General features: G+C 71.6%; 388 protein-coding genes, 3 rRNA genes, 5 pseudogenes and 3 riboswitches. Of the genes and pseudogenes, 226 read left to right on the top strand and 170 right to left on the bottom strand.

Annotated features, from left to right (window positions below; translation table 11 throughout):
* Positions 1-22 precede the first annotated feature (22 nt).
* The 10 genes from ruvX to nusB all read left to right on the top strand — a co-directional run bounded on the left by ruvX (position 23) and on the right by nusB (position 9,837).
* Entirely contained in the window at positions 23-487 is a 465-nt protein-coding gene (gene ruvX / locus STRBO_RS0116210) for a Holliday junction resolvase RuvX (RefSeq protein WP_202500049.1), read from the top strand.
* Between the two features lie 124 nt (positions 488-611).
* Complete coding sequence (gene mltG, locus STRBO_RS0116215; protein WP_005485458.1) at positions 612-2,414, top strand: endolytic transglycosylase MltG; 1,803 nt, start codon at positions 612-614, stop codon at positions 2,412-2,414.
* Positions 2,411-3,250: a shikimate dehydrogenase gene (locus STRBO_RS0116220; RefSeq protein ID WP_005485466.1), complete on the top strand. Its 840-nt coding sequence runs from the start codon at positions 2,411-2,413 to the stop codon at positions 3,248-3,250. Before mltG ends, STRBO_RS0116220 begins: the two co-directional genes overlap by 4 nt.
* Before the next feature lie 214 nt (positions 3,251-3,464).
* Positions 3,465-4,649 carry a chorismate synthase gene (gene aroC, locus STRBO_RS0116225; RefSeq protein WP_028796685.1) on the top strand — a complete coding sequence of 395 codons (1,185 nt, stop codon included), beginning with the start codon at positions 3,465-3,467 and terminating at the stop codon, positions 4,647-4,649.
* Positions 4,646-5,164 carry a shikimate kinase gene (locus tag STRBO_RS0116230; RefSeq protein WP_005485469.1) on the top strand — a complete coding sequence of 173 codons (519 nt, stop codon included), beginning with the start codon at positions 4,646-4,648 and terminating at the stop codon, positions 5,162-5,164. The genes aroC and STRBO_RS0116230 overlap by 4 nt, the downstream gene beginning before the upstream one ends.
* Entirely contained in the window at positions 5,161-6,252 is a 1,092-nt protein-coding gene (aroB, locus tag STRBO_RS0116235; protein ID WP_005485470.1) for a 3-dehydroquinate synthase, read from the top strand. The genes STRBO_RS0116230 and aroB overlap by 4 nt, the downstream gene beginning before the upstream one ends.
* Before the next feature lie 177 nt (positions 6,253-6,429).
* Positions 6,430-7,356 (top strand): Pro-rich N-terminal domain-containing protein, encoded by a 927-nt coding sequence (locus STRBO_RS40160; RefSeq protein ID WP_005485472.1) that lies wholly within the window; start codon positions 6,430-6,432, stop codon positions 7,354-7,356.
* 311 nt (positions 7,357-7,667) lie between these two features.
* Positions 7,668-8,774, top strand: coding sequence for an aminopeptidase P family protein (locus STRBO_RS0116245; protein WP_020665558.1), 1,107 nt, complete (start codon positions 7,668-7,670; stop codon positions 8,772-8,774).
* A 59-nt stretch (positions 8,775-8,833) separates the two neighbouring features.
* Positions 8,834-9,400 (top strand): elongation factor P, encoded by a 567-nt coding sequence (gene efp, locus STRBO_RS0116250; protein WP_005485474.1) that lies wholly within the window; start codon positions 8,834-8,836, stop codon positions 9,398-9,400.
* A gap of 2 nt (positions 9,401-9,402) precedes the next feature.
* A complete protein-coding gene (nusB, locus tag STRBO_RS0116255; RefSeq protein ID WP_005485475.1) occupies positions 9,403-9,837 on the top strand; it encodes a transcription antitermination factor NusB in 435 nt (144 codons plus the stop codon).
* 216 nt (positions 9,838-10,053) lie between these two features.
* Here the strand turns inward: nusB and bldD are convergent, their stop codons facing one another.
* Complete coding sequence (bldD, locus tag STRBO_RS0116260; protein WP_005485476.1) at positions 10,054-10,554, bottom strand: transcriptional regulator BldD; 501 nt, start codon at positions 10,552-10,554, stop codon at positions 10,054-10,056.
* A 218-nt stretch (positions 10,555-10,772) separates the two neighbouring features.
* Here bldD and pyrR point away from each other — a divergent pair, with 218 nt between their 5' ends.
* The 14 genes from pyrR (at position 10,773) to STRBO_RS0116330 (ending at position 27,441) form a co-directional block, all read left to right on the top strand.
* Positions 10,773-11,372, top strand: coding sequence for a bifunctional pyr operon transcriptional regulator/uracil phosphoribosyltransferase PyrR (gene pyrR / locus STRBO_RS0116265; RefSeq protein ID WP_005485477.1), 600 nt, complete (start codon positions 10,773-10,775; stop codon positions 11,370-11,372).
* An 89-nt stretch (positions 11,373-11,461) separates the two neighbouring features.
* Positions 11,462-12,442, top strand: a complete 981-nt coding sequence (locus STRBO_RS0116270; protein ID WP_005485479.1) for an aspartate carbamoyltransferase catalytic subunit — start codon at positions 11,462-11,464, stop codon at positions 12,440-12,442.
* Between the two features lie 3 nt (positions 12,443-12,445).
* Positions 12,446-13,732, top strand: a complete 1,287-nt coding sequence (locus tag STRBO_RS0116275) for a dihydroorotase (protein ID WP_005485481.1) — start codon at positions 12,446-12,448, stop codon at positions 13,730-13,732.
* Positions 13,729-14,295, top strand: coding sequence for a PH-like domain-containing protein (locus tag STRBO_RS0116280; RefSeq protein ID WP_005485482.1), 567 nt, complete (start codon positions 13,729-13,731; stop codon positions 14,293-14,295). Before STRBO_RS0116275 ends, STRBO_RS0116280 begins: the two co-directional genes overlap by 4 nt.
* Positions 14,292-15,449: a glutamine-hydrolyzing carbamoyl-phosphate synthase small subunit gene (gene carA, locus STRBO_RS0116285; protein WP_005485484.1), complete on the top strand. Its 1,158-nt coding sequence runs from the start codon at positions 14,292-14,294 to the stop codon at positions 15,447-15,449. The genes STRBO_RS0116280 and carA overlap by 4 nt, the downstream gene beginning before the upstream one ends.
* A complete protein-coding gene (carB, locus tag STRBO_RS0116290; protein WP_005485485.1) occupies positions 15,442-18,750 on the top strand; it encodes a carbamoyl-phosphate synthase large subunit in 3,309 nt (1,102 codons plus the stop codon). Before carA ends, carB begins: the two co-directional genes overlap by 8 nt.
* An 80-nt stretch (positions 18,751-18,830) precedes the next feature.
* Positions 18,831-19,937, top strand: a complete 1,107-nt coding sequence (locus STRBO_RS0116295; RefSeq protein ID WP_020665559.1) for a quinone-dependent dihydroorotate dehydrogenase — start codon at positions 18,831-18,833, stop codon at positions 19,935-19,937.
* A complete protein-coding gene (gene pyrF, locus STRBO_RS0116300) occupies positions 19,934-20,773 on the top strand; it encodes an orotidine-5'-phosphate decarboxylase (protein WP_005485488.1) in 840 nt (279 codons plus the stop codon). The genes STRBO_RS0116295 and pyrF overlap by 4 nt, the downstream gene beginning before the upstream one ends.
* A gap of 265 nt (positions 20,774-21,038) precedes the next feature.
* Entirely contained in the window at positions 21,039-21,362 is a 324-nt protein-coding gene (locus STRBO_RS0116305; protein WP_003977346.1) for an integration host factor, read from the top strand.
* Positions 21,363-21,422: 60 nt separating this feature from the next.
* Positions 21,423-22,016 (top strand): guanylate kinase, encoded by a 594-nt coding sequence (gmk, locus tag STRBO_RS0116310; protein ID WP_028796686.1) that lies wholly within the window; start codon positions 21,423-21,425, stop codon positions 22,014-22,016.
* Positions 22,017-22,080: 64 nt separating this feature from the next.
* Positions 22,081-22,350, top strand: coding sequence for a DNA-directed RNA polymerase subunit omega (rpoZ, locus tag STRBO_RS0116315; RefSeq protein ID WP_005485492.1), 270 nt, complete (start codon positions 22,081-22,083; stop codon positions 22,348-22,350).
* Between the two features lie 118 nt (positions 22,351-22,468).
* Positions 22,469-23,671, top strand: coding sequence for a bifunctional phosphopantothenoylcysteine decarboxylase/phosphopantothenate--cysteine ligase CoaBC (coaBC, locus tag STRBO_RS0116320; protein ID WP_020114459.1), 1,203 nt, complete (start codon positions 22,469-22,471; stop codon positions 23,669-23,671).
* A 240-nt stretch (positions 23,672-23,911) separates the two neighbouring features.
* The gene (metK, locus tag STRBO_RS0116325; RefSeq protein ID WP_020114460.1) at positions 23,912-25,120 is read left to right on the top strand and encodes a methionine adenosyltransferase; all 1,209 of its coding nucleotides are present in this window, start codon (positions 23,912-23,914) and stop codon (positions 25,118-25,120) included.
* A 131-nt stretch (positions 25,121-25,251) separates the two neighbouring features.
* Entirely contained in the window at positions 25,252-27,441 is a 2,190-nt protein-coding gene (locus STRBO_RS0116330; protein WP_005485497.1) for a primosomal protein N', read from the top strand.
* Between the two features lie 120 nt (positions 27,442-27,561).
* On the opposite strand, the gene STRBO_RS0116335 is transcribed toward STRBO_RS0116330, so the two are convergent.
* A complete protein-coding gene (locus STRBO_RS0116335; protein WP_020114461.1) occupies positions 27,562-28,131 on the bottom strand; it encodes a hypothetical protein in 570 nt (189 codons plus the stop codon).
* A 266-nt stretch (positions 28,132-28,397) separates the two neighbouring features.
* On the opposite strand from STRBO_RS0116335, the gene fmt reads away from it, so the two are divergent.
* Together fmt and STRBO_RS0116345 are read left to right on the top strand one after the other, a co-directional pair.
* Positions 28,398-29,330: a methionyl-tRNA formyltransferase gene (gene fmt, locus STRBO_RS0116340; protein ID WP_005485499.1), complete on the top strand. Its 933-nt coding sequence runs from the start codon at positions 28,398-28,400 to the stop codon at positions 29,328-29,330.
* Positions 29,331-29,460: 130 nt separating this feature from the next.
* Entirely contained in the window at positions 29,461-30,891 is a 1,431-nt protein-coding gene (locus STRBO_RS0116345; protein WP_005485500.1) for an RsmB/NOP family class I SAM-dependent RNA methyltransferase, read from the top strand.
* Between the two features lie 212 nt (positions 30,892-31,103).
* On the opposite strand, the gene STRBO_RS0116350 is transcribed toward STRBO_RS0116345, so the two are convergent.
* Both STRBO_RS0116350 and STRBO_RS0116355 read right to left on the bottom strand, forming a co-directional pair.
* Complete coding sequence (locus STRBO_RS0116350; RefSeq protein ID WP_005485501.1) at positions 31,104-31,673, bottom strand: GDSL-type esterase/lipase family protein; 570 nt, start codon at positions 31,671-31,673, stop codon at positions 31,104-31,106.
* Between the two features lie 519 nt (positions 31,674-32,192).
* Complete coding sequence (locus tag STRBO_RS0116355) at positions 32,193-33,074, bottom strand: helix-turn-helix transcriptional regulator (RefSeq protein ID WP_005485502.1); 882 nt, start codon at positions 33,072-33,074, stop codon at positions 32,193-32,195.
* A 170-nt stretch (positions 33,075-33,244) separates the two neighbouring features.
* On the opposite strand from STRBO_RS0116355, the gene STRBO_RS0116360 reads away from it, so the two are divergent.
* The 4 genes from STRBO_RS0116360 (at position 33,245) to STRBO_RS0116375 (ending at position 36,878) form a co-directional block, all read left to right on the top strand.
* Positions 33,245-34,261, top strand: coding sequence for a zinc-dependent alcohol dehydrogenase family protein (locus STRBO_RS0116360; protein ID WP_020114464.1), 1,017 nt, complete (start codon positions 33,245-33,247; stop codon positions 34,259-34,261).
* An 85-nt stretch (positions 34,262-34,346) separates the two neighbouring features.
* Entirely contained in the window at positions 34,347-35,012 is a 666-nt protein-coding gene (locus tag STRBO_RS0116365) for an SDR family NAD(P)-dependent oxidoreductase (RefSeq protein WP_005485504.1), read from the top strand.
* Between the two features lie 15 nt (positions 35,013-35,027).
* Positions 35,028-35,558, top strand: a complete 531-nt coding sequence (locus STRBO_RS0116370; protein ID WP_005485506.1) for a cyclophilin-like fold protein — start codon at positions 35,028-35,030, stop codon at positions 35,556-35,558.
* Between the two features lie 63 nt (positions 35,559-35,621).
* Positions 35,622-36,878, top strand: coding sequence for an MFS transporter (locus STRBO_RS0116375; RefSeq protein WP_005485507.1), 1,257 nt, complete (start codon positions 35,622-35,624; stop codon positions 36,876-36,878).
* Between the two features lie 63 nt (positions 36,879-36,941).
* Here STRBO_RS0116375 and STRBO_RS45920 read toward each other — a convergent pair.
* The 7 genes and pseudogenes from STRBO_RS45920 to STRBO_RS0116405 all read right to left on the bottom strand — a co-directional run.
* Positions 36,942-37,067: pseudogene (locus STRBO_RS45920) on the bottom strand (DUF2255 family protein); the annotation flags it as partial.
* An 11-nt stretch (positions 37,068-37,078) separates the two neighbouring features.
* Positions 37,079-38,068: a GTP 3',8-cyclase MoaA gene (gene moaA / locus STRBO_RS0116380; protein WP_005485509.1), complete on the bottom strand. Its 990-nt coding sequence runs from the start codon at positions 38,066-38,068 to the stop codon at positions 37,079-37,081.
* Entirely contained in the window at positions 38,062-39,222 is a 1,161-nt protein-coding gene (locus STRBO_RS0116385) for an XdhC family protein (RefSeq protein WP_005485511.1), read from the bottom strand. The genes moaA and STRBO_RS0116385 overlap by 7 nt, the downstream gene beginning before the upstream one ends.
* Positions 39,223-39,375: 153 nt before the next feature.
* Positions 39,376-41,568, bottom strand: a complete 2,193-nt coding sequence (locus tag STRBO_RS0116390) for a xanthine dehydrogenase family protein molybdopterin-binding subunit (RefSeq protein ID WP_020114467.1) — start codon at positions 41,566-41,568, stop codon at positions 39,376-39,378.
* Entirely contained in the window at positions 41,565-42,545 is a 981-nt protein-coding gene (locus STRBO_RS0116395; protein WP_005485514.1) for an FAD binding domain-containing protein, read from the bottom strand. The genes STRBO_RS0116390 and STRBO_RS0116395 overlap by 4 nt, the downstream gene beginning before the upstream one ends.
* Before the next feature lie 10 nt (positions 42,546-42,555).
* A complete protein-coding gene (locus STRBO_RS0116400; protein WP_005485515.1) occupies positions 42,556-43,194 on the bottom strand; it encodes a (2Fe-2S)-binding protein in 639 nt (212 codons plus the stop codon).
* Positions 43,195-43,842: 648 nt separating this feature from the next.
* Complete coding sequence (locus STRBO_RS0116405) at positions 43,843-45,996, bottom strand: MMPL family transporter (RefSeq protein ID WP_005485517.1); 2,154 nt, start codon at positions 45,994-45,996, stop codon at positions 43,843-43,845.
* Positions 45,997-46,133: 137 nt separating this feature from the next.
* On the opposite strand from STRBO_RS0116405, the gene rpe reads away from it, so the two are divergent.
* The 5 genes from rpe to STRBO_RS0116430 all read left to right on the top strand — a co-directional run bounded on the left by rpe (position 46,134) and on the right by STRBO_RS0116430 (position 52,027).
* Positions 46,134-46,820, top strand: coding sequence for a ribulose-phosphate 3-epimerase (gene rpe, locus STRBO_RS0116410; RefSeq protein ID WP_005485520.1), 687 nt, complete (start codon positions 46,134-46,136; stop codon positions 46,818-46,820).
* Between the two features lie 136 nt (positions 46,821-46,956).
* Positions 46,957-48,000, top strand: coding sequence for a sugar-binding transcriptional regulator (locus STRBO_RS0116415; protein WP_005485521.1), 1,044 nt, complete (start codon positions 46,957-46,959; stop codon positions 47,998-48,000).
* Positions 48,001-48,351: 351 nt separating this feature from the next.
* Positions 48,352-49,794, top strand: coding sequence for a GuaB1 family IMP dehydrogenase-related protein (locus tag STRBO_RS0116420; RefSeq protein ID WP_005485522.1), 1,443 nt, complete (start codon positions 48,352-48,354; stop codon positions 49,792-49,794).
* A gap of 249 nt (positions 49,795-50,043) precedes the next feature.
* The gene (locus tag STRBO_RS0116425; RefSeq protein ID WP_005485523.1) at positions 50,044-51,564 is read left to right on the top strand and encodes an amino acid permease; all 1,521 of its coding nucleotides are present in this window, start codon (positions 50,044-50,046) and stop codon (positions 51,562-51,564) included.
* A 10-nt stretch (positions 51,565-51,574) separates the two neighbouring features.
* Positions 51,575-52,027 carry an Lrp/AsnC family transcriptional regulator gene (locus tag STRBO_RS0116430; RefSeq protein ID WP_005485524.1) on the top strand — a complete coding sequence of 151 codons (453 nt, stop codon included), beginning with the start codon at positions 51,575-51,577 and terminating at the stop codon, positions 52,025-52,027.
* Between the two features lie 13 nt (positions 52,028-52,040).
* Here STRBO_RS0116430 and STRBO_RS0116435 read toward each other — a convergent pair whose 3' ends face one another.
* Complete coding sequence (locus STRBO_RS0116435; RefSeq protein ID WP_005485525.1) at positions 52,041-52,784, bottom strand: GntR family transcriptional regulator; 744 nt, start codon at positions 52,782-52,784, stop codon at positions 52,041-52,043.
* A 229-nt stretch (positions 52,785-53,013) separates the two neighbouring features.
* Here STRBO_RS0116435 and STRBO_RS0116440 point away from each other — a divergent pair, with 229 nt between their 5' ends.
* From STRBO_RS0116440 to STRBO_RS0116475, 8 genes are all read left to right on the top strand, one after another.
* Entirely contained in the window at positions 53,014-54,168 is a 1,155-nt protein-coding gene (locus tag STRBO_RS0116440) for an ABC transporter substrate-binding protein (RefSeq protein WP_005485526.1), read from the top strand.
* Entirely contained in the window at positions 54,165-55,067 is a 903-nt protein-coding gene (locus tag STRBO_RS0116445) for an ABC transporter permease (protein WP_005485527.1), read from the top strand. Before STRBO_RS0116440 ends, STRBO_RS0116445 begins: the two co-directional genes overlap by 4 nt.
* Positions 55,055-55,903 (top strand): ABC transporter permease, encoded by an 849-nt coding sequence (locus STRBO_RS0116450; protein WP_005485529.1) that lies wholly within the window; start codon positions 55,055-55,057, stop codon positions 55,901-55,903. The genes STRBO_RS0116445 and STRBO_RS0116450 overlap by 13 nt, the downstream gene beginning before the upstream one ends.
* Positions 55,904-55,906: 3 nt before the next feature.
* On the top strand, positions 55,907-56,980 hold the full coding sequence (locus STRBO_RS0116455) for an ABC transporter ATP-binding protein (protein ID WP_005485531.1): 1,074 nt from the start codon (positions 55,907-55,909) through the stop codon (positions 56,978-56,980).
* 61 nt (positions 56,981-57,041) lie between these two features.
* Positions 57,042-58,511 (top strand): HAD-IA family hydrolase, encoded by a 1,470-nt coding sequence (locus STRBO_RS0116460; protein ID WP_005485532.1) that lies wholly within the window; start codon positions 57,042-57,044, stop codon positions 58,509-58,511.
* 149 nt (positions 58,512-58,660) lie between these two features.
* Positions 58,661-59,866 carry an MFS transporter gene (locus tag STRBO_RS0116465; protein ID WP_020114470.1) on the top strand — a complete coding sequence of 402 codons (1,206 nt, stop codon included), beginning with the start codon at positions 58,661-58,663 and terminating at the stop codon, positions 59,864-59,866.
* 256 nt (positions 59,867-60,122) lie between these two features.
* Positions 60,123-60,911, top strand: coding sequence for a carbon-nitrogen hydrolase family protein (locus STRBO_RS0116470; RefSeq protein WP_005485535.1), 789 nt, complete (start codon positions 60,123-60,125; stop codon positions 60,909-60,911).
* Positions 60,912-60,968: 57 nt separating this feature from the next.
* Entirely contained in the window at positions 60,969-62,666 is a 1,698-nt protein-coding gene (locus STRBO_RS0116475) for a flavin monoamine oxidase family protein (RefSeq protein WP_005485537.1), read from the top strand.
* Here STRBO_RS0116475 and STRBO_RS0116480 read toward each other — a convergent pair.
* Positions 62,663-63,385 (bottom strand): DUF5995 family protein, encoded by a 723-nt coding sequence (locus STRBO_RS0116480; protein ID WP_005485538.1) that lies wholly within the window; start codon positions 63,383-63,385, stop codon positions 62,663-62,665. The two genes, STRBO_RS0116475 and STRBO_RS0116480, sit on opposite strands and share 4 nt — an antisense overlap.
* Before the next feature lie 222 nt (positions 63,386-63,607).
* Between STRBO_RS0116480 and STRBO_RS0116485 the strand changes: the two genes are divergently transcribed.
* The gene (locus STRBO_RS0116485) at positions 63,608-64,768 is read left to right on the top strand and encodes a glycoside hydrolase family 6 protein (protein WP_005485540.1); all 1,161 of its coding nucleotides are present in this window, start codon (positions 63,608-63,610) and stop codon (positions 64,766-64,768) included.
* A 41-nt stretch (positions 64,769-64,809) separates the two neighbouring features.
* Here STRBO_RS0116485 and STRBO_RS0116490 read toward each other — a convergent pair whose 3' ends face one another.
* Positions 64,810-66,021: an MFS transporter gene (locus tag STRBO_RS0116490; protein WP_020114472.1), complete on the bottom strand. Its 1,212-nt coding sequence runs from the start codon at positions 66,019-66,021 to the stop codon at positions 64,810-64,812.
* Positions 66,022-66,297: 276 nt separating this feature from the next.
* On the opposite strand from STRBO_RS0116490, the gene STRBO_RS0116495 reads away from it, so the two are divergent.
* The 10 genes from STRBO_RS0116495 (at position 66,298) to STRBO_RS0116540 (ending at position 75,826) form a co-directional block, all read left to right on the top strand.
* A complete protein-coding gene (locus STRBO_RS0116495) occupies positions 66,298-67,551 on the top strand; it encodes an ROK family transcriptional regulator (protein ID WP_005485542.1) in 1,254 nt (417 codons plus the stop codon).
* 502 nt (positions 67,552-68,053) lie between these two features.
* Positions 68,054-68,184: riboswitch (FMN riboswitch) on the top strand.
* A gap of 157 nt (positions 68,185-68,341) precedes the next feature.
* Entirely contained in the window at positions 68,342-68,962 is a 621-nt protein-coding gene (locus STRBO_RS0116500) for a riboflavin synthase (protein WP_005485543.1), read from the top strand.
* Positions 68,959-69,591, top strand: a complete 633-nt coding sequence (locus STRBO_RS0116505; RefSeq protein ID WP_005485545.1) for a nicotinamide mononucleotide transporter family protein — start codon at positions 68,959-68,961, stop codon at positions 69,589-69,591. Before STRBO_RS0116500 ends, STRBO_RS0116505 begins: the two co-directional genes overlap by 4 nt.
* Positions 69,588-70,877, top strand: a complete 1,290-nt coding sequence (locus STRBO_RS0116510; protein ID WP_005485546.1) for a bifunctional 3,4-dihydroxy-2-butanone-4-phosphate synthase/GTP cyclohydrolase II — start codon at positions 69,588-69,590, stop codon at positions 70,875-70,877. The genes STRBO_RS0116505 and STRBO_RS0116510 overlap by 4 nt, the downstream gene beginning before the upstream one ends.
* Positions 70,878-70,927: 50 nt before the next feature.
* Positions 70,928-71,413, top strand: a complete 486-nt coding sequence (gene ribH / locus STRBO_RS0116515; RefSeq protein WP_005485548.1) for a 6,7-dimethyl-8-ribityllumazine synthase — start codon at positions 70,928-70,930, stop codon at positions 71,411-71,413.
* Between the two features lie 34 nt (positions 71,414-71,447).
* On the top strand, positions 71,448-71,720 hold the full coding sequence (locus STRBO_RS0116520; RefSeq protein WP_020114474.1) for a phosphoribosyl-ATP diphosphatase: 273 nt from the start codon (positions 71,448-71,450) through the stop codon (positions 71,718-71,720).
* A 48-nt stretch (positions 71,721-71,768) separates the two neighbouring features.
* Positions 71,769-72,632, top strand: coding sequence for an ATP phosphoribosyltransferase (gene hisG / locus STRBO_RS0116525; protein ID WP_005485552.1), 864 nt, complete (start codon positions 71,769-71,771; stop codon positions 72,630-72,632).
* Positions 72,633-72,651: 19 nt separating this feature from the next.
* Entirely contained in the window at positions 72,652-73,116 is a 465-nt protein-coding gene (locus STRBO_RS0116530) for a PH domain-containing protein (RefSeq protein WP_005485554.1), read from the top strand.
* Between the two features lie 281 nt (positions 73,117-73,397).
* Positions 73,398-74,741 carry a hemolysin family protein gene (locus STRBO_RS0116535; RefSeq protein ID WP_005485555.1) on the top strand — a complete coding sequence of 448 codons (1,344 nt, stop codon included), beginning with the start codon at positions 73,398-73,400 and terminating at the stop codon, positions 74,739-74,741.
* Positions 74,738-75,826 carry a hemolysin family protein gene (locus STRBO_RS0116540; protein WP_005485557.1) on the top strand — a complete coding sequence of 363 codons (1,089 nt, stop codon included), beginning with the start codon at positions 74,738-74,740 and terminating at the stop codon, positions 75,824-75,826. Before STRBO_RS0116535 ends, STRBO_RS0116540 begins: the two co-directional genes overlap by 4 nt.
* A gap of 95 nt (positions 75,827-75,921) precedes the next feature.
* Here the strand turns inward: STRBO_RS0116540 and STRBO_RS0116545 are convergent, their stop codons facing one another.
* Together STRBO_RS0116545 and STRBO_RS0116550 are read right to left on the bottom strand one after the other, a co-directional pair.
* Complete coding sequence (locus tag STRBO_RS0116545; protein WP_020114475.1) at positions 75,922-77,796, bottom strand: AAA family ATPase; 1,875 nt, start codon at positions 77,794-77,796, stop codon at positions 75,922-75,924.
* A 434-nt stretch (positions 77,797-78,230) separates the two neighbouring features.
* Positions 78,231-78,884 carry a uridine kinase family protein gene (locus STRBO_RS0116550; RefSeq protein ID WP_028796689.1) on the bottom strand — a complete coding sequence of 218 codons (654 nt, stop codon included), beginning with the start codon at positions 78,882-78,884 and terminating at the stop codon, positions 78,231-78,233.
* 172 nt (positions 78,885-79,056) lie between these two features.
* On the opposite strand from STRBO_RS0116550, the gene STRBO_RS0116555 reads away from it, so the two are divergent.
* From STRBO_RS0116555 to STRBO_RS0116565, 3 genes are all read left to right on the top strand, one after another.
* Positions 79,057-80,442 carry a peptidase C39 family protein gene (locus STRBO_RS0116555; RefSeq protein ID WP_020114476.1) on the top strand — a complete coding sequence of 462 codons (1,386 nt, stop codon included), beginning with the start codon at positions 79,057-79,059 and terminating at the stop codon, positions 80,440-80,442.
* Positions 80,443-80,662: 220 nt separating this feature from the next.
* The gene (locus STRBO_RS42840; RefSeq protein WP_005485564.1) at positions 80,663-80,809 is read left to right on the top strand and encodes an SCO1431 family membrane protein; all 147 of its coding nucleotides are present in this window, start codon (positions 80,663-80,665) and stop codon (positions 80,807-80,809) included.
* A gap of 104 nt (positions 80,810-80,913) precedes the next feature.
* The gene (locus STRBO_RS0116565; protein ID WP_028796690.1) at positions 80,914-81,573 is read left to right on the top strand and encodes a TetR/AcrR family transcriptional regulator; all 660 of its coding nucleotides are present in this window, start codon (positions 80,914-80,916) and stop codon (positions 81,571-81,573) included.
* Between the two features lie 78 nt (positions 81,574-81,651).
* Here the strand turns inward: STRBO_RS0116565 and STRBO_RS0116570 are convergent, their stop codons facing one another.
* The gene (locus STRBO_RS0116570) at positions 81,652-82,899 is read right to left on the bottom strand and encodes a glycoside hydrolase family 18 protein (RefSeq protein WP_005485566.1); all 1,248 of its coding nucleotides are present in this window, start codon (positions 82,897-82,899) and stop codon (positions 81,652-81,654) included.
* A gap of 358 nt (positions 82,900-83,257) precedes the next feature.
* Between STRBO_RS0116570 and STRBO_RS0116575 the strand changes: the two genes are divergently transcribed.
* A complete protein-coding gene (locus STRBO_RS0116575) occupies positions 83,258-84,430 on the top strand; it encodes an acyl-CoA dehydrogenase family protein (protein WP_020114477.1) in 1,173 nt (390 codons plus the stop codon).
* Positions 84,431-84,828: 398 nt separating this feature from the next.
* Here the strand turns inward: STRBO_RS0116575 and STRBO_RS0116580 are convergent, their stop codons facing one another.
* Entirely contained in the window at positions 84,829-85,272 is a 444-nt protein-coding gene (locus tag STRBO_RS0116580) for a hypothetical protein (protein WP_028796691.1), read from the bottom strand.
* 269 nt (positions 85,273-85,541) lie between these two features.
* On the opposite strand from STRBO_RS0116580, the gene STRBO_RS0116585 reads away from it, so the two are divergent.
* The 4 genes from STRBO_RS0116585 to fxsA all read left to right on the top strand — a co-directional run bounded on the left by STRBO_RS0116585 (position 85,542) and on the right by fxsA (position 89,690).
* Entirely contained in the window at positions 85,542-85,982 is a 441-nt protein-coding gene (locus STRBO_RS0116585; RefSeq protein WP_005485572.1) for an Lrp/AsnC family transcriptional regulator, read from the top strand.
* Positions 85,983-86,057: 75 nt separating this feature from the next.
* A complete protein-coding gene (locus tag STRBO_RS0116590) occupies positions 86,058-87,662 on the top strand; it encodes an amidohydrolase (RefSeq protein ID WP_005485576.1) in 1,605 nt (534 codons plus the stop codon).
* Positions 87,663-88,251: 589 nt separating this feature from the next.
* Positions 88,252-89,049, top strand: coding sequence for a polyprenol monophosphomannose synthase (locus STRBO_RS0116595; RefSeq protein WP_005485578.1), 798 nt, complete (start codon positions 88,252-88,254; stop codon positions 89,047-89,049).
* A 65-nt stretch (positions 89,050-89,114) separates the two neighbouring features.
* Positions 89,115-89,690 (top strand): FxsA family membrane protein, encoded by a 576-nt coding sequence (gene fxsA / locus STRBO_RS0116600; RefSeq protein ID WP_020114478.1) that lies wholly within the window; start codon positions 89,115-89,117, stop codon positions 89,688-89,690.
* Positions 89,691-89,924: 234 nt separating this feature from the next.
* Here the strand turns inward: fxsA and STRBO_RS0116605 are convergent, their stop codons facing one another.
* The 4 genes from STRBO_RS0116605 to yczE all read right to left on the bottom strand — a co-directional run bounded on the left by STRBO_RS0116605 (position 89,925) and on the right by yczE (position 93,465).
* Positions 89,925-90,299, bottom strand: coding sequence for an RNA polymerase-binding protein RbpA (locus tag STRBO_RS0116605; RefSeq protein ID WP_003977404.1), 375 nt, complete (start codon positions 90,297-90,299; stop codon positions 89,925-89,927).
* Positions 90,300-90,565: 266 nt separating this feature from the next.
* Positions 90,566-91,930 carry an MFS transporter gene (locus tag STRBO_RS0116610; RefSeq protein ID WP_005485581.1) on the bottom strand — a complete coding sequence of 455 codons (1,365 nt, stop codon included), beginning with the start codon at positions 91,928-91,930 and terminating at the stop codon, positions 90,566-90,568.
* A gap of 39 nt (positions 91,931-91,969) precedes the next feature.
* A complete protein-coding gene (locus STRBO_RS0116615) occupies positions 91,970-92,737 on the bottom strand; it encodes a glycerophosphodiester phosphodiesterase family protein (RefSeq protein ID WP_005485582.1) in 768 nt (255 codons plus the stop codon).
* The gene (gene yczE / locus STRBO_RS0116620) at positions 92,734-93,465 is read right to left on the bottom strand and encodes a membrane protein YczE (RefSeq protein WP_005485583.1); all 732 of its coding nucleotides are present in this window, start codon (positions 93,463-93,465) and stop codon (positions 92,734-92,736) included. The genes STRBO_RS0116615 and yczE overlap by 4 nt, the downstream gene beginning before the upstream one ends.
* Before the next feature lie 101 nt (positions 93,466-93,566).
* Here yczE and STRBO_RS0116625 point away from each other — a divergent pair, with 101 nt between their 5' ends.
* Positions 93,567-95,066 (top strand): SCO1417 family PLP biosynthesis transcription factor, encoded by a 1,500-nt coding sequence (locus STRBO_RS0116625; RefSeq protein WP_028796693.1) that lies wholly within the window; start codon positions 93,567-93,569, stop codon positions 95,064-95,066.
* Positions 95,067-95,073: 7 nt separating this feature from the next.
* Here the strand turns inward: STRBO_RS0116625 and STRBO_RS0116630 are convergent, their stop codons facing one another.
* The gene (locus tag STRBO_RS0116630; protein ID WP_005485585.1) at positions 95,074-96,624 is read right to left on the bottom strand and encodes an ABC transporter ATP-binding protein; all 1,551 of its coding nucleotides are present in this window, start codon (positions 96,622-96,624) and stop codon (positions 95,074-95,076) included.
* 37 nt (positions 96,625-96,661) lie between these two features.
* Positions 96,662-96,856, bottom strand: coding sequence for a hypothetical protein (locus STRBO_RS0116635; RefSeq protein WP_005485586.1), 195 nt, complete (start codon positions 96,854-96,856; stop codon positions 96,662-96,664).
* 271 nt (positions 96,857-97,127) lie between these two features.
* Here STRBO_RS0116635 and STRBO_RS0116640 point away from each other — a divergent pair, with 271 nt between their 5' ends.
* The 5 genes from STRBO_RS0116640 to STRBO_RS0116660 all read left to right on the top strand — a co-directional run bounded on the left by STRBO_RS0116640 (position 97,128) and on the right by STRBO_RS0116660 (position 102,514).
* Positions 97,128-97,520, top strand: a complete 393-nt coding sequence (locus STRBO_RS0116640; RefSeq protein WP_020114480.1) for an ankyrin repeat domain-containing protein — start codon at positions 97,128-97,130, stop codon at positions 97,518-97,520.
* A 303-nt stretch (positions 97,521-97,823) separates the two neighbouring features.
* A complete protein-coding gene (locus tag STRBO_RS0116645; protein WP_005485588.1) occupies positions 97,824-99,242 on the top strand; it encodes a HEAT repeat domain-containing protein in 1,419 nt (472 codons plus the stop codon).
* Between the two features lie 139 nt (positions 99,243-99,381).
* A complete protein-coding gene (locus STRBO_RS0116650) occupies positions 99,382-100,512 on the top strand; it encodes a glycosyltransferase family 4 protein (protein WP_005485589.1) in 1,131 nt (376 codons plus the stop codon).
* Positions 100,509-101,669, top strand: a complete 1,161-nt coding sequence (locus STRBO_RS0116655) for a glycosyltransferase (protein ID WP_005485590.1) — start codon at positions 100,509-100,511, stop codon at positions 101,667-101,669. Before STRBO_RS0116650 ends, STRBO_RS0116655 begins: the two co-directional genes overlap by 4 nt.
* Positions 101,666-102,514, top strand: a complete 849-nt coding sequence (locus tag STRBO_RS0116660) for an SGNH/GDSL hydrolase family protein (RefSeq protein ID WP_005485591.1) — start codon at positions 101,666-101,668, stop codon at positions 102,512-102,514. Before STRBO_RS0116655 ends, STRBO_RS0116660 begins: the two co-directional genes overlap by 4 nt.
* A gap of 19 nt (positions 102,515-102,533) precedes the next feature.
* Here the strand turns inward: STRBO_RS0116660 and STRBO_RS0116665 are convergent, their stop codons facing one another.
* The 5 genes from STRBO_RS0116665 to STRBO_RS0116685 are packed head-to-tail and all read right to left on the bottom strand — an operon-like array spanning position 102,534 to position 106,991.
* Positions 102,534-103,406, bottom strand: a complete 873-nt coding sequence (locus tag STRBO_RS0116665) for a 5-oxoprolinase subunit C family protein (RefSeq protein ID WP_005485593.1) — start codon at positions 103,404-103,406, stop codon at positions 102,534-102,536.
* Positions 103,403-104,014 (bottom strand): 5-oxoprolinase subunit B family protein, encoded by a 612-nt coding sequence (locus STRBO_RS0116670; RefSeq protein WP_005485594.1) that lies wholly within the window; start codon positions 104,012-104,014, stop codon positions 103,403-103,405. The genes STRBO_RS0116665 and STRBO_RS0116670 overlap by 4 nt, the downstream gene beginning before the upstream one ends.
* Positions 104,011-104,769, bottom strand: coding sequence for a LamB/YcsF family protein (locus tag STRBO_RS0116675; protein ID WP_020114481.1), 759 nt, complete (start codon positions 104,767-104,769; stop codon positions 104,011-104,013). The genes STRBO_RS0116670 and STRBO_RS0116675 overlap by 4 nt, the downstream gene beginning before the upstream one ends.
* 24 nt (positions 104,770-104,793) lie before the next feature.
* Positions 104,794-105,675 carry a putative hydro-lyase gene (locus STRBO_RS0116680; protein WP_005485597.1) on the bottom strand — a complete coding sequence of 294 codons (882 nt, stop codon included), beginning with the start codon at positions 105,673-105,675 and terminating at the stop codon, positions 104,794-104,796.
* The gene (locus tag STRBO_RS0116685) at positions 105,672-106,991 is read right to left on the bottom strand and encodes an MFS transporter (RefSeq protein WP_005485598.1); all 1,320 of its coding nucleotides are present in this window, start codon (positions 106,989-106,991) and stop codon (positions 105,672-105,674) included. Before STRBO_RS0116685 ends, STRBO_RS0116680 begins: the two co-directional genes overlap by 4 nt.
* 171 nt (positions 106,992-107,162) lie before the next feature.
* Between STRBO_RS0116685 and STRBO_RS0116690 the strand changes: the two genes are divergently transcribed.
* The 4 genes from STRBO_RS0116690 (at position 107,163) to STRBO_RS0116705 (ending at position 115,412) form a co-directional block, all read left to right on the top strand.
* Positions 107,163-107,858, top strand: coding sequence for a GntR family transcriptional regulator (locus STRBO_RS0116690; RefSeq protein ID WP_005485599.1), 696 nt, complete (start codon positions 107,163-107,165; stop codon positions 107,856-107,858).
* A gap of 89 nt (positions 107,859-107,947) precedes the next feature.
* Entirely contained in the window at positions 107,948-109,471 is a 1,524-nt protein-coding gene (locus STRBO_RS0116695) for a membrane protein (protein WP_020114482.1), read from the top strand.
* 136 nt (positions 109,472-109,607) lie between these two features.
* Complete coding sequence (locus tag STRBO_RS0116700) at positions 109,608-110,486, top strand: hypothetical protein (RefSeq protein WP_005485604.1); 879 nt, start codon at positions 109,608-109,610, stop codon at positions 110,484-110,486.
* Between the two features lie 183 nt (positions 110,487-110,669).
* Positions 110,670-115,412, top strand: coding sequence for a hypothetical protein (locus STRBO_RS0116705; protein ID WP_020114483.1), 4,743 nt, complete (start codon positions 110,670-110,672; stop codon positions 115,410-115,412).
* 71 nt (positions 115,413-115,483) lie between these two features.
* Here STRBO_RS0116705 and STRBO_RS0116710 read toward each other — a convergent pair whose 3' ends face one another.
* The 4 genes from STRBO_RS0116710 to STRBO_RS41675 all read right to left on the bottom strand — a co-directional run bounded on the left by STRBO_RS0116710 (position 115,484) and on the right by STRBO_RS41675 (position 121,192).
* Positions 115,484-117,034 (bottom strand): GMC family oxidoreductase, encoded by a 1,551-nt coding sequence (locus STRBO_RS0116710; RefSeq protein ID WP_005485607.1) that lies wholly within the window; start codon positions 117,032-117,034, stop codon positions 115,484-115,486.
* 72 nt (positions 117,035-117,106) lie between these two features.
* Complete coding sequence (locus tag STRBO_RS0116715) at positions 117,107-118,699, bottom strand: APC family permease (RefSeq protein ID WP_005485608.1); 1,593 nt, start codon at positions 118,697-118,699, stop codon at positions 117,107-117,109.
* A 173-nt stretch (positions 118,700-118,872) separates the two neighbouring features.
* Positions 118,873-120,339, bottom strand: a complete 1,467-nt coding sequence (locus STRBO_RS0116725; protein ID WP_005485611.1) for an aldehyde dehydrogenase family protein — start codon at positions 120,337-120,339, stop codon at positions 118,873-118,875.
* A gap of 301 nt (positions 120,340-120,640) precedes the next feature.
* The gene (locus STRBO_RS41675) at positions 120,641-121,192 is read right to left on the bottom strand and encodes a hypothetical protein (RefSeq protein WP_078531635.1); all 552 of its coding nucleotides are present in this window, start codon (positions 121,190-121,192) and stop codon (positions 120,641-120,643) included.
* A gap of 418 nt (positions 121,193-121,610) precedes the next feature.
* On the opposite strand from STRBO_RS41675, the gene STRBO_RS0116735 reads away from it, so the two are divergent.
* From STRBO_RS0116735 to STRBO_RS0116750, 4 genes are read left to right on the top strand one after another with little or no spacing between them, the layout of a single operon-like run.
* A complete protein-coding gene (locus tag STRBO_RS0116735) occupies positions 121,611-124,487 on the top strand; it encodes a sensor histidine kinase (protein WP_005485615.1) in 2,877 nt (958 codons plus the stop codon).
* Positions 124,484-124,921: a roadblock/LC7 domain-containing protein gene (locus STRBO_RS0116740; RefSeq protein ID WP_005485616.1), complete on the top strand. Its 438-nt coding sequence runs from the start codon at positions 124,484-124,486 to the stop codon at positions 124,919-124,921. Before STRBO_RS0116735 ends, STRBO_RS0116740 begins: the two co-directional genes overlap by 4 nt.
* A 9-nt stretch (positions 124,922-124,930) precedes the next feature.
* Positions 124,931-125,326 carry a DUF742 domain-containing protein gene (locus STRBO_RS0116745; RefSeq protein ID WP_005485618.1) on the top strand — a complete coding sequence of 132 codons (396 nt, stop codon included), beginning with the start codon at positions 124,931-124,933 and terminating at the stop codon, positions 125,324-125,326.
* Positions 125,327-125,384: 58 nt separating this feature from the next.
* Positions 125,385-125,990 carry a GTP-binding protein gene (locus STRBO_RS0116750; RefSeq protein WP_020114487.1) on the top strand — a complete coding sequence of 202 codons (606 nt, stop codon included), beginning with the start codon at positions 125,385-125,387 and terminating at the stop codon, positions 125,988-125,990.
* 127 nt (positions 125,991-126,117) lie between these two features.
* Here STRBO_RS0116750 and glpK read toward each other — a convergent pair whose 3' ends face one another.
* The 4 genes from glpK to STRBO_RS0116770 all read right to left on the bottom strand — a co-directional run bounded on the left by glpK (position 126,118) and on the right by STRBO_RS0116770 (position 130,625).
* Positions 126,118-127,638: a glycerol kinase GlpK gene (gene glpK / locus STRBO_RS0116755; RefSeq protein WP_005485623.1), complete on the bottom strand. Its 1,521-nt coding sequence runs from the start codon at positions 127,636-127,638 to the stop codon at positions 126,118-126,120.
* 182 nt (positions 127,639-127,820) lie between these two features.
* Positions 127,821-128,606 (bottom strand): MIP/aquaporin family protein, encoded by a 786-nt coding sequence (locus STRBO_RS0116760; RefSeq protein WP_005485624.1) that lies wholly within the window; start codon positions 128,604-128,606, stop codon positions 127,821-127,823.
* 406 nt (positions 128,607-129,012) lie between these two features.
* On the bottom strand, positions 129,013-130,203 hold the full coding sequence (locus tag STRBO_RS0116765) for a lipid-transfer protein (protein ID WP_005485625.1): 1,191 nt from the start codon (positions 130,201-130,203) through the stop codon (positions 129,013-129,015).
* A complete protein-coding gene (locus STRBO_RS0116770) occupies positions 130,200-130,625 on the bottom strand; it encodes a Zn-ribbon domain-containing OB-fold protein (protein WP_005485626.1) in 426 nt (141 codons plus the stop codon). The genes STRBO_RS0116765 and STRBO_RS0116770 overlap by 4 nt, the downstream gene beginning before the upstream one ends.
* Positions 130,626-130,894: 269 nt before the next feature.
* On the opposite strand from STRBO_RS0116770, the gene STRBO_RS0116775 reads away from it, so the two are divergent.
* Positions 130,895-131,431 (top strand): NUDIX domain-containing protein, encoded by a 537-nt coding sequence (locus STRBO_RS0116775; protein WP_028796694.1) that lies wholly within the window; start codon positions 130,895-130,897, stop codon positions 131,429-131,431.
* A gap of 28 nt (positions 131,432-131,459) precedes the next feature.
* Here the strand turns inward: STRBO_RS0116775 and STRBO_RS0116780 are convergent, their stop codons facing one another.
* A complete protein-coding gene (locus STRBO_RS0116780; protein WP_005485628.1) occupies positions 131,460-133,826 on the bottom strand; it encodes a glycoside hydrolase family 31 protein in 2,367 nt (788 codons plus the stop codon).
* Positions 133,827-134,040: 214 nt separating this feature from the next.
* Here STRBO_RS0116780 and STRBO_RS0116785 point away from each other — a divergent pair, with 214 nt between their 5' ends.
* Together STRBO_RS0116785 and STRBO_RS0116790 are read left to right on the top strand one after the other, a co-directional pair.
* On the top strand, positions 134,041-136,008 hold the full coding sequence (locus STRBO_RS0116785; RefSeq protein ID WP_005485629.1) for an acetoacetate--CoA ligase: 1,968 nt from the start codon (positions 134,041-134,043) through the stop codon (positions 136,006-136,008).
* A gap of 81 nt (positions 136,009-136,089) precedes the next feature.
* On the top strand, positions 136,090-136,998 hold the full coding sequence (locus tag STRBO_RS0116790) for a hypothetical protein (protein WP_020114489.1): 909 nt from the start codon (positions 136,090-136,092) through the stop codon (positions 136,996-136,998).
* A gap of 61 nt (positions 136,999-137,059) precedes the next feature.
* Here STRBO_RS0116790 and ptsP read toward each other — a convergent pair whose 3' ends face one another.
* Complete coding sequence (ptsP, locus tag STRBO_RS0116795; protein WP_020114490.1) at positions 137,060-138,730, bottom strand: phosphoenolpyruvate--protein phosphotransferase; 1,671 nt, start codon at positions 138,728-138,730, stop codon at positions 137,060-137,062.
* A gap of 77 nt (positions 138,731-138,807) precedes the next feature.
* A complete protein-coding gene (locus STRBO_RS0116800; RefSeq protein WP_028796696.1) occupies positions 138,808-139,257 on the bottom strand; it encodes a PTS sugar transporter subunit IIA in 450 nt (149 codons plus the stop codon).
* 528 nt (positions 139,258-139,785) lie between these two features.
* Between STRBO_RS0116800 and STRBO_RS40165 the strand changes: the two genes are divergently transcribed.
* The 13 genes from STRBO_RS40165 (at position 139,786) to STRBO_RS0116865 (ending at position 155,314) form a co-directional block, all read left to right on the top strand.
* Positions 139,786-141,312 (top strand): 16S ribosomal RNA (locus STRBO_RS40165).
* Between the two features lie 320 nt (positions 141,313-141,632).
* Positions 141,633-144,756 (top strand): 23S ribosomal RNA (locus tag STRBO_RS0116810).
* 89 nt (positions 144,757-144,845) lie between these two features.
* A 5S ribosomal RNA gene (gene rrf / locus STRBO_RS0116815) occupies positions 144,846-144,962 on the top strand.
* The 16S, 23S and 5S rRNA genes sit together here, the layout of an rRNA operon.
* A gap of 109 nt (positions 144,963-145,071) precedes the next feature.
* Complete coding sequence (gene clsA / locus STRBO_RS0116820) at positions 145,072-145,680, top strand: cardiolipin synthase ClsA (protein WP_005475676.1); 609 nt, start codon at positions 145,072-145,074, stop codon at positions 145,678-145,680.
* Positions 145,681-145,797: 117 nt separating this feature from the next.
* The gene (locus STRBO_RS0116825) at positions 145,798-148,293 is read left to right on the top strand and encodes a mannose-1-phosphate guanyltransferase (RefSeq protein WP_005475675.1); all 2,496 of its coding nucleotides are present in this window, start codon (positions 145,798-145,800) and stop codon (positions 148,291-148,293) included.
* A gap of 98 nt (positions 148,294-148,391) precedes the next feature.
* Positions 148,392-149,297 (top strand): DUF881 domain-containing protein, encoded by a 906-nt coding sequence (locus STRBO_RS0116830; RefSeq protein WP_086016292.1) that lies wholly within the window; start codon positions 148,392-148,394, stop codon positions 149,295-149,297.
* Positions 149,294-149,626: a small basic family protein gene (locus STRBO_RS0116835; protein WP_005475671.1), complete on the top strand. Its 333-nt coding sequence runs from the start codon at positions 149,294-149,296 to the stop codon at positions 149,624-149,626. The genes STRBO_RS0116830 and STRBO_RS0116835 overlap by 4 nt, the downstream gene beginning before the upstream one ends.
* Positions 149,627-149,631: 5 nt before the next feature.
* A complete protein-coding gene (locus tag STRBO_RS0116840) occupies positions 149,632-150,507 on the top strand; it encodes a DUF881 domain-containing protein (protein WP_005475669.1) in 876 nt (291 codons plus the stop codon).
* A 61-nt stretch (positions 150,508-150,568) separates the two neighbouring features.
* On the top strand, positions 150,569-151,540 hold the full coding sequence (locus tag STRBO_RS41680) for a zinc-ribbon and FHA domain-containing protein (protein WP_005475667.1): 972 nt from the start codon (positions 150,569-150,571) through the stop codon (positions 151,538-151,540).
* A gap of 42 nt (positions 151,541-151,582) precedes the next feature.
* On the top strand, positions 151,583-152,338 hold the full coding sequence (gene ftsR, locus STRBO_RS0116850; protein ID WP_005475665.1) for a transcriptional regulator FtsR: 756 nt from the start codon (positions 151,583-151,585) through the stop codon (positions 152,336-152,338).
* A gap of 84 nt (positions 152,339-152,422) precedes the next feature.
* A complete protein-coding gene (locus tag STRBO_RS0116855; protein WP_005475662.1) occupies positions 152,423-152,896 on the top strand; it encodes a bifunctional nuclease family protein in 474 nt (157 codons plus the stop codon).
* A 324-nt stretch (positions 152,897-153,220) separates the two neighbouring features.
* The gene (locus STRBO_RS0116860) at positions 153,221-153,904 is read left to right on the top strand and encodes a MerR family transcriptional regulator (protein ID WP_209442946.1); all 684 of its coding nucleotides are present in this window, start codon (positions 153,221-153,223) and stop codon (positions 153,902-153,904) included.
* Positions 153,905-153,961: 57 nt separating this feature from the next.
* The gene (locus STRBO_RS0116865) at positions 153,962-155,314 is read left to right on the top strand and encodes a DNA polymerase IV (RefSeq protein ID WP_005475653.1); all 1,353 of its coding nucleotides are present in this window, start codon (positions 153,962-153,964) and stop codon (positions 155,312-155,314) included.
* Between the two features lie 103 nt (positions 155,315-155,417).
* Here STRBO_RS0116865 and STRBO_RS0116870 read toward each other — a convergent pair whose 3' ends face one another.
* A complete protein-coding gene (locus tag STRBO_RS0116870; protein ID WP_005475652.1) occupies positions 155,418-155,786 on the bottom strand; it encodes a PRC-barrel domain-containing protein in 369 nt (122 codons plus the stop codon).
* Positions 155,787-155,909: 123 nt separating this feature from the next.
* Positions 155,910-156,007, top strand: a riboswitch (glycine riboswitch).
* A 172-nt stretch (positions 156,008-156,179) separates the two neighbouring features.
* Here STRBO_RS0116870 and gcvP point away from each other — a divergent pair.
* Complete coding sequence (gene gcvP, locus STRBO_RS0116875) at positions 156,180-159,065, top strand: aminomethyl-transferring glycine dehydrogenase (protein ID WP_005475651.1); 2,886 nt, start codon at positions 156,180-156,182, stop codon at positions 159,063-159,065.
* A gap of 116 nt (positions 159,066-159,181) precedes the next feature.
* Here gcvP and STRBO_RS0116880 read toward each other — a convergent pair whose 3' ends face one another.
* The gene (locus STRBO_RS0116880; RefSeq protein WP_028796697.1) at positions 159,182-159,382 is read right to left on the bottom strand and encodes a DUF5999 family protein; all 201 of its coding nucleotides are present in this window, start codon (positions 159,380-159,382) and stop codon (positions 159,182-159,184) included.
* Positions 159,383-159,782: 400 nt separating this feature from the next.
* A complete protein-coding gene (locus tag STRBO_RS0116885) occupies positions 159,783-160,367 on the bottom strand; it encodes a hypothetical protein (RefSeq protein WP_005475649.1) in 585 nt (194 codons plus the stop codon).
* Between the two features lie 568 nt (positions 160,368-160,935).
* Here STRBO_RS0116885 and STRBO_RS0116890 point away from each other — a divergent pair.
* A complete protein-coding gene (locus STRBO_RS0116890; protein WP_005475648.1) occupies positions 160,936-162,450 on the top strand; it encodes a glutamate-cysteine ligase family protein in 1,515 nt (504 codons plus the stop codon).
* A gap of 53 nt (positions 162,451-162,503) precedes the next feature.
* Positions 162,504-163,340: a CPBP family intramembrane glutamic endopeptidase gene (locus STRBO_RS0116895; RefSeq protein ID WP_202499623.1), complete on the top strand. Its 837-nt coding sequence runs from the start codon at positions 162,504-162,506 to the stop codon at positions 163,338-163,340.
* A gap of 60 nt (positions 163,341-163,400) precedes the next feature.
* On the opposite strand, the gene STRBO_RS0116900 is transcribed toward STRBO_RS0116895, so the two are convergent.
* From STRBO_RS0116900 to STRBO_RS0116910, 3 genes are all read right to left on the bottom strand, one after another.
* A complete protein-coding gene (locus tag STRBO_RS0116900; RefSeq protein WP_020665563.1) occupies positions 163,401-164,210 on the bottom strand; it encodes a PhzF family phenazine biosynthesis protein in 810 nt (269 codons plus the stop codon).
* A 119-nt stretch (positions 164,211-164,329) separates the two neighbouring features.
* Complete coding sequence (locus STRBO_RS0116905) at positions 164,330-165,109, bottom strand: SDR family NAD(P)-dependent oxidoreductase (protein WP_005475643.1); 780 nt, start codon at positions 165,107-165,109, stop codon at positions 164,330-164,332.
* 29 nt (positions 165,110-165,138) lie between these two features.
* The gene (locus STRBO_RS0116910) at positions 165,139-165,789 is read right to left on the bottom strand and encodes an HAD family hydrolase (RefSeq protein WP_028796699.1); all 651 of its coding nucleotides are present in this window, start codon (positions 165,787-165,789) and stop codon (positions 165,139-165,141) included.
* A gap of 111 nt (positions 165,790-165,900) precedes the next feature.
* Here STRBO_RS0116910 and STRBO_RS41685 point away from each other — a divergent pair, with 111 nt between their 5' ends.
* Positions 165,901-166,539: a PadR family transcriptional regulator gene (locus STRBO_RS41685; protein WP_078531362.1), complete on the top strand. Its 639-nt coding sequence runs from the start codon at positions 165,901-165,903 to the stop codon at positions 166,537-166,539.
* A gap of 176 nt (positions 166,540-166,715) precedes the next feature.
* Here the strand turns inward: STRBO_RS41685 and STRBO_RS0116920 are convergent, their stop codons facing one another.
* A complete protein-coding gene (locus STRBO_RS0116920; RefSeq protein WP_005475634.1) occupies positions 166,716-167,144 on the bottom strand; it encodes a type II toxin-antitoxin system Rv0910 family toxin in 429 nt (142 codons plus the stop codon).
* 304 nt (positions 167,145-167,448) lie between these two features.
* Between STRBO_RS0116920 and STRBO_RS40180 the strand changes: the two genes are divergently transcribed.
* Positions 167,449-168,018 carry a Clp protease N-terminal domain-containing protein gene (locus STRBO_RS40180; protein ID WP_020114496.1) on the top strand — a complete coding sequence of 190 codons (570 nt, stop codon included), beginning with the start codon at positions 167,449-167,451 and terminating at the stop codon, positions 168,016-168,018.
* Positions 168,019-168,127: 109 nt separating this feature from the next.
* The gene (locus STRBO_RS0116930) at positions 168,128-169,138 is read left to right on the top strand and encodes an EamA family transporter (RefSeq protein ID WP_028796701.1); all 1,011 of its coding nucleotides are present in this window, start codon (positions 168,128-168,130) and stop codon (positions 169,136-169,138) included.
* 362 nt (positions 169,139-169,500) lie between these two features.
* On the opposite strand, the gene STRBO_RS0116940 is transcribed toward STRBO_RS0116930, so the two are convergent.
* Positions 169,501-170,187 (bottom strand): pyridoxamine 5'-phosphate oxidase family protein, encoded by a 687-nt coding sequence (locus STRBO_RS0116940; RefSeq protein ID WP_005475627.1) that lies wholly within the window; start codon positions 170,185-170,187, stop codon positions 169,501-169,503.
* A 35-nt stretch (positions 170,188-170,222) separates the two neighbouring features.
* Here STRBO_RS0116940 and STRBO_RS0116945 point away from each other — a divergent pair, with 35 nt between their 5' ends.
* Positions 170,223-171,554: an aminotransferase class I/II-fold pyridoxal phosphate-dependent enzyme gene (locus STRBO_RS0116945; RefSeq protein ID WP_028796702.1), complete on the top strand. Its 1,332-nt coding sequence runs from the start codon at positions 170,223-170,225 to the stop codon at positions 171,552-171,554.
* Positions 171,555-171,572: 18 nt separating this feature from the next.
* On the opposite strand, the gene STRBO_RS0116950 is transcribed toward STRBO_RS0116945, so the two are convergent.
* On the bottom strand, positions 171,573-172,502 hold the full coding sequence (locus STRBO_RS0116950; protein ID WP_005475623.1) for a DMT family transporter: 930 nt from the start codon (positions 172,500-172,502) through the stop codon (positions 171,573-171,575).
* A 74-nt stretch (positions 172,503-172,576) separates the two neighbouring features.
* Between STRBO_RS0116950 and STRBO_RS0116955 the strand changes: the two genes are divergently transcribed.
* Entirely contained in the window at positions 172,577-173,485 is a 909-nt protein-coding gene (locus STRBO_RS0116955; RefSeq protein ID WP_005475621.1) for a LysR family transcriptional regulator, read from the top strand.
* A gap of 58 nt (positions 173,486-173,543) precedes the next feature.
* Here STRBO_RS0116955 and STRBO_RS0116960 read toward each other — a convergent pair whose 3' ends face one another.
* A complete protein-coding gene (locus tag STRBO_RS0116960) occupies positions 173,544-174,005 on the bottom strand; it encodes a pyridoxamine 5'-phosphate oxidase family protein (protein WP_020114499.1) in 462 nt (153 codons plus the stop codon).
* A 108-nt stretch (positions 174,006-174,113) separates the two neighbouring features.
* On the opposite strand from STRBO_RS0116960, the gene STRBO_RS0116965 reads away from it, so the two are divergent.
* Entirely contained in the window at positions 174,114-174,809 is a 696-nt protein-coding gene (locus STRBO_RS0116965) for a cysteine hydrolase family protein (RefSeq protein WP_005475617.1), read from the top strand.
* Here the strand turns inward: STRBO_RS0116965 and STRBO_RS0116970 are convergent.
* On the bottom strand, positions 174,796-175,299 hold the full coding sequence (locus tag STRBO_RS0116970; protein WP_005475615.1) for a Rieske (2Fe-2S) protein: 504 nt from the start codon (positions 175,297-175,299) through the stop codon (positions 174,796-174,798). The genes STRBO_RS0116965 and STRBO_RS0116970 overlap by 14 nt on opposite strands.
* Positions 175,300-175,499: 200 nt before the next feature.
* On the opposite strand from STRBO_RS0116970, the gene STRBO_RS0116975 reads away from it, so the two are divergent.
* From STRBO_RS0116975 to STRBO_RS0117005, 7 genes are all read left to right on the top strand, one after another.
* Positions 175,500-176,255, top strand: a complete 756-nt coding sequence (locus tag STRBO_RS0116975; protein WP_005475607.1) for a HipA family kinase — start codon at positions 175,500-175,502, stop codon at positions 176,253-176,255.
* Entirely contained in the window at positions 176,252-176,662 is a 411-nt protein-coding gene (locus tag STRBO_RS0116980; protein WP_005475605.1) for a DUF3037 domain-containing protein, read from the top strand. The genes STRBO_RS0116975 and STRBO_RS0116980 overlap by 4 nt, the downstream gene beginning before the upstream one ends.
* 171 nt (positions 176,663-176,833) lie before the next feature.
* Positions 176,834-177,595 (top strand): 3-oxoacyl-ACP reductase FabG, encoded by a 762-nt coding sequence (fabG, locus tag STRBO_RS0116985; protein WP_005475604.1) that lies wholly within the window; start codon positions 176,834-176,836, stop codon positions 177,593-177,595.
* Between the two features lie 12 nt (positions 177,596-177,607).
* A complete protein-coding gene (locus STRBO_RS0116990; protein WP_020114500.1) occupies positions 177,608-178,375 on the top strand; it encodes an SDR family oxidoreductase in 768 nt (255 codons plus the stop codon).
* Between the two features lie 187 nt (positions 178,376-178,562).
* On the top strand, positions 178,563-180,143 hold the full coding sequence (locus STRBO_RS0116995; RefSeq protein ID WP_020114501.1) for an ABC transporter substrate-binding protein: 1,581 nt from the start codon (positions 178,563-178,565) through the stop codon (positions 180,141-180,143).
* A 132-nt stretch (positions 180,144-180,275) separates the two neighbouring features.
* Positions 180,276-180,959 (top strand): uracil-DNA glycosylase, encoded by a 684-nt coding sequence (locus STRBO_RS0117000; protein WP_005475598.1) that lies wholly within the window; start codon positions 180,276-180,278, stop codon positions 180,957-180,959.
* Positions 180,960-181,127: 168 nt separating this feature from the next.
* Positions 181,128-181,721, top strand: a complete 594-nt coding sequence (locus STRBO_RS0117005) for a hypothetical protein (protein WP_005475596.1) — start codon at positions 181,128-181,130, stop codon at positions 181,719-181,721.
* Positions 181,722-181,751: 30 nt separating this feature from the next.
* Here STRBO_RS0117005 and STRBO_RS0117010 read toward each other — a convergent pair whose 3' ends face one another.
* Together STRBO_RS0117010 and STRBO_RS0117015 are read right to left on the bottom strand one after the other, a co-directional pair.
* On the bottom strand, positions 181,752-182,264 hold the full coding sequence (locus STRBO_RS0117010) for a hypothetical protein (RefSeq protein WP_005475594.1): 513 nt from the start codon (positions 182,262-182,264) through the stop codon (positions 181,752-181,754).
* Positions 182,265-182,428: 164 nt separating this feature from the next.
* The gene (locus STRBO_RS0117015; RefSeq protein ID WP_020114502.1) at positions 182,429-182,941 is read right to left on the bottom strand and encodes a DinB family protein; all 513 of its coding nucleotides are present in this window, start codon (positions 182,939-182,941) and stop codon (positions 182,429-182,431) included.
* Between the two features lie 72 nt (positions 182,942-183,013).
* Here STRBO_RS0117015 and STRBO_RS0117020 point away from each other — a divergent pair, with 72 nt between their 5' ends.
* A complete protein-coding gene (locus STRBO_RS0117020) occupies positions 183,014-183,922 on the top strand; it encodes a Gfo/Idh/MocA family protein (protein WP_020114503.1) in 909 nt (302 codons plus the stop codon).
* On the opposite strand, the gene lnt is transcribed toward STRBO_RS0117020, so the two are convergent.
* Complete coding sequence (lnt, locus tag STRBO_RS0117025; RefSeq protein ID WP_005475587.1) at positions 183,868-185,442, bottom strand: apolipoprotein N-acyltransferase; 1,575 nt, start codon at positions 185,440-185,442, stop codon at positions 183,868-183,870. The genes STRBO_RS0117020 and lnt overlap by 55 nt on opposite strands.
* Positions 185,443-185,635: 193 nt before the next feature.
* Entirely contained in the window at positions 185,636-186,130 is a 495-nt protein-coding gene (locus STRBO_RS0117030; RefSeq protein WP_005475585.1) for a nuclear transport factor 2 family protein, read from the bottom strand.
* A gap of 270 nt (positions 186,131-186,400) precedes the next feature.
* Between STRBO_RS0117030 and STRBO_RS41690 the strand changes: the two are divergent.
* Together STRBO_RS41690 and STRBO_RS0117035 are read left to right on the top strand one after the other, a co-directional pair.
* Positions 186,401-186,598 (top strand): annotated as a pseudogene (locus STRBO_RS41690) (DUF4291 family protein); the annotation flags it as partial.
* Between the two features lie 317 nt (positions 186,599-186,915).
* Positions 186,916-188,199, top strand: coding sequence for an ATP-binding protein (locus STRBO_RS0117035; protein ID WP_020114504.1), 1,284 nt, complete (start codon positions 186,916-186,918; stop codon positions 188,197-188,199).
* Positions 188,200-188,374: 175 nt separating this feature from the next.
* Here the strand turns inward: STRBO_RS0117035 and STRBO_RS0117040 are convergent, their stop codons facing one another.
* Both STRBO_RS0117040 and STRBO_RS0117045 read right to left on the bottom strand, forming a co-directional pair.
* Positions 188,375-188,968 (bottom strand): DUF4291 domain-containing protein, encoded by a 594-nt coding sequence (locus STRBO_RS0117040; protein WP_005475573.1) that lies wholly within the window; start codon positions 188,966-188,968, stop codon positions 188,375-188,377.
* A gap of 220 nt (positions 188,969-189,188) precedes the next feature.
* Entirely contained in the window at positions 189,189-189,677 is a 489-nt protein-coding gene (locus tag STRBO_RS0117045; protein ID WP_005475572.1) for a DUF3885 domain-containing protein, read from the bottom strand.
* A 247-nt stretch (positions 189,678-189,924) separates the two neighbouring features.
* On the opposite strand from STRBO_RS0117045, the gene STRBO_RS40185 reads away from it, so the two are divergent.
* Positions 189,925-190,410, top strand: a complete 486-nt coding sequence (locus tag STRBO_RS40185) for a DUF4291 domain-containing protein (RefSeq protein ID WP_245170661.1) — start codon at positions 189,925-189,927, stop codon at positions 190,408-190,410.
* A gap of 56 nt (positions 190,411-190,466) precedes the next feature.
* Here STRBO_RS40185 and STRBO_RS0117055 read toward each other — a convergent pair whose 3' ends face one another.
* From STRBO_RS0117055 to STRBO_RS0117065, 3 genes are all read right to left on the bottom strand, one after another.
* The gene (locus STRBO_RS0117055) at positions 190,467-191,300 is read right to left on the bottom strand and encodes a DUF6585 family protein (protein ID WP_005475570.1); all 834 of its coding nucleotides are present in this window, start codon (positions 191,298-191,300) and stop codon (positions 190,467-190,469) included.
* 129 nt (positions 191,301-191,429) lie between these two features.
* Positions 191,430-192,677 (bottom strand): serine hydrolase domain-containing protein, encoded by a 1,248-nt coding sequence (locus STRBO_RS0117060; RefSeq protein WP_005475569.1) that lies wholly within the window; start codon positions 192,675-192,677, stop codon positions 191,430-191,432.
* Positions 192,678-192,809: 132 nt separating this feature from the next.
* The gene (locus STRBO_RS0117065; protein ID WP_005475568.1) at positions 192,810-193,778 is read right to left on the bottom strand and encodes an expansin EXLX1 family cellulose-binding protein; all 969 of its coding nucleotides are present in this window, start codon (positions 193,776-193,778) and stop codon (positions 192,810-192,812) included.
* A 247-nt stretch (positions 193,779-194,025) separates the two neighbouring features.
* On the opposite strand from STRBO_RS0117065, the gene STRBO_RS0117070 reads away from it, so the two are divergent.
* Complete coding sequence (locus STRBO_RS0117070) at positions 194,026-194,766, top strand: SDR family NAD(P)-dependent oxidoreductase (RefSeq protein WP_005475563.1); 741 nt, start codon at positions 194,026-194,028, stop codon at positions 194,764-194,766.
* 124 nt (positions 194,767-194,890) lie between these two features.
* Here STRBO_RS0117070 and STRBO_RS0117075 read toward each other — a convergent pair whose 3' ends face one another.
* The 3 genes from STRBO_RS0117075 to STRBO_RS0117085 form a co-directional block, all read right to left on the bottom strand.
* Positions 194,891-195,538: a chloramphenicol phosphotransferase CPT family protein gene (locus STRBO_RS0117075; protein WP_005475561.1), complete on the bottom strand. Its 648-nt coding sequence runs from the start codon at positions 195,536-195,538 to the stop codon at positions 194,891-194,893.
* Positions 195,535-195,714 carry a hypothetical protein gene (locus tag STRBO_RS41695; RefSeq protein ID WP_005475560.1) on the bottom strand — a complete coding sequence of 60 codons (180 nt, stop codon included), beginning with the start codon at positions 195,712-195,714 and terminating at the stop codon, positions 195,535-195,537. Before STRBO_RS41695 ends, STRBO_RS0117075 begins: the two co-directional genes overlap by 4 nt.
* 135 nt (positions 195,715-195,849) lie before the next feature.
* Positions 195,850-196,725, bottom strand: a complete 876-nt coding sequence (locus tag STRBO_RS0117085; RefSeq protein WP_005475559.1) for an undecaprenyl-diphosphate phosphatase — start codon at positions 196,723-196,725, stop codon at positions 195,850-195,852.
* 358 nt (positions 196,726-197,083) lie between these two features.
* On the opposite strand from STRBO_RS0117085, the gene STRBO_RS0117090 reads away from it, so the two are divergent.
* From STRBO_RS0117090 to STRBO_RS0117100, 3 genes are read left to right on the top strand one after another with little or no spacing between them, the layout of a single operon-like run.
* The gene (locus STRBO_RS0117090; RefSeq protein ID WP_167336825.1) at positions 197,084-198,301 is read left to right on the top strand and encodes a Gfo/Idh/MocA family protein; all 1,218 of its coding nucleotides are present in this window, start codon (positions 197,084-197,086) and stop codon (positions 198,299-198,301) included.
* Positions 198,298-199,233: a DUF6807 domain-containing protein gene (locus STRBO_RS0117095; RefSeq protein WP_005475553.1), complete on the top strand. Its 936-nt coding sequence runs from the start codon at positions 198,298-198,300 to the stop codon at positions 199,231-199,233. The genes STRBO_RS0117090 and STRBO_RS0117095 overlap by 4 nt, the downstream gene beginning before the upstream one ends.
* Positions 199,227-199,940 carry a cupin domain-containing protein gene (locus STRBO_RS0117100; RefSeq protein WP_020114508.1) on the top strand — a complete coding sequence of 238 codons (714 nt, stop codon included), beginning with the start codon at positions 199,227-199,229 and terminating at the stop codon, positions 199,938-199,940. The genes STRBO_RS0117095 and STRBO_RS0117100 overlap by 7 nt, the downstream gene beginning before the upstream one ends.
* A 91-nt stretch (positions 199,941-200,031) precedes the next feature.
* Here STRBO_RS0117100 and STRBO_RS0117105 read toward each other — a convergent pair whose 3' ends face one another.
* Entirely contained in the window at positions 200,032-200,508 is a 477-nt protein-coding gene (locus STRBO_RS0117105) for a winged helix-turn-helix transcriptional regulator (RefSeq protein ID WP_005475549.1), read from the bottom strand.
* A gap of 103 nt (positions 200,509-200,611) precedes the next feature.
* Here STRBO_RS0117105 and STRBO_RS0117110 point away from each other — a divergent pair, with 103 nt between their 5' ends.
* Entirely contained in the window at positions 200,612-201,781 is a 1,170-nt protein-coding gene (locus STRBO_RS0117110) for a thiolase family protein (protein ID WP_005475548.1), read from the top strand.
* An 85-nt stretch (positions 201,782-201,866) separates the two neighbouring features.
* Here STRBO_RS0117110 and STRBO_RS0117115 read toward each other — a convergent pair whose 3' ends face one another.
* Positions 201,867-202,661, bottom strand: a complete 795-nt coding sequence (locus STRBO_RS0117115; RefSeq protein ID WP_020114509.1) for a TVP38/TMEM64 family protein — start codon at positions 202,659-202,661, stop codon at positions 201,867-201,869.
* Between the two features lie 511 nt (positions 202,662-203,172).
* On the opposite strand from STRBO_RS0117115, the gene tuf reads away from it, so the two are divergent.
* Entirely contained in the window at positions 203,173-204,342 is a 1,170-nt protein-coding gene (gene tuf / locus STRBO_RS0117125; protein WP_005475540.1) for an elongation factor Tu, read from the top strand.
* A 133-nt stretch (positions 204,343-204,475) separates the two neighbouring features.
* Positions 204,476-205,321, top strand: coding sequence for a spermidine synthase (locus tag STRBO_RS0117130; protein WP_005475539.1), 846 nt, complete (start codon positions 204,476-204,478; stop codon positions 205,319-205,321).
* On the opposite strand, the gene STRBO_RS0117135 is transcribed toward STRBO_RS0117130, so the two are convergent.
* Both STRBO_RS0117135 and STRBO_RS0117140 read right to left on the bottom strand, forming a co-directional pair.
* The gene (locus tag STRBO_RS0117135; protein ID WP_005475537.1) at positions 205,283-206,629 is read right to left on the bottom strand and encodes an MFS transporter; all 1,347 of its coding nucleotides are present in this window, start codon (positions 206,627-206,629) and stop codon (positions 205,283-205,285) included. The genes STRBO_RS0117130 and STRBO_RS0117135 overlap by 39 nt on opposite strands.
* A gap of 138 nt (positions 206,630-206,767) precedes the next feature.
* On the bottom strand, positions 206,768-207,838 hold the full coding sequence (locus STRBO_RS0117140; RefSeq protein ID WP_028796704.1) for a DUF8017 domain-containing protein: 1,071 nt from the start codon (positions 207,836-207,838) through the stop codon (positions 206,768-206,770).
* A gap of 353 nt (positions 207,839-208,191) precedes the next feature.
* On the opposite strand from STRBO_RS0117140, the gene STRBO_RS0117145 reads away from it, so the two are divergent.
* Both STRBO_RS0117145 and STRBO_RS0117150 read left to right on the top strand, forming a co-directional pair.
* Positions 208,192-208,629, top strand: a complete 438-nt coding sequence (locus tag STRBO_RS0117145; RefSeq protein WP_005475531.1) for a DUF4442 domain-containing protein — start codon at positions 208,192-208,194, stop codon at positions 208,627-208,629.
* A gap of 262 nt (positions 208,630-208,891) precedes the next feature.
* Complete coding sequence (locus tag STRBO_RS0117150; protein WP_005475529.1) at positions 208,892-209,545, top strand: DedA family protein; 654 nt, start codon at positions 208,892-208,894, stop codon at positions 209,543-209,545.
* Between the two features lie 37 nt (positions 209,546-209,582).
* Here STRBO_RS0117150 and STRBO_RS0117155 read toward each other — a convergent pair whose 3' ends face one another.
* The gene (locus tag STRBO_RS0117155; protein ID WP_005475527.1) at positions 209,583-210,125 is read right to left on the bottom strand and encodes a gamma carbonic anhydrase family protein; all 543 of its coding nucleotides are present in this window, start codon (positions 210,123-210,125) and stop codon (positions 209,583-209,585) included.
* A gap of 130 nt (positions 210,126-210,255) precedes the next feature.
* Here STRBO_RS0117155 and STRBO_RS0117160 point away from each other — a divergent pair, with 130 nt between their 5' ends.
* From STRBO_RS0117160 to STRBO_RS0117170, 3 genes are all read left to right on the top strand, one after another.
* Positions 210,256-211,002: an acyltransferase gene (locus tag STRBO_RS0117160; RefSeq protein WP_005475525.1), complete on the top strand. Its 747-nt coding sequence runs from the start codon at positions 210,256-210,258 to the stop codon at positions 211,000-211,002.
* 103 nt (positions 211,003-211,105) lie between these two features.
* Complete coding sequence (locus STRBO_RS0117165) at positions 211,106-211,678, top strand: helix-turn-helix domain-containing protein (protein WP_020114514.1); 573 nt, start codon at positions 211,106-211,108, stop codon at positions 211,676-211,678.
* A 43-nt stretch (positions 211,679-211,721) separates the two neighbouring features.
* Positions 211,722-212,279, top strand: coding sequence for a YbaK/EbsC family protein (locus tag STRBO_RS0117170; protein ID WP_005475522.1), 558 nt, complete (start codon positions 211,722-211,724; stop codon positions 212,277-212,279).
* A gap of 101 nt (positions 212,280-212,380) precedes the next feature.
* Here STRBO_RS0117170 and STRBO_RS0117175 read toward each other — a convergent pair whose 3' ends face one another.
* Positions 212,381-212,941 carry an NAD(P)H-dependent oxidoreductase gene (locus STRBO_RS0117175; RefSeq protein ID WP_005475520.1) on the bottom strand — a complete coding sequence of 187 codons (561 nt, stop codon included), beginning with the start codon at positions 212,939-212,941 and terminating at the stop codon, positions 212,381-212,383.
* 121 nt (positions 212,942-213,062) lie between these two features.
* Between STRBO_RS0117175 and STRBO_RS0117180 the strand changes: the two genes are divergently transcribed.
* The 3 genes from STRBO_RS0117180 to STRBO_RS0117190 all read left to right on the top strand — a co-directional run bounded on the left by STRBO_RS0117180 (position 213,063) and on the right by STRBO_RS0117190 (position 216,397).
* Positions 213,063-213,719: a TetR/AcrR family transcriptional regulator gene (locus STRBO_RS0117180; protein ID WP_005475518.1), complete on the top strand. Its 657-nt coding sequence runs from the start codon at positions 213,063-213,065 to the stop codon at positions 213,717-213,719.
* A gap of 120 nt (positions 213,720-213,839) precedes the next feature.
* Complete coding sequence (locus tag STRBO_RS0117185) at positions 213,840-214,829, top strand: AAA family ATPase (protein ID WP_005475516.1); 990 nt, start codon at positions 213,840-213,842, stop codon at positions 214,827-214,829.
* The gene (locus tag STRBO_RS0117190; protein WP_005475514.1) at positions 214,826-216,397 is read left to right on the top strand and encodes a VWA domain-containing protein; all 1,572 of its coding nucleotides are present in this window, start codon (positions 214,826-214,828) and stop codon (positions 216,395-216,397) included. Before STRBO_RS0117185 ends, STRBO_RS0117190 begins: the two co-directional genes overlap by 4 nt.
* A gap of 34 nt (positions 216,398-216,431) precedes the next feature.
* Here STRBO_RS0117190 and STRBO_RS0117195 read toward each other — a convergent pair whose 3' ends face one another.
* Positions 216,432-216,800, bottom strand: a complete 369-nt coding sequence (locus tag STRBO_RS0117195) for a VOC family protein (protein ID WP_005475512.1) — start codon at positions 216,798-216,800, stop codon at positions 216,432-216,434.
* A gap of 77 nt (positions 216,801-216,877) precedes the next feature.
* On the opposite strand from STRBO_RS0117195, the gene STRBO_RS0117200 reads away from it, so the two are divergent.
* Complete coding sequence (locus STRBO_RS0117200; protein WP_020114515.1) at positions 216,878-217,903, top strand: universal stress protein; 1,026 nt, start codon at positions 216,878-216,880, stop codon at positions 217,901-217,903.
* A gap of 362 nt (positions 217,904-218,265) precedes the next feature.
* Here STRBO_RS0117200 and STRBO_RS0117205 read toward each other — a convergent pair whose 3' ends face one another.
* Positions 218,266-218,682, bottom strand: a complete 417-nt coding sequence (locus STRBO_RS0117205) for a CoA-binding protein (protein WP_005475508.1) — start codon at positions 218,680-218,682, stop codon at positions 218,266-218,268.
* 174 nt (positions 218,683-218,856) lie between these two features.
* On the opposite strand from STRBO_RS0117205, the gene STRBO_RS0117210 reads away from it, so the two are divergent.
* The 3 genes from STRBO_RS0117210 to STRBO_RS40190 all read left to right on the top strand — a co-directional run bounded on the left by STRBO_RS0117210 (position 218,857) and on the right by STRBO_RS40190 (position 220,873).
* Entirely contained in the window at positions 218,857-219,549 is a 693-nt protein-coding gene (locus STRBO_RS0117210) for a cysteine--tRNA ligase (RefSeq protein WP_005475505.1), read from the top strand.
* Complete coding sequence (locus STRBO_RS0117215) at positions 219,546-220,091, top strand: SixA phosphatase family protein (RefSeq protein WP_005475504.1); 546 nt, start codon at positions 219,546-219,548, stop codon at positions 220,089-220,091. Before STRBO_RS0117210 ends, STRBO_RS0117215 begins: the two co-directional genes overlap by 4 nt.
* Before the next feature lie 188 nt (positions 220,092-220,279).
* Positions 220,280-220,873, top strand: coding sequence for a putative immunity protein (locus tag STRBO_RS40190; RefSeq protein WP_037627864.1), 594 nt, complete (start codon positions 220,280-220,282; stop codon positions 220,871-220,873).
* A 24-nt stretch (positions 220,874-220,897) separates the two neighbouring features.
* On the opposite strand, the gene STRBO_RS0117225 is transcribed toward STRBO_RS40190, so the two are convergent.
* Complete coding sequence (locus STRBO_RS0117225; RefSeq protein ID WP_020114518.1) at positions 220,898-222,127, bottom strand: IS110 family RNA-guided transposase; 1,230 nt, start codon at positions 222,125-222,127, stop codon at positions 220,898-220,900.
* A gap of 602 nt (positions 222,128-222,729) precedes the next feature.
* Here STRBO_RS0117225 and STRBO_RS0117230 point away from each other — a divergent pair.
* The 3 genes from STRBO_RS0117230 to STRBO_RS0117240 all read left to right on the top strand — a co-directional run bounded on the left by STRBO_RS0117230 (position 222,730) and on the right by STRBO_RS0117240 (position 227,764).
* Entirely contained in the window at positions 222,730-223,356 is a 627-nt protein-coding gene (locus STRBO_RS0117230) for a YigZ family protein (RefSeq protein WP_005475501.1), read from the top strand.
* Positions 223,357-223,476: 120 nt separating this feature from the next.
* Positions 223,477-224,640: an exonuclease SbcCD subunit D gene (locus STRBO_RS0117235; protein ID WP_005475500.1), complete on the top strand. Its 1,164-nt coding sequence runs from the start codon at positions 223,477-223,479 to the stop codon at positions 224,638-224,640.
* A 133-nt stretch (positions 224,641-224,773) separates the two neighbouring features.
* Positions 224,774-227,764 carry an AAA family ATPase gene (locus STRBO_RS0117240; protein ID WP_005475498.1) on the top strand — a complete coding sequence of 997 codons (2,991 nt, stop codon included), beginning with the start codon at positions 224,774-224,776 and terminating at the stop codon, positions 227,762-227,764.
* Here the strand turns inward: STRBO_RS0117240 and STRBO_RS0117245 are convergent.
* Complete coding sequence (locus tag STRBO_RS0117245; protein ID WP_005475496.1) at positions 227,758-228,213, bottom strand: Lrp/AsnC family transcriptional regulator; 456 nt, start codon at positions 228,211-228,213, stop codon at positions 227,758-227,760. The two genes, STRBO_RS0117240 and STRBO_RS0117245, sit on opposite strands and share 7 nt — an antisense overlap.
* Positions 228,214-228,352: 139 nt before the next feature.
* Here STRBO_RS0117245 and STRBO_RS0117250 point away from each other — a divergent pair, with 139 nt between their 5' ends.
* Positions 228,353-228,835: a rhodanese-like domain-containing protein gene (locus STRBO_RS0117250; RefSeq protein WP_005475494.1), complete on the top strand. Its 483-nt coding sequence runs from the start codon at positions 228,353-228,355 to the stop codon at positions 228,833-228,835.
* 65 nt (positions 228,836-228,900) lie between these two features.
* Positions 228,901-229,428 (top strand): Imm21 family immunity protein, encoded by a 528-nt coding sequence (locus STRBO_RS0117255; protein WP_028796706.1) that lies wholly within the window; start codon positions 228,901-228,903, stop codon positions 229,426-229,428.
* A 93-nt stretch (positions 229,429-229,521) separates the two neighbouring features.
* On the opposite strand, the gene STRBO_RS0117260 is transcribed toward STRBO_RS0117255, so the two are convergent.
* Positions 229,522-231,213 (bottom strand): DUF885 domain-containing protein, encoded by a 1,692-nt coding sequence (locus tag STRBO_RS0117260; protein WP_005475490.1) that lies wholly within the window; start codon positions 231,211-231,213, stop codon positions 229,522-229,524.
* Positions 231,214-231,272: 59 nt separating this feature from the next.
* Positions 231,273-231,767, bottom strand: a complete 495-nt coding sequence (locus tag STRBO_RS0117265) for an Lrp/AsnC family transcriptional regulator (RefSeq protein ID WP_005475488.1) — start codon at positions 231,765-231,767, stop codon at positions 231,273-231,275.
* 59 nt (positions 231,768-231,826) lie between these two features.
* On the opposite strand from STRBO_RS0117265, the gene STRBO_RS0117270 reads away from it, so the two are divergent.
* The gene (locus tag STRBO_RS0117270; protein ID WP_005475487.1) at positions 231,827-233,053 is read left to right on the top strand and encodes a trans-sulfuration enzyme family protein; all 1,227 of its coding nucleotides are present in this window, start codon (positions 231,827-231,829) and stop codon (positions 233,051-233,053) included.
* A gap of 278 nt (positions 233,054-233,331) precedes the next feature.
* On the opposite strand, the gene STRBO_RS0117275 is transcribed toward STRBO_RS0117270, so the two are convergent.
* From STRBO_RS0117275 to STRBO_RS0117295, 5 genes are all read right to left on the bottom strand, one after another.
* Positions 233,332-234,636 carry a GNAT family N-acetyltransferase gene (locus STRBO_RS0117275; RefSeq protein WP_005475482.1) on the bottom strand — a complete coding sequence of 435 codons (1,305 nt, stop codon included), beginning with the start codon at positions 234,634-234,636 and terminating at the stop codon, positions 233,332-233,334.
* A 150-nt stretch (positions 234,637-234,786) separates the two neighbouring features.
* On the bottom strand, positions 234,787-237,426 hold the full coding sequence (locus tag STRBO_RS0117280) for a DUF7824 domain-containing protein (protein WP_005475480.1): 2,640 nt from the start codon (positions 237,424-237,426) through the stop codon (positions 234,787-234,789).
* Positions 237,423-238,856: an SWIM zinc finger family protein gene (locus STRBO_RS0117285; RefSeq protein WP_086016291.1), complete on the bottom strand. Its 1,434-nt coding sequence runs from the start codon at positions 238,854-238,856 to the stop codon at positions 237,423-237,425. Before STRBO_RS0117285 ends, STRBO_RS0117280 begins: the two co-directional genes overlap by 4 nt.
* Before the next feature lie 83 nt (positions 238,857-238,939).
* On the bottom strand, positions 238,940-240,535 hold the full coding sequence (locus tag STRBO_RS0117290; protein ID WP_028796707.1) for an alkaline phosphatase D family protein: 1,596 nt from the start codon (positions 240,533-240,535) through the stop codon (positions 238,940-238,942).
* Positions 240,536-240,982: 447 nt separating this feature from the next.
* Positions 240,983-241,816 (bottom strand): alpha/beta fold hydrolase, encoded by an 834-nt coding sequence (locus STRBO_RS0117295; RefSeq protein WP_005475475.1) that lies wholly within the window; start codon positions 241,814-241,816, stop codon positions 240,983-240,985.
* Positions 241,817-241,975: 159 nt separating this feature from the next.
* Here STRBO_RS0117295 and STRBO_RS0117300 point away from each other — a divergent pair, with 159 nt between their 5' ends.
* On the top strand, positions 241,976-242,872 hold the full coding sequence (locus tag STRBO_RS0117300) for an RNA polymerase sigma-70 factor (protein WP_005475473.1): 897 nt from the start codon (positions 241,976-241,978) through the stop codon (positions 242,870-242,872).
* A 246-nt stretch (positions 242,873-243,118) separates the two neighbouring features.
* Positions 243,119-243,880: a GntR family transcriptional regulator gene (locus tag STRBO_RS0117305; protein ID WP_005475472.1), complete on the top strand. Its 762-nt coding sequence runs from the start codon at positions 243,119-243,121 to the stop codon at positions 243,878-243,880.
* A gap of 168 nt (positions 243,881-244,048) precedes the next feature.
* On the opposite strand, the gene STRBO_RS0117310 is transcribed toward STRBO_RS0117305, so the two are convergent.
* Complete coding sequence (locus STRBO_RS0117310; RefSeq protein WP_020114521.1) at positions 244,049-245,206, bottom strand: ROK family transcriptional regulator; 1,158 nt, start codon at positions 245,204-245,206, stop codon at positions 244,049-244,051.
* 286 nt (positions 245,207-245,492) lie between these two features.
* Here STRBO_RS0117310 and STRBO_RS0117315 point away from each other — a divergent pair, with 286 nt between their 5' ends.
* Positions 245,493-245,936 (top strand): hypothetical protein, encoded by a 444-nt coding sequence (locus tag STRBO_RS0117315; protein ID WP_005475470.1) that lies wholly within the window; start codon positions 245,493-245,495, stop codon positions 245,934-245,936.
* Between the two features lie 27 nt (positions 245,937-245,963).
* On the opposite strand, the gene mug is transcribed toward STRBO_RS0117315, so the two are convergent.
* From mug to STRBO_RS0117365, 10 genes are all read right to left on the bottom strand, one after another.
* Entirely contained in the window at positions 245,964-246,461 is a 498-nt protein-coding gene (gene mug / locus STRBO_RS0117320; protein WP_005475469.1) for a G/U mismatch-specific DNA glycosylase, read from the bottom strand.
* Positions 246,462-246,505: 44 nt separating this feature from the next.
* Positions 246,506-247,948: an adenylosuccinate lyase gene (gene purB, locus STRBO_RS0117325; protein WP_005475468.1), complete on the bottom strand. Its 1,443-nt coding sequence runs from the start codon at positions 247,946-247,948 to the stop codon at positions 246,506-246,508.
* A 127-nt stretch (positions 247,949-248,075) separates the two neighbouring features.
* Entirely contained in the window at positions 248,076-248,414 is a 339-nt protein-coding gene (locus STRBO_RS0117330) for a DUF4326 domain-containing protein (protein ID WP_005475467.1), read from the bottom strand.
* A 25-nt stretch (positions 248,415-248,439) separates the two neighbouring features.
* The gene (locus STRBO_RS0117335) at positions 248,440-249,222 is read right to left on the bottom strand and encodes an SGNH/GDSL hydrolase family protein (RefSeq protein ID WP_005475465.1); all 783 of its coding nucleotides are present in this window, start codon (positions 249,220-249,222) and stop codon (positions 248,440-248,442) included.
* Between the two features lie 64 nt (positions 249,223-249,286).
* Positions 249,287-250,303, bottom strand: coding sequence for a hemolysin family protein (locus STRBO_RS0117340; protein WP_005475464.1), 1,017 nt, complete (start codon positions 250,301-250,303; stop codon positions 249,287-249,289).
* On the bottom strand, positions 250,300-251,637 hold the full coding sequence (locus STRBO_RS0117345; protein WP_005475463.1) for a hemolysin family protein: 1,338 nt from the start codon (positions 251,635-251,637) through the stop codon (positions 250,300-250,302). Before STRBO_RS0117345 ends, STRBO_RS0117340 begins: the two co-directional genes overlap by 4 nt.
* Positions 251,638-251,840: 203 nt before the next feature.
* A complete protein-coding gene (locus STRBO_RS0117350; RefSeq protein WP_005475462.1) occupies positions 251,841-252,266 on the bottom strand; it encodes a GNAT family N-acetyltransferase in 426 nt (141 codons plus the stop codon).
* Positions 252,267-252,390: 124 nt separating this feature from the next.
* The gene (locus STRBO_RS0117355) at positions 252,391-253,272 is read right to left on the bottom strand and encodes an LLM class F420-dependent oxidoreductase (RefSeq protein ID WP_020114522.1); all 882 of its coding nucleotides are present in this window, start codon (positions 253,270-253,272) and stop codon (positions 252,391-252,393) included.
* A gap of 91 nt (positions 253,273-253,363) precedes the next feature.
* Positions 253,364-255,934, bottom strand: a complete 2,571-nt coding sequence (locus STRBO_RS0117360) for an FtsX-like permease family protein (protein WP_005475460.1) — start codon at positions 255,932-255,934, stop codon at positions 253,364-253,366.
* A 4-nt stretch (positions 255,935-255,938) separates the two neighbouring features.
* Positions 255,939-256,826, bottom strand: coding sequence for an ABC transporter ATP-binding protein (locus tag STRBO_RS0117365; RefSeq protein WP_005475454.1), 888 nt, complete (start codon positions 256,824-256,826; stop codon positions 255,939-255,941).
* 219 nt (positions 256,827-257,045) lie between these two features.
* On the opposite strand from STRBO_RS0117365, the gene STRBO_RS0117370 reads away from it, so the two are divergent.
* Complete coding sequence (locus STRBO_RS0117370) at positions 257,046-257,285, top strand: toxin-antitoxin system HicB family antitoxin (protein WP_005475446.1); 240 nt, start codon at positions 257,046-257,048, stop codon at positions 257,283-257,285.
* Between the two features lie 4 nt (positions 257,286-257,289).
* Positions 257,290-257,664 (top strand): hypothetical protein, encoded by a 375-nt coding sequence (locus STRBO_RS0117375; protein ID WP_020114523.1) that lies wholly within the window; start codon positions 257,290-257,292, stop codon positions 257,662-257,664.
* On the opposite strand, the gene STRBO_RS0117380 is transcribed toward STRBO_RS0117375, so the two are convergent.
* Both STRBO_RS0117380 and STRBO_RS0117385 read right to left on the bottom strand, forming a co-directional pair.
* Positions 257,633-258,319 (bottom strand): class I SAM-dependent methyltransferase, encoded by a 687-nt coding sequence (locus tag STRBO_RS0117380; protein ID WP_005475442.1) that lies wholly within the window; start codon positions 258,317-258,319, stop codon positions 257,633-257,635. The two genes, STRBO_RS0117375 and STRBO_RS0117380, sit on opposite strands and share 32 nt — an antisense overlap.
* Positions 258,320-258,508: 189 nt before the next feature.
* Positions 258,509-259,195, bottom strand: a complete 687-nt coding sequence (locus STRBO_RS0117385; RefSeq protein WP_005475441.1) for an esterase/lipase family protein — start codon at positions 259,193-259,195, stop codon at positions 258,509-258,511.
* A gap of 109 nt (positions 259,196-259,304) precedes the next feature.
* Here STRBO_RS0117385 and STRBO_RS0117390 point away from each other — a divergent pair, with 109 nt between their 5' ends.
* On the top strand, positions 259,305-261,518 hold the full coding sequence (locus STRBO_RS0117390) for a helix-turn-helix transcriptional regulator (protein ID WP_237547509.1): 2,214 nt from the start codon (positions 259,305-259,307) through the stop codon (positions 261,516-261,518).
* A gap of 79 nt (positions 261,519-261,597) precedes the next feature.
* Here the strand turns inward: STRBO_RS0117390 and bioD are convergent, their stop codons facing one another.
* From bioD to bioB, 3 genes are read right to left on the bottom strand one after another with little or no spacing between them, the layout of a single operon-like run.
* Positions 261,598-262,317, bottom strand: a complete 720-nt coding sequence (gene bioD, locus STRBO_RS0117395; RefSeq protein ID WP_005475438.1) for a dethiobiotin synthase — start codon at positions 262,315-262,317, stop codon at positions 261,598-261,600.
* A 59-nt stretch (positions 262,318-262,376) separates the two neighbouring features.
* The gene (locus STRBO_RS0117400) at positions 262,377-263,666 is read right to left on the bottom strand and encodes an adenosylmethionine--8-amino-7-oxononanoate transaminase (protein WP_020114524.1); all 1,290 of its coding nucleotides are present in this window, start codon (positions 263,664-263,666) and stop codon (positions 262,377-262,379) included.
* The gene (gene bioB / locus STRBO_RS0117405; RefSeq protein ID WP_005475427.1) at positions 263,659-264,891 is read right to left on the bottom strand and encodes a biotin synthase BioB; all 1,233 of its coding nucleotides are present in this window, start codon (positions 264,889-264,891) and stop codon (positions 263,659-263,661) included. The genes STRBO_RS0117400 and bioB overlap by 8 nt, the downstream gene beginning before the upstream one ends.
* Before the next feature lie 200 nt (positions 264,892-265,091).
* Between bioB and STRBO_RS0117410 the strand changes: the two genes are divergently transcribed.
* A complete protein-coding gene (locus STRBO_RS0117410; protein WP_005475425.1) occupies positions 265,092-266,222 on the top strand; it encodes an 8-amino-7-oxononanoate synthase in 1,131 nt (376 codons plus the stop codon).
* A 57-nt stretch (positions 266,223-266,279) separates the two neighbouring features.
* On the opposite strand, the gene STRBO_RS0117415 is transcribed toward STRBO_RS0117410, so the two are convergent.
* Both STRBO_RS0117415 and STRBO_RS0117420 read right to left on the bottom strand, forming a co-directional pair.
* Positions 266,280-266,504 (bottom strand): DUF397 domain-containing protein, encoded by a 225-nt coding sequence (locus tag STRBO_RS0117415; protein WP_005475424.1) that lies wholly within the window; start codon positions 266,502-266,504, stop codon positions 266,280-266,282.
* Positions 266,505-266,513: 9 nt separating this feature from the next.
* Positions 266,514-267,374 carry a helix-turn-helix domain-containing protein gene (locus STRBO_RS0117420; RefSeq protein WP_005475423.1) on the bottom strand — a complete coding sequence of 287 codons (861 nt, stop codon included), beginning with the start codon at positions 267,372-267,374 and terminating at the stop codon, positions 266,514-266,516.
* Positions 267,375-267,642: 268 nt separating this feature from the next.
* Between STRBO_RS0117420 and STRBO_RS0117425 the strand changes: the two genes are divergently transcribed.
* Complete coding sequence (locus STRBO_RS0117425; protein ID WP_020114525.1) at positions 267,643-268,101, top strand: ATP-binding protein; 459 nt, start codon at positions 267,643-267,645, stop codon at positions 268,099-268,101.
* Here STRBO_RS0117425 and STRBO_RS0117430 read toward each other — a convergent pair.
* The 4 genes from STRBO_RS0117430 to STRBO_RS0117445 form a co-directional block, all read right to left on the bottom strand.
* A complete protein-coding gene (locus STRBO_RS0117430; RefSeq protein WP_005475420.1) occupies positions 268,073-268,639 on the bottom strand; it encodes a DUF6328 family protein in 567 nt (188 codons plus the stop codon). The genes STRBO_RS0117425 and STRBO_RS0117430 overlap by 29 nt on opposite strands.
* A 77-nt stretch (positions 268,640-268,716) precedes the next feature.
* Positions 268,717-269,190: a C40 family peptidase gene (locus tag STRBO_RS0117435; RefSeq protein WP_020114526.1), complete on the bottom strand. Its 474-nt coding sequence runs from the start codon at positions 269,188-269,190 to the stop codon at positions 268,717-268,719.
* A 3-nt stretch (positions 269,191-269,193) separates the two neighbouring features.
* A riboswitch (cyclic di-AMP (ydaO/yuaA leader) is annotated at positions 269,194-269,364 on the bottom strand.
* A 418-nt stretch (positions 269,365-269,782) separates the two neighbouring features.
* Positions 269,783-270,100 (bottom strand): hypothetical protein, encoded by a 318-nt coding sequence (locus STRBO_RS0117440; RefSeq protein WP_005475415.1) that lies wholly within the window; start codon positions 270,098-270,100, stop codon positions 269,783-269,785.
* A 7-nt stretch (positions 270,101-270,107) separates the two neighbouring features.
* Complete coding sequence (locus STRBO_RS0117445) at positions 270,108-270,794, bottom strand: ATP-dependent Clp protease proteolytic subunit (RefSeq protein WP_020114527.1); 687 nt, start codon at positions 270,792-270,794, stop codon at positions 270,108-270,110.
* Between the two features lie 601 nt (positions 270,795-271,395).
* Here STRBO_RS0117445 and STRBO_RS0117455 point away from each other — a divergent pair.
* Positions 271,396-271,674: a type II toxin-antitoxin system Phd/YefM family antitoxin gene (locus STRBO_RS0117455; protein ID WP_005475412.1), complete on the top strand. Its 279-nt coding sequence runs from the start codon at positions 271,396-271,398 to the stop codon at positions 271,672-271,674.
* Between the two features lie 239 nt (positions 271,675-271,913).
* Here STRBO_RS0117455 and STRBO_RS0117460 read toward each other — a convergent pair whose 3' ends face one another.
* Positions 271,914-273,011, bottom strand: coding sequence for an ABC transporter permease (locus STRBO_RS0117460; RefSeq protein ID WP_005475411.1), 1,098 nt, complete (start codon positions 273,009-273,011; stop codon positions 271,914-271,916).
* Between the two features lie 112 nt (positions 273,012-273,123).
* Here STRBO_RS0117460 and STRBO_RS0117465 point away from each other — a divergent pair, with 112 nt between their 5' ends.
* The 8 genes from STRBO_RS0117465 to STRBO_RS0117500 all read left to right on the top strand — a co-directional run bounded on the left by STRBO_RS0117465 (position 273,124) and on the right by STRBO_RS0117500 (position 280,586).
* Positions 273,124-273,762, top strand: a complete 639-nt coding sequence (locus STRBO_RS0117465) for a TetR/AcrR family transcriptional regulator (protein ID WP_005475410.1) — start codon at positions 273,124-273,126, stop codon at positions 273,760-273,762.
* 206 nt (positions 273,763-273,968) lie between these two features.
* Complete coding sequence (locus STRBO_RS0117470; protein ID WP_028796708.1) at positions 273,969-274,271, top strand: urease subunit gamma; 303 nt, start codon at positions 273,969-273,971, stop codon at positions 274,269-274,271.
* A gap of 10 nt (positions 274,272-274,281) precedes the next feature.
* Positions 274,282-274,593, top strand: coding sequence for an urease subunit beta (locus STRBO_RS0117475; protein WP_005475407.1), 312 nt, complete (start codon positions 274,282-274,284; stop codon positions 274,591-274,593).
* Complete coding sequence (locus STRBO_RS0117480) at positions 274,586-276,307, top strand: urease subunit alpha (RefSeq protein WP_005475405.1); 1,722 nt, start codon at positions 274,586-274,588, stop codon at positions 276,305-276,307. The genes STRBO_RS0117475 and STRBO_RS0117480 overlap by 8 nt, the downstream gene beginning before the upstream one ends.
* A gap of 78 nt (positions 276,308-276,385) precedes the next feature.
* Positions 276,386-277,060: an urease accessory protein UreF gene (locus tag STRBO_RS0117485; protein WP_005475404.1), complete on the top strand. Its 675-nt coding sequence runs from the start codon at positions 276,386-276,388 to the stop codon at positions 277,058-277,060.
* A gap of 294 nt (positions 277,061-277,354) precedes the next feature.
* On the top strand, positions 277,355-278,038 hold the full coding sequence (ureG, locus tag STRBO_RS0117490) for an urease accessory protein UreG (RefSeq protein ID WP_005475403.1): 684 nt from the start codon (positions 277,355-277,357) through the stop codon (positions 278,036-278,038).
* Positions 278,035-278,832, top strand: coding sequence for an urease accessory protein UreD (locus STRBO_RS0117495; RefSeq protein WP_202499600.1), 798 nt, complete (start codon positions 278,035-278,037; stop codon positions 278,830-278,832). Before ureG ends, STRBO_RS0117495 begins: the two co-directional genes overlap by 4 nt.
* A gap of 164 nt (positions 278,833-278,996) precedes the next feature.
* Positions 278,997-280,586: an alpha/beta hydrolase gene (locus STRBO_RS0117500; RefSeq protein ID WP_005475401.1), complete on the top strand. Its 1,590-nt coding sequence runs from the start codon at positions 278,997-278,999 to the stop codon at positions 280,584-280,586.
* Between the two features lie 78 nt (positions 280,587-280,664).
* Here the strand turns inward: STRBO_RS0117500 and STRBO_RS0117505 are convergent, their stop codons facing one another.
* Both STRBO_RS0117505 and STRBO_RS0117510 read right to left on the bottom strand, forming a co-directional pair.
* Entirely contained in the window at positions 280,665-281,690 is a 1,026-nt protein-coding gene (locus STRBO_RS0117505) for an NAD-dependent epimerase/dehydratase family protein (protein ID WP_005475394.1), read from the bottom strand.
* Between the two features lie 98 nt (positions 281,691-281,788).
* Positions 281,789-282,511 carry a lysophospholipid acyltransferase family protein gene (locus tag STRBO_RS0117510; RefSeq protein WP_005475393.1) on the bottom strand — a complete coding sequence of 241 codons (723 nt, stop codon included), beginning with the start codon at positions 282,509-282,511 and terminating at the stop codon, positions 281,789-281,791.
* 475 nt (positions 282,512-282,986) lie between these two features.
* Here STRBO_RS0117510 and STRBO_RS0117515 point away from each other — a divergent pair, with 475 nt between their 5' ends.
* Positions 282,987-285,143: a SpoIIE family protein phosphatase gene (locus tag STRBO_RS0117515; protein WP_005475389.1), complete on the top strand. Its 2,157-nt coding sequence runs from the start codon at positions 282,987-282,989 to the stop codon at positions 285,141-285,143.
* 87 nt (positions 285,144-285,230) lie between these two features.
* Here the strand turns inward: STRBO_RS0117515 and rocD are convergent, their stop codons facing one another.
* From rocD to STRBO_RS0117530, 3 genes are all read right to left on the bottom strand, one after another.
* Complete coding sequence (rocD, locus tag STRBO_RS0117520) at positions 285,231-286,457, bottom strand: ornithine--oxo-acid transaminase (protein WP_028796710.1); 1,227 nt, start codon at positions 286,455-286,457, stop codon at positions 285,231-285,233.
* Positions 286,458-286,516: 59 nt separating this feature from the next.
* Positions 286,517-287,347, bottom strand: a complete 831-nt coding sequence (gene ddaH / locus STRBO_RS0117525; protein WP_020114529.1) for a dimethylargininase — start codon at positions 287,345-287,347, stop codon at positions 286,517-286,519.
* 121 nt (positions 287,348-287,468) lie between these two features.
* Positions 287,469-287,960 carry an Lrp/AsnC family transcriptional regulator gene (locus tag STRBO_RS0117530; protein ID WP_005475376.1) on the bottom strand — a complete coding sequence of 164 codons (492 nt, stop codon included), beginning with the start codon at positions 287,958-287,960 and terminating at the stop codon, positions 287,469-287,471.
* 101 nt (positions 287,961-288,061) lie between these two features.
* On the opposite strand from STRBO_RS0117530, the gene STRBO_RS0117535 reads away from it, so the two are divergent.
* The 4 genes from STRBO_RS0117535 to STRBO_RS0117550 all read left to right on the top strand — a co-directional run bounded on the left by STRBO_RS0117535 (position 288,062) and on the right by STRBO_RS0117550 (position 292,362).
* Positions 288,062-288,832 carry a LytR/AlgR family response regulator transcription factor gene (locus STRBO_RS0117535; RefSeq protein WP_020114530.1) on the top strand — a complete coding sequence of 257 codons (771 nt, stop codon included), beginning with the start codon at positions 288,062-288,064 and terminating at the stop codon, positions 288,830-288,832.
* Between the two features lie 8 nt (positions 288,833-288,840).
* Positions 288,841-289,203, top strand: a complete 363-nt coding sequence (locus STRBO_RS0117540; RefSeq protein ID WP_005475372.1) for a hypothetical protein — start codon at positions 288,841-288,843, stop codon at positions 289,201-289,203.
* A 77-nt stretch (positions 289,204-289,280) separates the two neighbouring features.
* Positions 289,281-291,026 (top strand): sodium/solute symporter, encoded by a 1,746-nt coding sequence (locus STRBO_RS0117545; protein WP_005475371.1) that lies wholly within the window; start codon positions 289,281-289,283, stop codon positions 291,024-291,026.
* 115 nt (positions 291,027-291,141) lie between these two features.
* Complete coding sequence (locus STRBO_RS0117550; RefSeq protein ID WP_005475369.1) at positions 291,142-292,362, top strand: sensor histidine kinase; 1,221 nt, start codon at positions 291,142-291,144, stop codon at positions 292,360-292,362.
* 19 nt (positions 292,363-292,381) lie between these two features.
* Here the strand turns inward: STRBO_RS0117550 and STRBO_RS42850 are convergent, their stop codons facing one another.
* The 7 genes from STRBO_RS42850 to STRBO_RS0117585 form a co-directional block, all read right to left on the bottom strand.
* Positions 292,382-292,537, bottom strand: coding sequence for a hypothetical protein (locus STRBO_RS42850; protein WP_037627356.1), 156 nt, complete (start codon positions 292,535-292,537; stop codon positions 292,382-292,384).
* A 14-nt stretch (positions 292,538-292,551) separates the two neighbouring features.
* On the bottom strand, positions 292,552-294,507 hold the full coding sequence (locus tag STRBO_RS0117560) for a serine/threonine-protein kinase (protein ID WP_005475367.1): 1,956 nt from the start codon (positions 294,505-294,507) through the stop codon (positions 292,552-292,554).
* Between the two features lie 16 nt (positions 294,508-294,523).
* Positions 294,524-296,131, bottom strand: coding sequence for a PASTA domain-containing protein (locus tag STRBO_RS0117565; RefSeq protein ID WP_005475366.1), 1,608 nt, complete (start codon positions 296,129-296,131; stop codon positions 294,524-294,526).
* A 270-nt stretch (positions 296,132-296,401) separates the two neighbouring features.
* Positions 296,402-297,346, bottom strand: coding sequence for a cytochrome c oxidase assembly protein (locus STRBO_RS0117570; RefSeq protein ID WP_005475365.1), 945 nt, complete (start codon positions 297,344-297,346; stop codon positions 296,402-296,404).
* Between the two features lie 115 nt (positions 297,347-297,461).
* Complete coding sequence (locus tag STRBO_RS0117575; RefSeq protein WP_005475364.1) at positions 297,462-298,487, bottom strand: 6-phosphofructokinase; 1,026 nt, start codon at positions 298,485-298,487, stop codon at positions 297,462-297,464.
* Positions 298,488-298,732: 245 nt separating this feature from the next.
* Positions 298,733-299,461 carry a type 1 glutamine amidotransferase gene (locus STRBO_RS0117580; protein ID WP_005475363.1) on the bottom strand — a complete coding sequence of 243 codons (729 nt, stop codon included), beginning with the start codon at positions 299,459-299,461 and terminating at the stop codon, positions 298,733-298,735.
* Positions 299,462-299,509: 48 nt separating this feature from the next.
* Complete coding sequence (locus STRBO_RS0117585; protein ID WP_005475362.1) at positions 299,510-300,748, bottom strand: Mur ligase family protein; 1,239 nt, start codon at positions 300,746-300,748, stop codon at positions 299,510-299,512.
* Between the two features lie 151 nt (positions 300,749-300,899).
* On the opposite strand from STRBO_RS0117585, the gene def reads away from it, so the two are divergent.
* A complete protein-coding gene (gene def, locus STRBO_RS0117590) occupies positions 300,900-301,439 on the top strand; it encodes a peptide deformylase (protein ID WP_028796711.1) in 540 nt (179 codons plus the stop codon).
* Between the two features lie 120 nt (positions 301,440-301,559).
* On the opposite strand, the gene STRBO_RS0117595 is transcribed toward def, so the two are convergent.
* Positions 301,560-302,204, bottom strand: a complete 645-nt coding sequence (locus tag STRBO_RS0117595; RefSeq protein WP_005475359.1) for a TetR/AcrR family transcriptional regulator — start codon at positions 302,202-302,204, stop codon at positions 301,560-301,562.
* A gap of 173 nt (positions 302,205-302,377) precedes the next feature.
* Here STRBO_RS0117595 and STRBO_RS0117600 point away from each other — a divergent pair, with 173 nt between their 5' ends.
* Positions 302,378-303,604 (top strand): acyl-CoA dehydrogenase family protein, encoded by a 1,227-nt coding sequence (locus STRBO_RS0117600; protein ID WP_005475358.1) that lies wholly within the window; start codon positions 302,378-302,380, stop codon positions 303,602-303,604.
* A gap of 269 nt (positions 303,605-303,873) precedes the next feature.
* A complete protein-coding gene (locus STRBO_RS40200; RefSeq protein WP_020114531.1) occupies positions 303,874-304,371 on the top strand; it encodes a thiaminase II/PqqC family protein in 498 nt (165 codons plus the stop codon).
* A 9-nt stretch (positions 304,372-304,380) separates the two neighbouring features.
* Here the strand turns inward: STRBO_RS40200 and STRBO_RS0117610 are convergent, their stop codons facing one another.
* The 5 genes from STRBO_RS0117610 to STRBO_RS0117630 form a co-directional block, all read right to left on the bottom strand.
* Positions 304,381-304,617, bottom strand: a complete 237-nt coding sequence (locus tag STRBO_RS0117610) for a DUF6213 family protein (RefSeq protein WP_005475356.1) — start codon at positions 304,615-304,617, stop codon at positions 304,381-304,383.
* A gap of 25 nt (positions 304,618-304,642) precedes the next feature.
* Positions 304,643-306,028 (bottom strand): NADP-dependent succinic semialdehyde dehydrogenase, encoded by a 1,386-nt coding sequence (locus tag STRBO_RS0117615; protein ID WP_005475355.1) that lies wholly within the window; start codon positions 306,026-306,028, stop codon positions 304,643-304,645.
* Between the two features lie 65 nt (positions 306,029-306,093).
* On the bottom strand, positions 306,094-306,561 hold the full coding sequence (locus STRBO_RS0117620) for an NUDIX hydrolase (RefSeq protein WP_005475354.1): 468 nt from the start codon (positions 306,559-306,561) through the stop codon (positions 306,094-306,096).
* On the bottom strand, positions 306,558-308,096 hold the full coding sequence (locus tag STRBO_RS0117625; protein WP_005475353.1) for an ATP-dependent DNA ligase: 1,539 nt from the start codon (positions 308,094-308,096) through the stop codon (positions 306,558-306,560). The genes STRBO_RS0117620 and STRBO_RS0117625 overlap by 4 nt, the downstream gene beginning before the upstream one ends.
* A gap of 146 nt (positions 308,097-308,242) precedes the next feature.
* Positions 308,243-309,181, bottom strand: coding sequence for an NAD(P)/FAD-dependent oxidoreductase (locus STRBO_RS0117630; protein ID WP_020665567.1), 939 nt, complete (start codon positions 309,179-309,181; stop codon positions 308,243-308,245).
* A 77-nt stretch (positions 309,182-309,258) separates the two neighbouring features.
* On the opposite strand from STRBO_RS0117630, the gene STRBO_RS0117635 reads away from it, so the two are divergent.
* The 6 genes from STRBO_RS0117635 to STRBO_RS0117660 all read left to right on the top strand — a co-directional run bounded on the left by STRBO_RS0117635 (position 309,259) and on the right by STRBO_RS0117660 (position 314,549).
* Positions 309,259-309,855 (top strand): helix-turn-helix domain-containing protein, encoded by a 597-nt coding sequence (locus STRBO_RS0117635; protein WP_005475351.1) that lies wholly within the window; start codon positions 309,259-309,261, stop codon positions 309,853-309,855.
* Between the two features lie 113 nt (positions 309,856-309,968).
* The gene (locus STRBO_RS0117640; protein ID WP_028796712.1) at positions 309,969-310,946 is read left to right on the top strand and encodes an NADPH:quinone oxidoreductase family protein; all 978 of its coding nucleotides are present in this window, start codon (positions 309,969-309,971) and stop codon (positions 310,944-310,946) included.
* On the top strand, positions 310,943-312,127 hold the full coding sequence (locus tag STRBO_RS0117645) for an acyl-CoA dehydrogenase family protein (protein ID WP_005475347.1): 1,185 nt from the start codon (positions 310,943-310,945) through the stop codon (positions 312,125-312,127). Before STRBO_RS0117640 ends, STRBO_RS0117645 begins: the two co-directional genes overlap by 4 nt.
* On the top strand, positions 312,124-313,200 hold the full coding sequence (locus STRBO_RS0117650; protein WP_005475345.1) for an acyl-CoA dehydrogenase family protein: 1,077 nt from the start codon (positions 312,124-312,126) through the stop codon (positions 313,198-313,200). The genes STRBO_RS0117645 and STRBO_RS0117650 overlap by 4 nt, the downstream gene beginning before the upstream one ends.
* A gap of 183 nt (positions 313,201-313,383) precedes the next feature.
* Positions 313,384-314,253: a phosphatidylinositol-specific phospholipase C/glycerophosphodiester phosphodiesterase family protein gene (locus tag STRBO_RS0117655; protein WP_005475342.1), complete on the top strand. Its 870-nt coding sequence runs from the start codon at positions 313,384-313,386 to the stop codon at positions 314,251-314,253.
* Positions 314,254-314,354: 101 nt separating this feature from the next.
* Positions 314,355-314,549, top strand: a complete 195-nt coding sequence (locus STRBO_RS0117660) for a hypothetical protein (RefSeq protein ID WP_020114532.1) — start codon at positions 314,355-314,357, stop codon at positions 314,547-314,549.
* Between the two features lie 122 nt (positions 314,550-314,671).
* Here STRBO_RS0117660 and STRBO_RS0117665 read toward each other — a convergent pair whose 3' ends face one another.
* From STRBO_RS0117665 to STRBO_RS0117680, 4 genes are all read right to left on the bottom strand, one after another.
* Complete coding sequence (locus tag STRBO_RS0117665; protein WP_381235238.1) at positions 314,672-315,898, bottom strand: phosphodiester glycosidase family protein; 1,227 nt, start codon at positions 315,896-315,898, stop codon at positions 314,672-314,674.
* A gap of 57 nt (positions 315,899-315,955) precedes the next feature.
* Complete coding sequence (locus STRBO_RS0117670) at positions 315,956-316,330, bottom strand: DUF779 domain-containing protein (protein ID WP_005475333.1); 375 nt, start codon at positions 316,328-316,330, stop codon at positions 315,956-315,958.
* 46 nt (positions 316,331-316,376) lie between these two features.
* Positions 316,377-317,819 (bottom strand): alginate lyase family protein, encoded by a 1,443-nt coding sequence (locus STRBO_RS0117675; RefSeq protein ID WP_005475332.1) that lies wholly within the window; start codon positions 317,817-317,819, stop codon positions 316,377-316,379.
* Between the two features lie 208 nt (positions 317,820-318,027).
* Positions 318,028-320,082, bottom strand: coding sequence for a pectinesterase family protein (locus STRBO_RS0117680; RefSeq protein ID WP_005475330.1), 2,055 nt, complete (start codon positions 320,080-320,082; stop codon positions 318,028-318,030).
* Positions 320,083-320,473: 391 nt separating this feature from the next.
* Between STRBO_RS0117680 and STRBO_RS0117685 the strand changes: the two genes are divergently transcribed.
* The 5 genes from STRBO_RS0117685 to STRBO_RS0117705 all read left to right on the top strand — a co-directional run bounded on the left by STRBO_RS0117685 (position 320,474) and on the right by STRBO_RS0117705 (position 325,646).
* The gene (locus tag STRBO_RS0117685) at positions 320,474-321,481 is read left to right on the top strand and encodes a substrate-binding domain-containing protein (RefSeq protein ID WP_005475326.1); all 1,008 of its coding nucleotides are present in this window, start codon (positions 320,474-320,476) and stop codon (positions 321,479-321,481) included.
* A gap of 301 nt (positions 321,482-321,782) precedes the next feature.
* Positions 321,783-324,251: a sensor histidine kinase gene (locus STRBO_RS0117690; protein ID WP_005475324.1), complete on the top strand. Its 2,469-nt coding sequence runs from the start codon at positions 321,783-321,785 to the stop codon at positions 324,249-324,251.
* A 46-nt stretch (positions 324,252-324,297) separates the two neighbouring features.
* Complete coding sequence (locus tag STRBO_RS0117695) at positions 324,298-324,726, top strand: roadblock/LC7 domain-containing protein (protein ID WP_020114533.1); 429 nt, start codon at positions 324,298-324,300, stop codon at positions 324,724-324,726.
* A 1-nt stretch (position 324,727) separates the two neighbouring features.
* Positions 324,728-325,084 (top strand): DUF742 domain-containing protein, encoded by a 357-nt coding sequence (locus STRBO_RS0117700; RefSeq protein WP_005475320.1) that lies wholly within the window; start codon positions 324,728-324,730, stop codon positions 325,082-325,084.
* Positions 325,071-325,646, top strand: coding sequence for a GTP-binding protein (locus tag STRBO_RS0117705; protein WP_028796713.1), 576 nt, complete (start codon positions 325,071-325,073; stop codon positions 325,644-325,646). The genes STRBO_RS0117700 and STRBO_RS0117705 overlap by 14 nt, the downstream gene beginning before the upstream one ends.
* 3 nt (positions 325,647-325,649) lie before the next feature.
* Here STRBO_RS0117705 and STRBO_RS0117710 read toward each other — a convergent pair whose 3' ends face one another.
* From STRBO_RS0117710 to STRBO_RS0117725, 4 genes and pseudogenes are all read right to left on the bottom strand, one after another.
* Positions 325,650-326,255 (bottom strand): TetR/AcrR family transcriptional regulator, encoded by a 606-nt coding sequence (locus STRBO_RS0117710; protein ID WP_005475317.1) that lies wholly within the window; start codon positions 326,253-326,255, stop codon positions 325,650-325,652.
* A 28-nt stretch (positions 326,256-326,283) separates the two neighbouring features.
* Positions 326,284-328,302, bottom strand: a complete 2,019-nt coding sequence (locus STRBO_RS0117715) for a galactose-binding domain-containing protein (RefSeq protein ID WP_005475316.1) — start codon at positions 328,300-328,302, stop codon at positions 326,284-326,286.
* A 281-nt stretch (positions 328,303-328,583) separates the two neighbouring features.
* Positions 328,584-329,164: pseudogene (locus tag STRBO_RS0117720) on the bottom strand (LacI family DNA-binding transcriptional regulator); the annotation flags it as partial.
* Positions 329,165-329,187: 23 nt separating this feature from the next.
* Positions 329,188-329,580 carry an HGxxPAAW family protein gene (locus STRBO_RS0117725; RefSeq protein WP_005475313.1) on the bottom strand — a complete coding sequence of 131 codons (393 nt, stop codon included), beginning with the start codon at positions 329,578-329,580 and terminating at the stop codon, positions 329,188-329,190.
* A gap of 117 nt (positions 329,581-329,697) precedes the next feature.
* Between STRBO_RS0117725 and STRBO_RS0117730 the strand changes: the two genes are divergently transcribed.
* Positions 329,698-330,159: a MarR family transcriptional regulator gene (locus tag STRBO_RS0117730; RefSeq protein WP_005475312.1), complete on the top strand. Its 462-nt coding sequence runs from the start codon at positions 329,698-329,700 to the stop codon at positions 330,157-330,159.
* A gap of 170 nt (positions 330,160-330,329) precedes the next feature.
* On the opposite strand, the gene STRBO_RS0117735 is transcribed toward STRBO_RS0117730, so the two are convergent.
* Entirely contained in the window at positions 330,330-331,358 is a 1,029-nt protein-coding gene (locus STRBO_RS0117735; protein WP_005475311.1) for a LacI family DNA-binding transcriptional regulator, read from the bottom strand.
* Positions 331,359-331,705: 347 nt separating this feature from the next.
* On the opposite strand from STRBO_RS0117735, the gene STRBO_RS0117740 reads away from it, so the two are divergent.
* The 6 genes from STRBO_RS0117740 to STRBO_RS0117765 all read left to right on the top strand — a co-directional run bounded on the left by STRBO_RS0117740 (position 331,706) and on the right by STRBO_RS0117765 (position 341,402).
* Positions 331,706-333,034: an ABC transporter substrate-binding protein gene (locus STRBO_RS0117740; protein ID WP_005475310.1), complete on the top strand. Its 1,329-nt coding sequence runs from the start codon at positions 331,706-331,708 to the stop codon at positions 333,032-333,034.
* A gap of 222 nt (positions 333,035-333,256) precedes the next feature.
* A complete protein-coding gene (locus tag STRBO_RS0117745; protein WP_005475308.1) occupies positions 333,257-334,219 on the top strand; it encodes a carbohydrate ABC transporter permease in 963 nt (320 codons plus the stop codon).
* A 14-nt stretch (positions 334,220-334,233) separates the two neighbouring features.
* Complete coding sequence (locus STRBO_RS0117750; RefSeq protein WP_005475306.1) at positions 334,234-335,055, top strand: carbohydrate ABC transporter permease; 822 nt, start codon at positions 334,234-334,236, stop codon at positions 335,053-335,055.
* Between the two features lie 174 nt (positions 335,056-335,229).
* Entirely contained in the window at positions 335,230-337,275 is a 2,046-nt protein-coding gene (locus STRBO_RS0117755; RefSeq protein WP_020665568.1) for a glycoside hydrolase family 127 protein, read from the top strand.
* A 106-nt stretch (positions 337,276-337,381) separates the two neighbouring features.
* Positions 337,382-339,556, top strand: a complete 2,175-nt coding sequence (locus STRBO_RS0117760; protein ID WP_028796715.1) for a glycoside hydrolase family 127 protein — start codon at positions 337,382-337,384, stop codon at positions 339,554-339,556.
* A gap of 175 nt (positions 339,557-339,731) precedes the next feature.
* Positions 339,732-341,402: a cellulase family glycosylhydrolase gene (locus STRBO_RS0117765; RefSeq protein WP_005475300.1), complete on the top strand. Its 1,671-nt coding sequence runs from the start codon at positions 339,732-339,734 to the stop codon at positions 341,400-341,402.
* Positions 341,403-341,459: 57 nt separating this feature from the next.
* Here the strand turns inward: STRBO_RS0117765 and STRBO_RS0117770 are convergent, their stop codons facing one another.
* Complete coding sequence (locus tag STRBO_RS0117770; RefSeq protein WP_005475298.1) at positions 341,460-344,609, bottom strand: glycoside hydrolase; 3,150 nt, start codon at positions 344,607-344,609, stop codon at positions 341,460-341,462.
* A 207-nt stretch (positions 344,610-344,816) separates the two neighbouring features.
* Here STRBO_RS0117770 and STRBO_RS0117775 point away from each other — a divergent pair, with 207 nt between their 5' ends.
* The 3 genes from STRBO_RS0117775 (at position 344,817) to STRBO_RS0117785 (ending at position 348,318) form a co-directional block, all read left to right on the top strand.
* Positions 344,817-345,839 (top strand): pectate lyase family protein, encoded by a 1,023-nt coding sequence (locus STRBO_RS0117775; RefSeq protein ID WP_005475296.1) that lies wholly within the window; start codon positions 344,817-344,819, stop codon positions 345,837-345,839.
* Positions 345,840-345,874: 35 nt separating this feature from the next.
* The gene (locus tag STRBO_RS0117780; protein WP_005475294.1) at positions 345,875-346,477 is read left to right on the top strand and encodes a hypothetical protein; all 603 of its coding nucleotides are present in this window, start codon (positions 345,875-345,877) and stop codon (positions 346,475-346,477) included.
* 110 nt (positions 346,478-346,587) lie between these two features.
* Positions 346,588-348,318: a hypothetical protein gene (locus STRBO_RS0117785; protein WP_005475293.1), complete on the top strand. Its 1,731-nt coding sequence runs from the start codon at positions 346,588-346,590 to the stop codon at positions 348,316-348,318.
* Positions 348,319-348,393: 75 nt separating this feature from the next.
* On the opposite strand, the gene STRBO_RS0117790 is transcribed toward STRBO_RS0117785, so the two are convergent.
* The 6 genes from STRBO_RS0117790 to STRBO_RS0117815 form a co-directional block, all read right to left on the bottom strand.
* The gene (locus STRBO_RS0117790; protein WP_005475285.1) at positions 348,394-349,035 is read right to left on the bottom strand and encodes a cutinase family protein; all 642 of its coding nucleotides are present in this window, start codon (positions 349,033-349,035) and stop codon (positions 348,394-348,396) included.
* Positions 349,036-349,176: 141 nt separating this feature from the next.
* Positions 349,177-350,409: a PucR family transcriptional regulator gene (locus tag STRBO_RS0117795; RefSeq protein ID WP_028796716.1), complete on the bottom strand. Its 1,233-nt coding sequence runs from the start codon at positions 350,407-350,409 to the stop codon at positions 349,177-349,179.
* Between the two features lie 122 nt (positions 350,410-350,531).
* Entirely contained in the window at positions 350,532-351,563 is a 1,032-nt protein-coding gene (locus tag STRBO_RS0117800) for an alpha/beta hydrolase (protein WP_005475281.1), read from the bottom strand.
* Between the two features lie 22 nt (positions 351,564-351,585).
* A complete protein-coding gene (locus STRBO_RS0117805; protein ID WP_005475279.1) occupies positions 351,586-355,989 on the bottom strand; it encodes a type I polyketide synthase in 4,404 nt (1,467 codons plus the stop codon).
* Positions 355,986-357,734: a fatty acyl-AMP ligase gene (locus STRBO_RS0117810; RefSeq protein ID WP_020114537.1), complete on the bottom strand. Its 1,749-nt coding sequence runs from the start codon at positions 357,732-357,734 to the stop codon at positions 355,986-355,988. The genes STRBO_RS0117805 and STRBO_RS0117810 overlap by 4 nt, the downstream gene beginning before the upstream one ends.
* Before the next feature lie 134 nt (positions 357,735-357,868).
* Positions 357,869-359,419, bottom strand: coding sequence for an acyl-CoA carboxylase subunit beta (locus tag STRBO_RS0117815; protein ID WP_020114538.1), 1,551 nt, complete (start codon positions 359,417-359,419; stop codon positions 357,869-357,871).
* 447 nt (positions 359,420-359,866) lie between these two features.
* Here STRBO_RS0117815 and STRBO_RS45645 point away from each other — a divergent pair, with 447 nt between their 5' ends.
* Together STRBO_RS45645 and STRBO_RS0117825 are read left to right on the top strand one after the other, a co-directional pair.
* Positions 359,867-360,061: a hypothetical protein gene (locus STRBO_RS45645; RefSeq protein WP_020114539.1), complete on the top strand. Its 195-nt coding sequence runs from the start codon at positions 359,867-359,869 to the stop codon at positions 360,059-360,061.
* Positions 360,062-360,182: 121 nt separating this feature from the next.
* Positions 360,183-360,704: a hypothetical protein gene (locus STRBO_RS0117825; protein ID WP_005475269.1), complete on the top strand. Its 522-nt coding sequence runs from the start codon at positions 360,183-360,185 to the stop codon at positions 360,702-360,704.
* Between the two features lie 29 nt (positions 360,705-360,733).
* Here STRBO_RS0117825 and STRBO_RS0117830 read toward each other — a convergent pair whose 3' ends face one another.
* Positions 360,734-361,855, bottom strand: a complete 1,122-nt coding sequence (locus STRBO_RS0117830) for an SGNH/GDSL hydrolase family protein (RefSeq protein WP_202499417.1) — start codon at positions 361,853-361,855, stop codon at positions 360,734-360,736.
* A gap of 182 nt (positions 361,856-362,037) precedes the next feature.
* Positions 362,038-363,216, bottom strand: coding sequence for a phytanoyl-CoA dioxygenase family protein (locus STRBO_RS0117835; RefSeq protein WP_020114540.1), 1,179 nt, complete (start codon positions 363,214-363,216; stop codon positions 362,038-362,040).
* Between the two features lie 288 nt (positions 363,217-363,504).
* On the opposite strand from STRBO_RS0117835, the gene STRBO_RS0117840 reads away from it, so the two are divergent.
* Entirely contained in the window at positions 363,505-364,179 is a 675-nt protein-coding gene (locus tag STRBO_RS0117840; protein ID WP_020114541.1) for a DUF6629 family protein, read from the top strand.
* Positions 364,180-364,483: 304 nt separating this feature from the next.
* Positions 364,484-365,977, top strand: coding sequence for a glycoside hydrolase family 3 N-terminal domain-containing protein (locus STRBO_RS0117845; protein ID WP_005475263.1), 1,494 nt, complete (start codon positions 364,484-364,486; stop codon positions 365,975-365,977).
* Positions 365,978-365,993: 16 nt separating this feature from the next.
* On the opposite strand, the gene STRBO_RS0117850 is transcribed toward STRBO_RS0117845, so the two are convergent.
* The 4 genes from STRBO_RS0117850 to STRBO_RS0117870 all read right to left on the bottom strand — a co-directional run bounded on the left by STRBO_RS0117850 (position 365,994) and on the right by STRBO_RS0117870 (position 371,634).
* Positions 365,994-367,028, bottom strand: coding sequence for a Clp protease N-terminal domain-containing protein (locus STRBO_RS0117850; protein ID WP_005475262.1), 1,035 nt, complete (start codon positions 367,026-367,028; stop codon positions 365,994-365,996).
* Positions 367,029-367,207: 179 nt separating this feature from the next.
* A complete protein-coding gene (locus STRBO_RS0117855; RefSeq protein WP_005475261.1) occupies positions 367,208-367,900 on the bottom strand; it encodes a response regulator in 693 nt (230 codons plus the stop codon).
* A gap of 409 nt (positions 367,901-368,309) precedes the next feature.
* Positions 368,310-370,268 (bottom strand): sensor histidine kinase, encoded by a 1,959-nt coding sequence (locus STRBO_RS0117865; protein ID WP_005475260.1) that lies wholly within the window; start codon positions 370,266-370,268, stop codon positions 368,310-368,312.
* Positions 370,269-370,293: 25 nt separating this feature from the next.
* Positions 370,294-371,634, bottom strand: a complete 1,341-nt coding sequence (locus tag STRBO_RS0117870) for a glycoside hydrolase 5 family protein (protein ID WP_020114542.1) — start codon at positions 371,632-371,634, stop codon at positions 370,294-370,296.
* Between the two features lie 47 nt (positions 371,635-371,681).
* Between STRBO_RS0117870 and STRBO_RS0117875 the strand changes: the two genes are divergently transcribed.
* Complete coding sequence (locus STRBO_RS0117875; protein ID WP_005475258.1) at positions 371,682-372,686, top strand: N-acetylglucosamine kinase; 1,005 nt, start codon at positions 371,682-371,684, stop codon at positions 372,684-372,686.
* A 56-nt stretch (positions 372,687-372,742) separates the two neighbouring features.
* Positions 372,743-375,043 carry a glycoside hydrolase family 3 N-terminal domain-containing protein gene (locus tag STRBO_RS0117880; RefSeq protein ID WP_005475257.1) on the top strand — a complete coding sequence of 767 codons (2,301 nt, stop codon included), beginning with the start codon at positions 372,743-372,745 and terminating at the stop codon, positions 375,041-375,043.
* On the opposite strand, the gene STRBO_RS0117885 is transcribed toward STRBO_RS0117880, so the two are convergent.
* The 6 genes from STRBO_RS0117885 to STRBO_RS0117910 form a co-directional block, all read right to left on the bottom strand.
* Complete coding sequence (locus tag STRBO_RS0117885; protein WP_005475256.1) at positions 375,007-375,906, bottom strand: carbohydrate ABC transporter permease; 900 nt, start codon at positions 375,904-375,906, stop codon at positions 375,007-375,009. The genes STRBO_RS0117880 and STRBO_RS0117885 overlap by 37 nt on opposite strands.
* Positions 375,903-376,919, bottom strand: a complete 1,017-nt coding sequence (locus STRBO_RS0117890; protein WP_005475255.1) for a carbohydrate ABC transporter permease — start codon at positions 376,917-376,919, stop codon at positions 375,903-375,905. The genes STRBO_RS0117885 and STRBO_RS0117890 overlap by 4 nt, the downstream gene beginning before the upstream one ends.
* 2 nt (positions 376,920-376,921) lie before the next feature.
* Entirely contained in the window at positions 376,922-378,295 is a 1,374-nt protein-coding gene (locus STRBO_RS0117895) for an extracellular solute-binding protein (RefSeq protein ID WP_028796719.1), read from the bottom strand.
* A gap of 147 nt (positions 378,296-378,442) precedes the next feature.
* A complete protein-coding gene (locus STRBO_RS0117900) occupies positions 378,443-379,129 on the bottom strand; it encodes a hypothetical protein (protein WP_020114543.1) in 687 nt (228 codons plus the stop codon).
* Between the two features lie 59 nt (positions 379,130-379,188).
* Positions 379,189-383,541 carry a glycoside hydrolase family 38 N-terminal domain-containing protein gene (locus tag STRBO_RS0117905; RefSeq protein WP_020114544.1) on the bottom strand — a complete coding sequence of 1,451 codons (4,353 nt, stop codon included), beginning with the start codon at positions 383,539-383,541 and terminating at the stop codon, positions 379,189-379,191.
* 129 nt (positions 383,542-383,670) lie between these two features.
* A complete protein-coding gene (locus STRBO_RS0117910) occupies positions 383,671-384,555 on the bottom strand; it encodes a MurR/RpiR family transcriptional regulator (RefSeq protein ID WP_005475251.1) in 885 nt (294 codons plus the stop codon).
* A 210-nt stretch (positions 384,556-384,765) separates the two neighbouring features.
* Between STRBO_RS0117910 and STRBO_RS0117915 the strand changes: the two genes are divergently transcribed.
* The 5 genes from STRBO_RS0117915 to STRBO_RS0117940 all read left to right on the top strand — a co-directional run bounded on the left by STRBO_RS0117915 (position 384,766) and on the right by STRBO_RS0117940 (position 392,936).
* Complete coding sequence (locus STRBO_RS0117915; protein WP_051085248.1) at positions 384,766-385,551, top strand: sugar isomerase domain-containing protein; 786 nt, start codon at positions 384,766-384,768, stop codon at positions 385,549-385,551.
* 423 nt (positions 385,552-385,974) lie between these two features.
* The gene (locus STRBO_RS0117925; RefSeq protein ID WP_005475248.1) at positions 385,975-388,911 is read left to right on the top strand and encodes a SpoIIE family protein phosphatase; all 2,937 of its coding nucleotides are present in this window, start codon (positions 385,975-385,977) and stop codon (positions 388,909-388,911) included.
* Positions 388,912-389,026: 115 nt separating this feature from the next.
* Positions 389,027-390,598, top strand: coding sequence for a sugar ABC transporter ATP-binding protein (locus tag STRBO_RS0117930; protein ID WP_005475247.1), 1,572 nt, complete (start codon positions 389,027-389,029; stop codon positions 390,596-390,598).
* Positions 390,595-391,692 carry an ABC transporter permease gene (locus tag STRBO_RS0117935; protein ID WP_005475246.1) on the top strand — a complete coding sequence of 366 codons (1,098 nt, stop codon included), beginning with the start codon at positions 390,595-390,597 and terminating at the stop codon, positions 391,690-391,692. Before STRBO_RS0117930 ends, STRBO_RS0117935 begins: the two co-directional genes overlap by 4 nt.
* A 77-nt stretch (positions 391,693-391,769) precedes the next feature.
* A complete protein-coding gene (locus STRBO_RS0117940) occupies positions 391,770-392,936 on the top strand; it encodes a substrate-binding domain-containing protein (RefSeq protein WP_005475245.1) in 1,167 nt (388 codons plus the stop codon).
* A 79-nt stretch (positions 392,937-393,015) separates the two neighbouring features.
* Here STRBO_RS0117940 and STRBO_RS0117945 read toward each other — a convergent pair whose 3' ends face one another.
* A complete protein-coding gene (locus STRBO_RS0117945; RefSeq protein ID WP_005475243.1) occupies positions 393,016-394,245 on the bottom strand; it encodes a PP2C family protein-serine/threonine phosphatase in 1,230 nt (409 codons plus the stop codon).
* A gap of 379 nt (positions 394,246-394,624) precedes the next feature.
* The gene (locus STRBO_RS0117950) at positions 394,625-396,121 is read right to left on the bottom strand and encodes an FAD-binding protein (RefSeq protein ID WP_028796721.1); all 1,497 of its coding nucleotides are present in this window, start codon (positions 396,119-396,121) and stop codon (positions 394,625-394,627) included.
* Between the two features lie 571 nt (positions 396,122-396,692).
* Between STRBO_RS0117950 and STRBO_RS0117955 the strand changes: the two genes are divergently transcribed.
* The 8 genes from STRBO_RS0117955 to STRBO_RS0117985 all read left to right on the top strand — a co-directional run bounded on the left by STRBO_RS0117955 (position 396,693) and on the right by STRBO_RS0117985 (position 404,080).
* Positions 396,693-397,898 carry an ATP-binding protein gene (locus tag STRBO_RS0117955; protein ID WP_005475238.1) on the top strand — a complete coding sequence of 402 codons (1,206 nt, stop codon included), beginning with the start codon at positions 396,693-396,695 and terminating at the stop codon, positions 397,896-397,898.
* On the top strand, positions 397,895-398,296 hold the full coding sequence (locus tag STRBO_RS0117960) for a roadblock/LC7 domain-containing protein (RefSeq protein WP_005475236.1): 402 nt from the start codon (positions 397,895-397,897) through the stop codon (positions 398,294-398,296). The genes STRBO_RS0117955 and STRBO_RS0117960 overlap by 4 nt, the downstream gene beginning before the upstream one ends.
* Entirely contained in the window at positions 398,293-398,670 is a 378-nt protein-coding gene (locus STRBO_RS0117965; RefSeq protein ID WP_005475232.1) for a DUF742 domain-containing protein, read from the top strand. The genes STRBO_RS0117960 and STRBO_RS0117965 overlap by 4 nt, the downstream gene beginning before the upstream one ends.
* Positions 398,645-399,238: a GTP-binding protein gene (locus STRBO_RS0117970; protein WP_013005331.1), complete on the top strand. Its 594-nt coding sequence runs from the start codon at positions 398,645-398,647 to the stop codon at positions 399,236-399,238. The genes STRBO_RS0117965 and STRBO_RS0117970 overlap by 26 nt, the downstream gene beginning before the upstream one ends.
* Positions 399,239-399,251: 13 nt before the next feature.
* The gene (locus tag STRBO_RS0117975; RefSeq protein WP_005475230.1) at positions 399,252-400,589 is read left to right on the top strand and encodes a cytochrome P450; all 1,338 of its coding nucleotides are present in this window, start codon (positions 399,252-399,254) and stop codon (positions 400,587-400,589) included.
* Positions 400,590-400,775: 186 nt separating this feature from the next.
* The gene (locus tag STRBO_RS43445; protein ID WP_005475229.1) at positions 400,776-400,943 is read left to right on the top strand and encodes a hypothetical protein; all 168 of its coding nucleotides are present in this window, start codon (positions 400,776-400,778) and stop codon (positions 400,941-400,943) included.
* Positions 400,940-403,525: a tryptophanase gene (locus STRBO_RS45650; RefSeq protein ID WP_020114547.1), complete on the top strand. Its 2,586-nt coding sequence runs from the start codon at positions 400,940-400,942 to the stop codon at positions 403,523-403,525. The genes STRBO_RS43445 and STRBO_RS45650 overlap by 4 nt, the downstream gene beginning before the upstream one ends.
* 114 nt (positions 403,526-403,639) lie before the next feature.
* Positions 403,640-404,080, top strand: a complete 441-nt coding sequence (locus STRBO_RS0117985; RefSeq protein ID WP_005475227.1) for a cytidine deaminase family protein — start codon at positions 403,640-403,642, stop codon at positions 404,078-404,080.
* Positions 404,081-404,113: 33 nt separating this feature from the next.
* Here the strand turns inward: STRBO_RS0117985 and STRBO_RS0117990 are convergent, their stop codons facing one another.
* The 9 genes from STRBO_RS0117990 to STRBO_RS0118030 all read right to left on the bottom strand — a co-directional run bounded on the left by STRBO_RS0117990 (position 404,114) and on the right by STRBO_RS0118030 (position 410,436).
* Entirely contained in the window at positions 404,114-404,959 is an 846-nt protein-coding gene (locus tag STRBO_RS0117990) for a class III extradiol dioxygenase subunit beta (protein WP_005475226.1), read from the bottom strand.
* A gap of 1 nt (position 404,960) precedes the next feature.
* Positions 404,961-405,317, bottom strand: coding sequence for a protocatechuate 4,5-dioxygenase subunit alpha (locus STRBO_RS0117995; protein WP_005475218.1), 357 nt, complete (start codon positions 405,315-405,317; stop codon positions 404,961-404,963).
* A 45-nt stretch (positions 405,318-405,362) separates the two neighbouring features.
* Positions 405,363-406,115, bottom strand: coding sequence for an SDR family NAD(P)-dependent oxidoreductase (locus tag STRBO_RS0118000; RefSeq protein WP_020114549.1), 753 nt, complete (start codon positions 406,113-406,115; stop codon positions 405,363-405,365).
* Positions 406,112-406,393, bottom strand: coding sequence for a muconolactone Delta-isomerase family protein (locus STRBO_RS0118005; RefSeq protein WP_020114550.1), 282 nt, complete (start codon positions 406,391-406,393; stop codon positions 406,112-406,114). The genes STRBO_RS0118000 and STRBO_RS0118005 overlap by 4 nt, the downstream gene beginning before the upstream one ends.
* 21 nt (positions 406,394-406,414) lie before the next feature.
* Positions 406,415-407,128 carry an alpha/beta fold hydrolase gene (locus STRBO_RS0118010; RefSeq protein WP_020114551.1) on the bottom strand — a complete coding sequence of 238 codons (714 nt, stop codon included), beginning with the start codon at positions 407,126-407,128 and terminating at the stop codon, positions 406,415-406,417.
* The gene (locus tag STRBO_RS0118015) at positions 407,125-408,153 is read right to left on the bottom strand and encodes an aromatic ring-hydroxylating oxygenase subunit alpha (RefSeq protein WP_005475211.1); all 1,029 of its coding nucleotides are present in this window, start codon (positions 408,151-408,153) and stop codon (positions 407,125-407,127) included. The genes STRBO_RS0118010 and STRBO_RS0118015 overlap by 4 nt, the downstream gene beginning before the upstream one ends.
* A 73-nt stretch (positions 408,154-408,226) precedes the next feature.
* Positions 408,227-409,273, bottom strand: coding sequence for a PDR/VanB family oxidoreductase (locus tag STRBO_RS0118020; RefSeq protein WP_005475210.1), 1,047 nt, complete (start codon positions 409,271-409,273; stop codon positions 408,227-408,229).
* Between the two features lie 123 nt (positions 409,274-409,396).
* The gene (locus STRBO_RS0118025) at positions 409,397-409,690 is read right to left on the bottom strand and encodes a hypothetical protein (RefSeq protein WP_005475209.1); all 294 of its coding nucleotides are present in this window, start codon (positions 409,688-409,690) and stop codon (positions 409,397-409,399) included.
* Complete coding sequence (locus STRBO_RS0118030) at positions 409,687-410,436, bottom strand: PIG-L deacetylase family protein (protein ID WP_005475208.1); 750 nt, start codon at positions 410,434-410,436, stop codon at positions 409,687-409,689. The genes STRBO_RS0118025 and STRBO_RS0118030 overlap by 4 nt, the downstream gene beginning before the upstream one ends.
* Before the next feature lie 415 nt (positions 410,437-410,851).
* On the opposite strand from STRBO_RS0118030, the gene STRBO_RS0118035 reads away from it, so the two are divergent.
* Positions 410,852-411,535, top strand: coding sequence for a 4-carboxy-4-hydroxy-2-oxoadipate aldolase/oxaloacetate decarboxylase (locus tag STRBO_RS0118035; RefSeq protein ID WP_005475207.1), 684 nt, complete (start codon positions 410,852-410,854; stop codon positions 411,533-411,535).
* A gap of 157 nt (positions 411,536-411,692) precedes the next feature.
* The gene (locus tag STRBO_RS0118040; RefSeq protein ID WP_005475206.1) at positions 411,693-412,367 is read left to right on the top strand and encodes a GntR family transcriptional regulator; all 675 of its coding nucleotides are present in this window, start codon (positions 411,693-411,695) and stop codon (positions 412,365-412,367) included.
* 252 nt (positions 412,368-412,619) lie between these two features.
* Here the strand turns inward: STRBO_RS0118040 and STRBO_RS0118045 are convergent, their stop codons facing one another.
* The gene (locus tag STRBO_RS0118045; RefSeq protein ID WP_005475205.1) at positions 412,620-414,251 is read right to left on the bottom strand and encodes an AMP-binding protein; all 1,632 of its coding nucleotides are present in this window, start codon (positions 414,249-414,251) and stop codon (positions 412,620-412,622) included.
* A gap of 383 nt (positions 414,252-414,634) precedes the next feature.
* Between STRBO_RS0118045 and STRBO_RS0118050 the strand changes: the two genes are divergently transcribed.
* The 3 genes from STRBO_RS0118050 to STRBO_RS0118060 all read left to right on the top strand — a co-directional run bounded on the left by STRBO_RS0118050 (position 414,635) and on the right by STRBO_RS0118060 (position 418,297).
* Entirely contained in the window at positions 414,635-416,251 is a 1,617-nt protein-coding gene (locus STRBO_RS0118050) for a sensor histidine kinase (RefSeq protein ID WP_020114553.1), read from the top strand.
* 26 nt (positions 416,252-416,277) lie between these two features.
* Entirely contained in the window at positions 416,278-416,919 is a 642-nt protein-coding gene (locus STRBO_RS0118055; RefSeq protein ID WP_005475202.1) for a response regulator, read from the top strand.
* 982 nt (positions 416,920-417,901) lie between these two features.
* Entirely contained in the window at positions 417,902-418,297 is a 396-nt protein-coding gene (locus STRBO_RS0118060; protein WP_020114554.1) for a nuclear transport factor 2 family protein, read from the top strand.
* A 267-nt stretch (positions 418,298-418,564) separates the two neighbouring features.
* Here the strand turns inward: STRBO_RS0118060 and STRBO_RS0118065 are convergent, their stop codons facing one another.
* Entirely contained in the window at positions 418,565-418,957 is a 393-nt protein-coding gene (locus tag STRBO_RS0118065) for a winged helix-turn-helix transcriptional regulator (RefSeq protein WP_005475198.1), read from the bottom strand.
* Between the two features lie 286 nt (positions 418,958-419,243).
* On the opposite strand from STRBO_RS0118065, the gene STRBO_RS41700 reads away from it, so the two are divergent.
* The 3 genes from STRBO_RS41700 (at position 419,244) to STRBO_RS0118080 (ending at position 425,148) form a co-directional block, all read left to right on the top strand.
* A complete protein-coding gene (locus STRBO_RS41700) occupies positions 419,244-419,939 on the top strand; it encodes an amidohydrolase family protein (protein ID WP_051085234.1) in 696 nt (231 codons plus the stop codon).
* Between the two features lie 629 nt (positions 419,940-420,568).
* Positions 420,569-423,412 carry an RICIN domain-containing protein gene (locus STRBO_RS0118075; protein ID WP_005475196.1) on the top strand — a complete coding sequence of 948 codons (2,844 nt, stop codon included), beginning with the start codon at positions 420,569-420,571 and terminating at the stop codon, positions 423,410-423,412.
* A gap of 29 nt (positions 423,413-423,441) precedes the next feature.
* Positions 423,442-425,148 carry a ThuA domain-containing protein gene (locus tag STRBO_RS0118080; RefSeq protein WP_028796723.1) on the top strand — a complete coding sequence of 569 codons (1,707 nt, stop codon included), beginning with the start codon at positions 423,442-423,444 and terminating at the stop codon, positions 425,146-425,148.
* 475 nt (positions 425,149-425,623) lie between these two features.
* On the opposite strand, the gene STRBO_RS0118085 is transcribed toward STRBO_RS0118080, so the two are convergent.
* Positions 425,624-427,105 carry an arabinofuranosidase catalytic domain-containing protein gene (locus STRBO_RS0118085; protein ID WP_005475194.1) on the bottom strand — a complete coding sequence of 494 codons (1,482 nt, stop codon included), beginning with the start codon at positions 427,103-427,105 and terminating at the stop codon, positions 425,624-425,626.
* 71 nt (positions 427,106-427,176) lie between these two features.
* Positions 427,177-430,731 carry a ThuA domain-containing protein gene (locus STRBO_RS0118090; RefSeq protein ID WP_005475193.1) on the bottom strand — a complete coding sequence of 1,185 codons (3,555 nt, stop codon included), beginning with the start codon at positions 430,729-430,731 and terminating at the stop codon, positions 427,177-427,179.
* Positions 430,732-431,391: 660 nt separating this feature from the next.
* On the opposite strand from STRBO_RS0118090, the gene STRBO_RS0118095 reads away from it, so the two are divergent.
* The 6 genes from STRBO_RS0118095 (at position 431,392) to STRBO_RS0118120 (ending at position 439,563) form a co-directional block, all read left to right on the top strand.
* Positions 431,392-432,903 carry a sugar ABC transporter ATP-binding protein gene (locus tag STRBO_RS0118095; RefSeq protein WP_005475192.1) on the top strand — a complete coding sequence of 504 codons (1,512 nt, stop codon included), beginning with the start codon at positions 431,392-431,394 and terminating at the stop codon, positions 432,901-432,903.
* Positions 432,900-433,871 (top strand): ABC transporter permease, encoded by a 972-nt coding sequence (locus STRBO_RS0118100; protein ID WP_005475191.1) that lies wholly within the window; start codon positions 432,900-432,902, stop codon positions 433,869-433,871. Before STRBO_RS0118095 ends, STRBO_RS0118100 begins: the two co-directional genes overlap by 4 nt.
* A 1-nt stretch (position 433,872) precedes the next feature.
* The gene (locus tag STRBO_RS0118105) at positions 433,873-434,844 is read left to right on the top strand and encodes an ABC transporter permease (protein ID WP_005475190.1); all 972 of its coding nucleotides are present in this window, start codon (positions 433,873-433,875) and stop codon (positions 434,842-434,844) included.
* 39 nt (positions 434,845-434,883) lie between these two features.
* A complete protein-coding gene (locus STRBO_RS0118110; RefSeq protein ID WP_020665569.1) occupies positions 434,884-436,050 on the top strand; it encodes an ABC transporter substrate-binding protein in 1,167 nt (388 codons plus the stop codon).
* A 4-nt stretch (positions 436,051-436,054) separates the two neighbouring features.
* Positions 436,055-436,933 carry a sugar phosphate isomerase/epimerase family protein gene (locus STRBO_RS0118115; protein ID WP_005475188.1) on the top strand — a complete coding sequence of 293 codons (879 nt, stop codon included), beginning with the start codon at positions 436,055-436,057 and terminating at the stop codon, positions 436,931-436,933.
* A 329-nt stretch (positions 436,934-437,262) separates the two neighbouring features.
* Positions 437,263-439,563 carry a ricin-type beta-trefoil lectin domain protein gene (locus tag STRBO_RS0118120; RefSeq protein ID WP_020114558.1) on the top strand — a complete coding sequence of 767 codons (2,301 nt, stop codon included), beginning with the start codon at positions 437,263-437,265 and terminating at the stop codon, positions 439,561-439,563.
* A 231-nt stretch (positions 439,564-439,794) separates the two neighbouring features.
* Here STRBO_RS0118120 and STRBO_RS44645 read toward each other — a convergent pair.
* Together STRBO_RS44645 and STRBO_RS0118125 are read right to left on the bottom strand one after the other, a co-directional pair.
* Positions 439,795-440,151: pseudogene (locus STRBO_RS44645) on the bottom strand (IS5/IS1182 family transposase); the annotation flags it as partial.
* A gap of 260 nt (positions 440,152-440,411) precedes the next feature.
* Positions 440,412-441,086, bottom strand: coding sequence for a lytic polysaccharide monooxygenase auxiliary activity family 9 protein (locus STRBO_RS0118125; RefSeq protein WP_466264121.1), 675 nt, complete (start codon positions 441,084-441,086; stop codon positions 440,412-440,414).
* Positions 441,087-441,205: 119 nt separating this feature from the next.
* Between STRBO_RS0118125 and STRBO_RS0118130 the strand changes: the two are divergent.
* Positions 441,206-441,442: pseudogene (locus STRBO_RS0118130) on the top strand (IS5/IS1182 family transposase); the annotation flags it as partial.
* A 19-nt stretch (positions 441,443-441,461) separates the two neighbouring features.
* Here STRBO_RS0118130 and STRBO_RS0118135 read toward each other — a convergent pair.
* Positions 441,462-442,232: a FadR/GntR family transcriptional regulator gene (locus STRBO_RS0118135; protein WP_005475180.1), complete on the bottom strand. Its 771-nt coding sequence runs from the start codon at positions 442,230-442,232 to the stop codon at positions 441,462-441,464.
* 159 nt (positions 442,233-442,391) lie between these two features.
* Here STRBO_RS0118135 and STRBO_RS0118140 point away from each other — a divergent pair, with 159 nt between their 5' ends.
* From STRBO_RS0118140 to STRBO_RS0118180, 9 genes are all read left to right on the top strand, one after another.
* Positions 442,392-443,663 carry an ABC transporter substrate-binding protein gene (locus STRBO_RS0118140; protein ID WP_005475179.1) on the top strand — a complete coding sequence of 424 codons (1,272 nt, stop codon included), beginning with the start codon at positions 442,392-442,394 and terminating at the stop codon, positions 443,661-443,663.
* 4 nt (positions 443,664-443,667) lie between these two features.
* Positions 443,668-444,696: a carbohydrate ABC transporter permease gene (locus STRBO_RS40215; RefSeq protein ID WP_005475178.1), complete on the top strand. Its 1,029-nt coding sequence runs from the start codon at positions 443,668-443,670 to the stop codon at positions 444,694-444,696.
* The gene (locus tag STRBO_RS0118150; RefSeq protein ID WP_020114562.1) at positions 444,696-445,523 is read left to right on the top strand and encodes a carbohydrate ABC transporter permease; all 828 of its coding nucleotides are present in this window, start codon (positions 444,696-444,698) and stop codon (positions 445,521-445,523) included. Before STRBO_RS40215 ends, STRBO_RS0118150 begins: the two co-directional genes overlap by 1 nt.
* A 3-nt stretch (positions 445,524-445,526) precedes the next feature.
* A complete protein-coding gene (locus STRBO_RS0118155) occupies positions 445,527-446,741 on the top strand; it encodes a mandelate racemase/muconate lactonizing enzyme family protein (RefSeq protein ID WP_005475174.1) in 1,215 nt (404 codons plus the stop codon).
* The gene (locus STRBO_RS0118160) at positions 446,738-447,055 is read left to right on the top strand and encodes an SDR family oxidoreductase (RefSeq protein ID WP_005475172.1); all 318 of its coding nucleotides are present in this window, start codon (positions 446,738-446,740) and stop codon (positions 447,053-447,055) included. The genes STRBO_RS0118155 and STRBO_RS0118160 overlap by 4 nt, the downstream gene beginning before the upstream one ends.
* A gap of 119 nt (positions 447,056-447,174) precedes the next feature.
* Entirely contained in the window at positions 447,175-448,122 is a 948-nt protein-coding gene (locus STRBO_RS0118165) for an RNA polymerase sigma factor (RefSeq protein ID WP_202499414.1), read from the top strand.
* Between the two features lie 345 nt (positions 448,123-448,467).
* A complete protein-coding gene (locus tag STRBO_RS0118170) occupies positions 448,468-448,647 on the top strand; it encodes a hypothetical protein (RefSeq protein ID WP_020114563.1) in 180 nt (59 codons plus the stop codon).
* A 1,129-nt stretch (positions 448,648-449,776) separates the two neighbouring features.
* Entirely contained in the window at positions 449,777-452,701 is a 2,925-nt protein-coding gene (locus STRBO_RS0118175) for a glycosyl hydrolase family 95 catalytic domain-containing protein (protein WP_005475164.1), read from the top strand.
* Positions 452,698-454,008, top strand: coding sequence for an RICIN domain-containing protein (locus STRBO_RS0118180; protein WP_005475162.1), 1,311 nt, complete (start codon positions 452,698-452,700; stop codon positions 454,006-454,008). The genes STRBO_RS0118175 and STRBO_RS0118180 overlap by 4 nt, the downstream gene beginning before the upstream one ends.
* Before the next feature lie 889 nt (positions 454,009-454,897).
* Here the strand turns inward: STRBO_RS0118180 and STRBO_RS0118190 are convergent.
* From STRBO_RS0118190 to exaC, 3 genes are all read right to left on the bottom strand, one after another.
* Positions 454,898-455,431: a TerD family protein gene (locus tag STRBO_RS0118190; protein ID WP_005475158.1), complete on the bottom strand. Its 534-nt coding sequence runs from the start codon at positions 455,429-455,431 to the stop codon at positions 454,898-454,900.
* A gap of 631 nt (positions 455,432-456,062) precedes the next feature.
* Entirely contained in the window at positions 456,063-456,203 is a 141-nt protein-coding gene (locus STRBO_RS43450; RefSeq protein WP_020114566.1) for a hypothetical protein, read from the bottom strand.
* A 317-nt stretch (positions 456,204-456,520) separates the two neighbouring features.
* Positions 456,521-458,044: an acetaldehyde dehydrogenase ExaC gene (gene exaC / locus STRBO_RS0118210; protein ID WP_005475153.1), complete on the bottom strand. Its 1,524-nt coding sequence runs from the start codon at positions 458,042-458,044 to the stop codon at positions 456,521-456,523.
* Between the last annotated feature and the right edge of the window lie 89 nt (positions 458,045-458,133).

A 458,133-nucleotide genomic window follows, 5' to 3' on the forward strand; every position in this document is an offset into this window, starting at 1 on the left:
GAGCGAAGACGACGGCCCGGCCATGCGCCGCGGCCGTCGGCTCGCGCTCGACGTCGGGGACGCCCGCATCGGGGTCGCCTCCTGCGACCCCGACGGGATCCTCGCCACACCCGTCGAGACCGTTCCCGGACGGGATGTCCCCGCAGCTCAGCGGCGATTGAGACAACTGGTCGACGAGTACGTACCCATAGAGGTAATCGTCGGACTCCCTCGCTCCCTCAAGGGGGGCGAGGGACCGGCGGCAGTCAAGGTACGGGGATTCGCGCAGGAACTGGCCCGCATGATCGCGCCGGTTCCGGTCAGACTCCTCGACGAGAGGATGACCACGGTGACGGCCGGTCAAGGACTGCGTGCCTCGGGTGTGAAATCCAAAAAGGGCAGGTCGGTCATCGACCAGGCGGCAGCCGTGATCATCCTGCAACAGGCGCTGGAATCCGAACGGATGTCAGGTAAAGCTCCGGGCGAGGGCGTCGAAGTGGTCATCTGATCGCGATACGGTAACGTTCCGCGCGATGCGGTGGCCTTCGAACAGCCACCGCACAGAAAGAGGCGGGGACGAACGCCGAGCCACAGGCCCCGCGTGACCGCCGCCTCGCGGCTCTAGGGGATCGATGACTGAGTATGGCCGGGGCCCGGGCTCCGAACCGTGGCATCCGGACGACCCGTTGTACGGGGACGCCGGATGGGACGGACAGCAGGCCCAGGGCCAGCAGTCCCCTTACGGCGGCCAGCCGCAGCAGCCCTACCCGGAGCAGCAGCAGTACCAGCAGCAGTACGACAACGGCAACGGTGCCTGGAACAACGGTCATCAGGACGCCTACGCCCAGCAGCAGTACCAGCAGGAGTACGGCGACCCCGCGCAGCATTACGCCGGCCAGAACCAGCATCAGCAGCAGTACACCGGTCATGGCCAGCAGCAGTACGGCCACACCGACAACGGCTGGAACGACGGAACTCACCAGCACACGCAGGCCCCTTACGTCGCGGATCCGAACGACCCCTACGGGGGACAGCAGCAGGCGATGGCATACGGCGGCCAACAGGACTTCTACGGCACGCCGGACGCGTATCCGCCGCCGGAGCCGCCCTCACGCCGTCGCGAGGAAGCGGCACCCGCCCCCGCGCCCACTCCGGAGCCCGAACCCGAGGAGCAGCCGGCAGCGGAGCGGACCGACTGGGACCCCGGACCGGACCAGGGCGAGCACGCGTTCTTCGCCGGTGGCGGTGACGACGACGATGACGACGAGGCCGAGGAACGCTCGGGCCGGGGGGACCGGAAAGGCCGTGGCGGTAAGTCTGGCAAAGGCGGGAAGTCGAGCAAAGCCGGCAAGAAGCGCCGCAGCGGCTGCGCATGCCTGGTGGTCGTCATGGTCTTCGGCGGCGGCTTCGCCGGCGTCAGTTACTTCGGTTACCAGTTCTACCAGAGCCGCTTCGGCGAGATCCCCGACTACGAGGGGAACGGTACGAACGAGACCGTGACGATCACGGTCGCCAAAGGTGAGTTCGGGTCGGTCATCGGGCAGAGGTTGAAGACGGCCGGGGTCGTCAAGAGTGTGGATGCTTTCACGATCGCACTGGCGAAACTTCCCGAGAAGGATCAGATTCAGGCAGGCGTTTATCTTCTCAAGAAGGAGATGTCAGCCGAAAAGGCTATCGCTCTGATGCTCGATCCGAAGAGTCAGAGCAACTTCACGGTCGCCGAGGGTGTACGTAACAACGACATCTACGTCAAGATCGACAAGGAACTGGGTCTTGACAAGGGCACGACCAAGGATGTCGCCGAGAAGAAGTGGGAGACCCTCGGCCTTCCCGACTGGGCGAACGACAACAAGGACATCAAGGATCCGCTGGAAGGATTCCTCTACCCGTCCACGTACCCGGTCGCCAAGGGCATGAAGCCCGAAGCCGTCCTGAAGGAAATGGTCGACCTCGCCAAGGCGAAGTACAAGGAAATGGACCTGGAGGGCAAAGCCAAGAGTCTGAAGCTGGAGAACCCCCTCCAGGTGCTGACCGTGGCGAGCCTCGTGCAGGCCGAGGGGAAGTACAAGAAGGACTTCCTGAAGGTCGCCCGGGTCGTCTACAACCGGCTCGACAAGAAAAACACCGAGACCTACGGGCTGCTCGACTTCGACTCCACCGTCAATTACCTGCGCGGTGAATCAAAGCTGGCCACAGGCTCGGTCAACTCGCTCCGACAGATCAACGACCCGTACAACACCTACAAGTTCAAGGGTCTGCCGCCCGGTCCGATCGACAATCCGGGTGAGGTGGCCATCAAGGCGGCGCTCAAGCCGGCCAAGGGCGACTGGTACTACTTCGTGTCGATCAACGAGGACGAGACGCTGTTCGCCGTGACCAACGAAGAGCACAACAGGAACCGCGTCAGGTACGAGAAAGCCCAGAACGGACAATGAGCCGCACCGCCACCAAGCACCGGGCCGCCGTGCTCGGTTCGCCGATCGCCCACTCGCTGTCCCCGGTGCTGCACCGGGCCGCGTACGCCGAACTCGGGCTCACCGACTGGACGTACGACCGTTTCGAGGTCGACGAGGAGGCGCTGCCCGGGTTCGTCGAAGGGCTCGGGCCGGAGTGGGCCGGGCTGTCGCTGACGATGCCGCTGAAGCGGGCGGTCATCCCCCTGCTGGACGAGATCAGCGAGACGGCGACCTCGGTCGAGACGGTGAACACACTGCTGTTCACGGAGGACGGGCGGCGGGTCGGCGACAACACCGACATCCCCGGGATGGTCGCCGCCCTGCGCGAGCGCGGCATCGAGCAGGTGGAGTCGGCGGCCGTTCTCGGCGCCGGAGCAACCGCGTCCTCCGCGCTGGCCGCGCTCGCCCGGATCTGCACCGGCGAGGTCGTGGCGTACGTCCGCAGCGAGGCCCGGGCCGCCGAGATGCGGCAGTGGGGCGAGCGGCTGGGCGTCGAGGTACGTACGGCGGACTGGTCGCAGGCCGAGCGCGGGCTGAGCGCTCCCCTCGTCATCGCCACGACACCGGCCGGGGCGACGGACGCGCTGTCCGGTGCGGTGCCGGAGATGCCGGCGACGCTGTTCGACGTGCTGTACCACCCGTGGCCCACCGAGCTGGCCGCGCGCTGGTCCGCGTACGGCGGTGCGGTGGTCAGCGGGCTCGATCTGCTGGTGCACCAGGCCGTGCTGCAGGTCGAGCAGATGACCGGGTGCAAGACGGCTCCCGTGGGCGCGATGAGGCAGGCGGGGGAACGGGCGCTGGCCGAGCGCGGCTGAGCGTTCCGGGCGGGCCGGTCCGAGGGGGCGGCCGGTGGCGAGGAACCGCCGTGCGCGCGGTCCGCCTGATGGACCTGCGACCAGGGCCCCGCCCCGGACGTGGGAGGATCGGAGGTGGCGGGCCGGGGCCGCGCACCCGGTGTTCGTCGCCGTACGCGAGGACCCGCGTACACGCAGGCAGGATCCAGTACCGGACGCGAGCATAGGAGCACCGTTGAGCAGGTTGCGCTGGCTGACCGCGGGGGAGTCCCACGGTCCCGCACTCGTCGCGACGCTGGAGGGCCTTCCCGCCGGCGTGCCGATCACCACGGAGATGGTGGCGGACCACCTGGCCCGGCGGCGCCTGGGCTACGGACGTGGTGCGCGGATGAAGTTCGAGCGCGACGAGGTCACCTTCCTCGGTGGTGTCCGGCACGGTCTGTCCATGGGCTCGCCGGTGGCGATCATGGTGGGCAACACCGAGTGGCCGAAGTGGGAGCAGGTCATGTCGGCCGACCCGGTCGACCCGGAGATCCTCGCCGGTCTCGCCCGCAACGCCCCGCTGACCCGCCCTCGGCCCGGTCACGCGGACCTGGCCGGCATGCAGAAGTACGGCTTCGACGAGGCCCGGCCGATCCTGGAGCGGGCCTCCGCCCGGGAGACCGCCGCCAGGGTCGCCCTCGGCGCGGTCGCCCGGTCGTACCTGAAGGAGACGACCGGCATCGAGATCGTCAGCCACGTGGTGGAGCTGGCGGCCGCGAAGGCCCCGCAGGGCGTGTACCCGACGCCCGCCGACGTGGAGAAGCTGGACGCCGACCCCGTGCGCTGCCTCGACGCCGACGCGTCGAAGGCGATGGTCGCGGAGATCGACCAGGCCCACAAGGACGGCGACACCCTCGGCGGAGTCGTCGAGATCCTGGCGTACGGCGTGCCCGTCGGCCTCGGCTCGCACGTCCACTGGGACCGCAAGCTGGACGCCCGCCTCGCCGGCGCGCTGATGGGCATCCAGGCGATCAAGGGCGTCGAGATCGGTGACGGTTTCGAGCTGGCGCGGGTGCCGGGCTCCAAGGCGCACGACGAGATCGTGAACACCCCCGAGGGCATCCGGCGCGTCTCCGGCCGCTCCGGTGGCACCGAGGGCGGTCTCACCACCGGTGAGCTGCTGCGGGTCCGGGCGGCGATGAAGCCGATCGCGACCGTTCCGCGCGCCCTGCAGACCGTGGACGTGACCACCGGCGAGGCCACGCAGGCCCACCACCAGCGCTCCGACGTCTCCGCCGTGCCGGCCGCCGGCATCGTCGCCGAGGCGATGGTGGCCCTGGTGCTGGCGGACGCGGTGGCCGAGAAGTTCGGCGGCGACAGCGTCACCGAGACGGCCCGCAACGTCCGTTCCTACCTCGACCACCTCGCGATCCGATGAGCCCGGTGCCTCTGGTCGTCCTCGTCGGCCCCATGGGTGTCGGCAAGTCCACCGTCGGACAGCTGCTCGCCGAGCGGCTCGGCGTCGGCTACCGCGATACCGACGACGACATCGTCGCCGAGCAGGGCCGCACCATCGCGGAGATCTTCGTCGACGAGGGCGAGGCCGCCTTCCGCGCGATCGAGAAGGAGGCCGTGCGTGCCGCGCTGGCCGGGCACGACGGCGTCCTCGCCCTCGGCGGTGGCGCGATCCTCGACGCCGACACGCGCGCGCTGCTGGCTGGACAGCGGGTCGTCTACCTCTCGATGGACGTCGAGGAGGCGGTCAAGCGCACCGGCCTCAACGCCGCCCGCCCGCTGCTGGCCGTCAACCCCCGCAAGCAGTGGCGGGAGTTGATGGACGCCCGGCGGTATCTGTACGAGGAGGTCGCCGCGGCCGTCGTCGCCACCGACGGCCGGACGCCCGAGGAAGTCACCCGAGCGGCGCTGGACGCACTGGAGTTGAAGGAAGCATGAGCGAGACAGTGACCCGCATCCAGGTCGGCGGTACGGCGGGCACCGAGCCGTACGAAGTGCTGGTGGGGCGTCAACTCCTCGGTGAATTGGGCGGGTTGATCGGTAACCGGGTCAAGCGGGTGGCCGTGATCCACCCCGAGGCGCTGGAGGACACCGGAGAGGCCCTGCGGGCCGATCTGGCCGGGCAGGGCTTCGAGGCCGTGGCCATCCAGGTGCCCAACGCGGAGGAGGCCAAGACCGCCGAGGTCGCCGCGTACTGCTGGAAGGCGCTGGGCCAGTCCGGGTTCACCCGCACCGACGTCATCGTCGGCGTCGGCGGCGGGGCCACCACGGACCTCGCCGGGTTCGTCGCGGCGACCTGGCTGCGCGGGGTCCGCTGGATCGCCATCCCCACCACCGTCCTGGCCATGGTCGACGCGGCGGTCGGCGGCAAGACCGGGATCAACACGGCCGAGGGCAAGAACCTCGTGGGTTCCTTCCACCCGCCGGCCGGAGTGTTGTGCGACCTGGCGGCGCTCGACTCGCTGCCGGTCAACGACTACGTCTCCGGGCTCGCCGAGATCATCAAGGCCGGGTTCATCGCGGACCCGGTGATCCTGGACCTGATCGAGTCCGACCCGCAGGCGGCCCGCACGCCCGCCGGGCCGCACACCTCGGAGCTGATCGAGCGGTCGATCCGGGTCAAGGCCGAGGTCGTCTCGGGCGACCTGAAGGAGTCCGGGCGCCGCGAGATCCTCAACTACGGGCACACGCTGGCCCATGCGATCGAGAAGAACGAGCGCTACCAGTGGCGGCACGGCGCGGCCGTGTCCGTGGGCATGCACTTCGCGGCCGAACTGGGCCGACTGGCGGGCCGGTTGGACGACGCGACCGCCGACCGGCACCGCACGGTCCTCGAAGCGGTCGGTCTGCCGCTGCACTACCGCTACGACCAGTGGCCGAAGCTTCTGGAGACGATGAAGGTCGACAAGAAGTCCCGGGGCGACCTGCTGCGCTTCATCGTCCTGGACGGCCTGGCCAAGCCCACCGTTCTGGAGGGTCCCGACCCGGCGATCCTCCTCGCCGCGTACGGCGAAGTGGGCCAGTAACGCCCGCTCGGGCAGCTCTTGCCCGATTCGCCTTGTGTCCCTGGCCACTTGGGCACTTCGGGCTGCCCCCGGCCGTGCACCAAACGGTGGCCGGGGACGGTACCGTTCGGTAAGGGCGGGGTCGGAAGGCCCCGCCCGCCAGTGTCGATGTGACTGTACGAGACGGAGTGGCACCGGATGCAGGACGCAGTGGGAGCTCCGCTGCCGCCGCCCCATCGGCCGGGGCAGGACCCGGCGGCCCCCTGGTCGCCGACCGCGAACCAGCAGGGACACCCGGCCCCCCATCACCCGGGAGCGCCCGGCACGCACCCGCCGGGACACCCGGTGCCCCCGGGCAGCCACCCGGGTCCGGTGCCGCCGCCTCCGCCCGCGCCGATGGCCCCGCCCGCACCGGCCGTGCCGGGCTTCTCCGGCGCTGCCGGGCATCCGCCGGCCCCGGTCCCGCCGCAGAGCGGGGTCTCGCCGGACACCACCGGACACGTGCAACTGCCGCCGGGCGGCCCCGTCACCATGCCGCCGGCCGCCACCGGCGCTCCCGACGTCACCAACACCACGCTCGCGGTCCTGCTCATCGGCCCCGCCGGAGCCGGCAAGACCAGCGTCGCCAAGTACTGGGCGGACCACCGCCGGGTGCCCACCGCGCACATCAGCCTGGACGACGTGCGCGAGTGGGTGCGCTCGGGCTTCGCGGACCCCCAGTCCGGCTGGAACGACAACTCCGAGGCGCAGTACCGCCTCGCCCGCCGCACCTGTGGCTTCTCCGCCCGGAACTTCCTGGCCAACGGCATCTCCTGCATCCTCGACGACGCCGTCTTCCCCGACCGCCCGGTCGTCGGCCTCGGCGGCTGGAAGCGGCACGTCGGCCCCGGCCTGCTGCCGGTCGTCCTCCTGCCGGGCCTGGAGATTGTCCTGGAGCGCAACGCCGAGCGCTCGGGCAACCGCCGGCTCACCGACGAGGAGGTCGCCCGCATCCACGGCCGAATGGCGGGCTGGTACGGCTCGGGCCTCCCGATCATCGACAACTCCCAGCTCGACGTCCCGGCCACGGCCCGCGTCCTGGACGAGGTCCTGGCCCGCTCGATCGCCAGCCCCCCGAAGTGGTAACCGAGTAGCCGCCGCCCCACACCCCGACAGCCCCCGACGGCCCCGCCAGGGGCCTGGAGACCGCTCGCGGAACCGCGCCCACCCCCGGCCCCGTCAGGGGCGCGGGGAACTGCGCGACAAGCCCCCACCGGCCCGCACCCGGCACACACGGGCACCCACCGGCACCCGGCACCCACCGGCACCCGGCACCCATCGGCACCCACCCGCCCCGGCACCCACCGGCACCCGGCACCCACCCACCCCCGACACCCCCACCCCCACTCGGCCGCACTCGACCAGCGCCCGCCCAGCGAAGCTCATACGCTCGGCACATGTCTGAGGTCTACGCGGCCCGCAGAGCCCGGCTGAGAGAACGCTGCCAAGCCGGCGGCAGCCCCACCGCACTCGTGACCCGCCCGGCCAACGTCCGCTACCTCGCGGGAGCGGCGCCGCGGGGCGCGGTGCTGCTGCTCGGCAGGAGCGAGGACGTCCTGCTGTGCGGCGCACCGCCGAGCGGCGAGATCGGCGAGGGCCGGCCCGACGACGCCGTACGCGTCCAGGTGCTGCCACGGCCCGGCGGCGACCCGGCGGTCGCGGCCGCCGGTCTGGTGACGGCCCTCGGTGCCGAGTCCCTGGCCGTGGAGGAGCACCACCTCACCATGGCCCGCTGCAGAGCCATCCGCTCGGTCGCGCCCCGGCTGCGGCTCGCCGACCTCGGCGGCGCCGTGGAGCAGCTGAGGGTGATCAAGGACGAGGAGGAGGTCTCCTGTCTGCGGATCGGCGCGGAGATCGCCGACCAGGCCCTGGGCGAGCTGCTCGAATCCATCCTCGTCGGCCGCACCGAGCGCCACCTCGCCCTGGAGCTGGAGCGCCGCCTCGTCGACCACGGCGCCGACGGCCCGGCCTTCCCCACCTCCGTCGCCGCCGGCCCGAACTCCGGCCGCCCCGGCCACCGACCGACCGATCGCCGGGTGGAGGAGGGCGACTTCCTCTCCGTCTGTCTCGGCGCGACCTATCGCGGCTACCGGTGCGAGATCGGCCGTACGTTCGTGATCGGCACCTCGCCGGCCGACTGGCAGATCGAGCTGTACGACCTGGTCTTCGCAGCCCAGCGCGCCGGACGGGAGGCCCTGGCACCCGGTGCGGCCTACCGGGCCGTGGACCGCGCGGCCCGCCAGGTCCTGGACTCCGCGGGGTACGGAGAGAGCCTGCCGGTGATGATGGGGCACGGGGTCGGACTCGAAATCGACGAGGACCCGCAGTTGGCCCCCGCGGCCATGGGTAAACTGGACGCTTGCGTGCCGGTCACCGTCGAACCGGGGGTCCACCTCCCGGGCCGGGGCGGAGTCCGGATCGATGACACGCTCGTCGTACGCCCCGAGGCGGACGGCGGACCCGAGCTACTCACCATCACGACCAAGGAGCTGCTCGCGCTCTAGCTCATCGGCTGTGCGCGTGGCCCGGGGTCGTCCACGTCAGTCCAGGAGATTCCGCAACCGTGGCTTCCACGAACGACCTCAAGAACGGCCTGGTGCTCAAGCTCGACGGGGGCCAGCTCTGGTCCGTCGTCGAGTTCCAGCACGTCAAGCCCGGCAAGGGCCCGGCCTTCGTGCGCACCAAGCTCAAGAACGTGCTCTCCGGCAAGGTCGTCGACAAGACGTTCAACGCCGGCGTCAAGGTCGAGACGGCCACTGTCGACAAGCGCGACATGCAGTTCTCCTACATGGACGGCGAGTACTTCGTCTTCATGGACATGGAGACCTACGACCAGCTCATGGTCGACCGCAAGGCCGTCGGCGACGCCGCCAACTTCCTGATCGAGGGCTTCACCGCCACCGTCGCGCAGCACGAGGGCGAGGTGCTCTTCGTCGAGCTGCCGGCCGCCGTCGAGCTTGTGATCCAGGAGACCGAGCCGGGTGTCCAGGGCGACCGCTCCACCGGTGGCACCAAGCCCGCCACCCTGGAGACCGGTCACCAGATCCAGGTGCCCCTGTTCATCACCACGGGCGAGAAGATCAAGGTCGACACCCGCACGAGCGACTACCTCGGCCGGGTGAACAGCTAACCGTGGCTGCCCGTAACACGGCCCGCAAGCGTGCCTTCCAGATCCTCTTCGAGGGCGACCAGCGCGGGGCCGACGTCCTGACCGTCCTCGCGGACTGGATCCGGCACGCCCACAGCGACACCCGACAGCCTCCGGTCAGCGAGTACACCATGCAGCTGGTCGAGGGGTACTCGGAGTACGCCAGGCGGATCGACGAATTGATCGCGCAGTACTCGGTGGGGTGGACCCTCGACCGCATGCCGGTCGTGGACCGCAACATCCTGCGGCTCGGAGCGTACGAGCTGATCTGGGTCGACGCGACTCCGGACGCGGTGGTCCTGGACGAGATGGTGCAGTTGGCGAAGGAGTTCTCCACGGACGACTCGCCGTCCTTCGTGAACGGTCTGCTGGGCCGGCTGAAGGAGCTCAAGCCCTCGCTCCGCCGGGAAGCCCAGTAGCGGACGGCCGGGCGGGGAGCGACTCGGGGGTGCTGTGCGAAGCCGGCCGCGGGTGGTCCGTGGCTGGTCGCGCGGTTCCCCGCGCCCCTTGCGGGGCGCTGTCCGCTCCTCTGTGACCACGCGCCGTACGAGACGTACAAAAACCGCCGGGGTGGCCCGAACCAACTGGTTCGAGCCACCCCGGCGGCACGTTTCTGCTGGGCTCCGCCCGGTGTGTCAGGCGTCCTCGTGGGTGACCGCGCGGCGCGCGTCCGCGTCCAGGACGCCCCAGCTGATCAGCTGCTCGGTGAGGACCGAGGGGGACTGATCGTAGATGACGGCGAGTGTGCGCAGGTCGTCCTGACGGATCGAGAGCACCTTGCCGTTGTAGTCACCGCGCTGGGACTGGATCGTCGCCGCGTAACGCTGCAGCGGGCCCGCCTTCTCGGCCGGCACGTGGGCCAGACGCTCCAGGTCCAGGACGAGCTTCGGCGGCGGCTCGGCGGCGCCGCCCGGGGTCGTACCGGGAAGCAGTTCCTGCACGGGGACCCCGTAGAAGTCCGCCAGCTCCGCGAGGCGCTGCACGGTGACGGCGCGGTCGCCGCGCTCGTACGAACCGACCACGACCGCCTTCCAGCGTCCCTGGGACTTCTCCTCGACACCGTGGAGGGAAAGGCCCTGCTGGGTGCGGATGGCCCGGAGCTTGGCCCCGAGCTGTTTGGCGTATTCGCTGGACATATAGCTCCCCGGACGAAGGCTGGTGACTCACTGTGAGGTTACGCAGCGTGACTCTGCTCCGTCAAGCCGAATGGTCCGCACCGACTCTTCCGTGGTAACCGAGATCCATTGGGCCAGGTGGGTGATCAGGGGCGTTGTCGGGCCTGCTAACGTGGATGGCGCAATTCCGACGTCCTTTAAGGTCCGTCCCGTGAGGCGGAGAAGGGGGTCCGTTTCATATGGACACGCAAGAAACTCCGCATGGAGACCCGCACGGGGATGCGCAGGCGTCCGATGACAGGCCCGTTCTCGAAGGCCCCGACATCGCGCGCGTACTGACCCGCATCGCCCACGAGATCGTCGAACGCGCCAAGGGCGCCGACGACGTGGTGCTCCTCGGCATTCCGACCCGGGGTGTCTTCCTCGCCCAGCGGCTCGCCGCCAAGCTGGAGGAGATCACCGACCGCAAGATCCCGGTCGGTTCGCTCGACATCACCATGTACCGCGACGACCTGCGCATGCACCCGCCGCGCGCGCTGGCCCGCACCGAGATCCCCGGTGACGGCATCGACGGCCGCCTGGTCGTCCTCGTCGACGACGTGCTCTTCTCCGGCCGGACGATCCGCGCGGCGCTCGACGCGCTGAACGACATCGGCCGTCCGCGCGCCGTCCAGCTCGCGGTCCTCGTCGACCGCGGTCACCGCGAACTGCCCATCCGTGCCGACTACGTCGGCAAGAACCTCCCCACGTCGCTGCGGGAGACGGTCAAGGTCCAGCTCGCCGAGGAAGACGGTCGGGACACCGTCCTGCTCGGTGCGAAGCGGACCGCCCAGCAGTAGCACGCGCGCGTGCGGCCCCGTGCCGTACGTCACTTCGTGATGCCCCTGCCTGCCCGGAATCTCCCGAACCGCCTTACGGAGCCTGAAAGATGCAGCGTCATCTCATCTCGGCCGCCGACCTCACCCGCGACGACGCCGTCCTGATCCTCGACACCGCCGAGGAGATGGCCCGGGTCGCGGACCGGCCGATCAAGAAACTGCCGACCCTGCGCGGCCGCACGATCGTCAACCTCTTCTTCGAGGACTCGACGCGGACGCGGATCTCCTTCGAGGCCGCCGAGAAGCGCCTCTCCGCCGACGTCATCAACTTCACGGCCAAGGGGTCGAGCGTCTCCAAGGGCGAGTCCCTGAAGGACACCGCGCAGACCCTCGAAGCCATGGGCGTCGACGCCGTCGTCATCCGGCACGGCGCCTCGGGGGCCCCGTACCGCCTGGCGACCTCCGGCTGGATCGACGCCGCCGTCATCAACGCGGGCGACGGCACCCATCAGCACCCCACCCAGGCCCTGCTGGACGCCTTCACCATGCGCCGCCGCCTCGTCGGCCGGGACGCCGGACTGGGGCAGGACCTCTCCGGCAAGCGCATCACGCTCGTCGGCGACGTCCTGCACAGCCGCGTCGCCCGCTCCAACGTCGATCTGCTGCACACCCTCGGCGCCCAGGTCACCCTCGTCGCCCCGCCCACCCTGGTGCCGGTCGGCGTCCACGCCTGGCCCTGCGAGGTGTCGTACGACCTCGACAGCACCCTCGCCAAGTCCGACGCGGTGATGATGCTGCGCGTGCAGCGGGAGCGGATGAACGCGGCGTTCTTCCCCACCGAGCGCGAGTACTCCCGGCGCTACGGCCTCGACGGCGACCGCATGGCGCGGATGCCCGAGCACGCCATCGTGATGCACCCGGGCCCGATGGTCCGCGGCATGGAGATCACCGCCGAGGTCGCGGACTCCGACCGCTGCACCGTCGTCGAGCAGGTCGCCAACGGCGTCTCCATCCGGATGGCCGTGCTGTACCTGCTGCTCGGCGGCAACGAGCCCGCCGTCACCCACACCCGCACCACCGAGGAGAAGTAAGACATGAGCCAGATCCTGATCCGTGGTGCGAAGGTGCTGGGCGGCGAGCCGCAGGACGTGCTGATCGACGGCGAGACCATCGCCGAGGTGGGAACCGGTCTGTCCGCCGAGGGCGCCGAGGTCGTCGAGGCCGAGGGCAAGGTGCTCCTGCCGGGCCTGGTCGACCTGCACACCCATCTGCGCGAGCCCGGCCGCGAGGACTCCGAGACCGTGCTCACCGGCACGCGCGCGGCGGCCTCCGGCGGCTACACGGCCGTCTTCGCCATGGCCAACACCTTCCCCGTCGCCGACACCGCCGGCGTGGTCGAGCAGGTCTACCGGCTCGGCCAGGAGCACGGCTACTGCGACGTGCAGCCCATCGGCGCCGTCACGGTCGGCCTGGAGGGCAGGAAGCTCGCCGAGCTGGGCGCGATGCACGAGTCGGCCGCCGGGGTCACGGTCTTCTCGGACGACGGCAAGTGCGTCGACGACGCGGTGATCATGCGGCGGGCCCTGGAGTACGTGAAGGCCTTCGGCGGGGTCGTCGCCCAGCACGCGCAGGAGCCGCGCCTCACCGAGGGCGCCCAGATGAACGAGGGCGTCGTCTCCGCCGAGCTGGGCCTCGGCGGCTGGCCGGCGGTGGCCGAAGAATCGATCATCGCCCGGGACGTCCTGCTCGCCGAGCACGTCGGCTCCCGCGTCCACATCTGCCACCTGTCGACCGCCGGGTCCGTCGAGATCGTCCGCTGGGCCAAGTCCCGCGGGATCGACGTCACCGCCGAGGTCACCCCGCACCACCTGCTCCTCACCGACGAGCTGGTGCGCTCCTACAACCCGGTCTACAAGGTCAACCCGCCGCTGCGCACCGAGCGCGACGTGCTGGCGCTGCGCGAGGCCCTCGCCGACGGCACGATCGACATCGTCGCCACCGACCACGCCCCGCACCCCCACGAGGACAAGGACTGCGAGTGGGCCGCGGCGGCCATGGGCATGGTCGGCCTGGAGACCGCGCTGTCCGTGGTCCAGGAGACGATGGTCGCCACCGGTCTGCTCGACTGGGCGGGCGTCGCGGACCGTATGTCGGTCAAGCCCGCGAAGATCGGGCGGGCGGCCGGTCACGGACGTCCCGTCTCGGCAGGTGAGCCCGCCAACCTCACGCTCGTCGACACGGCATACCGTGGGTCGGTGGATCCCGCGGGCTTCGCCTCGCGCAGCCGCAACACTCCCTACGAGGGCCGCGAGCTGCCGGGCCGTGTCACGCACACGTGGCTGCGGGGCAAGGCCACGCTCGTCGACGGGAAGCTCACGTGACACCTGTAATTCTGCTGGCCGCGCAGAAGGAATCGGCCGAGGTCACCGACTGGGCCGCGCGCATCGGCTGGGTCGTCGGACTCGCCCTCTTCGTCGCGCTCGTCTACTGGCTGATGCGCGAGGGCTGGAAGTGGCGCGGCACGCTCCAGAGCGACCTGCCCGCCCTCCCCACCGCGCCGGACGAGCCGGGCGAGGCCAGACTGGGCATGAGCGGCCGCTACCACGGATCCACCACCGCCGGGCAGTGGCTCGACCGCATCGTGGCGCACGGCCTGGGCGCCCGCAGCCGCGTCGAGCTGACCCTGACGGACGCGGGACTGGACGTCGTACGCCCCGGAGCGACCGACTTCTTCGTGCCGGTCGGCGCCCTGCGCGAGGCCCGGCTCGACAAGGGCATCGCCGGCAAGGTCCTCACCGAGGGCGGGCTGCTGGTCGTCACCTGGGAGCACGGCGGCAAGCTGCTCGACTCCGGGTTCCGCTCCGACCGCGCGGCCGAGCACAACGAGTGGGTCGAGACCCTGAACCAGATGATCAACAAGACGGAAACGGAAGGCGCACGATGACGACCTCCACTCAGGGGAACGCCTCGCAGAGGAAAGGGGCGCTTCCCGCCGTACTCGTCCTGGAGGACGGCCGGATCTTCCGCGGCCGTGCCTACGGGGCCGTGGGGGTGACCTTCGGCGAGGCCGTGTTCTCCACCGGGATGACCGGCTACCAGGAGACCCTCACCGACCCGTCGTACCACCGCCAGGTGGTCGTCATGACCGCCCCGCACGTCGGCAACACCGGCGTCAACGACGAGGACCCCGAGTCCAGGAAGATCTGGGTCTCCGGATACGTCGTCCGCGACCCCGCGCGCGTGCCCTCCAACTGGCGCTCCCGGCGCTCCCTGGACGACGAACTGCGTGCCCAGGGCGTCGTCGGGATCTCCGGCATCGACACCCGCGCCCTCACCCGCCACCTCCGTGAGCGCGGCGCCATGCGCGTCGGCATCTTCTCCGGCGACGCGCTGCCCGACGAGGGCGTCATGCTCACCGAGGTCCGCGAGGCCCCGGAGATGAAGGGCGCGAACCTCTCCGCGGAGGTCGCCACGAAGGAGACGTACGTCGTCCCGGCGATCGGCACCAGGAAGTTCACCGTCGCCGCCGTCGACCTCGGCATCAAGGGCATGACCCCGCACCGCATGGCCGAGCGCGGCATCGAGGTGCACGTGCTCCCGGCCACGGCGACCGCAGAGGACGTGTTCGCCGTGAACCCCGACGGCGTGTTCTTCTCCAACGGCCCCGGTGACCCGGCCACCGCCGACCACCCGGTCTCCGTCATGCGGGCGGTCCTGGAGCGCGGCACCCCGCTCTTCGGCATCTGCTTCGGCAACCAGATCCTCGGGCGCGCGCTCGGCTTCGGCACCTACAAGCTGAAGTACGGCCACCGAGGCATCAACCAGCCCGTGCAGGACCGTACGACCGGCAAGGTCGAGGTCACCGCGCACAACCACGGTTTCGCCGTCGACGCCCCGCTCGACCAGGTCTCCGAGACCCCCTTCGGTCGCGCCGAGGTCTCCCACGTGTGCCTCAACGACAACGTGGTGGAGGGGCTCCAGCTCCTCGACCGCCCCGCCTTCAGCGTCCAGTACCACCCCGAAGCGGCAGCGGGCCCGCACGACGCCGCCTACCTGTTCGACCGCTTCGTATCCCTGATGGAGGGCCAGCGTGCCTAAGCGCACCGATATCCAGTCCGTCCTGGTCATCGGCTCCGGCCCGATCGTCATCGGCCAGGCCGCCGAGTTCGACTACTCCGGCACCCAGGCGTGCCGCGTCCTGCGGGCCGAGGGCCTCAGGGTGATCCTCGTCAACTCCAACCCGGCGACGATCATGACCGACCCGGAGATCGCCGACGCCACGTACGTCGAGCCGATCACCCCGGAGTTCGTCGAGAAGATCATCGCCAAGGAGCGCCCGGACACCCTCCTGCCGACCCTCGGCGGTCAGACGGCCCTCAACACGGCCATCTCGCTGCACGAGGCCGGGACGCTGGAGAAGTACGGCGTCGAGCTGATCGGCGCCAACGTCGAGGCGATCAACAAGGGCGAGGACCGCGACCTCTTCAAGGACGTCGTCGAGGCCGTCCGCGCCAAGATCGGGCACGGCGAGTCCGCCCGCTCGGTCATCTGCCACTCCATGGACGACGTGCTGGGCGGCGTCGAGACGCTCGGCGGCTACCCGGTCGTCGTCCGCCCCTCCTTCACCATGGGCGGCGCCGGCTCCGGCTTCGCCCACGACGAGGAGGAGCTGCGCCGCATCGCCGGCCAGGGCCTCACCCTCTCGCCGACCACCGAGGTGCTCCTGGAGGAGTCCATCCTCGGCTGGAAGGAGTACGAGCTGGAGCTGATGCGCGACAAGAACGACAACGTCGTGGTCGTCTGCTCCATCGAGAACTTCGACCCCATGGGCGTGCACACCGGCGACTCGATCACCGTCGCGCCCGCGATGACGCTGACCGACCGCGAGTACCAGGTGCTGCGTGACGTCGGCATCGCGATCATCCGCGAGGTCGGCGTCGACACCGGCGGCTGCAACATCCAGTTCGCGGTGAACCCCGAGGACGGTCGGGTGATCGTCATCGAGATGAACCCGCGGGTGTCGCGGTCGTCGGCGCTCGCCTCCAAGGCGACCGGTTTCCCGATCGCCAAGATCGCCGCCAAGCTGGCCGTCGGCTACACGCTCGACGAGATCCCGAACGACATCACCGAGAAGACCCCGGCCTCCTTCGAGCCGACGCTCGACTACGTCGTCGTGAAGGCCCCGCGGTTCGCCTTCGAGAAGTTCCCCTCCGCCGACTCCTCCCTGACCACGACCATGAAGTCGGTGGGCGAGGCCATGGCGATCGGGCGCAACTTCACCGAGGCGCTGCAGAAGGCGCTGCGGTCGCTGGAGAAGAAGGGCAGCCAGTTCACGTTCGTCGGCGAGCCCGGCGACAGGGCCGAGCTGCTGCGCGAGGCCGTCAGGCCGACCGACGGCCGTATCAACACGGTCATGCAGGCCATCCGTGCGGGCGCCACGCCCGAGGAGGTCTTCGAGGCCACGAAGATCGACCCCTGGTTCGTCGACCAGCTCTTCCTGATCAAGGAGATCGCCGACGAGCTTGCCCAGGCCGGCAAGCTCGATCCGGAGCTTCTGGCGGAGGCCAAGCGGCACGGCTTCTCCGACCAGCAGATCGCCGAGATCCGCGGGCTGCGCGAGGACGTCGTGCGCGAGGTGCGGCACGCGCTGGGCGTGCGCCCGGTGTACAAGACGGTCGACACCTGCGCCGCCGAGTTCGCGGCGAGGACGCCGTACTTCTACTCCTCGTACGACGAGGAGACCGAGGTGGCCCCGCGCGAGAAGCCGGCCGTGATCATCCTCGGTTCCGGCCCGAACCGCATCGGCCAGGGCATCGAGTTCGACTACTCCTGCGTCCACGCCTCCTTCGCGCTGAGCGAGGCGGGCTACGAGACCGTGATGGTCAACTGCAATCCCGAGACCGTCTCCACGGACTACGACACCTCCGACCGCCTGTACTTCGAGCCGCTCACGCTCGAAGACGTGCTGGAGATCGTCCACGCCGAGTCGCTGGCCGGCCCGATCGCGGGCGTCGTCGTCCAGCTCGGCGGCCAGACCCCCCTGGGCCTGGCACAGGCGCTCAAGGACAACGGCGTACCCATCGTCGGCACGCCCCCGGAGGCCATCCACGCCGCCGAGGACCGCGGCGCCTTCGGCCAGGTCCTCGCCGAGGCCGGCCTGCCCGCGCCGAAGCACGGCACCGCGACCACCTTCGCCGGCGCCAAGGCCATCGCCGACGAGATCGGCTATCCGGTCCTCGTCCGGCCGTCGTACGTACTCGGCGGACGCGGCATGGAGATCGTGTACGACGAGGCCCGCCTGGAGTCGTACATCGCCGAGTCGACCGAGATCAGCCCCTCCCGGCCGGTCCTCGTCGACCGCTTCCTCGACGACGCGATCGAGATCGACGTCGACGCGCTCTACGACGGCCACGAGCTGTACCTCGGCGGTGTGATGGAGCACATCGAGGAGGCCGGCATCCACTCCGGCGACTCGGCGTGCGCCCTGCCCCCGATCACCCTCGGCGGCTTCGACATCAAGCGCCTGCGGGCCTCCACCGAGGCCATCGCCAAGGGTGTCGGCGTGCGCGGCCTCATCAACATCCAGTTCGCGATGGCCGGGGACATCCTCTACGTCCTGGAGGCCAACCCGCGTGCCTCCCGCACCGTCCCCTTCACCTCGAAGGCGACCGCGGTGCCGCTGGCCAAGGCCGCCGCCCGGATCTCGCTGGGCGCCACCGTGGCCGAACTGCGGGCGGAGGGTCTGCTCCCGGCCAAGGGCGACGGCGGCGAGCTGCCGCTCGACGCGCCGATCTCCGTCAAGGAGGCGGTCATGCCGTGGTCGCGCTTCCGCGACATCCACGGGCGCGGCGTCGACACGATCCTCGGCCCGGAGATGCGTTCCACCGGCGAGGTCATGGGCATCGACTCCGTCTTCGGCACGGCGTACGCCAAGTCGCAGGCCGGCGCCTACGGGCCGTTGCCCACCAAGGGGCGCGCGTTCATCTCGGTCGCCAACCGCGACAAGCGTTCGATGATCTTCCCGGCGCGTGAGCTGGTCGCCCACGGCTTCGAGCTGCTCGCGACGTCCGGCACGGCCGAGGTGCTCCGGCGCAACGGCATCAACGCCACCGTCGTCCGCAAGCAGTCCGAGGGCACCGGTCCGAACGGCGAGAAGACCATCGTCCAGCTCATCCACGACGGCGAGGTCGACCTCATCGTCAACACCCCGTACGGCACCGGCGGCCGCCTCGACGGCTACGACATCCGTACGGCGGCCGTGGCCCGGTCCGTGCCCTGCCTGACGACCGTCCAGGCGCTCGCCGCCGCCGTCCAGGGCATCGACGCGCTCAACCACGGCGACGTGGGCGTGCGCTCGCTCCAGGAACACGCCGAACACCTGATCGCGGCCCGCGACTAGCAGCCCTGAGGGGGACATCGGAAACGGTGTCCCCCTCTTCGTGAGACCTCTTCGTGAGGCGCTCCTGCGAGGACATGAACATGTACAAGCTCTTCTTCCGTCTGGTTTTCACACGGATGGACCCGGAGGCGGCCCACCACCTGGCCTTCCGCTGGATCCGTCTCGCCGTCCGCGTCCCCGTCCTGCGTACCTTCGTGGCCGCCGCCCTCGCGCCGCGCTACCGGGAACTGCGCACCGAGGCGTTCGGTCTGCGCATGCACGGCCCGTTCGGGCTGGCCGCCGGCTTCGACAAGAACGCCGTCGCGATCGACGGGATGTCGATGCTCGGGTTCGACCACGTCGAGATCGGCACGGTGACGGGCGAGGCCCAGCCCGGCAACCCCCGGCAGCGGCTGTTCCGCCTGGTCGCCGACCGCGCGCTGATCAACCGCATGGGCTTCAACAACGACGGCTCGCTCGCCGTCGCCGCGCGCCTGGCCTCCCGCACGCCCGTGTTCAGGACCGTCGTGGGCGTCAACATCGGCAAGACCAAGGTCGTCCCGGAGGAGGAGGCCGCGGGGGACTACGTGAAGTCCGCCGAGCGCCTCGCGCCGTACGCCGACTACCTGGTCGTCAACGTCTCCTCGCCCAACACGCCCGGCCTGCGCAACCTCCAGGCCACGGAGGCGCTGCGGCCGCTGCTCACCGCCGTGCGCGAGGCCGCCGACCGCACGGTCCGCACCCGCCGGGTGCCGCTGCTGGTGAAGATCGCGCCGGACCTCGCCGACGAGGACGTCGACGCGGTCGCCGACCTCGCCGTGGAGCTGGGCCTGGACGGGATCATCGCCACGAACACCACCATCGCGCGCGAGGGACTCGGTCTGACATCCGAACCCACGCTGGTGAAGGAGACGGGCGGACTCTCCGGAGCCCCCGTCAAGGACCGCTCCCTGGCGGTGCTGCGGCGCCTCTACGCGCGCGTGGGCGACCGGATCACCCTGGTGGGGGTCGGCGGCGTCGAGAACGCCGAGGACGCCTGGCAGCGCATCCTGGCGGGCGCCACGCTCGTCCAGGGCTACAGCGCCTTCGTCTACGAGGGCCCCTTCTGGGCCCGCGCCGTTCACAAGGGCCTGGCCGCCCGCCTGCGTACGAGTCCGTACGCCACCCTCGCCGACGCGGTCGGCGCCGACGTGAGGAAGACGGTATGACCGAGCCCTTCGGCGCACGGCTGCGCCGGTCCATGGACGAGCGCGGGGCGCTGTGCGTGGGCATCGACCCGCACGCCTCCCTGCTCGCCGACTGGGGCCTGAACGACGACGTCGCGGGCCTGGAACGCTTCAGCCGCACGGTCGTTGCGGCACTCGCGGACCGGGTCGCCGTCCTCAAGCCCCAGAGCGCGTTCTTCGAGCGCTTCGGATCGCGTGGCGTCGCCGTACTGGAGAAGTCCGTCCAGGAGGCACGGGCCGCCGGCGCGCTGGTCGTCATGGACGCCAAGCGCGGTGACATCGGCTCCACCATGGCCGCGTACGCCGAGACCTTCCTGCACAAGGACGCGCCGCTGTTCTCGGACGCGCTGACGGTCTCGCCGTACCTGGGCTACGGCTCCCTGAAGCCCGCCGTGTCCCTGGCCCGCGAGAACGGGTCCGGACTGTTCGTGCTGGCGCTCACCTCGAACCCGGAGGGCGGCGAGGTGCAGCACGCGGTGCGCGGCGACGGACGGAACGTCGGCGCGACCATGCTGGCGCACCTGGCGGCCGAGAACGCCGGCGAGGAGCCCCTGGGCTCCTTCGGCGCCGTCGTCGGCGCCACGCTCGGTGACCTCTCGTCCTACGACCTGAACATCGGTGGACCTCTCCTCGCGCCCGGGATCGGTGCCCAGGGAGCCACTCCGGCCGATCTCCCGGCGGTCTTCGGCAGTGCTGTGCGCCAGGTGCTTCCGAACGTCAGCCGAGGTGTTCTTCGTCACGGTCCCGACATCGTCGCGCTGCGTGACGCCTCGGATCGTTTCGCGGACGAGATCCGTTCCGCGACGGCGACCGCCTGAGACCTCCGATGAGTGCCGGGGGTCGGTTCCCGGACGACTTGAGTCTGAATACATTCTCAAATCCGGGGCATTATGCGGCTTATGTCCGACTCCATGGAGGCTGACCAGGACTTTTCCGCTGTTCTCGCTGACTCCGGCGGACTTGGCCGCTAGTCTCCGAGCAGGGTCAACGGGCGAGCGTGTTGCTCGTGGCACCCCAGGTGAGGGGCGACTAGGTTCCTCACCGGTCCGTATCCGACAGTTCGACATCCGAGGTGACGTAGGCGTGGCTCTTCCGCCCCTTACCCCTGAACAGCGCGCAGCCGCGCTCGAAAAGGCCGCCGCGGCTCGCCGGGAGCGGGCCGAGGTCAAGAATCGACTCAAGCACTCCGGCGCCTCCCTGCACGAGGTCATCAAGCAGGGCCAGGAGAACGACGTCATCGGCAAGATGAAGGTCTCCGCCCTGCTCGAGTCCCTGCCGGGCGTGGGCAAGGTCCGCGCCAAGCAGATCATGGAGCGACTGGGCATCTCCGAAAGCCGTCGTGTACGCGGCCTCGGTTCCAACCAGATCGCCTCCCTGGAGCGTGAGTTCGGCAGCACCGGTTCCTGATCCCGGGCACTGACGGGCAGGGAGTCCCGGGCACTCCGGGATTGCTGGAATAATCGCTGCATGGCTGCAACATTCCGGGGGACGACCCCCGAGCCCCCGGACGTACGTCCGCGGCTGACCGTGCTCTCCGGCCCTTCAGGGGTCGGCAAGAGCACGGTCGTCGCCCATATGCGCAAGGCACACCCCGAGGTGTGGCTCTCGGTGTCGGCGACGACCCGCAAGCCGCGTCCCGGCGAGCAGCACGGAGTCCACTACTTCTTCGTCACCGACGACGAGATGGACAAGCTGATCGCCAACGGCGAACTGCTGGAGTGGGCCGAGTTCGCCGGCAACCGCTACGGCACCCCCCGGGCCGCCGTGCTCGAACGCCTTGAGCGGGGCGAGCCGGTCCTGCTGGAGATCGACCTCCAGGGCGCGCGGCAGGTTCGCGAGTCCATGCCGGACGCCCAGCTGGTGTTCCTGGCTCCCCCTTCCTGGGAGGAGCTGGTGCGCAGGCTCACCGGGCGGGGCACCGAGCCGCCCGACGTGATCGAACGCCGCCTGGAGGCGGCCAAGATCGAGCTGGCGGCCGAGCCGGAGTTCGACGTGACCCTGGTCAACACCTCCGTCGAGGACGTGGCCCGCGAGCTGCTAGCCTTGATGGATGTTGTGTGATCACGGGCTCTGTCCGTTTTCTGTGATCACGACCGATCTTTTCCCATCCATCGGAAGGTAGAGCGTGTCCTCTTCCATCTCCGCGCCCGAGGGCATCATCAACCCGCCGATCGACGAGCTCCTCGAGGCAACCGACTCGAAGTACAGCCTCGTGATCTACGCGGCCAAGCGTGCTCGCCAGATCAACGCGTACTACTCGCAGCTCGGCGAGGGTCTCCTCGAATACGTCGGTCCGCTCGTCGACACCCACGTGCACGAGAAGCCGCTCTCGATCGCCCTGCGCGAGATCAACGCGGGTCTGCTGACCTCCGAGGCCGTCGAAGGCCCCGCGTAAGTCATATCGGCAGATCGCAGTAGCGTTTTCCACAGGCCCGGCAGTGCGACTGCCGGGCCTGTGGTGTGTCATTGAGGCGTCACGCAGAGGCGTACGCATCCGAGTGCGGGGAGGCACGGTGGGCAAGCCGAAGGTCGTTCTGGGGGTCAGTGGGGGGATCGCCGCCTACAAGGCGTGCGAGCTGCTGCGCCGGCTGACCGAGTCCGGACATGACGTCCGGGTCGTACCGACCGACTCCGCACTGCACTTCGTCGGCGCCGCCACATGGTCCGCGCTCTCCGGCAACCCGGTCTCCACCGAGGTCTGGGAGAGCGTCCACGAGGTGCCGCACGTCCGTATCGGGCAGGCGGCCGACCTGGTGGTCGTGGCCCCGGCGACCGCCGACATGCTGGCCAAGGCCGCCCACGGCCTCGCCGACGACCTCCTCACCAACACCCTCCTCACCGCCCGCTGTCCCGTCGTCTTCGCTCCGGCCATGCACACCGAGATGTGGGAACACCCGGCCACCCAGGAGAACGTGGCGACGCTGCGTCGCCGGGGCGCCCTCGTCATCGACCCCGCCGTGGGCCGGCTGACCGGCGTCGACACGGGCAAGGGCCGGCTCCCCGACCCCGCGGAGATCTTCGAGGTCTGCCGCCGGGTGCTGGCCCGGGGCGTCACCGAGCCGGACCTCGTCGGCCGGCATGTCGTCGTCACCGCCGGGGGCACCCGCGAACCGCTCGACCCGGTCCGGTTCCTCGGCAACCGCTCCTCCGGCAAGCAGGGCTACGCCCTCGCCCGTACGGCCGCCGCGCGGGGCGCCCGCGTCACCCTGATCGAGGCCAACACCGGACTGCCGGACCCCGCGGGCGTGGACGTCGTACGGATCGGCACGGCCGTCCAGCTGCGCGAGGCGGTGCTCAAGGCGGCGCCGGACGCCGACGTCGTGGTGATGGCGGCGGCGGTGGCGGACTTCCGCCCCGACACCTACGCCGCCGGGAAGATCAAGAAGAAGGACGGCCAGGAGCCCGCGCCCCTCGTCCTGGTGCGTAATCCGGACATCCTCGCGGAGATCTCGGCGGCCCGCCCCCGCCCCGGCCAGGTGATCGTCGGCTTCGCCGCGGAGACCGACGACGTCCTCGCCAACGGCCGCGCCAAGCTGGCACGCAAGGGGTGCGACCTGCTGGTGGTCAACGAGGTGGGGGAGCGCAAGACCTTCGGCTCCGAGGAGAACGAGGCCGTGGTGCTGGGAGCCGACGGCAGCGAGACCCCGGTGCCGTACGGTCCGAAGGAAGCTCTGGCCGAAACGGTGTGGGACCTGGTCGCGGTCCGCCTCGGGTGACAGTGCCATTCGCGTCACGTCTCCCCCCAACCTCGCACATTGAGGCGTGGCGACCCTGGCGGACAGTGACGGCCATTGGGCAGAATGCACGTGCCGCAGGTCACAAGGCTCCCGAGAGGCGAGACGGGTGGGCCGGCGGACGAGACCGACCGATAAACTGTTCTCGGACGACGCCGGGCGCAGCCCCCGAGCACGTCCGCCAATGATCAGCCAGCAGCCGCTGCAACCCCAGGGAGCGTTGTGTCCCGTCGTCTGTTCACCTCGGAGTCTGTGACCGAGGGCCACCCCGACAAGATCGCTGACCAGATCAGCGATGCCATTCTCGATGCGCTGCTGCGCGAGGACCCCACGTCCCGTGTAGCGGTGGAGACGCTCATCACGACCGGCCTGGTCCACGTGGCCGGCGAGGTCACGACCAAGGCGTACGCGCCGATCGCCCAGCTGGTGCGCGACACCATCCTGGACATCGGCTACGACTCGTCGAAGAAGGGCTTCGACGGCGCCTCCTGCGGTGTGTCGGTGTCGATCGGCTCGCAGTCCCCCGACATCGCGCAGGGTGTGGACACGGCCTACGAGAACCGGGTCGAGGGTGACGAGGACGAGCTGGACCGTCAGGGCGCCGGCGACCAGGGCCTGATGTTCGGTTACGCGACGGACGAGACGCCGACGCTGATGCCGCTGCCGATCTTCCTGGCGCACCGGCTGTCCAAGCGCCTGTCCGAGGTCCGCAAGAACGGCACGATCCCCTACCTCCGTCCCGACGGAAAGACCCAGGTCACCATCGAGTACGACGGTGACAAGGCGGTCCGTCTGGACACGGTCGTCGTCTCCTCGCAGCACGCGAGCGACATCGACCTGGAGTCCCTCCTTGCGCCCGACATCCGCGAGTTCGTGGTGGAGCCGGAGCTGAAGGCCCTCCTGGACGACGGCATCAAGCTCGACACCGAGGGCTACCGCCTGCTGGTCAACCCCACCGGCCGCTTCGAGATCGGCGGCCCCATGGGCGACGCCGGCCTCACCGGCCGCAAGATCATCATCGACACCTACGGCGGCATGGCCCGCCACGGCGGCGGCGCCTTCTCGGGCAAGGACCCGTCCAAGGTCGACCGTTCCGCCGCGTACGCGATGCGCTGGGTCGCCAAGAACGTCGTCGCGGCGGGCCTCGCCTCCCGCTGCGAGGTCCAGGTGGCCTACGCCATCGGCAAGGCCGAGCCCGTCGGTCTCTTCGTCGAGACCTTCGGCACGGCCAAGGTCGACACCGACCGGATCGAGAAGGCCATCGACGAGGTCTTCGACCTCCGCCCGGCCGCCATCATCCGCGACCTCGACCTCCTCCGCCCGATCTACGGCCAGACCGCCGCGTACGGTCACTTCGGCCGTGAGCTGCCCGACTTCACCTGGGAGCGCACGGACCGGGTCGATGCGCTGCGCAAGGCCGCGGGGCTCTAGGTCCTACGGCTCCTCCGCTTCCCGGCGAGGCCCGGTGTCCCTTCGGGGATGCCGGGCCTCGCCGCTTCGTGCGCGCGCTCCGGTGATCGTGGGCGGCGTCGGTTGTCAGTGGCGTTTGGGAGGATGCGGGTGTGAGCGGCGAGGACGGGACGAGGGACGGCGGCGCGCCGGGGGACGCGGGGCCGGAGCAGCTCGCGCTGGTCCGGGAGGCGGTGCGGAAGGCCGAGGTGCCGCGCGCCAAGCCGCGGACCTGGCGGGGGGCGGCGCTGGCGAAGGAGCTGCCGGTCGCCCGCGTGCTGGTCGACAAGGGAGTGCTGCATCTCGACCGGTACTTCGACTACGCGGTGCCCGAGGAGCTGGACGAGGTCGCCCGGCCCGGGGTCCGGGTCCGGGTGCGGTTCGGGGCCGGGGGGCGCAATGTCAGACAGGGGCGGCGCGAAGGCGGCTCGCTGATCGACGGTTTCCTGGTCGAGCGGGTCGCCGAGTCGGACTACCCCGGAGCCCTGGCCGCGCTCGCGCAGGTCGTCTCGCCGGAGCCGGTGCTGGGCCCCGAGCTGCTGGGGCTGGCGCGGGCCGTCGCGGACCGGTACGCGGGAAGCCTCGCGGATGTGCTGCAGCTGGCCGTGCCGCCCCGGCACGCTCGGGCGGAGGCCGTGGAGACGGGCGAACCGCCGCCGCCTCCGGCCGCGCCCGAGCCCGGGTCGTGGCTGCGGTACGGACGCGGTGAGGGATTCCTCCGGGCGCTGGCCGACGGCGGTTCGCCCCGGGCGGTGTGGACCGCGCTGCCGGGGCCGGAGTGGGCCGAGGAGATCGCGCGGGCCGTGCAGGCGACGCTGGCCTCCGGGCGGGGGGCCCTCGTCGTCGTACCGGCGGGGCGGCCGGCCACCCGGGTGGACGAGGCGCTGGGGGATTTGCTGGGGGAGGGGCGGCACGCGCTGCTGACCGCCGACGCCGGACAGGAGCGGCGGTACCGGGAGTGGCTGGCCGTGCGGCGCGGTGCCGTACGGGCGGTGGTCGGGACCCGGGCGGCCATGTTCGCGCCGGTGCGGGATCTGGGACTGGTCGTCGTCTGGGACGACGGCGACGCCGCGCACAGTGACGACAACGCCCCCTTCCCGCATGTGCGCGAAGTCCTGGAGCTGCGGGCCACGCGGGACAAGTGTGCCTTCCTGCTGGGCGGTTGGACCTGCACGGTCGAGGCCGCCCAGCTCGTCGAGAGCGGGTGGGCCGCGCCGATCGTGGCCGGGCGGGAGCAGGTGCGGGCCGCCGCGCCGCTGGTGCGGACCGTGGGGGACGGCGATCTCGCGCGGGACGAGGCGGCCCGGGCGGCGCGGCTGCCCAGCCTGGCCTGGCAGGTCGCGCGGGACGGCCTCAGGGACGGGCCCGTGCTCGTCCAGGTCCCTCGGCGGGGCTATGTGCCGCGGATGGCCTGCGCACGGTGCCGGGAGCCCGCGCGGTGCCGGCACTGTGCGGGGCCGCTGGAGGCGCGGGACGGCGCCGGGGCCCTGGTGTGCGGGTGGTGCGGGCGTGAGGAGGCCGGCTGGCACTGCCCCGAGTGCGGGGGCCACCGGCTCCGGGCGCAGGTCGTGGGGGCCCGGCGGACCGCCGAGGAACTGGGGCGTGCCTTTCCGGCCGTACCCGTACGGACCTCCGGGCGGGAACATGTGCTGGACACCGTGCCGGGGTCGCCCGCGCTGGTCGTGAGCACGCCGGGGGCCGAGCCGGTCGCCGAGGGCGGGTACGCGGCCGCTCTGCTGCTCGACGGGTGGGCCATGCTCGGACGGCCCGATCTGCGGGCCGGGGAGGACGCGCTGCGGCGGTGGATCGGTGCGGCGGCGCTCGTACGGAACCAGGGGGCGGGCGGCACGGTCGTCGTGGTCGCCGAGCCGACCCTGCGGCCCGTGCAGGCGCTCGTGCGGTGGGATCCGGTGGGGCACGCGGTGCGGGAACTCGCCGAGCGGGCGGAGCTGGGGTTCCCGCCGGTGTCCCGGATGGCGGCCGTGTCGGGGACCGCCGAGTCCGTGACCGATTTCCTGGGGGCGGTCGAACTGCCGTCGGATGCCGAGGTGTTGGGACCCGTCCCGATGACCGGTCCGCCCTCCGGGGCCGGGGCCGCAGCGGGTGCGGAGGCGGGGAGGGCGCGGCGGACGGGGGTGCCGCCGACCGGGGAGCGGTGGGAGCGGGCGCTGATCCGGGTGCCGCCGGGGAGCGGGGCGGCGCTGGCCGCCGCGCTCAAGACCGCGCAGGCGGCACGGATGGCGCGTGGGGTGAGCGAGAGCGCGCGGGTGCGGATTCGGGTGGATCCGCCGGACATCGGGTGAGCCTCCCGGGGACGGACAGCACGGTGGTGCGGCCAGGGCGTCGCGCAGCGCCGCATGCGACCGGCGGCATGGCACTGCCTCCCGGTGGACACCGGGAGGCAGGGGGCGGACAGCCGTCGGTCAGCCGTTGCGCGGGCCGGGGAAGGCCGTGGGTCTGACGTCCTCGCGGAGGGTGGGGCTGCCCGCTGTCGGCTGCGTGGGCATGTGCGCGGGCACAGGGGCCGGGATCGGAGTCGCCATCGAGCGGGCCGCGGGGACCGTGGGGATGCCGGAGGCGACGTTGACGGTGCGGGAGCCCTGGGGATCGCCCGTCCGCTCCGCTTCCGCCGCGGCCTGGGCGGCCGCACGGCGGGCGCCGTAACGGCGGTGTACGGCCTGTTTGGTGACCCCGAGGGCCGATCCCACCGCGTCCCAGGAGAAACCGAGCGAGCGGTCGAAGTCCACGGCGGCCGTGACCAGGGTCTCGACGCTGTCCCGCAGCTCCTGGGCGAGGCGGACGGTCGGGGCGGGGGCGCGTCCGTAGACGACGAAGCCCGTGGAGGGGCCGGAGCGGCGCGGGCGGTAGACGTTGCCCAACTGGGCGGTGAGGGTGCGCAGTGCGTCCACCTGCCGGCGGACCCGCTCGATGTCCCGCACCAGCAAGTGCAGGCTGGCCCGAGCCTGGGCGTCGTGGGTTGCGTGGTCGGCCATGAACAAGCCTCTCGAACCGGCGTTGAAAAGGGGGCGGTGCCGCGAATGCGGCGCCTAGTGGTCAACTCTTTCTTGACCAACGCGAATTCGCTCCGCTGGTAACGGGGTGGGGGCGTGGGGGCATATGCGCGGGGCGCGTGGGCGGGGGTGCGCCCCTGCTGCCACGGGCAGTCGTCGGGCCCGGTGGGGAACATAGACTGGGCTGTTGTCCCGCGTCGTCGCATGTGGGGCCTACGAACTTCCGTGCGAGAGGCCGTCAGTCATCCATGAAGCTTGTCTTCGCTGGTACCCCAGAGGTCGCCGTTCCCGCGTTGGACGCCCTGCTCGCGTCGGGGAGGCATGAGGTGGCCGCCGTCGTGACGCGGCCGGACGCGCCCGCGGGGCGGGGACGGCGGCTGGTCGCGAGCCCGGTGGCCCAGCGGGCGGAGGAGGCGGGCATCGAGGTGCTGAAGCCGAACCGGCCCCGGGACGAGGCGTTCCTCGCGCGGCTCCGGGAGATCGCGCCCGACTGCTGCCCCGTCGTCGCCTACGGGGCCCTGCTGCCCCGGGTCGCCCTCGACGTGCCCGCCCACGGGTGGGTCAACCTGCACTTCTCGCTGCTGCCGGCCTGGCGGGGCGCCGCACCCGTGCAGCACTCGATCATGGCGGGGGACGAGATCACCGGGGCCTCCACCTTCCTGATCGAGGAGGGGCTCGACTCCGGGCCGGTGTACGGGACGGTCACCGAGGAGATCCGGCCGACGGACACGAGCGGTGATCTGCTGACCCGGCTGGCCTTCGCCGGATCCGGGCTGCTCGCGGCCACGATGGACGGGATCGAGGACGGCGCCCTCAAGGCCGTGCCGCAGCCCGCCGACGGGATCACCCTCGCGCCGAAGATCACCGTGGAGGACGCCCGGATCGACTGGGCCGCGCCCGCGCTGCGCGTCGACCGGGTCGTCCGCGGCTGCACGCCCGCGCCCGGCGCCTGGACGACGTTCCGCGGTGAGCGGCTGAAGCTCATCCAGGTGGCGCCGGTGCCCGAGCGGACCGGTCTGGCCCCGGGCGCGCTCGACATCGGCAAGAACAGCGTCCATGTCGGCACCGGGTCCTACGCGGTGGAGCTGCTCTGGGTGCAGGCGCAGGGCAAGAAGCCGATGCGGGCCGCGGACTGGGCGCGCGGGGCGCGGATCGACGCCGGAGAGTCCGTCGGCGACTGAGGCGTCGAGCCCGTCGTCACCCCCTCATCACCCCGTCCTCAGGCCGCCACCCCCGGCCGACGTCCGACGATCCGTCCCCGCGGCGTACGCTGGGTCTGGCATCTCGACCCATATCCGGAGCACCTTTTTCGTGAGTGAGCAGTCCCGTCGTCCGGGCAAGCCGGGCAAGCCCTACCGCCGTCCCCACAAGGACCCCGTCCGCATGCTCGCCTTCGAGGCGCTCAGGGCGGTCGACGAACGGGACGCGTACGCGAACCTCGTTCTGCCGCCGCTGCTGCGCCGGGCGCGGGAGAAGGAGGGGCCCGACAAGTTCGACGGGCGGGACGCGGCGCTCGCGACCGAGTTGGTCTACGGGACGCTGCGCCGCCAAGGGACGTACGACGCGGTCATCGCGCAATGCGTGGACCGGCCGCTGCGCGAGGTCGACCCGCCGGTGCTCGACGTGCTGAGCCTCGGCGCGCATCAGCTGCTGGGCACGCGGATTCCCACCCACGCCGCCGTGTCCGCCTCGGTGGACCTCGCGCGGGTCGTGCTCGGGGACGGGCGGGCCAAGTTCGTGAACGCCGTGCTGCGCAAGATCGCCCAGCACGACCTCGACGGCTGGCTGGAGCGGGTCGCACCGCCCTACGAGGACGACCCGGAGGACCACCTCGCCGTCGTGCACTCGCACCCCCGCTGGGTCGTCTCCGCGCTCTGGGACTCCCTCGGCGGCGGGCGCGCCGGCATCGAGGACCTGTTGGAGGCCGACAACGAGCGGCCCGAGGTCACCCTGGTCGCCCGGCCCGGCCGGTCCACCACCGAGGAGCTGCTCCGGGAGGAGGCCGCGGTGGCGGGGCGCTGGTCGCCGTACGCCGTGCGGCTCTCCGAGGGCGGGGAACCGGGTGCCGTGGACGCCGTACGGGAGGGCCGCGCGGGTGTGCAGGACGAGGGCAGCCAGCTCGTGGCGCTCGCCCTCGCCCACGCTCCGCTGGAGGGACCCGACAAGGCGTGGCTCGACGGTTGCGCGGGGCCCGGCGGCAAGGCCGCGCTGCTCGCCGCCCTCGCCGCCGAGCGCGGGGCCGTGCTGCTCGCCTCCGAGAAGCAGCCGCACCGGGCGGGGCTGGTCGCGAAGGCGCTGCACGGCAACCCGGGCCCGTACCAGGTGATCGCCGCCGACGGCACCCGTCCGCCCTGGCGGCCCGGCTCGTTCGACCGGGTGCTGATGGACGTGCCCTGTACGGGGCTGGGGGCCCTGCGGCGGCGGCCCGAGGCGCGGTGGCGGCGGCGGCCCGAGGACCTGGTGGGGTTCGCCCCGCTCCAGCGCGCGCTGCTGCGGACCGCGCTGGAGTCCGTACGGGTCGGCGGGGTCGTCGGCTACGCGACCTGCTCGCCCCATCTCGCCGAGACCCGCGCGGTCGTCGACGACGTGCTCAAGCAGTACGGCGGCGCGGCCGACCTTCTCGACGCCCGGCCCCTGCTGGCGGGCGTACCGGCGCTGGGCGAGGGCCCCGACATCCAGCTGTGGCCGCATCTGCACGGGACGGACGCCATGTATCTGGCGCTCATCCGGCGGGTCTCGTAACACCCCTCCCGTCTGTAGGTTCTCAAAACGAGTGACCCATTCTCATTGGCACCGCCGAGGATCTCCACGACCGTCCTGAACCGGGCCTCCACCGGCCCGACTTCGTCGCGACGTCTACGGGTTCCGGTATTCCACCCGGGCCCGTACAACGACCGACACCCGTCGTGGATGTGGTCGGGCCGACAGTCTCCCGCGCCGTCGAGCAAGCCCAGTCATCTCAGGTGCGCGGCAATCGCGTCTGCCACGGCGCGCATTCCGGCGCCGTTGGGGTGGAACGCGCCCATGAGGGCGGAGCCGTGCAGGCGTTCCGGGAGTCCGGTCACCCAGGGTTCGGCCGATCCGAGAGCGTGCTCGCGACTGCGCTTTCCCACGGTGACGAGTTCCGCGCCGGTGCGGGGCGCCGTGCGGGCGAAGACTTCGGCGACCTGGTCGCCCAGTCGGCGGAACTCCCCCAAGGTGGCTTCGTCCAAGGGGGTTTCGCGGCTGGATCGGGTGTCGGGGCCGATCACCGTGAGGTAGTCGACCAGGAGCACCCGCGCACGCTTCGCCCGCCTTCGGGTCTCCTCGACGACGCGGGAGAGGTTCGCCGTCGCCCGATCGATGTCGTCCTCCGACGGACGCGGAACCCCACGCCGTTTCAGCGCGGTGGCCAGTGGCCGGCAGAGAGGGCGGGACGAGAGTCGGCCCGCCGTGCCCAGGCGCACCATGCTGCTGATGTAGCCGAGGTCGTTGCCCCCGGCGGTGATGGTCACCAGGTCGGCGTCTGCCGGCAGCCCGTTCAACTGGGGCGGGAAGGTGTGGAGCAGACCGCCAGTAGCTCCGGTCTCCGGTGCTGGAAGCGGAGTGTTCGCCCGTCGACCCGTTCCGTACTCATCGTCACAGATCGTCGCTCCCCGCCATGGGCGCATTTGAGCGTACCAAGTGGTTGTCTTAACCGAATGGCACTGCTACCGCCGCCTTGAACCCGAAGATCGTCGTCGCGGGACACACCGGTCCTCGGGCGTTCTGCCATCGGCACCGGTACCTCCTGGCGTACAGGCGGTCGGGCCTCGTGCAGGTCCTTGAGCGCGCCAGGAACTCACCTGTCCCGAGGGACAGGGCTTCGGTAGCCGCGTGGTCGCGGGATCTCAGCGATCGGGCCCCTTGGCAGCCCTACGAGGTCGTCCATCGCTCGAACCCGGTGTCGCCGACTCGCGCCGGTCGAGTCCGGCGGCACACGCTCAGGGGCCGATGTCTCAGGCCAGCACCGTCAGCGCTCGGAATGACTCCTCCAGCCCCTTCACGGCGGTGGCCCGTCGCGGTCAGCCGACGGGGGAGGAGGCGGGCAGGTTCTGGTCGGCGGCCCAGGAGGCAAGGATGCGCAGCCGTTCGTGGGTGGGGGAGCCGGGCAGGGCGGTCCAGACGGTCAGGTGCTGGTCGGGGTCGGTGTTGGCGGTGAGGGTGTCCCAGTCCAGGACGAGTTCGCCGACGACGGGATGGTTGAGGGTCTTCGTGCCCACGGTGCGGGCGGCGACGTGGTGATCGCCCCACCAGCGGGCGAACTGCGTGTCGCGCAGGGACAGTTCACCGACCAGCTCGATCAGGCGAGGGTCCTCGGGATACTTCGCGGCCTCCATGCGCAGTTGGGCGACGGCGATGTGCGCGGAACGCTCCCAGTCGGCGTACAGGGTGCGCATGGCGGGGTCGGTGAAGATGATCCGCGGGTAGTTGCGGTGCTTTTCCGCGAGGCGGGAGAAGTCGGTGACCAGGGCGGCGGCCAGCGCGTTCCAGGCAAGGATGTCCCCGCGCCGGCCCTGCACGACGGCCGGAGTGGCGGTGAGGTCGTTCAGGACCCGCTGCAGCTGCGGCTGGACCTTCTGGCGGCCACGGCGCCGGGTGCGGTTGGTGGTCTTGCCGGCGAGCTGGAAGAGGTAGCCGCGCTCGTCGTCGTCCAGACGGAGGACGCGGGCGAGGACGTCCAGGACGGGCGCCGATGCCTGCATGCGGCCCTGTTCGAGGCGGGTGTAGTAGTCGGTGCTGATGCTGGCGAGCTGGGCGACCTCCTCGCGGCGCAGCCCGGTCACCCGCCGGGGCTTGTGGGTCTCGGGCAGTCCGACTGTGCGCGGGCTCAGCTCGGAGCGGCGCGTCTTGAGGAATTCTCCCAGCTCATTGAGGGGAAGGTTGGCGGTCATGCTGCCCAGCATGGCACCGATCTCACTTGCGTAAGGGGGGAGAGTTTCCTCCCAGGATGTTCCCCTCCTGGGATGATTCTCTCCGCTTTTCACGCCTGCCCTCGCGTGTGAGGCTCGATCGTGAGCAGTCGTTCCTCACGACGGCTGCGGCTCACCGATCCCCGCACCGAAGGAAGACCCCCATGCACGGAGCAGTCATTCACGCCCCCGGCGATGTGCGCTTCGAGACCCTGGACGACCCGAAGATCCTCCGGCCGACCGATGCCGTCATCCGCACGGCCGCCACCTGTGTGTGCGGTTCGGACCTGTGGCCCTATCGCGGCGCGGAACCGATCGGCGACCCGCACCCGATGGGGCACGAGTACGTCGGCATCGTCGAGGAGGTCGGCAGTGAGGTCACCAACGTCAGGCCGGGTCAGTTCGTGGTCGGCTCCTTCGCCACCTCCGACAATACCTGCGTGAACTGCCAGGGCGGCTGGCAGTCCTCCTGTCTGAACCGCGAGTTCATGAGCACCTGCCAGGCCGACTACGTGCGCATCCCCAACGCCCACGGCACCCTCGTCGCCACCGACGAGCACCCGGACGCCGAACTGGTACCGAGCCTGCTCGCCGTCTCGGACGTGATGGGCACCGGCTGGTACGCGGCTCTCGCCGCCGAGGTGAAGCCCGGCTCGACGGCCGTCGTGGTCGGCGACGGAGCGGTCGGCCTGTGCGGTGTCATCGCCGCGAAGGAACTCGGCGCCGAGCGGATCATCGCCATGTCCCGGCACGAGTCCCGGCAGAAGCTCGCCCTGGAGTTCGGCGCGACCGACATCATCAGCGGACGCGGCGACGAAGGCATCGCCCGCGTCAAGGATCTCACCGGCGGCATCGGCGCCGACTCCGTGCTGGAGTGCGTCGGAACGGCCGAGTCCATGCGGCAGGCCCTGCACTCCACCCGCCCCGGCGGCAACGTCGGCTTCGTCGGCGTCCCGCATGAGGTGGCGATCGACGGCCAGGAACTGTTCTTCTCCCAGGTCGGCCTGCGCGGTGGTCCCGCGCCCGTGCGCCGTTTCCTGCCCGACCTGATCGACCGCGTCCTGACCGGCCGCATCAACCCGGGCAAGGTCTTCGACCTCACCCTGCCCCTGGACCAGGTCGCCGAAGGCTACAAGGCCATGGACGAACGCCGCGCCATCAAGACCCTGCTCAAGCCCTGAGCGCGGACGCGTCCACACCCGGGGCCGCACCGCCGTAGTACGTCCCCAGGACCGGCAACCACCCCCGCTCGCACAAGGACTGACCATGACGACCTTCGCCCTCATCGGTGCCGGACCCGGTCTCGGGCTTGCCACCGCCCGCCGCTTCGGAGCCGCCGGCCACTCCGTCGCCCTCATCGCCCGCGACGCGGAGAAGCTGGACGGTCTGACGGCAGCCCTCGTCCGTGACGATGTCCAGGCGCGCGGCTACACGGCCGACGTCCTCGACAACGAGTCCCTGACCGCGGCCCTGCACACAGCCGCGGCCGAGCTGGGCACCGTCGAGATCCTCCAGTACAGCCCCGTGCCCCGCGCCGACTTCATGAAGCCGGTCCTCGACACCAGCGCCGACGACCTGGACGCGCCGTTCGCCTTCTCCGTCAAGGGGCCGGTCACCGCGGTGAACGCCGTCCTGCCCGGCATGCGCGAACTCGGCCGCGGCACCGTCCTGTTCGTCAACGGCTCCAGCGCCGTACGCCCCAACGCGAACGTCGCCGGCACCTCGATCGCCTTCGCCGCCGAGAGCGCCTACGCCCGCATGCTGCACGACACACTCGCGGAGGAGAACATCTACGCCGCCCAGTTGATCATCCCGGGCGCCATCCGGCCCGACGCCGAGCACAGCAGCCCCCACGTGCTGGCCGAGCGCCTGTACGACATCCATGCCAAGCGGGACGGCTTCCGCCACTACGCCGAGCCCCTGCCCGACTGACGTCCGGACCACACCATGAACTCGGCCACCCTCCGTGCCCTCGCCCGCGCCGCCATGGCCACCGCTGTCCTGTCGGCCGCGGCGGCCTGCGGCGACACCTCGCCGGCCTCCCCGCCCAAGACATCCTCCGCATCCTCCGCCCGGCAGCAGACACCGACGGCCGAGGCACGCACCACACCGTCCGACAGGAACACCGCCATGGACATCCGGGTCACCCTCGACGGCCGCCCCGTCGACGCCGCCTTGAACGACAGTCCGGCTGCCAGTGACTTCGCCGGCCTCCTCCCCCTCGAACTGGATCTGGAGGACTTTCACCAGACGGAGCGGATCGCCGACCTGCCGCGCAAGCTGACCACCTCGGGTGCTCCCGAGCCGCGCGCGCCGAAGGCCGGCGACCTGACCTACTACGCGCCCTGGGGCAACCTGGCACTCTTCTACCGCGACGGCGACTCCGCCAACGCCGACCTGCTCATCCTCGGCCACATCGACGCCGACGCCGACCGGCTTGCCGCAGCCGACCGGATCACCATCGAAGCCGCGCCCTGACCCGCCGCGACGGCCTCAGCCGCCACCATGATCCCGTCTTTCACGCAAGGAGAGAGCACACGTATGCCTTCCGCGTCCGGGACCGCTCCCGGCAAGCTTCCGTTCGTCGTCTGGGTGCTCGCCGCCGGTACGTTCCTGATGGGGACCACCGAGTTCGTCGTCGCCGGGCTGCTGCCGGAGCTGGCCGGTGACCTCGGTGTCAGCGTCTCCCGCGCCGGCCTGCTGATCACCGCGTTCGCCATCGGCATGATCGTCGGCGCGCCGACCATGGCCATGGCGACCCTGCGCCTGCCACAGCGCCGTACGCTGATCCTGGCCCTGTCCGTGTTCTGCGCCGGACACCTGATCGCCGCCTTGAGCACGTCCTTCACGATCGTCCTCGCCGCCCGTGTCGTCACGGCCCTGGCCACCGGAGCGTTCTGGTCCGTCGGCTTCGTCGTCGCCACCACCGCCGCAGGCCCGCGCAACGCCACCCGTGCCACGGGCGTCATGATCGGCGGGCTGACCCTCGCCAACGTCGTCGGCGTGCCGATCGGCTCCTTCGCCGGCCAGTTCACCGGCTGGCGCGGCCCCTTCTGGGCCCTGGCCATGCTGGCCGGGCTGGCCGCCGTGTCCATCGGCCGCTTCATCCCGGCGCAGGAGCAGCGCGTCGAGGTGTCCCTCCGTGCCGAGGTCCGGGTGCTGCGGCAGGGCCGGCTGTGGCTGGCGCTCGGCGCCGCGATGCTGATCATGGGCGGTGTGCTGGCGACGTACACCTATGTCACCCCGCTGCTGACCGACCGCGCCGGCATCTCCGCGGGCGCCGTCCCGCTTGTCCTGATCGCTTTCGGCGTCGGCGCGCTGGGCGGCACCACCATCGGAGGCCGCCTGGGCGACCGCCACCCGATGGCCACCACCGTCACCGCCGCCGCGGCCACCGCGCTGGTTCTGTTCCTGATGATCCCGCTGTCCGCCAACCCGGTGACGGCCACCCTTCTGGTCTTCCTGATGGGCCTGACCGGCTTCACGGTCAATCCGGTGGTCACTGCCCTCGCCATGCGCTTCGCGGGCGACGCTCCCACCCTCACCTCGGCGCTGACCACCTCCGCCTTCAACGTCGGCGTCGCCGCCGGATCGGCGATCGCCGGTGCGGCCCTGGACTCCTCCCTCGGCCTGACCGGCCCGCCCCTGGTCGGCACCGTCATCGCCGCCCTCACGCTGCTGCCCTTGATCGCCCTCACCGTCCACGGCTCGTCCGGCAAGGGCCGGGTCGTGGCCCGGAGCAGCGCGCCCACGCAGACGCAACGCGACGAACCCGCACGGGTGCCGTCGCAGCACTGACTCAAGGCTGGATCCGCGTACTGCCGACCGGAACCGGCAGACGTACCAGCGAACAAGGCTGACCAACTTGGTGACGCCGCCGGCGTGGACGTGGCCCTCGTCGCTCGCCCGTGTCGCGCGGTACCAGGCGCCGTCGCCGCCCCGGTAGGAGCGGATGTGGAGGTCATCGCCGTCCCCCCCAGGCTTCATGAAAGCCCAGCTCAGCCGCCGATGGCCGACATGGGCCTGTCCGGCTGGACGAAGGACGGGTCGTCCAGGCCCGCGCCCGCCTTCTTGCCCCACATGGCCTCGCGCCAGATGCGGGCGATCTCCTCGTCCGGAGCGTCGGAGCGCAGGGCGGCGCGGAGGTCGGTCTCCTCGCGGGCGAAGAGGCAGGAGCGGACCTGGCCGTCGGCGGTGAGGCGGGTGCGGTCGCAGGCGGCGCAGAAGGGGCGGGTGACGGAGGCGACGACGCCGACGCGATGCGGGCCGCCGTCCACCAGCCAGCGCTCGGCGGGGGCCGAGCCGCGTTCGTCGCCGCCCTCGGGGGTGAGATCGAAGCGGGTGCGCAGGGAGGTGAGGATGTCGCCCGCGGTGACCATGCCGTCGCGTTTCCAGCCGTGCTGGGCGTCCAGGGGCATCTGTTCGATGAACCGCAGTTCGTAGTCGTGCTCGACCGCCCAGGCCAGGAGGGCGGGGGCTTCGTCCTCGTTGGATCCGGGCATCAGGACCGCGTTGACCTTCACCGGTGTCAGGCCCGCCTCCCGGGCCGCTTCCAGGCCCGCGAGGACGTCCTTGTGGCGGTCGCGGCGGGTGAGGGTCTTGAAGACGTCGGGGCGCAGGGTGTCCAGGGAGACGTTGACCCGGTCCAGGCCCGCCGCCCTCAGGGCGGCCGCCGTGCGGCCCAGACCGATGCCGTTCGTCGTCAGGGACATCTGGGGACGCGGGGCCAGGGTCGCGACCCGCTCCACGATGCCGACCAGGCCCGGGCGCAGGAGCGGCTCGCCGCCCGTGAAGCGGACCTCCTCGATACCGAGGGAGGTGACCGCGATGTCGATCAGGCGGACGATCTCGTCGTCGTCGAGCAGGTCCGGCTTGGCCAGCCACCGCAGGCCCTCCTCGGGCATGCAGTACGTGCACCGCAGGTTGCACCGGTCGGTCAAGGAGACGCGCAGGTCGGTGGCCCGTCGGCCGAAGGTGTCGATCAGCATGTTCCCGTGAGCGTTCCTTCCCGGTGCGGCGCTGTCTTCGGCACCGCCCCGGAAACGCGGTGGATCGGACCGTGGCCCAGGCCCAGAGGCAAGCCACTCGCGCGGCCGGCGTGAGCGATGATCTCGGCGGTGATGGAGATGGCCGTCTCCTCGGGGGTGCGGGCACCGAGGTCGAGGCCGATCGGGGACCGCAGCCGGGCCAACTGCTCCGGTGTGACGCCGACTTCGCGCAGACGGAGGAGGCGCTCGTCGTGGGTGCGCCGGGAGCCCATCGCGCCGATGTAGCCGACGGGCAGGTCGAGTGCCACGTGCAGGAGGGGGATGTCGAACTTGGCGTCATGGGTGAGCACACAGATGGCGGTACGCGCGTCCACGGCCGTCTGCGCCAGGTAGCGGTGGGGCCAGTCGACGACCACCTCGTCGGCGTGCGGGAAGCGCGCCTGGGTGGCGAAGACGGGGCGGGCGTCGCACACGGTGACGTGATAACCCAGGAACCGGCCCGCTTGGGCGAGGGCGGCGGCGAAGTCGATGGCGCCGAAGATCAGCATGCGGGGGCGGGTGGCGGCCACGTGGACCAGGACGGTGAGCCGTTCGGGGCAGGTGTCGGCGTCTCCGCCGAGAGAGACGAGTCCGCTGCGTCCGCTGCGGAGTTGGGCGGCGGCCCGGTCTCCCACGATCCGGCCGACCGGCTCGTCGCCGAGCACGCCGTCGCCGGTCCAGCTGTCGCCGTGGACGCTCAACGTGGCGCCGATGAAGGAGCCGTCCACGACCTGGGCGACGGCTGCGGGCCGGCCCTCGACCGCCTCGGTGAGCGCCGCGCCGAGATGCGGCCGGGAGGCCGGGTCGATGCGCTGGATGAGCACGTCGAGCACGCCGCCGCAGGTCAGGCCCACGGCGAAGGCGTCGTCGTCGGAATAGCCGAACCGGGCACGCCGTGGAGCGTCTTGCTCCTGGAGCACCTGTTGGCACAGTTCGTAGACCGCACCCTCGACGCAGCCGCCGGAGATGCTGCCGACGGCGTTGCCGTCCTCGTCGACCGCGACCGACGTACCGACGGGCAGGGGTGCGCTGCCGGTGACGTCGACGACGGTGGCCAGGGCGAAGGGGCGTTCCTCGCGGCACCAACGGCGCAGTGTGTCCGCGATGTTCAGCATGGGGGCTCCAGAGCGGACGATCGCTGTCGCAGAAGCAGAAGGTGAGCGGGCCGCCACCGCGCCACGGGGGCGCATGCGCGGCGGCGGCCCGGGGAAGGTCCGGCGGCCGTACGGGGAGTTCGGCTGCCGGACCCGTCCAGGGAGGCGGTGGTGTCAGAGCAACGCCTCGGCTGTGATGGGCAGTTGGCGGATCCGGCGGCCGGTGGCGTTGTAAACCGCGTTGCCGATCGCCGCCGCCACACCGACCTGGACGACCTCGCCGAGTCCCTTGACGCCCAGCAGGTTGCCGGCGTTGTCCTCGCCGTCGAGGTAGATCGCCTTCAGGTCGGGGACGTCGGCGTTGACGGGGACGAGGTAGTCGGCGAGGTTGGCGTTGACGGTCCGGCCGTCGCGGTGGTCGGTGACCGTGTGCTCCAACAGTGCCTGGCCGATGCCGCCTACCATGCCGCCGAGTGCCTGGCTGTCGGCGAGCTTGGGGCTGATGATCCGGCCCGCGTCGTACACGCCGAGCATCTTGCGCACTCGCACCAGCCCCAGGTCCGCGTCGACCGAGACCTCGGCGAAGGTCGCGCTGTAGGCGAAGTAGGCGGACCGGTCGCTGCCCGGCCCGTCGTAGGAGCCGTTCGCCTCCAGGTGGGAGCGGTCGTGGCGGGCCAGCAGGCTCTTGTACGTCTCCCCGCGCGCCGTGTTGTTCCGGTCGTGCAGCCGGCCGCCCCGTACGACGACGTCGTCCGCGCTCACCCCGTACAGCGGCGACTCCCGGTCCTCCACGGCCAGCTCGATCGCCTGCCGGCGCACCTTGTTGCAGGCGTCGACCACGGCCGAGCCGACACTGGCCATGGTCGACGAACCGCCGTGCGGCGAGGTGAACGGATACTCCGAGTCCCCCAGCCGGAACGTGACCGTGCGCATCGTCAGCCCCAGGGCGTCGGCCGCGACCTGGGTCTGGGAGGTGTACGTACCCGGCCCCATGTCGGTGGTGGCCGCCTCCACGACCGCCGTGCCGTCGGCATCCAGCCGCGCCCTGGCCTGTCCCGGATACCGCCCGCAGTCGTAGGCCCCGGCGGCCATGCCCAGGCCGATCAGCAGGTTCCCCTCCCGGGTGGAGCGCGGCTCGGGGTTGCGGCGGTCCCAGCCGAACTCGCGGGCGCCGACCGTATAGCACTCGCTCAGCCGGCGGGTGGAGAACGGCTCGTCGGTCGACTCGTCCTCGGCCGGTTCGTTGCGCCGGCGCAACTCGATCGGATCGATGCCGAGCTCGGTGGCGAGCTCGTCCATGGCCGACTCGATCACGAACGACGCGGGGGCGAAGCCGGGCCCGCGCATCCAGATCGGCGTGTTCACGTCCAGCGGCACCTGCCGGTACGCCTGGCGGACGTTGGGCATGCTGTACATCATCCGGCCCGCGCCCAGGACGGCCTCGGAGAACGTCTCGAACGACGAGGTCTCGTGGTCGATGTCGTGGATGGCGGCGTTCAGCCGGCCGCGCCGGTCGCTGCCGAGGCGCAGCCGGTACTGGTAGGCCGGCCGGAATCCGGTGCCGAAGTACATCTGCTTGCGCGACAGCACCAGTTTCACCGGGCGCCGGGTCACGCGGGCGGCCAGCGCGGCGACGATCGTGTGCGGCCAGCAGCGCAGCCCGCTGCCGAAGCCACCGCCGACGAACGGGTTGATGACCCGCACCGCGTCCGCCGGGAGGTCGAAGACCGCCGCGATCTCGTCGTGCGTGCCCATCACCCACTGGGTCTTGTCCCAGACCGTGAGCTTGTTGCCGTCCCAACGGGCGACGGTGGCGTGCGGCTCCATCGGGTTGTGGTGGTTGCGCGCCAGTTCGTACTTCAGGTCCAGCCGTACGGCCGAGGAGCGCAGCCCCGCTTCCGCGTCCCCGCGCGCATAGGGCGTCGGCTCGCCGGGTTCGGCCTTGGTGATGTCGGTCGACGGCTTTTCTGCGTCGTAGCGGACCTTGACCAGGCTCGCCCCGTGCCGCGCGGCTTCCAGGGTGGTGGCCACGACGACGGCGACCGGCTGGCCGTGGAAGAGGACCCGGTCGTCCTGGAAGACCCGAAGCCTGCGCCCGGCCGGGTTGTTGGAGCCGGCGTTGTCGCGGTACGGGAGCTTCGGCGCGTTGCCGTGGTGGATCACCCGCAGCACACCGGCGTGTTTACCGGCGGCGCGCGTGTCGATGGATCCGATCCGGCCGCGGCCGATGCTCGCGTCGACGATGACAGCGTGCACGACTCCGTCGATGTCGTGCTCGGCGGCGTACTCCGCCTTGCCGGTGACCTTCAGCCGACCGTCCACCCGGGACAGCGGCGCACCTACGGCTGCCTGCGGCTGGGGGCTCATTCCATCTCTCCTACGGTGCGCAGCTGGCGTTCGACGGTTCGCTTCAGGAGCTCGACCTTGAACCGGTTGTGCTGGAGGGGGCGAGCGCCGTCAACCGCGTGAGAGGCCGCCGCGGCCCACAGACGGTCCGAGGGGCGCTCACCGATCAGAGCCCGCTCGACGGCGGACAGCTTCCACGGCACGGTGGCCACACCGCCGGCGGCGACCTTCGCCTCGCGGATCACACCGCCGCGCACATGCAGCGCGACGGCGGCCGAAGCGAGCCCGAACGAGTAGGACTGCCGGTCGCGGATCTTCAGGTAGGCAGACTTCAGCGGACGAGGGTACGCCCGGATCTCGACCGCTGTGATCAACTCGCCTCGCCGGATGTTCTGTTCGCGCTGTGGGGTGGCGCCGGGGCGGAGCAGGAAGTCGGCGAAGGGGAGGCCGCGCTCCTTGCCGTCCGGAGCCTGCAGGTGGACCGTCGCCTCCAGGGCGGTGAGAGCGACGGCGAAGTCGGAGGCGTGCACGGCCACGCAGTGATCGGACCCGCCGAGGATCGCGTGGCCACGGTTGTAGCCGCCCAGGGCGGCGCAGCCGGAGCCCGGCTCACGCTTGTTGCAGTCAGCGGTCACGTCACGGAAGTACGTGCATCGGGTGCGCTGCATGATGTTGCCGCCGATGGTCGCCATGTTCCGCAGCTGAGCCGAGGCGCCCCGCAGCGCCTGGGCGGCCACCGGGTACAGGGAGTTCAGCTTGGGGTCGGCGGTGGCCACGGCCATCGGGACCAGGGCACCGATACGGATGCCGCCGCCCGCGGTGGCGGTGATCTCGCTCAAGGGCAGGTCGCTGATATCGACGAGCGTGTCGGGGATCTCGACGGTCTCCCGCATCAGGTCGACCAGTGTGGTACCGCCGGCGATGTAGCGGCCGCCGCGTCCCCCGGCGTCCAGGGCCTTCCGGACGCTGTCGACACGGGTGTAGGAGAAGGGGTGCATGGGCCGCTCCTTACTTGCGGGCGGCGGTCTGCTCGACCGCGCGCACGATCTTGACGTAACAGCCACAGCGGCAGACGTTGCCGCTCATGTACTCCCGGATCTCCTCCGGCGAGCTGGTGTGGCCCTCCTGGATGCAGCCGACGCCGGACATGATCTGCCCCGGCGTGCAGTAGCCGCACTGGAAGGCGTCCTCGTCGACGAACGCCTGCTGCAGCGGGTGCAGCGTGTCGCCATCGGCCAGGCCTTCGATCGTGGTGACCTCGGCACCCTCCAGGCGCACGGCCAGCGTGAGGCAGGAGTTGACCCGCTGCCCGTCGACCAGAACGGTGCACGCCCCGCAGGCCCCGGCGTCGCAGCCCTTCTTGGAGCCGGTCAGGTCGAGGTGTTCCCGCAGCAGATCAAGGAGCGAGGTCCGGTTGTCGACCGTCACGGTCCGCCGGGTGCCGTTGACCGTCAGGGACACCCGGCTGGAGGGAGCCGCCCCTTCGGCGGCCGCTTCCTCGGCACCGGCCAGGAACGCTCCGCCGGCCACCACGACACCGCCCACCGCGACACCGGTGGCGATGACGGTGCGCCGGCTGGGCCCGGAGACGGGCCCACTGGCTCCGGCGGGCGGAGAATCAGCAGAATCAGGAAGTTCAGAGGACATGCGTTCGCCTTTGCATCACGGACGGATCAGTCGTGCACACAGGTGGAATGCCAGGTGAGAGATCGACGCCACCGTGGGAACAGGGGGACCGCTCGCCTCGACGGGGCGGGAGTGATCACGCAGAAAGTCTTGCATCACGGGCGTCACTCATGGCAGGGAGAGTTTTCTCCCCCCATGCTTTTCCTCGGTCTTCCTTTGGATTTGTCGCCTGTAGGTAAGCGCTGCGTGAAAGAGAGAGGGCCGTCGAAGGTGAGGAAAGCTGCCGTCCCTCGAATTCACCGCGAAGGGAACAACGGCAGGTCGGCGAGAAACAGCGGCAGGTCGGCGAGAACGCCTGTTTGTGACGTATCAAGGCCGAGATCCGGTGGTCGAGCGGTGTGGGCGGCGCGGATCGCAGGCTTGATCTCTCACCGGGAGCCAACGCGCGTTGCGTTCGACCAGCACGGCCTGCCCCAGATTCGGCGGCGAACCCAGCGCGAGCACGGCGGACGTGGTGGCACGCAGAGACCGCATGCCTTCACGTGACAGCGGAAACGTCCCTACTCAAGACCTTCGCCGCGGCATCGCACCCGCCCCCGTCATTCCGAATGAGGAACCGCACGTCAGCGCGCCCGTCGGTACCCCTCAGCCGCGTCCATCGCTCACCCGTCAGCTGCCCGGCGGCCCCGCCGTGCTGCCCGTCGGTTCCTTCGGCGGGGGTGTCGCGGCGCCGTCCTCGTGGGCCAGCCGGTGGGGCCACCACACCTTGGGTCCCACGTCCAGGAACAGGGCTGTGACCAGTACGGACCGCACGATGAAGGTGTCCAGGAGGACACCTAGGGCCACCGCGAAGCCGATCTCGGCGAAGGCGACCATGGGGAGGGTGCCGAGGGCGGCGAAGGTGCCGGCGAGCACCAGGCCGGCCGAGGTGATCACCGCGCCGGTCGCCGCCAGGCCCGTCACGACCCCCTCGCGGGTGCCCTGGTGGGCGGCCTCCTCGCGGATCCGGGTGGTCAGGAAGATGTTGTAGTCGATGCCCAGGGCGACCAGGAACACGAAGACGAACAAGGGGAAGTCGGTCGACTCACCCGCGTAGTCGAACAGGTATCTGAACGCGAGCGCGCTGATGCCCAGCGCGGCGGCGAAGGACAGGATCACCGTCCCGATCAGCAGCAGGGGTGCGACCAGGGCGCGGAGCAGGCCACAGAGGATCAGCAGGACCACGAGCAGCACCAGCGGGATGATCAGGATGTTGTCGTGGGTCGTCGCCTCGTCCATGTCCAGCAGGGCCGCCGTACCGCCGCCGACCTGGGCGTCGGCGTCCGGCACCTCGTGGACGGCGTCGCGGACCCTTTCCACGGTCTGCTTCGCGGCCTCGCTGTCGGCGGGGTCGGACATGGTGGCCTCGAAGAGGACCTGGCCCTCGTGGGCGGGTTTCGTGCCGGGGGGCAGGCCGAGGGACTCGGCCACGACGCCCTCGGTGTCGGCGACCGCGCGGCCCACCTCCCGGGCCTGCGCCTGGTTGCTGACGATCACGAGCGGGTCGCCGCTGCCCGCCGGGAAGTAGCGTGCCGAGACCTCCTGGCCGACGATCGAGTCCGGTTTCCCGGTGAAGGCGTCCGCGTTGCCGATGCCCTCCGCGCGCAGTTGGATCAGACCCAGCGAGCACAGGGCCAGGGCGGCCGCCGTGGCGACCCACACCACGCGGGGGCGCCGGGAGAAGCGGCGGCCCATACGGGCCCACACCCCGCGCTCGGCCGGGTCGGCGCTGCCGAGATGCGGGATCACCGGCCAGAAGATCCAGCGGCCGAAGATCACCAGCAGGGCCGGGAACAGCGTCATCATCGCGAGCAGGGCGACCGCGACGCCGATGGCCGCCACCGGGCCCAGCCCGCTCGTCGAGTTCATCTCGGCGGCCAGCAGCACCAGCATGCTCAGGACGACCGTCGCGCCGGAGGCGAGTACCGCCGGGCCCGCCCGGTGCAGGGCGAGGGCCATCGCCTCGTGGCGGTCCTCGTGACGGCGCAGCTCCTCCCGGTAGCGGGCCACGAGCAGCAGGGCGTAGTCGGTGCCCGCGCCGAAGACGAGGACGGTGAGGATGCCGGCGCTCTGGCCGTTCACGGTCAGGCCGGTGTGTTCCGCCAGCAGGTAGATCAGGGCCTGGGCCGTGAACAGGGCGGCGATGACCCCGATCAGGGGGACCAGGATGAGGGTCGGACTGCGGTAGGTGAGCAGCAGCATCACGATGACGACGGCCATCGCGGACATCAGCAGGGTGGAGTCGATGCCCTCGAACGCCTCGGAGAAGTCGGCGGACGTACCGCCCGGACCCGTGATGTGCACGGCGAGCCCGTCACCGCCCTCGCCCACGCCGTCCCGGATCGAGTCGACCGCGGGCGCGATCCGCTCCCAGCCCTTCTCGTCCATCGTGATCGGTACGAAGACCTGGGCCGCCCGCGGGTCGGCGGCACGGTCGTAGACGGGCCCCCGGGTCTGTTCGCCGATGATCCCGTGGGCGGTGAGCTGCTTGAGGTCCCGCACGTCCGCCTCGATCGCCGCCCGGTCCTCGGCGGTCAGGCCGCTCTCCCGGGCGTAGACGACGACCGCCGGGATCTGTTCGGGCCGGAAGCCCTCGGAGATCTCCAGGACCTGCGTCGACTCGGCCGAGCCCGGCAGCCACGAGGCCGCGTCGTTGTCCTGCGCGTCGGTGAGCTTCGTGGCGAACGGCGCCACCACGAACAGCACCACCAGCCACAGCCCCAGCACGACCCACTTGGCTCGCCGCCCACACACGAGATGCCCGATGCCCCGGCCGCCTGTCATGACCACCTCCGCAAGCGCGCCCCCAGAGGGGCGCGGGGAACCGCGCGAGCAACCACGGACGACTCGCAGCCGAAATACCACCGTCCCCACCCGGTACCGATGCCCGCAACCCCTTGAGGGCATGGCAGGCTTGGCCCATGGCCGCGCAGATCAACCCCAGCATCCTGTCCGCCGACTTCGCCCGTCTCGCCGACGAGGCGAAGGCGGTCGAAGGCGCCGACTGGCTCCATGTGGACGTGATGGACAACCATTTCGTGCCGAACCTCACGCTCGGTGTGCCGGTCGTAGAGTCCCTGGCCCGTGCGACGGAGACGCCGCTGGACTGTCATCTGATGATCGAGGCCCCCGATCGGTGGGCGCCCCAGTACGTGGAAGCGGGTGCGGGTTCTGTCACCTTCCACGCCGAGGCGGCCGCCGCACCGGTGCGGCTCGCCCGCGAGATCCGGGCCAAGGGAGCCAGGGCCTCCATGGCGCTCAGGCCCGCGACGCCGATCGAGCCGTTCGAGGACCTGCTGCCCGAACTCGACATGGTGCTGATCATGACGGTCGAACCGGGCTTCGGAGGCCAGGCCTTTCTCGACATCATGCTCCCCAAGATTCGCCGGACCCGCGAGTTGATCAGCAAGCACGGGCTCGACCTGTGGCTCCAGGTCGACGGCGGTGTCTCCGCGTCCACCATCGAGCGCTGCGCCGAGGCGGGCGCCGACGTCTTCGTCGCCGGTTCCGCGGTGTACGGGGCGGACGACCCGGCCGAGGCGGTGCGCGCGCTGCGGGCGCAGGCGGAGGCCACGACGGCGACCGCGGGCTGGGCCTGCGGCCACTGAATCACCGAGCACGGCCGTGCGAACGTCGAGGCGGGTATGGCATGTCGTGCGTATAGAGGGCCAAGGGAACGTGAACGACATTCCTTCGGGCTGATCGAAAACGTCGGATCTGCAAGGATGAACGGCGTATCCATGTGTGAAGAGCAGTGAGGAGATGACCGTGTCGGGTATGTCGGCGGGCCGGTCAGCCATGCGGATGGGACCCGCTGAGCTGGTTCAGGCGGCGGCCATGGCACGCCGTTTCTACCTAGAGGGGAAGTCCAAGATCCAGATCGCCGAGGAGTTCGGCGTGAGCCGCTTCAAGGTGGCCCGGGTCCTGGAGACCGCCCTCGAACGGGATCTCGTACGCATCGAGATCCGCGTCCCCGCGGAGCTGGACGCGGAGCGCTCCGACGCGCTGCGCGCCCGCTACGGCCTGCGGCACGCCGTGGTCGTCGAGTCCCCGGCGGAGGCCGAGGAGACGACCGACCCGGAGAACCTCGGCGAGGTCGCCGCGGACCTGCTCGGCGAGCTGGTGGACGAGGGCGCCATCCTCGGCCTCGCCTGGGGCCGCTCCACCATCCACATGGCGGCCGCCCTCGACCGGCTGCCGCCCTGCACGGTGGTGCAGCTGACGGGGGTCTACGACGCCGGGACGGCCGAGCGCGGCTCGGTCGAGGCGGTCCGGCGGGCCGCGCAGGTGTCGGGCGGCGACGCCCACCCCATCTACGCGCCGATGCTGCTGCCGGACGCGGCGACCGCCAGCGCGCTGCGCCACCAGACCGGCATCGCGCGGGCCTTCGAGTACTTCGACAAGGTCACCGTCGCCTGTGTCTCCATCGGCTCGTGGGAGGCGGGCATCTCCACGGTGCACGACATGCTCAGCGACGAGGAGCGCGGCCACTACGCCTCCCTCGGTGTCGCCGCCGAGATGTCCGCGCATCTCTTCGACGCGGAGGGCCGCCGCGTCGGGCGCGACCTGGGCGAGCGGTGCATCACGGTCAAGGCCGACCAGCTCCGCCGAATCCCCGAGGTCGTCGCGATCGCGGGCGGGCAGCGCAAGGCGGCCGCGATCGACGCGGTGCTGCGGTCGGGGCTGGTGACCAGCCTCGTCACCGACACCTCGGCGGCGGACTACCTGTTGACGGCCGGGCAGACACCCAGGCCGGCACTCAACCGGGCGGACCCCGACGGGGCCTGACGGGACGCCCCGCGGATGCCCGTGGGGTGGTGTGCGCCGCCGGGCTCCGGTGGACGCGCGGCCGGAGGTACGCGGCGGTCGATGGCGTGTCTCCGGGGTGCGACGCGGCCCGGCGGGCCCGTGCCGGGATCGAATCCGAGAGATGCCGCCGCGCCGCCGGCACCGCGGCGGCATCCGTGACGATCCGGCGATCGCGTGCGCTCTCGGAGGATCCTCCCAGGCCGCCCACCGTCCCTCTGGACGATCCGTCGGGGCCGTTCGCACCCGCCGACATGGGACAATGAGGTACGTGCTCTTCCCCCTGACGGTCCTGTCAGGGGGTCACCTCTGATCGACCGGGATGTGCGGCACGTGCGTTTCCTCAATGACATCCAGCCCCCGTACGACCTGACGTACGACGACGTCTTCATGGTCCCGAGCCGCAGTGCCGTCGGATCACGGCAGGGAGTGGACCTGGCCTCCCCGGACGGCACGGGCACCACCATCCCGCTCGTCGTCGCCAACATGACCGCCATCGCCGGCCGCCGCATGGCCGAGACGGTGGCCCGCCGCGGTGGCCTGGTGGTCGTCCCGCAGGACATCCCCAACGAGGTCGTCACCGACGTCATCTCCTGGGTCAAGAGCCGCCACCTCGTCCTCGACACCCCCATCGTGCTGAACCCGCACCAGACGGTCGCCGACGCGCTGGCCCTGCTGCCGAAGCGGGCGCACAACGCGGGCGTCGTCGTCGACGAGGCGCTGCGGCCCGTCGGTGTCGTCACCGACGCGGACCTGACCGGCGTCGACCGCTTCACCCAGCTCGAAGTCGTCATGTCCCGGGACCTGTTGCTCCTCGACGCCGACATCGACCCGCGTGAGGCCTTCAACCGGCTCGACGCCGCCAACCGCCGCTACGCGCCCGCCGTCGACCGGGACGGCCGTCTCGCCGGCATCCTCACCCGCAAGGGCGCGCTCCGCGCCACGCTGTACACCCCGGCCGTCGACGCGCACGGCAAGCTGCGCGTCGCCGCCGCCGTCGGGGTCAACGGCGACTTCGTGGGCAAGGCCAAGCAGCTGCTCGACGCGGGCGTCGACACGCTCGTCATCGACACCGCGCACGGCCACCAGGAGTCGATGATCAGCGCGATCAAGCTGGTGCGCGACCTCGACCCCGGGGTGCCGATCGTGGCCGGCAACATCGTCGCCGCAGAGGGGGTGCGCGACCTGATCGAGGCGGGCGCGGACATCGTCAAGGTCGGTGTCGGACCCGGCGCGATGTGCACCACTCGCATGATGACGGGGGTCGGGCGGCCGCAGTTCTCCGCCGTCCTGGAGTGCGCGGCCGAGGCGAAGAAGTACGGCAAGCACGTGTGGGCCGACGGCGGGGTGCGCCACCCCCGCGATGTCGCCATGGCGCTGGCGGCCGGCGCGTCGAACGTGATGATCGGGTCGTGGTTCGCGGGCACGTACGAGTCGCCGGGCGATCTGCAGCAGGACGCGAGCGGGCGGCTCTACAAGGAGTCCTTCGGGATGGCGTCCGCGCGGGCCGTGCGCAACCGCACCAGCGAGGAGTCGGCGTACGACCGGGCGCGCAAGGCGCTGTTCGAGGAGGGCATCTCGACGTCGCGGATGTTCCTGGACCCGGCGCGGCCGGGGGTCGAGGACCTGATCGACTCGGTGATCGCGGGGGTGCGGTCCTCGTGCACGTACGCGGGGGCCGGATCCCTGGAGGAGTTCGCGGAGCGGGCCGTGGTGGGCATCCAGAGCGCGGCCGGTTACGCGGAGGGCAAGCCGCTGCACGCCAGCTGGAGCTAGAACCCGGGGCGCCTGATCCGGAAGGCGCGCAGGAGCCGGAACCGGCCGTGCAACGAAGCTTCGCGCACCGGCCGGTAACGCAACGATCTTGCGTCGGCGCGCAAGGTTGCCGCATTACGCTCGTGAAGGTCTGGCTCATAGGGTCAAGCGCTGTACGTGGCGTGGCGGGGACTCCTGCTCGGTGGCCCCCTGCTGTTCGGTGCCGGCGGTCCTCACCCGCCCTGACCGGCAGCGACGAAGGAGCCACGCGTGCTCGACCAAGGCGCACCCCCGCAGCATGAGAATCAGCCGGCCCCGCCGTCCGGTGGCGTCGGGGCACGGCTGATGCGCCGCAAGCCCGTGGAACGCCTGGTCGCGGAGGGCGGACAGGGTGAGGGCGGGTCGCTGCGGCGGTCGCTCGGACTGTGGCAGCTGACGATGATCAGCATCGGTGCCACGCTCGGCACCGGCATCTTCGTCGTCCTCGGTGAGGCCGTCCCCAAGGCCGGGCCCGCCGTCACCCTCTCCTTCGTGATAGCCGGGCTCACCGCGCTGTTCTCCGCCCTGTCGTACGCGGAGCTGGCCGGCACGATCCCGGTCTCCGGATCCTCCTACTCGTACACGTACGCAACGATGGGCGAGCTGGTGGCCTGGGTCTGCGGCTGGTGTCTGGTGCTGGAGTACGGGGTGTCGGTGGCGGCCGTCGCGGTCGGCTGGGGCGAGTACCTCAACGAGCTGCTGGACGGGACGGTCGGCGTGACCATCCCGGACGCGCTGTCCGCGCCGCCCGGGGACGGGGGTGTCTTCAACCTGCCCGCGCTGATCGTCGTCCTGCTCGCGATGGCGTTCCTGCTGGGCGGGGCCCGGGAGTCCGCCCGCGCCAACACGATCATGGTCGTGGTGAAGATCGCCGCCCTGCTGCTGTTCTGCCTCATCGGCGTGCAGGGCTTCCGGTCCGGCAACTACGAGAACTTCATGCCGCTCGGCATGGCGGGCGTCAGCGCGGCCGGGGCGACGCTGTTCTTCTCGTACATCGGGTTCGACGCGGCCTCGACCGCCGGTGAGGAGGCGAAGAACGCCCAGCGGGACCTGCCGCGCGCGATCATGCTGTCGCTGCTCATCGTCACCGCGCTGTACGTGCTGGTCGCCGCCGTCGCGATCGGCGCGCGGCCCTGGAAGGGGTTCGGCGAGTCGGAGGCCGCGCTCGCCGGGATCATGAAGGACGTCACCGGGGACGTGTTCTGGGGGACACTCCTGGCGGCCGGGGCCGTCATCGCCATCGCGAGCGTGGTGCTGACCGTGCTGTACGGGCAGACCCGGATCCTGTTCGCCATGTCCCGGGACGGGCTCGTGCCCAAGGTGTTCTCCCGTGTGCACCCGAGGACCGGGACGCCGCGCGTCAACACCGTGATCGTGTCGCTGTTCTGCGGTGTGCTCGCCGCCGCCATTCCGCTGGGGCAGCTCGCGGATGCCACGAGCATCGGTACGTTGTTCGCGTTCGCGCTGGTCAACGTGGCCGTCGTGGTGCTGCGGCGAACCCGTCCGGACATGCCCCGGACGTTCCGGGTGCCGCTGTCGCCGGTGCTGCCCGCGCTGGGACTGGCGTTCTGCGTCTGGATGATGGGCAGTCTCGACACCGTCACCTGGGTCGTCTTCGGCGTCTGGATGGCCGCCGGGCTCGTGTTCTACTTCAGTTACGGCTACCGCCGCTCGCGTCTCGCGGCGGCCCCGGCCCCTTCGACTCCGCCGTCCCCATCGGCCCCCTCGTCCCCGTCGACTCCAGAGAAGTGATCCACCCGCAGTGCTGAACCCTCTCGACGAACGCATCGTGCACGCCCTCGCCGAGGACGCCCGCCGTTCCTACTCCGACATCGGCCAGCTCGTCGGGCTGTCCGCGCCCGCGGTCAAACGGCGGGTGGACCGGCTCCGGGCGACCGGGGCGATCACCGGCTTCACGGTACGGGTCGACCCCGCCGCGCTCGGCTGGGAGACCGAGGGGTTCGTCGAGATCTACTGCCGTCGGAACACCTCGCCGGAGACGATCCAGCGGGGCCTGGAGCGGTATCAGGAGGTCGTCGCCGCGTCGACCGTCACCGGTGAGGCCGATGCCGTGGTGCAGGTCTTCGCCTCCGACATGCGGCACTTCGAGCGGGTGCTGGAACGGATCGCCGGGGAGCCGTTCGTCGAGCGGACCAAGTCCGTGCTCGTGCTGTCGCCCCTGCTGCGGCGGTTCTCCTCCGGGTCGCCCGCCTGAGAGGCCGGGCCCCTCACGGGCCCGCGGTCTTCCGCGCCAGCGCGTTGTTCCCTATCGAGTTGTGCACGCTGAAGCTCACCGCGTCCGGGCGGTAGCGGTCGTCCGACCACTCCACCGGCCGGCCCTCCCGGGTGGTGGTGACGCGCCGGACCCGCAGGAGCGGGCTCGTCCGGCGCACGGCCAGGAACTCGGCGTCCTGGGCGCCGGCGGCCACGGCGTCGATGACGTGCTCGCCGTAGGCGAAGACCAGACCCGTGTCGTCGAGCAGGCGCTGGGTGACCGAGGGGCAGTCGGCCTCGATCGGCTCGACGGCGGGGGAGATCCAGTCGGCGTAGACCGTGCGCTCCAGCAGCACGGGCCGGCCGTCGAGCCCGCGCAGGCGCAGGACGTGCAGGAGGCGTGCGCCCGGGGCGACCTGGAGGCGGACGCGGTCCTCGGCGTTGGCGGTCCGGTACTCCTGGAGAACCACCCGGCCCGTCGCCTCGCGGCCCATCGCGCGCGCCCACTGGGCGAAGCTGCGCAGCTCCGCGAAGCTCTGGCTGCGGCGACCGGCCAGGACCACCCGCCGGGCGCCCTGGCGCGAGCCGATGAGACCCTCGGCGGTCAGGGTCGCCACCGCCTGCCGGACGGTGCCGCGCGAGACGCCGTAGCGGGCCGCGAGTTCGGTCTCCGGCGGCAGCAGACTCCCCACCGTGTAGTCCTCACGGTCGATCGCCCGCCGCAGCTCCTCGGCGATCTCCTCGTGTCGCGCCGCCATGCGCCCCCTCCGCTCGTCCGGCCGCTTTCTGTGCACAGCGCGCCCAGCCTAGCGAGCCTGGGGAGAAACCGGCGAACCCCGCGCACGGCCGGTGATTGTCTGGGAAAACGTGCACGAGTATTTCGCCGGAGTTTACCTGCGTGATATGAAGCGCGGACGTAATGAGGCCAACTTGTTCAGACAAGTGCTCCACCCAGATCGTCCCGCTGCGCGTACCCCTGGAGAGCTCGTGACCCTCTTCCTGACAAGATCCGCCGTGATCGGCGGCGGCCTCGCCGTCGCCGCCGCACTCACCCTCAGCGCCTGCGGCGCGGCCCCCGAGGCCGAGACCACCGGCGACGGCGTCAACGCGGCCACCGCGACCTCGGCCAAGGACTTCGGCGGCATGGACGCGCTGGTCGCGGCGGCCAAGAAGGAGGGCAAGCTCAACGCGATAGCCCTGCCCCGCGACTGGGCCAACTACGGCGCCCTGATCGACGGGTTCCAGAAGAAGTACGGGATCAAGATCGAGGTCGAGAACCCGGACGGAGCCAGCCAGGACGAGATCAACGCCGTCACCTCGCGCAAGGGCCAGGACCGGGCGCCCGACGTGCTCGACCTGGGCAGCTCCTTCGCGCTGAGCGCCGCCCAGCAGGGGCTGCTCGCGCCGTACAAGGTGGCCTCCTTCGCCGACATCCCCGAGGGCCAGAAGGACCCGAAGGCCCAGTGGTACAACGACTACGGCGGCTACATCTCCATCGGCTGCGACGCCAAGCGCGTGAAGGCGTGCCCGCAGACCTTCGCCGACCTGCTGAAGCCGCAGTACAAGGGACAGGTCGCCCTCAACGGCAACCCCACCAAGTCCGGCTCCGCCTTCGGCGGAGTCTGGGCGGCCTCGCTGGCGAGCGGCGGATCGTTCGACGACATCCAGCCCGGCCTCGACTTCTTCGCCAAGCTGAAGAAGAACGGCAACTACACGCCCGTCGAGTCGACGCCGGCCACCGTCGAGAAGGGCGAGACGCCCATCAGCATCGACTGGGACTACCTGAACGCCGGGTACGCCGACGAGTTCAAGTCCAAGGGCGTCGACTGGAAGGTGGTCGTTCCCGAGGACGGCAAGTTCTCCCAGTACTACTCCCAGGCCATCAACAAGGACGCGCCCCACCCGGCCGCCGCCCGCCTCTGGCAGGAGTACCTCTACAGCGCCGAGGGCCAGAACCTGTGGCTCGCCGGATACGCCCGCCCGGCCCTGATGCCCGCCATGGAGAAGGCCGGCACGCTGGACGCGGCGGCCGCGGCCAAGCTGCCGAAGGTGTCCGGCACGCCCGAGTTCCCGACCGAGGACCAGCAGACCAAGGCCAAGGACGCGCTCGGACAGGGCTGGGCCAAGGCGGTCTCCGGGTGACCGCCGTCGTCACCGAGGCCGACACGCCACTGGTGGCCGCCGCTTCCGTGAAGCGGCGGCCCCGCCCCGGCGGCTGGCTCGCCGTGCTGCCGCTGCTGGTCTTCGTCGCGGTCGCCTTCGGACTGCCCGCGCTCGCCATGCTGAACGGCGCGTTCACCGTCAAGGACCAGGCGACCGGCGCCACCTCGTACACCACGGCGAACATGACGGCCTCCGTGCAGGGGGCCTACCTCACGGCCATGCTCGGCAGCGTGAAGCTGTCCGCCGTCTCGGCCGGACTCGCGGCCCTCCTCGGACTGCCGCTCGCCCAGGCCGTGGTGACCTCCCGCTTCCCGGCGCTGCGCGAGGCCGTGCTCACCGCCTCCGGGGTGCTCGCCAACTTCGGCGGTGTCCCGCTCGCCTTCGCCTTCGTCGCCACCCTCGGCAACGCCGGTGTCCTGACCAGACGGCTGGGCCTGACGGACAAGGGCTGGGACCTCTACAGCTTCTGGGGCCTGGTCATCGTCTACCTGTACTTCCTGATCCCGCTGATGGTCCTCACCATCACCCCCGCCCTCGACGGACTGCGCGTCCAGTGGCGGGAGGCCGCGCAGAACAACGGCGCCACCGGCCCGCAGTACTGGATCCACGTCGCCCTGCCCGTGCTCGCGCCCTCGCTGCTCGGCGGACTCGTGCTGCTGTTCGGCAGCGCCTTCGCCGCGTACGCCACCGCCGCGGCCATGGTGGGCAGCTCGATCCCGCTGGTCACCCTGCAGATCGCCGACGCCATCTCCGGCAACGTCCTGGTCGGCCAGGAGAACGTGGCGCTCGCCCTCAGCCTCGACATGGTCCTGATCGCCGGGCTGGTCATGGCCGTGTACCTGCCCCTGCAACGACGGAGTGCGCGATGGCTGGCCTGAACCCCGGGCGCCCGGCCGCGCGGCGCCCCGCCCTGTGGCGCCCGCTCGTCCTCGCCCTCGCCGGGCTGTACTTCCTCGTCCCGCTGGCCGCCTCCGTGGTCTTCACGGTCGACGTACCGGGCGAGGGGATCACCTTCGACGCCTACGGCCAGATCCTCGGCACCGACGGCTTCGTCTCCAGCCTGCTGCTCTCGCTGGAGCTGGCCGCCGCGACCATCGCCGTCGTCCTGCTGCTGATGGTGCCCGCCATGGTCGCGCTGCGGCTCGGCGCGCCGAGGCTGCGGCCCGTGGTGGAGGTGGTGTGCTCGCTGCCGCTGGTGGTGCCGCCGATCGCGTTCGTCGCCGGGCTCGGCACCGTGCTCAAGTGGGGACCCGAACACCTCTCCAGGACCCCGCTGTTCCAGACCTTCGTGGCGATCCAGAACCCCGACTTCCCCGTGGTGCTGGTCCTCGCCTACGTCGTGATGGCGCTGCCCTTCGTGTACCGGGCGCTGGACGCGGGCCTGCGCGCCATGGACGTACCCACCCTCGTCGAGGCCGCGCGCAGCTGCGGGGCGAGCTGGCCGCAGGCACTGGTGCGGGCCGTGCTGCCCAATCTGCGCGGGGCCCTGCTCAACTCCGCGTTCCTCACCCTGGCGCTCGTGCTCGGCGAGTTCACCGTCGCCCAGCTGCTGGGCTTCCGGCCGTTCGCCGTGTGGATCGTCAACGTCAGCGGCTCGCAGGCCCAGCTCTCGGTCGCCGTCTCGGTGCTCAGCCTGCTCGTCACCTGGGCCATGCTCCTCGCGCTCGCCTCCTTCGGCGGACGCACCCCAACCGCTTCCGCCTCCCGGGGATGAACCATGACCGTGCTTGAGACAACAGCGACCGACACCGCCGCCACCGTCGAGTTCCGGGGCCTGCGCCGTGAGTTCGGTGCCACCGTCGCCCTCGACGGACTCGACCTGGCCGTCCGGCCGGGTGAACTGCTCGCGCTGCTCGGCCCGTCCGGCTGCGGCAAGACCACCGCGCTGCGGATGCTCGCCGGCTTCGAGCACCCCGACTCCGGCGAGGTGCTGGTCGACGGCGAGGACGTCACCCGCGTCCCGGCCCACCGGCGCGACGCCGGGATGGTCTTCCAGTCGTACAGCCTCTTTCCGCACCTCAGCGCCCTCGACAACGTGGCCTTCGGGCTGCGCATGCGCAAGGTGCGCACGGCCGAACGGCGCTTGCGGGCAGCCGAGTTGCTCGACCTCGTGGGCCTCGCCGACAAGGGCGCCCAGTACCCCCACCAGCTCTCCGGCGGCCAGCAGCAGCGCGTCGCCCTCGCCCGGGCGCTCGCCCTGCGGCCCCGGGTGCTGCTGCTCGACGAGCCGCTCTCCGCCCTCGACGCCAAGGTGCGGCTCACGCTCCGCGAGGAGATCCGCCGGCTCCAGCAGGAGCTGGGCATCACCACCCTGTTCGTGACGCACGACCAGGAGGAGGCGCTGTCCATGGCCGACCGCGTCGCCGTGATGCACGCCGGACGGCTCGAACAGTGCGCGGCCCCCGTCGAGTTGTACGGCCGCCCCGCCACCGCCTTCGTCGCCGAGTTCGTCGGCACGATGAGCCGCATCCCGGGGCGGCTGGCCGGCACCACGGTCGAGGTGCTGGGCCGGCGGCTGCCCGTGGACGGGGCGGCGCCGGCCGCCACGGAGGTGGATGTGCTCCTGCGTCCGGAGGCGGTCGGGGTACGGGCGGACGACACCGGTGACGCCCGGGTGGTCGCCACCGCCTTCCTCGGCGCCGCAACCCGCCTGACCGTGAAGCTCGCCGACGGCACCGAGGTCAAGGCCGACCTGCCCACGCACGAGGCGGCCACCCTCGGCGCCGGCGCGGCCGTCACCGTGAGCCTCCCCGAACGGCCGGTGCTGGTCGCCGCCCGTGCCCCCCGCTGAGGACCCCGCCCCGCCCCCACGGCCGGGCACCGTCCGCCACCCCCCACGGAAAGAGAAACCCTTGTCCCGACTGCCGCTCCAGGCCGCCCTGTTCGACATGGACGGCACGCTCGTCGACACCGAGCGGCTCTGGTGGGACGCGGTGGAGGAGGTGGCCGCCGGCCTCGGTCGCGCGCTGACCGAGGCCGACCAGCCGGACGTCCTCGGCCGCCCGGTCGAGCACACCGCCGCCTGGCTCGCGGGCATCACCGGCGCACCGTCGGACGGACTCGCCGCCGACCTGCACCGGGAGTTCGCCGACCGGGTCCGCACCGGCATCGTGCCCCGCCCGGGCGCGCTGGAGCTGCTGCGGGCCCTGGCCCGCGAGGGCGTCCCCACCGCCCTGGTCACCGCCTCCCCGCGCGCGGTCGCCGACACCGTCCTCGACGCCCTCGGCCGCGACCTGTTCGCCGTCTCGGTCACCGCCGACGACACCGAGCACACCAAGCCGGCCCCCGACCCCTATCTCGCCGCCTGCCGTGCCCTCGGCGTCGAGCCCGCCGCGTGCGTGGCCGTCGAGGACACCGGCACCGGAGTCACCTCGGCCGAGGCGGCGGGCTGCGTGGTCCTCGCCGTGCCCTCGCTCGCCCCGATCGACGAGGCCCCGGGGCGGACCGTACGGGAGTCCCTGGAGTCCGAGACCCCGGCGAGCCTGCGCCGGCTGGTCGCCCCCGACGGACCGACCCTGCGGGTGATGACCTGGAACCTCTGGCACGGCGGCACCAGGGTCCGCGACCACCGCGCCAAACAGCTCAAGGTCATCACCGAGACCGGCGCCGACGTGGTCGGCCTCCAGGAGACCGGCGGCACCGCCGCCCAGGAACTCGCCGAGGCCCTCGGCTGGCACCACCACCGGGCCGGCGACAACCTCGGCATCATCAGCCGCCACCCGATCACGGCCCGCTTCGGCGACCCCGACGTGGGCTTCTACGGGGCGGCGGGCGTCCGTATCAGAACCGGCTCCGGCTCCGAGGTGGACATCTGGACGGTCCACCTGGACTACACGCCCTACGGGCCCTACGAGGCCGCCTTCGACGGGCTGGAGGCCGCCGAGCTGATCGCGCACGAGGAGGTGCGGCTCGCCCAGCTGCGGGACTGCCTGCGCCGGATCGACGGCAGCGTGCCGGTCGTCCTCGTGGGCGACTTCAACAGCCCCTCCCACCTCGACCGGCCGGACGTCGACTGGCCGGTCACCCTCGCCGCCGAGACGGCCGGTCTGCGCGACTCCTACCGAGAGGCCCACCCCGACCCCGTACGGGAGCCGGGCCACACCTGGTCGCCGATCCACGTCGCACACGAGGACGGCAGCGGCCGGCCGGAGCCCCAGGACCGCATCGACTTCGTCCTGCACCGGGGCCTCGCGGTCCTCGACTCCCGGACCTACGTCAGCGGTTCACCCCACCCCTGGCCGGACGTCGAGGACAACGACTGGCCGTCGGACCACGCGGCGGTGATCACCACCTTCGCGCCGGTCACGGACGCCGGGACGTGACCTCCTGATATCCGGTGGGCCGGACGGGCCCGCCGGACTAGCATCGGTGCCATGACCTGGCGACATTGATCCACCAGCCGTGCCTCCTCCCGAGGGCCACCTCGGACGCCGCAGCGACGACGTCCGATTCGCCCCCTCGGGAAGGCCTCATGACTCTCTCACCCACGCGTGTGCCCGATGCCCGGACCAGCGGTGTCCGGCGGCTGACGGCCACGCTGTACGGCTACGCGTTCCTCGACGACTTCGTGCTGCTCTACCCGGTGTACGCGCTGCTGTTCAGTGACGCCGGACTGTCGATCTGGCAGATCTCCTCCCTGTTCGCCCTGTGGTCGCTCACCGGGATCCTGCTGGAGGTCCCCTCCGGCGCCTGGGCCGACACCGTCTCCCGGCGGCTGCTGCTCTGGCTGGGCCCGCTGCTCACCGCGGCCGGCTTCGCGCTGTGGGTGGCCGTCCCGTCGTACGGGGCCTTCGCTGCGGGCTTCGTCCTGTGGGGTGTGCGCGGCGCCCTCGGCTCCGGCGCGCTGGAGGCGCTGGTCTACGACGAACTGGACCGGCTCGGCGCGGCCGACCGGTACGCGCGCGTCATCGGCCGGGCCCAGGCGGTCGGCATGGTCGCCGTGATGGCGGCGATGGGGCTGGCGGGACCGGTCCTCGACCTGGGCGGCCATCCGGCCGTGGGCGCGGCGAGCGTCCTGGCCTGTGTGCTGACCTCGCTGGTGGCCGTCCGGCTCCCCGAGCACCGCAAGGCCGCGGCGCCGGGCACGGACACGACGGCCTCCACCACCCTCACCACCCTGCGGTCCGGGCTGGCCGAGGTGCGCCGGGACCGTTCGGTACGGGGCGCGATGCTGCTCGTCCCGGCCGTCGGCGCGGTCTGGGGCGCGCTCGACGAGTACACGCCCTTGCTGGTCCGGGACACGGGCGTGGCCGAGGGGACGGTGCCCTATCTGCTGCTGGTGATCTGGGTGGGGCCGGCGATCGGCAGCCTGCTGACCGGGGCGGCGGAGCGGTTGAGCAGGGCCGGACTGGGGGTGGTGCTGGCGGGCTCGGCGGTCGCGCTGGCCGTGGGAGCGCTGATGGGGACGCCGGTCGGTATCGGGCTGGTGGCCGTCGCCTTCGGTGGCTTCCAGCTGGTCAACGTGCTCGCCGACGCGCGCTTGCAGGACCGGATCGAGGGGGCTCGGCGGGCCACGCTGACGTCCGTGGCGAGCATGGGGACGGAGGCGGCGACGGTGGCCGTGTTCGCCGCGTACGCCGTGATCGGGGCGTCCGCCGCGCACGGGGTCTCGTTCGCCGTGTTCGCGGTGCCGTATCTGGTGACGGCGGCCGTGCTGGTGGTGCGGAGGGGGGTGTAGAGCGGGGCCGGCAGCCCGAGGCGCGGCGGGGCCGGCAGCCCGAGGCGCGTGCAGGGGCGGGGCGGGGGCGCATCCCCGGGCGCGCAGGCACGGGGGTGGCGACCCCCTCCCTGCGACGCAACGAATCGCCGTCCCCGCCGCTTCACACGCAACGAATGCCCCGCTGGTGCGCAATGGCCGCCGCTTGTCCGGTTCGGCGCTCCGACCGTACCGTCTAGGTGACCCCCGATCCCCCTTGTCCCGGTGAGGAACACGCATGCGTACCGCCCTGCTCCAGAGCTCCGGTCGGCCCGGCTCGGTCGTCGGGAACCTGAAGGTGCTCGACGAGGCCGCGGGACGGGCGGCGGCCGCCGGGGCGGGGCTGGTGGTGGCGCCGGAGATGTTCCTCACCGGGTACGCGATCGGCGACGACATCGCGCGGCTCGCCGAACCGGCCGACGGGGAGTCGGCCGACGCGGTCGCCGAGATCGCGGGGCGGCACGGGGTCGCGATCACGTACGGGTATCCGGAGCGGGCCGGGGACGCGGTCTTCAACTCGGCGCAGCTCGTGCGTGCCGACGGTGTCCGGCTCGCGAACTACCGCAAGACCCATCTCTTCGGCTGCTTCGAGCGCGACCACTTCACGCCGGGCGAGCGGTCCGTCGTCCAGGCCGAGCTGAACGGACTCCGCGTCGGGCTCCTGATCTGCTACGACGTGGAGTTCCCCGAGAACGTCCGCGCCCACGCCCTCGCCGGCACCGACCTGCTGGTGGTGCCGACGGCCCAGATGCATCCGTTCCAGTTCGTCGCCGAGTCGATGATCCCGGTGCGTGCCTTCGAGAACCAGATGTACGTCGCCTACGTCAACCGGGTCGGCCGTGAAGGGGAGTTCGAGTTCGTCGGGCTGTCCACGCTCGCCGGTCCCGACGGGGTCGCGCGCACCCGCGCCGGCCGCGAGGAGGACCTCGTCCTCGCCGACGCCGACCCCGCCTTCCTCGCGGCCTCGCGCGCGGCGAACCCCTACCTCCAGGACCGGCGCCCCGGCCTCTACGGCTCCCTCGTCTGAGACCCGCCCCACCCCGGTGACCCCCGTACCCCCCTTTCCGCTAGGAGTCCGTACCCCATGACGTCCACCGTGCCCAACGCCATCGAGCACGCAGACGAGCACCAGCCGCCGATCACCATGTTCGGCCCGGACTTCCCGTACGCGTACGACGATTTCCTGGCCCACCCGGCCGGCCTGGGGCAGATCCCGGCCACCGAGCACGGCACCGAGGTCGCGGTGATCGGCGGCGGGCTGTCCGGCATCGTGGCGGCGTACGAGCTGATGAAGATGGGGCTCAAGCCGGTCGTGTACGAGGCCGACCGGATCGGCGGGCGCCTGCGGACGGTCGGCTTCGACGGGTGCGACCCCTCGCTCACCGCCGAGATGGGGGCGATGCGCTTCCCGCCCTCGTCCACAGCGCTCCAGCACTACATCGATCTCGCCGGTCTGGAGACCCGCCCCTTCCCCAACCCCCTCGCCGAGGCCACGCCCTCGACCGTGGTCGACCTCAAGGGCGAGTCCCACTACGCCGAGACGATCGACGACCTGCCACAGGTCTACCGGGACGTCGCGGCCGCCTGGAACGCCTGCCTCGAAGAGGGCGCCGACTTCTCCGACATGAACCGGGCGCTGCGCGAGCGCGACGTACCGCGCATCCGGGAGATCTGGGCCGAGCTCGTCGAGCGGCTCGACAACCAGACCTTCTACGGTTTCCTCTGCGACTCCGAGGCCTTCAAGTCCTTCCGGCACCGCGAGATCTTCGGCCAGGTCGGCTTCGGCACGGGCGGCTGGGACACCGACTTCCCGAACTCGATCCTGGAGATCCTGCGGGTCGTCTACACCGAGGCCGACGACCACCACCGCGGCATCGTCGGCGGCAGCCAGCAGCTCCCGCTGCGGCTCTGGGAGCGCGAGCCCGAGAAGATCGTGCACTGGCCGTACGGGACGTCCCTGAAGTCCCTGCACGTCGACGGCGAGCCGCGGCCCGCCGTGACCCGGCTGCACCGGACCGCCGGCAACCGGATCACCGTCACGGACGCGAACGGCGACATCCGCACCTACCAGGCGGCGATCTTCACCGCCCAGTCCTGGATGCTGCTGTCGAAGATCGCCTGCGACGACTCGCTCTTCCCGATCGACCACTGGACGGCGATCGAGCGGACCCACTACATGGAGTCCTCGAAGCTGTTCGTCCCCGTGGACCGTCCGTTCTGGCTGGACAAGGACGAGCACACCGGCCGGGACGTCATGTCGATGACCCTCACCGACCGTATGACGCGCGGGACCTATCTCCTCGACGACGGTCCCGACAAGCCGGCCGTCATCTGCCTCTCCTACACCTGGTGCGACGACAGCCTCAAGTGGCTGCCGCTGTCCGCGAACGAGCGGATGGAGGTCATGCTGAAATCGCTCGGCGAGATCTACCCGAACGTCGACATCCGCAGCCACGTCATCGGCAACCCGGTGACGGTCTCCTGGGAGAACGAGCCCTACTTCATGGGCGCGTTCAAGGCGAACCTGCCCGGCCACTACCGCTACCAGCGGCGCCTGTTCACGCACTTCATGCAGGACCGGCTGCCCGAGGACAAGCGGGGCATCTTCCTCGCCGGCGACGACATCTCCTGGACGGCCGGCTGGGCCGAGGGCGCGATCCAGACCGCGCTCAACGCGGTCTGGGGCGTCATGCACCACTTCGGCGGCGTCACCGACGCGACCAACCCCGGGCCCGGGGACGTCTACGACGAGATCGCGCCCGTCGAACTGCCGGAGGACTAGGACCTGGCGAAGGCCCCTGGGCGGGGGCGGTCCGGCAGCGGGGTCAGCAGCATGCGGCCCGTCAGGCCCACCGCGGCGTCCAGGTGCAGGGCGGACTCCTCGGCCAGATCGGGCAGTCCGCGCAGTGCCCACAGCGCGCGGGCGGCCGACCAGGTGGCCTCTCGGGCGCGTTCCAGGCTCCACGCGCCGAGCAGATGGGTGAGCGGATCGGCGATCTGCAGGAGGTCGGGGCCCGGCATCAGCTCCTCGCGGACGCGCTCCTCCAGCGACACGAGGACATCGCCCACATGCTCGAACTCGTCCTCCAGATCGGCGGGTTCGCAGCCGAGCGTACGACAGGTGTCCACGACGGCCAGCGCGAGATCGTGACCGATGTGCGCGTTGATGCCGCAGAGGGCGAACTGCAGCGGCCGTACGCCGGGATGGCGTCGCAACTGCAGCAACGGCCGCCAGCACGCGGGCGCGCGCTCGCCCTCGGCGACCCGCAGATACCGCTCGGCGAAGAGCGCGTCCAAGGTGATCGCGGCCTCGGTGTCCGGGAAGTGACCGGAGTCCAGCCGCCGGTCGATGACCTCCGTGACGGTGAGGTAGACGCGGTTGAAGACGGCGATCCCGTCCTGCGCGGGGAGGGCCGCGTCCACGGCGCGCATACGGGAGACGACCGCGTCCACCGAGTCCACCGGGTCCACGGAATTGGTGAATTGTTCCGACTGCGCCATAGGGGGCAGGGTCCCAGGCCTAGGCTGCCACCGGCGCCGCCGTGCCCGCCGCGTCCCCGAAACGGGGTAACGCGGGCGCGGCCGGTGATGTGCCGGAGGTACCGGGAAGCCGGCGCGGCGCGCGCGGTCCGGGGAGCAGGGGGAGCATACGTGTCAGGCTCACGCGCCCAGCGTCTGGCCGCACGCCGGGCCGAACGCAGGCGGGCGGCGCGGCGCGGCGCCGTGGTGGCAGCGGCGGCGGCCATGGCCGTCGTGGCAACCGTGACCGGGATGGTGGCGGCGCTCGGCGGTGAGCCGGGCGCCGACGAGACCCGGCCGCGGGCGAGCCGCGCGTCCGTACTCCCCTTCGATGCGGCAGGGACGACCGGGCCCACCGCGTCGGCCGGGCGGACCCCGCGCCCGCCGTCCCCCTCGCGGGTCTCGGCCCCGCAGTCCCCCCGGAAGTCGCCCGCCCCCTCCGGGAAGACCGCTGTGCGGCCGTCGGCGGACCGGACCGGATCGCCGCCCGTTTCCGGCCCCGGGACGCTCTACCGTCACCCCGACTCCCAGGTCCTCGACTGGGTCCGGGCCCACCCGGACGACCCGCGCGGCAGCGCCATCGAGAGCGGCATCGCCGCACGCCCGGCCGCCGTCTGGTTCACCGATCCCACGCCGGCCACCACCACCTCGCGGGTCGCGGCGGTCGCCTCCGCGGGTGCCGCGCGGGGACAGGTCCCGGTCCTCGTGGCGTACGCGATCCCGGGCCGGGACTGCGCAGGGGCCTCGCAGGGCGGGGCGTCGAGCCTGGACGCGTACGACGCGTGGATCGACGCGTTCGCCGCCGGGCTCGGTTCGGGCGACGTCATCGTGCTGCTGGAGCCGGACGCGATCGCCCAGTCCGACTGTCTGTCCACGGGCGCGCGTGCCGACCGCTTCGCCTCGCTGGCCCGTGCAGGTCGCGTCCTGAAGGCGGCCGACCCCCGAGTCCGCGTCTACCACGACGCCGGGCACTCGCACTGGAACGCCCCGGCCGAACAGGCCGCGCTCCTGCGCCGGGCGGGCGCCGCCTCGCCCGACGGCTCCGACGGCATCTTCAGTAACGTGTCCAACTTCAACCGCACGGAGGCCGAGATCGCCTACGACCGCCGGGTCCTGAACGCCCTCGGCGGCCCGCCGGGCCTCGGCGCCGTCATCGACACCAGCCGCAACGGCAACGGCCCCCCGGCCGACGGCCGGTGGTGCGACCCCGCCGGCCGCGGCCTCGGCCGGCCACCGACCCTCACCACCGGAGAGTCCCGCGTCGACGCCTACCTGTGGGTGAAACTGCCGGGCGAGTCCGACGGCTGCCGGGGCAGGGCGGGGACGTTCTCACCGGGGTACGCGTACGAGCTGGCACGGGGGTAGGGGCGAGAGCCGGCAGATCCCCCAGGGACGGACGTCCCGCGTCAGGGCTTCGGGTCGGGGACCGCAGAGCCCGTCCGGGCGACCCGGGGCCGGTCCCGATCGCTGGTGCGCAGCACCCCCGCGAAGACGACCAGACCGCACGCCAGCACGGTGACCAGGCCGAACGACACGACCAGACTGGTCAGTTCCGCCAGACCGCCGATCGCGCTCGGCGCGACCAGCCCGGAGGTGTACGTGATGGTCGCCACGCCCGCGATGGCCAGGCTGGGGTTCGGCCCACTGCGGCCCGCGGCGGCGAAGCAGAGCGGGACGACGACCGCGATGCCGAGGCCCATCAGGGCGAAGCCGCCCATCGCGACCGCCGGCTGGTTCGCGACGACGATCAGGATCCCGCCGAGCACGGCAAGGGCACCGCTCGCCCGTACGGTACGGACGGCACCGAAGCGGTCGACCACCGCGTCGCCCGCGAGCCGGGCCACCGCCATGGTCAGCATGAAACCGGTGGTGCACGCCGCCGCGAGCCCGGCCGAGGTCTGCAGCTGGTCCCGCAGATAGACCGCCGACCAGTCCAGCGCCGCCCCTTCCGCGAACACCGCGCAGAACCCGACCGCGCCGATCAGCAGCGCCGACTTCGGCGGCAGCGCGAACCGGGGCGGCGGCTCCTCGTCCTCGGTGGGCCTGAGGTCCAGGACCCACCGGCAGGCGACCAGACCGAGGAGGGTGAGCGTGACCGCCGCGAGCGCGTGGTGCAGCCGGGCGTCCGAGCCCAGGTGGGCGGCGAGCGTACCGGCCGCCGAGCCGACGAGGGCGCCCGCGCTCCACATACCGTGCAGGCCCGACATGATCGACTTGCCCAGGCGGCTCTCCACCTCGACTCCGAGCGCGTTCATCGCGACGTCCGCCATGCCCGCCGACGCCCCGTACACGAACAGCGCCAGGCAGAGCGTCCAGAGGTTCGGCGACAAGGACGGCAGGATCAGTGCGAGCGTCCACAGGGCGAGCAGTCCGCGCAGCGCCGTGCGGGCGCCGAAGCGGTGGCTGATCCGGCCCGCGAGCGGCATCGCCAGGGACGCGCCGATCGCCGGGAAGGCGAGAGCGAGGCCCAGTTGGCCCGCGCCGACCCCCGCGTGGTCCTGGATCCACGGCACGCGGGTCGCGAACGAGCCGGTGACGGCGCCGTGCACCGCGAACACGGCCGCCACGGCGTACCGCGCCCGCCTCACCTCGCGCTGCTCGTGGACCACCACACTCATTCTCCCGCCTCCCTGTGTCTCGATGCGCCGAGCCGTCGGCACGCATGGCCGGCGCCGAGGCCGTCATGGTCCTCGCACCCGTGCCGGCCGCCGATCTGCCCCGCGGATGCCGTCGGCGGAGCGGCTCAGGACCGCGGACTTCCGGTTCCCCCGATGTACTGCGCCCACCCGGCCTCGTCGCGTGGCGTAAACTATCAGGGACCCTGCCTGATAGATAGGGAGCGCCCTGTGAGGGCCACCGGCCGTGCGGCGCCGCGGATCTGGGAGGATCCCGGCATGCCCGCATCACCCAGTACCGCCCGGGCCATCAACGACCGGCTCGCCCTGCGGCTGCTGCAGCAGGAAGGACCGCTGACGGCCGGGCAGTTGAAGCAGCTCACCGGCCTGTCCCGGCCCACGGTCGCCGACCTCGTGGAGCGCCTCACGGCCGCCGGGCTGATCGGCGTGGTGGGGGAGTCGGGGGAGCAGCGACGCGGCCCCAACGCCCGCCTCTACGGCATCGTCGCCGACCGCGCGCATCTCGCCGCGCTCGACGTGCGCACCGAGAGCGTCACCGTCGTCGTCGCCGACCTGCTCGGTACGGAGCGGGTGCGGGCGTCGGTACCGATCGCGGACGACGCCGGCACGGGACCCGCCGTGGAGCAGGCGGTCGCCCTGGTGGAGCGTGCCGCGAAGGAGGCGGGCGCCGACCGGCTGCACACGGTGGCGATCGGCGCCCCCGGCCTGATCGACCCGGCCACGGGCGAACTCCGCGACTCAAGTGGCCTCCCCGAGTGGCACCGCCGGCTGGTCGCCGCGCTCGGTGAACGGCTCCCGGCCCGCGTCCTCGTCGAGAACGAGACCAACCTCGCGGCCCTCGCCGAGCAGCGTGACGGCGCCGCCCGCGACCGTGACACCTTCGTCCTGCTCTGGCTCGGCCTCGGCACCGGCGCCGCCGTCGTCCTCGACGGCCACCTCCGCCGGGGCGCCTCCGGCGGCACGGGCGAGATCGGTTTCCTCCCGGTTCCCGGCACGGCCACGGTCCCCTCGGCCACCGACTGCGAGGGCGGCTTCCACTCCCTGGCCGGCGCGACGGCGGTGACGGCCCTGGCCACGGCCCACGGCGTCACCGCCGAGGCCGTGCCGAGCGAGCCCTACGCGGCGACGCTGGTACGGGCGGCGACGCTGGTACGGGCGGCGACGGCCGGCCCCCCGCCGAGCGGCACCGCCACCCGGCAGCCCGGCCCCGGCCTGCCACCGGGCGAACCGGGCCGTGCCCGTTTCCTCGACGCCCTGGCCGACCGCGTGGCCATCGGCGCGGCCTCCGTCGTCGCCGTGCTCGACCCCGGGTGCGTGGTGCTCGGTGGCGAGGTGGGACAGGCCGGTGGGGAGGAGCTTGCCGTCAGAGTGGCACAGCGGCTGGCGGCGATGTCGCCGTTGCCGACCGAGGTGCGGGCCGGGGGCCTCGGCGGGGCGGCGGTCCTGCGCGGCGCGCTGCTCATGGCCCGCGAGGCCGCACAGGACGAACTGTTCGCACCGCCCACCCGGTGACGCGGGGCGAACCGGCGCCCCGAGTCCCGACGGCCCCGACGGCAGGGTCAGCCCCGGCCCCCTCGGGCGTCCGGGTCGCGCCGAACCCCGACGAGCTGGAGCCCGCGGGCGCGTGCGGCCGGCCGCTGCGCGTCGCCCCGGTCGCCACCCGCAAAGGGGACGGGCGGCATGACCACGATCCTGGTGACTCCGACTCCGTGAGTGGGACCCGGCGACGGGGCAAGGGCCGTCGTCACCGTCGCCGGGCCGTTCTGGGCGGGTACCGCGACCGCAGACTTTAAAAGGACTAGACCAAGCAGGTCAATGGGTCGAGCCCCCTCCGGGCGGGGGTCGAATCCTCTCCGCGTGGGGACGGTGGTGCGGAAGTTGACCCTTGGTCAGTGAAACACGAAGCCGGTCATCTTCCGTCGGAGAAGTCCAGCGACACGCCCTGTGAGCCACCCCACAGTTCTCACCCGCATGGGCGCCGACCGGGCGTGGCACACTGGCTCTGTACCAGAAGCAGCGCACTCCGGGGTCGGTGAAAGTCCGAACCGGCGGTTACAGTCCGCGACCCGGTCGCTTCCAGCGGCCGGTTGACCAGGTGAAATTCCTGGACCGACGGTTAAAGTCCGGATGGGAGGCAGTGCGCGGCGGGCGGGCATTCGTGCGCGTCGCCGTCTGTTTTTGGCCTACCCCGCCAGGGGTGGGTCTTCACACGGCGTCGCTCCCTGAGTGCCGCTGTCCGCTCATGTCTGTCGTCTTCGACAGCCCCGGAGTCCGTGCCCTATGAGGCAGGAGGACCCGGGAAGTGTTCACCGGAATCGTCGAAGAGCTGGGTGAGGTCACCGCCGTCGAGAAGCTCGGCGACTCCTCCCGCTTCCGTCTGCGCGGCCCCGTCGTCACCGAGGGCGCGCGCCACGGTGACTCCATCGCCGTCAACGGTGTCTGTCTCACGGTCGTGGAGCACGAGGACGACTGGTTCACCGCCGACGTCATGGCGGAGAGCCTGCAACGCTCCAGCCTCGGCGCCCTCATCGTCGGCTCCCGCGTCAACCTCGAACGCCCCATGGCCGTCGGCGACCGCCTCGGTGGGCACATCGTGCAGGGGCACGTCGACGGCACGGGCGAGGTCATCGAGCGCAAGCCGTCCGAGAACTGGGAGATCGTCAAGATCTCGCTCCCCGCGGACCTCACCCGGTACGTCGTCGAGAAGGGCTCCATCACCGTCGACGGCATCAGCCTCACCGTCGTCGACGCCGGCCCGGACTACTTCACCGTCAGCCTCATCCCGACCACGCTCGACCTGACCACGCTCGGCCGCAAGCAGCCCGGTGACCCGGTCAACCTCGAGGTCGACGTCATCGCCAAGTACGTCGAGCGTCTGCTGGGCGACCAGGGGGCGGCGGGAGCCCGGGGAGCGGGGCGGTGAACTCGCTGAACACCGTCGCCTTCACGGCCTTCGGCCAGCAGATCCTCTGGTCGGACATGATCGGCAACATCCTCGGCCTGATCGCCCTCGCCCTCGGCGCGGTCCGCTCCCTGTGGAACTGGCCCGTGCAGTTCCTCTCCGGCCTCGTCCTCTTCGGCGCCTTCGTCGGCCATCTGACCGGCAGCGCCGGCAAGCAGGTCATCGTCATGGCCGTCGCCGCGTACGGCTGGTGGCAGTGGAGCCGTACGCAGGGGCGGTCCGCGGACGGCGCCATCACCCCGCGCTTCGCCACCTGGCGCGAGCGCGGCTACCTGATCGCCGGCGCCGTGCTCGGCACCCTCGCCGTCGGCGCGCTCTTCACCGCGTTCCCGACGCTGTCCTGGGACCCCTGGCCGGACGCGTACATCTTCACCGGCACCATCGTCGCCATGTACGCCCAGGCACGCGGCATGGTCGAGTTCTGGTTCGCCTGGCTGCTGGTCGACCTCGTGGGCGTCCCGCTCAACTTCGCCAACGGCTACGCCTTCTCCGGTTTCGTCTACATCATCTACGGCGCGCTCGTCCTGTGGGGCATGCGCGACTGGTGGCTGCGCTCGCGCAAGCCCGCTCTGGAAGGAGCCCCGGCATGACCACGGCGCCGATCCTGTACAGCACCAGCGACATCGAGAGCTTCGCGCTCGACCCCGTCGAGCAGGCCATCGCCGACATCGCGGCCGGCCGCCCGGTCGTCGTCGTCGACGACGAGGACCGCGAGAACGAGGGCGACCTCGTCGTCGCCGCGGAGAAGGCCACCCCCGAGATCATCGCCTTCATGATGAGCGAGTGCCGGGGCATGATCTGCGCCCCCATGGAGGGCGACGAGCTGGACCGGCTCGAACTGCCGCAGATGGTGCAGCAGAACACCGAGTCCATGCGCACGGCCTTCACCGTCACGGTCGACGCGGCCCCGCGGCACGGTGTCACCACCGGCATCTCCGCCGCCGACCGCGCCACCACCCTGCAGCTCCTGGCCTCCGGTACCGCCGAGCCGGGCGACTTCGTCCGCCCCGGCCACATCTTCCCGCTGCGCGCCCGCACCGGTGGGGTGCTCGTGCGCGACGGCCACACCGAGGCAGCCGTGGACCTCGCCCGTCTCGCGGGTCTGCGCCCGGCCGGGGCGATCGTCGAGATCGCCGGCGAGGACGGCCGGATGCTCCGCCTGCCCGAGCTGATCCCCTTCGCCCGCAAGCACGGGCTGACGATCATCTCCATCGAGGACCTCATCGCCTACCGCCGCTCCGCCGAGCCCACCGTCAGGCGCGAGGCGAAGACCCAACTCCCCACCGAGTTCGGCGACTTCACGGCATACGGCTACCGCTCCACCGTCGACGGCGTGGAGCATGTCGCCCTCGTCCACGGTGAGATCGGCGACGGCGAGGACGTCCTCGTGCGCGTCCACTCCGAATGCCTCACCGGCGACATCTTCCACTCGCTGCGCTGCGACTGCGGCCCCCAGCTGGGGACCTCCCTCGAACGCGTCGCCGCCGAGGGCCGGGGCGTCGTCGTCTATCTGCGCGGCCACGAGGGCCGGGGCATCGGACTGCTGTCCAAGCTGCGCGCCTACGAACTCCAGGAGCGCGGCCGCGACACCCTCGACGCCAACCTGGAGCTGGGCCTGCCCGCCGACGCCCGGGACTACGGCGCCGGCGCGCAGATCCTCGTGGACCTGGGCGTACGCAGCCTGCGCCTGATGACCAACAACCCCCAGAAGACCGACGCCCTCGTCCGGCACGGCCTGCGCGTCACCGACCGCGAACCGATGCCGGTCCGCGCGGGCGAGCACAACCTCCGCTACCTGCGCACCAAGCGCGACCGGATGGGCCACGACCTGCCCTGGCTGGACACCACCACGGCGTCCACCTGCGGCGCCCAGTAACAACCAGCGGCAAGATCCACGAACAGCAGTCCCAGGAACCAAGGAGCAACGTGAGCGGCAAGGGCGCACCCGAACTGTCCGTACGCAACTGCGGCGACCTGCGCGTCGCGGTCATCGCGGCCCAATGGCACGAGAAGGTGATGGACGGCCTCGTCGAAGGCGCCCTGCGCGCCCTGCACGACCTGGGCATCGACGAGCCGACCCTGCTGCGGGTCCCCGGCAGCTGGGAACTCCCGGTCGTCGCCAAGGTCCTCGCGGGCCGCGGCTACGACGCCATCGTGGCCCTCGGCGTCGTCATCCGCGGCGGCACCCCCCACTTCGAGTACGTGTGCCAGGGCGTCACCCAGGGCCTCACCCAGGTCTCCGTCGACACCGGCGTCCCCGTCGGCATGGGCGTGCTGACCTGCGACACCGAGGAGCAGGCCCTGGACCGCGCCGGTATCGAGGGCTCGAACGAGGACAAGGGCCACGAGGCGGTGACGGCGGCGGTGGCGACCGCGGCCACCCTCCGCTCAGTATCTGAACCCTGGCGCTGAGGCGGGGCCGGTTGCGCGTAGGGTGAGGCTCACCATGTCCAAGAAGACGTTCGAGGAGCTGTTCACCGAGCTCCAGCACAAGGCCGCCACCGGCGACCCCGCCACTTCCCGCACCGCAGAGCTGGTCGACAAGGGCGTCCATGCCATCGGCAAGAAGGTCGTCGAAGAGGCCGCCGAGGTCTGGATGGCCGCCGAGTACGAGGGCAAGGAAGCGGCCGCCGAGGAGATCTCGCAGCTGCTGTACCACGTCCAGGTGATGATGGTCGCCCGCGGCATCTCCCTGGACGACGTGTACGCCCACCTCTGAACCGCACCGCACGCATCCCCTACCGAACGAACGAAGGAAGCTCGCCTCATGCTGCGCATCGCCGTCCCCAACAAGGGTTCCCTGTCCGGACCTGCGGGGGAGATGCTGCATGAGGCCGGCTACCAGCAGCGCCGGGAGTCCAAGGAGCTGCGGATCGTCGACCCGGTCAACGAGGTGGAGTTCTTCTACCTCCGCCCCCGCGACATCGCGATCTACGTCTCCTCCGGCCGCCTCGACATCGGCATCACCGGCCGGGACCTGCTCATCGACTCCGGCGCCAACGCCGAGGAGATCCTCCCGCTCGGCTTCGCCCGCTCCACCTTCCGCTTCGCCTCCAAGCCGGGAACGGCGAACGGCGTCGAGGACCTCAAGGGCAAGACGGTCGCCACCTCCTACGAGGGCATCGTCGCCGGGCACCTCGCGGACAACGGCATCGACGCCTCCGTGGTCCACCTCGACGGAGCAGTCGAGACCGCCATCGAACTGGGCGTCGCCGAGGTCATCGCCGACGTCGTCGAGACCGGCACCTCCCTGCGCAACGCGGGCCTCGAGGTGTTCGGTGAGCCGATCATGAAGTCCGAGGCCGTCGTCATCCGCCGCGTCGGCGCCGACACGTCCGCGGAGTCGGAGAACGAGCCCAAGGTGCAGCAGTTCCTGCGCCGCCTCCAGGGCGTCCTCGTCGCCCGGACGTACGTGATGATGGACTACGACTGCCGCGTCGAGCAGCTGGAGAAGGCCGTCGCCCTCACACCGGGCCTGGAGTCCCCTACCGTCTCGCCGCTGCACAACGAGGGCTGGGTCGCCGTCCGCGCCATGGTCCCGGCCAAGGAGGCCCAGCGGATCATGGACGATCTGTACGACATCGGCGCGCGGGCCATCCTGACCACCGCCATCCACGCCTGCCGCCTCTGACGGCCGGGAGCCGCACGCCATGCCGGACCAGTCCGCCCTCCCCGCCCTGCCGGTCACTTTTCGGCCGGGCCGCACCCGCGCCGTGCTGCTGTCGGCCGCGGGCGCGATCTTCGTGGTCATCACGGTGGTCGCGCTGCTGCTGCCGACGCTCGGCCCCGGGGAGCGGCTCAGTTTCGTCTTCACGGCGGCCATGCTCGCCGGGGTGCTGGGTGTGCTCTCCCGGCCCCGGGTGGTCGCCGACGAATCCGGTGTGACCGTCGTCAACATCGCCGGGCGGCGGCACCTGGGCTGGGCGGAGATCGTGCAGGTGAACCTGCGGGTCGGCGACCCCTGGGTCTTCCTCGACCTCACCGACGGCACCAGCCTGCCCGCGCTCGGCATCCAGCCGGGCATCGCCAAGAAGCGCGCCATCGAGGACGCCCGGACGCTCCGGGCGCTGGTCGAGGCCCGGTCGGTCACCGAGCCGGAGCAGCGTCAGGACTGACCCTGCTCAGCCACCGGGGCGCGACGCTTGCGCACATCGGGGACGGCCCGGAGCAGGACCGGAGCAAGATCTGGGCCGACTCAGGGCCGCCGCCCCTGCCGCAGTGGCCCCTGTCTTGATTAATCTGTTGGCGGAGGCGTTTTCGTCGCGCCTCCGCCTCTGCCGTTCCGCCCCCGGAAGGCAGGGGCTCCCTGCTAGTTCGAGGAGTGACTCCTTCCAGCGATGGACGGATCGTCCTGTAGTACCTGCGTCGCCCCCTCCAGGCCCATCGAGGCGGCGGCATGATCATCCCCCTGTTGCTCCTCGGAGCCGCGTTCCTGCTGATCCTCGCCAACGGCTTCTTCGTGGCCGCCGAGTTCGGCCTCGTGACGGTCGAGCGGGCGGAGGCCGAGAAGGCCGCTGCCGAGGGTGACCGCCGGGCCCACAAGGTGGTGGACGCGCTCAAGGAGCTGTCGTTCCAGCTCTCCGGCACCCAGCTCGGCATCACCATCACCTCCCTCGTCGTCGGCATGCTCGCCGAACCGGCGCTCGCGGAGATACTCCACGGCCCCTTCACCGCCCTCGGCATACCCGAAGGCGCGGTCTCCGGGATCGCCGTGGTCGTCGGCATGCTGCTGGCCTCCGCCGTGCAGATGGTGATCGGCGAGCTGGTGCCCAAGAACTGGGCGGTGTCGAAGCCGATGCAGGTCGCCCGTTTCGTCGCGGGCCCCCAGTACGTCTTCTCCCGCCTCTTCCGCCCGGTCATCGCCGCGCTCAACGCGGTCGCCAACCGTCTGGTCCGCGCCTTCGGCGTCGAACCCACCGACGAGCTGGCCTCCGCCCGCACCCCCGGCGAACTGGTCTCCCTCGCCCGGCACTCGGCCCAGGCCGGCGCGCTGGAACAGGACACGGCCGACCTCTTCGTCCGCACCCTCTCCCTGGGCGAGCTGACCGCGGAGAACGTGATGACGCCGCGCGTGAAGGTCAGCGCCCTGCAGTCGTCGGCCACCGCCGAGGACGTGGTCAACCTGACCCGGGCCACCGGCCTCTCCCGCTTCCCCGTCTACCGGGAGCGGATCGACGAGATCGTCGGCATGGCCCACCTCAAGGACGCCCTCGCGATCCCGGCCCACGAACGGCTGCACACCCTGGTCGGGCGTATCGCGAAGGCCCCGCTGCTGGTCCCGGAGTCGCTTCCGGTGCAGCCGCTCCTGGCCCGGCTGCGCAGCGAGCAGCCCATCGCCGTCGTCGTCGACGAGTACGGCGGCACGGCCGGGGTGGTGACCCTGGAGGACATCGTCGAGGAACTGGTCGGCGAGGTCCGCGACGAGCACGACGGGCACGAGCGGCCCGAACTCGCCGCCGCCCCGCCCGAGGACGGCCGCCTCGCCTGGGACGCCGACGGCAGCTGCCGGGTCGACGCGCTCCAGCGCATCGGCCTCGACGTCCCGGAGGGCCCCTACGAGACGGTCGCCGGCCTGGTCGCCGACCTCCTCGGCCGTATCCCCGCGCCGGGCGACAAGGCCGAGCTGCCCGGCTGGCGGCTCGCGGTGCGGCAGGTCGGGCACTACCGGGCGGAGCGCGTACGCCTGGTGCGCACCGCCCCCGCCACGGACTCCGCCCCACTCGCGGAGGCGGCCCGATGAGCATGCTCCAACTCCTGTTCGCCCTGCTCCTCGTGCTCGCCAACGGCTTCTTCGTCGGCGCCGAGTTCGCCCTGGTCTCGGTCCGCCGCAGCCAGATCGAACCCCTCGGGACCACACGGGCCCGTCAGGTTCTCTACGGCCTGGAGAACCTGCCCCAGATGATGGCGGCGGCCCAGTTCGGCATCACCGTCTGCTCGCTGACGCTGGGCGCGGTGGCCGAGCCGACGGTGGCGCAGCTGCTGGAGCCCGTCTTCGAGGCGATCCGTCTGCCGCACGGCGTGATCCACCCCCTGGGCTATGTGATCGCCCTCGCCGCCGTCGTCTTCCTGCACCTGGTGATCGGCGAGATGCTGCCGAAGAACCTGGCGATGGCGGCGCCGGAGAAGACGGCGCTGTGGCTGAGCCCGGCGCTGGTGGCCTTCGCGAGGCTGTGCAAGCCGGTCACGATCGGTCTCGGCGCCGGTGCCCGCCTCGTGCTGAAGCTCTTCCACGTCGAGCCCAAGGACGAGGTCGAGGCGGTCTTCACCAGCGTCCAGCTGGTGCGGCTGGTGGAGGACTCCGGCCAGGCCGGGCTGCTCGACCCCGAGGAGCAGGAACGCCTGGAGGACGCGCTGGAGCTGGGCTCCCGCCCGGTGACGGACGTCCTGCTGAGGCGTGACTCCCTGGTGACGGTGGTTCCCTCGGTGACCCCGGCCGAGGTGGTCGCCCTGACCGCCCGCACCGGCTACTCCCGCTTCCCGGTGGTAGCCGAGAACGGCGCCTTCATGGGCCGCTACCTCCACGTCAAGGACGTCCTCGACCTGGAGGACTCCGACCGCGCCGTCCCCCAGCAGATCTGGCGCCCCATGACCACCCTCCGCGCGGAACTCCCGCTGGACGACGCGCTGACCGTCATGCGCCGGGCCGCCACCCACCTCGCCCAGGTGGCGGACTCCTCCGGCAAGGTGCTGGGTCTGGTCGCCCTGGAGGACGTCCTGGAACTCATCGTCGGCGAGGTCCGCGACCCGGCCCACCGCGAGGTGCACCCGGTCCGCCTGTCCGAACCAAGGGGCAGCGAGACCCCGGAGGAGGTCCTGGCGAGCTGACGACGCTGCCCCCGCGCCCCTGTCGCCTTTCAGGGGCGCGGGGGACTGCGTGAACGCGGCGGGGGCGAGATGAAATCCCCGGACCACCTCCCGCCTCACATCGCCGAAGCCTCCCCCGGCCCCCGCCCCGACAACACCTCTCCGTACGCCTGCATGAGATCCGGCAGCCGCAACGTCGACAGATCGTCCCGCGTGGGAATCGTCGGATACCCCGACAGCCGCAGATCCCGGTACGCACAGCTCTTCTCGTACAGCGTCCGCAGAAACCGCCCGTTCCCCAGCTCGTCGATCCACCCCTGATCGACGACATGCCCGGACACGGACCGCAGCTCGTCGAGCGCCTCCTCGTCCCACACGTCCCCGTTCTCCGCGGCGAGCACCTCCCCGATGGAGGTCAGCTCCAGCGGCCGGTAGGAGGGGAAGTCGACCCGGGTGGTGAACCGGGAGGAGAGCCCGGGGTTGGCGGCCAGCAGCCGGTCCATGCCCTCCGGATAGCCCGCCAGGATCACGACCAGATGGTCCCGGTTGTCCTCGGCCCGCTTCAGCAGCACCTGCAGCGCCTCGTCGCCGTACGCGTCGCCCTTCCCGTACCCGGAGTTGGACAGGGAGTACGCCTCGTCCACGAACAGCACGCCGCCGATCGCCGAGTCGATCAGCTCGTTGGCCTTCACGGCGGTCTGCCCGAGGTACTCGCCCACGAGGTCCGCGCGCTGCGCCTCCACGAGATGATCACCGCCCAGCAGGCCGAGCGCGTAGAAGACGCGGCCCAGTATTCGCGCCACGGTCGTCTTGCCCGTCCCGGACGGCCCCGAGAAGACGAAGTGCCGCTTCGGCGGCTGGACCGGCAGCCCCTGGCCCGCCCGCAGCCGCGCCATGTTCAGCTGCGCGGACAACGCTTTGACCTGCCGCTTCACCGGCTCCAGCCCGACCATCCGCTCCAGCTCCGCGAGCGCCTCCTCCAGCAGCTCCGGATCCGTCGGCCCGGCCGGCAGGGACACCGGCTGCACCGGCACCACGGACTTCTCCCGTACGAAGGTGTCGCCGGCCTCGGGCGGCAGCCCGCCCGGCGGCGGGAGCCCGGGATCGGAGACCTTGAGGTCCCGGCCCTCGGGGTCGAAGAACTGCTCCAGCCCGTCGCCGTCGAGGACGTCCTGTCCGATCCCGGCGAGCGCGATCGCCGCGAAGTCGCTCGCCTCGTCGTCGTACCCGTCGCCCTCGGCGATCGCCGCGAGCCGCGCGGAGGTGTCCATGAAGGCGGGGTCGACCCGGTGCACGGCCCGGTACAGCGGCAGCGCGGCCGCGCTGCGCCCCGTGCCCTCATGGGCACGCGCCAGCCAGTAGCGCAGCTCCTTGCGCTGCGGCTGCTCACTGCGGCAGCGCATCAGCGCGGCGGAGAGCAGCGGCTCGGCCTGTCCGTACGTCTCCATCCGCACCCGGGCCATACCGCCGAAGAGGCCCGCCTCGATGCCCAGCAGCGCATCGTCGAGCAGCGGGTCGGTGTGCCGGACCAACTGCTCCCAGTCCTTGACCAGATAGGCGCGGCAGGCGTGCAGGAAGCGCACCTGGTGGTCCGCGTCGACCGGCGGCAGTCCCGCCAGCGCCCGGTCCAGCTCGGGCACATGGCGTCCGTCCAGCCAGTGCGAGGCGTGCGCCAGCAGCAGATCGCGCGGGCTCTCCAGCACCGGCTGCACCCACCAGCCCAGCCAGTACCAGGAGTTGAGGGTGCGCCGGTGTCGCGAGCGCTGCTCCCCGAAGCGCTCCCGGTGCCGGAACATCCTCAGCAGCGCGGTCGTCGTGTCCACCCGCAGCGCGTGCAGCCCGAGCCAGCCGTCGGCCATCCCGGGATCCATCCGCACCGCGGCGCGGAACTCCTCCTCCGCCTGCGGATAGGCGCCCATCGTGTAGGCGTCCACGCCTCGCAGCCAGGCGAGGTCGGCCGGAGCCTCGGGGCCCCGCGAGCCGAAGTCCATCACGTCCCCCACAAACCGTGCCCCCGTTGGAAACCGAACGGGCCGGTGCCCGTCGGCAGCCTTCGTCGAACCGCTGTGCAGCGGACGGGAGTTGCGCCGGCGCGTTGCTGCAGCCGTCCGAAGGTCGCACCCTGGGCATCGTACCTGCGGGTCGGTCGCCCATCGAAGGGTGCCGCAGTGCTCGTCCGGCGAGGTGGGAGCGGACGGGGTGCGCCGCAGACGGTCACCGAGGGTGAAGGAATCGTGCCGCATGCCTTCCGGAAGGGCCGGAGGAGGGCAGAACGAAGCCCCCGATCACGGGGGAACAACCGGGGGCTTCGCGTAGATGGGCGGTTACTGATGACCGCACATTGAGAACGTAAGACCTGTACGGCCCCTCGGTCAAGCCGAGTTGGGGCACTCGGGGCACTTCTCGGACAGCCGCCTTCACAGGTTCAGCACATTGCGGATGGCCCGTCACCCTGAGTGAGTGAGGGCCTCGTTCCGGGAGTCGTCGCAGGTCCCGTCAGCACCTCGTAGCCCTTGTCTCCCGGCCGAATCAGCAGATCGGCGAACGGCCGAGAAGGGTCCTCGGCGAAGTGCCGGCGCTCCGCCCGGACCCAGCCGGCCCAGAACTCGCTCTGCTCCGCCCCGTCCCGCGCCCGCCCACGCGCCCAGGACATCTCTTCCGGCACCTCCATCCACACCAGCCCCGCCAGGTGCGGTCGCAGCGCACGCCGGCCCGCCCCCACCCCCTCGACGACGATCACGGGCGCGGGCGGTAGGACACGCGCGGGACCGAACGCGCGCGCACGCCAGTCGTACGGGGCGCAGCGCGCGCTCCGGCCGTGCCGGAACGGCTCGATCACCTGGTCGAGCAGACGGTCGGTCCAGGAGAACAGGTCCTCGTGCGTGGCGACGTCGTCGAGATGCAGCACCGGGGCGCCGCCGAGCGCGTCGGCCAGACGCCCGGCGAACGTGCTCTTCCCGGAGCCGGCGTGCCCGTCGACCCCGACCAGCCGGACCGGCCCGCAGGAGGGCGGCAGCCGTCGCAGCCGGGCGGCGACGGCGTCGATCGCGGGGTCCATGGGCCCGGGGGAGATGCGCATACCTGGATTGAACACCGTGCCGCGCGGCCCTGACCATGTCAGTGGTCCCGACCAATATTGGCGGGCGTGGCGAAGCGCGAGGTGCTGGCAGAAGCCGTCGCCCGCCGTCCATAGTGGGCGAACAGCCGTGCGTCTGACCTGTTCCTTCCGGATCACTGGGGGTCTCCCGCAGATGACGAGCCTTTCCGAGCCGTCCCGCAGAACCGTCCTGACCGCAGCCGTCACCGCCGCCGCAGCAGCGGCGGCCGGGGGTTCGACGGGGCAGGCGGTCGCCGACACCACGAGCGGCCGGGGTGAAGCCCTCGCCCACCTCGCGCCCGCACCGGATCGCCTCACGGACTACCACTCCTGGACCACCTACACCGACTGGCGCTCCGGCAGCCCCGGAGGCACCCGGGCCGAGGCGGGGGTGCGGCCGGGGCTGGTGATCGACGTGCCGCTCGGCACGGTCGACCACACCGACCCGCACACCGGGCGCACGGCCGCCTGGGAGTACGCGACCTGGACCTCCCCGGTCCACCGGCTCACCGTGCCCGCCACCGAGGTCATCGCGTCCTGGAACGCTCGCACCCCGGCCGGCACCTGGGTCCAGATCGAGCTGCGGGGCACGTACTCCGACGGCACGGACACGCCCTGGTACGTGCTGGGCCGGTGGGCGGCCGGCGACCAGGACATCAGGCGCACCTCCGTCGACGACCAGAAGGACGGCAGGAGCAGTGTCTGGACCGACACCCTCGCGATCGACGATCCGGCCACCGGCCTGCGCCTCGCCTCGTACCGGCTGCGTCTGACCCTGTACCGCACGCCCGGCACCCGGCTCACGCCCACGGTGTGGCGGCTCGGTGCGATGGGCTCCGACGTGCCCGACCGCTTCACCGTCCCGGCCTCCGTCCCCGGGATCGCGCGGGAGCTGAACGTCCCGCGCTACTCGCAGGAGACCCACAAGGGCCAGTACCCCGAGTACGACAACGGCGGTGAGGCCTGGTGCAGCCCCACCTCCTCGCAGATGATCATAGAGTTCTGGGGCCGCAAGCCCAGCGCCGCGGATCTGGCCTGGGTGAACCCGGCGTACGCAGACCCGCAGGTGTGCCACGCGGCGCGGTTCACCTTCGACTACCAGTACGAGGGCTGCGGCAACTGGCCCTTCAACGCCGCGTACGCCGCCACCTACAAGGACATGCAGGGCGTGGTGACCCGCCTGGACTCGCTCACCGACCTGGAGACGCTGATCGCGGCGGGCATCCCGGCGATCACCTCCCAGTCCTTCCTCGCGGCGGAGCTGACGGGCGCGGGCTACGGCACGGCCGGACACCTCATGACGGTCATCGGCTTCACCGCCGACGGCGATGTGGTCGCCAACGACCCGAACTCGCCGACCAACGAGGCGGTGCGCCGGGTCTACCGGCGCCGCGAGTGGGAAAACATCTGGCTGCGGACCAAGCGGTACAACGCCGCCGGCAAGATCGTCTCCGGCACCGGCGGCATCTGCTATCTGTACTTCCCGGCGCGGCCCACGGCCCGCCAGCGCGCGGCGCTCGCGGCGGTGGGCGTCTGCTGACACGGGCGGGCTGATCCGGATCCGGTGACGCGGCGCGGCTTCCGGGGAACCGGGGGTCGCGCCGTCCGTCTGCTCCGGGGGTCGCGCCGTTCGCCTGCCCACGCGTGTGACCAAGCTCTCGGCCGCGAACCGCCCATCCGGTGGCAAGGTGGACCGAAACGGCGGGCCCGCCGCACGCCGTACACCCGCCACCGCACGCCGATCACACCAGCGAGCTGCCATGACCGCGACCTCCGCCACCGCCAACCGTGTCCAGACCGGCACGGGCGGCCCCCGGGACGACGGCCCCAAGATCGTCGAACACCTCATGGGCTGGACCCTGGTCGTGGTGGTCGCGATGCTGGTGACGCAGCTGGGTCTGCTGTGACCTGATCCGCCGGCCGACTTCTGTCGATCGGAGTCGAACAAGCTGGTGGTGAGGGTCTGCCATACTGCGGTGTCCCGCTGCCAGTCGGAGACCAGGACCCGAAATTGAATAGTAGTCAACAGCTTGGTGTCGAACCGCCGCGGGCCCGCGGCACCGACCGTTCGGTGGCCCGCCGCGCCGAACTCCTCTCCATCGGGCGCAAGTTGTTCGCCGACACCTCGTACGACACGTTGTCGATGGACGACATCGCGCGGCAGGCGCATGTGGCCAAGGGGCTGATCTACTACTACTTCAAGTCCAAGCGCGGCTACTACCTCGCGATTGTCGAGGACTCCGTCGCCGATCTGATCACGTTCGCGGCGAGCGGCCTCGAACTGCCGCCCGTGGACCGGGTGCACCGGACCATCGAGGGCTATCTGCGCTACGCGGAGGAGAACCAGGCCGCCTACCGCACGATCGTCAGCGGCGGCGTCGGCTTCGACGCCCAGGTGCACGCCATCAGGGACGGTGTCCGCGAGGCGATGGTCGCCACCATCGCCGAGGGCGCGTACGGCAGGAGCGACATCGAACCGGTGGCCCGCATGGGCCTGTTCGGCTGGGTCTGCGCGGTCGAGGGCGCCACCCTCGACTGGATCGCCCGCCCCGAGCTGCCCCGCGACACCATGCGCGATCTGCTGGTCAGGATGCTGGGCGGATCGCTGCGCGCCATCGAGGAACTCGCCCCCGCCTACCGCACACCCGAGCCCGCCCGCCGCGACGCCTGAGCGCGTCGGCACCGCGGCAGGGCGCCCGGGGCGGGAGCCCACCGACCGGCCCCCGCCCCACATCACGTGCCCCGAGGGCTACTTGATCGCCTTGATCAGCTCACCGTCGGCGGTGTCGCCGCTCAGCTCCCAGAAGAAGGTGCCGCCCAGCCCCTGTGCGTTCTTGTAGGCCATCTTGCCCTTGATGGTGCGGGGGGTGTCGTAACTCCACCAGTCGTCACCGCACTTGGCGTACGCGGTCCCCCCGACGGTCCCGTTGGCCGGGCAGGTCGCCTTCAGTACCTTGTAGTCCTCGTAACCGGCCTCGTACGTGCCCGCCGCCGGGCCGGTGGCGGTGCCGCCGGGTGCCGACCGCGTGACCCCGGTCCAGCCCCGCCCGTAGAAGCCGATGCCGAGCAGCAGCTTGGACGGCGGGATGCCGAGCCCCTTGAGCTTCTTGATGGTCGCGGCGGTGTTGAACGCCTTGTCGGCGATGCCGGGGTACGGGTACAGCGGGGAGTGCGGGGCGGTGGTCGCGTCCCAGGAACCGAAGTAGTCGTACGTCATCGGGTTGTACCAGTCGACGTACTTCGCGGCGCCCGCGTAGTCCGCCGCGTCGATCTTTCCGCCGCTCTTGGCGTCGGCCGTGATCGCCGCGGTGACCAGCTCCTTCTTGCCGAATCGTTTGCGCAGCGCCGCCATCACGTCCTCGAAGGCCTCCGAGCCGCTGGTGTCGCAGGTGAGACCGCAGGCGTTGGGGTACTCCCAGTCGATGTCGATGCCGTCGAAGACGTCCTTCCACCGGGAGTTCTCGACGAGGTCGTAGCAGGAGTTCGCGAAGGCGGCCGGGTCCTTCGCCGCCTCGCCGAAGCCGCCGGACCAGGTCCAGCCGCCGAAGGACCAGACGATTTTGAGGTTCGGGTGCAGCTTCTTCAGCTTGCGCAGCTGGTTGAAGTTGCCGCTCAGCGACTGGTCCGCGCCGTCGGCGACGCCGTCCACGGACTCCTCGGCGGTGAACGGCTTGTCGGTGTCCGCCCAGGGGTCACCGATCGCGCACTTGCCGTCGACGACGTTGCCGAAGGCGTAGTTGATGTGGGTGAGCTTCTTCGCCGAGCCGGACGTCTCGATGTTCTTGACGTAGTACTGGCGGCCGTAGATGCCCCAGTCGATGAAGTAGCCGACGACCTTCGAACCGGACGCGCCGGGCGCTTGGGTTCCGGCGGCCGGCTTCGCGGGCGTGGCGGTCGCGGTGCCCGCTCCGACGAGGAGCCCGGCGCCGAGCGTGGCGCAACACGTGGCGGCGACAAGTGTCCTGACGGGGAGGCGGGAGGTGTGCGGTCTGAGCATCGTGACTCCGGGGGAGGGGAGCGTGGCGCGGGAGGGTGCTGCCTGGACCTGCTGTGCCGATCGGCGTGGGCGCGGTGGCCGCACCGCTGGGGGAGAACGTAGAGGACTAGACCACTGGGGTCAATGGTTCGGACCAATACCGCCCCGGCGTGGCGGGCACTCGAATGTGTCCCAATGAACGCTCGTTAACCGGTGACGCGCTGCTCCGGATCGGGCATACTCCAAGCGCCACCGCCGCTGATCAGCGGCTTCCGTGATCCGGAGGAGGACCATCGGCAGTGGCACGTGAGACCCGGTGGCACCACGACATCCCCTGTGCGTGTCCGCCGCAGTGCCCGACAGGGAGGAGAGCGTCGCCATGCCCGACCGCGCCCCGCAGCCGGTGGACCGTCAGCTGCCCACGGAAGAGGCCCGGGATCTGATCTCGCTCGTCCGCGAGATCGCACAGCGGGAGATCGCCCCGCACGCGGCCGAGGAGGAGGACGCCGGCCGGTTCCCGCGCGAACTCTTCGGCCTGCTCTCGGAGTCGGGGCTGCTCGGCCTGCCGTACGACTCGGAGCACGGCGGCGGCGACCAGCCGTACGAGGTCTATCTCCAGGTCCTGGAAGAACTCGCCATGGCCCGCCTCACCGTGGGGCTCGGCGTGAGCGTCCACACGCTCGCCTGCCACGCCCTCGCCAACTACGGCACCAAGGAGCAGCAGGGCGAGCATCTGCCGGCGATGCTCGGCGGCGGCCTGCTCGGCGCGTACTGCCTCTCCGAGCCCTCGTCCGGCTCGGACGCCGCCTCCCTGCGGACGAAGGCCGTGCGGGAGGGCGACGAGTGGGTGATCACCGGCACCAAGGCCTGGATCACCCACGGCGGCATCGCCGACTTCTACACGGTCATGGCCCGCACGGGCAGCGAGGGCTCCCGGGGCATCAGCGCCTTCCTGGTCCCCGGCGACGCCGAGGGGCTGAGCGCCGCCGCGCCCGAGAAGAAGATGGGCATGAAGGGCTCGCCCACCGCGCAGCTCAACTTCGACGGGGTGCGCGTCGGTGACGCCCGGCGCCTCGGCGAGGAGGGTCAGGGTTTCGCGATCGCCCTGTCCGCGCTCGACTCCGGGCGGCTCGGCATCGCGGCCTGCGCGATCGGCGTGGCCCAGGCGGCCCTGGACGAGGCGGTCGCCTACGCCACCGGGCGGCAGCAGTTCGGGCGGCCGATCTCCGACTTCCAGGGGCTGCGCTTCATGCTCGCGGACATGGCGACGCAGATAGAGGCGGGCCGTGCGCTCTACCTCTCCGCGGCCCGGCTGCGCGACGCGGGCCGGCCGTTCTCCAAGCAGGCGGCCATGGCGAAGCTGCTGTGCACCGATGCCGCGATGAAGGTCACCACGGACGCCGTGCAGATCCTCGGCGGGTACGGCTACACGGCGGACTTCCCCGCCGAGCGGTACATGCGCGAGGCGAAGGTGCTCCAGATCGTGGAGGGCACCAACCAGATCCAGCGCATGGTCATCGCTCGCCACCTCGCGGGGCCCGAGTCACGCTGAAGGAACCGCGGAAGAAGTCGGGGACCCCGAAGGGGTCCACGGTGGTGCGGAACTGGTCGAGGCCGCTCGGCGGCGTCGCCAGCCGCACCCACTCCGGATCGTGACGCCCCGGCAGGGTGCGGCCGCGATCGGCCCAGGTCCGCAGCAGGGCCCGGTAGATGGGCGGGTCCTGCGGCTGGGCCGGCCCCTGCGGAAGCGATTCTGCCGAAGCCGGCACAAAGATGTGACGCCGATGCCCGGTCGCCGGGAAAGGTGGGGTCATACCGTGCCAACGCGCGTGCGGGCGGGCCGGTCACCACTTCCGGGAATCGTCTCTGAGTTCGCGACCGAACCGTAGGGGGCAGGACGAGTCCTGCCCGCCGGGCGCGCGGACGCCGTGGGCCGAACCGGCCCCGGGATCAGGCCGCTTGGCGCTGGTCGGACTGCTGGGGCCGCATCACCGGCATGCGCATCGGGCGCGAGCCCGGGCCGCCGACGTGCGAGAACGGCTGCGTCCGCCAGTCGAGGCCCTGTGGCAGCGTCAACAGCAGGGCGGTCTCCTGCGCCTGCGGCTCGACGGTCTCGTCCGCGGCGCGGGCGTCGCCGGCCGAGCGGCCCGTACCGGCGCAGACCGTGAGCCCGAACGGGTTCCACGGCGACACGACCAGCGCGTGCTCGGGCAGGCGGTCCTCGTCGGACAGCAGGGCGATGGGCTGAGCGCAGTCCGGGCAGAAGACCCGGTACATCTCGAAGGTGTCGTACGCGTCGAACTCGTCGTCCGGTTCGACGCCCTCCGGCTCAAGATCGACGACCGCCTGGAGCCGCTTGGGTGCGGTTCGACCAGGACGCTTGGGATTCTGCATGGGATTCTCCCCCTCGGGCTGGGCCGTGAAGGCGCTGCGGCCTCCGACCACAGCAAGCACTTCCCGTCCTGTCCCGAAGGTAATCACGAGATCATCACAGAGCCCGTCCGGGTGATGTGGTCTTCGTCACATGCCGCTCGCAGATGCCCGACGCGGCGAAGCTGTCACCCGTATGGCTCACATGTGGCTCGCGGTCACATCACGAACCGGGTATGACCTGCGCCGCTCAGGTATCGAAGGAGATCAACCGCCCTGTAGGTTCTTGCGCCATGGAGGAGCTGGACCGACAGATCGTGCAGCTGCTCGTCGCGGACGGGCGGATGAGCTACACCGACCTGGGCAAGGCCACGGGCCTGTCCACGTCGGCCGTGCATCAGCGCGTGCGCCGACTTGAGCAGCGTGGCGTCATCCGTGGCTATGCCGCGGTCGTCGACCCGGAGGCCGTCGGGCTGCCGCTGACCGCGTTCATCTCGGTCAAACCCTTCGACCCCAGCGCCCCCGACGACATCGCCGAACGCCTCGCGGGCGTCCCGGAGATCGAGGCCTGCCACAGCGTCGCCGGCGACGAGAACTACATCCTCAAGGTCCGCGTGGCCACCCCGCACGAGCTGGAGGAACTCCTCGCCCGGCTGCGGTCCCTGGCCGGAGTGTCCACCCGCACGACGGTGGTCCTGTCGACGCCGTACGAGGCCAGACCGCCGAGGATCTGACGCCCGCGATGGCCGGGCGCCCCCAAAGCGCGGCCCTGGTGCACCGAGGCGCTCGGCACGAGCGAAACTGTCCCCATGAGTGATCGCACCGCCCCGTCGAAGACCGTGTTGCTCCGCGGCGGAGAAGTCCACAGCCCCGCCGACCCGTTCGCCACCGCGATGGTCGTGGAGCACGGCCAGATCGCCTGGGTCGGCTCCGAGGGCGCCGCCGACGCCTTCGCCGCCGACGTCGACGAGGTGGAGGACCTTCAAGGCGCCCTGGTCACCCCGGCGTTCACCGACGCCCACGTACACACCACGGCGACCGGTCTCGCCCTCACCGGCCTCGACCTCTCCGGCGCCCCCACCCTGGAGGCCGCCCTCGTTCTCGTACGGGAATTCGCGACGGCCCGCCCGGCCGACCGCGTCCTTCTCGGTCACGGCTGGGACGCCGCCCGCTGGCCCGGCGGCCGCCCGCCGACCCGGGCCGAACTCGACGAGGCCACCGGCGGCCGCCCGCTCTACCTGAGCCGGATCGACGTCCACTCGGCCGTCGTCAGCTCCGCCCTGCTCGACCTGGTCCCGGGCGCCGGCTCCTTCGAGGACGGGCCCCTGACCCGGGACGCCCACCACGCCGTACGGGCCACCGCCCTGGGCGCCCTCACCCCCGCCCAGCGCACCGAGGCCCAGCGGGCCGCCCTCGCCCACGCCGGCTCGCTCGGCATCGGCTCGGTCCACGAGTGCGCGGGCCCCGAGATCTCCTCCGAGGACGACTTCACGGGACTGCTCCGGCTCGCCGCCGAGGAGCCGGGCCCGCGCGTGGTCGGCTACTGGGCGGAACGCGATGTCGACAAGGCCCGCGCCCTCGGAGCCGTCGGCGCCGCGGGCGACCTCTTCGTCGACGGGGCCCTCGGCTCGCACACCGCCTGTCTGCACGAGCAGTACGCCGACGCCGCGCACACCGGGACGGCGTACCTGGACGCGGCGGCTGTCGCCGCCCATGTGGTCGCCTGCACCGAGACGGGCCTCCAGGCGGGCTTCCACGCCATCGGGGACGCCGCGGTGGCCTCCGTCGTCGAGGGAGTGCGCGCGGCCGCGGAGAAGGTCGGCCTGGCCCGGTTGAGGGCAGCCCGGCACCGCGTCGAGCACGTCGAGATGCTCACCCCCGAGAGCGTCGCCGCCTTCGCCGAACTCGGCCTCACCGCCTCCGTCCAGCCGGCCTTCGACGCGCTGTGGGGCGGCGCGGAGGGCATGTACGCCGAGCGGCTCGGCCCGGAGCGGGCCCGCACCCTCAACCCGTTCGCCGCCCTGCTGCGCGCCGGCGTCCCCCTGGCCTTCGGCTCCGACAGTCCGGTCACCCCGCTCGATCCATGGGGGACCGTCCGCGCGGCGGCGTTCCACCGCACGCCGGAGCACCGGGTGTCCGTGCGCGCCGCGTTCACGGCGCACACGCGGGGCGGCTGGCGGGCGGTCGGACGCGACGACGCGGGCGTTCTCGTCCCGGGCGCGCCCGCGGACTACGCGGTGTGGCGCACCGGCGAACTCGTCGTCCAGGCCCCCGACGACCGCGTCGCGCGCTGGTCGACCGACCCCCGTTCCGGCACCCCCGGCCTGCCCGACCTGAGCCCCGGCACCGACCTGCCCGTCTGCCTGCGGACCGTGGTGGCCGGGCGAACGGTCTTCGTACGGCCGGGCGAGTGATCTCCCGGCCCGGCACGGACCCGGCGACGCCCCGGCGGCGCGCCGCACGACCTGCGGCTCCTCCCCTCCGACCAGGCATTTGAGGGGAACTCCGCAGGTCAGGGCGCGGTTGACAGGCGGCCGCAGGCGACGGGTAGGTTCTGCCGGGTCCACCACCGGACGTCCGACCGGGGAACTTCCGCGCGGTCGTCGGAGCGCCGCTGGGTCAGGGTTGGTGCGCCGTACCGGCGCACCGCCACCGGCAGCCAGGCCCAGGCTTCGCGCTCCGGCGAGGGAACGTTCCGGCCAGGTCGGTCAGGTGTGACCCGGGTGGGGCCCGGACGCTCAGTAGACAACGGCTTTCGGTCTCGCAGCCAGCGGGCCCCAGGTCGGCCCGAAGGGTGTCGGGCCCCCATCCGCAGTCGACGACCCCTGTACTCCGTCCCGCGCCGGCGGCACAGTGGTGTCCCGGGGAGTCGCGGGACTACGCAGAGCGCGCCCGCGCACACCCCCTGTCGATCCGCGGCCTCTTGGGCCACGGCCGACACTTCCGCGCAGGCCGTGGCCACTATGGTGGTCCTCTGCGCACGGAGGACCTGAAGGGGCAGCGGTGAACGACGGCGACGGGACGATCGCGGCGGAAGGCCAGGAGAGGCGGTTCGGCCCGCTCGGCACGGCCTTGGTGATCATTCCGACCTACAACGAGGCGGAGAACATCAAGGCGATCGTCGGCCGGGTGCGGAAGGCCGTTCCCAAGGCGCACGTCCTGGTTGCCGACGACAACAGCCCCGACGGCACCGGCAAGCTCGCCGACGAACTGGCAGCCGAGGACGACCGCGTCCAGGTGCTGCACCGCAAGGGCAAGGAAGGGCTGGGCGCCGCCTATCTCGCGGGCTTCCGCTGGGGCATGGAGCACGGTTACGGCGTCCTCATCGAGATGGACGCCGACGGCTCGCACCAGCCCGAGGAACTGCCCCGGCTGCTGACCGCGCTCAAGGGCGCCGACCTCGTCCTCGGCTCCCGCTGGGTGCCGGGCGGGCGCGTGGTGAACTGGCCCAAGTCGCGCGAGTACATCTCCCGTGGCGGCAGCCTCTACTCCCGTGTCCTGCTCGACGTGCCGGTCCGGGACGTGACCGGCGGCTACCGGGCCTTCCGCAGCGAGACCCTCGAAGGGCTCGGCCTCGACGAGGTCGCCTCCCAGGGCTACTGCTTCCAGGTCGACCTCGCGCGCCGCGCGATCAAGGCGGGCTACCACGTCGTCGAGGTGCCCATCACCTTCGTCGAGCGCGAGCTGGGCGACTCCAAGATGAGCCGCGACATCCTCGTCGAGGCCCTGTGGCGGGTCACGGCGTGGGGCGTGGGGGAGCGGATCGGCAAGGTGCTGGGCCGGGACGACAAGAAGGCCTGATCGCCCTGGCTGTCCCCGGCTCTCCCCTTATCCCGTGCTGAGCTGTGGCCAGGCACACTGGGAGCATGACGACTGGCGTTCCGTCCTCGACGTACCCCGCCCGGCCCCGGCGATCCCGGCTGCGCACGTTCGTGCCGCTGGGAGTCGCGGCCTGGCTGGTCCTGGAGATCTGGCTGCTCACCGTGGTCGCGGGCGCGGCCGGCGGGTTCACGGTCTTCCTGCTCCTCGTCGCCGGGTTCGTCGCGGGTTCCGCGGTGGTCAAGCGGGCCGGGCGGCGGGCGTTCCGGGCGCTGGCCGAGACGCTGCAACAGCAGCAGGGGGGCGCGGGTGCGCCCGGCGCCGGTGCGGGGCGCAGCGAGGGCAACGGGTTCCTGATGCTGGGGGGCCTGCTGCTGATGCTGCCCGGGCTGGTGTCCGACGTGGTGGGGCTGGTGCTGCTGATTCCGCCGGTGCAGAAGGCGCTGGGACGCTATGCCGAGCGGACGTTCGAGCGGAAGCTGCGGGAGGCCGCCGGTGCCGGGGACTTCGCCGACGCGTTCCAGCAGGCGCGGATGCACCAACCCGACGGGAAGGTCGTGCAGGGCGAGGTGATCCGGGACGACGCGCCACCGCCCGGGCCCTATCCCCCGCTGAACCGCTGACGGGTCCTGAGAGAGCCGGGGCGCGGCCCCGCTCCTTCAGAGGTGCGGGAAACGCAGAGGTGCGGGGAACGGCGCGAGAAGCCCCACCGGGCCCGCACCTGACAGCGCGCCCCAGGTTGGATCAAGCCCCAGGTGGATCAGGAGCACAGCGAAGACCGCGGGCGCCGTACAGGTTCGTACGGCGCCCGCGGTCTGTTCGGTTGCGCTGTGTGGATCGTCCAGCCCCCTGAGGGGCTATGCGGACTTGCGGCTGTCTCGCGGATGTACCGCGATGTTCATCGCGCCGGAGCGGAGAACCGCAAGGCGCTCTTCGAGGACCTCTTCGAGTTCCTCACGGGTGCGCCGCTCCATCAGCATGTCCCAATGTGTACGCGCGGGCTTGGCCTTCTTTTCCTCAGGGCCGTCGCCGTCCACGAGGAGTGCTTGGGCCCCGCAGACCTTGCACTCCCACTCCGGCGGAATCTCCGCCTCGACCGAGAAGGGCATCTCGAAGCGGTGCCCCTTCTCGCATGCGTACTCCACGGCCTGGCGCGGAGCCAAGTCGATGCCGCGGTCCGTCTCGTAGCTGGTCACCACGAGGCGCGTGCCGCGAAGAGCTCGCTCACTCATGAATCGTGCCTCCCGGGCTTGTCGCCCACAGGACAGGTGTCGCTGTCGTCGTCATCCGGTCAACGTCCGGTCGGCGGTAAAGATTCCCGTTGCATGTCCCGTTCCGGGTCATGCGTCGCCGTCGTAGCCGCCCTTGTTGTACCCACCCGCGCCCGGTTTGTCACATCTGACAGCAGATGTCACCCAGCGTTTCGGCATCTTTGACGCGCAGTAACGGTACGCCTGGCAGGCCAAACGCGTACACTACAGCCCTTTCGCTCCCGGCGCTAAATCCTGTCCGGTACGGGATTGCCCGCGTCGCTGATCGCCCGGCGCACCGGAACCCTCGCGAGCAGGGCGAATCCCAGGACGAAGAAGACCACCAGGGAGATGATGGCGTCCCGATAACTTCCGGTCAGCTGGTACGTCACACCGAACAGCAGCGGGCCGAGCCAGCTCATGCCGCGGTCGCTCATCTCGTACGCGGAGAAGTATTCCGCCTCCTTCCCGGGCGGGACGAGGTGGGAGAAGAGCGAGCGGGAGAGGGCCTGGCTGCCGCCGAGGACCAGGCCGATGCCCGAGGCGAGGACGAAGAACCAGACGGGGGCGCCCGCCGGGAGGAAGTAGCCGGCGCCGAGGATCAGCGTCCACGCGACCAGGGAGCCGAGGATCGTCCGCTTGGCGCCGTAGCGGCGGGAGAGCCGGCCCATGCCGAGGGCCCCGCCCACCGCGAGGATCTGCACCAGCAGGACCGCCACGATGAGCGTGGACTGCTCCAGGTCGAGTTCCTCGGAGCCGTAGACCGAGGCCTGGGAGATCACCGTCTGGATGCCGTCGTTGTAGACGAGGTAGGCGAGGAGGAAGGCCAGGGTCAGCGGGTGGCGGCGCATGTCCCGGACGGTCGCGGCGAGCTGGCGCAGACCGGGGGCGGTCGCCTCCGTCGGCCCCTCGGACCCGCCCGCCGGGCTGCGGCGGTCGCGCAGGCGGCTGAGCGGGATCAGGGTGAACGCGCCCCACCACAGGCCGGCCGAGGCCAGACAGATGCGCACGGCCATGCCCTCGGAGACGCCGAAGGAGTCGTGGGCGGTGAAGAGGATCAGGTTCCCGACCAGGACCAGGGAACCGGCCGCGTAGCCGAACGCCCAGCCCCGCGAGGAGACGGCGTCGCGTTCCTCCGGGGGCGCGATCTGCGGGAGATAGGAGTTGTAGAGCATCATCGCCACGGACTGCGCCGCGTTCGCGATGATCAGCAGGATCCCGCCGAGCAGGTAGCGCTCGCCGTCCAGGAAGAACATGCCGGCGGTGGCGCCGGCGCCGACGTAGGCGGCCGCGCCCAGGAGGGGCTTCTTGCGGCCGGTACGGTCGGCGGCCGCGCCCACCAGCGGCATGATCACGACGGCCACGATCACCGACAGGGACACCGAGTACGCGAAGAAGGAGCCGGCGCGGACCGATATGCCCAGCGGGTGGACGTAACCGTCCGCGTCGGCGGCGGACTTGGCGACCTCGGTCAGATAGGGACCGAGGAACACGGTCAGGACGCTGGTCGAGTAGACGGAGCAGGCCCAGTCGTAGAAGTACCAGCCGCGCTGTTCGCGCCGCCTGCCCGCGGCCTCGTCGGCCGGGTCCGTCCGCACGGTGTCGGTGCCCACCCGTGCCCCTCGCTTCCCCCTGAAGGGCCGCGCGAGGCGTCAGACCCAGGTCCCCCGGTCCTCAAGCACCTCGCGCAGCGTGTCGATGTGATCGGTCATGATGCCATCGACGCCCAGGTCCAGCAGCCGGTGCATGCGTTGCGGTTCGTTCACGGTCCAGACGTGGACCTGCAGCCCGCGCGCGTGGGCGGCGCGCACGAACCGGCGGTCGACCACCGGCACCCCGGACTGCGTTTCGGGCACCTGTGCGGCGACCGCCGTACGGCGCAGCGCGGCCGGCAGGCCCCAGGACCGCAGCCGCAGGCCCAGCACGCCGCCCGTGCCGTACGAGGTGGCCAGACGCGGTCCGGCGAGGCGCTGGGCGCGGGCGACCCGGGACTCGGAGAAGGAGCCGACGCAGACGCGGTCCCAGGACCCGGTGCGGGCGATCAGGTTGAGCAGGGGGTGGAGCGCGGGCTCCGCCTTCATGTCCACGTTCCAGCGGACCTCGGGGAACGCCTCGAGGAGGTCCTCGAAGAGAGGCACCGGCTCGGCACCCGCCACGCGCGCGTGCCGTATCTCCTTCCACGGCAGATCCGCTATCCGGCCCGCCCCGTCGGTCATCCGGTCCAGGGTGGAGTCGTGGAAGGCGACCAGTTTGCCGTCGAGCGTGGCGTGGACGTCGGTCTCGATGTAGCGGTAACCCGACTCAACCGCCCGCCGGAACTGGGCCATGGTGTTCTCCAGGCCGTCCGCCGCCCCGCCCCGGTGGGCGAAGGCGATCGGGCCGGGATGGTCGAGGTAGGGGTGGCGTACGAGGGCGGTCACCCGGGCAGTATGGCCCGCTTCGATGGCCCGGTGGCGACGACCGTGCTGCCGGATTCCGAGGGGACGGCGAACAGGCGCAGGAAGAGCTGGGCCAGCGGGCCGATGGAGAGGGCGTAGAGAGCGGTTCCCACGCCGACCGTGCCGCCGAGGGCGAAGCCCGTCGCCAGCACCGCCACCTCCACGGCGGTCCGCATCAGCCGGACCGAGCGTCCCGTACGGCGGTGCAGTCCCGTCATCAGGCCGTCGCGCGGGCCCGGTCCGAAGCGCGCCGCGATGTAGAGGCCGGTCGCCACGCCGTTCAGCACGATCCCCGCGACGAGCAGGGGGATCCGCACGGCCATGGTGTGCGCCTCGGGCACCAGGGCCAGCGTGGCGTCCATCGCGATGCCGACCACGAAGACGTTCGAGACGGTGCCGAGGCCCGGGCGCTGGCGCAGCGGGATCCACAACAGGAGCACCAGCGCGCCCACGACGATCGAGACCACGCCGATGGTCAGGCCGGTCAGCTCCGCCAGGCCCTGGTGCAGCACGTTCCACGGTTCCAGACCGAGGCCGGCCTGCACGAGGAGGGCGGAGCTGGCGCCGTAGAGGGCGAGGCCCGTGTAGAGCTGGATCAGCCGACGGCCCAGACGGCGGGGCTGCGGACGGTGTCCGTCCCGCCGGTTCTGCGGGTCCGGTTGCGGGTCCGGCTGCGGATCGTGCGGCGGCTCGTGCTGTGCGGCGGGCAAGGCTTTCCCCCTGGGTGGTGCCGGTGGCCTGACACATGACACTGTGTGGCTTGGAGAGTCAAGCCATCCATGGCCAATTCGGGGAAGGTGGACTGGAAATCATGGCGCAGTGGACTTCGGCGGTGGGGGCGGCTCAGCTCGCGCGGCTGCTCACCTCGCAACAGGAGCGCCCCGCCGGGCCGGGCACCCGCCGCCCGCCCGCCTACCGTGCGCTGGCCGACGGCATCCGGCTGCTGGTCCTGGAGGGCCGGGTGCCCGTGGCCGCCCGGCTGCCCGCCGAACGGGAGCTGGCACTGGCCCTCTCCGTCAGCCGTACGACCGTCGCGGCGGCCTACGAGGCGCTGCGCGCCGAGGGGTTCCTGGAGTCCCGGCGGGGAGCGGGCAGCTGGACGGCCGTACCGGCCGGGAATCCGCTGCCCGCGCGCGGACTGGAACCGCTGCCGCCCGAGACGCTCGGTTCCATGATCGACCTGGGCTGCGCGGCCCTGCCCGCCCCCGAGCCCTGGCTCACGAGGGCCGTGCAGGGCGCGCTGGAGGAGCTGCCGCCCTACGCCCACACGCACGGCGACTACCCGGCCGGCCTGCCCGCGCTGCGCTCGATGCTCGCCGACCGCTACACCGCGCGCGGCATTCCGACGATGCCCGAGCAGATCATGGTCACGACCGGGGCCATGGGCGCCATGGACGCGATCTGTCACCTCTTCGCGGGACGCGGGGAGCGGATCGCGGTGGAGTCGCCGTCGTACGCCAACATCCTGCAGCTGATGCGGGAGGCGGGGGCGCGGCTGGTGCCGGTCGCCATGGCCGACGGGCTCGCCGGGTGGGACATGGACCGGTGGCGGCAGGTCCTGCGGGACGCGGCGCCCCGGCTCGCCTATGTCGTCGCCGACTTCCACAACCCCACCGGGGCCCTCGCCGACGAGGACCGGCGCCGGGGGCTCGTCGACGCGGCCCGGGGCGCCGGGACGGTGCTCGTGGCCGACGAGACGATGAGCGAGTTGTGGCTCGACGACGATGTGGAGATGCCGCGCCCCGTGTGCGCGTTCGATCCGGCGGGATCCACCGTCATCACGGTGGGGTCGGCGAGCAAGGCGTTCTGGGCGGGCATGCGGATCGGGTGGGTGCGGGCGGCGCCGGATGTGATCCGGAGCCTCGTCGCGGCACGGGCGTACGCCGATCTGGGGACACCCGTGCTGGAACAGCTGGCCGTGAACTGGCTGATGAGTACCGGGGGTTGGGCGCAGGCCGTGGGGATCCGGCGGGAGCAGGCCCGGGGCAACCGGGACGCGCTGGTGGCGGCGGTGCGCCGGGAGCTGCCGGACTGGGAGTTCGCGGAGCCGAGGGGTGGGCTGACCCTGTGGGTCCGTACCGGGGGCCTGTCGGGGTCGCGGCTCGCGGAGATGGGCGAGCGGGTCGGGGTGCGGGTGCCCTCCGGGCCCCGGTTCGGGGTCGACGGGGCCTTCGAGGGGTATGTGCGCCTGCCGTTCACCGTGGGGGGAGCGGTCGCCGAGGAGGCGGCCGCGCGGTTGGCCGCGGCGGCGCGGCTGGTGCGCGACGGCGCGCCGGGCGGGAGCGAGGGGCCGCGGACGTTCGTGGCCTGACGGGGCCTCAGGTCTCCACCGGCGCGGCCTTGGTGAGGGTGTCCGCCGGGGTCGTGTGCGGCGGGAGCAGGTCGAGGATCGCCTGACGGTGGGCCTCGGGGGTGTTCTCGTCGTGGGGGTCCGGGGTGGCGGGGACCTGGAGGCGGAGGGTGGGGGCGGCGCCCAGGCGGGCGTAGCCGCGGCCCGGAGGGACGTCCGGGGCGGGGGTGGTGGGGGGTGCCGTGCCCAGGACCGTCGCCATCTGCTCGGGTGAGGCGGGACCCAGGACGACGCGCGCGCGGGTGTGCCCGCGTACCGCGTCCGTGAGGGTGTCCAGATGGTCGAACTGTTCGGTGATCACGACGGTGACGTTGACCGCGCGGCCGTGGCGCAGGGGGACCTGGAGCAGGGACTGCGGGTCGCGGCGGCCGTCGGCTGCAGCGAGGTGGCTCAGCACGCTCGGGCGGTCGAGGAGAAGCCAGAGAGGGCGGCGGACGTCGTCCGGCGGGGGATGCCCCGCCTGGCGGGCGCCGTTCATGGCGATCAGCCGGCGTTCGGTCTCCTGGGAGGCCCACTCCAGGCTCGCCAGGACTCCACCGAGCCCGCTCTCGACGGCGAGGACGCCGTCGCGCCCCGTGAGGCAGGCGTACTCGCCGCTGCCGCCGCCCTCGACGATGACGACGTCGCCGTGCTGCAGGGCCTGGAGGGCGATGCAGCGCAGGAGGGTCGTCGTGCCGCTGCCGGGTCCGCCCACGGCCAGCAGGTGCGGTTCGGTGGAGCGTGCGCCGGTGCGCCAGACGACCGGCGGCACGTCGCGCCGTTCCTCTGCGCAGGTGAGGGGGAGGGTGCGCTGGACGTGGACGGCGTCGGTGAAGCCGAGGACCGTCTCGCCCGGTGCCGTGACGAAGCGCTGGGCGGTGATGTCGGAGGCGAGCGGGGGGAGGACGGTGACGGTGAGTTCGTTGCCCTCCTCGTCCCAGGTGAAGCGGTACTCACGGCCGCGGCCCGCCTTGGCGTGCAGCAGCTGTTCGATCCGCGCGCGGGACTCCGCCTCGCCGTCGGTGAAGTAGGCGGGATAGCGGACCAGCAGCCGGTTGACGCGGCCGGTTCCGTCGAACGCGTAGGCGGGGAAGGCGTCCTCCCAGGGGCCCCCGTGCGCGTAGAGGGGCTCGGGGTCCTCGGGGGACGAGAAGTAGGGGACCAGGGCCTCGTAGAGGGACCGCAGGCGCTGGGTCTGCGACTCGTCGGGGCCCGTCGGCTCCGCAACGGCGCCGGCGCGGCCCGCCCAGGCTGCCGCCGCCATCAGGGCGATGACGGCGAGCAGCGGGCCGTACGGCACCAGGGTCACGACCAGGACGACCGAGGCCGCCAGGAAGAGCAGTGACCCGCGGCGGTCCTTCGGGGTCTGTGCCCATCTGAGCCGCCCGGCGGCGACCAGCCGGCGCAGTCCACGCGTGATCGTGATCAACGGGTGGAGGACGTCGGTGGCGCCGTCGGCGGCCGTCCGGGCCAGCTCCCGGCTTCTGGCGAGGTGCGCGCCGCCGCTGCTCAGAATGCGGGGGAGGGGGACCCGGGCCACGGCTGTCTCCTGGGGGTGCGTGCGGATGGGGACGGGGTCAGAACTTGATCCCGCCGAGGAGGCTCGCGAGGCTTTCGCCGCCCGCTGTGATGCTCGGGGCGATGCCCGTGCTGGCGAGGTAGAACCCGAAGAGGGTGACGACGATGCAGTGCGAGGCCTTCAGGCCGTCCTTGCGGAAGAACAGGAAGACGATGACGCCGAGCAGGACGACGCCTGAGATGTTCAGGATCATGTGGGTTCTCCTGGTTGATGGGGACAGTCACCATGAGTTCTTCCAGAGTCACCGCATGTATCCATACGATAAAAGGTGCAAAAGAGTGAAATTCTGCTGATTTCGCCTGAGTGGCCGAATCCTGGCTGGGCCGTCCGGGCTGGGCTGTTGCGCGGGACGGGACTCGGTGTGATCTTTGCCTCGGCTGCGTCCGCTGCCGCGTGCGGGAAGCCAGTACTCTGGCGATTCACCCGTTCGGCTCGAAGTGCGTTTGTGAGAGGTGGTCCCGGCGATGAGCGAAGCCCCCGACCCGGAGGTCGTGGAGCTGGCGACGAGGATCTTCGATCTGGCCCGACGGGGCGAGACCGAGGCGCTCGTGGCGTACGTCGACGCGGGGATTCCGGCCGACCTCACCAACGACCGCGGCGACTCGCTCGTGATGCTCGCCGCGTACCACGGTCACGCCGACGCGGTGCGGGCCCTCCTCGCCCGTGGCGGGGAGGCCGACCGCGTCAACGACCGGGGGCAGACCCCCCTCGCCGGGGCGGTTTTCAAGGGTGAGGAGAGCGTCGTCCGGGTCCTTCTGGACAGCGGGGCCGACCCGGCCGCGGGCACTCCGAACGCGATCGATACCGCACGGATGTTCGGTAAGACAGAACTGCTCGAACTGTTCGCAGCACACTGATCCACATGTTCTGACCAGCAAAGAACACGAAAGACGGGGGAGGCGGAACGGGGCCGCCGGATATTTCGGTCGCGGTAGGAAGAACCGCCGGGTCATCATGACGTCGTGATTCACGGACATGATGGCTGGGCAGGTGTTGCCGCACCGCGTGGGCCGTGACGCGGTCCGCATGGGCCACCGACGAGAGGCAGAGGAAGATGGTCTACAGCAAGCAAGAGACGGCGGGCGCTCCGACGTGTTGTCACGCGGCCAGGTAAAGCAAGATCCCCGGTTGCGTCGACGCTTGATGTGAGGCTGTTTCCCATGTTCGAACCGGTCATAGCGCCCAGCGGTACGCTGCTCGGCCTGCTGCAGCGGGGCCGCGGCGACGGCACCCTGCACGCGCTCACCGCCCCGCGGGCCGAGGCGCTCGCGGCACTGAACCACTGTGTGCTGCGCGACCCCCGCCACGACTGGCAGGTGGAGAACCGCTCCCTGTACTACGCCCGTCTCTACCTCGACCTCAGCGGCGAGCTGGACGAGATCGAGCGGCACCTCTTCGACGCCGAGGACGTGCTGGACACCGACGAGTCACGCACCGGGCTGGCCCTCGCGGTCCTCGGGCACCTCGCCTCGTACGGCAGGCGGGACGCGCTCGAACTGCTGCGCAGGTACGCCGCCGTCGGCACCAGCTGGGCCTGGGCCCTCGACGAGCTGGCCCTCAGGGACGACGACGAAGGGCTGCGCGCCCTCGCCGAACCCGTGCTGGCCCGCTTCACCACCGACCCGGAGGGCGAGGCCGAGCTGGCCGCCGCCGTCCGCGACGCCTTCGAACCGCGGCCCTGGCGGCTGTGGGCCGACGATCCCCGGGAGGCGGTCGCCACCCGCGTGCGAGCCGCACAGGAGACCGGCTGCTTCGACCGCTGGCAGCGGCAGATGCGGCCGAGCGGGCCCCGGCCTGGGTGGAGCGTCAGGGCCGTGTTCGAGTGGGCCCAGCAGGGCATCGAACGCGGAGCCGTCCTCCATGTGCCGGCCGCCCGGTGTCTGACGGCCGTCGCCGGCCCCGAGGACCGGCCCGAGATCCTCCTCGCGGCCCGGACCGGGGACGACGGCGCCCGCTGCACAGCCTTGCGCTACCTCGCCGACGGCAACGATCCGGACGCCCTCGACCTGATCGAGGGCGCCGTGACCGACGGGACGACGACGGTCGTGGAGGCCGCCGTCGCTGCCTTCGAACGGATGCGCAGCCTGGCCGCCGTCGACCGGGCGCGTGGCTGGGTGCACCGGCCCGACCCGCTGGGCGCCGCCGCCGGACGACTGCTCGCCTGTCTCGGCGGAGCCAAGGACAGCGATCTGGTGCTGAGCGCGCTGCGGGAGGCCGTACGGGGCGAAGGGCCCGACGCGCCGACCCTGTGGACGCTCGTCGACGGCACCGGCCGCCTCGGCATCGCCTGCGCCGCGCCCGTCCTGCGCCATATCTACCGCGAGACCGCCTCCTCCCATCTCCGCGGCCGCGCCGCCCGCGCGCTCGCCGCCACCGATCCCTCCTTCCCGGCCGGCTTCGCCGTCGAGTGCCTCTGGGACTGCGAGGAGACCACCCGCGAGATCGCCGCCCGGCACGCCGAGACCGGTGACACGCGCGTCGTCGACCAGCTCCGCCGGCTCGCCGCCGACCCGGCCGAGGAGGACGACGTCCAGAGCGCCGTACGCAGTCGGATCGGCCCCGACATGCCCGCGATGTGAACGCTCGGCGACCCGGAGGTCAGGAGGGCATGGACACGGTCTGACCTGGACAGGTGTGCAGCGCAACGCTCATGGGACGTTCCCCGCCAGGAAAGATCCACGTTGACGCGGCCACGTCCGGTGCGACGACAACACGGGTATGCGTGTCGTCATAGTGACCGAGTCCTTTCCCCCCGATGTGAACGGCGTGGCCCACTGCGCCCTGCAGACCGCCCGGCACCTCGTCGCGCGGGGGCACGCCCCGCTCGTCGTGGCCCCGGCCACCGCCCAGGGAACCGGGGCCGGAGCCGACCTCCAGGCACCGTGCCCCGTCGTCCGTGTCCCCTCCCTCCCGCTGCCGGGCTATCCCCAGGTCCGCGTCGCCCTGCCCAGCCGCCGGGTCGCCGCGGCGATCGTCGAACACCGGGCCGACATCGTCCACCTGGCCAGCCCTTTCGTCCTCGGTGTCCGGGGCATGGCGGCCGCCGCCCGCCTCGGTGTCCCCGCCGTCGCGATCTACCAGACCGATCTCGCCGGATACGCCCGCACCTACGTCCACGCCGGTGAGGCGGCGGCCTGGCGGCGCATCCGCTCCGTGCACGCCGCCGCCGACCGCACCCTCGCCCCGTCCAGCGCGGCCCTGCGCGACCTGGAGACACACGGTGTGCCCCGGGTCAGCCTGTGGCCGCGCGGGGTGGACACCGTCCGGTTCCGCCTCCAGCTGCGCGACGAGGCGCTGCGCCGCCGACTGGCACCGGGCGGCGAGACGATCGTCGGCTACGTCGGCCGCCTCGCCCCCGAGAAGCAGATCGAACTGCTCGCCGGGGTGTGCGCTCTGGACGGTGTGAAGGTCGTGATCGTGGGCGACGGGCCCAGCGAGCCGGGTCTGCGCGAGGCCCTGCCCGGGGCCGTGTTCCTCGGCCGCCGCACCGGCGACGAACTCGCCCGGATCTTCGCCTCCTTCGACGTCTTCGCCCACACCGGCCCCTTCGAGACCTTCTGTCAGACCGTGCAGGAGGCCATGGCCAGCGGAGTCCCCGTGGTGGCGCCGGCCGCCGGAGGGCCGCTGGACCTCGTCGCCCACGGGCGCACGGGGCTCCTGGTCCCGCCCCGCGACGCGGCCGCCGTACGCGACGCCGTGCGGTCCCTGGCCGACGACGCGGAGCTGCGGGCCGTGTACGGGGCCGCGGGGCGGGCCATGGTCGAGGGGCGCACCTGGGCGGCCGTCGGTGACCAGCTCCTCGGGCACTACGCCGACGTGCTGTCGACGCGGACGGCGGTGGCCGCGTGAGCGGGGACGCCGGACGGAAGCTGCGGATCGTACGGCTCGCCAACTTCGTCGCGCCCTCCTCGGGCGGTCTGCGCACCGCGCTGCGGGAACTCGGCACGGGATACGAGGCCGCCGGGCACGAGGCCGTGCTCGTCGTGCCCGGCGAGCGGTACACCGACAGCGCGACCGAGCAGGGCCGGGTGATCACCCTGCCCGGACCGCTGCTGCCGGGGACCGGTGGCTACCGCGTCCTCATGGACAGGCGGCGGGTGGCCGGCCTGCTGGAGTCGCTGGGGCCCGACCGGCTGGAGGTCTCCGACCGGACCACGCTGCGCTGGACCGGGGCGTGGGCCCGGCGGGCCAGGGTGCGCGCCGTGATGGTCTCGCACGAGACCGCCGACGGCGTGCTGCGCACCTGGGGCCTCTCCGAGGGGATGGCCCGGCGGGCCTGCGACGCCCTCAACGTCCGCACGGCCCACACCTACACGCGGGTGGTGTGCACCACCGAGTTCGCCGAACGGGAGTTCGTGCGGATCGGTGCCCGGAACGTCGTCCGGGCACCGCTGGGCGTCGATCTCGTGGGACGGCACCCGGCCCTCCGGGACGCGGCGCTGCGTGGGCGGTACGCGCGCGAGGGCGAGATCCTGCTCGTGATGTGCTCCCGGCTGTCCGTCGAGAAGCGGCCCGGTACGGCCCTCGCGGCCCTGGAGGTGCTGATCCGGCGCGGACGGCGGGCCGTGCTGGTCGTCGCCGGTGACGGGCCGCTGCGCGGCAGGCTCGAACAGCGGGCGAAGGGGCTCCCGGTGACCTTCCTCGGGCACGTCGGTGACCGCGACGTGCTGGGCGCCCTGCAGGCCTCCGCCGATGTGGCCCTGGCTCCCGGCCCCGCCGAGACGTTCGGGCTGGCCGCACTGGAGGCCATGGCCTGCGGCACGCCCGTGGTGGCCAGCTCGTCGTCCGCGCTGCCCGAGGTGATCGGCTCGGCCGGGGCGACGGCGGCGGACGACGGGGAGTCCTTCGCGGACGCCGTCGAGCTGCTGCTCGACCGGTCCGAGACCGACCGCAGGGACGCGGCACGCGCGCGTGCGGCGTGCTTCGGCTGGCAGACCGCGGTGGACGCGTTCCTCGCCGCGCACGAGGCCACCGTCGGGCGCCCGGTACGGGAGGGCGTCGGATGAGAGCCGCACGGTTCGTGGCCCTCGGCGACTCCCTCACCGAGGGCGTGGGCGATCCGGTCGGGGGGCGTCGGCGGGGCTGGGCCGCGCTGCTCGCCGACGGGCTCGGCCCCGGCACACGGTTCGTCAACCTGGCCGTCAGCGGCGCCCGGACCCGCGACGTGCTCGACGGGCAACTGGCCGCCGCGCTCGCCCTCCGCCCGGACATCGCCTCCGTCGTCGTCGGCGTCAACGACACCCTGCGCCGCACCTTCGACATCCACGCCGTCGCCGCCCGCCTCGACGAGATCTACGGGGCCTTCCGGGAGCGGGACGTGGTGCTGCTCACCGCGTGCCTGCCCGACCCCGGGACGATGCTCGGCCTGCCCGGGGCGCTCGCCCGGCCCCTCGCCCGACGGCAGCGGGCCGTCAACACCGTCGTCCACGCCCTGTCCGAGCGGCACGGGGCGGTGCATCTGCACGCCTCGGAGGGTGCCTGGCTGACGGACCGTGCGCTGTGGAGCGTGGACCGGCTGCACCCCGGTGAGCGGGGGCACCGGCAGTTCGCCCTCCGCTTCCACGCGCTGCTCACGGGGGCGGGGATCGCCACAGGGCCGGCTCCCGCCGCCGAGCCCGGGTCCCCGGCGCCCACGCGCGGCGCCGGCCTGTGGTGGTTGGCCACCGCGGGCACGGCCTGGGTGGCCCGGCGCTGCACCGACCTCCTGCCGCAGCTCCTCACCCTCGCCGCGGCCGAGGTACGCCACACGGCCCGCGGCACCAGCGCCCGGCTGGACCTGTCCGCCTCCCACGCGGTGGCGGCGGCCCTCGCCGCGCTGACCGTGGCCGACCAGAGCCCGGAGGTGGCGTGAGCCGGCGCCGGAGGACCGGTCAGCGGCGGTGCCCCACCGCGACGAACCGCACCGGCGTGCCCGGCGTGGCCTGGGCCGCGGCGGGCAGGTCCGCCGGGTCGACGACCGCGATCACCGGGTAGCCCCCGGTGGTCGGGTGGTCGGCCAGGAAGACCACCGGGCGGCCGTCCGGCGGCACCTGGACCGCCCCCAGCACCATCCCCTCACTGGGCAGTTCACCCGCGCGCAGGCGCTCCAGGGCGGGCCCCTCCGTGCGCAGCCCGATGCGGTTGCTCGCCGACGAGACGGCGTAGGGGCGCCGGGTGAGGGTGCGCAGGGCAGTGTCCGTGAACCAGTCGTCGCGCGGGCCGAGGGTCACGCGCAGGACGAGTTCGGAGGGCGGCGCCGGATGCGGGACGACGTCCACGCGCGCGTGGGGGTGGCCCGGACGGCCGAGCGGGAGCACCGTGCCGTCCGTCAGCGGCGGCGGGCCGAGGCCCGACAGCAGGTCCGTGGAGCGGCTGCCGAGGACCGGCTCCACGGTCACGCCGCCGGAGACGGCGAGGTAGCTGCGCACGCCGGAACGGGCGGCCCCGATGTCGAGGAGCGCCCCGCCCGGGACCCGTAGCGGCGCTCCCCACGGGGCCGGGCGGCCGTCCAGGGTGACGGCGCAGGGGGCCCCGCAGACGGCCATGGTGACCGTGGAGCGGGGGCGCACGGAGCATCCGTTGAGTGTGGTCTCCAGGACGGCGGCCCCGGGGGGATCGCCCACCAGACGTCCGGCCAGCTCGGCCGCGGGCGCGTCGAGCGCTCCCGACCGGGGTACGCCGAGGTGGGCCAGGCCGGGGCGGCCCCGGTCCTGGACGGTGGTCAGGGCACCCGCCCGGACCACCACGAGGGCGTGGTCCGTCACGATGCCCCCTCGGGTGTGAAGCGCACCCGTGTGCCCGGCGCCAGCAGGGCGGCCGGCACACGCGCGGTGTCCCACAGCACGGCGTCCGTCGTACCGATCAGCTGCCAGCCGCCCGGGGAGGCACGCGGGTACACGCCGGTGTACGGGCCGGCCAGCGCGACCGATCCCGAGGGGACCGCCGTACGGGGAGTGGCCCGGCGCGGGACCTCCCGGGGCAGCCCCGTGAGGTAGCCGAAGCCGGGGGCGAAGCCGCAGAAGGCCACCCGGTACTCGGCCGCGGCGTGGAGACGGGCCACCTCGGCGACGTCGACACCCCAGTGGGCGGCGACGTCCGGCAGGTCGGGGCCGTCGTAGCGGACCGGGATCTCCACGACGTCCCCCGCGCGCGGGGGGAGAGCCGGAATGTCCCAGGAGGCGAGGCGTCCGGCGAGGCGGGTCGGGTCGGTGAGGCCGTCCAGCAGGACCGTCCGGGCGGCGGGGACGATCTCGCCCGCCGACAGCTCGCCCGTCTCGCGGCGGCGCAGCAGCTCGGCGTGGAGCGCCTGCGCCTCCTCGTCGGTGCCCACCTCGATCAGCAGCGCGCGGTCCCCGACCGGGAGCGCCCTCATGAGAACGCCTCCACACGCACGCCCGTCGCCGCCAGCTCGGCCCGTACCCGCCGGGCCAGTTCCACCGCGCCCGGAGTGTCGCCGTGCAGGCACAGGGAGCGGGCCCGGACGGCGATGCGCGCGCCGGAGTGCGACGTGACCGTGCCCTCGCCGGCGAGACCCACCGAGCGGGCCACCACCGCGTCGGCGTCCGTGATCACGGCGCCCTCACGGCCGCGCGGCACCAGCGTGCCCTCGTCGGTGTAGGCGCGGTCCGCGAACGCCTCGGTGACGGCGGGCAGCCCCGCCCCCTCGGCCAGCGCGAGCAGACGCGAGCCGGGCAGGCCGAGGACGGGCAGCGTGGCGTCGGCGAGGAGCACCCCGTCGACCACCGCCGCCGCCTGCTCCGCGTCGTGCACGACCCGGTTGTAGAGCGCGCCGTGCGGCTTCACGTACGACACGCGCGTGCCCGCCGCGCGGGCGAAGACCTCCAGGGCGCCGATCTGGTACGCCACCTCGGCCGCCAGTTCGGTGGAAGGCACGTCCATCGCGCGGCGCCCGAAGCCCGCCAGATCGCGGTACGAGACCTGGGCCCCGACCCGTACGCCGCGCTCGGCCGCCAGCTCGCAGACCCGTCGCATGGTGGCCGCGTCCCCGGCGTGGAAACCGCAGGCCACATTGGCGCTGGTGACGACGGACAGCAGCTGTTCGTCGTCGGTCAGCGTCCAGCGCCCGAAGCCCTCGCCGAGGTCGGCGTTGAGATCGATGGAGCTCATGAATGCCATTCTCCCGCTTGTTCGTCACAGGACGCGGTACTGCTCGTCGCGGGCGTCGGTCAGGAACATCTGCCCCGGCGCGTGAGTGATCGCGAACGGCGGGCGCGAGGCCGTCACCGCGGCCTGCGGTGTCACTCCGCAGGCCCAGAACACCGGGATGTCGTCCGGCTCCGCGTCCACCGGGTCGCCGAAGTCCGGGCGGGACAGGTCCGCGATGCCGAGGCCCGCCGGATCGCCGCAGTGCACCGGGCCGCCGTGCACGGCCGGCAGCAGGCTGCTCTCGCGGATCGCGGTGGCCAGGTGCTCGGGCGGCACCGGACGCATCGACACCACCATCGGGCCGCGCATCCGCCCGGCGGGCCGGCACCGGCGGTCGGTGACGTACATGGAGACGTTGCGGCCCTGCTCGATGTGGCGCATCGGGACGCCCGCCCCGGTCAGCGCCGACTCGAAGGTGAAGCTGCACCCGATCAGGAACGACACCAGGTCCTCCCGCCAGACGTCGACCACGTCCGTCGGCTCCGCCACCAGCTCGCCGTGCTCCCACACCCGGTAGCGCGGCAGATCGGTGCGCAGGTCCGCGCCCGGAGCGAGCGGCGTCGTCCACGCGCCGGCGTCCGTCACGTCGAGCACGGGACACGGCTTGGGGTTGCGCTGGCAGAACAGCAGCATGTCGTACGCCCAGTCGGCGGGCACCGAGATCAGGTTCGCCTGGGTGTGGCCGGCGGCGACCCCGGCGGTGGAGCCGGCGACCCCGGAACGGAACCGCGCGCGGGCCTTCTCGGGGGTCCACGCGTGCGCGTGCGGATCGACGGAGGTGAGGGGCGGGTCGTGCGGGGCGGTGGCGGTGGTCCGGTTCTGGGGAGTGCGGGCCGCGGGGCGGTCCCCGGTCGTCATGGGGTTCACACGAGTTCCTTTCCGCGTGTCTCCGGGAGGCCGAGCAGGGCCACCGCCGCGAGGCCGTAGCCGAGCGCGCCGAAGATCAGCGCGCCGCCCACGCCCCAGCTGTCGGCCAGGAAGCCGACCGTGGTGGGGAAGACGGCCCCCACGGCCCGCCCGGTGTTGTACGTGAAGCCCTGCCCGGTGCCCCGGACGGCCGACGGGTACAGCTCGCTGAGGAACGAGCCGAAGCCGCTGAAGATCGCCGACATGCAGAACCCCAGCGGGAAGCCGAGCACCAGGAGAAGGGTGTCCGCGCTGCTCGGGATGTTCGCGTACGCCAGGATGCACAGCGCCGAGAGCACGGCGAAGAGCCAGATGTTGCGTCGGCGGCCCAGCCGGTCGGTGAGGTAGCCGCCGGTCAGATAGCCGATGAAGGCGCCGGAGATCAGGAACGTGAGGTAGCCGCCGGTGCCGACGACCGACAGGCCCCGCTCCGTCTTGAGATACGTGGGCACCCAGGTCGCCAGCGTGTAGTAGCCGCCCTGGACGCCGGTGGAGAGCAGCACCGCGAAGACCGTGGTGCGCAGCAGACCGGGCGAGGCGGCCGTGCCCCGTCGGAAGATCGCGGCGAACGAGCCCTTCTCGGCGCTCCTCTCCCGCGCGGCGGCGGCCTGCGGGGCGTCCTCGACCGAGCGGCGCACCCAGATCACCAGGAGCGCGGGCAGCGCGCCGGTCCAGAACATCACGCGCCAGGCCAGGTCGTCGTCGAGGAAGGAGAAGACGGTCGTGTACACGATCACGGCCAGTCCCCAGCCGACCGCCCAGGAGCTCTGGATCGCGCCGAGCGTACGCCCTCGGTGCTTGGCGCTCGCGTACTCGGCGACCAGGATCGCGCCGACCGCCCACTCACCGCCGAAGCCCAGCCCCTGAAGGGCGCGGAAGACCAGCAGCGTCTCGTAGTTGGGCGCGAAGCCGCAGGCCACGGTGAACACCGCGTAGGTCACCACGGTGATCATCAGGGCCTTGACCCGCCCGATCCGGTCCGCGAGCACGCCCGCGGCGGCGCCGCCGATCGCCGAGACGACCAGGGTGACCGTGGTGAACAGTCCGGTCTGGCCGTTGTCCAGGCCGAAGTAGGCCGTGAGCGCGACCATGCTCAGCGGCAGCGTGAAGTAGTCGTACGAATCGAGCGCATAGCCGCCGAACGCACCGCCGAAGGCGCGGCGGCCGCGCGGGCCGAGGGCGCGCAGCCAGCCGAACGCGCCGTCGTCGAAGGCCGGTGGGGCCGTGTCGGGCTGGGGTGTGGAGGTCGGGACCGGGGAGGGAGGGGTCGTACTCATGGGCACCTCGCGGTGAGGGGGAGAGTGCGTGAGAAAGGGAGCCGGGGCGGGCCGGAACGTGTGGCGCCGAGCGTCGAACGGAGGGGCGCCTGCCCAGCAAGGTAGAGGATCGTTGAACGATCCTTCAATACCTATGTTGTTTCGTTCTCGAGTCTGCGATTGAATTCCGGCATGGCCGCCGAACTGACCGGACTTGCCGACGACCGCGCCCTCCTGGGCCGCACCAGCACCGCCGAGCGGGTTTCGGACATCCTCCGCAGCCGGATCGCCGAGGGCTTCTTCCCGCCTGGGACACGGCTGTCCGAGGACAGCATCGGCGGCGCCCTCGGCGTCTCCCGCAACACCCTCCGCGAGGCGTTCCGCCTGCTCACCCACGAACGGCTCCTCGTCCACGAGCTCAACCGCGGAGTCTTCGTGCGGGTCCTGACCATCGAGGACGTCGAGGACATCTACCGCACCCGCCGCCTCGTCGAATGCGCCGTCGTACGCGGACTCGGAGCCCCGCCGTACGGGCTCGACAGGCTCGCCGAAGCCGTCGCGGAAGGGCAGCGCGCGGCCCGCGAGGACGACTGGAAAGGCGTCTCCACCGCCAACATCCACTTCCACCGCGAACTGGTCGCCCTCGCCGGCAGCGCCCGCACCGACGAACTGATGCGCAGCGTCTTCGCCGAACTCCGCCTCGCCTTCCACGTGGTGGACGATCCGCGCGAGCTGTACGAGCCGTACCTGGCGCGCAACCTCCTCATCCTGCGGACCCTGCAGCGGGGGGAGCGGGACGAGGCCGAGCGGCTGCTGGCGACGTACCTGGACGACTCACTGAAGAACCTGGTCACGGTGTACGGGCGACGGGTGGCCGACGTCTCCTGAGGCCACGCACGGCTCGGGCGGAGGCGTCCCGGCCCCGCCCGGCGGAACGATTTGGGTCGTTGTCAGACCCAGGACCTAGTCTGTGCACCGTGACTTCACCCGCATCGACGGACAGCGTTCCGCCCCAGCCCGGCGCGGGGCCGCGCCCGGCACCGGGCCCGGCCGCCGACGAGGGTCTGGCGCGGCGGCTGCGCGCGCTCGCCTGCACCGCGCCCTTGCACGACCTGGACGTGCGCAAGGCGAACCTCGCCGGTGAGTACTCGGTCTACGGCATGGCGGAGGTCGCCCTCGCCGCCATCGACCTGGTCACCCTGAACATGGACTTCGACACGGGCGCGGACCACGACCAGATCGTCGCCCGCCTCATCCCGCGCATCGCCGCCCAGGCACCGCGGCGGCCCGTCGAGGAGCACGAGCGGGTGGCCCGCTGGGTCCTGGAGAACCTGATCAACGTCGGCAGTGTCGACCGCGGCTTCCGGGCCGTGTACGGGACGTTCGCGTCCGACGGCACCTACGTCCGCCGCGACTACGACTTCAAGCTGATCGAGGAGGTCCCCGGCTACGGCGGCGGTGTCTGCCTCCGGACGACCGACGAGGCCGTCAACGTCCTGGTGGGCGCCCTCGACACCGATGTCACCAGCGCCCAGATCGCCGCCGAGGTCAAGCTGGAGGTCCTGATCAGCCGGGGCCGGCTCGCGGACGCCCAGCTCGCCGCCGAGCAGGCCCGCTACCGGACCGTGCAGTACTCCGAGACCCTGCGCAGGGCACTGGACGCCACCCGGCGCAACGTGCGGGCGGTCGACTGGCTCCGGACCGTGCCCGACATGATCGCCGAGGCACTCGACCACGTCGCCGACCGCTACCGCCACGAGAACGCGATCCTCACCAACATCCGCAAGGCCCGCGACGAGTCCGAGGAACCCGAGCACAAGCGGCGCGCCGCCGAGCTCGTGGACATCGTCAAGGACTGCATCCGCCGCCACACTCAGCTGCAGTCCCGGCTGCTGGAGGCCGGACCGCTGTTCCGCGCCGAGCAGGACCGGCAGGCCTTCGCCACTCCGATGACGACCTCGGGGACGGACCTCTACGGCCATCTCCTCGCGCCGCTGCTTCCGCTGCCCGTGGAGGAGGCCCGGCGGGTGACCGACGCGTTCTTCGCACGCGGGACGGGCCTGCGCACGCCGGGGTCCGTGCGGGTCGGGGACCTCGTCGAGCTGCTGTTCACGCCCCCGGTGGAGCGGGAACACCTCGGGGCGGAGATGCCCGAGCCGGATCTGATCGCCACACCCGACGACAGCCGGTTCAGCGAGGAGCAGCTGGCGGCGGCGAAGCACCTGCTGGATCTGCCGGCGGACGCGCCGCGTCGGCTGTCCGGCCTGTTGGCCGAGGCCCGCCTGCAGGATCCCGAACTGCCCTACCTGGTGGCCCTGTTGGCGGTTCACGCGGCCAGCCCGCCCGTCGGTACGGCCTATCGGCAGGGCGAGGAGAAGCTGCTGTTCGCCGTGGACGACGGGGTGGAGCTGGACGATCCCGAGTTCGGTGGAGCGGATCTGATCGTGGGGATGGCCCTGCTGGATTCCGCGGGGATGGCGGCGGACAGGGAGGCGGCGTGAGGACGCCGCCGGGGTCCCGGCCGCCGTTCGTGTGCGGGTCGGTCGTGGCTGATCGCGCGGTGCCCCGCGCGGTGTACCGCGCCCCTGGAGAGCCGCTTGCCGTACCGCCTGGTGATGAGATCGAGGAGTTCCTGCCGTGAGTGAGCATGTCGAGTGGAGTGAGCCGGAGACGGCCGCCCCTGCGGTGACTGCCGCCCTCACACCCGCCGACGCCGCCGACGCCGCCCGGCTCGTCGCCTTCGGGCTGCAGCCGAAGCTGCAGCCCGCCCGTGACCAGGAGTACGGAGAGCTGTTGCGGCGGTACCGGGAGGATCCGGGGTTCGCGCGGCTCGCCGATGCCGTGGCCACCGGGCTGGGACTGGTCGTGCTGGAGGTGTCACCGCGGGCGGGCATGGCGGTGACGGCGGCCGAGGACTCCGTCTTCGCCGTGCGGATGGGGGACTACGCGCGACGGACGGCGGCGGACTCGGTGGACCGGTTCCTGCACGGGCTGGCCCATCTCGCCGTGGCCGCCATGGCGTTCCCCCGGCCGGAGGACCTCGCGGACGACGGGTACATCGGGCGGGTGTCGGTCAACGGGGTCGACGCCTTCGTCCGGCAGGCCTGCCGCCGGCTGGAGGAGCGCGCCGAGGAACAGGGCGAGAACACCGACCCGGCGACCGACGCACCGGGCCTGGAGTCGGCCTGGCGGATCTGGGCCAGACGCAGCTCCACCGGGGCCACCAAGGACGCGCGCCGCCTGGCCGGGTCCACCACCGGCATCATCGGCAAGGCCGTGGGCTTCCTGACCGACTCGGGGTTCCTGCAGCGCACCGGCGACGACAACGGCGGTACGTACCGGACGACCGCGCGTTACCAGCTCCAGGTGCGGGACATGGCGGGCAGCGCCGCGATGGCCGAACTGCTGGAGCTGGGCATCGTGCCCGTCACCGACGGCTCGGCCACGCTGCTGCCCGCCGAGGACACCGACGATCTGGAGCTGGTGGCCGACGCCGGCCTGCCGTTCCACTCCTGATCGCACCCGATCCGGTCCCTGTCGCTCCCGGGTCGCTTCCGAGTCGCTCCTGAGAGCACCACGACCACCCGCCCGCCCCTACGACCCCGCCCGACGTCGGCCCGCCGTCACGACCGCACCGCACGAACCAGCCTGACGACCGCACCGCACGAACCACCCTTACGACCGCGAAAGTCCGCCGCCATGTACGAGCTGTCCCGGGTCCGCCTCTACTCCATCGGGCCGGCCGGTGCGCGCTACGCCGACACCGTGCTGGATCTGCGGGGTGTCGGCGCTCACGTGCCCGACCCCGCGCCGCAGCAGGCGGAGTTCTTCGAGGACGAGCCCACCGGGCCGCCGCGCCGGCCGGCACCCGCCGGCGTCCTCTTCCTGGAGAACGGCGGCGGCAAGTCCGTCCTGCTCAAGCTGATCTTCTCGGTGATGCTGCCGGGCCACCGCAACACCCTGGGCGGCGCCAGCTCGGGTGTGCTGCGCAAGTTCCTGCTGGCCGACGACTGCGGACACGTCGCCCTGGAGTGGCAGCACACGCTGACCGGCGAGTGCGTCGTCGTGGGCAAGGTGAGCGAGTGGCGGGGCCGGCAGGTCTCCGGCGACCCGCGGAAGTTCGCCGAGGCCTGGTACTCCTTCCGGCCCGGTCCGGGGCTGAGCCTCGACAACCTGCCCGTGGCCGAGTCCACCACCGTCCGCCCGCCCGTCGAGGGCGCCTCCGGCGCGCAGGGCCGGCGGCGGACCATGAAGGGCTTCCGGGACGCCCTCACCGAGGCGGGCAAGGCGTATCCGCACCTCGAAGTGCACTGGGAGGAGATCCACGACCGCTGGAACGAGCATCTGACCGACCTCGGCCTCGACCCGGAACTCTTCCGCTACCAGCGGGAGATGAACGCCGACGAGGGCGAGGCCGCCGGACTCTTCGCGGTGAAGAAGGACTCCGACTTCACCGACCTGCTGCTGCGGGCCGTCACCGACACTCGGGACACGGACGGGCTCGCCGACCTGGTCGGCGGGTTCGGCGACAAGCTCGGGCGGCGGGCGGAGCTGATCGCCGAGCGGGACTTCACCGCGGGGTCCGTGGATCTGCTGGGCCGGATCGTCGAGGCCGCCGAGGGCCGCGCACGGGCCCGGGACATCCACGCGGGAGCCGAGCGACGCACACGCACCCTGGCACGACGCCTTTCGGCGCGGGCCGCCCGGGAGCGGCTGCGGGGCACCGACCTCGCCCAGCGGACCACCGCCGCGGCGTACGCGGTGACCCACTGCGAGGGGGCCCGTGACCGCAGCGCACTGATCGCGGCCGAACTCGCCTACCGGCACGCATCGTTGGCGCTGGCCGCCGCCGAGAAGGCGGCCGCCGCGCAGAAGCGGGAGCTGGCCGACGCGCGCACCCTGCACGCCGCCTGGCAGGCCGCCGAGGCCGTGCTCAGGCACCGGGCCGCCGCCGACCGCGTCGCCCGGGTGGCAGCGGCCATCCAGGAGGCCGAACGGGACGCGGCACCCGCGCTCGCCGCCCGCGCCAAGGCCGCCGTCGACCTCGTCCGCGCTCTGCACGCCGCCGCCGGGAGCGCCGAGAACCTGGCGAACGAGGGCGAGGAGAAGTCGGCCGCCCTGCAAGAGGTCGGTGAGGCCGCCCACCGGGACGCGACCGTCGCCGCCACCGAGGCGCAGCGTGCCCGCAGCGAGGTCGGGCACCTCAGGCAGCGGCTCAGCGAGGTCGAGCAGGAGACCGCCGAGGCCGTCCGCGCGGGCTGGCTCGACGACACCGCGCCCGACGCCGATCCGGCCCGCGCCGCCCTCGCCGCGAGCGACGCCGAGAAGACGGCCGTGGCCGCTTGGGACACCGCACGTGAGGCCTCGCGACGCGCCTCCGAGCACGCCCGGGAGGCCGCCTCCGCCGAGTCCCGGGCGGAGCTGACGGCCGCCCGCGCGGCGGACGCGGCGACCGCCGCCGAGCGGGCCTACGACGGGGAGCGCCGCACGGCCGAGGCCCTGGCGGGGGAGGAGCGGCTGGCGGAGCTGCTGAGCCTGCCAGCTGCCTCCGGCCGGGGAACGGGCGGCGTGCCGGGGCCTCGCCGGGGCGGGGCCGAGGCCGACGCCGACAGCGGCGCCGACGACGGCACGCGGCCCGCCACCGGCGCCGTCTCCGTGCCCGCCGCCCGCGCCCGGCGCTCCGCGGCCGACGCCGTCCCACGCGAACTCGCCACCGGCCCCCTCACCCCCGAGGAGCTGGACCGCTTCGCCGACGAACTGCGTGAACTCCTCGACGACAACGTGACGTCCGCCGAGCGCCACCTCTTCGAGCTGCGCACCGCCGCGGCCGACGACTCCCGCATCCTGGGTGCCCTCGGCGACGGCGGGCTGCTGCCGCCGGGCCCCGACGTCCTGGCCACGGTCGAGTTCCTCGGCGAGCACGGCATCCCGGCCCTGCCCGGCTGGCGCTACCTCGCCCAGGCCGTGGACCCCGTCGACCACGCGCGCGTGCTGGCCGCCCGCCCGGAGCTGGTCGACGGTGTCATCATCACCGACCCGGCCTCCCACGCCCGGGCCCGCGAGGCACTGAGCGAGGCGGCACTGCTGCCGAGGTCCGCCGTCGCCGTCGGCACGGCGGCCGCCCTGCTGGCCCCGACCCCGCCGGTCGACGCGGGTGACGGCTCCTCCTCGGACGTGTTCCTCGTCCCGCCCAACCCGGCCATGCACGACGAGCACGCCGCCGACGAGGAGCGCCGGACGCTGCGCGCGCGGGCGACCGAGCGGGACGAGGAGATCCGCCGGCTGGCGGCCCGGCTCGGCAAGGACCGGGAGCTGGCGGCCCGGCTCTCCTCGTGGCGCACGGGATGCCCGGCGGGCCGGCTCACCGAGCTGGCCGCTGCGGCGCGGGAGACACGGGCGTTCGCCGAGGAGGCCGAGGCGGAGCTCTCGGAGGCACGGACCGTCCGGGCCGAGACCGAGGAAGCGGCGGCCGAGGCGGCCCAGGTCCGCGACGAACGGCAGGAGGCCGCACAGAAGGCCCGCCGCGCCGCCGACGCCCTCGCCGGACTCGCCTACCGGCTGCGTGAGCGCGCCGGCTGGCAGGTCAAGCTGCGCGAACTCGCCGACGAGGCCGCCGAGTCCGAGGCCCGCGCCCAGTCCTGCCTGGAGCGCGCCCGCGCCGCCGACGAGGACCGCCGCGCCACCCAGCGCGCCGCCGACGACGCCCGCCGTACGGCGCGTGCGCTGCGCGCCGAGCGCGCGGAGATCGCGGGCGCCCCCGACGACGTACCGCAGAGCGACCCCGACGCGCCCAGGCACCCCCTCGCGGCCCTCCGCGAGGCCTACCGGGCCGCGTCCCAGGTCTACGAGAAGGTCGGCGTCGGCGCCGACCTGCGCGCCGAGCAGGCGCGGGCCGAGAGCGACGAGAGTTCCGCGATCGCCGAACTCGGCCGGCTGACCAACAAGGTCCGAAACCGTGCCGAACAGCTGCTGCAGTCCCCCGACGGCTCCGACGCGCCCTCCCGGCAGGCCGCCGTCGCCCGCGCCGAGGAACTCGTCCAGCTCCTGGAGAGCCGGGTGTCCCTGTCGAGCGAGCAGCTCGGGCGGCTGCGCGGCGAGGCCGAGCGCCACGCCCCCGAGGACGGCGACGCGCACACCGAGCTGCCCGAGGACCTGCTCCCGCGCGACGCCGAGCACGCCCAGGCCCTGCTGCGCACCGCCACCGCCGAACTCGCCTCCCGGGCCGAGGCGCTGACCGGGGCCCGCGAGGCCCACGCCGAGCTGCTGGAGTCCCACCGCGCCGCCGAGGACGCGGCCGGCGGCTTCGACGAGACCGCCGCCCTGCTCCGGGACCTCCTGCGCGACCACTCCACCGACGACGACCAGGAGGAGCCCGAGCCCTACCCGGGCGGCCCCGAGGAGGCACGCAGGGCCGCCGCCGAGGCCCGCCGCTCCCTGCGTGGGTGCGCCGCCGACCTGTCCGCCGCCGAGGGCTCCGTACGCGAGGCCAGTGACATCCTCGTGCGCCACGCCAACTCCACGCGCTACGAGCAGGTCCGCACCCCCGCCCGCCAGCAGATCCGCGAGCTGCCCGCGGCCTCGCTCCCCGAGCACGCCCAGAAGTGGGCCGACGCGTTCGCGCCCCGCCTCAGGGTCCTCACGGACGAGCTGGCCCAGCTGGAACGCAACCGGGACTCGATCGTCGACCGGCTGCGGGGCCTGGTGGAATCGGCCCTCGCCACGCTCCGCTCCGCCCAGCGGCTGTCCAGGCTCCCCGAGGGCCTCGGGGAGTGGTCCGGCCAGGAGTTCCTGCGCATCCGCTTCGAGGAGCCCGACCAGGCCACCCTCACCGAGCGGCTCGGCGAGGTCGTCGACGAGGCGACCCGCGCGGCCGTGAAGAAGAACTCCGACATGCGCCGGGACGGCATGTCCCTGCTGCTGCGGGGTGTCGGAGCCGCGCTCCAGCCCAAGGGCATCGCCGTGGAGATCCTCAAGCCGGACGCCGTGCTGAGGGCCGAGCGCGTCCCCGTCGGGCAGATGGGCGACGTCTTCTCCGGGGGCCAGCTGCTCACCGCCGCCATCGCCCTCTACTGCACGATGGCCGCGCTCCGCAGCAACGACCGGGGGCGGGACAAGCACCGGCACGCGGGCACGTTGTTCCTGGACAACCCCATCGGCCGCGCCAACGCGACCTACCTGCTGGAACTCCAGCGCGCCGTCTCGGACGCGCTCGGCGTCCAGCTCCTCTACACCACCGGCCTCTTCGACACGACCGCACTGGCGGAGTTCCCGCTGGTGATCCGCCTGCGCAACGACGCAGACCTGAGGGCGGGCCTGAAGTACATCAGCGTGGAGGAACACCTCCGCCCGGGACTGCCCAAGCAGCCCCAGGCGGGGGAGGCGGCGCACACCGAGATCACGGCGACACGCATGTACAAGAGGCCCACCACGACCGCGCCCTGAAGGGGCGCGGGAACTGCGCGACCAGCCGGCACGGACCCGCAGTCGCCCCGCGCCCCCAGGCACCCTCCTCCTCAGGCGTCGGCTTTCAAAAGATCCGCGCACTTCTCGCCGATCATCATCGTCGTGATGCACGGATTCACCGTCACCAGATCCGGCATCACCGACCCGTCCGCGACCCGCAGCCCCCCGATCCCCTTCACCCGCAGTCGCGCGTCCAGGGGCGCCGAGGCGTCGTCGTCCGCGCCCATCCTCACGGTGCAGGCCGGGTGGTAGACGGTGTTGTGGGTCTTCTGGATGTAGTCGAGCAGTTCCTCGTCGCTCCGCACGTCGGGCCCGGGCGCCAGCTCGGCCCCCGCCCAGCCGCTCAGTGCCGGCTGCGCCGCGATCTGCCGGGCGAGACGAAGGCCGTACGTCATCACGCGCACGTCGTGCTCGTGCGTGAAGTAGCGCGGGTCGACCTTCGGTTTGTCCCGGTAGTCGCGGGTGCGCAGCCGTACGGTGCCCCGGGACCTCGCCCGCGTCACGTTCGGCGTCAGACAGAACGCGTTCTCGGAGGTCGGGTAGCCGTGGCGGGCCGTGTTCATGTCGAACGGCACGGACCCGTAGTGGAACATCAGGTCGGGCCGGTCCAGGCCCGGTTCGGTGTCGTAGAAGATGCCCGCCTCCCACCACTGGTTGGACTCGGTGGGCATCGGCTGAGCGGCCTCCCACATGATGACGCCCTCGGGGTGGTCCTGGAGGTTCTCGCCGACGCCCGCCGAGTCCACGACCACGTCCACGCCCACCTCGCGCAGCTGTTCGGCGGGGCCGATGCCGGAGAGCATGAGGAGCTTCGGGGTGTCGATCGCGCCGCAGGAGACGACGACCTCACGGCGGGCACGTACCGTCCGGGTGTGGATGAGGTCCGGGTCCAGATACTCGGCGCCGACACAGCGACGTCCCTCCAGCACCAGCTTCTTGGCGCGGACCCCGGTGCGGACCTCCAGGTTGGGGCGCCTGCCCATGATCGGGTGGAGATACGCCACCGAGGAGGACTGCCGGATGTTGTTCTCGTCGGAGTTGATCTGGAACCAGTTGGCGCCCCGCACCACCGTCGTCCCGGTGTTGAACGGCGTCGTCGGGATACCCGCCTGTACGCACGCCTCCAGCAGCGCGTTGCCGCACGGGTCCTCGCTCTTGATGGTGCGCAGCTTCACCGGTCCGGAGCGCCCGTGGTGCTCGCCGGGCGCGTCGTTGGTCTCCAGGCGCCGGTAGAGCGGGAAGAGGTCGGCCGCGGACCAGCCCGTACAGCCCGCTGCCGCCCAGTCGTCGAGGTCTTCCGCCGGCGCCCAGAAGGCGATGCACGAGTTGTGGGAGGAGCAGCCGCCGAGGACCTTCGCCCGCGCGTGCCGCATGAAGCTGTTGCCGCCGGCCTGCGGTTCGACCGGGTAGTCCCAGTCGTAGCCGGACTCCAGCAGGCCCATCCAGCGTTCCAGTTTCAGGACGTCGTCGTCTCCGACGTCACTGGGGCCCGCTTCCAGTACACACACCGTGACCGACGGATCCTCGGAGAGTCTGGCCGCGACGACGTTTCCCGCGGTGCCGCCGCCGACCACGACGTAGTCGAATTCGTCTGCCTTCATGGGGGTCGCCCTTCTGCGTTGCTGTGCTGCCGTGCCGTTGTGCCGTGTCTGACCGGGGGAGGGAAGCGGCTCTCAGTCGCCCGCCGGAGCGGCGACCGGGGCGGCGGGCGGTACGGGCGGAGACGTGGGCCCGGCGTCCGCGACCACGCGGTGCTCGGCGAGCACACCGGTCCTGTGCCGCTGGATGAACCAGTAGTAGGCGAAGCCGCCGCCGGCGATGATCCCGACGAAGAGGACCGCGCCCCACTGCAGGTACCAGTGGAACGGGGCGGCCGCGTTGTAGACCGCCGCCCTCGGCCAGATCAGGTTGAGGGTCATGCCCGCGCCCCACACGACGGCGAGGATGTTCACGACGACGCCCCAGCGGCCCAGGGAGAACCTGCCGTCCCCGGCCGGCTGCCACGTGCCGCGCAGCCGCGCCACGAGCATCGGTACGGTGACGCCCAGATAGGCCAGGTAGATCATGATGATGCCGATGCTGGTCACCACGGTGAAGATCTGCGGCTGACGGATGTTGACCACGAGGATGCCCAGCGCCAGCACACCGATGATCACGGTCGGCAGCACCGGCGTCTGGAAACGCGGGTGGATCTTGGCGAGCTTCGAGGAGGCGGGCAGGTTGTTGTCCCGGGCCATGGCGAAGGTCAGCCGGACGGCGGCGGTGTGCACGGCCAGGGCGCACACGGTGACCGCGATCAGGACGCACCACAGCATCGCCTTGCCGGCCGTCGGGCCGAGCACGTTGAGCACGACGTACTGCAGACCGTCCGTGGACAGCTGCTCGCCCTTCAGGCTGGAGACGCTCATCAGCGCCAGCAGCAGGATCAGACCGCCGAGGAGGAAGGAGGCGATGATCGCCCGGATGATGGCGCGCGGCGCGTTCCGGGTCGGGTCCAGGGACTCCTCACCGAGCGAGGCGGCCGTGTCGAAGCCGTACATGACGTACGCGGACGCCAGCGAGGCCACGAGGAACGCGCCCAGGTACCCGTTGCCGTACGCGTCGCCGGTGCCGTTGGTCTCCATGACCACCTGCGGGCCGCGGGTGATGTGCACGGCGAACAGCACGATCAGGACGACCGTGGCGATCAGTTCGATGAACACGCCCGCCGTGTTGATCCGGGCCATCAGCTTCACGCCGAAGGCGTTCACCGCGGTGGTGAACGCGATCAGCACCGCGGCCAGGATGACCGCGTTGGTCGCCACGTCGTACGTGCCGGTGCCGTCCCCGACGAACTGGAACACGTCGGAGATCTGCGGCAGCGTCAGCTGGTAGGCCAGCGCGACCGCCGCGATCGACACGATGGAGGCGGTCAGCATCATCCAGCCGGCGAGCCAGCCCAGATGCGGATTGCCTATCTTCTTCGACCAGTTGTAGACCGAGCCCGCGACCGGGTAGCGGGCCGCCAGCTCGGCGAAACAGAGCGCGACCATGAACTGGCCGACGAACACCATCGGCCAGGACCACCAGTAGGCGGGGCCGCCACTGGCGAAGCCGAAGTAGAACAGCTGGAAGGTGCCGGTGAGGATCGAGATGTAGCTGATCCCGGCGGCGAAGGTGTGGAAGTTGCCGAGTGTGCGCTTGAGTTCGGGCTTGTAGCCGAACTCGGTCAACTCGGTGTCGTCGGAGGCGTTCTTGGGGCCGGTGGGTTGCTCGATGGTCGTCATGAGCGGACTCCTGGTGGGCCTTGGGGAGGAGGGGGGAGCGGCTCTTGCGGATGCCGGAAGGGCGGGGGAGGGCGTGGTGCGGGAGAGAGCGCCCCGGGAGCAGGCGTGAAGAGGGAAGGGCCGTCGCAGGCCGTACGGGGCCGCGGGGGCGCCGTGTGGGAGAAGGGGCGGAGCTAGGCGAACCAGCCCTGGGGCGCGGGAGCCGTGTTGCGCCAGATGTGCTTGGCCTCGCGGTACTCGGCGAGCCCCGCGGGCCCGAGTTCGCGGCCGAAGCCGGACTGCTTGTAACCGCCCCACTCGGCCTGCGGCACGTACGGGTGGTAGTCGTTGATCCAGACCGTGCCGATCCGCAGCCGGGCCGCGACCCGCTGTGCCCTGGCCTCGTCGGTCGTCCAGACGGCACCGGCCAGGCCGTAGATCGTGTCGTTGGCCAGCCGTACCGCCTCGTCCTCGGTGCTGAACCGTTCCACCGTCAGCACCGGCCCGAACGACTCGTCCTGGACCACGGACATCGAGCCCGTGCACTCGTCCAGGACGGTCGGCAGATAATAGAAACCCTGGTCGTAGGCGTCGCCGCTCGGTCGCTCGCCGCCGCAGCGCAGCACCGCGCCCTCGGCGACGCCCCGGGCGACGTACTCCTCGACCTTCGAGCGGTGTGCCGCCGAGATCAGCGGACCGGTCTGCGCCGACTCGTCGAACGGGCCGCCGAGCCGGATCTCCTTCGCCCGGCGGACGACCTCGTCGACGAACCGGTCGTGCAGCGAGTCCTCCACCAGGAGGCGGGCTCCCGCCGAGCACACCTGCCCCGAGTGCAGGAAGACCGCGGTCAGTGCCATGTCGACGGCCGCGTCGAAGTCGGCGTCGGCGAAGACGATGTTCGGGTTCTTGCCGCCCAGCTCCAGGGCGACCTTCTTCACGCTCGCGGCGGCGTTGGCCATGAGCCGGCGCCCGGTCTGCAGTCCGCCGGTGAAGGAGACCAGGTCCACGTCCGGGTGCTCGGAGAGCGGGGCACCGGCCTCCGGGCCCGCGCCGAGGACCAGGTTCGCCACGCCCGTGGGCACCCCGGCCTCCTCCAGGAGGCGCATCAGGTGGATCGCGGTGTGCGGGGTCAGCTCGCTCGGCTTGAGCACGAAGGTGTTGCCGGCAGCGAGCGCGGGGGCGACCTTCCAGGCCGTCTGGAGGAGGGGGTAGTTCCAGGGGGTGATCAGCGCGCACACACCGACCGGCTCGTACACGACCCGGCTGTCGACGCCGGCCTGGCCGGTGTCGACGACCCGCCCGGTCTCGGCCGTGGCCGCGCGTCCGAAGTAGCGGAAGCAGTTCGCGATGTCGTCGATGTCGTACTCGCTCTCCACCAGCCTCTTGCCGGTGTCGAGGGACTCGGCGCGGGCGAGCGCGTCCTTGTCGCGTACGAGCAGATCGGCCACCCGCAGCAGCAGGTCACCGCGGTCGGCGGGTGACGTGCTGGGCCAAGGGCCCTCGTCGAAGGCGCGGCGTGCGGCCGTGATCGCCTCGACGGTGTCCTTCGCTCCGGCCTCGTCGACGACGGCGACCAGGCTGCCGTCGGCGGGACAGCGGATCTCGCGCGTCCGTCCGTCGAGCGCGGATCGCCACGCTCCGCCGATGAAAAGTTCGGGCATGTCTCTCGTTCCTCCTGGTCAGCGCCGTGAGGCAGGCGCCCTCGCGGCTGTGCGCCTAACCGGAAGACCGCGTTCTATGCCCAAGAGAGGTCAAATGTGACAGTCGACACGCCTGGTCGGGAGCCTGGACTTCCGAGAAACCGGACCGGTGGGACCAGCACACCACCCTTCCGACACCCTCGCGACGCCATGACCGAACGCGGACGTTCGCAGGTTTCGGCGAGGGGGCGCAGGGGGTGAGAGAGCATGCGGGGTGGGCCCACGCCTCACATGGGCCCACCCCGTCGTCCTACGCGTCGTCCTACGGGTGCGACAACTGCCCGGCGCCACCGCGCCGGCGTATCCGGGCCTGTGCGCGCTCCGTCGTCCGTGCCTCGCGGCGGGCCCGCCGCCGCTCACGCCGCAACGAGCGCGCCGTGCTGCTGGGTGCGGAGATCACGCCGTTGCGCTGGTTCCACACCTGGCGGGTCACCCAGACGTCCAGCACGCCCCAGGTCGCCGCGATCGCGCTCGCCAAGGTGCTCAGCACCATGGGGAACGCCGGCCACGAGTCCGCCAGCGTGCACAGGACCGCCACCATCGCCTGGACCAGGGTCGCCGCGATGATGAGGACCGCACGCACCGCCGCCGTCCGTACCGGATCGGGCAACCGCCGCCTGCGCGCCGGTTCTTCGATCCACAACGGCCGGTAATGCACCCGTTCTTCGTCGCCACGGGCGGAGAGCCCCCGTACCTTCACCGCGATGCTCTCCCCCGTCAGGAGGCCGCGCTCCGGTTCCTGAGCGCTTCGCTCCGCCCTCTCGGGCGTCGCCGCTCCGTCCCCGGGCGCCATGCGCCGCTCCGCCGTGCCCATCAACTCGTCACTCCCCACCGCCGGTGGACCAACAGATCCGGATCGCGAGACCCGGCCCCCCACTGGTGCCCGACTTCCTCTGGTTTACGCCGCCTGGGAGCGTCGTGCGTGGCCTGTGGCCCGTTCCGCCCCCAATTCCCGTACAGAAAGACGATCGACGTGCGCCGAAGATTCCCGTGGAACGCAAAAATCCGGCCAACCGGCCAACTTCCCCGACGGGATGCCGTGGCTTCAACTGCCTGACGGAGGGAGGCAATCTCCCCCAAAGGACGGACAACTCCCCCTGTCCGGTTCGCCTTGGGTACGGAGGAGGTGCCTCCGGCGCTTCGAGATACGTGTGAGTCGGTAGTAGGCTCACGCCGTTTGTTGACGCACATGTGTGCCCCCGGGCCTGGCGGGGGTCGAGCTGGGGGAGGCCATGCGCTTTCGCGGGAAATCGATCCGCCGGAAGATCGTGGCGCTGCTGCTCGTGCCCCTGGTGGCGCTGACCGGTGTCTGGACGTTCGCCACGGTGCTGACGGGCCGTGAGGCGAGCGACCTCTTCAGGGTGGCGGACATCGTGGAGGAGGTCGGCTTCCCGACCGAGGACACCATCCGTGTGCTCCAGCAGGAGCGCCGCCAAACCCTCGTCTACCTCGCCGACCCCCGGGCCTCCGGTGCGCTGAAGGCGCTCGACCGCAGCCGGTCCGCCACGGACGCGGCCGTCGACGAGTTCCGCGAGCACGCCCAGAAGGCCGACCTGCGCGACGAGATGGGCGAGACGACCTCGCTGCGGCTCACGGCCATCCTGGACGCCCTCGACGGCCTGCCGTCGCTGCGTACGACCGTCGAGAGCGGCACCGTCAGCGCCGCCAAGGCCCTCGGCCACTACAACGACCTCGTCGACCCCTGCTTCACCCTGCTGTCCAACCTCCCCGCCCTCGACAGCGTGGAGATGGACAAGCAGGGCCGCGCCCTGATCAACGTCGGCCGGGCCCGTGAACTCCTCTCCCGCGAGGACGCGTTGCTCAGCTCCGTGCTCGTGGCGAACCGGATCACCAAGGACGAGATCCGCGACTTCTCCGACCTCGTGGCCCAGCGCACCCTGCTGTACGAGATCAGCCTGCCGCAGCTGCCCGCGGCCGAACGCGACCGCTTCCACCGCTACTGGCGGAACGCGAACACCGCGCCCCTGCGCTCGGTGGAACAGGGCGTCATCGCCTCCGACCCCGGCCGGCCGAGCGGGGTCACCGCGAAGACCTGGGACAGCGCCGTCGAGCCCGTCCTCTCCGATCTCCGCGACCTCAGCGTCGAGGCGGGCGACCGCTACCAGGACCGCGTCAGTCCACTGGCCACCAGCGTCATCCTGAAGGCGGCCGTCGCCGGTGTCCTCGGCCTCTTCGCCCTGCTCGTCTCCCTCTTCATGTCCGTGCGCATCGGCCGGGTCCTCATCCGCGACCTGCGCCGGCTCCGCCAGGAGGCCCACGAGACCGCCGGGGTGCGACTGCCCAGCGTCATGCGCAGGCTCGCCGCGGGCGAACAGGTCGACGTGGAGACCGAGGTCCCGCACCTGGAGTACGACAAGAACGAGATAGGCGAGGTCAGCCAGGCCCTCAACACCCTGCAGCGGGCGGCCGTCGAGGCCGCCGTCAAGCAGTCCGAACTCCGCAGCGGCATCTCCGAGGTCTTCGTCAACCTCGCCCGCCGCAGCCAGGTCCTGCTGCACAAGCAGCTCACCCTCCTCGACACCATGGAACGCCGGACCGAGGACACCGACGAACTGGCCGACCTGTTCCGCCTGGACCACCTGACGACCCGTATGCGCCGCCACGCCGAAGGCCTGGTCATCCTCTCCGGAGCGGCCCCGTCCCGGCAGTGGCGCAAGCCCATCCAGCTGATGGACGTGGTCCGCGCGGCCGTCGCCGAGGTCGAGGACTACGAGCGGATCGAGGTGCGCCGGCTGCCCCGGGTCGCCGTGACCGGCCCCGCGGTCGCCGACCTCACCCACCTCGTGGCCGAACTCCTGGAGAACGCCACGGTGTTCTCGCCCCCGCACACCGCCGTACAGGTGCTCGGTGAGCGCGTCGCCAACGGCTTCACCCTGGAGATCCACGACCGGGGCCTCGGCATGTCGGCCGAGGCGCTCCTCGACGCCAACCTCAAGCTCGCCGAGACCCCCGACTTCGAACTGTCCGACACCGATCGGCTCGGTCTCTTCGTGGTCAGCCGGCTCGCCCAGCGGCAGAAGGTCCGCGTCTCCCTCCAGCCCTCCCCGTACGGCGGCACGACGGCCGTGCTGTTCATCCCCGACGCCCTGCTCACCGACGACGTCCCCGACACCAACGGCATCGGCTTCCGCCTCGACCGCGCCCACCCCACCCGGGAGGCCGAGCTGGAGGACGAGCGCAACGCGGCGCTCTCCCAGGTACCGGTGCGGCTCCCGGGCCTCTCCGCCGCCATCCTGGACGGCCCGGTGGAGCTGGAGGCCCCCGTCGACCGGGAGCCCCTGGTCGGCTTCCCGGGCGCCCTCGGCGACGAGGACGCCGAGCGGGGCGGGCTGTTCCGGCCCCGGCACTCCCTCACCGGTGTCGCCGACGAGCACCAGCAGCCGACGCGCGACGGCGAAGCACGCCCGGCACCTCTCACCGACCCCGACCCGACGCTCGGCCCGGTCCCGCTGCCCCAGCGCCGGACCCCGCATCTCGTCAGCTCGCACGGCCGTTCGGTGGCCGGTGCGAGGCCGAGGCACGCGGAGGACGAGCCGGAGCAGGGTCGTACGGCGGGCGTCGGCCCGATCGCCGACACCAGGCCGCTCAGCGCCCTGCGCGGTGACCGCGCCGAACCGCCGGCCCACCCCGGAGCCGACCGCCCCGGGCCCGGCGGTCTCCCCGGTGGACACCACGCCGACCCCCTGGCCCCGGGCGGGTACGAGGGCCCCGTCCTGCCCCAGCGCCGCCGTACCACCCCCGAGGGCGGCGCGGCCCCGATGACCTCGCGGTACGGCTCGGGCGAGCCGACCCCGCGTGCGGACACGACGACCGACCAGGCAGAATCAGCACCGAGCCCGCTGCCCCGTCGCGTCCGACAGGCCAATCTGGCACCGCAGTTGAAGGACGGCCCCGACCGGCGCGCCGAACGCGAGAGGTCCCGTTCCGCGGGGCACCCGGAGCCGACCGAACGCGACGCCGACGAGGTACGCAGCCGTATGGCCTCGCTCCAGCACGGTTGGCGGCGCGGCCGCGAGGAGAACGCCGAGGGCGACGACGCCCAGGACGTCTCAGCACCACGAGGAACGACTAAGGGGGACGGTCGATGACCGCACCGAAGGCCGATGGGCACACCGCGACCGGCACGTCCGGGGAGCTGAACTGGCTCCTGGACGACCTGGTCCAGCGCGTCGCCAGTATCCGCAAGGCGCTCGTGCTCTCCAGCGACGGACTGCCCACGGGCGTCTCCGCCGACCTCACCCGGGAGGACAGCGAGCACCTGGCCGCCGTCTCCTCCGGGTTCCACAGTCTCGCCAAGGGCGTCGGCCGCCATTTCGAGGCGGGCAGCGTCCGCCAGACCGTCGTGGAACTCGACGAGGCCTTCCTCTTCGTCACGGCCGCCGGTGACGGCAGCTGCCTCGCCGTCCTAGCCGACGCCGACGCCGACATCGGCCAGGTCGCCTACGAGATGACCCTCCTGGTCAAGCGGGTCGGCGTGCATCTGGGCTCCGCCCCGCGCGCCGATGTGCCCCAGGGCGGGTAGTGGGACGGCATGAGCCGAGACGGTCAGGGAAGAAGCCACTGGTTCGACGACGAGGCCGGACCAGTGGTGCGTCCGTACGCGATGACGCGCGGCCGGACCAATCACGCGATCCAGCACCGTCTCGACCTGATCGCCGTGGTCGTCACGGAACCGCACGTCGACGACCCGGAAGAGGACCACTCCCTCTCCCCTGAGCACGTCCGTATCGTCGAGCTCTGCCGTGACACCCCCCAGTCGGTGGCCGAACTGGCCGCCGACCTGGACCTTCCCGTCGGGGTCGTCCGCGTCCTCGTCGGAGACCTCGTGGACGAGGAACTCGTCCACGTCACCCGTCCCGTCCCGCCCGCCGAGCTGGTCGACGAGAGCATTCTGCGCGACGTGATCAACGGCCTCCGGGCGCTGTGAACAGCACGGAGAGCGGAGTGGATACGTGACAGCCAACCATCCAGCAGGAGAAGGACCGATGATCCTCGGGCGCTCTGAGCGCGGCACACCTCCGGTCGAGCCCGTCACGCTCAAGATCCTCGTGGCCGGCGGTTTCGGCGTGGGCAAGACCACCTGCGTCGGCGCGGTCAGCGAGATCAAGCCGCTGCGCACCGAGGAGGTGCTCACCGAGGCGGGCCGCCCGGTCGACGACATCAGCGGTGTGGAGAACAAGACCACCACCACCGTCGCCATGGACTTCGGACGGATCACCCTCCGCGAGGACCTGGTCCTGTACCTGTTCGGCACCCCCGGCCAGGACCGCTTCTGGTTCCTCTGGGACGAGCTCGCCTCCGGTGCCCTCGGCGCGGTGGTGCTGGTGGACACGCGCCGTCTGGAGGACTGCTTCGCCGCCGTCGACTACTTCGAGCGGCGCTCCATACCCTTCGTGATCGGCGTCAACTGCTTCGACGACGCCGCGCGTTACCCCGCCGATACCGTCCGACAGGCCCTCGACCTCGATCCCGAGGTGCCGATCGTGCTCTGCGACGCCCGCCGCCGCGACTCCGTCAAGGACGTCCTCGTCTCCGTCGTCCGGCACGCGATGCGGTACGCGACGGACCACCGCCAGCCGGCCACCACCTGAAGCACGGCCCGTACCCCCGCCGACCGGGGTACGAGCCGTGGCCTCATGGCACGCGCGCGTGGACCCACGGTCCGCGTGCCGCGCGGACGAACGCGCGCGTGCCCCGGTCCCCCGGGCGCTCTCCTCCTCAGCGCACGTCGTCCTCGTGCCAGCCGAAGCTCTTCTCCACCGCCTTGCGCCAGTTGTGGTACTCGCGGTCCCGCACGGAGGCCTCCATGGAGGGTGTCCACTCGACGTCCTTGCGCCAGTGCGACTTCAGCTCGTCGAGGCCGTCCCACACCCCGGTCGCGAGCCCGGCCGCGTACGCGGCGCCCAGGCACGTGGTCTCCGAGACCTGCGGCCGGATCACCGGCACGTCCAGGACGTCCGCCTGGTGCTGCATCAGCAGGTTGTTCCGGGTCATGCCGCCGTCGACCTTGAGGGTCGTGATGCGCACCCCCGAGTCCTGGAACATGGCGTCCACGACCTCACGCGTCTGCCAGCTCGTCGCCTCCAGCACCGCGCGGGCGAGATGTGCCTTCGTGACGTACCGGGTCAGTCCGGTGACGACCCCCCGCGCGTCGGAGCGCCAGTAGGGGGCGAACAGGCCCGAGAACGCGGGCACGATGTACGCCCCGCCGTTGTCGTCGACGCTCCGCGCCAGGGGCTCGATCTCGTCGGCGCTACCGATGATGCCGAGCTGGTCGCGGAACCACTGCACCAGGGCACCCGTGATCGCGATCGACCCCTCCAGGCAGTACACCGGCGCCTCGTCGCCGATCTTGTACCCCATGGTCGTGAGCAGTCCGTTCTTCGACGCGACCGGCCGACTCCCGGTGTTGAGCAGCAGGAAGCTGCCCGTGCCGTAGGTGTTCTTCGCCGTGCCGACGTCGTAGCAGGCCTGGCCGAAGACCGCCGCCTGCTGGTCACCGAGCGCCGACGCGACCGGTACCCCGGCGAGCGGGCCCACGGCGGTGCCGTACACCTCGGCGGAGGACCTGATCTCCGGAAGGATCGCTTCCGGGATGTTCATCGCGGAGAGGATCGAGGCGTCCCACTGGAGCGTCCGCAGGTTCATCAGCATGGTGCGCCCGGCGTTGGTGACGTCGGTGACGTGCCGGCCGCCGTCCGTGCCGCCCGTCAGGTTCCAGATCAGCCAGGAGTCGATGGTGCCGAACGCGATCTCGCCGCGTTCGGCGCGGCCCCTGAGGCCGGGCACGTTGTCGAGCAGCCAGGTGGCCTTCGGCCCGGAGAAGTAGCTGGCCAGCGGCAGACCGGTCTGCTCACGGAACCGGTCCTGGCCGTCGGTGCCCCCGAGTTCGTTGCAGAGCGCCGAGGTACGCGTGTCCTGCCAGACGATCGCGTTGTGCACCGGCATGCCCGTCGCGCGGTCCCACAGGACCGTCGTCTCCCGCTGGTTGGTGATCCCGAGCGCGCTGATCTGCTCGGCGCGCAGACCCGCCTTGGCGATCGCCCCGGCGACCACCGCCTGCACCTTCGACCAGATCTCGGTGGCGTCGTGTTCCACCCACCCCGGCTTGGGGAAGATCTGGCGGTGCTCACGTTGGTCCACGGCGACGATCGCGCCGTCGTGGTCGAAGATGATGCAGCGGCTCGAAGTGGTGCCCTGATCGATGGCGGCGACGTACTTCTGGGCGTTGTCCGGCATGGCATCCCCTCACGTCTTACGTCTCTTCACGTCTTGCGGCGATTCACGTCCTACGCCGATTCACGTCTGCGGCGGCTCACGTCTCACGGTGGCTCACGTCGTGCGTCCCTGCACGTCGTGCGTCCCCTCATGTCCTGCATCACTGCACGTCCTGCGTCACCGCACGTCCTGCGTCGGTCGTGTCAGAAGGCCGCGTTGTAGACGAGGCCGGCCAGGGCACCGCCGACCAGAGGGCCGACGACCGGGATCCAGGCGTAACCCCAGTCCGAGGTGCCCTTGTCGGGGATCGGCAGGAACGTGTGCACGATGCGTGGGCCGAGGTCACGGGCGGGGTTGATGGCGTAGCCGGTGGGCCCACCGAGGGAGAGACCGATACCGACGACCAGGAAGGACACCAGCAGGACCGAGATGCCGGAGCCGTAGATCCCGGCCTCCTCGCCGGGGATCTGACCGATGCCGATGCCCGTGTTCCGGCCGAACGCGAGGATCGGCAGGACGAGGGCGATCGTCGCGATGATCTCGGTGATCAGGTTGGCGACCGGATTCCGGATCTCCGGGATGGTGGAGAAGATCCCGAGGGTGGGCGTCGGCTCGTGCGCCGTGCCCTCCGTGGTGCCCTCCTTGCGGACGTTCGCCTGGAACTGCGCGAGATAGACGAGGTAGGCGAGGACCGCGCCGAGCATCGCGCCGACCAGCTGGCCGAGGAGATACACCCAGACCTTGTCCCAGACCTCGGTGTCGACCGCGATCCCTATCGTCACCGCCGGGTTGAGGTGTCCGCCCGACAGCGGTGCGGCCGTGTAGGCGCCCGCCAGCACGGCGAAGCCCCAGCCGAACGCGATGACGATCCAGCCCGACGCCCTCGCCTTCGAGAACCTGAGGGTGACGGCGGCGCACACACCGGCGCCGAAGAGAATCAGGATCGCCGTACCGATGACCTCACCGACGAATATGTCTCCGTTGCTCATGGCGGCTCCTTGGCCCCGGCCCGGAGCGATCGACCCCGGACCTTCCGTGCAGGGTGCGTTCCCATGGCTACTTCGGCCGAAGGCAGGCAGACCCGCGCCCCGCCCGGCGTCCGTGACGAGCGTGCCGTCGCAGCGGAATCGCCCGTGGGGAGTGGCCCGTCGCACGGGCGCGAGGCCCGAGCGGCGCAGTGCCAGGCAGTGCACAAAGAGGCCCGAATGCGGCGATGCCGACCGACACCCGGAAGTGTTCACCGGCACCCGGGGGGCGTCAAGAACACGGACGGCAACGGTTGAGAGCGGCTCCGGGGCGCACCCGACCGCGCGCGACCCGGAGCCGGCCCCGACGGCCCGACAGACACCGCGCACCCCGCGCGCCCAGCGCACCCCGAGGATCACCGGACGGTGATCACCGAACGGCGACCACCGCCGACCCATGCCCGAACAACCCCTGATTGGCGCTGATCCCCACTCTCGCCCCCTCGACCTGTCGGTCGGTCGCCTCGCCCCGCAACTGCCACACCAGCTCGCACACCTGAGCGATCGCCTGCGCCGGAACCGCCTCTCCGAAGGAGGCCAGCCCTCCACTGGCGTTCACGGGGGTCCGCCCGCCCAGGGCCGTCGCACCGTCCCGCAGCAGCTTGGCGGCCTCCCCCTCGCCGCACAGCCCCAGATCCTCGTACCACTGCAACTCCAGCGCCGTGGACAGGTCGTAGACCTCGGCGAACGAGAGATCCTCGGGCCCGACACCCGCCTCCTCGTACGCCGCCCGCGCGATCGACGCCCGGAAGGTCTCCTCCGGCGCGGCCACCGCGACCGCCGAGTCGGTGGCGATGTCCGGCAGATCCAGCACCGTGTTGGGATAGCGGGGTGTCACCGTGGACACCGCCCGTATCCGCACCGGCTCACGCACGCCGTGCCGCCGCGCGAACTCCAGGCTGGACAGCACCAGCGCCGCGCCCCCGTCCGAGGTCGCGCAGATGTCCAGCAGCCGCAGCGGATCGGCCACCACGGCGGAGGCCGCGACCTCCTCGGGGGTGACCCGCCTGCGGTAGCGCGCGTACGGATTGAGCGCTCCCAGGGCGGAGTTCTTCACCTTGACCCGCGCGAAGTCCTCCGGGGTGTCCCCGTGCACCGCCATCCGCCGCCGCGCGTACAGCCCGAAGTACGTCGGATTGGTGGCCCCGAGGATCCGGAACCGCAGCCAGTCCGGATCGTCCTCACGATCGCCGCCGGCCGGCCGGAAGAACCCCTTCGGGGCCGAGTCCGCGCCCACGACGAGCACCACGTCCGCGAGGCCCGCGAGGATCTGGGCCCGCGCGGTGGCGACCGCCTGGGCCCCGGACGCGCACGCCGCGTACACGCTCGTCACGCGGGCTCCCTGCCAGCCGAGCGCCTTCGCGAAGGTCGCCCCCGCCACATAGCCCGGATAGCCCCCACGCACCGTGTCCGCGCCGACGATCGAGCCGACGTCCCGCCAGTCGACCGCCGCGTCCGTCAGCGCCGCGCGTGCCGCCGCCGTCCCGTACTCGACGAAACTCCGCCCCCACTTGCCCCACGGATGCATGCCCGCGCCCAGCACCGCCACCTCGCCCGTCACGCCCCCACCCCCGCCGGCCTCCAGTGCCAGGTCGTCCAGGTCGTCTCCGCGTCCTCGTGCAGCACACCGGGGACGACCTCCACCTCCATGCCCACCGCCAGATCGGCGACGGTGACCCCGGGAACGGCCTGTCCCAGCACCACGAGGCGCTCGTCGGCCAGTTCCACAGCGATCAACGCGTACGGTTCCCAGGGAAGTTCCGGATCGGACACGTAGGGTGACGGAGGCCGGTACCGGCCGTCGGTGTACGACCACACACGGCCCCGGCGCGACAAAGGGACCTCGACCAGGTCGCCGCCGGAGCAGTGCGGGTTGCGGCAGCGGATGTCCTCACGGGGGAAGAAGACCGAGGCGCACGCCGAACAGCGCGTGCCGAGCAGCCTGAACCCCTCGCCGTCCCCGGTGAACCATCCGGTGACCACAGGTATGCGAATTCGCGACAAAATCCCTCCCTGGCGAGCAGATCTGATGGTCCGTCAGAATTCTTCCACGGGCATCTCGAATTGGGCAGGTCACGGGAGAACCGACGAGCCCCGGACGGCGTCGCAGTATCGGGAGGGCCGGCCGGGGCCCACGGGGGTGGTTCCGGCCGGCTCTTCCGCGTACCACGGGTGACCCGCGCGTGCGGCGATGTGGCGCGTTGAGCCGCCCCGGCGAGACGACGAGCAGATGATCGGATACAGTCCGCCGCGTGCCCCCGAACCAACATCCACCCGCCAACTCCGCACCGGACTCTCACTGTTCGAGATGCGGAGCGCCCTACGGAGAGGGCGTGTCCGGCTGGCCCCGCACCTGCGCGGCCTGCCACACAGTGGCCTACCGCAATCCGCTTCCCGTCGCGGTGGCTCTCCAGCCCGTGTACGACACCAAGGGCACGGCCCTCGTGGTGATCACACGGACCATCGCCCCCGCGCGCGGGGGCATCGCCCTTCCCGGCGGCTTCATCGACCACCGGGAGGACTGGCGGCACGCCGTCGTCCGTGAACTCAAGGAGGAGACGGGCATCTGCGCGGCCGACCGCGACGTACGCCTCGCCGACGCCATGAGCTCACCCGACGGCCATCTGCTGCTGTTCGGGCTCCTCCCCGAGCGCCCGGCGGCAGCCCTGCCGCCGCCCGTCGCGACGGACGAGACGGAGGGCTGGCACCTGCTGCGCAGGCCCACCGAACTCGCCTTCCCCCTGCACACCCTGGCCGTCAAGGCGTTCTTCGACGGCCGCTACATCTGAGTCGAACCCATCTTCGAGCCGAGCCGGCTCACTCCCGGCCGAGCCCGCGTACCCGCACGGGATACGCGGGCTCGGCCGGGCCCTCGTCCCCGTCCCGCTCCACCACCACACGCGGCCCCTCCCAGCGCGCCGTGTACCGCTCGACCTCCGGCTCGTCCCAGCCGTCGCCCGCGTCCGGCACCACGAGCCCGCCCCCCGTCCGCCCGCGCGCGGGTGCCCACACCTCCAGCTCCAGGCCGCCGTCGGCGCCCCGGACCGGCAGCACGGCACCCGCGCGCGCGAGTACCGGGATGCGTGACACAGGCGCGTCGAGCAGTACCTGCCCCGGCCCTTCGTACGCCCGTTCCGTCACCGTGTCGTACCAACGCCCCCGCGGCAGCCGCACCGCACGCCGCTCCACACCCTGATCCAGCACCGGCGCCACCAGCAGACCGTCACCCAGCAGGAACGCGTCCTCGCAGTCACGCAACGCCCGGTCCTCGGGCGCCCCCCACCACAGCGGACGCACATAGGGCGCCCCCGTACGACGCGCCAGATGGGCCAGCGTCATGAAGTACGGCAGCAACCGCCGTCGCTCGACGAGCGCCACGCGCGCGTGCCCGACGACCCCCTCCCCGAACTCCCACGGCTCCCGGCGCCCCGCCCGCAGACCCGCGTGCGTACGGAACAGCGGCAGATACGCCCCGAGCTGGAACCACCGCAGATACAGCTCCGGCGACGGACTCCCGTCGAACCCGCCCACATCCGGACCCGAGTACGGCACCCCGCACAGACCGAGCCCCAGCACCAGCGACAGCGACGCCCGCAGCCCGGGCCAGCCCGTCACCACGTCCCCCGACCACGTCCCCCCGTAGCGCTGGAGGCCGGCCCACCCGGACCGCGAGAAGACGAACGGCCGCTCCTCGGGCACCAACCGACGCAGCCCCTCGTACGCGGCACGGGCCATGCACAGCGCGTACACGTTGTGCGCCTCGCGATGATCGCCGCCCCTGCCCTCCAGGTCGTGCCGGACGGACCGGGGCAGCGTGTTCTCACCGAACGCCGCGAACGACGTGGGCTCGTTCATGTCGTGCCAGAACCCGGCGAAGCCCTGCGCCAGCCGCTCCTCGTAGAGACCGCCCCACCACGCGCGCGTGCGCGGGCTCGTGAAATCCGGGAAGACCGAATTCCCGGCCCGCACGAGACCCCCCACGACCTGCCCGGCGGCATCCCGCACGAAGACGTCCTCGGCCGTCCCGCTGTCGTACACCGCGTCGCCGGGCCGCGCCCCGACCGCCGCGTCGACGATCGACACCAGCCGGATCCCGTCCCGCCGCAGCTCGTCGGCGAGATCCGGCAGCTTCGGAAAGTTCTCCGCATCCACCGTGAACACCTGGTTGGCGTCGTGGTGGTCGATGTCCAGATGGACTGCGTCCAGCGGCAGACCGTGCTCCCGGTACCCCGCGACGATCCGCCGCACCTCCTGCTCGCTCCCGAAACCCCGGCGCGCGTGATGATGTCCCAACGCCCACGCGGGCGGCAGCGCCGGAGCCCCGGTCAGGGCGGCCCAGGCATGCAGCACGCGTGCGGGGGTGCCCACGACCACCCAGCAGCGCAGCGGACCGCCGTCCATCCGCACCTCGGACGTCCCCGCCCGGTCGTGCCCGGACCCGGCCCCCTCCGCGCCCTCCCGCAGCGTCACCGTGCCGTCCCACGTGGTGTCGTGGAACACCAGATGCGTGCCCGCGTCGGCCACCACCATCTGCACCGGCATCGTCAGGCACAGCGGATCGTCACCGGGCGCGAACGGGCGGCCGGGGTCGGTGTTCCACAGCCGATACGTTCCGCCACGCAACCGCGGCCCGGCCGCCCGGCCCCCCAGCCCGAAGAACCGCGCGTCCGCCGCCACCTCGGAACGCTGCACCCAGCGCCCCTCGCCCCCACCGACCGGCTCCCACCACCGGGGCGGCAGATCACGCCGCAACGTCACTCCACCGGGCGTACGCACCTCCACGGCACCGAGCCGCGACACCACGACCGTCACCCGCTCGGCCACGACCCGCCAGCCGCCGTCCTTGTCCGGCTCCAGAACGGCCCGCGGATCGGGCTCCGGGCACCGGCCCGCAAGCGCGTACGACGGCTCGGGCCCGGCCCCGTCCCACCCCCAGAACACCGCCCCGTTCACATCGACGGTGACCCGCAACGCCGACCGGCCGAACCGGACGACCCCGCCGCCCGGGCCCGGCTCCACACCCACCACCGCCCCGGGCACCCGAGCCCGCTCGGCGCCCCGCGCCGGCAACGCGGCGGCGTCGGCACGCCTCCTGCGCCACGCGGCCCGCACGGTCCGCAGCCCCTGAGCCACCCCCGCCGAACCGATCGCCTTCACCGAACGCACCAGGTCACGACCGTCCATGCTGCTCACCCTGCCACCGCCCGGCCGATTCGTGTGAGCCGTTCAACTACCGTTCACCCGTGATGGCGGCACATGTTCACGCAGCCGTCGATCCGCGGCTCACCCTGGTGCGGAAGTCGATCACATGGCATCGTCCGTGTCAGCCGCGTCACGCGCACACCCCTGCCCGTACGCGCCCGCCGCACACCACGCGCACAGCCCCGGGAGCCGCCCCATGACCTCAGCGAACCCCTCGCCGCTCTGGCAGCCCGACGCGGAGCGCGTCGCCGGGGCCCGGATCACCGCGTTCCAGTCCTGGGCGGCCCAACACCACGGAGCCCCCGCCGAGGGCGGATACCCGGCCCTGCACCGCTGGTCCGTCGACGAACTCGAGACGTTCTGGAAAGCCGTCACCGAGTGGTTCGACGTACGGTTCTCCACCCCCTACGCGCGCGTGCTCGGCGACCGCGCCATGCCCGGCGCCGCATGGTTCCCCGGAGCCACCCTCAACTACGCCGAACACGCCCTGCGCGCCGCCGACACCCGCGCCGACGAACCGGCCCTGCTCCACGTCGACGAGACCCATGAACCCCGCGCCGTGACCTGGACCGAGCTGCGCCGCCAGGTCGGCTCACTCGCCGCCGAACTCCGCGCTCTCGGCGTACGCCCCGGAGACCGCGTCAGCGGCTACCTCCCGAACATCCCCGAGGCCGTCGTCGCCCTCCTCGCCACGGCCGCCGTCGGCGGCGTCTGGACCTCCTGCGCCCCGGACTTCGGCGCCCGCAGCGTCCTCGACCGCTTCCAGCAGGTCGAACCCGTCGTCCTGTTCACCGTCGACGGCTACCGCTACGGCGGCAAGGAACACGACCGCCGCGACACCGTCGCCGAACTCCGCCGCGAACTGCCCACCCTGCGCGCCGTCGTCCACATCCCCGTCCTCGGCACGCAGGCCCCCGAGGGCGCCCAGGAATGGTCCGCCCTGACCTCCGCCGACGTCCCGCCGGTCTTCGAACAGGTCCCGTTCGACCACCCGTTGTGGGTGCTCTACTCCTCCGGTACCACGGGCCTCCCCAAAGCCATCGTCCAGTCGCAGGGCGGCATCCTGGTCGAACACCTCAAACAGCTCGGCCTGCACTGCGACCTCGGCCCCGAGGACCGTTTCTTCTGGTACACCTCCACCGGCTGGATGATGTGGAACTTCCTCGTCTCCGGCCTCCTCACCGGCACCACGGTCGTCCTGTACGACGGCAGCCCCGGCCACCCCGACACCGGCGCCCAGTGGAGCGTCGCCGAACGCACCGGCGCCACCCTCTTCGGCACCTCCGCCGCCTACGTCATGGCCTGCCGCAAGGCCGGCATCCACCCGGGCCGCGACTACGACCTCTCCCGCGTCCAGTGCGTCGGCACCACCGGCTCCCCACTCCCGCCCGACGGCTTCCGCTGGCTCCACGACGAGGTCCGCGAAGACCTGTGGATCGCCTCCGTCAGCGGCGGCACCGACGTCTGCTCCTGCTTCGCCGGAGCCGTCCCCACGCTCCCGGTCCACATCGGTGAACTCCAGGCCCCCGGCCTCGGCACCGACCTCCAGTCCTGGGACCCCAGCGGCAAACCCCTCGTCGACGAGGTCGGCGAACTCGTCGTCACCAACCCCATGCCGTCCATGCCGATCCACTTCTGGAACGACCCCGACGGCACCCGCTACCACGACAGCTACTTCGACACCTACCCCGGCGTCTGGCGCCACGGCGACTGGATCACCCTCACCTCCCGAGGCTCCGTCGTCATCCACGGCCGCTCCGACTCCACCCTGAACCGCCAGGGCGTCCGCATGGGTTCGGCCGACATCTACGAAGCGGTGGAACGACTCCCCGAGATCAAGGAGTCCCTCGTCATCGGCGTCGAACAGCCCGACGGCGGCTACTGGATGCCCCTCTTCGTCCACCTCGCCCCCGGCGCGACCCTCGACGAAGCCCTCCTCGGCCGCATCAAGCGGACCATCCGCGAACACCTCTCACCGCGCCACGTCCCCGACGAGGTCATCGAAGTCCCCGGAGTCCCGCACACCCTCACCGGCAAACGCATCGAGGTCCCCGTCAAACGGCTCCTCCAGGGCACTCCCTTGGAGAAGGCGGTCAACCCCGGTTCCATCGACAACCTCGAACTCCTCCGCTTCTACGAGGACCTGGCCCGCGAACGAGCCTGACCACCCTCACGCGAGTCCCGTTGTCAGTGCCGCCGATTACTTTGAGTGAGCATTGATCGACGGCTCGCACAGGGGGAAGCCATGACACACACCAGCCACCCGAGCATGCGCCGAGTCCTGCGCCGCGAGATCGCGGGCACCATCGGCCTGCTCGCCGACGAGCACGACTTCACCGCGATGCGGCGCTACCGCAGCTTCGCCTTCGACGACCATCCGACCTACCTCCGCCAGGTGGAAACCCTGCTGCGGACCCTCGCCGCGCAGGGCAACCACACCACCGTCGCCCTCTTCGACCCTGAGGAGTACGCCGCGTTCTGCGCCGACACCGGCCTCGAACCCGACACCCCCGCCAGCCGCACCCGCTTCACCGCCGAACTCGCGGCCACCGGCGCCGCCGTCCCGTACGAGGGACAACCCCTCGCCGAGCTCGTCCCCGACCTCATCGACGAAGCCGTCCGCCTCGCCACCTGGGAGTACGCCACCACCCTCCTCGCCCAGATCGGCGACTGCGCCTCCTGCGGCGAGGACATCGGACGCGCCGCCTTCGCCCGCGCCATGCACCTGCTCAGGCGCATCCTCGACACCGCCGACCCCGGCGAACGCCACCTCGTGTGCAGCGTCTCGGCCCAGCCCCAGGCACTGGCCGCCGTCCTCCACGCCGACCGCCACGACGAAGGCCCCACCCGGCTCGACGAGTCGGAAGCCCTGGAGTTCGCCACCGTCCTGGCCCTCGGCATCGCCACCCGAAGCCCCGGCGGACTCGTCATGCGCACCACCGCCCCGGGCACGACCGACCGCGTCTACGGCTGGCGCCTGCGCGGCGACGGCCTCCAGCCCCTCACCGCGGGAGAGGTCTTCGACGCCTACTGCACCGACGTGGAATCCGGAGACCTGGTCTCCCCGGAGTCGGGAGTCGACTACTGCGCCCCACCCGACCTCGGGGACGACGCCGGCGGGGGAGGCCCGGCGAGGGACGGACACACCCACTGAACGGGCGAGGGGCGCCCCACCCGCAGGTGGAGCGCCCCTCGGCACCGACCGCTCGCCGCGGCTACTCGCCCGACAGGACCGCCCGCGCCGCGCCGCGAGCCTCCTCGGCCGTGTCCGCCGCCCGCGCGGCAGCCGCGGCACGCTCGCACTGCGCCAGCGTGTACTTCGCCAGCGTCCCCCGCACATACGGGATCGACGCCGCGCCCATGGACAGGGAGGTGACCCCCAGACCGGTCAGCACACACGCGAGCAGCGGATCCGAAGCCGCCTCGCCACAGACACCGCAGCTCTTGCCCTCGGCCCTGGCCGCCTCGGCGGACAGCGCGACCAGGTCGAGCAGCGCGGGCTGCCACGGGTCCTGCAGCCGGGACACCGCGCCCACCTGCCGGTCCGCCGCGAACGTGTACTGCGCGAGGTCGTTGGTCCCCAGCGAGAGGAACTCGACCTCTCGCAGGATCGACCGCGCCCGCAACGCGGCGGACGGAATCTCCACCATGGCACCGAACTTGGCCCGCAGCCCCGCCTCACGACACGCGTCGGCGAACGCCCTGGCATCCGTGCGGTCCGCGACCATCGGCGCCATGACCTCCAAGTGGACCGGCAGGCCTTCGGCGGCCCTGGCGAGCGCCGTCAGCTGCGTCCGCAGCACCTCGGGGTGGTCGAGCAGCGTCCGCAGCCCGCGCACACCGAGCGCCGGGTTCGGCTCGTCGGCCGGGGTCAGGAACTCCAGCGGCTTGTCCGCACCGGCGTCGAGCACCCGTACAACCACGCGCCCCTCGGGGAAGGCCTCCAGCACCTGCCGGTACGCCTCGATCTGCTTCGCCTCCGAGGGCGCCGTCCTGCTGTCGTCCAGGAAGAGGAACTCGGTACGGAACAGCCCGACGCCCTCGGCCCCGGCCTCCACGGCCGCCGCCACGTCGGCGGGACCGCCCACATTGGCCAGCAGCGGAACCCTGTGCCCGTCGGAAGTCGCCCCCGGCCCGCTCGACGCCGCCAGCGCGGCCTTCCGCGCCGCGGCGGCGGCCTGCAGTTCGGCCTTCTTCTCCGCACCGGGATTCACGAAGATCTCACCGGTGCTGCCGTCCACCGCGATCACCGTGCCCTCGGCAAGCTCCCCGGCCCCCGGCAGCGCGACCACCGCCGGTACGCCGAGCGCACGCGCCAGAATCGCGCTGTGACTGGTCGGCCCACCCTCCTCGGTGACGAAACCGAGCACGAGCGTCGGGTCGAGCAGCGCGGTGTCCGCGGGCGCCAGGTCACGGGCGATGAGGACGTACGGCTCGTCGCTGTCCGGCACACCCGGCATCGGCACCCCGAGCAGCCGGGCGACGATACGGTTCCGCACATCGTCGAGGTCGGCGACGCGACCCGCGAGGTACTCGCCGGCCGACGCCAGCAGCGCACGGTACGCGGCGAAGGCGTCGTAGACAGCCCGCTCCGCCGTGCTCCCCACGGCGACACGTCGTTCCACGTCCGCCATCAGCTCGGGGTCCTGGGCCATCAGTGCCTGGGCCTCCAGAACGGCCTGGGCCTCGCCGCCGGCGAGGTTGCCCCGCGCCGTCAGATCGGCGGCCACCGCGTCCACGGCCTTACGGGCACGCCCCTGTTCGCGCTCCGCGTCCTCGGGCCGGATCTGTTTGGCGGGCGGCTCCAGCACCGCCGTTCCCATGTGCCGAACCTCGCCGATGGCCACACCGTGGCTCACACCGACGCCTCGCAGCGTTGTCTCCATCTCACCTGTCTCCGATAGTGCGGCGGGCCCCGCCACCGCGGTGGTTGTGGAACTCGTGGCCCGGTACGGCCCTGACGTCACCGCCAGCCGAAGAGCGTGTCGCCGGACTTCACTTCGCCGTCCTCGCGGAGGTCGGAGAGGGAGTCGGCGGTCGCCTCCAGCGCTACGACGGGGCAGATCGGGGACTTGCCCGCGGCCTCGACGGCGGCCGGGTTCCAGCGCACCACGGCCTGGCCCCGCCGGACCGTGTCGCCCTTCTTGACGAGCAGCTCGAAGCCTTCACCGTTGAGCTGCACGGTGTCGATACCGAGATGGGTCAGCACTCCGTGACCCTCACCGTCGACCACGACGAACGCGTGCGGGTGCAGCGAGACGATGACTCCCTCCACGGGGGCGAGAGCCTCCCCGGCCTCGCGCACGGGGTCGATCGCCGTGCCGGGACCGACCATCTCGCCCGAGAACACGGGGTCCGGTACGGCGGCCAATCCGATGGCGCGTCCTACAAGAGGGGACGTCACGGTGGTCATGGGAAGCCTCCCAGGTGGAGTGATCAGCAGCGTAGGTCGCATGAACGACCCGTTCCGCACGATAGCTTCGCACGAGAGGTCTAGACCACCCCTCCGCGAGATTTGCCCCTCCTCCGGCGCCGCATGTACAGTCGGACCCCTGCCTGGGGGTGAGCGACACATGGTGTCGGTGCCCGGCAGTACCAAACTCGTTCAGATCCTAACTCGGGGTCATCTTTCCGCATGTCTGCGGGACGGTGGTCAAGAGGCCGGGAAAACGCTGATAGAGTTTGGAACACCGAAGGGAAGCGCCCAGAGGAAAGCCTGAGATGAAATTCTTGGGTGAGTACAAAGGAAGCGTCCGTTCCTTGAGAACTCAACAGCGTGCCAAAAATCAACGCCAGATATGTTGATACCCCGTCCGCCGGGACAGTGTTCCGGTGGTCGAGGTTCCTTTGAAGTAAAACACAGCGAGGACGCTGTGAACGGTCGGGCTTATTCCGCCTGACTGTTCCGCTCTCGTGGTGTCAACCCGATTACGGGTAAACATTCACGGAGAGTTTGATCCTGGCTCAGGACGAACGCTGGCGGCGTGCTTAACACATGCAAGTCGAACGATGAACCACTTCGGTGGGGATTAGTGGCGAACGGGTGAGTAACACGTGGGCAATCTGCCCTTCACTCTGGGACAAGCCCTGGAAACGGGGTCTAATACCGGATACAACACTCTCGGGCATCCGATGAGTGTGGAAAGCTCCGGCGGTGAAGGATGAGCCCGCGGCCTATCAGCTTGTTGGTGAGGTAACGGCTCACCAAGGCGACGACGGGTAGCCGGCCTGAGAGGGCGACCGGCCACACTGGGACTGAGACACGGCCCAGACTCCTACGGGAGGCAGCAGTGGGGAATATTGCACAATGGGCGAAAGCCTGATGCAGCGACGCCGCGTGAGGGATGACGGCCTTCGGGTTGTAAACCTCTTTCAGCAGGGAAGAAGCGAAAGTGACGGTACCTGCAGAAGAAGCGCCGGCTAACTACGTGCCAGCAGCCGCGGTAATACGTAGGGCGCGAGCGTTGTCCGGAATTATTGGGCGTAAAGAGCTCGTAGGCGGTCTGTCGCGTCGGATGTGAAAGCCCGGGGCTTAACCCCGGGTCTGCATTCGATACGGGCAGACTAGAGTGTGGTAGGGGAGATCGGAATTCCTGGTGTAGCGGTGAAATGCGCAGATATCAGGAGGAACACCGGTGGCGAAGGCGGATCTCTGGGCCATTACTGACGCTGAGGAGCGAAAGCGTGGGGAGCGAACAGGATTAGATACCCTGGTAGTCCACGCCGTAAACGGTGGGAACTAGGTGTTGGCGACATTCCACGTCGTCGGTGCCGCAGCTAACGCATTAAGTTCCCCGCCTGGGGAGTACGGCCGCAAGGCTAAAACTCAAAGGAATTGACGGGGGCCCGCACAAGCAGCGGAGCATGTGGCTTAATTCGACGCAACGCGAAGAACCTTACCAAGGCTTGACATCGCCCGGAAAGCATCAGAGATGGTGCCCCCCTTGTGGTCGGGTGACAGGTGGTGCATGGCTGTCGTCAGCTCGTGTCGTGAGATGTTGGGTTAAGTCCCGCAACGAGCGCAACCCTTGTTCTGTGTTGCCAGCATGCCCTTCGGGGTGATGGGGACTCACAGGAGACTGCCGGGGTCAACTCGGAGGAAGGTGGGGACGACGTCAAGTCATCATGCCCCTTATGTCTTGGGCTGCACACGTGCTACAATGGCAGGTACAATGAGCTGCGAAGCCGTGAGGCGGAGCGAATCTCAAAAAGCCTGTCTCAGTTCGGATTGGGGTCTGCAACTCGACCCCATGAAGTCGGAGTTGCTAGTAATCGCAGATCAGCATTGCTGCGGTGAATACGTTCCCGGGCCTTGTACACACCGCCCGTCACGTCACGAAAGTCGGTAACACCCGAAGCCGGTGGCCCAACCCCTTGTGGGAGGGAGCTGTCGAAGGTGGGACTGGCGATTGGGACGAAGTCGTAACAAGGTAGCCGTACCGGAAGGTGCGGCTGGATCACCTCCTTTCTAAGGAGCACTTCTACCGATCCCTACGGGGTGAGGTCAGAGGCCAGATCATCAGCGAACGTCTGATGCTGGTTAGCTCATGGGTGGAACGTTGATTATTCGGCATCTTGAGTCATCTCAGGCTGTGAGTACTGTCCTTTCGGGGGCGTGGAAAGCTGATCGGAGTGGTGAGGGTGCCGGGCACGCTGTTGGGTGTCTGAGGGTATGGCCGTGCTTTACGGTTGCCTTCAGTGCCGGCCCCAGTGCACTCGGACTACTGGTTCGGGGTGATGGGTGGTTGGTCGTTGTTTGAGAACTGCACAGTGGACGCGAGCATCTGTGGCCAAGTTTTTAAGGGCGCACGGTGGATGCCTTGGCACCAGGAACCGATGAAGGACGTGGGAGGCCACGATAGTCCCCGGGGAGTCGTCAACCAGGCTTTGATCCGGGGGTTTCCGAATGGGGAAACCCGGCAGTCGTCATGGGCTGTCACCCTTGCCTGAACACATAGGGCAAGTGGAGGGAACGCGGGGAAGTGAAACATCTCAGTACCCGCAGGAAGAGAAAACAACCGTGATTCCGGGAGTAGTGGCGAGCGAAACCGGATGAGGCCAAACCGTATGCGTGTGAGACCCGGCAGGGGTTGCGTATACGGGGTTGTGGGATCTCTCTTTTACAGTCTGCCGGCTGTGAGACGAGTCAGAAACCGTTGATGTAGGCGAAGGACATGCGAAAGGTCCGGCGTAGAGGGTAAGACCCCCGTAGCTGAAACATTGACGGCTCGTTTGAGAGACACCCAAGTAGCACGGGGCCCGAGAAATCCCGTGTGAATCTGGCGGGACCACCCGCTAAGCCTAAATATTCCCTGGTGACCGATAGCGGATAGTACCGTGAGGGAATGGTGAAAAGTACCGCGGGAGCGGAGTGAAATAGTACCTGAAACCGTGTGCCTACAAGCCGTGGGAGCGTCGCGCATCGAGTTTACTCGGTGCGTCGTGACTGCGTGCCTTTTGAAGAATGAGCCTGCGAGTTTGCGGTGTGTTGCGAGGTTAACCCGAGTGGGGTAGCCGTAGCGAAAGCGAGTCCGAACAGGGCGATTTTAGTAGCACGCTCAAGACCCGAAGCGGAGTGATCTAGCCATGGGCAGGTTGAAGCGGAGGTAAGACTTCGTGGAGGACCGAACCCACCAGGGTTGAAAACCTGGGGGATGACCTGTGGTTAGGGGTGAAAGGCCAATCAAACTCCGTGATAGCTGGTTCTCCCCGAAATGCATTTAGGTGCAGCGTCGTGTGTTTCTTGCCGGAGGTAGAGCACTGGATAGGCGATGGGCCCTACCGGGTTACTGACCTTAGCCAAACTCCGAATGCCGGTAAGTGAGAGCACGGCAGTGAGACTGTGGGGGATAAGCTCCATGGTCGAGAGGGAAACAGCCCAGAGCATCGACTAAGGCCCCTAAGCGTACGCTAAGTGGGAAAGGATGTGGAGTCGCACAGACAACCAGGAGGTTGGCTTAGAAGCAGCCACCCTTGAAAGAGTGCGTAATAGCTCACTGGTCTAGTGATTCCGCGCCGACAATGTAGCGGGGCTCAAGCGTACCGCCGAAGTCGTGTCATTCCAGCATATAGGGCCAACGCCTGCTGGGATGGGTAGGGGAGCGTCGTGTGCCGGGTGAAGCAGCCGCGGAAGCGAGTTGTGGACGGTTCACGAGTGAGAATGCAGGCATGAGTAGCGATACACACGTGAGAAACGTGTGCGCCGATTGACCAAGGGTTCCTGGGTCAAGCTGATCTGCCCAGGGTAAGTCGGGACCTAAGGCGAGGCCGACAGGCGTAGTCGATGGATAACCGGTTGATATTCCGGTACCCGCTGTGAAGCGTCAAACACTGAACCAGGCGATGCTAAGTCCGTGAAGCCGTTCCGGACCCTTCGGGGAAAGGAAAGTGGTGGAGCCGACGGACCAGACTTGTAGTAGGTGAGTGATGGGGTGACGCAGGAAGGTAGTCCATCCCGGGCGGTGGTTGTCCCGGGGTAAGGGTGTAGGCCGTGCGATAGGTAAATCCGTCGTACGTGTGGCTGAGACCTGATGCCGAGCCGATTGTGGTGAAGTGGATGATCCTATGCTGTCGAGAAAAGCCTCTAGCGAGTTTCATGGCGGCCCGTACCCTAAACCGACTCAGGTGGTCAGGTAGAGAATACCGAGGCGTTCGGGTGAACTATGGTTAAGGAACTCGGCAAAATGCCCCCGTAACTTCGGGAGAAGGGGGGCCATCACCGGTGATAGCACTTGCTGCTTGAGCTGGGGGTGGCCGCAGAGACCAGCGAGAAGCGACTGTTTACTAAAAACACAGGTCCGTGCGAAGCCGTAAGGCGATGTATACGGACTGACGCCTGCCCGGTGCTGGAACGTTAAGGGGACCGGTTAGTCACATTTCGGTGTGGCGAAGCTGAGAACTTAAGCGCCAGTAAACGGCGGTGGTAACTATAACCATCCTAAGGTAGCGAAATTCCTTGTCGGGTAAGTTCCGACCTGCACGAATGGCGTAACGACTTCTCGACTGTCTCAACCATAGGCCCGGTGAAATTGCACTACGAGTAAAGATGCTCGTTTCGCGCAGCAGGACGGAAAGACCCCGGGACCTTTACTACAGTTTGATATTGGTGTTCGGTTCGGCTTGTGTAGGATAGCTGGGAGACTTTGAAGCTCGGACGCCAGTTCGGGTGGAGTCGTCGTTGAAATACCAGTCTGGTCGTGCTGGATGTCTAACCTGGGTCCGTGATCCGGATCAGGGACAGTGTCTGATGGGTAGTTTAACTGGGGCGGTTGCCTCCTAAAGAGTAACGGAGGCGCCCAAAGGTTCCCTCAGCCTGGTTGGCAATCAGGTGGTGAGTGTAAGTGCACAAGGGAGCTTGACTGTGAGACCGACGGGTCGAGCAGGGACGAAAGTCGGGACTAGTGATCCGGCGGTGGCTTGTGGAAGCGCCGTCGCTCAACGGATAAAAGGTACCCCGGGGATAACAGGCTGATCTTCCCCAAGAGTCCATATCGACGGGATGGTTTGGCACCTCGATGTCGGCTCGTCGCATCCTGGGGCTGGAGTCGGTCCCAAGGGTTGGGCTGTTCGCCCATTAAAGCGGTACGCGAGCTGGGTTTAGAACGTCGTGAGACAGTTCGGTCCCTATCCGCTGCGCGCGCAGGAATATTGAGAAGGGCTGTCCCTAGTACGAGAGGACCGGGACGGACGAACCTCTGGTGTGCCAGTTGTCCTGCCAAGGGCATGGCTGGTTGGCTACGTTCGGGAGGGATAACCGCTGAAAGCATCTAAGCGGGAAGCCTGCTTCGAGATGAGTATTCCCACCCACTTGATGGGGTAAGGCTCCCAGTAGACGACTGGGTTGATAGGCCAGATATGGAAGCCTGGTAACGGGTGGAGTTGACTGGTACTAATAGGCCGAGGGCTTGTCCTCAGTTGCTCGCGTCCACTGTGTTGGTTCTGAAACCACGAACAACCCCATGCCATGGTCACGGTGTGGTGCGGTTGAGTGTTTCATAGTATTTCGGTGGTCATAGCGTGAGGGAAACGCCCGGTTACATTCCGAACCCGGAAGCTAAGCCTTACAGCGCCGATGGTACTGCAGGGGGGACCCTGTGGGAGAGTAGGACGCCGCCGAACTCCTTTTATAGCTCTGGCTCTTGGGCACACCGCCCAGGAGCCAGAGCTTTTTTGCGTTGAGGTAGGGTCAGGGGGCATCGTTGGCTCATTTCCCACAGGAGGCCCCCGGGTGGAGGTACAGGAGACCCGGGTCCAGACGGACCGGGTCCTCACCATCCCGAACATTCTCAGCATGGCGCGGCTCGTTGGTGTGCCCGTCTTCCTGTGGTTGATTCTCTGGCCCGAGTTCGGCGGCCCCAAGGTCGACGGCTGGGCCTTCCTGGTGATCGCTCTCAGCGGCGTCAGTGACTATCTGGACGGCATGCTGGCGCGGCGCTGGAACCAGATCAGCAGTCTGGGCCGGCTCCTCGATCCCGCGGCTGACAGGCTGTACATTCTGTCAACCCTCGTGGGACTCACCTGGCGCGAGATTCTGCCAATCTGGTTGACCGCTGCACTGCTCTTGCGCGAGCTGGTCCTGCTGGTGATGGTGGGCATCCTCAGGCGGCACGGCTATCCGCCGCCGCAGGTGAACTTCCTCGGCAAGGCGGCTACCTTCAACTTGATGTACGCCTTCCCGTTGCTCCTGCTCAGTGACGGAAATGGATGGATCTCGTCACTCGCTGCTATTTTCGGATGGGCGTTCGCCGGATGGGGTACAACGCTCTATTGGTGGGCAGGGATCCTCTACGTGGTTCAGGTCCGCCGACTCGTCAGTGCGGACGCCATGGCCGATTGAGCCCGCCCGACGGGGGCGGCCGTAGATGGCTCGATGGCCCGCTTTGAAAAAGTGCGGGACACTCCGGACGGGTGAAGTCGGCTAGACCCTCGTCTCTTCAAGGAGGACGCTTCCGACATGAAGGCCGTCGTGATGGCCGGAGGTGAAGGCACACGCCTTCGCCCCATGACCTCGAGCATGCCCAAGCCGCTCCTGCCCGTGGTGAACCGCCCGATCATGGAGCACGTGCTGAGGCTGCTCAAAAGGCATGGGCTCAATGAGACCGTCGTTACAGTCCAGTTCCTGGCGTCACTGGTCAAGAACTACTTCGGTGATGGCGAGGAGCTCGGGATGGAGCTCACCTATGCCAATGAGGAGAAGCCGCTCGGTACCGCCGGGAGCGTGAAGAACGCCGAGGAGGCGCTGAAGGACGACGCGTTCCTCGTCATCTCCGGCGACGCCCTCACGGACTTCGACCTCACCGAGCTCATCAATTTCCACAAGGAAAAGGGTGCGCTGGTCACCGTCTGCCTGACGCGGGTGCCGAATCCCCTGGAATTCGGTATCACCATCGTCGACGAGGAAGGCAAGGTCGAGCGGTTCCTGGAGAAGCCGACCTGGGGACAGGTCTTCTCGGACACCGTCAACACGGGCATCTATGTGATGGAGCCCGAAGTCTTCGACTATGTCGAGGCCGACGTTCCCGTCGACTGGTCCGGCGATGTCTTCCCGCAGCTGATGAAGGAGGGCAAGCCGGTCTACGGCTATGTCGCCGAGGGCTACTGGGAGGACGTCGGTACGCACGAGAGCTACGTCAAGGCTCAGGCCGACGTGCTCGAAGGCAAGGTCGACGTCGACATCGACGGTTTCGAGCTGTCACCGGGAGTGTGGATCGCCGAGGGCGCCGAAGTGCACCCCGACGCCGTCCTGCGCGGGCCGCTGTACGTCGGGGACTACGCCAAGGTCGAAGCCGGCGCCGAAATCCGGGAGCACACCGTCGTGGGCTCGAACGTCGTCGTGAAGAGCGGCGCTTTCCTGCACAAGGCCGTGGTCCACGACAACGTCTACATCGGGCAGCACAGCAATCTGCGTGGCTGCGTGGTCGGCAAGAACACCGACATCATGCGCGCCGCACGGATCGAGGACGGCGCGGTGATCGGCGACGAGTGCCTCGTCGGCGAAGAATCGATCATCCAGGGGAATGTGCGGGTCTACCCGTTCAAGACGATCGAGGCCGGCGCGTTCGTGAACACCTCGGTGATCTGGGAGTCCCGGGGGCAGGCGCATCTGTTCGGCGCCCGTGGCGTCTCCGGCATCCTGAATGTGGAGATCACCCCGGAATTGGCCGTCAGGCTCGCCGGAGCGTACGCCACGACGCTCAAGAAGGGTTCGACGGTCACCACGGCCCGGGACCACTCCCGAGGCGCCCGTGCACTGAAGCGGGCGGTCATCTCGGCGCTGCAGGCCAGCGCCATCGACGTACGGGACCTGGAGAACGTACCGCTGCCGGTGGCGCGGCAGCAGACCGCGCGGGGCAGCGCCGGCGGGATCATGATCCGGACGACGCCGGGGGTCCCGGACTCGGTCGACATCATGTTCTTCGACGGGCAGGGCGCCGACCTCTCGCAGGGCAGTCAGCGGAAGCTGGACCGGGTGTTCGCGCGGCAGGAGTACCGGCGCGCGTTCCCCGGGGAGATCGGGGACCTGCACTTCCCGGCCAGCGTGTTCGACTCGTACACCGGCTCGCTGCTGCGGAACGTCGACACGACCGGCATCGCCGAGTCGGGGCTCAAGGTCGTCGTGGACGCGTCCAACGGCAGCGCGGGTCTCGTGCTGCCGAGCCTGCTCGGCAAGCTCGGTGTCGACTCGTTGACGATCAACCCCGGTCTGGACGAGTCGAGGCCGACGGAGACCGGTGACATGCGGCGCTCCGGGCTGGTGCGGCTCGGCGAGATCGTGGCGTCCTCGCGGGCGGCGTTCGGTGTGCGGTTCGACCCCGTCGGTGAACGGTTGTCGCTCGTCGACGAGAAGGGACGGATCGTCGAGGACGACCGGGCCCTGCTGGTCATGCTCGACCTGGTGGCCGCGGAGCGGCGGAGCGGCCGGGTGGCGCTGCCGGTGACCACCACCAGGATCGGCGAGCAGGTCGCGGCGTACCACGGCACGCAGGTCGAGTGGACGACGACCTCGCCGGACGACCTCACGCGGGTCGGCGGGGAGGAGACGACCATCTTCGGCGGTGACGGGCGCGGTGGGTTCATCGTGCCGGAGTTCAGCAGTGTCTTCGACGGCGCGGCGGCCTTCGTGCGGCTCATCGGGCTCGTGGCCCGGACACAGCTCACGCTGAGCCAGATCGACGCGCGGATTCCGCGGGCGCATGTCCTCAAGCGGGATCTCGCCACGCCGTGGGCCGTCAAGGGCCTGGTGATGCGGCGAGTCGTGGAGGCGGCCGGTGACCGCTTCGTCGACACGACCGACGGCGTGCGGGTCGTGGAGACGGACGGTCGGTGGGTGATGGTGCTGCCGGACCCGGCCGAGGCGGTCACCCATCTGTGGGCCGAGGGACCCGACGACGCCTCCGCGCAGGCTCTGCTCGACGAGTGGTCGGCGGTCGTGGACAGCGCCGGACGCTGAACCGCCCCGCACGCGTGCGTGCCGGACAAGTGCCCCCAACGGGGCCCGTCCGGCACGCCGGTGGGGCCGTTCGGAGGTAGTGGTCGCGACGTGCGACGATGTGCGGCATGCCGCAGCAGCCCCCCGTTCGGAGCACACCCACGCGCCCGTCGCGTCCGGACGCCTCCATGTCGCTGCTCAACAACGTCATGGATCACAGCCTCGACGACGGATACGCCGAGGCGGCCGCCCGCAGAAGGGCCGCGGGCACCGAGGGCATGCCCAAGACCGTGCGGGCCAAGCTGGGGCTCGCGGTCGGGCTGGTGCTGGCCGCCCTGGTGGTGACGGTGGGCGCGGCGCAGGCGCGGATAAGCGCTCCCGTGGTCGCCAAGGAGCGCGAGGAGCTGATCGACCGCATCCAGCAGGAGACGACGGCCGCGGACGAGCTGGAGGACTCCGTGGACGCGCTCCGTGACGACGTGGGCGCGCGGCAGCGCAAGGCGCTGAAGAACGACGGCGGCGGTGACGGGAGCGACCTGGTGGGCATCCTGTCGGGCGCCGTCGAGGTGCACGGCCCCGGGGTGCGGCTCGTCGTCAACGACTCCAAGGGTGCCGCGCAGGGCGGTGACGGCGACCCGCGTGAGACATCCGGGTTCTCGGACACCGGGCGGGTGCGCGACCGGGACATGCAGCGTGTGGTGAACGGCCTGTGGGCCTCGGGTGCCGAGGCGGTCTCGATCAACGGGCAGCGGCTCACCGCGCTGTCGGCGATCAGGGCCGCCGGCGACGCGATACTGGTGGACAACAAGCCGCTGGCACCGCCCTACACGGTCCTCGCGGTGGGGGACGGGCAGCGGTTGAGCACCAAGTTCCAGAACAGCCCCGACGGGCTGTATCTGCACGCCCTCCAGGAGAACTTCGGCATCAGGACGAGCATCTCCGTGGAGGGCGACCTCAAGGTGCCGGCCGCGCCGAGCGTGATCGTACGAACAGCACAACCGAGCACAGAGAAGGGCAGATCGTGATCGCCGTACTGGGCCTCGTCCTCGGAGTCGTGGCCGGACTGTTGGTCCGGCCCGAGGTACCGGTGGTCGTCGAGCCGTACCTCCCCATCGCCGTGGTGGCGGCGCTCGACGCCGTCTTCGGTGGGCTGCGGGCGATGCTGGACGGCATCTTCGACGACAAGGTCTTCGTGGTGTCGTTCCTGTCGAACGTGGTGGTGGCCGCCCTGATCGTCTTCCTCGGCGACAAGCTGGGCGTCGGTGCCCAGCTCTCCACGGGCGTCGTGGTCGTCCTCGGCATCCGCATCTTCTCCAACGCCGCGGCGATCCGTCGGCACGTCTTCCGGGCGTGAGGCCGATGAACGAGCGGGACGAGACGCCGGGGTCCGAGCCGACGCCGGGCCGGGGAGAGGACGACGCGCCGACGACCCGGCTGCGCCGGGAACTGCCCCAGGAGGTGCCCTCCACGGCCGCCGAGGAGCCCGGTGAGGCTCCTCGGGAGGAAGAGAACAAGCAGACGGGGCGGCAGCGTCTGGCCCAGGGGCTGTGGCCACCGCGCTTCACCCGCGCCCAACTCATCGTCGCGGTCCTGCTGTTCGGCCTCGGCTTCGGACTGGCCATCCAGGTGGCCTCCAACAACGACGACAGCGCGCTGCGCGGAGCACGTCAGGAAGATCTCGTACGCATCCTCGATGAACTGGATGACCGTACGCAGCGTCTGGAGGAGGAGAAGCAGGGTCTGGAGGATCAGCGCACCGAGTTGGAGAACAGCTCGGACCAGGCCGAGGAGGCGCGCAAGCAGACGGTCGAGAAGGAGCGGCAACTCGGCATTCTGGCGGGCACGGTGGCGGCGCAGGGACCCGGCATCACACTGACGATCGACGACACGAAGGGGACGGTCGAGGCGGACATGTTGCTCGACGCGATCCAGGAGCTGCGCGCGGCCGGCGCCGAGGCGATCCAGGTGAACGGCGTACGGGTCGTGGCCAGCACTTCTCTGACCGATTCCGGTGCGGGAGTCAGTGTCGACGGGAACAAGATCACCCAGCCCTTTCGTTTCAAGGTCATCGGCAACCCGAAGGACCTGGAGCCCGCACTGAACATCCCCGGAGGTGTGGTGCAGACACTGGAGAAGGAGCAGGCCACCGTGACCGTGCAGCGGGCGGAGAAGATCGTTGTGGACGCCTTGCGAGCGGCGAAGCGGCCTGACTACGCTCGGTCGTCCTCCCAGTGAACCGCAGGTGCATGGGGCCCGTCCGGCGAGGGCATGAGGTTGCGGGGGGTCGGCGCACCGATTGGGTGGTGCGTGGTGGAAACTGTCTGGTGGATACGGACGTTGTGAGGTTGTCCGGGTCGGCCGGTGTGTTCAGTCAGGGTTCGTCCTGCCCCACGGGCGGGTCTGTTTCGGTCAAGGGGAATCGCCCGTGAAGTTGTTTGCGAAGTTGTTCGGCAAGAGCGCGCGAGAGGGCAGCGACAACGCGACCTCACGCCATCGCGTGCAGCCTTCGGAAGCGGAGGGCCAGGGTGGCGAGCGCCCCATGTTCCGGGACCAGGTCTCCGGCCCGGGAAGTGACATTTCCGGAGGTCAGGGCGCGCCGTCTGTTGACCCTGCGCAGTCGGGCCGCATAGGTTTCGGGGAACCGTCAACCTCAGGTACGGGTGGAGGGTTCAGCTCAGACCCGTATGCGTCCCATGCCCCGGCGGGGCAGCCGCGGCAGGAGGATCCGTCGATGTCGGCCCTGGTGTGTACGAGGTGCGGTAACCGCAACGCGGAGAACAGCCGCTTCTGCTCGAACTGCGGTGCTCCGCTGCGGGCCGGGGCGACCGCCGAGCGTCCGTCCGAGACGACCTCGACCATCTCCATCTCCGGTCTGGAGGCCTACGACTCCGAGGTCACCGGCCAGACCCAGCTGCCGGCGCTCTCTCCCGAGGCCCAGGCCGCCGTGGACGCGCTTCCGCTCGGCTCGGCGCTCCTGGTCGTTCGCCGTGGGCCGAACGCGGGCAGCCGCTTCCTGCTGGACGGCGATCTCACCACGGCGGGCCGTCATCCGCAGAGCGACATCTTCCTCGACGACGTGACCGTGTCGCGTCGTCACGTGGAGTTCCGCCGAGGCCAGGACGGCTCGTTCACGGTCGCCGACGTGGGCAGCCTCAACGGGACGTACGTCAACCGTGAGCGGATCGACCAGGTCGCCCTGCACAACGGCGACGAGGTGCAGATCGGCAAGTACCGGCTGGTCTTCTACGCGAGCCAGCGGGGCTACTGACCCTCCCCCGGACCGGATCCGGGGGTACCCCAGGGAAGGTCCATGCTTCGTACAACGAGCGGTGGTGCCGATCACGGCACCACCGCCGCGGACAGTGACCTCATGAGCATCGGCACCGTGCTGAACGTGCTGCGTGAGGAGTTCCCCGAGGTAACCATCTCCAAGATCCGTTTCCTGGAGTCCGAGGGGCTCATCGAGCCGCGGCGGACCCCCTCGGGGTATCGCAAGTTCGGTGCCGAGGACGTCGAGCGGCTCGGACACGTCCTCAGGATGCAGCGGGACCACTATCTGCCGCTCAAGGTGATCCGTGAGTATCTGGAGGCCCTGGAACGCGGCGAGGACGTCCGTCTGCCGTCCGTGGGGCGTCAGCGTGACGTCGGCGAAGGCGAGCGCCTGAGCGAGCTCCTCGGTGACCCCGAGGAGCCGGCGGCCGCCCGGATCGGGCGGGGCGAGTTCCTCGCGGGCGCCGGGATCGACGAGGGGCAGCTGGCGGAGTGGGAGTCGTACGGGCTGGTGGCCCCGCTGTCGGACGGGTCGTACGACGCCGAGGTTCTTACCATCGCCACGCTTGTGGTCGAACTGGGGCGATTCGGTATCGAGCCTCGGCATCTCAGGGTGATGCGGGCCGCCGCGGACCGTGAGGCGGGACTCGTCGATCAGGTGGTCGCGCCCCTGCGACGCCACCGTAATCCCCAGACCAGAGCGCATGCGGAGGACCGGGCGCGGGAGCTGGCGGGGCTGACGGTGAAGCTGCACGCCGCTCTCGTGCGCAGCGCGCTGGGTGTGCGGCTGCGCTGAGGGGCGGTGTTCGCCTGTGGCGGATCGGTCGGCCGATCCGAGCCCGACTACCCAAACATCCCGAGCACGGCCTAGGGTTGCTGTGTGAACGAGCTCGATGTCGTAGGTGTCCGGGTGGAAATGCCCTCCAACCAACCGATCGTGCTCCTGCGCGAAGTGGGAGGCGACCGTTACCTCCCCATCTGGATCGGGCCGGGGGAGGCGACGGCGATCGCTTTCGCCCAACAGGGCATGGCCCCCGCACGACCGCTGACCCACGACCTGTTCAAGGACGTGCTGGAGGCCGTCGGCCAGGAACTCACGGAAGTGCGCATCACCGACCTGCGTGAGGGCGTCTTCTACGCGGAGCTGGTGTTCGCCAGTGGGGTCGAGGTGAGTGCCCGGCCCTCCGACGCCATAGCGCTGGCGCTGCGTACCGGGACGCCGATCTTCGGCAGTGACGGGGTGCTCGACGACGCGGGCATCGCGATCCCGGACGAGCAGGAGGACGAGGTGGAGAAGTTCCGCGAGTTCCTCGACCAGATCTCGCCCGAGGATTTCGGAACGAACAGCCAGTGAGGCCGGTCAGGCGGTCGTACCGGGCCGACAGGCCTTGACCGCCCCTCGGCGGCGGCGCCGGGTCCGCGGGTGGGGATTCCGCTTCGACGGCTCCGCGGGCGCGGACCCTGTCCGGGGCGGACGCCGCCCGGGGCGGTACCGGCCCGGGAGCGGTGCGTCGTCGGACAATCCGATCGGAGCGCATTCGGCTAGCCTTTCCCCGCGGAAGGGCACGGGAAACCACTCTCAGGGTGATTATCACTCGGCGTGGCGAGTGCGGTGGTCGTTGACGCACCCCGGGCGGCTGCCTACCGTCGATGAGGCAGGTCAAGGACGGAGGTCGGCGTGAGAAGCAGCGGCGACGGTACGGCTGGGGGTGCCCCCGGACGCAGGCTGGGGGACGGCGGCCCGTACCCTCCCCCAGGCTCTCGGCCGCGCCCCGGCTGGGGGGACCCCCATCAGGGCAACGCGGCCGGTCACGTCCCGCAGCGGCCCACGGCCGTGCAGGACAGCGCGGAGGCGGCGCCCGAGCCGCACGAGCAGGTCGGCTACCGCGGTCCCACCGCGTGCGCGGCCGCCGGCATCACCTACCGCCAGCTCGACTACTGGGCCCGCACGGGCCTGGTGGAGCCGAGTGTGCGCTCCGCCCAGGGTTCGGGGACTCAGCGGCTCTACAGCTTCCGGGACGTCGTCGTCCTGAAGATCGTGAAACGGTTCCTCGACACGGGAGTGTCCCTGCAGAACATCCGCACCGCCGTGCAGCACCTGCGGGAGCGGGGTTTCAGTGATCTGGAGCGGATGACGCTCATGAGCGACGGTGCGACGGTCTACGAGTGCAGTTCGCCCGACGAGGTCCACGCCCTGCTCCAGGGCGGTCAGGGGGTCTTCGGGATCGCCGTGGGGGTGGTCTGGCGTGACGTCGAAAGCGCTCTCTCGCAGCTGCACGGGGAGCGGGTCGACACGGGGGAGACGCTCGTGGGCCACAATCCGGCGGACGAGCTGGCACGGCGGCGCAACCGGGCGGTCTGAGGGGCGCCCCAGGCTCAGGGTGGGGCGTTGTCAGTGGCGTAGGGCAGCATCGGAGCTGTGAGAACCGCGCCCACGATCCTGCATCTCGACATGGATGCCTTCTACGCCTCGGCGGAGCAGGCGTCGAAGCCGAGTCTGCGGGGGAAAGCCGTTGTCGTCGGCGGGCTGGGGCCGCGCGGGGTGGTCGCGACCGCCTCGTACGAGGCGCGGGTCTTCGGGGTGCATTCGGCGATGCCGATGGCGCAGGCGCGCCGCCTCGCGCCGAACGCCGCGTATCTCACGCCGCGCTTCGGCTTCTACCGGGCGATCAGCGATCAGGTCATGGGGTTGTTGCGTGCGCTGTCGCCCCTGGTGGAGCCGCTGAGCCTGGACGAGGCGTTCGTGGATCTGGAGGCCGGGGGCGCGGCCTCGGACGAGGCGTCGGCACGGCTCGTCGGGGAGCGGTTGCGTGCGGACATACGGGCCATGACCGCGCTGACGGGCTCCGTCGGGCTCGCGGCCTCCAAGATGCTCGCGAAGATCGCCTCCGAGGAGGCCAAGCCGGACGGGCTGGTGCTGATCGAGCCGGGGATCGAGCGGGCGTTGCTGGGACCGATGTCCGTGCGGATCCTGCCGGGGGTGGGCCCGGCGACCGGGGACCATCTGCGGCGGGCCGGGATCACCACGGTCGAGGAGATCGTGGAGGCGGGTGAGGGCGAGGTCGTACGACTGCTCGGCAAGGCCCACGGACACGGGCTGTACGCGATGGCGCTGGCACGGGACGACCGGGCGGTGGTGGCCGAGCGGGACACGAAGTCGGTATCGGTGGAGGACACGTATGACGTGGACATCCACGACCGGGTACGGGTCCGGATGGAGGTGCGGCGGCTCGCGGACCGCTGTGTGCGCAGGCTGCGGGAGGCCGGACTGTCGGGGCGGACGATCGTGCTGAAGGTGCGGCGCTACGACTTCTCGACGCTGACCCGGTCCGAGACGTTGCGGGGACCCACGGACGATCCCGCGGTGGTGCGCGAGGCCGCGGCCCGGCTGCTGGAGGCCGTGGACACGACGGGTGGAGTGCGGCTGCTGGGGGTCGGGGTGAGCGGGCTCGCCGACTACACGCAGGAGGATCTGTTCGCGCAGGCGGCGGGAGAGCCGGAGCTCGTCGAGGAGGATGCCGGAGGCGGCGTGGAGGTGCCTGTGGCGGAGGAGAGCGAGGGCGGGGAGCGGATCTTCAGGGCCGGGCACGATGTGCGGCACGCCGAGTACGGGCACGGATGGGTGCAGGGGAGCGGGCTCGGGCGGGTGACCGTGCGGTTCGAGACGCCGCTCGATGCGGGGCCGGGGCGGGTGCGGACGTTCAGGACGGACGACGCCGCGCTGGAGCCGGCGGAACCGTTGCCGCTGGTGCCGGGTGGGGTGCTGGGCTGAGGTCCACGGGGGCGCCGGGGGCGCCGGGGGCGTGAGGGCGCGTCGGCCGTCCGGTGCTTTCGTGGCGGCTGCGGCTGCGGCTGGGGCTGTGGCGGGGAGCGGCTCAGGTGTCGTCCCGCTTCGCCACGTCGCCGAAGTCGTGGTCCAGGGGCTGCGGCGGGGCTATGTCCAGGCCGTAGTGGTGGTAGAGCTGGAGTTCCTGCTCGGGGGAGAGGTGGCGGCCCACGCCGAAGTCGGGGGCGTCCTTGATGAGGGCGCGGTCGAAGGGGATGCGGAGGGTGCCCTCGTACAGTTCGCTGGGCTCCAGGGGGACGAAGGCGTCGCGACCGAAGAAGCCCATGCGTATCGCGGCCCACTCGGGGATGCCGGTGGCGTCGTCCAGGTAGACCTCATCCACGGTGCCGATCTTGCTTCCCTTGCGGTCGAACGCCTTGCGGCCGATCAGGTGGCGCGGATCGATGTCGGTCTGCACGGGCCCTCCAGGTGGTCGCCAAGGGGTCGCGAATCGTCTCTCACACTACGAAAAGGCACATCGGGAGCGGCGGCCACTCGAAGACCAGTGCGTTGCCCGCGCTGATACGCTGGCAGCGGCTGCTGACCCCGTGCGGGAGAGTCCTCCGGACACCATCCGGCAGGCGCCGAAGGAGCAAATCCTCCCCGGAATCTCTCAGGCCCACGTACCGCACGGACGAGGTCACTCTGGAAAGCAGAGCGGGTGCCACGGCTCCCGCTCTCACCGACGGTGAAAGCCGGTCCGTACCTGGACCGGTGAAGCTCTCAGGTTGAGATGACAGAGGGGGAGGCCGTCGGGGCGCCCGTGCCGTGGTGCCCCTCGAAGGTCGTGTCAGACCAGGAGGCCTCCGTAATGACCGCCCATCGCATTCCGCTTTCCGAGCTCGAACAGGGAATCCCCTTCGAGCGGCGCCACATCGGCCCGGACGCCGAGGCCCGGGCCAAGATGCTCGCGCACGTCGGGTACGGCTCGCTGGACGAACTGACGGCGGCCGCGGTCCCGGACGTGATCAAGAACGCCGAGGCGCTGGACCTCCCCGGGGCGCGTACCGAGGCCGAGGTGCTCGCCGAGCTGCGTTCCCTCGCGGACCGCAACCAGGTGCTGGGCTCGATGATCGGGCTCGGGTACTACGGGACCTTCACGCCGCCCGTCATCCTCCGCAACGTCATGGAGAACCCGGCCTGGTACACGGCCTACACCCCGTACCAGCCCGAGATCTCCCAGGGGCGGCTGGAGGCCCTGCTGAACTTCCAGACCATGGTCGCCGAGCTGACGGGGCTGCCCACCTCCGGGGCCTCGCTGCTCGACGAGGGCACCGCCGCCGCCGAGGCCATGGCGTTGTCGCGGCGCATGGGCAAGAACAAGAAGGGCCTCTTCCTCGTCGACGCGGACGCGCTGCCGCAGACGATCGCCGTGATCCGGACCCGCGCCGAGCCGGCCGGTGTCGAGGTCGTCGTCGCCGATCTGAGCGAGGGAATCCCGGCCGACATCGCCTCGCGCGACATCAACGGGGTGCTGCTGCAGTACCCGGGCGCCTCCGGTGTCGTACGGGATCTCAAGCCGGTCGTCGAACAGGCCCACGCGCTCGGCGCGCTCGTCACCGTCGCCGCCGATCTGCTGGCGCTGACCCTGCTGGCCTCACCCGGTGAGCTGGGCGCCGACATCGCCGTCGGGACCACGCAGCGCTTCGGTGTGCCGATGGCCTTCGGCGGGCCGCACGCGGGTTACATGGCCGTGCAGGAGAAGTTCGCGCGCAGCCTGCCCGGGCGGCTGGTCGGGGTGTCCGTGGACGCCGACGGACACAAGGCGTACCGGCTGGCCCTGCAGACGCGGGAGCAGCACATCCGCCGGGAGAAGGCGACCAGCAACATCTGTACGGCGCAGGTGCTGCTCGCCGTGATGGCCGGCATGTACGCCGTCTACCACGGGCCTGAGGGGCTGCGGACCATCGCCCGGCGTACCCACCGGTACGCCACCGTGCTCGCCGCGGGGCTCACGGCCGGTGGGATCGAGGTCGTGCACGGGTCGTACTTCGACACGCTGACCGTGCGGGTGCCGGGCCGGGCCGGTGAGGTCGTGGCCGCCGCCCGGGAACATGGCGTGAACCTGCACCTCGTGGACGCCGACCTGGTGTCGGTCTCCTGCGACGAGACCACCACGCGGGCCCAGCTGGGCGCCGTATGGACCGCGTTCGGCGTGGAGGGTGACGTGGGGGCCCTGGACGCCGCCGCGGCGGACACGCTGCCCGAGGCGCTGCTGCGGTCGGACGACTACCTGACGCACCCGGTCTTCCACGACCACCGCTCCGAGACCGCGATGCTGCGCTACCTGCGCCGGCTCGCGGACCGGGACTACGCGCTGGACCGGGGCATGATCCCGCTCGGCTCCTGCACGATGAAGCTCAACGCCACCACCGAGATGGAGCCGGTGACGTGGCCCGAGTTCGGACAGCTGCACCCGTTCGCGCCCGCCGAGCAGGCGCAGGGCTATCTCACGCTCATCCGTGAACTGGAGGAGCAGCTCGCGGAGGCCACCGGGTACGACAAGGTGTCCCTGCAGCCGAACGCCGGCTCGCAGGGGGAGCTGGCGGGGCTCCTGGCCGTGCGCGGGTACCACCGTGCGAACGGTGACGAGCAGCGGACGGTGTGCCTCATCCCGTCCTCCGCGCACGGCACCAACGCGGCGAGCGCCGTCATGGCCGGCATGAAGGTCGTCGTCGTGAAGACCGCCGACGACGGCGAGATCGACGTCGAGGACCTGCGGGCGAAGATCGAGCAGTACCGCGACGAGCTGTCCGTGCTGATGATCACGTACCCGTCGACGCACGGGGTGTTCGAGGAGCACGTGGCCGACATCTGCGCGCAGGTGCACGACGCGGGCGGCCAGGTGTACGTCGACGGCGCCAACCTCAACGCGCTGGTGGGTCTGGCCAAGCCGGGGCACTTCGGCGGTGACGTCTCGCACCTGAACCTGCACAAGACGTTCTGCATCCCGCATGGCGGCGGTGGGCCGGGCGTCGGCCCGGTGGCGGTGCGCGAGCACCTGGCGCCGTATCTGCCGAACCACCCGCTGCAGCCCGCGGCCGGCCCGGAGACGGGCGTCGGCCCGGTCTCGGCCGCGCCGTGGGGTTCGGCGGGCATCCTGCCGATCTCGTGGGCGTACGTCCGGCTCATGGGCGGTGAGGGGCTGAAGCGGGCCACGCAGGTGGCGGTGCTCAGCGCCAACTACATCGCCAAGCGGCTGGAGCCGCACTACCCGGTGCTCTACACCGGTCCGGGCGGGCTCGTGGCACACGAGTGCATCATCGACCTGCGGCCGCTGGCCAAGTCGACCGGGGTGAGCGTCGACGACATCGCCAAGCGGCTGATCGACTACGGCTTCCACGCGCCGACGATGTCGTTCCCGGTGGCCGGGACGCTGATGATCGAGCCGACGGAGTCGGAGGACCTCGGTGAGCTGGACCGGTTCTGCGAGGCGATGATCGCGATCCGTGCGGAGATCGAGAAGGTCGGCTCGGGCGAGTGGCCCGCGGACGACAACCCGCTGCGGAACGCGCCGCACACCGCGGGCGCGCTCGGCGGGGAGTGGAAGCACGCCTACACGCGCGAGGAGGCGGTCTTCCCGGCCGGGGTCTCGCCCGCGGACAAGTACTGGCCGCCGGTCCGTCGGATCGACCAGGCGTTCGGTGACCGGAACCTGGTCTGCTCCTGCCCGCCGCTGGACGCCTACGAAGAGTAGTCGGACGCGGAGACGTGTCGGGGCCGGTTCGGAGAGTGCTTCTCCGGCCGGCCCCTCTTCTGTCCGGGCGGGCGCCCTGTGCGGGGCGCACGCCCTGCGGCGAACGTGAGTGCGGCTCAGGCGGCGGTCATTACGGTGCCCATCGGGCGGTGCGGCGCGATGATCTGGCCGTCCGGCAGGAGCTCACCGGTGTCCTCGAAGAGCAGAACGCCGTTGCAGAGCAGGCTCCATCCCTGCTCCGGGTGGTGCGCCACGAGTCGGGCGCCTTCCCGGTCGGCGGATTCGGCAGTCGGGCACAGTGGCTGGTGCTGGCACATGGTTGTTGGGATCTTTCGGTTGGTCGTGTGGTCTGAGATGGCTGTTTTGTCTGTCCCGCGGCGTGAAGCCCCGTTCATGGCCGCCCCCCGTTGTGATAAATCGGTCCGGTCCCAGTGTTGCCCCACGGGCGTCAATCCGCAGGCATTTCGCAGCACGACTTCTTCACAGGTTGATGACGCAACGCCCGCCCGGATGGTTCATCCCTCTCGCACTGTCCTTTCGGGTGGTACGCCATGGTCGGATGGGGCTAGTCCGACTACGGGGAAGAGCTGGGAATAGCTCGTACGAGCGTTTTGGTGCCCGAAGGAGCGGTAATTCCGCGTAGTCGGAAAGAAGCGCCCCGTCACCGGATATCGGTGGCGGGGCGCGAGGGGGGCGAATGGCGAGGCGATCCGGATTTCAGGCGGGTGATCCCAGCAGGGGGGCGGGCGTCAACCGGGTGCTCAGCACCGGGAGGAGATCGGTGACCCGGTGAGGCCGGTGGGCGGCGATACCGGGCGGTGCGGGCGCCAGCGGGACCAGCAGGTCGGCCGGGGCCGGGTCGCCGGTGGCGCCGTCGGTGGTGGGGTCGGCGTGCAGCCAGAGCATGAGCATGTACAGCTCGGGCACCGACAGCAGGCGTGGCTGGTAGGGCTGCTGCATGACGTCGGCCTGACGCAGGGCGCGCTCGGTCGAGGTGATGTACGGGCCCTCGAAGAAGTGGGAGAACGCCCAGCCGTCCGGGGTCAGCCGGGTCTCGGCGGCGGCCACGGCACGGTCGCCGCAGCGGATCAGGAACCGCCATCCGGTGAGCCTGGCGATGCCCGTGCCCTGCGGGGTGATCCGGTCGAGTACGTGGACGGGCAGCGGGAGCTCGGGCGTGGCGGGCCCCTGGGCGTTCTTCAGGGCGGGAGTTCGCGCCTCGTGGACGGCGGTGGGAGAACCGAGTGCGGTGAGGACGGTGCGCAGGGCGGGGGCGGGAGCCGGGGGGACATGCAGCGGCATGGTGGGTCGCCTCTCCATTCGACAGGCACGGTGGCGCGAGGGCGGAAGCGGACGGCGCTGTCAGCTCTCGGGGATCGGGGAGACGGATGCCCGGGTCCGGGTGCGTGGGTGGGGTCCGCCGCGTGTGGCCTGACGGCAGGACCGAGGACCGCGAGTGCCGGCTCTCAGCCTCGTTTGCGAAGTTTATACGACACGTGTTCACACAAGGTTTCGTCTAGCCGCTCCGGATATGAAGAGCAAGGCGGTATCAGGTCGCCGAAACGTGGGTGCCACCCCTATTTCCGGGGGGAGTGTGGCGGTGACCTCGCATTACCGTCGCGTAACGGACGGCCTGTTGTCGTCGGCGCTTTTCACGAAAGGGCGCCGCAGAAAGCGCATACCCTTTCTTGCCCGCTGAATGTGCCAGAAGCATGCCGACGAAATAGGGTCGGAGGCGACCGCGCTCAGCCTAGCGTGTGCAGGTCCCGCCCGGGACGTTACCGCTGGCTCTGCCTGGGCATCATGAACCGTGGACCCGGGACACCAGTGGCCGAGGCGTCGGCCTGCCCATCCGAGGAGGGACACTTCGATGGGGGAGAAGGTCGTGGCGGGGCCGTTTGGCCTCTCCGATCGCCAGCAGTACCGCGACAAGCTCCGGCAGTGTCTGACGGGGCTGGCGCGGCTGTTGGAGGAGAAGCGGTTCGACCGCCCCAGGAACCTCATGGGTGTGGAGATCGAGCTGAACCTCGTCGACGGCGACGGTCAGCCGAGAATGATGAATGCGCAAGTACTAGAACGGATTGCGAGCCGAGATTTCCAAACAGAACTCGCCATGTTCAATCTGGAAGTCAACATAGCTCCACATCGGCTGGACGGCAGGGTATTCGACCAGCTTTCCGAGGAGCTGCGCACGTCCCTCGCCTACGCCGACCGCAAAGCGATCGAGGTGGGTGCGGGGATCGTGATGATCGGGATTCTGCCCACGCTGGGCCGTGACGACCTGGTCTCCTCGAACCTCTCCGCGGGCGACCGCTACACCCTGCTGAACGACCAGATCGTCGCCGCCCGCGGTGAGGACTTCACCCTGGACATCGACGGGGTGGAGCGGCTCGTCTGCACCTCGAAGTCCATTGCGCCGGAAGCCGCCTGCACCTCCGTGCAGCTGCACCTGCAGGTGACCCCGGGCCGGTTCGCCGATGTGTGGAACGCCGCCCAGGCGGTCGCCGCCGCGCAGGTCGCCATCGGGGCCAACTCGCCGTTCCTGTTCGGGCACGAGTTGTGGCGGGAGTCGCGGCCGCCCCTGTTCCAGCAGTCCACCGACACCCGCCCGCCCGAACTCCAGGCCCAGGGTGTACGGCCGCGTACCTGGTTCGGGGAGCGGTGGATCTCCTCGGCGTACGAACTCTTCGAGGAGAACCTGCGCTTCTTCCCGGCCCTGCTGCCCATCTGCGACGACGAGGATCCGATCGGCGTCCTCGACGCGGGCGGCATTCCCTCCCTCGCCGAACTCACCCTGCACAACGGCACGATCTACCGCTGGAACCGCCCCGTCTACGGGATCGCCGACGGGGTCCCGCACCTGCGGGTCGAGAACCGCGTGCTGCCCGCCGGGCCGACCATCACGGACGTGATCGCCAACGCGGCCTTCTACTACGGAGTCGTCCGCGCGCTCGCCGAGGAGTCACGGCCCGTGTGGACCCGGCTGCCGTTCGAGGCGGCCGCCGCCAACTTCGACGAGGCGTGCCGGCACGGCATCGACGCACGGCTGCAGTGGCCGCGCGGGCGCTACGGCGGAGTGGGGCCGGTGGACGCCGTGAACCTCGTACGGGACGAGCTGTTGCCGCTCGCCGAGGTGGGGCTGGACGCGTGGGGGGTCGAGCCGGTCGACCGGGACTTCTATCTCGGTGTGATCGAGGAGCGCTGCCGACGGCGGGTCAACGGAGCGTCCTGGCAGGTGGAAACGTTCCACCAGGCTCTGGCCAAGGGGCTCGGACGCGATGCGGCGCTGGCCGCCACCACGCGGCGGTACGGCGAGCTGATGCACTCCGGGGAGCCCGTCCACAGCTGGCCGGTCGGGCTGCCGGAGCCGGTACCGCTGGGCTGAGGAGCCGCCTTCGAGGGCAGCCGCCGGAAAGTCCCGGACCGCCGCGGGTGATGATGGACCCTCGGCGGGGCCGGACAACTGGAGGCGTGGTGCAGGGGCAGGCGGAGGCGGCGGAGGGCGCGGTGCCGGGGGAGCGTCCGGGCCGGCGGATTCTGCGGGACGAGACACTGCTCGTGCTCGGGGTCTCGCTCGGCGCGAGCGGCGTGTCCGCGCTGATCAGCTTCGTCGGATCGGTCACCAGGCCGGGCGGGCTGAAGGACCAGGCGGCCACCATGAACGCCTCGGCGGCGCCGGGCCGGCCCTGGCTCGACCTCGCGTGGCAGCTCTTCGGCATCACCACCGCCCTGGTGCCCGTCGCCCTGGTCGCGCACTTCCTGTTGCGCGAGGGCGCGGGACTGCGCACCCTCGGGTTCGACCGTACGAAGCCGTGGCCCGACCTCGGCCGGGGCGCGGCCATCGCCGCGGTGATCGGCAGCACGGGCATCGCCTTCTATCTGGCGGCCCGCGGCCTCGGGTTCAACCTCACGGTGGTGCCGGAGGCGCTGCCCGAGGTGTGGTGGAAGTACCCCGTGCTGATCCTCTCCGCGATCCAGAACGCCGTCCTCGAAGAGGTCATCGTGGTCGGGTACCTGCTGCGCCGACTCCATCAGCTGGGCTGGTCACCGGGGAGCGCGCTCGCCGCCAGCTCGGTGCTGCGCGGGTCGTACCACCTCTACCAGGGCATCGGCGGGTTCGTCGGCAACATGGTGATGGGCGTGGTCTTCGTCTACCTGTACCGGCGGTGGGGGCGCGTGGGGCCGCTCGTGGTGGCCCACTCGCTGCTCGACATCGGGGCGTTCGTGGGATACGCGCTGCTGGCGGGGAAGGTGGGCTGGCTGCCGACCGCGTGAAGGGTGGCCGGGCGGTCGGGCCGTCGAGGGCTGGGCGTGCGGTCGGCGGATCGGGGCTCGTCAGGCGAGGAGTTCGCCGTCCACGACCGTGACCGCGCGGCCGGAGAGCAGGGTGCGGTCGCCGCGGAGTTCGGTGCGCACCCGGCCGGAGCGGGGGGAGGCCTGCAGGCCGGTGAGGTCCGGGCTGCCCAGGCGTGCGGACCAGAAAGGGGCGAGCGCGGTGTGGGCGCTGCCGGTGACCGGGTCCTCGTCGATGCCGAGGTTGGGGAAGAAGCAGCGCGAGACGTAGTCGTGGCCGGCCGCGGGGTCGGCGGCGGGGGCCGTGGCGATGATGCCGCGCTCGGAGTAGCGGCCGAGGGACCGGAGGTCGGGGGCGAGGCCCAGGACCGTCTTCTCGTCGGCCAGCTCCACCAGGAGGTCGCCCACGTTCGGGCCGGTGTCGACGGCGCTCAGCGGTTCGGCGCCCAGCGCCTCGGCGACGCCGTCCGGGACGGCCACCGGGGTGAGGGGCGCGGTCGGGAAGTCGAGGGTGAGCGAGCCGTCCGGGCGGGGCGTGGCCGTGAGAACGCCGCTGCGCGTGGCGAACCGTACCGGGCCCTGGTGGGTGTTCGTGCTGCTCAGGACGTGTGCCGTGGCCAGGGTGGCGTGGCCGCACATCGCCACTTCGGCGACCGGCGTGAACCAGCGCAGTGCCCAGTCGGCCTCGCCGCCCGACGGGAGGGGGTGGGCGAACGCGGTCTCGGCGTGGTTGACCTCTCTGGCCACGTTCTGCAGCCAGATGTCGTCCGGGAAGGCGTCGAGGAGGAGGACTCCCGCGGGGTTGCCGGAGAAGGGGCGGTCGGTGAAGGCGTCCACGATACGAATGCGCATGGGACGACGCTAGGGGTCGGTGGAGCGGCGGGCCAAGGCCAATTCCGGGGTGGTGGACTCGCTTTCCGGGGGCAGGGGCGTCGATCAGGCCCGCAGGGTGGTGGCGCGGCGCGCTCGCGCTAGTGGACCGAGAAGCCGCCGTCGACGAAGATCGACTGGCCGGTGATGTAGCCGGCGGAGCGGCCGACCAGGAAGACGGCGGCACCGGCGAAGTCGTCGGCCAGGCCGTTGCGCCCGGCCAGGGTGCGTGCGGCGAGGGCCGCCACCTGCTCCGGATCGGACGACAGCCGGGTGTTGAGCGGGCTCGGGACGAATCCGGGGACCAGGGTGTTGCAGGTGACGCCGTGGGGCGACCACTCCTCGGCCTGTGAGCGGGCCAGCGACTCCAGCGCACCCTTGGAGACGCCGTAGGCGCCGCTTCGCACGAACGCCCGGTGTGCCTGCTGGGAGGTGATGTGGAGGATGCGGCCGTAGCCCCGCGCGGCCATGCCGGGGCCGAAGCGCTGGCCCAGGAGGAAGGGCGCGTCCAGGTTCAGGGCCATGGTGGTGTCCCAGACGTCCTCGCCCAGTTCGCTCAGTGGCGGCCGTAGGTTGACGCCGGCGCTGTTGACGAGGATGTCGGGCTCCCCGAACGCCTCGACCGCCCGCTCGGCCGCCACGCGCACACCGCCCCGGGTGCTCAGGTCGCCGCTCACCCAGGCCGCCCGGCAGCCGTCCGCCGTCAGCTCGCCGGCCGTGGCCCGCAGCTCGGCCTCCTTGCGCGCGACGATCACCACGCCCGCGCCGGCGCGGGCGAGAGCCGTACTGATGGCCTTGCCGATGCCGGAACTGCCGCCCGTCACCACGGCGACCCGGCCGTCCAGCGAGAACAGTGCGGAGAGATAGCTGTCGGAGATCATTTCCGCACCCTAGAGGACCGGTCGGCGGATCAGTCCCTGGTGCTCGTGACGTGGTGGATCGCGGAGACGATGTCGGCCGCGATGTGGGTGGGCCGGTAGGCGCCCTCGTTCCAGGCTCGGCCGTGCGCCACCCAGACGCTGCGCAGGCCGAGGGCGTCGGCGCCCGCGATGTCGGCGTGGGGCGCGTCGCCGATCACCCAGGCGCCGGACAGCGGGAGCCCGGCGGTGGCGGCAGCGGCGTGGAAGATCTCCGGCTCGGGCTTCTTGCGGCCGACGGCTTCGGAGACGACCCAGCCCCGCACGAGACGGTCGAGGCCGGTGCGGCGGATCTTCGTCTCCTGCTGGGCGGTCCGGCCGTTGGTGACGATCACGCAGGTCCAGCCGCCCGCCCGCGCTTTGTCGAGCGCCTCGCGGGTGGCGGGAGCCAGGACCACGCGGTCGGCGGCGCCGGTGTCGAGCAGGGTGCTGACGGCGTCGGGCGGTACCGCGCCCGCGTAGCGGTCGGTGAGGGCGCAGGCCACGTCCGGGCGCGGGGCGTAGCCGCCGGCGTCGACGGCCGCCACCCAGGGCAGGTCGGTGTCGGGCAGGCCGTGGGCGGAGAGGAAGGCGGCCGCGGCGGCGCGGAAGGCCGCGTCGCGGTCGATCAGGGTGTTGTCCAGGTCCAGCAACAACAAAGGCATGCGCGGCAGTACATCACGGAGCCCTTCTCGAAGACGGGGGTTGTCAGGCGACAGGTCCCGATATATCGTTGAGGCATCGCGACAGATCAACGATGGAATGGAGTGATGGTGATGCGTTCCCGTGGACAGGACTTCGGATTCGAGCGTGGACATGGACGCCGTGGTGGGGAGCACCCCCGCGGCCAAGGTGACGCCGAGGCGCTGCGCGCCGCCTTCGGGCCCTTCGGGCCGGGCCATGGTGGCCCCGGACCGTTCGGACCCTTCGGTGGGGGCCCCTGGGGTGGGCGCGGACGGGGCGGACCTCGGGGGAGGGCACGGCGGGGCGACGTACGCGCGTCGATCCTGGCCCTTCTCAAGGACAGGCCCATGCACGGCTACGAGATGATCCAGGAGATCGCCGAGCGCAGTGGCGGGGCGTGGAAGCCCAGCCCCGGTTCGGTGTACCCCACCCTCCAGTTGCTGGAGGACGAGGGGCTGATCGCCAGCGCGACCGAGGGCGGCAAGAAGCTGTTCTCGCTCACCGAGGCCGGTCGCACCGCGGCCGACGAGGGGCCCGAGGCTCCTTGGGAAGAGGCCTCGCGCGGGGTCGACTGGGAGGCGCTGAGCGAGATCCGGCAGGCCGGCTTCGGTCTGATGGAGGCGTTCGGCCAGGTCTGGAAGACCGGCGACAAGGACCAGCGCGACAAGGCGCTGACGGTGATCAACGAAGCCCGCAAGAAGCTGTATCTGATCCTCGCCGACGAGGACTGACGGCAGTGTGCGGGTGACCGGTAGGGGAGCGCCCCGTGGAGAGATCTTCGCGGGGCGCTTTCGTGTGCGTGGAAGCGTGGATGCCTGCCGACGCGTGGGCCCGTGGTGGGTGGGGTGTGGGCCCAGTGGGGGTGGGGCGTGTTTGGGGGCGCGGGTGGTGCGGGTCAGGCGCGGGGTCAGGTCACGAGGGCGCCCAGCTTGCGCAGGGACTCGTCGAGCGCGGCCGTGGCGGAGTCCCTGAGCTTGCCCGCCATCAGGGAGACGGCGGCGCCGGTGAACTCGCCATCGATGCGGACGGTGGTGGCGTCGCCGTCGGGGGTGAGGGTGTAGCGGGTGGCGAGGTCCACGGCCATGGGGCCCTTGCCGCGGATGGCCAGGGTGCGGGCGGGTTCCAGCTCGGCGATGGTCCACTCGACCTCCGCCGGGAAGCCCATGAGCTTCAGGTTCTCCTGGAAGGTGCCGCCCACCGCGAGGATCTGCGGGCCGCCCTTGGGGAAGCCGGTGTGGGTGGTGTTCCACTCGCCGTACGCGGACCAGTCGACGAGCCGGGCCCAGACCCGCTCGGCGGGCGCCTCGATGCGTGCCTCCGCGCTGACATCGGCCATGCGACAACCCCTTCGTCTCGGACGGTGGTGTCGCGGAACGTAGCCTCGGGGCCCGGAACATTCAATACTGATGAACCGTCAGGAATCGGAGTGCCGCCGGCCGGCACCGCCGCCGTGCGGTGAGGGACGGGCGCCGGTGCGACGCGGTCGCGTACCGGGCGCGGGGCAAGGTCGCGCGCGCCCCTGAGGTGGTGCGGGCGGATCTCATCCGTAGGGAGGAGGAACGGCTCCTCCCTGCGCAACCTGTGCCGGAGGCGAAGATGCTTCCTTTCGTGGATGACCCTGAGCCGCCGGGACTGATGGGGTGGGGGGCGTGCTACCCCGTATATCCCAGCAGTCGGCCGCCGGCCATGGTCCGGACCACCTGGAGATCGAGGGCGGGCTCACGGATGAGCTGGCCTCGGTGGTCGCCGGTGCGCGCAGACGGGCCCTTCGCGACGACGACCGGCAGATCGACACCGCGCATCTGCTGCACTCCCTCGTGGAATCCGACCCCGAGGTCCGCGCCGTCTTCGACGGTCCGCAGGTCGCCCGACTGCTCGGCTACCTCGTGCAGCGCAGCATCGGGTACGGGCTGCGCTGGCAGATCGGTGTAGAGGACACCGGTGTCGTCCCGGGGGCGCCGGGCAGGCCCGGGTGGTCACCCGTGGCGGCCCGGACGATGACGCAGGCGCACGACCGTGCCGTGCTGCGGGGTGCGGGGACGGCCCGCGGCGTCGATCTGCTCGCGGTGCTCGTCGCGGCGACCGGTTCGCGGGCCGTGGAGGTGCTCGGCAAGGTCGGCGTCGACCGGGACGTGGTGGCGCGGCGGATCGCCGAAGTGGGCGAGGGCTGTGTCGAGGGGCCGGTGGTGAGCGGGGACGGGGGGTGTTGAGGCGTGACGCGCCGTGGAGGTGCCCGGCCGTCGATGTGGGCCCGGCCGTCGTCCAGCCGGTGAGACAGGTGTCATTGGGGATGACGCTCCTGTCGCCGGCTGACATCATGTGCCGGTGCATACGTCTCAGCAGAGTCAGGGGCAACGCGGGCGCGGCGTCGGGCTGGTGCTCGCGCTGGGGTCCGCGCTCGCCTTCGGTGGATCGGGCACGGCGGCCAAGCCGCTCATCGAGGCGGGGCTCGACCCGCTGCACGTGGTGTGGCTGCGAGTCGTCGGCGCCGCGCTGGTGATGCTTCCCTGGGCGGTGCGCCATCGGGATCTGGTGCGTCGGCGGCCCGCGCTGCTCGTCGGTTTCGGCCTGTTCGCGGTGGCCGGTGTGCAGGCCTTCTACTTCGCCTCGATCTCCCGTATCCCCGTCGGCGTCGCGCTCCTCGTGGAGTACCTCGGGCCGGCCATCGTCCTCGGGTGGGTGCGGTTCGTGCAGCGCCGGCCCGTGACGCGGGCCGCCGCGGTCGGTGTCGTCCTCGCGGTCGGCGGCCTCGCCTGTGTCGTCGAGATCTGGTCGGGGCTGAGTTTCGACCCTCTGGGCCTGCTGCTCGCACTCGGGGCCGCCTGCTGTCAGGCCGGGTACTTCGTGCTGTCCGATCGGGGCGGCGACGCGGGGGCGGAAGCGCCGGATCCGCTCGGGGTGATCGCCTATGGGCTGCTGGTGGGCGCGGCCGCGCTCACGGTGGTGGCACGGCCGTGGGGGATGGAGTGGGCGGTGCTCGGGGGCGACGCGTGGATGGACGGCACGGCCGTACCGGCGTGGCTGCTGCTCGGGTGGGTGGTGCTGATCGCCACGGTCGTCGCCTATGTCACCGGGGTGATGGCCGTGCGACGGCTGTCGCCGCAGGTGGCCGGGGTCCTGGGGTGCCTGGAGGCGGTGGTGGCGACCGTGCTCGCGTGGGTGCTCCTGGGTGAGCATCTGTGGGCGCCGCAGATCGTGGGCGGGGTGGTGGTGCTGGCCGGGGCGTTCGTCGCGCAGCGGTCTGCGGTGGGGGAGGGGTCGCCGGGGCGGCCGGTGGCGTCCGGTGAGGCGGGGGTTGAGGCTGAGCTGTCGGTGGGGGGTGGGCGGTGAAGTGGTGGGTCGGGGGCTCGGGTCGGCTGTCGGGTGCGGGTCGTGGGGGGTGTTCGCGCAGTTCCTCGCGCCCCTGAGGGTGTTCGTGGGGGCCGGTGGGGAGGGGTGAGTCCGCGTTTCCGGTGGGGGAGGGGGCTGCGTCCGCGGGTTGTGAGGGGCTGGTCGCGCAGTTCCCCGCGCCCTTGGAGGGGTGCGTTTCGGGGGCGGTGGTGGGGGCCGACCCCGAGCCGGGACCGGAGGCCGGGGACGGGCGTCTGCGTCTGGGGGCGTACGCCGTTCCCCCCGCCCCTGGAGGGGTGTGTGTCGGGGTAGGGGTCGGGTGGGCACCTCGCCGTTGAGGGGCCCGGGTCTTGCGGCGTGCGTCAGAGGGTCTTGAGGTAGGCCGGGAGTTCGGTGTCGGGCAGCAGGTCGGGGTCCGGGATCGGGGTGTCGTAGCCCTTGCGGAGGGGGACGACGCCGGCCCAGTGGGGGAGGGCGAGGTCCTCGGGCTCCTCGTTCACGCCGCCGGTGCGGGTCTTGGCCGAGACCTCGTTCAGGTCGAGGCGGATCACGGCGGTGGCCGCGAACTCCTTCGCGTTGGCGGGCCGGGAGTCCCGCGAGCGGCCCGGTACGACGTGGTCGACGAGCGCGTCCAGGGCGATCCGCCGCTCCTGCGGGTCGGTGACCTGGTGGGCGGTGCCGTGCACCACGACCGAGCGGTAGTTGATCGAGTGGTGGAAGGCGGAGCGGGCCAGGACCAGCCCGTCCACGTGCGTCACCGTCAGGCACACCGGGAGCCCCGGGTCGGCCTGGCCCGTCATCCGCAGCGGGCGCGAACCCGTCGAACCGTGCACGTAGAGCGTCTCGCCGACCCGGCCGTACAGCGTGGGCAGCACCACCGGGGCGCCGTCGCGGACGAAGCCGAGATGGCAGACGTACCCCTCGTCGAGTATCGCGTGCACCAGGTCCTTGTCGTACGACGCCTTCTCCGCGCCCCGGGTGGGGACGGTGCGGTCGGTGACGTCGTAGGCGGCGGTCGGTGATGTCGTCGGCTGTGATGTCCCCGTCATTGCGCTCTCCATTGCACTAGTGCATAGTTTGGTTTGTGCTAGGAGAATACATGGTCACTGGGCGGCGCGCGGCGGATATCGCGGCGAACGTCGAGCGGGCGGTCGGGGCGGGTGAGCTGATGCCCGGTCAACTGCTGCCGCCCATGCGCGAGTTGGCGGAACGGCTCGGGGTGAACCCGAACACCGTCGCGGCCGCCTACCGCACGCTGCGTGAGCGGGGGGTCATCGAGACCGCCGGGCGGCGGGGGAGCCGTGTGCGGCCCCGGCCGGCGACGACGGGGCGCGAGTACATCCGGGTGGAGGTACCGGAGGGCGTGCGTGACCTCGCCGACGGCAATCCCGACACCACCTTGCTGCCGCGTCTGGCCGAGGCGTTCACGGCGGCCGCCGAGCAGGGCGACCGGGAGCCGGTGCTGTACGGGGCGGGGTCGGTGGAGCCCGAGCTGGCGCGGATCGCCCGCGCCGAGCTGGACGCCGACGGGGTGCCGGAGGGGCCGGTCACCGTCACCTCCGGTTCGCTCGACGCCATCGAACGCATCCTGGCCGCCCATCTCAGGCCCGGGGACACCGTCGCCGTCGAGGACCCCGGGTGGGGCAGCGTGCTCGACCTCGTGCCGGCGCTCGGACTGAGGGTCGTGCCGGTCGGCGTCGACGACGAGGGGCCGCTCCCCGACGACGTCCGCACGGCGCTGGTGGCCGGGGCGAGGGCCCTGATCGTCACCGACCGGGCGCAGAACCCCACCGGCGCGGCCGTGAGCGCCGCACGCGCGCGTGCCCTGCGGTCCGTGCTCGGGGAGCATCCCGAGACCCTGCTCATCGAGGACGACCACGGTCACCGGATCGTCGACCAGGCCCTTCATCCGCTGGCCGGGACCACCCGCAGCTGGGCCTTCGTGCGGTCGGTCGCCAAGGCGTACGGCCCCGACCTGCGGCTCGCGGTGCTCACCGGGGACGCCGTCACGGTCGACCGGGTCCGGGGCCGGCAGCGGTTGGGGCCGGGCTGGGTGAGCCGTCTGGTGCAGCGCGCCGTCGTACGGCTGTGGTCCGGCGGCGCGGTGGACGCCACGGCCGTGGCGGCGGCGTACGGGAGGCGACGGGAGGCGCTGATCGGCGCCCTCGCCCTGCGCGGGATCGAGGCGCACGGGGTCAGCGGGATGAACGTCTGGGTCCGGGTCCCGGACGAGACCGGCGCGGTCGCCCGGCTGCTCCACGCCGGGTGGGCGGTCGCGCCCGGCGCCCGCTTCCGGACGAACGCCCCGCAGGGGATCCGGATCACGGTCTCCACCCTCACCGAGCAGGAGGTCGGGAGGGTGGCGGAGGCGGTGGCCTCGGCGGTCGGGCCGGGCTCCGGCGGCGGATACGTGTGAGGGCGGCGTCCCGCAGGTTCAGGTGCGCGGCCTCGCCTGTGTCAGGGCCGCTCCCGCCAGGACGATCGCCGCGCCGACCGGGGTCGACCAGGCCAGGGACTCGCCGAGGATCGCCACCCCGGCGGCCGTGGCGATGACTGGGATGAAGTAGGTGACCATCTGGGCGGTCGTCGGGCCGACCTCGGAGACGAGGCCGTACTGCAGGAGCATGGCGACGCCCGTGCCGAGGGCGCCCAGCGCGACGACCGCCAGCAGGGGGAGGACCGGGAAACGGCTCGGCAGGGTCGTGAACAGCGGGGTGACGAAGGCCAGTTGGGTGGTGGCCAGCAGGAGTTGGGCGCCGGTGAGGGACAGGTGCGACGCGCTGGTGCCGGCCAGGGTGCGGCGGACGTAGATCCAGCCGATCGGATAGCTGAGGGAGGCCAGCAGGGCCATCGTGGTGCCCCTGGCGTCCAGGCCGCTGAAGCCCTGCCAGGCGCCGAGCACGGTGAGCACGCCGAGGAAGCCGAGGCCGAGCCCGGCGACCCGCACCCGGGTCGGGCGGTCCTCCGAGAGCGCGACCAGGGAGAGCGCCATGCCCCACAGCGGCGAGGTCGCGTTGCAGATGCCCGCCAGGGTGGAGGGGATGGTCAGCTCCGCGTAGGCGAAGAGGGAGAACGGCAGCGCGTTCAGGAGAAGGGCCGCCACGGTGAGGTGCCCCCAGGTGCGGATGCCGCGCGGTAGCCGCTCCCGCTTCACGGCCATCGCCACCGCGAGCACCAGCGTGCCGAACAGCAGCCGCCCGAACGTCACCTGGAACGGCGCGTACGCCTGCGTGCCCACCTTGATCAGGAGGAAGCTGAAGCCCCAGACGAGGGAGAGGAAGGCGAAGCGCAGGCGCCAGTCGAGGGCGGCGCGGGTGCCTCCGGAGAGGGCGGCTGGCGTTCGGGTGGGCGCGGCGGTGGTCATGCCGTCAACGATGCTGCGGACAATCTTGTAGCACAAGCGAGAATTCATGAGCTGAATCTCGTAGCATCTCTTATATGTTGAATCTGGAGCGTCTGCGCACCCTCGACGCGCTCGCCCGGCACGGTTCGGTGAGCGGGGCGGCCGAGGGGCTGCATGTGACGACCTCGGCCGTCTCCCAGCAGATGGCCAAGCTGGAGCGGGAGGTCGGGCAGCGGCTCCTCGCCAAGAACGGGCGGGGCGTGCGGCTCACCGACGCGGGGCGGCTGCTCGCCGAGCATGCCGCGCGCATCCTGTCGCAGGTCGAGCTGGCGCAGTCGGACCTGGAGGCGCAGCGCGGCCAGGTCGTCGGCGAACTGCGGATGGCCGCCTTCCCCACGGCCGTCCGGGGGCTGTTCCCCGCCGTCTTCCGCGCGCTGCGGGAGGACCATCCTGCGCTGCGAGTGCGCTCGCGGGAGATGGAACCCGAACTCGCCATCAGCGCGGTGATCCGGGGCGACGCCGACCTGGCCGTCGTCCTCGACTGGTACAACAAGCCGCTGCCGGTGCCCGAGGGTCTTGCCCGGGCCGCGATCCTCGACGATCCGGTGGAGGTGGCGCTGCCCGAGGACCACCCGCTGGCCGGGCGGGACGAGATCGACCTGCGGGAGCTGGCGGAGGAGCCGTGGGTCGCCTGGCCCGAGGGCGAGTTCTGCCACGAATGGCTGCTCTACACGCTGCGCGCCAACGGCATCGAGCCCCAGATCGCCCACCGGGCCGGTGAGCACCACACCCAACTCGCCCTGGTCGCCGCCGGGTTGGGTGTCTGTATCGCACCCCGGCTCGGCCGCGACCCGATGCCGGCCCGCATGCGGACGGTGCCGGTGCGCCCGCGGGTCCACCGGAGCGTCTACGCGGTGTGGCGCGCGGACGCCGACCGGCGGCCGTCGATCAGGGCGGCGGTCGAGGCGCTGCGGGCGGCGGGGGCCGCGTGCGGCTCGCCCTGACGCACTGCCCCTTCGCCGTGCGCGGAACGGGCAGCGCGGGCGCGGTGGTGATCCGCGCCTACCCCAGTTTGCGGAAGTCCCAGGACGCGATCGCGTCCGGTGTCAGGCGCAGCCAGGCGTGTCGGCCGTCGTGCGGCATCTCGTCGATACCGAAGTTCTTGCGGGCGAACCGCCGCTCCACCTCCACGAGTTCGGGGACCGGTTCGCCCGTGCGCGGTGCCTCGCCGACGAACTCGACGGTCCCGGACAGCTCGGCGCCGCGCAGTTCGCCGTACTCCTCGCCCGCGTCGACCACGACGGCGACGCGCGGATCACGGCGCAGCGCGGACCACCGTCTGCTGCGGGTGATCGAGTAGAGCCACAGCGACGTGCCGTCCCAGACGTACCAGAGCGGGCTGATGTGCGGGGCGCCGTCGGACGAGACCGTCGCGACCCGGCAGGTGCGCTGCGCGCCGAGGAACTCGTCCAGTTCGGCGGGCTCCATCATGATCTTCCGGCCCCGGCGCTGCGTGGCGGTCATCGACATCCCCTCCGCTGACGTGACGTCAGAAGAGGATCGGACGTCTTCCGTCCATGTGCAAGGGGCGTTACGCTCGCCCGCCCGATCGCCGACGACAAGGGGAACGTCATGCCGTCGTACGCGAGTGAGGCGAGTGACGCGCGTGGGTCGAACGCGAGTGGGCCGAAGAGGCAGCGGGAACTGGAAGAACTGCTCGAACCCGCGACCACCGTCCTGCTCACCGTCGAGTGCCAGCGCGGTGTCGTCGGACCCGGCAGCGCTCTGCCCGAACTCGCCGACGAGGCACGCTCGTCGGGGGCGCTGGGCAATGTGGCCAGGCTTGTCGACGCGGCCCACCTGAGCGGGGTGCAGGTCATGCACGCCGTCGCCGAGCGCCGGCCGGACGGGCGGGGCGCCAACCACAACGCCCGCCTGTTCCGCGCGGCGCAGCGGCTGCCCGTACGGCAGTTGGCGGGCACCGATGCCGTACGCGTCGCGCCGCCCGTCGAGGTCGCCGAGGAGGACCTGGTCGTACGGCGGCTGCACGGGCTGTCCCCGCTGGCGGGCACCGACGTGGACGCGCTGCTGCGCAACCTGGGGTGCCGCACGCTGATCGTCACCGGTGTCTCGGCCAACGTGGCCGTACCGAACGCGGTGTTCGACGCGGTGAACCGCGGCTACCGCGTCGTCGTACCCGGGGACGCCATCGCGGGGGTGCCTGCCGACTACACCCCCGCGATGATCCGCCACACCCTCGCGCTGGTCGCCACGGTCGCGACCACGGACGAGGTGTCGGCGTGCCTGACGAAGGTCAGGCCAGCGTGATCGAATCGCCCGAGACGCTGACCTCCTTGGCCGGCAGCGGCTTCGGGGCCGGGCCGCTCTTGACGCTGCCGTCCTCGATCGAGAAGTTGCTGTTGTGACAGGGGCAGTTGATCACGCCGTCGGCGATCGTCTTCACGGCACAGCCCGAGTGGGTGCACACCGAGGAGAACGCCTTGAAGGTGCCCGCCTTCGGCTGGGTGACGACGACGCCCTCGCTCTCGAAGATCTTGCCGCCGCCCTCGGGTATGTCCGAGGTCTTGGCGATCTCCGTGCCGCCCGCACCGTCTCCGCCGCCCGCGCCGCCGCTCGCCTCGGCGGTGGAGTCGCCCCCGGCTCCCGCTCCGGCACCGGGCGAGTCGGAGGTGGAGGTCGACGGGCTGTCCTCCGATCCGCACGCGGTCAGCGCGACGGCGAGTCCCGCCACGCCGGCCGCCGCCATGACGGTACGACGGCCCGGGATCGAAGCGGGTTTGATCGTTTCGCTGGACATGCAGGCGGTTCCTTCCGAGGTGGCTTTGCACTTTCGCCCATGGATACGGCGGGGCCGTGCTTGAACGTTCAGACAGGGTGCACATCCTGACCTGTCCGGGATCACGAGAGCGTCAAAAACAGCTGTCCGGAAGCTGTCGATCCGTGGTGCGGCGGACGGGGTGACTCCGGGCGTCCGCGGTACGCCGGTAACCTGGGGCGATGCTCAAGGAAGTCAGCGTGACCCGGTACATCACGCCGCTGCGGGAAGGCGGTTCGCTGCCGGGTCTGGTCGAGGCCGACGACCGCGGCACGTACGTCCTGAAGTTCGCCGGAGCGGGGCAGGGCCGCAAGACGCTCGTGGCGGAGGTCGTCTGCGGTGAGCTGGCCCGGCGGCTCGGTCTGCGCGTGCCCGGCCTCGTCACCCTCGGCCTCGATCCCGTCCTGGGGCTCGGCGAGCCCGACGAGCAGGTGCAGGAGCTGATCAAGTCCAGCGGCGGCACCAACCTGGGCATGGACTTCCTGGCCCGCGCCATCGGCTTCGACCCGCTCGCCTTCGAGGTCGGTCCCGAGGAGGCCGGGCGGGTCGTCTGGTTCGACGCGCTGATCAACAATGTCGACCGCTCCTGGCGCAATCCGAACCTGCTGACGCGCCACGGCGACCTGTGGCTCATCGACCACGGCGCCACCATGATCTGGCACCATCACTGGCCGGGCGCCCGTGCCTCCGCGGCCAAGCCGTACGACGCCGCCGACCACGCCCTCGCGCGCTTCGCCCCCGATGTCGCCGCGGCCGCCGCCGACCTCGCGCCCCTGGTCACCGCGGACCTGCTCGCCGAGGTGACCGCCGAGATCCCGGACGTCTGGCTGGCCGGCGAGCCCGGCTTCGAGACGCCGGACGCGTTGCGGCGGGCGTACGCGGAACCGCTGCTCGCCCGCGCCGCCGACATCCACGAACGCATCGAGGGGATCACGTGAGCGACCGCTTCCTGGCCACCGGGGCGACCGGGCAGGACGTCTACGAGTACGCGCTGCTGCGGGTCGTGCCCAGGATCGAGCGCGGGGAGTGCTTCAACGCGGGCGTTCTCGTGTACAGCCGCTCCCGGGCCCTCGTGGCGGCCCGCACGCATCTGGACGAGACCAAGCTCCTCGCCCTGGACCCGGGGGCGGACGTGGAGGGCGTACGCGCCGCGCTGCGCGCCGTGGAGCAGGTGTGCGCCGGGGGCGAGGCGGCCGGGCAGGCCGCCCGGGACGACGCCGGACGGAGGTTCCGGTGGCTCGTCGCGCCCCGTTCCACGGTGGTCCGGGCGGGACCGGTGCACACTGGGCTCACCGCGGATCCGACGGCGGAGGCGGAGCGGCTGCTCGTCCTGCTGGTGCGGTGACGGTCGGTGCGCGTGGACCCCGGCGGGGGCCGACGTAAGGGATCACACCTGGGGGAACGTTGACACCGGGTGCCAGGACTTCTAGCGTCACGTGTGCTGAAGGTACTAAGCGGTCGCTCACCACGAGGGGGCGCCGCAGGAGCCGCATCCCAAGGGCGAGGAGAACCAGCAATGTCCACCACTGAGCAGCGTGTCGCCGTGGTCACCGGTGGCGCGCGCGGCATCGGTGCCGCGACCGCCGTACGACTGGCCGCCGAAGGCCGTGCCGTCGCGGTGATCGACCTCGACGAGGCCGCGTGCAAGGACACCGTCGAGAAGATCACCGCCGCCGGCGGCAAGGCGCTCGCGGTCGGCTGCGACGTCTCCGACGAGAGCCAGGTCGAGGCCGCCGTCACCCGGATCGCCGAGGAGCTGGGCGCCCCGACGATCCTGGTGAACAACGCGGGCGTGCTCCGCGACAACCTGCTGTTCAAGATGGGCGTGTCCGACTGGGACACGGTCATGAACGTGCACCTGCGCGGCGCCTTCCTGATGGCCAAGGCCGTCCAGAAGTACATGGTCGAGGCCAAGTTCGGCCGGATCGTCAACCTGTCCTCGTCGTCCGCGCTGGGCAACCGGGGCCAGGCCAACTACTCCGCCGCCAAGGCCGGTCTGCAGGGCTTCACCAAGACCCTCGCCATCGAGCTCGGCAAGTTCGGCGTCACCGCCAACGCCGTCGCGCCCGGCTTCATCGTCACCGACATGACCGCCGCCACCGCCGCCCGGGTGGGCATGGGCTTCGAGGAGTTCCAGGCGGCGGCCGCCACGCAGATCCCCGTCCAGCGCGTGGGCCGGCCCGAGGACATCGCCGGTGCCATCGCCTACTTCACCGGCGAGGACGCCGGATTCGTCTCCGGCCAGGTGCTGTACGTGGCCGGCGGACCGCTCAACTAAGGGATCGGGAACATGACTTCGGTGGAACTCCCCGAGCTCTCGGGCAAGGTCGCCCTCATCACCGGCGCCAGCCGCGGTATCGGCCACGGCATCGCCGAGGCCCTCGTCGCGCGCGGCGACCGGGTCTGCATCACGGGCCGCGACGAGGACTCGCTCAAGAAGGCCGTCGAGCAGCTCGGCGCCGACCGCGTCATCGGTGTGGCGGGCAAGGCCCACGACGAGGCCCACCAGGCACTCGCCGTCGAACGCACGATGGAGGCCTTCGGCCGGGTCGACTTCCTGGTCAACAACGCCGGCACCAACCCGGTCTTCGGGCCGATCGCCGACCTCGACCTGAACGTGGCCCGCAAGGTGTTCGAGACCAACGTCGTCTCGGCCCTCGGCTTCGCCCAGCGGACCTGGCACGCCTGGCAGAAGGACAACGGCGGCGCGATCGTCAACATCGCCTCCGTCGCCGGTGTCTCCGCGTCGCCGTTCATCGGCGCCTACGGCATCAGCAAGGCCGCCATGATCAACCTGACCCTGCAGCTGGCGCACGAGTACGCGCCCAAGGTGCGGGTCAACGCGATCGCGCCCGCCGTGGTGAAGACCAAGTTCGCCCAGGCCCTGTACGAGGGCCGGGAGGCCGAGGCCGCGGCGGCCTACCCGCTCGCCCGGCTAGGCGTGCCCTCCGACATCGGCGGCGCCGCCGCGTTCCTCACCTCGGAGCAGTCCGACTGGATCACCGGCCAGACCCTCGTGGTCGACGGCGGCATCTTCCTCAACGCCGGGATGGCCTGACAGAGTACGGCGGGCGCCGGTGCACGCTTCACCGAACATCTCCGGCGCCCGTCCGCATCCCTCACCAGGGCTCGACAACGCCGTCACAGCGGACTGATCAAGGGCTTTGCCGACCGAGCGGGAGCTGCTCGCGGGGCCTGCGGTATCGTTCGCCCACTCTTGGTACGGCATTTCGAGGAGCATGCGCGTGTTCAACCGGAACCGATACTTGCCGCCACTCGCGGTGATCGCGTCCATATCCATGGTGACCGGGTGTGGTGTGTTCTCCTCGGATGCCTCGGACGACGCGGACCCCATCGTGGTGGGGACCACCAGCACGCCGAGCACCCTGGACCCGGCCGCGGCCTGGGACAGCTCCTGGGAGCTGATGCGCAACGTCTTCCAGCCCCTGCTCGGCTACGCACCCGGCGGGTCCGATCCCGAGCCGGACGCCGCCGAGGCCTGCGAGTTCACGGACAGCTCCAGCACCGTGTACAGCTGCACACTGCGCGAGGGCCTGAAGTTCTCCAACGGGCACACGCTGGACGCGAAGGCCGTCAAGTACTCGTTCGACCGGATCAAGAAGATCAACGTCAACGGTGGTCCCGCGGGCCTGCTGACCACGCTCTCCCGGGTGCAGGTCAAGAACGACCGCGAGGTCGTCTTCCACCTCAGCCAGCCCGACGCGACCTTCCCGCTCGTGCTCACCACCCCCGCCATGTCGATCGTGGACCCGGCGGAGTATCCCGCGGACAAGCTCCGTGAGGGCACCGAGATCACCGGCTCCGGCCCCTACGACCTCGACTCCTACGAGGACGGCAAGAAGGCCGAGCTGGTCGGCAACGAGAACTACAAGGGCCTCGCGGACCGCAAGAACTCCGCTGTGACCATCGAGTACTTCCCGCAGTCGGACCAGATGGTCCAGGCCCTCAAGGACAAGAAGATCTCGGTCATCTACCGGGGTCTCGGCGCCTCGGACATCGTGGACATCCAGGCCAACCACGACAGCGAGAACCTCCAGATCGTGGAGAGCCCCACCACCGAGATCAGCTACCTGGTGTTCAACCCCAAGGACCCGTGGGCGAAGAACCCCGCGGTCCGCAAGGCGATCGCCCAGGTCCTCGACCGGCCGGCCCTCGCCCACAACATCTACAAGGACACCGTCGAGCCGCTGTACTCCATGATCCCCAGGGGTCTGGTGGGCCACACCACGGGCTTCTTCGACGACTACGGCAACCCCAGCGCGACCAAGGCGAAGTCCCTCCTCACCGAGGCGGGCATCACCGAAACGGTTCCGCTCGAGCTCTGGTACACCACCGACCGGTACGGCTCCCAGACCAAGCCGGCCTTCGAGGAGCTGAAGCGGCAGCTGGAGGCGTCCGGCCTGTTCTCGGTCACGCTCAAGAGCCGGCCCTGGAAGACCTACTCCGAGGGCTACCGGAAGGGCGAGTACCCCATCTTCGGGCGTGGCTGGAACCCCGACTTCAACGACGCCGACAACTTCATCGCCCCCTTCGTGGGCGAGCAGAACGCGCTCGGCACCCCGTACAAGTCCCCCGAGATCACGGACAAGCTGCTCCCCGAGTCGCGTGCCGAGAGCGACCGCGGGGCCGTCTCCGAGGAGTTCGAGAAGGCCCAGCAGATCCTCGTGGACGACGCCCGCCTGATCCCGCTGTGGCAGGGCAAGGCGTACACGGCCGCGAACGAGGAGATCGCCGGCCTGGAGAACGTCATCGACCCCGCGACGATGATGGCCATGTGGCAGCTGTCCTGGAAGACCAGCTGGTAATCCCGGGTGCCGGGTCCCGTTGTCAGTGGGCGCCTGTAGGTTCTGTGCTCTGACGGCGGCCGCGCCTCGCGCGGCTGCCCATGGCCGCGTGCTGCGCGGCCGTGAAGTGAGCGCACACCGGAGGACGTTGACGTGACCGACATCGCCATGCTGCCCGAGTCCTGGCGCGGGGTCCTGGGGGACGAGCTGCAGCAGCCCTACTTCAAGGAACTCACCGAGTTCGTCGAGGAGGAGCGCGCCAAGGGTCCCGTCTACCCTCCCCGTGAGGAGGTCTTCGCCGCACTCGACGCCACGCCGTACGAGAGCGTGAAGGTCCTCGTCCTCGGCCAGGACCCGTACCACGGCGAGGGCCAGGGCCACGGTCTGTGCTTCTCCGTGCGGCCCGGAGTGAAGACCCCGCCCTCCCTGCGGAACATCTACAAGGAGATGCAGGCCGAACTGGGCACCCCCATCCCGGACAACGGATATCTGCTGCCCTGGGCCCAGCAGGGCGTGCTGCTGCTCAATGCGGTGCTCACGGTCCGCTCCGGCGAGGCCAACTCGCACAAGGGCAAGGGCTGGGAGAGGTTCACCGACGCCGTGATCCGCGCCGTCGCCGACCGGCCCGACCCGGCGGTCTTCGTGCTCTGGGGCAACTACGCGCAGAAGAAGCTGCCGCTGATCGACGAGGAGCGCCACGTGGTGGTGAAGGGCGCCCACCCCTCGCCGCTGTCGGCCAAGAAGTTCTTCGGCTCCCAGCCGTTCACACAGATCAACGAGGCCGTCGCCCGGCAGGGCCACGAGCCGATCGACTGGACGATCCCCGACATCGGCTGACGCGCGGCCCGCCCCCTCACCCGCAGGTCCGCCCGTCCAGCTGTCCGCCCGTACGGCCGCCGGGGCGCCCCCGCGGCCGTACGGGGCTGCCTGACCGGGTTTGCCGGTGCCTGCCGTTAGCGTCGGGAGGGACAGGCGGGACAGGGGGCGACGAGTGCGGAGGACGCGGTGGTGGAGCGACAGGAGCAGGTGGCACCGGACGCCCTGATGACCCGGATCGGGCAGGCCGTCATGCTGCACCACGGGGGTGACCGCGAGGAGGCCCGGCACCGTCTGCTCCAGCTCTGGGCGGAGATCGGCGAGGACGGCACCCCGCTCCACCGTTGCACGCTGGCGCACTACATGGCCGACACCCAGGACGATCCGGACACCGAGCTGGCCTGGGATCTCAGGGCGCTGTCGGCGGCCGACGAGCTGTCCGACGGCCGGTCGGCGGAGCACCCCACCGATCACCCTGTGCACCACCCTCCGCACCACCAAGCGGACCACTCCGCGGCCCGCCCCCGGGAGCACCACGACGAGCTCGCGGTGCGCGCCTTCTACCCCTCGCTCCACCTCAACCTCGCCGCCGACTACGCCAGGCTGGGCCGCCCCGACGCGGCCCGCAGCCATCTGCGGCTGGCCCGTGCCGCCCTGGCCGCGCTGGAGGACGGCGGTCACGGCGACGGCGTCCGCACCGCCCTGGGCCGGCTGGAGGCCCGGCTCGACGAGGCGGGCCCCGGTGGAGGGGACACACCGGGGCCGCCGAGACAGCGGCCCTGACGCCGGGAGGGGGCGCCCGTCGAGGGCGCCTCAACGGCCGTAGACGTCCTTGCAGATGGCCGCCTGGGGCGTGTCCCTTCCCCAGCCGCCGTACTTGTGGCCGAGTGCGCACACGTCGGAGTTCCTGGGCGGCTCGGTCGGGAGGTTCTCGGGGAGCGGCGGGATCTCGACACGAGGCCGGGACCCGGGGGGCGGTCCGTACCGCTCGGGGGAGGCCTGGCGCCTCTCCCGGGGTGGTGGCGCGGGAGGCGGCGCGTCGGTCGTGTGCGTGGGGACGGCGGGGGCCGGCGCGGCGGGCTCCGGTGCCTCGGACGCGCTCGGTGGGGAGAGCCGGGGCGGGCCGATCAGAGCCAGCGCCTCCCGCGCCGGCGCCTCCATGATCCGCGTCGCGCCGGTGCCGTCCGGGCGGGGCTCGGACGGCCCGGACGGCAGGGCCGGCGCCTGCGGCGAGGGCGGGTGTTGCGCGGTCACACAGCCGGTGAGGGCCGAGACGGCCACGGTGACCAGGAGCGTTGCGGTTGCGGTGGTGGTCGGTCGATGCACGCGCGCAACTCTGCTGCCTCCGGACCGCCTTGGGGAAGGATCAAGCGGATGATGCCCCCACACGGGTGACGCCGGGGACCGACGACGACGTGGTGTGCCTCGTCCGGCACCCGTGCGACCGGCCCGCACTCCCGCCCCGGCCGGCGCCCGGCGTCAGGGTTCGCTCAGTATCCGGTGGTTCCGTCGAGGCGCTCTCGGAGCAGGTCGGCGTGGCCGTTGTGGCGGGCGTACTCCTCGATCATGTGGGTGTAGATCCACCGCAGACTCGGTGCCTCGCCCGTCCGACGGTGCACCGCCTTGGCGACATCGGTCAGGGCGAAGCCCTCCGCGTTGCGCCGGGCGACCGCGATCTCCGCCTGCCAGGTGTCGTGGGCCTCCTCCCAGGTGTCCTCCTGCGTCAGGTGGAACTCCCCGTCCGGGTCCTCCTCGCTGAAGTAGAGGGGCCCCTGGTCGTCGTCCACGAGCACCTTGCGGAACCAGATGCGCTCGACCTCGGCCATGTGCCGTACCAGCCCCAGCAGGGACAGCTCCGAGGGCGGCACCGAGGCGGTCCTCAGCCGGGCGTCGTCCAGGCCCGCGCACTTGATCGCCAGAGTCTCGCGGTGGTAGTCGAGCCAGCCTTCGAGCATGGTCCGTTCGTCGGCGGTGAGGGAGGGTTCGGTGCGCTGGATGGTCATGCCGGACATCCTGGCAGCCCCCGTATGCTGCCGACGAGGCAATAGGACGGCACACCGAGGACGGGAGACCCAGTGAAGGTCGGCTGCATCGGGCTCGGCGACATCGCGCAGAAGGCGTACCTGCCGGTGCTCGGCACCCAACCGGGGCTCGAACTCCATCTGCAGACGCGGACGCCCGCCACGCTCACCCGGGTCGCCGACGTCCTGCGCGTCCCGGAGGGTCAGCGGCACACCGATCTCGACGCCCTGCTAGCCCAGGGCCTGGACGCGGCCTTCGTGCACGCGCCGACCGCGGTCCACCCCGAGATCGTGGAGCGGCTGATCGAGGCGGGTGTGCCGACGTACGTCGACAAGCCGCTCGCGTACGAACTCGCCGCTTCCGAACGGCTCGTACGGCTCGCGGAGGAGCGGAACGTGGGGCTCGCCGTGGGCTTCAACCGGCGGTACGCGCCCGGGTACGCCCAATGCGCCGACCATCCGCGCGAGTTGATCATCATGCAGAAGAACCGCATCGGTCTGCCCGAACTGCCGCGCCTGATGATCCTGGACGACTTCATCCATGTCGTCGACACCCTGCGGTTCCTGGTGCCAAGGGAGATCGAGGACGTGACCGTGCGTGCCCGCACCGAGGGCGGGCTGCTGCATCACGTGGTGCTGCAGCTGTCCGGGGCCGGGTTCACCGCGCTGGGCGTGATGAACCGGCTCAGTGGTTCGGCGGAGGAGATCCTCGAAGTCTCCGGGCAGGACACCAAGCGGCAGGTGCTGAACCTCGCCGAGGTCGTCGACCACAAGGGGCAGCCGTCCGTGCGGCGGCGCGGCGACTGGGTGCCCGTGGCCCGGCAGCGCGGCGTCGAGCAGGCCGTCCTCGCCTTCCTCGACGCCGTGAGCGCGGGCAGGGTGCTCAGCGCCCGGGACGCGCTCGCGACTCATGAACTGTGCGAGCGGGTGGTACGGGCGGTCGAGGACCGGTCCGCCGCCTGACGCGCGGGCGGGCGAGGCCCCGTCCCCCGCCTCAGCCGCATGGCCCGTACGCCCTCGAAGGCGCCCCACACGACCAGGACCAGCAGCGCCGCGTGGACCGGCCAGTCGCCGAATCGGACGTACGGCGTCGTGCCGTCGGCCAGCGGCACCTCGTACACCGCCGCCCGGCTCTCGTCCGTGCCCAGCCACGCGCCCACCCGCCCGCCGTCCGGCCCGTACACCGCCGAGACGCCGGTGAGCGTCGCGTGGACCATGGGGCGGCCGGTCTCGGCGGCCCGCAGCGCGGCCAGCGAGGCGTGCTGTTCGGGCGCCCAGCTCTGCTGGAACGACGAGGTCGCCGACTGCGCGAGCAGCAACTGGGCGCCGTCCCGGGCGAGATGGCGGCTCATGTCCGGGAACGCGGACTCGAAGCACACCATGGGGCCGATCCGCAGCCCCTTCCCGGCGTCGAACACGACCTGCCTGGTGCCGCGGCGGCGGTCCTCGCCGGCCGCCTCGCCGACCGAGGTGGCCCAGCCGAGCAGCGAGCGCATCGGGATGTACTCGCCGAAGGGCACGAGACGCATCTTGTCGTACCGGTCGCCGGTGGGACCGTCAGGGCCGACGAGCACGGAACTCTTGTAGATGCCGGGGCGGTCGGAGCGGCGGGCGTCGACGTTCACGAGGATGTCGGTGCCCGTCGCACGGGCCAGCGCGGCGATCCGGTCGGACAGATCCGGGCGGTCGGCCAGGTCGTGACCGACACTGCTCTCGCCCCACACGATCAGGTCGACGTCCTGCCCGGCGAGCCGCCGGGTGAGCGCCTCCTCACGGGCGAACCGGGCGTCGGGGCCGTCGGTCACACCGGGCTGGACGACGGCGACGCGCACGTCGCCCCGCACGTCGGGTCGCGGCGACCACAGCCACACCGCCGACGTCGCGACGGCCGCGGAGACGAGACCGGCGAGCGCCGGTGCCCGGGAGGCGCGTACCGAGACCAGTACGGCCACCGCGACGTTGACGGCCACGACCAGGAAGCTGAGCAGCCAGACCCCGCCGACCGAGGCCAGCCGCAGCGCCGGCTCCACCTGCCACTGGCTGGACCCCAGCAGGCCCCACGGCCCGCCCAGACCCTGCCAGGACCGGACGAGCTCGATCATCAGCCAGCCCGACGGCACGACCAGCAGCGCGGCGGCGACCTGCCCCGGCGAGGGCGTACCGGCCAGGAACCGGCGCGTCAGCCATGCCCAGGGCGCCCACAACGCGCCCAGCAGGCCGGCGATGAGGAAGGTGAAGACGTGGAGGTTCGGCAGCAGCCAGTGATGCATCGCGAGCATGAACGCGAAGCCGCCGAGCCAGCCGTCGTACGCCGCCCGGCGCCCGGTCGGGGCCGTGCGGATCAGCAGGATCCACGGGACCAGCGCCGCGTAGGCCGCCCACCACAGGCCCGGCGCCGGGAAGGCGAGCACGGGCAGAGCACCCGCCACGACGACGGCCGACCGTCGCCGCCACGGGGAGGCGACCCAGTCCGGTGTCCTCATACAGCGCCTCCCTCCCGCCACCGAGCGTCCCTCCAGTGTGCGCGCCGGGGACGATCTCCGACAGAGGGCGTGGGCGGGGCGGGGTGGTGCGCTCGGTGCGGGTGGGGCGGTTCGGCGCCCGGGGAGGGGAACGCGGTTGGGCCGAGTGGCGGAGCTTCGGCCCCGCCCCGCCGGTGGTCGGGCCGGGGCGCCCTCAGGCCGGGGAAGGCCGCTGGGCGGGGGTGAGGCCCTCCGGGGCGCGGCGCCATTTCTCCTGGACGAGGACCTCGCGCAGGCGCCAGCCGTCGGTGGTGCGGGTCAGGGTGAACGCGTAGCGGCCGCCGCAGACGAAGTCGGGTGCGGTGGAGCCGCCGTCGCCTCCGGCGAAGCGCATCGGGTTGATGTAGTCCGCCTGGACCTGGGCGGTGTCGCCGGTGTCCTGCTCCAGATACCCGAAGCGCACCCGGCGGTTGACGATCAGATGCTGCCGCATCGGGAAGAGCTCCATGCTCCGGGCCAGCCACCCGGCCACCTGCGCGGCGTCGCCCTCGATGCCACCGGCCGAGCGGTAGTCCGCGCGTCCCCCCGGTGCGAACAGTTCCCGAAAGGCCGGCCAGTCGCCGTCGTCCACCGCCACCGCGTACTCGGTGATCAGGCCGTCGACGGCGAGTCGGTCCATCACGGTCGCGAGTTCCACGCGCTGCGTCATCGGCTCAGTGTTGGGGCAGGAGACGCGCCACGCCAAGGGGCGTGCGCGCAGATGGGGGATATGTCAGGGATCGGGGGCGGGCGGCGGAAGCGGGAGGAGCCGTACGACACGGTTCATGGCCGGACGGTGTCACTCGCGGCCGGACGGTGGGACTCGCGGCCGTAAGGCAGGACTCACGTCCGTACGGCGGGATTCCCGTCCGTACGGCGAGGCGCCGGGTACGGCGGCACGGCTCCGGGCCGTCGATATTCGGTGGCCCCGCACGCGACCGTGATCGAGCCTGGTCCCGTGAAGGAAAGTGACCACCTCGCGCAGAGCGAGCCCAAGTTCCGTATCCGTGCCCGGCACACCGCCGACACGGTCACCGTCTACCAGGCGTACAGCCCGCGGATCGGCGGCCCGGCCGCGCGCCACGGTCGTTTTCCGGCCGCGTGGAAGCGGGACCGGATGACCTGGGTCATCAAGCCGCGTTCACAGCCTGCAGGGGCGCGCCGGGACGGGGCAAGCCGAGTGATCCGTTCGAGCGCGGTCCAGCGTCGAAGAACGAACCATCGCCGTCCCACCCCCGGGAAGCAGGTGTGCTCGGCCGTGCCGCTGATGCCGCCAACGGCCGGCAGGCCCGATCACGGTCGCCCCGGCCCGTGGCCGACGGCTCGGCGGACATGGCAGACGGGAGGCATTCACCTCACTGGGACACTGTGGTGATGAGGTGCGAGGAGTTTGCCGCGCTCGGCACTCACCACCCCCGCAGGAGACAATGAGGGTTCGCCGCGGTAGGTGAGGTGATGGCGGTGCCCCCATGGCATCTGCGCGACTATCACGATGACGATCTTGACCAGGCCATCGAGATCTGGGACCAGAGCCGTCAGGCCGACGAGGACCGGGTGTTTCCAGTCTCCGAGGTGATGGCCGCGGCCAAGGCAGGGCAGACGGCGGTGGTCGCGGTGGTCGGCGATGAACTGGTGGGCATGGCCGTGGCGCAGGCCTACGGCCAGCGGGGGTGGATCCTCCTGGTGGCACTCGCCTCCCGCTGGCGTGAACGCGGGATCGGCAGTGCTCTCCTCGCCGAGCTCGAACGGCGCCTGCGGGCCTTGGGCGTGCGCCACATCAGCGCGCTGCTGCCCGCCCACGCCGCCGGCACGAAGGCTCTGGAGCACTCCGGCTACCAGTCCCGCGACGGCCTGACCTACTACGAGAAGCTCGAACCACCCGGAGCCCCCAACGCTGATGTCCTCGCGTCACTGGGCGGCCGGATGCTGCTCGGGGAACTGTGGGACGCCATGGCCGGCATGGAGCGGGAGAAACAGGTCGTCGAACGCCGGGTCGTGCTCCCACTGACGGAGCCTGGGCTGGCCGACCGTTACGGGGTCGTCCCTCCGAAGGCAATCATCCTGTTCGGCCCTCCCGGCACCGGGAAGACCAGCTTCGCCAAGGCGGTCGCCTCCCGGCTCGGCTGGCCGTTCGTGGAGCTCTTCCCCTCCCGGCTCGCGGCCGACACGAGCGAGGGGCTGGCCACGGCGCTGCGGGAGGCCTTCGCGGACCTGGCGGAACTCGACTCGGTGCTGCTCTTCATCGACGAGGTCGAAGAGATCGCCGGCGTGCGGTCCGGGAAAGCGGTCGATCCGGGACATGGGGTGACCAACGAGTTGCTCAAACTGATCCCTGTCTTCCGTGAACACGACGCACGGCTGCTGGCCTGTGCCACCAACTCCGTGCGCTCTCTGGACCCGGCCTTCTTGCGGCCGGGCCGGTTCGACTACGTCATTCCCATCGGCCCACCCGACCCGACCGCCCGCGCGGCGATCTGGGCCCGCTATCTCAGGGCCGCCGGTGACTCGGTGGACCTCATGCAACTGGTCGAGGCCAGCGAGCTGTTCACTCCGGCCGACATCGAATTCGCAGCCCGCAAGGGCGCGCAGGCGGCGTTCGAGCGCGAGGTCGCACAGCGAAAGGGCCGACCGGCCACCACCGATGACTTCATGACCGCCATCGCCGACACCCGGCCGACGCTCACCGCACTGGCGATCAAGGAGTTCACCGAGGACATCGAGAAGTACAGTCGCCTCTGAGACCGGTGCCGGCGCTCAGTGCGGGTCTCCGGTCCGCGCAAGTGAGGCGACCGATGCCTCCGTGCAGGTGACAAGGTCTGTGGACACGGCTTGACCTGGATCATCAAGCAGCGTTCACAGACCTTTGCCGCCATGTGACCGTGGGTGATGCTGGCGGCTGTGCCCGGCGTGCCGGTCAGGGACACAGGTGGGCCAGGAGTTCTGCACTGGCGGGGTACTCCTGTTCCTGGGGGAGCAGTCGGGCAGCTGAGTCCAGTTCGCCGTCCCTGACGAGTGCGCGGATCTCGTGGGCGAGCGGGGTGACGTCGCTGATGGACACGATCCACTCGTCGGCGTAACGCGACGACGCCTCACCCGAGAGCACCAGTTGCAGCGAGCGGTACGGCAGGGGATGGAGGTGTAGATCGCGTTCGGGATCCCACTGGACACGGGCCGGTGCGCGCTTGAGGTCACGCTGCCAGGTGTCGCGATCGGGATGCAGTCCGCGGACGTAATGCGACAGGCAGGCATGGCGCAGCGCCCAGTCGAAGCCCTCGCGAGTGATCTCGAAGGCCAGGACGGTCTCCTGCCCCTCCTTCGTGCCCCAGCCGGAGCGGTACATCATCCACATGAAACTGGGTTTGATCCACGTCATGCGGTCAGGCTTCCACGCGGCGGGAAAACGGCCGTCGCGGATGGTGGGCAATCCGATTTCAGGGGAGTACGCCTGGTAGACGGTGATCGTCGATGCCGTGTGAAGCGCGCGGATCCTGCGGTGCGGTTCTTCCATGGCGTACAGCGTGGAGTCGGCCAGGTCAGCAGGCCAGCGATTTTCGACCGCCGCTCGTTGCGACGGTGCACGTCGGACGCAGCATCGTGCGGGTTGTCGGGGGCTGTGCAGAGGAGTCGGTGACAGGCGAAAGGGTCTGTGAACGAGGCTTGACAAAGTCATCGAACAGCGTTGACAGACTCATGCGCGTCGGTCGGGGAAGGGGGAGCCGCCGTGGCTCTCAGAGGCCGGCTGGGTGACTGGAGAGCCAGTTTGTGTGTCGGTCACGCACACGGTCGCGCTCCGCAGGCATGGCGAGGATGACGTCTGCGCCGCCGTCGTAGGGATGGTGGATGCATCGAAGCTCCGTGTCGGTGAGGAAGACTTCGGCGAGTGCATCGTCCGCGACCGCTCGCAACAGCTCATCGACGCAGCCGCGTTCCCACTTGCGTCGGTCGATGTACAGACGTGTGTGGGTGTGGAAATCCGGGTCGGGGTCGTCCTGCTGCGACTCGGTCCACCAGCGGATGCCGTCAGGGTGCAGCATCTGTCGTGGCGTCGGGTAACCTGCGGGCCCGGTCGGTGTGTTCGACCAATCCATGGTCACCACGAACACGTCCGTGTCGGCGAACAACTCGTCGAGGATCGTGTTGTACCGGTCCAGCACGATCGCGTACTCGTCCTCGGACTCCGGGTAGCGCTTCGAGCTGGGAAGGCTGTGGAAACGCACCCAGCGATCCGCATACCTAGTGCGAAACGTGTGAGCGACGGGAGGGCCCGACGGATGCCGTTCCCTCCACAAAGCCGCTAGAAGATCAGGGTCGATGGCGAAACTCACCCCTTGGCCAGAGCCACACCGATCGGACAGGAAACGCGGGTCCCGGCGTGGCCGTTGTGTTGCGGTCAAGATACTGCTGGTGGTAGCCGTCGGCCGTGCAGAACGTACAGCCCTCCAAAGAAGGCAGGAAGCCACCCCGATCACGGTGGATGCAGTCTGCGAACACGGCTTGACCTGGATCAAGCCCTCCTTCCTGTGGATGATGTACCGCTGCGGCTGGGCCACCAAGGAGGGGCAGGAGACCGTGCTGGCCGTGGAGATCACCCGTGAGGGGTTCGCATGGGCGTTGCGGCACTCCTGTCTCTCGCACTACGTGCCCGAACTGCACGGCGATCAGGCGGAGTGGAAGCGCCGGTTGAGGCGGTCGTCGGCGCGGGTGCAGTGGGACCCGGAGCGGGATCTGCACCTCAACCCGCTGCCGCACCTGTCCCTCCAACTGGGGCTGACGGGCGAGGCGGCGGTGAGGTACGCGGACGAGTGGATCGTCGGGATCGAGGACGTGACGCCGCCAGCCCGGGAGGTGCACGGTCATGTGCGTGCGGGGGAACCGGGCCGGGCGGCCGCGTTGTTGCCGGTGGAGCGGCCGTATCCGGTGGCGGAGGATGCGCCGGGTCATCTGCGGTGACGAGATCCGCCAAGCGTGGTTCCGACGGGCGGCGGTTGTGCGCGGCGGGGGACCGCTCACTGCGCCGGTTGCCGCGCCGATCGCCGCAGGGCGTCCGCGACGGTGAGGAACAGGACGCTGTCCGCCACGTCGGAGACCGGCTCCCGCGCCGCCGGTTTGCGCTCACCGGTGACCAGGACGTGGATGGTCGACCCCATCAGATCGACTTCGCTGATCTTCTCCCAGGGCAGGACCCGGCCGGCGTGCTCCAGCCCGGCCAGGCTCACCGTGAAGGGGCCGAATGCCGCCCGTCCCCCGGTCTCCAACAGCGTGCCGAGTTCGGCCAGTCGTGCCCTCGCGTCCTCCTCCGCGCTCTGGCTCCGTACCGCGAGCCAGCCGTCCGCGATGAGGGTGCCCAGGTGCTGCGCCTCGGGTGTGTCGCCCGACACCATGAAGTTGCCGGCCGGCGTCTGGACGTACACGGAGTGCGTGGTCGACATGGTGACCCCGTTGCGTTCGTGCTGCGTCGCATGGCGCCGGCATCCGGTGATCTCGTCCCAGGACACGGCGATCGGTGGCCGCGAACCGTACTGGTAGACCACACCGTCCGCGAACACGGCACACCAGGTGACGGGCCTGAACAGTGCGGCCAGTGGAACGGCGATCGCCCCGAGGAAGCTGCATCCGCCGAGGACGATGAAGAGGATCGCGTTGGTCCACTCGCTCTCCCCGCTGATGACGAAGACCATCATCACGCAGAACGCGGTGACCAGGAGGAGCATGAAGGAGCCCCACCAGGACACCGCGCTCGTCCGTGCGCGGAAGGCGTACCGTCCGTCCCCGAGCTGTCGCTCCGCCGCCGCAGCCGGCACTGTCGACGGGATCTCGTCCCAGAGGTTCCGGGCCACCATCGCAACTCCCCCCACGCGTCAATCGCCCTCAACAGGCTTGTGTGCGAGCCGAGTTGACGATGTGAACATCCTCGGGATGCTACGGTGCCTGGCTGAAAAGCGGTAGACGCCTCGGCTCTGTCGGGAGGGTCAGTCGCCTCTTCGGCCGAGCAGTTCGCAGACCGCGTTCTCCTCGACCGCGCGGAGCCGCTCCAGGAGGCCGGGGTCGAGTGTCCTGTTCACCTGGGTGGTGAGCGAGAAGGTGAGGGATCTGCGGCCGTCGGGGGTCGCGGCGATCAGCTGGGTGTAGCCGGGGAAGTTCCCGGTGTGCCCCAGCACCACCCCGCAGCGGGTGTCGTATCGGAAGAGGGCGAGTCCCGCTCTGTTGCGGCCCGGGCCGGCCGGTTCGGACGCCCCCTCGATCCAGCGGCGCTGCTCGCGCAGAACGGATCTCGACGTCAGCTCCCCGGCGGCGTAGCCGCGGATGAACCGGGTCAGGTCACGCGGGGTGGAGACGATCCCGCCCGAGGCCCAGACACCGGACGCGCTCAGCGCTTCACTGACGTCCTCCGGCGGCGCGGGCGGCTCGACGGCGTAGCCGTGCATGTACGGCTCCGGCATCTCGTAACCCAGCGGCAGGCTGGTGTCGGTCAGGCCGAGCGGCCGGTACACGAGCCGGCTCAGCAGTTCCTCGTACGGCCGGCGGGTCACCGCCTCCGCCATCAGTGCGGCGGCGATGTTGTCGGAGTTGGAGTACCGGTACCGGGAGCCGGGGCGGAAGCGCAGCGGTTCGTCCGCGACGAAGTCCAGCAGCCGGCGCGGGTCGAAGGTGCGGCGCGGGTCCGCGAGCAGCAGTTCCAGGAACTCCGGGTCCTCGCTGTAGTCCGGCAGGCCACTGGTGTGGTTCAGCAACTGCCGCAACGTGACCGACCGCCAGGCGCGCGGCAGCCGGGGCAGGGTGCGGCCGATGGTGCTGTCGAGGCCGAGCGCGCCCCGCTCCACCAGGCTCAGTGCCACGGCTCCGCTGAACGCCTTCGCCGTACTGGCGATCCGCGTGTGGTCGGTGGGCTCGATCGCACGGCCGGTCTCCAGGTCGGCGACCCCGGCGCGCAGGACACGTGACGTGCGGTCCCGTTGCAGTACGACGATCACACCTGGCGGCCCTCCGGGAGCGCCGACCAGTTCTTCGAGCTGCCGTTGCAGGGTCTGCTCGCTCCCGCCGGAGCCGTACCCCGGGACGGTGTCGCCGGCGGCGCCCGCCGCGGGGGCCAGGAGCAGGCCACCCAGGCAGGACGCGCCGAGCAGAGCGACGAGGGACAGGCGCAGACCGCGGCGGGAGCGAGGACCCGTACGGGTGCGCGTACGGCTGTGCGGGCGGCAAGCGGGGGTGAGTGACATGAGGGTCCCGGGAGGATCGGCGGGCAGGACACCCTCAGCATCGGCCGGACCACGGTCGCTCGCGCGCGAGCTTGCGCTGTCCGGCCGATCGGCCCCGCGAGCCGTTCGCGGCGCGGGAGAAGGACGGCGGCGTCAGCGCGCGGTGAACTGCACCCCGGTGGGCTGCACGATGTTCGGCCGTACCGCAGGCCCGTCGACGGTCAGCTGCTCCCCGTAGATGTCGGTGATCCTGAGCGCGCCACCGCACCCGCCGCCCTGCTCGGAGAGGAAGTAGTTGTAATCGGTGCGGGGCAGTCGGGTCCAGGCCCCGCCGGCGCGGACCTCCAGGCGGGCCACCGGGTTGCGGTGACCGATCACCTGAATGCCGCACCAGTACTGGCTGGAACCCGTCTTGTACCGGATCGAGATCCGCTCGGACGTGTCCGGGCTGACCAGACTCCAGGTGATCGGGATCTGGCCCTGGGAGGGGGTGGCCAGCTTGGCGAAGGCCTGTGCGCTGAGGTCGAGTTGGCCGGGCTTGCAGGGCGCCGGGCATACGTTGGTGATCCGGACGGTGATGGCGGCGCCGCCCGCCGCGCGGACGCGCACGTAAGCCCCGCAGGCCTTGGAGACCTCGTAGTCGGTGGTGTTCATCGCCGCCGTCATGACGTCGTCACTGGGGTCGTACGAGCAGGCTCCGCTGCCGTCGGAGTCGTAGAAGGTGGCGATCCCCTGGTGTTCGACCCCGGGACGGATCCGCCCGGCCAGCTGTCCCGAGGCGGATCCGCCCTGCCGGGTGGCGGCGGGTGATGGCGGGGTGGGCTCGGTGGTCGCGGTCGCCGACCGGGTGGGTCCGGACTTCGAGGGCGACGGGGACGGGGACTTCGAGGGCGTGGCGGAGGGTTTCCGCTTCGGTGCCTCGGAAGAGGGGGCGGTCGCCTCGGAGGTGGTGGCGACGGGTGCGGCGCCGACCTTCCCGGCGGCCTCGGTGTCGCTTCCGCGGTCGGGGCCGAAGGCGATGACGAGCGACGCGGCGAGTCCGGCGGCCGCGACAGCGGCGACGGATATGAGGGCGGTGCGCCGCTTGGGCCGGGGGGAGGAGCGATGGGAACGGGCTGCCACGTTCAGATCCTTCGGTTCCGTGCTGGTTCGGGGAGAGGGAGCGGGTCCGGAAAAGTGTGATTCGGGGGAAGTGTGATGTCTGTGGGGCTCGTGTGGAGGAGCCTTCCACTCCTGGGTTGCCGCCGGGGCCGGAATGGTTGCCCTCGATGTGAGCCACCGCGCGGGCGGCGATCGTAGGATGATCGATCGCCGGGTCTTCGGTGGCCGCGCGACCGCGTGGACCACGTCCGCTTTCAGGGGGGTTGGGATGTCACGACCGGTCACGGTGGTCACGGGTGGGAGCCGGGGGATCGGCGCCGCGACCTGCCTGCGGCTCGCGGCGGACGGGCACGACGTGGTCGTGGGCTACGTGCACGACGGGGCGGCCGCCGAGTGGATCGCGACGGGGGCGCGGGCGAACGGGGCGCGCTGTGTCACGGTCAGGGCGGACACCGCGGTGGAGGCCGACGTGGACCGCCTGTTCGAGACGGCGGCCGACCGGATCGGACCGGTGACGGGGCTGGTCAACAACGCCGGGGTGACCGGCCCGTTCGGGAGGCTGGCGGACACCGACACGGAGGTGCTGCGGCGGGTGGTCGAGGTCAACCTCCTCGGCGTGCTGCTGTGTTCGCGGCGGGCGGCCAAGGTGATGACGGCCGCGGGGGGCGGCGTCATCGTGAACGTGTCCTCGGCGGCGGCCACGCTGGGCAGCCCCGGCGAGTACGTCCACTACGCGGCGACCAAGGCCGCGGTCGACGCGCTGACGACGGGGCTCGCGAAGGAACTCGGGCCGGACGGCATCCGGGTCAACGCGGTGGCGCCCGGGGTGATCGACACGGAGATCCACGCGCGGATGGGGGACCCGGAGCGCGCCGACCGTATCGCCGCGTCCGTACCGCTGCGGCGCCCCGGCCGCGCCGACGAGATCGCCTCGGCCATCGCCTGGCTCATGTCCCCGGAGGCGTCGTACACCACGGGTGCGGTGCTGCGGGTGTCGGGCGGTCGCTGACGCGGCGCGGGGGTAGGGGTCCGCGGTCCGCCTGCGGGTCGTGGGGGTAGGCCCGGGTTGTCGGTCGACTGCCGGTCGTGGGTGGTTGCTCGCGCAGTTCCCCGCGCCCCTGTCCGGGGTGTGGTCAGGCAGTTCCCCGCGCCCGTGTCCGGGGTGCGGTCAGCCGGCCGGTGTCCCGTTCGTCGCGTAGGCGTTGGAACGCGGTCGGTGTCGGTCTGTCGGACAGGAAGGCCTTGATGCGGGCCGCGCATCGCGGCGGATCCGCCCGGCTCGTGTCGCACTCGACGTCGTAGAGGCCGTGCGCGTGGACCTGGGCCAGCTGCCGCGCGGCCAGTCCCGGGGGCCGGTCGCCCCGCTGCCGTTCGCGGCGTTCCAGTTCGGCGCGGGGACAGTGCACCCCGACGAACACCACGTCCTGCGGCACGAAGAGGTCGAGGCAGTCCCGCAGGCGCCATTCCGCGCTCAGGACGTGGTCCATGACGACCAGGTTGCCCGCGGCGGCCATGCCGGCGATCGCGCGGTGGTAACCCCGCCAGGTGTCGTGCAGCACGCCGGCGAGCCGTTCGGGGGGTATCCGCCGTCCGGTCCGCATGGCGTGGAACGCGTCGACCGGGATGTGGAAGGACGGTTCGTCGAGGATGTGGAGCAGTTCCGCCGCGATGCTCGACTTGCCCGAACTGGACGTGCCGTTCAGGAAGATGATCAGGCCGCCGGTGCCGCCCTCCGGCTCGTCGGCCTCGGCGGCGGCCGGGGCTCGCCGGGCGGGGTTCACGCGGCTTCGACGACGTCCGCGCGTATCGCCGCGGCCCACTCCGCGACCAACAGCTCGTACTCCGCCCGCTCCTGGGCCGACAGCGACCCGCCGGCGCGCCGCCACAGCGCTCGGATCCGGTCGTTCAGGTCGTCGGCGGACCGCACGGAACCACGGACAAGGGGATCGGGGGACATGTCGACAAGAGTAGGCGCCCCGACTGACAGTGCGCTACGGGGCGGCTACGGATGCCGTATGTGGTTGGTCACGGAAGGGAGTCGGGGCGGAACGGTTCGATCATGCCGACGCGGATCAGCCCGCCCCGGCCCGCCTCAGCCCGCCGACTCGCCCGCGTGCGGGCTCAGTACGCCCATCGACACCAGGACGACGATCACGATGCCGAGCGCGATGCGGTACCAGACGAACGGCATGAAGCTCTTGGTGGAGATGAATTTCATGAACCACGCGATGACCGCGTAACCCACGAAGAAGGCGATGACCGTGGCCAAGATCGTCGGTCCCCAGGAGACGTGCCCGCCCTCCATCGCGTCCTTCAGCTCGTAGCCGCCCGAGGCGATCACGGCCGGGATGGCGAGCAGGAAGGAGTAGCGGGCCGCGGCCTCGCGCTTGTAGCCCATGAGGAGGCCACCGCTGATGGTGGCGCCGGAGCGGGAGACGCCGGGGATGAGGGCCATGGCCTGGCAGAGGCCGAAGATCAGGCCGTCCTTGACGCTGAGCTGTTCGAGGCTCTTGCGCTCCTTGGCGGCGCGGTGCTTGCCGCCGGTCTCGTCGCGCGCGGCCAGACGGTCCGCGACGCCCAGGACGATGCCCATGACGATCAGCATGGTCGCCGTGAGGCGCAGATCGCGGAACGGGCCCTCGATCTGGTCCTTGAGCGTCACGCCGAGGACGCCGATCGGGATGGAGCCGACGATCACCAGCCAGCCCATCTGGGCGTCGTTGTCGCTGCGCATCTCCTTGTCGAACAAGGAGCGGGACCACGCCGAGATGATCTTGGCGATGTCCTTGCGGAAGTAGATCAGCACGGCGGCCTCGGTGCCGATCTGGGTGATCGCGGTGAAGGCCGCGCCCGGGTCCTCCCAGCCGGAGAAGGCCGCGGTCAGGCGCAGATGCGCGCTGGAGGAGACGGGGAGGAATTCGGTCAGCCCCTGGACGAGTCCGAGGATGATGGATTCAAACCAAGACATGAAGTTACGTGGTCCAAGCGCTGATCGTGGAGGGCCGACGGAAGACGTGCCGCGCCGCGGGGCGGGTGATCACAGGTGCTGGGGGCAGCCTAGCGCCCCGTGAGGACAGGGCTGTCACAGGGGTTTCGCAGGGCCGTCCGGCGGGCGGGCGGAGGGTGTGCGCGGCACGGGTGGAGCATCGGCGTCCCGAGGCGTGGAACGGCCGGATCCGTGGTGTTGACCAGTCACTATGTCCGCACATACTTTGCTGGCGAGGGAAAGCGCTTGCCGTCGTGAGGGCCGCCGCACCGCCGGAGCCCCCGCCACCAGGCGTTGGCCGACGTCCGATGTCACGTTCGATGGAGTGCTGATCACGTCCATGTCCACACCCAGCAACGACCCGAGCCCGGCTGCGGACCACCGGCCGAACCGACCGCCGGCCCCGCTCGCCGGCCGGCGTGTCCGTGCGGCGATCATCGGCATCGGCGCCATCGGCGGCGGTTCCCACCTGCCCGCGCTCGCTCGGCTCGCCGAGGAGGGCGAGACCGAGGTCGTGGCGGCGGTCGACATCGATGCCGACGCGGTGGCGAAGTTCTGCGCGGAGCACGGCATCCCGCACGGCTACACCGATCTGGACCGCATGCTGGCGGAGCAGAGCCCCGACCTGGTCAGCGTCTGCACCCCGCCGACCCTGCACCGGGACCAGACGATCGCCGCGCTGCGGGCCGGCGCCTGGGTGTGGTGCGAGAAGCCGCCGGTGCCGACGCTGGCCGACTTCGACGCCGTCGAGGCGGAGGAGGGGGCGGACAGCGGGGGGCCGTACGCCTCGATCGTCTTCCAGCACCGCTTCGGCTCCGGTGCGCGGCACGTACGGCAGCTGATCGCCGGGCGGAGCCTCGGGCGCCCGCTCGTCGCGCACTGCCAGACCACCTGGCACCGGGACACCGCCTACTACGCCGTGCCCTGGCGCGGTCGTTGGGCGACGGAGGGCGGCGGGCCCGCGATGGGGCACGGCATCCACCAGATGGACCTGCTGCTCGATCTGCTCGGCCCGTGGAGCGAGGTCCGGGCGATGGCAGGCCGGCTGGTCCACGACGTGGAGACCGAGGACGTCTCCACGGCCCTCGTGCGCTTCGAGAGCGGCGCCCTGGCGACCGTCGTCAACAGCGTCCTCAGCCCCGACGAGGTCAGCCGCATCCGCATCGACTGCGAGCGCGCCACCGTCGAACTGACCCATCTGTACGGCCACTCCAACGCCGACTGGTCCGTCACCCCCGCCCCGGGCACCCCGGAGGCCGACGCGGCGGCCTGGCGGGACTTCGGCGAGGACGTGCCCAGCTCGCACCTGGCGCAGCTGCGTGAACTCGTGGCGAGCATGCGGGCCGGCGAGCGGCCGCGCAGCAGCGGCGCCGACGGGCGTACGAGCCTGGAGCTGATCGCCGCGCTGTACAAGTCCGCGTTCACCGATGTGACCGTGCGGCGCGGCGAGATCGGGCCCGGTGATCCGTACTACACCGCCATGCACGGCGGCGCCCCCGGGTGGGCGCCCGGAACCGTCCAGGTGTCCGCCGACGCGACCGAGGAGACCACGGCATGACCTTCCACGACGGGCTGCGCGTCGTCCACGCCCACGGGGACCGGATCACGGTCACCGAACCCGCCACCGGTGTGGAGCTGTTGAGCTACGTCTACCGGCCGGAGGCCGCCTGGGAGGCGCCGAAGCCGTATCTGCACCCGGTCCGGACGCTGGCCGGGGACGTCGTCACCGACTTCCGGCCCAACGACCACCGCTGGCACAAGGGGCTGCAGCTGACGGCCTCGCACCTGTCGGGCCAGAACCTGTGGGGCGGCAACTCGTACGTGCACGGCGAGGGGTATCTGCCGCTCCCGGAGCGGGTCGGTTCGATGGCGCACGCCGGCTTCGACGTCGTCGAGTCGGACGGCGAGCGGGTCGTGATCGCCGAGCGGCTGACCTGGCACCCGCACACGGGTGAGCTGTGGGCCGACGAGGAGCGCCGGATCGAGATCCACGACGTGGACACCGAGTCGGGTTCCTGGGCGCTGACATGGACGAGCGCGATCACCAACCGCCGCGACGAGCCGCTGCTGTTCGGCAGCCCCACGACCGCCGGGCGCGAGATGGCGGGCTACACGGGGCTGTTCTGGCGCGGCCCGCGTGCCTTCCGGGACGGGCGGATCATCGGGCCCGACTCCGCGGGACCCGACCTGATGGGGGAGCAGGCCGCCTGGCTGGCCTACTCGGGCGAGCACGACGGCACCGACGGACACGCCACGCTCGTCTTCGCGCACGCGCCCGAGAACGACCACACGGGAGCCGGGGGCGCCCACCCGGCGCACTGGTTCGTCCGCAACGAGCCCTTCGCCGCAGTCGCCCCCTCCTGGGCCTTCTACGACGAGCTGGCGCTGGCTCCCGGTGACACGCTCACCCGTCGCTACCGGGTCGTCGTGGCGGACGGGGCCTGGGAACGGGAGGAGATCGCCAAGTACCTGGAGGCGCACCCGTGGTGAGCGGATACGAGGGACTGCCCGGCGGGGTCGCCGTCTCGCACCTGGCCGTCTACGACTGGCCCGCGGCCGACGGGCCCTGCGGCGGAACTCCCCATATGCACCTGACCTGTTCGGAGGCGTACGTCGTCACCGGCGGGCGGGGGGCGGTGCAGACGCTGACGGTCTCCGGGTACGAGGTGACGCCGCTCGCGCCCGGGACGGTCGCCCGGTTCACGCCCGGCACCATCCACCGGCTGGTCAACGAGGACGATCTGCGGATCACCGTCCTCATGCAGAACAGCGGGCTGCCGGAGGCGGGTGACGCCGTCCTCACCCTGCCCCCGGAGTACCTGACCGACCCGGACACGTACGCCGCCGCCACCCGCATCCCGGTGGAAGCGCCGAAGGAGGAGCAGGAGCGGGCCGCCCGGGTCCGTCGCGACCTCGCCCTGGCGGGCTACCGGGCGCTGCGCGACGCGTCCGGCCCCGAACCGCTCGCCGCGTTCCACCGGGCCGCCGCCGCGCTGGTCCGGCCCCGGCTCGCCGAGTGGCGGGCGCGCTGGGAGCGGGGGGCGCGGGCCGCCGCCGCCGCGACGCGGGAGCAGCTGGACCGGCTGGAGCGGGGGGACGTGTCCCATCTGGCCGATGCCGGGGTGTGGGCCGAGAAGCCCTCCGAGTCCGGGAAGTTCGGGATGTGCGGGCGCTTGGACGTCTACAAGGGGGATTGAGCAGGGGGTCCCGGGCGCCTCGGAGCCCGGGGAGTGCTGTGGTCGAGCGGCTGCCGGTGGTGTGCGGTTGCTCGCGCAGCTCACCGCGCTCCTATGGGGCGGGGATCGTCGGGCCTTTCACCGACCAGCCCGGGGTCCGCGGGTGGGCCTTGAGGTCCTCGTGGTGGATCTCGGTGTCGCAGGCCGTGCAGGTGACCTTCGGGAGCAGTGGCTCGCCACAGGAGTGTTCGATCACCATGGGGCGGTCGTCGTCCGGGTGGAGGTGGCGGTCGCCCCAGGCCATGAGGGTCATCAGGACCGGCTCCAGTTCGAGCCCCGCCCGGGTGGGCCGGTACTCGTAGCGCCGCGGGCGCTCGTGGTAGGCGTGCTTGTCCAGGACGCCCGCGTCCACCAGGCGCCGGAGGCGGCTCGCCAGCACGTCGCGTGGCGCCCCGATGTTGCGGACCAGCTGGTCGAAGCGGCCGTTGCCGAGGCAGACCTCGCGCAGGACCAGCAGGGAGTACTTCTCACCGACGATCGCCAGGGTGTCGGCGATGGAACAGGGGCGCGGATCTCCGGAGGCTGGCATGCACCCAGTCTAAAGGAGGGTTTGATTTTCCAACTCGCAGGATTATGGTGAGTTGGGAAATCCTACTCACTGGTAGTCCCCCGGCAGTCGTGGAGGCCCGCCCATGCGTGACGCAGTCGTCGTCGAAGCCGTACGCACCCCGATTGGCAAGGGCAGGCCGACCGGCGCCCTCGCCCATGTCCACCCCGTGGAACTCCTCGCCCACACCCTGCGCACCCTCGTCGACCGGGTGGGTGTCGACCCCGCGCTCGTCGACGACGTCATCGGCGGCACCGTCGACCAGGTCGGCGAGCAGGCCATGAACACCACCCGCTACGCCGTCCTCTCGGCGGGCTTCCCGGACACGGTGCCCGCGACCACGGTCGACCGGCAGTGCGGCTCCTCCCAGCAGGCCGTGCACTTCGCGGCCCAGGGCGTGATGTCGGGGGCGTACGACATGGTCGTCGCCTGCGGGGTGGAGTCGATGAGCCGGGTGCCGATGTGGTCCAACGTGCCGCCCGGCAAGGACCCGTTCGGCCCGGGTGTCGCCGCGCGCTTCCCCGAGGGGCTCGTCCCGCAGGGCATCAGCGCCGAGCTGATCGCCGCGAAGTGGTCGCTCGGCCGGGATCGGCTGGACGCCTTCGCGGTGTCGTCCCACCGCAAGGCCGCCGCGGCCTGGGACGGCGGCCTCTTCGACGCCGAGGTCGCGCCGCTGGAGGGACTGACGCGCGACGAGTGCGTACGGCCCGGCACCACTGCCGAGATCCTCGCCGGGCTGCGGCCCGCGTATCACGACCCCGGGTTCGCCGAGCGGTTCCCGCAGATCGAGTGGAACGTCACCGCGGGGAACGCGAGCCCCGTCAACGACGGTGCCTCGGCCGTCCTCATCACGTCAGGGGAGACGGCGGCCCGGCTCGGCCTGCGCCCGCTCGCCCGGCTGCACAGCTTCGCCGTCACCGGCTCGGATCCGGTGCTGATGCTCACGGGGGTCGTCCCGGCCACGCAGAAGGTGCTCCGGCGGGCCGGGCTGGACCTCGACGACATCGACCTCTTCGAGGTGAACGAGGCGTTCTCCAGCGTGGTCCTCGCCTGGCAGCAGGAGACGGGTGCCGACCTGGCGAAGGTCAACGTCCACGGGGGCGCCATCGCCCTCGGCCATCCGCTCGGGGCCAGCGGCACACGCCTGACGACGACGCTGGTGCACGCCATGCGGGAACGCGGCGCCCGCTACGGGCTGCAGACGATGTGCGAGGCCGGCGGGCTGGCCAACGCGATGGTCCTGGAGGCCGTCTGAGCCGCGGGCGCCGGTCGCGCGAGGGCCGGGGCCGGCCGCGCGCTGCCGGGATGGGACCGCGGCCCTGCGGACCGCGCCCACGAGGTCAGCCGGCGCGCAGGTGGTGGCGTTTGCGCCAGGCCAGTGCCGCGCCGACCAGGGCCGGCACCGCGATGCAGGCCATGGCGATCAGGAAGGCGGGGGAGGTCGGGGACGAGGCCCGGGCGCCGGCGACCGCGTACGCGGCGGTGTTCGGGATCGAGCCGAGGGCCGTGGCGAGCAGGAAGGGGAGATAACCCATGCGGGAGACGGACGCGCAATAGTTCGCCGCCCAGAAGGGCACTCCCGGGAACAGCCGGGCCGCCAGCATCGAGCGGAAGCCGTGGCGGCTGAGCTGACCGTCCGCCGACTTCAGCCAGCGGTGGCGCAACAGGGGACGCAGGGCGTCCTGCCCGAGCATCCGGCCCAGACCGAAGGCGATCCCGGCCCCGAGGACCGTGCCCGCGAGCGCCGACGCCAGTCCCAGCTGGGAACCGAAGAGAGCGCCCGCCGCGATGTTGAGGATCGGCCGGGGCACGAACGCGACCGTGCACAGCCCGTACGCCACCGCGAACATCACGACCGCCGCGGCGCCGCTCAGCTGGGGCGGCCAGCCGTCGGCCAGCAGCCGCTGAGGCTCGAACAGCAGGACGGTCGACACGGCGCCCAGGAGCAGCATCACGAGGAACGAGAACCGCGCCCACGGCGCGAGCAGCACTCTGCCCCAGCGGGCGGCCCGGCCGAGGGGCACGGTCGGAACGGCGACGGGTGGGACGACGGGTGCGGCGACGGCGAGCTCCGTTGCGGCGGTCCGGGGAAGAACCGTGGCGGTGCCCCCAGAGCGGGTGGTGGCATCGAGCATTCGTCGACGGTAACCGACCCATGTACGTGTATGCCGTACGGAACGTCTCACGGGGGTCACAGGGAGCGGAACATGGGGCTCGCCGGCCACGGCCCACCCGGGTCCCCCACGGGCACCGCGCACCGTGCCGCCTGCACCTTCCCGAACACGGCTCCGGGCCGGGCGCCGTTCACCCCGCCATCCCCTTGTGAAGCATCTCTCTTCGGCCGTCTCCCGGAACCCGTCCGTACCGAAAACCGTTCGACGACAGCCGACTTGTCGACGATGATCGACGTCATGTTCCGGCACGCCTTCGCTCTCGCCGCATCCGCCACAGGCGCGGATGCCCCGAAGGCTGCCCTTCTGATCGTCGTGGCCGCCGCAGACGGCGCCCGAAGCTGACTCTTCCCGGACATTCCGGCGGACCCCGCAGGGGGAGGGTCGGCAAGACCTCGGGGTCCCCGTCCCGGCAGCGCCCTCAGTCCCGCCGGGACCTCACTCAGTACCGCTGAAGAGACTTCGAGGTACCGCCATGTCCAAGACCGCTTACGTCCGCACGAAACCACATCTCAACATCGGCACCATGGGCCATGTCGACCACGGCAAGACCACCCTGACCGCCGCCATCACCAAGGTCCTCGCCGAGCGCGGGGCCGGCACCTTCGTGCCGTTCGACCGCATCGACCGCGCCCCGGAGGAGGCGGCGCGCGGCATCACCATCAACATCGCGCACGTCGAGTACGAGACCGACACCCGGCACTACGCGCACGTCGACATGCCCGGCCACGCCGACTACGTCAAGAACATGGTCACCGGGGCCGCGCAGCTCGACGGGGCGATCCTCGTCGTCTCCGCGCTCGACGGGATCATGCCGCAGACCGCCGAGCACGTGCTGCTGGCCCGGCAGGTGGGGGTGAACCACGTCGTCGTCGCCCTGAACAAGGCCGACGCCGGCGACGAGGAGCTGATCGACCTCGTCGAACTGGAGGTCCGCGAGCTGCTCACCGCGCACGGGTACGGCGGCGACTCCGTACCGGTCGTACGGGTGTCCGGGCTCAAGGCACTCGAAGGGGACCCCCGGTGGACGGCGTCCATCGACGCGCTGCTGGACGCGGTGGACACGTACGTCCCGATGCCCGAGCGGTATCTGGACGCGCCGTTCCTGCTGTCCGTGGAGAACGTGCTCACGATCACGGGCCGGGGGACCGTCGTCACGGGCGCCGTCGAGCGGGGCACGATCCACGTGGGCGACCGGGTCGAGGTGCTCGGTGCCGAGGTGGAGACGGTCGTCACCGGGCTGGAGACCTTCGGCAAGCCGATGTCGGAGGCGCAGGCGGGGGACAACGTGGCGCTGCTGCTGCGCGGGGTGGGACGGGACGCCGTCCGGCGCGGGCACGTGGTGGCCGCGCCCGGCAGCGTCGTGCCCAGGCGCCACTTCACCGCGCAGGTGTATGTGCTCTCGGCGCGCGAGGGCGGGCGCTCGACCCCGGTGTCCACCGGGTACCGGCCGCAGTTCTACATCCGTACGGCGGACGTCGTCGGGGATGTGGACCTCGGCGAGATCGCCGTCGCGCGGCCCGGGGACCGGGTCACGATGAGTGTGGAGCTGGGCCGGGAGGTTCCGTTGGAGCCGGGGCTCGGATTCGCGATCCGTGAGGGTGGCCGGACCGTGGGAGCGGGAACCGTGTCGGCCGTTCGGTAGGCGGTCGCGGGGTGCGGGGGCCGTGGGCCGGTCAAGGCCGGTCGCGCGGTCCTCGCACCCGTCCCGGGGGTGCCTCGACGGCCCCCGGGTCGATGTGGGGCCCGGCGCAAAGAGGCCCGGCACAATGGGGCGCGTGAACGAAGCCATACCCGTCTCCCGTGCCGTCGACCAGGGGACCGCCAAGCTCATGCCCGACGTCGACCGGGAGCGAGCCTGGCTGCTGACCGTGGACGGGGCGCCGCAGTCGTACGTGGACCTGGACGAGCCGACGCATCTGGAGTTCGAGTACACGCGGCGGCTCGGGCATGTACTGGACACGATGGCGGAACCGGGACGGGCGCTCGACGTGCTGCATCTCGGCGGGGGTGCGCTCACCCTGCCCCGGTACGTGGCCGCCGCCCGGCCCGGGTCGCGGCAGGAGGTCGTCGAGTACGACCGGGGGCTGCTGGAGCTCGTCGTCGAACAGCTGCCGCTGCCCGACGACGCGGGGATCGCGCTGCACGGCGCGGATGCCGGGGAATGGCTCGAAGCGGCCCCCGCGGACTCCGCCGACGTGATCGTGGGGGACGTGTTCCGGGGCTCACGCGTCCCGGCGCACCTGACGACCGTGCGGTACGCGCGAGCGGTGGAGCGGGTGCTGCGCGCGGACGGGGTCTATCTCGCGAACCTGGCCGACGCCGCGCCCTTCGCGTTCCTGCGGTCCCAACTGGCCACGCTGGCCACGGTGTTCGAGGAGCTGGCGCTGATCGCGGAGCCGGGGGTGCTGCGCGGCAGGCGCTTCGGCAACGCCGTGCTGGTCGCGGCCCATCAGCCGCCCGACATCACCGCCCTGGCCCGGCGAACCGCCGCCGACGCCTTCCCGGCCCGGGTCGAGCACGGCCCGGCGCTGCGCCGCTTCGTCGATGGCGCCGCACCCGTGCGCGAGGAGGACGCCGTACCGTCACCGGAGCCGCCCGACGGGGCCTTCGGTATCGGCTGAGCCGGGCGTGGAGCCGGTTTCGGCAGCAGTGCCGGCGCCGGGGGCGGCGTGGGGCGCGGCGTCGGGCTTGGCCAGGGTCACCGGCACGGTGCGTCTGGTCAGATTCCTGACGTCCCGGACGCACAGGACCGCCGCCGTGGCCGCCACACACAACGCCGCGCAGCCCCACAGGGCCGCCGTGCGGCCGAAGGCGCTCTCCGCCGGGCCCGCCAGCGCGGCGGCGAGCGGCACCATCGCCACCGAGCCGAACCAGTCGTAGGCCGAGACACGGGACAGCTTGTCCTCGGGGATCTCCTGGTGCAGCGCGGTCATCCAGGAGACCCCGAACACCTCGATCGACAGACCGCTGACGAACATGGCCAGGCACAGGACGGCGATCGGGGTCGGCACGGCGAGCGCGGCGCTCGGCAGGGCGAACGGGAAGACGCACAGGACGCCCACGAAGAGGAGGCGGCGTGGTTTCCAGCGGGTCATCAGCAGTGCTCCCGCGGCGTTGCCCGCACCGAACAGGGCCAGCGCCAGACCCCAGGGCCCGGGGCCGCCGAGGCTGTCGTCGGCGACCTGAGGGCCGTAGACCGCGTCGGCGGCGACCATGACCGCGTTCACCAGGGAGAACTGGACGACGATCGCCCACAGCCAGGTGCGGCCGGTGAACTCCCGCCAGCCGTCCCGGAGATCGGCGAGCATGCCGTGCCCCGGCTCGCGCTCCGGTATGTGGCTCACGTCGAGGAAGGCGCGCAGGGCGCCGGCGCACGCGAAGGCGACGGCGTCGACCGCGAGCACCCAGCCGGGGCCGATCACCGCGACCAGGGCGCCGCCGATGGCCGCGCCCGTCATGGTCGCGCCCTGCGAGGCGAAGCGGAACAGCGCGAAGGCCCGGCCCGCCTGCTCGGCGGTGACCGAGGACAGCAGCATGCCCTCGGCCGCCGGGCCGAAGAACGCCTGGCCGGTGCCGCCGAGTGCGGAGAGCAGCATCATCTGCCAGAGGTGGGCCCCGCCGGTGAGGACGAGCACGGCGAAGACGGCCTGGGAGAGACAGTTGAGAGTGTTCGCCGCGACCATCACCCGGTGGCGGGGCAGCCGGTCCGCGACCGCGCCGCCGATCAGCAGGAAGAGCACCAGCGGCAGGGTCCGCGCCGCCGCGACCAGACCGACGTCACCGCCGTCGCCGCCCGCGTCCAGCACCGCGAACGCGGCCGCGATCAGGGCGCCGTTGCTGCCGAGGTTGGTGACGACCGCGGCCGTCGTCAGCAGGGTGTAGTTGCGACCCGCCCAGGCGGGGCGGCGGGAGGCGGCGGGAGTCGTCACCCGCCGACTATCGCCGCCCCGCCCCCGTCTGCCAAACCGTTTCCGCACGCGAGGGGGCCCGATCGGGCCACAGGGAACTGGGCCGGTCCGGGCCCGGAGCGGACGGCTCCGACGCCGGCCCCGGTGTCCGGTACCGGCTCAGCCGCCCGTCGGTTCGCCGTACAGCCGTACCGTGCTGAGGATCTTCTGGACCGTCGCGTCCGGGACCTCGTCGTCGACGTCCTTGGCTCCGTGGAAGGTCCAGGAGACGTAGTCACCGGCCGAGTTCTTGAAGGCGAACGTGGTGGCCTTGCCGTCGGTGTCGCACTTGCCCTTCTTGGCGACGCCCTTGGAGTACGTCGTCGCGACACTGCCCTCGACGCCCGATGCCGTGGTGTACGGCTTGGCCTTGCCGATGGTCATCTTCTTCTTGGCGCCGTCCTTCTGGTCGGTGTAACCACCGAAGATCCACCACGCCGCGTCGTTGCGGGCGACGTCCTCGGTGCCCTTGGCGCCCTGCTGGCCCTTGGTGCCCGCGGCGGCCAGCGAACTGGTCTCCTCGTTACCGTCCTTGTCGTCGTCGGACGTGCACCACTTCTCCTTGAGGATGGCGGGTGCCGACATGCCGATGAGGACCGACCCGTCGCCCTTCTTGTCGTCCTCGAAGCCGATGAAGGTGTCGGCCGACTGGACGGCCCACTCGGGCGGCACGTCGAAGGCCGTACCCCACTTGGGGTTGACGACGACCTTCCAGCCCGCGACGGTCGGCTTCGCTCCGGCGTCCTCGCCGCGCGGGTTGTCCTCGGTGCTCTCGGTCGGGGTCGGCGACGGGGAGACCGAAGGGGCGGACTGGGTCTTCGACTTGTCCTTGTCGCCGTCACCCCCGAGGACCAGGAAGCCCGTCACACCGGCCGCCACGACGACGGCCGTGGCCGCGACGATCGCGATGAGCTTCGTCCGGTTGCCGCCGCCTCCGCCCGGCGGCACCGGCGGACCCGCGTGTCCCTGCGCGCCCCACTGGGGCTGCCCGTACTGGGGCTGCTGGCCCGTCGACTGGTATCCGGGCTGCTGATAGGGGTTGGGTTGCTGGTACCCCGGCTGGTCGTACCCCGGCTGTTGGTATCCCGGCTGTCCCGGCTGTCCCGACTGGTCGTACCCCGGCTGCTGGTACGGGTTCGGCTGCTGCGGTTGGTGCTCGCCCCCGGGCGGCTGCTGCTGTCCTGGCCACATGGCTCGTAACCATAGATGCGCCGGGGGGCGGGGTGCCACGGGAGTCCACGAAGCAGCTTTGCACGCGGGACGAACAGCTTCAAAACACCCGTCGGCGCGCGGTTCCTCCGTACCTCCGCGGGCGGGGACCTCCTCGGGCGTCACCGGGGGCCGGTCGAACGGAAGGGCCGCCAGGGCGACTTCCTCGTTCTTGAACGCGAACGTCCTCGGCCTGCCGTCCGTCCCGCGCCGACCGGCTTCCTCCGCCCCGGCCGGCCGGTTCCCGTCGGACGACGGCGATACGACGATCATGCGGCGGCCCCTGGTCAGACGCTGCTACTCGTGGGTAACATCGCGGCATGAGCGCAGACCAGATGTCGATCGGCGAGATGCTCGCCGCCACGGTGCCGATGGCCAGGACGCTGAAGCTGGAGTTCCTGGAGACCACGCCGGAGAAGGCCGTGGTGTCACTGCCGGACCAGGGCGAGTTCCACAACCATGTCGGCGGGCCGCACGCCGGCGCGATGTTCACGCTGGGCGAGTCGGCGAGCGGGGCGATCGTGCTCGCCGCGTTCGGGGACCAGCTCTCCCGCGCCGTGCCGCTCGCGGTCAGCGCGGAGATCGCGTACCGGAAGCTCGCGATGGGCCCCGTCACGGCCACCGCCACCCTGGGCCGCCCCGCCGCCGAGGTCGTCGCCGAACTCGACGCCGGACAGCGCCCCGAGTTCCCCGTCGCCGTCGCCATCCGGCGGGCCGACGGCGCCGTCACGGGCGAGATGACCGTCGTCTGGACCCTGCGCCCCAACGCCTGACCCCCGCCCGCTCCCCCTGAACCCTCCGCCCGGCCCCGGCCCGGCGTCGGGCGCCCCACACCCGGTGCCACGGCCCTCTCCGCCCTCCCGCGGGGGCGCCGACGCGCTGAGCGCGACTGTGCGCGCCGAGCATCGGTGCGGTCGGTGGGACAACCTGGAGGGCTCCGTCGCCGTCCGAGTAAGCGGGTAGGCTTCCCCGGCGTGCGCCCCGTCGTGAGCGCACGCCGGGGGCCTTTGATCCGCTACACGGGAGGAACCGGTCTTGCACGTCCAGGAGTGGCTCGAAACAGTGCCCCCGCTCGCCATCTACCTGCTGGTGGGGCTGGTCATCGGGCTGGAGAGCCTGGGCATCCCGCTGCCGGGCGAGATCATCCTGGTCTCCTCCGCGCTGCTGGCCTCCCAGCACGGTGAGATCGACCCGTTCGTCCTGGGCGCCTGCGCCACCGCCGGCGCGATCATCGGCGACTCCATCGGCTACGCGATCGGGCGCAAGGGTGGCCGCCCGCTGCTGGCCAAGCTCAACCGGCGCTTCCCCAAACACTTCAGTGAGAGCAACATCGCCGTCGCCGAGCGCTCGTTCGACCGGTGGGGCATGTGGGCCGTCTTCTTCGGCCGCTTCATCGCCCTGCTGCGCATCTTCGCCGGCCCCCTCGCCGGCGTCCTCCAGATGCCCTACTGGCGCTTCCTCGTCGCCAACGTCCTCGGCGGCATCCTCTGGGCCGGCGGCACCACCGCCGTCATCTACTACGTCGGTGTCGTCGCCGAGGCCTGGCTCAAGCGCTTCTCCTGGCTGGGCCTGGTCCTGGCCGTCCTCATCGGGGTCGCGTCGATGCTGGTGATCAAGCACAAGGCGAAGAAGGCGGCGGAGGCGGCGGAGAGCACCGAGGCGGAACTGGTCCCCGCCGCCGACTCCTGAGGAAGAAGGGGCCGGTCGCGCCGGCCCCGCGCGCGGTCTACGCGCCGTACTCCTCCTGCGCCTCCCGGTGCGCCACGGCAAGCTCCGTGTAGTGCGTGCCGTTCAAGGTCACCAGCTCCCGCTCCTCGTCGGTGAGCGGCCGCTTCACCTTCGCGGGCACCCCCGCGACCAGCGAGCCCGGCGGCACCCGCATGCCCTGCGGGACCAGCGCCTGCGCGGCCACCAGCGACCCCGCCCCGATCACCGCGCCGTTCAGCACCGTCGCGCCCATCCCGATCAGACAGTCGTCCTCGACGGTCGCCCCGTGCACCACCGCGTTGTGCCCGATGGAGACCCGCGCGCCGATCGAGACCGGGAACCCGGGGTCGACGTGCAGCGTGCAGTTGTCCTGGACGTTGGCGTCCGCGCCGATCACGATCGGCTCGAACTCGGCCCGCAGGACGGCCCCGTACCAGACGCTCGCCCCGGGGCGCAGCGTCACGTCGCCGATCACCACCGACGTGGGGGAGACGAACGCGGCCTCCTCCACATCCGGCTTGTTGCCGCCGAACGTCGTGATCAGGGCCCGCTGCCGGTTCATCGCCGCCTCCTGGTGGTGGTCGAGGATCAGTCCTCACCCGCACCGTAAGCCATGGTGCCCGCATCCCGTGGGGTGAAGATCACAGCCGTACGGCGTCCTCGGTGTGCCGCGCGGTGAGTACCGTGAGCGGGTGCCGAAAAGCAAGAACACGTTCTCGTCCTGGCGGGGCCGCCTCGTGCAGCGCGCCGTCCACGCGGGCTGGGCGTGGCTGCAGCGCACGGGCTCGGTGACGGCCGACCGGCCCGGGAGCCTGCGCTTCGGCGCGATGGGAACAGGTACCAGGCTGGCCTTCCCGCTCGGCACGGTCTTCGGTGAGCCGTGGATCCATCTGGGCTCCCACTGCATCATCGGCGAGCAGGTCACCCTGACCGCCGGCCTGATGCCCGACCTGGACCTCGGCGCGGAGCCGATCCTGCGCATCGGTGACGGTGTCGTCCTCGGCCGGGGCAGCCATGTCATCGCCGACACCACCGTCACCATCGGCAGCGACTGCTACTTCGGCCCGTACGTGTACGTGACGTCCACGAACCACTCGTACGACGACCCGCACGAGCCGATCGGCAAGCAGTGGCCGCGGATGGACCCCGTCTCGATCGGGCCGGGATGCTGGATCGGTACGGGCGCGGTGATCCTGCCCGGCGCGCGCGTCGGACGGAACGTGGTGGTCGCCGCGGGAGCCGTGGTGCGGGGCGTGGTGCCGGACCACTCGGTGGTGGCGGGGGCGCCCGCGCGGGTCGTGCGGCGCTGGGACCCCGTGGAGGGCTGGCAGCCGCCGATCCGGACGCCCGCGCCGGTGCCGATCCCCGACGGGGTCACGCCGGAGCAGTTGCTGGCGCTGGCCGAGTGGGACGCGGAGGGGGCGGAGGAGTCCGCCTAGCCGCTCGGGGGCCCGGCCCCCGCAGTACAGTTCGGTGCGTGTCCGGTGCACCACACGGGGGTTCGCCGCGGTGAACTCCCGTATCGAGAACATTGGACGGAATGTGTCGGATCTCGACCTGCTGACCCAGTCCCTGGCGCGCAACGTCAAGCGCTGGCGCACCGAGCGGGGTTTCACCCTGGACGCCCTCGCGACCCGCGCCGGAGTCAGCCGCGGCATGCTCATCCAGATCGAGCAGGCCCGCACCAACCCCAGCATCGGTACCGTCGTCAAGATCGGGGACGCGCTCGGCGTCAGCATCACCACGCTGCTCGACTACGAGCGGGGGCCCAAGGTCCGGATCGTCCCGGCCGAGCAGGTGGTCCGGCTCTGGCACACCGAGGCGGGCAGCCACAGCAAGCTGCTGGCCGGAGCGGAGGCGCCCGGCCCGCTGGAGATGTGGGACTGGCTGCTGATGCCGGGGGAGGGCAGTCGCTCGGACCCGCACCCCGTGGGTACGGTCGAGATCGCGCATGTCACGCAGGGGGAGCTGGCCCTCACCGTCGGGGGCACGGAGTACCGCGTGCCGGCCGGTGCGAGCGTCACCTTCGAGGCCAACGCGGCGCACGAGTACGCGAATCGGGGGGACGTGCCGACGCGCATGGTGCTGACGGTGTCGGTGCCGGCCGTGCCCTGAGGGCCGCCCCGGCCGCCGACCGGTCTTTGTTACCGTGCCGCCCATGCGCGCACCCATCGGGAACTTCGACCACGCCACACCCGCCCCCGACTGCCTCGACGACCTCGTCGGCCCGGTCGCCGACGCCGTCCGCGCCTGGCCCGGCAGCGTGCCCGCCGACCGGATCCTGTACGTCGAGACGGACCCGGAGTGGGCCGACACCGCCGTGTTCGTCCAGCACTACGGTCAGGACCTGCTGGAGAAGTCCGCGAACTGCGTGGTCGTCGCGGGCAGGCGCGGTGGCGGGTCGAGTCTGGCCGCGTGTGTCGTGCTCTCCACCACCCGGGTCGACGTCAACGGCGTGGTCCGCCGCCGACTCGGCGCCCGCAAGGCCTCGTTCGCGTCGATGGACACCGCCACCGGCGAGACCGGGATGGAGTACGGCGGCATCACCCCCGTCGGACTGCCCGCGTCGTGGCCGGTCCTGGTGGACTCCGCCGTGGTCGACCTGCCGTACGTCCTGGTCGGCAGCGGGCGGCGGCGCGGCAAGCTGCTGGTGCCGGGGAAGGCGTTCGCGGAGCTGCCGAACGCGGTCGTGCTGGAGGGGCTGGGGGTCGCCTGACCCGCACCTTCCGCAGAGGTCGGGGTGCCGGGGTGCCGGAACGCCGACACCGGGCCCCGGGCGGGTGGGCCGGAACCCGGCGTCGTACGGCGCGGCGGTGATCAGGCGGCGGCGGAGCCGGCCTGGGTGCCCAGCTGCCGCAGGACCTCGGTCAGGCCGGTGACGACCTCGGCGTCGTCCGCCGGGTGGGTCTCGGCGAAGCGGACGACCGAGCCGGGGATGGACAGCTTGGCGTCCTCCAGGACCGTGGCGCCGGCGATGCCGGCGGCCTTGCGGGTCTCGTCCTGCGCCCATACGCCGCCGAACTGGCCGTAGGCGGTGCCGACCACGGCGACCGGCTTGCCGGTGAAGGCGCCGGCGCCATAGGGGCGGGACAGCCAGTCGATGGCGTTCTTCAGGACGGCCGGGATGGTGCCGTTGTACTCGGGGGAGAAGAGCAGGAAGCCGTCGACCTGGTTGGCGGCCTCGCGCAGACGGGCGGCGGTGGCCGGAAGGGCGGCCTCGTTGTCGATGTCCTCGTTGTAGAACGGGACGTCGGCCAGGCCCTCGTACAGCTCGATCGTGACGCCCTCCGGGGCGTGCTTCACGGCGGCCTCGGCGAGCTGGCGGTTGTGCGAACCGGCGCGAAGGCTGCCGACGAGCGCGAGGATGCGTACGGACATGAGCTGACTCCTAGGCAGGGACAAGCGCGTGACGAAGTTAAACGGACCGGGGTCCGTTGAAATTTGTAGCAGCTATCCGGACCAGGGTCCACTTTTCTGTGGTGAGCGTTACGCTCTTTTCATGAACGAGTCGCTGCCGCCCTTCCCGGCGCCTCAGGACCCCGACCCCCTCGACGGACTGCTGAATGTGGCCACCGCTGCCCCCGACCAGCCCCGATTGCGCGCGGACGCGGCCCGCAACCGCACCCGGCTGCTGGAGGTCGCCGCCCGGCTGGCGGCGGACTGCGGGGCCGCCAATCTGACCATGGAAGCCGTGGCGACGGCCGCCGAGGTGGGCAAGGGCACCGTCTTCCGGCGGTTCGGGGACCGGATCGGGCTCATGCTCGCGCTTCTCGACCACCATGAGCGGGAACTGCAGGCCGCGTTCCTGACCGGCCCGCCGCCCCTCGGCCCCGACGCGCCCGCCCTGGACCGGCTCCGGGCCTTCGGCGTCGCCGTCATCCGGCACGAGTACGCCCACCGCGACCTCTACCTCGCCGCCGGTGCGGACGTCTCCCGCCGTCACACCAGCCCGGCCAACCAGCTCCGCCTGGGTCACCTGTGCATGCTGCTGCGCCGCGCGCGGGCGACGGGTGACATCGAGTTGCTGGCGCAGGCCCTCCTGGGCTGTCTGGACATCGGCCTCGTCGACCATCTGGTGCAGCGGCGGGGGATGTCGCTCGACCGGCTGGAGCTGGGATGGGCGGACCTGGTGGAGCGGCTCGTCGTGACCGCCTAGCAGCCGCGTGCCGACGGGCGATGGGCCGGGACAGCAAGCCGGGACATTCAAAGCGACCGCTTGGTAACTTGGGGGCGGGTGTCGGGGAGCGGCCTCGTACGCCGGGTGAGGGGAGGCCACATGACCGACGAGATCGCCGAGAACGCCGAGGACGCCGAGACCGGCGCGGGCGACAAGGGCGCGAGCGTGATCGACGGGGGCGTGATCGACGGGGGCGCGGCAGGCGAGAAGGACCGCTCGGACGCCCCCGGCACCGGCTTCTTCGCCTCCGTGGACGATGTCGCCGCGCGCCTGGCCGAGGTGGGGTACCTGGCCTCTACGGCCGTCGCCACCACGGTCTTCCTGGCCGACCGGCTCGGCAAGCCGCTGCTGGTGGAAGGGTCGGCGGGGGTCGGCAAGACCGAGCTGGCCAAGGCCGTCGCCCGGGTCGGCGCCGCCCGGCTCGTCCGGCTCCAGTGTTACGAGGGCATCGACGAGTCCCGCGCCCTGTACGAGTGGAACCACGCCAAGCAGCTGCTGCGCATCACCGCCGGACGCGACGAGGCCTGGGACGACACCCGTTCCGACATCTTCAGCGAAGAGTTCCTGCTCACCCGCCCCCTGCTGACCGCGATCCGGGGCGACGAGCCGACGGTCCTCCTCATCGACGAGACCGACAAGGCGGACGTCGAGGTCGAGGGGCTGCTCCTGGAGGTGCTCAGCGACTTCCAGGTCACCGTCCCGGAACTGGGCACGATCACCGCCACCCAGCGACCCTTCACGGTCCTCACCTCCAACGCCACCCGGGAACTCTCCGAGGCCCTGCGCCGCCGCTGCCTCTTCCTCCATCTCGGCTTTCCCGACGCCGAGTTGGAGCGGCGGATCGTCACGCTCAGAGTTCCGGGCCTGGACGACACCCTCGCCGACTCCCTGGTCCGGGTGGTCGGCGCGCTGCGCGAGATGGAGCTGCGCAAGGCCCCCTCCGTGGCCGAGACCATCGACTGGGCGCGCACCCTGCTGGCCCTCGGCGCGGACACCCTGGACGAGAGCGTCGTCCGGGACAGCCTGGGAGTGATCCTCAAGCACCAGGACGACATCGAGAAGGCCGCGCGGAAGCTGACGCTGGTATGAGCGCCGGGGCCCGCGGCGCGAACGGTACGTCGCCGGGATCCACGCTCCCCGACCGGCTGACCGCGTTCGTGCGGGCGTTGCGCGGCCACGGGATACGGATCGGGCCCGGCGAGACCGTGGACGCGGCCGCCGTCCTGGAGGTGCTGGGCCTCACCGACCGGGAGCGGATCCGGGAGGGGCTGGCGGCGGCGCTGCTGCGGGCCGACCGGCAGCGTGCCGTGTTCGACACGGCCTTCGAGCTGTACTTCCCGCTCGGGGTGGGGGAGTTGGCGGGCGCGCGGAGTGCGTCCGCCGGGGACCGGGACGAGTTGCGCGACCGGCTGGCCGAGGCGCTGGCCGCGAACGACACCGCGATGCTCAACCGGCTCGCGGCCGAGGCCGTGGAGTTGCTCGGCCGTTACGGTTCCCCGGGTGCGGACGGCTGGTCCGCCCACCAGACGCTGGACCGCCTCCGGCCGCAGACGCTGCTGGCGCGGATCCTGGCGGGTTCTCGGGGGGCCGGCGGGGCGGAGGGCGAGGGCGCCGGGTTCTCCGGTGCGGGGGGTGGGGCCGGGGGCGGGTTCCGTATGGGATTCGGTGGCGGGCTCACGTTCGGTGCGGGTGCGGGTGCGGGTGCGGGTGCGGGTGCGGGTGCGGGCTCGGCCTTGGGTTCCGGGAGCGGTGGCGGGTCCGGTCTTGGTGCGGGCGGGTTCACCGATCGGCTGGACGCCGACGAGATCCGGCGCCGTATCGAGGACTTCCGGAACCGGGTACGAGCGGAGGCGCGACGGCGGGTCGCCGAGCGCCGGGGAGCGGAGATGATCGCCCAGCGGGGCATCGCACCCAGCGCCGACCAGGTCGACTTCCTCGTCGCGAGCCGCGAACAACTCGTCGAACTGCGGCGCACGGTCCAGCCGTTGGCCCGCAGGCTCGCGACCCGGCTGGCCGCTCGGCGGCGCAGGGCAGCGCGCGGCCAGATCGACATCCGGCGCACGCTCCGGCGCTCGCTGTCCACCGGCGGTGTGCCGCTGCGGCCCGCCTACCGGCGGCATCGGCCCGCACGCCCGGAGATCGTGCTGCTCTGTGACGTGTCCGGGTCGGTCGCCGGGTTCGCGAACTTCACGATGCTGCTGGTGCAGGCGATGCGGGACCAGTTCAGCAAGGTGCGGGTGTACGCGTTCGTCAACCGGGTCGACGAGGTCACCCGCCTCGTCACCAACGGCGAGGCCGATCCCGCCGAACTCGGCCGCCGGATCGCCGGTGAGGCCACGGTCTCCGGGTGGCACGGCAGCAGCGACTACGGTGCTGCGCTCGGGGAGTTCGCCGAGCGTCACCTCGACGCGGTCGGACCGCGTACGTCGGTGATCGTGCTCGGGGACGCCCGCACCAACGGGTTCGATCCCCACGCGGAGGCACTGCGGCGGATCGCGGCCCGCGCCCGCCGCGTCCACTGGCTGAACCCCGAGTCGCCCGAGCAGTGGGGCACGGGCGACTCCGCCGCCCTGGTCTACGCCGAGATCGTCGACATGCACGCCTGCCGGAACGCTCGGCGGCTGGGGGAACTGGTGACGCGGCTGCTCCCGGTGTGACGCGAGCCGGGGCGGTTCGGCCAGTGCCCCGGTCCTACGCCCCGCCGGTGTCGATCACGCAGAAGCGGTTGCCCTCCGGGTCGGCGAGTACGACGAAGTCGGCACCCTCCGGGTAGGCGTCCCACCGGACGCGGTGTGCTCCCAGGCCCAGCAGCCGTTCGACCTCCGCCGCCTGGTCCTCCGCGTTGCCCGCGTAGAGATCCAGGTGCACCCGGGGGCGCTCCTGCACCGGGGTCTCGCTGAGGCCCAGGGAGAGCTGGGGGCCCGTGCCCTGCGGGTGCACCAGCACGACCCAGTCGTCCTCCGGCTCCTCACGTGGGACGTAGCCGAGGGCCTGCGTCCAGAACGCGGTGGCCCGCCGTACGTCGGACGCGCCCATCACCACGGAACCGATGCTCAGCATGGACCGATTCTCGCCCCTGCGGATCCGCTGTCGTGCGGCGATGCTGGAAACAGACCTCGACCTCAGGAGGTGCGCCCATGTTCCGCACCGTCACCGCGGGTATCGACGGTTCGCGCGAGAGCCTGGCCGCCGCCGAGTGGGCGGGCAGGGAGGCGCGGCTCCGTGCGTTGCCGCTGCGGCTGGTCAACGTCTGGGAGCCGGTGCCCGAGCCGATGGGGCGGCCGCCGGTGCTGGACGCTGAACCGGCACCCGAGGGGCAGGACGGGCAGGACGGGCAGGACGGGCAGGACGGGCAGGACGGGCAGGACGGGCAGGACGGGCAGGACGGGCAGGACGGGCGGGCGGGGCCGGGCCCCGCGGCGGACACCGGGGTCGGGAAGGTGCTGCGGGAGGCCGCCGACGGGATACGGCAGCGGCACTCCGAGGTCGACGTGAGCGTCGAGCAGTTGACGGGGCGGGCGAGCGAGGAGCTGGTGCGGGTCGCGCACGGTGGGGACCTGCTGGTGCTGGGGTCCCGTGGGCTGAGCGGTCTCGCCGGGTTTCTGCTCGGGTCCGTCGGGCTGCATGTCGTCGCGCACACCGAGCGGCCGGTGGTGCTCGTGCGGGCGGGGGAGAGGGCCGCGGACGAGCATGCGCCGGGCGCGGCCGGGGGGCCGTCCGCCGTGACGCCGTTCCGGCCCGTCGTGCTCGGTCTCGACACCGCGCAGCCGGATCACACCTTGATCCGGTTCGCGTTCGAGGCGGCGGCGGCGCGGGGGGCGCCGTTGCGGATTCTGCATGACTGGCGTCCGCCGCCACACTCCGGGCTGCGGGAGCGGCCTGGTCTGGAGGCCGATCTCGATGCCGATGTGGGGGAGGTGGAGGCCGGTACGTTGCATGAGGTGCTGGTGCCGTGGCGGCGGGAGTTTCCCGGGGTCGTGGTGGTGGAGGAGTCGCGGCGGGGGAAGGCGGCGGAACACCTGCTGGAGGCTTCTCGGGACGCGTCCCTCCTGGTGGTCGGGCGACGGGTGCGGCATTCGCCGGTGGGGGTGCATGTGGGGCCGGTCGTGCATGCGGTGCTTCATCATGCGGGGGTGCCCGTGGTGGTGGTCGCGCACGAGTGACGTCCTGGGTGACGGGGCCTTCTTCGCCCCCGCCGCCCCTACCCGTCCCGTCCCCAGGGGCTGCCGCCCCTTCGACCCCGCTCGCGGGCGCGTTCGTCGGCTGCGGGTGGGTGGGGGCTGGTCGCGCAGTTCCCCGCGCCCCTGAAAAGACCGGCCGCGCGCGCCCGAGAGCCCCGCGCCGGCCCCCGGCCCCGCGTCAGCCTCCAGCCCCGCGCCGGCCCCCGGCCCTGCGCCGACGCCACGCTGGGTGCCGCCGCCCTGCGCCGCGTCAGTGCTGAGGCGCGAAGCCTGGACGAGGGCGCTTGGATCATGCCCTGAGGCCATGGCGGTCGGTGCGGTCGTGTGTCTCGCCGCCCGCCGGTTCAGGAGGTGGCGGGCAGGCGGGGGATCTCTATCGCGGGGCAGCGGTCCATGATCATGTCCAGGCCTGCCTCGCGGGTTCGGTGGTAGGCGTCCTCGTCGAGCACGCCCAGCTGGAACCAGACCGCCTTGGCGCCGATGCGGGCGGCCTCGTCGGCGACAGGGCCCGCGAGGTCGCTGTTGACGAAGACGTCGACGACGTCGACCGGGAAGGGGATGTCGGACAGCGAGGCGTAGCCCTGCTCGCCGTGGACCGTCTCGGCCTGGGGGTGCACCGGGACGACCCGCTTGCCGTAGCGCTGGAGGACCTCCGCGACGCCGTACGCCGCGCGGTTGCGGTTGTCGGACAGGCCCACGACGGCCCAGGTGTCGCCGAGTTCCGTCAGTACCTTGCGGATCGTGGCGGGGTCGCCGTACATGCCGTCTCCTCTGTTCGGGCCGTATGCCCTGCGGCAACAGCGGGCGGCGCTCGCCGATTCCCGGGCCTCCGTTTCTTCGGTGACCGGCCCGGCGTCCGGCTCGATGTACGGCGCGCTGTCCGGAATGCCGTCGTCCGCACTGCGTTCGGCCGTTCCCGCGCCTACGCTCACCCCGTGCTGCGTATCACTGACGCCCGGACCGGCGAGCCCGCCGAGATCCCCAGGGCGCTCACTCGGGTCCATGCCCATGTGCCGGGGGACGACCCCTCGGCCCTGCGCGTCCTGCTGGTCGCCGACGTCCTCGCCCGCGCTCTCGAACTCGGCGGGAGCGCCGTCCTCTTCGTCGCCGACCCGCCGGCCGCACTGCGGGAGCGCGCCGACGACCTGGGCATCCGGCGAAGCGAACCCTCCGGGACGCGGGGCGGGCGGCAGGTACTGCACGTGACCGGCTCGGGGGAGACGGCCGACAGCGACACCGGCATCGGGGTCGAGGTCGGCGCCCTGACGGGGGCGGGCGAGACGGCCGTGGCGGGTACCGCCCTGCGGCTCGCTCTCCTCAGCCACCCCCGCCGCACCCCGGTCACCCTCGACGCCACCACCCTCACCGAGGCCGCCGACACGCTCGACCACTGGCGCACGTCGGTGGCGACCTGGGCGACACAGCCGTCGAAACCGGTCCCCGAGCCCGTGCGGCAGGCGCTGAGGGACGCCTGGGAGGACGACCTCGACGTACGCGCGATGCTCGACGTGCTGCGCGGCGTCGAGGAGGCTCGGGACATTCCGGACGGTGCGCGGTTCGAGACGTACGCCTACGCGGACCGGCTGCTCGGTCTGGAACTCACCCGGGAGATCGGGGCGACGGCATGACGGCGCGCGCCGGCGCGGGCCCGCTGCGCAGACTCGTCGTCCTGCGCCACGCCAAATCCGCCTGGCCCGTGGGCGTCCCCGACCACGAGCGGCCCCTGGCACCACGCGGCCACCGCGACGCCCCCGCCGCGGGCCGGGTCCTCGCCGACGCGGACTGCCTGCCCGACCTCGCCGTGTGCTCCACGGCCGTACGGGCGCGGCTGACCTGGGAGCTGGCCTCCGCGCAGTGGGGGACGCCGCCGCCCGTCCGGTACGACGGGCGGGTGTACGCGGCCGACGTGGCGGAGCTGCTCGACGTGGTGCGCGAGACTCCCGGCCACGTGCGGACGCTGCTCCTCGTCGGTCACAACCCGGGGCTGGAGGAACTGGTGCTGGACCTGGCCGGCGACGCCCTCGACACCGCGCTGGACGACATGCGGGTCAAGTTCCCCACCTCGGCGATCGCCTTCCTCTCCTGGCACGGCGCGACGTGGGCCGAGCTCGCCCCGGGCACGGCACTGCTGACGGACATGATCGTGGCCAGGGGGACGAAGAGGACCTGAACGGCCCCGGCCAGGGATCCGGCGCCGGTCGACGCCCCGCGCGGGCGGGCGCCGGCCTGCGCATAGACATCTCAGGGGGATAAGAAGTCAAGTCCGAAGATCCTGTCTGCTTCGGAGGCCAGCCAGCAGGAGCGGCCAAGACCGCCTTCCCGCCGCGCTGTCCGGTGGGAGTCATCGAGGATGGGGGCATGACAGGGGAAGCGAGCGAGATCATTCTGAGCAAGCAGGATCTTCGTGAGGTCACCGCGTTCGCTGCGGCATGCGCGGAGGTCGTCCTGGAAGTATTCGAGGCTGATCAGCCGGACGACTCGCGACCTCGAGACGCCATCAGTGCCGCGTGGGCATTCGCCCGGGGCGGCGAGCGCGGGAAATCTTTGCGCGACACAGCGTCGGCGGCTCTCAAGGCAGCCCAGAGCGCGGAGACTGCGGCTGCGCGCGAGGCAGCGTGGGCAGCGATGTCTGCGGCAGGCGCCGCCTTTCTGCATCCATTGGCCAAGGCCACCCAGGTCAAGCACATTCTCGGAGCCAGCGCTTATGCAGCCCGAGCGGCCGAAATCGCCGCCGACGACGATCGGAGCGTCGGTGCTGAACACCTCAAGCGGATGATGCATCGTGCAACACCGATCGTCGTTGACGTGCTCAAGCGCTTCCCGACGGCGCCGGATGGCGGCGGACGGGTTGGCGAGTTGATCCGCGTGCTGGACGCTGACCTTCGCACCCTCACTGAATCTCAGCGTTCGGATGGCGCGGCTTCGCAAGGAGAGGTGCCAGGCACTCGCTGACGCAGCCTGCGGCTGTCTCCCGAGTCACGCGGATGCTTGAAGCAGCGGTGTGAAGGCACGTTGTTCATCGAACGGCTGCCGGGTCTGGAGGCAGTGGTGGAGCTGTCCGAGGAAGCGGTTGAGCAGGTGGCGCTGGGCGGCGTTGTGCCAGTCCCCGTGCTCGCGTCGGCGCCGGTAGTGGGTGTTGGCGCCAGGTGAGGCCTGGAGGGCTGAGAAGGCCCAGAGGAAGCCGGCGTGCATGAGCCGGTTGTTCTTGACGAAGCGGCGGCCGACGAAGCGTTTCTTGCCGGAGGCGCGGGTGATCGGGGCGGAGCCGGCGTAGGACTTGAGTGCTCTGGCGTCGGCGAAGCGGGTCCGGTCATCGCCGATCTCGGCAAGGACACGGGCTGCGAGCTGGGGACCGAGGCCGGGGAAACTGAGCAGGATCTCGCTGTCGGCGTGCTGATGGAAGGCAGCTTCGGTGGCCGTGGCGAGGTCGTCCGCGGCCTGGCAGGTGGCGTCCAACTGCTTGAGCAGGGCCAGCAGCTGCTGACCGAAGGCGCCCTCGACAGCAGGGAGGTGGTGGGCGTACTCGGCGCGGAAGACGCTCCGCAGGCGTTCGGCCTCGGTGTCGAAGGACCGGGTGCGTCCGCTGCGTTTGAGGGCCGCCCGGATCTGGGCGAGGGTGAGCCGGGCGGCCTTCGCCGGGGTCGGGGCCAGGGTGAGGATCACTCGGGCATCTGCCCGGGTCAGGCCGCCTTCCTTGCCCTGGAAGGCGTGCAGGGCGGCGGGGTAGTACTCGCGCAGCAGGGATCGGACCTGGTTGGCGACCTGCTGGCGACTCCAGACGGCGTCCTGCTGAGCGCGCGCCAAAACCGCGATGGCTCGTACGAGTTCGCTGTCGGTGGGCAGCGGCCGGTGGGCATGTCGGTCGGTGCGCAGGATGTTCGCCAGGACGAGGGCGTCGCCGGGGTCGGACTTCTTGCGGCTGACGCCGTGCCGGTCGCGGTAGCGTGAGGCGGCGAGCGGGTTGATGGCGAAGACTTGGCGGCTGCCGGTGCGCAGGGCGGCAACGAGCAGGCCGTGGCTGGTCTCGATGGCGATGGGTATCGGGTTCTCTGGGCTGTCCCCGTGTTCGGCCAAGAGGTCCAGGAGCTTGTGGTAGTCGGCTGCGTCGTCGGTGACGCGGGCTTTGGCGAGCTGGGTGCCGGTGTCGTCGACGAAGGCGACGTCGTGGTGGCGCTCCGCCCAGTCGATGCCGCAGAACACGTTCAAGCTGTCCTCCTGGGTCCGTTCGTTTGTGCAGGTCACGAGCACATGCGGGTCACGCGGCGCCCTAATCCCAGGACTCACAGGTCCGCCATCTCAGTAGCCGTTCGCGACACCAGCGCACCCCAGGGGCTCGGTCTATTGCAGAGCTCACGGGCTCGCGGATGGAAGCAAGAGGTAGTCCCTGGAGCGGGCTCGCGCCGTGACAGTCAACGTCCGGCCAGCAGCCGTGAGTTTCGTGGTGATCACGGAGACACCGGGCTGTGCCGCTCTTGACAGAGGCCTCGAAGGACCCGGGGAAACGGAGGCATCAGCCCGGTGCCCGCGTCATCACCGCGAGGCACCGACGGGGGTGGGTCCCGTGGCGGTGGCGAAGGCGCCGGGTCTCGCCGCTCTATGCGAAGGCCTCTGGGGCCAGGCTGGCAACAGGCGTTGCCCGACGCCCATGTCACCGCCACGGAACCCACCGGGTGGACAGCGGCACCAATCTCAAAGCGGGTCTCCAGGACCAAGAGGGCCGAAGGCGTTCCGCCGTCCGTCGCAAGCCGCCCGTCGGCCCCTTGTGGGGACCAGACCGAACCGCTTACACCCTGGATTAGGCTGGCCGGATGCAGGACGAGTACCGCACCGTCGCCCGCGCCGGCGTGCACGAGACCGAGGTCAACCGATCCCGGTTCCTGTGCGCGCTCGCCCCGGCGGCCACCGAACAGGAGGCCCAGGACTTCGTCGCGGCCGTCCGCAGGGAGCACGCCGACGCCACCCACAACTGCTACGCGTACGTCATCGGCGCCGACGCGGCCGTCCAGCGCGCGAGCGACGACGGGGAACCCGGCGGCACCGCCGGCGTCCCCATGCTGCAGATGCTGCTACGCCGGGACATGCGGTACGTCGTCGCCGTCGTCACCCGGTACTACGGCGGGGTCAAGCTGGGCGCCGGCGGACTCATCAGGGCGTACGGCGGCGCGGTGGGCGAGGCCCTGGACGCGCTCGGGGGCATCACGCGCCGGCGCTTCCGGCTGGCCACGGTGACGGTCGACCACCAGCGGGCCGGCAAACTGCAGAACGACCTGCGGTCCACCGGGCGCGAGGTCCGTGACGTGCGTTACGCGGAGGCCGTCACCATGGAGATCGGCCTGCCCGACGCCGAGGTCGACGCCTTCCGCGCATGGCTCGCCGACACCACCGCGGGCACCGCCGCCTTCGAACTCGGGGGCGAGGCCTACGGGGACGCGTGAGGGCGGACCACTGCTGTGACGGAGGGGCACGCGCGGGTAGCGCGGACGTGGGCGGCGTACGCGGGTCGGTTCGCCGGTAGCCGCCCGTGATGTCCGACCCGCCTGTTAGGTTCGGGGATCATGAGGCTGCTGCACACTTCCGACTGGCATCTCGGTCGGGCGTTCCACCGGGTGAACATGCTCGGCGCGCAGGCCGAGTTCATCGGTCACCTGGTCACGACCGCGCGCGAGCGCGAGGTGGACGCGGTGGTGGTGGCGGGGGACGTGTACGACCGGGCGGTGCCCGCGCTGGCGGCGGTCGAGCTGTTCGACGACGCCCTGCACCGCCTGGCCGAGCTGGGCGTGCCCACGGTGATGATCTCCGGGAACCACGACTCGGCGCGGCGGCTCGGCGTCGGCGCGGGCCTCATCGGCCGGGCGGGCATCCATCTGCGGACGGCGGCCTCGGCGGCGGGGACCCCCGTGATGCTGTCCGACGCCCACGGCGAGGTCGCCTTCTACGGGCTGCCGTATCTCGAACCAGCCCTGGTGAAGGACGAGTTCGGGGTGGACAGAGCGAGCCACGAGGCGGTGCTCGCCGCCGCCATGGACCGGGTCCGGGCCGACCTGGCCACGCGTGCGACGGGCACCCGCTCCGTCGTGCTGGCCCATGCCTTCGTCACCGGCGGCGCGCCCAGCGACAGCGAGCGGGACATCTCCGTCGGCGGAGTCTCCTCGGTGCCGGCCGGAGTCTTCGACGGCGTCGACTACGTGGCGCTGGGTCACCTGCACGGCAGCCAGACCCTCACCGACCGCGTCCGCTACTCCGGCTCCCCGCTGCCGTACTCCTTCTCCGAGGCCGAGCACCGCAAGAGCATGTGGCTGGTGGACCTCGGCGCCGACGGCTCGGTGGACGCCGAGCGGATCGACTGCCCCGTGCCCCGCCCGCTCGCCCGGATCCGGGGCCGGCTGGACGACCTGCTCGCCGAACCGGAGCTGACCCGGCACGAGGAGGCATGGGTCGAGGCCACGCTCACCGATCCGGTCCGGCCCGCCGAGCCCATGGCCCGGCTGACCGCTCGCTTCCCGCACACGCTCAGCCTCGCCTTCGATCCCGAGCGCGCCCCCGGCGACCCGGACCTCTCCTACGCACGGCGTCTCGCCGGCCGCGACGACCAGCAGATCGCCGAGGACTTCGTCGCCCATGTCCGCGGCACCGGCCCCGACGCACACGAACGGACCGTGCTCAGGGACGCGTTCGACGCCGTGCGGGCCGACGACACGGTTCGGGAGGTCGCCCGATGAGGGGCCCGACGAACCGCGGTCCGGCCACCCGCTGGCACCGGGCACGCGGGGGAGTACGGCCGATGACGACAGGCCGACGAGCCACCACCCACGCGGGCCGACTGCCCGTCTGGAGCGGCACGGCAGGTGTCCGATGAGGCTCCACCGGCTCGACATCACCGCCTTCGGCCCCTTCGGCGGCGCCCAGTCCGTCGACTTCGACGACCTCTCGGCGGCCGGGCTCTTCCTGCTGCACGGCCCGACCGGCGCCGGCAAGACCTCGGTCCTGGACGCCGTCTGCTACGCGCTCTACGGCGCGGTGCCGGGCGCCCGGCAGAGCGGCCAGGGCATGACCCTGCGCAGCGACCACGCGGCACCCGCGACGCGCACCGAGGTCCGCCTCGAACTGACCGTCGCCGGGCGCCGGTTGGAGATCACCCGGCAGCCGCCGTGGGAGCGATCCAAGAAACGTGGCGCCGGCACCACGGTCGACAAGGCACAGAGCTGGCTGCGCGAGTACGACACGGCGGCGGCCTCCTGGAAGGACCTCAGCCGCTCCCACCAGGAGATCGGCGAGGAGATCACCCAGGTCCTGGGGATGAGCCGGGAGCAGTTCTGCCAGGTGGTGCTGTTGCCGCAGGGCGACTTCGCGCGTTTTCTGCGCGCCGACGCCGAGGCGCGGGGCAGGCTGCTCGGCCGCCTCTTCGACACCCACCACTTCGCCGCCGTCGAGAAACGTCTCGCCGACCGGCGCCGGGTGACCGAAGCGCAGGTGCGCGAGGGCGACGCGGAACTGCTCGCCGACGCCCACCGGATGCAGCAGGCGGCGGGCGACGCCCCGGAGCTGCCCGACCTGGCGCCCGGTGACCCGGGCCTGGCCGACGCCGTGCTGGGCTGGGCCGCCGTCGCCCGCAGCACCGCCCGTGAACGGCTCACGATCGCCCACTGCGCGCGGGCGGCGGCCGAGTCGGCGCGGGCCGCCGCCGACCGCGCCCTGGACGACGTACGCGAAGTGGCGCGGCTGCAGAGCCGGTTCGCGCAGGCGCGGGAGCGGGCCGCGCGGCTGGAGGAGCGGGCCGACGCCCACCGCGAGGACCGGGCGCGCATGGAGCGGGGCCGCAAGGCCGAGGCCGTGGTGCCCGCGCTGGAGCTGCGGGACGAGGCCGAGGCCGCGCACCGACGGGCGAGAGCGGACGAGGAGGCCGTGCGGGCGCGGCTGTCGGGGACGTACGCCGACGAGGGCGCCGCCGGACTCGCCTCCGCCGCCCGCAAGGCCGCGGAGGAGCTGGGCGGGCTGGAGTCGGCGCGTCGTGCGGAGCGGCGGCTCGCCGTGCTGCTCACCGAGCGGGCCGAGTCGGACAGCGAGGAACGGGCCGACGAGGAGGTCCTCCAGGACGCCGAGGGCTGGCTCGCCGAATGGGAGACGACCCGCGCGGAGCTGCGCGGCCGCATCGAGTCCGCCCAGGAGGCCGCCACCCGCGCCGAACAGCTCGCCGAGCGCCGAGACCCCGCGGAGAAGCGGCTCGCGGCAGCCCGGCAGCGCGATCAGCTCGGGCGGGACACGGAGGACGCGCAGGCGCGTGTGCTCCGGCTGGCCGAACGGGCGGTCGAGGCCCGTGCCCGCTGGCTCGACCTGAAGGAACAGCGGCTGTCCGGCATCGCGGCGGAGCTGGCCGCCGCGCTCGTCGAGGGACAGCCGTGCGCCGTCTGCGGGGGCACGGAACACCCCGAGCCGGCCCGGAAGGTCGCCGGACACGTGGACCGTGAGACGGAGGAACGGGCGCTCGCCGCGGCCCAGCGAGCCGACGAGGAGCGGGCCGAGGCGGAGCGCCGGCTGGGAGTCGTACGGCAGGCGTACGCGGCGGCGAGTGCCGAGGCCGGTGATGCTCCTACGGATGAACTCGCCTCCCTGGTCGCGGAGTTGGCCGAGGAGTATGCGCGGGCGCGGGCCGGCGCCTCCGGGCTGCATCCCGCGCGGGAGGCCCTGCTGCACGCCGAACGGGAGCGTGACCGGCGGATCGCCGCCCAGCGTGAGGCGGCCGTGCGGGCCGCGTCCCGCAACACCCGGCGGGACGCGCTGGAGCGGGAACGCACCGCCCTGGAAGACGAGTTGGCCCAGGCGCGGGGCGATGCCGAGAGCGTGGCCGCGCGGGCCGCGCAGTGGGAGCTGCTGGCCGCGCTGCTCACCGAGGCCGCCGAGGCCGTGCGCACGGCCGACGACACCGCGCAGCGCCTCAAGGACGCCGACGCGCGCCTCGCCGACGCGGCGTTCCGCGCCGGGTTCGACACGCCGCAGGCCGCTGCCGCCGCCGTCCTCGACGACGCCGCCCACCGGGACCTGCAACACCGCCTCGACGCCCGCCAGTCGGAGGAGGCCGCCGTACGGGCCGTGCTCGCCGAGGCCGAGACCGCCGCCGCGGCCCGACAGCCGCCCGCCGACCTCGCCTCCGCCGAGCGGGACGCCACGGCCGCCGCCCGGCGGCTCCAGGACACCGTCTCCGCGTGGGACGCCGCCGAGCGGCGCCGCGCCGAACTGGACCGGCTCTCCGCGCGGGCCACCGCCTCCGTGCGCCGGCTGGCACCGCTGCGCGAGGAGTACGAGCGCGTCGCCCGGATGGCCGGGCTCGCGGCCGGCACCTCGGCCGACAACGAGCGCAAGATGCGTCTGGAGGCGTACGTCCTCGCCGCCCGTCTGGAGCAGGTCGCCGCCGCCGCGACGGTACGGCTCCAGCGTATGTCCTCGGGCCGCTACACCCTCGTCCACTCCGACGACCGGGCCGGGCGGGGGCGCAGCGGCCTCGGCCTGCACGTCGTCGACGCCTGGACCGGGCGGGAGCGGGACACGGCCACGCTCTCCGGGGGCGAGACGTTCTTCGCCTCCCTCGCGCTCGCCCTCGGCCTGGCCGACGTGGTCACCGACGAGGCGGGCGGGGTGCGCCTCGACACCCTCTTCATCGACGAGGGGTTCGGCAGCCTCGACGACCAGACGCTCGACGAGGTGCTCGACGTCCTCGACGCGTTGCGCGAACGCGACCGAAGCGTCGGGATCGTCAGCCACGTGGCGGATCTGCGGCGGCGCGTCCACGCGCAACTGGAGGTCGTGAAGGAGCGCACGGGCTCGGTCGTGCGGCAGCGAGGTCAGTGACCCAGGGGCCGTCGGGGGAGCGGTGAGGAGTAGACGACGCTCGTCGTGACCGATCCCAGCGCGCCGATCCGGCCCGACACCTCCTCCAGATGGCGCATCGAACGGGCGGCGACCTTGATCACGAAGCAGTCGTCGCCCGTCACGTGATGCGCCTCCAGGATCTCGGGCGTGACGGCCACCAGGTCGTGGAACGGTTTGTAGTTCCCGTGGGGGTAGCGCAGGCGGACGAACGCCAGGATCGGCAGCCCCAGCCGCTCCGGGTCCACGACGGCGGCGTACCCCTGGATCACACCGGCCTCCTCCAGTCGCCGCACCCGCTCGGTCACGGCGCTCGCCGACATCGACACGGCACGGGCCAGTTCGGCGAAGCCGGTCCGGCCCTCGCGCTGGAGGAGGTCGAGAATGCGCCAGTCGGTGGCGTCGGGCTCGTACGGGGATTGCGTGGCCATGTTCGATGGATAGCAGGTGAATCCCCGGCCGATCAAGATCCCAGCCGTGGAACGCCCCTTCTGGGAGCGGTTCGGCGGTCGTAGATTCCTGGTCAGGGAATCGGAGCCGCGAGGGGTTCCATGAGGGAGAGGCCAGCTCATGAGCGTCGTCACGTCCGCCGTCGACCCCGTCCTGCGGGTAGCTCCGGCGGCCCCCGCAGAGGCCGCCGCGTACTTCAGGGCGAGCCTCGTCTTCCACGCCGACGTGTCGGACGTGGCCGCCGCCCTCGCCGCCGACGGCGACCCCGGCTTCGTGCTGGTGGACTCCCGCTCCACCGAGTCCTGGGACCAGGGCCACATTCCGGGCGCCGTCCACCTGCCCACCGCGCTCGTCCAGGAACAGGCCGGGCAGCTCCTCGACAGGTCCGTGCCGGTCGTCACCTACTGCTGGGGCCCCGGCTGCAACGGCGCGACCCGTGCCGCTCTGGCCCTCGCGGAACTCGGCTACCAGGTCAAGGAGATGCTCGGCGGCTTCGAGTACTGGGCGCGCGAGGGCTTCGTGTACGAGACCCGGGAGGGTACGGCGCGGCGTGCGGCCGACCCGCTGACCGCTCCGGTGGACGCCGCCGACTGCGGTTGCTGACAGAGTGTCAACAGGCTTTCAGGGGTGAAGAATTCACGATCGAGGGCGCCGTGTAGCTTCTGGGCATGGCTCGATACGCGGATACGGCGGTTGTTCCCGATGCGGTGCGGTGGGTGGAGTCGAGCGGCGGACCGCTCATAGCGCTGCCGGAAGCGGTGCTGCCGTTCTGGGCGGGCGCCGACGGCGACGAGACGTCGTCCGACCACGACCGGGCCTGTGACATCGACGGACCCGTCGGCCTGCTGCCGGTCGGCGACACCCGCGCCCTGGTCCTGGGCCAGGGAAGCGCCGCCACCACGTATCTGCCCGAGCACGGCACCTTCGTACGCCGGTACGCCGCCGCTTCCGGGTCCGCGCTCCTCGGGGACGTCCCGGCGGCGCTCGAAGCGGCCGCCTGGGAGCCGGAGGCGCGGTGGCGGGTGCCGGGTCCGGTCGTCCTGTTCGACGCCGCCCGGCCGGGGGACGCCGTCCGGGAGACGGACCACGTACGGGTGGAGCTGGCCCCCGGCCGGTACGGGGTGCGCGCGGCCCGCGTCGCGACGGGCCGAGAGACCTGGCTGGGTCTGGTCCAGGTGAGACCTCTGACGGGCTGAACCCGTACTGCCGAGCGGTTTCCTGCCGGGCGTCGGTGGACCCGAACGGCGGCCGGGCCCGGCCGCGCACGGCGGGGGCCCGGCCGGCCCGGATCACAGCCGGGACAGCTCGTCCACCAGGTCGTCCAGGCCCAGGGACCCCTGGGACAGTGCGGCCATGTGCCAGGCCTTGGCGTCGAAGGCGTCGCCGTGACGGCGCCTGGCGTTCTCCCGGCCGAGGAGCCAGGCGCGTTCGCCGAGCTTGTAGCCGATCGCCTGGCCCGGCATCGTCAGATAGCGGGTCAGCTCGCTCTCCACGAAGTCCGCCGGGCGGCTGCTGTGGGCGCCGAAGAACTCCTGGGCCAGGTCGACGGTCCAGCGCTCGCCCGGGTGGAAGGGGGAGTCCGCCGGGATCTCCAGCTCCAGATGCATGCCGATGTCGACGATGACCCGGGCCGCGCGCATCATCTGCGCGTCCAGGTAACCGAGGCGCTCCTCCGCGTCCTTGAGGAAGCCCAGCTCGTCCATCAGCCGCTCCGCATACAGCGCCCAGCCCTCCGCGTTGGCGCTCACCCCGCCGATCGTGGCCTGGTAGCGGGACAGGTCGTCCTTGACGTACACCCACTGCGCCAGCTGGAGGTGGTGGCCGGGGACGCCCTCGTGGTACCAGGTCGAGACCAGGTCGTACACCGGGAAGCGGGTCGCGCCCATCGTCGGCAGCCAGGTGCGGCCCGGACGGGAGAAGTCCTCGGTCGGTGCCGAGTAGTAGGGGGCCGCCGCGCCGCCGGGCGGGGCGATGCACGACTCGACCCGGCGGACCGGCTCGGCGAGGTCGAAGTGCGTGCCGTCCAGCGCCTCGATCGCCTCGTCCATCAGGGACTGCAGCCAGGCGCGGACCTCGTCGACGCCCTCGATGTGCCGGCCGTGCTCGTCCAGGTGCGCGAGAGCCACCCACGGTGTACCGGCGCCGGGCAGGATCTTCGCGGCCTCCTGCCGCATCTCGCCGAGCAGCCGGTGGAACTCGGCCCAGCCGTACGCGTACGCCTCGTCGAGGTCCAGGTCCGAGCCCGTGAAGAAGCGCACCAGCCTGCCGTAGCGCTCCCGGCCGACCGTGTCGGGCGCGTCCGCGACTTCCGGGGCGTACACATCGCGCATCCAGTCACGCAGCTCGACCACGGCCCGGGTCGCGGCGCGGGCGGCCTCGTCCAGTTCGGTGCGCAGCGCGTCGGGGCCGGCGGCGGCGAAGTCCTCGAACCAGCCGCGTCCCGAACCGTCCGTGTCCGCCCACTCGGTGAGCTGGCCGACGAAGGTAGTGGTCGGGCGCGGGCCCGCGTACAGCTTCCGCTCCAGGCCGAGCGCGAGGGACTCGCGGTAACCGGCGTACGCCGTGGGCACCGCGCGCAGGCGTTCGGCGATCGCGGCCCAGTCCTCCTCGGTCTTGGCTGGGGTGATGGTGAAGACCTCCCGCACCTCGTGCGGCGGCGTGACCATGTTGCCGACCGCGCGCAGCCCCTCGTCGGCCTCGTGCACCGCCAGCTCCGCCGTCAGCCGCTCGCGCAGCAGGCGCGCGCACCGGCGCTCGACGTCACTGTCCGCGCCCGGCTGCCGCTCGGCCTCGTCGAGCCGCGCGAGCGTCGTCCGGATCAGCTCCGCACGAGCCTCCTGGCCCGCCGGCGAGGTGTCCGGCAGCCTGCTGGAACTCTCCTTCACACCCAGGTAGGTACCGGTCACGGGATCGAGGGCGACGAGGTCGTCGACGTACGCGTCGGCGACCTCGCGGGGCAGCGGGCTCTTGATGTCAGACATGCGGACAATCTTGGTACGCCGACGGGGGTCGCGTCAGCCGCTCGACGGGCACGTGCGCCCTACGTCGGCCGGATTCGTTCCCCGTCCGGCGGCAACAGGGGTCCGCACTCCCACTGCTGGAAGATCAACCGGGTCTCCACCCGCGCCACCTCGCGCCGCGACGTGAACCCGTCCAGTACCAGCCGTTGCAGATCCGCCATGTCCGCGACCGCCACATGCACGAGATAGTCGTCCGGCCCGGTGAGGTGGTACACGGTCCGCGACTCCGGCAGTGCCCTGATCCGCTCCACGAAAGGCCCCACCAGCTCCCGCCGATGCGGCCTGACCTGCACCGACAACAGCGCCTCCAGACCGCGCCCCAGCTTGGCCGGATCCAGCCGCAGCTGATGACCGAGGATCACGCCCGCGCGGCGCAGCCGCGTCACCCGGTCCAGACAGGTCGACGGCGCGACCCCGACCTGTGCGGCGAGATCCCGGTACGTCGTCCGGGCGTCGTTCTGCAGGAGCCGCAGGAGGTGGAGATCCACCGGATCGAGTGCGACGGATTCGGCCATTGCCCGAACGTAACACGGCTTCTGAGCGTCCTGGCCCGTGTGATGTTCACCCTCCTGTCATGAACTCAGCGAGCACGCACGCGGACGACCACGCACGCACCACGCCGAGAGCACTGGCCACCGAGGCCGTGCACGCGGGCCGCGACGACCTCGCGCGCCTGGGCCTGCACGCCCCGCCGATCGACCTGTCGACCACCTACCCCTCGTACGACAGCCGGGGCGAGGCCGCCCGCATCGACGCCTTCGCCACGGACGGCGCCGAGCCGGAGGGCCCGCCGGTCTACGGGCGGCTCGGCAACCCGACCGTCGCCCGCTTCGAGACCGCCCTCGCCCGCCTCGAAGGCACCGAAAGCGCGGTCGCGTTCGCCAGCGGAATGGCCGCGCTGAGCGCCGTACTCCTCGCCCGCGCCTCGATGGGCCTGCGCCACGTCGTCGCCGTACGCCCCCTGTACGGCTGCAGCGACCACCTCCTGACCGCCGGGCTGCTCGGCACCGAGGTCACCTGGGTCGACCCGGCCGGCGTCGCGGACGCGCTGCGGCCCGACACCGGACTGGTGCTGGTCGAGACCCCGGCCAACCCCACCCTCGCCGAACTGGACCTGCGGGCCCTCGCCCACGCCTGCGGCTCGGTCCCGCTGCTCGCGGACAACACCTTCGCCACACCCGTCCTGCAGCGACCCGTCGAGCAGGGCGCCCGGCTGGTCCTGCACAGCGCCACCAAGTACCTCGGTGGGCACGGTGACGTCATGGCCGGCGTCGTGGCCTGCGACGAGGAGTTCGCCGGGCGACTGCGTCAGATCCGCTTCGCCACCGGCGGTGTGCTCCACCCGCTCGCCGGCTATCTCCTCCTGCGCGGCCTGTCCACCCTCCCCGTACGCGTCCGCGCGGCCTCGGCGACCGCCGCGGAACTCGTCCGCCGCCTGGCCGCCGACCCGCGTGTCGCCCGGGTCCACTACCCGCGCATCGGCGGCGCCATGATCGCCTTCGAGGTCCACGGCGACCCCCACGAGGTCATCGCCGCCGTCCGGCTGATCACCCCGGCGGTGAGCCTCGGCAGCGTGGACTCCCTGATCCAGCACCCGGCCTCGATCAGCCACCGCATCGTGGAGGAGACCGACCGCCGGGGTGCCGGGGTGAGCGACCGGCTGCTGCGGATGTCGGTGGGCCTGGAGGACGTGGAAGACCTCTGGGCGGACCTGGACGGGGCGCTCTGCGGGGCCGCCGCCGGAGCGAGCGGGGCGCGGGGCGCTGAGGAGGGGGCTGCGCTGTCCGCGGGGCGGGTCTGAGGCACGCGGCCCTGGGCCACGTCACCTCGGCTCTCGTGCGCGTCACCCGGGGCGTCGTGCGGAGCGGTGATTCCATGCCAGGGCCTCGCGGGCGTGCGCCGGGGGCGGGAAACCGGGCGACCCCTGCACCCGGGCACGGGAACCGACCCGCACCCGGGCCCGCCACCGACCCGCACCCGGCAACGACCGGGACGCGGATCCGGCACCGACCCGCACCCGCACCCGGTGCCGGTGCCGGCCCGCGCCTCCGCCCGACAGGGGTGGCGTGTCCCGTCCGGTTACTCGGCCCTCTCGCCCGACCGTTCGGGTGACCGCGCGGCGGCCGCCGCCTCGTCCAGCCGTGCGGTGATCACCAGTGTCCCCTCCTCGATCTGGTAGTCGATCGGCAGCCCGAGCCCCCGCATCGCCGCGACCATCCCCGTGTTGGACGACTGCGTCACCACGTACACGTTCGCGCAGCCCGTGTCCGCCGCCATGTCCACCAGCCTGCGCAGCAGTTCGCCGCCGATCCCGCGCCGCTGCCAGTCGTCCTCGACGAGCAGCGCGATCTCCGTCTCGTCGCCGTCCCAGAGGAGGTGCCCGAGTCCGACGAGCCGGCCGGACGCCGTCTGCGCGGCGAGCGTCCGTCCGAAGCGGGGGCTGAGCAGGTGCCGGAGATAGCGGTCGGCGTCGCCCACGGGCCCGTGGTACCGCATGCTCAGTGTGCGCGGAGAGCACCGCTCGTGCATGGCCTTCGCCGCCCGCAGATCCCCGAGGTCGGCGCGTCGCACCATGATGTCGTTGCCCTCGGGCAGCGTCAGCACGTCCCGGTGGCGCGGGATCCGCGGCCCCAGCCGCGAGTCCAGCTCCACCAGGGCCCGCGCCCGCGCGAACTCCGTCGGCGTGAACGGCAGATACGGCCGCTCCACCGTGATCGTCCCGCCCTCGGGCGCCCGCAGTCGCATCACCGTCTCCTCCAGGACCCCCTCGACCGGAGCGCTCTCCTGGGCCCGGCCCGAGCCGGGCGCGGTGGCGGGCAGCGAGCGGATGGTGCAGCGTCCCAGCAACTGCCGCAGCGCGAGCGGAAGTTCGGCCGCGTCCAGCGCCGTGCGGGTGGCCAGGCCGAGGATCCGGGTCGGCGCGTCCACCAGGTCGTGGGCGTCACCGCGCTCGATCCAGGTGCCCGTGCCGCCCGCCGCCGACACGGCTCGGCCGATCTCGGTGGCCGACAGCTCCTCGGGCGCGCGGAGCAGGAACTCGTCCACCGTGCCCTCGGCCAGCGGGTGCGTCTGCAGGCTCAGGATGTCGACCCGGTGCTCCGCCAGCGCCGTGCACAGCACGGCCAGCGAACCCGGCGCGTCCTTCACCGTCGTCCGCATCCGCCACATCAGGGTCGCACCCGTGCCCACGGCGACGGCCGCCTCGGACGGCCCGGCCTGCTGCCCCTCGCTGAGCGGCGGCCGGGCGTCGGTATCGCTCGTCGGCGGCGCGTGACCGTGGCGCCGATCCCACCAGCTGCGGAACCCGGCCGTGGCGGAGCGCAGCCGGTGGTGCGTCGTGCGGCCGTCGAGCGCCCGCGTCACATCAGACATGTCAGAAGTCATGGGGCCACTGTGAACGAATCGTGTTGCGTGATCACGAACGCTTTGTGACTGACCGGTAAAAGCATTGTTCCGCACCTTTTGTTGCATTTTGGATGACTGGTGCTGTCGGAACCGATGCCCAGGGTGACCGTAGAGGTGCCAGGCCGACGGTCAGGCCGCCGAGGTCTCCTCCAGCGCCGCCCGCAGTCGCCGGGCCTGGGTCAGCAGGCGGGACGAGCCCCGGCGGTCCGCCACCGCCGCGAGATGGGGCAGCTCCCCGTGTGCCCCGCATCGCTCCGCGCATTCGGCGGCGACGGCGAGCAGATCCCCGAGGCCCCGCGTCGGCGTCCGCGCCGCTCCCTCGCGGGTGAGGGCGGCGAGCAGCGGCGGCAGCACCTCGCGCAGTACCGACCAGGCGGTGCCGTACGCCCCGGTCGCCGCGGCCGTCCCTATCGCCTCGGCGAGCCGTGACGGCCTGACGCTCCCCACCGCCGCGAGGCTGCCGAGGTCGGCGCCCAGCCGCTTTGCGTCCAACCGCCCCCGTGCCGCCAGCACCAGCAGGGCGTCCACGGCGGCGAGCCGGTCCTCGGGACGCCGCGCACCCAGGCCGTACGCGACGCAGAGGCGTACGGCCTCGCCCGTCTCCCCCTCCGCCTCGGCCAGTGTCGGCAGGAAGGAGAACCCCGTGCGGGTGTCCTCGATGGCCCCCAGTGACAGATCGCGCAGGACGCGCCCGGCCATCAGCTCCGGACGGCCCGGCACCACCGCGAGCCAGTGCCGCCATTCCTCGTGGCGCCAGTGGGGGCAGCGCCAGCTGCCCCGGTACACCGACAGGGGACGGCCGAGCCGCCGGAACGCGGGCGGGAAGAACGCGCTCCGCAGCTCCGGCAGCTCACCGAACTCCACGAGGATCCTCGGCCCGGCCGTGCGGCTTCGCTGGAGCGGCTGGGACGGTACGTCGGTCAGCAGCCACTCGGCCAGCCGGTCGCCCTCCCGCGTGCCCAGCTCCCGGGCCGCCACCGCCGCCGACGCGAGCGCGGCCGAGTCGTCGCGCCGCAGCCGCACCAGCGCCTGCGCGAAGTCCACCTCACCCGGACGCGCCCCCAGCCGACGGTACGCGTCGAGGCGTGTCACCAGCTCCTCGGGCTCCAGCGCCCCCGTGCTCCAGGTGGGCGTCGCCAGCAGGAACGGCAGCGGCTCGGCCCGGATCTGGTACGCGACCTCCCACAACCTGGCCTCGAACGCCCCGGCCAGAGCGCTGTGCACACAACCGGCCGCCTCCGAGGCCCCGTCGCGCGACGGAAGCGGCGTTGACGTGCCCGCCCGCTCGAAGAGCGTCGCCACGACCACCTCCAGCCCGTCCGGGAACTCGCGGAAATGACGGTCGACCGCCGTCTGTTCCCTCCCGGCCCACCAGCGGCGCGCGGCCACCGGCTCAAGGGCTGCCACGAGCGCCTCCCGGTCCCGGTACGCGTGCCGTACGAGCCCGTCCAGCGCCCGCTCGAACGCGCCCACCTCGCCGTCCGACGCCAGCAGGGCGTTCACCTCCTCGGCCAGTTCGGCCGCCGTCTGCGGCGCGGGGGCGAGCCGCGTCGGGGTCGGGACGGGCGGCAGCAGTTCCTGGTACGGCTCGGAGTCGGCCCGCGCGGCCGGGGCGCCCAGGAGCTTCCGGGCCCGCGCCCGCGGGCCGGGGCTCAACAGGCCGACGGCGTCGTGGAGGAGGTCACCGGAACCGAGGTCGGGTAGATGCCGTTCCACCAGTTTGAGCGCCCTCTCCTGCACCTCCGTGTCCGCGTGCCCGAAGGCCCGCGCCACCGCGGGCAGCAGCTCGGCCACCGTGGACGGATCCTGCCTGAGCACCTTGCCCAGCAGCACGAGCTGGGCCCGGACGAGCTTCTTCTCGGTGCGGAAGAGGACCGCGTCCGACATCTCGGCGAGTGCACGCGGACCCAGCTCGCCGTCCAGGGCGAGCCCGGCGAGGAGCGCCTGGGCGTGGGCGGCCACCGTCGGGGGACCGTCGGAGCACAGCGCCGTCCAGTCCGCGATCCGCTCGCGCCGCTCGTCGCGGGTGAGGTCGAGCGCGGTCAGCAGGCCCAGGAAGGTCCTGTTGTCCGCCGTGGAGGCGCCGCCGCGCAGCAGCCGGGCCACACAGCCGTCGACCATGACCTTGCGGTCCAGGAGGCCGACCCTCGTGAGCTGGGTCAGGGCGTACGTCCAGTCGTTCAGGCCCTCGCCGTACCGCCACTCGCCGCGGGCGCCGATCTCCTCCGTCTCGAACAGCGCGGCGACGAGCTCCCCGAGATGCGGGTCCTTGCGGAGGTTCCCGACGACCGTGCCCCCGTTGCGGCGCGCCCAGCCGATGTGGTCCATCCAGCCCCGCACATAGGCCTCGGACGTGGGCACCGGGCAGCCCGCGAGCCGGACGAGGCCGGCCATCAGCTCGTACGGCACCTCGGCGGCGGCGGGGCACTCCGCCAGGCGGCGCACGAGGTCGGCGAGCCAGGCCGGATCGCGGTCGCCGAGCACGTCGATCAGAACCGCCGGCGGCGCCTGGCGCAGGCGCAGCTCGGACCCGGTGAGCCAGGCCGCCACGGCGGCGGCGCCCGTCTGGCAGGCGGCTCCCGCCGCGTGCAGGGCGGGATACGCCCGCTGGGCCGGAAACTGCCAGGATTCCGCGCGCAGCTGACCGCGCAGCCGCTTCAGCTCCGGCACGCACGCGCGCCGTTCGGCGTCCGTCATCCCGTCCACCAGAGCGATCACCTCACTCATCGCCCCCGCCCGCACCGCCCCGATCAGCGCCGTCGAACTCATCGCGCACCCCCGCCGGTCCCCGCGCCGACGCCCGCCCCGGCGCCGACCCCTGCTCCGTCCGCCTCCGCCACCCCGCCCCGGCGGACCATGCGGACCGCCAGCGCGTGTGAGCAGGGGCCCCGGCCGCCCCGGTACCTCGCCCACCAGAGGCAGGAGCAGCTCAGGGTCCCCGCGCTGTCCCGTACGCGATGGACATGGCCGTCCTCGGCGGTGACCGTGCCGAGGTCGCCGTCCAGCAGGACGGCACCGGCGGCCACCAGGGCGCGGGCCGAGCGCAGACGGGGGTTGTGCCGCTCGACCCGGGCGGCGTCGTAGGGGAGTTCGCGGTGGAAGTACGCGGCCTCCGCCGTGTCGTAGCCGACGCGCCCGGAGGTGCCCAGCCGGGTCAGCGCCGCCCGCACCCGGTCGGCCGGCAGGCCGCAGGAGGCGGCCAGCTCACCGACGTCGACACGTGGCTCCCAGGCCAGCAGGACCGCGATCAGCTCCGCGTCCCCGGCGGCCTCGTCGGTGGCCAGTGCCTCCAGGACACCGCCCTCGCCGGAGAAGCCGCGCCCGGCCTCCGGGGACAACGTGAGGGTGAGCCGCATACCGGGCAGAACGACTTCCCAGGCACTGGCCAGGGCGGCGGCACCGGCCACCGGCGGGCCGTAGACGCGCAGGGCCGTGGCATGACGAAGGACCCGCCGCAGCGCCGCCAGCCGCTCCGGACCGGGCAGGCACACCGCGCCCGGCACCGGTCGGGTGGTCGGCCGCAGGGAGCGACCGGCGGGCACGACCCAGTGAGCGCCGCGCGAGGCCCCGCGCGCACCACCACGGGGCAGCGACCCCAGGAACCGTACGGCCTCGGGGGCGGGCAGCTCGGCCCGCAGGTCGAAGCCGGTCGCGACGACCTGGGCCTCGGCGAAACCGCGCAGCCAGCGGTCCGGCAGCGGCACCTTCTTCTCCACCACCGGACCGTCCAGGGTGGTCACCGCCAACTCCTCCGGGCCGACCCGCAGATGGAGAGGATCGTCCCCGCCGATCCGGGACAGCGCCTCCCGCAGCGGGTTGTTGACGTCCACATTGGTCGTGCCGTGGCCGACCTCGCCGCCGTCGAGGCCCGGCTCCAGCACGTCCAGGCGAGCGTAGACCCCGCCGCAGCCCGAGAACGACTCGAACCGCAGCCGGTCGCCGTTGCCCGTCACCACAGGGTCCAGCGAGGTCCGCAGCTGCTGCTGGTGGTACCGCGCGGCCGCCACGTCGGCCACCGCCAGCAGCCCCGCCGCAGCCACCTGGGGGGAGGTCAGGAAGCCGCTGAAGAACCGCGGATGGTCCCGGACCCCCGTCGGGGTGGCGCCCCGCGAGGTCTCCAGCCCGAGCCGGAGTCCGCCCGCCACGGACTCCAGCACGGAGGGTCGGGTGTAGGCCACGGCCTGTAGCGATCGCGTCATGGGAAGACCGTAGGCGCGACCACTGACAACGGCCGCGATTCAGCCGCGTTTGAGCAGCTCAGGGCAGGTCTACGGCACCCGGGTCACTGACCGACGAGGCCCGGCTGGAGCACCTTCGTGTACAGCACGGTCCCGTCCTGCTCCCGCAGCCGTACCGTCAGCTCCCCGCTGTGGCCGTCGATGTCGACCTCTCCGAAGAACTGGTAGCCGCCCGCCGGTGAGACGTTCGCCGTCGTCGGCGCCTTCATGAACACCCGTTCGGGACCGAAGGTGTTGTCCAGCGTGTTCGCCGGGAAGGCGCCGGCGTTGAGCGGGCCGGAGACGAACTCCCAGAACGGCTCGAAGTCGGTGAAGGCGGCCCGCGACGGCTGGTAGTGCTGCGCCGAGGTGTAGTGCACGTCGGCCGTCAGCCACACGGTGCCCGTGATCCTGCGGTGCTTGACGAAGCGCAGCAGCTCGGCGATCTGCAGCTCCCGCCCGAGCGGCGCGCCCGGGTCGCCCTGGGCGACGGCCTCGATGTTCGGTTTGCCGTCGCCGGTGTCCGGCACCACCAGACCGAGCGGCATGTCGGAGGCGATCACCTTCCACACCGCCCGCGACCGCGACAGCTCACGCTTGAGCCACTCCAACTGCTCGGCACCCAGGATGCCCACCGGGTCGGTGGTCTGCGTGTCGGGCGAGTTGGCGTTGCGGTACGTCCGCATGTCCAGCACGAACACGTCCAGCAGGGGTCCGTGGCGCAGCACGCGGTGCACGCGGCCCTCCCGGGCGCCCGGCCGCAGCGTGGAGATCGGGAAGTACTCGCTGAAGGCCCGCCGTGCCCGGGCGGCGAGCACGTCCACGCTCTTCTCGGTGTACCGGGTGTCGGTGAGGATCTCGCCCGGGTACCAGTTGTTGGTGACCTCGTGGTCGTCCCACTGCACGATCGAGGGGACCTGCGCGTTGAACCGCTTCAGGTTCTCGTCCAGCAGGTTGTAGCGGAAGTTGCCCCGGAACTCGGCGAGCGTCTCCGCGACCTTGGACTTCTCCTCGGTGGTGACGTTCCGCCAGGTACTTCCGTCGGGCAGCGCGGCCGTCGCCGCGATCGGGCCGTCGGCGTAGATCGTGTCACCGCTGCACAGGAAGAAGTCCGGGTCCAGCGCGCCCATCGCGTCGAAGATGCGGTAGCCGCCGCGGTCGGGGTTGATGCCCCAGCCCTGCCCGGCCAGGTCGCCCGACCACACGAACCGCGCCCCGGAGCGCCGTTTCGACGACGTCGTACGGAAGGTGCCGGTGACCGGCTCACCGGTGCGGCGCGGGTCGTCCGGGTCGGCGAGCAGCACCCGGTAGTGGATCTGCTCGCCCGAGGGCAGGCCGCGCAGCCGCGTCGTCCCCGTGAAGTCCGTGCCGGCGCCGAGCAGCGGGCCGTGCCACCTGCGCGGGTTGCGGAACGACTCGGTGGCGGACGTCTCGACGATCATCCGGGCCGGCCGGTCCGACCGCACCCACACCAGACCGGAGTGCGCGGTCACGTCCCCGGCCTGCACACCCCAGCCGGCCGTCGGCCGCCCCGACAGGGCCAGCGCCGGCGCCGAACCGAGCGCGACGGAACCGGGCAGCGCCAGCGCGGCCGACGCGGCGAGCGAGCCGCGCAGCACGCTGCGGCGACCGGGCAGGGGACTCGGCGGACGATGTGACATGAATGCGCCTCCAGTGACGGATCCGGCCAATGTGCACAGTCACAACTACGGGTACGCCGCAGCGCACACGCGAACGACAAGTGAACAACTGGCCGGGCGTTGGGGGAAGCGGCGACACTCCCGGAGAGTTGGGGCCCAGGTCGCGTCGGTGGGCGCGGTTGGGTGGGGCTTCTCGCGCACTTCCCCGCGCCTCTGCAAACCAATCTGCATACCAAGGCCCTGCGGGCCTGAAAGGCGACGGGTCGCCGGGCCGGGATGCCGGGGGCGGCCCTGAGGGCGGCGGGCGAAGCCCCTGCTTTTCAGGGGCGCGGGGAAACTGCGCGTTCCGCCCCACCGGCGTCGGCACGGGATCCTGCGACGCCGCACAGGGCCGTGGGCGGTGTGCTGGTCGGCGCCGGGGTCGTCCTGGGTTCGTCCTGGGTTCGGGGGGCGGCGGCCCCTCGCCGGTCAGCGGCTGCCGTCGAGGATGACGCGTGCGACCAGGGCGGGGTCGTCGTTCATGGGGCAGTGGCCGCAGCCGGGCAGCCGCACCAGTCGGGCGCCGGGGATGACCCGCTTGGCCCGCACACCCTGCCGGGGGACGAGCAGCCAGTCCCGGCTGCCCCAGGCCACGGTGATCGGAAGCCCCGGGATGTCGTCGGTGAACAGGACGCTGCCGCCGGCCCGCAGGGTGTCGTCGAACCCGGTGGCACTCGCCAGCGCGAGGGTCTCGGCGACCACCGCCTCGGGTGAACGGCGGCCCGGACGGGCGTAGATGGTGCTCGTCAGAGCGGTGCGGCCGGCCGTCGAACGGGACAGGCGTTCGACCAATGGCAGGGGCAGCCGCCGCGCCATGTGCCGCATGGTGAGCAGGATGCCGAACGCGTAGCGCCGCTCGGCCTCGTTCCAGAACCCGGCCGGGGACAGGGCGGTGACGGATCGCACGAGCTTCTCGCGGCCCAGTTCCAGGGCCAGCAGACCGCCGAGGGAGTTGCCCGCCACATGGGGACGGTCGAGCTCCAGGGCCTCGCAGAAGGCGCCGAACACGGCCGTCGTCGTGGGCAGGTCGTAGGTGAGGCCGTCCGGCAGCGCGGGGGACTCGCCGAACCCGGGGAGGTCCACGGTGATGACCTCGCGTTCGGCCGCCAAAATGTGTGTCACCGGGTCCCAGGCCTGCCGGTGGTGGCCGATGCCGTGCAGCAGGAGCAGGGGCTCGCCGGTGCCCTCGCGCGTGTAGGAGACGGTCACGGGCCGCGGGCCGAGCGGGGAGGGGACCTGGAAGGAGACCGTGGCGGCGGACATGGAGCAGCTCCTCGTCTGGGAGTGGGCGCGCTGACGTACGACGTTCGTAGACAGCTTGTCAGCAACTGCTACCGGCGGGTAGTCCCTGTGGGTAACAAGCCCGCGAGCGGGCGCGGAATCGCCTGGACAGGCCCGCGTCACCCGGGATGGGATGGGACGGTGACGACCGATATCGCGACCGACGTCTTCGAAGAGCACCGCTCCGTCCTCATGGGAGTCGCCTACCGCATGCTCGGCCGGGTCGCCGACGCGGAGGACGTGGTCCAGGAGGCCTGGCTGCGCTGGTCCGGCGCCGACCGGTCCGAGGTGCGCGAACCGCGCGGCTACCTGGTCCGCGTCACCACCCGGCTCGCCATCGACCGGCTGCGCCAGGTGCGGTCGCGTGACGAGGCGTACCCCGGCCCGTGGCTGCCCGAGCCGTACGTCACCGACTACGGGGCCACTGTGCCGGACACCGCCGAGCGGGCCGTCCTCGCCGACACCGTCTCGCTCGCCGTCCTCGTCGTCATGGAATCCCTCTCGCCCCTCGAACGGGCGGTGTTCGTGCTGAGGGAGGCCTTCGGCTACCCCTACGCCGAGATCGCCGCCATGATCGACCGTGCCGAGCCCGCCGTGCGCCAGCTCGCCGGGCGCGCCCGCAGGCACGTCGACGAGCGGCGTCCGCGTTACGAGGTGGATCCGGCCGAACGCCGCGAGCTGACCGAACGGTTCCTCGCCGCCGCGGCCGGCGGTGACCTGGACCGACTGATGGCGCTGCTGGCCCCGGACGTGCGTCTGGTGGGCGACGGCGGCGGTCTGGGCAAGGCCCCGGTGCGTGTCCTCGAAACCGCCGACAAGGTGGGGCGGTTCCTGCACGGCGTGGCCGGAAAGGGCCTGGTGGACGCCTCGTTCCGCTTCCTGGAGGTCAACGGCGGCCTCGCGGTGGTCCTCCTGTCCGGCGGCAAGGTCGACAGCGTGTTCCAGCTCGATGCCGCCGACGGGCGTATCCAGTGCGTCTACATCCTGCGGAACCCCGAGAAACTGCTCTCCCTGCCGGAGATGACGGAGGAGCAGTAGTGCGCGGGGCGGCGCAGGGCAGTCCGTTCGTGTCCGTTTCCCGCCCGTTCCCGCCCCGGTTCGCCGCACTGGCGTGAAGCCTCGATGAACGCCGCCGGGCGTCCGGCCCGCCGGATGCCCGGGCGTTCGAGGATTGGTCTTGACCAAGGGTGGGGGCAGGCCTATGGTCGCAAGAAAGTGCAACAACCTTTAATAAACAAGGGCGCCAAAAACACCGCCGGCCACGGCGAAGCAGCGGAGGACAGGGTGGGGACCCAGCAGCTCGAAACGGTGCCGGAACCGAAGTACTGGCATCTGAAGACCGTGCTCAGTGAGGCATTGGACTCCGAGTTCTCGGTGGGAGAGATCCTGCCCAACGAACGTGATCTCGCGGCCCGCTTCGGGGTCGCACGGGCCACGCTCCGCCAGGCGCTGGAGCAGCTCGAACTGGAGGGCCGGCTGCAGCGCCGTCGCGGCGTCGGCACCACCGTGGCGCCTCCGCGCGTGGGCGTGGCGGTCGGCACCGAACAGCACGCGTGGCCGGGCACGGCCGACGACTCCTGGCAGGCCGTGGACTGTGGGTCCGCCGCGCCGCCCGCCGCGGTCGCCGGCATCCTGGAGAGCGGGCACGGCGAGCAGGTGCACGTCGTGCGCCGCTCCCGCATGTCGCACGGCCAGCCCGTCGCCGCCGAGCTGCTGTACATCCCGGCGGACTCGGTACCCGCCCTCTCCGCCATAGACGCGCCCTCGGGTGCCGCACGCGCGCGTGCCGTGCTGCGCGAGCTGCAGCGCCTGGAGCTGGAGGGGCAGGACCGCTCGGTGGAGCTGGGGTCCGCCCGCGCGGAGGACGCCAAGGAGCTCGACCGGCTGCCCGGCGCGCCCGTCCTCGTCGTCACCACCCGCTTCTACGCCGAGGGGCGCACGGCGGCGGTGTCCCTGGCCACCTACCGTGCCGACACGTGCCGACTGACCTTCGGCGACTCCGGCGGCGTCGAGATCCACCACGGTCCGGAGCGTCGCGCGTCCTGACCACGCCGGCGGTCCCTTCCGGCCGCACCCGCCGCGTTCCGGTCTCCGGGACGCGGCGTTCTCGTGTCCGTGGGCCGGTCCGCCCGTGGCCTACGGACCGGCCCGCCCGTGACCCACGGACGGGTCCCCGTGTTCGAGCCGGCCCGGCCCGGCCCGGCGCCGACCGGCTCAGCGCCGCGCCGTCACCGTGCCCTCCACCGCGAACAGCTGTTCCTCGACATGGTCCAGGGCGAGACGGAGCGCGCCCATGGCTACGGCCGTCTCGCCCAGCCGGGAGAGGGCGACGCGGGGCGGGCGCAGGCAGTAGCGGGCCAGCTCGTCGCGGAGGGGGTCGAGGACGTCGTCGATACCGGTCGCCCAGCCGCCGACGACGACGAGTTCGGGGTCGAGGGCGAGGACCAGGGCCGTCACGTCGTGCACGAGCCGCTGTATGAAGCGGTCGACGGCCTCGCGGGCCCGCTCGTCGCCCTCGCGCGCGTGCTTGAAGACCTCGGCGACCGCCTGCTCGTCGAGCGGATGCAGAGGCTCGCCCGTGGTCGACAGCAGCGCCTCCGGGGTGGCCTCGCGGCCCAGCAGGTGCAGCGCGCCGATCTCGCCGGCCGCGCCGCCGTAGCCCCGGTGCAGCCGTCCGCCGATCAGCGAACCGGCGCCCGGGCTCAGCCCCGCCAGCACGAACACCACGTCGTCGGACTCGGCGGCCGCGCCCTTCCAGTGCTCGGCGACCGCCGCCGCGTTGGCGTCGTTCTCGACCAGGACGGAGCACTTGAAGGAGCGGCTCAGCCGCTCGCCCAGGTTCAGGCCCGTCCACTGCGGCAGGGCCGCGCACAGGCGAACGGCGCCGTCGGCCTCGATGACCCCCGGGCTGCCGACACCGACCGCCCGCAGCGAGGCCCGCGAGACACCGGACCTGCGCAGCAGCTCGGCCACGGTCGAGCGCAGCCGCTCCAGCCGGTCGTCCGCCGACGCCGCCTCGGAGATCTCCCTGGACAGGGAGCCCAGCACCCTGCCGTCGAGGTCCGCGAGCAGTGCGGTCACCTGGTGCGAGCCCACGTCCAGGCCCAGCAGATGGCCCGCCTCCGCCCGGAACCGGTAGTGCCTCGCCGGCCGCCCCTGCCGCCGGGCGGCACCTTCCTCGGCGGCCTGCTCGACCACCAGCCCGGCCTCGACCAGCCCCTCGACGACGCCCTCGACCGTGGGCCGGGACAGGCCGGTGACCCGGGTGACCTCGGTGAGTGTCGCGTGGTCCGTGGCCCGCAGCGCGTGCAGCACCACGGCCGAGTTGATCCTGCGGAGCAGAGAGGGATCCCCGCCGGTCAGTCGCCCCAACGTCCGTCCTCCCAGCTCGCGCGCGTGTTTGCCGGATGGTACTCGCCGCGGCGACCCCGGGCGAGGGTCTGAGGCCCCCGACCTGCGGGATCCTGGCCCCCGCGCCTGGTCGCCGAACCGGCTGGGCACGTCCGCCGGCTCTCGGCCGCGCGGCCGGGGGTCCCGACCCCTCCCGACGGCGAGGCCGGGCACGGGGAGGGCCCCGGCGGCGGCGGACGGCCTCACCCCCCTGCACCGCCGCCTGACACCACGCCAATTGTCAGTGGCGCCCGCTTTACTGGACCGCATGAGCATCACCCAGCACCTCGCCGTCATCGACCGGCTGTGCTCCGAGGCCTTCCCGGCGGAGCGCGGCCGGTCGGACATCGGCGAGGCCGGACCCGGCTACCACGTCGCCGAGTTAGCGACGAGCGCCGACTTCTGGGAGGACGACGGCACGCGGCGGGAGGAGACGGAGGAGCAGTACGAGGCGGACCGGGACGCACTGTCGGAGCGGCTCGCCGAGCGATGGGGTGCCCCGTCCGTGTTCAGCCTCTGGAGTGTCCTCGACCGGTCCATGGAGGGCGAGGAGATACCCGGACCCTGGGCGACCCTCAGCTCCCACGTCCCGGATGTGCACCTCTGGCAGGCGGACGGCCATGGCCGCTGGGTCGCCCTCGGCGTCTCCCAGTGGGACAAGGAGCTGCCGTTCCAACTCGTCGCGCTGATAACGGAGATCGACCCGCCGTGACCGGTCGAGCGCCCCCGCGCTCGGCGGTCAGCCCTCCGCCGCCGCCCGCAGCCGCCCGAACTCTTCCGCCATCGTCGCCGCCGTCCAATGCGCGTTCAGCCCGCTGGGGTTGGGCAGCACCCACACGCGCGAGGTCCCGATCGTCCGCTCCTGCGGGCCGACGGCGGCCTTGCGGTCGCCGAAGGCGGCCCGGTAGGCGCTCACCCCGACCACCGCGAGCCAGCGCGGCCGGAGCCGTTCCACCTTGGCGGTCAGCAGACGCCCGCCCTCGACGTACTCCTGCGCCGTCAGCTCGTCGGCGCGTGCCGTCGCCCGCGCGACGACGTTGGTGATGCCGAGCCCGTACGACGGCAGTTCGCCCTGCTCGGACGGCTTCAGGAGGCGGGGCGTGAAGCCGGACAGATGCAGTACGGGCCAGAAACGGTTGCCGGGGCGGGCGAAGTGATGGCCCGAAGCGGCCGTCATCAGCCCCGGGTTGATGCCGCAGAAAAGGACCCGGAGGCCGTCCGCGGTGACATCCGGCACCAACCGGTCGCGGGCGGCCTCCAGTTCGGCCTGGGTGTAGCGGGTCAGAGGATCGCCCCCGGCGTGTAACCGGCGGCCTCCGGACGCTGCTTCACGATCTCCTCGATACGGCCGACGACGACGGCGACCTGGTCGGCGGCGGCGCCCGTGAAGGAGAGCTTGTCGGCCATGAGCGCGTCCAGTTGGGCACGGTCCAGCGGGATGCGGTCGTCGGCGGCGAGCTTGTCGAGGAGTTCGTTGCGCTCGGCACCCTGCTCGCGCATGGCGAGCGCGGAGGCGACGGCGTTCTCCTTGATGGCCTCGTGCGCGACCTCGCGGCCGACACCCGCGCGCACCGCGCCCATCAGCACCTTGGTCGTGGCGAGGAAGGGCAGGTAGCGGTCCAGCTCACGGGCGACGACGGCCGGGAAGGCGCCGAACTCGTCGAGGACGGTCAGGAACGTCTCCAGCAGGCCGTCCAGCGCGAAGAAGGCGTCCGGCAGCGCGACCCGGCGGACCACCGAGCAGGACACGTCGCCCTCGTTCCACTGGTCGCCCGCCAGCTCGCCGGTCATCGAGGCGTAGCCGCGCAGGATGACCATGAGGCCGTTGACGCGCTCGCAGGAGCGGGTGTTCATCTTGTGCGGCATGGCGGAGGAGCCGACCTGGCCCGGCTTGAAGCCCTCGGTCACCAGCTCGTGCCCGGCCATCAGCCGGATCGTCTTCGCCAGCGAGGACGGCGCCGCCGCCACCTGCACCAGCGCGGTCACCACGTCGTAGTCCAGCGAGCGCGGGTAGACCTGGCCGACCGAGGTGAACGCCTGTGCGAAGCCGAGGTGCCCGGCGATCCGGTCCTCCAGCTCCGCCAGCTTGGCCGCGTCGCCGCCCAGCAGGTCCAGCATGTCCTGGGCCGTGCCCACCGGGCCCTTGATGCCGCGCAGCGGGTAGCGGCCGAGCAGCTCCTCGACCCGGCCGTACGCCACGAGCAGCTCGTCGGCGGCGGTCGCGAACCGCTTGCCGAGGGTGGTGGCCTGCGCGGCCACGTTGTGCGAGCGGCCGGCCATGACCAGCTCGCCGTACTCACCGGCCAGCTTGCCGAGCCGGGCCAGCACGGCCACCGTACGGTCGCGCACCAGCTCCAGGGAGAGCCGGATCTGCAGCTGCTCGACGTTCTCGGTGAGGTCGCGGGAGGTCATGCCCTTGTGGACGTGCTCGTGCCCGGCGAGGTCGTTGAACTCCTCGATCCGCGCCTTCACGTCGTGCCGCGTGACCTTCTCGCGCTCCGCGACGGAGGCCAGGTCGACGGTGTCGAGAACCCGCTCGTAGTCGGCGAGGGCCGCCTCCGGCACCTCGATACCGAGGTCCTTCTGCGCCCGGAGCACGGCCAGCCAGAGCTGCCGCTCGAGCCTCACCTTCTGCTCGGGCGACCAGAGCGTGGCGAGCTCGGCGGAGGCGTAGCGTCCGGCGAGGACGTTGGGGATGCGGGGCTTGGCTGGCGCGGAAGTCACGTGTACGGATTCTACTGGCGATTCGTGCAGGTGGGCGCCGAGGGTCTCTTCGGAGGAACCTACGAAGCCCGGCCGCGGCGGTCGGGGGCCGCGGCCGCCCGCGTCGGCGCCCGCGGCTTCCGCCGCCTCACAGCCCGTCCGCGATCTCCGCCAGCACGTCCCCGTGGCAGGGCTCGGGCGCGCACCAGCATGCCAGTGTCTTGCCGCGCAGCGCCGGTACGAGGGCCATCAGCTCGGGGTCGGACGTCAGGTACTCCCGGTACTTGGCCATCACCTCGGCCCGGGTCCCGTCGCGCTTCTTCTTCTCGGTGTCGTACTGGAACGGGTTGAACAGCGGATGCCGCGGCAGGTCCCAGTGGCCCATGGTCCAGCGGCGGCCGATGTACACCAGGTCGCTGGGGGCGAATTCCAGCCGGGGGCCGAAGTCGCGGATACGGCCCTTGAGGTTGATCACGGTCGTGGCCACACGCGCCTCCCGGTACGGCGGCTCCCTACGCTAGCGGCCCCTCGTAGGGCAGCAACTCGGGCCTCTTCGCCGGCATGCCGTCGCCCGAGGAGCGGCCGGTGAGACGGCGGACGATCCACGGCGCGAGGTACTGGCGGGCGAACCGCGCGTGGGCCACCTGGCGGGCGGCCCATCCGGGCGGGGACGTCAGGGGGATCGGCGTCCGCCACTCCGGGTCCTCGGCCTCGTAGCCGAGCGTCTGCCAGACCGCCTCGGCGACCCGGCGGTGTCCGTCGGGCGTCAGGTGCAGCCGGTCCACGTCCCACATACGGGGGTCGGCGAGGGAGGGTGCGCCGTACAGGTCGACGACGAGGGCGCCGTGCCGGGCGGCCAGCCCGTCGACGCAGGCGAACAGTTCCTCCATGCGCGGCCGGAACCGTTCCAGGACGGGGCCCTGGCGGCCCGGGCTGCGCATCAGGACGAGCTGCTTGCAGGAGGGGGCGAGGCGCTCCACGGCCTCCTCCAGCAGGGCCCGCACCCGGCCCATGTCGCACTTGGGCCGGAGCGTGTCGTTCAGGCCGCCGACCAGCGTGATCACGTCCGGCTCCATCGCGGCGGCGACGTCCACCTGCTCGGCGACGATCTGGCCGATCAGCTTTCCGCGCACCGCGAGGTTGGCGTACCGGAAACCGGGCGTGCGAGCGGCCATCCGGCCGGCGAGGAGGTCCGCCCAGCCCCGGTAGGAACCGTCGGGGAGGAGGTCGGACATCCCCTCGGTGAAGGAGTCGCCGACCGTGACAAGGCTGGAGTACGTGGGATTCGTCTGCATGGCGTGAACGATGCTAACGCGTTCACATACCCGGCGGTCGGTCGGCTCCCTCCGCCGACGAACCTCACACGGCCGGCTGCCCGAACAGCTCCCGCAGCACGTCCTCCATGGTCACGATCCCCGCGAGCCGGCCGTCCGCCCCCAGCACGGCCGCCAGGTGCGTCCGGCTGCGGCGCATCGCCGTGAGCACGTCGTCCAGCGGTGTCGTCTCCCGGACCCGGGCGATGGACCGCATGTCCCGCACGGAGAACGGCACGTCGCGCGGGGTCGCGTCGAGCGCGTCCTTCACATGGAGATAGCCCACGATCCGGCGCCCCTCGTCGACCACCGGGAAGCGGGAGAACCCGGACTCGGCCGACAGCCGCTCCAGCTCCTCCGGGGTGACCCCCATGCCCGCGTACACGACTCGCTCCAGCGGGAGCACGACGTCGCGCACCGGGCGCCGGCCCAGTTCCAGCGCGTCCCGCAGCCGCTCCTGCGCGCGGTCGTCGATCAGCCCCGCCTCGCTGGAGTCCCGGACCAGGCGGGCGAGTTCGGTGTCCGAGAAGGTCGCCGTCACCTCGTCCTTCGTCTCGACCCGCATGAGCTTGAGCAGGGTGTTCGCGAAGGCGTTGACCGTGAAGATCACCGGGCGCAGCGCCCGCGACAGCGTCACCAGCGGCGGGCCGAGCAGCAGGGCGCTGCGCACCGGCTCGGCCAGGGCGATGTTCTTCGGGACCATCTCGCCGAGCAGCATGTGCAGATACGTGGCGAGCGTCAGGGCGATCACGAAGGAGATCACGTGGCCCGCGCCCTCCGGCACGCCCACGGCGTGGAACAGCGGCTCCAGCAGGTGCGCGATCGCGGGCTCCGCGACCACACCGAGCACCAGGGTGCACAGCGTGATGCCGAGCTGCGCGGCCGCCATCAGCGCGGACACGTGCTGCAGACCCCACAGCACGCTGTGCGCCCGCCGGTCGCCCTGTTCGGCGTACGGCTCGATCTGGCTGCGGCGGACCGAGATCAGGGCGAACTCGGCGCCCACGAAGAAGGCGTTGACGACCAGCGTCGCGAAACCGATCAGCAGCTGGACGGCGGTCATCGTGTCTCCTCCTCATGTTCCTCGGCGGACGGGACCGGCGCGTGCAGCAGCACCCGCGCGGCCCGGCGGCCGGCGGCGTCCACCACGTCGAGCCGCCAGCCGACGACCTCGACGGTGTCGCCGACGGCCGGGATACGGCCCAGCTCGGTGGCGACGAGGCCCGCGAGCGTCTCGTAGGGGCCCTCCGGCGCGCGCAGGCCCACCCGGGCCAGCTGGTCGGTACGGGCCGAGCCGTCGGCCGAGTACAGCTCGCGGCCGTGCTCGTCGGTGCCGACGGGGGCCAGATCGGGTGTCTCGTGCGGGTCGTGCTCGTCCCGCACCTCGCCGACGACCTCCTCGACGATGTCCTCCAGGGTCACCACGCCGGCGGTGCCGCCGTACTCGTCGATGACGACGGCCATCGTGCGCTTGCCCGAGAGCCGGTCCAGCACCCGGTCCACGGTGAGGGACTCGGGGACGAGCAGTGGCTCGCGCAGCAGCTCCGCGACGGAGGTGCGCAGCCGGCGCTCGGCGGGCACGGCGAGCACGTCCTTGATGTGCACGGTGCCGACGACCGAGTCGAGGCTGCTGCGGTAGACGGGGAAGCGGGACAGGCCGGTGGCCCGGGTCGCGTTCGCCACGTCCTCGCAGGTCGCCTGGGCGTCCAGGGCGATGACCTGGACGCGCGGGGTCATCACGTTCTCCGCGGTGAGATCGGCGAGGTTCAACGTCCGTACGAACAGCTCGGCGGTGTCCGCCTCCAGGGCGCCCTCCTTGGCGGAGTGCCGGGCGAGGGCCGCCAGCTCCTGGGGGCCGCGCGCGGAGGCCAGCTCCTCGGCGGGCTCGATGCCGAAGAGGCGTACGAGACGGTTGGCGGTGCTGTTGAGGTGGGTGATGAACGGGCGGAACGCGGCGCTGAACCAGCGCTGCGGGTTCGCCACCTTCTTCGCCACCGGCAGCGGCGCGGAGATCGCCCAGTTCTTGGGCACCAGCTCGCCGACGACCATCAGCACGACGGTCGACAGGGCCGTACCGATCACCAGCGCCACCGAACTCGACGCGGACGCGGGAACCCCGGCCGCCTCCAGCGGCCCCGCGATCAGCTTGGCGATGGACGGCTCGGCGAGCATGCCGACCACCAGGTTGGTGACGGTGATGCCGAGCTGCGCGCCGGAGAGCTGGAACGTCAGGTTCCGTACGGCCTTGAGGGCGCCGGCGGCGCCCCGCTCGCCGCGCTCCACGGCCCGCTCCAGCCGGCCGCGGTCGACCGTGGTCAGCGAGAACTCGGCGGCGACGAAGGCACCACAGATCAGCGAGAGCAGCACCGCCACCAGAAGGAGGAGCACTTCGGTCATCGGGTCACCTCCGTCCCATGATCGGGCAGGTGCGGGAGGATCGCGCGGTGTCGTGCACCGGCTCGGGCACGGGAGGTACCCGGCCGCGTACTGGGAGGCTCGCCCATGGGCGGACGCTCACAACCTTTCCGTAGAGGTTGACTGGTCCCCTCATGGTAAAGGACCGGCAAAGTGCCTCCCGCCGCCTCGGTGCGCGCCCGGCATCAGCTCCCGAGCGGTTTCACCCACCGCCGCCATTTCTCCTCCGGCGCGTACCCGGCGGCCCGCCACGCATGCTGGGCCGACTCGTTGCGGACGAGCACCATCGCGTCACCGCGCCGCCCACCGAGCCGGACGAACCGCTCCTCGGCCGAGGCGAGCAGGGCCGAGCCGATGCCCTTCCGCCGTCGCTCCGGGTGCACCGCGAGCCGGTACAGATGGCACCGCCAGCCGTCGAACCCGGCGACGACCGTGCCCACGAGATCCCCGTCCAGCTCGGCCAGGATCAGTGCCTCGGGGTCACGGTCCACCAGCCGCTCGACCCCTTCGCGGTCGTCGCTGATGCTCGTGCCCTCTGCGGCCACCTTCCAGAAGGCGAGGACGGCGTCGAGGTCGTCGGGCGTCGCGGCACGTATGCGCAGGTCGGTCATGACGCGATCCCATCACGGGGGTCGACGGGGGGCCGGGAATTCCAGAATCCGGACGGGGCCGCGGGCCGGCGCGCCCCGCATCGGCTCCGGCGCGCCGCGCATCCCGCCCCGTCCGCCCGCCCCCTCACCGGCCGTGCAGTGCCTCCACGACCTTCGCGAAGGACTCCATGTTCGGCTCCAGGACGGTCAGGTACGAGAAGCCGTAGCGCTCCCGCTGGGCCAGTACCTGGTCGACGATCTCGGCCAGGGTTCCCACGAGGACCAGCGGGAGCCGGAGGGCCTGGTCCTCGGTCAGGTTCGGAAAGTGGCTGAGCCACGGCTGTACGGCGGCGGCGCGGTCCTCGGTGAGTTCGACGATCTGGATCAGCAGGTTCAGCTCGGCGGGTTCCTTCCGCCCGGCGGCGAACTCCTGGTACCGGCCGACCCGTTCGTCGAGTTCCTCGGCGGTCAGCGGTTCCAGTTTGCCGTTCTCCACCGTCCGGGCGCCCGTGAACGCCGCGATGTCCGCGTGCTCGGCGGTGAGCCGCAGCACGCGGTCACCATTGGCGCCGACGAGCAGCGGCACCCGGGGCCGCTGCACCGGCCGCGGCTCGTGCTCCTCGGAGCCGAGAAGCCGGTCCAACTCCTGGACCGTGCGCAGTAGATGGTCGACCCGCTCGCCCGCCGACCCCCACGGCAGCCCCGCCTTCTCGTGCTCGGCCGGTACGTACCCGGTGCCGAGCCCCAGCTCCAGACGCCCGCCGGTCAGCGCGTCCGTGGTGGCGACCTCACGCGCCAGCAGGGCCGGGTTCCAGAAGCCCGCGTTCAGCACGAACGTGCCGAGTCGTGGCCGAACGGTCGCCTCGGCCGCCGCGACCAGGGACGGGAACGGGGCCGGCATGCCCAGATGGTCCGGGACCAGGATCACGTCGTAGCCCAGCTGCTCGGCGCGGCGGCACTTCGCGCGCCACTCCGCAGCCGACATGGGGCTGAGTAAGTTGACTCCGAAGCGGAACGGGCGCGGCATGAACTCTCCTCACACATCAGGGATTCGAGGCAGGCATGCCGGTGAGTACATCACCGGTGCGGGCATGCCGCCAGCACACGTGCGCGCACGCTCACTCGTGCGCGATCGCCGCCAGGACGTTCATCCGGGAGGCGCGCAGCGCGGGCAGCAGGGCCGCCACGACGCCCACCACCGCCGAGCCGATCACCACGGCGACGACCGTGCCCCACGGGATCGCCAGCGCCTTCATGCCCTGCAGCGCCAGCACCTGCTGCACGCAGACACCCCAGATCAGACCCAGGACGAGCCCGAGGACCGCCCCGAACACGGCGATCACCACCGACTCAAGCCGGATCATCCGCCGCAGCTGCCGCCGGCCCAGCCCGATCGCGCGCAGCAGTCCGATCTCCCGGGTGCGTTCGACCACCGACAGGGCGAGGGTGTTGACCACCCCGAGCACCGCGATGACGATCGCCAGGCCGAGCAGCGCGTAGACGAGATAGAGCAGCACGGCGATCTGGCCGCGGATCAGCTCCTTGTAGTCGGCCTGGTCGCGGACCTGGACCTGCGGGTAGGCGTCCAGCGTGCGGTCCAGGTTCGCGCGCAGCTCGTCGGCGCCGGTGCCGGACCCGGCGTTCACGTACAGCGCGGAGTCCTGCCCCTCGGGCACGTACGTCTCGATGGTGGCCATCCCGAAGTACAGCCCGCCCTGCACCCCGAAGCCGTCGGCGGTGTCCTGGTCGGTGAGCGCGGCCACCTTCAGCTCGGTGTTCTTCCCGGCCGGGAACCGGACGGGGATCGTGCTGCCCACCGTCACGTCGTGGTCCCGCGCGAACTCCGCGTCCATGGCGATGGCGCCGTCGGCCAGCGCGGCGCCGCTGTCGCCAGCGGCGTAGGTGACGTTCGCGATCTCGTCCAGCTGGGCGTCGTAGGCCGCGGCGGTCGTCTCGACGCGCGCGCCGTCGGGCAGCCGTACCTCGACCGGCGTGAACCGCTGGCGTACGACGAGGCCGACGCCGTCCGTGGCGCGGACCTTGTCGGTGACCTCCTGCGGGAACGGCATGAAGTTCTGGTTCTGGATGACGAAGTCGGCGCCGAGAGTGTTGTCGATCTCGTCGTCGAAGGACTTGGTCATCGAGGCGCTCGCCACCGACATGCCGGCGACCAGCGCGATCCCGACCATCAGCGCGGAGGCCGTGGCCCCGGTCCGGCGCGGGTTGCGCAGGGCGTTGCGCTGACTCATCCGGCCGATGGAGCCGAACAGCGCGGGGAAGGCGCCACCGAGGACCCGGATCACGGGCCGTACGAGCAGCGGTCCGGCGATGACGGTCGCGACCAGCGTCAGGACCACGCCGAGACCGAGCAGGGAGGCGGCGGAACCCGTGTCGGACGACACCGCGCACCCCGCGAGCGCGGCGGCACCGGCCGCTCCCACGATCCCGCCGGCCACCGCGCGCATCCTCAGCGGCCGCCCCACACCGGCGATCTCGGCGTCGGACAGGGCCGCCATCGGCGACACGGCCGAGGCCCGCCGCGCCGGGAGATAGGCGGCGACGAAGGTGACGCCGAGCCCGACGGCGTACGCCGCGATCGGCGTCCCGACGCCGATCACCATCTCGGCCGAGCTCAGGTTCATCCCGAAGGCGCCCATCAGCTCGATCAGCCCGAAGGCCAGCCCGATGCCGGCGGCGAGGCCCAGCGTCGACCCGACGAGCCCGAGGAGCGCCGCCTCGGCGAGCACCGAGCGCCGCACCTGGCGCCGGTCGGCGCCCAGCGCGCGCAAGAGGCCCAGTTCGCGGGTGCGTTGGGCGATGAGCATGGAGAAGGTGTTGACGATGAGGAAGACCCCGACGAGTGTCGCGATCCCGGCGAAGCCGAGCATCACGTACTTGATCACGTCGAGGAAGCCGCCGAGCGAGGCGGCCGCCGACTCGGCGCGCTCGTCGGCGGTCCGGTACTCGTACGCCGTCGGCCCCAGTTCGTCGGCGATCCGCCGCTTGAGCAGCTCGTCGCTCACCCCGGGCTCGGCGGTCACGGAGATGCCGGTGGCCGCGTCGGGGTCGCCCAGCAGCGCGGTCTGTGCCGTCCGCGTGTCGAGGTAGACGAGCGCGGCTCCGGGGTTGGTGGTGGTGAAGGTGGCGATGCCGACGACGCGCACCCGGAAGGAGCCCGGCCCGGCGAGCACCGTCAGGGTGTCGCCGATCTCCACGTCCTTGCTCTTGGCGGTGTCCGCGTCGAGCAGGGCCTGGCCGGCGCCTCGCGGCGCGTGCCCGCTGGTCAGCTTCACCGGGCTGCGGTCGGTGGGGTGCCAGTTCCTGGCGACGGTGGGGGCGCCCGTGGTCGGTCCCACCGACTCGTTGTCGCTGTCGACGACCGTGACGTTGTCGACGGACGCGTCGACACGGGCGTCCGCCACACCGTCGATCCCCGCGACCCGCCGCGCGAGCGAGGCGGGCACGGTCTCGACGGCCCCGGTGGGCAGCTGACCCGTCAGTTCGTCGTCCTTCGGGCCCACGGTCACATCGGCCGAGGTGGAGGCGAAGAGTCGGTCGAAGGTGCGGGTGACCGTGTCCGAGAAGATCAGGCTGCCCGCGACGAACGCCACGGACAGCACGACCGCCAGCGCCGAGAGCAGCAGCCGCCCCTTGTGCGCGAGGAAGCTCCGCAGGGTCGCCCTCAGCACGGTCTCAGTCCTTGCCGGGGCCGACGGACCGGTCGCCGGGCCCGCCCGCGGACCCGCTGCCGGGGGCGCCCTCCCCGTCGGGGGAGGCCAGAGGTGTGTCGGCGGCCGGGGCCTGGGGGTTCTTCCCCGAGAAGAGACGCATGCGTTCCAGGACCGCTTCGGCCGTGGGGCGTTCCATGCGGTCCACGATCCGCCCGTCCGCGAGGTAGAGCACCAGGTCGGAGTGGGCGGCGGCGCCGGGGTCGTGGGTGACCATGACGACCGTCTGGCCCAGCTGGTCGACCGCCTCGCGCAGGAAGCCGAGCACTTCGAGCCCGGCACGGGAGTCGAGGTTGCCGGTCGGCTCGTCGGCGAAGATCAGCTCGGGCCGGGAGGCGAGTGCGCGGGCGCAGGCGACGCGCTGCTGCTGCCCGCCCGAGAGCTGCGAGGGGCGGTGCCCCAGCCGGTCGCGCAGCCCGAGCGTGTCGATGACCTGGTCCAGCCACTTCTCGTCGGGCTTCTTGCCCGCGATGTCCATCGGCAGGGTGATGTTCTCGGCCGCGTTCAGCGTCGGGATCAGGTTGAAGGACTGGAACATGAAGCCGATCCGGTCCCGGCGCAACCGCGTCAGATCGCGTTCCCTGAGCCCGGTGATCTCCGTGTCCCCGAGCCACACCTGTCCGGCCGAGACGGTGTCGAGCCCGGCCAGGCAGTGCATCAGGGTGGACTTTCCCGAGCCCGAGGGGCCCATGACGGCGGTGAAGCGGCCGCGCGCGATGTCCACGTCGACCGAGTCGAGGGCGAGGACCTTGGTCTCTCCCGAGCCGTACGCCTTCGTCAGGCCCCGGGCGCGGGCGGCGACGGCGTCGGCTTCCGCGCGGCCGAGGGGGTGCTCAGCGGCAGCAGTGGACAAAACGGCCTCCAGGCTCGAACCAGTTCGAATTCCGGGCGCTCCCGGCCGAGCCTAGTGTGATGTGCGGCACAGCAGGAATCCCCCCGAAGTCCGAGGCGGTCTCCGTCGCAGGTCGGGTTCCCGATCTCCGTGTAAGGGGCACGCAAAAAGGACCCTTAGGGGTGGACGGAGGCGAAGGCGCCCTTGCCACTGCTAGCACTCCGGCGCTAGCGTCGAGTCATGGCCAAGACCCAGCTGAACGTCCGAGTGGACGAGGACACGGCCCGGGCCGCCCGTGAACGAGCCCTGGAGCGCGGGATGAGTGTGAACCGGTACATCGAGGAACTGGTCCGGCAGGACACCGGCGAGGCGGGTCACACCTTCGTCGAGTCCGCCGCCGACTTCATGAAGCAGTACGAGGCGGTCTTCGCCGAGGAGTTCGGCGCCGATCACGAGGGCCGGCACGAGGGACGTCACTGATCCCTTGAGTCAGCTCACAATCGACCTGTCCTGGCTCCTCATGGTCGCCGAACGGAAGACGCCCGGAGATCCACAGGTCTCCGACTGGGGCGCCCTCGTCGCGGCCGTCGCCCGGCACGAGGCCGAGATCTTCGACGTCCCCGTCTACGACACCCCGTACGCCCGGGCCGCCGCCCTCCTCCAAGTCCTCATGCACGTCCCGGCGTTGGAGCGCTCCAACGCGCTGTTCGCCTCCGCCGTCGCCTACGGCTACCTCGTGGCCAGCGGCGTCAAGGTCGTCACCTCCGCCGAGCAGGTGCGCGAACTGGCCCGGCTGGTCAAGAGCGGCGAGGCCACCGTGCAGGACATCACGCAGGAGCTGCGTCAGTGGAGCCTGTGACGCCGGGCCGCCGGGCCCGGCCCAGCACGCAGTAGGAACTCGGCAGCCGCGGCCCCTGCTCGGGCACCAGGACCTCCCGGACCGCCTCGACCTCGAACCCGGCGGCCCGGATCACGGCGACCGGGTCGCGGGAGACATGGCAGCCGCCGAACAGCAACGGCCACACCGTGCCGTCCAGCGCCCGCTGAGCCGTCCGCGTCGCCCGCCCGCCGCCCCGGCCGTGCTCGAAGAACCGCAGCTCACCGCCAGGGCGCAGCACCCGCCGCACCTCGTTCAGCGAGCGCCGTACGTCCCGCACGCTGCACAGCACCAGCGACACCACGGCCGCGTCGAACGCCTCGCTCTTGACCGGCAGCGCCTCCGCCGCGCCCGGCACCACGTCCACGGGCACCTCGGCGCGCAGGGCGGACTCCAGGGCCAGCCGCCGCAGGGAGTGCTCCGGTTCGATCGCCACCACCTCCGAGACCGCGCTCGGGTAGCGCGCGAAGTTCAGACCGTTCCCGGCGCCGATCTCGATGACCCGCCCCGACAGCCCCGCCAGCAACTCCTCGCGCAGGGGACCGATCCTCGGCTCCGCCGACACGCTCAGTCTGGCGTAGAACCGGGCGAAGAGGGGGTGGTGCACGGCGTCCGTCGTGGCGCGGGCGCGGGCCATGAGGACCTCCCGAAGAGGACGGCAGATACCGCGATTGTCCCCCGGGAAGCACCGGCTCACCCGTCGCGGCCGGGACGGGGGGACGGTCCGGGGAGCGCGACCGGGGCAAAACGCCTCGCCCGCCGCGTGTCCCTGGGGAGGAGGCCACGCGACGGGCACGGGTGTACGAGGTGCCGACCGCCGGGACGATCAGGCGATGAAGGCGCGGACCTGGTCGTAGATGCCCTTGTCGTTGTTCATGTCGTTGTGCGGGACACAGCCGACCTCGACGTTGGTCGCACCGCTGAGGATCGCGGAGGTGTCCGGGGTGAGCGCGTCGTCGCAGTTCGACCAGTAGCTGGCGTACGACACACTGCCCGGCGTCTCGTCACCGGAGTTCAGCGAGGTCAGGAACGAGCTGCCGGTGTACATCTCGCCGCAGGACGTGTAGAGCCACCGGCACCAACCGGCCACGGTCGTCCCGTGGTTCACGCCGGCCGCGGAGACGAAGTCGTCCACGTACGCCGTACCGCCGAGGTTCTTGAGGTAGTACCGGGAGCTGAGCGCGCCCATCGAGTGGACGACCACGTCGACCTTCGCCGCGCCCGTCGCGGCCCGCACGCTCTCGATCTTGGTCTTGAGCTGCGCGGCCGTCGTGACATTGGACTGGCCCCAGTCGTAGGACCAGGAGTACAGCTCCGCGGACGTGTAGCCGTCGGCCTTGAAGTGCGCGATCCAGTCGTCCCAGCTGCTGGACGAACTGCTCAGACCGTGCACGAAGACCACGGGGTTGCGGGTCGCGGCCTGAGCGGAGGTCGCGGAGAAGGAGAGCGACAGAAGGAGCGTGGTGGTCACGGTCGTGAGAGCCGTGGCGATACGGCGCATGCGGCGCTGCATGGTGCCTCCTGAAACGGGTGGGGTTCGTCTGGAGTGTCAGCGGGGTCTACGCGCGCCGCATCGGCGAAATCGCCGGTCTTTACTGGTCGGTTAACTCGCAAGTAACGTGATGAGCGTGGTGACCCCGGTGAACCCCCCACAGCTTCCGCATCGCTCGCCACCGCCCCCCACGCACGCGTGGCCGAGCCCGGACACAGCGTCGGCCGCCGCGCCCACGCTGTCCGAAGGCGTGCGCGTACGCCTGCTGTACGCCGCCCACGGCGATCCGCGCGCCGCCGCGGAACTCGCCGCCGCCCTGACCCCCCGTCAGCGCACGGGCCTCGACCCGCTCCCCGCCGAGCCCCTGGCGCTGGCCCCCGTCCTGTTGCGCGGCCACCGGCGGGACGTACGCGCCCTGCCCGACGACACCCGTTTCCTGCTGCTTCTCGCCGCCGCCGACCAGTACCCGGTCCGCACGCACGCCTACGCGCGCGCCGTCACGGCCGCCCGGCTCGACACCCGCCCCCTCGACACGGCGGAGGCGGCCGGGCTCGCGCACACCACGACCCAGGGCATCGTCTTCCCGGACGCCTGGACCCGCGTCGCCGTATACGAGTCGGCGTCCATGGCCGACCGGCGCGAGGCGCACCGCCTCCTCGCCGCGGTCCTCAGCGGCGAGGGCGAGCGGCCGGGCCGCAGCTGGCACCGGGCCGCCGCCGCCCTCGGCCCCAGCCGCCGCCTCGCCGCCGAACTGCGCCTGTCGGCACGGGTGGCACGTGCCATCGGTGACCCCGCGCTCGCCTCCGCCCTCGCCGAACGCGCCGCCGGGCTCACCCCCGAACCCGCCGAACGCATGCCCCTGCTCGCCCAGGCCGCCGCCGAGGCCTGGCAGTCGGGAGACGGCGACCGCGCCCGCCGCCTCGTCGCCGCCACCGACGACGACGCCCTCGCGGGACTGCTCGCCCTGCGCGCCGGAAACGCCGCCGAGGCCTTCGACGCCCTGCTCACCGCCGCCGTCCGGCACGTCGGCGAGCGCACCCCGGACAGGGCCGCCCATCTACTGGCACGAGCCACCGAGGCCGCCATCTACACCGGCGACCTGCGCCGCTGCCGGGAGGCCGCCGCCGTCGCCGACGCGCTCGGCATCGCGCCGCCCAGCACGCTCGGCGCGCTCGCCGCCGCGTTCGAAGGTCGCTACGACGACGCCCGGGACGTGCTCGAAGCAGCCGCCGGGCGCTGCGGACCCGGTGGCGACCCCACCCAGCTCATCCACTCCGGGATCGCCGCCCTCCTCCTCGGCGACCACACCCGCGCGTTCACCGCCACCGCCCGCGCCGCCTCCTCCGCCCGCGCCAGGGGCGAGACGGTGACCGTGCCGCAGGCCATGGAGTTCCGGGCCTACGCGGAGTTCTGGACCGGACGCCCGAGGGCCGCCGAGGCCGCCACCGTGGACGCCCTGCGCCAGGCGTACGCCACCGGGCAGGACAACGGCGCCTGCCATCTCCAGGCCGCCCTCGCGATGTTCGCGGCCGTCACCGGCGACGAACAGGTGTGCCGGGAGCGCGCCGAGTCCGCCCGCGCGTACGCCCTGGAGCGCGGACTCGGACTGCCCGCCGCCCTCGCCATGTTCGCCCTCGCCTTCCTCGACCTGAGCACCGGCCGGTACGCCGCCTCGGCGGCCCGGCTGCGCGCACTCGCCGGCTTCGGCCCCGGGCACGGGCACCGGGCCGTGCGGCACCTCGCCACACCGCACTACGTCGAGGCCGCCGTCCGCACCGGCGACACCCGGGTGGCCCGGGCCGCGCACGCCGACTACGACCGCTGGGCCCGTACCGTGCGCAGCGCCGACGACCTCGCCCTCAGCGCCCGCTGCCGTGCGCTGCTCGCCACCGGGGAGGAATCCGTCGAGCACTACCGCGCGGCGCTCGACCTGCACGCCTCCGGCACCCGGGACGTCGAACGCGCTCGCACGGAACTGCTGTTCGGCAGCGCCCTGCGTCGGCTGCGCAACCGCACCGAGGCCCGCGACCGGCTGTACAGCGCCCTGGAGGCCTTCGAGCACTTCGGCTCCCCGCACTGCGCGGCCCAGGCCCGCGCGGAACTCCGGGCCCTCGGCGAGCGCGCCTCCGCGGCGCCGGCCGCGGAGGCTCTGGCGTCCCGCCTCACCGCCCAGCAGTTGATGATCGCCCGCATGGCGGCGGAGGGCGCCACCAACCGGGAGATCGCCGCGCGGCTGCTGCTGAGCCCCCGCACGATCGACCACCATCTGCGAGGGGTGTTCTCGCGGTTGGGGATCCGGTCGAGGATCGAATTGGTGCGGCTGCTGGGGGAGACGGAGACGTGAGGCCGGCCCGCGCCCCGTCAGGGGCGCGGGGACCCGCGCGACCAGCCACGACGAACCCGCGGCCGACCCGGCGGATCCCCTACGGCGCGGCTTCGGCGGCCTGGAAGGAAGCGGCGTCCCACACCCCGCCGAGCGCCGGCGCCAGCCAGCCCCCGGCCCCCGCTCGGAAGTCGACCGGCTCCCACGCCCCCACCCCGGACGGCACCGCACCCAGCAACGGCACCCCCGCCACCACCGGCAGATCCGCCAGATTGCAGCGGCACGCCAGATCGGGCGCCGAGGGCCAGCCGCCGATGACGACGCCCGCCAGCTCCACCTCCCGCACGGCGAGTTCGCGGGCCGTCAGCTCGGTGGTGTTGAGCGTTCCGAGACCCGCCGAGGCGACCAGCAGCACCGGCGCGCCGAGCAGCCGGGCCGAGTCCGCCAGGGTGCCGCCCGCCTCGTCGAAGCGCACGAGGAGACCGCCCGCGCCCTCGACCAGCACCAGGTCGTGGTCGACCGCCAGTTTGGCCGCCGCCTCGGCGACGTCCTCGGGGTGCACCGGAGGAAGACCGGCACGCCGGGCGGCGGTCGCCGGGGCCAAGGGCTCCGGATAGCGGGCGAGTTCACGGACGGTCACGGCGCCCGCGAGCCGGGCCACCTCGTCCGCGTCCCCGCGCTCGTCCGGCCGTACGCCGGTCTGCGCGGGCTTGAGGACGGCCACGGACCGGCCGGCCGCCACGGCCACCGCCGCGACGGCCGCCGTGGTGACGGTCTTGCCGACCTCCGTCCCCGTCCCCGTGATCACCAGAACCGTCATGTCATCACTTCCGTCATCCTCTGTCCGTCATCCCGTCATCCCGTCATCCCGTCATCCCGTCATCCCACCGTCGCCGCCGCGCACACCGCGCGCGCGATCCGCGCCACGTCCTCGTCGCCCGTGACGTAGGGCGGCATCGTGTAGACGAGGTCCCGGAACGGCCGCAGCCACACGCCTTCGCCCACCGCCGCCGCCGTGGCGGCCGCCATGTCGACCGGGTGGTCGAGCTGGACGACCCCGATCGCGCCGAGGACGCGGACCTCCTTCACCCCGGGCACCTCGCGCACCGGCGCCAGCCCGTCCAGCAGCCCCGTCTCGATCCGCTTGACCTCCGTGAGCCAGTCCTGGCCGAGCAGCAGCTCGATCGAGGCACAGGCGACGGCCGCCGCCAGCGGGTTGCCCATGAAGGTAGGGCCGTGAGCGAGCACCGGCACCTCGCCCCGTGAGATCCCGTCGGCCACCCCGGCGGTGCACAGGGCTGCCGCCAGGGTCAGATAGCCGCCGGTCAGCGCCTTGCCGACGCACATCACATCCGGTGTCACCGCCGCGTGGTCCGCCGCGAACAACGCACCCGTACGGCCGAACCCGGTCGCGATCTCGTCGAACACCAGCAGGACGTCGTGCGCGTCGCACGCCTCGCGCAGCACCCGCAGATACGCGGGGGAGTGGAAGCGCATCCCGCCCGCCCCCTGCACCACGGGCTCCACGATCACGGCGGCCAGTTCGTCGGCGTACCGCTCGACCGCCGCGCGCAGCGCTTGCGCGTACCCCTCGTCGTACTCGGCCGGCGGCGCGTCCACGAACACCTGGTGGGGCAGGACGCCCTGCCACAACTCGTGCATCCCGCCCTCGGGGTCGCACACGGACATCGGCTGCCAGGTGTCCCCGTGGTAGCCGCCGCGCCAGGTCAGCAGGCGCCGCTTGCCGGGGCGGCCGAGCGAGCGCCAGTACTGCAGGCACATCTTGACCGCGACCTCGACGGAGACCGACCCCGAGTCGGCCAGGAACACATGCTCCAGACCCTCGGGCGACATGTCGACCAGGTGCTTCGCCAGTCGCACGGCCGGCTCATGGGTGAGCCCGCCGAACATGACGTGACTCATCCGGCCGAGCTGCTCGCGCGCCGCCTCGTTGAGCACCGGGTGGTTGTAGCCGTGGATGGCCGACCACCAGGACGACATGCCGTCGACCAGCTCGCCCGAGCCGTCCGCGAGCTTCAGCCGGACCCCGCTCGCCGACTCCACGACGAGCGGTTCCTGCCGGCCCGGCATGGGCCCGTACGGGTGCCACACGTGCCGCCGGTCGAGGTCCAGCAGCTCCGGCACGCCCAGGCCGGACGGCTCAGGCATTGGGCGCGAGATCGGTTCCGGCTCCCCGGCGGCGCACCGCGACCAGGTCCGTACGCGCCTCGGTGGCCGGGGCCCCGTCGGTGACGGACCCGCAGGGACCGCCCTGCGCGTGCGACCCACAGCCCGCGCCGGCGCTCTCGTGCGACCCGCACCCGCCACCCTCGTGCGACCCGCACCCGGCGCTCTCCCCGGACCCGCAGGGCCCACCGGCGGTGACGGCCGCCCGGTGCTCCGGCAGCGTGACCTGGTCGGTGCCCTCCACCTCGAAGCCGGCGTCCGCGATCATCTCCAGGTCGGCCTTGCCGGCCTGGCCCTCGCTGGTGAGGTAGTCGCCCAGGAAGATCGAGTTGGCCAGGTGCAGTGCGAGCGGCTGCATCGTGCGCAGGTGGACCTCGCGCCCGCCCGCGATCCGCACCTCGCTGTCCGGGCAGACGAACCGCACCATCGCCAGGATCCGCAGACAGCGCTGCGGGGTGAGGTTCCACTCCTTGGCGAGCGGGGTGCCCTCGAACGGGATCAGGAAGTTCACCGGCACCGAGTCCGGGTCCAGCTCACGGAGCGAGAAGACGACGTCGACCAGGTCCTCGTCGCTCTCGCCCATGCCCGCGATCAGGCCCGAACAGGCCGACAGACCCGCCGCGTGCGCCTTCCGCACGGTGTCCACCCGGTCGGCGTACGTGTGCGTGGTCGTGATCTCGCCGTACGTCGCCTCGGACGTGTTCAGGTTGTGGTTGTATGCGTCCGCGCCGGCCTCGCGCAGCCGTTCGGCCTGACCGTCGGAGAGCAGACCGAGACAGGCGCACACCTCGACGCCCTCGTTCTGGTCCTTGATCGTCTTGATGGTGTCGGAGACCCGGTCCACGTCCCGGTCGGTCGGGCCGCGCCCGGACGCCACCAGACAGACCCGCTTCGCGCCACCGGCGAGCCCGGCCGCCGCGGCCTTGGAGGCCTCGTCGGGCTTGAGCCAGCTGTACTTGAGGATGCCGGCCGTGGAGCCGAGCCGCTGGGAGCAGTAGGAGCAGTCCTCGGGACAGAGGCCGGACTTGAGGTTGACCAGATAGTTCAGTTTCACCCGGCGCCCGAACCAGTGCCGGCGCACCTTCCCGGCCGCGGCCACCACGTCCAACAGCTCGTCGTCGGAGGTGCCCAGAACGGCGAGCGCCTCGGCACGGCTCGGCGGCTCGCGCCGGAGCCCCTTGTCCACCAGCGTGTTCAGCAAGTCCATGAGAGCCGATCCTGTCCTACGGGACCGCTCTCGGCCAAGGAGAGTTCGGACAACAGAGTGGGATCGACATGTGGGTATCGCCACATCGTGGGCGCCCGGCCCTGCCACTAGTGTCTGTGCACTGCCTACAAAAGCCCCTGCCGTGCCCGTCCATGACGGCCACGGTGCCGCGGGCCGCCCACACCACCCCCGGAGGACCCATGGCGTTCGGCTGGATCGACGAGCAGGCGTCGGCACGCCGCCGGGCCGGGCTCGTACGCACCCTGCGCCCCCGTCCGGCCGACTCACCCCTCCTCGACCTCGCGAGCAACGACTACCTCGGCCTCGCCCGGCACCCCGAGGTCATTGAGGGCGCCGCCGGGGCCGCGCGCCGCTGGGGCGGCGGCGCGACCGGCTCCCGGCTGGTCACCGGCACCACCGAACTCCACGGCGAACTGGAACGGGAACTGGCCGACTTCTGCGGCTTCGAGGCCGCGCTCGTCTTCTCCTCCGGCTACGCCGCCAACCTCGCCGCCGTCACCGCGCTCGCCCCGCACGGCTCCCTGATCGTCTCGGACGCGGGCAACCACGCGTCCCTCATCGACGGCTGCCGGCTCGCCCGCGGCACCACCCAGGTCGTCGCCCACGCCGACCCCGACGCCGTCCGCAAGGCGCTCGGCACGGCCGCCCGGGGCACCGCCGTCGCCGTCTCCGACACGGTCTTCTCCGTGGACGGCGACGCCGCTCCGCTGGCCGGACTGGCCGCCGCCTGCCGGGAGTACGGCGCCGGACTCGTCGTCGACGACGCGCACGGCCTCGGCGTCCTCGGTGACGGGGGCCGGGGGGCGCCGCACGCGGCGGGGCTCGCGGGCGCTCCCGACGTCGTCGTGACGCTCACGCTCTCGAAGTCGCTCGGCAGCCAGGGCGGTGCCGTCCTCGGCCCGGCACCCGTCATCGACCACCTGGTCAACGCGGCCCGTACGTTCATCTTCGACACGGGTCTCGCCCCGGCCGCGACCGGCGCGGCGCTCGCCGCGCTCCGGCTGCTGCGCCGGGAGCCGGAGCGAGCCGCGCGGGCCCGTGAGGTGGCCAGGGAGCTGCACGCACGGCTGACGGCGTCGGGCCATGAAGCGGTGCGGCCCGACGCCGCCGTGGTGTCCGTACGCGCGCCGTCGCCGGATCAGGCGCTGCGGTGGGCGGCGGACTGCCGGGCGGCGGGTCTCGCCGTGGGCTGTTTCCGCCCGCCGTCCGTGCCCGACGGCGTCTCGCGGCTGCGGCTGACCGCCCGTGCGGATCTCACGCAGGGGCAGATCGACCGAGCCGTGAGGATCATCGGCGATACGCGACCGTGAGTCGGCGTCCCGGCCGGGCCTCGCCGCAAGCGGAAGGACGAACGCTGTCGGTGGGGGTCACCGCAGCGTGGTGATGAATCCCTCCCAGGCGTCGGGGTCGAACAGCAGGGCGGGCCCCGCCGTGTTCTTCGAGTCGCGTACGGCCACCAGCCCGGCCCAGCGGCCGGATCCCGGACGGGCCGTCTCCACACAGTTGTTCATCCCGGTACTGCGGCTGCTGCGCAGCCATCGCACATCGGGCAGTTCGGTACTGGTGGGTACGTTCCGAGGCAGTGCGGACATGGTGCCTCCTTACGCGCCGGCGGCTAGCCCGGCGATGTAATCCAACGAGTCCTCGGGCGAAAGGGCGTGGATCTGAAGGGTGTTGAAGGCCTCGACATACGCCTTGAGGTCTTCTTTCCGTTCGAGATAGAGGCTACTCGTCAAGTGGTCGAGAACAACCACGTCCAGATCGGATGTGCTCCGAAATGAGAAAATTACGAAAGGACCGGTGACGCCGATATGTGCCCCGGCGGTGAACGGGAGCACCTGCAGTCGCACTTGGGGAAGCCGCGCCGCCTCGACCAGACGGGCCAGCTGCCGGGACATGATCTCGGGACCGCCCACCACACGCCGGAGAACGCCCTCGTCGAGCACCGCGCTCAGCTCCATCGGCGGGTTCCCGCGCAGCACCTCCTGGCGCGCGAGCCGCACTTCCACGAGCGCGTCGAGTTTGTCGTCATCCAGCCCCTCCACCGCGGCCCGCGTCACCGCCCGCGCGTACTCGGGGATCTGCAGCAGGCCCGGCACGACCGAGGTCTCCAGCGTCCGCATCCCCCCGGCCTGCGACTCCAGGCTGATGAAGTCCCGGTACGTCGGCGGTAGCACGCCCCGGTACGCGTGCCACCAGTTGTGCCGCCCGCCGCCGTCCTCGGAGCCCGCGAGCGCCAGGAGCAGTTCCCGTAACTCGGTGTCGTCGATCCCGTACGCGTCAAGGAGCTTGCGGACGTCCGCGGGCTTCACTCCACTGGCGCCCGTCTCGATCCGGCTCACCTTGGACTGGTGCCAGCCGACGCGATGGGCCGCCTCGATGCTCGTGAGCGAGGAACGGGTGCGCAGGAGACGCAACTCGGCACCGAGCTTGCGGCGGCGCACCGCCGGACCGTACTGCATGGGATTCTCCTTCCGCCCGGCGCTCTCGATCGCGGTGACGACACTGGATGTCGGGGTGACGACAGAGGATGGACGAAGACCCCACCCAAATACGTTCGGCCGTCGGATAGTTCACCGCTTCGAGCGACAGATATATGCACATCTTGGTGGATCGCCACGCGTGACGGCCCAGGTAGTGGCAGTCTGGCGCGAAGCACCAGTCCGGGACCGTAGTCGAACCATCCGCTCCCTGTCGGACACCGGTCCCGTGGGAAAGGGACGCCTCGCCATGGCAGATCACCTGGAAGCATCCGTCACTCTGCCGAGCGATCCCGCCTCGGTGTCCGCAGCCCGGAACTACGTCGTCACCGTGCTCGCCGAATGGGGCCTGCCGGGCGACACGGGCATCGCGGACACCGTGCGCCTGATCGTGTCCGAACTCGCCACCAACGCCGTCCAGCACACACTGGGCCAGTCGCCCACCTTCACCGTGGACATCGCGCTCGACCGGGACGAGCAGTTGCGCATCGGTGTCACCGACAGTCATCCACGCTTCCCCAAACGCCTGCCGGCCGCCGTCCAGCAGGACAACGGCCGGGGCATGGTCATCATCCGCTGGCTGACCGCGGAATGCGGCGGCAGGCTGAGCGTTAGACCCACGCGGGAGGGCGGCAAGACGGTGGCGATCGAACTTCCGTGGACGGTCCCCGTCCAGCCGGTCACCGCAGGTGGTCCGCCGGAGACCTGACGGGGCTGTCGTCCTCGACCGGTGGCGACGGCGGCGGCAGGGGCGGCGGCGTGGCGTCGCGGCCCGAGACGCGTCCCACCAGTTTCGGGAGCAGGCCCCACAGGAGCAGACACGCCAGGAGCGTGCCGCTCCCGGCGGCGATACCGGCAGTCCGGCCGAGCGTCACGTCCACGACGAGCAGGACGGAACCGGTGAAGGCCGGCATCAGCACGATCAGGCCCGCGGCGGCCAACCGGGACGAGACCTGGACGATGGCGGGCTTGGCGTTCTGCTGGAAGAGCGAGCGGTGCAGGGCGGCCGGGGCGGTGAAGAGCGTCGCCGCGAGGACAGCCAGCAACAGGGTGGTCACGTAGGTGACACGCTGGAAGGTGTCCAGGTCCGGAAAGCGTGGGGTGAAGGCCAGCGTCAGCAGGAACGCGAAGAGGATCTGCACCCCGGTCTGGGTGACCCGCAGCTCCTGGAGCAGCTCGGAGAAATTGCGGTCGGCGCGTTCGAGGGGCGTCTCGTTACGTGCCGGGCGGGTGGGTTCCTCGGCCATGGCCGGACGGGTAACCACATGTGCACGACTTACGCCAGCGGGGGTGGCGGACAGTTCCGCCACCCCCCAGCGGTGGGTCAGCGGACCCGGCCGTACCAGACGCTCTTCGTCCAGATCTTCTGCAGCCGGACGACGTCACCCGTCTTCGGCGAGTGCCAGATCTTTCCCTTCCCCGCGTAGATACCGACGTGGTAGACGTTCGAGCCGGAGTGGAAGAAGACGAGGTCTCCGAGCTTGCGGCTGCTCACGGAGATGTGCTTCGTCTTGTTGTACTGCTGCTGGGCAGTACGGGGCAGCTTCTTGCCCGCCTTCTTGAACGAGTAGAGCGTCAGCCCCGAGCAGTCGAACCTGCCCGGACCCACGGCGCCGTACTTGTAAGGGGAGCCCTTCTTGGAAGCCGCGACCTTGAGTGCCTTCGACGCCACCGTGGCGGCCTCGGCGCCGGATGCGACGCCCGGGACCACGATGCTGCCGCCGACGGCGGCGATGGTCAGAGCCGAGGCCGTACCGGCCCGGGTCAACAGCGACGGGACACGATTCAGCGCAGTCATGCGCAACCCTTCGTCAGCCGCCTGTGAAGGATGACCTGTCGGATTCGGGCTGGCGAAGTTGCCCGGCCGCTGACGCGGCTTCACCCCAAGGGCTGCTCGGCGCGGTCATGGCGTGACCGTTCCGGCGACCCGTCGTGCTTGGGTCCTCCACTCCTGCCGATGCACTTCTGTCGACCGGTAACCGGGCGGCGGCAGGACTCGGCGTCCACCCGGATCGCCCCGCCACTGCGGCGGGGGCTTGTCGTCAGGAAGGGATCTTGGCGTACTCAAGTGCGAAAATCCCAACGGAACCGTGGATTTGTGGTCTTACTCACCACTCGCCCGTTCGGGTGGACAGGGCGTTTTCCCTCGTTGTGTCCCAGTGGTCGAGGAGGTCCGCACCAGCGCCGGAATGCAGTACTCCGCCCATGTACCAGGCATCTTGCGCAACTTCACAGGTCCTCACGCCGTATGGGCCGATGGGTCGATCGCGGTAGGCCGACCGGAGGGCGTCGCGCCGGGACCGGACGCCCCGTCAGTAGTACGGCGGCCGATGCGCGATCGGTTCAGGCGGGTGACGCGATCGGCTCAGGCGGCGGGTGACGCGATCGGCTCAGGCGGGGGAGTCCTCCGCCTCCGGCGGCAGCGCCACCCGGCCGGCGCGCCGCTCGCCGTCCAGGATGCGCAGGGCCCGCGCGAGCGTCGGGGCGTGCACCTCGTTCTCCCCGCGGTTGTGCATCAGTTCGAGCGCGTCGCGCAGGGCGGTCGCCTTCGCGACGAGCGCCTGCGCCGCGCGCAGCCCGCGGTACGTGTCGCCCGGACGGGCCGGATTGATCCGGCCGAGCAGGTCCACCACGTCCAGGTAACGGTCGATCAGCTCCGCCTCGGCGCGGGTGAGCGCGGGCAACGGCGGGAGCTCGGGCGGGAGCATCCGCGCCTCACCTCGCGCCGGGGAGCGGGGGCGAGGGGGGCGTGGACGAGGGAGGTGGGGGTGAGGGGAGCGTGGGTGAGGTCTTGCGGCTCCGGATCACCCGGTCGGCCAGGCCGTACGCCACCGCCGCCTCGGCGTCGAGGAACTTGTCCCGCTCGATGTCGGCGCCGATCCGCTCCGGGCTCTGCCCCGTGTGCCGGACGAGCATCTCCTCCAGGCTCCGGCGGTTGCGCGTCAACTCCTCGGCCTGGAGCACCAGATCGCTCGCCTGTCCCTCGATCGGGTCGGCCAGGGCCGGCTGGTGGATCAGCACGCGCGCCCCCGGCAGCATCGAACGCTTGCCCGGTGTGCCCGCCGCCAGCAGCACCGCGGCGACCGACCCCGCCTGCCCCAGGCAGACCGTCGCCACATCACAGGTGACGAACCGGATCGTGTCGTAGAGCGCCGTCATCGCGCTGAAGGAGCCGCCGGGCGAATTGATGTACAGCGCGATGTCCCGGTCCGGCGCCTGGTGTTCCAGGTGCATGAACTGCGCCATCACGTCGTTCGCCGACGTGTCGTCGATCCGCGTCCCGAGGAACACGATCCGTTCCTCCAGCAGCTTCGAGTACGGATCCATCGTCCGGTGACCCGTGCTGGTGCGCTCGGTGAACTCGGGCAGCACATGACGGGCCGACGGTGGGTTCTCGGGCATGGGTGCGCCTCCTCTGATCGACTTCCGTAAAAAATGTACAGGACGTACGGACTGTGGAGGAGGGGGATCGGCTGAGAGCGAACAGATCCCCGCGGAGCCGGCTCCGCGGGGATCTCTGGTGAACTTTTCGGTGGGGACCTCGGTGGGGACCTCGGTGGGGACTGATCAGTTGAGCGGTGCGGGGGCCGGAGTCCCGTAGAAGGTGACCGGCGGCCAGCCGCGGGCGGCGGCGAAGGTGACCGTCAGTTCCGTCATCTCGGTGCCGGGCATACGGACCGTGCCGCTGAACCTGGTGCCCTCGGGGAAGTCGGCCGCCCCTGCCGCCCCGGTCTCGGTCTCACGCCCTCCGAGGTCTCCGTGCTCACCGCCGTCGCCGCCTCAGCGGTGCCGTTCGACGTGAGTACCGCCCCCGCTGCCGCCGATCCCGAGTACCCGAGCAGCGACCGCCTGGAGAAGCCGGTCATCGTTCCCCCTGCGTTCCATTGTCATGGACGCCTCCTGCGGGAGGCCGAGCCCGACCGTACAAACGGGCGATCGCCGTGGGCCAGAATGGGATCTTCCGCTCAGGGCGGTGCGCGGCGCCCGGTCTAAGCTGGACTCCATGGCCTACGAGATTCCGGTGACGCAAGCCAGGGCTGAGCTCGCCGAACTGATCAACCGCGTGGTCTACGGCGGCGAGCGCGTCGTCGTGACGCGACACGGCAAGCCCCTCGTCGCCCTGGTCTCCGCCGCCGACCTGGAGCAGCTCGAAGCCCTCCAGGAACCCACGGACGAGCCGGTGATCAGCGCCGTCTCCCGAGTCCGTGAGGTCACCCCGGCGGCGAGGGACCAGCAGCGGTTCGGCATCACGGCGGAGCATCGGGGGACGGGGGCTTCCTAGCGGGCGGGCTGGGGCGCGCGGCCGTTCCGTTCAGCCACTAACTGGTGTTGTCGAGGCTAGCCGTCAGCCGTCAGCCGTCAGCCGTCAGCCGTCAGCCGTCAGCCGTCAGCCGTCAGCCGTCAGCCGTCAGCTTCCGTGACGGTTGCGTGCCCCGGCAGCCCGAAGGCCGTGCGACCCCGTCCGCTACAGCGGGGGCGCACGGCCGGTCCGGGTGGTGGGCGGGGTCGGTCTCGGGTGGGTCAGTGTGCCGGGGCCGGGGTCGGGGCCTGCTCGGCGGTGGTCCGCTCGGTGGGCTTCGGGCGGCGCTTGAGGTGGTGGCCCAGGAGGACCGTCGCCAGGCCGAAGGTCGCCCACGCGGTCAGGACGAGGGCCGGGGTGAGTGCGGCGGCGCCGTCGAAGAAGGACACCGAGCGCAGCAGTGACGCACCCGCGCCCGGCGGGAGGAGTCGGCCGAGGTCACCCGCCGGCTCGGGGAGCAGCTGGGGTGCGGTGGAGGCGCCCGCGAAGGGGTTGCCGATGAAGACGATCAGCAGGGCGCCCAGCCCCATGCCGGGCTTGCCGAGCAGGGAGGCGAAGCCGGCGACGGTGCCGCCGACGGCCAGGGTCGTCAGGCTCAGCACGCCGGCCTCGGCCCACCAGTGCCCGCCGAGCACGCCCAGCCAGCTGTCCGTGATCGCGGTGGCGGCGAGGCCGACCAGCGCGGCGGCCCCGACCAGCGCACCGGCCGCTCGCCCCCGACGCAGTCCGAGCAGGGTGACCAGGACGCCGGAGGCGGTACCCGCCAGGGCCAGCGGCAGCACGCTCGCGCCGAAGGCCGAGCCCCGCGGGTCGTTCGGCGAGGTGGCCACCACATCGGTGGTCGCGACCCGGACCCCCGCCGTGGCGGCCTGCTCGGTCACGGCCTGCTGCAGCAACTGGGCCACCATCGGGCTCGCGGCCGAGGCGGTGAGCAGCTTCGGTCCGGCCTGGGTGACGACCACCGCGCCGTATACGGTCCGGTCCTCGATCGCGTCCCGCGCAGCCGCCTCGTCGGCGTAGCGGTGGATCTCGAACGCGCCCTCGCGATGCTCCAGTTGCCGTTCTACCTGGGCGACGGCGGTGGCCGGTCCGGCCACGCCGAGCGGCAGGTCGCGGGGCGCGGTCCGGGCGTTGGGCCAGGCGAAGGCCCAGAGCGCGAGCGTCGCGATGATCGGGATCAGGATGATGACGGCGACCGCGCGGCGGTTCGGTGGTGCCGAGTGGGCCGGGGCCGACGCGCCGACGGCGGTGGCGGGAGTGGTGCCGGCGCCTGTGCCGGTGGCCTGGGCCGCGGTGGGTGCTGCGGACGGGGCGGACATGATTCCTCCTTGGTGAGCCGCTAAAAAGAAGGAGCGTTCGTTTTTCTTGGCTTCACCATCCTCCCGGCGTCGCGCCTTGTCAAGAAGGAACGTTCGTTTTACGTTTGGCGGCATGCCCCGCGTATCCCAGGAGCGTCTCGACGCCCGCCGCCGCCAGATCCTCGACGCCGCCGCCCGCTGCTTCGCCCGCAACGGCTTCCACGCCACATCGATGCAGGACGTGCTCAAGGAGGCCGACCTCTCCGCCGGGGCGGTCTACCGGTACTTCAGCGGCAAGGAGGAATTGATCGCCGCGATCGTCGGCGCCGTGCTCGACGAGATCCGCGCCGCGTTCGAGGAGGCCGTACTGCAGAGCCCGCCCCCACCGCCGGACGTCCTGATCGGCGCGGTGCTGCGCCGGATGCTGCGCGGCCGGCCGTCACTGGGGGAGACGGGGGAGTCCCTGTACCCGAGGCTGATGGTCCAGGTGTGGGCCGAGACGCTGCGCAATCCCGAACTGCACGCCATCCTCGCCGACGGGTTCGCCCAGGTCCGCACGCCATGGATCAAGGTCGTCGAGGGGTACCAGGACGCCGGGATGATGCGGGCCGACATCCCCGCCCTGAGCGTGGCGCGCACGATGGTCGCGCTCGCCCAGGGCTTCGCGGCCCAGTACGCCCTGTTCGGCGACGTGCCGATCCAGGTGCTGGAACTGGGTGTGAAGGCGTTGACGAGCATGGAGTACAAGGACGACAAGGGCGGCGGCGGTTGAGTGGGGGGTGCGTGGGGTCGGCGGGGCGTGTGCGAGAGGCGGCGGGACGGCCGGCGCACGGCAGGCGACGCGTGCGGGGATCACGGGCCGGTTAACGTCGCCGAAACGCCACCCAATTAGCCTGCGGCCACGCCACCAGCGAATTTGCCCGGTGGCGAGGCAACCGGACCCCGCACGGTCCGGAGCGAGGATGTGAGGTGGAAGCCGTGCAACTGACCCCGCACGAGCAGGAGAGGCTGCTGATCCATGTGGCGGCCGACGTCGCGGAGAAGCGCCGGGCCCGCGGGCTGAAGCTGAACCACCCCGAGGCCGTGGCGCTCATCACCGCGCACCTCCTCGAAGGCGCGCGGGACGGCCGCACCGTGGCCGAACTCATGGCATCCGGGCGGCAGTTGCTCACCCGGGACGACGTCATGGAGGGCATCGCCGAGATGATCCACGACGTCCAGGTCGAGGCCACCTTCCCCGACGGCACCAAGCTTGTCACCGTCCACGACCCGATCGTCTGAGGGGGCCTCGATGATTCCCGGAGAGATCCTCTTCGCCGCTGACCCGATCGTCTACAACGAGGGCCGTGAGGTCACCCGCCTCACCGTCCTGAACGCCGCCGACCGGCCCGTCCAGGTCGGTTCCCACTACCACTTCGCCGAGGCCAACCCGGGCCTGGAGTTCGACCGCGCGGCCGCGCGCGGGAAGCGGCTGAACGTCGCCGCCGGCACCGCCGTGCGCTTCGAGCCCGGTATCCCCGCCGAGGTGGAACTCGTACCCCTCGCCGGCGCCCGGGTCGTGCCCGGACTGCGCGGCGAGACCGGAGGTGCCCTCGATGCCTGAGATCTCGCGTGGCGCGTACGCCGACCTGTTCGGCCCCACCACCGGTGACCGCATCCGGCTCGCCGACACCGATCTGCTCGTCGAGATCGAGGAGGACCGTTCTGGCGGGCCCGGACTCGCCGGCGACGAGGCGGTGTTCGGTGGTGGCAAGGTCATCCGCGAATCGATGGGCCAGGCGCGTGCTACGCGCGCAGAAGGCACCCCGGACACGGTCGTCACGGGCGCCGTGATCATCGACCACTGGGGCGTCGTCAAGGCCGACATCGGCATCCGCGACGGCCGGATCACCGGCATCGGCAAGGCCGGCAACCCCGACACCATGGACGGCGTCCACCCGGACCTCGTCATCGGCCCCGAGACGGAGATCATCGCGGGCAACGGGCGGATCGTCACCGCCGGCGCCATCGACGCCCACGTCCACTTCATCTGTCCGCAGATCGCCGACGAGGCGCTGTCGTCCGGCGTCACCACCCTGGTCGGCGGCGGCACGGGACCGGCGGAGGGCTCGAAGGCGACGACCGTCACGCCCGGCCCCTGGCACCTCGCCCGGATGCTGGAGGCGATGGAGCGGTACCCGCTCAACATCGGCTTCCTCGGCAAGGGCAACACGGTCTCCCATGAGGCGATGCTGTCCCAGATCCGCGGCGGCGCCCTCGGCCTCAAGCTGCACGAGGACTGGGGCTCGACCCCGGCCGTCATCGACGCCTCGCTGACCGTCGCCGAACGGACGGGCATCCAGGTCGCCATCCACACGGACACGCTCAACGAGGCCGGGTTCGTCGGTGACACGCTCGCCGCGATCGCCGGGCGCGGCATCCACGCGTACCACACCGAGGGTGCCGGTGGCGGGCACGCGCCCGACATCATGACCGTGGTGTCCGAGCCGCACGTCCTGCCCAGTTCCACCAACCCGACCCGGCCCTACACCGTCAACACCGCCGAGGAACACCTCGACATGCTGATGGTCTGCCACCACCTGAACGCGGCCGTGCCCGAGGACCTCGCGTTCGCCGAGTCCCGCATCCGGCCGTCCACCATCGGCGCCGAGGACATCCTGCACGACCTGGGCGCGATCTCGATCATCTCCTCGGACGCGCAGGCCATGGGGCGGGTGGGCGAGGTCATCCTGCGCACCTGGCAGACCGCCCACGTCATGAAGCGGCGGCGGGGCGCGCTGCCCGGTGACGGCCGCGCGGACAACCACCGGGTACGTCGATATGTCGCCAAGTACACGATCAACCCGGCCCTCGCGCAGGGGCTGGCCCGTGAGATCGGCTCCGTCGAGACGGGCAAGCTCGCCGACCTCGTCGTCTGGGAACCCGCGTTCTTCGGCGTCAAGCCCCAGCTCGTGATCAAGGGCGGGCAGATCGCGTACGCGCAGATGGGCGACGCGAACGCCTCCATCCCGACGCCGCAGCCGATCCTGCCGCGCCCGATGTTCGGGGCCATCGGGCGGGCGCCCGCCTCGAACTCGTTCAACTTCGTGGCACCGCTCGCCATCGAGGACGGGCTGCCGGAGCGGCTGTCGCTGGGAAAGCGGTTCGTGGCCATCGAGTCGACCCGGGGGGTCACCAAGGCCGACATGCGCGAGAACGACGCGCGGCCCGAGGTGCGTGTCGACCCCGACAGCTTCGCCGTGCACATCGACGGGGAGTTGGTGGAGGCCACGCCGGCCGCCGAACTGCCCATGGCGCAGCGGTACTTCCTCTTCTGATGGCCGGGGTGGTGTAGGCGATGTGCGGGAGGCGACGCCGGATGTGCGGGGCGCGAGGCCGAAGGGGCGGGGGCCGCGTTGTCTAGGGCCGCGCTTCTCGTCCTGTCCGACGGCCGGTTCCCCGCCGGAGGGCACGCGCACTCCGGTGGGGCCGAGGCGGCCGTCAAGGCCGGGCTGATCACCGGGGCGCAGGAGCTGGAGGCGTTCTGCAGGGGGCGGCTGCACACGGCCGGACTGGTGGCGGCGGCGCTGGCCGCGGCCGCCGCGCTCGGGACGGATCCGACCGCCCTCGACGCCGCCGCCGATGCCCGGACGCCGTCGGTCGCCCTGCGGGGCGCTTCGCGGAAGCTGGGGCGGCAGTTGATGCGGGCGGCCCGGGCGACGTGGCCGTCGGCGGAACTGGACGCCCTGGCGCGGGAGTTCCCCAAGGGGGCGCATCAGCCGGTGGTGTTGGGGGTGGTGGCGCGGGCGGCCGGACTGGGGGCGGACGACGCGGCGTACTGCTCGGCGTACGAGAGTGTGAGTGGGGCGGCGAGTGCGACCGTGCGGCTGTTGAGTCTTGATCCGTTCGATGCGACGGGGGTGTTGGCGCGGTTGGCTCCCGAGATGGATGTGGTGGTGGGGGCGGCGGTCGATGCGGCTCGGGGGGTTCGGGGGGAGGGGGTGGGGAGTCTGCCCGCGGCTTCGGCGCCGCTGTTGGAGATCGGGGCGGAGGTGCATGCGGGGTGGGCCGTGCGGTTGTTCGCGTCCTGAGTGTCCTCGCCCCCGCCGCCCCTACCCGTCCCTCCCCTACCAGGGGCTGCGCCCCTTCGCCCCTCAGCTGCCGGCCCGGTGGGGCTTCCCGCGCAGTTCCCCGCGCCCCTGAGAAGCAAGGGCTGCGCCCCGCGCTTCTCAGGCCCGCAGGGGCCCGGTTCTCAGCGCGGGGAACTGCGCGGGAAGCCCGCACCACCCGCACCCGCCCTGCGACCGTCCGACCCTCCCCCTCCCGCGATCCACGGGCACAGCCGCAGGCACAACCACAGCCACAGTCCACCCAAGGAGTCACTCATGCATCTCGATCACACCCACTCCCACGACGGCCCGGCGGCCGTCGGTGCGGACGCGCGGCGGGCCGACGGGACTCGGCGTGCCCTGCGGATCGGGCTCGGCGGGCCCGTCGGGTCCGGGAAGACGGCCACGGTCGCCGCGCTCTGCCGGGCGCTGCGGGAGGAGTTGTCGCTCGCGGTCGTGACGAACGACATCTACACGCGCGAGGACGCCGAGTTCCTGCTGCGCGAGGCCGTGCTGCCGCCCGAGCGGATCACCGCCGTGGAGACGGGGGCGTGCCCGCACACCGCGATCAGGGACGACATCTCCGCGAACCTGGAGGCGGTGGAGGATCTGGAGGACGAGGTCGGGCCGCTGGACCTCATTCTCGTCGAGTCCGGGGGCGACAACCTCACCGCCACCTTCTCCAGGGGGCTCGTCGACGCGCAGATCTTCGTCATCGACGTGGCCGGGGGGGACGACATTCCGCGCAAGGGCGGGCCCGGCGTCACCACCGCCGACCTGCTCGTCGTCAACAAGACCGACCTCGCGCCGTACGTCGGTTCCGACCTCGCCCGGATGGCGGCGGACGCGAAGGCGCAGCGGGCGGAACTGCCGGTGGTGTTCCAGTCGCTGCGCACCGAGGCCGGCGTCGCGGACGTCGCGGCCTGGGTGCGCGAGAAGCTCGCGGCGTGGACGGCATGACGGCGGTCCGGGACGCCGCCGCGGGCAGGGACGGCGGGACCACCGGTGTCAGGGCCACCGCCCGGATCGCGGCCCGCGCCGACGGGCGGGGCGGTACGGCCCTGCCCGTGCTGGAGAGCGACGGTCCGCTGGCGTTGCGCCGTACCCGGGGAAGCGGCGACGAGGCGCGGGTCATGCTGGTCGGGGCCATGAGCGGCCCGCTCGGGGGTGACCGGTTCGCCGTGGAGGCGGAGGTCGGCGCAGGGGCCCGGCTGTGTGTCGGGTCGGCCGCCGCGACGATCGCCCTGCCGGGGCAGGTCAAGGGCGAGGCCCACTACGCCGTACGGATCGAGGTCGCCGACGGAGGCGAACTGCGCTGGCTGCCCGAGCAGTTGATCTCGGCGAAGGGCAGCGAGCTGTGTGTGTCGACGCGGGTGGAACTCGCCGCCGGTGCGCGGCTGGTGTTCCGGGAGGAGCAGGTGCTCGGCCGGGCCGGAGAGGAGTCCGGGCGGCTCACCAGCCGGCTCTGCGTGTGGTCGGGCGGGCGTCCGTTGCTCGATCAGCAGGTGGGGTGTGGGCCGGGGGCTCCCGGTGGCTGGGACGGGCCGGCCGTGCTCGGCGGGTACCGGGCGCTCGGACAACTGATCGTCGCACGGCCGGAGTTCGCCGAGCGGGCGCCCGGGCCGAGGGTGCTGGGGGAGACCGCCGCGCTCACTCCGCTCGCTGGGCCCGCCGTGCTCGTCAGCGCCCTCGCGCCCGACGCGCTGCGGCTGCGGCGGGTGCTCGACGACGCGCTTGCCGAGCTGGACGGCTGAGGAACAGCGAGGCCCGGCCTCCGCTGACCGGGACTTTCCGCACCGGTTATCGGATTAGTAAAGAACTGTCCGCCCCTCTGTCCTCAGGTACCTGACAGGTACGAGGATCCCCGTGACCATTCACATCTTCGCAACGATGTACGGGGAGTTCCCTCTTGAGAGGTATGAGGCCGACCAGAAGGGCGGCAGCGTTCGGCTCCGCCGGACTGCTCGTCACGGTGACGCTGATAGCGGGCACCGTCGCCGCCCCCGTGGCCAGCGCCGCGGACAGCGCGCGAGCGCAGAACCTTGAGGCCAAGGGCGTCGCCCTCGCCGCCGCGAAGGCGGCGAAGAAGGGCATCGACTGGCAGGACTGCCCCGAGAGCTGGGGCCTGGAGAAGCCGATCAAGTGCGGCTGGGTCTCCGTGCCACTGGACTACGCCAAGCCGAACGGCAAGCAGATCGAGCTGGCCGTGGACCGTATCGGCAGCACCGGTACGAAGGAGGAGCGGCAGGGCGCGCTCGTCTACAACCCGGGCGGCCCCGGTGGCTCGGGCCTGCGCTTCCCGCGCCGGGTCACCACCAAGGCCCCGCTGTGGGCCAAGACGTCCAAGGCGTACGACTTCGTGGGCTTCGACCCGCGTGGTGTCGGCAAGTCGGCGCCCATCTCCTGTGTCGACCCGCAGGAGTTCGTGAAAGCGCCCAAGATGGACCCGGTCCCGGACTCCGAGGCCGACAAGCTGAAGCAGCGGGGGCTCGCGGCCGACTACGCGGCGGGCTGCAAGAAGCGCAGCGGCGAGATGCTGCCGCAGATGACGACACCGAACACCGCGCGCGACCTGGACGTCATCCGGGCCGCCCTGGGGGAGAAGAAGCTCAACTTCCTCGGTGTCTCCTACGGCACCTACATCGGTGCCGTCTACGGCACCCTCTTCCCGGACCACGTGCGCCGCATGGTCGTCGACAGCGTGGTGAACCCCTCCCGCGAGAAGATCTGGTACGAGGCCAACCTGGACCAGGACGTCGCCTTCGAGGGCCGGTGGCAGGACTGGACGAAGTGGGTCGCGCAGAACGACGCGACGTACCACCTCGGGAACACCCAGGCCAAGGTGCAGGCCAAGTGGCTGGAGCTGCGCGCCACCGCGAAGAAGGAGCCCCTCGGCGGCCTCGTCGGCCCGGCCGAGCTGATCTCCTTCTTCCAGAGCGCCCCGTACTACGACTCCTCGTGGGCGCCCACCGCCCGGGTCTGGAGCAAGTACGCCGCCGGTGACACCCAGGCACTGGTCGACGCGGCCGCCCCGGACCTCACCGACACCGCGGGCAACGCGGCCTCGGAGAACGGCAACGCCGTGTACACGGCGGTCGAATGCACCGACGCCAAGTGGCCCACCAGCTGGCGCAAGTGGGACCGTGACAACACCCGGCTGCACAAGAGCCACCCGTTCATGACGTGGGCCAACGCCTGGATGAACCTGCCGTGCGCCACCTGGCAGTCCAAGCAGTACACCCCGCTGAACGTGAAGACGAAGGAGGGCCTGCCGCCCGTCCTGATCGTCCAGTCCGAGCGTGACGCGGCCACGCCGTACGAGGGTGCCGTCGAACTGCACAAGCGGTTCAGGGGCTCCCGTCTGATCACGGAGCAGAACGCGGGCTCGCACGGAGTCACCGGCCTGGTCAACCCGTGTGTCAACGAGCGCGTGGACTCCTACCTGCTCACCGGCGAGGTGGGCGGGGCCGACGTGAAGTGCGCGCCGCACGCCACGCCCGCTCCGTAGGCCGGCCGTAGTCGCCTGACGGACGGAAGGGGGTGACCGGGATTCCCCGGTCACCCCCTTCCGCGTGGGCTCACCCGGTCACGCCGGGCGGCCCGCCAGCCAGGCGTCCTCCGCCGCGTAGTCGAAGAGGTCCCCGTACAGCTCGGCCATCCTGGGATACGCCTCCCGCCAGTCCCGTGCGGCGGCCAGCCGGCCCTCGATCCACGCGACCGTCTCCGGCAGCGTCTGCGCGTACCGGACCACGGCGCGGTACCCCAACTCACGCTCGGCGGCCGACATGTCGCACACCACCGGCACCGGTACGGACCAGGGCGTGTCGCCCACGGTGGGAGCCGGGGCGGGGCCGTCGACCAGCACGTTCTCCGCGTCGACCCCCATGACCGCGTCGATCGCGGCGGCGATCTCCCCGACGGTCGGCGCCTCGGGGTCGACCGCGTTCAGCACCCGGGTGCCGGGCCGCGCGGCCGCCAGCCGGATCAGCTCGGCGATGTTGTGGACGCTCACCGGATGGAAACGGCTCGCGCCGCCGTACGCGAGGATCCGGCGGGGCCGTCGGTCCAGGTTGCGCTTCACGAAGTACAGCTCGCGCGGTGTGCGGCAGTGCGGCCCGTGGACGGCGCCCGCGCGCAGCACGGTCGTGGGCAACCGGTCGCCCCCGGCCAGGAGTTCGCGCTCCAGGCCCGTTTTGCGGGTGCTGTACGAGGTGTCGCCCGGCCGGACCGTGCGCTGACTCTCGGGGACGGGCACCGGGTACGCGGGGAAGCCGTCCGGCTCCGCCTGGGTGTCGAAGCCGCGGCCCTTGTCGTCCTCGTACACCGAGACACTGGACACGACGACCGCCGACCCGACCCGGTCGGCCCGCGCGAGCAACTGCCGGGCGTGTGCGGGACCGTAGGCGACGACGTCGACCAGCACGTCACAGCCGTCGCCGATCGCGGCCGTCAGTGCCGCGTCGTCCTCGCGATCGGCGGACACCGCCCGCACCTGCTCGGGCCATCCCTCGTCCCGGCCGCCGCCCCGCGAGACGGCCGTCACCGCCCAGCCGTCCCGCGCCAGCGCGCCCACGGCCACGCGCCCGATCTGTCCCGTCGCCCCGATCACCACAGCACGTCGTGTCATGGCCCGACCGTACGACGCCCGCCCCTGGTCCGCCCGGCTGCTCTGCTATCGGCAGAGCGCCTCGACGTACCGGCGGGCAGTCGTCAACTCAACGGCATGCGCGGGAACTTGCGCTCCTTCGCCGCCGCCGCTGCCTCCTCCGCCTTGACCACGGCCGCGTACTGGTCGACGTACTCCTGGTCGGAGAGCGAGAGGATCGCGTACATGATCTCGTCGGTGATCGCGCGCAGGACGGCCTTCTCGCTCTCCATGCCCTCGTAGCGGGAGAAGTCGAGCGGCTTGCCGAAGCGGATGACGACGGGGTGGACGTTGGGGATGACCTTGCCCGGGGGCTGTGCCTCGAAGGTGCCGATCATGGCGCAGGGGATGACGGGCACCTTGGCCCTGAGCGCCATGACCGCCACGCCGACCTTGCCCTTGTAGAGGCGGCCGTCGTGCGAGCGGGTGCCCTCCGGGTAGATGCCGAGGAGTTCGTCCTTGCTCAGCACCCCGAGCCCCTCGCGGATGGCGGCCTGACCGGCCTCCTTGCCGGAGCGGTCGACCGGGATCTGCCCGGCGCTGCGGAAGAAGAACGCCGTCAGGCGCCCCTTGAGACCCGGTCCGGTGAAGTACTCCGCCTTCGCCAGGAACGTGATCCGGCGCTTGAGGATCGCGGGCATCAGGAAGTGGTCCGAGAAGGACAGGTGATTGCCCGCGACGATGGCCGCGCCCGACGACGGTACGTGTTCGAGGCCCTCGATGCGAGGCCGGAAGACCAGTCGCAGCAGCGGACCCAGAAGCACGTATTTGAGCAGGTAATAGAACACGGCGTCTCCCTCGCGCTACCCGATCGACCCTATGGACGTGTTCCGCCAGGTCACCGCCGTCATGCGTGCTCGCGACCCTCTGCGGGTGCGGCCGTCCGCGGCCGGTCCCGATCGCGCTCACGCTGACTCCTCGCTGACATCGCTGACGTTGCGTCAGGCGCGTGAGCGCTGGTGAGCCCCGTCCTGCGTGTCGACGATTGATCGTAGCCCGCCCTGCCACGTCACCGGGAGCACCCGGACCCGCCTACGTCGCCGGATGCGGACTTCTGGCCGAACCACGCACCCGGCAACGCCGAACCCGCCCTCGGAGTCCACACCGAGCAGCCCTTCCTCCGGGCGCCTGCCCGGCGCCCTCCACCGCGCCCCCGTGCGCGGCGCCACCCGGCGGTCCGCGAGGGCTCGGCCTCCCTGATCCACATGCCGTCGTCGGGGTGCGGGCTTAGCGTCTGGATATGGGTGTCAGGTGTTGCGCCGCATGACCGGGTCCGGTGGGAGTCCGGGGGCGGCCGATCCGCTGGGCGAGAGCCTGGCGGCGGCGGTGCGCCGCACCGGCGCCAGATCCGGGGGTGTCTACCTGCTGGATCCGCAGGAGGCCACGCTGGGCCTGATCGCGCTGTGCGGGGTGCCGGTCGACGCCTTCGCACCATGGTGGCGGGCTCCTTATTCCGTGCACGGCCCGAGCCAGGACGCGGTCCGCAACGAGCGGCTCGTCTGGGTGAGTTCCCTGGAGGAGCTGGCTCGCTGTTACCCGCGCGTCGCTGCGGGCATCCCCTATCAGCTCGCGTTCGCTGTGCACCCGCTCAGCGAGGTCCGGCACTGCCGGGGCGCGCTGCTGCTGATGTGGGCACCCGGACGCTCCCCTCGGCTCAGCCGCCGTGAACGCGAGCACATCGCCTTCAGCGCCCGCCGTGTCGCGCGCGTCCTGGACGCGGCCGCCGTCCCGCCGGTCATCCCGGACCGGCCGCGCTTCGTCCCTTCCCACCGCGCCGCTCCCGTCCCGCAGTCCGGGCCCGCGGCGGCCGAGATGGTGGAACGTCTGCCGCTCGGCACCCTCGCCGTCGACCAGGGAGGGTGCGTCACCTATGTCAACGCGGCGGCCGCCGGCCTGCTGGGCAGACCCGCCGAACAACTGCTCGGGACCCAGCCGTGGCAGTCACTGACCTGGCTCGACAACATCGCGTACATGGACGCGTACCGCACCGCCATGAGCAGCCGCGAGCCGGTCGCCCTGACCGTCCTGCGCCCGCCGGACCACTGGCTCGACCTCCGCCTGCACACGGACGACAGCGGCACCAGCGTCGTCATCACCCCGAGTGCCTCGTCCAGGCCTGTCGGAGCGCGCCGCGCGATCACCGCCGACCTCTCCTCCAGGCCGGTCGGCGCGCAGCCCATGCTGACCGGAACCCCGTCGCAGAGCCGCATCCACCTGCTGATGGCCCTGGCCGCCGCGCTGACCGAGACCCTCGGCGTGCAGGACGTCGTCGACCTGGTCGCCGAGCGGATCCTGCCCGCGTTCGGCGCCCACGGCATGATCATGTCCACCGCCGACGCCGGCCGCATCCAGATCATCGGACACCGCGGCTACGACCCCGCCGTCATCGAGCAGTTCGACGGCCTGCCCGCGGACGCCGATCTGACCCCCGCCGGCCGCGCGCTGACCACCGGCGCCTCCTCGTTCTTCGCCGACCGTGGCGAACTGTCCCGCTTCTACCCGAGAGCCCCGCAGATCACCGACAAACACGCGTGGGCCTTCCTGCCGCTGCTCAGCTCCGGGCACCCCATCGGCTGCCTCCTCCTCGCCTACAACGAGCCGCACTCCTTCCCCGCAGCGGAGCGCTCGATCCTCACGCCCCTCGCCGGGCTCATCGCCCAGGCCCTGGACCGCGCACGCCTCTACGACGCCAAGCACAACCTCGCGCACGCCCTCCAGCAGACCCTGCTGCCCCACGCCCTGCCCACCGTGACCGGACTCGACGTCGCCGCCCGTTACCTGCCCGCCAGCCTCGGCATGGACATCGGCGGTGACTTCTACGACCTCATCCGCCTCACCGACACCACCGCCGCCGCGGTCATCGGGGACGTGCAGGGCCACGACATCACGGCGGCCGCCCTCATGGGCCAGGTCCGGATGGCCGTCCACGCCCACGCCACGGCCGGGGCCACCCCCGACCAGGTCCTCGCCCGCACCGACCGCGACCTCGCCGACCTGAACGCCGGCCGTTTCGTCTCCTGCCTCTACGCCCACCTCGACCTCGGTCGCCGCCAGGTCACGCTCGCCAGCGCCGGACACCCGCCCCCGCTGGTGCGGCACCCCGACCGGCGCAGCCATCCCGTGGACATCCGCCCCGGCCCTCCGCTCGGCATCGGCGTCGGCAGCCCCGTCCACCCGCTCACCACGCTGTCACTGGCCCCAAAGACGCTGCTGGCCCTCTACACGGACGGTCTCGTGGAGAACCCCGGCACCGACATCGGAAACACCATCGCCGACCTCGCCCACCACCTCGGCCAGGCCGGCGATCTCCCGCTGCCCCAGCTCCTCGACAGCCTGGTCCGCCACACCCGCCCCACGGGCCGGCACACCGACGACATCGCCCTGTTCCTGCTGCGACCCCACCGCACCGCCGCGTCCTGACGGGGCCGGACATCGGCCGTCCTTCGATGTCCGGCGGGCGCCGGCCGTCCGTTCGACGTCGCCCACCCGCCCGCCGCCCGCCATCCTTCAGGCGCCCTCCTTCAAGACCTCCCCCAACGTCCCCAACGCGGACCGGAGTTCCGCGGCCGTGATCGTCAGGGGCGGAGCCAGGCGGATGGTCGAGCCGTGGGTGTCCTTGACGAGGATGCCCGCCGCCATGAGGCGATGGCTGATCTCGCGGCCCGTACCGAGCGCGGGGTCGATGTCGACGCCCGCCCACAGCCCGCGCGCCCGGAAGCCGACCACGCCCCGGCCGACCAGCTCCGTGAGCCCCTCCCGCAGGACCCCGCCCAGTTCGGCGGCCCTGCGCTGGAACTCCCCGGTGCGCAGCAGCTCGACCACCGCCGAACCGACCGCCGCCGCGAGAGGGTTGCCGCCGAAGGTCGAGCCGTGCTCGCCGGGACGCAGGACCGACAGCACCTCCCGGCGGGCCACCACCGCCGACACCGGCACGATGCCGCCGCCGAGCGCCTTGCCGAGCAGTACGGCGTCGGGCAGGACGTCCTCGTGGTCGACGGCGAGCGTGCGGCCGGTGCGGCCGAGACCCGACTGGATCTCGTCCGCGACGAAGAGACAACCGGTGCGCCGGGTCAGCTCGCGCACGCCGCGCAGATAGCCGTCGTCGGGGATGAGCACGCCCGCCTCGCCCTGGATCGGCTCGATCAGCACCGCGGCCGTCGTCTCGTCGATCGCCGCCTCCAGCGCGGCGAGGTCGTTGTACGGGACCACACGGAAGCCGGGAGTGAAGGGGCCGAAGCCGTCGCGGGCCACCGGGTCGGTGGAGAAGCTGACGATGGTCGTCGTACGGCCGTGGAAGTTGTCGGCGGCGACGACGATCGTGGCCCGGTCGGCGGGGACGCCCTTCACCTCGTAGGCCCATTTGCGGGCCACCTTGATCGCGCTCTCCACGGCCTCGGCGCCCGTGTTCATCGGCAGCACCATGTCCAGGCCGGTCAGCGCGGCCAGGGACTCGGCGAACTCGGCGAGCCGGTCGTTGTGGAAGGCCCGCGAGGTGAGGGTGAGCGTGTCCAGCTGGCGGTGCGCCGCGTCGATCAGTGCCGGATGGCGGTGACCGAAGTTGAGGGCGGAGTACCCGGCGAGCATGTCCAGATAGCGGTGGCCCTCGACGTCCTCCACCCAGGTGCCCTCGGCACGGGCCACGACCACGGGCAGCGGGTGGTAGTTGTGCGCGAGGACGGGCTCCTCGGCACGGATGAGGTCGGCCGACGAGCGCGTGGGGGCGGGGGCGGTCATGAGCGGACCTCCATCGGTCAGGGGGCGGGTCGTACGAAGCGGGCGGCGGGTGTCCTCGGTCACGGGCGGATCTCCTGAGTGACGCACTTGATGCCGCCGCCCGCCTTCTGGAACTCCGACAGGTCGACGGGGACGGGCACGTAGCCCAGCCGGGTGAGCTGGTCGGCGAGTTCCTTGGCCCGGGGCGAGATGAACACGTGGCGGCCGTCCGACACCGAGTTCAGGCCGAAGGCCATGGCGTCCTGGCGGGTCGCGATCACCGCGTCCGGGTAGAGCCGGGCGAGGACCGCTCGGCTGCCGGGGGAGAAGGCCTCCGGGTAGTACGCGATGTTCCCCGCCGAGCCGTCGCCGGCGTCTTCCAGGACGAACAGCGCGGTGTCCAGATGGTAGAAACGCGGGTCCACCAGCTGGAGGCTGATCACGGGGACGCCGAAGAACTCCTGTGCCTGGCGATGCGCCTCTCGGGTGGTGCGGAAGCCGGTCCCGGCGAGCAGATAGCGGCCGGTCGGCACCAGGTCGCCCTCCCCCTCGCACACCGACTCCGAGCGCAGCACGTCGTACCCGGCGCTCCGGAACCAGGCGTCGTACGCGGTGGACTCGGGGCGCCGCTCGGGCGCGTGGAACAGCGAGCCGAGGACCCGGCCGCCGAGGACGAGCGCGCAGTTCGCCGCGAATACCATGTCGGGCAGCGCCGCCACCGGCTCCACGGTGTCCACGGTGTGGCCGAGGGTCCGGTAGGCGTGGATCAGCTCCCGCCACTGATCCTGAGCGAGGTCGACGTCCACGGGGGTGTCCGGATGCATCCAGGGGTTGATCGAGTACTGCACGGCGAAGTGTCTGGGTTCACAGACGAGAAAGCGCCGAAGGCGCGGCACACGGCTGTCGGGCACAGAGGGTTTCTCCGCTTCCTGCGGTGTCGGCTGGGATGACACCACGGTAGGAATCGGGACACACGCACGACAAGGAACAAACGTTGCTTGTTCGCGCAGTAATGCTGCGTGTTGAATCGGCTCAGCGCACGTTCGCTGCGTCCTGGGTGGCTCCGGCCTCCGGAGCCTCCGGCAGCAGGTGCGACAGCACCATGTAACTGATCGTCTTCCGGATGAACGGCTCGGTCCGGATCCGCTCCAGCACCTCCTCGAAGTGCTCCACGTCGACGGCCCGCACGTGCAGCAGCGCGTCCGCGCCCCCGGTCACCGTCATCGCCGCGGTGATCTCCGGATGGTTGCGCACGACCTCCGCGAGCCGCCGGGGCGGCGCCGCGCCCTCGCAGTACACCTCCACGTACGCCTCCGTGCGCCAGCCGAGCGCCGCGGGCTGCACGGTCGCCGTGAACCCGGTGATCACCCCGGTCTCGCGCAACCGGTCCACCCGGCGCTTCACCGCGGTGGCCGAAAGACCGATGGCCGAGCCGATCTCGGCGAAGCTGGTCCTCGCGTTCGCCATCAACGCCGTGATGATCTTGCGGTCGAGTTCGTCGAACGCCGCGGAGTTGCTGCTCATGCGGGCACTGTATCCAGCGAGGGGGCTCGCGACCCCCGGTGTGAAGGGCTCCTGCGCGCGCCCGTGTGCAGGCGTACGAATTACTCCTACACTCCACGTTCATGCTGCGCGTGCTCGCCGTCGATGACGAGAAACCCTCTCTGGAGGAGCTGCTGTACCTGCTGAACGCGGATCCGCGGATCGGCAGCGCCGAGGGCGCGAGCGACGCCACCGAGGCGCTGCGGAGGATCAACCGCGCCCTGGAGTCCGGGCCCCACGGGCCGGAGGCGATCGACGTCGTCTTCCTCGACATCCACATGGCCGGACTCGACGGCCTCGACCTCGCCCGTCTCCTCACCGGCTTCGCCCGGCCCCCGCTCGTCGTCTTCGTCACCGCGCACGAGGGTTTCGCCGTCCAGGCCTTCGACCTCAAGGCCGTCGACTACGTCCTCAAGCCCGTCCGCCGGGAACGCCTCGCCGAGGCGATACGCCGGGCCGCACAGCTCCGCGACACGGCGACGGCCACGGCGGCCCCGCCGATCCCGGTCCACGAACCCGATCCCGACGAGATACCCGTCGAACTCGGCGGTGTCACCCGCTTCGTCGCGGTCGCCGACATCACCCACGTCGAGGCCCAGGGCGACTACGCCCGACTGCACACTGCCCAGGGCAGCCACCTCGTCCGCATCCCCCTCTCCACCCTCGAAGAGCGCTGGCGCGCACGCGGGTTCGTCCGCATCCACCGCCGCCACCTCGTCGCCCTGCGGCACGTCGGCGAACTCCGCCTGGACGCGGGCACGGTGAGCGTCCTCGTCGGCCCGGTGGAACTCCAGGTCAGCCGCCGTCACGCACGCGAGCTGCGCGATCTGCTGATGCGCCGGACCACGGGCTGAGGAGCGCCATGCCCCACGAGAACCCCGCCGAACGCCGTGTCGTCGTCACCGGAGTGCCCCGCCGCACCCGCCGCGGCTCGGGCCATCACCGCCCCCGCACCGAGATCGACGAACAGACCACCCTCGGCCATACCTACGTCCGCTCCCTCATGCGCAGCCAACTCCGCGCCGCCCTCGCCGTGTTCGCGGTCCTCGTCCTGCTGGTCGCCCCGCTGCCCCTGGTCTTCGCCGCGATGCCGGACGGCGCGGGACTGGAATGGGCCCTCCTCGGCTTCGGGGTCTATCCGCCCCTGGTCCTCCTCGCCCTCTGGCACGTACGCCGCGCCGAACGCAACGAACAGGACCTCGCCCGGCTCGTCGAGGACCGCTGAGGACCACCGGGGACCGCCGGAGGACCCCGAGGCGACGCAAGCAGTGAACCCGTGAACGAGGAGACCGGAAGCAAGGCATGAACGAGAACTACGCCGTCCCCGCGGTCGCCCTCGTCGTCGTGGCGACCGTCTTCGTCGGCGCCTTCGGCCTGCGCATCTCCCGCACCACCTCCGACTTCTACGTCGCCTCCCGCACCGTCGGCCCCCGTCTCAACGCGGCCGCGATCAGCGGCGAATACCTCTCCGCCGCCTCCTTCCTCGGCATCGCCGGCCTCGTCCTCGTCCAGGGCCCCGACATGCTCTGGTACCCGGTCGGCTACACCGCCGGCTACCTCGTCCTGCTGCTGTTCGTCGCCGCCCCGCTGCGCCGCTCCGGTGCCTACACCCTGCCGGACTTCGCCGAGGCCCGGCTCGCCTCCAAGACGGTGCGCCGGCTGGCGGGGGCCTTCGTCGTCGGCGTCGGCTGGCTCTACCTGCTGCCCCAACTACAGGGCGCCGGACTGACGTTGAACGTGCTCACCGACGCGCCCGAGTGGCTCGGCGGTGTCATCGTCGCCGTCGTAGTCTCCGCCACGGTCGCCGCCGGCGGCATGCGCAGCATCACCTTCGTCCAGGCCTTCCAGTACTGGCTCAAACTCACCGCCCTGCTCGTCCCCGCGATCTTCCTCGTGCTCGCCTGGCAGGGCGACGGCGCCCCGCGCCATGCCTTCGACGAGCCCGCCGAGTTCCGCGAACAGCGCGTCGTCCGCGTCGACGAGACCCTCGACCTGAAGCTCACCGGCCCGCTCACCGTCACCGCCTCCGGCACGATCGACGGCCGCCGTCACGACGAGCGGCGCGTGCACCTGTCCGCCGGCACCCACCGCATCGACCGGGGCACCCGGCTGACCTTCACCAAGGGCGACACCGTCCCCGTCGCCGACCGCGGCACCAACGGCGGCATGTCCACCTCCCTCGCCGCCGGACGCGAGGAACGCCCCCTGTACGCCACCTACGGGCTGATCCTCGCCACCTTCCTCGGCACCATGGGCCTGCCCCACGTCGTCGTCCGCTTTTACACCAGCCCGCACGGCGTCGCCGCCCGCCGCACCACGGTCGTCGTCCTCGCCATGATCGGCTTCTTCTACCTCCTGCCGCCGCTCTACGGCGCCCTCGGCCGCATCTACGCCCCCGACCTCACCCTCACCGGAGACGCCGACGCGGCGGTCCTGCTCCTGCCGGACCGCATGATCGGCGGCCTCGGCGGCGACCTCCTGGGCGCGCTGGTCGCGGGCGGCGCCTTCGCCGCGTTCCTGTCCACCGCCTCGGGCCTGACCATGGCGGTCGCCGGAGTGCTCACCCAGGACGTCCTGCCCGCACGAGGCGTCCGGCACTTCCGGCTCGGCACACTCCTCGCCATGGCCGTGCCGCTCGCGGCGAGCGGCCTGGTCGGCGGGCTGCCCGTCGCCGACGCGGTCGGCCTCGCCTTCGCCGTGTCCGCCTCCTCCTTCTGCCCGCTGCTCGTGCTCGGCATCTGGTGGCGGCGCCTGACCCCGCCGGGGGCCGCCGCGGGCATGCTCGTCGGCGGCGGCGCGGCGCTCCTCGCCGTCGCCGCGACCATGGCGGGGTACCCCGGCACCGGCACCCTGCACGCCCTGCTGGCCTGGCCCGCCCTCTGGTCCGTCCCGCTCGGCTTCCTCACGATGGTCCTGGTGTCCCTGGCCACCCCCGGCAGGATCCCGGCCGAGACACCGGCGATCCTCGCGCGCTTCCACCTCCCGGAGGAACTCGTCGGAGGCCGGACCCGGGCGGCGACCAAGGAGATCGAACTGTGGCGCCGCTGAGGACCGGGCGGACAGCGCGAACCGGGCTGGCGGGGCCGGCAGGAGGACCGGTGGAAGGGAACCCACGAGCGGTGAGCGGTGTACCCATTGCAGGAGGTGAGCGATGAGCGCTGAAGTGACCGGGTTCCTCGCGGGGTTCTGCGTGGCCCTGCTCCCGGTGCTCGCGGCCGGGTTCTGGCTCGGCCGCCGTACGGCCCGCCCGCGCAGCAGCCTCGGCGGCCTCGGCACGCCCGTCGAGCACGCCACCTTCCAGACCCTGCACACCGCCACCCTCGCCGCGCCCCCGCTGCGAGCCGGCCTCACCGAGGAGACGGCCCGAAGATCCGCCAAGCGGCTGCGGACCCTGCTCGGCACGGACGCGCTGTGCCTCACCGATCACGAGTCGGTCCTCGCCTGGGAGGGCGTGGCCGAACACCACCGCGCCGAGATCATGGGCAGGCTGGCGGGTCCCCTGGAGTCCGGCCGCGGCGAGGCCTTCCCGCTGACCTGCGACATCCTCGACTGCCCGGTGCGCTGGGCCGTCGTCGCCCCCCTCACGGTCGACGACCGCGTCCACGGGGCACTCGTCGCCTGCGCGCCCCGCGAGTCCGCCGTCCTCGTCCGGGCGGCGGGCGAGGTGGCCCGCTGGGTCTCCGTCCAACTCGAACTGGCCGACCTCGACCAGTCCCGCACCCGCCTGATAGAGGCCGAGATCAAGGCTCTGCGCGCCCAGATCTCCCCGCACTTCATCTTCAACTCGCTCGCGGTGATCGCCTCGTTCGTCCGCACCGACCCCGAGCGCGCCCGTGAACTCCTGCTGGAATTCGCCGACTTCACCCGCTACTCGTTCCGCAGACACGGCGACTTCACCACCCTCGCCGACGAACTGCACGCCATCGACCACTACCTGGCGCTGGTCCGGGCCCGCTTCGGCGACCGGCTCTCGGTCACGCTCCAGATAGCCCCCGAGGTGCTCCCGGTCACCCTGCCCTTCCTCTGCCTCCAGCCCCTCGTGGAGAACGCGGTGAAGCACGGACTGGAGGGCAGGACAGTGCCGGCCGCGGGCAAGAGCCACATCAGCATCACCGCCCAGGACGCGGGAGCGGAGGCACTCGTCGTCATCGAGGACGACGGCGTCGGCATGGAACCGGAGGTGCTCCGCCGCATCCTGGCCGGCGACACCAGCCCCTCGGGCGGCATCGGCCTCAGCAACGTCGACGAGCGGTTGCGCCAGGTCTACGGCGACGACCACGGCCTCGTCATCGAGACCGCGGTCGGCGCGGGCATGAAGATCACCGCCCGGCTGCCCAAATACCAGCCGGGCGTACACCCGGACGGGGGAATTCCCCGGGTCTGAGGCTCACGGTGCGTGAGCCTCAGGTGCGCGACGCCACCATCCCCAGCGTCAGCAGGCCCAGGAAGACCCATCCGAACCACAGCCAGCCATTACTGCCGAGCGCCACCGAGTAGGCCGTCACCGCGACCAGCCCACCGACGGTGAGCACCCCCATGGCCTTCGTAGAACCGGGCATCGCAACACCCTTCCTCAGGCTTCTTCTCCCTCCATGGTGCCCCCACTACCGGAAATGACAGTGCAGACGACGAAATGCGCGCCTTTTTTCCAGCCGTCCTCGCTGATCCAGAAGCCGGAAGCGGTGACGCCGGGCTCATGGCCGTACTGCCGCGGCGGCAGGTTCTTCACACAGGCCGCGAGCGCTGTGTCCTGCGCCTTGTCGTACGTGATCCCGGCACCCATCTCGTGGAAGCCGAGCACCTTCTGCTCATGGCTGTCCTCGCAGGAGACCAGCCGGATCGTGTTGTCGGAGATCCGGTCGAGACAGTCCTGCTTCTGCAGGGTGGCCACGTCGGTGATGACCGTCTCTCCCAGCGTCCGGTACGCGCCGAGCGGTCCGTAGACCGGCCTGCGCTCGCCCATCAGCAGACAGGCGACCCGATGCCGGGCGGCGTCGAATCCGTCGGTGGTCGGCAGGACGGCGTAGGTCCGGACGTCCACGAGCTTCTCGCGCGCCTCCACCGTGAGCTGCTCGCACCGGTCGGCGCCGCCCGTCCTGGCGTCCTCGGCGGACGAGGCCTCGTAGGAGGCCATCACCTGGCCGTCCATCGTGCGCCCGGTGCAGGCAGGCACGAGCCGCAGCCGGGCGGCGTCCGAGAAGGGCGTCCCGGCCCAGGTGACGTCCACGCAGTCGCCGTCCCGCAACGGCTCCACCAGCCCCACGGCCGGCCCGTAGGGCAGTTCCGCGCTCAGGGTGTCACCGCTGCCGCCGAGCCCACCCGGGAGGTCCCTCAGGTTCTGCACGGCGGACCAGACCCCGCCGGCCACCAGCGCCAGGCCGAGGGCGGTGGCCACGCCCGCGAGGAGGGCCCGGCCACCGTGCCCCCGGGAGCGCCCGCCGGCGCCGCCGGGTCGCTGAGGACCGAGGCCCCGGTCCCCGGCGGACCGGTGTTCCGCCGGGGACCAGACGTCCGGCCTGCCGGGCGCCCCCGACGACGTGTTCCACGGCGTCTCGTGCGTGCCCCGGGGGAGGGCGGGGACCTCCGGCTCGGCGGTGTGCGAGGGCTCGTTCGCCCACTGCGATCGTGAGCCGAGGTCGGGCGCGGGGAGAGGGTGGGCCTGGGGCGTGACGATCGCGGAGAGCGCCGCCTCGGTCTCGGCCGCCGTGATCCGGCGCGCGGGATCCTTGGCGAGCATGGCGGTCAGCACCGCCTCCAGCGCACCGGCCCGCATCATGGGACGCGGGGCGTCCAGGACGATCGAGGTCAGCGCCGCGATCTCGGAGTCGCGGTCGAACGGCCCGTAGCCCTCGACGGCGTGGTAGAGCGTGCAGCCCAGTGAGAACAGGTCGGACGCGGCGGTCGGCGGCCCGCCCTGCGCCCGCTCGGGTGCGAGGTAGGCGGCGGTCCCGATCAGGACGTGCGACCGCGTGTGCCGGGTCTCCTGGGTGTCGGGCTGGACGGAGATGCCGTAGTCGGTGAGAAGGACGCGGGCGTACGGCGATCCGGCGCGGTCCGGGGCGAGCAGGATGTTGGCCGGCTTGACGTCCCGGTGCATGACGCCGCGCTCGTGCCCGGCGGTCAGCGCGTCCAGCACGGCCAGCCCGATCCGGGCGCACTCGGCGGGATCGAGGGCGCCGTGAAGGTCGACGAGCGCCTTCAGGTCGAGGGCGCCCGGCACGTACTCCATGACGATCCACGGCAGCGTTTCGTGTTCCAGGACGTCGTGCACGGTGACCACGTTCGGGTGGGCGCGCAGCCCGGCGGCGTGCCGTGCCTCGGCGCGGGCGCGGGCCACCCGGGCCGTGCGCTCCCGCTCGGCCTCGCCCGGACTGCGGAACACGATCTCCTTGAGCGCCACCTCGCAGTCCAGCCGGCGGTCGTGCGCCAGCCAGACATGGCCCATGCCGCCGCTGCCCAGCCGGTTCAGCAGGTGATAGCGGTCGGCGATGATCCGGCCGACCCCCGACTCCGGTGCTTCTGAGTGCATCGGTCACTCCCGAGGTTCAGATCCGTACGGGCAGCTGGGCGGGGTCGTCGAGGGGGAGGCCCGGATCCCCAGGGTCTCCCGGCCCGCCCGCCGGGGCCGGGGCACCACCGAGCGGTTCCGGATCGCTCGTCGTGGGCCCGTCGGGAGGCGGGTCACTGTCCTGCGGAGGGATGGGATCGGGATCGGGATCGGGATCCGGCTCGGGCTCGGGCTCGGGAGGCGGCGGCGTTCCGCTCGACGTGGACGGCACGGGCGCCGAGGAGGGAGCGGACGGACTCGGCGGAGGGTCGGGTTCCGGCACGGCCCTCTCGGACGGCGTGGACGGCGAGGGCACCAGCGTGGTGCCGCCCGTCGCCGGGGGAGCGACCGACTCGGGGGGCGACGCTCCCCCGTCCGTCGACCCGGTGCCGGCCGACCCACCGCCGGCCGACCCACCGCCTGACGACCCACCGCCCGACGAGGGGGGTCCCCCGCCCGACGGGGTCGTGTTCCCGTCCGTCGGCGTCGACCCGCTCTCCGACGGAGATCCGCCGGTCGACGAGTCGCCCGTCCTGGAGGGCTCGGTCGGCCCGGACCTCGCGGCACCCGAGCCCGAGCCCGTGCTTGAGCCTGTACTTGAGCCCGAGTCCGAGGGCCCGGCCCCGGCCCCGGAGTCTGTTTCCGACCCCGACCCCGACCCCGACCTCGACCCCGACGCGGGTTCCGAGTCCCCGCTGTTCGCCTCGGCCGTTCCGCCCGGCCGGTCCACCGCCAGGGCCACCGCGGCGCCGAACTCCAGCTCGGTGCCCGGTCCGGGGCTGGACCCCGTCACCGGCGTGTCGCCCGGCGGCAGCGCCTCCCCGGCGACCGTCACCGCCAGCCCCCTGTCCGCCATGGCCGCGCTCGCCTCGTCGAAGGTCATCCCCCGCACCTTCGGCACGGCCTGCCGGGCCCGAGTGTCGAACGTCGTGTCGGACTCGCCCGTGGTGCCGACCTCACGGCTGATGCCCCGGCCCGGGTCCTCGACGTCGACGAGCTTGATCTCCTTGAGCTGCCCGGGGGCGGGTTCCACGACGACCATCCCGGACTTGTCGTAGCCCTTCCACTTCCTGTCGCCCGGGAACTTCACCTCGACGCGTGCGGGGTCCGCGTCGAACGCGCGGAGCGGATTTCCGCAACTGCACTTCACGGCGGGCAAACCCTGATCGTCGACCAGAACGGCGATACCGGCTTCCAGCAACGCGTCGAAGGGAACAGCTTTGCCCTTCTTGTAGTCGTGGTTCTTCACGAGGGTGTCGTGGCGCAGGAGAACAGGGGTGAGTTCGTCGAGATAACGTCCGATGCCGTCGGCATCGACACCGGTGATACGGGCCCATTCCTGAGCCTTATTCTTGTTCTCCGGTGCGGTGAGGAAATCCTCCAGCTTGCGCACGTCGCAGACCTTGGGCTTCTGTGTGCCCCCGTACAGGCCGGGTGCGTTGCCCTGCTGCAGACCGCTGTGCGGCTCCAGAGGCGTCAGCCGGGGTTCGTCCCGGCCGAGCCGTTCCCCCTCGTCGAAGAAAGGTGCGACGGAGGCGACCCCCGCGGCCACCGCCTTCACCGCGAGCAGGGACGGGGCCGAGTCGCCGCAACCGCTGAGGAGCATCGCGCCGACGAGAAGGACGGCGATCCGCCGGGCAGTCGATTTCCCCGTAATTCGTAAGCGTGTTCGTAAGCGCAATGGTGTGCGCGTCGGTAAGCATGCGTTGATGGTCATGACCGCTCCCCCCGGCGGTTTCCCCTGTCACCCCGCGGAACGGAAGCGGGGCTCAGGCATCATGCTACTGAAAGGAAAAGCCTTCTGGTCAAGGGGAATTGGGGAGAAGTGTGGTCCCGGGGTCGAACAAAAGAATGGGGTCCGACGGAGGATTGCGGCTCAGCGTCCGCGTGCGTCGAGTGAGGCGAGATAGGCGTTGTACGCCTCGAGTTCCTTGTCGCCGTCCCGGTCGGCCGCGCGGTCCATGCGCCGGGCCTGTCGCTGCTCGGAGCCGTACCACTGGAAGAGCAGTGCGAGCAGTACGAGCACCGAGGGGATCTCGCTGAACGCCCAGGCGATCCCGCCGGCCGCGTTCTGGTCGGTGAGGGCGTCGATGCCGAGGGAGGCGGGCGGGTTCTCGTACGTCTTCACCATCGGTGCTGACGCCATCATCAGCGCGATGCCGAAGAACGCGTGGAACGGCATGCCGGCGAACAGCTCCAGCATCCGCATCAGATAGCCGGGGCGGTGCGGGCCGGGGTCCACGCCCATGATCGGCCAGAAGAAGAACAGGCCCACCATCAGGAAGTGGGTCATCATCACGATGTGCCCGAGGGTCGACCCCATCAGGAAGTCGAAGATCGGGGTGAAGTACAGCCCGTACAGGCTCGCGATGAACATCGGGATCGTGAACGCCGGGTGCGTGACGATCTTCATGTACCAGCTGTGCAGGAACATCAGCAGCAGCTCACGGAGCCCCTTGCGGCCCCTGCCCGCCACCGGCAGCGCCCGCAGCGCCAGCGTGACCGGCGCTCCGAGCAGCAGCATGATCGGCGCCACCATGCTGATGACCATGTGCTGGACCATGTGCACGCTGAACATGACCATGCCGTAGTCGTTGAGTCCGGTGCACGTCACCAGCATCACCAGCAGCACACCCGCGACGTAGGCGACGGTCCGCCCCACCGGCCACTTGTCCCCGCGCCGCACGAGCCGCACGACGCCCCAGCCGTACAGGGCCAGTCCCGCCAGGCAGGCGACGAGGAAGAACGGGTCGGCCGACCACGCGAGCCCCCGCCCCAGGGTGAAGGGCAAAAGCCCCGTACCGTGCCCGCTGTGGTCCATCCGCCGGCTCCTGCTTCGTGGGGGGTTGTGCTGTCTGTCCGCCCCCAGACTAGAACCGCCCCCGGTCGCGATCACGACCGGGGGCGTACCTCACTCCTGAATCCTCGGCGGCACGCTAGAGCACGCACTCCGCCTCGTCGTACCGCTCCTCCGGCACCGTCTTCAGCGTCTCCACGGCCTCGGCGAGCGGCACCATCACGATGTCGGTGCCCCGCAGCGCGGTCATGTTCCCGAACTCTCCCCGGTGCACGGCCTCCACCGCGTGCCACCCGAACCGCGTGGCGAGCACCCGGTCGTACGCGGTCGGCGTCCCGCCCCGCTGCACATGCCCGAGGATCACCGGCCGGGCCTCCTTGCCGAGGCGCTGCTCCAGCTCGACCGAGAGCTGCCGCGCGATCCCCGCGAAGCGCTCGTGACCGTAGATGTCCTTGCCGCCCTCGTCGAAGTCCATCGACCCGGCCCTGGGCTTCGCGCCCTCCGCGGCGACGACGATCGCGAACCGCTTGCCCGCCGAGAACCGCTGGGCGACCTTCGCGGTCAGCTCCTCGATGTCGAAGGGCCGTTCCGGTACGACGATGGCGTGCGCGCCGGCCGCCATGCCGGAGTGGAGCGCGATCCAGCCGGTGTGGCGGCCCATGACCTCCACGACCAGGACCCGCTGGTGGGACTCGGCGGTCGTCTTCAGCCGGTCCAGGGCCTCCGTGGCCACACCGACGGCCGTGTCGAAGCCGAAGGTGACGTCCGTGACCGCGATGTCGTTGTCGATGGTCTTCGGCACGCCCACGACGGGCAGACCGCTGTCCGACATCAGCCGGGCCGCCTTGAGCGTGCCCTCACCGCCGATGGGGATGATCGCGTCGAGCCCCAGCTCCTCGACATGGCTCCGGGCCCGCGCCACACCGTCGCGCAGATGTGAGGGCTGGACCCGGGAGGAACCGAGGATCGTGCCGCCGCGGGCCAGGATGCCGGCCACGGCGTCCAGGTCGAGCTTGAGGTAGTCGCAGTCCAGCAGGCCTTTCCAGCCGTCCCGGAAGCCGATGACCTCGTCGCCGTGGTCGACGACGGCGCGGTGCACGACGGACCGGATGACGGCGTTCAGTCCGGGACAGTCGCCGCCGGACGTGAGGACACCAATGCGCATAGCCCGAATACCTTCTCGACGTGGGCCGGGTACCGGACCACGCTGTCCGGCTGGAATCCCCGCCACCCTACCGGCGGCGGGGGGCCCGGCCGTAGCGGGCGTCCGCCTGCTGGACGCCCCCGCACAGGTGAGCGGAGCCCTGGTCAGACGGGCTTTCACACATGAGCGGGGGCGCTATCGGACGGGCTTTCGTACGGGCACTGAGGAACCGTTTCTGAGGAGCCTCGGCGTCCTGCCGTGACCTGCTAGGCGGGCTGCTGGGCGGAGGAGATGCGCTCGTCGCGCAGCGCCTCGAACCAGCGGTCGTCGGTCGGCGGCAGCGCGTTCACGTCCAGTGCCAGCTTCAGCAGCAGGTCCGCGATCTGCGGGTTCCGCGCCAGCACCGGCCCGTGCATGTACGTGCCGAAGACGGTGTCGTTGTACGCGCCCTCCGTGCCGTCGCCCGTGCCGTTGCCCTTGCCGAGCCGCACGTTCGCGAACGGGCGGGCGGTGGGACCGAGGTGCGTGACGCCCTGGTGGTTCTCGAATCCGGTGAGCTGGGGCAGGCCGAGGCGCGGGTCGATGTCCGCGAGGACGTCGCCGACGCACCGCTCGCCCTCGCCGCGGGTCGTGGTCACGTCGAGCAGCCCGAGGCCCGGCTCGCGCTGACCGAGGTCGTTGACGAACTCGTGGCCGAGGATCTGGTAGCCCGCGCAGACCGCGAAGACGATCGCGCCGTTGTTGATCGCCTGGTACAGATGCCGGTCCCGGCGCAGCCGCTCGGCGGCGAGCCGCTGCGGACGGTCCTCGCCGCCGCCGATCAGGTAGATGTCGCCGGAGGTCGGGATCGGCTGGTCGCTGCGCACGTCCAGCCGGGCCACGTCCAGGCCGCGCTGCCGCGCCCGGCGCTCGACGACGAGGACGTTGCCCTGGTCGCCGTAGGTGCTGAGCAGGTCCGGGTAGACCCAGACGACCCGCAGACTGTTGTCGCTCATGTAAGTCGGTGCCCCTCGGAGTCGTTGGCGTCGTTCGTCGTAGCGTGCTCAGTTGCCCACGCGGCGGCGCAGGTCCTGGAACGCGGTGTAGTTGGCGATGACCTCGATCCGGCCCGGCGGGCACATCTGCACCGCCTGGTCGAGGGTGTCGCAGACCTGGAAGTGCTGGTTCGCCACCTCCAGGCGTACCGCGAGGTCGAGCTTGCGGTCGCCCAGCACGAAGATCGGGTGGCCGGTCAGCCGGGTGTAGTCGACGTCCCACAGCCAGGAGGTGTCGGTGCCGTCGGCGCCGCGCGCGTTCACCGAGAGGATCACCGGCGACGGCGGCGGGTCGATCAGCGAGAACGTCTCCAGCCAGCCCGCCGGGTTCTTGGCGAGCAGCAGCCGCAGGTCGCGCTGCATGAACTGCACCACGTCGTACCGTCCGGCGACCGCCTGGACCTGGTACATGCGTTCCAGGGCGACCTGTGGGGGCACACCGAAGACGGCGGCCGTGGCGGCCGAGGAGGCGGCGTTGGCCTTGTTGGCGCGGCCCGGGAGCTGCAGGTGGATCGGCCAGGCCGAGCCGTGCGGGTCCAGCACGTGGTCGCCCGAGAGCGCCCAGCTCGGCGTCGGGCGGCGGAAACCGCACTCGCCGCAGAACCAGTCGTCGCCGGGCCGCTGCATCACACCGCCGCAGGACGGGCAGGACCAGGCGTCGTCCTTCCACATCTGGCCGACCGCGACCCAGATCACGTTCGGGGACGACGAGGCCGCCCACACGATCAGCGGGTCGTCGCAGTTGGCCACGACCACGGCCTTGGTGCCGGCCAGGCCCTCCCGCCACGCCTCCGCCATCATGCGGGTCTCGGCGGCCCGGTCCAGCTGGTCGCGGGAGAGGTTGAGCAGCGCGATGCACTTGGGGTCGGTGTCCCGCGCCACACCGGCCAGGTACTTCTCGTCGACCTCGATGACCGCGAACTTCGCGTCCGAGTTCCCGGCGAGGGCCGAGGTGATGCCCGCGGGCATGTTGGCGCCGAGCGCGTTCGAGACGACCGGGCCCGCGGCCCGCAGCGCCTCGGCGATCAGCCGGGTCGTGGTGGTCTTGCCGTTGGTGGCCGAGACCAGGACGACGTCCAGGCTCTGCGCGAGCCGGGCGAGGAGGTCGGGGTCGAGTTTCAGTGCCACCCGGCCGCCGATCACAGATCCGCTACCGCGTCCCGCGGCACGAGATGCCGCCGCGACCGCCTTGCCCGCCGTCACGGCCAGCTTGGCCCGCGGCGTGAGCGGGTCCGAGTTGCCTGCCATCAGTTCTCGATCCTCCTTGCGTACAGCGCCGCGCCCTGTCCCGGCAACGTGTGGACCGAAGCCTATCGAGATCCACTCACGCGCCCGAATCTCGACCGGGCCGTCCCAGCGTCCGGACCGGCGATATCGGTCCGAACGTACCCTTGCGACCATGCGAAGCGGCTCGATTCCCGGCGCCCGAGGGCGCGTTCTCCCCATGACACTGCTCGGGGACCCCGTACTGCAGGCGCCCTGTGAAGAGGTGACGGAGTTCGGGCCCGAACTGGCGCGCCTTGTGGAGGATATGTTCGCGACGATGTACGACGCGCGGGGCGTGGGTCTTGCCGCGAACCAGGTGGGCCGGTCGCTGCGGGTGTTCGTATACGACTGTCCGGACGACGAGGACGTACGGCATCTGGGTCATGTCGTGAATCCCCGGCTCGTCTCGACCGAGGGGATCGTACTGCGGGGGCCCGAGGGCTGTCTGTCCCTGCCCGGCCTGGAGGCGGGTGTGGAGCGGTACGACGAGGCCGCCGTGGAGGGGTTCACGGTGGACGGGGACCGGGTGCGGGTGTGGGGGAGCGGGTTCTTCGCGCGGTGTCTCCAGCACGAGTGCGATCACCTTGAGGGCCGGGTGTATGTGGACCGGCTGTCGGGGTGGCGTCGGCGGCGGGTGATGCGGAAGGCCGCCCGAGCGGCGTGGGGGCGGTGAGCCCGTCGGGGCGTGCCGGTTCATCGTGGCTGGTCGCGCCCATGCGGCGGAGCCGCACAGCGATACGGCCCCACGCCCCTGACGGAGCGCGTCCACCAGCCGTGCCGAGAAGTGGGGCCGCTAGAAACCCGGGCCGCCGACCTTGTCGCCGGCGGCCGCCAGGCGGCCCCACAGCAGGTCGGCCAGGCAGCTGACCAACTCGGCGCGGGTGCAGGGGCGTTCGCCGAGCCACCAGTCTCCCGCCGCGTGCATCATGCCGACGATGCCGTGACCCCAGACGCGGGCCAGCCGGTGGCTGTCGGGGCCGAGATCGAGGCGGTCCTCTATGACTTTGCCGAGTTCCTCGCCCATGCGGCGCAGGAGCGGGGCGGAGTGCTTGCCGACGTCGAAGCCCTGCTCGCCCGGCTGGCCGGCCTCGGCGGGGTGCATGAGGAAGCGGTACACCTGGGGGCGGGCCTCGATGGCCGCCAGATAGGTGTCGAGGGTCGCCTCGACGCGTTCGCGCCGCTCGGCGGGGGCGTCCAACGCGGCCCGCAGGGCGTCGAGGAGGGCGTCGGTGTGGCGCTGGGCGAGAGCGGCGTAGAGTCCGCTCTTGTCGCCGAAGTGGCGGTAGAGGATCGGCTTGGTGATCCCGGCCTCGGCGGCGATGGCGTTCATCGACGCTCCGGGGCCCTCGCGCAGCACCACCCTGTCCGCGGCCTCCAGCAGCTCGCGCCGACGACGGTCGGCGGACCGCTCCTGGTCGGTCCGCTGCGTGGTGTCCATGAGTCTCTCCCCCACATACTGATGACGGTGACGCCCTGCGCAAACTAACACTGATTGGCACGAGCCGATCGAACGGGCTACCGACCCCGCCGCGGGAGTTGACTTTTCCTACCGACCGGTAACAGACTCCAGTTACCGCAGGTAACATCTTAGTGCAGTGCTGGAGGCGCGTCATGGCCGAGTTCACCATGGAACTCAACGACGAACAGCGAGAGGTCCGCGACTGGCTCCACGGGTTCGCCGCCGATGTGATCCGCCCCGCGGCCGCCGAGTGGGACGAGCGCGAGGAGACCCCCTGGCCGGTGATCCAGGAGGCCGCCAAGGTCGGCATCTACTCCCTCGACTTCTACGCCCAGCAGTACTTCGACCCCACCGGTCTCGGCATCCCCATGGCCATGGAGGAGCTGTTCTGGGGTGACGCGGGCATCGCCCTGTCCATCGTCGGCACCGGCCTCGCCGCGGTGGGCGTCCTCGCCAACGGCACCGAGGAGCAGATCGGCACCTGGATCCCCCAGATGTACGGGGACGCCAACGATGTCAAGGTCGCCGCGTTCTGCTCCTCCGAGCCCGACGCCGGTTCCGACGTGGCGTCCATGCGCACCCGCGCCGTGTACGACGAGGCCAAGGACGAGTGGGTCCTCAACGGCACCAAAACCTGGGCGACCAACGGCGGCATCGCCAATGTCCACGTCGTCGTCGCCGTGGTCGACGCCGACCTCGGTTCCAAGGGGCACGCCTCCTTCATCGTCCCGCCGAACACGCCCGGTCTGTCGCAGGGCCAGAAGTTCAAGAAGCACGGCATCCGCGCCTCCCACACCGCCGAGGTCGTCCTGGAGGACGTGCGCGTCCCCGGTTCCTGCCTCCTCGGCGGCAAGGAGAAGCTCGACGAGCGCCTGGCGCGGGCCCGCGAGCGGGCGAAGGCCGGCGGTGAGCGGCTGAAGAACGCGGCGATGGCCACGTTCGAGGCGTCACGTCCGGCGGTGGGCGCGATGGCGGTGGGCACCGCCCGTGCCGCGTACGAGGTGGCCCTCGACTACGCCAAGACCCGTGAGCAGTTCGGCCGGCCCATCATCGACAACCAGGGCGTGGCCTTCCAGCTCGCGGACATGCGGACGTCCGTGGACGCGGCGCGGCTGCTGGTGTGGCGGGCCTCCTGGATGGCGATCAACGGCAGGCCGTTCACGGCGGCCGAGGGGTCGCAGTCGAAGCTGTTCGCGAGCGAGACGGCGAAGAAGGTGACGGCGCAGGCGATCCAGATCCTGGGCGGCAACGGGTACACCCGTGAGTACCCGGTCGAGCGGATGCACCGGGACGCGGCCATCTACACCATCTTCGAGGGCACGAGTGAGGTGCAGCGGCTGGTGATCGCTCGGACCTTGTCGGGGATGCCGATTCGGTGAGGCCGCAGGAGAGGCGGTGCCGGGGCGACCGCGGGAGCGTCGTGGCCGCTCGCGCCCACGCGGCGGAGCCGCACATCGACACAGCCCCGCGCCCCTGACGGGGCGGCGCTGTCGTGGGAGAGTCGACAAGACAGTGGCGACACCGACGCGACGAACCGGAGCGCTTGCCCTGGAACAGCGGCTCGTCATCGCCGCCGACCTGCTCTCCTTCCGCCACCTGGCCGAGCGGTCGGCGGCCGAGGGAGCCGGACAGCGCCCCCTTCTTCGCGATGCTCGCCGAGGGGGAGGCGGTGGCGGCGCAGGCGCTCGGGGCGTACGCCGAGGCCTGCGGTGTGGACGAGGAGAGGGCGGCGGCGTACGAGCCGCTGCCCGGCTGTCAGGCCTACCCGTCGTACGTCGCCCGGCTCGCCCTGGGCGCGGCGCCGGCTGACGTGGTGCTCGCCCTGAGCGCCAACTTCGCCTCCTGGGGCGGCTATTGCGCGACGATCTCGAAGGCTCTCCGCGACCACTACGGCTTCACCGACGAAGCCCGCGCCTTCTTCGGCTTCTTCGCCGAGCCGGCACCGGAACTGCAGGAGCGGGCGAGGGCCGCGGTACAGGCCGGGTTGGACGCCGGACGGATCGGCGAGAACCGGGCGCACGCCTACGGCCGACTGCTGCAGGGGTACGAGTCGATGTTCTGGACCACGCCGGCGCGCCCTGAAAGGGGCGCGGGGCACCGCGCGATCAGCCACGGACGACCCGCGGTCGGCGTGCGACCCTGTTGAGCGGCTTCCCTAGCCGGAGGCACCGCCGCTGCTGTGCGCGATGCACGCCACGTCGATGCGGTCCGCCAGCTTCGCCAGTTCGATCGTCAGCGCCGCCACCGTGTCCTCGTCGAGTTCCTCACCCGCCTCCACCAGGTGCAGCCACCGGCCGCCCACCGTCCGCAGCAGCTTGCTCACATCGGCCGCAGACACCTGCAGGTTCCCGCGGTCGTCGACGATCAGAGGCAGAGTCACTTCGCGGTTCACAACGGGGATCGTAACCGTGGAACGCTCACGCGCCGTGCCACACGGTGGTGATGTTGCAGAACTCCCGGATTCCGTGTCCGGACAGCTCACGCCCGTAACCGGACCGCTTGACCCCGCCGAACGGGAACGCCGGGTGGGAGGCGGTCATGCCGTTGACGTAGACCGCACCCGCGTCCAGGTCCCGGACGAACCGTTCGACCTCGGCGGCGTCCTCGGTCCACACGTTGGAGCTGAGCCCGAAGGGTGTGTCGTTGGCGATCGCGATCGCTTCGTCGAGGTCGGCGACCCGGTACAGGGTGGCCACCGGGCCGAACGTCTCCTCCTGGTGGACGCGCATCTCGGGGGTGATGTCGGCGAGGACGGTCGGCGGGTAGAACCAGCCCGGCCCGTCGGGGCGTTCGGCGCCGCACAGCACGGTGGCGCCGCTCTCCACGGCCTCGTCGACCAGTGCCTCCAGGTCCTCGCGGCCCCGCTCGCCGGAGAGCGGGCCGACGTCGGTGTCCTCGTCCAGCGGGTCGCCCACCTTCAGCGCCCGCATGGCCTCGACGAACCGCTCGGTGAAGGCGTCGTACACGTCGGCGTGCACGATGAACCGCTTGGCGGCGATGCACGACTGGCCGGTGTTCTGCACCCGGGCCGTCACGGCGGTCCTGGCCGCCTTCTCGATGTCGGCGGACGGCATCACCACGTAGGGGTCGCTGCCGCCCAGTTCCAGGACCGTCTTCTTGACCTCGTCCCCGGCGACCGAGGCGACGGCCCGGCCGGCGGGCTCGCTGCCGGTGAGGGTCGCGGCCTTCACACGCGGGTCGCGCAGGATGTCCTCGACGGCGCCAGAGCCGATGAGCAGCGTCTGGAAGCAACCCTCGGGGAAACCCGCCCGCCGGAAGAGGTCCTCCAGGTAGAGCGCGGTCTGCGGGACGTTGGAGGCGTGCTTGAGCAGGCCCACGTTGCCGGCCATCAGGGCGGGCGCGGCGAAGCGGATCACCTGCCAGAGCGGGAAGTTCCACGGCATCACGGCGAGCACCGGGCCGAGCGGCCGGTAGCGGACCAGGACCCGGGAGGCGCCCGAGTCCTTCACGTCGGCGGCGGAGGGCTCCACGTCGGTGAGCAGCACCTCTGCGTGGTCGGCGTACCAGCGCATCGCCTTGGCGCATTTGGCGGCCTCGGCGCGGGCCTGCTTGATGGGCTTGCCCATCTCGGTCGTCATCACCCGTGCGACGTCCTCGGTGTCCTCGTCGAGGAGGTCGGCGGCCCGGCGCATCAGCCGGGCGCGTTCCACGAGGGACGTGGTCCGGTACGTACGGAACGTGGTGTCGGCGGTGGCGAGGCGGCGCTCGATCTCCTCCTCGCCCATGGCGTCGTACGTCTTGAGCGTCTCGCCGTTCGCCGGGTTGACCGTGGCGATGGGCATGGCTGGCCTCCTGCGTGGGCTGTCCTTCGACCTTCCCGCGCGGCGGCGCACGCCGCAACGCGGACTCAGTCCGAGTGCTCCGTGAGACGGTCGAGAAACGCCGCCTGCGCCGGGACGAGCACGGCCCGGGCCCGTTCGACGGTGAGCCACTCCACGCGGTCCAGCTCCGGGAACTCCTGGATCCGCCCCGACCTCGGCGGCCACTCCATGCGGAAGGTGCCCGGTACGACGGTCGCGGGGTCGAGGTCCGCCTCGATCGCCCACACCGTGACGATCTTGCCGTTCTTCTGCTGGACCTCGCCCAGCGGTACGGCCTCCCCGTCGGGCGGCACCAGCCCCAGCTCCTCCTGGAACTCCCGGCGGGCCGCGTCCCAGGCGGGCTCGTCCGGCTCGTACTCGCCCTTGGGCACGCTCCAGGCGCCCGCGTCCCTGTGCGCGAAGTACGGGCCGCCCATGTGGCCGAGCAGGACCTCGACGCCGTGCTCGGTGCGGCGGTGCAGCAGCAGTCCGGCGCTGCGCTTGAAAGTGGTCAACGCGTCACCTCGGGGTGTGCGGCGAGCAGGGTCTCGACCGTATCGGCTTCCGCGGGGGTCTTGTCGTCGCGATAGCGGATCACCCGGGCGAAGCGGAGGGTGACGCCGGCCGGGTAGCGGGTGGAGCGCTGCAGCCCGTCGTAGGCGATCTCGACGACGAGTTCGGGCCGTACGGTCACGCCCCAGCGGTGCTCCTCCACGGCCAGCTCCCTCAGCCGTTCGGTCTGCCAGGCCAGCAGGGCGTCGGTCATGCCCTTGAAGGTCTTGCCGAGCATGGCGAAGGAGCCGTCGGCGGTGCGGGCGCCGAGATGGAGGTTGGAGAGCCTGCCCGTGCGGCGGCCGTGGCCCCACTCCGCGGCCAGGACCACCAGATCGAGGGTGTGCACCGGCTTGACCTTCAGCCAGGACGCGCCGCGCCGGCCCGCGCTGTAGGGGGCGTCGAGGGCCTTGAGGACGACACCCTCGTGGCCGCGTGCCAGGGTGTCGGCGAGGAAGCGTTCCGCCTCGGGCAGGTCGTCCGGGCCGGCCACGAGGGTGCGGCGGACCCGCATGGGCTCGGGTACGAGACGGGCGAGTACGGCGTGGCGGTCGGTGAAGGGGAGGTCGAGGAGGTCCTGGCCGTCCACGGAGAGCGCGTCGAAGAAGACCGGCGAGACGGGGATCTGTTCGGCGGCCGTCGTCACGTCCAGCCGGGAGCCGACGCGCCCGGCGGTCTCCTGGAAGGAGCGGGGGCGGCCGGTCTCGTCGAACGCGATCACCTCTCCGTCCAGGATGAACCTTTCGCCCCGCAACTCCAGTGCGGCCGCGGTGAGTTCGGGCAGCCGGTCGGTGATGTCGTCCAGGGTGCGGGTGTACAGACGTACGTCTTCGCCGTCGCGGTGGACCTGGACGCGGATGCCGTCCAGCTTCTCCTCGACCGCGCACACGCTCAGTTTCGCCACGGCCTCCGCGACGCAGGACGCGCTGTGCGCGAGCATCGGCAGGACGGGTCGGCCGACGGTGAGCCGGAACCCCGCGAGGGCCGAGGGGCCTTCCGCGAGCAGGGCCTGGGCCACGGTCTGCAGCGAACCCGCCAGCATCACCGCCCGCCGTACGTCGCCCGCGGGCGCGCCGGTGGCCCCGGCCAGGCCCTCCACGGCCAGTGCGTCCAGGGCGCCCTGGCGGACCTCGCCGGTGAGCAGGCCGAACAGGTAGCGCTGCTCGTCCTCGGTGGCCGCCGTCAGCAACTCGCCGACCAGACGCCGGCGTTCGGTCTGCGAACCGGGTCCGCTGACCGCGCCGATCACCGTCAGCCGGGCGTCGACCTCCCGGACCGTGAGGGTGGGGGTGGTGGCCGGTGGGATCTGCTGGTCGAGGACCTTCCAGCCGATGCCCAGGCGGCCCTGGGGCAGGCGGCCCGCGAGGTAGGGGATGACGATCGGCACGTCCGCCTCCTCGGCGTCCCGGAAGAGGTCGGCGAGCAGGGCCGTCTTGCGGGACCGGGCCGAGGTGGCGGCGATCTCTTGCGACACGCGGGCGAGCCGGGCGAAGAGCATGGGGCCATGCTCCTACGGAGTTCCGCCGGGCGCCTACGGGGGAGGGGGTGCGGGTGCGGGTGCGGGTGCGGGTGAGTGGGGCTTCTCTCGCAGTCCCCCCGCGCCCTTTGCGGCGACGGCCCTTCGGGCCGATCCCTCACACCCGGCTATCGCGGGGTCGCCGCGTCCAGGTCCGTCATCAGGAGGTCCCCGTTGATCGTCGCGCCTGCTCGGTAGCCCGAGGAGGCCGCGTTGACGACCTGTTCGGAGAAGCCCATCGCGTTGCCGACGGCCCAGACACCCGGGACCGTGGTCCGGCCCGTCGGGTCGATGACCGGATAGGCGCCGAAGGGGGTCTCGTCCAGGTCGGCGCCCAGTTTCTCCAGCAGGCCGGTCCGCGGGAGAGGCCGGGGCGCGGTGAAGAGCACCGAGCGGGCGTGGGTCGAGCCGTCGGCGAGCCTGACGCCCGTGAGGTGGTCGTCCTCCACCACCAGGTCCGCGACCACTCCGGGGACCACCGACACCCCGGCCGCCACGAGACGGCGCAGGTCGTCGTCGGAGAGATCGCCCTCGGCGACCTCGTGCAGGAACAGGGTCACGTCCTTGGACCACTGGGAGACCATCAGGGCCTGGTGCACGCTCATCGGGGTGGTGGCGAGGACGCCGAAGGGCTGGTCGCGGACCTCCCAGCCGTGGCAGTAGGGGCAGTGCAGGACGTCCCGGCCGAAACGTTCGGCGACGCCGGGGACGGCCGGGAGTTCGTCCTTGAGGCCGGTGGCGACGACCAGGCGCCGGGCGCGCACGGCACGGCCGTCGGCGAGGGTCACGGTGAAACTCCCGCCGTCGTCGTTCCGGGTCACGTCCACCGCCCGGCCCCGGACCACCTCGACGCCGTAGCGGGCGATCTCCTCCCGGCCGACGGCCAGGAACTCCGCCGGCGGCATCCCGTCCCGCGACAGAAAGCCCTGAATGTGCGCGGCGGGCGCGTTGCGGGGCTCGCCCGCGTCGACGACCAGCGTGTGGCGCCGGGCCCGGCCGAGGACCAGGGCGGCGGAGAGCCCCGCCGCGCCGCCGCCGATGACGATCACTTCGTACTGCTCGGTCATGGTGACCACCTCCACCACGACGGTCGCCCGTACAGCGGCACATTGACAAACGGCTTTGCCGAAACTGCAATAGCGGGATGAGTGACACGAGTGCGGACGCGAGCGGCTCGGACGAGGTCCTGGCCGGGGTCGGGCCCCGGCTGCGGCGGATCCGGAAGGAGCGGGAGGCGACGCTGGCCGGGCTGTCGGAGGCGACCGGCATCTCGGTGAGCACGTTGTCGCGGCTGGAGTCGGGGCTGCGCAGGCCCAGCCTGGAGCTGTTGCTGCCGATCGCGCGGGCCCACCAGGTGCCGCTGGACGAACTGATCGGGGAGCCGCCGGTCGGCGACCCCCGGGTGCGGTCGAAGCCGATCCAGCGGCACGGGCGGACGTACTGGCCGCTGACCCGGCAGCCGGGCGGCCTCCAGGCCTTCAAGGTGCTCGTGCCCCAGTCGAAGCAGGAGCCGGAGCCGCGCACGCACGAGGGCTACGAGTGGCTGTATGTGATGTCCGGGAAACTCCGGGTCGTGCTCGGCGACCATGATGTGGTGATGGTCGCCGGGGAGGCCGCCGAGTTCGACACCCGGGTCCCGCACTGGTTCGGTTCGACGGGGGAGGGGCCGGTGGAGTTCCTCAGCCTCTTCGGGCCTCAGGGGGAGCGGATGCACGTACGGGCGCGGCCCACGCGTGCGTGACGCACGCTACTGCTCCGCGACGGTTCCCCGGAGGGCAAGCGACCGCTTAGTATGCATGCGACAGTCGACCCCGGTCCGACGAAGACGTCCGAGGCAGTCCGTGGAGGCATCGCATGCAGGCATGGCAAGTGCACGAGAACGGCGAGCCGGGCGAGGTGATGCGGCTCCAGGACGTGGAGCGGCCCACGCCCGGTGACGGCCAGGTCCTGCTGAAGGTGCGCGCCGCGAACATCAACTTCCCCGATGCCCTGATGTGCCGCGGGCACTACCAGGTCAGGCCGCCGCTGCCGTTCACGCCCGGCGTGGAGATCTGCGGAGAGACCGAGGACGGCCGCCGGGTCATCGCCAACCCGGCCCTGCCGTACGGCGGTTTCGCCGAGTACGCGGTCGCCGACGCCGCCGCGCTGCTGCCCGCCCCCGAGGCGCTGGACGACGCCGAGGCGGCGGCCCTGCACATCGGCTATCAGACGGCGTGGTTCGCACTGCACCGCCGGGCCCGCCTCGAAGCGGGGGAGACCCTGCTCGTCCACGCTGCCGCGGGAGGGGTCGGCAGCGCGGCCGTGCAGCTCGGCAAGGCCTCCGGGGCGACCGTCATCGGCGTCGTCGGCGGCGCCGACAAGGCCGCGGTGGCCCGGGAGCTGGGCTGTGACGTGGTGATCGACCGGCGGAGCGAGGACGTCGTCTCCGCCGTGAAGGAAGCCACCTCGGGCCGGGGCGCGGATGTGATCTACGACCCCGTGGGCGGCGAGGCCTACACGCAGTCGACCAAGGTCGTCGCCTTCGAGGGGCGCATCGTGGTCGTCGGTTTCGCCAGCGGGACGATCCCCAGCCCCGGCCTCAACCACGCCCTCGTCAAGAACTACTCGATCCTCGGCCTGCACTGGGGCCTGTACAACACCAAGAACCCCAAGCTGGTCCAGCACTGCCACGAGCAGCTCACCGAGCTGGCCGCCCGGGGCGTCGTCAAGCCGCTGGTGAGCGAGCGCGCGCCGCTGGACGGGGCCGCGGCCGCCGTGCAGCGCGTCGCGGACGGCGTCACCACGGGCCGGGTCGTCGTCGTACCCGCGCTGGAGAACGGAGCCGCCGCATGACCGACGCAGCCGACCTCAGGCGCCGCACGGCCGAGTTGCTGGCCGCGTATCCACCCGCGACGACGGACCGCCTGGACTTCCTGCGCGCCCGCTTCGACGCCGGACTCGCCTGGGTGCACTACCCCGAGGGTCTCGGCGGACTCGGCGCCCCGCGCTCCCTGCAGGCCGTGGTGGACGCGGACCTGGAGGCCGAGGGCGCCCCCGACAACGACCCGCGCCGCATCGGCATCGGCCTCGGCATGGCCGCGCCCACGATCCTCGCCTACGGCACCGAGGAGCAGAAGCGCACGTTCCTGCGCCCGCTGTGGACGGGTGAGGAGGTCTGGTGCCAGCTGTTCAGCGAGCCCGGCGCCGGCTCCGACCTCGCCGCGCTCGGCACCCGAGCCGTCCGGGAGGGCGACGGCGACTGGGTCGTCGACGGCCAGAAGGTCTGGACGTCCAGCGCCCATGTCGCCCGCTGGGCCATCCTCATCGCCCGCACCGACCCGGACGTGCCCAAGCACCGGGGCATCACCTACTTCCTCTGCGACATGACCGACCCCGGCATCGAGGTCCGGCCGCTGCGCCAGGTGACCGGCGAGGCCGAGTTCAACGAGGTGTTCATCACCGGCGTCCGCATCCCGGACTCCCGTCGCCTCGGAGACGTCGGCGACGGCTGGAAGGTCGCGCAGACCACGCTCAACAACGAGCGTGTCGCCATCGGCGGCATGCGGCTGCCCCGTGAAGGCGGCATGATCGGGCCGGTCGCCAGGACCTGGCGCGAACGTCCCGAACTGCGCACCCACGATCTCCACCAGCGGCTGTTGAAGCTCTGGGTCGAGGCCGAGGCCGCCCGGCTCACCGCCGAGCGGCTGCGCCAGCAGCTCGTCGCCGGACAGCCCGGCCCCGAGGGCGCCGGCATGAAGCTCGCCTTCGCCCGCCTCAACCAGGAGATCAGCGGCCTGGAGGTGGAACTCCGGGGCGAGGAAGGGCTGTTGTACGACGACTGGACCATGCGGCGCCCCGAGCTGGTCGACTTCGTCGGCCGCGACGCCGGCTACCGCTACCTCCGCTCCAAGGGCAACAGCATCGAGGGCGGGACCACCGAGGTTCTGCTGAACATCGTCGCCGAGCGCGTCCTGGGCCTGCCCAGTGAACCGCGCACCGACAAGGACGTCGCCTGGAAGGACCTCGCCCGATGACCGATCTCCTGTACTCGGAGGAGGAGGAAGCCCTCCGCGCGGCCGTCCGCGACCTGTTGGCCGACCACTGCGACGCGGCGGGCGTGATCGCACGCGCCGAGTCGGACGCGCCGCACGACATCGCCACATGGAAGGCGCTCGCGGGGACCATGGGCCTCGCGGGGCTGCTCGTGCCGGAGGAGCTGGACGGTCAGGGTGCCACGCATCGCGAAGCGGCGGTCGTGCTGGAGGAGTTGGGACGCGCCGTCGCGCCGGTCCCCTATCTGACCAGCGCGGTCGTCGCCACCGAGGCCCTGCTGGAGTGCGGCGCCGACGACCTCCTCCCCCAGCTGGCCTCCGCGACGGCGATCGGCGCCCTGGCGGTCTCGCTGAGCGTGCCCGCGGGCAGTGCCTACAAGGTCGTACGGTACGAGGACGGCGCCCTGCACGGGGAGTTGACCGGCATCGCCGACGCGGCCGTCGCCGATGTGCTGCTGGTGCCCGCCGACGACGGCGGCCTGTACGCGGTGGACGCCTCCGCCGTGACCGTCACCCCGCAGGTGTCCCTGGACCTGACCCGACCGCTGGCCACGGTGACGCTGGACGGCGCCCCGGGCCGGCTCCTCGGCGACGCCGAGCCCGCCGTCCGCCGCGCCCTGCGCGCCGGCGCCGGGCTGCTGGCCTCCGAGCAACTCGGCCTCGCCGAGTGGACGCTGACCGAGACGGTCCGCTACCTCAAGGAACGCAAGCAGTTCAACCGGCCCGTCGGCGGCTTCCAGGCGCTCAAGCACCGCCTCGCGCAGCTCTGGCTGGAGGTCGTCAACCTGCGGGCGGCCGCCCGGAACGCGGCCGACCAGCTCGCCACCGGCAGCGACGACGCCGACCTGGCGGTGGCCGTCGCCCAGGCGTTCGCCGCGCCCGTGGCCGTCCACGCGGCCGAGGAGGCGCTGCAGTTGCACGGCGGGATCGGCATGACCTGGGAGCACCCGGTCCACCTGTATCTGAAGCGGGCGAAGGCCGACTCGATCGCGTACGGCACCGCGGGCGCCCACCGGGCCGCGCTGGCCGGACTGGTCGACCTCCAGGCCCCCTGACGCACGGTCCGCGAAAGCCCGGAAAGCCCGTCCCACCAGGGGCGGGCTTTCCGCTGTGCGCGCGGTGGCCCGGATGAACGAACGACGGCGGTCCGGCCAACTCCCCGCACAGCACTGCTCGTCCGCCCCTTCCGGCTCGCATACTCGCAGGGTCCGCAACCGGCCCCACCCGGGAGGCAGAACATGGCCCTCACCACCCGCCGCAGAGCCCTCACCACCCTCGGCGCCGCCCTCGCGGGCACGGTCGCCCTGCCCGCCACGAGCGCCCTGGCCGGCGAACGCGGTCACCGCCCGCACCCGTTGTGGCGGGCCCACGCGCACAACGACTACGAGCACCCGCGCCCCCTCCTCGACGCCCTCGACCACCGCTTCGGCAGCGTCGAGGCCGACATCTTCCTCGTCGACGGCCAACTCCTCGTCGCCCACGACCCGGCCGGCCTCGACCCCGCACGCACCCTCGAATCCCTCTACCTCGACCCGCTCGCCGCCCGGGTCCGCGCCCACGGCGGTTCGGTCCACCGGGGGCACCGCAGGCCGCTGCACCTGCTCATCGACATCAAGACCGAGGGCTCGTCCACGTACCTCGCACTCGACCGGCGACTGCGGCGACACCGGCACCTGTTCACCACCTACGCGCACGGTCGGGTGTACCCGGGCGCGGTGACGGCCGTGGTCTCCGGGGACCGGGCCGCCCGGCCGCCCATGGAGGCGCAGTCCGTGCGGCGTGCCTTCTACGACGGACGGCTCACCGATCTCGACGCCGCCGCGCCCGCGCCCGCCACCTTCGTCCCGCTGATCTCCGACAACTGGACCCTCAACTTCACCTGGCAGGGCGTCGGTCCGTTCCCCGACGCCGAGCGCGCGAAGCTGCGCCGGATCGTCTCGACGGCCCACGGGCGGGGACAGCGGGTGCGGTTCTGGGCGACGCCCGATCTGGCGGGGCCGGCCCGGGACGCGGTGTGGGGCGAGCTGGTCGCGGCGGATGTCGACCACCTCAACACGGATGACCTCGCGGGGCTCGCGGCGTTTCTGGACGCTCGCCGGTCGGTGTAGACCACTCGTTCGGCGGACACGTCAGCCGCACGGACGAATGCTCCTTTACGCCACACTTACGGCCGAATGCCGCGAAGTGGGCGTGGCGGAGGAGGTTGACGATGGCCATTTCCATCTCTGTGGTCGTGCTGCTCGTGATCCTGACGGTGGTCTTTCTGCGCAACGGTGCGTTGAAGGTGTCGCACGCGGTGGTGTGTGTGCTGTTGGGGTTCTCGATGGCCGGTACGAGTCTGGGGCCGACGATTCACAACGGGTTGACGGCCACGGCGGAGATCGTGAGCAGCGTGGAGCCGTGAGCGGGGGTGGGGCAGGGCGGAGTCGCGGGGGCGCCTGACAGCTCGGGGGCGCGGGGCTCGTGGGCGCTCGCGGGTCCGGTGGGGCTTCGGGCGCGGGACCGTCGCGCGCCCGAGATGCGGCGTCAGGGTTTCGTGAAGACGCCGATGCCGTTCGGGACGGCGCGTTCCGTGCCGTCCGTGGGGTGGTTGCGGACCGTGACGGTGGTCGCGCCGGGTGCGCGGGCGACCAGCGTGGAGGAACCGCCGCCGTCCAGGCTGAACGCGTCGGTGGAGCCCAACCCCCGCATGGTGGCGGCGACTTCGGCGATGGTCAGCCCCGTGCGGTGGGCGGCCGCGCCGTCCAGGGCGAGGAGCAGGAGACGGTGGCCGCCGTCGGCGACTCCCGCGGCGGTGCGTACCGCCGAGGTCGTGTCGTCGAGGCCGGGGAGCGAGCCGCCGCCCCGCAGGACCGGGTAGCCGCCGAGCGCGAAGGCGTACGGGGTCCCGGTCGAGGCGACGAGGAGGTGCGCTACCTCCACCGCGTCACCGGCAGCGAGCTTGCGCAGCCGCTGGGCGCCCGCCTCACGCCCGACCAGGACGGTCGTACCGGCCGCGATGGCCCCGCTGCCGGGTGTGCCGGCCGAGCCGACGACGCGGCCGTCCTCGACCAGCACCTCGTGGGTGTCGGTGCTGCACGGCGCCGCCCGGTCGGTGTCCGTGCCGCAGACGGCCCGCAGCCGGGAGACGCTGCCCCAGTCCGAGGTGAACGCCCCGACGGAACCCACCGGCAGGGCGTACTGGTTGAGGCCCCGGAGCGGAAAGTCGCCGTCGGCGGTGGTGACGGTCCCGTCGAGGGCGATGCTGTCGAGGCGGGCCGTGCCGTCGGTCGTGACGCCGAGTACGTCCCTGGTGCTCGTCCCGGGCGGCAGGGACGGACCGAAGCGCTGGCCCGTCGGTACGGCGGCCTTGAGCGCGTGACCGGCGGCGATCGCCGGGCCGACCGGTGCCCCGGTGGCCGCGACACCCGGGTGCTGGGTCTCGGTGATGTTGAAGAAGTCGCCGTTGACCCCGGCCACGGCACCCGCCGCGGTGGCCAGCCGGGACACGGTCGCCCGCTCGGCCACCTTCCCCGGGTACAGCAGTCCGACGCCCACCCGCCGGTTGCGCAGGTCGACACTCAGCACATGGGCGTGCGCCACGCCCGCCGCCCCCCGGATGTCGAAGTGGCTGTACTCGACGCCCGGCGCGACGGCGACGGCCCTGGGCGCGCCGACGGCCGGTGCCGCGCCCGCGAGGGCCGCGCCGGCCAGCACACTCCACGCCGAGAGAACCGTCAGTACCCGTCGGAACCGTCCAGCACGACGCGTCACGGCACCCCCTGATGTCTCGTCAACCGTCCCAGGACTCAGGGGAAGTGCACCAGACGACTACCGGCCGGGCGGCGGCTCGGCTCCGACGACGCGGGAACGGATGAGAAATCGCACCCCTTCGGGTGCCTCCAGGGAGAAACCGCTGCCCCGGCCCGGCACCACGTCGACGATCAGCCGGGTGTGGCGCCACGCCTCGTACTGGCTGCGGGACATCCAGAACCCGACCGTCTCCTCGACCCCCTCGACGGTGAGTTCCGCGAGGAGGACGTCCGAGTTCCCCGTGCGGAACTCACCGTCCGGGTAGCACATGGGGGCGCTGCCGTCGCAGCAGCCGCCCGACTGGTGGAACATCAACGGGCCGTGGGCCGCCCGCAGCCGCCGTACGAGATCGGCGGCCGCGGGGGTCAGCTCTACGCGCGGGACGACATCCATGGCCGGCAGTGAACGCCCCGGCAGGTTGCGAGGACGTTGCGCGCGGTCAGGATTCCGGCCGGCCTCGGTCGCGGTCGCGGCGGCGCAGCAGGAGAAGGCCGCCCGCGAGGGCCGCGAGTCCCCCCGCGGCGGTCCAGGCCGGAACGTCGGAGATGCCGGTCGCGGCCAGATCCTCACCCCGGCCACTCCGGCCACCCCGGGCGCCGGTCGAGGCGCCGCCGGAGGGGGACGGGGAGCTGGAGGACGAGTCGCCGGCGGAGGGGGAGGTGGAGGTCGAGGCGGTCTGTTCCGCGTCCCGGGTGAACGCCAGGGTGCCGAAGCCCAGCTGGTCGTACCCGCCGCTGTCGGGGCCGTAGTCGCCGCCGCCTCCCTCGGGGGCCGCCTTCGCCGCGGCGCGGGTGAGGTAGGAGGCGTCGAGGCCCCGCCGCCCGGTGTAGTGGTGGGCGATCATGGCCCAGATGGGGCGCCTCATGTTCGGGTCGACGCCGGCCGCGTCGGACGCGGTCTCCCTGCCGGACCAGCCGTCGACCGCACCTTTCGCGCGGGTGTTCGCCGTGTAGGCGACCTCGCCGCCCAAGCTCCACTTGGCCACGTACTGGGCGCCCTTGAGGAAACGGTCGTCGTCGTGGCCGTACAGGTCGATGCCCTGGTTCCAGGCCATCTCGCAGAGGGCGCCCATCAAGCCGACGCCGAGCAGCGCGTGGCCCTGGTCGCGGCCGGCCTCCAGCCATTCGCCGAGGCCGTCGTCGTGGACGACCGGGATGGCCTTCCCGACGGCGCCGAGGCCGTCGCCGTTCTTGAAGTAGTCGACGGCGCGGGCGACCCGGGCGCGGTCGTCGCAGAAGATGCCGGTGGCAAGGACGCACGCCATGTTGGCGAGGTCCCAGTTGGGCCAGTAGTTGGTGACGACGGCGCCGTTGTGGTGGAGCAGGAAGTCGTCGCTGAGCGTGGCGAAGACCTCGGTCAGCATCACGGTGAAGCGGTCCAGGTCGAGGTCCGGGTGGTCACGGACCAGTTCGGCGGCGTTGGCGAACTGGTAGCCGTACAGGCCCGCCGCCAGGAACCGGTCGGCGCTGCCCCGCACGGCGGTCAGTGTCGCGGACCAGGCGTTGAGGATGCGTACAGCGGTGTCGGCGTGGGCGCTGACGCCGGTGACGTGCCAGCGCAGGGCGTTCTGGTAGGCGGCGTGCACGTCCTTGTAGAGCGCCGCGTAGTTCTGCGGGGTTCCGCCGCCCCGGTGGACGGTGGCGGCCGGGCGGGCGGTCCAGGAACTCTGGGCATGGGCGTTGGCGGTCAGCCTGGCGAAGCCCGCGGTGTAGGGCGCGGCGCCCGCCTTCACCTTCGCCGCCATCCGGGCCAGGTCCGCCGCGGTGTGGAGCAGACCGGGGTGCGCGTACGCGTCGCCCGCCGCCGCGGCCGGCGTCGCCACCGTGCCCGTGCCGACGCCGAGCCCGGCCGCGCCCGCGGCGGTTCCGGCGATCTTCAGCATGCTCCGGCGGCTGATCTGTGCTGTCACGGTGGGGGTCCTCGGGTCTCGGGTACGGGGGTGGCGGCTCGCGCTCGCGCCGGCCCGCGCGGGGAGCCACGCACAGGAGACGCACCGGCCCCGGGGAGATAACAGAAACCCGGAGCGGTGCGTCGGCTGCGGTACCCGCAGTACCCGCCCGTACAGGCCGTACCTGCCGTACCCGGCGTCCTCAGGCGCTCGGCGTCCAGCCGGCCAGCCAGTCCGCGACCTCTTGGCCGGCGGCCTGGGCGTCGGTCAGGTGCGGACGGTCGGTGCTCGCGCCGCCCGCTCCCGGACCGGTGTTCTTGTACTCGGCGAAACGGTCGTCCTTCCAGGAGAAGCCGCTCATGTCGGTCCACGGCGCGGTCCTGACCGCGGCGCTGAGGCTGGTGTTGCGGACCGTCGTCTGCGGGTCGAGGGAGGCGTCGCCCCCCGCGTGCCAGGGGCGGCCCAGGTGGAAGCTGCGGTCGGACACGTCACCGTTGACGGTGGAGTTGGTGATCAGGAAGCCCTTGCGGTTCGCGGCCGTGCTCGGGGCGGTGACGTAGCCGGCGGAGGTGCCGTTCCAGCGCTTCTTCAGGGTGATGACCGATCTGTCGACGACGGCCGTGGCCCTGCCGAAGATGAAGTCGACGTTGCCGATGACGTAGGAGTTCGTGACGTAGACCCGGCCGAGCTTGTCCTTCGAGGCCGTGTCCAGCAGCAGGGTGTCCTGGTCGCCGGAGACGATGACGCCGTCGAGGAGGACCTTGTCGGCCGCGGTCCGCAGGGCGACCGCCTGGTGGCCTTCGAGGGACTGGTTGGCGGCCTCGTCGAAGTCGTTGGAGATGGTCAGGTTGCGGGCCTGGAAGTCGTCCGCCTCGACGGCGACGGTGGCGCTGCCACCGGTCCCGTAGGTGCCGCCGCCCGGCTTGGGCGTGCCGGACGCGTTGTTGTAGACGATCGTGGTGTCCTTGCGGCTGCCGCCGGAGCCCTGGATGGTGACGTGCGGCTTGTTGGACGGGACCTTGACGAGTTCCCGGTAGGTGCCCGGCTTGACCGAGATCACCACCCGCGAGGGGTTGTTCGCGGGCACCGCGTCGACGGCCTTCTGCACGCTGGTGAACTGGCCGCTGCCGTCCTTGGCGACGGTGAGCGTGGTGGCGGCGGCTGCCTTGGTGGTCGCCGTCGTACCGATCGAACTCCGCGGACCCGCACCGGACTTGAGCAGCGCCGGTACGTCGGCCGCCTTGTCGAGGGTGTAGCCGTAGTACGTCTTCGGGTCGAAGGCCGTGCCACCGCTCTCGTTGCGGCCGGAGATGCCGGAGAAGAGGTTGCCCCGCTGGACCAGGGCGGCCGTCGCGTCCTTGGTGACCGGGTTCCGCATGCCCTGGAAGTAGCTGTTCTCCAGGACCATCTTCGTGTTGCCGCGGGCGTAGTTGCCGTACGAGGAGGCGATGTCCGTGCCGGAGACGTCCTCCAGGAAGTTGTTGTAGAGGTGCGCGTGGGCCACGTTGTCGGTGGAGGGGTTGCGCTGTTCGGTGTCGCGGAACCAGTTGTGGTGGATCGTCAGGTCGGCGGTGGTGTTGGTGGTCCAGCCGATGCCGAAGGTCTTGTTGTTCTGGCTGAGCTTGTTCCAGGACACCGTGACGTAGGTGGTGTCCTTGCGGCTGTCGATGAGGCCGTCCGCCATGTGCCGCAGGTCGTTGTGGTCGATCCAGACGTGGTGGGCGCCGTCCATCTGGATCGCGTCGAAGTCGTGGTCCTTGTCGTTCCAGGTGCCCTGGTAGGAGTCGCGGATCGTCAGGTTGCGGATGACGACGTTGTGGACGCCCTGGCCGAGGAAGAAGCCGCCGCCCACGATGTGGCCGGAGGTGCCGGAGCCGACGATCGTCTTGTCCGAGGCGACCCTGATCTCCTTGCCGACCGGGTTCATGTCGATGGTCGCCGCCACGACGATGACGTACGGCTCGGCGGCGGTGGCGTACTTCTCCAGATCGGCCAGGGTCTTCACGGTGACCGTTCGGCCGTCCCGGCCGCCGTAGGTGCCGTTCTGGCCCAGCGCGTTCACCGAGGCGAACCCGTCGGCGCTCGCGGTGGCCCAGGTGGGGGTGGCCGCCGCGGCCCTGGGCTGGGCGTCCGCGCCGAACACGCCGAAGACCGTGCCGTAGGCCATGGTCCCGGCGGCGGCCAGGGTCAGGGGGACGCCGGCCACGACGGCGGTCTTCCTTCTGCGGTGGCGGGCCTTGCCGTGGTTCTCGCTCACGCGTCGCTTCCGTTCCGTGCGGGGGAGGGTGGTCAGCCGAGCAGTCGCCGCCGGATGCGAAGAGGTTGCCGCCTGTCGGGGCGAATTTCGGCCGGAACAACGGCACTTCGAGAGGGGGCGGGGATGGCCGATAATCGACTCCGGTGCGCGCACGGGAACGGTCCAGGTCCGTGGGCCCGGACCCGCGGCGGTCGTTGACACGTGCGCGCAGGTCAGGATCGGGTCGTCACAGCAACACATCGATTGCGTTGTTCACTTGACTACCGGGCGTCACACGCGATTGGCTCCGCCCAGCGAAAGTCAGCCAGTCGCCGCACGTCATCGCGGTGATGACGGTGATGTCGCTCCCCCCGACCTCCCGTCCGGTCGCACAGCGAGGTGCCGCGCCCCCATGAACCCATCGCCCGCGTCCCACAGGGTCTTCACGGCCTTCCGCGCCACAGCGCTCGCCGCCGCCCTCTGCCTGACCGTCGCCGGCTGCTCGGTGTTCGGTGGCTCGGAGGCCGATTCGGGCACGGACGCGTCGGGTGGCGCGGGCGGGATGAAGGTCGCGCTGATCACGCACAGCGCCGAGGGGGACGCCTTCTGGGACCTGGTCCGCAAGGGAGCGCAGGTCGCGGCGGCCAAGGACGGCATCGACCTGACCTTCGTCAGCGACCCCGACCCCGCCGGACAGGCGAAACTGGTGCGGGACGCGATCGCCGACAAGGTCGACGGCATCGCGGTGACCCTGGCCAAGCCGCAGGCGGTGCGCGGCGCGGTCGCCGAGGCCCGCGCGGCCGGCATTCCGGTGGTGGGTCTCAACTCCGGCATCGGCGCCTGGCGGGCGCAGGGTCTGCTGGCCTTCTACGGCCAGGACGAGAGCGTGGCCGGCCGGGCGCTCGGCAACGAACTCGACGCCCGCGCGGCCGAGCGGGCCCTGTGCGTCATCCACGAGCGCGGCAACGTCGCCCTGGAGGCCCGCTGCGCCGGCGTACGGAAGACCTTCGGCGGCCAGACCGAGAACCTGTACGTGGACGGCACCGACCTCGACGCCGTGACCGACTCGATCGCCGCGAAGCTCCGCCAGGACCCGTCCGTCGACGAGGTCGTCACGCTCGGGGCGCAGTTCGCGCTCGCCGCCGTGGAGTCGGTTCGCGACTCCGGCAGCAAGGCCGAGGTCGCCACGTTCGACCTCAACAAGGATCTGGTCGAGGCGGTGCGGGACGGGGAAGTCCAGTTCGCGGTGGACCAACAGCCCTACCTGCAGGGCTACCTCGCCGTCGACGGGTTGTGGCTGTACCGGACCAACGGCAACGTCAGCGGTGGCGGTGTCGCACCCGTGCTCACCGGTCCCGCGTTCGTGACCAGGAAGAACATCGCGGGAGTCGCCGAGTTCGCGGAGAACGGGACCCGTTGACGTGACCGGTCCGGGACCCCGTGAACCCCCCGGTCGGCCGCAGCCGCCCGGCCGCCGCTCAAGGTGCGGACGGAACCTTCCGTTCGGACGCGACCGTGCCACGGAACCCAAGTAAGCGGAACGGTCGTGTAACGGCGACGCCAAACTTCCGGCCACCCCTGCGCCCTGCACTCACTTGTACGGATAACATCCTGCGCATCCCCTGTGCGCCCTACTGACAGGTGTCCACCCGCCTTTTCCGGACGCCCGTCGCCCCGTCCCCCGCTTCCTTCCGCTCCCCGCCAACCGCCCAAGGACGACGATGCCCCCACGGACCGGCGCCCGGCGCCGTCTCGGCTCCATACGTCTCTCGCTGATCACCCTGGCCCTGATCCCCAGCGTCACGCTGGCGGTGAGCTGGGGTGTGACGACGACCCAGATGTTCTCCGAGGGACTGCAGCTGCGGACGCAGACCGGCCTGAGCAAGTCCACCGGCGCCATGGGAACCGAGGCGACCCTCGCCCTGCAGCGCGAGCGAGCCCTGTCCGCCGCCTACATGGCGGCCCCCGGCAGCTCGACGAAGGCCCTGGACGAGCAGCGCCACCAGACCGACAGGGCGGTCGCCAAGCTGGACCGCCGCGCGAGCGAGATCGAGCGCGCCCCCGACCGCATCGGCGACCAGCTGTACTCGGTCATGGGAGCCTCCAACAGCCTGGAGTACTACCGGGACCAGGTGGACCACCCCACCGACATCACGCCCGAGCAGGTCCTGGAGCACTACAGCTCGATCATCGACGGCCAGATCCACGCCTTCCAGCAGCTGACCCAGGTCGACGACGGCGACCTCACCTCGCAGGCCGGTCCGCTCGTCACCATCGCACAGGCCGCGGAGCTGGTCTCGCAGGAGGACGCGTTCCTCACCCTCAACTGGCCCTCGGGCCGCCTCGACGAGCCGACCCGGAACAGTTTCGCCCAGGTGGTCAACGCCCGCCGCTGGCTGGTGGACAACCAGCTCGTCCCCTCGCTGGAGGGCGAGGTGAAGACCGAGGTCGAGCGGATCGTCCAGGGCAGGGACTGGCAGGCGCTGCTGTCCGTGGAGGACGAGGTCCTGTCGGCCCGCACCACCGGAAACGGGGAGTCCCGCCGGACCGAACTGCCGCGGGCGCAGGCGCGCTGGGACGCCGCGATGACGAAGCTCTCCGCCCAGTACGAGACGCTGATCCGCGCGCAGACCCAGGGCCTGCTGGAGCGCAGTGGCGAGGAGGCGCGCGGTCTGCTGATCACGGCCGGCTCGCTGAGCGCCGGCGGGCTCGCCGCGCTGCTGCTGTGCATCGTGATGTCCTGGCGCATCACCCGTTCGCTGTCCCGTCGGCTCACGGGGCTGCGCACGGCCACCCTCAGCCTCGCCGAGGAGCGGCTGCCCGACATCGTCGCCCGCCTGGAACGGGGCGAGAAGGTCGACGCGGACGCCGCCTCGGCCCCACTGGACTACGGCACCGACGAACTCGGCCAGGTCGCCAAGGCGTTCAACGCCGCCCAGCGCACCGCCGTCCACACCGCCGTGGAACTCGCCGACACCCGGCGCGGCTTTCAGCGCGTCATCCTCGGCATCGCCCGGCAGAGCCAGAACCTGGTCAACCTCCAGCTCACCAAGCTCGACAAGCTGGAACGCCAGCACCAGGACCCCGAGATCCTCAAGGGCCTCTACGAACTGGACTCCACGGCCAGCCAGTTGCGCCGCTACGAGGAAAACCTGGTCATCATCAGCGGCGAGCGCCCCGGCCGCAGCTGGACCGAACCGGTCGCGCTGATCGACATCCTGCGCAGCGCCGTCGGCGAGGTCGCCCAGTACCAGCGGGTGGAGGTGCACGCCGACGACGACGTGTGGATCGCCCCGCCCGCCGTGGCCGACGTCATCCACCTCCTCGCCGAACTCATCGACAACGCGACGTCCTACTCGCCCGCCCCGAGCCCGGTCGGCGTCCGCGCCGCGACCGTCGCCAAGGGGCTCGCCCTGGAGGTCGAGGACCGGGGACTGGGCATGTCCGAGGAGGACTACGCCGCGTTCAACGCCCAACTGGCGGTGCCTCCGCAGTTCGACGTGGTCGCGCTCGCCGACGACCTCCGGCTCGGTATGTTCGTCATCGCCCGGCTGGCCACCCGCCACGGCATCACCGTCACCCTGCGGGCCTCGCCGTACGGCGGCACCACCGCGATCGTGCTGATCCCGGACGAGACCGTGGTCCGCGAGGCCCCCGCCCCCGACGAGGACGGCCCCGAGGCCGACGAACCCCCCGCCCGCACCTCGCTGGTGGCCGCCCGGGTCGCCGCGACCTCGTCGGCCGCCCGCCCCGAGCCCGGCCCCGGGGAACAGGAGGCGGACGGCGCGCCGCGGGAGCGGACCGCCGATGCCCCCGAGAGCGCCGGCGCCCCTGACGGCGCCGACGCGGCCAAGAGCGCCGGCGGGCGGATCGCCGACGCCGTCAGGGACGCGAACGGGACACGGCCGACCGCCGGGAGCAAGTCCCCGGCCCGGAAGAAGGGTGGCCCGCTGCCGCTGCCCCGCCGGATCCCGCAGACCAGCCTGGCCGCCGAGCTGAAGGAGGAGGCCGGACCCTGCCCCGAGGGCGACGCCGACGACTTCACGGCCGAGCGCGCGGCCTCCTCGCTCGCCGGTTTCCAGCGCGGCACCCTCCAGGCACGTGACGACGACGCGGAATCCGAGTACGCCCCGGGGGAGGGATCCGCATCCGAAGAACCGGGGGACCGCGTCCCCGCCTCCGGCACCTGACGGCCCATCGACTCCCCACGCAGACCGCTCTTTGAAGGACACACAGATGACACGCCCCATCCCCGCCACGCACAGCCAGCTCGACCAGCTGCTCACCGGACTGGTGGACCGGGTCGCCGAGGTCGACCACGCCGTCGTGCTCTCCGAGGACGGACTGGTCGTCAGCAAGTCCACCGCGTTCCTGCGCGACGACGCCGAGCGGCTGGCGGCGACGGCGTCCGGCCTGATGAGCCTCAGCAAAGGCGTCAGCATGGACTTCCGCGGCGGTCCCGTGCGCCAGTTGCTCATCGAGATGGGCAACGCCTTCCTCATCCTCACCAACGCCGGACCCGGCGCCAACCTCGCCGTGCTGACCCGGCAGGGCGCCGACGTCGGCGTGGTGGCGTACCAGATGAACATGCTGGTGAAGAAGATCGGCGAGCACCTCAGCGCGGCCCCACGCGCGGGTGTCGTCGCGGCCGACAGCGGCGAGTGAGGTGAACGGAGGCGACGCGGCGGGCCGGCTGGTTCGCCCGTTCACCCTGACGGGCGGCCGGACCCGGCCCGCCCGTGGCGACTTCACCCTCATCACCACGGTCACGGCCGTGGACCCGCAGCCGGCCGGCGGCACCCGGCCCCAGCCGGAACACGCCCGCATCCTCAGACTGTGCGCGAAGCCGATGGTGGTGGCGGAGCTGGCCAGCAAGCTCGACCTCCCGGTGAGCGTGGTCGCCATCATGCTCTGCGACCTGCTGGAGGCGGGCCGGATCAGCGTCCGCCAGCCACGGCTGATCTCCCGCGCCCCCGACCTGGACCTGCTGAAGAAAGTGAGGGACGGTCTTGGCCGGCTCTGATCCCCAGGTGATCGCGGCTCCCGACACGGTGAAGATCCTCATCGCCGGCGGCTTCGGCGTCGGAAAGACCACCATGGTCGGGTCGGTCAGCGAGATCGCCCCGCTGCGCACGGAGGAACCCCTCACCACGGCCGGTCTCGGCGTCGACGACCTCGACGGCATCCCCGAGAAGAACGCCACCACGGTGGCCCTCGACTTCGGCCGGATCAGCATCGGCCAGGACCTCGTGCTCTATCTGTTCGGCACGCCCGGACAGCAGCGGTTCTGGTTCATGTGGAACGACCTGTCCATCGGCGCCCTCGGTGCCGTCGTCCTCGTCGACGTGCGCCGGCCCGAGTCCAGCTTCGCCGCCATCGACTTCTTCGAACGCCGCAAGATCCCGTTCGTCATCGGCGTCAACGGGTTCCACGGCGAACACCCCTACGAACCCGAGGTGATCCGCGACTCCCTGGCGCTGCCGGAGAACACCCCCGTCCTGCTCTTCGACGCCCGCGAGCGCACCTCCTGCCGGGACGTCCTGATCGCCCTCCTGGACCAGCTGATCGCCGCGTCCGCCCGCTGAGCACTACGGGCGGACCTCCTCGCGGACCAGGCCGGCCACATGGTCGGTGATGGTGTCGAGGATGTCCGCCCAGGCGGCGTCGTCGCCGAGGACGAGGAAGTTGAGCGTGAGGCCGTCCGTCATGGCGGCCAGGTAGCGCGCCAGGACCGGGACGGGCACCGTCAGTTCGAACCCCATCGTCCCGCGCAGCTGCTCGATCAGATCGGCGTAGGTGACGCGGTACATCTCGTACTGCCGCCGCGCCAGATGTTCGAATCCGGGCTCCCGCAGGGCGTACTGGGTCAGCTCGTAGGTGAGCATGTGCTCGCCCGGGTGGGCGGACACGTGGTCCCAGTACGCCTGGAAACCGGCCCGGACGGTCTCCCTGAGCGTCTCCCTCGGCCGGATCGCCTCCTTCACCAGGGCCACGTAGTGCCCGCTGATGGTGGTGATGACGGACTCCAGCAGTTCCTGCTTCGACTCGAAGCAGTAGTGGAAGACGCTCAGCGACACGCCCGCCTCGGCCGCGATGGACCGGGTCGTCGTCCTGGGGACGCCGTCCCGGGTCATCGCGCGGATCGCGGCCTCGGTGAGCTGTCTGCGTCGCTCGGCCGACGGCAGGCGTGCCATGTGGTTCCCTTTCCCCCGTCGGATGCGGTCAGCTGCTGTAGACGCCGACCTCGTAGAGGGAGTAACCCCAGTCCGTACCGCGGTCGGTCCCCAGCATCCGAACATATCTGGCCGTCACCGCGGAGAACTTGGCCGTGTCGAGGCCGCCGTCACCCGAAGTGGTGGACCAGACCGTCTTCCAGGTCGAGCCGTCGGTGGAGACGTCGATCCGGTACGCCTTGCCGTAGGCCCGCTCCCAGTCCAGGGTGACCTTGCGGATCGTGTGCGAGGCGCCGAGGTCCACCTTCCACCACTGGGAGTCGCTCCAGTCGCTCGCCCAGCGGGTGCCGCCGTCACCGTCCACGGCCCGGCCGGGCTGGTAGCTGGTGACCGGGTTCGACTCGGACGCGCCGGCCGTCGCCGTCTTCCCCTTGGCCAGGTTGACGCCCGCCTGGTGGCCCTCGGAGGAGCCCCAGGTGCCGAGGTAGGACTCGGCGCCCTTGAAGAGGTCGTCCACGGCGCCCTGGCCGCCGACCTGCCGGATGTCCTCGATCCAGTCCGGGATCATGCCGACATGGGCGGCGCCGTCGGTGTTGTAGTCGAAGGTGCGCTGTCCGGTGGTCTGCTTGTCGATCGTCGAGCCGCCGTCGACGCTCTTGAAGGGGTACTTCACCGGGTTGGAGGTGTTCGCGCCGCGCGGGGCGGGGTGATCGCCGATGCCGTTGAAGTCGGTGCCGTAGCCGTAGCCCACGTCGTACTTGGTCCGCAGCGCGTCGGTGCGCGCGGCCTCCTCGGCGAACTCCTCGGAGCCGTGCATGTACTGGGCGACGAAACCGCCGAGGGAGTAGACCCGCTCGGTCCAGTTCAGGTCCATCCAGCTGTGCGAGGACAGCACGCCCGGGTAGGACGCGGCCTCGAACATGTCCAGCACCTGGCCGGTGGCCTTGACGCTCATGTGGTCGATCTCGAGCATCATCTTGCGCTGCATCATGCCCTGCACGGCGTACTCACCGAGATCGGTCAGCCCGCGCACGTTGCACTGCGCGTTGTCGTCGTACTCCGGCACCTCGGTGCCCTCCGGCAGGTCCTCCTCGGCCTTCGTGGCCGCGTCACCGATGGGGTTGTCCTTCTGGGGGCCCTTGCACTTCTCCGTCTGCCAGAAGGTGCCGGTCGACAGGAACTGGCCGACGTTGATCGCCGTACCGAGACCGTGCTCGTCGAAGCGGACACCGCACAGCGCGTTGTCGAACTTGTGGCACAGGAACATGCTGCGCACACCGAGGTCGTACAGCTCGTCGAGGCCCTTGTCGATGTCCGCCTTGCTGCACTGGGCGATGTCGAGGATCTGCTTGCAGCCGAACGGCTCGGAGGTCTCCACACCGAGGACGACGGCGAGCTTGCCCTGCTTGATGACCTCTCGGGCCTGCGCGCTGTCGGTGACGATCCGGAACCAGCCCTTGCCGGCGCCGCCGTACTGCGCGTCGATGTAGTCCTGGAGGTCGTACGTCAGCTTCGCCTGCAGCCGGATCGAGGTCATCTCGTCGCAACCGCGGTCCTTGAACGGGTAGATCGAGCAGATCATCCCGTTGGTGACCAGGTCGTTGACCAGCACCCGCTGACCGCCGCGCCAGGCGCGCTCGATCCAGGCGTAGTAGTTGGCCTGGTGCGTCATCGAGTCGTACGCCGGCCAGTCCTTGAACGTCGGGTAGCCGACCGGGTCGTGCTTGCCGTCGCCGCCGTGGGTGATGTAGTCGAACAGCGCGAGGCTGCCGTCCGGGTAGTGCTCCGGACAGTCCTTCAGCGCGTCGGCGATGCCGGACTTCGAGAACACCTTGCCGCAGATGAGTCGGCCGCCGAACGCCTCGTTGGAGAACAGGTGGTTGTGGGCGTCGACGAAGCCGCGCACGTCGCCCGCCGCGTCGGTCCCCTTGAACGGCTCACCCGTCACGTTGATCTGGGAGTCGGGCGACGGTCGTGAGGTGGGCAGCCACCATTCGCCGGTTGCGGCCGAACTCGGCGACGGGCTGAGCAGCATGCCCATCGCGGTGAGGAACAGCGCCAGCACCATGAGGGGTCTGCGTCGGCTATGGGCGCGTGGAGTCCTGGTCATCACTCACGTCCTCGGTCAGGGGGATGCACGGTCGATCGGCCAGACCGTTCCGGGACGCGGTGAACACCCACGACGCCATAGTCCGATTGTCATGGCTGGCACAAGCGATGTGACGAGAATCGCCACTGGGGTGATCCGAGTCAATAGTCCGGGACACTTGACCTGATGCCACTCCTTGCCGTAGAGCGGGAGAACACTTCGTCAAGTTCCGGTGAAGACAGGGAGGTTGCTCGCAGGCTTCAGGAAAGCGTGCGGGCCGACTGCCGGATCAGCAACTGCGTGCCCAGCACCACGTGCTCGTCGCCCCCGAGGCGCTCCTCGCGCTCCAGCGCCAACCGGACCGCCGTGCGCCCCAGATCCTCGTCCGGCACCCGCACGGTGGTCAGCGCGGGGGAGAGGACGGCGGCGAACGGGACGTCGTCGAAGCCGATCAGGGAGATGTCACCCGGGACGTCGAGACCGGCCTCGCGCAGCGCGGCCGGCACCCCCGTCGCCACCATGTCGGTGCCCGCGAAGACCGCGGTGAGGTCCGGGCCGGCCGCCGGCGCCTCCCGGGTGCGCTGATGGCCCGAGACGCGTGTGTACGGGCCCGGCGGCGCCAACTCCTCGGCGTGCGCCACCCCGTGCGCGCGCAGGGCGCGCAAGAAGCCGTCCCGGCGCTGGTCGGCGGTGCTGAGCCCGGGGTCCCCGCCCAGGAAGAGGACGCGCCCAGTTGTCCGGCGGTCGGCAGATGGTCGGCGGCCTGGAAGGCGCCGCCCCGGTTGTCGTACCGCACCACCGTCACCGGCGGATCGCCGGGCAGCGGCGGGCGGCCCGCCAGGCGCGATGGGCCCGGCGGTCGGGTCAGGCGGGGGAGTCGGCGGCCACTGCCGTGGCGGTCGCGGTGACACCGGTGCCGTCCGGCCCGGTGGCGGGGCCGGGCACGGCCGGGAGCGGGGCCGGGGTGCGGCGGCGTCCGGCCAGGCGGCAGCCGAGGCAGTCCCCGTGGCCGCCGCGCGCGGAGCGGTCGCGGACCCCGAGGCCCCACTGGTCGCGGGGGCGGGGGCCGGGCGGCTTGCCCCAGCCGGTGAGGTGCAGGCCCCAGGTGACCACGAGGGCCAGGACCGAGACGGTGGCGCCCAGGGCGAATCCCGGGGTCCAGCCGCAGACCCCCAGGCCGAGGAACGCCGACCCTGTGGTGCCGATGGCGGTGCCGGTCCAGCCGGCGACGGTGTGGCCCTCGTCGTGGAGACTCACGTGACTGCTCCCCTCGCGCGCGCCGTTCCGTGTCACGGCATGCCGCGGCCACGCCCACGGCGCCGACTATGATGTCTTAGTAAGTAAGGAATATAGCTTGCCTCGGAGGCAACTTCAATGGAGTCCGAACGCCGCCCCACCGTCCCGGAAGCGATCAGCGCCATGGACGGCCTGATCGCGACGATGATCGTCGGCCAGCAGGAGTTCGCGCGGAACCTCGGGCTGAGCGTCACGGACCTCGTCTGTTTCGCGTACGTCATGGAGGCCGGGGACGCGCCGGTCACCGCCGGTGATCTGGCCGCTCGCGCACACGTCACCACGGGCGCGGTGACCGGCATCCTCAACCGCCTGGAACGCGGCGGTTTCGTGACCCGCCGGCCGGACCCGGCCGACCGCCGCCGGGTCCGCGTGGTCGCGGTTCCGGACGCCGCCGAGCGGGTGGTGGCCGTCTACGGCCCCTTCTACGCCCGCCTCGCCGAGTTGTTCGCGCGGTACTCGGCCGACGAACTGGCCCTGCTCACGGACTGGTTCGGACGGGCGGAGGAGCTGGCGCGGGGGTATCTGGAGGAGGCGGGTTAGGGGGTGGCGAGGGTGTGGCCGGCCGGCCGGATGGTGGCCGGGCGGGCGGGGGTGGGTGGCCTGTGCGGGCGGCGGGTCCGGGAGCCGCCGCAGGTGCCGCCGGCCGCGGCGAGGGCGGGTCCTACGGCCGTGGTGCGGGGCGCGTGTCGTACGGCACGCGTGGCGGCTCCTCAGGACAGCGGTGCTGTCGAGCCCCTGATCACCACCTTGCAGGGGAGGGTGTCGATGCCGGTGCTCGGGGTCCCGGCGATCGCGGCGAACAGGGCGTGGGCGGCTACTCGGCCGACCTGTTCCAGGTTCATGTCGACGCTGGTCAGCGGAGGTCGGGAACCGGCGGTCATGATCTGCCAGTTGTCGAAGCCCATGACGGCGATGTCGTCGGGCACGCGGTGGCCGCGCTCGCGCAGGACCTCCATGACGCCCCGGGCGATCTGGTCGCTGCCGCACAGGACGGCGTCGAGTTCGGGGTGGCGGTCGAGCAGCATGGCGGTGGCGGCCCGTCCCCACCCCTCCGACCAGGCGCCGAACCGCGGCTCCCCGACCAGACCGAGCCCGGCGTCGGCGAGCGCGGCCCGCGCTCCGGCGGCCCGGTCCTGCGCGGCGAGGTAGCCGGGGTCGCCGGTGATGTGCGCGATCCGGGTGCGGCCGCAGGCGAGGAGGTGCTCCACGGCGATCCGGCCGGCGCCGACGCTGTCCGGGACGACGGAGAAGTCCGCGGGGTCGTCGGAGGGGGCGTAGGCGTAGACGACCGGGACGGGCAGCTCGCGACCCAGGGAGGGACGCGGGTCGGTGCGGCTGCCGACCACGATGAGGCCGTCGACACGACGTCCCAACAGGGCGCGCAGATGGTGCTGTTCGCGGATCGCGTCCCCGCGCGCGTCGCACAGGAAGACCGCGACCTCGCCCGCGCCGAACGCGTCCTCGGCGCCCATCAGGATGGGTATGCCGAATCTGCCCTCCAGGTCGCTGGTGAGCAGCCCCACGGTGCCGGTGCGCCCGGCGAGCAGGCCGCGTGCCACCTGGTTGGGGCGGAACGACAGCCGCTCGGCGGCCTCGACCACCCGCTGTCTGGTCTCCGCCCGGACCTGGCTGCGGCCGTTGAGTGCCTTGGACGCCGTGGCGATCGAGACGCCCGCCAGCCGGGCGACGTCGCCGAGGGTGGCGGGCTGCGAACGAGAGGGGCCGGTGGCCTGTGCCATGAGTGATCTCCTGTCTCGCCACGCGTGCCGACCTCGCCGAGGATGACACGCGCCACCCGGAAGAATACGGGAAATGTTTCGGTCGGAACGCTTCCACGAGTTTCCGTCAGTCATCGACAACCGCTCGCTGCAAGGGGATTGACGAGTATTCAGGCGCGGCCTAGCGTCTCAGAAAGCCTTTTCGGCTTCTTTCGTTTCCGCTGTGGTCCACTGTGCGTCCGCTGCTCGTCCGCCGCTCGGCGACTGCCTGTCCGCCGACCGGTCCGTCACTCGGTTCAGCGCCACCACATCCATCGTCCCGACCGGCGGGCCCCGCACGGCCCGCCGTGAGACAAGGGGGATCGACCATGGGGAACACGGTCGGGCCGCGTGGCCGCACGAGCCGTTTCGCCACCAGCACCGTCGCCCTGCTCGCCGCCGCGACCCTGGTCACGGCCTGCGGGTCGGGGGACGGCGACGGAGGCGGAGGCGGAGGCGGAGGCGGAGGCGGCGGGGCGGCGAACGCCACCGGCGTGGACGACGGCGCCACGCTGACCATGTGGACGCGCGCGGCGACCAGGCCGCAGAGCGAGGCCCTGGTCGAGGCGTACAACGCGAGCCACAAGAACAAGGTCGAACTGACCGTCGTCCCCACCGACGACTACCAGGCCAAGGTCGGTGCCGCCGCCGGTTCCCGGGACCTGCCCGACCTGTTCGCCTCCGACGTGGTCTTCGTCCCGAACTACACCTCCAGCGGCCTCTTCGCCGACCTCACCGAGCGCGTCGAGGCCCTGCCCTTCGCCGAGAACCTGGCCCAGTCGCACATCAAGGCCGGCACGTACGAGGGCAAGAAGTACGTGGTGCCGCACACCCTCGACCTCTCGGTCCTCTTCTACAACAAGGATCTCTACCGGAAGGCGAAGCTCGACCCGGAGAAGCCGCCCACGACCCTGGGCGAGTGGGACGAGCAGGCGCGTGCGGTGGACGCCCTCGGCTCAGGCGTCGACGGGACCTTCTTCGGCGGCAACTGCGGTGGCTGCGGCGTCTTCACCTGGTGGCCGTCCATCTGGGCCGGAGGCGAAGAGGTCCTGAACGAGGACGGCACCGAGGCGCGCCTCGCCTCCGCCACCGCCAAGAAGGTCTACGACACCTACCGGGGCTGGGTGGACGACGACATCGTGGCGCCCGGGGCGAAGGACGAGACGGGCACGACGTGGACCGGCGTCTTCCCGAAGGGCAAGGTCGGGGTCATGCCCATGCCCTCGACCACGCTCGGGCTGATGCCGAAGGATCTGGACCTCGGGGTCGCCCCCATCCCCGGCCCCGACGGCGGCAGGTCCACGTTCGTCGGCGGTGACGCCATCGGCATCGCCGCGACCAGCGAGAAGACCGACCAGGCCTGGAACTTCCTCGCCTGGACCCTCGGCGACAAGGCACAGGTCGACGTCGTCGCCGCGCACAAGGACGTCGTGGCCCGCACCGACCTGGCCTCCAACAAGTACTCCGACACCGATCCCCGGCTCGTCGCCGTCAACGAACTCGTCGCCGACGGGCGGACCCCGTACGCCCTGAAGTTCGGCCAGACCTTCAACGACCCCAACGGGCCCTGGCTGACGCTGATGCGCGACGCCGTCTTCGGCGACGGGACGTCGGTGGACCAGGACAACGAGGCGGTCAGCAAGTCGCTCGCCGACTGAGACCGAGCGGACCGGAAGCCGGGCGGCACACCTGAGCCCGGCAGCCGGGCAAGGCGCCTGAGCCCGGCGTCCGGGACAGGCATCTGAGCCCGGCGTCCGGCGTCCGACGTCCGACGTCCGAGCCCTCGCCCGAGCCCGCCCCCCGGCCTCGCGCGACAGCAGGGTGAGACACCCCGAACCCCCTTCCCACCACGTCCCGGTGAGCGTCGACAGAGGAGAGGCATGCAGGTGAAGGTGGCCGAGCCCGCGCGAACCGCGCACCCGCCCCGGCCGGCACACCGAGGCCGTCCGCCACGCGCGACCGCGCCCCGCCGGCGGTCCCGCAAGGCCCAGGGTCTCGCCTACGCGGCCCCCACCGCCGTGTTCGTCACGGTGTTCTTCCTGCTGCCCCTCCTGCTCGTCGGGCAGATGTCGCTCAGCGACTGGCCGCTCCTCGCCGGGGACCGGGGCCTCAACGCCCCCGAGAACTACACGGACATCACCGACGCCCCGCTGTTCTGGCCGGCCGTGCGCTTCACCCTGCTCTACACCGGCGTCGTCACCGTCGCCCTGCTCGGCCTGGCGCTCCTGCTCGCCCTGCTCGTCCAGGAGTCCCGCCCGGGCGCCGGCTTCTTCCGTACGGTCTACTTCCTGCCCAGCGCCCTCGGCCTGGCCTCCGCGTCCCTGCTCTTCTGGGGGCTGTACAGCCCGACCACCGGCCCGCTCGGCGACGTCCTCCGACGACTCGGCCTCGCCGACGACGAGGTGTCCTTCCTCGGCACCCCGACCGCCGCCCTGCTGTCGACGGTGTTCCTCATCGTCTGGAAGTTCGCCGGCTTCTACATGCTGATCCTGCTGGTGGGCCTGCAGCGCATCCCGCACGAGGTGTACGAGGCGGCGCGCGTGGACGGCGCGAGCCGCGCCCAGATCTTCCGCTCGATCACCCTGCCCCTGCTGCGCCCGTCCCTCGCCCTCACCCTGCTGCTGTGCGTGACCGGATCACTGCTCGCCTTCGACCAGTTCTTCGTCCTCACCAAGGGCGGCCCCGACAACAGCACCGTCACCGTGGTGCAGTTGATCTACCGCGAGGCCTTCCAGCGGCTGGACCTCGGCACCGCGGCCGCCCTGTCGGTCATCGTGCTGGCCGTACTGCTCCTGCTCAACGCCCTCCAGTTCCGCGGTCTGCGCCGCGCCGACGCGTCATGAGAGGGGAGCCGACCTTGCCTGCCCGCACCCTCGGCCGTACGCCGTACCACGTCCTCGCCGGCGGTCTGGCCGTCATCTTCCTCTTCCCGCTGCTGTGGAACACCTGGGCGTCGGTCAGCCCCCAGCCCGGCACCGCGCAGGACTCGGGATACGGCCTCGGCAACTACCGGACGCTGCTGGCGTACGACGCCGGTCTGTGGCAGTACCTGTGGAACAGCACGGTCGTCTCGGTGTCGACCGTGGTGCTGACCCTCGGCGTCTCCCTGCTCGGCGGATACGCCTTCGCCCGCTTCGACTTCCCCGGCAAGAACCTGCTGTTCCTGCTGACCCTGGCCATCCTCATGGTCCCGTACGCCACCCTCCTCATCCCGCTCTACGTGCTGCTCGGCCGGCTGCACCTGCAGAACTCGCTCATCGGGCTGAGCCTGGTCCTGGCGATGTTCCAACTGCCGTTCGCCACCTTCATGATGCGGATCTCCTTCGAGGCGGTCCCGCGCGAACTGGAGGAGTCGGCTCTCGTCGACGGCTGCGGCACGGCGGGCGCGCTGCGCCGGGTCCTGCTCCCCGCCGTACGACCGGGGTTGATCACCGTCGGCCTGTTCGCGTTCCTCGCGGCCTGGAACGACTTCATCGCACCCCTGATCCTCATCTCCGACAGTGAGAAGGCGCCCCTGCCGCTGGCCGTCGCCAATCTGCGGCAGCAGAGCATGGGGGCCGTCGACTACGGCGCGACCGAGGCGGGCGTGGTGGTCCTCGCCGTGCCCTGCCTGCTGCTGTTCCTGCTCCTGCAACGGCACTACATCCGGGGCTTCATGTCCGGCGCGCTCAAGGGCTGACGTGTCCGCGCGAGCAGCGACCGCCTGCGCCCGAGCCGCCGACGCACCCACACATCCGACCGAGGTGTCCGCGCGTCCGCCGGGTCATTCACGCGTCCCGCCGCGTGGACGAGCCCACCGACGACCGTGACCGAAAGGACGATCCGAAGGCATGAACAGGTGAGGGAGAACGTGGTGACGTCGACCGTCCTGCCCGTGGCGCCGACCCGTGGCCGGCTGCGGCCGCTCGGCCTCGACGAGGTCAGGATCACCGGGGGTTTCTGGGCCCGGCGACGGCACACCAACACCACCGTCACACTCGACCACTGCCGCGACTGGATGGACCGCGTCGGCTGGACCGGCAACTTCCGGGCCGCCGTCGAGGGCCGGATCGACCGGGACCGGCGCGGCCGTGAGTTCGCCGACTCCGAGGTCTACAAGCTGCTCGAAGCCATGGCCTGGGAGGCCGCGAACGACGACCCCGCCCTGCGGGGCACGGGGGCCGTCCCCGGGTCGGCCCCGCTGGACGCCAAGATCTCCGCCCTCACCGACCTCGTGGCCCCCGCCCAGGACCCGGACGGCTATCTGAGCACCGCCTTCGGCCGTCCGGGACAGCCCGCCCGCTACAGCGACCTCGCGGAGGGCCACGAACTGTACTGCCAGGGACACCTGGTCCAGGCGGGTGTGGCCCAGGCCCGCGCCCGGGGCGAGGGCGAACTCGCGAAGATCGCCGAGCGGGCCGCCGACCACGTCTGCGCCACGTTCGGGCCGGGCGGCGTCGAGGCCGTCTGCGGCCATCCGCAGATCGAGTCGGCCCTCGTCGAACTGGCCCGGCTCACCGGCCGGCAGCGCTACCTCGACCAGGCCGCCCTGTTCGTCGACCGACGCGGCCACGGCACCCTCGACGAGGGTGAGTTCGGCCGCGCCTACTTCCAGGACGACATCCCCGTCCGGGGGGCCACGGTGCTGCGCGGCCACGCCGTCCGCGCCCTCTACCTCGCCGCCGGAGCCGTCGACGTGGCCGTGGAGACCGGCGACGCCGAACTGCTCGCCGCTGTCGTACGCCAATGGGAGGCCGCGATCGCCCGCCGCACCTACCTCACCGGCGGCATGGGCTCCCACCACCGCGACGAGTCCTTCGGCGCCGACTTCGTCCTGCCCCCGGACCGCGCCTACTCGGAGACCTGCGCGGGCGTCGCCTCCGTGATGCTCGGCTGGCGGCTGCTGCTCGCCACCGGCGAACCCCGCTTCGCCGACCTCGTGGAACGGACCCTGTTCAACGTCGTCGCCACCTCCCCCTCCGAGGACGGCCGCTCGTTCTTCTACGCCAACACCCTGCACCGGCGGCACCGGGGCGTCGCCCCGCGCGCCGACGTCGACAGCCCCCGCGCCGACTCGGGGCTGCGCGCCCCCTGGTTCGCGGTGTCGTGCTGCCCGACCAACGTCGCGCGGACGCTGGCCCAGCTGCCGGCCTACCTGGCGACGGCGGACGACGAAGGCGTGCAGCTGCACCAGTACGCCGACGCCGACATCGCCACCTCTCTCCCCGGCGGCCGGGCCGTCGCCCTGGGGGTCCGCACCGACTACCCGTCCGGCGGCACCGTGACCGTCCGGATCGTCCGCTCCCCGGCCGGCCCCTGGACCCTGTCGCTGCGCGTGCCCGCCTGGGCGGCGGGCGCCCCGGCATGGCTGGTCGACCCCGACGGCCTACGCCGCCCGGTCACCCCCGGCCCGGCGACCGTCACCCGGGTCTTCCGGCCCGGCGAGGAGGTACGGCTCGACCTGCCCGTCGCCCCGCGCTGGATCCACGCGGACCCCCGCGTCGACGCCGTACGCGGCACGGTGGCCGTCCAGCGCGGTCCGCTGGTGTACTGCGCCGAGTCCGTGGACCTCCCGGACGGTCACGAGGTCGACGCGATCCGGGTGGACCCGTCCACCACCCCCGAGGACGGGCCGGCCGGTGACGGCACGGTCGTGGTCGCCGGGGAGGTCACCGCCCGCGCGGGGCGGAGCGAGGCGGCGTGGCCGTACGAGCCGCTGGATCGGCCGACAGCGCAGCCGCCCGCCGACCCCACCGGGATCGTCCTCGTGCCCTACCACTCCTGGGCCGGCAGGGGCCCCTCGACGATGCGGGTGTGGCTGCCGAGAGCGGACGACAGCCCGCAAGCCCCGGCCGACGGCACCGACACGGGGAGGCGGGCGGGCGGTCGTCCGGACGGGCCCTCCCTGACCACTGGTTGACCCCGGCCCCGCCCCGAACAGGCGGTCACCCGGCCACCCCCACCGCTCCACACCCCCCACCGCTCCACACCCCCCACCGAACGACCGACGATCGGAGTCGTGAAACATGTCCCAACGCCCCACCCGTCGAACGCTGTTGGCCCTCGCGGCCGGAGCGGCGGCCGCCAACCCGCTCGTCCGGGCGACCTCGTCCGCTCAGGCCGCACCCGCCCCAGGTGTCGCGCACGCCGCCCCGGCCGCGCGAGTACAGGGTGCTGCCGCCGCTCCGCCCGTCCCCTCCACCTGGTCGGCCCACCCCTTCCCGCTCGGCCAGGTCACCCTCGGCGAAGGGGTGTTCAAGGCCAAGCGGGATCTGATGCTGAACTACGCCCGGTCCTACCCGGCCGACCGCATCCTGGCCGTCTTCCGTGCCAACGCCGGTCTCGACACCCGGGGCGCCCGGCCGCCCGGCGGCTGGGAGACCTCCGACGGCAATCTGCGCGGCCACTACGGCGGTCATTTCCTCACGCTCGTGGCCCAGGCGTACGCGGACACCCGGGAGGCCGCCCTCAAGAGCAAGCTGGACCAGCTGGTGGGCGCGCTGGGGGAGTGCCAGGCCGCGCTGGCGGAGCGGGGTTCGCCGCGCCCGAGTCACCCCGGCTTCCTGGCGGCTTACCCGGAGACGCAGTTCATCCTCCTGGAGAGCTACGCGACGTACCCGACCATCTGGGCGCCGTACTACACGTGCCACAAGATCATGCGGGGTCTCCTCGACGCGCACACCCTGGCCGGCAACGCGCAGGCCCTCACCATCGTCTCCAGGATGGGCGACTGGGTACACAGCAGGCTGGGCGCTCTGCCCCGGGCCCAGCTGGAGCGCATGTGGTCCCTCTACATCGCCGGGGAGTACGGCGGCATGAACGAGGTGCTGGCGGACCTGTACGCCCTCACCGGCAAGGCGGAGCACCTCGCCGCCGCCCGCTGCTTCGACAACACCGCGCTCCTCGACGCCTGCGCCCAGGACCGGGACATCCTCGACGGGCGGCACGCCAACCAGCACATTCCGCAGTTCACCGGCTATCTGCGGCTGTTCGACGAGACGGGGGAGGAGCGGTACGCCGAGGCCGCGCGGAACTTCTGGGGCATGGTGGCGGGTCCTCGGACGTACAGCCTGGGCGGCACGGGGCAGGGGGAGATGTTCAAGGCGCGGGGCGCCATCGCGGCAACGCTGGACGACAAGAACGCCGAGACCTGCGCGACGTACAACATGCTGAAGCTCAGCCGGCACCTGTTCTTCCGGGAGCCGGACGCGGCCCGCATGGACTACTACGAGCGGGGCCTGACCAACCACATCCTCGCCTCCCGCCGGGACACCGCGAGCACGAGCAGCCCCGAGGTCACCTACTTCGTCGGGATGGGCCCGGGGGTCGTGCGCGAGTACGGCAACACCGGTACCTGCTGCGGCGGCACCGGGATGGAGAACCACACCAAGTACCAGGACTCGGTGTACTTCCGCTCCGCCGACGGCAACGCGCTGTACGTGAACCTGTACCTCGCCTCGACCCTGCGGTGGCCGGAGCGCGGGCTGGTCGTCGAGCAGACGAGCGCCTACCCGGCCGAGGGCGTGCGCACCCTGACGTTCCGGGAGGTCCGAGGCACGCTCGATCTGCGGCTGCGGGTGCCGTCCTGGGCCACGGGCGGCTTCACCGTCACGGTCAACGGGGTGCGGCAGCAGGTCGAGGCCACCCCCGGGTCGTACCTCACGCTGAGCCGGAACTGGCGGCGCGGCGACCGGGTCGGGATCTCCGCGCCGTACCGGCTGCGGGTGGAACGGGCCCTGGACGACCCCACCGTGCAGTCGGTGTTCTTCGGTCCGCTGCTGCTGGTCGCGCAGAGCCCGGAGGCCGGGCTGCGGACCTTCTCCTTCTACAAGGACTTCACCCTGCGCGGTGATCTCGCGGACGCGGTCCGCCCGGAGGGCAGGCCGCTGCACTTCACCACGCACGGGCTGACCCTCGCGCCGTTCATCGCCGGCGACGACGTCCGCTATCACGCCTACTTCAGGCGTTCCGAGCCGGTCATCGTGTTCGGCGCGGCCGGCTCGGGCGTCCCCAACCGGACCCGGGCGGACGGGCTGACCTTCCTCGACGTGCTCTGGGCGCGGGCTCCCTTCCCGACGTCCGACGCCTTCGTGGGGGCCGTGCGGGCCCTCGCCGACGCGTGGGTCTCCGAGGGCCGGTTCACCGGAGCGGAACGGGACGCGGTGGTCGGCGCGGCGGTCCGGGCCGGTCTTCGGCGGTGAGAGCGGCGCGGACCGAACGGGCCGAGCGGCCCGAAAGAGCCGAGCGCCCCGACATGCGCGCAGGGTTGACGTGTACGCGGCTTGATGGGTTCATGGGAGCGCTCCCACCACACCCACCCCCCACCCCTCTCTTGATGCCTGAACTTCTCGGCGCCCACCCCCACTTGGAGTCGCAATGAGAACAGGACGAAGCACGCAGCGAAGAATCCCCCTGACCACCCTGCTGGCAGGACTCGCCGGTCTGATCGGACTCGCGCTCCTCGGTGTCCTCGCCCCGGCCGTCGCCCTGGCCCAGCCGGCGTCCGACGCCCGGGCCACCGGCCTGCACGTCAGCGACGGCCGGCTCGTGGAGGGCAACGGCAACGACTTCGTGATGCGCGGCGTCAACCACGCCCACACCTGGTACCCGGGCGAGACGCAGTCGCTGGCCGACGTCAAGGCGCTCGGCGCCAACACCGTCCGCGTCGTCCTCTCCGACGGGCACCGGTGGACGAAGAACAGCCCCGCCGACGTGGCGAACGTCGTCGCCCAGTGCAAGGCCAACCGGCTCATCTGCGTCCTGGAGGTGCACGACACCACCGGATACGGCGAGGAGGCCGCCGCCGGGACGCTCGACCACGCGGCCGACTACTGGATCAGCCTCAAGGACGTCCTCGCCGGCGAGGAGAACTACGTCATCGTCAACATCGGCAACGAGCCCTGGGGCAACACCGACCCCGCGGGCTGGACGGCCCCCACCAAGGCCGCCGTGCAGAAGCTGCGGGCCGCGGGCTTCGAGCACACGATCATGGTCGACGCGCCCAACTGGGGCCAGGACTGGCAGGGCGTCATGCGCGCCAACGCCCGGTCCGTGTACGACGCCGACACCACCGGCAACCTCATCTTCTCGATCCACATGTACAGCGTCTTCGACACCGCCGCCGAGATCACGGACTACCTGAACGCCTTCGTGGACGCCGGACTGCCCCTGCTCATCGGCGAGTTCGGCGGGCCCGCCGACCAGTGGGGCGATCCGGACGAGGACACCATGATGGCCGCCGCCGAGCAGCTGGACCTCGGCTACCTGGCCTGGTCCTGGAGCGGCAACACCGACCCGGTACTCGACCTGTCGATCGGCTTCGACCCCACCCGGCTCAGCGCCTGGGGCGAGCGCATCTTCAACGGCGCGAACGGCATCGCGCGGACGGCGAAGGAGGCCACGGTCTTCGGCGGCACCCCGGGCGACACCCAGGCGCCGACCACCCCCGGCACGCCGACCGCCTCTGCGGTGACCGCGACCTCCGCCACCCTGTCCTGGACCGCCGCGACGGACAACGTCGGCGTCACCGGCTACGACATCGTCAGGGTGAGCGGCTCCACCGAGACCAGGCTCGCCGCCTCCACCACCCACTCGGCGACCCTGACCGGTCTCACGGCCGGCACGGCGTACACCTTCGCCGTCTACGCCCGTGACGCCGCCGGGAACCGGTCGAACCGTTCGGCCACGGTGAACGTCACGACGGACGAGGGCGGCGGCACCCCCGCCGGGAACTGCGCGGTGACGTACCGGGCCACCAACGAGTGGCCCGGCGGTTTCCAGGGCGAGATCGTCATCCGCAACACCGGCGCCACCGCCGTCAGCGGCTGGACCCTCGCCTTCGCCTTCGCCGACGGCCAGACCATCAGCAACATGTGGGGCGGGACTCCCACGCAGAGCGGTGGATCGGTGAGCGTGAAGCCCGCTTCGTACACCTCCACCATCCCGGCCGCGGGCTCGGTGACGCTCGGGTTCATCGGCGCCAAGGGCGCCACGAACACCGCGCCGACGGCCTTCACGCTCAACGGGGCTGCCTGCGCGCAGAGTTGACCGGGCTCTGACGCGGTGAAACCGGCGGGGGCCCGCTCGTGGCCCCCGCCGGTCACGTCAGCCGCGTACCAGCTCGATCCGGTACCTCCGGGTCTCGGAACCGTCCTCGGCGCGCACGGTGACGACGGCCGAGGCCTCACCGGAACCGTCGGTCCTGTCCACGGTGACGGTCGCGTACGGGTCGCGCGCCGTCGCCGTGACCTCCGCCCGGGCCGGGTCGTCGGTGACGACCCGGTAGTGGGTGGTGCCGGGGTCGAAGGAGGCGACCGGCTTCCCGTCGACCTCGACAAAGGAGGCGGCGGCGTCCGAGGAGGCGCCGGGGGCCTTGGCGTACACCTCGATCTCGCCCATGGTGATGTAGCCGCCCTGCCGCGCGGTCATGACCACGCGCACCCCGGTCACCGGGCCCGCGTCGAGGGGGACGTCGATCACCGGCGTGCCCTCGGTGCCGACCGTGACGGGCCCGCCCGCGTCGGTCCACGGGCCGTCTGCCGCTGCCCTGACCTGCACCTTCAGGCTCTGTGGGAAGGAGACGTTGGTGCCGTCCCGGTGGAAGTGGGCGACGATCCGGCTCAGGTCGCGGGCCTTCGGCAGGCCGAAGGTGACGGTGTCGGACGGGTTCTTGGTGCCCGACCTCCAGTTGGACCACGCCTTCTCGGCGGTGTTGCCGTTGCGCAGCCGCTCGGCGGAGTAGCCGCTCTCGGTGTAGGTGGCGGCGACGGACACGCCCGCGTCGGGCGCGATGTTGGTCTCCGCGGCCTTGGTGACCTGGACGCGTACGGTCGCGTCGACCGTGGAACCGTCGACGACCTCCGCCCTGCCGGTCAGGGTCACGACGCCCTTCGTGTCGAACGCCCCGTCGGGCGCCCGGTCCCAGGTCACCGGGAGGGCGGTCCGGCCGCCGTCCCGGCCGACGCCGACGACCGTTTTCGGAAGGTCCGGCTCGCCCCCCTCGTATGTCTTGGCGCGACCGGGGACGGTCGAGGCGATCGTGTCGACGGTGACGAGGGCCTCCGCGGGGATCTTCCGGCCGAGGACGTCGGTGGCCTCACCCTTGACGCGTACGGTCCCGGACTTGCGCCACTTGCGGTCCGCCGGCAGCTCCCACACCACGGGCACGGAACCCCTTGCGCCGTCGCGGAGCACGGGGGTCACCGTCTGCGGCAGCTTCGGCCGCAGACCCGGGACGGTGAACGCCTCCGCCCGCTCGGTGCTCAGCACGGTCTCGTCGCTCACGGCCCAGCGCTGGTTGTCGGCCGACGTCGGAGTGTACGTCGAGACCTTGGCGCCGTCCGCCGACGACTGCCCGGTGACGTCGAGGAGACGGCCGGTGGCGGCGTTCACCCACGTCCAAGTGCCGTCGCCGGTGGTCGACATGAGCCACTGCGCGGCGGCGGGGACCTCGCCGGCGGTTGCCTCTTCGAGGACGGCCTGGTTGTCGCGCACGGCGAGCCGCCGGCCGGTCTCCGCGTTGGTCAGGGCGTAGCGCTCACGGTTGCCGGTGCCGGAGGTCAGCTGCTCCACCGACCACAGCTGCCGGGCGCTCGCGGCGTCGGTGGTGCGCAGGACGACACCGGTGCCGTCCTGCGAGGGGGTGAACGCCTTGCCGCTCTGCGCGCCCTGGAGGCGGTAGACGTGACCGGGCTGGACGAGGGCGGCGTCCTTGTCCGCACCGCGGACGCCCTCGACCAGGAACGTGGTGACGGACTTGGCGGGGACGTCGAGGGTGGCCGAGCGGTCGGTCACCGGGACCGGGGTGCCCTTGACCAGGGCCCCGCCCGTGCTCGTCACCACGGGGGTGACGGTGGCGCCCGCGTCGATCTTGCGGAAGCGCGAGAGGTCCAGGGTGACGGAACGGGCGGTCGTACCGCCGTTGACGTGGACGACGGTGGCCGAACGGCCGGACTTGCGGACGGCGGCGACGCTGGAGGGGTCGTCGACCTTCACGAAGTGGTCGCCGGGCCGGATGTGATGGGTGAAGTTCCGGATGGTGTCGAACTTGGAGTTGGCCCGGATCGGGCAGGTCTCCAGGGTGTCCGTGGCCGTGCAGTTGAAGGGGACGTGGATGCTGCCCCAGTTCTTGCCGGCCGCGGCCTGCGGGATCGAGTCCTCGATCGGCTGCCAGAACACCCAGGCGGACGGCTCCAGTTCCCGCATGTCGTCGACCATACGGGTGGCCATGCCGAGGCCGGGCTCCATGGTCGTGAAGTCGCTGCCGGTGCCCCAGGTGCCCTCGACCTCGCTCATCCAGAGCTTCTTGTCCGCGCCCTTGGCGATGTCACGCGCGCTGGTGCGCATGCCGGTGCCGTAGGTGTGCACGTTGAGCTGGGGGACGGCCGCCCGTGCGGAGGCGTCGTAGGCGTTCCAGTTCTGCGTGAAGATCGTCGGGTTGGTCTCGTCCATCGCCGAGATCGCGGCGTCGGTCCTCGCTGCGCGCAGCGCCTTGTCGAGGGCGAGAAGCACCTTCTGCTGGAGGGCGGGGCCGGCGTGCGCGCCTTCCTGACGGCCGCCGGTGGGCTGACCGTTGGCGCCGATCTGGGTGCCCCAGTAGTTGGTGTTGGGCTCGTTCAGCGGGGCGATGGTGTCGAAGTCGATGCCGTGCCGCTTCTCGATCTCCTCGGTGACCCGCACCAGATAGGCGGCGAACTCGTCGACGCGGTCCGCGCGGATCTGGTCCGTGTTCGCGTCGAAGCCGCCGGAGACATAGCCGCTGACGGTCTGGAACCAGGGCGGCGAGTTGCTGAACGCCTCCCACTTGGTGATCTTGTCCTTGACCTGGTCCACCCACCAGCGCTGGCCCGGGTCGGCGTTCCAGTCCCAGTGGTCGGGGTCGTCCGGGTCGAACCACTCCATGTCCTGCCGGGTGGTGCCGGCCGGTGCCTTCCAGAAGCCGTCCATCGTCGCGCCGGCCTTCATGTAGTCCTTGCGGACGTCGGGGGCGTTGCCGCCGCCGATGTTGTAGCGCGCGATGTTGAGGCGGAGCCCGTCCTCACCGAACAGCATGTCGACGAGCCGTCTTCGGATGGGCTCCGGGTAACCCCCCGTGGCGTTGGCGAACCAGACCAGGCTGGTGCCCCATCCCTCGAACTCCTGCTGCTGGTACGACGGGTCGATCCGGACGGTGACGGAGTTCGCCGCCGGGGCCGTCGGGTCCGCGGTCGCCGGCGGGGCGGTCATCAGACCGGCGCCGAGTACCAGGGGGATCATGGGCGCCAATGCCCTGACGATGCGATGTCGTGGGGTCACGACACTCCCTTCCACAACACGAGGCGAACGCCGTTTCGTTGACATGGCCAAAACACGTGCTTAGCATTCAGGAAACTGAAAGCGCTTTCTAGCCCTTGTTGTTCATGGATTTCGCACGACCAATTGCACGGCCCAGGAACGTCCCCCACTCGTCCCGGGAGAAACCGTATGAGGTCGTCACGTACCGTTCCCGCGCTCACGCTCGCCCTGCTGCTCGCCGCGACAGCCACAGTCAGCGCCAGCGCCACCGTCGCCGCACCCGTCGAGGCGGGAACCGTCGCCCACGCGGCGGCGGCACCCGTGGTGGAGACATCCCCGACCGGATTCGCCGCCGTCGGCGCGCTCGGGCAGAACGGCACCACCGGTGGGGCCGGCGGCCCCACCGTGACCGCCACCACGACCGAGCAGTTCCTGCGGTACATCGACACGGTGGGCCCGCTCGTCATCCGCGTGCAGGGCACCGTCGACATCACCAGCAAGCAGGGCGTCCGGCCGGACAAGACCGTCATCGGCGTCGGTTCCTCGGCCGTCGTCAACGGCGGCGGGCTGGACTTCTACCGCTCGTACAACGTCATCGTGCGCAACATCAGATTCACCAATGCCGAGGACGACGCGATCAACGTCGGCCAGGACTCCCACCACATCTGGATCGACCACAACGAGTTCGTGGCCCCCCTCGACGGGGCCGTCGACGTCGTGCGCGGCGCCCAGTACGTCACCGTGTCGTGGAACTGGTTCAACAAGACCGACAAGAGCATGCTGCTCGGGCACTCCGACGGCAACGGCGCTCAGGACGCCGGGAAGCTGAAGGTCTCGATCCACCACAACTTCTTCGACGGCTCACGGCAACGGCACCCCCGCGTCCGCTTCGGCGAACCGGTGCACGTCTACAACAACTACTACAAGGGCAACGCCGTCTACGGCGTCGCCTCGACCATGAACGCCGGTGTCGTCGTCGAGGGCAACCACTTCGAGGGCGTCCCCCACCCCTGCTACTCCGCCAGTGGCTACGACGCCTCCGGGCCGGGCCGGCTGGTCCAGCGCAACAACGCGTTCACCGGCTCCGGCACCTGCGAGACCAACGGCACGGTGACCGAGCCGCGCACCTACTACGCCTACACCCTGGACCCCGCCGCAGACGTCCCGGCCCTCGTCAGGGCCGGGGCAGGCACCGGAAGGCTCGGTGCCTGAGCAACTCCCCCCCACGAAGCACAGGAGAGACCCCGATGAACTCACCGCGCAAGAAGGTGGTCGTGGCCGCGCTGGCGGCCGCGCTGCTCGCCGGACCCGGTGTCGCGCAGGCGGCACCCCAGGGCGCGCCCGTGCCCCGGACGCAGGCCGCGGCGGCCACCGTCAGCTGGACCCTCGTCCGGGCGGCCAACCCGACACAGGACCAGCAGTCGGCGTACAACCTCATCACGTCGGCCATGAACGCCGCGGTCGCCCGCTACAACAACCTCAGCGATCTCGGCAAGAACATCACCGTCCGCTACGAGCCCGGCGTGGCCACCGCCGACGGGAACCTCAACGGGACCATCCGCTTCGGCAGCAACCGCAGCTACATGAACGAGCGGACCGCGCTGCACGAGATCGCGCACACCATAGGCGTGGGCACCAGCGCGGGCTGGTCGCGGCTGGGCGGCAGTGGCACCTGGACCGGCGGGCGGGCCACGGCGCTGGTGAGGCAGTACGACGGGTCGAGCGCGAAGATCTCCACCGGGGGCGGCCACTTCTGGCCCTACGGTCTCAACTACGACAACGAGTACTCCGCAACCGCGGCCGACCGGCACGTCCGGATCGTCGCCGCCATGGTGAGCGACGGGCTGTGACCGCGTTCACGGCGGCGGCAGTTGGTGCCCGATGACAAAGGCCGCGACGGTGGCTGCGTTGTTGTGAGCAAGGGGAGGTGGGACCGTCGCGGCGGTCCTACCGTCCCCGCATGAACACGAGTCGCAGGAGAGGAACAACCCTCAGAGCGCTGCGGGGCGTCGTACCGGCGGTGCTGCTGACCGTCGGGGCGCTCACCGGAGCCGCCCCGGACGCCCGGGGCGCGCAGGCGCGGACGGAGACGGCCGTGGCCTCCACGAGCCCGGTCACCGGCGTGAGCGAGACCATGGTGCGGGTACGGGCGCCGCTGCCCGCCTCCTTCGGGGCGCGCCCGGCGGCGTGCGACTGGCTGTCGTACCTGCGCTACCGCTCCGCCGACGGACCGGCCGCCTCGGCCGACGCCGACCGGATCCTCCTCGCCCAGCCGGGCATCCTCGAAGGCGCCGGAGCCTTCGACAGCGTCGCCCGCAACACCGTGGCCCGCGCCGCCGCTCAGGGCCGGCACATCGAGTTCTGGGCCCTGGACCGGCGCTCCAACTGCCTGGAGGACCGCACCGGGATCGCCTCCGGCGACCAGCACACGGCCGTCGACTACTACTACCGCGACAAACGGGTCGCGGGCCGCACCTTCGACGGGTACGTCGGCAACGCCGACCTGGGCTGGATGGCGAAGCTCGGCATCGAGCGGACCGTCCGCGACCAGTACGACCTCCTCACCGCCGAACTGCCCGACCAGCGCGTGCGCGAGGAGAAGGTGCTGTGCGGCGGGCATTCCCTGGGCGGTGTCATCACCGGGTACTTCGCGACCGCCGACTTCGACGGCGACCCGGCCACCACGGCGGACGCCGGACACCACCAGTGCGCCGGCTACTTCGCCCTCGACACCACCGTCTCCACCTCGCTCGCCGACCTCAGCGGCAGCATCCCCGACGACACCAACCTGCCCGACGTGGGCCTCGGGTACGGCGTCGTGCAGGCCGGGCTCGACAGCGGACTGCTGCCGCGCTCGCTGTCGGCGCCGGTGCTCCTCAACCCGGAGACGATGACGCTGCTCGCCATCGCCGGGGTGGGCGCCCTGCAGAACCCGGGCGGCGAGGCCGATCTGCCGCGCTATCTGCCCCCGAACAGCAACATCGAGGTCACCAACCGCTTCCTGTTCTCCAAGGACACCGCCACCTTCCTCACCGGGTCACCGACGGTGAAGGACTTCCGGCTCAGCAACGAGGCGATCCTCGGCGCCCTGATGGACGACCACTCCGTCCCGCTGGCCTTCCTGCAGAGCAGCGTCGGCCTCTTCGACGGCGGGCCGGTCGTCGACAAGAACTTCCCCGCCGCCAACGGGAGCGACGCCCGCCCGGCGCTGTTCGGCACCGAGTACAAAGCGATCCCCGACCGGCCGGGCGGCCCGCTCTACACCTGGCGGAACTACGACCGCGTCGGCGACGCCGACGACCCCGGGTACCGCTCCGCCGACGGGACTGCGTTCACCGACGCAGGCAAGGAGGTCACCGACATCCAGGAACTGGCCCGCAGCATGGCTCAACAGCCCCTGGACTTCACCGAGCAGTACTTCCCGACCAAGCTGGTCACCGACCTCCAGCTGGCCGGTTCACCCCAGGTGAAGCGGCTCGTCGTCCACCCGGACGGACTCACCGCCGACCCGACGCTCACCGTGCTCGCGGGCGACGGACTGCTGGCGGGGCGCGTCCCGGCCGACCTGCACCCCGTGGTCGCCGACGGCTACCAGCACCTGGACGTACTGACCGCCGCGCCCGCCCAGAACAACGGCCGTCCCGAGCCCGTCTCCACGAGCCTGACGGAGTTCGCGCGCGACCCCGCATAGCCACCGCCCCATGGAGGAAGGGCCCGGGAGGATCTCCTCCCGGGCCCTTCGCCCCGTCGCGGGGGACCGGACCGGTCAGACCTTGGTCGCGGCGAAGGCCGCCGCCGCGTCGGCGTTCGCGCGGTAGCCGAGGTGGGCGCCCACGTCGCCGCCGCCGCTCTGGCACACCGGGTCACCGGTCGCGCAGAAGTCGAGGGTGCGGCTCTGGTAGACGCCGGTGACGCTCTTGCCGATGGCCCGGATCGGGTTGCCGAACAGCAGCACCGAGGAGACGCGGGGCTCCAGCGCGGCGGGGATGGTGGCCACGATGGGACTGCCGACCACCGCGCCGGCGCTGCTGATGCCGATGGAGTTGTCGACGACGTTCGCGCCCTGCGAATAGCCGACCAGAATGAAACGCTGGTTCGGACAGGAGGCGGCCTGGCTCCGGACATGGTTCACCAGGTCCGCGTTTCCCTGTGCGGCCGAGGTGGGCGAAAGGTCGGCGGGATAGTTCACCTTGTAGCTGGACAGGGATTTCCCGTTGAGTTTCTGCTGCAGTGCGGAATACACGGGGTCGCCGACGATGAAGCCGAGCGTGCCCGGCTCGAAGGTGCCGCGGGCGGACACGACGTCGATGTCCGTGCAGGCCGCGGCCATGGCCGTGGGTGCCGAGACGGTGGCCAGTCCGGCCCCGCCGGCCAGCGAGAGCGCGGCGAGGCACAAGCGGATACGCATGGGGATCCTTTGCGGGTCGGGCGCGAGGTGCGCCTGTGTAAAAGGACGTCCCGAAGGTATTCGCTCGGTCGAGTATTGTGTTATGGCCTGGAATTCAGAATTCACCTTCGTTTTTGTGCCGAGGTGAGTCCGTCCGCATTCCTATGCGGTGAACGTGTCGTCGTCCCGCGATGCCTCCGCGCGCAGGGCGAGGATGAGGTCCAACCGGGTGCCGGGGTCGTGCAGGGCGTCGCCGAAGAGCTTCTCCAGCTGCCGCAGGCGGTAGCGGACCGTCTGCGGATGGATGTGGAGGCGGGCCGCGACGTCGGGCACGTTGCTGCCGCCGAGCAGCCACGCCAGCAGGGTTTCGGCGAGCCGTCCGCGCGGCCCCTCCGCGACCGTGTCCAGCGGGGCCAGTACCTGTGACCGGAGCTGGGCGAGCATCGGTTCGTCGCTGTGCAGCAGCAGGGTCGACAGATGGTCGGCGCAGCGCACCACGCCCTGCCGGGGCAGGATGCCGCGCCCCATCAACCCGAGCGCACGGGTGGCCCAGCGCAGGGATCTGGCGGCCTCCGTGAGCGGGACGGAAGGCCCGATCGCCGCCGGCCGCCCCCGCAGCGCGAGCGTGAACGCCCGGCCGCCGAAGCCGCCCGAGCCGTCCGGGTCGGGCACGAGCATCCGTGGTGGCCGGGACTCCATGTCCACCAGCGCCCCGGCGGCGGCCAACGGCCGCTCCTCCCGCCTGTCGGGCGAAGCCGCGAGGACGACGACCGCGACGTGCGTCGGCACGGACCACCGGGCGCCGTGCGCCAGGTCGCGCACCGCCTCCGGCAACACCGGCCTGTCGCCCAGCAACAGGGCGAGCAGCCGCCCCCGGCGCCGTTCCAGCTCGTCCGTGCTGCGCAGCTGTCCCTCCGCGTACCCCGCCGCCGCGGCCTCGGCCACTTCGTGCACCGTCCGGAACGCCAGCTCACCCAGCCTGGCCATGACCGAGGAGTCCAGGCCGAGTTGCTCCGTCGTGCGGCCCAGCAGCTGCCAGGCGTGCAGCCCCCCGACCCGCAGCGCGGACTGCAGTGTTTCGAGGCTGTGGCCCTCCAGCGCCTCGCCGCGCCCCAGCTCGTGATAGATCGCGGTGATCGAGTCTCCCCGGCCGCGCGGATCGGCGATGTGGTCGACGAACAGGGTGAGCGCCTGCACGACCCCCGATCTGAGGAGTGCGCGGCTCGCTTCGTCGGCCGACCGGGAGGCGTACTCCGGGACCTGTCTGCGCACCTCCTCCTCCACATGGTCGGCGACGGTCTCCAGCTCGTCACGCAGCAGTTGGACCAGTCCGGGCGGCACAACAGGGGCGCCGGGACCGTTCGGTACGCCGTACGGCGGGGTGGGGGCAGCCACGGCGGACCCTCCTTTCACCCGGAAGCGGCTCACCCGCGGGCCGGTGCCCGTGGGGCGAGGGGCAAGTCCCGAGTAGGACGTACGCCCCCCGCGCTCCGTTCCGTTCCCCGACGCCACCGGCCTCACGCCGGCACCCCCAGCGCACCGGCGAGCGTCGGCCACGACGCGGTGAACTCCCGCTTCCAGTAGGCCCAGCCGTGCCCACCGCCCGCGTAGAAATGGGTGGTCACCGGCACCCGGAGCGCCGCGAGCGCGTCCGTGAAGGCGTGCGCGGACGGCCAGAGCAGGCTCTCCAGCGCCTCCGGGAGCCAGTCGCCGAGGCCGCCGACCACTCCGCTGCCGCTCGACACGTACAGGGCGGTGCCGCGCAGCCCCGCCGCCCGGGAGCGCGGGTTGAAGTCCCGCCAGGTGAGCAGGTTCAGGAGCGGATGGCCCCACAGCGACCGGGGGGCCAGGTTCTCGCGGCTCACGATGGCGTCCATCAGGCTCGGTACCCCGGGTGCCGTGGTGTCGAGGATGCCGCTGTACGAGGCCGCCGCCCGGAACGTCCCCGGATGACGTGCCGCGTGCGCCATCGCGCCGTAGCCGCCGGTGGAGACCCCGGCGACCACCCGGACGCCGGACGCCCGGTAGTCGCGGGCGAGCAGCGCCGGGACCTCGGAGACCTGGAACGTCTCGTAGGCGGGGCCCTCGCGCCAGGCGGTGGGGATGCCGGTCGGCCCCGCGTCCGGCATCGCCACGATCAGCTCCCGGCCCGCCGTGAACGCCTCGATGTCCGTCTCCCGGGTCCACGACGTGTAGTCGTCGTGGGCGCCGTGGAGGAGATACAGCACGGGGTAGGTCCGGGCGGGCCGTGCGTCGAAGGAGGAGGGGAGGATCAGCCGGACCGGGGCGCTGCGGCCCAGCGCGGCGGAGGGGAGGGAGAGGTCGAGGGTACGGGGGCCGAGGCGGGTGACGGACCGGGCGCCGGGGGCGGCGGTCCGGTGGGTGGCCGCGGCGGCGGTCGTCGCGCCGGCCGACCCGACGAGGGCGGCCAGCGCGGTGGCGGCCGCCGCTCTGGTGACGGAGCGCCGGGACGATCCGGTGACGCCGTCGTGTCGGTCGGCGGAGGGGGTGCGGGTGGTGGGGGTGGTGTGGTGCGTGCGGTCGGACATGGCGGCTCTCCTCGGCTCGTGTTCAGCGGGTCTCCCCGGCGAGCCGCCACCGCAGATGGGCGGCGATCTCGTCGACGTTCGGCGGGTCCAGCAGCGAGAGATGGTGACCCGTGACCCGGACGACGGTCAGGCGCGGGCACACCTCGTCCCACCCGAGCGCCTCGTCGTCCCGCTCGTACGCGGGGTCGCGCACGGTGTGCGGGGCGGGCTCGGTGGCCCGGTACAGCACGACCTGCCCGTCGTACCGGCCGGGCCGGTGCGCCTCGCCGATCCGCAGGTCCAGATAGGAGTCCCGCTGGTGGTCGAGGGCGGCCCGCGGCACGTCGGCCGCCGCCCGCAGCGCCCCCAGCACGGTCTCGACGCGCTCACGGTCGTCCTCCGTCGCCGCCAGCTCGTCGTACGGCAGGTCCAGTTCGACCCCGTACGCGTCGGCGACGTGACGGGCGAAGCCGGTGAAGTGCGCGCGGATCCGCTCGGCCTCGCCGCCCTCGGGACGGGGGAGCGGACGTACGGAGTCGAGGAGTGCGACCAGCCGCACGTCCCGCCCGGCGGCCGTCAGCTGCCGTGCCGCCTCCTGGGCGACGAAGCCGCCGAACGACCAACCGCCCAGCAGGCAGGGCCCGTCGGGGTGCGCGGCGGCCACCGCCTCGGCGTAGCGGCTCGCCTTCTCGACGACCGTACGGACCTCGCCGGTCCGCTCCAGCCCGTACACCGGCCGCTCCCCGCCGAGCCGTTCCACCAGCGGGCGGTACACGTCGGTGGTGCCGCCCGCCGCGTGGACGAGGAAGAGCGGGGGGTACGGGCCCGAGGTGTGGAGGGGGTGGAGCAGCGGGTGGGAGCCGGAGCGTCGGCGGGGCAGGCGCCGGGGGAGGGCGTCGGAGGTGTCGTGGGGCTGCGGCGGGGAGTCCTGCGCCGCCGACCCGTCGGCTCGCGCCCGTGTGGTCTCGCGGAGCGCCGAGGAGGCGTCGGGCAGGGAGGCCTCGTCCAGGGCCTGCGCCGCTCGCGCCGGAGCGTGTCCGCCGCTCGCCTTCGCCGGTGCCGTCCGTCGGCCGTCTCCCGTGGCCGGCGTCGCCCCGCCCGGCAGCGCCCGCTGGATCCGGGTCGCCATGGCCTCGACCGAGGCGGCGCCCAGCAGGTCGCGCAGGGGGAGTTCGACGCCGAACTCGCGTTCCAGGGCGGTGCGGATGCGGACGGCCATCAGGGAGTCCAGGCCCAGTTCGGCGAGGGCGGTGGCCGGGGTGATACGGGCCGGGGGGTGCCCGGTGACGGTGGCGATGTGGTGGCAGAGGCGGGCGGCCACCGAGGCGGGGTCCGCCGTGTGCCACGCTTCCGTTCGGCCGCCGCCCTGCGGCCCGGCGCCCTCGTCCCCGACCGGGCCGCACTCCGCCGTCGGGTCCGCCCCCGGCCGTACGGGCACCACGCGGGCCTCCGCCGTCACGTGGACCCTGCCGTACGCACCGCCGCCGTCCGCCCGCGCGGGCGAGGACGGCGGCGCCGCGAGGCCCGCCCTCCCGTCCGTCCACCAGTGCCGCGTGTGCCGCCAGCGGGGCCCGGGCAGGTCGATGACCCGGCCCGGGGGCGGGGGAAGCCGCAGCCCGGCGGTCTGCAGGGTGCCCACCCGGGTGAGGAACCCGGCGGCGGTGTCGGCGTCGCGGTGGAGGGTGCCGAGCGCCAGGACTCCGGGGGCGGTGTCCGTGATCGCCCGGGTCAGGACCGGGTGGGGGGAGACTTCGACGAACGCGGTGTGACCGTCGGCGGCGGCAGCGGCGACCGCCCGGTCCAGGCGCACGGGTCTGCGCAGATTGGCGGCCCAGTGCGCCGCGTCGAACACGCAGTCGCCGCGCGGGTCGTCGAGCACGGTGGAGTAGACGGGGACGCGCGGGCGCCCGCCCCGGATGTCCGTCAGCTCCGCCGTCAACTCCGCCAGCAGCGGCTCCACCTGCGGCGAATGACCCGCCCCGGCCACCCGCATCGCCCGCGCGGCCCGCCCCTGCCCCTCCAGCCGGCGCACCAGCCGGGCCACCGGCTCCTCCTCCCCGGTGACCACCTTCTGGCCGGGCGAGGAGTGCACGGCGACATGGACACCCGGGAAGTCCCGTGCCAGGAAGTCGAGTTCGTCGTCGGCGAGGTCCACCACCGCCATGGCCCCGCCCCGCAGCCCACCGAGGAGCCGGGCCCGTACGGCGACGACACGGGCCGCGTCCGCCACCTCCAGCGCGCCCGCGCACACCGCGGCGGCCACCTCGCCCAGGGAGTGCCCGATGACGGCGACGGGTTCGACCCCGTGCGCCCGCCACAGCTCCGCCAGCGCCAACTGCACCCCGAAGAGGACGGGTTGGGCCACCGCCAGCCGGTCCAGGCCGTCGCCGGTGGCCAGGTGGTCGTAGAGGGAGAGCCCGCACTCGGGGGCCAGGTGCGCGTCGAGCTTCTCCACGGCCGCGGCGAAGGCCGGTTCCTCGGCGAGCAGTCGGCGCCCCATCCCGGGCCACTGGCTGCCGTACCCGGAGAACACCCACACCGGGCCGGGTCCGACGAGGTCCCCGTCGCCCACCACCACCCGCTCGTGCGCCCGGCCCCCGGCCAACGCACCCAGACCCTCCGCCAGTTCGGCCGGGCCGCCGGCCACGATCGCGGCCCGCACCCGCCCCCGGCCCGCCCGTCCGGCGAGCGTGCGCGCCATGTCGGCCGGACGGGCGGCGCTGCCCTCGGGCGTGCCGAGCCAGTCCGCCAGCCGGGCGGCGGTGTCGCGGACGCGCGCGACGTCGATGTCGGAGAGCACGTGCAGCCGGGCGGCGGGCTCGTCGTCCGGGGACGGGAGGACGGCGCCGGGCGACCACTCCTCCAGCACCGCGTGGGCGTTGGTGCCGCCGAACCCGAACCCGGAGACCCCGGCCGTGGCGGTGCCCCCGTACCGGGGCCACGGCTCGGCCTCCGTCACCACCCGCAGCCGTACGTCGTCCTCCAGGGCGCTGCCCCCGTCGCAGTGCAGCGAGGGCGGAATCAGGTCGTGGTGGAGCGCGAGCACCGTCTTCACCAGACCGGCGATGCCCGCCGCGGACTCCAGGTGCCCCAGGTTGCCCTTGACCGAGCCGAGGAGCAGGGGCTGGTCGGGGTCGCGGCCGGGGCCGAGGACGGCACCGAGGGCGCCCGCCTCGATCGGGTCGCCGAGCGGGGTGCCGGTGCCGTGCGCCTCGATGTGGTCGATGTGCGCGGGGGACAGGCCGGCCCGCGCGTAGGCGGTGCTCAACAGGGCCCGCTGGGCGGCCGGGTTGGGGGCCAGAAGACCGCCCGAGCGGCCGTCGGAGTTGACGGCGGTGGCACGGACGACGGCGAGGATCCGGTCGCCGTCCCGTTCGGCGTCGGACAGCCGCTTCAACAGCACGGCCGCGCACCCCTCGCCCCGGCCGATGCCGTCGGCGACCGCCGAGAACGGCTTGCACCGTCCGTCGGGCGCGAGGGCGCCCGCCCGCCGGAACGCGACCGTGACGGTCGGGGAGAGCAGCAGATTGACCCCGGCGGCGATCGCGAGATCGCTCTCGCCCGTGCGCAGGCTGACGCACGCGTGGTGCACGGCCACCAGCGACGACGAACACGCGGTGTCGACGGCCATGCTCGGCCCGCGCGTGTCCAGGACGTACGCCAGCCGGCCCGCCGTCACGCTCAGTGCCCCGCCGGCCGGCGCCCAGGGGTCGACGGCGGCCGGGTCGGCGCCGGTGAGCTGTCCGTACTCGGACGCGGAGACCCCGACGAAGACACCGGTGGCGCTGCCCGCGAGGGACGCGGCCGGGACGGCGGCATGGTCGAGGGTCTCGTGGACGACCTCCAGAAGGATCCGCTGCTGCGGGTCCATCACCGCCGCCTCGCGCGGGGTGATGCGGAAGAAGTCGGCGTCGAACCCGGCGATGTCGTCCAGATAGCCGCCGTACGGGAGCGCGTCGGTCGGCGGGTACGGCGTGAAGTCACGCCAGCGGTCCTCCGGAACCCGCCGGATCGCGTCGACGCCGTCGAGCAGCGACCGCCAGTACTCCGCCGGTCCGCGCACGCCCCCGGGCAGCCGGCAGCCGACCCCGACGACCGCCACCGGCTCACCGGGCGCCGGGTGCGCCCCCGGCGGCGGGGCCGCCACGGGCGCGCTCTCCGCCGCCGTGGCGCACAGCCGCGCCACCAGCGCGTCCCCGGTGGTCGCCTCCCACAGCAGCGTCACCGGCAGCTCCAGACCCGTCGCCCGGGACAGCTCGCCGGCCAGCACGACCGCGTCCCGCGAGGACATCCCGAGATCCGCGAGGGGCAGATCCATCGGCACGTCCTCGGCGGCCGTACCGCTCCAGAGGGCCACCCGCTCGGCGATCAGCCGCCGCAGCGCGCCCCGCGCACCGACCGGAACCCGCCCGCGCGGGCCGCCCTCGTCGTCCCTGACGACCCTCACCGCGCGCCCCCCGCCGCATAGGCACCCGCCAGATAACGTTCACGGGTCAGCGCCCGCGAGACCTTCCCGCTGGACGTCCGCGGCACCGTGCCCGGCGGGACGAGGACGACGTCGGACAGCCGCAGCCCGTGGCGGGCGGACACGGCGGCCCGCACCGTCCGCACCAGGTCCGGTACGTCGATGTCGGCGAGCGGCACACCGCGCGCGTGCTCCGCGACCACGACCACCCGCTCCCCGGAGCCGCCCGGCACACCGAACGCGGCGAGCCGGTCCCGCCGTACGGCCGGATGCGTCTCCTGGGCCGTGGCCTCCACGTCCTGCGGGTAGTGGTTGCGCCCGTCGACGACGATGAGGTCCTTCAGCCTCCCGGTGACGAGCAACTGCCCGTCCAGAACCGTCCCCAGGTCACCCGTCCGCAGCCACCCGCCCGGCGCCGCCGTGCCCTCGGCCGGTACGGCGCCGAAGACCAGCCGCGTCTGCCGGTCCTGGTTGCGGTACCCCCGCCCCACGTTGGGCCCCTGCACCCAGATCTCGCCGACCTCGCCCTCCGCGAGCGCGGCCCGCGACTTCGGGTCCGTGATCCGCACCCGCTGGCCCGCCGGAGCGCCGCAGCCGGCCAGCAACACGGCCCTCGGGTCCTCGGGCCGCGCGGGCAGCGCCTTCCCGGTGGCCAGGGAGTCACGGTCGAGCGCGAACGCGCGCAGCGGCTGCCCGGGGCGCGCGGCGCTGACGAAGACGGTCGCCTCGGCCAGACCGTACGACGGACAGTGCGTCCCCTCGGCGAGGCCCCGTGTGGCGAACGCGGCGTGGAATCGGTCGGCGGTCCCGGGGCGCACCGGCTCGCTGCCGTTGATCAGCGCGAAGACCCCGTCCAGCCGCAGCCCGGCCTTCTGCGGCTCGGTGACGGCCGAGGCGCAGTAGTCGTAGGCGAAGTTGGGCGCCGCGCTCAGCGCGCGCGGGTGCGCGGCCAGCAGCCGCAGCCAGCGCACGGGCTCGTGCAGGAAGGCCACGGGATCCATGAGCACCGACAGCAGCCCCCGCACCACCGGCGCCGCGACACTCAGCACCAGCCCCATGTCGTGGTAGAGCGGCAGCCAGCCCACGAAGGTCACCGGATGCGCGTCGGCACCGTAGGCGGCCAGCGCCTGCCGGGCGTTGGCGACGACGTTGCCGTGGGTGATCTCCACGCCCGCCGGGGTGCGGGTCGAACCCGAGGTGTACTGGAGGTAGGCGAGGGCGTCGGCGTCGGGCTCGGCCGTACGCGGGTCGTCGGCGGCGGCGTCGGGCACGTGGTCCACGGCGACGACCTTCACGTCCCGGCCCGCGCACGCCTCGCGCACCTCGGCGAGGGCGTGGCCCGTCGTGACGACGACCGCCGGGGAGGCGTCCGTCAGGACCGCCGACAGCCGGTCGCCCTGCCCGGGCAGACCGGGCGGATACAGCGGTACGGCGACCAGACCGGCGGCGAGCGCCCCGAGGAAGGCGGTGACGTACTCCGTCCCCTGCGGGCACAGCACCGCGACCCGCGCGCCGGGCTCGGCCTCCGCCGCGAGCCGGGCGGCCACGGCCCGCATCCGCAGGTCCAGCCTGTGCCAGGTCAGGGTGCGGTGGACGCCCCGCGAGTGCGGCGCCGGATGGTCGACGAAGGTGAACGCCCGGCGGTCGGGGGTGGTCTCGGCCCAGTGCCGCACATACTCCGGCAGACTGCGGAACACGGGCGCGAGCGGGGGGCGGCGGCTGTCCATCGGGCATGGCTCCTCACGTCGCGGGGACGGCTTGCGGTGATTGGCGGGGGACGGCTCGGGGCGGGGGCTCGGGGCGCCTCGCGGGCAGCGGCGACAGGGCTCGGAGGGCTCGGCGCGCACGGAGCAGGGATGCTCTAGAGCGGGATGTTGCCGTGCCGGCGCTCCGGCATGGGGGCGCGCTTGCCCCGCAGGGCGCGCAGGGCGCGGCAGATGTGGGCGCGGGTGTCGCGCGGGGCGATGACCGCGTCGACGTAACCGCGCTCGGCGGCGAGGTAGGGCGTCCCGTAGGTCTCCTCGTACGCGGTGACGAGGCGGGCGCGCAGGGCCTCGGGGTCGGCCGCGGCGGCGAGTTCGCGGCGGTGCAGGACCCCCACCGCGCCCTCGGCGCCCATGACGGCGATCCGGGCGGTGGGCCAGGCCAGGTTGATGTCGGCGCCCAGGTGCTTGGAGCCCATCACCGCGTAGCCGCCGCCGTACGCCTTGCGCACCACCACCGTGATCTTGGGGACGGTCGCCTCGGCGTACGCGTACAGGAGCTTCGCGCCGCGCCGGATGATGCCGGCCTGTTCCTGGCGGACGCCGGAGAGATAGCCGGGGACGTCGGCGAAGGTGAGCAGCGGGATGCCGAACGCGTCGCAGAACCGTACGAACCGCGCGGCCTTCTCCGAGGCGTCGATGTCGAGGACACCCGCCGCGTGGAGGGGCTGGTTGGCGACGACACCGACCGCGGCGCCCTCGACGAGGGCCAGGGCGCAGATGATGTTGGGCGCGAACAGCTCCTGGATCTCCAGGAGTTCGCCGTCGTCCACGACCGCGCGCAGGACGTCCCGCATGTCGTAGGCCTGCGCGAGCCGGTCCGGCACCACCGCGTCCAGCCCGAGACCGGCGGGTGCGGCCCCCGGCGTGTACTGCGGGGGAGGCTCCGCGTTGTTGGCGGGCAGGTACGACAGCAGGTCGCGCACGGTGTCGAGGGCGTCCACCTCGTCGGCGGCCAGGAAGTGGGCGTTGCCGTTGACGGCGTTGCTGGTGCGGGCGCCGCCCAGTTCCTCGGCGCTGGTGCGTTCGCCGGTGACCGTCTCGATGACGTCGGGCCCGGTGACGAACATGTGCGAGGCGCCGTCCACCATCACGGTGAAGTCGGTGATGGCCGGCGAGTACGCGGCCCCGCCGGCGCAGGGGCCGAGGACGACCGAGATCTGCGGGACCACCCCGGACGCCCGCACGTTGCGGCGCACCAGCTCGGCGTAGAGGGCGAGCGAGGTGACACCCTCCTGGATACGGGCGCCGCCGCCGTCGTTGAGCCCGATGACGGGACAGCCCGTCTTCAGGGCGAGGTCCATCAGCGCGATGGTCTTCTCGCCGAAGGCCTCGCCCATGCTGCCGCCGAACACCGTGGGGTCCTGGGCGAAGACGCAGACGGGCCTGCCGTCGATCGTGCCGTGCCCGGTGACCACCCCGTCGCCGTACGGCCGTTTGTCCGCGCCCCCGGTGGGGCGGGCCCGCACGAACTGGCCCGTCTCGGTGAACGAGTCGGTGTCCAGCAGCAGATCGATGCGTTCCCGGGCGCCGTACTCCCCGCGTCTTCTCGGCCCGGCCGGTGCGACCGCCCGGATCCGGCGGCCCTCCAGGTCGGCGATGCGGTCGGCGGTCCGGTCGACCGTGCGGTCGGCGATCGTGTCGGGCACCTGCCCGGCCGCCCGCTGCGCCGACTGCCTCGCCCGGGATGTCGTCACCTCTAGCGTCACAGCCACCTCCGAAGTGGCTTTCGAATATGGCAGCGAAGGAAGGGCGCTCCGCCTCAATCACCCGTCTGTGTGCGGGAGATGAGTCCCAAGGGGCCGGTGTTCGTCCGTGGGTGACAAGGGCCCGCGTTCTGCTGGGCGCGGAAGGCCACTTCGACTACGGAGGGAGGGTCGCCCTCGGCGGGAGGGCCACTCGCCGGCCCCGCCGCTGCGCGAGGAACTCCCGGGCGCGGTGCAGGCGGATGCGCAGGCGGCGCCGGGTCCATCCGCTGTCCGGCCGGACGTCGAGCGGTCCGGGCAGGGAGGTCTCGCCCCGGCGGCCGGCCGACAGGCGGGAGGCGTCCAGACCGTCCCGGCGGGTGATGAGCGGGTGATGGGGATGCCGCGTTCGTGGCGGGTGAGGGCGTCCGGCCCGGCGAGATGCCGCATGCCTCCCTCCTCGACGGTGACCGGTTCCGGCAGCGCCGCGGCGAGGTCCGTCACATGGACCGGACAACCCACGACATCGGTGAACACCACGCCGTCGTGGGTGCCGGCCGCGAGATCTCCTCGCGGCCCCGCATGCGTCGCATCGACGTCCCGTGAGTCAGCGCGCCGAGGAGATGTGGTCCAGGACACGTCCGTTCCGTGGCCTGCGCCATTTCCGGTCGTTCGGCGCGCGACTACGTTGTGCCACGCGTTCCCCTGAACCCACGGATGGCCCAGAGTGCTCGCAGACCTCTCACCGCTCATCGCGGCGACCACCCAATGGCTGACGCGCGCCTATCCGGCGGGCGGCGGAGCCCTCGACGGCGCGCTCTGCGAGGCGCAGGCCAGGCAGGCCGTCACCGTGGCCGCCCGGCTGCGCTATCCGACACCGATGGACGCCGCGCTCGTCGGTGTGGCCGGTCCGGGCGGCACGGCGCGGCTCGACTGGATCACCGGCTTCGACGAGGACCTGACACCCGAGGAGTACGCCTGGCGGACGTGGGTGGACGAGGTCGTGGCCAGCTGGGCGGCCTGCCTGCTCGCCGACCCCGAGCTGGCCCGTGCCGCCGTGGCCGCGCTTGCCGCCACCCTCCACTCGGCCGGTTCGCCCGCCGTCTACCGACGCCTCCTCAGCCCTGACGTGCTCGACCGGCGGGCCGCCGCGCTCCTGCGCCACCCCGACCTGCTCGCCCCCGTCGCGACGCTGCACCACGCCGGCCTGCTCCACACGCTGCGGCCGGGGCAGGCCCTGACGGCCTGAGCCCGCACGGGACAGCGTCGCCGGCCTCGTCACCAGCGCAGCGGCAACCCCGCGAGATGGCCGTCCAGCAGCCCGGAGATGATCCGATGGTCGTGCAGCGAGGGATGCCAGTCGCAGCCCAGGTGATCGAGGCCGGGATCGTCGTAGTACCAGTGGCTGACCCGGCCGTCACCCCGCCGCACCCGCTCCTGGACGATCCGCAGGGTGGCCTCCGTGAACGCGGTGGTGTTCCAGAGGCGGGCGGCGGCCATCACGAGGAACGTCCCGCGCCCGTACCGGGCACGCAGTTTGTCGAGAAAGCCGTGATAGGCGCTCTCGTAGGCGGTGACCAGTTCGGCCGTCGTGCTCCAGCGTTCACCGGGATTGAGGGGCGTGGAGAAGTCGTTGATCCCGAGTCCGATCACGACGACCCGTGGACGCCAGCTGTCCGGCTTCCGCCAGACATCACCCTCGACGTTCAGCAGGGCCCGGTCGTAGTAGGTGCGGAAATCGGTACCGGGCTCACCGCCGTTGTAGTTGCGGACCATTCCCCGGCCGGAGAAGGCGTTGATCTGGAAATCGGCGTCCAGTCTCCGCGCCGTCAGCGCGCCGAACGCGAGATCCGCGTTGCTGTTCCGATTGACCCCGCCGTTCCCGGAACAGTCCTGGGTGGTGGAGACATTGCCGTAACCGGCGGTGTAGGAGTCGCCGATGAATTCGATCTGCCTGTCGCGCGCCCGGGGTCTCGCGAGAATCGCGCCACCGGGAGCCGCGACGAAACCGCCGAAGCGGCCGGCCGCCCACGGGCTCTCCGTCCGCTTCACGACCCGCACCCGGTGTCCGCCGTCGGCCAGGCCGTCGATCCAGGAGACGGTCCGGCCCGGGGTGACGAGGGTGGCCATGGTCGCCCCGTCGACCTGGACGTCGTAGTCGTTGTCGGCGTCGTCGAGGACCACCCCGACTCCGGTCCCGTGGAACCTCCCCTCGAAGGAGACGCCGGGCCAGCTGTACGCCACGGTCCCGTCCGCGGCCCGTGCGACCCGGCCGACCGTGTGGAACCGGGCGTCCGCCCGTGTCCCGGCGGCCCGGGCGGCGGGCGCGACGGTGGCGACGAGGCCGGCGGCGCCGGCCGCGATCAACGTCCGGCGGGATAACGGGCGGGGTGTCTGCATGGTCGTCCCTTCGACACAGGTGGGGTGCGTGGGCGTGCGTGGGGGTGCAGAGGGAGTGGGAGCGCTCCCAGAGTCGCGCGCTATCGAAGGTGGCCGTCACACGCACGGTCGTCAACCCCTCGCGGTCACATCCGCACCGCGCATGCGCATCATGGGCTGCCGCTGCCGCTGCCGCCTCTTTCTCAGTGACCTCGTCGCCGGCGGGCCGCCGCCAGTTCGTGGCGCAGTCGGCCCGGAGCCCAGTCCTCGCTGAGGGCCCGCCAGAGGAGGTCGGCCTGGGAGGCCGGGGCGAGGCCGCCGACGGGCGGGTCGAGGTCCAGGTCGGTGGGGAAGGGGTAGCCCTCGGCGCTGGCGGCGACGACGCGGCGCAGCCAGGCCTCGGTGGCGCCCTCGGCCCTGCGGTGCGCCAGGACCGGGAAGAGGGCCTCGGCCATCGCCTCCCGGTCCACCGTCTCCATGGCGCGGCCGAAGGCGGACGAGATCTGGAGCAGGTTGGCCATGCGCCGGACGTCCGACGAGCGGTTGTGCCCGGCGGCGTGGAACAGCGCGGGGTTGAAGAACGCCGCGTCGCCCTTGTCGAGGGGGAGCTGGATGTGGTGGGTGTCGAAGTACTCGACGAACTCCGGCAGCCGCCAGGCGAGATAGCCCGGTTCGTACTTCTGGGAGTGCGGCAGGTAGAGCGTGGGACCGGACTCGACCGGCATGTCGCAGTGGGCGACCGCGCCCTGGAGGGTGAGGACGGGGGAGAGGCGGTGGACGTGCGCGGGGTAGCCGGCCGCCTGCCGCCGGGTGAGGAACCCCAGGTGGTAGTCGCGGTGCGGGCTCTGGGCGGCGCCGCCCGGGTTGACCACGTTGACCTGCGAGGTCACCTGGTAGGCGGGGCCGAGCCAGGCTTCGGCGACCAGGGCCAGGATGTCGTTGGCGTAGTAGTCGGCGAAGACGTCCGGCGCGCGTACGGCCAACTTGTCCAGGGCGCTCCAGACGCGGTCGTTGGCGCCGGGCTTCGCGAAGTGGTCGCCGCGTGCGGTATCCGCGGCGCGCTCCTCCTCGATCAGCTCCCGGAAGACGGCGGACGCCCGGTCCACGACGGCCGGGTCCGTGAACGCGCCCTTGAACACGACGATTCCGGGGCCCTCCATCAGGGTCCGGGCCAGCTCGGCCTGCACGTCCCGCAGGCCCTGCGGGGTGGCCGTCCGGGCGCGGAGCCGGTCGCTGTCGTAGAGCGGCACACCGTGCTCGACCCGCTCGGCCGAAGGGTGGTCGGCGGGATCGGTGCTCTGCTCGACGAGTGTGCGGAACGTGTCGAGATCACAGTCCGCCTCGGTCAGCCAGACCTGTCGCACCGCGGCGATGGGGCGCATCGAGGTTCCTTTCGCAGCCTTGTGTTTCTGCCAGTCTGGGGAGCCGAAACCCGTCATTCAATCTGCGGAAACCCTTCAAAAAGACCTCAAGGTCCTTGGGCGCCGAAGCGCTGCGGAGTCCGCGGAAGTGGTGACGCGGGTCGGATCGATGTTGCTTCCCCCTTCGCCCGTTCCCTCGTCACCGTGGTTCGGTGACCCTCTTGGCGCCCGTGTCGTCCCGCGAACCTCCGGCGGGAGCGACGTACCGTGGCCGCGCTGATGAGGGACAGTCGACCCGATGGTGGCGCGATGTGCTGGAGTGCGACGGCCGATCTCGTGGCGGGTGCCGGTGTCGCGGCCGTCGGGGTCGCCTGTGTGGCGCTGGTGCGCAGCGCGCGGGACCTGCCGCTCGCCGCGCTGCCGTTGCTGCTGGGGGCGCACCAGATCGTGGAGGCGGTGGTCTGGTCCTCGGGCGGGGGGAGCGGAGCGGCCACCGTCGCCTGGGCCGTCATCGCACTGCCCATGCTGGCCGTCTGGGTGCCCGCCGGTGTGTTGTGCGCGGCCCCGCCGTCCGCCCGCGCCCGGCTCGTCGTCCTCCTCGGCGTCGGCGTCGCGACCGCCGGGCTGCTCGGCCGAGGCCTCGTCACCGGCCCGGTGACGGCCGAGATCCGCGGCCACACCGTCGGCTACACGGTCGCCGTCTCCCACCCGGTGCTCCTCGTCACGGGCTACCTCCTCGCGACCGTCGGCTCCCTGCTCCTCTCCGGAGACCGGCGCCTCACGGTGCTCGGGATCCTGGCCGCCGTCGGCGCCTCGGTCTGCTGGGCCCTGTGGCGGCTGGAGTTCATCTCGACCTGGTGCGCGTTCGCCGCCCTGTGCTCGGTGGTCCTCCTCGGCTGGGTGCGTGCCCGTCGCCGGCGGCCTTCCTCGCCACCGGCCCGGTACCCGGCCGCGGAGTACCGGCACTCTGGGCGGGACGATTGAGCCTGCGCAGGGCGATCGAGCCTGGGCGGGACGATCGAGCCTGGGCAGGGCGATCGAGTCAGGGCAGGGCGATCGAGCCTGGGCAGGGCGATCGAGCTGCGCAGGACTCGCGTCTGCGCACGACGATCGAGTCCGCGCCGCTTCCGCGACAGGCCCCCGCCCCGAACGGCCCCGAACGGCCCGGCCCCGGCCTGCGGTAGACGCCCGCCGATCGTGGCGCACCAGGGGTGGTGAATCAGGGGTGGTGAATCAACCATCCACTCGCCTGTTGACTTTCGGCTGGTCCAGCCAGAGGATTCCGGAGGTGACACACTCCGCCACCGGGCCGCTCGGCCCGGTTCTCCCCGCGGCCCTCGACGAGGCAGCCCACCGCTGCCTCGTCGCGGGCTTCGACGGCACGACGATCGTCCCCGACACCCTGAAACGGCTCATCGACCGCGGACTGGGCGGGGTCATCCTGTTCACCCGCAACATCCGCGACGCCGACCAGGTGCGCGAACTCACCGGCCTGTTGCGGACGTTGCGGCCGGACCTGCTGATCGCCATCGACAACGAGGGTGGCGGCATCGGACACCTGGTGGCCGCGGGCGCCCCCGAGGTGCCGGGCTCGTGGGCACTCGGAGTCGTCGACGACCCGACGCTGACCGCCGCCTGCGCCGACGCCCTGGCCGGTCATCTGCTCTCGCTCGGCATCACCGTCTCCTACGCCCCCGTCGCCGACGTCCAGAGCCGGCCCGAGAACCCGATCGTGCGCACCCGCGCCTTCGGCGGCGACCCGGAGCTGGTCTCCCGGCATCTGCGCGCCTGGATCGAGGCCACCGAGGCCCGCGGCGTGGCGTCCTGCGCCAAGCATTTCCCCGGTCACGGCGGCACGGTCACCGACAGCCACCACGCGTCGGCGGTCGACCCACGGCCGTACGACGGGCTCGACCTCGCACCCTTCCGGGCCGCCGTCGACGCGGGCGTGCCCATGCTGATGAGCGCGCATGTCGTCTTCCCGGCCCTCGACCCCGACCGGCCGGCCACCCTCAGCCCGCGCATCCTCACCGAGCTGCTGCGCGGCGAACTCGGCTTCGACGGCGTCCTCGTCAGCGACGCGCTGGAGATGAGGGCCATCGCCGACCGCTACGGCGAGGCCGCCGGCGCCCGCCTCGCACTCGCCGCCGGAGCGGACCAGGTCATCGTCGCCGTACCTGACCTGGAGGTCACGCTCGCCTGCCGGGACGCCGTGCTCGACGCCTTGTGCACGGGTGACCTCGCCGAGGAGCGCGTCACAGAGGCGGCGGCGCGGGTACGGCGGCTCGCCCTGCGGTACGCGGTGCCGATCCGGCCGGGAGCCGTGGCCGCGTGGGACGCGGACGCCGGGCTCATGGCGGCGCGACGGGCCGTACGACGCGGCGGGCCCTTGCCGCGACCGGTGCCCGGCGCCCATGTCGTGGACTGTTTCCCGTCCCCGCACCCCGCCCTCAACTGGGGCGGCGAGGACCTTCTGACCGAGGTCCGCACCCTCGACCCGACCGCCACGGGGACGGCGGTGGCGGGGGGCCCCGACGACCTCTCGGCCGTCGTGGGGGAGGTGCTGCGGGCCGCCGAGGGGCGTCCGCTGGTCGTCGCCGTGTGCGATGCGGAGCTGCACCCCTGGCAGGGACACCTGAAGGACGCCCTGCTGGCGGCGCGAGCGGACGCGCTGGTGGTCTCGACGGGGTTGCCGGAGGAGGGCGGGGCGGTCGCCGCGCACGGGCGGGGGCGGGTGAATCTGCGAGCGGCGGCCGAGGTGGTGGCGGGGCGGGCGTTCTGACGGCCCTCCCGCCCCGTCAGGTGGTGGAGGGGCCGGAGGTGCTGGTCAGCGCGTCGACCAGCTGCCGGGCGCGGGTCTGCTCCCCCAGGAGTGTCTCGACCAGCGGGCCGGTGCCAGGATCGGCCGAACCGGCCGGGGCGAGGCCGGCCGCGTCGACGTACCGCTCGACGGGACGGGCGTCGGACGTCAGGCGCACGCGGCCACCGGCGGTCAGCGCACCGTAGGCCGAGGCGTAGTCGACGCCCAGGCGGGCCAGTCGCTCGCCGCCCGCGTACCGGGTGTCCTGGTCGGGGGCGTTCTCCCTCGACAGGTGCGGATACCGGAGCGCGACCTCGTGGGTGGCCAGGATCGCGAGCAGCACATGCTCGGTGCCGACCACGCCGTGGCCGAGGCGGCGCGCCTGCTCGTAGGTCTCCAGCCTGACCCAACCGGCGGGTGAGGAGGCCCAGTTGCCCCCACCGAGCCGGAGCAGCCAGCGCAGCCAGAAGGGCATCCGGCGATAATGGGTACGGCCGAGGAGAACGTCGCGGGTGGCGTGCAGCAGTGGGTCGAGGCCGTCCTCCCGGGTCCCGGAGTGACCGTCGAGGCGGGCGCGCACGGCCTGCGGTGAGATGGCGCACGCGTCCAGCAGCTCCACAGCCCGGTTGTCCTCCTCCAGGAGGCCCCTCAGCAGATGTACGGCGCCGAGCTTCGCCGCGTCCTCGCGCCGCGCGTGCCCCATCGCCGCGGTCAGCGCCGCCGCCGCGGCGCCCGTGAAGCGGGCCCTCCGGTCGCCCTCGTCCCCCAGGACGTCCCGAGAGGCGACGCTCGCCTCCGGGGCGTCGTCGGCGCTCCACGCGCCGTCCCTGCGCGACCGGTCCCGCAACACCGCCAGCAGCGCGGTCTTGGTCGCCCCTTCCTCCACGAGCGCTTCCCGCGCCGGGCCCCTGGCCGTGGTGATGCCGGCCAGCAGATGCTCGGTGCCGATGGCTCCGCCGGCACCTGCCTGCGCGCCCCGGGCGGCGCCCAGGATTCCCACGACGTTCCAGTCGGGCGACTTCATCGCTTCCATACGGCTCTTCCTCTTCCCCGTGATCCTGTGGAACAGCCTCTCCGCTCAGGGGGGCAGACCGCGTCGCTCCGGAGAAGGAACCGCCTCTGCACCCTGAGATAGACCCGCGACGTCCCTGGATCAGCTGATGGGCGGCGCGTTGAGCCGGGGGCGGCGCTTCCCGGCCCGCTGGCCGTCCTTCAGCCGAGCGGAGGTCTCGGGCGCACCAGACCGGTGTCGTACGCGAAGATCGTCGCCTGCACCCGGTCCCGCAGGTCCAGCTTCTTCAGCAGGGCGTTGACATGGGTCTTCACGGTGCCCGTCGCGACGCCCAGCCGGCCGGCGATCTCGGCGTTGGCCAGGCCCGTCGCGAGGAGGGAGAGGACCTCGCGCTCCCGGGGCGTGAGGGCGTCGAGGGCCATGGAGGCGACCGGTGGTGCGGGGGCGACCGCCGTGAACGTGTCGATGAGACGGCGGGTGATCGCCGGGGCCAGCATGGCCTCCCCGGTGACCACCACCCTGAGGGCCGTGAGGAGTTCGGCGGGCTGGGCGTCCTTGAGGAGGAAGCCGGAGGCGCCGGCGCGCAGGGCCTCGTACACGTAGGAATCGAGGTCGAACGTGGTCAGGACGAGCACCCGGGGCGCGTGCACCGACGTCGGGCCGGTCAGGAGGCTCGTCGCCGTCAGGCCGTCCATGCCGGGCATGCGGATGTCCATCAGCACCACGTCCGGAACCAGTCGCCCGGCCGACGTGACCGCCTCGGCGCCGTCACCCGCCTCACCGACCACCACGAAGTCCGGCTCCGCGTCGACGATGGCCGCGAATCCCGCGCGAACCACGGCCTGGTCGTCGACGACCAGGACCCTGGCGGGGTGGGTGGCGGGCGATGTCATGAGGCGTCACCTTATCGAGCCCTCGGCGGGGATCGTGTGCGAGTGGTCGTCGGGGGCTGCATGGGGGGTGTGGGCCGGGGGGGCTGTGTGGAGGGTCTCGGCGGCGGCTGGGCGTGAGCCTTCGTCGGGTGGCGTCTGCGGGGCGCCGACGGCGACTGTGAGCCGGGTCTTGGCGGGGGGCCTGTGTGTGGGGTACCGGCCGGGGGTCGCGTGGGGGTGCAGGTACGGGCGGGCGTGGGGCGTTGGCGGGTGGTGTGCGTGTGCCTTCGTCGGGTGGCGTCCGCGGGGCGCCAGCGGGGACCGTGAGCGGGAGCTGGGCGGGGGCCATGCGTGGGCCTTCGGCCGGGGCCGTGCCCGCGGCTTCGGGGAGGGCCGTGCGCGGGGCGCCACCGGGACCGTGCGTGGGACCTCAGCGGGAGCCCTGTGTCGGGCGGTCGGCAGGGGGCGGGGGTGAGCCCTCGGCAGGTGGCGGGGAGTTCGTCAGCGCCGCGGGCGGGGCGTTCGCAGGGGTGTCCTCGCGTAGGTCGCTCAGCAGCTCACGCATGGCCGCCAGCGACGCGCGGGCCGCCGGGGCCACGTCGTCGAGGCGGCCCTCCTCGGCGGCGCCGATCACGTCGGCGGTCCGGTCGAGGACCGCGGCGCGCAGCCCCGCGGCGAGCCGCAGCCGCTCCCGGTGCGCCGCGGCGAGCGCCTCGTGGACGACCGCGCCCAGCTCGTCGTCCGCACGGCGGGCGTTGCGCCCGCGCCGGGTCCGGACGAGAAAGGCCGCCAGCCACGCGCAGCCGAACAGGGGCAGCAACAGCACCGTCAGGGCGAACACGAGGAGCCCCACGTCGAGGGCTCCGGCCGGCTCCCCGGCGATGGTGCCGTCCCGCGCCGCCGTCACCGCCACCGCGCCGGCCAGCACCGGCGCCACCAGCGGCACCGATGCCCAGGTCGCCCACGGATCGCGGCCGTACGCCCCCACCGCGTACACCCCGCCGACCAGGGCGCAGGCCCCCGCGGCCAGGGCGGGCCACGGTGCCGGGTGCGAAGCGGGTACCCACGGCCACAGCCAGCTGGCCGCGAGCAACGCGGCCAGCACCGGCCAGGGTGCCGCCCGCCGCCCGAGCAACGGCAGTACCTGCACGATCAGCAGCGCGCCCAGCCACGACAGAGCGGCCGGCTCCCGGTCCTCGGTGAACAGGAACACCGCCGGCAGGATCCCGGCGGCCGGCAGCACGCCGTGCGAGGCCAGGCGCCAGTCCAGCGCCCGACCCCGCCCGTTCGAGGGGCGGGCCGTCCGCCCCGGACGGACCGGCAGCTCGGCCCGCACCGACCACCCGCCGGACGGGCCCGCTCCGGGCCCGGCGGTCACGGTGCCGCCGACCTCCCCGGCGCGCTCGCGCATACCGGTCATGCCCCGTCCCGAGCCGAGCCCCCGGGCGCCGACGCCGGGCACGCGGGCCGACGGCTCCGGACGCGCCCCGCCGCCGTCGTCGTCGACGGTGAGGGCCAGCCATCCGTCGCCCAGGTCCCGTAGGCCGACCCGTACGACCGCCCCCGGCGCGTAGCGCAGCGTGTTCGTGAGGGCCTCCCTGGCGATACCGAACACGGCCTCCGCCACCTCGGTGCCGACTGCCGTGGCGCCCGCGTCGCTCGTGATCTCCACTCGCTGGCCGAGGCGGACGAAGCCACCGGCGAGTTCCTCGATCCGGGCGTCCAGTGGTACGTCCTCGCTCTCCTCGGCGACACTCAGGGAGGTGACCAGACTCCGCACGGTGGCCAGGGTCTCGCGGCCGGTCCGGGCGGCGAAGTCCAGCGCCTCGGCGGCCAGTTCGGGACGGCTGGTGACAAGGTGCCGGGCGGCCTCGGCGGTGACGACCACGGAGGTGAGGTGGTGGGCGCCCACGTCGTGCAACTCCCGTGCCAGCCTGTGCCGTTCGCGCAGCCCCGCTTGCCGCTCCTCGGCCCGGGCCGCAGCCAGCCGGTCGGCGGCGCGGGCCCGTGCGGCCGACCGGTGGGCGCTGCCCCGGCCGAGTCCGACGACGGCGGAGTGGAACGCGACGGAGACGGCCAGGCCGGCGGCGGTCACGGGTTTCACGCCCTCGACGGCGAAGTCGAACAGGGCCTGGCAGCAGACGAGCGCGCCGACCGCCCGTAGCGTCACCGGCAGGGTGGTGCGGGCGGCCACCGCGTACACGATCACCAAGTCGCCCACGAGGACCAGCAGTTGGACCGTGTCCGAGGCTCCTGTGATCAGGGCGGCGCCGTAGCAGACGGCCACCCCGGCCAGCGCCACCAGCGGGGCCCGCCGTCGCAGGCTCAGCGCGGTGGCCGCTCCGGCCGCCACGGCCGGCGGCAGCGGCCGGTTCCGTAAGGTCTCCATGAGGGCTTGAGCCTACGACGTGCTCTCACCCCCTTGCGTCGATCAGTTCCGTGATCCCCCTCGCCGTGAGGTGCGCCGTGTCCCGCGCGTGCTCCGCCAGGACGATCGCCGGGGCGGCGCCCTCCTGCCGTGCGCGCATCCAGGCGTCGAAGAAGGCGCCCCCGGGGCCTGAGACCGAGCGGGTGGACGGCGTGCAGTCGAGCACCAGCGCCGTCGTGCGCGGAGCCGGTGGGGCGGCGGTGGTACGGAGCTCCGCGACCGTCGCGGACAGGGCGCCCGCGATCGGCTTGGGACGGCCTCTGGAGTCGAACAGGCCGAGCGTGTACTCCAGTTCGGGGAAGTCGGCCAGGGAGCGGTCCACGTCGTGCGAGCACCACCAGGTGACGCCCCACAGACGGGCGCACCCGGCCGCGTTCAGGAGGGTCGCGCGGGCGAAGTCGGGGGCGTCGGCCGCCGGGATGTGCGGCTCGGGGGCGCCGGTCTCCTGGACCCAGACCGGGCGGACCGGGTCGGTGGCGTACGCGGCCGCCAGCTCCGTGCCGTACTCGGCGAGATGGCGCACCTGGGGTGAGCGGGAGCCGTAGCGGCTGGCGCAGTCGGCGGAGAAGACCCAGGGGTGGACGGTGGTCAGGTCGCCCTTGCGGGCCGAGGCCTCGGGGGTGAAGGGGTGGTCGTCGCCGTACCAGGCGGCGTCGTACGCCGAGTGCGTGACCAGGCCGCGGCCCTCCCCGAGCCCGTCGCGCGCGGCGGCCAGCAGGGTGTCCAGGTAGTGGTCGACCTCGGCCACGGACACCGGGTTGTGCTCGACCATGTTGTTCAGTTCGTTGCCGAGCTGCAGGCCGATGAGGTGGGGGTGGCCGGAGAGGGCACGGCCCAGGGTGCGCAGCAGCAGTGTCTGGGCCTCGATCGCCCCGGGGTCGGTGAAGACGTTGCGGTGGTGCCAGCTGCGGGTCCACTCGGGGTAGAAGTCGAAGCTGGAGAGATGGCCTTGAACGCCGTCCACGAGGACGTCCAGACCGCACTCTCCCGCCAGGTCCACCAGCCGGACGAGCTGGTCCACGGCCGTCGCCCGGACAAGGGCGCGGTTGGGCTGGAGCAGGGGCCAGAGGTGGAAGACCCGGACGTGGTCCAGGCCCAGGTCCGCGATCTGTGCCAGATCCTCGCGGGCGAGCCCGGGGTCGAAGTCGTGCCAGGCGTGGAACCAGCCCCGGCGTGGGGTGTAGTTGACGCCGAACCGGCGGCCGGGCGTGGCGGACGTGCGCGTGGGCGTGTCGATGGTGTCCTCCTCGCGAGACGGGTCCACGTCGGATCCCGTCGGATCCCGGCCCTGCCGGACCTTGTCCCGGGAGAATGTATCAACCACCATGGGGAGCAATGAATAGTGATTTCAACCAGGCTTCCGTGACTGCTCCGATGTTCGTGGTGGGCCTCGACGCCGGCGGCACCCGCACCCGTGCCGTCCTCGCCGGCCTGGGTGACGGGCGGGTCCGGGGCGAGGGCACCGCCGGGCCCGGCAACGCGCTCACCGTGCCCGGGCCGGTCCTCGCCGACCATCTCGCCGAGGCCGTCGCGCGGGCCGTGCCCGCCGCGCTGCGGGAGCGCGTGGTGGCGGTGGCCGGCGGTTTCGCGGGGGCCGGCCACCGGGCCCAGGGCGCCCAGGAGCCCGGCCGGACGCGGGCCGGGGCCGCCCTGTCCGCCGCGCTCGGCCGGCTCGGCATCACCACCGCCACGGTCGGCGTCCACAGCGACATCGAGACGACGTTCGCCGCGGCCCCCGGTCACCCCGCCGACGGGCTGGTCCTGGTGGCCGGCACCGGCGCGGTCGCGGCCCGGATCGCCGGACGGGTGCCGACCGCGACCTCCGGCGGCGACGGCTGGCTCCTCGGGGACGACGGCGGGGGCTTCTGGATCGGCCGCGAGGCCGTACGGGCCGCCCTGCGCGCGGCCGACGGCCGCGGCGCGGCCACCGCCCTCGTCCTCTCCGTCGGCCGGGACCTCGGACTGCCCGCGGAGGTCCTGCCCCCGGGGAGCTACGGAACCGCCGACGACACCGTCCCATGGAGCGCGGAGCTGCGCACGGCCTACCGCGCCCGGCTGCTGCCCGCCGTCATGGACCGCTCACCCGTCCGTCTGGCCGACCACGCGCCCGGGGTGGTGCGGACCGCCGACGACGGGGACGCCGTGGCGGCGCGCATCCTCCGGGAGGCCGCCCACCACCTGGCCGAGACCGTCGCCGCCCTGACCCCCCACCCGGGCGAACCCCTGGTCGCCACCGGCGGTCTCCTCGCTCCGCACGGCCCCCTGCTCCCTCCACTGACCGAACGCCTGACTCCGCACGGGCTCGTCGTCACCCCGGTCTCGGACGGTTCCCCGGGCGCGGTCGCCCTGGCCCGCCTCGCCCACGCCTCCGGCGCCTGAACCGCCACCGAAAGGCCCCGGCCCCGCCGCTTCCTCGACGCCGACAAGGACGCCCCATGCCCCCGCAGGACCCGTCGGTCGCCCCGGCCGTCACCCCCGCGCGGCCCCGCTACCTCGACCCCGCCGCCTCGCTCGACATCCGCGTCGCCGACCTTCTCTCCCGTATGACCCGGCGGGAGAAGGTCGGTCAGCTCAATCAGCGGATGTACGGCTGGGACGCCTACCGGCGCACCCCGGGCGGGGGCTTCGAGCTCACCGACGCCCTGCACGCGGAGACCGAGCGGTTCGCCGGGCTCGGCGCGCTCTACGGGCTGATGCGCGCCGACGCCTGGTCCGGGGTCGGTCACGGGCACGGGCCCGGGGCCGACGACAGCGCCGACCTCGCCGACCTGGTCCAGCGACACGTGCTGGAACGCAGCCGCCTGCGCATCCCCGCCCTGTTCGTCGAGGAGGTCCCGCACGGTCACATGGCCCTCGACGGCACGGTCCTCCCCGTCAATCTGGCCGTCGGCGCCACCTGGGACCCCGGCCTGTACGAGCGGGCCGCCGCCCACGCCGCCGCCGAACTCCGTGGCCGGGGCGGCCACCTGGCCCTCGTCTCCGCGCTGGACATCGCCCGGGACCCGCGCTGGGGCCGTACCGAGGAGTGCTTCGGCGAGGACCCCCACCTCGCGGCGCGTCTCACCGCGGCGCTGGTGCGGGGCATGCAGGGCACCCCGGACGCGGAGGGGCCCTTCGCCGCCGACCGTGCTCCCGTCGTCCTCAAGCACTTCGCCGGCCAGGGCGCCACCGTCGGCGGCCGCAACTCCGCCGAGTCCGACGTCGGCCCGCGTGAACTGCACGACATCCACCTCCCCGCCGCCCGCGCCGGAATCCGCGCCGGCGCGGCCGCCGTGATGGCCGCCTACAACGAGGTCGACGGTCTGCCCTGCTCGGGCAACCGCGCCCTCCTCACCGGGCTGCTCCGCGACCGCTGGGGCTTCGGGGGCCTGGTCATGGCGGACGGACTGGCCGTGGACCGCCTCGCCCGCATCACCGGCGACAAGGTCTCCGCGGGCGCTCTCGCCCTCGACGCAGGGATCGACCTCAGCCTCTGGGACGAGGGCTTCACCCACCTGGCGGAGGCCGTGGAACGGGGCCTGGTGGGCGAGGCCGCCCTGGACGCCGCCGTCGCCCGCGTCCTGCGCCTGAAGTTCCGCCTCGGCCTGTTCGAGAACCCCTGGACCCGCCGCGCCCCGATCCCCGCGCACTCCGGGCGCGCCCTCAGCACCGACCTGGCCCGGGCCTGCGTCACCCTCCTCCACAACCACGCGCACACCCTGCCCGTCAGTCCCTCGGTACGCCGTATCGCCGTGCTCGGCCCGCACGCCGCGACCACCGCCCACCAACTCGGCGACTACACCGCCCCGCAGCGCCCCGGCACCGGCGTGAGCGTCCTCGGCGCCCTGCGCCGCCTCGCCCCGCCCGGCATGCTCGTGCGCCACGCGCGGGGCGCGGCCCTCACCGGCGCCGACCGCGCCGGCATCCCGGCCGCGACCACCGAGGCCGCCGCGGCCGACCTGGCCGTACTCGTGCTGGGCGGCAGCAGCGCCCGCACACCGGACACGGAGTTCGACGCCAACGGGGCCGCGCGGGCCGTCGTGTCCGAGATGACCTGCGGAGAGGGCGTCGACCTCGCCGGACTACGGCTCGGGGAGGCCCAGTACGCGCTGCTGGACGCGGTCGTCGCGACGGGCACGCCGACCGCGGTGGTCCTGATCCAGGGGCGCCCGCACGTGGTGCCCGAGACGGCGGGCGCGCTGCTCACCGCCTGGTACCCGGGCCCGTGGGGCGGCGAGGCGATCGCCGAGGTACTGCTCGGAATCGCCGAACCCGCCGGTCGTCTGCCGGTCTCCCTGCCCCGCTCGGCGGCCCGGCTCCCGGTCCACTACAACCACAAGGACACCGAGTACGGCGGCTACGCGGACGGTAGCGCCGAGCCGCTCCACTCCTTCGGGCACGGCCTGTCGTACACGAGCTTCGCGTACGGCACACCACGCCTCGCGGGGGCCGGCGTCGAGGTCGACGTCACCAACACGGGGGGTCGGCACGGGCGTACGGTCGTCCAGGTCTATCTCCGGCGGCTGATCACCCCCGTATGGCCGCGCACCCTCGAACTGTGCGCGTTCGAGGGTGTCGGCCTGGCCCCGGGCGAGCGCCGTACGGTGTCGCTGCCCTTCGAGGCGCCCGCGCGGACCGGTGCCGTCGAGGTCCGCGTCGCCGAGTCGGCGCGGGCGGCGCTCACCATCGAACCGCTGGTCCTGGACCTGGGAGGGCGGCCTCAGAGTTTGACGGCTCCCGAGGACACCCCCTTGTAGAACCACCGTTGCGTGATCACGAACAGCACCAGCACCGGGACCACGGAGATCACCGAGCCCGCCATGACCATCCGCTGGTCGTAGCCGAAGGACGAGGACTGCAGCCGGGCGAGGCCCAGGGTCAGCGTGAAGTGGTCCTCGGTGCGCAGCACGATCAGCGGCCACAGGAAGTCGTCCCAGGCGCTGATGAAGGTGTTGATGGTGACGACGAGGATCGCGCCCCACGCGGACGGCAGATACAGATACCGGAAGCGCTTCCACTCGCCCGCCCCGTCCAGCATCGCCGCGTCCTCGATCTCGCGCGGCACGGCGAGGAACGCGGCCCGCATGATCAGGACGTTGATGGCGGCGACGAAGCCGGGCAGCCAGACGCCCGCCAGGTTGTCGACGAGGCCGAGGTCGCGGACGCTGAGGAACAGCGAGACCATGATCGACTCGAAGGGGAACATCATGGACGCCATCAGCAGCACCCACACCAGCTTGCGGCCCTTCCAGCTGGGCTTGGAGAGCATGTAACCGGCGAGCGTGGAGAAGACGAGCTGGCTGGTGACGGACAGTGCGACGATCACCATGCTGTTGCGGATGTACGTCCACACCGGGACCTGGTCGAACACCTCGCGGTAGGCGCGCAGGGTCGGGTCGCGTGGGAAGAGGGAGGCGTCGGCGCCGAACACGTCCTCGCCGACGCCCTTCAGCGACGACAGCAGCTGCCACAGCAGCGGACCGACGGTGATGCCGAGGACGAACAGCAACAGCAGGTAGCGGACGATCAGTTCGCGCGGCCGGCCGTAGTCCCGCCACCGCGGCATCAGGCGCCGTCGTCGCCCCGCAGCGGGTTCCACGGACGTCACGGCCGTCGTCATGACTCCTCCTCCTTCGTCAGGCGCTGTGCGAGCAGGGTCAGGCCGAGGGTGAGGACGAAGAGGGCGACGCTGACCGCCGAGCCGTAGCCGGCGTTGCCGGTGAGCGGGTCGAGGGCGACGTCCCGGATGTAGAAGGGGAGGGTGCGGTCGGCGCCGCCGGGACCGCCGGTCGCGCCGCCGAGCATGTAGATCTCGGTGAACACCCGCAGCGAGCCGATGCCGGTGAGGGTGCCGACCAGCATCATCGAGGTGCGCACGCCGGGCATGGTGACGTGCCAGAAGCGGCGGATCGCGCCCGCGCCGTCCACGGCGGCGGCCTCGTGCAGTTCCTTCGGGACGTTCCCCAGGGCGGCCAGGTAGAAGATCATGTACCAGCCGAGGCCCTTCCACAGCGTGAGCCCCATCGCGCACAGCAGGATCAGCCAGGAGTCGGACAGGAACGGGATCGCCGACCGGATGATGTGGGCCTTCTGCAGCCAGGTGTTGACCAGGCCCTGGTCGCTGAGCAGCCACTGCCAGCTCAGTCCGACGACCACGCTGGAGGCGAGGACCGGGGTGTAGAAGGCGGAGCGGAAGAAGCCGATGCCGGGCAGGTTCTTCTCCACCAGTACGGCCAGCATCAGCGGGAGCAGCACCATGAGCGGGACGACGATCAGCGCGTACAGCACGCTGTTGCGGGTGGCGAGCCAGAAGTCGGAGTCGCCCAGCATCCGCGTGTAGTTGTCCAGGCCCACGAACGAGGCGGCGCCGCCGAGCGGTCTGGCGTTCGTGAACGACAGCAGGAGCGTGTTCAGGAACGGGTACAGACCGAAGACGGTGATGCCGATGATCGCCGGTGACATCCACAGCCACGGCAGCCACCAGCGGCGGTACAGCGCGGCGCCGCCCGCGTCGGCGGTGGGGCCCAGCCTGAGGGCCCGCGACAGGCGGCGTCGGCCGCTCGGTTCTCCGGGCCGGGGGTCGTGGGAGGCCACGACCCCCGGTTCCCCGGTGGGGGGAGAGAGGGTGGTCATGCTCAGCTGCCCTGCTCGATCAGCTCGTCGGCCTTGTGCTGGGCCTCGTCGAGGGCGTCCTGGGCGCTCTTCTTGCCCTGCATGGCCAGCTGTATCTGGGCCGTGATGGCGTTCAGCTCACCGGGGGTGAGGGCGATCTCGTCGGCGGTGGAGGTCTTGCGGTCACTCGCGACGATCTTGCGGGCCTCGGCGAACGGGTCGTCGCCCTCGACCGACTGGAAGAACGGGTCGTCCAGGGAGGCGGTGGTGGAGGGGAAGATGACGACGTTGGGGTCCTTGGCCCACTCCAGCTGGTTCCGCGCATCGGTCAAGAACCGCGCGAAGGACAGCGCGGTCGCCGCGTTCTTGCCGGTGGACGCGACGCCGATGTACTGCGGGGCGCCGACGGTGTGGCCCAGGTCGTCCAGCATGAAGCGGGCGACACCGGTCTTCTTGTAGACGCTGGGGTTGTTCTGCTGGATGAAGCGCAGGAAGTTGGGGTTCGTCGGGCCGTAGACCAGCTTGCCCTGGCCGTAGACGTTGGCCGGGTCCTGGGTGGAGGACAGGGAGTCCCGGGGCATGCCGCCGGCCTTGTAGAGCCTGGTCATGGCCTCGACCCACCGCACGGTCCTCGGGTCGTCGGCGAAGGTGAACTTCTTGCCGTCGGGGGACAGGATCTTGATGCCCATCTGCTGCCAGTCGGCCGGGATGCGCAGCTGCGGGTTGGCGAGGAACGCGTAGTACTTGCCGTCCGAGACCTCGGCGATCTTCTGGGCGTCCTCGAACAGACCGAGCACGGTCGTCGGAGGTTCGGCCGGATCGAGGCCCGCCTTCCTCATCAGCTCGGTGTTGAAGGTCTGCACGATGCCGCCGGAGTACCAGGGCAGGACGCTGTGCACCTTCGTCCCCGTGGAGTCGGCGTACCTGCTCGACTTCCACAGGTTGGGCACGAACGGCTCGCCGGCGTCCGGGGCCTTCTTGTCCAGGTCGAGCAGGTAGCCGTTCCTGGTGAGCGCGATCGCCGTGTTCACGTTGATGTTCACCACGTCCGGCAGCGTGCAGCCCTGCGCGTCCGCGACCAGGCGCTGGGTGAACGTGGCGTCGCCCGGGTCGTCGACCCACTTCACGGTGGTGTCCGGGTGGGCCTTCTCGAAGGCCTTGATGACGCCGTTGAAGTAGTCGCCGAAGTCCTTCTTCAGGTTCGTCGTCTGGAAGGTGATCGTGCCCTTGACGTCCCCGGTGAGCTTGCCGGAGCCGACGTTGCCCTTGTCCACCTTGCAGCCGCCGGCGGTGGCGTCCCCGCTGTCGGAGCCGCCGCCCGACAGGCCGCAGCCGGCGGCGGTGAGGGTGAGGGCGACGACGCCCACCACGCATCCGGTCAGTCTTCTCGCGCGCATGTTGCCTCCTGCGATCAGTCGGCTGCTGGTTTGAATCACCAACTTGGACTCCGATTGATGAAAAGGTGGACCAGAATTCATCGGAGGTCAATGGGGGACCGTGTTGCTTTTCGGTTCCGGGACGAGTGCGGCCCGGTACCGGCCCGCTCAGTGCCGGTGCTCGTGGTCGGGGTGGGCCGGGTCGCCCGGATGCTCGTGCCCCGGCGCGTACTCCACCCCGGCCCGCGCCCGGTCCAGCCAGTCGAAGAACGCCTGCCGGCCCCTCGCCCGCCGCAGCTCCCCCGCGACGCCGTCGCGGACCTCGTCGTACGGCAGGAAGTCCTCGGGCCCCGCCCCGCCGTACGGGTCGATGCCGCGCCGCAGCGCGTCCGCGGTGAGGAAACGGTCCGGATTGCGGTCGTAGTAGCCCCGCACGGCCTGTTCCGGCACCCTCTGCTCGGCCTCCAGCGCCGCCAGCAGGGTGCGCGCGGCGGGGGAGTGGGCGAGCGCCACCGCGATGATGCTGCCCAGGTCGGCGACCTCGGTCCCGGACACGGTGAGCGCCGGCGCCGCGTGGGGCGGCGCGAGCCCCCGCGCGGCGCAGGCCCGCCGGGCCAACTCGTCCGCCACGACCACCTGCGTCGCCCACCGCCGCCGCTGCCGCTCCGCCCGCGCCCGCCCCTCCGGTCCGCCCTCCCGGTCCCGCGCGGGGACGGCCTCCAGGACGGCGTCGACCCGGTCCCGGGAGACGGCCTCACCACCGACGAGCGCGGCGGGTCCGCCCGGGGGCGGGTGTCCCGCTCCCGTGGGCCCGTCCGGGGGCGCGGGGACGTGGTGCGCCCGGTGCGCGCTCACGGCCCCACCTCCAGTGCGACGGCCTCCGCGCTCACGGCCCCGTGCGACGGCCTCCGCGCTCACGGCCCCACCTCCAGTGGGACCGCCTCCGTATACGCCACGCACCCGTGCCAGCCGGCCTTCACCATCAGCCAGTACGACCCCGGGGGCACCGCCGAGCCGTCCACCTCGACGAAGCGCTCCGCGTGCTCCCCGGGCGCCAGGGCGAAACCCTGCAGGCCCGGTCCGACGCCCGCCCAGGTGCCCCAGGACGAGACCGCCCACAGGGCGCCGCTCACCGGGCCCCGGGTCGTGTTGCGCACGCCCACCCGGACCCGCACCCGCTCGCCCCGGCGCACCTCGACCCGGTCCACGCCCAGTTCCATCACGACCCCCGGCCCGGTCCGCCCGTCGGGTTCGCCCGGTGCCGCCTCGCCTGGCACGTCGAGCGCGACCACGTCCTCGAAGGTCTGCCCGCCGTACGTCAGCCGCGCGGCGAGCGCGTAGCGGCCGGGCACCGGGTCCGGCGGGGGCGTCACGGTGACCTCGCCGAGCGAGAAACCGCCGGGGCCGAGCGCGTACGGCAGGTGGGCGGGCTCCACGCTCCAGCCGGGCGGCCCCGCCAGGGCCACCGCCCCCGACACGGGTGCGTCGGTCAGCTCGGAGGAGACACGGACCGTCGCGGTCACCGGCCCGTCGGCGCTCATCGCGTGCGGCGAGAGGTGGACGGCCACGGGCATGTTCCCCCGGGGCGCCGGACCGGAGTTGTGCAGCCAGTACCGGGTGTGCACGGGCTGGGCGGGCTCCCGCGCGCCGACACCGGGCCCACCGGACCTCGTGGCCTGCGTGGCGCTGCCGGGCCGTGTCTCCTGGGCCGCGGCGACCGGCGTGGCCAGCAGCGTGGCCACCTCGAACCCCGCCAGGTCCAGCTCCAACGCCCCGTCGGCGCCGGGGTCCAGAGCCTCGCCGGGCCGTTCCAGGACGTCCGCCCGGCCGCCCCCGGCCCACGCCCTCGGCCCCGTCACCCGCGCCCGCACCGGCCGCCCGTCCACCTCGTGCGCCCGTACGACGACCCCCCGCGCCGGGTCCGCCGGCGCCGTACCGCCCCGGGCCAGCGGCGACCCGGCCGGCTTCAACGCGTCCAGCAGTACCCGGCCTTCGGGTTCCAGGGCCAGCAGGGCCACCGTCCTCGGCAGGCCGGCCGGCGCTCCGGCGGGCTCCCGCAGCCGGGCCGTGAGCGGGTGGTCGGGCTCCCGCAGCCGCCCGGTGAACGGATGGTTGAAGGCGTGCCCCGCGCGCGGCCAGCCCAGGTCGCGCCAGTCGCCCTCGCCCGCGACGACCGCGTACGCGAAGGTGTGCGACCAGCGCTGGAGCTGGAAGCCGGAGCCGTCGGGGGCGGTGCGGCGCGGCGGATCGACCCAGATGCCGGAGGGCCAGCCCGTGCAGGAGCGCATCAACGACATGTACAGGTCGCCCGAGGTGGTGACGACACACCCCGGCGTGCCCCGGTTGAGGACCGCGAAGCCCCGCCCGTCCCAGGCGTCACCCGGCGGCAGCGCCTCGCCGCCGCCGGCCGCCGTGGCCCGTACGGGCGCGGCGTCCAGGTCGGCGACGAGCGCGTCCACGGCCTTGGCGTCGTCCTCGGGGCGGGCCCCCGCCACCACCAGCAGCGGCAGCCGCTCCAGGTCGCGCAGATCGGCGCCCGGCACCCACTCCTCGCGCAGGGAGGCGCGGGGCGCCACCCACACCGACGCCAGGCCGTCCGCGGCCAGCTGCCGGCGCAGTTCGCGGGCGGCGGCCGGATCCCAGCCGAGGGCCTCGGCGACCAGGGGGTTGCGCTCGGGTCCGCCGACCGCGATGCGGAGGTCCGGCAGGTTGGAGTCGACCTCCAGATCGCCGTAGCGGGGGCCGCCCGCGATCGTCGAGGTGGCCGTGACACCCGTGCGCACCAGGGCCGCCGCGAGCGGGCCGCCCAGTTCACCGGCGCTGTCCCAGTCGCCGAAGATCAGCTCGGCGACGCCGATGGACCGGTGGCCCAGCAGGGCGCCGGTGTCGTCGTGGACGGCGACCCGGGCCGTGGACCCCAGCCCGAACCAGGTGTTCGCGGGGTTGTCCAGGGTCCACGGGAACCGCTCGCTGTCCACGTCCACGAAGCCGAAGCCACGCCCGATCACCGCGTCCGCGACCTCGTGCACCGGCAGCCCGCCGCGCACGTCGGAGGGCCAGCGCACCCGGATCAGCCGGTCGGCGCCGTCATAGCCGTCGACGGTCGTCGTCACGTCCAGCCGGTCGACGCCCGCCCAGAGCGTGAGCCGCTGGGTGTAGCGGAACAGGCCCAGGTCGGCGCGGACGGTGATGCGGGAGCCGGCCGCCGAGTGCTCGACATCGATGTCAGCCGGCACGTCCCGGCTGCGGGCGGCGGTGGTGCCGGTCGGCGTGAGGTGCCAGGGACCCTCGCCGAAGCGCGGGTGTCTCGGGTACTCCTCCTGCACGACCAGCTCGTTGCCGATGTCCCCGGCGCGCAGCAGCTCCCGGCCGCGCTCGCCGTCGGCCCCCGCCTCGGCGAGCGCCCGCAGACCGCTGACGCCGCCGCCTCGCGCGGGGTCGACGGTCACCTCGTAGAACTCGTTGCGGATCGTCAAGCCCTCGCCGGCCGTCCAGCCGGCCACCGAACCCTCCGCCAATGTCAGCGCCTTGAGGCCCATGCCGGGCACTTCCGGCACGACGACCGTGAGTTCGCCGTCCTCGGTCACGGCCGGCAGCGGCAGTCCGGTGTGGTCCAGCGGGACGCGGCCGGGGTCGGCGACGGTCAGCACGTCCCGGCGCCGCCAGGTCGCGGGGTTGAAGGCGACCAGGTCGGCGCCGTCGCCGGGAAGGGGCACGACGCGGTCGGCGAGGGCCCGGGTCGCGTCGGCGTGCACCTCCGCGGCCAGGTCGTACAGTTCCCGCCAGCCGGTGAGCAGGTCGATGTACACCTGGTCGGACTCGGAGCCGGTGATGGCGTCGTGGTGGGCGCCGTAGACCAGCTGCCGCCACGCCTTGTCGAGGGCCGCGTCCGGGTAGGGGTGCCCGGTGGCGAGGGAGGCGAGGGTCGCCCAGGCCTCGGCGTCGGCCAGCAGCGCCTCGCCGTACCGCTGGGCCTGCTTGGTGTCGATGTAGGAGACGTCCTTGCCGGTGTACACCGGGTTCATGTCCCGGGTCTGCGGGGACGCCGTGCGCCCCTCCCGCTCCAGCTCGGCCCGTACGGCGGCGAAGAAGTCCCGGGGGACACCGCTGACGAACCGGGGCCAGACATATCGCTCGTTCCAGTCCCGGTGGATGCCCATCACCCAGCGGCACGGCGGGGCGTAGTCGCCGCCGACCGGCAGCAGGACGTTCCGGGTGAGCGCGACCTTCCTCAGGCCCCGGAAGAGCTTGAGCGCGGCGGCCTCGGCCTCGGGGAGCGTGGGCGCGTTGTCGATGGCCCAGCCGGCGCCGTAGTGGTTGACCATGTACGCGGTCAGCAGGCCGCGCCCGCTCGGGGCGATCCAGCTGAACTCGGCCGGGAACTGCATCCGCTCCGGATCGCGCGGCTCCTCGCCGAACACCGACAGGGTCGGCCCCCACTGGTGGTACGGACCGCGCGCCCAGGAACTCGACGTGAGCCCCGCGTCCGCCATCAGCCCCGGGAACTGCGGGTCGTGCCCGAACGCGTCCAGCTGCCAGGCGGTCTCCGGCGCGGCCCCCATGATCCCGCGCTGGAAGCCGTCGCCGTACAGGGCGTTGCGTACGGTCGCCTCGGCGCCGGTGAGGTTGGTGTTGGGCTCGTTGTAGGTGCCGCCCATGATCTCGACGCGGCCGGTGCGGATCAGCTGCCGCAGGAAGGCCCGCTCCTCGGGGAAGGAGTCCCAGTAGGGCTTGAGGTAGTCCACCTCGGCGAGCACGAAGGTGTACGCGGGGTCGCGCCGGGCCAGGTCGCAGTGGGCCCGCACCAGGCTCATGCCGCTCTGCCCGCGCGAGTCGAAGGTCCGGGCGGGCAGGCCCGTGACGGCCGGGTCGTCGGCGACGTCCCAGGTCTCGGTGTAGGCGGCCTGGGTGTTCCACCAGACGGGGTCGTAGTGGAAGTGGCTGACCATGAACATGGTCCAGCCGGGCTCGGCGGCCGTGAACCCGGCCGTCCGCCGGGCGACGTCGTCCCCGTCGGCGGCGGTGACGGTGATCTCGCGACGGTCGCCGGCCGCGAGGCCGTCGGCGGCCACGGGTATCTCGGCGCGTACGGTCCCGTCCTCGCCGACCACGACGACGCTCTCCCCGGCGGCGCGGACGTCGGGACCCTCCACGCTCAGCCGGACCGGCCGGCCCGGGGTGTGCCCGACCTCCACGGCGACCACCTGGAGCGGCTGGTCCTCCGTCCCGACGTAGAGCTCGGTCGACTCGGCAGAGATGACGCGCATGAGGCTCCTACGAGTGCTCGGCGGAGCCTCATCCTGGCAGCGCAGGGTGGTTCAATCAACCATGCGTCGGAATATTGGTTGATTCATCCATGCAGGGTCGGACGGGTCGCGCGGTCCGCCCCCGACGGTTCAGCGTGGGCGCCGGGACTTCACCGCGTGCGCCCCCGCGATGTGGTCGGTCAGGGCCAGCGAGGCGCTCGCCCGCTGGTAGGAGAGCTGGGCGACACGGACGTACAGGCAGTCGATGAGCATGAGCACCGAGTGGCGGGCGCCGATGCTGCCGGTGCGGAAGCTGGTCTCCGAGGAGGAGGGGATCAGCCGGATGTCGGCGGCGCGGGCCAGCGGCGAGCGCGGGTCGGCGGTCAGCGCGACGGTGGTGGCGCCGCGCTCCCTGGCCAGCTCGAACGGCTCGATGGCCTCACGGGTGGCGCCGGAGTGGGAGATGCCGATCGCCACGTCCGCGGGGGTGAGCAGGGCGGCGGAGGTGGTCGCTGCGTGCACCTCGGTCCAGCCGCGCACCGCGCATCCGATGCGGAACAGCCGGGTCTCCGTCTCCTGGGCGACCGCGCCGCTGCCGCCGACGCCGTACACGTCCACGCGCCGGGCGCGGGCCACGGCCTGCGCGGCGCGCTCGACGGAGTCCAGGTCGATCCGGTCGATGGTCTGCTGGACGGCCCGCAGGTCGGCGGTGCCGACCACCTGGACGACCCGCTCCAGGCTGTCGTCGGGGGAGATGTCCGGACCGATCTCCGCACTGCCCCACTCCGAGGACTCGCCCCGGCCCCGCTCCTGGGCCAGCTCGATCAGCAGGTGCTGGTACGAGTCGAGGCCGATGGCGCGGCAGAACCGGGTCACGGTGGCCTGGGAGGTGCCGGTACGGCGGCCCAGCTCCGCGGCCGAGCAGTGGGTGACGGCGGCCGGATCCTCCAGGATCAGCTCGCCGACCTTCCGCAGGGAGCCGGCCAGCCGGGGCAGCTCGGTGCGGATCAGGGTCGTGACATCGGTCGAGGGCATGCACAGAAGGTATCAGCCACCCGTTGACGCGACGGCTGAATATCAGGACCGGAACTTCGCGCCCGAGTGGGTGCGTGAACTGCGCCATTGCCCCGGACGCCGGGCCTGTGATTCAGTGATTCACTGAATGGTAAGTATGAGGTGGTTCAATCCATCAGTGGGGAGTCCCAGGTGTCCGACGAGTCCACGCACGAGTCCGCGACCGAGCCCGTGGCCGAGTCCGCGACCGAGCCCGTGGCCGAGCCGGTGGGCGCCGACCGCTTCGCGCGCGAGGGCCTGGCCGTCCTGAACCGCCTCGCCGATTCCGCCCGCGCCGACGTGAGCGCCGCCGCCACGCTGATCGCCGACTGCGTCCGCGCGGACGGCGTCGTCCAGGCCTTCGGCACCGGCCACTCCCAGGCCATGGTCCTCGAACTCGCCGGTCGCGCCGGGGGCCTCGTGCCCACCAACCGGATCCAGATGGCCGACCTCGTCCTCTTCGGCGGCGACCACCCCAGCGGTCTCGACGACCCGCTCCTCGAACGCGAGCCCGGCATAGCGGTCCGCCTCTACGAACTGGCCGACCCCCGCCCCCAGGACCTCTTCGTCATCGTCTCCAACTCCGGCGTCAACAACGTCATCGTCGAGATGGCCCTGCACGCCAAGGAGCGCGGCCACCGCCTCCTCGCCCTCACCTCCCTCGCCCACACCCACGCCGTCCCCGCCACCCACCCGAGCGGCAGGAAACTCGTCGACCTCGCCGACGTCGTCCTCGACAACGCGGCCCCGCGCGGCGACGCCCTGCTGGAGCTGCCCGGCGGCGGCGCCGTCTGCGCCCTCTCCACCCTGACCGGCGTCATGCTCGTGCAGATGACGGTCGCCGAGGCGGCCGCCCGGCTCCTCGCCACCGGCGACCGCCCCCCGGTCTACGTCTCCGCCAACGTGCCCGGCGGTTTCGAGAGCAACCTGGAGCTGGAGCGGCGGTACGCCGGACGGATCCGGCGCACCGCCGGGTGAACACCCGCCAGGGCACCGGGACGGGCGTCAGCGCGACCGCCGGGGGACAGGCGCGGTCGGCAGCGGTGCCCCGGTGGTGCCGGACGTGGTGTCGACGCCCCGTCCCGGTGACAGGCCGAGGCCGTACGCCTGACCGGAGACCAGGAACGTCGGCTCGGTGTCGTGGCTCGCCGTGTCGATCGGAGTGACGGTCGAACCGGGGCATGGGCCCTCACCGGCCGCCCGCCTCGCCGTGACCGTCTTCGAGAGGTTCCTGCCGGAGGCCCCCACCCGGAGCGACCGCCCCTTGGCCCGGTGCCCGCCGACTGCGTCACCGCGGGTGAGTGGAGGCGCGAACCGTGACTCGTGTTGCTGATGCCCGTATCCTCGTCAATGCCAGATATTTCCGATAAGCGGATTGTCCAGTGCGCGAGTGAGGCCAGCGTGGTGCGGTCCGACGGCGAGCCGATACTCACGGGACGTGCGACAGACGGCACGGGCTCCTCCCTTTTTCGTGACCGGGGCCCCGTCCTGTCCCGTGAGCGGTTTCTGCAGGGTGAGTCGCCGGCGACCGGTGTCCGGGCGTCGATCCTCAGCTCCTGGCAGCGGTGCCGGTCCCTCGGGCTGTCGCCGGACCGGTCCGACCTCCCTTTCCGGGACGACTTCGACCGGGACGACCGGATCGCCCGCGCGGCCGTGCCCGTCCTCGACCGGCTGGAGTCCAAGTTCGCCGGCAGCGCCATGAACATCTCCGTCGCCGACGCGAACGGCACCGTCCTGCTGCGCCGCTTCGGAGAGGCCTCCCTGGCCAGAGGGCTCCCGGACATCCAGACCGTCCCCGGCTTCGTCTTCGCCGAACAGTTCGCCGGCACCAACGGCATCGGCCTCGCCCTGGCCGAACGGCGGCTCATCCGGGTCTACGGCGCCGAGCACTTCGCCGACCGCTCCCAGGCCAGCGCCTGCCGCGCGCTCCCGGTGCGCGACCCGCTCAGCGGCCGTATCGAGGGCGTCCTGTGTTTCGGATATCCGCGCGCCTTCGAGCACCCGGCGCTGGACGGTGTGATCCGCAAGGCGGCCGCGGCCATCGAACGGCGGCTGCTGGGGCAGAGTTCCGTGCGCGCACGTTCCCTGCTGCGGGCGTACCTGGACGCCGGGACCGAGCCGGGCGCGCGCCGGGGGCACAGCGTCGGCGTCGAGGAACTGGTCCGCGGGCTGCGCCCCGCCGACCGGGCCACCCTCCTGGAGAAGGCCGCCGAGCTGATCTCCCGCGCGCAGCGGGCCGCCGTCGACGTACCCCTGACGAACGGCCTCCGGGTCACCCTCGTCAGCCGCCCGATGACCAGCGCCTCCGGAGTGGAGGGCATCGTCGTCGAGGCGGTCCTGCCCGGGGCCTCACGGCACGAGGCCCTCGCCACCCCACGCCGGACCGAACCGGTGCCGAGCCGCCTGCCCGCCGAGCCCGCGCGGTCCGTCGAACCCACCGGCGCCGCCACGGTCCGGCGCCTCCACGGCTCCCCCCTCGCCGGGACGCCCGGCCCGCTCACCGCCGTCCCCGCCCCCGGCCACCCGCACACCCCCGCACCACCACCGGCCGGGTTCGCCGCGGCCGTCGACCTCGTCGCCCCCGACGACATCACGACCGACGAACTCACCGCCGACGGCGCCCCCGCCCCCGACAGGGGACTCCTGCTGGTGGGGGAGCCCCACGTCGGCACCTACGCCCTGGCCGCCCGCCGCCGGCTGGAGCTGCTGTCCGAGGCCAGCACCCGTATCGGAACCACCCTGGACGTGCGTCGCACCGCCCAGGAGCTCGCCGAGACGGCGGTCCCGCGCCTCGCCGACTACGTCACCATCGACCTCGCCGAGCCCGTGCTGCGCGGCGAGGAGGCAGCGGACCCGCGCGACGACCTGCGCCGCACGGTGGTCCACGGCATCCGCGACGACCTCCCCTTCAGCCCGGTCGGCAAACAGGTCGACTACGGCCCCACCGTCCCGCAGCTGCGCTCCCTGACCAGGGGGGAAGCGGTGCTGGAGCCGGACCTGAAGGCGGCCGCGGGCTGGCTCGCACAGGACCCCGAGCACACCGACAGCCTGCTGAGCCACGTCCACTCCCTCATCGCGGTCCCCCTGGTCGCCCGGGGCGTCGTCCTGGGCGTCGCCGCCTTCTACCGCGCCCAGGACCCCGCCCCCTTCGGCGACGACGACCGCTCGCTGGCCCAGGAACTCGCCACCCGCGCCGCCCTGTCCATCGACAACGCCCGCCGCTACACCCGCGAACGCACCATGGTCCTCGCCCTGCAGCGCAGCCTCCTCCCGCAGGGGCTCCCCGACCAGGACACCGTCGAGGTCGCCCACCGCTACCTGCCCGCCGAATCCGACGTCGGCGGCGACTGGTACGACGTCATCCCGCTCTCCGGCACCCGCATCGGACTCTTCGTCGGCGACGTCGTCGGCCACGGCATGCTCTCCGCCGCGACCATGGGCCGGGTCCGCACGGCGGCCCGCAGCTTCGCCGAACTCGACTTCCCCCCGGACGAGGTCCTCACCCACCTCGACAACCTCGTGGGCCGACTGGACCGGGAGGACCCCGTCTCCGACGGCGGCGGCATCATCGGGGCGACCTGTCTCTACGCCGTCTACGACCCGACCTCGCAGATGTGCAGCCTGGCCCGCGCCGGCCACCCGCCGCCCGCCCTGGTCGGCCCCGACGGCACCGTGTCGTTCCCCGAACTGCCCGCCGGACCTCCCCTCGGCCTCGGAGGGCTGCCCTTCGAAGCCGTCGACATCCACCTGCCCGAAGGCAGTCAGCTCGTCCTCTACACCGACGGCCTCATCGAGGACCGCGACCGTGACGTCGACGTGGTCCTCGACCAGCTGCGCGGGGCGCTGGCCCACACCGAGCGCACCCCGGAGGAGACCTGCCGGGTCGTCCTGGACACCGTGGCACCCGCCCATCCGGGCGACGACATCGCCCTGCTCGTCGCCCGCACCCACGCCTTCGACCCGGGGCGGATCGCCACCTGGGAGCTGCCCGCCGACCCGGCCCGCGTCAGCGAGGTGCGCGCCGCCGCCCAACGCCAGATGGCCGAGTGGGGCCTCGACGAAGCCGCGTTCGCCGCCGAACTGATGCTCAGCGAGCTGGTCACCAACGCGATCCGCCACGGCGCCGGACCCATCCGGGTACGACTGCTCCGCGACCGCTCCCTGATCTGCGAGGTCTCCGACACCAGCAGCACCGCTCCACATCTGCGCCGGGCGGCCACCACCGACGAGGGCGGCCGGGGTCTGTTCCTCGTCGCCCAGCTGTCCCAGAGCTGGGGCACGCGCTACACCCCGGAGGGCAAGGTCATCTGGGCCCAGTGCGGGCTCGACGGCGGCTGACGCGACCGACGTCGACCGGTGCTCAAATGCCGCGAAGGAAGCGATATCGGTGGTTAGTATCGCTGGCGCAAGCAGAAGCCGGAAGAACTCGCCAGGCCGACCCCCGGAGCTGTCCGTGCACGACGCTCACGACACCTCTGCGCAGCCGGTCCCGCCCGGCGGGCCCGAACCACTGGTCCGCGTCCGGGGCCTCACCAAGCGCTTCGGCGCCACCCTCGCCCTGGCCGGCGTCGACCTCGACGTGCACGCCGGCAGCGTCCTCGCGCTCCTCGGCCCCAACGGAGCCGGAAAGTCCACCCTCATCAAGATCCTCGCCGGCGTCCACCGAGCCGACGCGGGCCAGGTCACCGTGGACGGACAGCCGCTCGCGAGCCGCACCGCCTCCCCCCACCTCGCCTTCATCCACCAGGACCTCGGCCTCGTCGAGTGGATGACGGTCGCCGAGAACATCGCCCTGAGCACCGGATACGCGCGCCGCGCCGGACTGATCTCCTGGCGACGCACCCGGGAGGGCTGCACCGAGGCGCTCGCCCTCGTCGGCGGACACCTCGACCCCGACGCGCCGATCGCCCGGCTCGCCCCCGCCGAGCGGTCCCTGGTCGCCATCGCCCGCGCCCTGGCCACCCGGGCGAAGCTCATCGTCCTCGACGAACCGACCGCCCGCCTGCCCGCCGCGGACTGCGCCCGCCTCTTCGGCATCCTGCACACCCTGCGCGACCGGGGCCACGGCATCCTCTACGTCAGCCACCGCCTCGACGAGGTCTACGAGGTCGCCGACACCTTCGCCGTCCTGCGCGACGGCCGCCTCGTCAGCCACGGTTCGACGGCGGACCACAGCCCCCTGCGCCTGGTGCGCGAGATCACCGGCGAGGAACCGGCCGCCCACCGTCCCGCACCTGCCCGGGCCCACCCGCGCCGTGCCTGCGCCCCGGGCGCCCCGCCGGTCCTGGCCCTCGACGGCGTGAGGACCCCCGGTGCGGGGCCGGTCGACCTGGAGCTGAGAGCGGGAGAGGCCCTCGGCCTGGTCGGTCTGTCGGGTGCCGGGCACATGGACCTCGGCCGGGCCCTCGCCGGCGCCCGGCCCCTCCTCGGGGGACAGGTCCTCCTCGACGGCGGCCCCTACCGCCCCCGCACCGTCGCCGACGCCGTCCGACGCGGGGTCGCCCTCGTCCCCGGCGACCGGCAGCGCGAGGGCTGGCTCCCCGGACTGACCGTGCGGGAGAACCTGCTGGCCAACCCCCGCGCCGGAGACGGGCCGGCGCCCCGCTGGATCGGCCCCCGCCGTGAACGCGCCACGGCCGCCGCGCTCGTCGAACGGTTCTCGGTGCGGCCGCGCGACACCGAGGCCCCCATCGCCGTCCTGTCCGGCGGGAACCAGCAGAAGGTCATGATCGGCCGCTGGCTGCGGACCGGTCTGCGCCTGCTGATCCTGGAGGAACCCACGGCGAGCGTGGACATCGGCGCCAAGGCGGCCGTCCACCGGCTGCTCGCCGAGGCACAGGCCGACGGCCTCGCGGTCCTCCTCATCTCCACCGACTTCGAGGAGGTGGCGGGCGTGTGCGAGCGGGCCCTGGTCCTCGTCCGCGGAGCCGTGACCGCCGAACTGACCGGGGCGGCCCTCACGGTCGCGGCCCTCACCCGGGCCGCCTCGGCCATGCCCCCCGCCGGAACCGCGACGGCCCCATGACCGCCCCGCCCTCCCCGTCCGCACCGCGCCCCCGCCGCCCGCCCACGCCGAGGGGGCCCGCCCCCGGCACCCGTACGGGCGGGCAACTCGTCGGCGCCTACGGCCTCCTGGGCCTGACCGCCCTGCTCGTCCTGTTCTTCTCCCTGACCCTGCCGCGCACCTTCCCCACCCTGGACACCGTCGACTCGATCCTCTCCACCCAGTCGATCCCGGCCGTCCTCGCGCTGGCCGCCATGGTCCCCATCGTGACCGGCGCGTTCGACCTGTCCATCGGCTACGGTCTCGGCCTGGCGCACGTCATGGTGCTGTACCTGATCGTCGACGCCGGCTGGCCCTGGCCGCTCGCCTGCCTCGCCGTGACCGTCGGCGGGACGGTCGTGGGCGTCCTCAACGGCGTCATCGTCGAGTTCGGCCGCATCGACTCCTTCATCGCCACCCTCGGGACCGGCAGCATGATGTACGCCGTGACCGGCTGGGTCACCGACGGCAGCCGGATCGTCCCCGGCCCCCAGGGCCTCCCGCCCGCCTTCACCGACCTCTACACCTCCACGTTCCTCGGCCTCCCGGTCCCCGCCTTCTACGTGCTGGGGCTCACCGTCGTCCTCTGGCTGGTGCTGGAACGGCTCCCGGTCGGCCGCTACCTGTACGTCGTCGGGTCCAACCCGCGCGCCGCCGACCTCGTCGGCATCCCCGTCCGCAGGTACACCGTCTGCGCCTTCGCCGCGTCCGGCCTGATCGTCGGCCTCGCCGGGGTACTGCTCGCGGCCCAGCAGCAGATCGGCAATCCGAGCGTCGGCCTCGACTACCTGCTGCCCGCCTTCGTCGGCGCCCTCCTCGGCTCCACCGCGATCAGACCCGGCCGTCCCAACGCCCTGGGCACCCTCGTCGCCGTCACCGTCCTCGCCGTCGGCCTCACCGGCATCGCCCAGATGGGCGCCGACTTCTGGACGGTGCCCCTGTTCCACGGCGGCACCCTGCTCCTCGCCGTCGGCCTCGCCGGATACGCCGCCCGCCGCCGCATGCACACCGGCGTCCTCGCGGCCCGCGACGCACCCGTCGACCCGGCGGAACCGCCGCCGGGCGGTATCCCATGACTCCGGTCGCGCGCCCCGCCGCACCCCCGCCGCCCCCCGGCCGCGCCCTCCCGCTCGTCCCCTCGCGAGGAGCCCTCGTGCACCACAGAAGCAAGACCGCCGCCGGTGCCCGCGGAGCCCGGTGCGCGGCCACCGCGCTGCTGACGGTGACGACCGTCCTGCTCGCCGGCTGCGAACGCGGATCGTCGAGCGATCCGGAGACCTCCGCCTCGGGCCCCAACGGCTGCCCGAAGGTCCATGCCGAGGCCCGGGCCGCCGTCGGCCGGGCGGAGCGGACCGACATCCCCTGGAACGGCCCGACCTCCGGCCCCGAGGCCGTGAGCGGCAGAACCATCGTGTACGTCGCCCAGACCATGACCAACCCCGGAGTCGCGGGTGCCGCCGACGGCGTCCGGCAAGCCGCGCGGGTCATCGGCTGGAACGTCCGGGTCATCGACGGCGGTGGCACCCCCGCCGGTATCCAGGCGGCGATGAGCGAGGCGGTGACGCTGCGCCCCTCGGGCATCGTCGTCGGCGGCTTCGACCCCGGCGCGACCTCGCGGCAGATCGCCCGTGCCGAGCGGGCGGGCATCCCCGTCATCGGCTGGCACGCGGTCGCCGCACCCGGCCCCAGCAGGCGCCCCGCCCTCTTCACCAACATCACCACCCAGGTGGAGGATGTCGCCAGGATCAGCGCGCAGTGGGTCGTCTCGACCTCCGACGGCGACGCCGGGGTCGTGATCCTCACCGACGCCTCCATCCCCTTCGCCAAGAACAAGTCCGACCTGATCAGAGCCGAACTCGCCACCTGCGCGGGCGTGAAGCTCCTGTCGTACGTGAACATCCCGATCCCCGACGCGAGCAGCCGCACCCCCCGCGAGGTGGCCTCGCTCCTGTCCCGCTTCCAGGACCGGTGGACCCACTCCGTCGCCATCAACGACCTGTACTTCGCCGACGCCGCGCCCGCCTTCCGCGCGGCCGGCAAGGACGGCTCGGGTCCGCCCTTCAACATCGGCGCCGGGGACGGCGACCCCTCCGCCTTCCAGCGCGTCGACAGCGGCCAGTACCAGGCGGCCACCGTCCCCGAACCGCTCACCCTGCAGGGCTGGCAGATCGTCGACGAGTTCAACCGCGCCTTCTCGGGCCGCCCGGCCAGCGGCTATGTGGCTCCCGTCCACATCAGCACGGCTGACAACAGCGAAGGTGCCACGAGCTGGGACCCGTCGGGCTACCGGGAGGGGTACCGGAAGATCTGGGGCAGGTGACCGCGCCACCTCGTCCGCGCGTGCGCCCGACGGCCCACGCCGGGTGCGGCCGCGGTGCCGGCTGCCGCCGCCGCGGTGGTCACAGACGCAGGACGATCAGTGCCGTGTCGTCAGTGTTGCCGGAGGGCGGGAGGAGATCCGCCAGCAGGGCGTCGGCCAGGGTCTCGGGGTCGTGCTCGCGGTGGTGGGTCAGGGAGTCGGCGAGGCGCCGCAGGCCCGTGTCGATGTCCTCGGTGCGGCGCTCGATCAGCCCGTCCGTGTAGAGGACCAGGGTGGAGTCCTCGACGAAGGACGTGCGGGCCTCGGGCCGGGCGGCGTGGGTGGGCCGGGCGGCGAGCGGCGGGTCGGTGGCGTGGTCGAGGAAGGTGACGGTGCCGTCGGGGTGCATGAGGGCGGGCGGGGGGTGGCCCGCGCAGCTGTAGGTGATGGTGTGGCTGTCCCAGTCGATGAAGGTCGTCACCACGGTGGTCGACTCGGCGCCCTCGACGGAGCGGGCGTAGAGGTCGAGGGCCTCCAGCGCCTGCGCCGGACCGTCGGAGAGACGGGTGGCCCCGCTCAGGGCGCTGCGCAGCTGCCCCATGGCGCAGGCGGCGGCCAGACCGTGGCCGACGACGTCCCCCACGGCCACCGCGAGACCCTCCCCGGGCAGGCCGACCAGGTCGTACCAGTCGCCGCACACGTTCAGCGCGCCGATGGCCGGCCGGTACCGTACGGCCGCGTCGTGCTGTCCGGTCGGGCCGGGCGGGGGCAGCATCGCGGCCTGCAGGGCCAGGGCCACCTCGCGTTCGTGGGCGTGGGCCGTGCGCAGCCGTTCGTTGACCTCCTGCAGTTCCCGGGCGCGGGTGTACAGCTCGGCCTCCAGCACCTGGGCCCGGCCGGCGCCTCCGGGGCCGCCGCGGGCGCGGAGGAGTTCGGTGACCTCCTCCACCCGGTGGACGATCAGGGCCACCTTCCCGTCGGGGCCGATCACGGGTGCGTTGACCGGACTCCAGTAGTGCTCCTGCCAGGAGCCGGGGCGCTCGGCGTCCTCGATGTCGTAGCGGAGCAGCGCCATCGTGTCGCGCTCGCCGGTGACCACCGCGCGCAGCATCGACTCGCGGGTCTCCCGCATGCCGGCCGCGGCCGGTTCGTTCGGGTTCTCGGGGAAGACGTCGAAGATGTAGCGGCCCAGCAGCTGCTCGCGGGAGCGCCCGGCGAGCCGCAGGAAGTCGTCGTTGGCGTCGACGTACACGAGATCGGGGGTGAGCAGCGCCACCATGCCGGGCAGGGCCCGGAAGACCTCCGCATAGTCGATATGCGGTTCCCTCATGTGCAGCCTGCCTTGGCGCCGAGCGTCGGTGTGCCGTTCCACGATAGGCGTGAACGGGCCACGGGACCCGGCAGATCCGCAGCATCGCCGACATGCTTCGGCCGCTCCCGCCACGCGGGACGTCCCACGTCTCTCCCGCACCACCACGTCCCGGCCGCCCCCGGGCCGCTGACCAGCCACGCGCATCCGATCGGGTGGGAAGGACCGAAAGAGTGAAGCCCGGAAAGAGCGCTTGATCCGCCCTCTCCGGTCTGCTCCACTCTTTCGCGCTCTTCTTCGGGCCCTTCTACGCCGTTCCGCACCACGTCGGACCGCGCCCGTCAGACCGCGCCCGTCGGACGGTGACCGTCGGACCGTGCCCGTCGGACGGTGTCCTGGGTCAGAAGATGCCCGGGCCGGGGGTCAGGATCCCGCACGGGTCGTAGCGCTGCTTCCACTCGGAGAACCGTGGCCACATCGAGCCGTAGTGCGCCCGCCAGTCGGCCGCGGTGAACGCGCACGCGCCGTGCGGGTAGCGCACCCCGCCCACGGCCGCCGCGTCCTGGTAGAAGCGGTAGTTGCGGTCCATCATCCGTGCCGCGAAGTCGGGGTCGGGGCCGGAGCGCGCGGCGTCGGTCAGCACGCTGACCAGCCAGACCCAGGGCCCGCCCGCATCGCTGGGCAGCCGCAGCAGCGGTCGGCGGTAGCTCGAACGCAGCATCGGGAAGATCAGCCCGAAGCCGGTCGGGCCCAGGTCCTGCGCGGTCAGCGACGAGAACACCGACGCGACGTACTCCTCGACGGCGTCGTCCGGCAGGAACAGGTCCGACCAGGGCTTGACCTTCGCGTCCCAGTCCAGGTTCGCCGCGAAGGAGTCGTACATGGTGGTGACCAAGGAGATGTAGTCGAGGTAGGGGGAGTCCTCGAAGGCCGCCGTGGCCGCGGCGGGGCTGAGACCGCGCAGCAGGTGGGACGTGTCGGGTGCGTCCCCGGGGTTGTGGAAGACGGTGGCCCACAGTGTCAGGGGCTGCGCGGTGCCCGGCTGGGGGATGCTGCCGAGGGAGTCGAACTCGCCCCGGTTCGCCAGGACGCGGACGTCCCGGAAGAACGTCGGGATGTCCTGGTACCCGATCCGGTACGTGCGGGCCAGCCGTTTGGCCGGCACGAGGTCGACGGTGGCCCGTGTGATCACTCCGCACTGGCCGAGCCCGGCGAGCGCCGCCTCGAACAGGTCGGTGTCCTGCGTGCCGGAGCACCACCGCAGCCGGCCGTCGCCCGTGACCACCTGCAGCCGATCGGCGTGGTCGACCTGGGCGCCGGCCCGGTAGGCCGACATCATCCCGATGCCGCCCATGGACAGGGTCCCGCCGACCGTCGTGCCCAGGTAGCTGGTGACCGACGCCGGGGTGAGGCCCCGCTCGTACGCGGCCTCGATCAGGTCCTGCCACAGCACACCGGCGTCGACGTCGGCGCCGTCCGTGCCGATGGAGTGGATGGTGTCCAGCGACCGCATCTCGATGACCAGGCCACCGCTCACGAGCGGCTGGCCGAACATGGCGTGGTGCGCGCCGGCCGGCGCGACCTCGATGCCGTGGTCGGCGCAGAAGCCGACCATCTTACGGATGTCCTGCACGGAACCCGGCCGGAGTACCGCGCACGGTCTGAGGAACACGATGTTGCCCTGGTCGTGCGCATTGGCCGCGAGGGACGCGGCGTCGAAGACGAGGGTGCCGTCGAGCGGGGGCACGGTGGCGAACGCGGAGTTCTCCGCTGCCGCCGCCTCGGGCACCCACTGCCGGGCGATCAGGTCGAAGCCGGCCACGAGGGCCACCGTCCCGGCTCCGAACCGAGCCAGGAACTGACGCCTATTGAGGGCACTGTGTTCTTTGTGCGACATGACAGCCTCCGTGATGTCGACGCGGCGGATCGTCGGCACGCCCGCCGCGGGTTCGTCGTCCTTTTCTCGGAGCGGAATCAGCCGGGCGAGCCGTGCCGGCCGGCGGCCGGGCACCGCGGTGCGTGCCGCGACCCGAGCCCGGAGCCGGGCCGGCGCTCCCCACGCACAGCGATCTCCCCCTGACGTTCCGCTTACCGCCCATCATGACTTCCGGGGGCTTTCCGCGCGACGGTCCGGATCATCAACCGCGGTCCGAGGCCAGGCAGGTGGACGACTACACGAGTCAACGCCGTCCGGGGGTACGGCAGTCGTCTGCGGCAATGCGGCTTGTGCCCGTGTTCAACACATTCCGGTTGGGCTCAACTGCCGGGACAAGTGCCCTGGTTGACGCCTCGTCATCAGCTTGAGTGATGATACGATCACGGCACTTACCGAGTGGACGGATGGGTGCAAAAGGAGCATCCGTCGTCCTTGGTGAATTCCTCGTGGCAACCCTGGAATGGCTGACCTTCGGTATGTGTGAATTGACAGGAATTCAGTAGCTGGCTATCGGCCGCCTGAAGAGGGTCTCATGACGCAATACATACAAAACTCGGCGCTGTGGGCACTCCTTGTCGTAACCCTTGTCGCCGCCATCCTCATCGTTCGTCAGCGACGGGCGGCGCGGACATTACGGCAGGAGATCGCAGGGCTCAAGAACCACTACGGTGAGCTGGAGAGCCAATACACGGAGTCCGTCCGCACGGCCCAGCAGGAAGCCGAAGGCGAGACGAGGACCGCGCTGAAGTCCGCCATGCGGACCCTGCAGGGCCTCGCCGCCGAACAGCAGCGCATCATCTCCGGACTGCAGCGCAAGTACGGTGACTCCGTCATGCTCCAGGACCTCCTGGAGATCGACCACATGAACGCGCAGTTCGGCCGACGGGCCCAGTCCATCGCCGTCCTGTGCGAGGGCTGGCTCGGCCGGCACCGCGACGTCGCCTCGGTCTACGACGTGGTCCGCAGCGCCCAGGGCAGGATCCGCCACTTCCAGCGGGCGCACATCCTGTCCAAGGTCGACTTCGGTGTCACCAGCCGGGCCGTCGAACCGGTGGCACTGGCCCTCGCGGAACTGCTCGACAACGCGACCAGCTACTCCAGCCCGGACACCGTGGTCGAGATCAACGTCCGTTCCGTACCCAAGGGCGTCTGCATCATCGTCGACGACGCGGGTGTCGGCATGAACGAGGAGGAGAAGGCCAGGGCCGAGAAGCTCCTGACGAGCGAGCGGGCCACGGGCGTCTCCGGACTGGGCAACCCTCCGCAGTTCGGCTTCGCGGTGATCGGCGTGCTCTGCGAGCGGTTCGGCTTCACCGTGTCGGTGGACTCCACCTCCCCCTACGGCGGCGTGCGGGCGGTCGTGCTGCTGCCCGACGACCTGCTCACCGACATGCCGGTGCCCAAGCAGCCGGCCGCGTCGGTGGAGTCGGTCGCGCCGAGGGAGGAGCCGCCGGCCGTCGAGTCGCGCCCCTCGGCGTACGAGCCGGCCCCCGAGCCCGCGCTGCCCCTCGGCACGACCGAGGACGGCCTGCCCAAGCGGCGGCGCAAGCGGCCGATGGCCCTGGTCTCGACCGGTCCGTCCGCCGCCCCGGCCGCCCCCAAGCGCCGCAGTGAGGAGACGGCAGCCATCATGGCCGCCTTCAAGCAGGGCACGGACGCCGGCCGCGCCACACATCCGGAGGGGGAGCGGCCGGGCGGAACCCGTGACGCGAGCAGTGAAGGGCACGAGGTCCAATGAACAACGATCTTTCCTGGATGCTTGACAGCGCCTTGGAGATCCCCGGAGCCCTCCACGCGGTTCTGGTCTCCTCCGACGGGCTGCTGAGGGCACGCTCGAAGGACGTGGACAAGGACGACGCCGACAAGGCCGCCGCCGCGATGAGCGGCATGCAGTCGCTCAGCCGGTCCCTGGCGTTCTTCTGCTCCCGCTCGGACCTGCGCTGGCAGCAGACCCTCGTCGAGTTCGACGGCGGCTGGATCTTCCTCATCTCCGCCGGCGACGGCGCCTACCTCGCCGTGTCGGCCTCCTCCGACGTCGACATGGCCGACATCACCTTCCGCATGCAGCAACTCGTCGGACAACTGGGCAAGGTCATGACCGCCCCGCCCCGGGAGAGCAGCGTGGTACGGCCATGACCGATTCCGACAGGCACGAGCACGAAGCCGCCGAATTAGTACGTCCGTACGTCATCACCGGCGGCCGCAGCCTTCCCGGCGAGAGCCAGTTCTCCCTCATCACGCTGGTCACGGCGGTCGTCGACCAGCAGCAGCGGCCTGCCCGCCTCTCACCCGAGGAGCAGAACCTGCTGGGGATGTGCGTCGGCGGTTACCTCTCCGTCGCCGAGATCTCCGGACACCTGCACCTTCCTGTGGGGGTCGTGAAGATCCTGCTGGCGGCCCTCTCCGAGGCCGGCTACCTCGTCACCCGCCCGCCGGCGACCCGTGCGCCCGTCGCCAACCTGCAGATCCTCGAGGAGGTGCTCCATGGTCTCCAGTCCAAGTTTGGATGAGCGGGCCTACGTCCCCGGCGGAGAGACGCAGACCGCCGTGAAGATCCTGGTCGTCGGGCACTTCGCGGTGGGCAAGACCACGTTCATCGGGTCGATCTCCGAGATCTCGCCGCTCTCCACCGAGGAGACGATGACCCAGGCCGGCGAGGCGATCGACGACCTCAAGGGCGTCCAGGGCAAGACCACCACCACGGTCGCCATGGACTTCGGCCGCCTCACCGTCAGCGACCGTGTGGTGCTGTACCTCTTCGGCACGCCCGGCCAGCAGCGCTTCGTGCAGATGTGGGAGGACATGGCACGCGGCGCCCTCGGGGCGCTCGTGCTCGTCGACCCCGAGCGGCTGGCCGACTCGTTCGCCGTCATCGACCTGATCGAGCAGTACGGACTCGACTACGCGATCGCGGTCAACCATTTCGACGGCACGTCCATACGTGACGCCAGGGCACTGCGCGAAGCGCTCGATCTGCTCGACGACACCCCCATCGTCACCTGCGACGCGCGGGACGAGCGGTCGTCGGCCGAAGCACTGATCACGCTGGTCCGCTACTTGATGGACCGCGCCCGTTAGGAGCAGAGCAGACATGACCTCCGATTCCACCTTCCCCGCACCCCCGCCCGGCTGCCCGGCCCACGACAGCGGGATGCGGGTCCCGCTGTACGGACCGGAGTACGCCGCCGACCCGCAGGCGTACTACGCCTACATGCGGCACTACGGGCAGACCGCACCGGTCGAGATCGCGCCCGGCGTCGACGCCACCCTCGTCACCGACCACGCGACGGCGCTGAGGCTCCTCCAGGACTCGGGCAACTTCCGCAAGGACGCGCGCCGTTGGCGCGACGTCGCGGAAGGCAAGATCGGCCCGGACAGCCCCGTCGTCCCCATGCTGGGGTACCGCCCCAACGCCATGTTCACCGACGGCGCCGAACACGCCCGGCTCCGCCAGGCCATCACCGACAGCCTGGCCAAGGTCGACTCCCGCCGCATCAGCGACATGACCAAGCGGGCCTCCGACTACCTCCTGGCCCAGGTCTCCGCCCGCGGCTCCATCGACCTGATGAACGACTACGTCAAGCCGCTGCCGCTGCTCGTGTTCAACGAACTGTTCGGCTGCCCGGCGGACATCGGCGACCGGGTCGTCTTCGGCATCTCCGGAGTCTTCGAGGGCGTCAACGCCGAGAAGGCCAACGCGGTCCTGGGACAGGCCGTGTTCGAACTGGTCGCCCTCAAGCGCGCCAGGCCCGCCGACGACGTCACCTCCTACCTGATGCGGCACGAGGCACGGCTGACCGACGAGGAACTCGTCCACCAGCTGATCCTGCTCCTCGGCGCGGGCGCCGAACCGCTGCGCAATCTCATCGGCAACACCCTGCACCGGCTGCTCCTGCACGACCGGTACGCCGACGGCGGCCTCATCGAGGAGGCCATCGACGACACGCTGTGGGAGAACCCGCCCATGGCGAACTACGCGCCCCATTACCCCGCCATCGACCTGGAGTTCGGCGGCACGAAGATGCGGGCCGGCGATCTCGTCCTCGTCAGCATGACGGCGGCCAACACCGACCCTGCGCTCGCGACGGCCCGTCAGACCGGCGGCCGGCGCGCGCACCTGTCCTGGAGCGCGGGCCCGCACGCCTGCCCCTCCAAGGAACTCGCCCGCCTCGTCACCATGGTGGCCATCGAGAACCTGCTCAACCGTCTGCACGACATCGAACTCGCGGTGCCCGAGGACAGCCTCACCTGGCGACCCGGCCCCTTCCACCGCGCGCTCGCCGCGCTTCCCTGCCGCTTCACCCCGCAGGTGATGCAGCGTCCGGCCCCGCCCCGCGCGGAGACGACCGCCCGCGGCGACAACGCCCCCGCGGGCCGGAAGGCCGAGCGAGGGGTGTGGGGTTCCTTCCTGTCCTGGTTGAAGGGGTGACACCCGCAACCGTCTGTGACGGAAGGCACTGCATGAGCTTTCAACCAAAGGGGTAGTAACGCGGCGGCAATTCGTGGTGACCAACGAACAAAGGGAGGTGTCGTGGACCACATATCCACCGGCGCCGCTTCTGCTCGACATCCGGACATGTACCGCCGCTCCCGACGGCACACCGCATTAACCCCCGTGGAGGCCACGAAGGGCGAGATCCGCCACCGGTCACCACGAAACGAGATACCCGCCGAGGTCGGCGGGTATCTTTGCGTCTCCTCCCACGCCCCGGCCGCCGACCAGGAGAAACCCGCGTCCCCGGCACCGTCCCCCCACTCCGAGCAGCGGCGGGAGCACCGGTGAGCGCCCACGGGTCCGGCACCGGGGGGACCCGCGTGGACCGGACGCTCGGCGACCTCGTGACGGGCCAACTGCGGCGGCTGTGCCAGGTGTCCGGGCTCGGCCCGTCCGACGCGGACACCTACGCGCACGTACTGACCGACTCCCTCGGAGCGGCGGCCGAGCGGTCCCTGGACCTGCCGCCCCCCTCCCGGAGCTTCCTGTCCGACGACTCCACCCCCGTGGAGTTCTCGCTCTCCTTCGCACCGGACGCGCCCCCCAGGCTGCGGGTGCTGCTGGAGCCGGGATGCGGCGCCGACACCCTCCGCGAGGACGGCCGCACCGGACTGCGCGTGGTCCGGTCCATGGCACGACGCTGGGGCTTCGGCACCGCACAACTCGACGCCCTGGAGGACCTGTTCCTGCCCCCCGACCCGCACGGCCCGCTGGCCCTGTGGATCGCCCTGGAGCTGCGCCCCGGCGGCGTCCCCAGGATGAAGGTGTACCTGAACCCGGCGGCGTCCGGCGCGACGAGAGCCGCCGGGACGATCCGGGAAGCGCTGGACCGGCTCGGCCACCGGCACGCCTTCGACGCGCTGCCCCCGGCCGACGGTTACCCGTTCTTCGCCCTCGACCTGGGGGACTGGGCGGCACCCCGGGTGAAGATCTACGCCACCCACCACGGACTGCCGGTGACAGCCGCCGGCGGCCTGTGCCGGATGGACTCCGGCCCCGACAGCGCGACGCTGGAGGAGTTCCTCCGCACCGCGGGCGGCTTCGGCGACGGAGCAGGGCGATCCTCGCTCGCCGAGGCCCGGTTCGACCGGCGCCCCGTCCTGACCTGCCACTCCTTCACCCGGACCACCGGCGGCCCCACCGGCTTCACCCTCCACGTCCCGGTCAGGGACTACGCCCGGGACGACGCGCAGGCACTGCGCTGGGCCGGCACCGTCCTCGGCCGCCACGGGCTCGGCACCGACACCCTCGCCCGGTCACTGGCCGCCGTCACCCCCCGGCCGCCGCAGGACGGCGTCGGACTCATCGCCTACGTGGCGCTGGCCCACGAGGAGCACCGGCCGCCCCGGGTGACCGCGTACATCTCGTCGGAGGCCTACGCGGTCCGGCCCCCCAACACCCCCTCGGCGGACCGCACCGCACCGTCCCCCGGACGGCACGAGTCCGGCCCCCGGCACGGCAACGACCAGACATTCAGCAGTACGTCAGGAGCAAGGATCAGCATGGAGCCCTACCGCATCAAGGTCGTCGAGCCCATCGCGCTCACCACCCGGCAACAGCGCGAGGCGGCGCTGGAGCGGGTGCACTACAACCTCTTCGACCTGCGCGCCGAGGAGGTGACCATCGACCTGCTCAGCGACTCGGGCACCGGCGCCATCTCCGCCGCCCAGCTCGCCGCGGGCATGGAGGGCGACGAGTCCTACGCGGGCTCACGCTCCTTCTACCGCTTCCACGAGACCGTGACCGAGCTGACCGGCTACCGGCACATCCTCCCGGCCCACCAGGGACGCGCGGCCGAACGCATCCTGTTCAACACGCTTCTCGAACCCGGCGGCATCGTCCTGGCCAACACCCACTTCGACACCACCCGGGCGAACGTGGAACTCTCCGGATGTCAGGCCCATGACATCCCGTGTGCCGAGGCCCGCGACCTCGACAGCGAACGCCCCTTCAAGGGCAACATCGACCTCGACAAGCTCCGTTCCACACTCGAAGGACCGGACGGCTCCCGCGTCCGCGTGGTGATCATGACGATCACCAACAACGGAGGCGGCGGCCAGCCCGTCTCCATGGAGAACCTCAAGCAGACCGCCGAGATCTGCCGCCGCCACGGCGTCCCCATGATCCTGGACGCCGCCCGGTTCGCCGAGAACGCCTGGCTCGTCACGCGCCACGAAGAGGGCTACCGCGACCGCACACCCCGCCAGGTCGCCGAGGAAGCGTTCCGTCTCGCCGACGGCTGCGTCATGAGCGCCAAGAAGGACGGCATCGTCCACATCGGCGGCTTCATCGGCCTCAACGACCCCGAACTCGCCGAGAAGTGCGAACGCCTGCTCATCGCCACCGAGGGCTTCGCCACCTACGGCGGACTCGCCGGCCGCGACCTCGACATGATGGCCACCGGCCTGCTGGAGGTGACCGAACCCGCCTACCTCGCCGAACGCGCCGACGTCGCCTCCCACCTCGCCGACCGCGTCCGCTCGGCCGGCGTCGACATCCTCGAACCCCCGGGCCTGCACGCCCTCTACCTCAACGCCGGACGCCTGTTCCCGCACATACCGCCCCACCACTACCCGGGCCACGCCCTCGCCTGCCGCCTCTACCTCGAAGGCGGCATCCGCTCTGCCGAACTCGGCTCCCTCTACCTCGGCGAGGAGGACGAGGACGGCAACCCCACCAAGAGCGCACCGTACGAACTGGTCCGCCTGGCACTCCCACGCCGCGTCTACACCCGCAGCCACTACGACCACGTCGGCCGGACCCTGGAACAGATCGTCAAGAACGCGGAATCCGTCCACGGCTACCGCATCGTGGAGCAGTCCCCGATCCTGCGGCACTTCCGCGCCAAACTGCAGCCGGTGACCGGCTGACAACCCCCGCCAGGTGACATCGACGCCCCGACGGAGCCGCCCCACCCTCCGCCGGGGCGTCGCGCGCGGCGATGACACGAAGACGAACACCAAGACGAACACCAAGCCGAGACGATGACGACGAAGAAGACGACGACGAAGACGACGACGGCCGACACTCACCCCGTCGACCACGAACTCATCCGGGCCGCCACCGACACCGCGCGCACCCGCTGCCGGGGCGACAACCACACCATGGCAGCCGCGGCCCGCGCCCGGGACGGCCGCATCATCACCGCCGTGAACGCCTACCACTTCACGGGGGGACCCTGCGCCGAACTGGTCCTCATCGGCGCGGCGGCCGCCCAGGGAGCCTACGAGCTCGACACCGTCGTCGCCGTGGGCGACCGCGACCGGGGGGTCGTACCGCCCTGCGGCCGATGCCGCCAGGTCCTCCTCGACTACTTCCCCACCCTCAGGGTCATTGTCGGCACGGGCGACCACACCCGGACCGTCCCCATTGCCGACCTGCTGCCGGACAGCTACGTCTGGGCCGACCACCAGCTCGACGCCTAGCGGCCACAGCACGCCGTGGAACCCGCGGACCGGCTATCGCGGCAGTGGACGATTCTCGAACAGCACCATCCCGGCCGCCGTGTTGGAGGCGGGCACGTGATAGGCGTCGTGCACACGGCGGATTCGTGGCCCGAGGGCGCCGCGCATGATCAGCCACATGATGAGTTCGATGCCCTCGGAGCCGGCCTCGCGGATGTAGTCCTCCCGGGTCAGCGCCGCCAGCTTCTCCGGGTCGTGCTCGATGGCGTCGAGGTACATCCGGTCGAAGTCCTGGTTGATCAGCCCCGCGCGGGCGCCCGCGAGTTGATGGGACATGCCGCCGGTTCCGAAGACGGCGACCTTGAGGTCCTCGGGGAAGGAACGGATCGCCTCGCCGAGGGCCCTGCCCAGGGCCAGGCACCGTGCCGCCGTGGGCTGCGGGTACTGGATGACGTTGACCAGGAGGGGGACGACGGCGCACGGCCAGCTCTCCCCGGGCTCGGGGCAGTACACCGACAACGGCACGGTCAGACCGTGGTCCACGGCGAGATCCTGGAACACCGTGATGTCGAAGGAGGAGTCGATCAGGCTTTCGATGAGATGGTCGGAGAACTCCGGGGCGCCGACGACGGTCGGGACCGCACGGCTGCCCCATCCTTCGTCCGCCACCTCGTACGAGGCCGCCGCGCCGACCGCGAAGGCCGGTGTGACGGACAGGTCGACGGCGTTGGCGTGGTCGTTGTAGACGACCACGGCCACGTCCGGCGTATGCCGGGCCATCCACTCACGGGCCGGCGCGTACCCGTCGAACAGCGGTTTCCAGTACGGGTCCTCGGTCTTCCCGCGGTCCATCGCCGCACCGATCGACGGCACGTGCGAGGTGGCCAGACCCCAGATCACCTCAGCCAAAGCTCCGCCCTCCCGCTTCCAGTGCCTGAGCGAACTCCTCGGTGGTCATGCCGGTGAACACCCCTCCGAGGTACTGCATGGACTTCTGATCGAGTACCGCGAGCTTGAACACGTAGAAGATGGAGCCGCCCAGCTCCAGCATCCGCGTCCAGTCCCGGCCCAGGACCGCCTCCCGCTGCTCGGCCGTGAGTCCGTACGCCTCGCAGTACGCGCCCTCGTCCGCGCTGAACCGCACGCGGTTGCCGGCCTCCTTCAACGAGCCGCAGAGCCGGTTCAGCGCCCGGCCCCGACGGTTGTCGGCGGTGTCGAAGACGTAGGTACCCGTGATGTGGGGTGTGCGGCTGGACATGGCTTTCGTCTCCCTCCTCTTCCGCTGTCGTGTCCGGGCGGCCGCTCAGCGCAGCAGCCCGCCGCCGTCGCAGACGAGCGTCTGACCGGTGACCATGGCCCCGTCCGGTGAGGCCAGATACGAGACGAGCCCCGCGAAGTGCTCCGGGGTGACGTACTCCCGGATCGCCTGCTGCCGCATGGTCGCGGCGAACACCTCGTCGCCAGAGTGGGCCCTGGTGCCCGGGGTGGCGACCTGGGCGGGGGCCACCGCGTTGACGGTGATCCCGTGCTCGCCCAGTTCTCGCGCCATCACCCGGGTCATGCCGATCAGCGCACCCTTGCTGGCGACGTAGGCGAGTTGGCCCGGTGAGCCGGTGAAGAAGGTGCGGGAGGCGACGTTGATCACCCGTCCGCCGTGCGTGCTCTTGACCAGCCACGGCACGCACGCCTGCACCATGAGCAGCGGTCCGACCGCGTTGACGGCGAAGAAGCGGTGCAGTTCCTGCGGGGTGGCCTCCAGCAGACCGCTCCGGCCGGACAGCAGGCCCGCGTTGTTGACCAGGACGTCCACGCCGCCGAAGGCCTCCGCGATCTCTTCCACGGTACGGCGGGTGGCGGCCGGGTCGCTGACGTCACAACGCCACGCCCGTACACCGGTGACCCCTGCCCTGTCGTCGAACCCCGCCGCGTCGTCCGGTCCGGTGATGTCCAGGGCGGCGACGGTGAACCCGTCGGCGGCCAGCCGGCGCACGAGGGGCCCGCCGAGCCCACCCGCCGCGCCCGTGACCACCGCGACCCGAGCGCTCCGCGCGGTCATGGTGCCTTCTCCTGCGGATGGGTGGCCAGGGCCTCCACGGTGATGTCCATCCACTTCCACATCGGCAGGGACACCAGGGCGTCGTGCAGTTCCGCCGGGTCGGCCGCCTCGTACAGGCCGATGGTCGCGTTGCGGCCCGGTACCCGCCACAGCCGTTTCAGGATCCCTGCCTCGCGGAGTTCCCGCGCCCGTGCGCGCTCTCCCTCGCGCAGGCTCGCACGGACGTCGTCAGGGGTGTCCGGGGGCAGGGTGTTCTCGGTGCGGACGAGGAATTCCATGCGGGTGTCCACCTTTCAGGGCTACAGACGGGAGCCGGCGACATCCAGCAACATGTCCGCCAGTTCACCGGGGGCGGTGACCATGGCCTCGTGACCGGTGGCGATCTCGTGGACTGGCCACCCCCGGGCGGCGGCGCGCTCGGCGTGCGGGGTGAACACCCGCATCCAGTCGGTGCATTCGACGAAGACGCCGGGCACGTGGTCGGCCTTTCCGGTCAGCCGCAACGGCTCGGTGTAGGTCAGCCACGGGTGCGGGGTGAGGCGGGGGCCGAGCCAGTCCAGGTCCGACTGTTCCCGCACACCCAGAACGCTCAGCGAGCGCACCGGGATGAGCCAGCCGAAGCCCGGCCCGGCCACGGACTCCCGGTAGTGGCCGGCGACGGCGGGGGGCAGCAGGCCGATCGCCGCGTCCCCGTCGTCGCCGACGAAGGCGTCGAGGTGGACCCGTCCGGCCAACCGCTCCGGGACACGGTCGGCGACGCCGGTGACGACCTGACCGGCGTAGCTGTGTCCGACGAGCACCACGTCCCGCAGGTCGTGGGCCTCGATCAGGGCCACGGCGTCCTGGACGTGCGTCGCGAGGCCCACTTGAGGACTGAGCAGGTGGGCGCGGTCGCTCACTCCGGTGAGGGTGGGGGCGTGCACGTCGTGCCCGGCGGCGCGCAACCGCGCTGCCACACGCTGCCACACCCAACCGCCGTGCCAGGCCCCGTGCAGGAGGACGAACACGCTCATGCCGACACGCTTCCCCGCTGCTCGCGGGCCAGCATCTTCGCCAGCGCCCGGCGTCCGCGCAGGGCGGCCAGATCGGAGCGGATGCTGGACTCGGCGGTGCCGCCGGGATCGGTGGCGTACATCAACTCCTGGGCCTCCAGGGCGTCGACGTCCTCCCGCATCACCGCCAGCTGCTGCTCGTGCTGGAACTCGGTGAGCTCCTCGTCGTCGATGAGGTAGTCGCGGGCCAGGGCGTAGAAGTCGTGGGTCTCGTTGCCCTGCCCGGGCGTCATGCCGTACAGCACCTTCATGTGGAAGCCCTCCGGTTCCTCGGTGCCGGTGGCCGCGACGCGGATGTGGAGGACGAAGATGCCGGGCGGGTGGAACTCGCCGTCCTGCCAGCGGTCCACCGGCGAGGTCAGCCCGCACGACTTCTCGTAGAAGGGCGGGGCCTCGATGCCGACCATGCGGCGGCTGAAGCCGACCCGGTCACCGTCCACGGTGACGTCGATCGGGGTGGCGGCCACGGCCGCGTTGCCGATGCTCGTCGGGTGCAGGAAGGTCTCGTGGGTGAGGTCGAGCAGGTTCTCCACCAGCAGCAGGTGGCGGGCCTTCAGCGGTACGACGCCGTGGACGTGGGTCCAGTGCGGATCGGTCAGCCACGAGGTGTCCGGCAGCAGGCGCGCGTCGGCCAGGTCGGGGTCGCCGGGCCAGATCCAGATGACGCCGTCCTTCTCCACCAGGGGGAAGCGGCGCAGGGCGGCCTTGGGCCGGTCGGCCTGCTCGGCGACCCCGACACACACGCCCTGCCCGTCGAAGCGGTAACCGTGGTAGTCGCACTGGAGGGTGCCCTCGTCGTCCAAGTGGCCCAGGGACAGCGGGTACTTGCGGTGCGGGCAGCGGTCCTCGACGGCGGTCACGCCGCCATCGGGCAGCCGGTAGAAGCAGACCGGGATGTCGGTGATCCAGCGGCGGGTGAGCGTCCGGCCGATCTCGTCGGACCAGGCTCCCAGGTACCAGCCGTTGCGCACGTGTGAGGAGAGCATGGACGGCAACGCCTTTCTCTTCGAATCTCTTCGAAGTCTTCTTCGGGCGGCGGGTCGAGGCCGGAAAGCCAGGTCAGAGGTCCAGGACGAGACGGCCGCCGCGGGCGCGGGAGACGCAGATCAGCATGGTGTCGCCGGCGGCCCGCTCGTCCTCGGTCAGCAGGGCGTCCCGGTGGTCGATGTCGCCCGCCAGGACAGCTGTCTCGCAGGAGCCGCAGATGCCCTCCTCGCAGGAGGACAGGACCGGCGCGCCCGCCGCTTCCACGGCCCTGAGCACCGACTGTCCCGGCCGCACGGTGAGCATCACTCCGGACGAGCGCAGCTCCACCTCGAACGGCTCGTCGCCCTCGCCCTCGCCGTCACCCTCACCCGAGGGCGGCCCAGGGGCCGCGGCGAACCGCTCCACGTTGAGCGTTCCCGCCGGCCAGGTGGCGCAGTGGGCCTCGACCGCGTCGATCAGGCCGGCCGGGCCGCAGCAGTACACCACTGCGGAGGGGTCGGGTTCGCCCAGATGGCCGGCGAGGCCGAGCAGGCCGTACTCGTCCTGCGGCCGTACGGTCACGCGCTCTCCGTAGCCCTCCAGCTCGGACAGGAAGGCCATGGACGCCCGGCTCCGGCCGCCGTAGAGCAGCGACCAGTCCGCCCCGGCCGCGTGGACCTCGGCGATCATCGGCAGCAGCGGGGTGATGCCGATGCCGCCGGCGACGAACAGGTACCGCGCCGCCTGCCGTAGGGGGAAGTTGTTCCGCGGGCCCCGTATCCGCAGCTCGCTCGTCTCGCGGACCTCGTCGTGGATCCACCGAGATCCGCCCCGCCCGTCGGGCTCCCGCAACACCGCGATGCGCCAGCGGTCGGTGACGGCCGTCGGACCGCACAGCGAGTACTGGCGGACGGTGCCCGTGGGGAGGACCACGTCGATGTGCGCGCCCGGCTGCCAGCGCGCCAGCGGTACGCCGTCGCGCGGTGCGAGCAGCAGGGACGTGACACCGTCCGCCACCGTCCGCCGGGACACCACGGTGACCGTGCCGTCGTAGTGGGTGGCGCGTGGCGCCGGGGCCGTCGTTGCCGCGGCCGTCCCGAGCGGGAGCGCGTCCGGGGCGGCGGTCGACGGGCTCGTCATGCGTGTCATCTCCTCGGCACGGTCGGTGGTGCGGTGGCACGTTCGACGGTAGTCCCGGGGGAACGCGCAGGTCGTCGCGCTAATGACCGGACCCGGACGGCGGAAGGTCCAGGCCCCACTACGTCATTCGTCGCGCCCGCCGGGCTCCCGGCCGTGCCACGGGGCCTGGTCGAGGTGGATGTGCAGCGGCTGGTCCGTGCTCCACAGCGCTTCCACCACGGCGTGCAGATGCTCCGCGTCGACCCGCCACAGAGGCTCGCCGTACCGGTCGTCCCGTGTGACGCCGTCCGACGGGACGACGTCGGTCAGCAGCCCCCGGTGACCGGCGGCGCGGCCCGGGGCGTCCGCTCCCCGTGCGAACTCGACGAACAGGGAGGTGGCGCGGAAGGGCACCCAGATGTGCGTGGCCGCGGTCATGCCAGCGTCCCCGTGGTCTCGGGGTAGAGCCGTACGTAGGCCTCGCCCATGGTGCCGTGCGAAAGGCCCAGATTGGGACCGGCGTTCCGCTGGAGCTGGACCCCGCGCCGCTTGGCGAGATCGGTGTAGTAGTCCCACATGTGCTGCTGGGCGGCCAGGCACTCCATGGCCTTGCGCTTCCTGTCGAAGACGCTCGTGATGTCGAGCAGGACATTCGGCTTGAAGTCGCACTGCTCGGGCTGGTGCGGTTCGAAGAAGAACACCGGGGGAGCACCCAGGGGCTCTCCGGGCGCGTCGTAGCCGATCGCCTGAGCGAGCACACGCGCCTGGATCGCCATGCGGGCGGCGGCGGGGTGGTCGCCGTTGTAGGGGTCGGTGAGGGTGTGCGTGAGGACGACCGCGGGGTTCACCTCCCGGTAGACGTGCACGATGCGGTCCACCAACTCGGGTGTCTCCCGCAGGGGGTAGTCCCCGGCGTCCAGGAACTCGATCTCGGCGCCCAGCGCGTCGGCGGCGTCGGCGGCCTCCGTTCGGCGCAGTCGTTTGATCTCGGTGAGGCCGAGACCGTCCCGCCAGGCTTTGGCGGACTCGCCGCGTTCGCCGAAACTCAGGCACAGCACCTTGGCGCGCTGACCGCGTTCGGCGGCCAGGGCGATGGCGCCGCCGGCTCGCCAGACGAAGTCACCGGCGTGCGCGCTGATCACCAGCAGGGCGTCGTCGGAGGGTGGGGGCGCGGTGGGGGTCATGGGGGCTCCTTGAGTCGGACGGGACCGGGCGGATCGACATGTCCGCGGAACGGTCGGCGGGTGCCGAGATGACGGCGGTCCTGTGTGCCGGTGACGGGCCGCCGAGTCGCGTGCTGCCCGCAGACCTGGCGGAAGCAGGTCCGGTTCGGCACGAGGTGCGGCATGGGGCCCGGCACGTGGTTCGGCGAGAGATTCGGCAAGTGGTGGTGCGGCGAGAGGTACGGCCGTGAAGCGATGCCGTGTCTGAGGACGAGCATCCGGCGAAGTCGGCCGCAGTGGCTCGACGTCGGCACGAGGCGAGCGGGTCGGAACGAGCCGACGACGCGTTGTCACCATATCGCGAATGTTTTTGTTGACAATAGTGTTGACTTCAAGCAATCTCCTGACAGCAATCCCGGATCAGACCGGAGGAGACATGCCCAGCCGTCATGTCGTCGTCAGGACCATCGACCGACCGGCCCCGGACGCCGTCGCCCGGCTCGCCGAGGCCGGGTCGTCCACCGTCCACGAGGCCATCGGCCGCCGTGGCTTCGCGGGCACCGACCTGAAACCGAACCAGCACAACGTACGGGTGGCGGGCCCGGCGGTGACGGTCAGCTCGCATCCCGGGGACAACCTGATGATCCACGCGGCCGTCGAGGTGTGCCGCCCCGGAGACGTCCTCGTGGTGACCACCACTTCCCCGTCCACGGACGGCATGTTCGGCGAACTGCTGGCGACGTCCCTCGCCGCCCGCGGTGTCATCGGCCTGGTCACGGCGGCCGGGGTGCGCGACACCGTGGAACTGCGGGAGATGGGCTTCCACGTCTGGGCCCGTGCCGTGTCCGCGCAGGGCACGGTGAAGGCGTCCCCGGGCTCGGTCAACGTGCCCGTGACGCTGGGCGGGGTGTCCGTGCGGCCCGGGGACGTCGTCGTCGCCGACGACGACGGTGTGGTCGTCGTACCTCGCGCGGAGGCGGAGGAGGCGGCCGAGCTGGCGGAGAAGCGGATCGCGAAGGAAGCCGTCAACCGGGAGGTCCTGCGTTCCGGGACGCTGGGCGTGGACCACTACGGACTGCGCGCCCGGCTCGCCGAACTCGGCGTCACCTACCAGGACTGACCCCTCGCCCCGCTCCGGCCGTGCCGCGGGAGAGCGGCACCGCCGGCTGTGAACGCCGAGCGCGAGGCCCGCCTTGCGCCGGCTCAGCCCGCACGACCGCGCGGAACGCACCGGCCCTCCTCGCTCTAGAACCCACGGTGGATGGTGACCAGACACGATGAGCACTTCCGTTACTCCCCCCGGTACTCCCGTCGGGATCGATGTCACCGGTGCGATCCGGGACGCGGTGCTGCGCGGCGAGTACGTGCCGCGTCAGCGCCTGGTCGAGGCGGATCTCTGCGAACAGTTCGGCGTCCGCCGCGCCGGCGTGCGCGCGGCGTTCCAGCAACTGGCGGCGGAGGGGCTGGTGGAGATCCAGCGCAACCGCGGCGCCCGTGTCCGGGAGATCACCGTCGCCGAGGCGGTCCAGATCACCGAGGCCCGCATGGTGCTGGAAGGGCTGATCGCCGCCCGCGCGGCGGAGCGGATCAGCCCGGCGGGGGCCGAGACGTTGCGCGGGATCGGCGCGGAGATGGCGAAGGCGGTGGCCGACGGCGAACTGGCCGCCTACAGCGACCTCAACGCCCGCCTGCACCGCTGTGTACGTGACATCGCCGGCCACGAGACCGCCGACCGGCTCATCGAGCAACTGAGGGCCCAGGTGGTCCGGCACCGGTTCATGCTCTCGCGTGTGCCCGGCCGGGCCCGTGCGTCGTTGCCCCAGCACCAGCGGATCATCGAGGCGATCGCCGCCGGTGATCCCGCGGAGGCCGAGGCCGCCATGCGGGCCCATATCGCCAGTGTGGTCGAGGCGCTTAAGGCCCTGGGGACGAGCATGCCTGCGGAGGGCTGAGAGGCCGCCGCATGTCGCGGAGGTCTCCGGCACGTCCCGCACCACGTCCCGGACCACGTCCCGGACCACGTCCCCGTGCTCGACGATCTTTCCGGCCGTCGCGTTGGTCGCGGGCGCTCTCGGTTCCCCGGTGATGCCCCTGGTGATGTCCTTGGCGAAGTCCCTTGGTGAAGTCCTTGGGGCGGCCCACCGCCGTGAGGTTCTGACCGAGGAGGACCTCGTCGACCCGGGCCGTCGTGCGGGGAACGGCCGTCAGCCTCCCGCCGCATTGGCGTTCTGGGCCGTCCTCCTGGCCCAGGCGATCTCGAGCTTGCCCGTCGGCGTACGGGGCAGCACGTCCGTCAGCACGACGGACCGGGGGACCTTGTAACCGGCGAGGCTGCGCCGGACCCAGTCGCGCAGTTCCTCGCCGGTGGCGGTGGCGGCCGGTCCGACCGCGACGACAGCGGCCACCCGCTCGCCCCATGTCTCGTCGGGGACACCGACGACGACGCAGTCCGTCACCTCGGGGTGCGTCAGCAGCACGTCCTCCACTTCCTGGGGGTGGACCTTCTCCCCGCCGGTGTTGATCACACCCGAGCCGCGCCCGAGGAACCTGATCGCGCCGTCGGCCTCGATCTGCGCGAGATCGCCCGGGACTGCGTACCGCACCCCCTCGATGGTGCGGAACGTCCGGGCGCTCTTCCCGGTGTCCTTGTAGTAGCCGAGCGGCATGTGCCCGCAGTAGGCGAGAATCCCGGTCTCACCGCTGCCGGGCTCGACGAAACGGTCGCCCTCGCCGATCACCCTGGTCGCGGGCAGCGGATGGAAACGGGCGGGCAGTTCGCGCACCGACGAGGTGACCGCCAGGGCGAAGGGACCGCCCTCGCTGGAGGCGATGGCGTCGAGGACCGTGACGTCGGCGCGTTCGTGCAGCGCCTTCTTCAGCCGGTCGTCGAGCGCGGTGCCGGAGCTGAGGACCGTGCGCAGGGAACGCAGGTCGTACGGTGTGCCGGTGCCTTCGGCGCGCACCAGTTCGTCGACGAGCGGTCGGCAGACGGCGTTGCCCGCGACGAGCAGAGTGTCGACCTCACGCTCGGCGAGCGTCTGCCAGACGTGGACCGGATCCAGTCCGCCCTGCCGTGCCATGACCGCCCGGCCGCCCACCAGCAGGGTGCCCATGGTGTTGAACAGACCGGTGGCGTGCATCAGAGGGACGACCGGCATGGTGGTCGGCGCTCTGCCTTCGCGGCGGGCGGCGACCGCGATCGACGCTGCCTCCTCAAGCGTCTTCGGCAGTTCGGTGACGCCGGCCCGCCGGAGGATCGGGATGGAGTGGAGCAGGTCGCCGTGCTGCCACATCACACCCTTCGGTTTGCCCGTGGTGCCGCCGGTGTACATGAAGAGCCGGTCGGAGCCGGGCCGGGGCCGGGGCTCGCGCGGGGCGTGCGTCGCGAGCAGCTCGTCCCACTCGGGCACCGAAGGCCCGGCCGGGCCTTCGGCGGGCGGATCCCCCGCCCTCACGAGCAGCTTCAGCGTCGGTACGTGCCCGGCGGCGTGCGCGACCCGGTCCGCCAGGGCGCCACCGAAGACGAGCGCCACCGCGTCCGCGTCCGTGAGCAGCTCGGACAACTCCTCGCCGGTGTAACGGTAGTTGGCGTTCGCCGGCACGGCGCCCAGCTTGAACGCCGCGAAGACCGTCTCCAGGTACGCGGCGCTGTTGTACAGGTAGCAGGCCACCGTGTCCCCGGCCCGCACCCCGGCGTCCTCCAGCGCGGCGGCCAGCCGTGACGCACGATCGTCGAACTCCCGGTAGGTCAGCACGCGACCGGGTTCGGCGATGGCGACGGCATCGGGCAGCGCGCGGGAGACGGCCTCCCAGATCGTGCCGATGGACACGTCCATTCCTCGGACCTCCTCGTCCTCGGGGCTCGGACATCAGGCGGTGCGGGCTCGGACCGACCACGCGGCCGAGCCCGTCCCACGGGCCTCGCCGGATCCTTTCCGGGGGAGAGCGGGATCCGGCGAGGTGAATGCCCAGGCTAGGCGGGTGCCGTCGGAGGGGGAACGCGATCAATGACTGAACCCCACCAGGCGCTTCGGCAGGCGATGAACAGGTCAAATGACGTAGTACCGGGGTCGGCGCACCGGGCTACGATGCTGCCGTCGGAGGGACCCCGACCCCTCCATCAGTCCCTTCCGCCAGTCCGTGCGCCCCGCCCCCCGGTGGGCCCCCGGGGGCCCGCTTTCGTGGGCTCCGTCGCACGCAGCCGATGAGGAGACAGGCCATGTCCGCTGCACGGCTCGTCGAGTGGGGCGATGTCGCCGCCGCGACGGTGGACGGCCTCGCCGTGGTGGACCGCGCAGGCCGTTTCGTCCAGCTGAACCCCGCGGCGGTCGCGCTGTGCGGAGCGCGCCGGGAGACCGACCTGATCGGTGCCCCCGCTCCGTTCGCCCTCACCCAGGAGCCCACCGCCTGCCCGGGGCTGCTGGAGGACCAGCCCGACGAGCAGGTGGTCCACTGGGTGACCGGCTCCGGCGCGCGCCGCGAGTTCGCCTACCGGGCCCGCAACCTGCCGGCCGACCCGAGCCTGAAGGTCGTGTCCTTCCGCGACGTGACGGACGAGGGGCACCGCTACCGCAGGGTCGCCGCCATCGCCCGGACCTCCGTCTCCCTGGCCTCCGAGGGATCACTCGGCTCGACCCTCGACGCCGTCGCCCGGCAGATCGTCCGGACCGACGGACTGGCCGGGGTGCAGATCCTGATCCTGGACAGCACGGGCCGGGAACTGCGGCTGATGGGCTCCGCCGGGCTGCGGCGCTCGGACACGTTCCTCGACCGTCTGCTGGAGTGCCGCGACCGGGGCGCCCGGCTGGTCATGCTCGACACCCTGAAGGAACGCGAACCGATCGTCGTCCCCCACCGATGGGCGGAGATCCGCTCGGACCCGGCCTGGGGACCGCTGCACGACTACCTCGGCGAACTGGCCTGGGACTCCTTCGTCAGCGTGCCGCTGATCGTGCGCGGCCGGGCCGAAGGCGTGCTGAACGCCTACTTCGCGCCGGGCCAGGAGGTCGGCACACGCACGCTGGAGTTCCTCGCCGCCATGGCCGAACAGGCCGCCCTCGCCGTCGACCACGCCACGCTGTTGCAGCGCGAGCGCGACGGAGCCCGGCAGGACGAACGCCAGCGCCTGGCCCGTGATCTGCACGACTCGATCGTCCAGCAGGTGTTCTCGATCGGCATGCAGGCCAACGCGGTGGGAGTGCTCGGGACGCGCGGCGCACCGGTGCCCGCCGAGGCCGTCCGGCACTTCGCGGACGAGATCGGAACGCTCTCGCGGACCGTGCTCGCCGACCTGAGGGCGATGGTGCACGAACTGCGCCCGTCCTCCACCGCCGACCTCGGCCTGGAGGAGACGGTGCACACACTCGTCAGGAGCACCGAGAACCGGACCGGTCTGGACTTCCGGCTCCGGTTCGGGCGAGGACTGGACTCGATCGACCCCGAACTCGCCGAGGACGCCTACCGGATCGTCGCGGAGGCCATCCACAACGTGGTCAAACACGCGGAGGCCACCCTTGCCACCGTCCGCATCGGCGTCCACGGCCACACCCTGACCGCGAGCGTCTCCGACAACGGCCGCGGACTGCGGGACGCGAGCGGGCGCCCGGTTCCTCCCGAAGGCGACCGGAGTGTCGGTACGGGGGGAGACGGGGAGGGCTACGGACTGACGACCATGCGGGAAAGGGCGGAACGATGGGGCGGCACCATGAGAATAGGATCGCGCGCTCAGCGGGGTACGACCGTGCGCGTGGTCGTACCCCTGCCCGTACAGGTGCCGGACCCGTCCCCCGAGGACCCGGACACCTCCGCGAACACCCCGCTGACGGTGAGGCTCTGAGCGGCGGGGAGCCCCGGCCGATCCGGGTGCTGATCGTGGACGACCACGCCGTCGTACGCCGTGGCATCCGCGCCTACCTGGAAGTCATGGACGACATGGAGGCCGCCGCGGAAGCGGCCGACGGGCAGGAGGCGCTCGCCCGGCTGGACGCGATGGCCGCCCACGGCGAGCTGCCGGACGTGGTGCTGATCGACCTGCTCATGCCCAGGATGGACGGCTCCACCGCGATCGGGCTGATCAGGGAACACCACCCCGGTGTACGGGTCGTGGTGCTCACCAGTTTCGGCGAGATGGAACGCGTCCACGCCGCCCTCGCCCAGGGGGCCGCGGGTTATCTGCTCAAGGACGCCGAGGCCGGCGAGGTGGTCTCCGCGATCCGCGCGGCGGCACGGGGCGAGGTCTTCCTCGACCCCGCGGTGGCCCGGGGGCTCACCCAGGAGATCGTGGCGCCGCCGACCGGGCTCGGCGCGCTCACCGGCCGCGAGCGTGATGTCCTCGTCCTCGTCGCCGAGGGACGGTCCAACCAGCAGATCGCCGACGAACTGGTGATCAGCGAGCGTACGGCCCGCACGCACGTGAGCAATGTGCTGCGCAAGCTCCGCCTCACGTCACGGACCCAGGCGGCGCTGTTCGCCGTACGACAGGGACTCGTACCGCCACGCGGCTGAGGTCCGCCGCACGGCGCGGATCGCCCACGTCGCGGGTGACCACCGGGACGAGTGACGCCTCCGCCCGCGACACATGTCCCGAACCCGGCAGGACACAGGACGGCCGTCGAAACAGTCGTCGGGCAGATCCCTCGGCGCCCCGAGCGTACCTACGCAGATGCCAGTCGCGCCGAGCATGTGCCCGGCGTCCACGGCTCCTTCGGGGTGCTGGCCGGGAAGGTCGATGTGACACATGGTCAGGGGGCAGGAGGGGGCGCCACGTACGGAACTCGTCGTCGTTCGTGGCCTGGCCGTGTGGGGCCGGCCGGTGTGGTTGCAGGCGTCCGCGTGGGGCTCGTCGAGCACGGCCGCCCGGCTTCTGGTGGTTCCTGGCGGTGTTCTCGTGGCCGTTCGCGTTCAGCGGGCCGTAGCGGAGCAGGGGGAGAGCACGTCTTGGGAAAGCGGGTGGTCATGGCCGGGCGTGGCTCCGCGCGGTGCTCGGGTCGGCCCTGGCGCCGTCGGTGAGTACTCCAAGCCGTCGTTGTCGATGCTCTCAGAGGCGAGTGTTCACGCGCCCGACGGCCGGAAGTGCCGCCCGAACAGATCCCGCTGACGGCAAGGCGGTGAACTGTCAGCCGCGCGATTTCCGTGAGCCACCGAGGTCGCGAGTGACCTGCATCACATCATCCCATTGGTTACGTTGAGGTGACCGGTTACCGATGGTGAGTATGGGGATCGCAGCAGGAGAACTCGCCGAAGAGGGGGTCGACCAGCCACTCCGACAGCCGTCGACCTGCTGCACATCGAGGCGCGCCTCGCAGGGTCCCGTTGCTTCTCGGCGGGCCGGCAGTGCGAGGGCGATCCGGGGCAGTGCCTGGGGCCGGTCTGCCAAGACCGCCCACGCGCTGGCGATCCATCACGGGTCGCGCTCGTCGCGCCTCGCATCCAATCTGTAACAGTAAGTCGTCACGCCTCCATGGCGGAGGGCGTAAGGAGTGTTGTCATGACCAGCAACAACGTCGACATCGCGCGTGAGTACTTCCAGGCCGTGCAGAAGGGAGACCTGCCCAAGGTGGGGGAGCTTCTGGCCGAGGAGATCATCTGGCATCAGCCGGGCGCCAACCGGTTCTCCGGTGAGCGCAAGGGGCGCGACGACGTCTTCGCGATGCTCGGCGGGATGATGGAGGCAAGTCAGGGCTCCTTCGCCATCGACACGATCCACGCCCTCATGGGCAACGGCGACATGGTCGCCGCCTCGATCCACTTCGCCGGGCGGCGCGAGGGCGCGTCCATGAGCATGGACGGCGTGGATGTCCTGCGCCTCAAGGACGGCAAGATCGTCGAGATGTGGCTGTTCTCCGGCGACCAGGCGGCCGAGGACGCCTTCTGGGGCCAGTAGGCCGCCCACGCCCTTCCCGGGCGAAAGTCGTGCGGCGGACTCCGGGTGCGCGGGCCGTGGCGGTCGTCTCGGCGCTGACGGCTTCGCTGCCGACTCGGGCTGACGGCTTCGCTGCCGTCTCGGCGCTGACGGATTCGCTGCCGACGATCAGGATCCGTCCTGCTTGAACAGGTCGACGGGCTACGGGATGAACGCGCCGGGGATGCTGTCGCCCTGGGTGATGCCGCGCAGGCTGCACCCGAACACTTCGCTACCTTTGCCGACCGGTCACGGTCGCCGGCGGGCGTCGTAGCTCTCGCGTGCCGCGAGTACCTCGGTGAAGTGTTCCTGGGCCCAGAGGGCCAGTGCCTGAAGCGGGGCGTGCAGAGTGCGCCCCAGCGCGGTCAACTCGTACTCGACCCGCGGCGGGACCTCGCCGTACACGTGCCGGGTGACGAGTCCGTCGCGTTCCAGATCCCGGAGGGTCTCGGTGAGGACCTTGGCGCTGATGCCGTCGACGCCGGTGCGCAGGTCGCGGAAGCGCATGGGGCCGCCGACGCTGAGCGCGATGACCACCATGGCCGTCCACTTGTTGGCAATGCGTGCCAGGGAGGTACGGGACGGGCAGGTCGCCGTCATGACATCGAAGGCCGGGAACTGTGGCACGTCACACGCCCTCATTGGTTGTGCCGAGGCGAGTATTACCGGTGGGAAGTGTAAGGGGTCGCCGGGCAGCCCGCGCACCAGCGGCATCGTCCGGCACCAGCCCGGGGTGCGCTCGCGAGCGTACTGTCCGGAGCTCGTTCCGAACGAGGGGGTCCGCGACACAGTTGATCAGCTGCGGCGAACGATGCCGGCCGCGCTCTGGAACGGACTTCGCGCCGAGCGGCTCCTGCCCTCGCACGTCCCCGTCACTGCCGCCCAGAGCGGTCGAAGAAGCCGAACGACCGAGGGAGGAGTCGTGGGGGTGACCGCCGTGGGTCGGGAACTCGCCCGGCTGCGCCGCGGCTTCACTCTCGCGGACCTGGAACCGGAAGCCCGGGCCGCGGGCGTCACCGCGACGGTCCTGGTCAGGGCGATCGATGTACCGGAGGAAACGCCCGAGTTCCTGACTTTGGCCCGGGACAGCGCCCTGGTGGCCGGTGTCGTGGGCTGGACCGACCTGGCCTCCCCGGATGTCGCCCGCGCGCTCGCGGCACTGCGGGAGGGGCCGGGCCGCGAGTACCTGGTAGGCATCCGCCACCAGGTGCGGGGCGAATGCGATCCGCGCCGGCTGGTGCGGCCGGACACGCTGCGTGAGCTCGCCGCAGTGGCCGCGGCAGGGCTCGCGTACGACATGGTCCTCAAAGCGCGCAGGCCTTGCGGTCCCCAAGGCGATGGCCCCCGGGCCCGGAGGCGACGGCCCTACGGACCCGAAAAGGACGGGGCGCAGCGCCTGCTTCTCAGGGGCGCGGGGAACTGCGCGCGACCGGCCCCCACCGGAGTCAGGCCCCATCGGCTCGCGGCCGCCCAGGAGGCCGCCCAACTGCTTCCCGGCCTCACCTTCGTACTCGATCACCTGGGCAAGCCCTCATCGCCTCGGGCGAGCTTCGGCCATGGGCGGACGCCGCGCGCCTGTCGGCCTCGCCGCCCAACACCGTCCGCGAGCTCTCCGGCATGGTGACCGAAGCCGACCCGGACCGCGGCTGCAAGGGGCGGCGTCTGATCGGGTCGACTGCGTGTGCCGTACCTCATGGCGCTGGTCGCAGTGACCGTCCTTTGGTGTCCAGGCCCGTCCAGGACGAGCAGGCCCGGCATAACGACGAGTGGACCGAGGCCCGCTGCGACATGCGACGCGACCCGCTGACCGAGGCTCGCCTCCACCCGAGCGACGGAGAAGCCGTCGAGACCGGCCTGCCCACCCGAACTCACTGCACGGCGAGACGAGATCACCAAGTGGCCGTGAATACACCCTCCAGCGGACGTGACCGTGTCCGGGGTGCTCGCGCACTGGCCGGCCGTGTCGCTGAGCTCCGTAACCAGCCCAAAAACCTGACTGGTTCGGAGGGAGGTGTGGACATGCCGGGCTGATGTCTCCTAGCCTTGCTGACGGACCATCACGGTCGTCGATGTGACCCGACAGCGCGGTAGCCATCGACCTCTCCTGTATCCGAGCCGTTGCCCCCGCTCGGCGTAGTGGCCTGCTGAAGCACACCCAGCGGGCTGAAGCGGCGACATTCCGCTACGGCATCGGCGCGGCAGCGCGCGCCCCAGGCCTGGCAGCCACCTGTTCAGGAAGGGGATTGCATTGTCATGTTCATGAAAATCGGGAGGGCCACAGTCGCGCGTTGGCCGGCCATCGGTTCGGCTCTGCTCCTGGTCGCGGCCACTCTTGTCGCGACCTTCTCCAGTGCGACCCCGGCCTCGGCGCACCCGATCAACGCCGCCGACTACCAGCAGGTCCAACTGGCCCGCGGGGTCGCGGAGGTCGGAGAGCCGATGTCGCTGGCCGTACTCGCCGACCGGTCGGTGCTGCATACCGCTCGTAACGGGACCGTGCGTCGCACGGAGGCCAACGGCACCACCACGGTGATCGGCAACATCCCCGTATACGTGCACGACGAGGACGGCCTGCAGGGCATCGGCATCGACCCGGGGTTCGCCACCAACCGGCACATCTACCTCTACTACTCCCCGCCGCTGTCCACACCAGGAGGCGACGCACCGACCACCGGCGGCAACTGGTCGGCGTGGCAGGGGGTCAACCGGCTTTCCCGATTCACGCTCAACGCCGACTTCACGCTCAACCAGTCCAGCAAAGTGGACATCCTCGACGTGGCGGCCGACCGAGGTATCTGCTGCCACGCCGGCGGAGACATCGACTTCGACGCGGCGGGAAACCTGTACCTGTCCACGGGTGACGACACCAACCCGTTCGAGTCCGCCGGATATTCCCCGCTCGACGAGCGGTCCAACCGCAACCCGGCGTTCGACGCGCAGCGCACCGCCGCCAACACCAACGACCTGCGCGGCAAGATCTTACGAATCAAGGTGAACGAGAACGGGTCGTACTCGATCCCGTCAGGCAACATGTTCCCGGCCGGCACGGCCAGGACCCGGCCGGAGATCTACGCGATGGGCCTTCGCAACCCGTTCCGGATGAGCGTGGACAAGGCCACCGGCATCGTCTACGTCGGCGACTACGGCCCCGATGCCGGCGCCACCTCGGCGCGCGGGCCCCAGGGCCAGGTCGAGTTCAACCGCATCACGGGCCCGGGCTTCTACGGCTGGCCGTACTGCAACGGCACGAACACGAGCTCCGAGACGTTCGCCGAGTGGGATTTCGCCACCAACACGGCAGGCGCGAAGTACAACTGCTCGGGCGGGCCGACGAACAACTCGTTCCGCAACACCGGCTTGAGCACGCTGCCCCCCGCCAAGGCCGCCTGGATCCGTTACGGCGGCGACGCCGGCAGCCCGCCGGCGTTCGGCGGCGGCTCGGAGTCTCCGATGGCGGGCCCGGTGTACCGGTACGACCCCGACGTCAGCTCGCCCACGAAGTTCCCGCAGTCGTTCGACGGGCAGTTCTTCGCCACGGAGTTCGGCCGCGGCTGGATCAAGCCGATCCACCTCAACGCCGACGGCTCCCCGGGGACCATCGACAGCTTCCCCTGGACCGGCAAGCAGGTGATCGACTCGGCGTTCGGCCCGGACGGCTCCTACTACGTGCTGGACTACGGCGCCGGGCTGTACCAGGGCGACCAGTACTCCGCCCTTTACCGCTTCGACCACGTCGGCGGCGGCAACCGGGCGCCCACGGCGATGGCCGACGCCAACCGGACCTCCGGCCCGGCGCCGTTGACCGTGACATTCTCCTCGGCCGGCTCATCCGACCCTGACGGCGGGGCACTGACCTATGCGTGGAGCTTCGGTGACGGCACCAGCTCCACCGCCGCCAACCCGACGAAGACGTACACCACGAACGGCGACTACACGGCCACGCTGACCGTGCGCGACCCGCAGGGTGCCACCGGCACCGCCGACGTGCGGATCACCGTCGGCAACACCGCGCCGACCGTGACCATCAACAGCCCTGCCGCGGGGGAGATCTTCGCCTTCGGCGACACCGTGCCGTTCAGTATCACCGTGACGGATCCGGAGGACGGGACGGTCGACTGCGCCAAGGTCAAGCTGACGTACATCGTCGGTCACGACAGCCACGGCCACCCGGTCACCTCGAAGAACGGTTGCTCCGGCACGATCACCATCCCGGTCGACGGTGAGCACGACGACGCGGCGAACATCTTCGGGGTCTTCGATGCCGAGTACACCGACAACGCCGGGCTCACCACGCACAAGCAGCACATCCTGCAGCCGAAGCACCGGCAGGCCGAGCACTACAAGACGTCGTCCGGCATCGCCGCCCTCGACAAGTCGACCGCCGAGGGCGGCAAGTCCGTCGGTGACATCGAGAACGGCGACTGGATCGCGTTCGAACCGTACAAGCTCAGCAACGCCACGTCGTTCAGCGCCCGGGTGTCGTCAGCGGGCGCGGGCGGCACGTTGCAGGTTCGGGCCGGCTCGCCGACCGGCACCGTCCTCGGCTCCGCCACCGTCCCGGTCACCGGCTCGTGGACGAACTTCACCACCGTGGGCGGCTCTGTCTCCGGTGCACCGGCCGGCACCACCACGCTCTACCTGACCTTCGCCGGCGGCTCCGGGTTCCTCTTCGACGTCGATGCGTTCACCTTCAATCCCGGCGGCGGTCCGACACCCGGCGCGGGTCCGATCGTCGGACTCGCGAACAAGTGTCTGGATGTCCGGAGCGGTGGCTCGGCGGATGGGACGGCGGTGCAGATCTCGTCGTGCACGGGCTCGGCGGGGCAGCGGTGGACGGTGGCGCCGGGGTCGACGGTCAAGGCGTTGGGCAAGTGCCTGGATGTCAGCGGCAACGGCACGGCGGACGGGGCGAAGGTCCAGTTGTGGTCCTGCAACGGTGGCGCCAACCAGAACTGGCAGGCGAACCCGGACGGGTCGCTGCGGAACCCGCAGTCGGGCAAGTGCCTGGACGTGTCGGGTGCCAACTCCTCGGACGGCACCCTCGTGCACCTGTGGACCTGCAACGGCGGAGCCAACCAGAAATGGACCCTGCCCTGATTTCTGTCACCAAGAAGGGAGCGACGGACATGCGCAGACAACCCCGAATGCTGCTTGGTGGGGTGGCCACGACACTCGCCGCCTTGGCCCTCCTCGCGCAGCCCACACCCGTCAGTGCCGCGGACACGTCCTACGACGTCCTCGTGTTCTCCAAGACGGCCGGTTTCCGGCACGACTCGATCCCCGCGGGGATCCAGGCCGTCCGCGACCTCGGCGCGGCGAACAGTTTCACGGTGACGGCCACGGAGGACGGCAACCACTTCACCACCAACAACCTGAGCCGCTACGAGGCGGTGATCTTCCTCAACACCACCGGCGACGTTCTGAACGACGCCCAGCAGTCGGCGTTCCAGTCGTACATCGGCTCGGGCGGCGGCTTCGTCGGCGTCCACTCGGCCGCGGACACGGAGTACAACTGGCCGTTCTACGGCGATCTGGTCGGCGCCTACTTCGCCTCCCACCCCGCCGTCCAGCAGGCCGACGTCAAGGTGGAGGGGCGGGCGCACGCGGCGACCGCCCACCTGCCGCAGACATGGACCCGCACCGATGAGTGGTACAACTTCCGGACCAACGCCCGTACCACCGCGCGGGTGCTCACCACCCTGGACGAGTCGTCGTACTCCGGCGGCTCGATGGGCGCCGACCACCCGCACACCTGGTGCAAGACCTACTCGGGGGGCCGGGCCTTCTACACCGGCGGCGGGCACAGTCAGGCGTCGTACGCGGAGCCGGCGTTCCGGGCGCACCTACTCGGCGGCATCCGGTACGCGGCAGCCATGACCAAGGCAGACTGCCGGCCCGAGAACGGCTATACGGCCCTCTACAACGGCTCGACCACCGGCTGGTCGCAGGCCGGCCCAGGCGGCTTCACCAACTCCGACGCCACCCTCGCCTCGTACGGAGGCCTGGGCATGCTCTGGTACAGCGCTCGGCAGTTCACCGACTACTCGCTGAAGCTGGACTGGAAGATGCCCGGCGACGACAACTCCGGCGTGATCGTGGGCTTCCCACCATCGAGCGACCCGTCGTCGGCACTGAACAACGGCTACGAGGTCCAGATCGACGCCACCGACGCGCCTGACCGCACGACTGGCTCGATCTACGCCGTCAAGGCCCCGGACACGGCTGCCCGGGACTCCGCACTCAACCCACCGGGCGAGTGGAACACCTTCGAGTTGCTGGTGGAGGGCGAGCGGCTCCAGGTCTGGCTCAATGGCGTGAAGATCAATGACTTCACCAACACCGACCCCGCCCGCTCGCTCGCCGGCCACGTCGGCATCCAGAATCACGGTACGGGGGACGACGTATCGTTCCGCAACGTCCGGATCAAGGAGCTGGGCGGCGATCCGACACCCGGCGCGGGTCCGATCGTCGGACTCGCGAACAAGTGTCTGGATGTCCGCAACGGCAGTTCGGCGGATGGGGCGGCGGTGCAGATCTCGTCGTGTACGGGCTCGGCGGGGCAGCGGTGGACGGTGGCGCCGGGGTCGACGGTCAAGGCGTTGGGCAAGTGCCTGGATGTCAGCGGTAACGGCACGGCGGACGGGACGAGGGTCCAGTTGTGGTCCTGCAACGGTGGCGCCAACCAGAACTGGCAGGCGAACCCGGACGGGTCGCTGCGGAACCCGCAGTCGGGCAAGTGCCTGGACGTGTCGGGCGCCAACTCCTCGGACGGCACCCTCGTGCACCTGTGGACCTGCCGCGGCGGAGCCAACCAGAAATGGACCCTGCCCTGAGCTGACGCGGCACGCTGGAAGGGCCCCTGTGCGGGGCCCTTCCGAGTTCCCTGGCCGAATGTGGCTCACGTCGGGCTGTGCCGCGCTCCGGGACGGGCCTGGCCGGGTACGTGCTCACGAACGGGCCGGGACGCCCGGCGCATGCGCGGCACTTCTGAAGGACCGCCACCGCGGCGGCGAGTGGCGGTTCGGCCCTCGTGGTGAGGAACGGCTGCAGTGGGCCAGGATTGCGCGCGCTGGAAGCCGCTGAAGTACATGTTCCGCGGGTACTACCGAAGACCAGTCGGTACGGGCGGTTGTTGTCGCAGTCGGCGGGCACCCGCAGGATGTGGTTCCGCGTCCTGCGGGTGCTCCGCGTCGAGCGTGGACCCCTCACTCGACAGCGTGGGGGCTTGCCGCATCCGGCGCTCGCGGCGAGGGAGAGGCCCCGGCGGTGGGGGGAGAAACGTGATGCGGCAAGGCAACGTTCGTCGCCTCAGCGGTAGCCGGCGGCGACGATGTTGGCTTGTACCGCGATCTCGGTGGCGTCGGACGGGTATCCGGACACCATCGCGCCCTCGTAGAAGGTGCCGGCGCTGAGGTTCGCGCCCCCGCCGGGCTTGCAGCAGTCACCACCGCTGCCGAGGATGATGGCACCCTGCTTCTTCATGGGGCTGTAGCCGGGCGGAAGCGCACCGTCCCAGAGCGTGGTCAGGCTTCCGGTCTGGCCGTTGCCGCCCCTGAGCGCGAAACGGCTCGTCCCGTTGTTCTTCAACATCGCCGTCACGAACTTGCTGGTGAAGGCCCGCTGGTTCGTGTTCCAGGACTGACTCCCACCGGAGTAGAGACCCCATTCGAGGTCGGCCTGGATCCATGGGCCGTTGCCGACGCACCCGCCGAACCAGCACTGGGTGCTGAAGTTGATCGCGTCCATCGCCCCGGCCGCGTCGGCCGCTCGGGTCGTCTCACTATTGCCGTAGTCGAAGCAGCAACCTCCGTTGACATGGGTGCCGCTGGTCACCATGTACATGCCTTCGGGGGCGCTGCCGGTCGGCACGCCGGTCAGGTGGCCGTCCCGCCAGTAGCTGTTGCCGGGGTTGATGTAGAGCGAGTAGGCCTTGTTGCCGCCGACCGCCAGCGACTCCGACGTCGCGATCGCCGGGCGGCTCTGGGGGGAGCCGGGAACCACACTCGATCCCTGGTACCACAGGTCGTTCCCACGGCCGGACTGGTCGTAGACGACGGTGACGACACAGGTGGTCCCCGCGCAGAACGAGTCCTGCGTCGTCGCGTCGGCGGTGCCACCCGCGCTCAGGACGCCGATGTTCCGGGTCGTGCTGTCGGACGAGCGCCGGACCTGGTAGAGGCTGCCGTTGTAGGCGCCGTAGAGCGCTCGTACGGTGCTGTGGGCGGCGATGCAGGGGGTGCCGCCCGAGGCGTAGATGTCACACGTGCCCGCGCCGCCCGGTGCCGGCGGGGTCGGCGAGTCCCACTGCTGGTTGGTGCCGCCGTGGCAGGACCAGAGGGTGATCCTGGTGCCGTTGGCGGTGCCGGCGGCGTTGGCGTCGAGGCACAGTCCGGACTGGACGCCGGTGATGGAGCCGTTGGGGTTGACGTTCCACTGTTGGTTGTTCTGGCCGTTGCAGTCCCAGATGACGACCGGGGTGCCGTTGGTGGTGCCGCGTCCGCTGGCGTCGAGGCACTTGTTGCCGGAGACGGTCAGTTGTTTGCCGGCGGTGTGGGTCCAGGTCTGGCCGGGTGCGCCGGTGCAGTCCTGGAGTTGGGTCTGGGTGCCGTTGGTGGTGCCGGCGCCGGGGACGGTCAGGCAACGGCCCGACTGCGCGCCCACGATGGGGGCGCTGCGCCCGGGCTCGATCGGTGCCGCCACCGCGGTGGCGCCGACGCCGACAAGCACCAGGGCGCTGCCCAGCGCGGACAGCCGTCCGTACCAGCGGGGCCGAGGTATGCGAAACACCATGGCGGTTCCTCACCTGTTCGTAGGGAGGGATGCCCGGCGCGCAACCGCGCCGGGCATCCCGTCCGGACGGTCTATACGGCGGTGAACCGCCACTGTTGGTTGGTGCCGCTGTGGCAGCTCCATTGCAGGAGTCGTGCGCCGTCGGCCGTCGAGCCGCCGTTGACGTCGACGCACAGTCCACTGGGAAGGCTCTTCACCGTGTACACGCCCGCCGTGGTGGTCGGTGTGACGAGGAACTTCTGCGGGTTGCCGTTGTCGCAGGTGGACTGCTGCAGGAACGCGCCCTGGGCGGTGGACCCGCCCGTGACGGCGAGGCACTTGCCGCTGTGCACCGCCTTCAGGTGGACGGCGCCGCCACCGGCGTCGACGGCCTGCCACTTCTGGTTGTCGGCGCCGGTGGCCGGCCACTGGACGACCTGGGCGCCGTCAGCGGTCGAGGCGCCGTTGACGTCCATGAATTTGCCGCTGTGCTGCGCTGCGACCGTCCAGGTCCGACCGGCCACGCCGCCACCGCCGCCGCTGCCCGGTTCGCCGACCCCGTTGCCGCCGAAGGTGAGCGAGTCGAGGTCGAACCAGTTGTTCGAGGTGCCCTTGAACACCAGATAGAGCGGGTGCGAGCCGGCGAGATCGGCGGTGTTCACCGCCGGCGTGGACTGGTAGTTGTTCCAGCCGCCGGTGCTGGGCACCGGTGTCGTGGCCAGGAGTGTGCCGGTCGGGGAGTCGGCGCGCAGTTCGATCGATCCGCCGCCGCTCGGCGACGACAGGCGGTACTTCACGCTCGTGATGCCCGACAGGCTCATCGGTTTGAACGCGATCCAGTCGCCGTCGGAGATGTTGCCGACCCGCTTGCCGCTCTCCGCGCCGGCTTGTTCGACGATCTGCACACCCGACTGGTCCGTGGAGAACTCGGCCTGCTTGTGCTTGGGCTGGAGGATCGCCTGGGCGTAGCCGGTGAGCGGGTTCGCACCGCCGGGGCCGCCGTCGTCGGTGTAGCGGGCGTTGAGGACGTAATACAGGTTGGCGCCCTCAGGGTGCCCGCCGAGCAACTCCGTGTCGATGGTGCCCGAGCACCCCGGATGGTCCGTGGTCTCATGCTGGTGGTCGTCGTGGCCGAGGGCGGGGTTGACGAACACCTTGGCGCAGTCGACGGGCGCGCCGCCGGGGTCCGAGACGGACACCTTGTACGGGACGCGGTCGCCGAAGTCCAGCATGCCGCCGTTGGACGGAATCGTGAGGGTGACGGTCGGTGCGGTGTTGCCCACGGTGATCGGCACGTTGGCGAAGGCCGTCCTGCCGGTGTTGTCGGTGACCTTGAGCTGGGCGGTGTAGTTGCCGTTGTCGGTGTAGGTGTGTGACGGGTTGGCCGCCGTGGACGTGGTGCCGTCGCCGAAGGTCCAGTGGTAGCTGAGCGTGCTGCCGGGATCAGGGTCCGTGGACCCCGCGCTGCTGAACTGCACGTTCAGTGGCGCGCCCCCATTGGTGGGCGTTGCGGTGGCTTTGGCGATCGGCGACCGCCCGCCGTGGTTGTAGTCGATGCGGTAGAGCCCCGAGTCGTTGTTGCCACCGGAGAAGTTGTTGCCCCATTCGAGCAGGTACAGCGAGCCGTCGGGCCCGAACTCCATGTCCATCGGCTTGAGGAACTTGGCGGCGGGCATGAAGGGGTTGGTCCGGGTGACCGCGGTCGCGGAGTCGAAGTGGACCTCCTTGACGGTGTGGCGCGACCACTCGTAGAAGAAGTGGACCCCGTCGTAGTAGGGCGGGAACTTCGTCTCGGACGGGTTCGCGGCGTCGTAGCGGTAGACCGGTCCGGCCATCGGCCCCGAGCCGCCGGAGCCGAGTTCGGGGAAGTTCGGTGAGACGCCGTAGCCGTACCACATGTTCGGCGCGACGATCGGCTTGAGGCTGGTCAGGCCGGTGTTGTTCGGCGAGTTGTTGACCGGCGCGTTGCAGTTGAACTTGGCGCCGACGACGCGGGTGTCCGGGTTGTAGGGCGCGTAGGCCTGGTTGTCGCCGTGGCAGAAAGGCCAGCCGTAGTTGCCGGGGGCCTTGATGACATTGAGCTCGACGAGCCCTTCGGGGCCGCGGTTGGTCGCGGGCGGGTTCCGGTCCGGGCCGTAGTCGGCGAGGTAGACCCACCCGTTGTCCGGGTCGATCGAGAAGCGGAACGGGTTGCGGAAGCCCATCGCGTAGATCTCCGGCCGGGTCTGCGCCGTGCCCTGCGGGTAGAGGTTGCCGGCCGGGACGGTGTAGCCGCCGTCGGCCGACGGCCGGATGCGCAGGAGCTTGCCCCGCAGGTCGTTGGTGTTGCCGGCGGTGCGGGCGGCGTCGAGGTTGGCCTTGCCCGACCGCCAGTCCAGCGGGGCGTAGCCCTGCCAGTTGGAGTCGAGGTTCGGTGGGACGTCGTCCCCGGTGCCGATGTAGAGGTTCTTGTCGGGGCCGAACTCGATGTACCCGCCCGTGTGTCCGGGCTCGGCGAAGGTGCGGTCCCGGGTCGCGGGGATGTCGATGATCGTCACCTGGCTCGACATGCTCAGGGTGTCGCCGGTGAGCGTGAACCGGGAGACCCGGTTGATGTCGTTCGGGACTCCGGCCGGGGAGTGATACAGGTACACATAGCCGTTGTCGGCGAAGTCGGGGTCGAGCGCCAGTCCGGTGAGGCCGTCCTCACCGCCGGTGTAGACGTTGAGCGTGCCGGCTGTCACGGTGCGGTTCGTGGTCGGTTTGAAGATCTTCAGCTGCCCGGACCGCTGGACGTAGAGCACCCGCCCGTCCGGGGCGACCGCGAGGGCCATCGGGTCCGCGGTGTTGTCGTCGAGGGTGCGCTTCTCGAAGTTGCTCCACACGGTGCCGCCGCAGTCGCCGGGCTCCTTGCCGGCGGCCCACTTGACACCCCCGAGGACGTGGTTGCGGAAATGGGTCTCGCTGTACGCCGCGCTGGTGTGCCCCATGCCGGTGGCCCACACGCGGCCGCCGCCGGTGTTGCGGCACCAGGAGATGGGGTGGTCCGGCCCCATGGCGCGGGAACCCGGGTTGTACGTGCGCTCGTCCGCGGTGACCAGGACATGGACGTCGCCGCGGGGATTGCGGTCGAAGTTGTACCACTCCTCGCTGCGGTTCCAACGGTCCGGCAGACCGGCCGTCGACGGGTGCTTCTTGTCCGCGACGACGGCGGTGCCGGCCAGCACGCCGGGGGAGTGCTCCGGCATGTGTGCGCCGCCGTTGATGGTCTGGTCCCACCACGGGTACTCGTTCTCGATGCCCATGTCTGTGGCGTTGTGGATCGCGACGATGCCCTTACCGCCGGCGAGGTAGCCCTCCACCGCCTGACGTTGGGCCGCCGTGTTCCACACCATTCCCGAGGTCTGGAACATGATGAGCACGTCGAAGGTGGCGAGGTTCGCCGGGGTGAAAACGCTCGAGTCCTCGCTATGGACCAACTCGAAGTCGTTGGCCGCCGCCTGCTCCCGGAACATCGCGAGGCCGGCAGGGATCGAATCGTGCCGGTAGCCGGCGGTCTCCGTGAAGACCAGGGCTCGGAAGGCCGGCGCCGCTGACGCCGGTTGGGCTACGACGAGCGACAGGAGCACGCTCGCGATCGCCCCGAAGATAAAGATGATGCGACGCATGCCGTCTCCTATTTCGGCGGAGCAACGATGGCATGACCACGGGCACGCTTCGGCCGCACCTCCGATGCGCCGGAGTGCCTGAGCGCGTCGTAGGCACGCGTGTGCCGTCAGCTCGTCATCCCGTCCGCCGTGACGGGCAGTCAAGTCCTACGGAAGAGAGGGGTGTTGCATCAGATGCGACCGTCTCCCGTGGTCTGCCGGCCAGCATGCAGCGGCATATCGCAACAGTCAATATGGATCGGGTGCGGGACGATTCCATAACACATTTTGCGCATCAATCGTGGTGCTTGGCGCGCGACTGTCGTCGGGCCGATTCCATAACAGTTTTCGCGCATCAGTCGTCGTGATTCGGCGCGCGACTGTGGACCAGCCGCTTCGATAACAGATTTCGGCGTATCAATCGTTGCCGACCGATCACCGATCCATATTGAGCAGTTCGAACCGCGAACGTCCTCCTGTGATGTCCGATGGTATTGCCAGGCGCTCATCGAGGCATTTACCCTCGGGGCCGCGATGTCGCCATCGCGTCCGGCGAAAGTTCGCGGCTATTCGACGACAGCTCGCGGGCGGGAACTGCCCTTCCGTGCCGGCCGTACCCGAACGATTCAGCTATCGGTGACTCATTCCTGCTGACGACGCGAATGTTGAGGGTCCACCACGATGTCTGCCCCGCTGCAGTCGCCGCTGCTCGCTCTGCGAGGCATCGGCAAGTCGTTCCTCGGCGTGCGGGTGCTCGACGGCGTCGACCTCCAGGTCCGGCCGGGCGAGGTGCACGCGGTCGTCGGCGAGAACGGCGCCGGCAAGTCCACGCTCATGAAGGTGGTGTCCGGCGTCCACCAGCCCGACGAGGGAACGGTCGAGTTCGCCGGCGCACCGCGGACGTTCCGCAGCCCGCGCGAGGCCCGACAGGCGGGTATCGGCATCGTCTACCAGGAGCTGACCCTGCTGCCCGAGCGCACCGTCGCGGAGAACGTCTTTCTGGGCCGCGAGCCCCTGCGCCGCGGGCTCGTCGACCGCAGGGCGATGCTCAGCCGCACCGCGGGGCTCCTCGCCTCCATCGGGGAGGGCTCGTTACCACCCGACGCACGTGTGGGACGACTCGGCGTGGCGCGACAACAGGTGGTCGAGATCGTCAAGGCGCTCGCCCTCGACGCGCGGCTGCTCATCATGGACGAGCCCACCGCGGCTCTCTCCGACCACGAGGTCGACCAGCTCTACTCGCTCGTACGGCGGCTGCAGGAGCACGGGATGGGCGTGCTGTACGTCTCGCACCGCCTCAAGGAGGTCTTCGACCTCTCCGGCCGGATCACCGTGCTCAAGGACGGCCGGGCGGTGGCCACCCTGGACACCGCGGACACCAGCGCCGATCAGCTCGTGCGCCACATGGTCGGCCGCGAGCTGTCGAACTACTACCCCGACCCGGCCAGGCCGCAGGAGTTGGGCCCGGTGCGGCTGACCGTCCGCGACGGAGGCAACCGGAAGCTGCGCGGCATCGACCTACGGTTGCGCGCCGGCGAGGTGCTCGGCGTCGGCGGCCTGCAGGGCTCCGGCCGGTCGGCGTTGGCCCGCGCACTGTTCGGCGCCGCACCGTTCGGCACCGGCCAGGTGACCGTCGACGGAGCGCCGGTCCGGCTGCGCTCGCCCCGCGCCGCGATGCGGGCCGGTATCGCCTACGTCTCCGAGGACCGCAAGGGCGAGGGGATCGTCGCCGAGCAGTCGGTGCTCGACAACGCGCTGTTGGCCGGCCGTGCCGTCCGCCCGGGCCGGGTCGGCCGCGGCGCCCGGACCGCGCGGGTCCGGGAACTGCTCGCGGCCGTAGAGCTGCGCGCCGCAGGGGAGGACCAGGAGATCCGTTTCCTGTCCGGGGGCAACCAGCAGAAGGTCGTGCTGGCCAGGTGGCTCGCGCTCGCCCCGAGGATCCTGCTCTTCGACGAGCCGACCCGGGGCATCGACGTGGGCGCCAAGTCGGCGATCCACGATCTCGTCCGCCGGCTGGCCCGCGACGGCGCCGCCGTGCTGATGGTCTCGTCCGAGCTGCCCGAGCTGCTCGGCATGAGCGACCGGATCATCGTCATGCGTGACGGCCGGATCGCCGGCGAGCTACCCGCCGGCGCCACGGAGGAGGATGTCGTCGCCCTGGCGGTCGGCACCGATCGGGAGGCGGCCGGATGAGCGGCGCGCTGTCCCTGTCGGCCCGGCGGACCCCGCCCGGCGTGTTCGTCGCCCTGGTCCTCACCCTGGCGATCGGTTGGCTCGTCGTCACGGTCGACGGCGGTCGGCTGTTCAGCCTGCCGACGACGGTGAGCCTGCTGCACGTCGCCGCCGGTCTGGGCCTCGTCGCGGTCGGCCAGACACTGGTCGTCGTCGGGGGCTCGCTGGACCTGTCCGTGGCGTACGTGGTCAGCCTGAGCACCCTCGTCGCCGCCGAGACCATGGCGGGTGACGACGGTGCGCTGCTGCCGGCGATCGGCCTGACGCTCGCCGTCAGCAGCGCGATCGGCCTCGTCAACGGACTGCTCGTCACCACGGCGCGGATCAACCCCTTCATCGCGACCGTCGGCGTCGGACTGCTGCTGAAGGGATACCTCGACAACGGATACGACGGCCCGGCCGGCAAGACCGCACCCGCCCTGGTGCAGGGCCTGGGGTACCAGCGCATCGGCCCGGTGCCGCTGTCGTTCCTGCTGCTGCTCACCGTCGCCGCCGCGGCCTGGTTCGTGCTGGCGCGCACCCGCTTCGGCCACCACCTGATCGCCGTGGGCGGCGACCCGGAGGTCGCCCGGCTCTCCGGCGTGCGGGGCAGCCGGGTCCTCGTCACCGCCCATGTGCTGTGCGGCCTCTGCGCCGGCCTCGCCGGGGTCTACCTCGCCAGTCGGCTCGGCGCCGGCGCACCGAGGGTGGGCACCGAGGGACTGTACGACCTGGAGTCGATCGCCGCGGTGGTGCTCGGCGGCACCGCCCTGGCCGGCGGGCGAGGCGGCGTCGTCGGCACGGTCGGCGGCGTGCTGCTGCTCGCGAGCATCGACGCCGTCTTCAACCAGCTCGAGGTCGACGTGTTCTTCAAGCAGGTGATCCGTGGCGTGATCATCATCGCGGCGGTCGCCGTCCACGCCCGCCGGGCGATGCGAAAGGCGTCCTAGCATGCGGATCGCGCGCCCACTGCGGCTCCTTGGGTTCCGCTCCGGCAGTCTCGCACCGATCATCGTGATCCTGGCGGTGCTGCTGGTTCTGCTGACCGCCCGCCAACCGGACTTCCTCTCGCCGCCGTCGCTGATGTCGTTCCTCGGCCGCTCCGCGCCGATCGTCCTGCTCGCCGCCGGTCAGTACTTCGTGATCGTCTCCGGCGAGTTGGACCTGTCCGTCGGCTCTCTGGTCACCGCGCAGGTGGTCATCGCCGCCCGGCTGATCGACGGCGATCCGTCGGCCGGGTGGCCTGTCGTCGTGCTCCTGCTCGCGTTCGGCATCGCCGTCGGCCTCGTCAACGGCCTCGTCACCACGCGGCTGCGGGTGCCGTCGTTCATCACGACCCTCGGGATGTTCCTGATCCTCGTCGGTGCCGTGTACCTGTGGTCCGACGGTGCCCCGAAGGGCGGCCTCTCCGAGGAGTTCCGCCGACTCGGCCGGTCGGGCTTCGAGGACGTGCCCGCGCTGGGACGGATACCGTACGCCCTGGTCATCCTGTTGGCGGCGGCCGCTCTGGCGCTGGTGCTGACGCGTTCGGACTTCGGCCGCACCCTGGTCGCCGTCGGCGGCAACTCGCGGACCGCCGAGCTGAGCGGCGTGCGCGTGTGGCGCGCCAAGACCATGGCGTTCGTCCTCAGCGGACTCGCCGCCACGCTCGCGGCGGTCCTCATCGGCGGGTACGGCGGAGTGTCGTTCCAGGCCGGTGCCGGCCTCGAGTTCGGCGCGATCACCGCGGCGGTCCTCGGCGGTGTCGCTCTGGGCGGGGGCCGCGGTTCGGTCGTCGGCGCGATGCTGGGCGCGCTGACCCTCGAGACGCTCTTCACACTCATGAACTTCTACGGCGTCTCCGGCGCCCTCGAACCGACCGTCCAGGGCGCGATCATCCTGTTCGCCGTGGCGGCGGCGTCCATCCGTTTCCCGTCCAGATAAAGTCCAGATAAAGGGGACTCTGTGAGGCATTCCACGACGGTGCTGGCCGTGAGCACCTTACTGGTGCTGGCCGGCTGCGCCACCGACGAGCCCACCACCGACGCATCGAGTTCGCCCTCCGCGCGCACCGGGTCGGGCACCGGGAATCAGTCGAAGTTCTTCGTGCGGGCCGACTACGACAAGCAGCTCGCGCTCCTGGACACCGCGCCCACCGGGCCGGCCGGCAAACCCTGGGAGCAGGCGCTCAACCCGGCGATGGTGGAGACCGCGAAGTTCACGAAACCCGGACCGTACAAGATCTGCTTCTCCAACGCGGGGCTGAACAACCCCTGGCGCCAGGTCGGTTTCAAGACCATGCAGGCCGAGGTCGACTCGCACCGCGGCCGGATCTCCGAGTTCGTCCACGTCGATGCCGAAGGCAAGGACCAGAAGCAGATCGCCGACATCAACGACCTGCTCGGCAAGGGCTGCCACGCGCTCATCGTCTCGCCGAACACCACCGCGACGCTCACCCCGGCCGTGGAGGCCGCCTGCAGGAAGGGCCTGCCGGTCATCGTCTTCGACCGCGGCGTCGACACGAACTGCCCGGTGACGTTCATCAACCCGATCGGCGGCTACGGATTCGGCCATGTCGCGGCGGAGTTCGTCACCCGGAAGATGAAGCGGGGCGGCAAGGTGCTCGCGCTGCGCATCCTGCCCGGCGTCGACGTGCTGGAGACCCGTTGGTCCGCGGCGAAGGTCGCCTTCGACAAGGCGGGCGTCGACGTCGTCGGCGTCGAGTTCACCGACGGCGACCCGGCCAGGACCAAGAAGATCGTCAACGACTACATCCAGCGGTACGGCACGATCGACGGCGTCTGGATGGACGCCGGGGCGGTCGCGGGCGCGGCGGTCGAGGCGTTCGAGGACGCGGGCAAGCCCGTGCCGCCGATCAACGGCGAGGACCAGCTCGACTTCCTGAAGCTGTGGAAGGACAAGAAGCTCACGGCGATCGCCCCGACCTACCCGACCTACCAGTGGCGCACCCCGGTCATCGCCGCGCTGAAGATCCTCGACGGCGAGCAGGTGCCGAACCCGTGGAAGCTGCCACAGCCGACCATCACCCAGGACAACCTGGACGAGTACGTCGACCCCGCCATGCCGCCGCTGCACTACGCGATGTGCGGCTGCACCGACCTGCCGGGCTACCCGAAGCGCTGGAAGTAGTCCGGTGCACACCATCGGTGTCAACCCGTGGGTCTGGGCCTCGCCGGTCGACGACGAGGCCATGGCCGAACTGGTGCCGCGGATCGCCGCGTTCGGTTTCGACGCGGTCGAGCTGCCGATCGAGCAACCCGGCGACTGGGACCCGGCCGGCACCCGGGACCTGCTGGCGGCGTACGGCCTGCGCGCGGTCGGCGTCGTTGCGGTCACCTCGCCCGGACGTGACCTCGTGAACGCCCCGCCGGAGGCCGTCGCCTCCACCGTGGCGTACCTGAAGACGTGTGTGGACAGTGCGGTGACCGTAGGCGCGTCCTGCGTCGGCGGCCCGGTCTACGCCGCGGTGGGGCGGACCTGGCGCATGACACCGCCTGAGCGCGCGGCCTGCTACGCGGACGTCCGCCGCGCCCTGCGGCCAGTGGCCGACTACGCGGGGGAGCGGGGCGTGAGCATCGGCGTGGAGGCCCTCAACCGCTATGAGACGAGCGTCGTCAACACGGTCGAGCAGGCGGTGGAGCTGATCGACGGCCTGCCCGCGAACGTCGGTCTCATGATCGACACCTATCACATGAACATCGAGGAGGCAGACCCCTACGAGGCGCTCGTCACGGCCGGCCCGCACATCAAGCACGTCCAGGTCAGCGGCACCGACCGCGGCGCCCCGGGCGCCGACCACTTCGACTGGCCACGCTTCCTCGCGGGCCTGGCCACGACCGGCTACGGCGGCGCGGTGTGCATCGAGTCGTTCACCGCGCAGAACGAGGCCATCGCCACCGCGGCCTCGATCTGGCGGCCGCTTGCCCTGTCGCAGGACACCCTCGCCCGCGACGGGCTGTCCTACCTCCGAACTGTCCTCCGTGGACTGGAAAACGCTCCCTCGACCGGGTGAAAGGGGTCGCTTTGGCTTCCGTACGGCGTAGTACGCCACGTGAATCGGCCCACGCGGAACCGCCCTACGGTCCGACCGGACCGTGCACCGAGCGCCGTACAACTCGCCGACAGTACGGCGGTCGGCACCGAGCGAAGCGCAACGCCCACGCCCGTACATCGTGTCCCCTCCGCGCGTCCTCATCCCCGCACGCCGAGTAGCCCGGTCGGGCCGTCATCCCCCCTTCCGCCCGGGAACCGCCATAAGGAGAAAGCGTGTTCACAGCCCGCACGATACGAAGGCGGCTTCTCGCCGTAGCCGCCACAGTCGGTTTAGCCGCGACCGCCGTGATGGCGTTCCCCGCGCCCGCATCCGCGGCTCCCCTCACCGTGCACGTCTCGCCGTCCGGCACCGGCACCGACTGTTCCAGCGCGCGGCCCTGCTCACTGACAGCCGCGCAGGCGGCGGTGCGATCGCTCAACGACGCCATGTCGGACGACATCGTGGTGCAGTTGGCCGACGGCGTGTACCGGCTGGCCGAACCCTGGCGGCTGACGGCGCAGGACTCCGGCTCAGGCGGTCACACGGTCGTGTGGCGGGCCGCCCCGTCGGCGCGTCCGGTGATCACCGGTGCCCGGGCGGTCACCGGCTGGTCGGTGGCCGACACAGGCAAGAACATCTGGAAGGCCGACGTGCCCGCCGGTCTCGACGCGCGGCAGCTCTATGTCGACGGTGCGGTCGCCACCCGGGCACGGACGCAGGTGAACAGGGCCGATTTCACGGCCTCCAGCGCCGGAATGAGGTTCTCGGGCGGTGGGCTGAGCTATCTGAACAACCTGGCCGGCCAGAGCCGGATCGAGGTGGAGAGCGTCAACTCCTTCACCGACCGGTACTCGCCGGTGCAGAGCATCAGCGAGAACTTCATCACGATGCAGCAGCCGGCGTGGAACAACAACAACTTCGGCTACGACACCCTCATGCGGCCACACCGGGCCGGTCCGTTCTACCTGTCCAACGCGTACGAGTTCCTGGACTCGCCCGGCGAGTGGTACCTCAACCCCACGACCGGAGCCCTGTACTACATCCCCCTGGCCGGGCAGAACATGAGCACGGTCAGCGTGGAACTGCCGACGCTGCAGTCGCTGCTGAACGTCGGGGGAACGTACGGTGAGCCGGCGCACCACGTCACGTTCAGCGGGATCACCTTCACCGGTACGAGCTGGCTGGGCGCCAGCAGCAACCAGGGTTACGCGGACCAGCAGACCGGCGCGTACCTCGCCGGCAACTGGAGCTGGCCGAGTTTCGACTCCTGTCACAACGGGTGCACGCAGTTCGAGGCCGCCCGGCCACACTGGCGGCAGATGCCGGCCGCTGTGCAGATCTCCGCCGCCAACACCATCACCTTCAGCGACTCCCGGTTCGTCAACCTGGGCCAGACGGCCATCGGTATCGGCAACGACGCCAACGCGCACGCCAGCGGAGTCGGCCTGGGCGCCGGCGACATCACGGTGACCCGGTCGGAGATCGCCCGAAGCTCAGCCGGTGGCATCGTCGTGGGCGGCGTGCGGGCCGACGCCCACCACCCCGGCGACCAGCGCATGGTCAACAGGGACATCACCATCAGCAACAACCGCATCCACGACCTCGGGGCGGACCATCGGGGCATCGTCTCTGTCCTGACCACGTACGTCACCAACAGCACCGTCGCTCAGAACGAGGTCTACAACCTGCCCTACTCCGGCATGTCGATCGGGTACGGCTGGGGCGCCAACGACGCGGGCGGCAGCAACCACTACGCCAACCGCGGCCTGTACGACTACCAGCCGCGCTACACGACGCCGACCACCGCGTCCAACAACCGGCTCATCGGCAACTACATCCACGATGTCATGCAGCAGATGAACGACGGTGGCTGCATCTACACGCTCGGTTGGAACCCGAGCGCGACGATCAGCCGGAACCACTGCCTGCGGACCAACGGACACTTCGGGCTGTACTTCGACGAGGGCTCGAAGTACTACACGGCCACCAACAACGTCTTCTCCAGCACCGGTACGTGGGCGACGGCCAACTACTGGGGTGGCGAGAACATGGGGAACTGGACTGTTACCAACAACTGGTCGACCAACGGCAGTACCAACGTGACCAACGGGGACCGCGGCAACGTGGTCTCCGGCAATGTCACGGTCACCAACGGCAACTGGCCTTCCGGTGCCCAGGACGTGATGGCGTCCGCCGGACCGCGGGACACCACCCCGCCGCCCCCGGCTCAGCAGATCGTGGGCGCGCAGTCGGGCCGTTGCCTGACCGTCCCCGGCGCCGGCACCACCAACGGCACCCAGACCCAACTCCAGGACTGCACCGGCGCACCCGGCCAGACCTGGACCCACACCGCCGGCAAACAACTGACCGTCTCCGGCAACAAGTGCCTCGACGCCAGCGGACGCGGCACCACCAACGGCACCGCCGTCGTCATCTGGGACTGCAACGGCCAGAACAACCAACAGTGGAACGTCAACCCCAACGGCACCATCACCGGCGTCCAGTCCGGACTGTGCCTCGACGCCAACGCCGCCGGCACCGCCAACGGCACCAGGATCACCCTCTGGTCCTGCCACGGCGGCACCAACCAGCAGTGGGCGCTGCGATAGCGGAATCAACGCCTGTCCGCTCCTTCGGGACAGGAGCGGATGCCGGCGGTGGGGCCCGAGTGGGTGCGGGCCCCACCGCCCCCGGTGAATCTGTGGATCTGTGGACCCGTGCTGAACGCGGTACGCCGCCGGCCCCTGCCGGCCTCTCCCTGTCGTCGCGCGAGCCCCTGGACGCAATGCCGGTGACTCCGGCTCTTTCCGGTCGTGCAGCGGGGTGCGCCAAGGCCCGGACGCGTCGAAAGTGACCGGACGGCCGCCCCGGCTGCCCTTTCTCTTGCGGTTGGAGGTCTGGTCCCTCTTCTCCGGGATGACCGCCTTGATGCGACGTCGTCGCAGGTGGGCGCGGTTGGCGCGGGACGAGTACACCTTGTCCGCGGCGGCCGGGCGCGGGGCCGGCCGACGGGTGGACGGACGCGGATCACTGAGGGCTGTCCGCGGCCCGGTCGGCGGTCAGAACGAACGACAGCGGTCGGCGCTTGCCGTCGGCAACAGGTGCATCGTGCTGGTCAGTCCGCCGCGGGACCTTCCGAGCAGGGCTTCCTTCAGACGGAGTCGCCCTGGCGGGCGGCTTCGGCGATCAGGTTCTCCAGCAGGACGGTGAAGACACCGGCGTTCCGCCAGACTCGGTGAGTTGCCTGCGCGTCACGAAAGTCTTCCTACCGATCCGCCTCCCGGACGGGTCCGGAACGACGAGACTGATCACGACATCACACAGACCCCAGGAGCGCAGGAAGCCCCGTCGGGGCAGGGTGACCAAATGGGTCCCCTGGCCCGACGGAGTTCGATCGGCCGGACGGTGCGTTACTGGCGCCCGGCAGGCGCCGGTGTTGTGTGCGGCGCTCCCCGGCTCAGCCGAAGTTCACGTCGCTGCACCACATGTAGGCCTGGTCGAGGTGCGAGGCCTGCCAGATCACGAACACGATGTGGTGTCCGGTGTAGCCGCCGGTCTGGACGGGGAACGTGATGTCCTTCGCCGGGGCGAAGCGGCCGGTCTGCGTGATGAAGTCGAGGTTGCCCCAGCCCAGGGTCTGGGTCTTGGGGTTGAAGCCCTGCTTGCTCACGTAGACCTTGAAGTAGTCGGCACCGTGGGACGCCTGGTCGTACAGGTGGACCGAGAAGTTGTTGCCGACGGTGGTGGTCTTCCACTGCCCGGGCTTGTCCAGGCTGGCGTTCCTCGAGAGGTTGTTGCTGCAGAGCGTCCCGTCGGGGGTCCGCGCCTGGAACTGGCCACCGAGGCCGTCGCGGAGCGCGCTCATCCAGTTCCACATGGTGTCGGAATTGGCCTGGAAGGCCTGCCAGCACATGGGGTCTTCGGTCTGCATGGCCGGGTTCGTGTGGTTGTTGCCCCACGTCTTCCAGCACTGGTACGCGCGGGAGGCGGGGCCGACGATGGTGCCGTGAGCCTGGGCGGGCGCCGACCAGGTGAGTGCGCCGACAACCACGGCGAACAGCATGACGAGCGCCTGGAGAGGCCGGCGTAGGGACGACCGCGAACGCCCGGTTAACGGACTCTGTTTGCGCATGTGGGGGGACTCCTTCCAGTTGCAAGGCTGTCATGGGAGCGCTCCCAACGGTAGGACTTCTGAGTGAGATGTCAATGAAACAAACGGAGTTGAATACAGTGGTGGGCGGCGAGCAGGGGGAGAAGAAGGACAAGGCTGCCAACCGGAAGAAGAAGTGCGGCCTGGGTGGCCCGCCCACACGCCACGACTCCGGTCTCCACAGGGAACGGAACACCGTCGAGCGGCTGATCAACAAGCTGAAAGCCTGGCGGGGCATCGCGACTCGATACGACAGGACACCCGAGAGCTGTCTCGCCGGCCTCCACCTCCGCGCCTCGATGATCTGGATCAACGACGTACGGAAGGCAACCGGTTGATCACGACGTCACACAGGCCCTAACGCCGCAGCCGGTTCGGCTCGCCCGGCCCGCTGCGGCGCACCACCCACGCCTCGGTGATGTGGGTGAACATCGCCTCTGCCGCGCCCCTGGGGTCGTGCGCTGCGATCCGCTCGCAGATGCGCCGATGGCCGTGGTTGGACGCGACGCAGAAGGCGCGGCCGGTTCGGCCCATGTAACGGGCGGAGTTGATGACCTGGCGCTCCAGCGAACGGACCACGGCACGGCCGATAGGGTTTCCCGACGCCTGCATGACGGTGTCGTGGAACGCCCGGTCCTCCTCCTGGTACGACGCGGGGTCGTCGACGAGCTCATCCATCCGCTCCACCAGAGCGCGTAGCTGGTCGATCACCTCGGCGTTCGCCAGGCGGGCGGCGACGTTGGCCATATCGGACTCCAGCGCGCGGCGGGTCGCGACCAGGTGATCGAGGATGGCCAGGCTCTCGTCCTCGGCGATGGTCGCGCCGAGGACCAGCTCGTCGAGCATGTTCCACATCGCCGGTGGGGTGACCATCGTCCCGGCGCCCTGGCGGACCTGCACCAGCCCCTTCTCCTGAAGCACCTTCACCGCCTCGCGCACCACGGTGCGGCTGACCGAGAAGGTCTCGCAGAGCACGGGCTCGGGGGGCAGCGGCGAACCGGACGGATGGACTCCACGGACGATCCGCTCCACCAGCTCAGCCGTGACCGCGGCGGCGAGATTCGCCGGGCGCCGACTCCAGGCGGGGGCCTCGGAGGCCTCTGCGGATGACTGCGGTACTGCCGTCATGACACCCCCCGGGACCCGTGCCGTACCAAGGATGTTCGCCTACTGTACGGCATCACTGTTGACGTCATACGTCATACGAGTTACATACGTCATACGAGTTGCGTTCCTCCTCAACCTCAATCGCCGGACCGCCGGCCACCCAAGGAGAGTGGAGCAGCAATGAAGCAGCGAACACTGTGGTCGGCGACCGTGGTTGCCTGGCTCGTTGCCTTAGCCGGCTGCGGAAGCGCCTCCGACCCGGATGCGGCGTCGGGTGGTTCGAAGGGCAAGCTCGTCGTCTGGGACTGGAAGTCCGGCGACGCCACGGCGTCCTCGTACGTCGAGAAGGCCAAGGCCGACTTCGCCCAGCAACATCCCGGCGTGACGGTCGAGTTCGTCGCGCAGCCGTTCGAGCAGTACTACACCCTCCTCGGGGCCGCCATCCAGGCCGGCAAGGGGCCGGACGTCATGCTCTTCAACGGTGGCGGGCAGGTCCGTGACCGCGCGGACTCCCTTCTGCCGTTGGACGAGTACGTCCGTGATGACAGGGAGCGGCTGGCCGGGTGGGAGGCCTTCACCGAGGACGGCAAGACCTACGCCGCTCCGGTGACTTTGCAAGGGCACCCGATCTACTACAACAAGTCGCTCTACCGGAAGGCAGGGCTGGACCCGGAGCAGCCGGCCACCAGCTGGGGCGAGTTCGTCGCCAACTGCCGGACCATCACCAAGGCGACCGGTGCCAGGTGCTTCGCGCAGGGCAACAAGGAAGGCATCGGTATCCAGTTCTTCCTGTCCGGGCTCGGCTCGGGCGTTCTGTCGCCCACGGAGTACGACGACTGGATCGCCGGCAAACGAGACTGGTCCTCGCCGGCGGTCAAGCGGGTCTTCTCGCTCTGGAAAGAGGCCAACGACAAAGGCCTGAACAACGACGGGGCGAACTCGACGGCGATGTTCAACGACGCGTTCGCGGTGTTCCAGTCCGACAAGGCCGCCCACGTCATCGGGTTGATGTCGGACATCGGGCACTGGAAGGACTTCGCCGAATTCCTTGACGCCGACAATGTCGGCGTCATGAAGTCGCCGGTCGTCACGGTCGGTGCCACGCCGAGCCTTCCCTACGACGGCGGCATCGGCTACGCCGTCGCGAAGTGGACCAAGGACCCCAAGGTAGCCGCCGACCTGGTGCGCTCCCTGACCTCGACCGACGCACTGAAGTCGTTCTACGCCGACGCGGGCGCCATCGCGGCCGACCGCACCGTGGACGTCTCGAGCGGTGGACCGGCCGTCGCCACCATCGTGTCCGAGATCGACCGTGGCAAACCCGCCCTGCACGTGGCCCTGTCGTCCAAGACCGCAGATTTGATGGGGCGGCTGTCTCAGCAATTGCTGAGCGGATCGGTCACGGTCGACGCGGCGGTCGAGCAGCTGGCGGCGTCCGACCAGGCGGGCTGAGGCCATGTCACCCGATGGTTCGTCGCTCCGCGCGGCGCGAGCAGGGCGGACCGACGCGGCGCGAGCAGGGCGGGCCGACGCGGCGCGAGCAGGGCGGGCCGACGCGGCGCGAGCTGGCGAGGCGGGAGGTGACGGCGGCCCCCCGTCGAAATCTTCGCGAGTCCGCAGCGGCCGGCGCGCCGAACGCCTCGCCCCCTACGTCCTGGTCGCTCCCGCCGTCCTGATCATCGTGGTGCTCCGGCTCTGGCCACTGGGACTGGGTGTCAACTTCTCCTTCACCGGTGACGGCGAGAGCAACGGTGCCCCGGTGGGGCTCGACAACTACGCGGAGCTCATCGACGACCCGCTGTTCCGCACCGCGCTGCGCAACGTCGGACTGCTGGTGCTGCTGCTGCCGGTCGCAGTCGCGATCCCGGGACTGCTCGCCACCTTCATCTACCTGCGGGTGCCAGGACACCGGTTCTTCCGGAGCGTCTACTTCTTCCCGGCTGTGCTCTCACCGGTGATCGTCGGCGCGATCTTCAACCTGCTCCTGGCCTTCGACGGTCCGCTGAACGACGTGCTCGGTGGCTCAGGGATCGGCCCGGTCGACTGGCTCGGCGATCCCGACGTAGCCATGTTCGCCGTCGTCGGCGTGCACATCTGGGCGACATCAGGAATGGCGCTGGTGGTGTTCCTGGCCGGGCTCGCGACCCTGGACCCCGCACTTCTGGACGCCGCCCGGGTCGACGGCGCCTCGCTCGCGCGGATGATCTGGCACGTCATCATCCCGGGCCTGGCGCGCACCATCCAGTTCGTCGTCGTCACCACGATGATCGGGATGCTGACCTCGATGTTCGGGCTGCTCTACGTCATGACCAGTGGTGGCCCCGAAGGGGCGACCTACCTGCCGGAGTACTACATCTGGGTCCAGCAGGGGCAGATGAGCCGCCCGGCGCTCGCGTCGGCCGCGTCCACGGTCCTCTTCCTCATCATGCTGGTCGTGGGTCTGCTCCAGGTCCACCTGCTGCGCCGGGCGGGGAGGGAGGACTGATGTCCCGCCTGGGGCCGGGCAGATGGCTGGTCGCCGTGCCGATGGTGCTCCTCGCCCTGGCGACGATCTACCCGCTGCTGTTCACCGCCAACGTCGCGATGAAGACCCGCCGGGAATACATCCTCGACCGGTTCTCCCTGGCAAGCACTCTCCGGTGGGACAACCTCGGCACCGCGTGGAACAGCGTCGGCATGGGGCGGTACTTCCTCAACTCCGTGATCGTGGTGGCCTGCGCCGTGGCGCTGTTACTGCTCATCGGGTCCATGGCCGGGTTCGCGCTGGCCCAGGTGCGGTTCCGTGGCTCGTCCGCGCTGGCTCTGGTCTGCCTCGCGGCACTGTTCATCCCGTTCCAGGTGATCATGGTGCCACTGGCCAGGATCATGGCCGACGGCGGTCTCATCGACACCTATCCGGGGCTGATCCTCGCCTACGTCGCGCAGTTCCTGCCGTTCACCGTCTTCTTGATGACGAGCTACTACCGGGCGGTGCCCACCGAGCTCGTCGACGCCGCACGGATCGACGGAAACACCCTGTACGGCGTCTACCGGCGCATCATGCTGCCGATGGGTGCTCCCGCACTGCTGTCGGTGGGCATCCTCGACGCGCTGTTCTGCTGGAACGACGTGCTCATCTCGCTGCTGATGATGCCGTCGGCGGACCATCGCACCCTGATGGTGGGCATCACTTCACTGCGCGGCCAGTACTCCGCCGACATCCCCACCTTCGCAGCCGGTGTCCTGATCGCCGGGCTACCCGTGTTGGTGACCTACCTGTTCCTGCAGCGCCAGATCGCCGAGGGCGTGACGGCCGGCGCGACGAAGGGCTGACGCATGCGCATCACCGGGTACAGAACCCTGACGACGGCACAGAGATGGGGCCGACCTGTCGGTGACGCCAACGGCGTCCACGACGACGGCGTCGTGCCCGTGTCGGTCGTCCTCGTCGAGACCGATGAGGGGATCACCGGGGTCGGCCTGGGACCGCACGTGGAAGCCGAGGTGATCTTCGCCGCCATCGACGGCCAGGACCCGCGCGCGGTGACCGCCCTCTACGACCGCATGCTGCGGCACTCCTTCAAACCCGGGCATGCCGGCGTGGTGTTCGGCACGATCGGCGCGTTCGACACGGCGTTGTGGGACATCAAGGCGCAGGCGGTGGGCGAGCCGCTGTGGCGGCTGCTGGGCGGCAACGACCGCATGGTCCACGCCTACGCCTCCGGCCTGGACATCGGCCTCACCGACGACGAGCTCGTCGCCACCTACCAGGTCTATGCCGAACGCGGGCTGAGGGCGGCGAAGCTCAAGGGCGGCCTGGACATCGAGCATGACCGGCACCGGCTGTCGCTGGTACGCGAGGTACTGACCGAGGCCGCGCACGGGACCCGGCCAGGGCTCATGCTGGATGCGAACGAGTCCTGGAGCCGCAAGCAGGCGGTGCGCCACGTCCGTGAATTGGAACGCACACTCGACCTGACCTGGATCGAGGAGCCGGTCCGGCGGTGGGACGCCGACGGCCTGGCCGCTGTCAGCCGTGGCGTACGGACGGCGGTCGCCAGTGGGGAGAACCTCACCGGCCTCGAGCAGTTCCGCCCGCTGATCGCGGCGGGAGGCGTCGACATCGTCCAGACGGCCGCGGTCTGGGGAGTCACCCACTTCCTGCGTGTCGCCGCGCTGGCGCACGCCTACGATCTGCCGGTCAGCCCGATCGGCAACACGCCTGTCGCGCTGCTGCACGCCGCGACGTCGGTGCCCAACCACCTCGTCAGCGAACTGCAGGGCCTGCAGCCGCCGATCGGCATCGCGATGGATCTGCACGTCGAGGACGGCGCCTTCGTGCTCGGCGACACGCCGGGCCTGGGCATCCGGATCGACGAAACGGTGATGACCACGGTGAAGACCTCGGCCCGTCAGCGAACGGCACACGCACCCGACGGACCGCACATACGGCCGGAGCAGGCCGGCCTGCGGCTGCTCGCTGTCACCCCCGAACCACACAGGTCCACCGCGGAAGGGACGTTCGACACCATAGGGATGGAGGATCGATGAAAGCGGTTGTCCACCGTGGGGGCCACACCCTCGACATCGAGAGCCGGGTCGCCGAGGCGCCGGCCCCGGCGAAGGAGTGGGGCGGGCGCGGCGTCAACGTCGACGCCATCGCACCGGGCCACGTCGCCACCCACGACACCGAGGCGTTACGCGCGGCCCCCCAGCACGACCAGGCGATCCTTGGCCGGATCCCGGCCCGTCGCTGGAGAGGCCCCGACGATCTCGCCGGGGCCACGGTGTTCCTCGCCCCCTCGGTGTCGGACCGGGGCAACGGCATCGGTCTTCCCGTCGATGGCGGACGGCCGGGACGATGACGGGCTGCCCCGCATTACCAGCCGGCCGCGCCCGAGTCGATCGTGCGTGCGAACCCGAGGGTGGCGACGTGCGCGGCACCTGGGGTGGCCCTGCCCGGGGCAACGTGTACGGGCTCGTGATGCGAGCCGGCCGAGCCGACGAGACGAGCCTGGTCGTCGCCGCACAGGCCGGCGATCCACGAGCCCTCGACGACCTGGCCGCGACGTACCTGCCGCTGGTGTACGCGATCGTGCGCAGGGCACTGGGTGAGCTTGCGGACGTCGACGACGTGGTGCAGGAGACGATGCTGCGGGCACTTCCCGAGCTGCGCACCTTGCGCGCCCCGGAGTGCTTCCGGCCCTGGCTGGCCACGATCGCGACACGACAGATCAGCACCCATCTGCACCGGCGGCAGGCGGACGCCGAACGGACGGCCCCCCTCGACGAGATGACCGACCCGCCGGACGCCGACGCCGACGCCGAGAGCCTGGCCCTGATCCACGTCGAGTTGTCCGGTCATCGCCGAAAGACCGTACGCGCCAGTCGATGGCTCGACCCGGACGCCCGGGCGCTGCTGTCGTTGTGGTGGCTGGAGACCGCGGGCCGGCTGGCGAGGGCGGAGCTCGCGGCGGCGCTGGGAACGAGCGTGGCCCACGCGGGTGTGCGCGTCCAGCGGATGCGCAACCAGTTGGAGCTGAGCCGCTCACTCGTCGCCGCGCTGGACGCCAGCCCCCGGTGCCCACAGCTGACGGCCGCGCTGGGGGGCTGGGACGGCGTACCGAGCACGCTGTGGCGCAAGCGCATCACCCGGCACACCCGATCCTGTGCGGGCTGCGGCCGGGCCGCCGACGAACTGGTCCCCCTTGAGCGGCTGATCGTCGCCTTGGCGCTGCTCCCCGTCCCGCCGGGGCGGTCGGCCACGGTGCTCGACAATCCTGCGCTCGCCGGGGCGACCGAGAATGCCGTCGTGATGGGAGCCGAGTCGGCCGAGATCGGCTCCGGCCGGTTGCCGACGTCAAGGCCGGGCTACTCGGCGAGCTCGCCTGAGGGTCGTTCGAGTCGACGTCCACGTCTTCGTGTTCGGTGACGGCGCCGTACTTTTCGGCACTACGTCGACTGCGACTGTCCAAGCCGGCCGTCGATAACGAAAAATGCCGCGACTTACGTGCGTCCGTCACTCCGATTCGCCGCCCGAAAAGGTTATGAGGAGTGGCCGTCAATAGTCCCGCTTCTCCGGTTGGTTGCGCGACGGCTCAGCCACACATATATATCGAACCTTCCTACTTGAATGGACCATGACAATCTGTCAGTCTTCTAGTCGTCGACGCGTAACGTTCCCCATTCATGACCTGTGAAAGCGGAAGCCAAAAGAAATCCGCGGATTTCTGGCGCCGGCACGGTGAGGTGGCTCCGACTTCGAAAGGTGCCGGTGATGAACGAATTCGTGCACTCGCCTGATCCGCCGCGGCAGCCCAGGGCCCGAGCGATCCTGTCGTTGAACCCGTACCCGTCGCGGCTCCTGTACCAGGGCATGGACCCCAACGCCGACGGCGACCGCATCTCCCTGCCGTGCCGGACGGGGCTCCTCACCCAGACCAACTCCACCTGCTGACCGGAGATCCGGGCGAAGCCGGGGAGCGAGGCTTTCCAGGCGCCACGGCAGCGGCATGACGCTGACATGCCCGTTGCGCGAGCGATCTGGGAGGGGGCCGGCGCGGAGAGGGCAAGCTCCGCGCCGGCTCGGCAGGCTGTCGGCAGGCGGCCGACGTCAACGGATCCTGCACAGCGCACACGTGACCACACCGCCAACCGGGAAGGCAGGACCATGCCCCACACCCGTCGCCGGTCCTACCTTGGAGGTTCACCACCGGGCGCGAGAGCGCGCTCCGAGGGGAGAGCAACGGCTCGCTCGACGCGGTCGCCTTCGACCTGGAGCGCCTCGACGAGCTGGAGTTCCACGAGGCCACAGGGCCCGCGGTCGAGCAGGAATTCACCCGGATCCTCATCACCGAGCCGGACCATCCGTACATGTCGGCCCGGTGACCACCCGGTCACGTCATCGGGTACGAGCACTCGTTCACCCACGGGACGCGCGACTTCCCGACCGCGGTGGCCGTCGGCACCGACCCCTGGCCATCCCTTGCTGACGCCCTCCACGTCCGGCTCGTTCGAGACGCGGTGCCGCGCTCGGCCGAGGCGGGCTCGTCGTGGACGGAGGTGATGCCCGTAGCGGCGATGGCGATCGTCCGGCCATCGGCGGCGCGGACACAGGCAGAGACCGGCGCGACCGCACGGCCTTGCGTGTCCGCGGGGGGTGCGAGGCGGTGCGACCGACCGGCCTCGTCACCAGCCCTGCCCGCCGGACCGGCGTGGGACCGGTGGTGATCGGATGCCGCCGACTCCGGCTGCCATCCCCGCCGGCCGGGTGGGCGGGGCATTCACGCGAGGGCACACCAGGGCGCCGCTCCGATGCGTAAGGAGTCGCACACGGCGTCTCGACCAAGTGGCGCTGATCAGCGTCGCGTTGACCGAGCCGTACGCCACCCGCCACCCGGCGCATGCCGGTCTCGCGGCGCCGGAGGCCGCCCTCGCCGCGCCGGCCGCGGTGCTGCCGACCAAGTCGACGTACGCCTACGCCGCGTTCCGGGCCGGCTGCCCTACGCCGACTGCACCCCGTCCACCGGCGCCCGGCTCCCGGCGCTGCGTCCGCGTCCTGCTCCAGTCCGAGAAGGGAGAACGACATGTCCGAGGTGACACGCAGACGGTTTCTCGCCGCCGGGGCGGCGGCGGCCGGAGCCGGGATCGTGCCGGGTGGGTGGACGGCCGTTGCCAGGGCCGGCTCGGCCGCGCCGCCGGAGGTTCTGGCCGCCGACGACCTCGCCCTGTGGTACGACAGGCCGGCCGGCGCGGACTGGCTGCGGGCACTGCCGATCGGCAACGGACGCCTCGGCGCGATGGTGTTCGGCAACGTCGACACCGAACGGCTGCAACTCAACGAGGACACCGTCTGGGCCGGCGGTCCGTACGACTCCGCCAACACCCGTGGCGCGGCCAACATCGCGGAGATCCGGCGGCGGGTCTTTGCGGATCAGTGGGGGCCGGCGCAGGACCTGATCGATCAGACGATGCTGGGCAGCCCGGCCGGACAGCTGGCCTACCAGCCCGTCGGAAACCTTCTGCTCTCCTTTGGCGGCGCTACCGGTGTGTCGCAGTACAACCGGACGCTCGACCTCACGACCGCCACGGCCCTCACGACCTACGTACTGAACGGCGTGCGGTACCAGCGCGAGGTGTTCGCCAGCGCACCCGACCGGGTGATCGTGGTCCGGCTGACGGCCGACCGGGCCAACTCCCTCACCTTCAACGCCACTTTCGACAGTCCACAACGGACTACGGTGTCCAGCCCGGACGGCGCCACGATCGCCCTCGACGGCACCTCCGCCACCATGGAGGGCATCGCAGGGCGGGTCCGGTTCCTCGCCCTGGCCAACGCCGCCGTGACGGGCGGCACGGTCAGCAGTTCGGGCGGCACGCTGCGCGTCTCCGGCGCCACCAGCGTGACGGTGCTGGTGTCGATCGGCTCCAGCTACGTCAACTTCCGGAACGTCGCCGGCGACTACCAGGGGACCGCGCGCAGCCGCCTCAACGCCGCCCGCGACGTCGGCATCGACGCACTACGCAGCCGGCATCTCGCCGACTACCAGGCGCTGTTCAACCGGGTGTCGGTCGACCTGGGACGTACGACGGCGGCCGACCAGCCGACCGACGTACGGATCGCACAGCACGCGCAAGTGAACGACCCGCAGTTCTCAGCCCTGTTGTTCCAGTTCGGCCGGTATCTGCTCATCTCGTCCTCGCGGCCGGGTACCCAGCCGGCGAACCTGCAGGGCATCTGGAACGACCAGATGGCTCCGTCCTGGGACTCGAAGTTCACCATCAACGCCAACCTGCCGATGAACTACTGGCCCGCCGACACGACGAACCTCTCCGAATGTTTCCTCCCGGTCTTCGACATGATCAACGACCTGACCGTGACCGGCGCCCGGGTGGCCCAGGCGCAGTACGGCGCCGGCGGCTGGGTGACGCATCACAACACCGACGCGTGGCGGGGCGCCTCGGTCGTCGACGGAGCGCAGTGGGGGATGTGGCAGACCGGTGGCGCATGGCTGGCCACCCTGATCTGGGACCACTACCTGTTCACCGGTGACATCGACTTCCTCCGCTCGAACTATCCGGCCCTGAAGGGCGCCGCACAGTTCTTCCTCGACACCCTGGTCGCCCACCCGACGCTCGGATACCTGGTCACCAACCCGTCGAACTCTCCGGAGCTGCCTCACCATGCGAACGCCACCGTCTGCGCGGGGCCCACCATGGACAACCAGATCCTGCGCGACCTCTTCAACAGCGTCGCCCGCGCGGGCGAACTCCTCGGCGTGGACGCCGCCTTCCGCGCTCAGGCAGTGGCGGCCCGGGACCGGCTGGCGCCGATGCGGGTCGGCTCCAGGGGCAATGTCCAGGAGTGGCTGGCCGACTGGGTGGAGACCGAGCGGAATCACCGGCACGTCTCCCACCTGTACGGTCTGCATCCGAGCAACCAGATCACCAAGCGCGGGACACCCCAGTTGTACGAGGCCGCGCGGCGGACGCTGGAGCTGCGCGGTGACGACGGGACGGGATGGTCGCTCGCGTGGAAGATCAACTTCTGGGCACGGATGGAGGACGGCGCCCGGGCCCACAAGCTGATCCGGGACCTGGTGCGGACGGACCGTCTCGCGCCCAACATGTTCGACCTGCACCCACCGTTCCAGATCGACGGCAACTTCGGCGCCACCTCGGGCATCGCGGAGATGCTGCTGCAGAGCCACAACGGCGAACTGCACGTGCTGCCGGCGCTGCCGGCCGCCTGGCCCACCGGGCGTGTGAGCGGACTGCGAGGCCGCGGCGGATACACCGTCGGCGCCGAGTGGAGCAGCGGCCGGATCGAGTTCGTCGTCACACCCGACCGAACCGGTGCCGTCCGGGTACGCAGTCGGATCTTCACCGGCGACTTCACGCTGAAGGACGATTCGAGCGGCGAGCCGATCCAGCCGAAGCGTCTAGAGGCCGATCTCATCGAGTTCGCCGGCCAGGCCGGCAAGACCTACCGAGCGTCCGCACTCAGGTCGGGGCCGGTGGAGGCCGGCGTGGCCTATCGGCTGGTGGCCCAGCACAGCGGCAAGGCTGCCGACATCAACGGTGCGTCCACGGCCGCCGGTGCGCGGCTGATCCAGTGGCAGATCACCGCCGGTCTCAACCAGCACTTCGAGTTCCTGCCCTCCGACGGAGGGCACTACAAGATCCGGGTTGGGCACAGTGGTCTGTTCCTGCAGGTCGCCAGTAGCAGCAACGGCGCCGACATCACCCAGCAGCCGGATACCGACGCCGCCGGCCAGCAGTGGCGAACAGTCGACCACGGAGGTGGCGTGATCAGTCTGGTCAACCGGCAGAGCGGCCTCGCCCTGGACGTGTGGGAGGCCTCCACCGCCGACGGAGCCCGCATCTCCCAGTGGGCAGCAACCGACCGCACCAACCAGCGATTCCAACTCCACCGCATCCAGCCCCAGCGCGAGCCGCGGTCCGGCCGACCAGGAAGAGCCATGTCACCGAGCAGCGAGGGAGTCGCATGATGTCGATCCGCAGATTGTTCTTCGGGCGAGCCGTGGTAGCGGCACTGCTCGTTCTCGCCATGGCCGGCGTGGCAGGAGTCAGCGCTGCGGCCGGCATGTCGCCCACCGCCGGGGCCACACTCGCGGGGACCGCCGGATGCGGACGTGCCCCCACCCTGACGAACGGTACGCACACGATTCAAAGCAGCGGTAAGAATCGCTCCTTCATCCTGAGCATCCCGGAAAACTACGACAACACCCGTCAACATCGATTGGTCTTCGGATTCCACTGGTTGGGTGGCACCGCCGGGCAAGTCGCCGGCGGCGGAAGCGATGGCGATGTCTACGCCCACTACGGACTCCGGCGACTGGCGAACAACAGCGCGATCTTCGTCGCTCCGCAGGGCATCAACAACGGCTGGGGCAACTCCGGCGGCGAGGACGTGACCTTCGTCGACGACATGATCAGGCGTATCGACAACGACCTCTGTGTCGACACCACGCAGCGCTTCGCCCTCGGGTTCAGCTACGGCGGAGCCATGAGCTACGCACTCGCATGTGCCAGGCCGAACGTCTTCCGTGCGGTCGCCGCGATAGCCGCGCCTGGGGGGATCAGCGGGTGCAGCGGGGGCACCCAGCCCTTCGCGTACATGGGAATCCACGGCATCAATGACAACATCGGCGCCGGTCGCGGGCTGCGGGACAGGTTCGTCAGGAACAACGGCTGTACCGCCCAGAACGCGCCGGAGCCCGCGCCGGGCAGCCGCGCCCACATCACCACCGCCTACTCGGGCTGCCGAGAGGGGTATCCGGTCGTCTGGGCCGCGTTCGACGGAGGTCACCAGCAAGGCCCCGTGGACGGGTGCGCAGGCTGTGAGAGCGGCGCCAGGAGCTGGGTCAAGGGAGAGATCTGGAGCTTCTTCACGGGTGCCGACCCGACCCCGAACCCGACCACATTCCGGCTGCGGAGCCAGTCCGCCGACCGATGCCTGGACGTCAGCGGTGCCGACTCGTCCAACGGCGCCCAGATGATCACCTGGGACTGCCACACCGGCGCCAACCAGCAATTCACCCAGACCGGACAGACTCTGCGGGTGATGGGTAGATGCCTGGACGTGCCGAGCGACGCCGCCCCCGGCGCCCGAGCACGGATCTGGGACTGCACCGGCGGCGCGAACCAGCAATGGAATCTCAACACCGACGGAACCATCGGCAACGCCCAGACCGGACTCTGCCTGGACGTCAACGGCGGCAGCACCGCCAACGGCGCTGCGGTGATCGTGTGGAGCTGCCACACCGGCGTCAACCAACGCTGGGCCCGAGCGTGACCAGAACTGTGAAGGCGGCCCCGGCCGCTGTAGTCGCGGCCGGCCGGCCGGAACGGCTCACGTCGGCGAGTCGACGCCTCTTGCCCTGACGGTCCTCTTCCCTTGCCGACCGTGCATGGGCGGCCCAGGGACGCGGTGCTGTTCCCACGAGATGCGGAGGGCGTGACAGAGGGGCAGATCGGTTCCGCGCCATCCGGCACCACGAGGAGACGGGACCTGTCCACCCCCCGTCCGGTTGAGGGGTGGTCTCCGCAGCTACATCGAGGCCGCCGTTGCCCGCCCGCGGTCGTTCTCCGTACGAAGCCCGCCGGACGCTGCTCTCGTCCCAACGGTGGTACGTCACATACGCGCCCGCTCAGAGGGTGTACCTGGCGTCGTCCGGTGGGGCCGCCCGGTGCGCGTTCGCTACGCGGTCCGGATGAGGCGAACCGGCCCCGAGTGCCCCCGCCCGCCGCGGCGGCGACGAGGGGGAGCAGCACGGTGTCGGGCCTGCCGGGCCCTGGAGCGGGGCATCGACGTCGCGGACGTGGGGTGCCTTGCCGGCCGCGCCCTGCTCGGCCTCGCCCAGAGGTTTCCCCGCCCCCCGCTTCACGGGGTTCGACAACTTCCCGGCGCAGCTGGAAACTCGCCCGGGCGAAGGCGGAGTGGGCCGGTGTCGCCGACCCGCCAACCGCGTGACGTTCGAGACGGTCGATGCGGCCCAGGGGCTTCCCAGGCGCCACGACCTTGTCACCACCTTCGACGTCATCCACGACTCGGCGGAACCGACGCGGCTTCTTGCCGCCGTCCGGGCCACGGTCAAGGGCGACGCCGACTACCTTCCTCGGTTCACCCGAGTGGTGAGCTGTGCCCCGTTGTGCGGCGATGGCCGTGAGCGGTGACGAGGCTGTCACGGCTGTGGAGCGCCGCCCATCTCTGCGGTGAAGACCCCCGGTTCGGTGTCGAACCCCCGGATCATCTCCTGGAACTCCCACGCCCCCGAAGCGGTTCGGGTGAACTCCGCGACCGTTGCGGCAGTGGATCCGGCGACCTGCGAGAAGTCGTCCTTCAGCAGTTCGCGGTAACCCTCGACGACCAGTACTCCAGCGTTCGACATGTCGCCGAAGGTCTTGGGACCGCTGTTCTGGTGGATCGCGACCCCGACGACCACACGCGCGAAGGAGGCGGCGAGGCGATCGAGCTCCAGGGTCATCTCTTCGACGTAGCCGAACCCCTGGCCGGTCTGGCTGTGCCGGGACATGTTGATGGTGCCGTCCGGAGAGCGGCTGTCGAAGTGGACGACGTACTCGGGCCGCCCGCAGGGAGCGTCCGCGGAGTAGGTCGTGGCGATGATGTCGAGATGGTGGGGCGGCTGGTTCCAGGGACTCGGGTCCCACTTGAGCCGAACCCCGACCTTGCTCACGCCCACGCTGTCGCTGCTCACTGGGATCGCCGACTCTCCCGTATCAGGCCACACGGGCTTGTTCCCGCATGGCCAAGTATGGCTCGCGGCCGAGCTTTTGAGGCAGGCGTACCTGGCCCCGGATGTGTGGGGGTGCGTGTCGGTCTTGCCGCACTGCCCCTTTGCTGCTCGGCGTCGGGTCACTGCGCTCGGTCAGCGTCAGGACGACAGACGACGCGTATGGGCGGCGGTCCTGGACACTGTCGAACCAGGGAGATCGTGGTGCTGGGCTCTACGTGCTGCAGTGGTTCCGGATACGCGGCTGGTGGTGGTACGTGCCACTCGGAGCGGTGATCTGGGCGCTGATGAGTAGAGATGGTCCGTGCGGCCGACACGGCGCCGCTGTGCCTCGTCGTCACCCCCACTTCTCCTCAGCCTCCGCTGCGCGTGGACCGCACCAGGCTCTCCAGGCGCACCGCCCTGCTCACGTAGCCGCCGGCCTGCGCCAGATCCTCAGCCACCCTCTGCGCGAAGTTCTCGAAGCCCTCGCACGTAGTGGGGCGGCGGCCCCGCACCATCGCGTCCGCGGCGAACGACTACCGGGCCGAGGGCGTGGCGACTTCCCGCATGTCGCCGCGGCCCAGCCGCTGTCGTCGAACTCGGACGGGATCCGTCACACGATGATCGCGTGGGTGAAGGCGAAGGGGTGGACGCTCGGAGCGATCGCCCGGCGGGAGTCGCGCTGCTCACACCGGTCGGTGAAGGCCCGGAGGAGGCCGCGGAGCGCAAGGCGGGGATGCACCACGATCAGCATCGAGCCGCGGGGCGCTCCTGCATGCCGACGTACGCGAAGGTGGAGAAGGGCGGCACCGCCGTGCTTCGGTACGAGGTGGGCAACGGCCAGGACCCAAGCGTCAAGGACTTCCTTCGCACATACGACATCACCGCCCGGCCGAAGCGCACCAGCCCGTCCGAGGTGACGTACCGCGACTACAGAACTCGCCTCCAAGCCGGCCAGGCGGCCCAAAGATCTCCGGGGGAGTCATGAGGTAAGTCGGTCCCTGCTCTTGGCGGGCCGAGAGGAAGGCGCCTGGCGGGCAGAAGCCCAGGTCAGGCGCCTCTTTCGTGCCTCTAGAAGAAGCCCAGCTTCTTCGGCGAGTACGACACCAGAAGGTTCTTCGTCTGCTGGTAGTGGTCCAGCATCATCTTGTGCGTCTCACGGCCGATGCCCGAACCCTTGTACCCGCCGAAAGCGGCGTGGGCCGGGTAGGCGTGATAACAGTTGGTCCAGACGCGGCCCGCCTGGATGGCGCGGCCCGCGCGGTACGCCGTGTTGGTGTCCCGCGTCCAGACCCCCGCCCCCAGGCCGTACAACGTCTCGTTCGCGATCTTGATGGCGTCGTCGAAGTCGTCGAACGACGTCACGGACACGACCGGGCCGAAGATCTCCTCCTGGAAGATCCGCATACGGTTGTGGCCCTCGAAGATCGTCGGCTGGACGTAGTAGCCGCCCTTCAACTCACCTTCGTGCTCGATGCGCTCACCACCGGTGAGGACCTTCGCGCCCTCCTGCCGACCGATGTCCAGATAGGACAGGATCTTCTCCAGCTGATCGTTGGAGGCCTGGGCACCGATCATGGTGTCGGTGTCCAGAGGATGCCCCGTCCTGATCTGCTCCGTGCGGGCGACGGCCGCCTCCATGAACTCGGCGTAGTTGCCGCGCTGCACCAGCGCACGCGACGGACAGGTGCACACCTCGCCCTGGTTGAGCGCGAACATCGTGAAGCCTTCGAGCGCCTTGTCACGGAAGTCGTCGTTCGCCGACCACACGTCGTCGAAGAAGATGTTCGGCGACTTGCCACCGAGTTCGAGCGTCACCGGCGTGATGTTCTCCGAGGCGTACTGCATGATCAGGCGCCCGGTCGTCGTCTCGCCCGTGAACGCCACCTTCGCCACCCGGGGACTCGACGCCAACGGCTTGCCCGCCTCGACCCCGAACCCGTTGACGATGTTCAGCACGCCCGGGGGCAGCAGATCCGCCACCAGACTCAGCCAGACATGGATGGACGCCGGAGTCTGCTCGGCCGGCTTCAGCACGACCGCGTTGCCCGCCGCCAGCGCGGGAGCCAGCTTCCAGGTCGCCATCAGGATCGGGAAGTTCCACGGAATGATCTGCGCGACCACCCCCAGCGGCTCATGGAAGTGGTACGCCACCGTGTCGTCGTCCAGCTCCGCCAGCGAACCCTCCTGCGCGCGGACCGCCCCCGCGAAGTACCGGAAGTGATCGATCGCGAGCGGGATGTCGGCGGCCAGCGTCTCCCGCACCGGCTTGCCGTTCTCCCAACTCTCCGCGACCGCCAGCAGCTCCAGGTTCGCCTCCATCCGGTCGGCGATCCTGCGCAGGACGTCCGAACGCTCCGTCACGGACGCACGCCCCCAGCCGGGCGCCGCCGCGTGCGCCGCGTCCAACGCGCGCTCCACGTCCTCGCTCGTACCGCGCGCGATCTCGGTGAACGGGAGCCCGTTCACCGGACTCGGGTTCTCGAAGTACTGCCCGCGCGCCGGCGGCACGTACTCACCCCCGATGAAATGGTCGTAACGCGCCTCGAAGGAGACGACCGCGCCGTCCGTACCGGGCGCTGCGAAACGGGTCATGAATACCTGCCTCCCGAGAAGCGCCACCCGCCGTTGGGCGGCTCTCGCGAGGAGGCTAGAAACCGGAATGTTGCAACGACGTTGCGCCC

Source organism: Streptomyces bottropensis ATCC 25435 (assembly GCF_000383595.1).
In the GTDB taxonomy this organism is placed as follows: Bacteria; Actinomycetota; Actinomycetes; order Streptomycetales; family Streptomycetaceae; genus Streptomyces; species Streptomyces bottropensis.

What these genes read in the sequence shown, in the direction of transcription:
- ruvX (WP_202500049.1), top strand. Translation starts at nt 23, where the DNA reads ATGCGCCGCGGCCGTCGGCTCGCGCTCGACGTCGGGGACGCCCGCATC.
- mltG (WP_005485458.1), top strand. Translation starts at nt 612, where the DNA reads ATGACTGAGTATGGCCGGGGCCCGGGCTCCGAACCGTGGCATCCGGAC.
- STRBO_RS0116220 (WP_005485466.1), top strand. Translation starts at nt 2,411, where the DNA reads ATGAGCCGCACCGCCACCAAGCACCGGGCCGCCGTGCTCGGTTCGCCG.
- STRBO_RS0116230 (WP_005485469.1), top strand. Translation starts at nt 4,646, where the DNA reads ATGAGCCCGGTGCCTCTGGTCGTCCTCGTCGGCCCCATGGGTGTCGGC.
- aroB (WP_005485470.1), top strand. Translation starts at nt 5,161, where the DNA reads ATGAGCGAGACAGTGACCCGCATCCAGGTCGGCGGTACGGCGGGCACC.
- STRBO_RS40160 (WP_005485472.1), top strand. Translation starts at nt 6,430, where the DNA reads ATGCAGGACGCAGTGGGAGCTCCGCTGCCGCCGCCCCATCGGCCGGGG.
- STRBO_RS0116245 (WP_020665558.1), top strand. Translation starts at nt 7,668, where the DNA reads ATGTCTGAGGTCTACGCGGCCCGCAGAGCCCGGCTGAGAGAACGCTGC.
- bldD (WP_005485476.1), bottom strand. Translation starts at nt 10,554, where the DNA reads ATGTCCAGCGAATACGCCAAACAGCTCGGGGCCAAGCTCCGGGCCATC.
- pyrR (WP_005485477.1), top strand. Translation starts at nt 10,773, where the DNA reads ATGGACACGCAAGAAACTCCGCATGGAGACCCGCACGGGGATGCGCAG.
- STRBO_RS0116270 (WP_005485479.1), top strand. Translation starts at nt 11,462, where the DNA reads ATGCAGCGTCATCTCATCTCGGCCGCCGACCTCACCCGCGACGACGCC.
- STRBO_RS0116275 (WP_005485481.1), top strand. Translation starts at nt 12,446, where the DNA reads ATGAGCCAGATCCTGATCCGTGGTGCGAAGGTGCTGGGCGGCGAGCCG.
- carA (WP_005485484.1), top strand. Translation starts at nt 14,292, where the DNA reads ATGACGACCTCCACTCAGGGGAACGCCTCGCAGAGGAAAGGGGCGCTT.
- STRBO_RS0116295 (WP_020665559.1), top strand. Translation starts at nt 18,831, where the DNA reads ATGTACAAGCTCTTCTTCCGTCTGGTTTTCACACGGATGGACCCGGAG.
- pyrF (WP_005485488.1), top strand. Translation starts at nt 19,934, where the DNA reads ATGACCGAGCCCTTCGGCGCACGGCTGCGCCGGTCCATGGACGAGCGC.
- gmk (WP_028796686.1), top strand. Translation starts at nt 21,423, where the DNA reads ATGGCTGCAACATTCCGGGGGACGACCCCCGAGCCCCCGGACGTACGT.
- STRBO_RS0116335 (WP_020114461.1), bottom strand. Translation starts at nt 28,131, where the DNA reads ATGGCCGACCACGCAACCCACGACGCCCAGGCTCGGGCCAGCCTGCAC.
- fmt (WP_005485499.1), top strand. Translation starts at nt 28,398, where the DNA reads ATGAAGCTTGTCTTCGCTGGTACCCCAGAGGTCGCCGTTCCCGCGTTG.
- STRBO_RS0116355 (WP_005485502.1), bottom strand. Translation starts at nt 33,074, where the DNA reads ATGCTGGGCAGCATGACCGCCAACCTTCCCCTCAATGAGCTGGGAGAA.
- STRBO_RS0116360 (WP_020114464.1), top strand. Translation starts at nt 33,245, where the DNA reads ATGCACGGAGCAGTCATTCACGCCCCCGGCGATGTGCGCTTCGAGACC.
- STRBO_RS0116365 (WP_005485504.1), top strand. Translation starts at nt 34,347, where the DNA reads ATGACGACCTTCGCCCTCATCGGTGCCGGACCCGGTCTCGGGCTTGCC.
- STRBO_RS0116370 (WP_005485506.1), top strand. Translation starts at nt 35,028, where the DNA reads ATGAACTCGGCCACCCTCCGTGCCCTCGCCCGCGCCGCCATGGCCACC.
- STRBO_RS0116375 (WP_005485507.1), top strand. Translation starts at nt 35,622, where the DNA reads ATGCCTTCCGCGTCCGGGACCGCTCCCGGCAAGCTTCCGTTCGTCGTC.
- moaA (WP_005485509.1), bottom strand. Translation starts at nt 38,068, where the DNA reads ATGCTGATCGACACCTTCGGCCGACGGGCCACCGACCTGCGCGTCTCC.
- STRBO_RS0116385 (WP_005485511.1), bottom strand. Translation starts at nt 39,222, where the DNA reads ATGCTGAACATCGCGGACACACTGCGCCGTTGGTGCCGCGAGGAACGC.
- STRBO_RS0116390 (WP_020114467.1), bottom strand. Translation starts at nt 41,568, where the DNA reads ATGAGCCCCCAGCCGCAGGCAGCCGTAGGTGCGCCGCTGTCCCGGGTG.
- STRBO_RS0116395 (WP_005485514.1), bottom strand. Translation starts at nt 42,545, where the DNA reads ATGCACCCCTTCTCCTACACCCGTGTCGACAGCGTCCGGAAGGCCCTG.
- STRBO_RS0116400 (WP_005485515.1), bottom strand. Translation starts at nt 43,194, where the DNA reads ATGTCCTCTGAACTTCCTGATTCTGCTGATTCTCCGCCCGCCGGAGCC.
- STRBO_RS0116405 (WP_005485517.1), bottom strand. Translation starts at nt 45,996, where the DNA reads ATGACAGGCGGCCGGGGCATCGGGCATCTCGTGTGTGGGCGGCGAGCC.
- rpe (WP_005485520.1), top strand. Translation starts at nt 46,134, where the DNA reads ATGGCCGCGCAGATCAACCCCAGCATCCTGTCCGCCGACTTCGCCCGT.
- STRBO_RS0116435 (WP_005485525.1), bottom strand. Translation starts at nt 52,784, where the DNA reads ATGGCGGCGCGACACGAGGAGATCGCCGAGGAGCTGCGGCGGGCGATC.
- STRBO_RS0116450 (WP_005485529.1), top strand. Translation starts at nt 55,055, where the DNA reads ATGGCTGGCCTGAACCCCGGGCGCCCGGCCGCGCGGCGCCCCGCCCTG.
- STRBO_RS0116455 (WP_005485531.1), top strand. Translation starts at nt 55,907, where the DNA reads ATGACCGTGCTTGAGACAACAGCGACCGACACCGCCGCCACCGTCGAG.
- STRBO_RS0116465 (WP_020114470.1), top strand. Translation starts at nt 58,661, where the DNA reads ATGACTCTCTCACCCACGCGTGTGCCCGATGCCCGGACCAGCGGTGTC.
- STRBO_RS0116470 (WP_005485535.1), top strand. Translation starts at nt 60,123, where the DNA reads ATGCGTACCGCCCTGCTCCAGAGCTCCGGTCGGCCCGGCTCGGTCGTC.
- STRBO_RS0116475 (WP_005485537.1), top strand. Translation starts at nt 60,969, where the DNA reads ATGACGTCCACCGTGCCCAACGCCATCGAGCACGCAGACGAGCACCAG.
- STRBO_RS0116480 (WP_005485538.1), bottom strand. Translation starts at nt 63,385, where the DNA reads ATGGCGCAGTCGGAACAATTCACCAATTCCGTGGACCCGGTGGACTCG.
- STRBO_RS0116490 (WP_020114472.1), bottom strand. Translation starts at nt 66,021, where the DNA reads ATGAGTGTGGTGGTCCACGAGCAGCGCGAGGTGAGGCGGGCGCGGTAC.
- STRBO_RS0116495 (WP_005485542.1), top strand. Translation starts at nt 66,298, where the DNA reads ATGCCCGCATCACCCAGTACCGCCCGGGCCATCAACGACCGGCTCGCC.
- STRBO_RS0116510 (WP_005485546.1), top strand. Translation starts at nt 69,588, where the DNA reads ATGACCACGGCGCCGATCCTGTACAGCACCAGCGACATCGAGAGCTTC.
- STRBO_RS0116520 (WP_020114474.1), top strand. Translation starts at nt 71,448, where the DNA reads ATGTCCAAGAAGACGTTCGAGGAGCTGTTCACCGAGCTCCAGCACAAG.
- hisG (WP_005485552.1), top strand. Translation starts at nt 71,769, where the DNA reads ATGCTGCGCATCGCCGTCCCCAACAAGGGTTCCCTGTCCGGACCTGCG.
- STRBO_RS0116530 (WP_005485554.1), top strand. Translation starts at nt 72,652, where the DNA reads ATGCCGGACCAGTCCGCCCTCCCCGCCCTGCCGGTCACTTTTCGGCCG.
- STRBO_RS0116535 (WP_005485555.1), top strand. Translation starts at nt 73,398, where the DNA reads ATGATCATCCCCCTGTTGCTCCTCGGAGCCGCGTTCCTGCTGATCCTC.
- STRBO_RS0116540 (WP_005485557.1), top strand. Translation starts at nt 74,738, where the DNA reads ATGAGCATGCTCCAACTCCTGTTCGCCCTGCTCCTCGTGCTCGCCAAC.
- STRBO_RS0116545 (WP_020114475.1), bottom strand. Translation starts at nt 77,796, where the DNA reads ATGGACTTCGGCTCGCGGGGCCCCGAGGCTCCGGCCGACCTCGCCTGG.
- STRBO_RS0116550 (WP_028796689.1), bottom strand. Translation starts at nt 78,884, where the DNA reads ATGCGCATCTCCCCCGGGCCCATGGACCCCGCGATCGACGCCGTCGCC.
- STRBO_RS0116555 (WP_020114476.1), top strand. Translation starts at nt 79,057, where the DNA reads ATGACGAGCCTTTCCGAGCCGTCCCGCAGAACCGTCCTGACCGCAGCC.
- STRBO_RS42840 (WP_005485564.1), top strand. Translation starts at nt 80,663, where the DNA reads ATGACCGCGACCTCCGCCACCGCCAACCGTGTCCAGACCGGCACGGGC.
- STRBO_RS0116570 (WP_005485566.1), bottom strand. Translation starts at nt 82,899, where the DNA reads ATGCTCAGACCGCACACCTCCCGCCTCCCCGTCAGGACACTTGTCGCC.
- STRBO_RS0116575 (WP_020114477.1), top strand. Translation starts at nt 83,258, where the DNA reads ATGCCCGACCGCGCCCCGCAGCCGGTGGACCGTCAGCTGCCCACGGAA.
- STRBO_RS0116580 (WP_028796691.1), bottom strand. Translation starts at nt 85,272, where the DNA reads ATGCAGAATCCCAAGCGTCCTGGTCGAACCGCACCCAAGCGGCTCCAG.
- STRBO_RS0116585 (WP_005485572.1), top strand. Translation starts at nt 85,542, where the DNA reads ATGGAGGAGCTGGACCGACAGATCGTGCAGCTGCTCGTCGCGGACGGG.
- STRBO_RS0116590 (WP_005485576.1), top strand. Translation starts at nt 86,058, where the DNA reads ATGAGTGATCGCACCGCCCCGTCGAAGACCGTGTTGCTCCGCGGCGGA.
- fxsA (WP_020114478.1), top strand. Translation starts at nt 89,115, where the DNA reads ATGACGACTGGCGTTCCGTCCTCGACGTACCCCGCCCGGCCCCGGCGA.
- STRBO_RS0116605 (WP_003977404.1), bottom strand. Translation starts at nt 90,299, where the DNA reads ATGAGTGAGCGAGCTCTTCGCGGCACGCGCCTCGTGGTGACCAGCTAC.
- STRBO_RS0116625 (WP_028796693.1), top strand. Translation starts at nt 93,567, where the DNA reads ATGGCGCAGTGGACTTCGGCGGTGGGGGCGGCTCAGCTCGCGCGGCTG.
- STRBO_RS0116635 (WP_005485586.1), bottom strand. Translation starts at nt 96,856, where the DNA reads ATGATCCTGAACATCTCAGGCGTCGTCCTGCTCGGCGTCATCGTCTTC.
- STRBO_RS0116640 (WP_020114480.1), top strand. Translation starts at nt 97,128, where the DNA reads ATGAGCGAAGCCCCCGACCCGGAGGTCGTGGAGCTGGCGACGAGGATC.
- STRBO_RS0116645 (WP_005485588.1), top strand. Translation starts at nt 97,824, where the DNA reads ATGTTCGAACCGGTCATAGCGCCCAGCGGTACGCTGCTCGGCCTGCTG.
- STRBO_RS0116650 (WP_005485589.1), top strand. Translation starts at nt 99,382, where the DNA reads ATGCGTGTCGTCATAGTGACCGAGTCCTTTCCCCCCGATGTGAACGGC.
- STRBO_RS0116660 (WP_005485591.1), top strand. Translation starts at nt 101,666, where the DNA reads ATGAGAGCCGCACGGTTCGTGGCCCTCGGCGACTCCCTCACCGAGGGC.
- STRBO_RS0116670 (WP_005485594.1), bottom strand. Translation starts at nt 104,014, where the DNA reads ATGAGGGCGCTCCCGGTCGGGGACCGCGCGCTGCTGATCGAGGTGGGC.
- STRBO_RS0116675 (WP_020114481.1), bottom strand. Translation starts at nt 104,769, where the DNA reads ATGAGCTCCATCGATCTCAACGCCGACCTCGGCGAGGGCTTCGGGCGC.
- STRBO_RS0116685 (WP_005485598.1), bottom strand. Translation starts at nt 106,991, where the DNA reads ATGAGTACGACCCCTCCCTCCCCGGTCCCGACCTCCACACCCCAGCCC.
- STRBO_RS0116690 (WP_005485599.1), top strand. Translation starts at nt 107,163, where the DNA reads ATGGCCGCCGAACTGACCGGACTTGCCGACGACCGCGCCCTCCTGGGC.
- STRBO_RS0116705 (WP_020114483.1), top strand. Translation starts at nt 110,670, where the DNA reads ATGTACGAGCTGTCCCGGGTCCGCCTCTACTCCATCGGGCCGGCCGGT.
- STRBO_RS0116710 (WP_005485607.1), bottom strand. Translation starts at nt 117,034, where the DNA reads ATGAAGGCAGACGAATTCGACTACGTCGTGGTCGGCGGCGGCACCGCG.
- STRBO_RS0116715 (WP_005485608.1), bottom strand. Translation starts at nt 118,699, where the DNA reads ATGACGACCATCGAGCAACCCACCGGCCCCAAGAACGCCTCCGACGAC.
- STRBO_RS0116725 (WP_005485611.1), bottom strand. Translation starts at nt 120,339, where the DNA reads ATGCCCGAACTTTTCATCGGCGGAGCGTGGCGATCCGCGCTCGACGGA.
- STRBO_RS41675 (WP_078531635.1), bottom strand. Translation starts at nt 121,192, where the DNA reads ATGGGCACGGCGGAGCGGCGCATGGCGCCCGGGGACGGAGCGGCGACG.
- STRBO_RS0116735 (WP_005485615.1), top strand. Translation starts at nt 121,611, where the DNA reads ATGCGCTTTCGCGGGAAATCGATCCGCCGGAAGATCGTGGCGCTGCTG.
- STRBO_RS0116740 (WP_005485616.1), top strand. Translation starts at nt 124,484, where the DNA reads ATGACCGCACCGAAGGCCGATGGGCACACCGCGACCGGCACGTCCGGG.
- STRBO_RS0116745 (WP_005485618.1), top strand. Translation starts at nt 124,931, where the DNA reads ATGAGCCGAGACGGTCAGGGAAGAAGCCACTGGTTCGACGACGAGGCC.
- STRBO_RS0116750 (WP_020114487.1), top strand. Translation starts at nt 125,385, where the DNA reads ATGATCCTCGGGCGCTCTGAGCGCGGCACACCTCCGGTCGAGCCCGTC.
- glpK (WP_005485623.1), bottom strand. Translation starts at nt 127,638, where the DNA reads ATGCCGGACAACGCCCAGAAGTACGTCGCCGCCATCGATCAGGGCACC.
- STRBO_RS0116760 (WP_005485624.1), bottom strand. Translation starts at nt 128,606, where the DNA reads ATGAGCAACGGAGACATATTCGTCGGTGAGGTCATCGGTACGGCGATC.
- STRBO_RS0116780 (WP_005485628.1), bottom strand. Translation starts at nt 133,826, where the DNA reads ATGGACGGTCGTGACCTGGTGCGTTCGGTGAAGGCGATCGGTTCGGCG.
- STRBO_RS0116785 (WP_005485629.1), top strand. Translation starts at nt 134,041, where the DNA reads ATGACCTCAGCGAACCCCTCGCCGCTCTGGCAGCCCGACGCGGAGCGC.
- STRBO_RS0116790 (WP_020114489.1), top strand. Translation starts at nt 136,090, where the DNA reads ATGACACACACCAGCCACCCGAGCATGCGCCGAGTCCTGCGCCGCGAG.
- ptsP (WP_020114490.1), bottom strand. Translation starts at nt 138,730, where the DNA reads ATGGAGACAACGCTGCGAGGCGTCGGTGTGAGCCACGGTGTGGCCATC.
- STRBO_RS0116800 (WP_028796696.1), bottom strand. Translation starts at nt 139,257, where the DNA reads ATGACCACCGTGACGTCCCCTCTTGTAGGACGCGCCATCGGATTGGCC.
- STRBO_RS0116825 (WP_005475675.1), top strand. Translation starts at nt 145,798, where the DNA reads ATGAAGGCCGTCGTGATGGCCGGAGGTGAAGGCACACGCCTTCGCCCC.
- STRBO_RS0116830 (WP_086016292.1), top strand. Translation starts at nt 148,392, where the DNA reads ATGTGCGGCATGCCGCAGCAGCCCCCCGTTCGGAGCACACCCACGCGC.
- STRBO_RS0116840 (WP_005475669.1), top strand. Translation starts at nt 149,632, where the DNA reads ATGAACGAGCGGGACGAGACGCCGGGGTCCGAGCCGACGCCGGGCCGG.
- ftsR (WP_005475665.1), top strand. Translation starts at nt 151,583, where the DNA reads ATGCTTCGTACAACGAGCGGTGGTGCCGATCACGGCACCACCGCCGCG.
- gcvP (WP_005475651.1), top strand. Translation starts at nt 156,180, where the DNA reads ATGACCGCCCATCGCATTCCGCTTTCCGAGCTCGAACAGGGAATCCCC.
- STRBO_RS0116880 (WP_028796697.1), bottom strand. Translation starts at nt 159,382, where the DNA reads ATGTGCCAGCACCAGCCACTGTGCCCGACTGCCGAATCCGCCGACCGG.
- STRBO_RS0116885 (WP_005475649.1), bottom strand. Translation starts at nt 160,367, where the DNA reads ATGCCGCTGCATGTCCCCCCGGCTCCCGCCCCCGCCCTGCGCACCGTC.
- STRBO_RS0116890 (WP_005475648.1), top strand. Translation starts at nt 160,936, where the DNA reads ATGGGGGAGAAGGTCGTGGCGGGGCCGTTTGGCCTCTCCGATCGCCAG.
- STRBO_RS0116895 (WP_202499623.1), top strand. Translation starts at nt 162,504, where the DNA reads ATGGACCCTCGGCGGGGCCGGACAACTGGAGGCGTGGTGCAGGGGCAG.
- STRBO_RS0116900 (WP_020665563.1), bottom strand. Translation starts at nt 164,210, where the DNA reads ATGCGCATTCGTATCGTGGACGCCTTCACCGACCGCCCCTTCTCCGGC.
- STRBO_RS0116905 (WP_005475643.1), bottom strand. Translation starts at nt 165,109, where the DNA reads ATGATCTCCGACAGCTATCTCTCCGCACTGTTCTCGCTGGACGGCCGG.
- STRBO_RS0116910 (WP_028796699.1), bottom strand. Translation starts at nt 165,789, where the DNA reads ATGCCTTTGTTGTTGCTGGACCTGGACAACACCCTGATCGACCGCGAC.
- STRBO_RS41685 (WP_078531362.1), top strand. Translation starts at nt 165,901, where the DNA reads ATGCGTTCCCGTGGACAGGACTTCGGATTCGAGCGTGGACATGGACGC.
- STRBO_RS0116920 (WP_005475634.1), bottom strand. Translation starts at nt 167,144, where the DNA reads ATGGCCGATGTCAGCGCGGAGGCACGCATCGAGGCGCCCGCCGAGCGG.
- STRBO_RS0116940 (WP_005475627.1), bottom strand. Translation starts at nt 170,187, where the DNA reads ATGACGGGGACATCACAGCCGACGACATCACCGACCGCCGCCTACGAC.
- STRBO_RS0116950 (WP_005475623.1), bottom strand. Translation starts at nt 172,502, where the DNA reads ATGACCACCGCCGCGCCCACCCGAACGCCAGCCGCCCTCTCCGGAGGC.
- STRBO_RS0116955 (WP_005475621.1), top strand. Translation starts at nt 172,577, where the DNA reads ATGTTGAATCTGGAGCGTCTGCGCACCCTCGACGCGCTCGCCCGGCAC.
- STRBO_RS0116960 (WP_020114499.1), bottom strand. Translation starts at nt 174,005, where the DNA reads ATGACCGCCACGCAGCGCCGGGGCCGGAAGATCATGATGGAGCCCGCC.
- STRBO_RS0116965 (WP_005475617.1), top strand. Translation starts at nt 174,114, where the DNA reads ATGCCGTCGTACGCGAGTGAGGCGAGTGACGCGCGTGGGTCGAACGCG.
- STRBO_RS0116970 (WP_005475615.1), bottom strand. Translation starts at nt 175,299, where the DNA reads ATGTCCAGCGAAACGATCAAACCCGCTTCGATCCCGGGCCGTCGTACC.
- STRBO_RS0116975 (WP_005475607.1), top strand. Translation starts at nt 175,500, where the DNA reads ATGCTCAAGGAAGTCAGCGTGACCCGGTACATCACGCCGCTGCGGGAA.
- fabG (WP_005475604.1), top strand. Translation starts at nt 176,834, where the DNA reads ATGTCCACCACTGAGCAGCGTGTCGCCGTGGTCACCGGTGGCGCGCGC.
- STRBO_RS0116990 (WP_020114500.1), top strand. Translation starts at nt 177,608, where the DNA reads ATGACTTCGGTGGAACTCCCCGAGCTCTCGGGCAAGGTCGCCCTCATC.
- STRBO_RS0117015 (WP_020114502.1), bottom strand. Translation starts at nt 182,941, where the DNA reads ATGACCATCCAGCGCACCGAACCCTCCCTCACCGCCGACGAACGGACC.
- lnt (WP_005475587.1), bottom strand. Translation starts at nt 185,442, where the DNA reads ATGAGGACACCGGACTGGGTCGCCTCCCCGTGGCGGCGACGGTCGGCC.
- STRBO_RS0117030 (WP_005475585.1), bottom strand. Translation starts at nt 186,130, where the DNA reads ATGACGCAGCGCGTGGAACTCGCGACCGTGATGGACCGACTCGCCGTC.
- STRBO_RS0117035 (WP_020114504.1), top strand. Translation starts at nt 186,916, where the DNA reads ATGGCGGTGCCCCCATGGCATCTGCGCGACTATCACGATGACGATCTT.
- STRBO_RS0117040 (WP_005475573.1), bottom strand. Translation starts at nt 188,968, where the DNA reads ATGGAAGAACCGCACCGCAGGATCCGCGCGCTTCACACGGCATCGACG.
- STRBO_RS0117055 (WP_005475570.1), bottom strand. Translation starts at nt 191,300, where the DNA reads ATGGTGGCCCGGAACCTCTGGGACGAGATCCCGTCGACAGTGCCGGCT.
- STRBO_RS0117060 (WP_005475569.1), bottom strand. Translation starts at nt 192,677, where the DNA reads ATGTCACTCACCCCCGCTTGCCGCCCGCACAGCCGTACGCGCACCCGT.
- STRBO_RS0117070 (WP_005475563.1), top strand. Translation starts at nt 194,026, where the DNA reads ATGTCACGACCGGTCACGGTGGTCACGGGTGGGAGCCGGGGGATCGGC.
- STRBO_RS41695 (WP_005475560.1), bottom strand. Translation starts at nt 195,714, where the DNA reads ATGTCCCCCGATCCCCTTGTCCGTGGTTCCGTGCGGTCCGCCGACGAC.
- STRBO_RS0117085 (WP_005475559.1), bottom strand. Translation starts at nt 196,725, where the DNA reads ATGTCTTGGTTTGAATCCATCATCCTCGGACTCGTCCAGGGGCTGACC.
- STRBO_RS0117090 (WP_167336825.1), top strand. Translation starts at nt 197,084, where the DNA reads ATGTCCACACCCAGCAACGACCCGAGCCCGGCTGCGGACCACCGGCCG.
- STRBO_RS0117095 (WP_005475553.1), top strand. Translation starts at nt 198,298, where the DNA reads ATGACCTTCCACGACGGGCTGCGCGTCGTCCACGCCCACGGGGACCGG.
- STRBO_RS0117105 (WP_005475549.1), bottom strand. Translation starts at nt 200,508, where the DNA reads ATGCCAGCCTCCGGAGATCCGCGCCCCTGTTCCATCGCCGACACCCTG.
- STRBO_RS0117110 (WP_005475548.1), top strand. Translation starts at nt 200,612, where the DNA reads ATGCGTGACGCAGTCGTCGTCGAAGCCGTACGCACCCCGATTGGCAAG.
- STRBO_RS0117115 (WP_020114509.1), bottom strand. Translation starts at nt 202,661, where the DNA reads ATGCTCGATGCCACCACCCGCTCTGGGGGCACCGCCACGGTTCTTCCC.
- tuf (WP_005475540.1), top strand. Translation starts at nt 203,173, where the DNA reads ATGTCCAAGACCGCTTACGTCCGCACGAAACCACATCTCAACATCGGC.
- STRBO_RS0117140 (WP_028796704.1), bottom strand. Translation starts at nt 207,838, where the DNA reads ATGTGGCCAGGACAGCAGCAGCCGCCCGGGGGCGAGCACCAACCGCAG.
- STRBO_RS0117145 (WP_005475531.1), top strand. Translation starts at nt 208,192, where the DNA reads ATGTCGATCGGCGAGATGCTCGCCGCCACGGTGCCGATGGCCAGGACG.
- STRBO_RS0117155 (WP_005475527.1), bottom strand. Translation starts at nt 210,125, where the DNA reads ATGAACCGGCAGCGGGCCCTGATCACGACGTTCGGCGGCAACAAGCCG.
- STRBO_RS0117170 (WP_005475522.1), top strand. Translation starts at nt 211,722, where the DNA reads ATGCGCGCACCCATCGGGAACTTCGACCACGCCACACCCGCCCCCGAC.
- STRBO_RS0117175 (WP_005475520.1), bottom strand. Translation starts at nt 212,941, where the DNA reads ATGTCCGTACGCATCCTCGCGCTCGTCGGCAGCCTTCGCGCCGGTTCG.
- STRBO_RS0117180 (WP_005475518.1), top strand. Translation starts at nt 213,063, where the DNA reads ATGAACGAGTCGCTGCCGCCCTTCCCGGCGCCTCAGGACCCCGACCCC.
- STRBO_RS0117185 (WP_005475516.1), top strand. Translation starts at nt 213,840, where the DNA reads ATGACCGACGAGATCGCCGAGAACGCCGAGGACGCCGAGACCGGCGCG.
- STRBO_RS0117190 (WP_005475514.1), top strand. Translation starts at nt 214,826, where the DNA reads ATGAGCGCCGGGGCCCGCGGCGCGAACGGTACGTCGCCGGGATCCACG.
- STRBO_RS0117195 (WP_005475512.1), bottom strand. Translation starts at nt 216,800, where the DNA reads ATGCTGAGCATCGGTTCCGTGGTGATGGGCGCGTCCGACGTACGGCGG.
- STRBO_RS0117200 (WP_020114515.1), top strand. Translation starts at nt 216,878, where the DNA reads ATGTTCCGCACCGTCACCGCGGGTATCGACGGTTCGCGCGAGAGCCTG.
- STRBO_RS0117205 (WP_005475508.1), bottom strand. Translation starts at nt 218,682, where the DNA reads ATGTACGGCGACCCCGCCACGATCCGCAAGGTACTGACGGAACTCGGC.
- STRBO_RS0117215 (WP_005475504.1), top strand. Translation starts at nt 219,546, where the DNA reads ATGACGGCGCGCGCCGGCGCGGGCCCGCTGCGCAGACTCGTCGTCCTG.
- STRBO_RS40190 (WP_037627864.1), top strand. Translation starts at nt 220,280, where the DNA reads ATGACAGGGGAAGCGAGCGAGATCATTCTGAGCAAGCAGGATCTTCGT.
- STRBO_RS0117230 (WP_005475501.1), top strand. Translation starts at nt 222,730, where the DNA reads ATGCAGGACGAGTACCGCACCGTCGCCCGCGCCGGCGTGCACGAGACC.
- STRBO_RS0117235 (WP_005475500.1), top strand. Translation starts at nt 223,477, where the DNA reads ATGAGGCTGCTGCACACTTCCGACTGGCATCTCGGTCGGGCGTTCCAC.
- STRBO_RS0117240 (WP_005475498.1), top strand. Translation starts at nt 224,774, where the DNA reads ATGAGGCTCCACCGGCTCGACATCACCGCCTTCGGCCCCTTCGGCGGC.
- STRBO_RS0117245 (WP_005475496.1), bottom strand. Translation starts at nt 228,213, where the DNA reads ATGGCCACGCAATCCCCGTACGAGCCCGACGCCACCGACTGGCGCATT.
- STRBO_RS0117250 (WP_005475494.1), top strand. Translation starts at nt 228,353, where the DNA reads ATGAGCGTCGTCACGTCCGCCGTCGACCCCGTCCTGCGGGTAGCTCCG.
- STRBO_RS0117255 (WP_028796706.1), top strand. Translation starts at nt 228,901, where the DNA reads ATGGCTCGATACGCGGATACGGCGGTTGTTCCCGATGCGGTGCGGTGG.
- STRBO_RS0117260 (WP_005475490.1), bottom strand. Translation starts at nt 231,213, where the DNA reads ATGTCTGACATCAAGAGCCCGCTGCCCCGCGAGGTCGCCGACGCGTAC.
- STRBO_RS0117265 (WP_005475488.1), bottom strand. Translation starts at nt 231,767, where the DNA reads ATGGCCGAATCCGTCGCACTCGATCCGGTGGATCTCCACCTCCTGCGG.
- STRBO_RS0117270 (WP_005475487.1), top strand. Translation starts at nt 231,827, where the DNA reads ATGAACTCAGCGAGCACGCACGCGGACGACCACGCACGCACCACGCCG.
- STRBO_RS0117275 (WP_005475482.1), bottom strand. Translation starts at nt 234,636, where the DNA reads ATGACTTCTGACATGTCTGATGTGACGCGGGCGCTCGACGGCCGCACG.
- STRBO_RS0117280 (WP_005475480.1), bottom strand. Translation starts at nt 237,426, where the DNA reads ATGAGTTCGACGGCGCTGATCGGGGCGGTGCGGGCGGGGGCGATGAGT.
- STRBO_RS0117285 (WP_086016291.1), bottom strand. Translation starts at nt 238,856, where the DNA reads ATGACGCGATCGCTACAGGCCGTGGCCTACACCCGACCCTCCGTGCTG.
- STRBO_RS0117290 (WP_028796707.1), bottom strand. Translation starts at nt 240,535, where the DNA reads ATGTCACATCGTCCGCCGAGTCCCCTGCCCGGTCGCCGCAGCGTGCTG.
- STRBO_RS0117295 (WP_005475475.1), bottom strand. Translation starts at nt 241,816, where the DNA reads ATGTCCGCCGCCACGGTCTCCTTCCAGGTCCCCTCCCCGCTCGGCCCG.
- STRBO_RS0117315 (WP_005475470.1), top strand. Translation starts at nt 245,493, where the DNA reads ATGAGCATCACCCAGCACCTCGCCGTCATCGACCGGCTGTGCTCCGAG.
- STRBO_RS0117335 (WP_005475465.1), bottom strand. Translation starts at nt 249,222, where the DNA reads ATGCAGACGAATCCCACGTACTCCAGCCTTGTCACGGTCGGCGACTCC.
- STRBO_RS0117340 (WP_005475464.1), bottom strand. Translation starts at nt 250,303, where the DNA reads ATGACCGCCGTCCAGCTGCTGATCGGTTTCGCGACGCTGGTCGTCAAC.
- STRBO_RS0117345 (WP_005475463.1), bottom strand. Translation starts at nt 251,637, where the DNA reads ATGACCGAAGTGCTCCTCCTTCTGGTGGCGGTGCTGCTCTCGCTGATC.
- STRBO_RS0117350 (WP_005475462.1), bottom strand. Translation starts at nt 252,266, where the DNA reads ATGACCGACCTGCGCATACGTGCCGCGACGCCCGACGACCTCGACGCC.
- STRBO_RS0117355 (WP_020114522.1), bottom strand. Translation starts at nt 253,272, where the DNA reads ATGCCGCGCCCGTTCCGCTTCGGAGTCAACTTACTCAGCCCCATGTCG.
- STRBO_RS0117370 (WP_005475446.1), top strand. Translation starts at nt 257,046, where the DNA reads ATGGCCAAGACCCAGCTGAACGTCCGAGTGGACGAGGACACGGCCCGG.
- STRBO_RS0117380 (WP_005475442.1), bottom strand. Translation starts at nt 258,319, where the DNA reads ATGGCCCGCGCCCGCGCCACGACGGACGCCGTGCACCACCCCCTCTTC.
- STRBO_RS0117385 (WP_005475441.1), bottom strand. Translation starts at nt 259,195, where the DNA reads ATGCAGCGCCGCATGCGCCGTATCGCCACGGCTCTCACGACCGTGACC.
- STRBO_RS0117390 (WP_237547509.1), top strand. Translation starts at nt 259,305, where the DNA reads ATGAGCGTGGTGACCCCGGTGAACCCCCCACAGCTTCCGCATCGCTCG.
- bioD (WP_005475438.1), bottom strand. Translation starts at nt 262,317, where the DNA reads ATGACGGTTCTGGTGATCACGGGGACGGGGACGGAGGTCGGCAAGACC.
- STRBO_RS0117400 (WP_020114524.1), bottom strand. Translation starts at nt 263,666, where the DNA reads ATGCCTGAGCCGTCCGGCCTGGGCGTGCCGGAGCTGCTGGACCTCGAC.
- bioB (WP_005475427.1), bottom strand. Translation starts at nt 264,891, where the DNA reads ATGGACTTGCTGAACACGCTGGTGGACAAGGGGCTCCGGCGCGAGCCG.
- STRBO_RS0117410 (WP_005475425.1), top strand. Translation starts at nt 265,092, where the DNA reads ATGGCGTTCGGCTGGATCGACGAGCAGGCGTCGGCACGCCGCCGGGCC.
- STRBO_RS0117415 (WP_005475424.1), bottom strand. Translation starts at nt 266,504, where the DNA reads ATGTCCGCACTGCCTCGGAACGTACCCACCAGTACCGAACTGCCCGAT.
- STRBO_RS0117420 (WP_005475423.1), bottom strand. Translation starts at nt 267,374, where the DNA reads ATGCAGTACGGTCCGGCGGTGCGCCGCCGCAAGCTCGGTGCCGAGTTG.
- STRBO_RS0117425 (WP_020114525.1), top strand. Translation starts at nt 267,643, where the DNA reads ATGGCAGATCACCTGGAAGCATCCGTCACTCTGCCGAGCGATCCCGCC.
- STRBO_RS0117430 (WP_005475420.1), bottom strand. Translation starts at nt 268,639, where the DNA reads ATGGCCGAGGAACCCACCCGCCCGGCACGTAACGAGACGCCCCTCGAA.
- STRBO_RS0117435 (WP_020114526.1), bottom strand. Translation starts at nt 269,190, where the DNA reads ATGACTGCGCTGAATCGTGTCCCGTCGCTGTTGACCCGGGCCGGTACG.
- STRBO_RS0117440 (WP_005475415.1), bottom strand. Translation starts at nt 270,100, where the DNA reads ATGCTCCCGCCCGAGCTCCCGCCGTTGCCCGCGCTCACCCGCGCCGAG.
- STRBO_RS0117445 (WP_020114527.1), bottom strand. Translation starts at nt 270,794, where the DNA reads ATGCCCGAGAACCCACCGTCGGCCCGTCATGTGCTGCCCGAGTTCACC.
- STRBO_RS0117455 (WP_005475412.1), top strand. Translation starts at nt 271,396, where the DNA reads ATGGCCTACGAGATTCCGGTGACGCAAGCCAGGGCTGAGCTCGCCGAA.
- STRBO_RS0117460 (WP_005475411.1), bottom strand. Translation starts at nt 273,011, where the DNA reads ATGTCCGCCCCGTCCGCAGCACCCACCGCGGCCCAGGCCACCGGCACA.
- STRBO_RS0117465 (WP_005475410.1), top strand. Translation starts at nt 273,124, where the DNA reads ATGCCCCGCGTATCCCAGGAGCGTCTCGACGCCCGCCGCCGCCAGATC.
- STRBO_RS0117475 (WP_005475407.1), top strand. Translation starts at nt 274,282, where the DNA reads ATGATTCCCGGAGAGATCCTCTTCGCCGCTGACCCGATCGTCTACAAC.
- STRBO_RS0117480 (WP_005475405.1), top strand. Translation starts at nt 274,586, where the DNA reads ATGCCTGAGATCTCGCGTGGCGCGTACGCCGACCTGTTCGGCCCCACC.
- ureG (WP_005475403.1), top strand. Translation starts at nt 277,355, where the DNA reads ATGCATCTCGATCACACCCACTCCCACGACGGCCCGGCGGCCGTCGGT.
- STRBO_RS0117495 (WP_202499600.1), top strand. Translation starts at nt 278,035, where the DNA reads ATGACGGCGGTCCGGGACGCCGCCGCGGGCAGGGACGGCGGGACCACC.
- STRBO_RS0117500 (WP_005475401.1), top strand. Translation starts at nt 278,997, where the DNA reads ATGAGGCCGACCAGAAGGGCGGCAGCGTTCGGCTCCGCCGGACTGCTC.
- STRBO_RS0117515 (WP_005475389.1), top strand. Translation starts at nt 282,987, where the DNA reads ATGACCGGGTCCGGTGGGAGTCCGGGGGCGGCCGATCCGCTGGGCGAG.
- rocD (WP_028796710.1), bottom strand. Translation starts at nt 286,457, where the DNA reads ATGACCGCCCCCGCCCCCACGCGCTCGTCGGCCGACCTCATCCGTGCC.
- STRBO_RS0117530 (WP_005475376.1), bottom strand. Translation starts at nt 287,960, where the DNA reads ATGAGCAGCAACTCCGCGGCGTTCGACGAACTCGACCGCAAGATCATC.
- STRBO_RS0117535 (WP_020114530.1), top strand. Translation starts at nt 288,062, where the DNA reads ATGCTGCGCGTGCTCGCCGTCGATGACGAGAAACCCTCTCTGGAGGAG.
- STRBO_RS0117540 (WP_005475372.1), top strand. Translation starts at nt 288,841, where the DNA reads ATGCCCCACGAGAACCCCGCCGAACGCCGTGTCGTCGTCACCGGAGTG.
- STRBO_RS0117545 (WP_005475371.1), top strand. Translation starts at nt 289,281, where the DNA reads ATGAACGAGAACTACGCCGTCCCCGCGGTCGCCCTCGTCGTCGTGGCG.
- STRBO_RS42850 (WP_037627356.1), bottom strand. Translation starts at nt 292,537, where the DNA reads ATGCCCGGTTCTACGAAGGCCATGGGGGTGCTCACCGTCGGTGGGCTG.
- STRBO_RS0117560 (WP_005475367.1), bottom strand. Translation starts at nt 294,507, where the DNA reads ATGCACTCAGAAGCACCGGAGTCGGGGGTCGGCCGGATCATCGCCGAC.
- STRBO_RS0117565 (WP_005475366.1), bottom strand. Translation starts at nt 296,131, where the DNA reads ATGCTCCTCAGCGGTTGCGGCGACTCGGCCCCGTCCCTGCTCGCGGTG.
- STRBO_RS0117570 (WP_005475365.1), bottom strand. Translation starts at nt 297,346, where the DNA reads ATGGACCACAGCGGGCACGGTACGGGGCTTTTGCCCTTCACCCTGGGG.
- STRBO_RS0117575 (WP_005475364.1), bottom strand. Translation starts at nt 298,487, where the DNA reads ATGCGCATTGGTGTCCTCACGTCCGGCGGCGACTGTCCCGGACTGAAC.
- STRBO_RS0117580 (WP_005475363.1), bottom strand. Translation starts at nt 299,461, where the DNA reads ATGAGCGACAACAGTCTGCGGGTCGTCTGGGTCTACCCGGACCTGCTC.
- STRBO_RS0117585 (WP_005475362.1), bottom strand. Translation starts at nt 300,748, where the DNA reads ATGGCAGGCAACTCGGACCCGCTCACGCCGCGGGCCAAGCTGGCCGTG.
- def (WP_028796711.1), top strand. Translation starts at nt 300,900, where the DNA reads ATGCGAAGCGGCTCGATTCCCGGCGCCCGAGGGCGCGTTCTCCCCATG.
- STRBO_RS0117595 (WP_005475359.1), bottom strand. Translation starts at nt 302,204, where the DNA reads ATGGACACCACGCAGCGGACCGACCAGGAGCGGTCCGCCGACCGTCGT.
- STRBO_RS0117600 (WP_005475358.1), top strand. Translation starts at nt 302,378, where the DNA reads ATGGCCGAGTTCACCATGGAACTCAACGACGAACAGCGAGAGGTCCGC.
- STRBO_RS40200 (WP_020114531.1), top strand. Translation starts at nt 303,874, where the DNA reads ATGCTCGCCGAGGGGGAGGCGGTGGCGGCGCAGGCGCTCGGGGCGTAC.
- STRBO_RS0117615 (WP_005475355.1), bottom strand. Translation starts at nt 306,028, where the DNA reads ATGCCCATCGCCACGGTCAACCCGGCGAACGGCGAGACGCTCAAGACG.
- STRBO_RS0117625 (WP_005475353.1), bottom strand. Translation starts at nt 308,096, where the DNA reads ATGCTCTTCGCCCGGCTCGCCCGCGTGTCGCAAGAGATCGCCGCCACC.
- STRBO_RS0117630 (WP_020665567.1), bottom strand. Translation starts at nt 309,181, where the DNA reads ATGACCGAGCAGTACGAAGTGATCGTCATCGGCGGCGGCGCGGCGGGG.
- STRBO_RS0117635 (WP_005475351.1), top strand. Translation starts at nt 309,259, where the DNA reads ATGAGTGACACGAGTGCGGACGCGAGCGGCTCGGACGAGGTCCTGGCC.
- STRBO_RS0117640 (WP_028796712.1), top strand. Translation starts at nt 309,969, where the DNA reads ATGCAGGCATGGCAAGTGCACGAGAACGGCGAGCCGGGCGAGGTGATG.
- STRBO_RS0117645 (WP_005475347.1), top strand. Translation starts at nt 310,943, where the DNA reads ATGACCGACGCAGCCGACCTCAGGCGCCGCACGGCCGAGTTGCTGGCC.
- STRBO_RS0117650 (WP_005475345.1), top strand. Translation starts at nt 312,124, where the DNA reads ATGACCGATCTCCTGTACTCGGAGGAGGAGGAAGCCCTCCGCGCGGCC.
- STRBO_RS0117655 (WP_005475342.1), top strand. Translation starts at nt 313,384, where the DNA reads ATGGCCCTCACCACCCGCCGCAGAGCCCTCACCACCCTCGGCGCCGCC.
- STRBO_RS0117660 (WP_020114532.1), top strand. Translation starts at nt 314,355, where the DNA reads ATGGCCATTTCCATCTCTGTGGTCGTGCTGCTCGTGATCCTGACGGTG.
- STRBO_RS0117670 (WP_005475333.1), bottom strand. Translation starts at nt 316,330, where the DNA reads ATGGATGTCGTCCCGCGCGTAGAGCTGACCCCCGCGGCCGCCGATCTC.
- STRBO_RS0117675 (WP_005475332.1), bottom strand. Translation starts at nt 317,819, where the DNA reads ATGCTGAAGATCGCCGGAACCGCCGCGGGCGCGGCCGGGCTCGGCGTC.
- STRBO_RS0117685 (WP_005475326.1), top strand. Translation starts at nt 320,474, where the DNA reads ATGAACCCATCGCCCGCGTCCCACAGGGTCTTCACGGCCTTCCGCGCC.
- STRBO_RS0117690 (WP_005475324.1), top strand. Translation starts at nt 321,783, where the DNA reads ATGCCCCCACGGACCGGCGCCCGGCGCCGTCTCGGCTCCATACGTCTC.
- STRBO_RS0117695 (WP_020114533.1), top strand. Translation starts at nt 324,298, where the DNA reads ATGACACGCCCCATCCCCGCCACGCACAGCCAGCTCGACCAGCTGCTC.
- STRBO_RS0117710 (WP_005475317.1), bottom strand. Translation starts at nt 326,255, where the DNA reads ATGGCACGCCTGCCGTCGGCCGAGCGACGCAGACAGCTCACCGAGGCC.
- STRBO_RS0117715 (WP_005475316.1), bottom strand. Translation starts at nt 328,302, where the DNA reads ATGGTGCTGGCGCTGTTCCTCACCGCGATGGGCATGCTGCTCAGCCCG.
- STRBO_RS0117730 (WP_005475312.1), top strand. Translation starts at nt 329,698, where the DNA reads ATGGAGTCCGAACGCCGCCCCACCGTCCCGGAAGCGATCAGCGCCATG.
- STRBO_RS0117735 (WP_005475311.1), bottom strand. Translation starts at nt 331,358, where the DNA reads ATGGCACAGGCCACCGGCCCCTCTCGTTCGCAGCCCGCCACCCTCGGC.
- STRBO_RS0117740 (WP_005475310.1), top strand. Translation starts at nt 331,706, where the DNA reads ATGGGGAACACGGTCGGGCCGCGTGGCCGCACGAGCCGTTTCGCCACC.
- STRBO_RS0117745 (WP_005475308.1), top strand. Translation starts at nt 333,257, where the DNA reads ATGCAGGTGAAGGTGGCCGAGCCCGCGCGAACCGCGCACCCGCCCCGG.
- STRBO_RS0117760 (WP_028796715.1), top strand. Translation starts at nt 337,382, where the DNA reads ATGTCCCAACGCCCCACCCGTCGAACGCTGTTGGCCCTCGCGGCCGGA.
- STRBO_RS0117765 (WP_005475300.1), top strand. Translation starts at nt 339,732, where the DNA reads ATGAGAACAGGACGAAGCACGCAGCGAAGAATCCCCCTGACCACCCTG.
- STRBO_RS0117770 (WP_005475298.1), bottom strand. Translation starts at nt 344,609, where the DNA reads ATGATCCCCCTGGTACTCGGCGCCGGTCTGATGACCGCCCCGCCGGCG.
- STRBO_RS0117775 (WP_005475296.1), top strand. Translation starts at nt 344,817, where the DNA reads ATGAGGTCGTCACGTACCGTTCCCGCGCTCACGCTCGCCCTGCTGCTC.
- STRBO_RS0117780 (WP_005475294.1), top strand. Translation starts at nt 345,875, where the DNA reads ATGAACTCACCGCGCAAGAAGGTGGTCGTGGCCGCGCTGGCGGCCGCG.
- STRBO_RS0117785 (WP_005475293.1), top strand. Translation starts at nt 346,588, where the DNA reads ATGAACACGAGTCGCAGGAGAGGAACAACCCTCAGAGCGCTGCGGGGC.
- STRBO_RS0117790 (WP_005475285.1), bottom strand. Translation starts at nt 349,035, where the DNA reads ATGCGTATCCGCTTGTGCCTCGCCGCGCTCTCGCTGGCCGGCGGGGCC.
- STRBO_RS0117800 (WP_005475281.1), bottom strand. Translation starts at nt 351,563, where the DNA reads ATGTCCGACCGCACGCACCACACCACCCCCACCACCCGCACCCCCTCC.
- STRBO_RS0117810 (WP_020114537.1), bottom strand. Translation starts at nt 357,734, where the DNA reads ATGGACAGCCGCCGCCCCCCGCTCGCGCCCGTGTTCCGCAGTCTGCCG.
- STRBO_RS0117830 (WP_202499417.1), bottom strand. Translation starts at nt 361,855, where the DNA reads ATGCAGACACCCCGCCCGTTATCCCGCCGGACGTTGATCGCGGCCGGC.
- STRBO_RS0117835 (WP_020114540.1), bottom strand. Translation starts at nt 363,216, where the DNA reads ATGCGCCCCATCGCCGCGGTGCGACAGGTCTGGCTGACCGAGGCGGAC.
- STRBO_RS0117840 (WP_020114541.1), top strand. Translation starts at nt 363,505, where the DNA reads ATGTGCTGGAGTGCGACGGCCGATCTCGTGGCGGGTGCCGGTGTCGCG.
- STRBO_RS0117850 (WP_005475262.1), bottom strand. Translation starts at nt 367,028, where the DNA reads ATGGAAGCGATGAAGTCGCCCGACTGGAACGTCGTGGGAATCCTGGGC.
- STRBO_RS0117855 (WP_005475261.1), bottom strand. Translation starts at nt 367,900, where the DNA reads ATGACATCGCCCGCCACCCACCCCGCCAGGGTCCTGGTCGTCGACGAC.
- STRBO_RS0117865 (WP_005475260.1), bottom strand. Translation starts at nt 370,268, where the DNA reads ATGGAGACCTTACGGAACCGGCCGCTGCCGCCGGCCGTGGCGGCCGGA.
- STRBO_RS0117870 (WP_020114542.1), bottom strand. Translation starts at nt 371,634, where the DNA reads ATGGTGGTTGATACATTCTCCCGGGACAAGGTCCGGCAGGGCCGGGAT.
- STRBO_RS0117875 (WP_005475258.1), top strand. Translation starts at nt 371,682, where the DNA reads ATGTTCGTGGTGGGCCTCGACGCCGGCGGCACCCGCACCCGTGCCGTC.
- STRBO_RS0117880 (WP_005475257.1), top strand. Translation starts at nt 372,743, where the DNA reads ATGCCCCCGCAGGACCCGTCGGTCGCCCCGGCCGTCACCCCCGCGCGG.
- STRBO_RS0117885 (WP_005475256.1), bottom strand. Translation starts at nt 375,906, where the DNA reads ATGACGACGGCCGTGACGTCCGTGGAACCCGCTGCGGGGCGACGACGG.
- STRBO_RS0117890 (WP_005475255.1), bottom strand. Translation starts at nt 376,919, where the DNA reads ATGACCACCCTCTCTCCCCCCACCGGGGAACCGGGGGTCGTGGCCTCC.
- STRBO_RS0117895 (WP_028796719.1), bottom strand. Translation starts at nt 378,295, where the DNA reads ATGCGCGCGAGAAGACTGACCGGATGCGTGGTGGGCGTCGTCGCCCTC.
- STRBO_RS0117905 (WP_020114544.1), bottom strand. Translation starts at nt 383,541, where the DNA reads ATGCGCGTCATCTCTGCCGAGTCGACCGAGCTCTACGTCGGGACGGAG.
- STRBO_RS0117910 (WP_005475251.1), bottom strand. Translation starts at nt 384,555, where the DNA reads ATGCCCTCGACCGATGTCACGACCCTGATCCGCACCGAGCTGCCCCGG.
- STRBO_RS0117935 (WP_005475246.1), top strand. Translation starts at nt 390,595, where the DNA reads ATGACCGCCCCGCCCTCCCCGTCCGCACCGCGCCCCCGCCGCCCGCCC.
- STRBO_RS0117945 (WP_005475243.1), bottom strand. Translation starts at nt 394,245, where the DNA reads ATGAGGGAACCGCATATCGACTATGCGGAGGTCTTCCGGGCCCTGCCC.
- STRBO_RS0117950 (WP_028796721.1), bottom strand. Translation starts at nt 396,121, where the DNA reads ATGTCGCACAAAGAACACAGTGCCCTCAATAGGCGTCAGTTCCTGGCT.
- STRBO_RS0117955 (WP_005475238.1), top strand. Translation starts at nt 396,693, where the DNA reads ATGACGCAATACATACAAAACTCGGCGCTGTGGGCACTCCTTGTCGTA.
- STRBO_RS0117960 (WP_005475236.1), top strand. Translation starts at nt 397,895, where the DNA reads ATGAACAACGATCTTTCCTGGATGCTTGACAGCGCCTTGGAGATCCCC.
- STRBO_RS0117965 (WP_005475232.1), top strand. Translation starts at nt 398,293, where the DNA reads ATGACCGATTCCGACAGGCACGAGCACGAAGCCGCCGAATTAGTACGT.
- STRBO_RS0117970 (WP_013005331.1), top strand. Translation starts at nt 398,645, where the DNA reads ATGGTCTCCAGTCCAAGTTTGGATGAGCGGGCCTACGTCCCCGGCGGA.
- STRBO_RS0117975 (WP_005475230.1), top strand. Translation starts at nt 399,252, where the DNA reads ATGACCTCCGATTCCACCTTCCCCGCACCCCCGCCCGGCTGCCCGGCC.
- STRBO_RS0117985 (WP_005475227.1), top strand. Translation starts at nt 403,640, where the DNA reads ATGACGACGAAGAAGACGACGACGAAGACGACGACGGCCGACACTCAC.
- STRBO_RS0117995 (WP_005475218.1), bottom strand. Translation starts at nt 405,317, where the DNA reads ATGTCCAGCCGCACACCCCACATCACGGGTACCTACGTCTTCGACACC.
- STRBO_RS0118000 (WP_020114549.1), bottom strand. Translation starts at nt 406,115, where the DNA reads ATGACCGCGCGGAGCGCTCGGGTCGCGGTGGTCACGGGCGCGGCGGGT.
- STRBO_RS0118005 (WP_020114550.1), bottom strand. Translation starts at nt 406,393, where the DNA reads ATGGAATTCCTCGTCCGCACCGAGAACACCCTGCCCCCGGACACCCCT.
- STRBO_RS0118010 (WP_020114551.1), bottom strand. Translation starts at nt 407,128, where the DNA reads ATGAGCGTGTTCGTCCTCCTGCACGGGGCCTGGCACGGCGGTTGGGTG.
- STRBO_RS0118015 (WP_005475211.1), bottom strand. Translation starts at nt 408,153, where the DNA reads ATGCTCTCCTCACACGTGCGCAACGGCTGGTACCTGGGAGCCTGGTCC.
- STRBO_RS0118020 (WP_005475210.1), bottom strand. Translation starts at nt 409,273, where the DNA reads ATGACGAGCCCGTCGACCGCCGCCCCGGACGCGCTCCCGCTCGGGACG.
- STRBO_RS0118025 (WP_005475209.1), bottom strand. Translation starts at nt 409,690, where the DNA reads ATGACCGCGGCCACGCACATCTGGGTGCCCTTCCGCGCCACCTCCCTG.
- STRBO_RS0118030 (WP_005475208.1), bottom strand. Translation starts at nt 410,436, where the DNA reads ATGACCCCCACCGCGCCCCCACCCTCCGACGACGCCCTGCTGGTGATC.
- STRBO_RS0118035 (WP_005475207.1), top strand. Translation starts at nt 410,852, where the DNA reads ATGCCCAGCCGTCATGTCGTCGTCAGGACCATCGACCGACCGGCCCCG.
- STRBO_RS0118040 (WP_005475206.1), top strand. Translation starts at nt 411,693, where the DNA reads ATGAGCACTTCCGTTACTCCCCCCGGTACTCCCGTCGGGATCGATGTC.
- STRBO_RS0118045 (WP_005475205.1), bottom strand. Translation starts at nt 414,251, where the DNA reads ATGGACGTGTCCATCGGCACGATCTGGGAGGCCGTCTCCCGCGCGCTG.
- STRBO_RS0118050 (WP_020114553.1), top strand. Translation starts at nt 414,635, where the DNA reads ATGTCCGCTGCACGGCTCGTCGAGTGGGGCGATGTCGCCGCCGCGACG.
- STRBO_RS0118060 (WP_020114554.1), top strand. Translation starts at nt 417,902, where the DNA reads ATGACCAGCAACAACGTCGACATCGCGCGTGAGTACTTCCAGGCCGTG.
- STRBO_RS0118065 (WP_005475198.1), bottom strand. Translation starts at nt 418,957, where the DNA reads ATGAGGGCGTGTGACGTGCCACAGTTCCCGGCCTTCGATGTCATGACG.
- STRBO_RS0118075 (WP_005475196.1), top strand. Translation starts at nt 420,569, where the DNA reads ATGTTCATGAAAATCGGGAGGGCCACAGTCGCGCGTTGGCCGGCCATC.
- STRBO_RS0118080 (WP_028796723.1), top strand. Translation starts at nt 423,442, where the DNA reads ATGCGCAGACAACCCCGAATGCTGCTTGGTGGGGTGGCCACGACACTC.
- STRBO_RS0118085 (WP_005475194.1), bottom strand. Translation starts at nt 427,105, where the DNA reads ATGGTGTTTCGCATACCTCGGCCCCGCTGGTACGGACGGCTGTCCGCG.
- STRBO_RS0118090 (WP_005475193.1), bottom strand. Translation starts at nt 430,731, where the DNA reads ATGCGTCGCATCATCTTTATCTTCGGGGCGATCGCGAGCGTGCTCCTG.
- STRBO_RS0118095 (WP_005475192.1), top strand. Translation starts at nt 431,392, where the DNA reads ATGTCTGCCCCGCTGCAGTCGCCGCTGCTCGCTCTGCGAGGCATCGGC.
- STRBO_RS0118100 (WP_005475191.1), top strand. Translation starts at nt 432,900, where the DNA reads ATGAGCGGCGCGCTGTCCCTGTCGGCCCGGCGGACCCCGCCCGGCGTG.
- STRBO_RS0118105 (WP_005475190.1), top strand. Translation starts at nt 433,873, where the DNA reads ATGCGGATCGCGCGCCCACTGCGGCTCCTTGGGTTCCGCTCCGGCAGT.
- STRBO_RS0118120 (WP_020114558.1), top strand. Translation starts at nt 437,263, where the DNA reads ATGGCGTTCCCCGCGCCCGCATCCGCGGCTCCCCTCACCGTGCACGTC.
- STRBO_RS0118125 (WP_466264121.1), bottom strand. Translation starts at nt 441,086, where the DNA reads ATGCGCAAACAGAGTCCGTTAACCGGGCGTTCGCGGTCGTCCCTACGC.
- STRBO_RS0118135 (WP_005475180.1), bottom strand. Translation starts at nt 442,232, where the DNA reads ATGACGGCAGTACCGCAGTCATCCGCAGAGGCCTCCGAGGCCCCCGCC.
- STRBO_RS0118140 (WP_005475179.1), top strand. Translation starts at nt 442,392, where the DNA reads ATGAAGCAGCGAACACTGTGGTCGGCGACCGTGGTTGCCTGGCTCGTT.
- STRBO_RS40215 (WP_005475178.1), top strand. Translation starts at nt 443,668, where the DNA reads ATGTCACCCGATGGTTCGTCGCTCCGCGCGGCGCGAGCAGGGCGGACC.
- STRBO_RS0118150 (WP_020114562.1), top strand. Translation starts at nt 444,696, where the DNA reads ATGTCCCGCCTGGGGCCGGGCAGATGGCTGGTCGCCGTGCCGATGGTG.
- STRBO_RS0118155 (WP_005475174.1), top strand. Translation starts at nt 445,527, where the DNA reads ATGCGCATCACCGGGTACAGAACCCTGACGACGGCACAGAGATGGGGC.
- STRBO_RS0118160 (WP_005475172.1), top strand. Translation starts at nt 446,738, where the DNA reads ATGAAAGCGGTTGTCCACCGTGGGGGCCACACCCTCGACATCGAGAGC.
- STRBO_RS0118165 (WP_202499414.1), top strand. Translation starts at nt 447,175, where the DNA reads ATGCGAGCCGGCCGAGCCGACGAGACGAGCCTGGTCGTCGCCGCACAG.
- STRBO_RS0118170 (WP_020114563.1), top strand. Translation starts at nt 448,468, where the DNA reads ATGAACGAATTCGTGCACTCGCCTGATCCGCCGCGGCAGCCCAGGGCC.
- STRBO_RS0118175 (WP_005475164.1), top strand. Translation starts at nt 449,777, where the DNA reads ATGTCCGAGGTGACACGCAGACGGTTTCTCGCCGCCGGGGCGGCGGCG.
- STRBO_RS0118180 (WP_005475162.1), top strand. Translation starts at nt 452,698, where the DNA reads ATGATGTCGATCCGCAGATTGTTCTTCGGGCGAGCCGTGGTAGCGGCA.
- STRBO_RS43450 (WP_020114566.1), bottom strand. Translation starts at nt 456,203, where the DNA reads ATGCTGATCGTGGTGCATCCCCGCCTTGCGCTCCGCGGCCTCCTCCGG.
- exaC (WP_005475153.1), bottom strand. Translation starts at nt 458,044, where the DNA reads ATGACCCGTTTCGCAGCGCCCGGTACGGACGGCGCGGTCGTCTCCTTC.